This window comes from Mesorhizobium sp. B4-1-4 (assembly GCF_006439395.2).
Classification (GTDB): Bacteria; Pseudomonadota; Alphaproteobacteria; order Rhizobiales; family Rhizobiaceae; genus Mesorhizobium.
The window spans coordinates 4,651,410-5,099,941 of record NZ_CP083950.1 but is presented as its reverse complement, the minus strand read 5'-3'; the positions used below and the strand labels follow the sequence as shown (position 1 = coordinate 5,099,941).

Sequence of the window (448,532 nt, the reverse complement as noted above, 5' to 3'; positions counted from 1 at the left end):
CAGGAACGCGACCGTGGTGCGGTCGATTGTATGGCCGGTGCCGGTGACGATTTCGAGATTGCCCGCGATCTTGAGCCGACCGTTTGTCGTCGGCGTCACATTGAGCTGGCCATCCCGCGCTTCGAGGGCCGGCGTGTCCTTCAGCGTCGGCTCGCCGGTGGCCGTGAAACCTGCCTTGGTGTGACTGCCGTCGCAGAATGGCTTGTTTTCCGACGCACCGCAGCGGCAGAGCGTGGCGCGGAAGAACGTCTCGCCGTCGAGCACGATCTGGGCGTGAACGGCAAGTGGGCCGTTTTCCCGGACGCGCACCGTGTTGACCACGGGCGGCTGCTCCTGCGGTCCGCCATCCTTCCTGATGTAAGTGATGGCGCCCGAGGGACAGCTCTCGGCGATGGCGACGATCTTCTCGACGCTGGCCGCCTCGGGATGGATCCATTGCCCCGGCGCGTTGGGCACGAAGACATGCGGATCGCCGAGCACGCAATTGCGCGAATGGATGCAGCGCTTGCCGGAAAACCCGACATCGATCTCGTCGCTTTCGACCATGTCGGCCATCGCTGGGCTCCCTTGCCTGGAGCGCGCCGCGTCCGAACGACAGACGCGGCGCGCATTGGGTGTTTGGGCAAGCTATGGCTCGAACGGGAAAACCGTCAAGCTGGCAAACCGGTCAGGGGACCAGGTTGATCTCCTCGGTTTCGCCGCCGCTGCAGGTGTAGCAGCAATCCTCGCATTTCTCCTTGTTGCCGGGGCCGACGCCCCAATAGGTACCTTCGTCGCCATCGACCCAGGCGCCGTAACAGATCGATTCACCCTCGTTGCAGGAGATCGGCAGCGACTTGGTCTCGCCGTCGTCGAGATAGAAATCCTTGCCGTTGCCCGGCCAGACATAGTCGCGGTCCTGGCTGTAGAGCTCGACGCGCATGGCGTTGGGATGGCTGTTCTTGATGGCGAAGGTGACATCGCCGGCATGGGCCGACGGCGCGATCAGCATGGCAAGTGAAAGCGCGGCCAAGGTGCGGCGCGCGTAGGCATAGAACATGGTAACCCCCTGGATAAGCGGCCCACCCGGCCGCGACGCGACCATGGCACGCTGTGTTGAGTCGCGAAAGTGGGGCTGGTGCCTCGACCCCCGACTTAATTTGGGTCCGACAGGTCCTTGCCTGCTCCCTATGGTACCAGGTCGATGGTTTCGGTCGAATGTTCGACGCAGATGAAACAGCAGGTATCGCAGGGCTGGTCGTTATCGGGTCCGACGCCGGCAGAGATCCGGTCGTTGCCGTCGACCCAGGCGCCATAGCAGATGCGCTCGCCCTGATTGCACGAGATCGGCACCGATTTCCGGGAGCCTGGATCGATCAGGAAGACCTTGTCGTTGCCCGGCCAGACCGTCTCGCGGTCCCGGCTGAACAATTCGACGGCAACCGCCTGCTCGCGCAGGTTCTTGACGAAGAAGGCCATTTTGGCGGCTTCGGCCGAGGTGGCACAGACCAGGGCCGCGAGCACGGCCATACGAAAGAGCATCACGGTCGGATCTCCCGAATCACGGCCACAGAATCGCATGGCCGCCCATGCCTGTCGCTCGCGTTTTGGAGCTAATCCCCGGATGACCCTTCCGCCGCGATCCCGCGTCCCAACCGCACCGTTTCGCGCACCAGAAGATCGAGATCGTCACGCCGGGTGCGGTGGTTGGCGATGGCGACGCGCAGCCAGTGCTCGCCGTGCACGGTGGTGTCGGAGAGTGCCGCAATACCCTGTTCCTGCAGCCGCAGCATGATCTCGGTATTGAGCGCTTTCAGCGGCTCGCCGGCGATCCCTGGCTGATAGCGGAAGCAGACGATGTTGATGGTCGGCGGCATGGCCAGCTCCAGCAGCGGCTCGGCCTCGATCCGCCCGGCGAGATAGAAGGCCTGCGCGATGTTCTGATCGATCAGGCGGCCGAACTTGTCGACACCGTGCTCCTTCAGCGCCATCCACACTTTCAGCGCACGAAAGCCGCGCGTCGTCTGCAGGCCGTAATCGTGCAGCCATTCGCCGGAGGCTAGGCCGCGCGGCGTCGATTCCAGATATTCGGGCGTCACCGCGAATGTCTTGCGATGCGCGGCGGCATCCCTGACCAGCGCGCAGCCGACCTCGAACGGCGCATGCAGCCATTTGTGCGGATCGAGCGCGACAGAATCCGCCCATTCGATGCCCGCGACCAGATGCGCGTTTTGCGGCGCAATGGCAATCAGCGCGCCGATACAGCCGTCGACATGGAACCAGAGGCCTTCCTCATGCGCCAGCTTGGCAAGCGTGCGCAGGTCGTCGATCGCGCCTGTGTTCACCGTGCCGGCATTGCCGATGACGCAGGCCGGCATGAAGCCTGCCCCGCGATCCTCGGCGATCGCCGCGCGCAAGGCCGGTATGTCGATGCGCAGGTTGGTGTCGGTGGCAATACGGCGCAGCGCCCGGTTGCCGAGGCCGAGTGCTTCCATCGCCTTGCGGTGGCAGGAATGGATCTGGTCCGAGCCATAGAAGCGCAGGGGCTTCTCGATTGCCGCGACGCCCTGCTCGCGCACATCGATGCCGGCCTTGGTGTTGCGCGCCACGGTCAGCCCAATGATGTTGGCCATCGAGCCGCCGCTGACCAGCGTGCCGGAAGCGGACGCGGGAAAGCCCAGCATCTCCTTGCACCAGTTGACCACCTGGCTGTCCATCAACGCGGCGGCATGGTTGCCGCCGCCAAGATTGGAGCCCTGGATTGCCGCGAGGAAGTCGCCGAGCGCGCCGGTGAAGTTGCTCGACCCCATATACCAGGACCAGAAGCGCGGGTGGATGTTGCCCATCGGGTAGGACATCACGGTGCGGGAGACCTCGTCATAGACAGCGGCCAGCGGCGCCGGCGATCGCGGCAGGCTTGCCGCGAAGACCTCTCGCACATCCGCCGGCATCTCCCGCCAGATCGGGCGATCGCGCACGCCGCGCAGATAATCGACAGCATCGTCGATGATCCGGTGCGACAGAGCCTGCGCCTCGGTCCAGTCGGAGGGATCGAGCGTTTCCTCGTCCAGTATTTCGAGCGATTGCCGCGCGACATCCATGACCGGCCTCCTGTCAAGCCGCCGGGAACTGGCAGCCGGGCGTCGAGCGCGACAGCGCCGTCTCCTCGGCGTCCATTTCCGCCTCGATGCCGTCGAAGAGCGGCGTCGACATGTAGCGTTCGCCGGTATCGGGCAACATGCACAGGATCACCAATCCGGCCGGCGCCTTCTCCGCGACCTGCCGCGCCACGGCGAAGGTGGCGCCGCCGGAAATGCCAGTGAAGATGCCTTCCTTCTGCGCCAATGCCTTGGCCCATTTGATGCCTTCGGGTCCGGCAACCGGCATCACCTCGTCATAGAGGCTCGCGTCGATCGCTTCCTGCAGCACGTTGGGGATGAAATCCGGAGTCCAGCCCTGGATCGGATGCGGCTCGAAAGCCGGATGACTGGCGGCGGGAGCGCCATCGGCGCCGCGCTGCTGCGCCTTGCCGCTGCCGATCAGCTGCGCATTGGCCGGTTCGGCGAGTACGATGCGGATGTCGGGCCGCTCGCGGCGCAGCACGCGCGCCACACCGACGACGGTGCCGCCGGTGCCATAGCCAGTGACGAAGCAGTCGAGCCGCGAGCCGGCGAAATCATTGATGATCTCGCGCGCCGTCGTCGCTTCGTGGATGGCGGCATTGGCGGCGGTTTCAAACTGGCGGGCGAGGAACCAGCCATTGGCCTCGGCCAACTCGACCGCTTTCTTGTACATGCCGAAACCCTTTTCGGCGCGCGGCGTCAGCACCACCTTGGCACCCAGCATGCGCATCAGCTTGCGGCGTTCGACCGAAAAGCTGTCGGCCATGGTGACGACCAACGGATAACCCTTCTGTGCGCACACCATGGCAAGCCCGATGCCGGTGTTGCCGCTGGTCGCCTCGACGACCGTCTGGCCCGGCTTCAGCGCGCCGCTGCGTTCGGCCTCCTCGATGATGTTGAGCGCCAGCCGGTCCTTCACCGAGGCGCCCGGGTTGAAGAACTCGGCCTTCACGTAGATCGTCGCGTGCGCCGGTGCGAGGTTGTTGATGCGCACCGCCGGCGTGTCGCCGACCGTGTCCACGATGCTGTCGAACAGCCTGCCGCGCCCGGCGGTGGTCCTGATCTTTTGCCTATTCAACATCTTTGATCTCCTCGATCGTGATCGTCTTCAATTTCACGGGCCGGTTACAGACCGGCGGTTTGGGCGGCGAGGTTTCGAGACCTTGCCAAGCTAGGGCTGACGTGCCGGCGATGCGGCAATGGCCGCAGCCAGCGGGGATACCCGCCTTCGGATGCGCGTTGTCGGTTTCGGTGATACACAAGAGGCCGACAGGCCAGCGTGGGAGCAGGCGTGGAAACGCACGTGGAATCCGCCCGGTCGAGGCAGGACGGCGAGATGCCGGGCCTGTCCGTGCGCCTGCTCGGATCGCTGACGATCTCCCGCAACGGCGTGCCGGTGGCACTGCCGGCATCGCGCAAACTGCGGGCGCTCTTCGCCTATCTGGCGCTGGCGCCGCATCCGGTCGGGCGCAGCCGCCTGTGCGAGCTGTTCTGGGATGTGCCCAACGATCCTCGCGGCGAGCTGCGCTGGTGCCTGAGCAAGCTGCGCGGTGTGCTCGACGCGCCGGAGCGGCGCCGGGTGTCTACGCAGGGCGACATGGTTGCGCTCGATCTGGACGGTTGCCTCGTCGACGCGCTGGAGATCAGCCGGGCCACGGCGCAAGGAATCGGCACGCTTGGTCGGGAGCGGCTGCGAGGACTGGTCGGGCTCTTCGCCGGCGATTTGCTCGACGGGCTGGAGCTGGAGCGCAGTCCTCTCTTCAACAGCTGGCTGATCGCCCAGCGCCGCCGCTTCAACTCGTGCCACGTGGCGGTGCTGGAACAGCTCGTCGAAAGCCTGCCGCCGGATTGCGACGAGACGATCGGCCATCTCGACCGGTGGGTGGAACTGGCGCCGTTCGACGGGCGCGCCCATGTGACTTTGCTGGCCAGCCTGCACCGACGTGGCGAGATCGGCGCGGCCGAGCAGCACCTGACGGCGACCGAACAGCTGTTTCAATCGGAGGACCTGGATTTCGCACCGCTTCGCGCGGCGTGGCGGGCGATCCGTGACCAACGGGCAAGCGCCGCGCAGCAAGCGCAGCCGGCCTGCCTGTCCCCGGCATCGCAGCTTGTCGCCACTCCAGGTGATGATGGCCCGGTCGAGCCGAGCCATGCGTCATTGGCAATCATGCCGTTTGCCGAGGAGAGCGGTGCGCGTGGCGGACTGGCCGATGGTTTGACACACGACATCATCACCCGTCTCGCCAAGCTCAGGGATTTCTTCGTCATCGCGCGCGGATCGGTGTTCGCACTGGCCGAGAAGGCCATCGCGCCCGAGGAGGCTGGCGGAAAACTGAACGTCGACTATGTCGCCACCGGCACGGTGCGCAGCCTGGCCGGCCGGGTGATCGTCGGCGTCGAGCTCGTCGCGGTGCGCACGGCCAGGATCGTCTGGGCCGAGACATTCGAGCGCCGGCCCGACGACATCTTCGCGGTGCTGGACGACATCGGCGACAGCATCGTCTCGTCGATATCGGCCGAGATCGAAACGGTCGAGCGCAACCGCGCCATGCTGAAGGCGCCCAATTCGCTCAACGCGTGGGAAGCCTATCATCGCGGCCTCTGGCACATGTACCGCTTCACCCAGGCGGAAAACGAGCAGGCGCGGCATTTCTTCGCCCGGGCGCTGCAACTGGACCCGACCTTTGCCCGCGCCTATGCCGGCCTGTCCTTCACCCACTGGCAGAACGCTTTCCAGCGATGGGGCGACCGCGACCGGGAGAGCGCGCTGGCCTTCGAGAGCGCCGGCCACAGCCTGCTGGTCGACGACCACAATCCGGCCGCGCACTGGGCGATGGGGCGGGCGCTATGGCTGCGCGGCGCGCAGGACGGCTCGCTCGTCGAACTGCAACGGGCGGTGGATCTCAGCCCCAATTTCGCGCTTGGCCATTATGCGCTGTCCTTCGTCCACTCGCAGTCGGGCGATCCGCGGGCGGCGATCGGCTCCTCCGACCATTCGCGCCATCTGAGCCCCTTCGACCCGCTGCTGTTCGGCATGCTGGGGGCAAGAGCCATGGCGCATGTCCGGCTCGGCCAGTTCGGGGAAGCGGCCGAATGGGCGCTGAAGGCGGCGGCCCGGCCCAATGCGCACGCCATCATCCTGGCGATCGCCGCGCACTGCCTGGCGCTGGCCGGCCGGCTCGACGAGGCGCGCGGCTTTGCCGCCGCAATCCGCAAGACATTGCCGCACTATTCGAGCGAGGATTTTATCGGGACGTTCCGTTTCGAGCCCGACGCGGAAGCCCTGTTCCGGCAGGGCGCGAGGCGGATCGGGCTGGGCTGAGACCGGGCTTGAGTCCCAACCAGTTAACAAAGCCGGAAGGAGTTGCTTAACCGTTCACGGTTATGTGACGCCTTGGGGAGCATGACAAAGTGAGTATGATGAGCAACAGCCCCGAAAAGCGCAACGAATGGCGTGCCATTCTTCATGTCCAGGCCCGAATCGCCGTCCTGTTCGTCCCGGTCGTGGCCAGCCTGCTGCTCATCGCGGCCCTTGCCGGCAACGACCGCAAATCCGTTCCCGACGTCGACCGCACCGTCACCAGCTCGGTGCGATAAATCAGGCCGAACCAGCTTTGCTCCCCGGCTCTCCGGAGCCCTCAGTAAAACCGCGGGATCGGTCCGTTCTGCGGCGTGGTGCGGTCGCCGAGGTCGAGAAAGATCTCGTCGACAAAGCACCATCCCCAGCCTTCCGGCGGATCATAGCCCTCGATGACGGGGTGACTGGTGGCGTGAAAATGCTTGGTGGCGTGGCGGTTGGGCGAATCGTCGCAGCAGCCGACATGGCCGCAGGTTCGGCAGAGCCGCAGATGCACCCACCACGATCCGCTCTTCAGGCACTCCTCGCAACCGAGTGCGCTCGGCGTCACGTCCTTGATCCCAGCCGCATGTTTGCATTCGTCCGCCATCACACTCTCCTGGCCAGTTGAGGCTCAACTACATCTCTGGCGCAATTCCCCCGGGGAAAGCGTCAAGCGGTTTTCCAGGGAAAGCGCTACGCGCTTTCCCTGGAATTGCTCTCAGTGGCATGACTGCCGTCCCGCGCCAGATAAGCATGCAAGGCCGCGACCACCTGGGCACCCTCGCCGACAGCCGCCGCGACGCGCTTGACCGAGCCGCAGCGCACGTCACCGATGGCGAACACCCCGCTGCGGCTGGTCTCCATCAGGCCGTGCCCATCTCCCAACTCCGACCCGGTGCGGATGAAACCCTTGGCATCCAGCGCCACGTTGCATTGCGCGAGCCAGTCGGTGTTCGGGTCGGCGCCGATGAACAGGAAGAGATGGCGGATTGGGCGCGTCGTTCCCTCGCCGCTGACGCGGTTGCGCCAACGCACGCTGGCAAGGTTGCCCTCCTCGCCCTCCAGCGCTTCGATTTCGGTCTCGGTCAGCACCTCGATGTTGGGCTGCGCCCTGATGCGCTCGACCAGGTAGCGCGACATGCTGGCATCGAGGCTGCCGCCGCGCGCTAGCAGCACCACTTTGCGCGCATGGCTGGCCAGGTAGACGGCCGCCTGCCCGGCCGAATTGCCGGCGCCGACCAGCGCCACCTCCTGGCCGGCGCAAAGCCGCGCCTCGATGGGCGAGGCCCAGTAATGCACGGATGTTCCCTCGAACCGCGACAGGTTGGCAATATCGAGGCGGCGGTAGCGCGCGCCGCTGGCGATCACCACGCTGCGCGTCCGCACGGTCTCACCGTCGCCGACATCGAGCAGGTAACGGGCACCCGACATATCGGGCGCGGCGCTCAGCAGCTTGGCCTCGTCGGGGATCACCATTTCGACACCGAACTTCTGCGCCTGATTGTAGGCGCGCGCCATCAGCGCCATGCCCGTAATGCCGGTCGGGAAGCCGAGATAGTTCTCGATGCGCGAGGAGGCGCCGGCCTGCCCGCCGAAGGCACGGCAATCGAGCACGATGGTCGACAGCCCTTCGGACGCGGCATAGACCGCCGCGGCGAGCCCGGCCGGTCCGGCGCCGACAATGGCCACGTCATACACCGTATCGGCATCGATCGGCCTGACCAGGCCGATGCAGCGGGCGAGGTCCTTCTCGCCGGGGTTGAGCAGCAGCCTGCCGTTCGGACACAGCACCACCGGCAGATGATGCGGATCGACGTTGAAGCGCTCGACCAGGGTTTTCGCGCAGGGGTCGCTGCCGGAATCCAGCACCCGGTGTGGCAGGCCGCTGCGGCGCAGAAAACCTTGCAGCCGCAACACGTCGGCATTGTCGAGCGGTCCGATGATGATAGGCCCGCTGGTGGCGCTTTCGAGCAGTCCGACACGGCGCAGGATCAGCGCCCGCATGATGCGCTCGCCAAGATTGGCCTCCTGAACCATGAGGTCGCGCAGCCTCCGCGAGGGGATGACGAACGCCTCGACCGGCTCGGCGGCCTCGGCATTGACCAGCGAGGGGCGGGCCGAAAGCTGCGCCAACTCGCCGACGAAGCTGCCTGGACCGTGGGTGATGAGCGTTTCACGCCGGCCGAGCCTGCCATCCTGGGTAATGTCGACGCTGCCCGACAGGACGACGATCAGGCCGGGCGCTACGTCGCCGGCCTTGACGATGTGCTCGCCGGCGGCATAGGCGCTGGCCTCGCCGAACCGGCGCATGCGTTCGATGTCGGCCTCGGCCAGCGTCGGGAACGCCTGATCGCGACGGGTCGAGAAGATCGGGTTGACGGTTTGCGACATGGCTGCGAGCGTAGCGCCTCGCCCGGACAGTTTGAAGCGGTTTGTTCAGCGCCTAGCCGGGAGGGGAGGTTGGTTGCTGGCCGCCAAGCCGTCGCGCCGCGATGACGGGATCGGGGAGACTTGAAACCAACGTCGCGATTCGCAGCCGAAGAACAATCGCCCGGGATTTGACGCCGCATTCAGGAGCCCGCCGTCTCCGGCAGCATGCGCTTGAGCACATCGTCCCTGCGGATGAAATGATGCCATAGCGCCGCCGCCGCATGCAGTCCGGCAAGAATGAGGATGAGATTGGCGCACAGGCTGTGCAACTCTCTTATGAACCGGCCCGTGTCGCGATCGGGCGCAACCGGAGCCGGAACGGTGAAAAGGCCGAAAAAGCTCAGCGCGTCACCCCTGTACCAGGTGAGCAGGATGCCGAGGACCGGAATGGCCACCAGCAGCGCGTAAAGCAGCAGGTGCGCGACCTTGGCCGCCCATCGTTCCAGTTCTGACATTTCCCCCGGCAACCCGGGCGTTCCCAGTGCCAGGCGCAGGCCGAGGCGGATCACCACCAGCGCGAACAGCAACATTCCGAACGAGATATGGAGCCACCAGACGAGCGCACGGCCGGGATCGCCGCGTGGAAAGAGGTCCGCCACATAGGTCAGGCCATAAAGCCCGATGACCAGCAGAAACACCGCCCAATGCATGGCCTTCTGCGCGTTTGTGTAGGTGGGATTCATCTGAGCCTTCCGATTTCTGCATCGTTTCCAAACTAGCCGCGATCATGTCAAAGCTTTGTCGTGCCGAGCCCTTTGGCCGTACTTGAACGACCAGCGGCGATCCTGCCTGCGAGTGTTGCAGGATCGGAAACCGTGATCGCGGTCGGACGAACATTGGAACAGGGGACCTGTCAGTTCGCTGACAGTCGGTGGCGGTCCGGCAACGACGCTTCAGACAAAGAAAAAGCCCGGCGAACCGGGCGTCTTCTCTTAGGGTCTCTGAACCGTCGAACGATTCGAAACGGGAATTTGGTGCCCAGAAGAGGACTCGAACCTCCACTCCTTGCGGAACACGGACCTGAACCGTGCGCGTCTACCAATTCCGCCATCTGGGCTGGTGCGGGCTCAATAAGCGGGCAAGCGATTGCTGTCAACGCGCTTTTTTCAAGGGTAGCCGGCTCCTATGCTGTTAACGTCGGCGCTGCCCCTCACCTGCCTGCCGGCATCCTCTCCCCGTAAACAGGGCGAGGGGCGCTCTCACCGGCGATTTCGCCAATCGCCAGCGTCGCAGAAATGGCGCCAGCGTCGCGGCCAGCTTCTTTCTCCCCATTCACGGGGAGAAATGCCCGGCAGGGCGATGAGGGGCAGCGCCACGTCCATAATTGGCGGATGCGACTGACCTGTCAGCCCTCCAGCACTTCCTTCGAAGCCACGGTCGAATCGGCGTTGAGCGTGTAGATGACCGGCACGCCGGTGCCGAGCTCCAGCTTGACGATCTCCTCGCCGGACTTGCCGTCCAGCGCCATGATCAGCGCGCGTAGCGAATTGCCGTGCGCCGCCACCAGCACGGTGCCGCCGCGCAGCACATGTGGCTGCAGGTCGTGCAGGTAATAGGGCCAGACCCGGGCGCCGGTGTCCTTCAGGCTCTCGCCACCAGGTGGCGGCACGTCGTAGGAGCGGCGCCAGACATGCACCTGTTCCTCGCCCCATTTCTTTCGGGCATCGTCCTTGTTGAGGCCGGAGAGGTCGCCATAGTCGCGCTCGTTCAGCGCCTGGTCGCGGATCGTCTCCAGGTCGCTCTGGCCAACGGCGTCGAGAATGTGCTGGCAGGTCTTCTGTGCCCGCGTCAGCGCCGAGGTGAAGGCGATGTCGAACTTCAGGCCGCGCGCCTTGAGCTTCTCACCGGCGGCCTTGGCTTCGGCGTGGCCCTGCTCGGTCAGATCAACGTCGCGCCAGCCGGTGAACAGGTTCTTCAAGTTCCATTCGCTCTGGCCGTGGCGGACGAGCACGAGAGTTCGCGACATGTTTGCTCCCTTTGGTTTTGGGGTTGGACGGTCTCAGGCGAGCCCAAGCACGTCCCGCATCGAATACAGTCCGGGCTTCTTGCCACGCGCCCACAACGCCGCCTTGATGGCGCCGCGGGCGAAGATGGCTCGGTCCTCGGCATGGTGGGCGAGGGTGATACGCTCGCCGGTGCCGGCCAGGATCACGCTGTGGTCGCCAACCACCGAGCCGCCACGCAGCGTGGCGAAGCCGATCGAGCCGGTCTTTCGCACACCTGTGTGGCCGTCGCGTGAACGCACGTCATTGCCGGCCAGCGCCACGCCGCGCCCGGTGGCGGCGGCCTCACCCAGCAGCAGCGCGGTGCCCGAGGGCGCGTCGACCTTGTGCCTGTGGTGCATTTCGAGGATCTCGATGTCGAAATCGTCGGCGTCGAGCGCGCGTGCCGCCTGTTCGACCAGCACCGCCAGAAGATTGACGCCGAGGCTCATATTGCCCGACTTGACGATCGTCGCGTGGCGAGCCGCCGCGGCGATCTTCGCGTCGTCGTCGGCCGAACAACCTGTCGTGCCTATGACATGGACGATGCGTGCCTGCGCCGCGTAGCCGGCGAATTCGACGGTCGAGGCCGGCGTGGTGAAATCGAGCACGCCATCGGCCTTGGCGAAGACCGGCAGCGGATCATTGCCAATCGCCACATCGATACGGCCGACGCCGGCGAGTTCGCCGGCATCCTTGCCCAGATGAGGCGAATCCGCACGCTCGACCGCGCCGATGACCCGGGCGCCCGGAATGCTGTGGATGGCGCGGATCAGCGTCTGGCCCATGCGGCCGGCAGCACCCACCACCACAAGGCCCATATCGGTTGCCGGCTTGTCGTTTGCTGACGTCTCGCTCATGCCGTGCTCCCGGCGATTCTTTGGGTTTCGATGTCGTGAACCGAAGTCTGGATCGGCGCGCTGTCGTCGACAAGCCCCAGGCCCTTGACGCCCTGTATCCGGTGGAAACGGGCATAGACGCTGTGCGGATCAGCCATCAGCGAGGCGTGCGTGCCCTCTTCGACCAAGTGGCCCTGCTCCAGCACGATGATGTGGTCGGCATTGACCACCGTCGACAGCCGGTGCGCGATGACGATGGTGGTGCGCCCTTCCATGACCTTGGTCAGCGCCTGCTGGACGCGGGCTTCGGCCTCGTTGTCGAGCGCCGAGGTCGCCTCGTCGAGCAACAGGATCGGCGCCTGCCGCACGATGGCGCGGGCAATCGACACGCGCTGGCGCTGGCCGCCTGAGAGCGTCGCGCCGTTCTCGCCGACCGGCGTGTCATAGCCTTGCGGCTGCTGGCGGATGAACCCGTCGGCCGCTGCCTGCTTCGCCGCCTCTTCGATCTCGGCATCGGTTGCGGAGGGGCGGCCGTAGCGGATGTTGTCGCGAATGGTGCCTTCGAACAGATAGGGCGCCTGCGACACATAGGCGATGGAGCCGCGCAGCGACTGCTTGGTGACCTTGGAAATGTCCTGGCCGTCGATCTCGATCGTGCCGGATTCGATGTCATAGAAGCGCTGCAGCAGCGCCACCAGGGTCGTCTTGCCGGCGCCCGAGGCACCGACGATCGCAGTCATCTTGCCGGCGGCGGCGACGAAGCTCAGGTTTTGCAGCACCGGCATGTCCTCGACATAGCGGAAGGACACGTTGTTGAACCGCACTTCGCCAGTGGTGAAATGCGCCTCGGTTGCATCGGGCGCGTCGCCCTGCTGCGGCTCTAGGTCGAGCAGCTCGTAGATCATGCGCGCATTGACCAGCGCGCGCTCCATGCCGACCTGCATGCGCGCCAGGCGTCGCGCCGGGTCATAGGCCAGGATCAGCGCGGTGATGAAAGAGAAGACGGCGCCCGGCGGCTGACCAAGAACGAGTGCCCGGTAACCGGAATAGGCGATGACGGAGGTAACGGCGAGGCCGGCCAGCATGTCGGAGATCGGCGCCAGCCGTTCCGACACACGGGCGATCTTGTTGTTGCGCTGCTCGGCCGTGTCGGCCATGGCGCCGATGTGGCGCGCAAGCGCGTCCTCCATGGTGAAAGCCTTGACGATGGCGATGCCTTGCGTGGCTTCCTGCACGGCCCCGATCAGCCGGGAATTGATCAGCACGGATTCCCGGGTGATGCGCCGCACGCGACGGGTGAGATAGACAACGGCCCAGATCAGCGGCGGTCCGATCAGCAGCGAACTGAGCGACAGCACCGGATCCTGATAGACCATGACGCCGACAAGGCCGACCAGTGTGACCGCGTCACGGCTGATGGATGTCAGCGTCAACGACAACAGGTCGCGGATGCCGCCGACGTTTTCATTGACCTGTGCCGCCAGCCGGCCTGAACGCGTGTCGTTGAAGAAGCCGACACCGAGCTTCATCAGATGGTCGAAGATGCGCTTCTGGTAGCGCGCCACCAGATTGTTGCCGATCTTGGCCAGCGCGACCGCCTGGCCATAGCCGGCGAAGCCGCGCAGCAGGAAAGCCGCCATGAAGCCGGCGCAGATCCATACGATCGCGTCGCCACGCCGTTCGTAGAAGATCTGGTTGACCATCGGGGCCATGATCCAGGCGGTGAAGGCAGTCGTACCCGAAACGATCAGCGAGCACGCGATGACCATGGCATAGGTCCAACGGTAGTCACGGCTGTTTTCCGCGAGAATGCGGCGGAGCACCGCTGTGACCTGACCGGGCGTGGCCTTCTGCTTGTTTGGAGCTTGAAAAGTCAAATCGTGAGCTTCGTGGTTTCCGCCTGGGGCCGGGCTGCAATTCGGCACTCCTCTTAGCGCCATGCGGCCGGCTTGCCTATGCCCGCGGCTGATTAACTTCGTCGCGGGCAGCGCGTCCTCGAGGCGACGCCACTAGGCCTGCCAGCGCCGGCCCTCCGTCTGGACGCCGAACAGCGACGGGGTCCTGGCATAGGCGGCAAGGCCGAGAAGTGCCGCCAGCGGGTGGGTGATGACATAGACAGGCATGGAGCGCATCAATTCGCTGTGCGGCGCCTTGTCCTCGAAGGCGGCGCGGAAATTGCCGGCCTTCAGCGCCGGCACGATTTTCTGCGCGATGCCGCCGGTGAGGAAGACGCCGCCGCGGCTCATGAACACCATTGCGAGATCGCCGGCCGTGCGGCCGAGGCAGGTGACGAACATCGACAGCGCTTCCTCGGCGACCGGATCGGTCTTGGCCAGCGCCGCCGCCGTGATCTCCGCCGGCGTGGTGAAGGGCGCCGGTTTGCCGTCCGCCCTTGCCACCGCCCGGTAGGCATTGACGAGGCCACGCCCACTCAGGATCTGCTCGCCCGAAATGCGTCCCTCGAGCTTCTCGATATGCGGAAAGACCTCGAAATCGCGGGGTGAGCGCGGGCCGATGTCCATGTGGCCGCCCTCGCCGGGCACCGGGATCCAATGGTGCAGCGCGTAGACCAGGCCGGCAACGCCGAGCCCGGTCCCCGGGCCAAGCACGACGCGGCCGGCATTGGGCTCAGGCGTGCCGCCGCCGATCTTTTCCATATGCTCTTCGCCCAGCGCCACGACGGCCAGCGCCTGCGCCTCGAAATCATTGAGCACGACGATGTCGCTCAGGCCGAGGCTCGAAAACATCTGCCTCGGCTTGACGATCCACGGGCAGTTGGTGAGCTCGATCTCGTCGCCGTCGACCGGGCCGGCCACCGCCAGAACCGCCGAATTCGGACGAATGGATGAGCGGTCCAGCACCGCCGCCTGGATCGCCTCGTCGATGGTGTTGTAATTGGCGGTCTGCACGATCGTCGGCTCGCCGGCTTCGGAATTGGCGTCGAGCACGATCGAGAAGCGCGCATTGGTGCCGCCAATGTCGCCGATCAGGATCGGAAACCGCAACGACGTGTCGATATCGCTTACGCTTGGCATGCTCTCGTCCGTCTCCGGCGCCCCTGACGGCGTATCGCCGTTCTTCCGTTGACTAGCGCATGAGTTTGAAAAGGGAAACGGTTTTCGAACCCGGCAATGCGCTGAGACAGTTTCTGCGGCCAAACAGCCACTCTTTCGCGGAAAATGGCACCCTAAACCGATTGAGCGACGCGACGATCAGTTCGCGGGCGGTCGTGGGCGCGGCACCGGCACGCCGACCTCGGGCGTCGTGAAAGCGTTCACCGCGCCTGGCAAGCCGGCCGTGCCGCTGGCCGTGGTGGCGGGCGGTGAAGGCGCTTCCGGTTCGGGCGCAGCGACCGCGACGGCGTCGCCACGGTAGGTCGCCGCCTCGGCCGATTCCGGCCCAGGCGCGTCGAGCACGAACTGGCATTGCTTGGGCAGGTTCGCCATCGTCATCAGGTCGCGGGCTTTCGGCGCATCCGGATTCTTGTTGGGCCGCCATGGCTCCTGCGTGAACCACCAGGCCAATGGCTTGCCGCAACCGTCATCGGCCGGGGTCGCCTCCTGCCCCTTGCAAGCGGGCGAGCCCGGTTGGCAGCCGATGCGGATGTGGAAGTGGTAGTCATGGCCCCAGAAGGGCCTGATCTTGCGCAGCCAGGAGCGGTCGCGGGTGACGGTGTCGCAGAGCTTCTTCTTGATGCCCGGATTGACCAGAATGCGCTCGACTTCGGGGTAGCTCGCGGCGCGCTTCAAAAGCCGCGTATGCATCGGCTTCCACAGCGCGTCGTTCACCAGATGGGTCTTTTCATCGACCATCAAGGTGGCGCTGATGTTTTCGCGTTCGCTGGGGGTCAGCTTGCGGTCCGGCATCGGCGTCAGCCAGATGTCGGCATCAAGGCCGATCTGGTGCGAGGCATGGCCGCTCAGCATCGGGCCGCCGCGCGGCTGCGAAATGTCGCCGATCAACAGGCCCGGCCAGCCGTCGGACGCCGCGTCGCGCGACAATTTCTGGATCAGCGCGATCATCGCCGGGTGCCCCCAGCGGCGGTTGCGCGAGGGCCGCATCACCTCCCAGTTCATGCCGTCCATGGGCAGCGCGACGCCGCCGGCAAAGCAGCCCTTGGAATAGAAGCCGAAGGATTGCGGGGCGGTCACTGTGGGCAGTTTCGCAGCGCCGAACAGGTCTTTCGCGCGCTCCTCGGCGGAGCCCGGTTTGGTTGTAAGGCCTGTGAGCAGAAGCAGGCCAAGCGCAGCCGCCAGCAGTGATTTTTTGCCCAGGGACGACCGCGTCGCTGTCTTCATGAACCGGATCCCACCACAATCCAAGCCCGAATCATAGCACGCCGCGCCCGGCGTTTCGATCGCTCTACCTCTTGGCGCAATTCCGGACGGAAAGCCGTTTCACACTTTTCCTGGAATTGCTCTAGCCCTTCATCGGGCTGCGCGGCTCGCCGTCGCGCCAGTCGCCGCTTGCCCACATATGGTCGAAGGCGGCGCGGTAGTCGGGAAAACGAAAGCTGTAGCCGGCGGCCTTGATCGCCGCATTGGCGACGCGCTTGTTCTCGCCATAGAAGGACCGCGCCATCGGCGAAAGCTGGGCGGTCTCGAAGGGAATTTCGGGCGGCGCCTCGACGCCCATCAGCGAAGCGGCATAGGCGACGACATCCTGCGGCGGCGCCGGCAGGTCGTCGGTGACGTTGAAGATGCCCCCTTTGCCGGCTTCGATCAGCTGCCACAGCGCGCCGGCAATATCGTCGCAATGGATGCGGTTGAACACCTGGTCCGGCTTGACCAGCCGCCTGGCGGTGCCGTTTTCCAGATTGACCAGCGCATTGCGGCCCGGGCCGTAAATGCCGGACAGGCGCAGGATTGCCACCGGCCGGCCGATATCCCCGCCGAGTTTCAACCAGTCCTGCTCGGCGGCCACCCGCATGACCGAGCGTTTCGACACCGGGCGGCACGCGGCCGTTTCGTCGACCCAGGCGCCGCCATGATCGCCATAAACGCCGACCGTGGAGAGGTAGCCGATCCATTCCAGCGCAGGCATTTGAGCGATTGCCGCGCGGGCGGCTTTCAATACGGGATCGCCGTCAGCTTCCGGCGCGATCGAGATCACCAGATGCGTGGTTTTCTCCAGCGCTTCGCCGATTTCATGCGTCAGCGCGCCATCGAACAGCAGCGGGGCGATGCCGGCCTGGCGCAGCGCTTCGAATTTGTCGGCCGAGCGCGTCGTGCCGAAAATCGTGGCTGTCCCGGTGTCTGCGCTTGGGTCATCGGAAACAAGATTCTTACGAAGTGGGACCCCCACCCTAACCCTCCCCACAAGGGGGAGGGAATGCTGCCGCGCGACATTTTCCATAAGGTCAGGCGAGTCTGAGGTCGGCACCGACAGAAATCCCCCTCCCCCGTGTGGGGACGGTTTAAGGGTAGGGGTATTCGCAGCGAGCAACCCTTGCGGGCCGGCGCGGGCAAAAGCCTTGCCCGAATAGCCGGCGCCGAAGATGAATATCCGCTGTTCACTCATGCCTGCGTCCTGTCCGGCCGCGCCAGACGCCATTCGTCGCGCACGGCGCCATCGCTTTCGGTCTTTAGGCCGGTCGCGGCCCGCTGCGAATACTCGGCCTCGGACACAAGCCGCGCCAGCGCCCAAATTGCCGCGCCCCGCACCAGGGGCGAAAGATCGCCGAGCAGTGCGCGCACGGGGTCGGCAAGTGCGGCCTCGCCGGAATTGCCGGCGGCGATCAGCACGTTGCGGACAAAACGGTCGCGGCCGATGCGCTTTATCGGCGAGCCCGAGAAGACGACGCGGAAGGCCGCGTCGTCCAGTTCGAGCAGTTCGGAGAGCGGCGGCTCGCGCAGATCATCGCGTGCGGCGAGCTTGGCCTCCGAAGCCGCGCGGGCGAACTTGTTCCACGGGCATGCCGCGAGGCAATCGTCGCAGCCATAGATGCGGTTGCCGATCGCCTCGCGGAATTCATGCGGGATCGGCCCCTTGTTCTCGATGGTGAGGTAGGAGATGCAGCGCCGCGCATCGAGCCGGTAGGGCGCGGGGAAGGCGTTGGTCGGGCAGGCATCCAGGCAGGCGCGGCAGGAGCCGCAGTGGTCGATCTCGGCCCGGTCCGGTGCGAGTTCGGCCGTGGTGAAGATGGTGCCGAGGAACAGCCAGGAGCCGTGTTCGCGGCTGACCAGGTTGGTATGCTTGCCTTGCCAGCCGAGCCCAGCGGCCTCAGCCAGCGGCTTTTCCATGACCGGTGCGGTGTCGACGAAGACCTTCACGTCGCCGCCGGCGCGCGCCACGATCTTGGCGGCGATCTCCTTCAGCCGGCCCTTCATCACCTCGTGATAGTCGCGGTTCCTGGCATAGACGGAGATGGCGCCGCGGTCGCGCTTGGCCAGCACGTCGCGCGGATCAAGGTCGGGGCCGTAATTCATCGCCAGCACGACGATCGAGCGCACTTCGGGCCAAAGCGTCGAAGGCTCGCTGCGCCGTTGCAAAGTCTCGGCGATCCAGCCCATCGAGCCGTGAAAACCGTTCGCGACGAATTCGGCCAGCCGCGCCGGTGCCAGCGGGATGGCATTTGGGGTGGTGACCGCGACGGCATCGAAGCCGGCGCGATGCGCCTCGCGGTCGATCAGCGCGCGCAGGGGTTCTTTCCTAGAAATCGAGGTCCGCATAATGCGACACCGGCGACAGGCCGCGCACACGGTCGGTCAACAGCGGCCGGAAGGAGGGCCGCGACTTCACCCGCGTATACCATTCGCGCGCCGCGGCGTGTTCGCGCCAGTCGATCTCGCCGAGATAGTCGAGCACCGAAAGCGTCGCGGCCGCCGCGAGATCGGCATAGGTGACCCGGCCACCGGCCAGCCAATGGCGGGTGCCGGCCAGCCAGTTGGTGTATTTCATGTGCTGGCGGATGTTGGCGCGCGCCGCACGGATCGCGCCCGAATCCGGCGACCCGCCGCCCGCCGTTTCCGGCATGATCGGCTTCAGCACGCGTTCGCGCACCAGATGCCGTGTGATCTCGCTTTCGGCCTTGTTCAAGTACCAGTCGATCAGCCGGCGGATTTCGGCGCGCTGCATCGGGTCCTCGGCGAACAGCCGCTTGTCGCGCTTGAGCACGCCGCGCGTCTCGTCGAGATATTCCGAGATCACCGTCGCGCCGACGATCGGCACGTCGCCTTCGGCCAGCAGGATCGGCAGCGTGCCGGCCGGGTTAAGCGCCAAAAACTCCTTGCGCCGCGTCCACGGCTTTTCCTCGATCAGCGCCAATTCCTCGCCATACTCGCCGAAGGCGAGGCGGACGAAGCGGCAGGTGGCGAACATGGGATGGTGGAAAAGCGTCAGCATGGTTCCGCGATGATAGGGCGCACTGGCGAATCGCCGGCTGCGCCGGTAAGTCTTGGCGGCCCGCAATTCGGGCCGTCACGGTGCTGCGACCTATAGGGGGACTTCGGCGCCATGACAAGCAAGCCCTGTTCTCTCGCCGTCTTCCTAATGCCGAGGTGGAAATGGAAAGCCAGACCGTCGTCGAAGCCCTGCTGCTCGGCCTGCTGGAGGGGCTGACCGAGTTCATTCCGGTGTCCTCGACAGGCCATCTCCTGCTTGCGGGCCATTTCCTTGGCTTCCAGTCGACCGGCAAGGCCTTCGAGATCCTCATCCAGCTCGGCGCCATCCTGGCCATCCTCAGCGTCTATTTCCGGCGGCTGTGGCAAATGCTGCTCGACCTGCCGCATGACCGGCTGACGCGGCATTTCGTCATCGGCATCCTCATCGCCTTCCTGCCGGCGGCGATCATCGGCGCGCTGGCGCATGACTTCATCAAGACGGTGCTGTTCGAATCGCCCAGGCTGATCTGCATCATGCTGATCATCGGCGGCGTCATCCTTTTGGCCGTCGACCGCATGAACCTCAAACCGGTCTATCGCGACGTCGAACGCTTCCCGACCCGGCTTTATCTGCAGATCGGCCTGTTCCAGTGCCTGTCGCTGATCCCCGGCACGTCGCGCTCGGGCTCGACCATCGTCGGCGCGCTGCTCCTGGGCGTCGACAAGCGCGCGGCCGCGGAATTCTCCTTCTTCCTCGCCATCCCGACCATGGTCGGCGCCTTCGCCTTCGACCTGTTCAAGAACCGCAACGTGCTGTCGTCAGCCGACTTGCCGATCATCGCCATCGGCTTCGTGGCCGCCTTCGTCACGGCGCTGTTCGTGGTCCGCTTCCTGCTCGATTACGTCTCGCGCAACGGTTACTCGCTGTTCGGCTGGTGGCGGCTGGTTGTCGGTATTGTCGGGCTGGTGGCGTTGATGATCTGGGGGTGAGGAGCGATCCGCACCCTCCGCCTTGGTCATCCTCGGGTCTCCGCGACGTCGCTCCGCTCCTGCTCCGCCCGTGGACGACGAACCTGGAATGGCCCCTCAGTTCCGCCCATAAAACGCGTTCTCGACATGCACCGGCCAGCGCCAAGGCAGCACCGCGACCATGTCGAAGCGCATCGACAGCTTCCCATAATCGAATTGGCGCGACAGCCAGATGTCGGCCGCCGCCTCGATGCGGCGCTCGGATTCGTGGCCGATCGCCTCCATGGCTTCCATCAGCGTGCGGCGCGCCTTGACTTCGACGAACAGCACCAGGTCGCCACGCCGCGCGATCAGGTCGATCTCGCCGAAGCGGGTACGGTGGCGGCGCGCCAGGATCCTGTAGCCCTTCATGATCAACGCAATCGCGGCCAGCCATTCGCCGCGATGGCCGCGCCGATAGGCTTTCTGGCGGCTGGCGCTCGGGCGCTCAGCCATCAGCGTGGACATCCCTAAGCTCCAGCAGCCGCCGGTAGAGCACCTGTTTCTGGCCGCCGGTCATCTTCGCGGCTTCCGCCGCGGCCTTTGAGGCTGGCATTTCGGCGGCGAGCGAGAGCAGCAGGCGGTCGATGTCCTCGGGCTCGTCGGCCTTGGCCTCGGCGGCGCCGACGCAGACGACGATCTCGCCTTTCGGCGTGTCGGCCGCCGCGTAGTGATCGGCCAACACCCTGAGCGTGCCGATGCGCATTTCCTCGAAAGTCTTGGTCAATTCACGGCCGATCGCGGCTTTGCGTTCGCCGCCAAGGGCTTCGGCCATGGCGCCGAGAGACTCGGCCAGCCGGCGCGGCGATTCGAAGAAGATCAACGTCGCCGGCACCGCCTTCAGCGCCTCCAGCCGCGCCAGCCGCTGCCCGGTCTTGACCGGCAGGAAACCGGCGAACAGGAAGGCATCCGATGGCAAGCCCGACGCCGTGAGTGCCGCAAGCGGCGCCGACGGGCCGGGGATCGGCACGACGCGGATGCCGTGGTCGAGCGCCTCGCCGACCAGCCGGTAACCGGGATCGGAGACGAGCGGCGTGCCGGCGTCGGAAATCAGCGCAACGCTCTGGCCGTTCTCAAGGGCCGCGATCAGCTTCGACCCGGCCTCGCCGGCATTGTGCTCGTGATAGGCGGTGGTGCGCCGGCGAATGCCGTACCGGTCGAGCAGCACACGCGACACCCGCGTGTCCTCGCAAGCGACGATGTCGGCACCGGCCAGCGTCTCCAGCGCGCGCAACGTGATGTCTGCGAGGTTGCCGATCGGCGTCGCCACCAGATAGAGCGCCGGCTCGAGCGGACGGGCCGCGATCTCGGTCTGCCCGACCACATAGCTGCGCTTGCCCGTCTCGCCAATCAATGATGCCGTCTCCGTTCAGCCCTGTTTGGCCTGCCAAAATCATATTTGGCATGGCTGGCCCGGGCTTGCAAAACTCACGTCGATGTAAGGTAGCCGCCATTCCTTCGCCACAGTAGGGAACGAAACCGGATTTGGCGGATTTAGCCCCTGATTCCCTAGGGAGGACAGGATGGAAAGCCTGACGATACAGGACGCTTTCGCGCCCTACTATGCCGGCCGCAACAGCGCCTCCCGGACCAGGGACAAGCGCCTGCCTGCCGAAGACGAAGCCAGCCTGAGCAAGCGGGCCGCCAGGGCCTTGCCCGCAGACGTCAGGCTTTCCAACGACAAACCAGACAGCACGACGGAGCACTGACCGAACGATGCCCAATCGCTTCGATATTTTCATCACCCGTCTTGAAACGAAAAGCGCCAGAGAAGGCGTGCCCCCGCATCCGATAGGCGACCAGCACCGCGCCCGCCGCGACAAGGCCGACGCCAAGCCGGTTCGCCCTGGTGGGTCGCACGCCGAAAAAGACCGCGCCAAACACCGCCACAAGCACGACGCTTGAATAATCTTCGCGGGGGAGCGCGAAGACCGCCTAACTTCGTCATCCAAGGGCGAAGCAAGGAGCGCAGCGACGCGGCACAGACCCCAGGATCCATGCCATGACATCAATGCGTTGCAACGGTGCAGAAATCTGGCCCGTCGCATCCCTCGACAAGGGTCGCGGCATGGATCCTCGGGTCAAGCCCGAGGATGACGAAGGCACCTATGATCGGCCGCCCCATTTCTTCAGCCGAGATACCGCGGCACCTTGCCCTCCAGAATCCGCACCAGCTCCGGATCCATGAATTCATAGTTGTCCGGGATGTCGAGGCAGATGACCCTGGCCTTCTTCAGGCTGGACTTGAATTTCTTCTGCAACTTGGCGCGGTGCGCCTTTTCCATGACGAAGATGATATCGGCCCAGGCGACGAGTTCATGCGTCAGCGGCGTATGGGCATCATGATTGGTGCCTGCCGACTCAACCTCGATATCCCTGCGCTTGGAAAACACCTGCTCGGCGGTTGGGCTGCGCAGGCGATTTTGGCTGCAGACGAAGAGGACGTTCTTCACCGGGACATTCTCTGAAGCATGATCTTGTCCGAAAACCGGTTCCCACTTTCGGGGATCATGCTCTACCGCGCCAGATCCGCCACCACGGCATCCAGCACGATCATGCCGGCCGGCGTGGCGCGCAGGCGGGCATTGCCGATCGGCGCCACCAGCCCTTCGCCCTGCAGCACCGACAGCCGCGCGCTCGACAGGCCGCGTCCGGAAAAAGCCTCGTAGCGCGACAGGTCGATGCCCTCGGCCAGCCTCAGCCCCATCAGCAGGAATTCGTCGGCCTCTTCCGAGCGCGTCAGGATCTCGCCGCCGGTGACGCCATGGCCCTTGGCCTCGACCAGATTGGCCCAGGTCTCCGGCATCTTTTCGGCGATGGTCACCACCCGATGGCCATTCTCGACGAAGCGGCCATGCGCGCCGGGGCCGACGCCGACATATTCGCCGTAGCGCCAGTAGGTCAGATTGTGCCGGCTTTCGGCGCCCGGCCGGGCGTGGTTGGAAATCTCGTAGGCCGGCAAGCCATGCGCCGTGGTGATCTCCTGCGTCAATGCGTAGAGATCGGCGGCATGGTCGTTGTCGGGAATGATGAATTTCTTCGCCGCATGCAGCGCATAGAACGGCGTGCCTTCCTCGATGGTCAATTGATAGAGCGACAGATGGTCGGCGGCATGGCCGATCGCCTGTTCGAGCTCGGATGCCCAAGCCTCAGGTGTCTGGCCGGGCCGGGCATAGATCAGGTCGAAGGACAGGCGCGGAAAGATCTCGCGCGCCAGGCCGATCGCATGCAGCGCTTCCTCGACATTGTGCAGGCGGCCGAGGAAACGCAAATCCTTGTCGTTCAGCGCCTGCACGCCGAGCGAGACGCGATTGACGCCGGCCGCGCGATAGCCGCGGAACCGCTCGGCCTCGACCGAGGACGGATTGGCTTCCAGCGTCACCTCGATGCCATCCGGCACCGTCCAGTTCTTCGCCACCGCGTCCAGAACCCTGGCCACCGTTTCGGGTTTCATCAGCGACGGCGTGCCACCGCCGAGGAAGATGCTGGTCACCTCGCGCGAGCCGGTGCGCTGGCGCATCGTTGCCAGTTCCGCCTCGAATGCGTCGGCAAAGCGCTCCTGGTCCACCGGCTGGTGGCGGACATGGCTGTTGAAGTCGCAATACGGGCATTTGGCCGCGCAGAACGGCCAGTGGACATAAACGCCGAAACCGGGCGTCCGGTCGAGCGCCATGCTCATGCCGGTCCCAATCATTGCGCGCCCAGCCTGGCGCGGGCGAATTTCTGGAAAGCGCGGGCGCGGTGTGACAAAGCGGTCGCCTGGCCGGGCTTCCAGCCGTGTTTTTCCTCGGCGCTCATCTCGCCAAAGGTCTTTTCGAAGCCATCGGGCAGGAACACCGGATCATAGCCGAAGCCGAGCCCGCCGCGCGGCGGCCAGACCAGCGTGCCTTCCACCTCGCCGCGATAATATTCCGCCTCGCCATCAGGAAAGGCCAGACAAATGACGGCGACGAAGCGGCCCGTTCGCCGCGACGGCTCGGCCGCGCCGACTTCCTGCAATGCCACTTCCGTGCGCTGCATGGCCATGGCGAAATCGCGCGTTCCCTCAGGGGTTTCGGCCCAGTTGGCGGTGTAGACGCCGGGCGCGCCGTCGAGCGCGTCGACGCACAGGCCGGAATCGTCCGACAGCGCTGGCAGGCCGGTCGCCTTTGCGGCGGCCAGCGCCTTGATGTAGGCGTTCTCCTCGAAGGTGGTGCCGGTTTCGTCAGGTTCCGGCAAGCCATAATCCTTGGCCGATTTCGCTTCGAAGCCGAACGGCCCCATCAGGTCGGCGAATTCGCGCAGCTTGCCGGCATTGTGGCTGGCGACGACGATCTTCTTCCCATCAAGCGTATGAACGGTCGGCGAATGCATCAAAGGCCCCAGATTCTTGGCTCGGCGAACTCGATCGAATTGCCCGAGGGGTCGCGTATATAGATCGAACGGCCACCTTGCGGCCATTCGAATTCGCTTTCTATGGCGATGTTTTTCGCCTCGAGATGCGCTCTCCAGCGGGTGATCTCGTCGGCGGTTGCCGCGAAGCAGAGATGACCTTCGCCGACCGTGCCGTGCGGCGGCACTTTCAGCTTGGCATCGGGTGCGGGCGGGATTCTGGTCGCCTCGGCGTTGAAGATCAGCAGCACGCCGGGTCCGCAGCGGAAGAAGAGATGGCGGCCGTCGACCTTGCCGAGCAGGTCAAGGCCGAGAATATCGGTGTAGAAGGTTTCGGCGGCAGTGAGATCGGCGACGTAGAGGGCCGATTCCAGGATCGCGGAGGGTGTCACGAGGCGCCCCCCTCTGGCCTGCCGGACCCGGCCCTACGCTGTCGCTCCGGGAGTTTGTCGTTCGGAAAGCCAAGCAATTGGCTTCCCGTCCGCTGCGCGGACCACTCCTCACCCTCCGCAAGGGGGGAGATCAGCAGTTTCACCGTCACCGCACCCCTTGCGCCATTGATAGTTGGCGAAGGCAAACCAGGCATCCGATCTCCCCCCTTGAGGGGGAGATGCCCGGCAGGGCAGAGGGGGGTGAAGCTCGGCATTTGAAAACTACGCTACCGCCATCTGCTGTAAACTCACCAGCCGCGAAATACCTTTCTTGGCCAGGCCCATCAGGGCGGCGAACTGATCCTCGGAGAAGGGCTCGCCCTCGGCGGTGCCCTGTATCTCGACGATGCCGCCCTTGCCGGTCATGACGAAATTGGCGTCGGTGCCGGCCGAGGAATCCTCGAGATAATCGAGGTCGATGACCGGCTGGCCGTCATGGATGCCGCAGGAAATCGCCGCGACATGGTCCTTCAGCACCTTGGAGACACTGGCCATCTGCCGCGCTTCCATCCAGCGCAGGCAGTCGTACAGCGCCACCCAGCCGCCGGTGATCGAGGCGGTGCGGGTGCCGCCATCGGCCTGGATGACGTCACAGTCGACGGTGATCTGCTGTTCGCCCAGCGCCTGCAAATCGACCACTGCGCGCAATGAACGGCCGATCAGGCGCTGGATCTCCAGCGTGCGGCCACCCTGCTTGCCGGCCGAGGCCTCGCGGCGCATGCGCTCGCCGGTGGAGCGCGGCAGCATGCCATATTCGGCCGTCACCCAGCCCTTGCCGGAATTGCGCATCCAGCCGGGAACCTTCTCCTCGAGGCTTGCCGTGCACAGGACATGGGTGTCGCCGAACTTCACCAGGCACGAGCCTTCGGCGTGCTTGGAGACGCCGCGCTCGAAGGAGATGGCGCGCATTTCGTCGAATTGGCGTTTGGAGGGGCGCATTCGGCCTGCTTTCTGTCAGTTTTGAAATCGTGGCCGGCTTTTAGACGCATGGGGGGCAGCGCGCAAAGGAAAACGGTCCGGGTGATCCGACGCAGACACCGGTTGCGCGCGCCGCGCCGAAGTCTATATCCTCAGCAAGGAGGTTTTCGGCCGAATGACCAAGGCAATCGATCCCGGTTCGCAGCCGCTTGCGCTTCAATCGCTTGACATGCGCTCACGCGACATCTTCCGGCGCATCGTCGATTCCTATCTCAGGGACGGCGAGCCGGTGGGCTCGCGCAGCCTGTCGCGCATCCTGCCCTCCTCGCTGTCGCCGGCGACCATCCGTAATGTGATGAGCGACCTCGAACATCTCGGGCTGATCTACGCGCCGCACATCTCGGCCGGCCGGCTGCCGACCCAGGCCGGCCTGCGCTTCTTCGTCGACGCCTTCATGGAGCTTGGCGACCTCTCCGACGAGGAGCGCCGCACCATCGAGGCGCAGGTGCGGGCCTCCGGCTCGGGCGCGACGCTGGAGCATATGCTGACCGAGGCCAGCCAGATGCTGTCGGGCATGTCGCGCGGTGCCGGCCTGGTGCTGGCGGCGAAGAACGAGGTGGCGCTGAAGCATATCGAGTTCATCCAGCTGGAGCCGACCAAGGCGCTTGCCGTGCTGGTGTCGCAGAATGGCGACGTCGAGAACCGCGTCCTCGATCTGCCCGCCGGCATCACCGTCTCGCAACTGCACGAGGCTTCGAATTTCCTCAACGCGCATATTCGCGGCCGCACGCTGGCCGAGGCGCGCAGCGAGATCGCACGCATCAAGGAAGAGACGAGAGCCGCACTCGACACGCTGTCGCAGGACCTCGTCGAGAAAGGGCTGGCGGTATGGGCGGGCGCGGAAAGCGGCCTGCCGGCGCGGCTCATCGTACGCGGGCGCGCCAATCTGCTCGAAAACGTCACCGCGCAGGCCGACATCGAACTGCTGCGGCATCTGTTCGAGGACATGGAGACGCAGGACGGATTGATTCAGCTGCTCGACCTTGCCGAGCAGGGATCGGGCGTACGCATCTTCATCGGCTCGGAGAACAAGCTGTTTTCGCTGTCGGGCTCATCGCTGGTGGTCGCACCCTACCGGGACAAGGATGCCCGCGTGGTCGGCGCGCTCGGCGTCATCGGCCCGACCCGGCTCAACTATGCCCGTATCGTGCCGATGGTCGACTATACGGCGCAGCTGATATCCCGCATGCTGCGGTAAGATATTTCGGCACGGCCTACGGGATGTCGACGCACCTTCGAGTGCGGCACCGAACGAACAGGCCGCAAGGAGAAAAACAATGGCGCTCGAATCGTTCAAGGCCCAGATCAGCTTGCTGCTGGAGGAGATGGTCAACCAGCCGGAAGACGCGCATGAAGTGCAGGAGCAGCTGCGCGAAAAACTGCGCGAGATGCGCGCCATGGGCCTGCCGCTACCGGCCGATCTCGTCGAACTGGAAAGGCGCCTCGACAGCGACCTCGACGCCACGGAGGCCTGACCGCCGCTCCGGCGCCGCTTCAACTCGACGTGTGGCGTGGAACAATCGCGATGGTCAGCCGTTGCCGCTGGCCGTGGCAACCGATTGCCGACACGTTGCGGAGGATCCCATGATCCAATTTGCTTCAATGGCCGCCATCCCGGTTGGCCTTGTGATTGCCAGTTCGGTCCTGGCCGCCGACCAACCGGTCCTAAGAGGCGCGGCCGCCTTCGGCGACTGGCGCGCCGACGAACCCGGGGTGCGACGGCTGATCAAGCCGGAAGACCTGCCGAAACCCTATGCCACCAAATCGGCCTCCAACAGCGCCAGCCTTGCCGACATGCCGGCCGATACAAAGCCACGGCTGCCGCCGGGATTCTCGGCCGAACTGATCGCCTCGGGCATCGACAATCCGCGCGTCGTGCGCATCGCGCCGAATGGCGACCTGTTTGTCGCCGACAGCGAAGCCAACCTGCTTCGTGTCTACCGCCTGGCTCCAGGCAGCGCGAAACCCGCCGAGAAAAGCATCTTTGCCGGCAAACTTAACCAGCCTTATGGGGTTGCTTTCTATCCGCCGGGCAACGACCCGCAATGGGTCTATGTCGCCAACAGCGACAGCATCGTGCGCTTCGCCTACCGCAAGGGCGCGCTGAAGGCCTCCGGCAAGCCGGAGACGATCGTCGACAACATCCCCTCGAACCACCACTGGACCCGCGACATCGCCTTTTCTCCTGACGGCAAGACGCTTTATCTCTCGGTCGGCTCCGGGTCGAACGTCGCCGAGGATATGAGCAGGAAGCCGGATGGCGGCCTCGATGCGTGGGTGAAGTCGAAGCCGCTCGGCGCCACCTGGGGTGCCGAGGAAGGCCGCGCCGACGTGCGGGCCTTCGATCCGGACGGCAAGAACGGCCGTATCGTCGCCACGGGCCTGCGCAACTGTTCCGGCATGACGGTGCAGCCGGCGACCGGCGCGCTGTGGTGCGTTGTCAATGAGCGCGACGCGCTCGGCGACAATGTGCCGTTCGAATATGCAACCGCTGTCAGGCAGGGCGCCTTCTATGGCTGGCCTTGGTACTATATCGGCAACAACGAGGATCCGCGCCACAAAGGCGCGCGCCCCGATCTTGCCGGCAAGGCCGATATTCCCGACGTGCTGATGCAGGCGCATTCGGCGCCGCTCAACATCGCCTTCTACGACGGCAAGGATCTGCCCGCCGACACCGGATTTCCCAAGGAATACAGGGGCGATGCCTTCGTGGCCCTGCATGGTTCGTGGAACCGCGGCAACAGGACCGGCTACAAGGTCGTCCGGCTCAAGTTCAAGGACGGCAAGCCGACCGGCGAGTACGAGGATTTCATGACCGGTTTCGTCATCTCCAACGGCGAGGTCTGGGGCCGGCCGGTGGGCGTGGCGGTGGCGAGCGACGGCGCGCTGATCGTGACCGAGGACGGCAACGGCACGATCTGGCGCGTGACCTACGGGGGCGGTCGTTCCTGACCGCGCCTCGGCGTGGTGCAATGGAATCCGGCTTCAGGGAATTCACGCGAGCCCGGCTTCGTGCGACAAGGCGCCGTCCCAACAGCGTTTCCGGACGCAAGGCCGCATCATGACCCTCACCGGCTTCCTCGCCTATAGCGCCGCTCTCGGCGTCGCCGCCGCCATTCCAGGCCCCGGGATCACGGCGCTTGTCGCGCGTGCGCTGGGCTCCGGCTTCCGCTCGTCGCTGGCCATGTCCTTCGGCCTGATGGCTGGCGATCTCACTTATCTGACCGCCGTGGTGCTGGGCCTTGCCCTCATCGCGCAGACCTTCGGCATGGTGTTTTTTGCGATCAAATGGGCCGGCATCGCCTATTTGGCTTTTCTCGGCTGGCGCTTCTGGACCGCCGGCATCACGCCCGAAACCGTCGAAGCGAAAAAGGGCAAGGCCGGATTGCTGTCGAGCTTCGCCGCCGGCCTTACCGTGACGCTCGGCAATCCGAAGACGATGATCTTCTATCTCGCCATCACGCCGACCATCGTCGACCTGAAGACGATCACGCCTGCCGACTATGGTATCCTCGCGGCGCTGACGGTCGTCGTCCTGTTCGTCGTGCTGGTGCCTTACCTGGCGCTCGCCGCCAAGGCGCGCTGGTTCCTGAAATCGCCGCGCGCGCTGAAGGCCCTGAACCGCACGGCGGCCGGTTTCATGATCGGCGCAGCGGCAGCGATCGCCGCCCGCCAATAGGGCGCTTTCAGCGAATCCGTTCCAGAAACGGGCGTCGCCCCGAAACGCTTTTCCAAGGCGGAAGCGTTTTAGACACAAGCCCTACTCGGATATTTTCGGCCGACGGTTTATCTTGCGCGATCGAAGGCTCTATCTTGCCGGCTGATGCCAATCGCCTGAAATCCTGGGAGCGAAACCAATGAACAAGCCCGTCACCTCCGCCCGCGTCCCCGGCCGCGGCCGCATCTACGGCTCCATCACCGACACGATCGGCGACACGCCCCTGGTACGGCTCGACAAGTTCGCCAAGGAGAAGGGCATCGTTGCCAATCTCGTCGCCAAGCTCGAATTCTTCAATCCGATCGCCTCGGTCAAGGACCGCATCGGCGTGGCGATGATCGAGGCGCTGGAAGCGGCCGGCAAGATCTCGCCCGGCAAGACGACGCTGATCGAACCGACCTCGGGCAACACCGGCATCGCGCTCGCCTTCGCCGCCGCCGCCAAGGGGTACAAGCTGATCCTGACCATGCCCGAGACGATGTCGGTCGAGCGCCGCAAGATGCTGGCTTTGCTTGGCGCGGAGCTGGTGCTGACCGAAGGGCCGAAAGGCATGAAGGGCGCCATCGCCAAGGCCGACGAGCTGGCCGCGACCATCCCCAATGCCGTCATTCCGCAGCAGTTCGAAAACCCCGCCAATCCGGAAATCCACCGCAAGACGACAGCGGAGGAAATCTGGAACGACACGCAGGGCGAGATCGACATCTTCGTTGCCGGCATCGGCACTGGCGGCACCATCACCGGCGTCGGCCAGGTCCTGAAGAAGCGCAAGCCCTCACTGCATGTCGTCGCCGTCGAGCCGGAAGCCTCGCCGGTGCTGTCTGGCGGCCAGCCAGGCCCGCACAAGATCCAGGGCATCGGCGCCGGCTTCGCGCCAAAGATCCTCGACACCACGATCTATGACGAGATCGTCAAGGTTTCCAACGAGGATTCCGTCGCCAATGCGCGCCTCGTCGCCCGGCTCGAGGGCGTGCCGGTCGGCATTTCGTCGGGCGCGGCCCTGCAGGCGGCAATCGTCATCGGCTCACGGCCGGAGAACAAGGGCAAGACCCTTGTCGTGGTCATACCCGACTTCGCCGAGCGCTATTTGTCGACGATCCTGTTTGAGGGGCTGGGGGCTTAGGGTTCCGTACGCCGGGATCAGAACCCCGTCAGTCGAGTTCCTTCGCGCCCCCCTCTGCCCTACCGGGCATCTCCCCCCACTTAGGGGGAGATCAGCAGTTTCACTGAAGGCGCTTTTTTTCGACGCTGGTGATTGGCGAAAGCCGTCGTGACATCTGATCTCCCCCCTAATGGGGGAGGTGTCCGGCAGGACAGAGGGGGGCGCTGTCCCGCCAACCTTCCGCATCATGAAACTGGCCCGCTAAAAAATCCTCTCGTGGCGCCTGCCACCAGCTTGAGCAGAGCCCTGCTTCCGGTTCATATCGCCAACGGCCCGTCTGTTCGGGCCGGGGGAGTATCTCATGTACAAGCTCTACACGCGTCCCGGCAGCGGCGGCTTCGTCGTCGAAGCGGCGCTGGCGCTGGCGAACGCACCCTTCGAGCAGATCGACGTGCCGAAGACCGATCGGCCCGATCCGGCTTTCCTGGAGATCAGCCCGCTGAACCAGGTGCCGGTGCTGACCTTGCCGGACGGCCGCTCGATCACCGAATCGGCGGCGATCTGCATCTTGCTTGCAGAGCGCCACCCCGAGGCTGGCCTGGCACCGGCGATCGACGCGGCCGCGCGCGCCGAGTTCCTGCGCTGGATGGCCTTCATGTCGTCGGTGCTCTACCCGGCAATGTTGCGCTTCTATTACGCGCCGCGCTACACGGCCGATGCCGACGGCGCCAAAGCCGTCAAGCAGGCTGCCGTCGCCGAGATGGATCGCGGCTTTGCCGTCATCGACGCCGCCTTGCGCGGCCGTGACTGGCTGGCCGGCGAGGCGATGTCGCTGGCCGACATCTATCTGGTGATGCTGGTGGCCTGGCATCCCGACACAGGCAAGGCGCGCGCAGCCTGGCCGAACATTGAACGCCTGTGGAGCGAACTGCGTGCGCATCCGCTGGTACAAAAGCTTAATGCATCGCACCAGATGTGGCCGGGCTGAAAGATCGCCGGGAGCGGCAGCGCCTTTCAGCGCTCAGTTTTTAACAAGCGCAGCCCGTTTTGCCTGCAGGAAGCGGCGCAGCGCCGGATCACGTTCGAGGCCGATGGCCCGGTCATAGGCTTCGACCGCATGCACCACATTGCCGAGCCTGGCCAGCAGGCCGGCGCGGGCGGCCCAGTAGGGTTGATAGTCGGCGAGGCGCTTGTCATCACCCAGCACGTAAAGCGCGGCCAGCCCTGCCATCGCCCCGTCTGTCTCGGCGATGGCCACCGCGCGGTTGATCGCCACGACGGGCGAACCTGATATCATCGACAGCGCATCGTAGAGCTGCCTGATCGCGGCCCAGTCGGTGCGGCCACTCAGCCGTCGCGTCGTATGGGCCGACTGCACCGCTGCCTCGAGCTGATAGCGGCCGAGGACGCCCCTGGTCGCGGCATGGCCAAGCAGGGCCTCGGCCTCGTCGATCAAGACATCGTCCCACAGCGCGCAATCCTGCTCGGTCAGCGGCACATAATCGCCGGCGGCATCGCGTCGGGCGGGCCGGCGCGCCTCGGCGAACAACATCAATGCGAGCAGGCCAAGCGCCTCCGGCTCGTCAGGCAGAAGCGAGGCCACCAGGCGACCAAGCCAGATGCCTTCGCTCGCCAAATTGCGGCGCCGCGTCTCGGTGCCGGCCGGATCTGACCAGCCTTCGGCGAAAGCCGCGTAGATCGCTTCCAGCACGGCGTCCAGCCGTTCGCCAAGCTCGGCCCGCTCCGGCACACGGAACGGAATGCCGGTTTCGCGGATACGGGTTTTCGCGCGCACCAGGCGTTGGCTCATCGTTGCCGGTGAGACAAGAAACGCCGAAGCGATCGTCGCGGCATCGAAGCCAAGGATGGTCTGCAGGATCAGCGGTGCGCGCACGCCCGATTCGATCGCCGGATGCGCGCAAGCAAACATCAGGCGCAACCGCTCGTCGGGCAGGTCTTCGTCGGTCATGCGCGCCTCCATCTCTTCGGCAATCAACTTGAGATGCTCGCGGCCAGCCTCCCGGGTGAGCCGCCGGCGCACCGCATCGACGCGGCGCCGCCGCGCCACGGCAAGCAGCCAGGCTTCCGGCTGCGCGGGCACACCGGTTCGCGGCCAGCGTTCGAGCGCGGCCGCGAACGCGTCGGCCAGCACGTCCTCGGCGCCGGCAACGTCGCGCGTGCGGGCCGCGAGCCACGCGACCAGCTTGCCGTAGCTCTGCCGGGCGGCTGCTTCGGCCGCCGCCCAGGCCTGCTCAGAACGATCGTCCATCACACTCTCATTGCTCGGTGACGTACTCGGTCATTTCCCAGATGGGCCGTACCTCGACCGTGCCGGTGCTGGCGGCGGGACAGCGCGCCGCCCATTCGATTGCCGTATCGATGTCGGCCGCCTCGATCATATAGAACCCGGCAAGCTGCTCCTTGGTGTCGGCATAGGGGCCGTCGAGCACGTTGGTCTTGGCGCCGGCCATCCGCACAGCAGTGGCCGCCTGGGTCGGGCGCAGCCGTTCGCCAGCCAGCCATGCGCAGGATTTCTTCAAAGCTTCGGTATAGGCACCGTAGGCCGCGAGGGCCTGCTGGGTCTGTTCTTTCGGCGCATTCGCCATCGCGGCTTCGTCATTGTAGATCAAAAGCATGTATCGCATGGGTCTTCTCCCGTGGTTTCGAAGGCCGCTCCGTTGCGGGCCGAACGTATGTCGCGCGGCGGCGACCGATTTCGACAGGCTGCGGAAAACTTTCGGCTGCAGTCGCGCCTTGCGCAAGCCGGCAGGCGTTCCGGATCCACTCAACCGTTCGTCTAATGACACATTTGCGGGTTGGCATTTGCGGCCCGCCGTCTAAACTCGGCCGGTCCGCGTCGAGGAGGTGATGCGGTTGTCGCTATCCCAGGGAGGAAAACACGTGCTCTTTTTCAGAACGAAGTTCATCGCGGCTGGCGTGGTGGCCCTTTCGCTTGGCGTGGGTATCTGCGGTGCCAGGGCCGACGAGTTCATCAACGTGCTGACCGGCGGCACTTCCGGAGTCTACTACCCGCTCGGCGTCGCGCTTTCGGAAATCTACGGCAAGACCATTCCGGGCGTGCGCACCCAGGTTCAGGCGACAAAGGCTTCGGTGGAGAACCTGAACCTTCTGGAGCAGGGCAAGGGCGAGATCGCCTTCGCGCTCGGCGATTCGGTGAAAGCCGCCGCCGAAGGCGACGCTGATGCCGGTTTCCCGCAAAAGCTCGAAAAGCTGCGCGCGATCGCGGCCATATACCCCAACTATGTCCAGATCGTCGCCAGCCAGGAGTCCGGCATCAAGTCCTTCGCCGACTTGAAGGGCAAGAGCCTGTCGGTCGGCGCACCGAAATCCGGGACCGAACTCAACGCGCGCGCCATCTTCGGAGCGCTGGGCATGAGCTACAGTGACCTGTCGAGGACCGAATACCTGCCGTTCGGCGAATCGGTCGAACTGATCAAGAACCGCCAGCTCGACGCCACGCTGCAGTCGGCGGGGCTCGGCGTCGCGTCGATCAAGGACCTTGCTTCATCGCTGCCGATCACCGTGGTGGCGGTTCCGGCCGAGGTCGCCCAGAAGCTGGGCGCGCCGTTCCAGGCGGCGACCATTCCCGCCGGCACCTACCAGGGCCAGAAGGAGGACGTCCCGACGCTGGCCATCACGAACATCCTGGTGACCCGCTCCGACCTGTCGGATGACGAAGCCTATCAGATGACCAAACAGTTGTTCGAGCACCTCGACCAGATGGTTGCCGCGCACAATGCCGCCAAGTCGATCAAGCTCGAGGACGCGATCAAGGGGCTGCCCATCCCGCTGCATCCGGGCGCCGCGCGCTACTACAAGGAAAAGGGCATGATGTGACAAGCGGCTATGGCCGGGGACCGGGCGGCCGGCTCCCGGCCGATTGAAGGCGCAAGTCCCATGGCTCAGACGGCCGGCATCGAGACAAGAACAGAGGCCACGGCGGAAGATTTCCACGACCCGACCGGAGGCGGTTTCGCGCCATCGCGAGAAGGCCGGCTGCTGTTCTGGATCGCGGTCATCTTCTCACTGTTCCAGATTGCCACGGCCGCCCACATCCTCAGCATCCCGAGTCAGGTGCTGCGCGCCTCCCATGTCGGCTTCCTGATGCTGCTGGCTTTCCCGCTCGTCGCATCCGCGCGCAAGCTGGGCGCCGCCGGACGGACGCTCGCCTGGGCGCTGGCCCTGGCCGGTGTCGCCGTCGCCGCTTACCAGTATCTCGAATACCAGCCGCTGATCCTGCGCGCCGGCGACCTGAACACGGCCGACCTGATCTTCGGCGTCATCGCGCTGGTCACCGTCTTCGCGGCTGCCTACGCGATGATGGGGCCGGCCTTGCCGGTCATCTCCGGGTGTTTTCTTCTCTATGCGCTGTTCGGCCAGCATCTGCCGTCGCCGCTGAACCATCGCGGCTACGACTTTTCGCAAGTCGTCGACCAGATGGCCTATGGCACGGAAGGCATCTATGGCATCCCGATCTACGTTTCGGCCACCTACATCTTCCTATTCATCCTGTTCGGCTCGTTCCTGGAACGCGCCGGCATGATCAAGCTGTTCACGGACGTCTCGCTGGGTTTCGTCGGCCATGCACGCGGCGGCGCGGCCAAGGTGGCGGTGATCGCATCAGGGCTCATGGGCACGATCTCGGGATCCGGCGTCGCCAATGTGGTCACCACGGGCCAGTTCACCATTCCGCTGATGAAGCGCTTCGGCTACCGTGCCGCCTTTGCGGGCGGCGTCGAGGCCACGGCCTCGATGGGCGGACAGATCATGCCACCGGTGATGGGCGCCGTCGCCTTCATCATGGCCGAGACGCTCGGCGTCGAATATTCCGAAATCGTCAAGGCGGCGATCATTCCCGCCTTGCTCTATTTCGCCTCGGCCTTCTGGATGGTGCATCTCGAAGCCGGGAAACACAATCTGCTTGGCCTGTCCCGGGCCGAATTGCCTTCGCCGCTGGCGGCCTTCCGCCGGGGCTGGTACCTGATCCTGCCACTTGCAGTCCTTATCTACCTGCTGTTCTCGGGCTACACGCCGCTCTATGCCGGCACGATCGGACTCGCCATGACGGTGCTGCTGATCCTCGGCGGCTCGGTGGCGCTCGGACTGCCCTCGCCCATCCTGCGCGCCGTCTTCTGGATCGGTCTGGGCCTCGTCGCCGCCAGCTTCTTCAAGGTGGGCATCAACGCCATTCTCGTCGCCGCCGCCGTGCTGATCGTGGCAAACCTCTTCGTCTCGGGCGGGCGCGACACGCTGATCGCCTGCCGGGATTCGCTGGCCGAAGGCGCCCGCACGGCGCTGCCGGTCGGCATTGCCTGCGCCGTGGTCGGCGTCATTGTCGGCACCATGACGCTGACCGGCGTCGCGACGACCTTCGGTGCCTTCATCGTCTCCATCGGCCAGTCCAGTCTGTTCCTGTCGCTTGTCCTGACGATGGTGACCTGCGTCGTGCTGGGTATGGGCATTCCGACCATTCCAAACTACATCATCACGGCCTCGATTGCAGGGCCGGCGCTGCTCCAGCTTGGCGTGCCGCTGCTGGTCGGCCACATGTTCGTGTTCTATTTCGGCATCCTGGCGGATCTGACGCCGCCGGTGGCGCTTGCCTGTTTCGCCGCCGCGCCGATCGCCCGGGAAAGCGGATTGAAAATCGCCTTCGAGGCAATAAAGGTCGCCGCCGCCGGTTTTGTCGTGCCGTTCATGGCCGTCTACACGCCGGCTCTCATGCTGCAGGACGGCGGCCCACTGTCGGCGGCGGTCGGGTATTGGCCCGCGGTCGCCTATATCGTCGTCAAGGCCGTGCTGGCGATCGGCCTGTGGGGGGCGGCCGTGATCGGCTTCCTGCGCACGCGGCTGACCGTATGGGAACGGTTCGCGGCCGCCGCCGCCGCCTTCCTGCTGGTGGCGGCGGTGCCGTTGACCGACGAGGCCGGCTTCGTCCTGTCGCTGCTGGTGGTCGGCGCGCACTGGTACCGCACCCGCACCGTGTCCGGCGCTCCCGGGCCGACGATCCCGTGAGCCTCTGCATCCTGGCCGCCGGCAAGACAGTGGCGCTGGCTGCCACCGCCTTCACCCTGTCGTGGACGCATTCGGTCGAACGGACGCGCTGGGAGGAAGACTGGAGGGTGACGCCTTCCGGCCTGCAAGTCGTCGAGGCGCGCATCGAGGGCTCGGGCGCCGGCATGGAGCCACCCGAGGGCGCGGTGCTTCGCGGCGGCTGGTGGGTCTACGCGCCCAGGATCGGTACGCAGCGCCGCGTCGTTCTAGCCGCCTCCGGGGCGACTGGCGATGGGTGGACGCTGTGCACCCCTCAGGGCTGCAGGGAACTTGGTAAGGCGGCGGGCGGGGCGATCGTGCTGGAGGCTTGCGAACCCGCCAGCACAAGCCAGCCGCGGTAGCCCGTGATCGTCCCGGCGAGCGGGTGTGAAATCCGGGCCGACCTGCCATCTCGAAACCCAGCGAGCCATGCCGTTAGCCGGCTATGTCATTTCGCCTGCTGAACACTGGACGGCCTTCAGCCAATGACCGCGGCGCAGCTGTCGAGCCGTGTGAAGGCAGCGCCATCAATAAGAACGAGATTGGTTTCCTAACTGTCGGTGCGCGGCCCGTGTCTCCGGAACAGCGCTTCGTCGAAGGGCGATTGCGCGGTGGCGAAGCGGAATCGGTTCTGACGGTCGAGCCTGGCCGCGAGGCGCATGAAACCCGAGCACAGCACGCAGGCGCCATCGAAGACGATCAGCGGATGGCTTGCATCGAAGGATTCAGGTGGACGGCCTGACTTGATACGGCTTGACTTCGTGCGGCCTTGGGGAAGGTCGCTCACGCGGGCCTCGGCTGCTCGTGTCCTGCGACACCAAGCCAGCCGGCGGCATCAAAGACGTGGCTATGCCGCCCGCCGCCTGTCGGCGAAAATCGGGCGCTCGGCGCGATAGGTGGTCGCGCGGGAGTTGGCACCCGGCCTGCAGATGCGGCTGTTGTGGCGGCTCTCGAAAGTCATGGTCAGTGCGCGCCCAGCGACGTGCCGCGGCGGGCGCAAGCCGGACCGGGGCCGCGCATGTAATAGCGCTCGGGCCGATAGGTCGGCGCGACGAATTCGCGGATGGCGGCGGCATAGCCGATGAGGTGCGTGAGGAAGTTCATTTTACCTGTCCCTGTCCCGTTTTCGGATGTCCTTTCCGATTTGCGGGAATGATAGCATCGAGGCGTGAATAGTCGGTGAACGTGATGTTAATTTCTGGTCGAAAACCCGTCGCTTCGTGGCCGGAATGCGGCCGATTCGGGGTGTTTCGGCGCCTTTTGTCGCCATTTTCGCCGGTGTGACTTTTGCATCACATATGTTTCGTTTGAATGTCGCCTGCGCGCGGTTCTGTTTCAACTTCCAGACGGCCGCCGGAAATTTCATTTGCCTCCTGCCAATGGGGACCGGAACCGGCCCATGCACCGGACGTTGAGCCTTGGGCCGGCATGCCGGCTCGATGGGCGCTGCCAAAGGCAGGCCAACAATCCCGAAACAGCAAGAGCAATGGAAAGGCTGAAACCATGGGCTTCTTTTCGAAGGACATCAAAACGCTGGACGACCTGTTCGTGCATACTCTGCGCGACATCTATTATGCCGAAAAACAGATCGAGAAGGCGTTGCCGAAGATGATCGACAAAGCCACCGACGCGCAGCTGAAGGCCGGCTTCGAAAAACATCTCGAGCAGACAAGGGGCCACGTCGAACGCGTCGAGGAGGTGTTTGAACTGCGTGGCGTCAAGGCAAAGACGGTCAACTGCCCGGCCATTGACGGCATCCTCGAGGAGGCCGACGAGGTAAGCGGCGATATCGACGACAAGGAGGTGCTGGACGCTGCCCTGATCGCTTCGGCGCAGGCGGTGGAGCACTACGAGATGACCCGCTACGGCACGCTGATCGCCTGGGCCAAGCAGCTTGGCCGCAGCGACTGCGCCGATCTGCTGGCCAGGAACCTCAAGGAAGAGCAGGCGACGGATCGCAAGCTGACCGAAATGGCGGAAAGCAAGATCAACCTGCAGGCCGCCGAATAAGGGGCTGAGGGCCAAGACCGGAGGCAGTCGCGCCGGCCTTGGCCCGACCGGATTGGAACCGGTTGCGACGTTGTCCGTTGCACCTCATCTTTTATCGGAAATCGTCTTTCTTAACAGGAATCGTCATGGCGCCGCGTCCGGCCTGGAGAGGCTACCTGAAGCTTTCGCTGGTCACCTGCGCCATCGAACTGACCAATGTCGTCACTCATGCCGAGAAAGTCTCGTTTCGCATTCTCAACCGCCAGACCGGCAACACGGTGAAGCGGATCTATGTCGACGCCGAAACCGGCAAGCCGCTTGGGGACGATGACGAGATCAAGGGTTACGAAGACGACAATGGCGAGTTCATCCATATCGAGGAAGACGAGATCGAGGCCGTACAGATCGAGTCGTCGCATACGATGGGGCTCGACGGTTTCGTCGACAAATCCTCCATCGAGCAGATCTACCTGGATACCCCCTACTACGTCACACCGGCCGACAAAGTCTCACAGGAAGCCTTCGCCGTCATCCGCGACGCCATGGCCGGCAAGAAGATGGCGGGGCTGGCCCGCATCGTGCTCTATCGGCGTGAACGTCCCGTGGTCATCGAGCCGCTCGGCAAGGGCATGTTGCTGACGACGTTGCGCTACGACAACACCGTGCGCCAGCCTGACACCGTCTTCGGCGACATCGAGGCGGTGAAGACGGATCAGGAAATGACCGATCTGGCCGAGCTCATCATCGACAAGAAGAAGGCGAAGTTCAATCCTTCGAAGTTCGAGGATAAATACGAGGACGCGCTGCTCGAGCTCATTCGTGCCAAGAAGGCTGGCCGCAAGGCGCCGAAGGCCAAGGCGCCGCCCAAGCCCTCCAATGTGGTCAACCTGTTCGATGCGCTGAAGAAGAGCCTTTCGTCCGAAGGCGGTTCCGGCACCGGCCGCGCAAAGACCGCGGCGAAGGCAAAAGCGGCGACCAAGCGCGGCAAGCCGAAAGAAGCCGCGACCAAGCGCAAGTCGGCGTGAGGATGCGAACAGATGGCTAGCCTCGAACAGTATCATGCCAAACGCGATTTCAAGAAGACCGCGGAGCCGGCCGGCAAGGTGGTCCGCAAGAAGGGCGAGGCCGGCGGCATCTTCGTGATCCACAAGCATGCCGCGACCAGGCTGCACTACGACCTTCGCCTGGAACATGCGGGCGTGCTCTGGAGCTGGGCGGTGACGCGCGGGCCAAGCCTCGACCCGCATGAGAAACGGCTGGCCGTGCATGTCGAGGATCATCCTATCGACTACGCGCCGTTCGAAGGCACCATTCCGAAGGGCGAATATGGCGGCGGCTCGGTCATCGTCTGGGATGAAGGCACGTGGACACCCGACGGCGACCCGGCCAAGGCGATGAAGAAGGGACATATCGATTTCGAACTCAACGGCCACAAGCTGCACGGCCGCTGGCATCTGGTGCGGCTGAGACCGCGCCCCGGCGAGAAGCGCGACAATTGGCTGCTGATCAAGTCGGGTGATGCCGCCGCGCGTCCGGGCGAGGATATTCTGAAGGACGAGCCCAGATCGGTGAAGTCCGGCCTGACGATCGAAGAAGTCGGCGAGGGTAAGACCGCCAGGGGTGAGAAGCCAAAGGTTTGGCATTCGAACAAGCCTGCCGCTGGCAAGGGGAAGGCTTCTGGTCACAAACTCGAGTTCGTCGAGCCGCAGCTTGCCACGCTGGAGCGGGATGCACCGTCCGGCGAGGATTGGCTGCATGAGGTGAAGTTCGACGGCTATCGCATGCAGGCGCAGATCGCCGGCACCGATGTGCGGCTGCTGACCCGCACCGGCCTCGACTGGACGAAAAAATTCGGCGACGCCATCGTCGCCGAGCTCGCCGGCCTGAAATGCAGCGATGCCATCATCGACGGCGAGATCGTCGTGCTGGCCGACAGCGGCGTCTCTTCCTTCGCGCTGCTGCAGCAGGATCTGTCGGCAAGACGGACAAATCGCTTCATCTACTATGTATTCGACCTGATGCGGCTGAATGGGCAGGACCTGCGCCGCGAGCCGCTGGTCGATCGCAAGCAGGCCCTGCAGGAATTGCTCGCCGGGCAGCCGCAGGACTCGGCGGTCCGCTTCAGCGACCATTTCGCCGAACCCGGCAAGGTGATGCTGGAGCATGCCTGCCGCATGGGGCTGGAAGGCGTCGTTTCCAAACGCGCAGATGCGTCCTACCGCAGCGGACGCGGCCCGACCTGGGTGAAGTCGAAATGCACGGCACGGCAGGAATTCGTCATCGGCGGCTATTTGCCGTCGGACAAGACCGGGCGAGGGCTGCGCTCGCTGCTGGTCGGCTATTACGAGGGTGGCAAACTGCACTATGCCGGCCGCGTCGGCACCGGCTTCTCTACCAAGGGCGCCAACGAGCTGAAGAAGAAACTCGACGCGCTGAAAGCCACGGCTTCACCGTTCGATGCGGCCGTGCCGAAGGGCAAGGGCCTGGTCTGGGTCAAGCCGGAGCTTGTCGGCGAAGTGGAGTTCCGCAGCTGGACCTCCGACCGTATAATACGCCATGCCTCGTTCCAGGGATTGCGCGAGGACAAGCCCGCGGAGGAAGTCGTGCAGGAAAAGCCGAAGGCAGCACCGACAGCCAAGAGTGCGGCCAAAGCCAAGCCGGCATCAAGCGCCGCCAAGGCTGCCGGAGCCGCCAGAACCACCGTGAAGCTCTCCCATCCCGACAAGCTTTTATGGCCCGACGAAAAGATATCGAAGCAAGCCCTGCTCGATCACTATGCGCTGGTATGGCCGCGCATGAAACAGTTCGTGGTCGACCGCCCGCTCAGCCTTGTCAGGGCACCGGATGGCGTCCAGGGCCAGCGCTTCTTTCAGAAGCATGCGTCACCCGGCATGCACGAGAAGATCGCGAAGACGAACGATCCGACCGACGGCGAGGAAATCCTGTACATCCGCGACTTCGACGGCATTGCGGCGCTGGTCCAGCTCGGCGTCGTCGAAATCCACATCTGGGGCTGCACCATCGATGATCTGGCAAGGCCGGACCAGATCGTCTTCGATCTTGACCCGGACGAGGGCGTTGGCGTCGAGGCGGTGCGCGCGGCCGCCCTCGACATAAGGGGCAAGCTCGACGAGCTGTCGCTGCCCAATTTCGTCAAGACGTCGGGCGGCAAGGGCTTTCATGTCGTCGTGCCGCTGAAACCGTCGGCGGATTGGGCCGAGGTCAAGAGCTTCGCCCATGATTTCGCCCGCGCGCTGGAACAGGGAGCGCCGGACCGCTACACCGCGACGTTGTCGAAGAAAGCGCGCACCGGCAAGATCTTCGTCGACTATCTGCGCAATGGCAGCGGCGCGACCACCGTCGCCCCCTACTCCTCGCGGGCCAAGAAGGGCGCCACCGTGTCGATGCCGGTGACCTGGGCCGAGATCGAGGCCGGACTGGCGCCGAACGCATTCCCGATCGGCGACAAGACAACGCTGAAGCAGCTGGCGAAAGCCGATCCGTGGGCGGATTTTTTCAAAGAGGGCAAGGTGTTGAAGCGGGGGTAGCCGGCTCAGGCTAGAAACACCCTCTCGAATGCCGCCTTGCCCGGCGGCGAGAAAATGACCGCACGGCTGTCCTTCTCCCGCCGTGCCCATTTCTCGGCAAGAATCTTGTCGAGGATGGCGGCCCCAAGCGAGCCGGCGAGGTGCGAGCGCCGCACGCTCCAGTCGAGGCAGGCGCGGCAGAGCGGACGGCGAGGCCTAGCGTCGACATCGATGCCTATTGCCGCGAAATGCGATGCCGCCGACGGGCCAAGCCTGATCTCCCTGTCGTCGCGCCGCAGGATGTCCTTCTCGACAAACCGGTCCAGCATCGCGACCGCCTGCTCGCCGGCGAGGTGGTCGTAACAGACGCGGGCGACGCGCATCGCCGCGTCACGCGGGCCCGGCCGCACCCGCCTGGGGCCAACGGCCTCGGCAACGCCGGTGATGGCCTCGATCATGCCCGCCACCTGCGGCCCGGCAAGGCCGTAATAGCGGTGCCTGCCCTGGCTGGCCAGGGTCAGCAATCCGCCCTCCATCAATTTCGACAAATGCGAGCTGGCGGTAGGCAGGGAGACGCCGCCTTCCAGCGCAAGCTCGCTCGCCGTCAATGCCGTGCCGCCCATCAGTGCGGAGAGCATATTGGCGCGGGCCGGATCGCCGACCAGGCTGGCGATACGGGCAATATCAGGTCCTTCACGCATAGTTTGATCCTTGTCGAAGCATCCCAGTGAGGTAACCACTATTCTGGCTTCAGCTCAAGGAGCCGGCAACGGCGGCTCCTGACCGGAAATGCCTAGCACCTCGATGCGCACGACGTTTCGACCGCGCTCGAACCATTGATGCAAAAACCCAGGGAGCCGACCATGACCATCACCTGCTTCATTCGCTACGAGATCGACCCGTTCGGCAAGGCGGCCTTCGAGGAATATGCCCGCAACTGGGGCCAGGCCATTCCGCGCTGCGGCGCCGACCTGATCGGCTACTATGCCCCGCATGAGGGCTCGGCCACGACGGCCTATGGCGTCTACAATATCGACAGCCTGGCGGCCTACGAAGCCTATCGCGCCCGGCTTGCCGCCGATCCAGCCGGCAAGGCAAACTATGAATTCGCCCGCCGTGAACGCTTCATCCTCAAGGAAGACCGCATGTTCCTGAAACACGTCTCCGGGCCTCACGCGCCATTGGTGAAAGCATGATCGCCGTCATCTTCGAGGTCGAACCGGCGGCGGGCAAACGCGATGCCTATCTCGCCATCGCCGCCAATTTGCGCCCTCTGCTCGACGGCATTGACGGTTTCATCTCGATCGAACGGTTCCAGAGCCTGGCCGACCCGAGCCGCATCCTGTCGCTATCATTCTGGCGCGACGAGGAGGCGGTGAAGGCCTGGCGCAACACCGAGGAGCACCGGCAGGCGCAGCAGGCCGGCCGGGGCGGTATCTTTGCCGGCTATCGTCTGCGCATCGCGCATGTCATTCGCGATTATGGGCTGACGGAGCGGGACGAGGCGCCGGCGGACAGCCGGGCGGTGAATGGATGAGGCTTTTTGGTTGATATTGGCGCCGCCCCTCACCTGCCTGGAGGCGGATGAGGGGCAGCGCCGACCTCCGCCTATCTATGCATTCCCGATCAGCACGCCGGCCGCGAACACCAGGGCGCCGCCCAGCACCACCTGGAAGGCGGCGCGCAGGAAGGGGGTCTGCATGTAGCGGTTCTGGACGAAGGCGATCGCCCACAATTCGAAGAACACCACCACGGCGGCGACGGCGGTTGCCGTCCAGAAATGCGGGATGAGATAGGGCAGCGCATGGCCAAGGCCGCCCGCCGCCGTCATGACGCCGGTGGTGATGCCGCGCTTAACCGGAGAGCCTCGGCCCGATAGCTTGCCGTCATCGGACGCCACTTCGGTGAAGCCCATCGAGATGCCGGCGCCGATCGAGGCGGCAAGACCGACCAGAAAGGTCTGCCAGGTGTCATGCGTGGCGAAGGCGGCGGCGAAGATCGGGGCCAGTGTCGAGACCGAGCCATCCATCAATCCGGCCAGGCCCGGCTGCACATAGGTGAGGATGAACTGGCGCTGCTCGGTGGCGGCCTCTTCATCCTTCACCTCGCCCGGGACATGCTTCTGTTCGAGGCGCTGCGCCAACGTTTCATGGCCTTGCTCCGCCAAGGCCAGGTGGTCGAGCAATTTCCGCGTCGAGGCATCGGTGGTGCGCTTCGCCGCCTCGACATAGAACAGATAGGCCTGCCGTTCCATCGCCTCGGCCTGGCTGCGCACATGCTCGATGCCGAGCGGCCTTACCAGCCAGTCGGGCTTGCGCTCATAGTACCCCTTCACATGCTCGCGCCGGATCAACGGGATGCGCTCGCCAAAGCGCTTGCGATGAAGCTCGATCAGCGAGTCGCGATGGCCGTCCTCTTCCTTGGCCATCTCCTCGAACACTTTCGCCGATTGCGGAAACCGCTCCGCCAGCCCGTCGGCATAGGCCCGGTAGATGCGGCCATCGTCCTCCTCGGACGAAATTGCCAGCGCCAGGATCTCCTGTTCGGAGAGCGACTCGAAGGGGCGGCGGCCGAAGCCGAAAACACGGGAAAGCATGAGGAAATCACCCTAGTTTAGAATTGTTCTAAACTAGGGTTGTAAGTGGCCCGGGTCAATCGCATGCTTGGCCGCGAGGTCAAGAATTGTTGAAGCGCTCGAGCGTGGGGTGGCCCTTTATTATCGGCAAAGATTCACCTATATAGCTGAACCTAAGACAAGAATGAGGATCCAGCAGATGACGACAAAACATCCCGCACAGCATTTCGATCCGAAGCCCGTCCTCGATCTTATCGCCAGCATCGAGGCGGACCTGCAGAGGCTGAAGGGCCTGGTCGAGCAGGAGGTCGAGAAGTTCGACCCCGCCAATCCGCACAACAAGGCTCCGGATGGCAAGCTGACCGAGGAAGGCGTCGAATGCTGCTACCGCATGTTCGACGAGGGCAAGTCGCGCTATTCGGTCTCACAGCAGATGAAGATCTCGTTTGCCGCCGCCACCCACCGCTTCAACAATTGGCGCAAGCTGGGCGGCACCAAGAGGCAAAGGACGCTGCTGGGTTAGGAGCGGTCAATTCCCGGTCTCGGCGCCGCCCCTCACTGCCCTTGGCAGGTGAGGGGCGGTGCAAACGCCGTTCATGACTCGCCAACTTTGTAACGGTCACATTTTTTCAATGGCACGCCACGTGCCTTTGCGGGCATCATAGAGACACCATCTCTCTTGCTGGACCTCGCATGACCACCCCCACCCTTCCCGGCATCGCCGACATCCGCGCCGCCGCTGCCCGGCTTTCGGGCCTGATTGTCGAAACCCCCCTGATCGAATCGCAGGAGCTGAACAAGCGCTTTGGCGGCCGTATCCTGTTCAAGCCCGAGACGCTGCAGCGCACCGGCTCGTTCAAGTTCCGCGGCGCCTACAACAAGCTGTATTCGCTCAGTGAAGAAGAACGCAGCCGTGGCGTCGTCGCCTTTTCCTCGGGCAATCATGCGCAAGGGGTCGCCGCTTCCGCCGCCATGTTCGGGGTGAAGGCGGTCATCGCCATGCCGGCGGACGCACCGGCGATGAAGATCGGCAATGTCCGCCGGATGGGCGCCGAGGTGGTGCCGTTCGACCGCTTCCGCGATGACCGCATGACCGTGGTTCGCCCCTATCTGGACAAGGGCATGATGCTGGTGCCGCCCTTCGACGATCCGGCCATCATCGCCGGGCAGGGCACGATCGGCCTTGAACTCATGAGGCAGGCCGGGGTGCTCGGCGTCAGCCTCGACGCGGTCATTGTCCCCTGCGGCGGCGGCGGCCTGACCAGCGGCATCTCCGTCGCGGTCAAGGACGCCTCGCCCGGCACCGCGGTCTGGGCGGTGGAGCCGGAGCATTTCGACGACACGCGCCGCTCGCTTGCCGCCGGCGCCCGGGTTTCGAACGAACCGGGCTACAGCTCGATCTGCGACGCGATCCTGACCGCCGAGCCGGGCGCCATCACTTTCGAGATCAACCGCAGGAACCTCGCGGGCGCCATTGCCGTTTCCGACACGGCGACCGCGCAGGCGATGCGCGACGCCATGGCCCACCTCAAGCTGGTGGTCGAACCGGGCGGCTGTGTCGGACTGGCGGCGCTGTCTTCGGGCGGGATCGAACTCGCGGGCAAATGCGTCGCCGTGGTGCTGTCCGGCGGCAATGTCGATTTCGGCACCTATGCCGAAATCATGGCGGCTGCATAAGCGGCGACCAGTTCCGGATTGCACGCGCCGTCGCGCATCTGACGATTGCCGAAGGCCTCGGGACCCCTGCTGGCGAACGTGCCGCCCAAACCCGGGCAGTGGTCGGAAGCCTCTCCACCAAAGAGACAAATGACCGAGGAGGAAACTATCATGAAGGCTATCGTGGTGACGGACCAGGCCGCGGGAACGGCCGGGATGACGCTGGTGGAGCGGCCCGAGCCGCAGGCAGCGATAAACGATGTCGTGGTTCAGGTTCATGCTTCGGGGTTCGTCCCGACCGAGCTGGCGTGGCCCTCGACCTGGACCGATCGCCGCGATCGTGACCGAACGCCGTCGATTGCCGGACACGAGCTGGCCGGCGTGGTCACCGCTCTCGGCTACGGCACGACGGGATTGTCGGTGGGACAGCGGGTGTTCGGCCTCGCCGACTGGTATCGCGACGGCACCCTGGCGCAGTATATCGCCATCGAGGCACGCAACCTCGCGCCGCTGCCGGGCGACGTCGACTTCACGGTGGGCGCGAGCCTGCCGATCTCGGGCCTGACCGCGTGGCAGGGGCTGTTCGAGCACGGCCGCCTCCGGGCCGGGCAGAGCGTCCTCGCCCACGGCGCGGCCGGCGCCGTCGGGTCGATGGTGACGCAACTCGCACGAGAGGCCGGCGCCTACGTCATCGGCACCGGACGCGCCGCCGACCGTCAGGCGGTGCTCGACTTCGGCGCCAACGAGTTCATCGACCTCGACAACGACGCCCTGGAAGACGCCGGCAAGGTCGATCTAGTGTTCGACGTCATCGGCGGCGACATCGGCAAGCGGTCCGCAGGCATGGTTCGGGCCGGAGGAACGCTGGTGTCCGTCGTCGGGCCTGTCGAGGCGCGGCCCGCCGACGGCCTTGCGGTCGACTTCGTTGTCGAGTCCGATCGTGCCCAGCTCAGCGAGATCGGCCAGCGGGTGCGGGACGGACGGCTGCGCACGAACATAGGCAACGTCTCGTCCCTCGACGATGCCATCGCCGCCTTCAACGCGACCGAGCGGCGCAAGGGAAAGACGATCATCTGCGTTCGTCCGTGAGGACTTGGGGATGGCGCAAAATGGCCTCAGAATCGTGGCCAGCCACGCCAGCATCACGCACCTGACGATCGCGGAAGAACTTGGTCCGCAGTTGGCGAACGTGCCGGCGAGAATGGGGCAATGGATAGGAGGCTTGGTGCCGAGGAGCGACGACTTTCAGAAGTCAGGATGCTCAAGTTGTCGCGCGGCTGGGACCACTTTGGGGCCGCAAGCCGACTGTCCGTAATCGGAGGCAGGCTGGGGAACTCGATCATGCGGCGGCGCGGCGCGGCTCGTCCTATCGGCTTCACAGGTGAGTCGGCTAATGACATGCCCCGGCACCTTGCGGCGGCGCCGGAGCGTTTGTGAACGATTGACGACAAGATTTCACAAAAAGGTGTCGACTCTCAACGGAACGTCGATCGGACCGATGGGTTCTGCCCATGTCGGACACGATCCGGCAAAAGCCGAAAAACGAAGATGGAGTACCTCCCATGCTTACAAAAATCCTCGCAGCCTCGGCCCTCACTATCGGCCTTGCGACGGCGGCGCTGGCCCAGGATGCCGGCGCTTATAACGCAAACACCGGGGCAACTTCCGGGACCCACCAGCCAAGGCACCATGCAAGACGGGTGCTCGTCGATCCAAGCACCACCTCCAGCATTGGCATCGTTGGGACGAGCTCGGATTATATGAATTCGAATGCCGATCAAAATTGCCCCGCAGGCCCGCAGGGGGCAAACCCGGAAACACCCAATGCCAGCGGCAGGCCGCCGAAGGCGCCACCATCGGTGAATGGCCACCATTGCGGCCAGTAACGGCGCCGCGGCAACAGGGGGGGGGGTAGCGAGTGCAGGCACCCCCCGCCGCTGCGGTTTTCGGGGCTACGCGGCCTCTTCCGAGTGTCGGGGCTTGGTGTAGAGTCCCCCGGGGATCATCGAAGGGGAACATCGAAGTGAACGAAAAAGCCGGTCCGAGGCCGCTTTCGGAAATCGCCAGCTATCACGCCCACATCTATTACGACGGTCCGGCCGAGCGGCAGCACGCCGAATGGCTGCGTCTTCGCATCGGCGAACGTTTCCGCGTGCGCCTGGGCAATTGGCGCGACGAGCCCGTCTGCCCGCATGAGCAGGCCATTTACTGGGTCTCGTTTGAGGGCCGAACATTCCAGGAATTGTGAGGCGGCAACCTCTCCACAGTCAATTAATTGCCGTCCTTAGGCGTCGTCAGTTTTCACACGAAGCTCTGATGTTGTGAAGATTTTGATGGTTGGCAAGCATGGCTGCTTTTGGGGAACCATTGGAGCCAACCAAATGACCGCAATGGGCGCAAAGCAGTCATGCCTGCTCCGGCTTAGAACGTGCCCTTCATCAATATCCGGTTCTGGCTACCGCGACGTACCGTTTCGACCCACTCACGCCCGCCCAGCGGCTTGTCCCCCGCCCCTAGTCCAGCGTCCGCCTGAAGCGCACCAGGGCCACCCCGGCAAACAGCCCCACGAACACCACCAGCCAGCCGATCTCGGTCGCCACCGCCGGCAGCTGCGCGCCCTTCAGCATCACCGCGCGGGTGGAGCCGCGGCCGTCGTCAATGCCTGGAATTTATGCGTACCGGCCAATGCTGGCTCTGCCGCTCGGATACGGTCAAGGACCGGTTGTAGGCCAAATACCGATCCCGGAGGTGGCGCTCCAACCACTGCGCTTACGAGGTCAAGCATCTTTGCCGGTGCTGATGTGAAAAGGAGATTGTCGACATCTGAGAGCGAATAGACGCTCGTGCCGCGATCTGTGTTCCCAGGCTGAACGAAGGGCAGAATGACGTCGATAGCTACCGGGAAAGCTTCTCCTGTAGCCCGCAAGATCTGTGGCAGTTTGAAGGTAGATTGGCCCGTCTGCATCTCGATATCGAGCGGCCATATCCCTTGGAACACCGGGCCGACAATGTCTCGCCAACGTGCGAGCTTTTCCTCAGGCGCGGCAGCTTCCATTTCCCCCGCCAAACGATGCCCGACGGATCGAAGCACGGCGGGACTCGCCTGCCGCAATGCTGCCCGCGCCTCGGCTGCGGAGAGCGCATAGCCAGCATCGTCCTTGCGGTTGGCGATCAGAATAGTGGGTAGCCATTCCACATAGATATTGATTGCTTCCTCTGGCATGTCGGCTTTGCCGAAAAGCTGCAGAAAGGGCGCCTTAGTGACGGCAAAGAGCTCTGGTGTTCCGATGTAGCGCGAAAAGCGCCGCGCGCACCAGGCAGCGGCGGCATCGGGAGAAGCCCAATCGAACAACGGAATGATGTTTGCTGCCGTCCATGTTGGCGCACGATCGAATAGAGTGGTGACCTCAACGGCCAGGCGCACGCGCGCCAGCAAGCCATTTCGGGCCGGCATCTGAACCGCCGCCTCAAGGCGCGGCCTGATGTTCGTGGCGAATGCAGGCTCATTCTCCGATGTCGGAAGTTTTCTCAAAAGAACTTCAGTCAAACGACCGATTGGGACGTTCAATGCCTGGTCAAGCAATCTGAGCAGGATGTCTTCGTCGTTGTCGTTTGCGGGCTCTATCCCTGCGAAAATTCTATCCCACACAGCCCAAATTGGCTTTTCAAGCGCGAGCGCCTCTGGTTTTTCAAGCCAGCTCGACGCTTGCTTTGCGATTGTGGAAAAACTCGCGTCGGGCCAAGCAAGCAGCCGCCACGCGACCCGGGCCGGCGCATCAGCGTCGGTGAATGTCTTCGGCGACCACAAAAGCTGTTGCCATGCATCAACGCGCCAGGAGTTTATATCGGCCTCAGCTTCAAGACCACGTAGCGCGCGGTCAGGGTCATTTTGGCAAAGGGCGCGCCATGTCTGTCCCCCTTCGAACCGCCCTTCGGCATCGAGTCCCAACGCCGTGGCGACGAGGTCCTGATCCGAAACGTCCTCAAGCTGGTCAACGTTACCCTCCTCGCCCGATCCTGACTCGCTCCAACTATTGAAGCCGGCTTGGGCGGCCGGGCGCAGTCCCCATTGTGTCCATCGCGCTTCGATCTCCTCAAACACCGCACATGTCGCGCCCGAGAATTGGATGCCATCACGGATTAGGTTTCCGATCAGGTCGTAGCGGCTTCGGTCTTGATAGCGGGCGACGTCGCTGCCTTCGCGAAACCACTCCGATGGCGGTCCGCTGCGAAGGCGCGCTTCAAGCTCATCTCGAACCTCCGCATTGAGTTCGGCCCAGCGCGAGCGAAGAAGCCGATAAACCTCGACGGTTCCGCCAGTTAGAAAAAGCTCGCCCGCTGGCAGAGCTTGCAGCACAACGCCGGCCAAATCGGGACCGATAGCGTTGCTTGTACATGCGAACATCGCCAACCGATGGTTCAGGCGGTGCGGGCAGGCAATCCAGCGCGGCACAAAGGCGCGGGCGCGAGCAATGTCTTTATCCGCCAGCCGCGACCATATCTCGGCGACGACCCGAACGATCGGCAAGAAGCCCTTCCGATAGGCGTTCTGCGGATGGTCCGCAACGGATGGCACGTCCCCGTCTGTCGTCCCGTAACCTGTGTTCGATTCAACGCCAATCTCGATGGCATCGTTCAGGGTTGCATCGAGGGTATGGCAAAGTGACTGCAGAAGTTGCTCGTCCACAGCGGCGGGCGAATCAGCTGACCAGGCCTGGACCACTTCGCTGATCTGGATGTCTTCGTCGGGCTCATAGCCGATGGACATTAGATCGCTGGGGGTTTGAGGCGCGTCCGGTCTGTCGTCATGCAAAAAGAAACGCTTGGTGATTTTAACGTGAGGTCTCAGCAGGCTTGTCAGGCGCTCGACCATATCTGCGGAGCGCTCACCCTGATTGAGGCGGGGCAGCAGTTCGTACCAGCCGTGCATCGCAAGCCCATGCTTCACGTTCCGCATGTGCCTAATGATCAGAGTCCAACTCAGGCGCAAATAATCTGGCAAAGATGTCGGATGTCGATTCAGTCGGTATTCAAGCAGGTCGGCTGTTTCCGGTCCAAACAGGCCGAGGCTTTCGACAATCTGGACAACGGCCGTGGAAGCATCGAGATTTCGTTCGATCCATGTCGCGAGCCACCGATCATCGAACCTCACCAGTTTTAGTTCCGCCAGCAAAGACAGCCGTGACAAGGAAGGATTATTAGCCACAAGCGACGCATGAGTGTCAGCACGTCCCAAGCAGAATTTTAGCTGGGACTTTTCGAACTCGCTGGTGTCTTGAGGAGGCTTCGCCAGAATCGCCCTGATCCGCTCGCGCTCAAAGTCAGCCGGCTGAACTGCATACTTCGCCCATTCGTCGAGCGTCCCGTAGAGTTCATCATGTGTGGCAAACTCGATCGGGATAACGCCCTTTGCCCGCCACTGCGCCGCAGAGCCGTTGGACGACCTCTCAAGCGCATAAATTTTGTTCAGATCGGGAAAACGCTCCCGGTCGACGTCCAAGCTTTCGAGAAGCAGGCGAAGCGCTGCGTCCTCGGCACGGTAGCCGACCAGAACCAAGGTGGACGTACGCATGCGATCTTCAACGTATCGCGACGCCCATCCGTCACGAAGGTAAGCGTCGCCGAAATCGGCGCTTGTGAGGATGAGGTCGGTTTCGGCAAGTCCGAGTTTGGCATCGGCGAGGCGCCCATGCAAATGATGAATCCCGAAATCGCGCGGGCCACCGGGTTTCGGCAGCGCCTTACCTGCTTCACTGACTACGGGAAGCTTGCGTTCGGCGAGAGCTCGCTCAAAGAGCGTATCGAAGTTCGTTGTAAGTATCCGGCTTCTTCCGCCTCGATCCTGGGAGAGGGTAAGTACGGATGCATGAGCCGAAAGCTCGACATTGCTCGGCACCCGCAGCTGATTTGCGCAGGCAACGCGGACAGGCGAGCCGACAGTGCCAGGCCGATGTAAGCGCTTCTCTAGCACTCGCAACGTACGGTCATACTCGGACTTGTCGTAGGCGTCCTTCTCTGGTGGATCGTGTTCGAATGTCTCGCCAAGCTCCTCGTAGATAAGATCGGTAAGTCTTTTGAAGGACGGCAAACCAACTCGCATTGAAATTCCTGCGCCGCATAGAAATACCATCCGCCCTGCCAGCGCGTCGGTGACTAACTCGTCGGGAATGTCAGCAGTTGTTTCAAGGAATTTCATTGTGCGGTTGCCCGATGCCCTATCAGTCTGCTGCCCACACTAAATCAGGCGCGAACGAAACACGAACGCTCCAACGCTCCGCCCGGCGCACCTTCTTCCACCCTCTAATCCAGCGTCCGCCTGAACCGCACCAGCGCTACGCCGGCAAACAGCGCCACGAACACCACCAGCCAGCCGATCTCGGTCGCCACCGCCGGCAGCTGTGCGCCCTTCAGCATCACCGCGCGGGTGATGCGCAGGAAATGCGTCAGCGGGAAGATTTCGCCGAAAATCTGCGCCCAGCCGGGCATGCCGCGATAGGGGAACATGAAGCCCGACAGCATGATCGAGGGCAGGAAGAAGAAGAAGGTCAGCTGCAGCGCCTGCATCTGCGTGCGGGCGATCGTCGAAATCGTGTAGCCGAGCAGCACCAGCGCCAGCACGAAGACCAGCACGGCGCTGAGCAGCAGCGATATCGAGCCGGCGAAGGGAATGGCAAACAGCAGCTTCGAGGCCGCCAGCACCACCAGCACCTGCACCGCGCCGACCGCCAGATAGGGCAGCACCTTGCCCATCATGATTTCCAGCGGGCTGGACGGCATCGCAAGCAGGTTCTCCATCGTGCCGCGCTCGGTCTCGCGCGTCAGCGCGATCGAGGTCATCATCACCATCGTCATCTGCAGGATGACGCCGAGCAGGCCGGGCACGATGTTGTATTGCGAGATGCCTTCCGGGTTGTAGCGCCGGTGCACCACCACATCGAGCTGGCCCCTGGCGGCCTCGGCGGCGGCCTCCTGCATGCCCTGGGCTCTGAGCAACGCCTGGCCGGCGACGGTGCCGAGCGTCGAGATGGCGCCGCTGGCCACCGCCGGGTCGGTGGCGTCGGCCTCGATCAGGATTTGCGGCTTGTCGCCGCGCTCCACCCGCCGGCCGAAATCGGCCGGGATGGTGACAACGAAGGCAACGTCGCCGCGCGCCATCAGGAACTCGGCCTCCTCGGCACTTTGCGCGACATGGTCGAAGCGGTAATAGCCGGTGGTCTGCAGCGCCGAGACCATGGCGCGCGTATAGGGATCGCTGCTGGTCGCCACCAGCGCCGCCGGCAGGCTCTTCGGATCGTTGTTGATGGCGTAGCCGAACAGCACCAGCTGGATCAGCGGCACGCCCAGCATCATGGCGAAGGTGATGCGGTCGCGCCGCATCTGGATGAACTCCTTGATCAGCAGCGCGCCGAGCCTGGCGAAGGAAAAGACGTCGTTCATGCCATGTTGTCCTTCGAGCCGGACATGAACTGGATGAAGACGTCCTCGAGGCTGGTTTCGCCCGGCGCCACCGTCACGCCCTTGTATTGCTTCTCGACATCGGCGAGCGCCGTTTCGAGCTTCTTCTTGTCGGAGCCGACGACATGCAGCGCCGCGCCGAACGGCGCCACCTGGTCGACGCCGGGGCGGCCCTGCAGCGCTTCCGCCACCTTGTCCAGACGGGGGCCCTCGACCACGAACGTGGTCAGCCCGGCATTCTTCACCACTTCCGCGACGGTGCCGGTGGCCAGCATCTTGCCGTAGGAGATGTAGCTGATGCGGTGGCAGCGCTCGGCTTCATCCATGTAGTGGGTGGAGACCAGCACCGTGAGACCGCCGCTGGCAAGGTGATGGATCTCGTCCCAGAATTCGCGCCGCGCTTTCGGGTCGACGCCGGCCGTCGGCTCGTCGAGCAAAAGCAGCTTCGGTTTGTGCATGATGCAGGCGGCCAGCGCCAGCCGCTGCTTCCAGCCGCCGGACAATGTGCCGGCCAACTGGTTGCGGCGGCTGGCCAGCCCAAGCTCATCGAGTGTCTTGGCGACGTACTCTTCAACCGGCTTCAACTGGTAGAGCCGCGCCACGAATTCGAGGTTCTCGCCGATCGTCAGATCCTCGTAGAACGAGAATCTCTGCGTCATGTAGCCGACTTCGCGCTTGATCCGGAGCGAGTCGGTGCGAATGTTGAACCCCAGCACCGTGCCTTCGCCCTCGTCCGGCGTCAGCAGGCCGCACATGATGCGGATGGTCGTGGTCTTGCCCGAACCGTTGGGGCCGAGGAAGCCGACGATCTCGCCTTCGGCGACCGCCATCGTCACATGGTCGACGACAGTCTTGTCGCCGAACCGCTTGACCAGGCCATGAACGTTGATGACATTCATTTCGCCGTTTCCGCGAGATCGACGTCGACGATCTGGCCGGGCTGCAGCAGACCCGCATCGCCCTCCGGCCGCGCCTCGACGAGATAGACCAGCTTCTGCCGGTTCTCGAGCGAATAGATCACCGGCGGCGTGAATTCGGGGTCGGGCGAGACATAGCTGACGCGCGCCTTTACGTCCGGGCCGCAACCGTCGCAACGAACGCTGAGCAGGCTGCCGACCTTGACGGAAGCGAAGGCGGTTTCCGGTATATAGACGCTGAGCTTGACCGCGCCGTCGGGCAGCATGGAGATGACAGGCGCCGTCGGCCCGGCTGTGTCGCCTGGATTGCGGATGACATCGTTGACGCGGCCGGGCGACGGCGCTGCCAGCACCCGTTTCGACAGCCGCCACTCGGCCTGTTGCAGTGCGGCCCGCGCCTGCTTGACCTGATTGTCGGCGGCCTTGATCGTCTCGGCGCGCGCCGGCAGGCCGCCGACGGCGAGATTGGCCTCAGCCTGCCCGACCTGGGCGTTGGCGGTCTCCAGCGTCGCCGAAGCCGTGTCGTAATCGGCCTGCGTGCCGGTGCCGCGCTTGAACAGATCGGCGGCACGGTCGTATTTTCGCTTTGCGTCGTCGGCCTGCGCCTTGGCCATGTCGACCTGAGCCTTGAGCGCGGCGATTTCCTCCGGCCGCTTGCCGACCTGCAGGTCGGCAAGCTGTGCCTGCGCCTGCGCGAGGCTTGCCTCGGCCTGCGCCACCGCGATCCTGGCGTCGGCGCTTTCCAGCGTCACCACCGTCGTGCCGGGCGTGACGCGATCGCCGCGCTTCACGGCAACGCCCTCGACCTGCGCCACCTCGATCGGCGCCAGCAGCACATAATCGCCTTCGACATAGCCGACGGCCAGCGGGGCGGTGGGCGCACAGGCCCCGAAAAGCTGCGCGGCGAGCGGCAACGAACACAGCAAGCTCATGGTCTTTGCCCCTTCATCCCGGTCCCTTTTCTGGCGGCCAGCATGGCGCTGAGGTTGTCCGTCGTGACCGCCACGACCTTGGCGGCCTCGGCGGCGCCGATGTCATGCCAGCCCATGCGGCGCATCACCGCTTCGCGGCCGATGCGGAAATAGATGACCTGGCCGATCAGCGTGAACACGGTCAGCCGGGTCCGTTCGCTTTCGGCCGGCTCGCCGGTCGCCTGCTCCCAGATCACGCACAGCCGGCGATGCGTCGGCTCGAAGACGCCGTCGTAGATGCGGTCGAGCGCAGCCGTCGGATGCGACAGCTCGCGCAGCACGAATTGCACGATCTCGCCGGCCTGCGGCTGCGCCACGATAAAACCGACCATCTGCTCCAGCGCGGCGAAAAGCTGCGCGCGCGCCGCCTCCGGATCGCTTGCCGCTTCCGGCTGGCCATTGCCCAGTGCCTGGCCGGCGACCGACTGGATAATCTCGACGATATAGTCGGCGGCGGCAGTGCGAAGGCCTTCCTTGCCGCCGAAATGATAAGCGATCGAACCGATATTTGCTTGCGCTTCCGCCGCGATCTCGCGGGTCGAGGTGCCGTCGAAACCCTGCCCACCGAACAGTTTCAGCGCCGCGCGGACAAGCGCGGCGCGCGTCAGCTCCGCCGGGGCTGGCTGGCGGCGCGGAGTTCCGGTGACCGGCGACTTTACCATGCCAGACTTTAATCAATCGATTGATTAAAGTCAACTCGTGTACCTGGCCATCTTGCCATCGCCCGCGGCAGACGCTTTAGTGCGCGGTCATGGGCAAGGAAGTCGAGCGCAAGTTCCTGGTCTCCAGCACCGCGTGGCGGGATCTGGTCGAGGCGGATATCCGCATTCTCCAGTTCTACCTCGCCACCGCACCTGGACGAACCGTCCGCATCCGCATCAGCGATGGCGCCTCCGCCAAGCTGACGCTCAAATTCGGGCACGCGGCGCGTGAGCGGGACGAATTCGAATACCCGATCCCGTTGGCCGACGCGCTGGAGATGCTGGACTTCGCCATCGGACGTGTCATCGAGAAGACACGACACCATGTTAGGCATCGCGGCTATCTCTATGAAGTCGACGTCTTTGGTGGCGCGCTCGCGGGACTTGTGGTGGCCGAACTCGAGACGCCGGAAGACGTGCCGGACGAAATGCTGCCAGACTGGCTCGGCCGAGAAGTCACCGGCGAGCAGAAATTTTACAACGCGTCGCTCGCCCTCGGGGGGATTCCGGAGATCGCCGCATGAGCTTTCGCATCGATCCGCGCCTGCCGTTGACCGCTGAGGTCAGGCGCATCCTTGCCGAAGAAATCGGCAAAGCACTCCTGCATCTGGACACGGCGCGCAGCCGGCCGGAACAGGGAGTGCACAAATGCCGCAAGCGGATCAAGAGCGCGCGCGCCTTGCTGCGGCTTGTTCATTCCGGGAACGAAACATTCTGCACGACCGAGAACCATTGTTACCGGAATGTGGCGGCGCTGCTTGCCGGCCCCCGTGAGGCGACGGCGCTGATCGAGACCATCGACCGGCTGGCGGCAGATTTTCACAAGGAAAGCGCCAATGGCGGGCTCGATGCCGTGCGCGACAGGCTGGTCGCCCGCCAGCATGATCTGCTTGAGGGCGCTGGGCTTCGGGCCGCAATCGGCGCGGCGACCGCTGCCTGTGAGGACGGCATGAAGCGGATCGAAAGTCTTGCCTTGCCCGACCAGCCGGAACAGGCCGCCGACGTGCTTGCCGAAGGCGCCCGTACCGCGTTGCGCCGGGCCAGGAAGGCGCTCGACAAAGCCGGCTCGCGCGGCGAAGCCGACGATTTCCACGACCTGCGCAAGGCGGCCAAGGCGCATGGCATGCACCTCTCGCTGCTGGGCAGGCTTTGGCCGACGCCGATCAAGGCGCGGCGCAAGGCCGTCGATGCGCTGGGCGATCGGCTCGGCGAATTGCATGACGTGTTCGTCATGCGCGCGCTGCTCGAGACCGACGGCGAGCCGCTTGGGCCGCCGGAGGATACAAAGCTTCTCGGCAAGCTGCTGAAGCGTTCGGAAAAGAGCCTGAGGAAAACCTGTCTTGCCGAGGCCTCCGAACTCTTCGGCGACAGCCCCAAGCACTCGACGAAAAAACTGGCCCGCAAGGCGCGCGACGATCTTGCCAGCGCTCCGTCTCCGGAGGATTTGGCTGCTGCGGGGGCTTGACCGCGGAAGGACTTCGATCCGCGGATCGAACAACCGTCGGGTTGTGGCGACCGTGAAGCACAGGGACAATCACCGGCCGATCGGCCGCGCGGACTTGCCGAACGATACCGTGTCCCTCGCCCGCACTCTTATCGGCAAGGTGGTGGTGCGCGACTTGCCGGAAGGCAGGGTCAGCGGCCGCATCGTCGAGACCGAGGCCTATGTCGCCGGCGATGCCGCCGGGCACGGCTATCGGGGGATGACCCCGCGCAACCGCTCGCTGTTCCTCGAGCGGGGGCACGCCTATGTCTATCTTGCCTATGGCGTCTCCTACATGCTGAATGTCTCGAGCGACATGCCGGGGATCGGTACCGGCGTGCTGATCCGGGCCCTCGAGCCACTGGAAGGTATCGCGATCATGCGGCTGAACCGTCGTGTCGAGCGGTTGCGCGATCTGGCGCGCGGGCCCGGGAGACTGGCTGCGGCATTGCGTATCGATCGTTCACTCGACGGGCTCGACCTGTGCCAGGAAGGCCCGCTATGGCTCGCAAGCGATGATCACGAGCCCGGCGAAATCGCGGAGAGCCCCAGGATCGGCATTTCGAAGGATGCCGACCGGCTGCTGCGATTCTATCTCAGGGGCAGTCCCTTCGTCAGCGGTCCGAGATCGCTCAACCGGTGAGAGAGGGCCGACGCCGCCCTCCAACGAAGAGTTCTGAACGCAAAGCTACCGCGCCTCTTGTTTCCCAGCCAGCTGTGCCCGCGCGTCTCGGATCGAGGCGGCGTAGGTCACCAGCGGCCGCTTGACGCCGTGGTTGATCAGCATGCGCCGTATCCGCGGCGACGCACCTGATATGATGAAGCGCACACCGGCGCGCCTGGCCTTGTGGGCCGCACTTTCGATGACATTGGCCGCCGTCGAATCGAAGAGCGGCACGGCGGAACAGTCGAGGATGAAGTTGCGACGCTGGTCGGCGATGCGGTCGAGCACGCTGCCGACGGTGGAGGCGGCGCCGAAGAAGAATGCGCCCGAGATACGGTAGACGACGGTGTCGGCGTCGCTCGCCTCGCTGGAATCATAGGCCCCGGCGCCGTTGATGCGATCGGCGACGTCGTCCTGCGCCAGATCCGCCTCGACCGCGACCGACTTGGCCATGCGGTCGATGAACAGGATCGAGCCGAGCGCGAAGCCGACGACGATGCCTTCGGTCAGGTCGCGGAAGACGACGATGAGGAAGGTCGCCATCAGCACCAGCGCATCGCCGCGCGACGCGCGCAGCAGCGCGGCGAAGGCCTGTTTTTCGAACATGTTCCAACAGACCACCGCCAGCACACCGGCAAGGGCCGAGAGCGGGATGTAGCTGGCGAGCGGTGCCGCCACCAGCATCAGCGCGAGCAGGATCGCCGAATGCACCATGCCCGAGACCGGCCCGTGCGCGCCGGCGCGCACATTGGTGGCGGTGCGGGCAATGGTGCCGGTGGCGCAGATGCCGCCGAACAGGGCAGAGGCGATGTTGGCGAAGCCCTGCGCCACCAGCTCGCAATTCGACCGGTGCCGCCGGCCCGTCATGCCGTCGGCGACGACGGCCGACAGCAGCGACTCGATGGCGCCGAGCAGCGCGAAAGCGATAGCGTCCGGCAGGACGTCGATCATCCTGTCGAGGCCGACCGGCGGCAGGCCAGGCCATTGCAGGCTGCGCGGGATGCCGCCATAGCGCGTGCCGATCGTCTCGGCAGGCAGCGCAAGCAGCGCCACGGCGAGCGAGGCGAGCCCGATGGCGATCAGCATGGCCGGCCATTTCGGCCGCCAGCGCTTCAGCAAGGCGATGGTCGCGATGGTCAGCAGCGCCACGAAGGTCGCGGCGGGGTTGATCGTGCCGGCCGCCTCGCCAAGCGCGATCAGTTTTGGCACGAACGGTCCGGGCTCCTTGCCCGGCAAGGTCAATCCGAACAGTTCGACGATCTGGCCGGAGAAGATGATGACGGCAATGCCGGCGGTGAAGCCGACGGTGACCGGATAGGGGATGAACTTGATGTAGGTGCCGAGCCGGAGGTAGCCGATGGCGAGCAGGAACACACCGGCCATCATCGTCGCCAGCAGCAAGCCGTCAACGCCGACGCGGGCAACCGTGGCCGCCACCAGCACGATGAAGGCGCCGGCCGGCCCCCCGATCTGGAAACGGCTGCCGCCCAATGCCGAGATGATGAAGCCGCCGACGATGGAGGTGTAGAGGCCACGCTCCGGCGTCACGCCCGATGCAATCGCGATTGCCATCGACAGCGGCAGCGCAACGATGGCGACCGTCAGGCCGGACATGACGTCGGCCTTGAATTGCGGCAGGTGGTAACCCTCCCGCCAGACCGTCACGAGTTTCGGCGTGAACAATTCGGAAAATGTCGGCTTTGCCGGCCCATGGGCCGCCTTATGGGCCGATTGATGCCCTGCCCGCCGTGTCTGATCCATGGACTGCCTTCCGCACCCTGAAAGGCGGCGGGATCGTCGGCAGGACTGTCGGCGGTCGCCGTCGCGACTTATGCCGGCTCAGCCTTGGGATCCGGCGGCGCGGCGGGCTTGAGGCGCACGCCCCTGCCGCCGCGTTCGCTGGCCTGGTTCTCGCCGATCAATTCCACCCCGGCCTCGTCGAGAGCCTGGATGACCTTCATCAGCGTATCGACCACGCCCCTGACCACGCCGTCGCTCGCTTCCATGCGTTGGATGGTCGGAAGCGAGACGCCGGCGCGCTCGGCGAGTGTCTTCTGGTCGATGCCCGCCAACGCCCTTGCGGCGCGCATCTGCGCGGCAGTGATCATCGGCCTGAACCCATGTCTGAGTCTGCAGACATAACGTATAATACCGTCATTGTGATGTTTCAAGCATCAGAAGGCATAGTTCAACCATGTGAAGATCACTCACTTTCGCCGACCACACTGCGCCGCTGCAGGAGCCGCGCGGCCAACCAGCATAGCGTCGCCCAGGCGAAGCCCGCGCACCAGCCTGCCAGCACATCCGACGGCCAGTGGACGCCGAGATAGATGCGGCTGACGCCGACCAGCACCGTCGTCAGCACGGCGAGTGCCAGGACATAGACCTTGGTCGCCCGGCCATGCAGGAAACGCGCCGCGAGCGAACCCAGCGTGAGATAGGTCACCGCCGACAGCATGGCGTGGCCACTGGGGAAGGAAAGCGACGTTTCGCTGACCAGATGCGAGACGAGCTCGGGCCGAGGCCTGTCGATGCCGACTTTCAAAAGACTCGACAGAACCTGGCCACCCGCCACGGCGACGAAGATGAGAAGTGCGGTCCCCGGCCTGCGGATCAGCAGCAGATAGATGATCGTCGCCGCTGTGATCAGCACCAGCACGCTGGAGCTGCCAAGGCTCGTGATGTCGCGCATCGCCCCTTCCAGCCACGGCGGACCAACCGGAACGCCGGGCTGGCCCGCCTGGCGGAAAGCCAGCAGGATTTCCGTGTCGAAGCCGTGCGGCGCGGTCGCCCGCGCCACCTCCGTCAGCTCCACGAAGCCCCACAGCCCGCCAGCGATGACGAGGCCAGCCAGGAGGACCGGAAATTCGATCCGGTTGAGCAGGGTGCCCACGGTGTCTTTCATCGGGCCTGTGTCGCCGTCTTCATCTTGATCATCGCCCCTGCAGATAGGGCCCGAGCGTGATCAGCGCCACGGCGGCAACCGCCAGCACGATGCCGGTCGCCTGCAACGCGTTGACGCGCTCGCCAAAGAACAGCAGCGCCACGACGTTGACCGAGACCAGCTGGATGACCGCCGATAGGCTGAACGACACCGACATGCCGAATTCGCGGATAAGCCGCAGCATGATCAGGTTGCCCAGCGAATAGAGCGCCAGGGTCAGCAGGATCTTGCCCAGGCTCGGCGCCAATCCCCATTGCTTGGCGGCGGTTGCCGCCAAAAGGAAGATCACCGTTGAAAAGCCAAGCTGGAGCAGTCCCGAGAAACTCACGTCCCATCCCCCTCGAAGCGGTGCCCGCCATGTGTGTCGCGGCTCTTGTTTCCGAAGCGCGCCAGGACGTCAAGCGACGTCGTTCGAACGAAGGTCTTGGCAAGGGCAAGGCTGAAGCTCAATGTGCAGCCACCGCCCGGCCTGTTGATAGAGGGGGTGGCCAGGAGCCGATGATTCGTATTCTTCAGAACTTGGCGCGGCGCTGGAGCGAGCTTTCCCTTGCCGTGCAATTCCTCGTTGCCGGCGGCTTTGGCCTTCTGGCCATCATGCTGGTGGTGGGCTTCTGGGTGACGATGCAAATCAGGGACGGCGTCATCCGCAATTCGGCCGCCACGACCGCACTTTATGTGGACAGCGTGATCGCGCCACTGCTGCCGGACCTGCGCAAGAGCGAGGAGCTGAGCGAGTCCGTCAAGCAGGCGCTCGACGAGACCCTTGGCCAGGGCGCGCTCGGCAAACGCCTTGTGTCGTTCAGGCTCTGGCGGCGCGACGGCACCGTGCTCTATGCGAAGAACGCGGCCTTGATCGGCCGCCGCTTCGATCTGAGCGACAATCTGCGTTCCGCATTCCAAGGCAGCGTCACCGCCCAACTCGACACGTTCGATGGCAATGAAAGCAAGGAGCAGGCTGTCGGCGTACCGCTGCTGGAGATCTACAATCCGGTGCGCGAACCCTGGTCCGGCGACGTGGTGGCCGTCACCGAATTCTTCGAGGTTGCGGGCGATTTCAAAGCCACGCTGGCTTCCGCCCTGCTGTCGAGCTGGCTGATCGTGGCCGGCACCACCTTGACGGCGTTCCTGCTGCTGTCTGGCATCGTCCTGCGCGGCAGCCGCACCATCGACGATCAGCGCGGGGCGCTGCGCCGCCAGGTGTCCGAGCTGCAAGGCCTGGTGGCGCAGAACAGCGCCTTGCGCCACCGCGTGCAGCGGGCGTCGCGCCGCGCGACCGCGCTCAACGAAAGATATCTGCGCCGGATCGGCGCCGACCTCCATGACGGTCCGGCCCAGCTCGTGGCCCTGGCGGCGCTGCGCATGGACAGTCCGGTGTTTTCCGGCGACGGCCACTGGGGCGAAAGCCGCTCGACCGAGGTCGCGATGATCCGCAAGACGCTGGAGGATGCGATGCGCGAAATACGCGGCATCTGCACCGGCCTCGTGCTGCCGCAGATAGAGACGGCCGCTACCACGGATATATTGCGGCTGGCCGTCAACGAACACGAGCGCCGGACGGGAACCTCGGTGACGCTCAAATTGCCTGGACATTTGCCCGAGCCCGGCGCCTCTGAGAAGATCAGTATCTATCGTTTCGTGCAGGAAGGGCTGAACAACGCCTATCGCCACGGACAGGGCAAAGATCAGGTGGTGCGTGCCGAGATGAAAAATGGCAGGCTTTTCGTGGAAGTTTCGGATGGCGGACCAGGCTTCGATCCGGCGCGGGCGGAGGGGCTGGGGCTCGCTGGCCTGCGGGAACGGGTCGAGAGCATTGGCGGCCAGTTCGAGACCTTGAGCGGGCCGCAAGGCACGCGGTTGGTGATCAGTTTGTCGGTCGAGGAGCAAGCATGATTGGCGCTATTCGCATTGCCATTGTCGATGATCATCCGCTTTTTCGCGAAGGTGTGACGCGCAGCCTGTCGGAGATCGGAGGCTTCGAAATGGTCGGCGAGGGCGCGACCGCGCAGGATGCGGAACGCCTCGCTTCGACGGTGCGGCCCGACATATTGCTGCTCGACATCTCCATGCCGGGCGGCGGACTGGCGGCGGTTGCAAACATCCTCGCCGACCATCCTGCCCAGAAGATCGTCATGCTGACCGTTTCAGAGGCCAATACCGATGTGACCAAGGCCCTGAACGCAGGGGTGCGCGGCTATGTCCTCAAAGGTATCGGATCGCGCGCGCTCGCCGATATCCTGCGCAATGTGGCGGCCGGCGAGAGCTATCTTTCACCGACGCTGTCGGCCCGGCTGCTTTCCGATCTCCAGTCCCTGCAGCCGGCCGACGGCACGACGGACCGCCTGCGGCAACTCACCGGGAGGCAGACGGAAATCCTGCGGCTGGTGGCCGAGGGGCTCAGCAACAAGGAAGTTGCCTTGCGGCTGGATCTGCAGGAAAAGACAGTCAAACACCACATGACCGGGGTGCTGTCGAAACTCAACGTGCGAAACCGCACGGAAGCGGCCCTCATGATGCGCGAGTTTCGCGACCGCGACAGGAACCGCCCATAGCGATCGCGATACGGGAAACCGCGCGAGGCCGGTCAAAAAAGAGGTCACCTCCGCCGGGGGCGGCGGAGGTGACATGCGAAACTGACCGTTGCCTGTTGGCCAGCCTCACAAGGCCTTGAGACGGCTGATATCGGCCGGCGTAACCCGGCGGTCGATGATCGTGCGACCGAGGGCATCCTCCATCCTGAAACGGCCGTTCTCGATCTTTTCCGTTATGCCGTCCGGATGCTGGACCATGATCTTCTTGCCATCCACGTCGACCTTGTCGCCGGTCGCCGTATTGACGTGACTGCTGGCGCCCTGGTCGTTCTGGCCGGTGCCGGATCCTGGATTGCCGCTACCGTCGTCACCACTACCCGTTCCTGAATTGTTGCCGCTATTCCCGCTGTTGCCGTTGCCATTCCCGCTGTTGCCGCCGCCACTGTTGCCGCCGTTCCCGCCGTTGCCATTGCCGCCGTTACCACCGTTGCCGTTCCCGCCGCCCTTGCCGGCCTGTGCGCTGGCAGCGTAGAGGCCGGGAGCGAAACCATGAAAGGCAATGTGATAGGGAGCGATGGTCAGCGCCAGCGCGGATGCCGATCCGAGCGCCAACCGGAAACAGCGGGTCGTGATCGATCTTCGCATCCTGGTCTCCGTCGATTGAGCCGGCGCGCCCACCCTCAACGTTGCAGCCAACATCGCCGAAAGACGTAGTAGCCGGAAGCGGCCTCCGACCGTTGCGGTTGTCCTCCAGGACCTTTGCAAGCGCAAGCTCGGACCAAAGTCCGAGATTCGAGTGAACACCCTGCACCAGGCAAGCACCAGAACAGGCATAATGTCACGAAAATGTGATCAGCCGACTGTAAGGCGTCGAACAGGCACCCAAGCTCCAGCGACTCCAACAGCCAGAGGCAAGCCCGCATGACCGAACAGCGCTTCTCCGATGCCCGATTCCGCACCAGTCTGCTCGAGGAAAACGAAGGACCGGCCATCAACCCCACCGACAACCGCACCATGGGCGAGATTATCGCCGCGCGGTTCTCGCGCCGGGGTTTCCTGAAGGGGTCGCTCGCGGTCTCGGCGATCGCCGCCACCGTCAGTCCGCTGGCCATGATCGCCGCGGACGACGCCCGCGCCGCGGAAGGCTCCGCCTTCAGATTCGACGAGCTTGAGGCCGGCATCGACGACAAGCACCATGTCGCGCCGGGCTATGACGCCGACGTGCTGCTGCGCTGGGGCGACCCGCTGTTCGCCGATTCGCCGGAATTCGATCCGACCAAACAGTCGGCCGAGGCCCAGGCAAAACAGTTCGGCTACAACAACGACTATGTCGGCTACATCCCGATCGAGAGCTCCGCCGAGCATGGCCTGCTGGTCGTCAATCACGAATACACCAACCCGCATCTGATGTTCCCCGGGATCGTCAAGATCGTCGAGAAGGACGGCAAGAAGGCAGCCGAGGTCGCACCGCTGAGCAAAGAGCAGGTCGATGTCGAGATGGCGGCACATGGCGGCACGATCGTCGAGATCCGCAAGGTGTCGGGCAAATGGCAAGTGGTGCGCGACGGCAAGCTGAACCGCCGCATCACTTCCAGCACCGAAATGGCGCTGTCCGGACCGGTCGCCGGCCATGACCGCGTCAAGACCAATGCCGACCCATCCGGCACGAAGGTTCTCGGCACCGTCAACAACTGCGCCGGCGGCGTCACGCCCTGGGGCACCTATGTCATGGCCGAGGAGAACATCCACGGCTATTTCTCCGGCGAACTGCCGGAGGGCCACAAGGAAGCGGCCAACTACAAGCGCCTCGGCATCCCGGAAGGCGCCTATGAGTGGGGCGCGCATTACGACCGCTTCAACCTCGCCAAGGAGCCGAACGAGCCGAACCGTTTCGGCTGGGTCGTCGAGGTCGACGTCGACGATCCGAATTCGACGCCGAAGAAGCGCACCGCCATGGGCCGCTTCAAGCATGAGGGCGCCGAATCGATCGTCGCCAAGGACGGCCGCGTGGTCTTTTATCTCGGCGACGACGAGCGCTTCGACTATGTCTACAAATTCGTCACCAAGGGAACCTTCAACGCCAGCGACCGCTTGGCCAACAAGGACCTGCTTGACGACGGCACGCTGCATGTCGCCAAATTCGCCGAGGACGGCACGGTGGAATGGCTGCCGATCGTCTTCGGCCAAGGCCCGCTGACGGCCGAAAACGGCTTTGCCGGCCAGGCCGATGTGCTGATCGAAACGCGCCGCGCGGCCGACCTGCTCGGCGCAACCAAGATGGACCGGCCAGAAGACATCCAGCCCAATGCCGTCAACGGCAAGGTCTATGTCATGCTGACCAACAACTCCAAGCGCAAGGCCGACCAGCTCGATGCCGCCAACCCGCGCGCCGCGAACGCCTTTGGCCACATCATCGAGATATCAGAGAGCGACGGCGATTTCGCCGCCACCAAGGGCAAGTGGGAAGTGCTGCTGAAATGCGGCGATCATTCCGTCGCCGATGTCGGCGCCACCTTCTCGACCGCGACGACGGCCAATGGCTGGTTCGGCATGCCCGACAATTGCGCGGTCGATTCGGCCGGACGTCTGTGGGTCGCCACCGACGGCCAGGGCCCGAAGGCCACCGGCCGCACCGACGGCCTGTGGGCGGTCGACACCGAAGGCGCGGCGCGCGCGACCTCGAAACTGTTCTTCCGCGTGCCGATCGGCGCCGAAATGTGCGGCCCGCTGTTTGCGCCCGACGACCAGACCGCCTTCGTTGCCGTCCAGCATCCGGGCGATGGCGGCGAAGACTGGGAAGCCTTTGGCCGCCCCTCCTACTATGAGGATCCGTCGACACGCTGGCCCGATTTCAAGCCCGAAATGCCGGTGCGGCCGGCGGTCGTCGTCATCACCAAACAGGGCGGCGGCAAGATCGCCGTCTGAGTTCAGCTGAAAACTCTGAAGGAGGGGTTCGGGATCCGAAGCCCCTCCTCTTTCGCATGGAGTTTGCTCAAGCCTCGGGAAAGACCGGCAATTTACACGTGGCGCCCCAGGTCCTGTCGAGGGAGACCGTCGCCATGCCGAAATCTGTCCATGACCGTGGCCTGCTCAAACCCGCCGAAATGGCCACCTTGCAACGCGTGTTCGACGAGGCCTGCCGCCGGCGCGACGTGCATCCAGAACCCCCCGAGGCGCGCGAGATCGCGCGCCCGGTTGCCGGCTCCCCGGGCCCGGATCAGCGCGACGCGCCGAATGGATGGCGGGAGCCGGCGATCCGGCCGGCGATCGCCTTGCCCAATATGGCGGCGTTGGCGAAACAGCCGCGAATGCTCGGCCGCATGCCGGTGAACCAGAGGCCGGGCAGTTTCGGATCGTTTTCAGCGCCGTTGAAGAGCGGAACGCCCTTGCCGTCGAGCACGTCAAGACTGCCGACCATGCGCTCCAGCCCGGTGCGATAGCCCGTCGCGGCAATGACGATGTCGGGATCGATCAGTCTGCCATCGGCCAGGATCACGCCGTCCGGGGTGAACTCCCTTATTGCCGGGACCACGACGATCTTGCCCGATTTGATGGCGCTGACGGCGCCGTCGTCCGCGGCGATCGCAGTGTAGTCCGAGGTCAGGCGGCTGGCGCCGCCCGCCGGCGCGGGCGGCACGCCGAATTTGGTGAGGTCGCCGAAAACCAGGCGCTGCGTCAGCGCCATCACCGCATCGGCAACACGCAGCGGCAAGCGCGCCATGAGCGGCGAGAGCCGGTGCACGGCGATCTTGCCGATCCGCTTGGGCAGAAGGGCGGGGCCGTTGCGGGCCGACAGCCATAGAGCCGCCGTATCGACGCCCGCCAGATGATTGAGGGCATCGAAGCCCGAATTGCCGGCGCCGACGACCAGCACCTTCTTGCTGGCATAGGTGTTGGCGTCGCCAAAATCCGCCGAATGGATGATCCGGCCCGTGAACGCCTGCATGCCCGTCCAATGCGGCGTGAAAGGCTCCCTGTCGCGGCCGGTGGCGACAACGATATGACGTGCGAGGCGCGAGCCGGCGCTGGTGCGCACCGCCCAGTGGTCGCCCATGAACATGATGGTCTCGACGGCGACGCCAAACTCCACCGGCAGCCGGTTCGCCTCACGGAAATCGTTCATATGGCGGATAACGACCTTCCTGGGAGGGAAGGCTGGGGTACCCTTGGGAAAGGCAAGGCCGGGCAGCGCCGACAGATCGCGATGGGTGTTGAGATGCAGTTGCTGGTGGCGCCGGTGCCAGGGCTCGGCCAGCCGGCTCTCCTTTTCGAGGATCGCCGTCGGCACACCAGCCTTGATCAACGCCTGCGCGACGGCCAATCCGGCGGCGCCGGCGCCAACGACGATCGCCGGCTCGACCGCCACCAACTGCTCCGCCATTGTTCCGGTCGCCGTATCAGCCATTCACTCTCAAAACCCATTCAACCGCCGCGGCATCCCGCAAACTGGCAGGACGCTGTAACCGTTTGATCGCGCGCGGACCCACACAGCGGATCGGTGCCGGTCGCGCAAGCCCTGCGCCGAAGCATTCCGCCCCAGCCGGAAACAGCGGATCGCGGAAATGCGGTCAAAACAATGACATGGGCAGATTACCCGCTTCTGTCCGATTAGATACAGTCCTATATGGCATATGGGCGGCATCGGCGATAATCAGGTCGCGGCAATGTGATTGATTCGAGGTGGAGGATCTCGTTACCGACGCAGGAATTCGAAACCACGATCGTTTTCGGCTTCCCGCGAAAAATCAGACGCCACGGCGTGGCTTGCTGGTCCTTGGGACACGCAGCGCCACACACGGCACGCGGAATCGACCATGCCCTCCTTGCGTATCTATTTCGACAATATCCTCGAGGGTGCCTCGCCGAAGGTCGAGCGCCAGACGCTGACGCATGTCGAACGGCTGGCGATGGTCCGTCGCCATGGCGACTTCTCGCTCGCCTATTCCACTGCCGTGCAGGGCAAGCTTTCCTACTTTGGCGACGCCGATGGCTACATCGCCTTCGGCACCAAGATGAGGCATCATTTCGCGCTCGGCGACCCAGTGGCGGCGCCGGCGCGCCGGCCCGACTACATCAGGCGCTTTGTCGAGACCGCCGGCGACCCGTGGTTCGTGCAGATCGGCGAGGAGACCGCACGCGTGCTGGCCGGGCTCGGCTACAAGATCAATCGGCTGGGCATCGACACTCGCCTGCCGCTACCCGGGCACGACTTTTCCGGCAAGCGCAACGAAACGGTGCGCTATTCCGAGCGTTGGCTGTTGAAGAAGGGGTTTTCCTTCGACGAGGACAAACGCACCATCTTTCTCGACGAGATCGCCCGGCTCTCCCAAAATTGGCGCGGCGACCGCATCGTCAAGCGCTGGGAGATGGGTTTTCTCAACCGACCGTTTTACGATCAGCTCGGCACCGACATGCGCCGGTTCGTGCTGCACGGTCCCGATGGCGAACTGATCGCGCTGCTCGACTTCGACCCGCTGTTCGCCGACGGCAAGTTGATCGGCTACACCACCGCGTTCAAGCGCAAGCATGTCGATGCCTCGCCGCATGCCGAGATCGGGCTGACCAAATTCGCCGTCGACCGGTTTCGCGAAGAGGGTGCTTCCGTGGTCACGCTTGGCCTGTCGCCACTGGTCGATATAGGACCAAGCGGATTTGCCGAAAGCGCGTTCTGGCGCAACACCTTCCAGCGCGCCTACGACTCGCCCTGGGTCAACCGCCGCAGGTTCAACCTGCAGGGCCAGGCGGCGTTCAAGCGACGCTTCCATGGCGTGGAAGAGCCGGTCTACATCGCCTTCCGCGAGGGCGCCTATATCGAGATGCTGGGCTTGCTGCGGCTGGTCAAGGCTATTTGACGTCTGCGGGAACCGGCTTCTGCGAAGCAGCGTCAGTTTCTTAGCCGGTAACCGGTCCGGAAGATCCAGGCGACGATCGCGATGCAGACGGCCAGGAAGACCAGCGTCATGCCGAGGCTGACGCCGACGGAGACGTCGGCCTTGCCGTAGAAACTCCAGCGGAACCCGCTGATCAGGTAGACCACCGGATTGAACAGCGTGATCGTCTTCCAGATGCCGGGCAGCATGTGGATCGAATAGAAGCTGCCGCCCAGGAAGGTCAGCGGCGTGACGATCAGAAGCGGCACCAGCTGCAGCTGTTCGAAGGTCTTGGCCCAGATGCCGATGATGAAGCCGAACAGGCTGAACGTCACCGCGGTCAGCACCAGGAAAGCGACCATCCAGAACGGATGCTCGATCCTGAGCGGCACGAACAATGCCGCGGTCGCCAGGATGATCAGGCCGAGCAGGATCGACTTGGTCGCAGCACCGCCGACATAGGCGATGATGATCTCCAGATAGGAGACCGGCGCCGACAGCAATTCATAGATCGAGCCGACGAATTTCGGGAAGTAGATGGCAAACGACGCATTCGAGATCGATTGCGTCAGGAGCGACAGCATCATCAGGCCCGGCACGATGAAGGCGCCGTAGCTGATGCCGTCGATCTCGGTGATGCGTGAGCCGATGGCCGAGCCGAAGACGACGAAATAGAGCGATGTCGAAATGACCGGCGAGATGATGCTCTGCAGCACGGTGCGGAAGGCACGCGCCATCTCCACCCGGTAGATCGCCCATACAGCACGAAGATTGGGGGCCGCACGAAGGTTCATGGCAGCGCGCAGGTTCATGGCTCTTGCCTCAGGAGATTGACGAAGATCTCTTCCAGCGAGCTGTTCTTGGTGTCCAGATCGCGGAACTGGATCCCGGCCGCTTCGAGATCGCGGATCAGCGAGGCGACGCCCGGCCGGTCGCTCTGGTTGTCATAGGTATAGGTGAGCTGGCTGCCGTCTGGCGCGAGCTCCAGCGCGTAGTGCGAGAGCCCGTCGGGCACACTGTCCAGCGGCGCGCGCAGCTCCAGCGTCATCTGCTTGCGGCCGAGCTTGCGCATCAGCTCCGCCTTGCCCTCGACCAGGATGATCTCACCCTTGTTGATGACGCCGACGCGGTCGGCCATCGCCTCGGCTTCCTCGATATAGTGGGTGGTGAGGATGATGGTGACGCCGTCCTCGCGCAGCCGTCGCACCATCGCCCACATGTCCTGGCGCAGCTCAACGTCGACGCCTGCCGTCGGCTCGTCGAGGAACAGGATGCGCGGCTCGTGCGACAGCGCCTTGGCGATCATCAGCCGCCGCTTCATGCCGCCCGACAGGGTGATCGCCTTGGCGTCCTTCTTGTCCCACAGCGACAGGTCGCGCAGCACCTTCTCGACAAAGGTCGGGTTGGCCGGCTTGCCGAACAGGCCGCGGCTGTAGTTGACCGTTGCCCAGACCGTCTCGAAGGCGTCGATGGTCAGTTCCTGCGGCACCAGCCCGATCAGGCTGCGCGCGGCGCGGTAATCGCGGCCGATGTCATGGCCGTCGACGGTGACGGTGCCCGAGGAGCGGTTGACGATGCCGCAGACGATCGAGATCAGCGTCGTCTTGCCGGCGCCGTTGGGGCCGAGCAGCGCGAAGATCTCGCCGCGCCGGATGTCGAGATTGACTTCCTTGAGCGCCGTAAAGCCAGTGGTGTAGGTCTTGGAGACCCCGGAAATGGACAGGATGGAGGGCATGTCTGAAACGGCTGCCTGAAAGAGGTCCCCTGATATAGGCCTGTTGTCGTTTCATGCAACCGGAAGTCAATGGCGCTGCTGACAGTTCTCGACATCGAGGCTTGGGGACCGGCCGAAAATGCGTCGCTTGCAACCGGCAAAATTGTCCTGTGGCGTTCGGCCTCGCGGCAGGACGCCGCTTTGACCTGAAGCCGCTTCGGGCCTATCCTTCGCGAGTATTACAGCAGCCGGAGCCCGTCATGGACCCGCTCATACTTTCGCGCATGCAGTTCGGCGCGAATATTTCGTTCCATATATTGTTTCCGACGATCACCATTGCGCTGGGCTGGGTGCTGCTGTTCTTCAAGCTGCGCTACAACGCGACCAACGATTCCGCCTGGATGCGTGCCTATTTCACCTGGGTGAAGGTGTTCGCTCTGTCCTTCGCCATGGGCGTGGTCTCGGGTGTTACCATGAGCTTCCAGTTCGGCACCAACTGGCCGGGCTACATGGAGCATGTCGGCAACATCGCCGGGCCGCTGCTCGCCTACGAGATCCTGACCGCCTTCTTCCTCGAGGCGGCCTTCCTCGGCATCATGCTGTTCGGTTTCCGCCGCGTGTCGAACCGCACCCACACTCTGGCCACCGTGCTGGTGGCTGGCGGCACCACGGTCTCGGCCTTCTGGATCATCGCGCTGAATTCCTGGATGCAGACGCCGGCCGGCTTCGTGATGGTCGACGGCAAGGCGCATGCGGTCGACTGGTGGGCTGTCGTCTTCAACCCCTCGATGCCCTATCGCCTGGTCCACATGCTGCTCGCCTCAGGCCTGACGGTTTCGTTCCTGATCGCGGGATTGTCGGCGCTGCGCTATCTCAATGGCGACCGGTCGGAATCGATGTGGAAGGCGTTGCGCACCGGCGTCTTCACCGCCGCGATCCTGATCCCGATCCAGATCTTGGCCGGCGACCAGCACGGGCTGAACACGCTGGAGCATCAGCCGCAGAAGATCGCCGCCATGGAGGCCAACTGGACCACCGGCCCCAACGTGCCGCTGGTGCTCTTCGCCCTGCCCGACGAGGCGGCGAAGGAGAACCGGTTCGAGGTGACCATTCCCGACGGGGCAAGCTTGATCCTGCGGCACAGCGCCAGTGGCGTCGTGCCGGGGCTGAACGATTTTCCGGGCAACCATCCGCCGGTCTTCCCCATCTTCTGGAGTTTCCGCATCATGGTCGGAACCGGTCTTCTGATGCTTGCCGTTTCCTGGTCGGCGGCCTTCTTCCTCAAGCGCCGGCACCGCCTGCCGAAGCCGCTCGCCCTGCTGATGGTGCCGATGGCACTGTCGGGCTGGCTGGCGACGCTGGCCGGCTGGTACACGACCGAGATCGGCCGCCAGCCCTGGCTGGTGACGGGTGTGCTGAAGACCGCCGACGCCGTCGGCCCGGTGGCGGGCAGCCATGTCGCGCTGACGCTCGCCGTCTATCTCATTCTCTACGTGCTGTTGCTGATCGCCTATCTCGGCGTGCTGGTGCACCTGGCGCTGAAGGCGGCCAATGATGGCGACACCTCGCCGCTGCCGGGTGTTCTCAACGCGCCGCTGTCGCAGCCGGCGGCAGGGGAGTGAACATGCCTTCCTCGCGGGTCCGCGCCGCCCCTCACCTGCCTGCCGGCATCCTCTCCCCGTATAGGGACGGGGAGAGGAGCGCTGTCATCGCCGCTTCCGCCAATCACCGGCGTTGCAAGAAGGTAGCCAACATTGCGGCCAGCCCCCTTCTCCCCGTCCCTATACGGGGAGAAGTGCCCGGCAGGGCGATGAGGGGCGGCGCTGATTTCGAACAATCGGGCGCAAGCGAACGCCTCGGAGATAGACGTATCGCGACAGAACGGCTCTGGCGGTGAGGAGAAAAAGATGACCTACGACTGGCCAACCCTGCTGCCGCTGATCTTCGCCGGCCTGATGGGCCTCGCCATCCTGATCTACGTCATTCTCGACGGCTTCGATCTCGGCATCGGCATCCTGTTCGCCGCGGCGGAAGACACCGAGCAGGACACGATGATCGCGGCGATCGGTCCGTTCTGGGACGCCAACGAGACCTGGCTGGTGCTGGCCGTCGGCCTGCTGCTGGTCGCCTTCCCGATGGCGCATGGCGTCATCCTGACCGCGCTCTACATTCCGGTTTTCGTGCTGCTGGTCGGGCTGATCCTGCGCGGCGTCGCCTTCGACTTCCGCGCCAAGGTGCCGACCGAGCGCAAGCACCGCTGGAACCGCATCTTCTTCCTCGGCTCGGTCATCGCCTCGCTGGCACAGGGCTATATGCTGGGCGTCTATGTGCTCGGCCTCGATGTCGGCCCGGGCGGCGTGGCGTTCGGCGTGCTGGTGGCGCTCTGCCTGGCAGCCGCCTACGCGGCGATGGGTGCGGCCTGGGTGATCTACAAGACCGAAGGCGCGCTGCAGAGGAAGGCGGTGCGCTGGCTGCGCACCACCCTGGTGCTGACCGCGCTCGGCATGGCGGCCGTGTCGCTGGCGACACCCTTCGCCAGCCCGCGCATCTTCGACAAATGGTTCGTCTGGCCCGAGATGCTGTACCTGTCGCCGTTACCGATCCTGTCGGCGCTGCTGTTCCTGTGGCTGTGGCGGCAGACCTTCCACCTGCCCAGGCCAGACGACCGCCATGCGCTGACGCCGTTCCTGACGCTGGCCGGCATCTTCGTGCTGGGCTTTGCCGGCCTCGCCTGGTCGTTCTACCCGTTCGTGGTGCCCGACCGGTTGACCATCTGGCAGGCGGCGTCGGCGCCCGAAAGCCTGGCCATCATCCTGGTGGGCACGGTGGTGGTGCTGCCGATCATCATCTTCTCTTCGTTCTATGCCTACCGTGTGTTCGGCGGCAAGGCGACCGATCTGACCTATGATTGAGAGCGGCTCTCCCCCCTTGAGGGGGAGATGGCCGGCAGGCCAGAGGGGGTCGGCTCGACCGGGTTCGGCCTCCTGCGGCGGCGGAAGGTTAGCGCTTCACGCGCACCGACCCCCTCTGTCGCCTTCGGCGACATCTCCCCCTCGAGGGGGGAGACTATACTCAATTGCTCGCCGACAGCACCAAAACCGGCTTTTCACTGTACAGCGCCGGGAACAGCGTCTTCAGGTTCGCCACCTTGGGAAGGTCGTTGTAGACGATGTAGGGGTAGGTCGGGTTCAGCGTCAAAAAGTCCTGGTGGTAGTTCTCGGCCGGATAGAAGGTCTTGCCCGTCTCCAGCGTGGTGACGATCGGCTCGGGGAACACCTTGGCCTTGTCGAGCTGGGCGATGTAGCTCTCCGCAATCTTCTTCTGCGCGTCGTTTTCGGCGAAGATCGTCGAGCGGTACTGGGTGCCTGAGTCCGGTCCCTGGTAATTGAGCTGCGTCGGGTTGTGGGCGACCGAGAAATAGACCTGCAGCAGCTGGCCGTAAGTGACCTTCGAAGGGTCATAGGTGATCTCTACGGATTCGGCATGCCCGGTGCGGCCGGTGCCGACCGTCTCGTAGACGGCGTTTTCCTTCGAGCCGCCAGTGTAGCCGGAGACGGCCCTGGCGACGCCCTTGACGTGCTGGAACACGCCCTGCACGCCCCAGAAACAGCCGCCGGCGAAGATCGCCGTCTCGGTGCCGCCAGCGGCCTTTTCGTCCATCGCCGGCGGCGGGATTTTCACCGCGTCCTCGGCGGAAACAGCCGGCGTCAGCCAGAAGGCGGCGCCGGCGGCGGCCAGGACGAGCGCGGCCAGCGCGCCCCGGACAAGGCCGGTCGAACGGTTCTTGATATTGGTCATGGTTGCACTCCTCATGGCTTCCACAGGGATCAGTCTATTGGATCGGATAGGTCGGCGCGATGCACGAGTTACGGCGGAAGCTCACATTCGTGTGCGTCGGCGCGCCCGCATCCCGGGTAAAATGACCGCCCCTGACCTTGGACAGGAACGGCCATGGCCAGGGACGGCGGGGAGCTGTGGCCCAAGGCCTAGTTGGCCGGAGCCGTCGCCCCCATCGCGTCCGCCGGCTTCATCGCGTCCGTCGCCGGCTTCATGGCATCGGCGGGCTTCATCGCGTCGGCTGGTTTCATGGCATCCGTCGCGGGCTTCATGGCGTCGGTGGCCATCGGATCAGCCGGCTTCATGGCATCGGTTGCCGGTTTCATCGCGTCCGCCGCCGGCGCCATCGCGTCCGTGGCCGGCTTCATGGCGTTGGTGGCGTCGTCGGCGCGGGCGATGCCGCCGGCCAGCAGCGCCGTCGAGCAGAGGGCGAGGGCGAGCGCGGGCAGCGTCAGGCGGAAAAGAACGGTCATGATGGTCTCCTTGGCTTTGGTCGTTGAGGGGGATGGCGGCTCTGTCAGCCACCGGCATTGGCGGCGCCGCAACGGCGGCGTCGCGCAATCTCGTTTGAAAGTGTGGTTGCTAGTTCGTGGTGGCGGCCAGGATCGGGCCGCCGCCCGGCGATTGCACCAGCACAGCCGTGCTGAGGCCGCCGGACGCCGCGGGCAGCGCATAGGTGGCGGCATCGCCGCTCCAGCTGCCGATCTTCTTCAGCGAGTGCACGACATTGGCGTGCGGCAAGGTGCGGCCGGTGTTTTCGCCGCGCGCCACCGGCACCTGGACGACGCCCCTGGCATAGCGCACCAGCCAGACATCGGCCTTGCCGCCCGGGGCCGGGCCGGCGCCGATCACGACCTTGCCGCCGTCGAGCGACAGCGACGGACCGCCGGTCTTGCCTGTGGCGGTGATCAGATGTTCGATCTCGCCCGGTGCGGCGCCGACGACATCGGCATGGCCGTTGACCACCACTTGCGGCGTGAACGGCCCGTCATGGCCAAGCGGCGGCTCGTAGGAAACCTGGCGCTGGGTGAACTCCTGCTTCCCGAACGTGTCCTTCCAGCCGAGATAATCCCAGTAGGTGACGTTGAAGGACAGCGCCAGAACGCCGGGCTGGTCCTTGACCTTGATGAGATTGGCATTGGCCGGCGGGCAGGACGAGCAGCCCTGGCTGGTGAACAGCTCGACCACGGTGAGCGGCTGGGCTTGCGCCGCCCCGAGCGTGGCCGCGAGCGCAAGCGCGCCGGACAATGCGATGAATTTGCTGCGTCTGGACTGCGACATCGGCTTGCTCCGTGGGGGACGGCGCTCCGTTGCGCCGGTCATATCCCCACTTCGCCGCCATTTGCGGCTTCGTTACAGAGCTCACCGGTTCGTGATGTTCTCGTGCGTCGCTGTGCCGTACAGGGTCCTTCTCCCCGTCACTATACGGGGAGAAGGTGCCGGCAGGCGGATGAGGGGCAGCGCCAACGTCCGGCTTTGGCCACCCCGGAAGAATTTTCCGATGGCAAAGTCTGTTTACAGACGCAGAAGGCAGCGCTGCCCCTCATTGCCCTGCCGGGCATTTCTCCCCGTATAGTGACGGGGAGAAAGACGCTGCACGAATGGTTTCGCCTTACTGCGTCAGCGCCGTGTTCGAGGGCCGCTGGTTGAAGTCGCACTTGCCGGAGACGGTGTAGAAGAAGTCCGCATTGGAGACTGGCGCCGGCACCGGACTGCCGCCGTCTTCCCAGGCCTGGTTGCTGGACTGGTTGCAAGGGACGGCGGAGAAGATGTCGACCTTTTGCCCGGTCGGCACTTCGACGCCGTCGATATAGAGCCGGTTGGAGGTGGTCGGATCATTCGTGGTGAGATATTGCGGCTTCCCCGATGGCACATACATCTGCATGTAGAGGCCACCCATCTGGCTGACGTCGATTGACGCGCCGGCGCCGTTGGCCGGGTACATCGTATCGACACAGTAATATTTCGTGCCGCTCGCATCCTGCTTGAGGGTCACGCCGGCGGGTGGGTTGTTGCCGACGGTGCAGACCTGCTTCTGGGCCACCGTGGTGACGGTCTTGCCGGTTGAATCGGTCGTCAGGACGCTGGTGGTGGTGGTGCCATAGCCTTTCGGATCTCCGGTCTTGCCATAGGTGTAGTCGATCGTCATCAGCGGCTTGGCCACCGTCGCCCCTAACTGCGTGCCGTAGAGCGTCATCGTCTTGTTCCACCAGCCCGACGCCCCGGTTACCTTAAAGTTCGCCTGCACCAGCGACGGCGGCTTGCTGACCGCCGAGGCGACGGCGATCGGTACGGTGTCAATCCTGGCGATGGTCATGAAAACGGTGGGCATGGCGAAACTTGCCGTGGCCCGCGCGGTGGTGGCGGTGGCGGTGGTGCCAGCCACGAAGCTGTTCAGCGTCGCGGTTCCCTGTCCACCGTTGGCAAGGAAGGTATCCTGCAGCACCTGCTGGCGCTGCGGCAGCGTCGAGGCGGTATCCATGGTGGTGATCGACAGGATCGCGGCATCCAGCGCCTGCTGCTGATTGGACCTGATCTGTACGGCCGACGTATAATCGACGGCAAAGCCGGCGACGGTGATCAGCGGCACCGTACACAGGAAGAACAGCGGCATGATGGAGCCGCTGCGGGAGCGGGCAAACCCGCTTGCAACATTGCGCATTTCTGACCCCCCGAAACACATGAGCGGCCGTGCGAATACCATGCCGCCGACAACCAAGGTCTAATGCGATCATTTAAAATTTATGCATCCCAGGCCGTCAGGCCCGGATTTTCGATTTTTCCGGCAATGCTCACCGCTTCGTGATCGCCAGGGCAGCCCTTGCGCCGCAAGCCTTGCCGCCGATTGCCGCCCCTGCTAAAGCGCCCGGCATGAGCACGCCCCTCGACCACATCCGCAATTTCTCCATCGTCGCCCATATCGACCATGGCAAATCCACGCTTGCCGACCGCCTGATCCAGCTGACCGGCGGGCTGGAGGCGCGCGACATGAAGGAGCAGGTGCTGGACTCGATGGACATCGAGCGCGAGCGCGGCATCACCATCAAGGCGCAGACCGTGCGGCTGAAATACCGTGCCTTGAACGGCGAGGACTATATCCTCAACCTCATCGACACGCCCGGCCATGTCGACTTCGCCTATGAGGTGTCGCGGTCACTGGCCGCCTGCGAGGGCTCGCTGCTGGTGGTGGACGCCTCCCAGGGCGTCGAGGCGCAGACGCTCGCCAATGTCTACCAGGCGATCGACAACAACCACGAGATCGTCGTGGTGCTGAACAAGGTCGACCTGCCGGCCGCCGAGCCCGAGCGCATCCGCGAGCAGGTCGAGGAGGTGATCGGCATCGACGCCTCCAACGCCGTGCTGATCTCGGCCAAGACCGGTCTTGGCATTCCCGACGTGCTGGAAGCCATCGTCCACCAGCTGCCGCCGCCGCGCGAGGGCGACGCCACCGCGCCGTTGAAGGCCATGCTGGTCGACAGCTGGTACGACGCCTATCTCGGCGTCATCGTCCTGGTGCGCATCATCGACGGCGTGCTGAGGAAGGGCCAGACCATCCGCATGATGGGCACCGGCGCCAAATACCTGGTCGAGCGCACCGGCGTGTTCACGCCCGCCCGCGTCAATGTCGAGGAGCTTGGCCCCGGCGAGTTCGGTTTCTTCACTGGCTCGATCAAGGAAGTGGCCGACACCCGCGTCGGCGACACCATCACCGAGGACAAGCGCCAGACCGCGCATGCGCTGCCGGGCTTCAAGCCGGCGCAGCCGGTGGTGTTCTGCGGCCTGTTCCCGGTCGACGCCGCCGATTTCGAGGATCTGCGCGCCGCCGTCGGCAAGCTGCGTCTCAACGACGCCAGCTTCTCCTATGAAATGGAAACCTCCGCCGCGCTCGGCTTCGGCTATCGCTGCGGCTTCCTAGGCCTCTTACATCTCGAAATCATCCAGGAGCGGCTGGAGCGCGAGTTCAACCTCGACCTCATCGCCACGGCGCCTTCCGTCGTCTACCGGCTGCTGCTCAATGACGGTTCGATGAAGGAGCTGCACAACCCGGCCGACATGCCCGACGTGGTGAAGATCTCGGCCATCGAGGAGCCATGGATCCGCGCCACCATCCTGACGCCCGACGACTATCTCGGCGGCATATTGAAGCTCTGCCAGGACCGGCGCGGCATTCAGGTCGACCTCTCCTATGTCGGCAAACGCGCCATGCTCACCTACGATCTACCACTCAACGAGGTCGTCTTCGACTTCTACGACCGGCTGAAGTCGATCTCCAAGGGCTACGCCTCCTTCGACTATCACCTGACCGACTACCGCGAGGGCGACCTGGTAAAAATGTCGATCCTGGTCAACGAGGAGCCGGTCGACGCGCTGTCGATGCTGGTGCACCGCACGGCGGCGGAAAAGCGCGGCCGCCAGATGGTCGAGAAGCTGAAGGAGCTGATCCCGCACCACCTCTTCAAGATCCCGATCCAGGCCGCGATCGGCGGCAAGGTCATCGCCCGCGAAACCATCTCGGCGCTGCGCAAGGACGTGACGGCGAAGTGCTACGGCGGCGACGTCTCGCGCAAGCGCAAGCTCTTGGACAAGCAAAAAGAGGGCAAGAAGCGGATGCGCCAGTTCGGCAAGGTGGATATCCCGCAGGAAGCGTTTATCCAGGCGCTGAAGATGGGGGATTGATCTCCGCTCCGTAAGCTAATTTTAGCTGCAAGCATCGAGGCAAACGGAAAGTACCCCACATTTGGTACATTTGAACCGTGGACAGATAGCCCGCAACCGGTTGCCATCTGAGGATGGTCGATGAGGAGCTAGCTAGATTCGGTGCCGCCCTTCGCTTGTTAAGGAGCGAGAGGGGTTATTCTCAAGAGGAATTTGCTGCTCTCATCGGGATCGATCGTTCCTATCTGGGTGGAGTAGAGCGCGGAGACCGCAATCCGTCTCTCAAATTACTTTTCAGGATTTGTAAAGCTCTCGGACTGCAGCCGAAGGAGCTTCTCAAATGACAGCTGGTATACCCGCTGAGAAAATATACAGCAGCGATAAGCGAGTATATAAAGAGAAGTCAATCTCAGCGCGACTAGAAGCGTTGTTTTTGAATAATATAGGACTAGTTGTGACACGCGAGCGTATTATCGAGGTTGCAACGGATCCGATTTCAGGCCGAGTCCCAGAAAATTGGCACCAACGACTGTCAGAACTTCGCACGGACAAAGGATATACGATCCTTGCGCAGAAGGATTGGAAAGTGCTTTCGCCTTCGGAGTATGTCATGCCGCACCCCGGAAGGCGACCTACTGCGGCTAAGCGCGTTATGCCAACACGTGAGTGCTGGGATTCTGTGTTGAAATTGGCCAAGGGTAGGTGCCAATGGATGGAGGATGGGCAACCTTGTGGATTAGCCAACGGAGACATTGATCCGATTGGCGGAGGCACTGTACGGTTAACGCCAGACCATTTGAGCCCTCACTCGATCAACCCTGACATCGACCCTGCCAATCCTGCACAATGGCAGGCCCTTTGTGGACGACACCAAGTAACTAAGAAGAACTACTGGGACGGGGCTAGCGGAAAAATCAACTTGTTAGGAATCCTGCAACATGCAAGCACTAAGCAAAAAGCCGAGGCTTTGCAGTTCTTGCTAGATTACCATAGGCTTGTGGCAAGAAAGAGAGATTAAGTGATAGACATTTTAAGTCCGATGGACGTCTTTGACTCTATCGCTGAATTTGAGAGAACAGGAAAACGTGCAAACGTGAGCATATTGGACCCTTGGTACAACAAGGGTCTGGGAGGGACTCGCGACGATTATTTATCATTTATCGAAGAAATATTGATTCGGCTTTGCCGGTTCAGTGATCATGTTTACCTGTGGGGGTTCCCCGAGATAGTCGCGACGTTTCTGCCGTTTATACCTAAAACCCACAAGTTGGAATGTTGGCTAACATGGTATTACAAAAACAATCCGTCTGTAATCCGAGGATGGAGGTCTTCGCAGCAGGCTTGCCTTCATCTTAGAACCGAGGATGCGGCCATGTATCCTCAACATTTCTTGAACGAAGTTCAGCTTGAGAAGTTGCGGGAGGGTAAACTCCGGTACATGCCCGGGCCAGCGAGCGTTCTGGAAGCGGCATTAAATATTGGTTTTGTGGGGCGGTCCGAACAAACTGGTCATCCGGCACAAAAGCCAGAGTCCATTTACAAATCCCTTATCCTAATGGCGACGGTGGAGGGAAATTTGGTCTTCGATCCAATGTGCGGCTCCGGAACAACGGGCGCAGTTTGTAAGCGCCTAGGTCGCGTAGCCGTGCTGGGCGACATGAACCCGGAGTATATTGAGATAACGCGGGCGCGGCTGGCGAAAGTTTATCCTGACTCTACCTCGGTCGACGATCGATTCGATTTTGCCATCGGCCAATAACTACCATCGACGTATCATGCTAGGGGTGTGAGGTGCCTAAAACAACGCCCTAAGCTCGTCCAATTTGTCGTTGACCAGCCAGCCATAATAATTCTCTTCCGGCAGCTTTTCCGGCTCGCCCGCGGCGCGGCGTTTGTCGTTTTCCGCCTTCAGCGCATAGGCGCGCTGCTCCGGATTGCCGACATTGTAGAGCGTGGCGGTCAGCCCCGGATTGCCCGAAATGTCGAAGCCGGCAATGCTCTTGTAGGCATCGATCGATTTCTTGATCGTCGCGGCGACATAAGGCAGCGTCAGGTCCGGATCCATGATGGTCTTGTAGACCGAGTTGGGATCGCCGACGTCGAGCTTCGGCAGGCCCGACACCTTGTGCACGAGATCGCTCATCTGCAAGGCGGTCAGCGGATTGAGTTGGCCGAGGCCGAAGGTCTGGCCAGCATAGTAGGGCTGGAAGAAAGTGGCGCCGAAGCGGTTGTCGGGGAAATCCTCGCCGCCGACGGGTCTTGCCGCGAAACGAATGGTTCCAGACCTGTTCACGGCATTCCCACAGATCGTAGCTGTCCGAGATTGCACCGCATTTTTTGAATTCCGGCCGCTGTACGAAATCGCTGACATCCTCGCCGTCATAAGCGAAGGACAGTTTGCTGGAGAGATAGGAGATCGCCTTGACGTAGTAGGTCTGCAGCCGGTCGTAGGCGTCGACATTATAGGTGTGCTCGCCGACGATGGCGCCGACAATATGCATAGGATCGATGCCATAGGCGCTTGCTGCCTTCTTGATCTTGCCGCGCAGATCGGCGTCGTTCTGCAGCAGCGCATAGACCTTGCGATACTTCGCCTGGAAGGTGGTGTTGGTCGCTTGCGTGCGCCGGGCTGGAGGCGCCGGGAATATCGGGCTGCTCGGCATTTCGGTTTCCCGGCGGCACCAGCGTCGCCGCGTCGGCGGCGAAAAGCGTCGCCGCCAGCGTCAAGCCGAGAATGAACAGGACCAATTTTTTCATGCGCCGCCGCCTACAGGTATTGCCGCGCAAACTAGGGTATCGCTCTTGGTCGAGTCGAGAGCGCCCCTTCGGTCGGCGAGACGAAAGGTGGCCAGATGGTACCATCTGGCCACATCTCGGCCAGCCGAAGGGCGACCTTCCAACTCTGAAGCTACCATGCTGCTCGCTTCAAGTTCTTCGCGGAAGTTATCCGCCTTCACGATCACCTATCCTACAGCATCCTTTTGATTGGGAGATATCAGATGCGTACTCTAGACACCACCGCCTCTCTCGGCCTCGCCATCGGCGGCATCTTCGGCCTTGCCGGCACCTTCGTCGCGAACGCTCCGCTGCGCGAAACGCTGTGGGCGATCGACGGCGTGGCGCTGGTGGTGGCGACGGCGTTGCTCACCATGAAATACCAGCGGCTGGGCAATGATTGCGTGGCCGCGGGCTTCCTGACCTTTCTGGCCGGCGAAAGCCTGCTGCTGGCCGGCAATGCGGCGGGGATCGAGGCCAGCGTGCCTTCCTATGTCGGCGGCATCTCGCTGTGGGCGGCGGCGCTGATCATGGTCAGCATGCCCAGCACGTTCGCGCTGTGGATGCGGTTCACCGCCTTCGTCGCCGCCGCGCTGTTCCTGGCCTCGGTGGGCATGGTGCTGTGGGGCACGCCGCTGCTGCCGACCTCGTCGCCGCTGCCCGCGGTAGGCTATCCCTTCCTGGTGGCGACCTTTGCTGGTTGGATCTGGACGCTGGTGAAGCCGGCGCGGTGAGACCATGTCGGCGCTGCTCAAAATCCGCAACAGCGCGTGCAGCAGCATGACGAATGTCGGCGCTGCCCCTCACCTGCCTGCCGGCATCCTCTCCCCGTATAGGGACGGGGAGAGGGGCGCTCGTCGCTGATTTCGCCAATCACCAACGTTGAAAGGTGGAGCCGGCGTTGCGGCCAGCTATTCTCTCCCCGTCCCTATACGGGGAGAGATGTCCGGCAGGACAGTGAGGGGCGGCGCGACGTCCGGGGGAGCACGCCGCTGCTGCCGACCTCCTAGCCCCTGCCCGCCGCCGGCTATCTGTTCCTGGTGGCGACCTTCGCCGGCTGGATCTGGGCGCTGGTGAGGCCGGCGCGGTGAGAGCGCTGGCGCTGCTCAAAATCCGCAACAGCGCGTGCAGCAGCATGACGAATGTCGGCGCCGCCCCTCACCTGCCTGCCGGCATCCTCTCCCCGTATAGGGACGGGGAGAGGGGCGCTGTAATCGCGGCCTTCGCCAACCGCTGACGTGCAGAAAAGGTGCCGGCGTTGCGGTCAGCTCCTCTCGCCCCGTTTACGGGGAGAGATGTCCGGCAGGACAGTGAGGGGCGGCACGACGTCTGGGGGAGACGCGCGACAGTGGGAGCCCTAAACCTCACATGGCTTCTTCGCGGATGTCGCCCCCCGCTCCGTCCCGGCTTTGCCGGGCCACCTCTCCCCCACATTCGTGGGGGCGAGGAAACCTAGGCCGCGCTCAGTCTCAACTCTCAATCCAGACCTTTTCAAAGTGCTGCTCCAGCGCCTGGTGCTGTTCGCAGCCTTCGATGCCCTTGCGGTAGGTCCGGTAGACCGAGCGCCAGTAGGGCTGGATGATGATGCCTGAATCGCGTAAATTCTTCTCGATGCCGGCCATGATCTCCTTGCGCTTGATAGGATCGGGCATGGCAAGCGCCTTGTCGAGCAGCTCGTCGAACTCCTTGTTGGAATAGGCGCTTTCGTTCCAGGCCGCGCCCGATTTATACGCCAGCGCCAGCACCTGGACGCCGAGCGGGCGGCCGAGCCATTCGGTGCAGGAATAGGGGAACTTGCTCCAGTCGTTCCAGAAGGTGGCGGCGGGCAGCACGGTGCGCTTGATCTTGAGGCCGGCCTCGCGGATCTGCGCGGCAATCGCATCCGCCGTGCTCTTCTGCCATTCGATGTCGACCGAGATCAGCTCATATTCATGGTCCGCCTTGCCGGCCTCGGCGATCAGCTTCCTGGCCGCCTCGACGTCGCGCCGGGCCGGGCCGATATCGGCATACTCGGGGTGCATGGGGCCGACATGGTGGTTGTCGGCGGGCTTGCCGCGGCCGTCGAGGCCAAGCTTCAGCACGGCGGAATTGTCGACGGCGAGCTGCGCGGCGCGGCGCACCTTGACGTCATCATAGGGCGCGTTGGAGACATTGAAGCGGGCGACGATGGTGGAGCCGGTGGCGATCTCGGAATTCTTCAGCCCCATCTTCTCGGTCTGCGACACGGCATCGGAGGCGGTTTCGTGGTCGGTGTCGATCTCGCCGGATTCGAAGGCCGACAGCATGGCGTTGGGGTCGGAGCCGTAGTCGATCCACTGGATGCCATCGAGGTAGAAGTCGCCCTTCCACCAGGGCTTGTCCTTGCGCTTCACCTCGGCACCCGTCTCGGCGTCCCATTTCACCAGTTCGCAAGGGCCGGTGGTGATGGCCAGCGCCTTGAGCGGATCGCCATTGCCATCATAGGAGCGGTGCATGATCAGCGCCGGATAGTCGGCCATGCCGGCGATCAACGAGATGTCGGGCTTCGGCAGATTGAGTTTTATCGTGTAGTCGTCGACCTTCTCGATGCCGCCATCGACCACCTTCTTGGTGTCGGCGTTGACCAGCGCGCCCATGCGCGCGGCGACCGAATTGCCGGCCACACCGGCCTCGCACCAGCGGTTGAGGTTGTGGACGACATCGTCGGCGTTGAAGGCGTCGCCATTCGACCAGGTGATGCCCTTGCGGACATGCAGCGTCAGCGTCCTGGCGTCGTCGCTCATCTCCCATTTTTCCAGCAGCCAGGGCTCGAAGGTGAAGTCGGTGTTCCAGCGCACCAGATATTCGTTGCAGTGGCGGGCGACGTTGGACATTTCGACACCGTCGAAGGTGCGCGGGTCCTTGAACCCCTTGACGTTCATGGCGACACGAAGCACGCCGCCCTTCTTCGGTTCCGCCGCGCGGGCCGGCGTCGGGACGATGCCGCCCAGGGCAAAAGCGCCGGCGGCGCTGACGCCGAGGCCGGCCATGAGCGCAAAATATTCGCGGCGGTTGATGCCCCCCTTCCTGAAATCGTCGGCGACGGGCTTGGCCTTCGGGTGCAGCTTGCGGTCGGTCAGCATGAATTTCATCGTCGTTCCCTCTTGTTGGTGCATGCCGCCCACAATGCGAGGCGGTTCTGGGACAACGGCATGCACGGAAATTGGCCCCGGCCGATCGCCAATGCAGGGTGGCCGCGACCGTCGGGGCGTCATTGCCTGAGAGGGAATGATAGGGCGGGGTGACGCGGCGGAATGTTCTGGAATCCGCAGGACTTGTGCGCTGGTCCGCAAGGGTCGCGGGGCGGGTACGGGCGCGACTTCGTCATCCTCGGGCGGAGCGGGAGCGAAGCGGACGCGCAGACCCGAGGATCCATGCCGCGATATCCGCCTTAAAGCGCAAGGGAGCAGAATTCTGGACCGTGGCGACGCTCAGGGGTCGCGGCATGGATCCCGGGGTCTACGCGCGTCGCTTCGCTCCTTGCTTCGCCCCAGGATGACGAACGGGGCGGCTGCAGCACCAACAAAAAACCCGGCGCGAGGCCGGGTTTTTCGGGACATGCCGTCAGCCGGGCGTCAGCTCACCTGGGTCTTGGAGGCGGCGGCCTGGTCTTCGGCGATCTTTTGCTGGAACATCTGGGCGAAATCGATCGGGTCGAGCATCAGCGGCGGGAAGCCGCCATTGCGCGTCGCCTCGGCGATGATCTGGCGGGCGAAGGGGAACAGCAGGCGCGGGCATTCGATGAACAGGATCGGCAGCATGTGCTCCTGCGGGAAGCCCGAAATGGCGAAGACGCCGCCATAGACCAGCTCGACGTTGAACAGCACTTCCTGGTCGAAGGAGGCCTTGGCGTTCAGCGTCAGGTTGACGTCGAACTGCTTGTCGGAGAGCGGATTGGCGTTGACGTTGACATTGATGGCGATGCCGGGAGCCTTGTCGCGGCCGCGCAGGGAATTCGGCGCGCCGGGGCTTTCGAAGGACAGGTCCTTGACATACTGGGCCAGGACGTTGAGCGACGGCTGCGTCGCGTTGCCGTTTCCGTTGGCGGCGCCGGCGGGCGCGTCATCATTGCTGGCCATGAGCCTGATATCCTTTTGCCTGGGCAGCGTTGCTGACCGAATTGAAATCGGGCGTTCGCTACCATGGCCGGCATGACAAGACAAGGTTTGCGGCCTTGCTTCTCACCTCGTCATCCCAGGGCGAAGCAGCCGCGCAGCGGCGTCGCGGAGACCCTGGGATCCATGCCGTGACCGTGGCCAAGGAATACGGCGGCTCGATCCTCACAACGGCGCGGCAGGGTGGATATCTTCCACCATAGCGGCGTTCAGAGATCGCGGCATGGATCCTGGGGTCTGCGCAAGTCGCTTCGCTCCTTGCTCGGCCCCAGGATGACGAAGCGTAGGACAGGCCCAGCTAGTCGTCCTTCAGCCGCCGCCAGGGCGAGTTGTGATCGGGGCCGCGCTTCAGATCGTCCTCGCGCGAATAGTCGCCGTCGTCGAGGTCGATGACCCTGTCGCGCGGCCGGCCGCGGAAGCCGCCTGGCGAAAAGTTGGTGGCGACGACGATGCGGCCCTTGAACCTGCTCCAGGCGAGGTCACGCACCGGGGGCAGGAACAGCAGCAGGCCGATAATGTCTGATATGAAGCCGGGGATGATCAAAAGGATCGCGGCGACCACGATCATGGCGCCATGGGCAAGCTGGCGGCTGGGGTCGCGGCCGGCATCCATCTCGGCGCGGATGCGGGCCATGACGTCAAAGCCCTGGTGCCTCAGCAGCAAAACGCCGGCAAGGCTGGACGCGACCACCAGGCCGACCGTCGCCAGGGCGCCGACCTCGCGGCCGACGATGACGAAACCGGCGATTTCCAGTAGCGGAAGCGCGAGGAGGAAGAGGGGTAGCAAGGAGATGCGCAAGTCTTGCCAACCTTTTCTGTCGTTTGGCCGTATCGATTGTTTTGGCCGTTGGCGACCAATCGCCGCTGGCCCTGGGGCTGTTAGATAGGTATGCCTGCCTTTAATTTGAATGATTGCGCCTTGCGTTCTATATGCTTTGGATATTGAACGCTATGCGACCGTGGGCTCCGGGCCGGGCGGTCCGGCCAAGAGACAGGGATTGATTGGCGGAAGATATGGGTTTCTTCGACTTCGGCACGATTTTCTTCCTGATCGCGGCGGTGGTGATCTTCTTCCAGCTGCGCAATGTGCTGGGCCGTCGGACCGGTAGCGAGCGGCCGCCCTTCGATCCCTACACGGCGGCGCGCACCGACAAGGACGCCACGCAGAAGCCCGAAAATGTCGTTTCGCTGCCGCGCAAGCGGCTGCCCGGCGAGCCGGCGCCGGCCGACGCCTACACGGCCATCGATGCCTTCGCCAAGCCCGACACCGATCTCAACAAGGGCCTACGCGCGATCAAGGATAATGACCCGTCCTTCGACCCGAAGGGTTTCGTCGACGGCGCCAAGATGGCCTATGAGATGATCGTCATGGCCTATGCCGACGGCGACCGAAAGACGCTGAAGAATCTCCTGTCGCGCGAGGTCTATGACGGCTTCGTCGCCGCGATCAGCGAACGCGAGGCCAAGTCCGAGAAGATCCAGTCTTCCTTCGTCGGCATCGACAAGGCCGACATCGTCTCGGCCGAGATGAAGGGCGGCGAGGCGCATGTGACGCTGCGCATCATCAGCGAGCTGATCTCGGCGACGCGCGACAAGGCAGGCACCGTCATCGACGGCGATCCCGAAACCGTGGCCGAGGTCAAGGATGTCTGGACCTTTGCCCGCGACACGCGCTCGCGCGATCCGAACTGGAAGCTCGTCGCCACCGAAGAAGAAGACTGAGCCCCGATGCATGTCGCCCAAAAGTGCGAAGCGGTTTTGGGGCGACGGCATGCATCAGAACCTGGGCTTGAAGCGCGTCGCATGACGCTCTTCGAGCCCAACGTCCTTTAGACAGGCGGCGGGCTCCGGTGTCGCTATCGCCTTTCTTCGCGGCAAAGTCCTTTGACGATCTTCCCGGCTGGGCCGACGACGACCATCTGCCGGCCTTCGAGGCTTTTCGCCGGTCCGCCTTTCATGCGCCGGTAAAACCCTATCGCAGCGGCGCGCTCGGTGTCGATTTCGGCGCCTTCGCCGAGGCCTATGCCGAAGCGCGCGGTGTCTCTTGCGCCAGCCGATTGGAAGCCCGCGCCTTCTTCGAACACCATTTCGTCCCCATGCTGGTTGTCCCAACGCTGGTTGGGGCCAAGACCGGCGCCGGGCTCGTCACCGGCTTCTACGAACCGCAAGTCGAGGCCTCGCCGGTGCGGACGGCGCGTTTCGTCGTGCCGCTGCTTTCGCGCCCGGCCGATCTCGCCGATGTCGACGATGCCAACCGGCCGCCCGGAATGGACCTCTATCTCGCTTTCGCGCGCCGGACGGCGAGCGGACTGGCCGAATATCCCGACCGCGGCGCGATCGAGCGCGGCGCGCTTTCCGGCCAGGGGCTGGAGATCGCCTGGCTGGCCGACAAGGTCGATGCCTTCCTCATCCACGTGCAGGGGGCGGCACGGCTTGCCATGACCGACGGACGGCTTTGCCGCGTCACCTACGCCGCCAAATCCGGCCAGCGTTTCACCGGGCCCGGCAAGGTGTTGAGCGAGACAGGTGAAATCCCGATGGCTGACGTGACGATGCAGTCGATCCGCGCCTGGTTCAAGGCGCATCCGGAGCGCGTCGACGAGATCCTGTGGCAGAACCGCTCCTACATCTTCTTCCGCGAGGCGGATGTGGAGGACGCCGCTCTCGGCCCGATCGCCGCCGCCAAGGTGCCGCTGACGCCGGGCCGCTCGGTCGCGGTCGACCGGCTGCTGCACACGTTCGGCACGCCTTTCTACATTGACGCGCCGACGCTCACCGCCTTCGAGGCGAAACCCTTCCGGCGGCTGATGATCGCGCAGGACACCGGCTCGGCCATCACCGGGCCGGCGCGCGGCGACCTGTTCGCCGGTTCGGGCGATGCCGCTGGCGAGATCGCCGGCGTGGTGCGCAATGCCGCCGATTTCTATGCGCTGGTGCCGCGCGCGCTGATCGGGCGCACATGATGGAAAAGCGTGCCGACAAGCTCAGCGAGGACGACCGGGTGCTTTGGAGCCTGGTGGCGCGCACGGCCAAGCCACTGAAGGGCCGGGCCGCGATCGACATTCCCGACATGACGGCTGATGCCAGGCCGGCGACGCCACAAGCGGCCCAGCCCGCCGCCAATGCAGCGGCGGCAAAGCCGAAGGCCCAGCATGTCACGCACCGGCTCGATGAGCCGACGCTCGACAAATTGTCAAAAGGCCGGCTGCCGATCGAGGGCCGCGTCGACCTGCACGGCATGACCCAGGACGAGGCCTATTCGCTGCTGTTCTCGTTCCTGCACCGGGCGCATGCCGGAGGCGTCCGCTATGTGCTGGTCATCACCGGAAAGGGGTCCTCCTCGGGCGGTGACGGCGTCCTGCGGCGCGCCGTGCCCGCCTGGCTGTCGACGCCCGCTTTCCGGCCGCTGGTCTCCAGCCACGACCATGCCGCCCGCAACCATGGCGGGTCCGGCGCGCTTTATGTGCGGCTGCGGCGGGTGCGGCCGTGAGGGCGGGTTCGTGACGCCGTTGGGCGAGAAGCTGCGGGCGCTGCGGAAGGAGCGCGGCGTCAGCCAGAAGGACATGGCGGCGGCGATCGGCGTCAGCGCCGCCTATCTGTCGGCGCTCGAGCATGGCAGGCGCGGCGCGCCGACCTGGACGCTGATCCAGAAGATCATCGGCTATTTCAACATCATCTGGGACGACGCCGAGGAACTGGCGCGGCTGGCCGAAGCCTCGCACCCGCGCGTAAAACTCGACACGTCGGGTCTAAGTCCCGCCGCCACCGAGCTTGCCAATCTGCTGGCCGAGAACATCGAGAAACTCGACGAAGCGCAACTGCGCCGCATCACCGCGTCGATCCGCGCAGCACTCGGCCTGCTGAAGTAGCTGGTTTTATCCGGATTTCGCGACGGCCGGGCGTCCCGCTCATTGCAAGACAGTGCCCGCGGCGGCAGCCAGCGGGCAGCTGTGGCGAGATCAATACTTGCCGGCCGTGCTGCCGTTGGGGTTGCCGCCATTGGTACCCGGGCGGCCATTGTCATGATGGTCGCGGCCGTTGCCGCCGCCCAGGCAGTCCGAGGCGCCTGCAGTGCCACAACAACGGCCGGCCCAAAGGTCATTGAGCGTGGTCTTGACGCAGCTCGTGTCGGTCTGACCAGCCAGGGCGGATCCGGTCAGGGCCGATACCGCGACGGCGGCGAGGAAGGTGTCTCGCAGAAAAGCAGTCATTTGAAGTCTCCATGGTTTGTTTCTGTCGTCCACGGCTGTGTGTCGCCGGGCGGGACGAATTGGTTCACGGAGATACGAGAAAATTTTCGGGAGGGCCCCAAAGGGAGCGGTGAGTCAAAGGCAGTGCGGCTATGGCAGAGGCCCAAGAGATTGGCGGAAGCCTCCACGATTTCGTCATCCACGGGCGGAGCGGGAGCGAAGCGGACGCGCAGACCCGAGGATCCATGCCGCGACCTGCGAGCTCCGCAGCGGCGCAGAATGTAGTGATATATCCGCGCCTGTTCCTAGGCCGCCGTGTTCAATGTTGGTGTCACGGCAATCCTAGGGTCTCCGCGACGTCGCTTCGCGACTGCTGCGCCCTAGGATGACGAAGGGCTGGGGTGGCGCCGCCTCAAGCGGTTCCCCCCGCTATCGGCCCTTACTCCACCGACCCCACCAAAACCTGCTGGTCGCCGCGGATCGAGACCCAGCGGCCGGTGTTGTCGATCGCCTGCCGCTTGAGGAAGCGGTAGCCGGTCTGGTCCCAGGGCTTGATCTTGTCGTTCAGATTGTCGAGCACGTAGTCGCCCTTGTCGGTGCGCACCGTCAGCACGGCGTGGCCTTCGCCGTCGGGCTTGCGCACGACTGTTATCAACAGATCGGCAAGCGACATGCCCATGCGGGCGAGCTGGCGCCGCTTTTCCAGCACATAGTCCTCGCAGTCGCCGACGCCCTTGTCGGGATAGGCCCAGACCTCGTCCTTGCCGTAGACATCCATGTCGCTCATCGGCTTGACGGCGGCATTGACCCTGGTGGTGACGTTGACCAGCTTGCGCATCAACCCGTCGGTCAGGATTGCCGGCGCCAGATCGGCCGGCCGGATCGAGCACTCGCCGGGATAGAGCTTGCAGAAATCGTAGTGGCCGATCGGCTGCGAGGTAAGGCCCCCGGTCGCCATTGCTCCAGCCGCCAAAGCCGGTGCCACCCAGCCTCCCGCCATTGCCAGCCCGGCTGCCACGCACGCGCGCAGCCCTCGCGCCATCGTTGAGGAATTCATCGTCCCCGCTCGCCCTGTTGTTAACGAAAAGTTAACGGCGATTTACAGTCCGTGTCAATCAAGACACCGGTCCGATTTGCAAGCATGGTTACCCGCAGGCAGGAACAGCGCCTATTATGCAACAGAACAGGATCGGGCGCCGATACCGCCAGACTTTTCCAGGAATTGCCTATCGCTTGGCCGTGCGGACCAGCTTCGGCTTCACCGCAACCCGGTTCTGACGGCCGTAACTGGTGATGAAGTCGACGATGCGCGGCACGATTTCGGAGCGGAAACGCGAGCCGTTGAAGACGCCGTAATGGCCGACCGCCGGCTGCATATAGTGGGCCTTCTTGTCGGCCGGAATGTTGACGCACAGATCCTGCGCGGCCTTGGTCTGGCCAAGGCCCGATATGTCGTCGTTCTCGCCCTCGACCGTGAACAGGGCGACGTTGCGGATCGCGGACGGATCGATCCTGGTGCCGCGATGCATCATCTCGCCCTTGGGCAAGGCATGGCGCACGAAGACGGTGTCGACGGTCTGCAGGTAGAACTCCGCGGTCAGGTCCATCACCGCCAGATATTCGTCATAGAAGTCGCGGTGCTTCTCGGCACTGTCGCCATCATACTTCACAAGGTGCATGAAGAAGTCCTTGTGGGCGATGATGTGACGGTCGAGGTTCATGCTCATGAAGCCGGAGAGCTGCAGGAAGCCGGGATAGACCTCGCGGCCGAAGCCCGGCACCGGCCAGGGCGCGCGCATGATCACGTTGTCGCGGAACCAGCCGATGCCTTTTTCCTCGGCCAGCAGATTGACCGCCGTCGGATTGCGGCGGGTGTCGATCGGCCCGCCCATAAGGGTCATGGTCGAAGGGACGAAGGGGTCGCCCTTCGTCTCCATCAGCGCCACGGCCGCCAACACCGGGACGGAAGGCTGGCACACCGCCATCACATGCGTATCCGGGCCCAGCGTGTGGAGCATATCGATGACATAGTCGATATAATCATCGAGATCGAAGCTGCCGTCGGCCAGCGGCACCATGCGGGCGTCGACCCAGTCCGTGATGTGGACATCGGCATAAGGCAGCATCGCCTCCACCGTGCCGCGCAGCAGCGTGGCATAGTGGCCCGACATCGGCGCCACGATGAGAAGCTTCGGGTCCGGCCGGCGGCCGGCGGGGACGGCGCGCTCGAAACGAACGAGATTGCAGAACGGCTTCGACCAGATGGTCCTTTCGGTGACCCCGACGCTTTTCCAATCGACGACGGTCTTGCCCAGGCCGAAGGCCGGCTTGCCGTAGCGGCGGGTGGTGCGTTCGAACAGCTCGGCGCCCGCCGCGACCGAACGGCCCCAGGGCGTGTGCGAAAACGGGTTGAGCGGGTTGGAGTAGAACATCCGCACCGCATCGGCATAAAGCCGCGCCGGCTGCAGAGCCGCGTGATTCAATTCATAGAGCTGGTAAAACATCAAAAACCCCGCTGCTGCCTCGACCGAAAGGGACGACGAGCAGCGCCGAGCCTCAAATGTCTCGCGGCGAGGTTAACAACTAATTGCTGCGATGCAATACGTCACTTGGCGTGACCAATGGTTCTTTCGTCCAAGGTGTTGAAAACCCGACCGGAACGGCGGAGCCGGCTCAATGTGAGTCGCGAAGTGTGTAGGAAATGTGTCCGGCCCCTCATGCCGGACACAGGAAACATCAAACGCGCGCCATGCAGATCGCGGTCTGGCCGGAGCCGATGAAGCCAAGCTGGCTGGCGGCGCCCTTCGACAGATCGAGCACGCGGCCCCTGATGAACGGACCACGATCGTTGATGCGGACCACGACGCTACGGCCGTTGTTCTTGTTGGTGACCCGCAGCTTGGTGCCGAAAGGCAAGGTGCGGTGGGCGGCGGTCAGGGCAGAGGGATTCATGCGCTCGCCCGATGCCGTCCGCGAATGCAGCGCGTACCAGGAGGCGCGGCCACACTGGCCGGCCGACGCGGTCGCCGAAGTGGCGGAAGCGCCGACCATCAGGCCAGCAGCGAGCGTTACCGCGACAAGCGCGGTTTGTTTGTTGGTCTTCATATTTGGGGGATGGCTCCGTTTTTGACAGACGCCAGCCGTTAAGTGCCGAATAAGGCGGGAAATACGGCGGCGATCTGGCGGTTCCATGGCGGGAGCACACGTTTGGAGTCACCAGGTAACAGTCTGTCAGGGATTTTCCGGGGGCCCGATATCAATTTCCGATGATCTTCCAACTGACATCGGAGATCCGTTTGACAAGATCCGGGATTAGTCTCCAAGTAGAAACCGGCAAGATTTGCCCACTTCCTTTGGCTCATTCATCCGCGCCACGGCGCCGCAATCGATCGACTGGGAAAGCGAGACCCGTCAATGAGACTGACCAAAAATCTGCTGGCCTTGATTGTGCTCGCCATCGGCGCGCTGTGGTCGCTGCAAGGCATCGGCGTGGTCGGCGGCAGCTTCATGACCGGCCAGTCGCAATGGCTCTATATCGGCCTCGCCGCGATGCTGGTCGGCCTGGCCGGGTTGGTGTGGGCGAACCGCCCGCGCGGCTGAGCCGCTCACTCCTTGTCTTCAAGATCGCCATCCGCGTGCAGTGCGCGCGGCTGAGCAGGCGCTTGCCTGGGTAAGCTGATTTCCTTCGGAAGCTGGAGGGACGGCACGGCAACGCGACAGCGCGCCTCTGCAACATCTTCCAAGCTGGAACATCATTCCCCGTCTGGCCGGGTGATTGGCATGATCTATCTTCTTTCCCGCGACAAACGGCTGGAAAAGAGGCTACGCTGCCGCTCCGCTCTTGGGCGGCCGCTTGATCATGGAGCATCGATATGAGCGAGCACGAGATCGCCGCGCCTGGCAGGGTTTCCCCGGAAAGCGCACCGTCCCGCCTGCTGCCGCCCTACAGATCGGTTCTCGACCTGATCGGCCAGACGCCGGTGGTCGAGCTGACCAGATTCGATACCGGCAAGTGCCGGCTGTTCATCAAGCTCGAAAGCCAGAATCCCGGCGGCTCGATCAAGGACCGCATCGCGCTGTCGATGATCGCGGCGGCCGAGAAAGAGGGCAGGCTGAAGCCAGGCGGCACGATCGTCGAGGCGACCGCCGGCAATACCGGCCTTGGCCTCGCCCAGGTCGGCATTCCCAAGGAATACCGCATCATCCTGGTGGTGCCCGACAAGATGTCGCGCGAAAAGATCCAGCATCTGCGCGCGCTCGGCGCGGAAGTGCGCATGACGCGCTCCGATGTCGGCAAGGGGCATCCCGAATATTATCAGGACATGGCCGAGAAGATCGCGGGAGAGCTGCCCGGCGCCTTCTACGCCAACCAGTTCGCCAACCCGGCCAACCCGCTGGCGCATGAGACGACGACCGGCCCCGAAATCTTTTCGCAGCTCGACGGCAATGTCGACGCGGTGGTGGTCGGCGTCGGCTCCGGCGGCACGCTGACCGGGCTCGGCCGCTACTTCGCCGAGGTCTCGCCGAAGACCGAGATGGTGCTCGCCGATCCCGTCGGTTCCGTGCTGGCGCCGCTGATCAAGACCGGCAAGATGGAAGAGGCCGGCAGCTGGACCGTCGAAGGCATCGGCGAGGATTTCGTGCCGCCCAATGCCGACCTGTCGCTGGTGAAAAAGGCTTATTCCGTCAGCGACAAGCAGAGCATGCTGGCGGTGCGCGATCTCCTGTCCCGGGAAGGCATTCTGGCCGGCTCGTCGTCCGGCACGCTGTTGTCGGCGGCTCTGCGCTATTGCCGCGAACAGACATCGCCCAAGCGTGTGGTCACATTCGTCTGCGACAGCGGCAACAAATATCTGTCGAAAGTGTTCGACGATATCTGGCTGGCCGAGCAAGGTCTCGCCGACCATGAACAGCATGGCGACCTGCGCGACCTCGTCATGCGCTCGCCCCGCACCGGGGACATCGTCTATGTCGGTCCCGACGAGAGCCTGCTCAACGCCTATGGCCGCATGCGCCGTTCCGATGTGTCGCAGCTGCCGGTGCTGGATGAGGGCAAGCTGATCGGCATCGTCGACGAGAGCGATATACTGGCTCATGTCGACGGCCCCTATGACGGGCGCTGGGAGCGCTTCAACGGCCCGGTGCGCACCGCCATGACCTCCAATCTGCACACGCTGCAGGCGAGCCAGACCCTGGATGCGCTGCTGCCGGTGTTCGACCGCAACGAGGTCGCCATCATCTTCGACGGCGACGAGTTCGTCGGCCTGATAACCCGCATCGACCTGATCAACCATCTGAGGCGCCGCGCGAAATGACATCGACAAGACCACCATTGGGCAAGAACCGCCTGGCCTTCTCCACCCGCACCATCCATGGCGGCCAGAGCCACGATCCGCTGACCGGTGCGGTGATGGTGCCGATCTACGCCACCTCCACCTATGGCCAGCAGTCGCCCGGCGTGCACAAGGGGTTCGAGTATGCCCGCAGCCAGAACCCGACGCGCTTCGCCTTCGAGCGCGCGATGGCCGACCTCGAAAGCGGCTCGGCCGCCTTCGCCTTCGCCTCCGGCCTGGCGGCGATCTCGACCGTGCTGGAGCTGCTCGATTCCGGCGCCCATATCGTCGCCACCGACGACATCTATGGCGGCTCCTTCCGGCTGATGGAGCGGGTGCGCAAGCGCTCGGCCAATTTGCAGGTCAGCTTTGTCGACTTCACCGACCTTGCGGCGGTGGAGGCCGCGATCCGCCCCGAAACCAAACTGCTCTGGGTGGAAACGCCGACAAACCCGCTGCTGCGCATCGTCGACCTTGAAGGCGTCGCGGCGCTCGCCAGGCGCAAGGGCATCCTGTCGGTCGCCGACAACACGTTCTGCAGCCCCTATATCCAGCGGCCGCTGGAACTCGGCATCGACATCGTGGTCCATTCGACGACCAAATATCTCAACGGTCACTCCGACATGGTCGGCGGCGTGGCTGTCGTCGGCGACAACAAGGATCTCGCCGACCGGCTGAAGTTTCTTCAGAACGCCATCGGCGCGATTTCGGGCCCGTTCGACAGCTTTCTGGCGCTGCGTGGCTTGAAGACGCTGGCACTCAGGATGGAGCGCCACTCGTTGAACGGCCTGAAGATCGCACAATGGCTGGAAGCGCGAAAAGATGTGCGCCGCGTCATCTATCCCGGCCTCGGCAGCCACCCTCAACATGCCATCGCCGTCCAGCAGATGCATGCCTTCGGCGGCATGATCACCGCCGTGCTCGACCGGGACCTCGCCGGCACAAAGCGCTTCCTCGAACGCACGCAGCTGTTCACGCTCGCCGAAAGCCTCGGCGGCGTGGAGAGCCTGATCGAGCACCCGGCGCTGATGACGCATGGCTCGATCCCGGCCGAGAAACGCGACGAGATCGGCATATCGGATTCGCTGGTGCGGCTGTCGGCGGGGATCGAGGACGGGGACGATCTGATCGCGGATCTGGAACAGGCGCTGGGGGGTTGAACGGCGAGTGGCGTGCAAGCACCGGGAGGCTGGTATTCTTCGGCCGACGTCGCGGCGCAGACCCTAGGGTGTTTGATCCCGAGCTTTAATGGTGCGATATTTTCTTCCGACTGGAAGGATGGGTTATGGGACAAGTTCTGCACGGCCGCGCCACGACGACAGAGGCAATCCGTCGAGCAATACAAAATAGTCAAGAGAGCCTGAGGGCGCTGGCCAGGCGCTACGGGATCGATCAGAAGACGGTTCGAAAGTGGAAGAACCGAACCTCGACCGCCGATCTTCCGACAGGCCCCAAGGACCCGAAGTCGACGGTGTTGTCTGTGGAGGAAGAGGCGGCCATCGTCGCCTTTCGCAAGCACACGCTGCTGCCACTGGATGATTGTCTCAGCCGACGATCCCGCATCTGACACGCTCGTCCTTGCATCGTTGCCTTCAACGCCATGGTATTTCGCGATTGCCGCAGGTGGATGGTGACAAGCCGGCCAAGAAAAAGTTTCAGGCCTATCCGATCGGCTATTTCCATATCGATATCGCCGATGTGCAGACCGCCGAGGGCAAGCTGCGTCTCTTCGTTGCCGTCGACCGGACGTCCAAGTTCGCCTATGCGCAGCTACACGCGACGGCGGACAAGATGACGATGGTCCAGTTCCTGCGAGATCTGATCGCGGCCGTGCCCTATGCCATCCACACCATTTTGACCGACAACGGCATCCAGTTCACCAACCGAAGCTGCGACCGCCATGCCCCCCGGCATATCTTCGATGATGTCTGCGCCGACCATGGCATCGAGCACCGGCTCACCAAGATCAACCATCCCTGGACCAACGGCCAGGTCGAGCGGATGAACCGAACCATCAAGGACGCGACCGTCAAGTGCTTCCACTATGACGATCACGATCAGCTGCGCCGACACCTCGCCGACTTCATCTCAGCCTACAATTTCGCACGCAGGCTCAAGACCCTCAAAGGCCTCACGCCTTATGAGTTCATCTGCAAAATCTGGAAAAAAGAGCCCGAACGGTTCAGACTCGACCCGGTCCATCAAATGCCGGGACTAAACACCTAGGGTCTGCGCGCGTCGCTGCGCTCCTTGCTTCGCCCTAGGATGACGAATGCAAAAACAGCCAAGCCAATCGCGGATGTTTTAAGTTTGGCGGTTGCATTTTGAAGGCTTTGGAGATTGGCTGAAACAAACCTCACTTCGTCATCCTAGGGCGGAGCAGGAGCGCAGCGACGCGCGCAGACCCTAGGATCCATGCCGCGACAACAAAGCGTCTCGACCCTGAAGGCCACGCCGTCTCGAGCAGTGATGAGCCAAGTACCGTTGACCCCGGACGCCATTCGCCCGAATTGTATCGTCCATGGCCACGCGCGACGCTTCAAAACCCACCGAGACCATCACCTTCGCGGTGCTGGTGTTTCCCGGCTTCCCGATGTTGGCGTTCAGCTCCGTCATCGAGCCGCTGCGCGCGGCCAACATTCTGGCGAAGAAGGAATGCTACCGCTGGATCATCGTCGGCGGCACGAAGGGTTCGGTCGAGGCTTCGAACGGCGTCGTCATCCAGCCGGGCTTTTATGCCGAGGATGCGCCGAAGGTCGACCGCGTGGTCGTCTGCTCGGGCGGCGACGCCGATCATCTCGTCGCCGAGGATGCGGCAAGCTGGATCCGCCGCAGCCTGCGCGGCGGCGCCCATATCGGCGCCGTTGCCGATGCGGCGTTCTTCCTCGCGCGCGCCGGCCTGCTCGACGGCCATGCCTGCACCTTGCACTGGACCAGCCAGGCCGCCTTCGCCGAGGCCTTTCCTACAATCGAGCTCAGGCGCGATCTCTACGTCATCGACCGCAAGCGCTTCACCTCGGCTGGCGGTGTCGGCAGCCTCGACATGATGCTGGAGATCATCACCCGGGATTACGGCGCCGAGCTTGCCGCCGGCGTCGCCGAATGGTTCGTGCACAGCCAGCTGCGCTCCAGCGTCGACCGCAAGCTGATGCCGCTGCGGCTGCGCACCGGCGTTCGCAACGAACTGGTGCTGTCGGCCATCGCGATCATGGAAGACGCCGTGGAGGAGCGGCTCGGCATGGCCGAACTGACCCAAAAACTCGGCGTTTCTTCCGACAAGCTCGAACGCTCCTTCCGTTCCGAACTCGCCATCTCGCCCAACGGTTACTACCGGCGGCTGCGGCTGAAGCGCGCCGCCGATCTTCTGGCGCATTCGACGCTCGCCGTGCGCGACGTGGCGCTGGCCTGCGGCTTTGCCTCGATGTCGAGCTTTGCCCGGGCTTTCCGCGAGGAGCATGGACATCCGCCGAAGCTGGCGAGAAGGCATTAGGGCGCTCCGGATGCTGGCGGGACAGCGCCCCCTCTGTCCTGCCGGACATCTGCCCCACAAGGGGGAGATTGGCCGTCACCTCCGCCTCCACCAACTCCGACCGTGAGGACATGAGCGCGGCTGCCGAAGCTGCCGATCTCCCCACCTGTGGGGGAGATGGCCGGCAGGCCAGAGGGGGGCGTGAAGGATCTCGACGGAGCCGTTCGCCAGCGGCATTCCGCACAACACGCGCGGTTTTTCGCACAATCCTTTTGTCGCTCCTGCGCCATGGTCGATGCCTGCAACCCACCCAAGGCCAGGTACATGAGCATCGTCGTTTTCGAACCGGACAGCACCGAGGACGTGGACTTCAAGGACCGCATGCGCCATCCGGTGGCGGCCGATCCGGCCGGCGGCATGTGGCTGTCCGACACCGAGCCGTCCTTCATTGATGCCGACGCGCTGCGCAAGGGCCGGCTGGCCAAGCTGCGCGGCTGGATGCGCGAGGCGGGCTATGGCGGCGTCGTGCTGTTCGACCCCTATAACCAGCGCTACGCCACCGGCTCGCGCAACATGTTCGGCTACTTCCTGCGCAACTCGACCCGCTACTTCTTCATCCCGACCGAAGGGCCGATCGTGCTATTCGAGTATCCGCAGAGCTACCATGTCTCCATGGTGCTCGACACGATCGACGAGGCGCGTCCTTCCAAGCTCGTCTGGTCGTCGGTCTCGGGCCGCGACGACGAGACCGCCGGCCCCTTCGCCGACGAAATCGCCGAGCTCCTGAAGAAGCATGGCGGCGGCTCGATGAAGCTCGGCCTCGACCGCTGCAGCCATCTGCAGGCGCTGGCGCTGGAAAAGCGTGGCTGCGAGGTCCGCGATTGTCAGGGCGAGATCCTGGCGGTGCGCGCGGTGAAGACCCCGGAGGAGGTGAAATGCCTGCAGGTGTCCATGGCCGGCGCCGAGGCGGCGGTGGCGGCGGTGCGCGAGGCGATCAAGCCCGGCGTTTCCGAAAACGACCTGTTCGCCATCATGTATGGCGAGGTGATCCGCCAGGGCGGCGAGTTCATCGAGACGCGGCTGCTGACGTCGGGCCAGCGCACCAATCCCTGGTTCAACGAGGCCAGCGGCCGCAAGATCCGGCCGGGCGAATTGCTGGCGCTCGATACCGACACGATCGGCTGCTACGGCTATTATTCCGACTTCTCCCGCACCTTCCGCTGCGGGCCGGGCAAGCCGACCCCTTACCAGAAGTCGCTCTACCGCATGGCGCATGACCAGGTTCAGCACAACATCTCGATCGTCAAGCCGGGCATGGCCTTCCGCGAGATCGCCGAGAAGGCGTGGAAGATCCCGGACCGCTTCGTCGACCAGCGCTACACCTCGGTGATGCACGGCGTCGGCATGCATGGCGAGACGCCGTTCATCGCCCATGCCATGGACTACGAGACCTATGGCCGCGACGGCCATATCGTGCCAGGCATGGTGGTGAGCGTGGAAAGCTATATCGGCGAGAAGGGCGGCCGCGAGGGCGTCAAGTTGGAGGACGAAATCCTGATCACCGACACCGGCACCGAACTTCTGTCGCGCTTCCCCTATGAGGATGAGTTCCTGGAGAAACAGGTTTGATGCTGGGTCCGTCTCCGTTGGCAACCAGATGGAACGCCCCGCGCTTTCGTCATCCTAGGGCGAAGCAAGGAGCGCAGCGACGCGGCGCAGACCCTAGGATCCATGCCGTGACGCCAAAGCGATGCAACGGCTACGGAATTCTGCTCCGCTGCATTATTCGATCAACGTCACGGCATGGATCCCAGGGTCTCCGCGACGGAGCTGCGCTCCTGCTTCGCCCTGGGATGACGACATGGGGGAGGCGCCGGCCAATCGCAACGGCTTGCGCCAGATCGCTGGACAGGGCGACGCCGACGTTGAGCCAAGGCCCCTCCGCATGAAAAGTCCCATCTCCATCAAGCGCGGTTCGGTGGCCGCCGTCTTCATCGACCTGCAGGAAGAGCACCGGCAGGATCCACGCTACCTGGTCGAGGGCTTTGAAAAAATCCTCGCCAACGTCAGGCGACTGCAGGCGGCGGCACGCGAGAACCATGTGCCGCTCCATCACTGGGCCTATATCGTCGATCTCGACAAGCAGGAGCGGCCGTTTCATCCGCTCGATGCCAACGGCAAATCGGCCTTTTCCGACAAGAGCGACCCGCTGACCGAGATCTGCCACGAGGTGGCGCCGGCCAATGGCGAGGCGTTGCTGATCAAGGCCGAGGCCAGCGCCTTCCGGTCCGGGCCAGCGGCCGATCAGCTCAAGGCTTCGGGCATCGAATGGCTGGTCATATCGGGCGTGTGGACCGAGGCCTGCATCGATGCCACCGTCAAGGATGCGGTGGCCAAGGGTTTTCGCGTGCTGCTGGTCAAGGATGCCTGCGGCAGCGGCAGCGCGGCCATGCACCAGACCGGCATCCTCAACCTTGCCAACCGGCTCTATGGCGGCGCGGTTGTCGACACCGACGGCGCCTGCCGGCTGCTGGCCGGCGAGACGGTCACCGCCTGGCAGGTCGAAGGCTCGGTGCCGCTGCGCTTCAGCTTCGACAACGCGGCCGAGCTTTATGGCGAGCTCTGATGCGCCCGGCCGTGCAGCCTGACATGACCAGCCGCGGCAAGTACGAGACCCGGCTAGACCCGGCCCTGTGGGCGTATATTGACAGCGTCAACGCCTGGTACCCGCAAGAGATCGTCGGCCTGCCTGTCGACAAGCAGCGCGCGGTCTATAACCGGATGTGCCGGGCCTTCCGCCAGGGGCGCCCGTTGGGGGTCAAGACCCGTGACGGCCTGATCGCCGCCGCCGATCATGGCATTCCCGTCCGGCGCTACCAACTCTCGGGCCAGGCCGCGCGAGCCCTGGTCGTCTACTATCATGGCGGCGGCTTCATCCTTGGCGGGCTCGACAGCCATGACGACATCTGCGCCGAGATCTGCGCCGGCACCGGCTTCGACGTGCTGTCGGTCGACTACCGGCTGGCGCCGGAGCATGTCCACCCCGCCGCCTTCAACGATGCGCTGGCCGCCTTCGAATGGGCGGCCGGGACGGGCAGCCTGCCGATCGTGCTGTGCGGCGAGAGTGCCGGCGGCAATCTGGCGGCGGCTGTGGCGCAGGCAACGCGCCGGCATGCCCGCACAGCGATCGGCCAGGTGCTGATCTATCCCGGCCTCGGCGGCGACGAAAGCTCCGGCTCCTATGTCGAGCATGCGGAGGCACCGCTGCTGTCGGTCGGCGATATCGCCTTCTACCGTGATGTCCGCTCCGTCAGGCGGCAATCGCCCGACGATCCGACCTTCTCGCCCTTGCGCGACACTGACTTTTCCGGCCTGCCGCCCACCGTGGTCATCACGGCCGGGTGCGATCCGCTGTCCTCGGATGGCGAGACCTATCGCGACCGTATCCTGGCCGCCGGCGGCAAGGCGTGGTGGCATGAGGAGAAGCGCTTAGTGCACAGTTTCCTGCGCGCCCGCACCACGGTGCCGGCCGCGGCCGAAGCTTTCGCGCGCATTATCGATGCGGTCGCGGCGCTGGGCCGGGGCGAATGGCCGTATTGACGTTCGTCCTTGTTTCTTGACGCAATTCCGGACGGAGGCCCGTCACTTCTCCAGGAATTGCTTACGACGCCGCCGCGGCACTTGCTTCGGATGAAGTGGCTTGCAGCCACAGTGCCTTTTCGCCGAGCGTGGCGACCATGGCGGCATGGGCGGCGCGCTCGGCTTCGGTCAGGCGCGGCCGCAGCGGTGCCGGTCGTTCGGCGACGACGATCTCGATCTGGCGGACATTGTCGCCGCCCTGGGAAGGGCCGGCCACGCTGTCGAGGATGAGGGCGGCCTGCTTGCCGCCGATCAGCTCGATATAGACTTCGGCCAGCAGTTCGGAATCGAGCAGGGCGCCGTGCTTGGTGCGCTTCGTGTTGTCAATGCCGTAGCGCCGGCAGAGCGCGTCGAGCGAATTGGGGCCCATCGGGTGCTTGCGGCGCGCCAGAGCCAGCGTGTCGACGACAAGCCCATTGTCGACCGGCGGATGACCAAGCCGGGCGAACTCGACATTGAGGAAGCCGATATCGAAGGTGGCGTTGTGAGCGATCAGCTTGGCGCCTTCCGTGAACTTCAGCCACTCCTCGGCGATTTCGGCGAAGGTCGGCTTGCCGGCAAGATCGGCCGCGCTGATGCCGTGCACCGCCTGCGCCTCGGCGTGGATCGCGCGGCCCTGCGGGTTGATGTAGTGGTGAAAGGTCTTGCCTGTCGGGAAGCGATTGACCAGCTCGACGCCGCCAAGCTCGATCACGCGGTCATCGCGCGAATCAAGGCCGGTGGTTTCGGTGTCGAAGATGATCTCACGCATCGAATCAGTTGCTCCAAGGGAGCAGAATCGCGAGACCGGAACAAAATGGCAATGGGCAATGCCGCCAGCATGCCGTCAGGAGGGGGCTTTGCCGGACTTATCCCCGGAGAGTTCGGCGATGATGGCGGCGACGGCAGCGCGGGCGGCATCCAGCCCCTGGCCAGTGTCGATGACGAAATCGGCCATGTCGCGTTTCTCCGCGTCCGGCACCTGCTTGGCCAGAATCGATGCCAGTTTTTCCTCCGTCATGCCCGGCCGCGCCAGCACGCGCTGACGCTGGATTTCGGCCGGCGCGGTGACGACCACGACCTTGTCGACGCGGTTGCGGCCACCGGTTTCGAACAGCAGCGGAATGTCGAGCACGGCGATCGATTCGCCGGCGTTACGATGCTTGGCCAGGAAGGTGTCGGCGTCGGCACGAACCAGCGGGTGGATGATGGCTTCAAGCCGCTTCAGCGCGGCGGCGTCGCCGAGCACACGGGCCGCCAGTTTCGCGCGGTCTACGCCTCCGGCGGATGTGGTTCCGGGGAAAGCGGCCTCGACCAAAGGCGCCGCCTTGCCGGCGTAGAGGCGATGCACGGTCTCGTCGGAGTCGTGAACCGGTACGCCCGCCTCGGCGAACATCCTGGCCGTCGTCGACTTGCCCATGCCGATCGAGCCGGTGAGACCGAGCACGATCATGCTTTCGGCACCAGATCGGCGACGATGATCGCGCGGAGTTCAGCCGTAACCTTTGGCCTGACCCCGAACCAGCGTTCGAAACCGGGCACGGCCTGGTTGAGCAGCATGCCGAGGCCGTCGACCGTCTTCAGCCCCCTGGCGCGGGCGGCAGCCAGCAGCGGCGTTTCAAGCGGCACATAGACGATATCGGTAACGATGGCGTGGTCCGGCAACAGGGCCGGATCCGCCGAGAGGCCTTCATTGCCGTGCATGCCGAGTGCCGTGGTGTTGACCAGCAGGCCGGCATCGGCAAGCAGCTCGTTGGTCGCAGCCATGCCGTGTGCCGAAATGCCGGTGTCGAAACGATCCCGTAGTTCCTGCGCCCGGGTAAGCGTGCGGTTGACGATGCGGATGTCGGCGATGCCGCGTTGCTTCAGCGCCTGGATGATGGCGCGCGACGCGCCGCCGGCGCCGAGCACGACCGCGGGTCCGTTGCTCGCCCAGCCCGGTGCGTAGTCGTCAAGATTGGCGGCAAAGCCGTGACCATCGGTGTTGCCGCCCCACAAGACGCCGTCCTCGAACCACAACGTGTTGACGGCGCCGATCTCTTCCGCCGCCTGGTCGTGGCGCTCGGCCAGCGCGAAGGCGGCCTCCTTGTGCGGAATGGTGACATTGCCGCCACGAAAGCCGGCCAGCCGCAAGGTCGCGACGAATTCGGCGAAGTCCTGCGGCGCGACGTCGATGGCCTCGTAACTGCCGTCGATGCCATGGGCGGCCAGCCAGTAACCATGGATCTTCGGCGAGCGCGAATGCTTGACCGGATGGCCGGTGACGAAGGCCTTCTTGGTCGCTTCAGCCATCGATCGCTCCCAGCGTGCGCAGTTCCGCCAGCAGCGGCAAAAGCGGCAGGCCGACAATGGTGAAATGGTCGCCCTCGATCTTTTCGAAGAGCTGGATGCCTTCACCCTCGACCTGATAGGCGCCGACGCTGGCCAGCGCCTTGGCGCCGACACGGGCGAGATGGCGGCCGATGAAAGCGGGGTCGAGCTTGCGCATGGTCATCGAGGCGATGCCGACATGCCGCCACAGCACCTTGCCGTCACGCACCAGCACGGCGGCGCTGTTGAGCAGGTGGGTCTTGCCCGACAACGCCAGGAGATGGCGGCGCGCGCCTTCCATGTCGGCCGGCTTGTGGAACACCTCGTCGCCGAGCGACAGCGTCTGGTCGCAGCCGAGCACCAGAGCGCCGGGCCTGCGCTCGCTGACTTCGGTGGCCTTGGCCTCGGCGAGGATGAGGGCGACATCCTCCGGCGAAACGTCGCTGTCCTGCAAGGGCGCCTCGAGCGCCCGCTCGTCGACATCGGCGGGAACCGCTTCGACGTCGACGCCGGCATTGAGAAGCATCGCCTTGCGGAACGGACTGCCTGAGGCAAGGATGATTTTTTCGGTCATTTTTCAACACAGGCGCGGACACAGGCGCGGTTGGAGTACGGGGCTTATTTAGTGAAGCCGGCGCCGCCCCTCATTGTCCTGCCGGACATTTCTCCCCGTATAGGGACGGGGAGAAAGGAGCGGTTTCAGCGCATGCGCTCTTTCCGGCCACGTTGACGATTGGCGAAACCATCAATGACAGCGCCCCTCTCCCCGTCCCTATACGGGGAGAGGATGCCGGCAGGCAGGTGAGGGGCAGAGCCGACTTCCGCAAAACCAACTCTTCGCTCATCTATCTGTTCTTCCCCCGCAGGGCAACGATCGCCGCCGCCGTTTCCTCGATCGAGCGGCGGCTGACGTCGATCATCGGCCAGCCATGCCTGGTGCAGATCTGGCGGGCATAGGCGAGCTCCTCGTTGATGGCGGCGCGGTCGACGTAATCTGTCGGCACGTAAGAACTGCTGTTGCCGAGGATGCGGTTCTGCCGAACATGCGAGATGCGCTCGGCGGTGGCGATCAGCCCGACGACCAGCGGCGCCTTGGCGTTGACCAGGCTCTCGGGCACCGGCACGCCGAGCACGATCGGGATGTTGGCGGTCTTGATGCCGCGATTGGCGAGATAGATGCTGGTCGGTGTCTTCGACGTACGCGAAATGCCGATCAGCACGATGTCGGCATCGTCCATATTGGCCGGCAGCTGGCCGTCATCATGTTCCATGGTGAAATTGAGCGCATCGATGCGGCGGAAATATTCGGCGTCGAGAACATGCTGGGCGCCGACGCGGCGGCCCGCCGGCGTGCCGAGATAGGACTGGAAGACGGTAAGCACCGGCTCCAGCACCGAGACACAGGGCAGACCCATGGCCGCGCAACGTTCGTCTATGCCGCGCGCCAGCTTCTGGTCGACGACCGTATAGAGAATGATGCCCGGCTCCTCCTCGATGTCCTCGAACACCTTGGCCACCTGTTTTTCGGTGCGGATGAGCGGGTAGATGTGCTCGATGGCGCGCGCATCCTTGTATTGCGCGGAAGCCGCGCGGCCGGCGGCGAGCAGCGTTTCGCCGGTCGCGTCGGAAATCAGGTGCAGGTGAAAGAAGCTCTGGGGTTTGTTCACAGGGATCACCTGGGTCTGTGGGCGGATGTGGATAAGGTCGGACAACGAGCCGGGCTCGTCGGAGGCGACTGTATCAGATGCCAGTTTGTCCACAATTCGATGTGCTGTCGGCTTCGTTGGGCGGCTGGGGACAAATCCGGGAGGATGTCCTTTGCCTTTCATCCGTCCACAGGGGACGGCTTTTCCGGCGGCGGCGTAACGCCTTGACTCCGATGATGGATTCCGAACGATCCCCAGAACCCTGCATTCGGGAGAAAGAAGCGCGCGACAATATGCTTGCTGGCTTTTTGCTTGATGAAGCGGGACAGGTGACAACCACCACAACCAACAGACTCTTAGAATCAGAAGAATCTTAGATATAAGAATATTTGATTAGAAAGAGGCTTGGAGAAGCGAGCGCTCGATGCCCCAGAACCGGATCATGCTGGATGTCCTGAAGGGCAAGGCTCATTTTCCTCCTCCGCTCTGGATGATGCGCCAGGCCGGGCGCTATCTGCCGGAGTATCGTGAAACGCGCCGACGTGCCGGCTCGTTCCTTGACCTCTGTTACGATCCCGACCTTGCCGTCGAAGTGACGCTGCAGCCGATCGAGCGCTTCGGCTTCGACGCCTCGATCCTGTTCTCCGACATCCTAGTCGTCCCGCACGCGCTTGGCCGCGATGTTCGCTTCGAAGAGGGGCGGGGCCCGCTGCTGACGCCGATCTCGGCCGACGAGATTGCGGCTTTGGAGAGCAGCATGTTTCACGTGAATCTCGAACCAGTCTACGAGACGGTTCGTCGGCTGCGGGCGAAACTGCCCGACGAGACGACCCTGATCGGCTTCTGCGGCGCGCCATGGACGGTAGCGACCTATATGATTGCCGGCCACGGTACGTCGGACCAGGCGCCGGCGCGGCTGTTCGCCTATCGCGAACCGGTCGCCTTTCAACAATTGCTGAAGGTGCTCGCCGATCATTCGGCGGCCTACCTGATCCGTCAGATCAAGGCCGGCGCTGACGTGGTGCAGATATTCGATTCCTGGTCCGGCGTGCTCGACGATGCCTCTTTTGAACGGTTCTGCGTTCAGCCGATGGCCGAGATCGTCCGGCAGGTCAGGGCTGTCCATCCCGATGTGCCGATCATCGGTTTTCCCAAGGGCGCCGGTGCGCGCTACCAGACCTATCGGGAGAAGACCGGCGTAACCGGCCTGGGGATCGATTGGACGGTGCCGCTGGAGACCGCGAAGGACTTGCAGCGTTCGGGCGCCGTCCAGGGCAATCTCGATCCGTTGCGGCTGGTGGCCGGCGGCCAGGCGCTTGCCTATGGCGTCGAGGCTATCCTGAAGACGTTGGGCGAAGGCCCGCTGATCTTCAATCTCGGCCATGGCATCACGCCGGAGACTCCGGTCGCGCATGTCGAGGCGATGGTGAAACAGGTGAGGAGCGCGACACGCTGATGGCTCGGTCGGACAGCACCGGAAACACGAACAGCACCGGTTCGGCAATGATGCGCATGGTCGTCGGTATCGCGGCGCTTGTTGTGCTCACCGCACTGTTGCTTTTGGTCGCGCCTGACAGTTTCTATCCCTGGGCAAAGGCGATCCATATCCTTGCCGTCATTTCGTGGATGGCCGGCATGCTCTATCTGCCGCGCTTGCTGGTCTATCATGCCGATGCCGAAAAGGGCTCGGTGCAATCGGAGACCTTCAAGGTAATGGAGCGGCGTCTGCTGCGCGGCATCATCAATCCGGCAATGATCCTCACCTGGATGTTCGGCCTCTGGCTCGCCTGGAAAGGCTTTGGTTTCCAGGGCGGCTGGCTGCACGCCAAGATCGCGGCGGTGCTCCTGTTGTCCGCGGTTCACGGCTATCTCGCCGGCGCGGTGCGCAAATTCGCCGAGGATCGCAATGAAAAGCCGGCGCGGCACTGGCGGATCGTCAACGAGATCCCCACATTGCTGATGGTGGCAATTGTGATCCTGGTTGTCGTCAAGCCTTTCTGAGGCCTGTCAGGTCCGTAAAACGCGGCTTGCTCTTTCACCAGACCGACGATAAAAGACGGGTCTTCCTTCCCGTCATGCGCCGCCCCTCATTGTTTTCGGCCGCGCCCGGCATTTGTCGCATCCCGCCGATATTTTCCCAAAGCTCACCCAGAGTCCGTCTATGCAAGAAATGAAACTTACCGAGTTCAAGAACAAGAAACCGCCAGAGCTGATCGCCTATGCCGAATCGCTCGAGGTCGAGAACGCCAGCGTCATGCGCAAGCAGGAGCTGATGTTCGCGATCCTGAAGAAGCTGGCAGCACAGGACGTCGAGATCATCGGCGAAGGTGTGGTCGAGGTGCTGCAGGATGGTTTCGGTTTCCTGCGCTCCGCCAATGCCAACTATCTTCCAGGTCCCGACGACATCTACATCTCGCCGTCGCAGATCCGCCGCTTTTCGCTGAAGACCGGCGATACGGTCGAAGGGCCGATCCGCAGCCCGAAAGAGGGCGAGCGCTATTTCGCGCTGCTCAAGGTCAACACGATCAATTTCGACGATCCCGAAAAGATTCGCCACAAGATCCATTTCGACAATCTGACGCCGCTCTATCCGACCTCGCGGCTGAAGATGGAGGTCGAGATCCCGGCCACCAAGGACATATCGTCTCGGGTGATCGATCTGGTGGCGCCGATCGGCAAAGGGCAGCGCGCCTTGATCAACGCGCAGCCGCGCACCGGCAAGACGGTGCTTTTGCAGAACATCGCGCACTCCATCACCGCCAACCATCCGGAGTGTTATCTGATCGTGCTTCTGATCGATGAGCGCCCGGAAGAGGTGACCGACATGCAGCGCTCGGTCAAAGGCGAAGTCATCTCCTCGACCTTCGACGAGCCGGCGGTGCGCCACGTGCAGGTCGCCGAAATGGTCATCGAGAAGGCCAAGCGCCTGGTCGAGCATGGCCGCGACGTCGTCATCCTGCTCGATTCCATCACCCGCCTCGGCCGCGCCTACAACACCGTCGTGCCGTCCTCCGGCAAGGTGCTGACCGGCGGCGTCGACGCCAACGCGTTGCAGCGGCCGAAGCGCTTCTTCGGAGCGGCGCGCAACATCGAGGAAGGCGGTTCGCTGACCATCATCGCCACGGCGCTGATCGACACCGGCAGCCGTATGGACGAAGTCATTTTCGAGGAGTTCAAGGGCACCGGCAATTGCGAAATCCAGCTGGATCGCAAGGTGGCCGACAAGCGCATCTATCCGGCGATAGACATCCTCAAGTCCGGTACCCGCAAGGAAGACCTTCTGGTCGCGCGTTCGGACCTGCAGAAGATCTTCGTGCTGCGCCGTATCCTGGCGCCGATGGGCACCACCGACGCGATCGAGTTCCTGATCGACAAGCTGAAGCAGACCAAGACCAATGCCGACTTCTTCGATTCGATGAACACGTAACCGGCTATCGGGAATTTCCCGGACCGCGCATCAGGCCCCATTCCGGTCAAGCGGGATCGGGTTTTTTGTTGCCTCCAGATGGGTCGCATTCCGGATACCGCGTGGCTGTATGCGGCGGCGGACGGTGCCAGCCTTGTGCGATGGTCCGCGTCTTGTTGAGGCATGATCCTGCCCGAGCCGGTTTGCTGTTTTGACCACTGCGCGGTTGGAAGTGACATGAAGAAGATCATCCCGACGCTTGTCGGCTTTTCAGCCATCCTGACCTGGTCGTTTCTGGCGCTGCTTTCCACGGCCGCGGGGCCGATACCGCCCTTTCAGCTGGCGGCGGCGACGTTCTTTCTCGGTGCGCTTGTCGGAATGGGTAGCTGGACCTTCCGCCCAGACGCGGTCCGTTCGCTGCGGCAGCCATGGAAGGTCTGGGCGACAGGGATTGCGGGATTGTGCATCTATCACTGCGCCTATTTCTTTGCGATTCAGTCGGCACCGCCCGTCGAGGTCAGCCTGATCGCCTATCTCTGGCCCTTGCTGATCGTCGTCTTCGCCGCCTTCCTGCCGGGCGAAAGGCTCAAGGCTCACCACCTTGTCGGCGTCGTCCTTGGCCTTGCCGGGGCGATCGTGGTGATCACCAAGGGCGGCACCATCGGTCTCGCGAATGGCGTGATGAAGGGTCATGTCATTGCCTTGTTCTGCGCCTTCATCTGGGCCGGCTATTCCGTCCTGTCGCGGCGCTTCGGCCAGGTGCCGACCGATGTCGTGGCCGGCTACTGCTTCATCACCGCCGTGGTTGCGCTGGTGCTGCATCTGACGCTGGAAATCACGGTCTGGCCCAAAACGACGATGCAGTGGGCCGCGATGCTTGTTCTTGGCACGATCCCGCTCGGCGCCGGCTTCTACGCCTGGGACCATGGCTGCAAGCACGGGGACATCATGATCCTGGGTGCCTTGTCTTATGCCGCGCCGCTGTTTTCGGTGATCGTGCTATTGTTGGCCGGGTTTGGCGTGTTCCACTGGTCCGTGGTGCTTGCCTGCGTGCTCATCACGGTCGGCGCGGTGATCGCGGCCAGGGATCTGCTGTTCAAGCCGCGGCCGGATGCGAAATCAGTCAGGACATCGCCTTCGGCTGCGCCGGCGGAAGCGGACGCCGCCTGAGGGAAACCCGCCTCACACTTTTCCCGGAGTTGCCTATTGGCGGCGCAGGAGATGCTCGAGCTCTTGCGGGTCGCTTACAGCGGGAAGGCAAAGCTGGCCCGTACAAAGCCAGGCGCCCGCCCTGTTGGTCGGTGGGAAAATGCCGCCGGGCAGCAAGGGTCGATTCGCTTCCGAACCAATCGCCGCAATGATGTCGACGCGACGCGGGTCAGGACGTCGATTCGCAACCGTAACGAGCGTTGGATCCTCCAGCCTGTCCACCACGACCAACTTCAACGGCTCGATCGCGAGCGCACACGCATTGATGATGCCCGCCTGACCATAGGCCTGCTGCGCCGCCCGGCCGGCGGCGTGCTCGGCGATCTTCCACGCTCTCTCCTGCAGTTCGAGATCGCCGGTAACGGAAGCCAGCCGGACCAGCGCTTCGATGATCTGGCTGGTGGCTGACGGAATGGCCTCGTCGACATCGCCCCTGATGCGGATCGGCACGTCCGTGCTGTCGGAAGCGGTCAGGTAGTGGCCGGTGCCCTCGGCATCGACGTGCCAGCGGTCGAGCTGCTCGATGAACCGGCTGGCCTGATCGACATAGCGCCAATTGCCTGACGCCTCGAACAGCGAGATCGCCGCATTGGCCATGGCGGCATAGTCGCTGGACAAAGCAGGAAACAGCTTTCTGACGCCAAGCATGGAGTGCGGCAGGCGGCCGTCGCGGCTGGCGGCGCTGATATGGGCAAAGGCCTTGGCCGCCGCATCGATCCAGTCGGGTCGCGCCAGCGATCGGCCGGCCTCCGCGAGCGCCGCGATCATCAGGCCGTTCCAGTCGGTCAGGGCTTTCGCGTCGAGGCCTGGCCGAACCCGACCTTCGCGAGCGGTGAGAAGTTCTGTCTTGAGCGGTATCAGCCGTTCGCGAGCGGCCACGCTTTGGGTTTGCTGGGCGCGGGTTTGATGGACAACCGGCTTGCCTTCCCAACCGTGCGGGCTGGAGAGCGTGAAGTGTTTGAAAAACAAGCCAGAATCGTCGCCGAGGATGGCTTCGATCTCCTCTCTGGTCCAGGTGTAGAAAAGGCCTTCCTCGCCATCGCTGTCGGCGTCCAGGCTGGCGGCAAAGGCACCGCCGTCGACGCGCATTTCGCGCAGCAGCCACTCCACGGTCTCTTCGATTCGCGTCCGGAACAAGTCGTTGCCGCTCGCCGCGTATGCCCAATTGCAGAAGCGGATGAGCTGGGCATTGTCGTAGAGCATCTTTTCGAAATGCGGCACCAGCCATTCCGCGTCGGTCGAGTAACGGCTGAGCCCGCCGCCGATGTGATCATAGATGCCGCCGCCCAGCATCTGTTCCAGGCTGATGAGCACGTCGTCGCGATGCGTGGGATTGCCGTCGCGCAGCCACGACAGCCACAGCGTGAGCATGAATGGCGCATTCGGGAATTTGGGCGCGCCGCGCAGGCCGCCAAGGTCACGGTCGATCATGCCGGAGATGCGGCCGGCAAGGTCGGACAATGTATCGCGATCGAGAAGCGCCTTGGCATGAGCCGCCGAGAGCCGCGCCTCGACATGGGTGGTCAGGCCGTCGGCGCTCTGGTTCAGGCTGGCCCTTTTCTCGCGCCAGGCCTTGTCCACCGCCTCCATCACCTGAATGAAGCCCGGGCGGCCATAGCGCGGTTCCCGGGGAAAATAAGTGCCGCCCCAGAACGGCTTGCCGTCTGGCGTCAGGAACATGGTCAGCGGCCAACCGCCCTGCTCGCCCATCGAGGAGAGCGCGGCCATGTAGATCTGGTCGATGTCGGGCCGCTCCTCGCGGTCCACCTTGATATTGACGAACAGACGGTTCATGACGGCGGCAACGTCGTGGTTCTCGAAGCTTTCATGGGCCATGACATGGCACCAGTGGCAGGCGGCGTAGCCGACGGAGAGCAGGATAGGCCTGTCCAGCGCTTTTGCCTCTTCGAGCGAAGCCGGCGACCAGGCCCGCCAATGCACCGGATTGCCGCTGTGTTGCTGCAAATAGGGGCTGGCTTCGTCGGCAAGCAGGTTTTGCGCGGGCAATGTCACAATGGCAACTCGGTAACGATGGCAGTTCGGCGGCAACTTGGTTAGCTGTGGCGGAAGCTAGGGCGGTTCAACAGGACGGGCAAATGATTTCAGCCGATTCGATCGTTGCGCTGTCGAGCGGCCGGCTTCCAGCCGGCGTCGCCGTCATCCGCATTTCCGGCCCGCAGACTCGATTCGTGGTCGAAACGATCGCCGGCGGCATGGTTAAGGACCGCGTGGCGGTCTTGCGCACGTTCAGGGCACCGGATGGAACGGTGCTGGACAGCGGGTTGGTCATCTTCTTCCCAGGCCCAGCCAGCTTCAACGGTGAGGATGTCGCCGAATTTCATGTCCATGGCGGGCGCGCGGTGGTGGCCAGGATGCTGGAGACGGTCACCGGTTTTGCGGGCGTCAGGCATGCCGAAGCTGGCGAATTCACGCGCCGCGCCTTTCTCAATGGCAAGGTCGATCTGGTCGAGACCGAGGCGCTGGCGGATCTCGTCAACGCCGAGACCGAAGCGCAGCGGCGCTTTGCCCTCCGGAATGCCGAGGGGGTCCAGAGTGAGCTCTATCTCGGCTGGCGTCGCAGGCTTGTCCATGCGCGCGCCATGATTGAGGCCGAGATCGACTTTGCCGACGAAGACGACGTGCCCGGTGCCGTTTCGGAAACGGTCTGGTCCGATGTCAGGATGATGATCGGCGAGATCGCCCGCCACATCGCCGGTTTCCGCACCGCCGAGATCATCCGCGACGGCTTTGAGGTTGTGATCCTCGGCGCGCCGAACGCCGGCAAGTCGAGTCTGTTCAACGCCTTGGCGCGGCGCGATGCAGCTATTGTAACGGATGAGCCTGGCACGACGCGGGATCTGCTCGAGGTGGCGCTGGATCTCCGGGGGTTGCGCATCCGATTGACGGACACAGCGGGATTGCGTGAGGCGGCAGGCAAGGTCGAAGCGATCGGTATCGAGAAAGCGCGAGCCAAGGCCGATCGCGCCGATCTCGTGTTGCTGTTGGAGGACGTGGCGAAACCCGGCGATGTCGGTTCTCTGCCCGGTTCGGTACCGGTGCTGCGGGTCGGGACCAAGCTCGATCTGCTCGACGAGCAGGCGGCAGTGGCAGCGAGCCGTCATTATGATCTCGTTATTTCGATCCTGAATGGGGCGGGCGTGGACGCGCTGCTCGCGGAGATCGGTCAGCGCGCGGCGGAGGCGGCCGGCAACCTTGGTGATATCTTGCCGTCCCGTCTGCGCCACGTCGAATTGCTTGGCGAAGCGAACCGCCATCTGCTTCGGGCGACCGACGGCCGTGCCATAGGCCAGGAACTGCGTGCGGAGGAATTGCGGCTGGCGGCGGATCGGCTCGGCCGAATTGTCGGCGCCATTGATGTCGAGGACATGCTGGATGTGATCTTCGCGCAGTTCTGCATTGGGAAATGACTCACGTGAAACACGCACCGAGCGCGAAGACGCTTAAGGATTCACGTGAAACGGCGTTGCCGGACCCTGCCGCTCTGTTTCACGTGAAACTTGCCGCGAAGTTTTCTTGACAGCTTCGCCCCGCGGGGACATGTGTCCTCTATCTCTTTCGAGTCCAGGATTTGGAAATGACCGATCACTATGATGTGGTTGTGGTGGGCGGCGGCCATGCGGGTTGCGAGGCTGCAAGCGCCGCCGCTCGTGCCGGCGCCAGGACCGCGCTGGTGACGTTGCGCTTCGAGACGATCGGCGTGATGTCGTGCAACCCGGCGATCGGCGGGCTTGGCAAAGGGCATCTGGTGCGCGAGATCGACGCCATGGACGGCCTGATGGGCCGCGTGGCGGACGCCGCGGGCATCCAGTTCCGCCTGCTCAACCGCCGCAAGGGCCCAGCGGTGCGCGGTCCGCGCACGCAAGCCGACAGGAAGCTCTATCGCTTGGCGATGCAGGAAGCGATTCGGCAACAGAACGATCTCGACGTGGTCGAGGCCGAGGTGCTGGACTTCGAAATCGTTGACGGGCGAATCGCAGCCATCCTGCTGGCCGATGGCCGCAGGCTTGCTTGCGGCGCGGTGGTGCTCACGACCGGAACTTTCCTGCGCGGCCTCATTCATATCGGCGAGAAGAAGATTGTCGCCGGCCGCATGAACGAGCAGGCGAGCCTTGGCCTGTCGGCGACGATGTCCCGCACCGGGTTTCAACTCGGCCGCTTGAAGACTGGCACGCCGCCGCGGCTGGACGGGCGGACCATCGACTGGGCGTCGCTCGAACGCCAGGCGGCCGACGAGGGTCCGGTGCCGTTCTCTCTGATGACCGATCATATCTCGACGCCGCAGATCGATTGCGGCATCACGCGCACGACCGCCGCCACCCACGAGTTGATTCGTGTCAATCTTGGCCGCTCCGCCATGTATTCCGGCTCGATCGAAGGCGTCGGGCCACGTTACTGCCCGTCGATAGAGGACAAGATCGTCAAGTTCGGCGACCGGGATGGGCATCAGATCTTTCTCGAGCCGGAAGGCTTGGACGATCACACTGTCTATCCGAACGGGATCTCGACCTCGCTGCCCGAAGATGTCCAGCTCGATATTCTGAAGACCATTTCGGGCCTGGAGCGGGCTGTGATGCTGCAACCCGGCTATGCGATCGAGTATGATCATGTCGATCCGCGCGAGCTGCATCAGACACTCGAGACCAAGCGCGTCGCCGGGCTCTTCCTCGCCGGGCAGATCAACGGCACGACCGGTTATGAGGAGGCGGCCGGGCAGGGCTTGCTGGCCGGCATCAACGCGGCGCGCCGGGCGTCGGGCGGCGAGCAGGTCGTGCTCAGCCGCACCGAGGCCTATATCGGCGTGATGGTCGACGACCTGACCAGCCGTGGCATCAGCGAACCGTACCGGATGTTCACCTCGCGCGCCGAATTCCGGCTGTCGCTGCGCGCGGACAATGCGGACGAGCGGTTGACGCCGCTGGCGAACAGGCTGGGGGTCGCTTCCGCGCGACGTATGCAGCGCTATGGCCAGGTCATGCGGCGACTCGACGAAGCGCGGGAACTGGCTACCGCGCTGACGATGACGCCCAATGAGGCGGCGCGTCACGGACTGGAGATCAATCGCGATGGCGTTCGCCGGTCGGGCTATGAGCTGCTGGCCTATCCTGGCGTCGACGTTGCCTGGCTGGCGATGATTGACCCACGCTTTGCGGCTATTGATGCCAAGACGGCAGAGCGCCTTGAAACGGAGGCGAAATATTCTGTTTACCTCGACCGTCAGAAGACCGACGTCGCCCAGATCCGGCAAGAGGAGAGCCGGCTGATCCCGGAAAGCGTCGATTTCGCCGGCGTACCTGGCCTGTCCAATGAGTTGAAGCAGAAGATGCAGGCGCGGCGGCCGCGCTCCATCGCTGACGCGCAGCGCATGGAGGGCATGACACCAGCCGCATTGGCGATCATTGTCGCGCATGTCCGCCACCAAGAGAGCGCCCAGAGGAATGTTGCGTGAGCCCTATGTCCTGGAAGAGCCTGCAGGACGCGGCCGGCCCGGTTTCACGTGAAACATTCGATCGCCTGATGGCGTTCGAGCAGATGTTCCAGAAATGGAACCGCAGCATCAATCTCGTGGCGCAGTCGACCTCGGGCGATGTCTGGCAACGCCACATCCTCGACAGCGCACAGCTTGGACGCATAGAGCCTAGTGCCACGCGTTGGGTGGATATCGGTTCCGGCGGCGGATTTCCGGGCCTGGTCCTGGCCTTCCTGCTCGCCGAGCGCGATGGGGCGAGCATCGATCTGGTGGAAAGCAACCGCAAGAAGGCGTCGTTCCTGCAGACCGTCATCGGCCAGTTCAACCTGCCGGCACGGGTCGTGGCGCGGCGCATCGAAGACAGCCATGCACTTGTTTCGACGCCGCAAATCGTCACGGCGCGGGCCTTGGCCTCGCTCTCGGTGTTGCTGGACCTGTCGGCGCCTTGGCTGACGTCGGGCGCGCGCGGGCTATTCCACAAAGGCAGGGATTATCGCGCGGAAGTGCAAGAAAGCGTTAACCGATGGTCCTTCGATCTGGTAGAACATCCCAGTGTGACCGATCCCTATGGCGTCATCCTTGACCTGTCCGACCTGCGACCTGTCTGATCTTGGCCTTGTCGGGCTATTTTGGCGACCCAAAAATGAATTTCTGGCATAGACCCATGATGAAGAATGGCCCTCGAATCATCACCGTAGCCAACCAGAAGGGCGGCGTCGGCAAGACGACCACCGCCATCAATCTGGCCACGGCGCTGGCGGCCATCGGCGAAAAAGTGCTGATCGTCGATCTCGATCCGCAAGGCAACGCCAGCACCGGTCTCGGCATCGACCGCAAGGACCGCACGGTCTCGTCCTATGACGTGCTGACGGGCGAGCTGAATCTCGAAGCCGCGGCGGTTCCGACCGCCGTGCCAGGCCTGTCGATCGTGCCGTCGACGCTCGATCTGCTCGGCATCGAAATGGAAATCGCCTCGGCGCCGGATCGGGTGCTGCGACTGCGCAACGCCTTGCGCGCCGCGGCCGAGCGATCGGCCAATTTCGGCTATGTGCTGATCGACTGCCCGCCCTCGCTCAATCTGCTCACGCTCAATTCGATGGCGGCCGCCGATTCGGTGCTGGTGCCGCTGCAATGCGAGTTCTTCGCGCTTGAAGGCCTCAGCCAGCTGCTGGAAACGGTCGAGCAGGTGCGCCGCTCGATTAATCCGGAGCTCACCATCCAGGGCATCGTGCTGACCATGTATGACGGACGCAACAATCTGGCCAACCAGGTGGTGCAGGACGTCCGGGAGCACATGGGCGACAAGGTCTACGAGACCATCATTCCGCGCAATGTGCGGGTGTCTGAGGCGCCGTCCTATGGCAAGCCGGCGATTCTGTACGATCTGAAATGCTCGGGCAGCCAGGCCTACCTGCAATTGGCCTCCGAGGTCATCCGCCGCGAGCGCAAATTGCGCGCCGCTTGATGGTTCCTGCGCATAATCAACAGCCGATTCGATACCGAAACGATCTAAAGACAACCATCTGAAGCCTGGAATAAAGATGAGCGAAGACCTTTCGAGAAAAAGATTGGGGCGGGGACTGGCAGCGCTGATCGGCGAGATCGATCGCCCGGCGGCGCCGGAAAAGCCCGGCATGAGCGCCGATGGCAAGGTGCCGATCGAGTTTCTCAGTCCCAACCCGAAGAATCCACGCCGGCATTTTGGTGACGCCGAACTTACCGATCTGGCTCAGTCGATCCGCGAACATGGCGTCGTGCAGCCGGTCGTCGCGCGGCCATCGCCGACACAGGCCGGCCGCTACGAGATCATCGCCGGCGAGCGCCGCTGGCGGGCGGCACAGCGCGCCGGGCTGACCGAAATCCCGGTCATCATTCGCGATGTCAATGACCGCACCGCGCTCGAACTGGCGATCATAGAGAACGTCCAGCGTGCCGACCTCAACGCGGTCGAGGAAGCGCAGGGCTACCAGCAGCTGATCGACGACCATGGCTATACACAGGCCGATCTCGGCCAGGTGATCGGCAAGAGCCGCAGCCACGTCGCCAACACGCTGCGTCTGCTGAAATTGCCTGACGTGATCCGCGACATGCTGATCGACGGCGCGCTGTCGGCTGGCCATGCCCGCACGCTGGTCACGGCGGAGGATCCGGCCGGTCTCGCCAAGCGCATCATCGAGGAGGGGCTTTCCGTGCGCCAGGCCGAGGCGCTGGCGCAGATGCCGGCCGGCAGCGCCGCGAAAGAAGCTCGGCCCGCGGCCACGCCGGAACAGAAAGACGCGGATACGCTGGCGCTCGAAAAGCTGCTGACCGACACGCTCGGCATGATCGTGACCGTCGACCACAAGGGCAAAGGCGGCGGCCTGCTTCGGGTCGCCTATCGCAGCCTTGAGCAACTGGACGAGGTTTGCCGCAGGTTGAAGCGAGACTGATAGCCGGCGAACTTTGCGAATCGCTTGGCTCTTTTTTCCCTATCGGTTGTTTTCATGCCCGTACTTGCCGAACGTTGGCGCTGCCCCTCACCTGCCTGCCGGCATCCTCTCCCCGCATAGAGACGGGGAGAGGGAGGTCTTCGCCGATGTTTTCGCCAATCGTCTGCGTTTCGGAACAAGCGCCAAGGCTGCAACTGCCCTTTCTCCCCGTCGCTATACGGGGAGAAATGCCCGGCAGGGCAATGAGTTGGCTATCCGCCCACAGCTAACTACCGCTGTGCCAGCCTCGCGCTCTCAACCGCTATCCCCAGCAGAGCCTGTCTTGCCAGTGCGACGGAGAGGTCTGGTCTGCGCCGTGTCTGCAGCACGGCCGTCTGCAGCCGGGTCAGCGCGCGGCCAAGCGCTTCGCTGCTCCAGCGCTCCAGCGCCTTCTCCACCAGCTTGCGTCGCGAGAAGAAAACCGGCGGACGCGCGCCGGCAACGACCGAGGCCGCGTTGCGGCCGCTCGATTCCATCTGGCCGCGCATGACCTGGATCTGCTGCAATTGCCGCATGGCGGAGGACAGAACGAGAAAAGGCGGGCCGCCGGACTGGCAGTGGCGGGTGAAAGCGGTGTCGAAGTCGCCGATCTTGCCTTCGAGAAGCGCATCCACGGCGTCGTCGAACGAGGCGCCGGACACATCGCCGGACATCGCCTTGACCTCGTCCAGTCCGATCTCCTTCTGGCCGTGAGCGTAGAGGACGAGCTTCTCGATCTCGCCACGCGAGGCCAGCCGGTCGCCGCCGAGATTGCGGCGCAGCGCCTGCCTTGCCTCCAGCGTCATCGACATGCCGGCCTTGCGCAGCTCGTCGTCGATGACGGTGTCGATGTCGCGGGCCTCGTCGGCGTAGCAGGGCAGCGCCATGGCGTTGTCGGCACCTTCGACCACGGCGCGCAGGCCAACGCCCTTCTTGAGATCGCCGGCCTCGATCAGGATGATGGCGTCCCGCGCGGGCTCCGCTGTCAACGCCTTGACGTCGTCGGCCAGCGCCTTCTGGCCGGTGGCGTTGCGCACCCACAGCAGCCGCCGGTCGGAAAACATCGGCACGGTGCGCGCTTCGTCGAGCAGCCGGCCCTCGTCGCGGTCGACCTCCGAGCCCTCGAGCCGGACCACGGAGAACGGATCATCCAGCGGCAGCCCGGTCTTTTCGGCAAAGGCTTTCGCCCGCTCGGAAACGAGCCCCCGATCAGGACCATAGAGCAGGACGATCGAGGTGCGCGGATCGGGCCGCGACAGCCAGGAATCGACCTCGAAAGCTTTCTTCTGTGCCATGAAAGGTGGTTAGCATGGCTGGAGCCAGGGGTGAACAATGGTAGTTCGAGATTTGGCAGGGCGCCTCCTCGCCCTCTTCGCTCCTTGGGGAGGCCTGACGGCAAGGCCAAAGCACGTCGTGTCGAAAGGATTTAGGTCTTTGCTTTCACGGCATGTCGTTCTCCCAAAACCGAGGCCACTTTTGGGCGACATGCATAGGGACGACGTCGAGGCGGATTTTGCTGCATCGGTTCACCGGCGTTTAGCCGCGTCCTACTTCAGCCTTGGCTGATTCGGTGCCACCGGGGGCGCGCAGGCCATCAGGTCGTAGACGCCCTTGTCTTCGACGACCGTGAAGCCGAGCCTGACATAGAGCTGCCGCGCCGGATTGTTCTTTTCGACATGGATCGAGGCTGATTTGCCGGCTAACCATGCCTCCTTGACCAGGTCGCGCAACAGGGCGAACCATAGCCGTTGCGGCGGTATGCCGGCAGGAAAGCGATGTCGATGATGCGATGCTGGCTCGGCCAGCGTTCGATATAGAGACGCCCTATATCCTGCCCGACGCGGTTCACCACCAGCCACTCTGCCTCGGGATGGTGCCTGATATAGTGGGCGCGCTGGGCCTGGAACTGCATGTCGAGGAAGGCAGCCTTCTGCGCCTCGCTCCAATCCGTCACGGCGAGTTCTTCGACGCGGGTCGAGGCGTAGAGCCGCGACAGAAACGGTATGTCGGCCTCCTCGGCCGGGCGAAAATTCAGCCCGGCCTGCCCGGAGCACCGGTTGCACCCATGGCCAGGCGCATGGAACGACAGCGTGCAAACATGGTAAGAGGTGAGGTCGAAAAGACAGGGAAGACCGACTTGATGACCGAAGCTGACAGCCAGGAAGTGAGCAGCGATCTGGAAGGGCGCGACCTCCGGCGCATCCCTGACATCATCTCGCTGGTCAAGGATTCCTATGCCGAGCTGCGCCCGGCCGAGCGCCGCGTCGCCGATGTCGTGTTGGACGACGTCAAATACGCCGTCGACGCCTCCAATGCGGCCCTTGCCCAGCGCGCCGGGGTCAGCGAACCGACGGTCACCCGGTTCTGCCGTGCCATTGGCTGCGAGGGCGTGCGCGATTTCAAGCTGAAGCTGGCGCAGAGCCTTGTCGTCGGCGCGCTTTATCTGGCCAAGCCGCCGGCGACCAGCGGCGACAACGGCATGCCGTTCTGGAACGCCGTGTTCGGCGAAGCACGCCGGGCCCTGCAGGAGGCCGAGCGCCAACTCGACCCGGCGCAGCTGCAGAAGGCAGCCGAACTCATTGCCAAGGCGCGCCAGGTTACCGTCTTCGGCCTCGGCGGCAGTTCCTCGGCGCTGGCGCAGGAAACGCAATACCGGCTGTTTCGCTACGGCATATCGATCAGCGCTCGATGCGACCCCTATCTGATGCGCATGACCGCCTCGACGCTGAAGCCCGGCGATCTGGTGATCGCCATTTCGGCGACCGGGCGCACGCGCGAGGTGATCGAGGCGGTCGAACTCGCCAAGCACTACCGCGCCAACGCCATCGCCGTGACCGCGCCCGACACCGAGCTTGCGCGTGCCTGCGATGTCAGGCTGACGGTTGCCGTGCCCGAATATCCCGACACGCTGAAGCCGACCGCATCGCGCTTCGCCTTCTTGGCGATGATCGACCTCTTGGCGGTGGCCTCGGCTTATAAGCTCGACGGCCCGGCGCGCGAGACGGTGCGCCGCATCAAGTACAACGCCCAGATCCACCGCACCGGCAAGGAGATGGAGCCGCTGGGGGATTGACGGCCAGTTTATGCCGCGTCAGCGCTGCCCCTCACTCTTACCCTCTCCCCGTAAAGGACGGGGGAGGGGATCGCCGGCGTCGCGGCCAAGTCCCTTCTCCCCGTTCTCACGGGGAGAAGGTGCCGGCAGGCGGATGAGGGGCAACGCCGGGTTCGACAATTTACCGCCCCTGCATGGGGCGCATTGGAGGAAGAGGGAAGACATGCTCGAAATGGCACCAACGAAACAGGCCGCCGCATGGCTCGGCTCCTTTGCGCAGACGCTTGACGCCGGCGACGTGGCGGCGGCCGGCAATCTGTTCGTCGACGATTGCTACTGGCGCGATCTTCTGACCTTCACCTGGAATGTGAAGACCATGGAAGGCCGCGAGGCCATCGGCGATATGCTCAAGGCGACGCTGGCGACGACGAAGCCCACCGCATGGCAGCTCAGCGGCGAGGCGACCTCGGACGAAGGCACGATCGAAGCCTGGTTCACATTCGAGACCGCGGTCGCCTCGGGACAAGGCATCATGCGCCTTCGCGACGGGCGCTGCCGGACATTGTTCACCGCCATGACGGATCTGAAAGGCTTCGAGGAGCGCAAGGGCGCGGCGCGGCCGCTGGGCGTGCGTCACAAGGCCGACCCTGAGCGCGAGACCTGGTCGGAGGCGCGGGCGCGCGAGACGCGCGAACTCGGCGCCTCCGAGCAGCCCTATTGCCTGGTCATCGGCGGCGGCCAGGGCGGCATCATGCTCGGCGCGCGTCTCAGGCAGCTCGGCGTGCCGACCATCGTCATCGAGAAGAACGCGAAGCCAGGCGATTCCTGGCGCAACCGCTACCGCACGCTCGTGCTGCACGATCCGGTCTGGTACGACCATCTGCCCTACATTCCGTTTCCCGATAACTGGCCCGTCTTCACGCCCAAGGACAAGATGGGCGACTGGCTGGAAATGTACACGCGCGTCATGGAGCTCAATTACTGGGCCGCCACCAAGTGTCTCAGCGCGAGCTATGACGAGGCGGAGAAGGTCTGGACGGTAGTGGTCGATCGCGTCGGCAGGCAGGTCACGCTGAAGCCGAAGCACATCGTCTTCGCCACCGGCGCCTACGGGCCGCCGCGAAAGATCGACCTGGCCGGCGCGGACCAGTTCAAGGGCGAGTTGCTGCATTCCAGCCAGTATTCGAGCGGCGAGAAATTCCGTGGCAGGAAGGTCGCGGTCATCGGCGCGGCAAGCTCCGGGCATGACGTCTGCGTCGACCTCTGGGAAAGCGGCGCCGAGGCCACCATGATCCAGCGCTCGCCGACCACCGTGGTCAAGTCGGACACGCTTATGGAAGTAGGCTTCGAAATCTTCTCGGAAGACGCGCTGGCGCGCGGCATCACCACCGAGAAGGCCGACATGATCGTCGCCTCGACGCCGTTCGCGCTGGTACCCCAGGAGCAACGCGCGCTCTACGATGTCATCCGGGCGCGCGACGCAGGCTTCTACGAGCGCCTCAGCGCTTCCGGCTTCGCCATCGATTTCGGCGACGACGAGACCGGCCTGCTGATGAAGGCCTACCGCACCGGCTCCGGCTACTACATCGACGTCGGAGCCTCGGATCTGATCATCGACGGCAAGATCGGCATCCGCAGCGGCGTGGCGATCAAGTCGCTGACGCCGAAGGGCGTCCTGTTCGAGGACGGCACCGAACTCGAGGCTGACGCCATAATCGCTTGCACCGGCTACCAGTCGATGAACGAGAACGTGGCCGCGCTCGTCTCGCGCGAGGTAGCCGACAAGGTCGGTCCCTGCTGGGGCCTTGGCTCCGGCGTCAAGGGCGACCCCGGCCCGTGGCAAGGCGAATTGCGCAACATGTGGAAGCCGACGGCACAGGAAGCGCTATGGTTCCATGGCGGTAACCTGGCGCTGTCGCGCTTCTATTCGAAATATGTGGCGCTGCAGATCAAGGCGCGCATGGAAGGCATCGCCACGCCGGTTTATGGGCCGCCGAGCAATTCCTCACGCCGGAATTGAAAGAAGCTGGGGCCACCAGGCCAGCCCGGACGAAAAATCGTCCGCGAAGGTTTCAGATGCCGTGAGGATTCCCGCTATAGTGCCCGGCGACTCGGGGGAGGACGCCGATGGGATTTCTAAGAGGGCTTCGCATCAAGCTTGGACTGAAAAAGGACCCGTTGCCGCCACTGCCAGGTGTCGAGATCGGGCGTCATACTTACGGCCTCAGCAAGAAATCGTTCTTCGTTCCGCGTGAAACCGTGCCGGTGCGGATAGGATCGTTCTGTTCGATCGGCCCGGATGTTCTCTTTATCTGCGCGGCTGAACACCGCCTCGACAGCGCGACCACCTATCCGATCCAATCCGTGGACGGGAAGATCCGCAACGGAAATGGAACCGTCGGCAAGGGTCCGATTACGGTCGGCCATGACGTCTGGATCGGTGCCCGCAGTGTCATTCTCAGCGGCGTCACGATCGGCAATGGAGCGGTGATCGGTGCCGGCAGCATCGTCACCAGAGAGATTCCGCCCTATGCCATCGCGGTCGGCAATCCGGCTCGTGTCATGCGCTACCGGTTCGCGCCCGATGTCATCGAGCGCCTGCAATCGTTGAAATGGTGGGACTGGAGCGATGACCTGATCCGCACGCGTATCGAGCTTTTGACGACGATGGATGCCGCGAGTTTCCTGAACACGCTCGGCTTGGCATGACTGCCCCGACAGTCGCCTGACCGCTGACAGAGCCCCGACCTCGCTGGCAAGGCTCACTCGTGCCGATGTCCGAAGTGCCGGGCCGCGACTTCGACATGGGTGTGATGCGCATGCGCCTCGAAACGCTCGGTCTCGCCGAGGTCGTTCACCGCCTCGTTCGGCCACCAGGTGCCGCCGATGACGATGCCTTCCGACACCAGCCGCTGGTCGGCGACCAACGAGGCGCCGACAGCGTCGACGAAAGTGAAGCGGCCCGACCGCTGGCGAAGCACGGCGACGTCGCCGACAGCGCCGACAGCCAGCGTGCCGAGATCGGGCCGCGCGATCGCCCGCGCCGGGGCCTGCGTCGCGGCGCGCAGCACCTCGACCAGCGGCATGCCGAGCGCGATCAGCTTCGACATGCAGACCAGTATGTCGAAGGCCGGGCCGTCGACGCAGTAGAGATGCACGTCGCTCGAGATGACGTCGGGCGCCAGCCCTTCGGCGAGCATGGCGCGGGCGACGTCGAAGTCGAACGAGCCCATGCCATGGCCCAGATCGAAGATGACGCCGCGCTCGCGCGCCAGCCGCATATCGGGCCGCACCGCGCCGGAAGCAAAGACCGGCGCGTTGGGGAACGGCCGGAAGCAATGGGTGAGGATATCGCCCCGGCGCAGGCGCGGCAGCACTTCCGAGCGCCCGGGCGGCGGCTCGTCGATATGCGCCATCAGCGGCAGGCCGGCCTTGTCGGCGGCCTCCAGCGCAAGATCGACCGGCGCGATGCCGCTGTTGCCGCCGGCATGCTTGCCGGAACGGACCTTGACGCCGACGACGACGTCGGCGTGCTCACGCACCGCCGCGACCACCTCGCGCGGTTCGCACAGCCTGAGATCGCTGCACTCGCCGACCGACACCGTCTGCGAGAAGCCGAAGATGCCGGCAAAGGAAATGTTGACATAGGCCAGGATGCGCACCTTCGAGCGCTCCATGACGTGGCGGCGGAAGCCAAGGAAATTGCCGGCGCCTGCGCTGCCCGCATCGATGAAGGTGGTGGTGCCGCTCTTGGCGGCAAGCCGGTCGGCATCGACGCCGAGCGAGGTGCCGCCCCAATAGACGTGGCTGTGCAGGTCGATCAGGCCTGGCGCGACGATGCACCCCGTTGCATCGACGACCTGATTGGCGCGGTCCGCCGGGATGTCAGGGGCGAGCGCCGCGACACGGCCATTGGCGATGGCGACATCGCGTGGCGCGTCGAGCCCGGATGCCGGATCGATTAGCCGTCCGCCCTTCAGCAGGAGGTCGAATTGCATTGGGAGAACCTCCGCTTCTTCAGGGCTTTTTGTCAGACCGGCCGGTAGGCGACCGCCTCGACCTCGATCTTGATATCGATCATCAGCCGCGATTCGACCGTGGTGCGGGCCGGCGGGTTCTTGGGAAAGTGCCTGGCATAGACGGCATTGAAGGCGCCGAAATCGCGCGCGTCCTCGAGCCAGACGGTGGTTTTGACCACATCGTCCAGGGTGCAGCCGGCCAAGGCGAGCGCGGCCTTCACATTGGCGAGCACCTGCTCGGTCTGTTCGGTAATGCCGCCTTTCACCACGATGCCATCGCCGCCGACCGGGACCTGGCCCGAGACATAGACGAAATCGCCGGCCCGCACGGCGGGCGACAGCGGCACATGGGATGTTCCAAAAGTCTGCTTGGGCAAGGGATGCTCCTCCGAATGACGCGACGCGGCGCCAGGACGGCGCCCGCTTGGCGCAGATTTACCCCGATCGGGGCGATCCCGATAGAGGGGCTTGTTGGAAAGCAACATTCTTCGAAATCCGTGTTGCTTTATTACAGAAGCGCTTGCATCGTGGGCGCTTGCCGGACAGCCGAAAAGCCGCGACGAACAGATGCCTTTGCGAGACCGGAGAACCCGACAATGACCTTCGACAAGAACCCGTTTCCATCGGGCGACGCCGACCGCCACGCGCTGTGGGAGATGCTGGTGCGGCGCGATATCGACGCCTTCATCGGCCAGGACTGGTCGATGGTGGAGAATGATTTCGTCGCTGAAAGCTTTTTCGGCATGCACGCGCATTTCCTCGCCAATGCCGACGCCTGGCGGCTGCAGTTCCCGAGGCTGGAAGTCTATCGCGACGAGTGGCTGCGCCAGGCCAAGGAGACGGCGGCGACCAAGTTCGCGGAACCGCTGCGCGAGGCGCTGTTCCGTGTCACCAATCTGCGCGACATCGATGTCGATGGCGACCGCGCCGTGCTGCACAAGAAGTTCGACGGCTCCGTCGCCAAGGCGGATGGCGGCGTCGACAGGCTGAAATGGCAGACGCTGTATTTCTGCAGGAAGGTCGGCGGAAGCTGGAAGATCGCGGGCTTCGTCGGCTACATGCCTTATCCGCTGGGAGCATAGCGTATTCCTGGACCGCGCATCGCGGCTTCGTCCGGAATTGCATGAACACAGGGGCTTGAAGCAGCCAACGATCCTGGCGCTGAACCGCACTGGTCGAAGCGCCGCACGACCTGAAACGATTTTCCTGATGATTGCTGGGCGGGCGCGGATGTCAGTAGAGCGTGACGAAGGCCGGGAACAGCAGGCCCGTCTCCCGGAAATATTCGATCAGCTCGATGACCGGGAAGATGGCGAGGAAATAAAGCCCGTCGAGGAAGGTGCGCTTGAGCGCGCGCGTCGAGAACTGCAGCTCGTCATGGTCGCGGTAGAGCAGCGGGTTCGGCCAGAACCGGGGCGTCGCCTCGATATAGGCGCTATAGGCCGGCCCGAACTTGCCCAGCAGGAATCCGGCTTCCTTGCGAGCGGTGACGCGAAAGATGAAGAAGGAGGCGGCGCCCAGCAGCAGCGCCGCCATCAGGGAGCCATAGATCAACCCGATGCCGACCGCGCCCACTGTCGAAAAGAAATAGAGCGGGTTCTGGGTCATCGAAAACGGTCCGGTCGAGACCAGTTCCTGGTTCTTCTTGCCTCCGACATAGAGGATGCTCCACAGCCGCCCGACGATACAGACGAGCACCAGGCTGAGGCCAAGATGCTCGAGCGTCTCATGGCCGCTCGAACCCTCGCTCAAGGCTGGCTTGGCGAAAAACAGAAGCAGCACGGCGAATACCGCCGCGACCCGCACGAAGATCAGTCGCTTGCGCTGGACAAAGGCATCGGAAACCGGCTTGAGGGGCGCGTAGGTCATCGGTGTTTTCCTTGGGCGCTGACAGGCCCGGGAGCACTAGGGCACGCCATTGATGGCGGATGCAAGGCAGTGGCCTTCTATCAGCGCACCTCGAGGGTTTCGTAAAGGCCTTTTGGCCGATCGGCGCCCATTCTTACGAAATTGTATGGCGGCGGACAGGCGAGCGTGAATTCGCGTCCCTACTGTCGAGATGCCGGCTTGCTCCTCCTGCGAGCCATAATCAACCGACAGCCGGGCAACCGGCACCAGACAGGAAAACATCTCATGAGAAGATACGCGCTCGCCATCGCACTGGGCATCGTCGCCGTTTCCGGTCCGGTCTCCTCCGTTTTCGCGGCCACGGCGCCTTGCGAAGAGACGCTGAAGGCGCTGCGCGCGGCGGAGGCGACGGCAAAGCTTGGCGACGCGGACAAGAACAAGGTCTCGGAACTGGAGACCAAGGGCATCGAACGCTGCAACGCGGACGACGACAAGCGCGCCGACGACTTCTTCGCCCAGGCCATGAAAGTCATGGGCAAGTAATTTTCGCGAACCATCAGGACGGTCGCCATGCTTTCTTCCAACACGCAAAACATCGCCGCACCGAGCCAGAACAGGGTCCCCGAGGTCACTGTCGATTTCTGGCTGATCAAGCTGATGGCGGTGACCATGGGCGAAACGGCGGCCGACTATCTCACCGTCAACCTCGGGCTCGGGCTGACCGTCACGTCGTTGATCATGACCGGTGTCCTGATCGTCGCCCTTGTCCTCCAATTCGCCCAGAAACGTTACGTGCCCTGGGCCTACTGGCTGGCGGTGGTGCTGATCAGCGTCGTCGGCACGCTGATCACCGACAACCTCGTCGACAATTTCGGCGTGCGGCTGCAGACCACGACGATTGCGTTCAGCGTGGTGCTCGTGGCGACCTTCGCGGTCTGGTACGCGAGCGAACGGACGCTTTCGATCCACACCATCTTCACGACCAGACGCGAGGTCTTCTACTGGCTGGCGATCCTCTTCACCTTCTCGCTCGGCACCGCTGCGGGCGACCTGGTCGCCGAGAGCTTCGACATGGGCTATCTGACCACGGGCCTGCTGTTCGGCGGCGTGATCGCGCTCATCGCGCTCGCCTATTACCTGTTTGTTCTGGACGCCATCCTGGCCTTCTGGCTGGCCTATATCCTGACGCGGCCGCTTGGCGCCTCCTTCGGCGATCTGCTGTCGCAGCCGGTCGAATATGGCGGCCTTGGCTTCGGCACCACCTTCACCAGCCTGATCTTCCTCGGCTGCATCGTCGCCCTTGTCCTCTACATGACGCTCAGGAAGAAGGCCGATGAGCTGGACGAGATCCTGCTGGAGTCGGAATAAACCCGCGCGGGCGCGTGCCGCGCCTGGCAGGCGTCACGGCCATCCTAGGAACGAACCCGCGCCGGTGATAGCCTGTTCGCGGTATCGGCATTCAACCGGGACAGCGATGCGACTTCTTCTCGTCGAGGACGATCAAAGGACCGCCGATTACATCGTCAGGGGGCTGACAGAGGCCGGCCATGTCTGCGACCTTCTGCGCAACGGACATGACGCGCTTTTCGCCGCGACCAGCGGCGCCTATGACGTGATCATAGCCGATCGCATGATCCCAGGTCTCGACGGCCTGTCGATGGTCAAGGCGGTCCGTGCCGCCGGCGTGCGCACGCCGGCTATCTTTCTCACCTCCGTCGGCGGCGTCGACGACCGCGTCGAGGGCCTGGAGGCGGGCGGCGACGATTATCTGGTCAAGCCCTTCGCCTTTTCCGAGCTGCTTGCCCGCATCAATGCGCTTGGCCGGCGGCCGGCGGCGCAGGAACAGAAGACGGTTCTGCGGGTTGGCGATCTCGAAATGGACCTCATCATGCGCCGCGTCACGCGGCAAGGCCAGCCGATCGATCTGCAGCCACGCGAGTTCAGCCTGCTGGAAGTGCTGATGCGCGGCGAGGGCCGCGTGATCACCCGCACAATGCTTCTGGAACGCGTCTGGGACTTTCACTTCGACCCCAAGACCAGCGTCGTCGAAACCCATATCAGCCGGCTGCGGGCCAAGATCGACAAGCCGTTCGAAACCCAGCTGATCCACACAGTCCGTAACACCGGCTACAGCCTGCACGCACCGCTCGCGCCATGATGGAAGGATGGGCCCGCCTGCCGCGCAGCACGCCGTTCCGGCTCGCCCTGACATTCGCCTTCCTGTTCATGCTGGCTTTCGTGCTGTCGGGCGCCATCGTCTACCAGATGATGAGCGCCGATCTTGCCGAACAGCTCGACGAGAGCATCAAGGAAACCTATTCCGTCGTCGCCGCGACCTATTCCGACAGCGATCTCAAGGAATTGATCGAGACGGTTGAAAGCCACTCCTTGCGCAACCCGAAGAAGGAACAGCTTTTTTCGCTGACCGACGCGGCCGGCAACCGTCTGGCCGGCAATTTCACCGCGGCGGGTCTTCCCGATGGCTTTTCGTTGTTCGGCGCCGAAATGCCCGGCATTCCTCCGGATACCGAATACCGCGCCTATTCCGGCTCGGTCAGCGGCAACACCCTGACGATCGCATTCAGCCTGTCCGAGACGGACGAACTGGAAACGATCATGCTGATGAGCTTCGGCTGGGCAACCCTGATCATCACCGGGCTGGCGGTCGCCGGCGGCGCGCTGCTCGCCTCGCGCGTCCAGCGCCGTCTCGACGGCATTGCCGCCACCATGGTCGATGTCTCGCATGGCCGGCTGGATACACGCATTCCGCTGACCGGCAATGGCGACGACATCGACATCGTCTCCAGCCAGGTCAATGCGGCGCTCGACCGGCTGTCGAGCCTGGTTGACGGCATGAAACAGGTCAGCACCAACATCGCGCACGATCTGAAGACACCGCTCAATCGCCTGCAGATGATCCTGGAAGGCGCCGCCGACAAGGCAGCGCAGGATCAGGATGTATCGGACGATCTCGCCGATGCGCGGGCCGAGGGCCATCAGATCAACGAGACATTCGACGCGCTGTTGCGGATCGCACAGATCGAGGCCGGCGCGCGCAAGGCGCGCTTCACCGATGTCGACCTCGACGAGATCCTGCAAATCATAGCGGAGATCTATACCGATGTCGCCGAGGACGACGGCAAGGTGCTGTCATCCAGGCAACTGAAGGAGGCCGCGGACCGAATCCATGGCGACCGCGAACTGTTGACGCAGATGTTCGCCAATCTGGTGGAGAACGCGCTTCGCCATTGCCCGTCCGGCACGACCATCAAACTGTCGGTGACGCGTCAGGGCGATCGTGTTCTTGCCAGCGTCGCCGACAACGGGCCCGGCATTCCGATGGGCGAACGCGAAAGGGTGTTTCAGCGGCTGTACCGGCTGGACCACAGCCGCTCGACGCCGGGCAGCGGCCTTGGGCTGAGCCTTGTCAGGGCCATTGCCGATCTGCACGGCGCATCCATTACGTTGGAGGACTGCCGGCCCGGGCTCGCCGTGGTGGTGAGCTTTCCGCTGGTAAAATCGCCGGCGCCATAGAGCCGGAAGCCGAAGCCGAAAGCTTGCCGACGCGCCGATAGCTTACAAAAGCGTATGAGACCGGCGACCCGCCCGTAAGCTTGCAGCGCCATACTGGATGGACTTCACCTTCCATCGAAAGGCTGCGGAAAATGAGAACCCATTTTCGGAAAACCATCGGCGTCCTGCCGGTTCTCGCCTTCACAGCATGCCTGGGAACGACAGCTGTCCTGGCTCCGGTGCTTGGCTGCCTGCCGGCCTCGGCTGCCGAGAAACCCGTCCAACCGGAGAAGAACCCTCCGGGCGACATCCCCGATACGCAGGTCTTCATCGACTATACTTCACCAGAAGGGTTCACCCTGAAGGTGCCGGAGGGTTGGGCACGGTCGGATCGTGCCGACGGCGCCAGCTTCGTCGACAAGCTGGATGGCGTCGTCGTCTCGGTTTCCAAGGCGGATACCGCGCCGACCGTCGACAGCGTCAAGGCGAACGATGTCGTCAAGCTCGAGGCCGCCGGGCGCGCTGTGCGGGTGAGCGCCGTCAAACAGGTCAAGCTGCCGGCCGGGGCCGCGATCCGCATTGTCTACACCTCGAACTCCGAACCGAACGCGGTAACCAACCGGCAGGTTCGCCTCGAGAACGAGCGTTATCTCTATTTCAAGGACGGCAAGCTCGTCGTGCTCGAACTCTACGCGCCCAAGGGCGCCGACAATGTCGATCAGTGGCAGCTGATGTCCAGCTCGTTCCGGTGGAAATGAGATGCACGCGTTGGACGCGCATGAGATCTATCGGTTCTTCCACATAGGCGATGACGAGACAGCCGCGTTGCGGGGCGTCAGTTTCCACGTCGCCGCCGGCGAGATCGTTGCCCTGGTCGGGCCCTCCGGCAGCGGCAAATCCACCTTGCTGGCCTGCGTGACCGGCCTCGATGAACCGGATGGCGGCTACGTCGAGGTGTCCGGCGTCCGGCTGACCCGGCGACCGGAGGCCCATCGCACGCGTGTTCGCGCCGCCAGCTTCGGCATTCTGCTGCAATCGGGAAACCTGTTCGGCCACCTGAATGTCGAGCAGAATCTTCGATTGCAGATGCTTCTGGCGAAGAAGCCGGATGACCGGCGAATGGCCAGCCTGCTGGAAAGCGTCGGCCTTTCGCATCGCGCACGTGCCTTTCCGACCGAGCTGTCCGGCGGCGAGACGGCGCGGGCGGGCCTTGCGGTGGCCCTGGCCGCCGACCCGCTGATCCTGGTTGCAGACGAGCCGACCGCCGAGGTCGATAGCGATACCGAATCCAGGCTGATCGCTCATTTCGAGGCGAGGCGCGACACCGGACTGGCGACGCTGCTGGCCACCCATAGCAACGCGCTGGCGCAGCGGGCGGATCGCATCATCCGGCTGAAGGATGGGAGGATCGATCGTGGGTGAAACGCTTGTCGTCGCAAAAGGCCTCGGGCGGGACTTCCGGGATGGCAACGCCGGTCGGATCGAGGTGCTGCGCAATGTCGGCTGCGAGATCGTGTCGGGCGCGCGCATCGCGCTCGTCGGACCTTCCGGCAGCGGCAAGACGACGCTGCTGCATATTCTTGGCGGCCTCGACAGGCCGACCGCCGGCGTTGTCGAATGGCCCGGCCTCGGCACATTCGAGGCCTTGAGGCCGCGCCAGATTGGCTTCGTGTTCCAGTCGCCCAGCCTGTTTCCCGCCCTAACCGCCGTCCAGAATGTCGGCTTGCCCTTGCTGCTGGCCGGCGAGAATGCCGGCGCCGAGGAGATCGGGGCATCGCTTCTGCAATCGTTCGGCCTCGGCGAACTCGGCGACAAACTGCCGGAGGAACTGTCCGGCGGCCAGGCTCAGCGTATTGCCATGGCGCGCGCCCTGGTCATGGGTCCGAAGCTTGTGCTGGCCGACGAACCAACCGGGCAGCTGGACAGCCGAACGGCGCTGCGTTTCTTCGACGCCGTGCTCGACCGCCTGGAAGGAACCGACGTCGCCCTGGTCGTCGCCACGCATGACGAAGCCATGGCCAAGCGCATGGCGACGCGCTGGACGATGGACCATGGCCGGCTCACCACCGGCCTTCGGCCGGGGACCGCGGCGGCATGATGTTCCTGCTGTGGATTCGTGGTGTGCTCGCTCGCCGTTTCATGCGCGTGGCGGGCGCCGCAGCCGGCATCGCGCTGACGGTCGCCCTGCTTGCGGCGATGGCGCTCTTTCTCGCCAATGCCGGTGCATCGATGACCGCCCGCGCCGTGTCGGCGGTCCCGATCGATTGGCAGGTGCAAGTGATTTCCGGCGCCGATCCGGGTCTCATCAGCAAGGCCCTGCCTGAAGCTGCTCCGGTCAAGGCCGTGCATCAGGTCCGCTATGCCGATGTCGCCGGCTTCGAGGCTCGAACCGGCGGTACGACCCAGACCACGGGGCCTGGCCAGGTGGTTGCTTTCGATAGCGGGTATTCGAGCGATTTCCCGGCGGAAATCCGGCTGCTTTCCGGTAGCCTCGATGGTGCGCTGATTGCCCAGCAGACCGCTGCCAACCTCCATGTTGCCCCCGGCGACACGGTCTCGATCCGGCGGATGGGTTTGCCGCCGACGGAGGTCAGGATTGCCGGCGTGGTCGACCTGCCCGACGCCGACGCCTTGTTCCAGGCTGTCGGTCTGCCGCCGCAGGCAGCGCCACAGGCCCCGCCCGACAACGTCCTCATCCTGCCGCAGGAAGCCTGGCGGCAATCGTTCGATCCGCAGGGCAAGGCGCGCCCCGATACCACCCGGCTGCAATTGCATGTGCGGCTCGCGCACGGGGCGCTGCCGCCGGATCCGGTCGCGGCCTATACCTTTGTCACTGCCGCGCAGCGCAATCTCGAGGCAAGAGTCGCCGGCCAGGCCCTGGTGGCCGATAATCTCGGCTCGCGCCTCGGAGCGGTTCGCGAGGATGCGTTGTACGCCTCCGTGCTGTTTCTGTTCCTCGGACTGCCAGGCATCGCATTGGCGATCGCGCTTACCTTTGCCGTTACCTCGTCCGGCGCGGAACGCCGGCGCACCGAGCAGGCGCTGCTTCGCGTCCGCGGCGCGACGGCGAAGGACATATTGCTTCTGTCCGCGACAGAGGCCGCCGTCGCCGCCATCGGCGGAACCGCCTTCGGCATGGCCGTGGTATTCCTCCTTGGCATGGCCGCCCCAGGCCTTGACGCTGCGCTTGGCGTGGACCAGCCGAAGCTGCTTCTTGTCGCCTTCTTCGGACTGCTGGTCGGGCTCATCGCCTTTCTCTACCCGGCCTGGCGGGACGCGCGCTGGGCGACCGTGATGGCGGCGCGGCGCACCGTGAGCCGGCCACATCCACCGCTGTGGCAGCGCCTGTGGCTGGACGGCCTGCTGCTCGCTGCGGCGGGATTGGTCTTCTGGCAATCGGCGAGCACCGGATACCAGATCGTGCTTGCGCCCGAAGGCGTGGCCGCGACAGCCGTGGACTACAAGGCGTTCGTCGCCCCCGCCCTGTTCTGGCTCGGCATGGCGCTGCTGACCATCAGGCTGTCGGCCACGGTCATCGCGCGCAACGGCACGCTCCTGAGATTGATTGTCACGCCGGTATCGGGAGCCTTGGCGCCCATCGTATCGGCCGCGCTGTCGCGGCAATCGGGCCGCCTGACGATCGGCATTGCCATGACCGCGCTGGCCATCTCCTTCGCAACGTCGACGGCCGTCTTCAACACCACCTACAATGCCCAGGCACGCATCGACGCCGAGCTCACCAACGGCTCGGACGTCACCGTCTTCGGCACGACGGACAAGCCCGCCGGAGCCCACCTCGCGGCGCTCGCCTCGCTGCCCGATGCGACGGCGGCCGAACCCATGCAACATCGTTTCGCCTATGTCGGCGCCGACCTGCAGGATCTTTATGGCATCGACCCCAATCGCATCGGACGCGCGACCGGTCTTTCCGACGCCTATTTCAGCGGCGCCAGCGCCGCCGGCACGCTTGCCCTGCTCGCCGCGACGCCGGACGGTGTCCTGGTGTCGGAAGAGACCGTGCAGGATTTCCAGCTCCAGCAAGGCGATACGATCAACCTGCGGCTCGTCGATGCCAGGGATCACCAGTATCATCCCGTGGCCTTCAAGTTCATTGGCGTCGCCCGCGAATTTCCGACCGCGCCAAAGGATTCGTTCCTTGTCGCCAATTCGGCCTATGTCGCCCGCATGACCGGCTCCGATGCATCCGAATACGTGCTTATGCGGGCCAAGGCGGATCCCGCCGAGCTGGCGCGACAGGCTTCTTCGGTGCTCGATTTCGATCGGACGCTGAAGGTGGCCGACATCGGCCAAGCGGCACATCTCATCGGCTCGAGCCTGACCGCGGTCGACCTTGGCGGTTTGACGGCAATCGAACTGGGCTTTGCGGTCGTCATGGCCGCGGCCGCCGCCGGGCTGATGCTGGCACTGGGGTTCTTCGAGCGTCGCCGGCCTTTCGCCATCCTTGCCGCGATCGGCGCCAAACCCCGCCAGCTCGCGGCCTTCCTTTGGGGCGAAGGTCTGCTGATCCTTGTCGGCGGCATGGCGTTCGGCCTCCTTTCGGGGCTGCTGACGGCGTGGATGTTGGTCAAGCTGCTGACCGGCGTATTCGATCCGCCACCCGAGGCCTTGTCGATCCCCTGGCTCTATCTGGCAGCCGTGCTCGGCCTCGTCGCCGCTTCGGTGGCTGCCGCCGTTTTGTCCGCCAGGCCTTCGGCGGCACAGGCAACGGAACTGCTGCGCGACCTGTGAAGCCGGACGTCGATTTACCGATTTGTAAATTTGCGGCCAGATCATCGAAAACTCCACGGTCTAGGCTCGATCCGTCTCTCGTCAGGAGAGACGAATCCGGCGACCAAACGGCCCGGATACGGGAGCCGCTCAACGGCCGACAGCCGGCGGCTCCGCAACCAAGCCAACGGGAAAACAACATGAAAAAATCAGCTATCGCAGCCGCAATGGTACTCGCCGCCTTGTCCTCAACCGGCGCTTTCGCCAAGGCGGCCACCGGTACGATCGCCAGTGTCGACAAGAAGGGCGATTCGATCACGCTTTCCGATGGCAAGACCTTCGTCCTGCCGGAAGGCATCGAGGCCGAGACGCTGAAGGTCGGCGAAAAGGTGGTGGTGACCTATTCGACCAAGGCCGGCAAGCTGGCGGCATCGAGCATCCAGCCGGCTAAATAGGTGCCCTGACCCGGAGCAATTCCGGGAAAGATGCGTAGCGTCTTTCCGTGAGACCATGAACCGCTCCAGGCCGGAGCCCCCGCCGGCGGCGATCTTGACTGCTGCCGGCGCGCGCCGGCTTCCCTTAGCCCGGATCCGTCCGGGCTAGGGGTAACGCGGTGATCAGGCGCTCGAGCCGGGTGTTTCCAGGGACGCAAGGCGAACCAGGGCCGCGCCCGGCGCTTGACGCGGGCCACGTGGCACCACCGGTCTTGGCCCAGGTTTCGTCGAACGGCATCCGCCGACTACCAGAACCAGAGAGGATGGAAGCCGTAGTCCGGCACCGAGCCTTTTCCGGACATGACGATCAGGACCAGGGCGATGGCCAGCAGGACGGCGCCGATCGTGATCCAGATCCATCGGCTCGACCAGACGGGAGCACTGCGCGGTACGGTCAAAGCCACCTCTCGGAACACGACAGGTCTTCGGCTTGGGACGATTTCAGCCGCAGCGGTTCAGACGTGACACTGACCTGTCAATCATACCGGCGTTTTGCGGCGTTCTTACAAATCGGTAAGCGGGTGGAATCGTTCACGACCGGCCCGGGACGCATAGCCTCGGGTGCCGTTCAGCGGTCGATCCGCGTCGACAGGATGATCGACGACGAGGTCCGCTCGACCCCGTCCATGGCGCCGATCTGGTCGAGCAGCGCGTCGAGGTCGCGGATCGACGGCGCGTCGACGATGACGATCATGTCGAAATTGCCGCTCACCGAGTGCAGCGTCCTGACCGGTGGCAGCGCCTGCAGAGCCCGCACCACCTTGTCGGCGAGCTTTGGCGTGACGGTGAGCAGCACATGCGCCCGGACCAGCCCCTGCTCATAGTCCGGCGACAGCCGGACGCCGTAGCCGGTAATGATGCCACGTTGTTCCAGCCGCTCGATCCGGCTCTGCACCGTCGTGCGCGATACGCCGAGCTGCCGCGCCAGTTCGGCTGTCGAGGCGCGTGCGTTGGCGCGCAGCAAGGAGAGCAGGGTCTGTTCGGCTTCACTGAGCATTTCAACGAAATCCTTCGGCAGATCGTCTAAGATTAGGTTTCACTCTGCCAGATTTCACGCTTCCTTTCGACAGGCAAGCTGCGATGATTCCGCGAATTCGAACTGGTAGGGGTATTGACCATGAACAACATCGTTATCGTCGGCGCCGGCAAGATCGGCTCGACCATCGCCGAAATGTTGGCCGCGACGGGCGACTACCACGTCACCCTCGTCGACCGCTCGGCGGCGCAGCTCGCCGCTGCCGAAGTGCCTGAGGGTGTCGAGACGCTCGAACTCGATATCGCAGCACCCGGCGCGCTGGAAGCGGCGCTCGCCGGCAAGTTCGCGGTGTTGAGCGCCGCGCCCTTCCACCTTACCACGCGCATCGCCGAGGCGGCGGCCAGTGCCGGCGTGCACTATCTCGATCTCACCGAGGATGTCGTCTCGACCAGGCGGGTCAAGGAGCTTGCCCGTTCCGCCAAGGGCGTCTTCATCCCGCAATGCGGCCTGGCGCCGGGCTTCATCTCGATCGTCGCCAACGATCTTGCCAGCCGTTTCGACACGCTGGAAAGCGTGCGCATGCGCGTCGGCGCCTTGCCGCAATACCCGTCCAACGCGCTGAACTACAATCTGACCTGGAGCACCGACGGCGTCATCAACGAATATTGCGAGCCCTGCGAGGCGATCGTCGAGGGCGAGCTGGTCGAGGTGCCGCCGCTGGAAGAGCGCGAGGAGTTCTCGCTCGACGGCGTCACCTACGAGGCGTTCAACACCTCCGGCGGGCTCGGCACCCTGGCCGAGACGCTGAAAGGCAAGGTGCGCACGCTGAACTACCGCACCATCCGCTATCCCGGGCACGCCGCGATCATGAAGGCGCTGCTCAACGACCTTGGGCTCCGTCACCGCCGCGACGTGCTGAAGGACATTTTCGAGAGCGCCCTGCCGGCAACGCTGCAGGACGTGGTCATCGTCTTCGTCACCGTCTCCGGCCGCAAGAACGGCCGCCTGCTGCAGGAGACCTACGCCAACAAGATCTATTCCAGGCGCGTCGGCCAAACGGTGCGCAGCGCCATCCAGATCACCACGGCGTCCGGCATCTGCGCCGTGCTCGACATGCTGGCCGACGGCAGCCTGCCGGCGACCGGCTTCATCAAGCAGGAAGAGATCGCGCTGGACGCCTTCCTCGCCAACCGCTTCGGCCGCGCCTACGCCCAGCACGAAATGGTAAGCCGGCTGGCGAGCTGAGGCTCCCACCCTCCCCCTTGTGGGGAGGGTCGGCTCGCGGTCGGAGCGAAGCGGAGATTGCGAGACGGGGTGGGGGTGCGCCCTACGAGACCCCCCCGCTCCGTTTCGCGGATCGACCCTCCCCACAAGGGGGAGGGTGAACTCTCAAACATGCAGCGCGTGTCCCAGCGCCTTCAGCGCGGCTTCCTGGAACCCCTCGCCTTGCGTCGGGTGGGAATGGATCGTTCCGGCGATATCCTCGAGTCGGGCGCCCATCTCCAGCGCCAGCCCGAACGCCGTCGACAGTTCCGAGACGCCCTGCCCGACCGCCTGGATGCCGAGCACCAGATGGTTGTCGGCGCGGGCGACGACGCGAACAAAGCCATCTTCGCCAAGCTTGGTCATCGCCCGTCCGTTGGCGGCGAACGGGAACACGCCGATCTTGATCTCGCCTCGGGCCTTGGCCTCTTCAGGCGACAGTCCGGCCGTCACCAGCTCCGGATCGGTGAAGCAGACGGCCGGGATCGAGCGCTTGTCCCAGCTGCGCTTGTGGCCAGCGGCGATCTCGGCGACCATTTCGCCTTGAGCCATCGCCCGGTGCGCCAGCATCGGCTCGCCGGTGACGTCGCCGATGGCGAAGATGCCGCGCATCGAGGTGCGGCAGTGGTCGTCGATGCGGATGAACCTGCCCGCTTTGTCGAGGTCGATCTGCTCGAGCCCCCAGCCTTCGGTCACCGGCTTGCGGCCGACCGTCACCAGGATCTTGTCCGCCGCGACCTTGGCATTCTTGCCGTCCGATGTCTCGATCAGCAGGGCGTCACCCTTCGTTGACAGGCCCTTGGCCTTGGCGCCGGTCATCACCTCGATGCCAAGCGCGGAAAGCCGCTTGACCACCGGCCGGGTCAGTTCGGCATCGTACTGCGCCAGCACGCGTGGCAAGGCCTCGACCACGGTCACCTTGGCGCCCATCTTGGCGAAGGCCATGCCGAGTTCCAGGCCGATATAGCCGCCACCGACGACCACGAGCCTCTTGGGCACCTCGCCCAGCGCCAACGCGTCCGTCGACGAAATGACGAGTCCGCCGAACGGCAGGAACGGCAATTCGACCGGCGCCGAGCCGGTGGCAATCACTATCATCTCGGCCCGGATCACCTGCATGCCCGTCTCGGTCTCCACCTCGACGGTCTTGCCGTCGCGGAACGTCGCCCAGCCATGCACGGTCTTGACCCCGGCCTTCTTCAGCAGGCCGGCAACGCCGCTGTTGAGCCGGCTGACGATACCGTCCTTCCAGGCAACGGTTCGGGCCAGGTCAAGCGCCGGTGCCGCAACCGAAATACCGAGCGGGCTGTCGCCGCCGGCCATGTGCGCCACCTTCTCCAATTCTTCCGCCGCATGGATCAGCGCCTTGGAAGGAATACAGCCAACATTGAGGCAGGTGCCACCCGGCTTGCCCGTCTCGACGATGACCGTATCGACGCCGAGCTGCCCGGCGCGGATGGCGCAGACATAGCCGCCGGGACCGGCGCCGATGACGAGCAGCTTGCAGGAGATTTCTTTCATCTTGGCACCTCGCTTGGTCGCGGTGCCTCGGGACCGCATCGCTCATGTTGGAGATTGGCGGAGGCGTTCGTACCTTCGTCATCCTGGGGCGGAGCAAGGAGCGTAGCGACGCGCGTAGACCCCGGGATCCATGCCGTCACGTTAAGGCGTTGCAACGGTCCGGAACTCTGTTCTGCTGCGCGCCCCGGCCCAGGTCGCGGCATGGATCCTCGGGTCAAGCCCGAGGATGACGAAGGTAAGGGGGCAGCGTCCGTATTCATAAACCTAATCCACGAAGATCAGCGCCGGCGTTTCCAGCAGCGTCTTGATGCGCTGGATGAAGACGGCCGCGTCCCAGCCGTCGATGACGCGATGGTCGAAGCTTGACGACAGGTTCATCATCTTGCGCGGGATGAACTGGGTGCCGTCCCACACCGGCCGCACCATCATCTTGTTGACGCCGATGATCGCCACCTCGGGATGGTTGATGACGGGCGTCGTCGCGACACCGCCCATGGCGCCGAGCGAGGTGATGGTTATGGTCGAGCCGGACAGCTCGTCGCGTGTCGCCGTGCCGGACTTCGCCGCCTCGGCAAGCCTGGCGACCTCGGCGCCGCACTCCCAGATGTCGCGCGCCTCGGCATGCCTGACCACCGGCACCACCAAACCCGAGGGCGTCTGCGCGGCGATGCCGATATGGATTCCGCCATGCTGATGGATGATACCGCCCTCGTCGTCGAACAGCGAATTGAGCTGGGGCTGGTCCGCTATCGCCTTGACCATCGCCCGCATCAGGAAGGGGAGCAGCGTCAGCTTGGGCCTTTCCGCGCCCGCCTTGGCAGGGCGCTTCTCCTTGTTGAGCGCGGCGCGCAGATCTTCCAGCGCGGTGACGTCGATCTCCTCGACATAGGTGATGTGCGGGATGCGCGATTTGGACAGCGTCATCTTCTCGGCGATCTTTCGCCGAAGCCCAACCACCTTGATGTCCTCGACAGCATCGTTGCGGGCAAGGCCCGATGCCTTGGCCATTTGCGGCCCGCGTGCCAGGAACGCCTCGATGTCCTCATGGCCGATGCGTCCGGCCGGGCCGCTTCCCGCGATCTGCCTGAGATCGATGCCGGCCTCCTTCGCCCGCAGGCGAACGGCCGGCGATGCCAACGGCTTTTCGCCTTCAGGGCGTGGGGCGCCCACCGTCGCAGTACCCCCATCCCTAACCCCTCCCCACAAGGGGGAGGGGGATTCGGTCACAGCCGCTCCAACGTTATCGTTTCTTGGATTCGTGGATGACGGTGGCGCGCGCTTTGCTTCGACCTTGGGAGCCGAGGCGCGTTCCCCTCCCCCTTGTGGGGGTCCGGAGGACGGGCGAGACGCGTGGCTCGTCCCGGCACGGTTAGGGGTGGGGGTAGGTGTCGCCGTGACCTCCGGCGATTTCGCGCCTTCCGCCTTCACATTCCCCTCGCCCGCCACCTTCAGCCGCACGATGGGCGAGCCGATGGCCACCGTGTCGCCGATCTCGGCGCCCAGCCACAGGATTTCGCCATCGACGGGCGACGGAATCTCGACCGTCGCCTTGTCGGTCATGACGGCGGCGAGCATTGTGTCCTCGCGTACGATGTCGCCAACCTTGACATGCCATTCGACCAATTCGGCCTCGGCCACGCCCTCGCCGACATCGGGCAGCTTGATGATGTGTTCGCCCATCTCAGGCCTCCCGCTCTACGCTTCCATTGTTTCTAGGAGGGCACGGCCGACGCGGGCCGGTCCCGGAAAATAGTCCCATTCCTGCGCATGCGGATAGGGCGTGTCCCAGCCGGCGACACGCGCCACCGGCGCCTCGAGATGGTAGAAACAGTTTTCCTGAACCAGTGCCGAAAGCTCCGCGCCAAAGCCGGAGGTCAGCGTCGCCTCATGCACGACGACGCAGCGCCCGGTCTTCTTGACCGATGCGACGACCGTATCGAGGTCGAGCGGCAGCAGGGTCCTGAGATCGATGATCTCGGCATTGATGCCGGTCTCCTCGGCAGCGGCCTGTGCGACATAGACCATGGTGCCGTAGGCGAGCACGGTGACGGCGGAGCCCGCCCGGCGGATCGCGGCCTTGCCGAGCGGCACGGTGTAGTGACCGTCGGCGACCTCGCCGAGCTCATGCTTCGCCCAGGGCGTCACCGGCCGGTCGTGATGGCCGTCGAACGGACCGTTGTAGAGCCGTTTCGGCTCCAGGAAGATCACCGGATCGGGATCCTCGATCGCCGCGATCAGCAGCCCCTTGGCGTCATACGGGTTGGATGGCACCACCGTCTTCAGGCCCGACACATGGGTGAAAAGCGCTTCCGGGCTCTGGCTGTGCGTCTGGCCGCCGAAGATGCCGCCACCGGTCGGCATGCGCACCACGATCGGGCAGGTGAAATCGCCGTTCGAACGGTAGCGCAGCCGCGCTGCTTCCTGGGTCAGCTGATCGTAGGCCGGGTACATGTAGTCGGCAAACTGAATTTCCACGCAAGGTTTCAACCCGTAGGCGGCCATGCCGATGGCCGAGCCGACAATGCCGGATTCGTTGATCGGCGCGTCGAAACAGCGGCTCTTGCCGTATTTGGCCTGCAGGCCCTGCGTGCAGCGGAAGACGCCGCCGAAGAAGCCGACATCCTCGCCGAACACGACGACTTTGTCGTCGCGTCCCATCGACACATCCATGGCGTCGCGGATCGCCTCGATCATGGTCCGTCTCGGCATGACTCAGACTCCCGCCTGCTGGCGCTGGCGCCGGAGATGCGGCGGCATCTCGGCATAGAGGCCTTCGAACATGTCGCGCGTCGATGGCTTGCCGCCGGCATGCAGCGTGCCATGGCTTTCGGCTTCCTTTTGCGCCGCGATCACCGTGTCGAGGATTTCGGCCTCCGCCTGCGCATGCCGCTCATCCGACCAGACACCAAGCTGGATGAGATGGTTCTTCAGCCGCACGATGGGGTCGCCGAGCGGCCAGGCGTCGGATTCGGTCTTTGGCCGGTAGGCCGAGGGATCGTCCGAGCTCGAATGGGCGCCGGCGCGGTAGGTGACATATTCGACGAGCGTCGGCCCGAGATTGCTGCGCGCGCGCTCGGCCGCCCATTTGGCCACCGCATGGACGGCGAGATAATCGTTGCCATCGACGCGCAGCGCCGGAATGCCGAAGCCCAGGCCTCGCGCGGCGAAGGTGCCGGAGCCGCCGCGCGCAATGCCCTGGAAGGTCGAGATCGCCCACTGGTTGTTGACGACGTTGAGGATCACCGGCGCCTTGTAGGTGGAGGCGAACACCAGGGCCGAATGGAAATCCGATTCCGCCGTTGAGCCGTCGCCGATCCAGGCGGCGGCGATCCTGGAATCGTTCGATATCGCCGAGGCCATCGCCCAGCCGACCGCCTGGATGTACTGCGTTGCCAGATTGCCCGAGACCGAGAAGAAACCGTGTTCCTTCGAAGAATACATGATCGGCAGCTGCCGCCCCTTCAGCGGATCGGCCTCGTTGGAATAGATCTGGTTCATCATGGTGACCATCGGATAGCCGTCGGCGATGAGCAGGCCGGCCTGCCGGTAGGTCGGAAAATTCATGTCGCCCGGCGCGAGCGCCTTGCGGAAGGCGCAGCTCACCGCCTCTTCACCAAGATGCTGCATGTAAAAGGAGGTCTTGCCCTGGCGCTGCGCCATCTGCATGCGGGCATCGAAGGTCCTCAGCGTCATCATGTGGCGCAGGCCGGTCAGCAGTTCTTCGTCGGTGAGCAGCCCGGCCCATGGCCCGACGGCTTCGCCGTTGCGGTTCAACACCCGGATGATCGAGAAGGCCATGTCGCGGATGGTGCGCGGATCGACATCGATTTCCGGGCGCGGCACCGAGCCGGCCTTGGGGATGGGCACATTGGAAAAGTCAGGCGTGCCGCCCGGCCGCACTTCAGGCTCCGGAACGTGAAACCGCAACATTCCAGCATCGGCCATGACCTTTGTCCTCCAATGTTGCCTGGCGTCGATATTTGCACATTCGCGCGGCCAGACCAGTGCGAATTCGCCGGGCAAGCCGTTGGCGCGTCGGGCCGGCCATGCCGGCCGATCGAGCCTCCCGCACACCAAGATGAAGATATGTCGGCGAAATTTCTTGTCGATGTTGCGCGGCGGCGCGCAATTTGGCGAATGGTTGCGGGTGGGTTGCCGCAAGAGGAGGTATTCTGGAGGGTCTGGCTCCGACCTCCCCTTTGTGGCGAGTTCGGACCGCAGGTTCGGTGGGGGACCGGCACCAGCCTCGCAAGACTACAAGACTAGTTGAAAACCGCCTCGTAAAGCCGCCCCGCCGCATCGGCCGCGACCGGCACGATGAAGATGTCATGGGCACCACCCTTGCCGGCAAGACTATAGGTCGCCTGCGGCAGCGCCACGTCGCGCGGCCGCCGAAACAGCAGCGAGAATCCGCCGCCGGGGCGCGGGCTGGCAGGGATGGCGCGGACATCGGTCAATTCCAGGGCAATCGACCGCTCGCCGATCGTGGTGGTGAAGGCCGTGCCGACCGCTTGTTCGAAATCCGATTTCGTCATGCCATGCGCCTCGACTGCCTGGAGCGTTCAACGCCCAGTTCCCTGGTTCCCGGAATGTCGCCGCTTCGCCGCAAGCTGTCCATAGCCGCAAGGCGGGCTCGCCGCACAGCGCGGTGCAAACCCCGGCGTAAATCCGCATCATCCGGCCATGCCTGCTTTTGTCGTGGCGAGGAACGCGGTAGAGCCTTTACTTCAATCCTGCGCACGATCTCTTGCCGACCGAAGATCGGCGCAGAAAAACAGATCCCGGCGGGATCGCGTATAAAGCGGGCCGGCGCAACCGGGTCGCGGCAGAAGAGGGGCCGAACGATGGCTGACAGCGGTGCGAGAACGGCAGCGGCGCCGGCGGATGCTTCAATGCCGCTGTTTTATTCGAGGCCCGAGGCGCTCAACCCGGCGCGGCACGGTTTTCTCGGCCTCACCGCGCGCAGCGACTTTTCCTTCGCGCGCTCGGCGCATGCCATCCCGGTGGTGGCGTCGGAAATGCCGGCGGGGATGCGCTCCTATCCGATCGTCTTCATCGGCACCGGCAAGGCGCCGGTGATCATCACCGGCGTGCGCCAGGGCGAGAACCTGTTCGTCGACGCCGACGGCCGGTGGACGGCACCGCACTATATCCCCGCCTATGTGCGCCGCTATCCTTTCATCCTTGCCGAGGACCCGACCGCATCAGGCCGGCTGACGCTGTGCGTCGACCGGGCAAGCGAGCGTGTCGTCGACCAGTCCGTCGCGCCACCGCGCGAAGACAAGGTCGCGCCATTCTTCAACGGCGCCGAGCCGGCCGAGGCAACCAAGCAGGCGCTCGCCTTCTGCAATCAGTTCCAGATCGACTTCAGAGCCACCCGCGAGATGGTCGAGAAGATCGACGCCCACGGCCTGTTTTCGCCGCGCCAGAGTAAGGTGACGCTGGAAGGCGGTGAAGTGCTCAACCTCACCGATTTCCAGGTGATCGACGAGGAGGCCTTCAACAAATTGAGCGACGAGGCCTTTCTCGACCTGAGAAAATCAGGCGCGCTCGTCCTGGTCTATTGTCACCTCGCTTCGACCAACAGCTGGACATCGCTGGTCCACCAGGCGTCGCTGCGCAAGGCGGACAGTGTAAAGGGCGGCTGATCCCCTGCAGGGGGTCTGCCACCTGTGAGGGGCCTGCGAGACTGGATCGCGATCCTAACTCTTTGTTTCGACGCTATTCCGGACGGAAACCGCTTCAAACTTTCCCTGGAATTGCCTGGCTCGGACATTTCCAGTCGACCCGTGGTGGAACATTTTCAGCACTGTCCTGTTGCCTCCTTTTAAAATCCGGGGTCCGGGGTCGTGTCCCTTGAGGTGGTGTAGCTCGGCGGCAGCGAAGCCGCTCGCGAGCGCGCCCTCAACAGCGTCGTAGCGAGCGAGCGGCACAGCGGTGGTCATCGATGTTCTTCCGTTAGGGTCGGGTTGCTGAACACCAACCTGATTCGAAGGAACGATCGATGACCGACGACATGATGAACCTGCGCGCGCTCGTGGAGAAGACCCCCGATGCCGATCTCCTGCGCGACATGATCGGCTTTGCCGCCGAGCGGCTGATGGAGATGGAGGTCGGCGCCGCCACTGGCGCCGGCTATGGCGAGAAGACCCCGCTGCGGACGGCGCAGCGCAACGGCTATCGCGACAGGGATTGGGAGACGCGGGCCGGCACGGTCGAGCTGCGCATCCCCAAGCTCAGGAAGGGCTCCTACTTCCCGAGCTTCCTGGAGCCGCGCCGCATGGCCGAGAAGGCACTCACCGCGGTCATCCAGGAGGCCTACGTGCAGGGCATCTCGACGCGCTCGGTCGACGACCTGGTCAAGGCCATGGGCATGAGCGGTATTTCCAAGAGCCAGGTCAGCCGGCTGTGCGAGGAGATCGACGGCAAGGTGAAGGCCTTCCTCGAGCGGCCGATTGAGGGCGATTGGCCCTACATCTGGATCGATGCCACTACCTGAAGGTGCGCCGCGGCGGCCGCATCGTCTCGGTCGCCGTCATCATCGCCGTCGGCGTCAACGCAGACGGCCGCCGCGAAGTTCTCGGCATGGAGGTCGGCACCTCGGAGGCCGAGCCGATCTGGACGGAGTTCCTGCGCAAGCTGACGCGCCGCGGGCTGCGCGGGGTCAAGCTGGTCGTCTCCGATGCCCATGAGGGTCTGAAGGCCGCCGTGACCAAGGTGCTCTCAGCCACATGGCAGCGCTGCCGGGTCCACTTCATGAGGAACGTGCTGGCGCACGCCGGCAAGAGCGGCCGCCGCGCGTCGTCTCGGCCTTCATCGCCACCGCCTTTGCCCAGGAGACGCCGGAGGCCGCAAGCACGCAATGGCGCGCCGTCGCCGATCAGATCCGGCCGAAGGTGCCCAAGCTCGCCACCATCATGGACGACGCCGAACCTGACGTGCTGGCCTACATGACCTTCCCCAAGGAGCATCGGGCCAAGCTTCACAGCACGAATCCGATCGAGCGTCTCAACGGCGAGATCAAGCGCCGAACCGACGTGGTCGGCATCTTCCCGAACGACAACGCCATCGTCCGCCTCGTCGGCGCGCTGCTGCTCGAGCAGAACGATGAATGGGCGGTGCAGCGGGCCCGATACATGACCCTTGAGACCATCAGCCAGATGAGCGATGATCCCCTCATCAGCCTGCCAGCCGTGGCGCGCTGATCAACCCGGCTTCCTGCCGGAGAGCGCGGCGACCAGCGCCGTCAGCTACACCACCTCCTGAGACGCGATCCTTTCGATACGACGATCTTCGCATGCAACTCTGCGAAAATGTGCGCCATACCCGACGACGCCGAGCTCTGGCTTGACGGGTTCCGCAAGGCTGGAGTGCCCGTATGAACCAGGCGCGGAGCACGGCCCCCCCTTGCATGGGGCCGCAGTCGGTCAGGCGTAAACAGCGAGAAACGCAGGTCCGCTCCCCCAGCGCTCCCCGGCGTGGGCTCGGAGCAATCCAAGACCGAGGCGCGGCGAGGAGTTGGAGGCGGCCACCCTAACCTTTAATAGAGTATGCTGCCGCGCCTGCCCTGTCGCTTAGAAGCTCCTGTTGTTCGATCGGACGGCCCTGTTCAGGTCGGAACCGCTCTCCGTCCGTATTTGGGCAGATGCGCTGGAATTGCATGCGTGGCCATCGTGGGTGGTGGTAGGCGCCCGATACTGGCGGTGCTCTCCGCCACGCGCGCGTGATGACAGATCTGTCGGATGACATGGATAGATAGTCGAGCAGGCCAGGCACTCGAACGGCGGCGCCGTAATAGGACGGCGTATCCGCGCAGCAAGCGGGGAATGAAGCGGAGGGGTTGGCTTGTGGGTCGCGACTTGCGAGCGCCTTGCGACTGGCGAGTCATATGCCGAGGGCTCGGCAGGTCGAGCCGACCACTCGGCATCTTCGGCAGAAGCTGCCCGGTTCGGATCCCTCCTCCGCCTGCTAAGCGCTACCGAACTGAAACGATCTGCTGCCTCGGGTTAGTTCAATCCGTCTCTCGATGTAACTAGCCCGCTCGCAGGAACAAGTAAAAATTGGAAGACTCGCCAGCCACCCTCGCGCCAGGTGCCACAGACGGCAGCTTCCCAATGTCCAAACTCTTCCGAGACGGATTTGCGCCAACGGAAATCTTGAACCTTCCGCCTGTATCAGTGACGGCCTGAAATGACTTTCCCCCAGGAATGACCAGAACCACTCTCTCTTCGGCCAAAGGTTTCCGAGTATGGACATCAAACAGATGTCCGACTGCTGTGAATGAGGGAAGCGATGGCAGGGCGGCCATTGCCCGAACCGCGGTTAGGGCAACCCCACAACTGGTCGCACAATCGGCCAAGTAACCGGATGACGACCCACATCGGCAAACCCCACTCGGCTTGCGGCAACAGCTTTCCAATATATATCCTCCGCTCGACACATCCTCTCCGCTCGAAAAATCAGCTGCCCAGCTAACCGAATACGACAAGGTGGTAATGGCTCCAACACCGAGCGCGGAAATGAAAGACGCAAGAAACTGGCGACGTGAAAAGGCGCCAAGCTCCGGCGGTCTCGTCCTATTTGCGACGAGCGAAGTCTTGATCGCAAAGACCACTACGTGGATAAGCCACACCGTCGTAACAAGAATTGCAACAAGCATTAATACAACAACAAGTGGTCCATATCCCACAATAGCGCTGGCGGTTACCCCGCCCCAAGCGATCAACGTTCCTTGAAGCGCCCTGTGCATACATCTTTGACAGTGCCCGAAATTGTCCCATAAGAGCGAAGCCGCGCGTCGTATTATATTTACCATTGTTCCCTCCAGCCAATTCCATAGATGTTAGATCGTGCCCTTTGGTGTTTCCTACTCCATCGGTTCAATAGCTGATAGCGCGGAAATCGCGGAAGGGTGTGAAAAGCGATTGCCTTCCCTCGCGGCAAAAAACCGATATAGATACATCGCGCGTGTTGTGCAGTTCGGATCGGTAGTAAAACTGTATGCCACACCGTTCGGGATATAGAACCAATCACCCGGACCAAAAACGTTGTTGCGATAATTAATGCTTCCGACAGTAACTATTCGTAAGCTGCCGCCAGGGTCGCCCGGTTCATTTTCGTGGTGGACGTGTGGAGCAACGAACGAATTTGGGGGAAAAGAGATTTCATGGATTCGCACCTCCTTCATATCGACCGGCAATTGCCATTTGCTAATTCCCCGAGAAAAAGGTGTTTCCACACGCAAAAAGGTTCTAGCTTTGCCGGCGCTCGGATCGAAACTTGTTACAACACCATCTAAAAAACCGAGACCTTTTACCTCTTCGGAAGTATACGCCTCCCTAACAACGCCGTATTGATGCAATTCATCGCTGCTATAGATTCGCTTGTCAGGTACAAAAGGAAGAGCACTAACGAGGGCCGCCCTCCTGACCGTTTCCACCTCGACATCACTGAGTTCATACGTCTGATCAATAGGGCTATGTAACATCTCTCTCTCCAGCTAAGTGCTCATGTCTATCGTGAGTTTGCTGCTTGCTATGGTGCGAAAACCCAATGATGCGTAAAAAGGGGCGCATGGGTTATTTCTCAGGAGTGAAAGCCGGACCGACTTTCCGGCCAGTTCTGCATGCCTGACAATATCGGATACAATCTTCGAGCCAATGCCGAGTCGTCTGTACGGAGCGCAGATAAATATGTTCTCTAGGACCGTGGAAGCGCCGGCGTCATCTATCGAAAACCAGCCTATCGCCGAAGCGTCGGACTGCACTATCATTGTTTTGCTAGGGCGCCATATTAGCGAGAATTGTCTTTTCTCTCGCTCAGGGTTCCAACCTTCCGGCAGGTAAGGCGTGATAAGTGGGTGAACACTCTCCGAGAAAAGCTCCCAGGAGAATTCAAAATCGTCATCGCTCGCTGGCTTGAGATACACCGCGCCTGTCGTCCTTGTCGTCAAGGAGCCAAGTCAGAAGTATTTACCATAACATTCCAGAGGTATGGTTGTCGAGGTGGAGTCCAAGATAGTGTCTGCCGGGGGGCTTGCTAACGGGGAATAGGCCGGGGATAAATAACGTTTTGCCACGAGCGCATCTCGCTTGGGATGCAAAGAAACCGTCGCAAGATATTGTCTCGTCAAGCTTTCGTATACCTGGTCTGAGTAGGCAAAACTCCCCAGGCGTTTGATCGGGCCACTTGTGACTACAAAGTGAATAGCGCAGTCAACAGATGATACCGAGCAAAAGCTCCGAGTGGGGCACGCTGCGCCAGAGCTTCACTATATGCGTGGCGTGGGCCAACCTGCGCGCCTCGTGAGCCCACGCTGAAGGCCGACCTTCATTCGTCCTGACATCTTGCAGTGTCGCATGGCGCAGAAACTGCTCCCCCGCGTGGACCGGAAACTACTCTTGTGCCTTGGCGCCTGGGCGCTCGGCGTACCCCGTTCAAAGCATTCCGGTCCGGTCGGTCCGATCGAGTCCGAAAACAGCATCGTCGGGCGCGAGCGTGCCCTCGCGTGCCGGATCCATCGGGGGCGTCCAGATTGGCTCTCCCCTGCTTTTTTGGCCCGGAGAGGTCCCACTCCTCCCACGCTCCCCGCTGACCATCCGCCGCTGCCAGAACCGTTGCAGCAACAAGCCATGCGGCCCGGCACCTAACCTGAGTTGGAGTATGCTGCCTTCGGTGTGCCCGCTTTGAGTTAGGTTCAATCAGGACTCTCTTCGCGTGCAGGGGCAAAATGCCGCAAGGCCGGCCCTGGCAGCACAATCGGTCAGCTAAGAACTGGCCAAACATACTTGAGCCCAAGAGGACTGTCGCGGGAGCTGGCGACCCGATTCACTCTACTGCGGCAATACGATCGACGCGAGTTCCTTGTCGTGACCGAACTGATAGTCGAGGTAGCGCTCTATCAGCTTCTCGCGCCAAGCAAGCAGGACCTCTCGGCGAGGCGGGAAGACGAAAGTTCCTTCCGCAAGGCGCGTCGGAGCCGGTAGGGGGATCATGATCTCCTGCTTGTCGATGGAGAGGATAAGGCCGACATCTCCCTTGGCTGTCAAGCCGAACGGGTATGTACGCCCAAAAAGGGCGTAGAGCGGCTCGAAGCGATCCTCGGCCCCTCCGCGTGCGTACAAGTATGCCTGTGTGTAGCGGTCCACAAACGGCGGCCGGGATGGGTCGGCTTCAAAATCCCAGCGTCCGCGAATGAGGTGGAGAAGCACGTTTGCGGTGTTTTCGGCCAGATAGGGATTGTTCGCGAGAATTCGGGAGTGTTTGTTATCGGCGCGACCCTCTCGGACGTCCTCCGCGATCGCTAGGGCCGTCAGTCCGCCGTGGTTTCGGGTATGGTAGGCGACAGCTAGCGTCATCATATCTGCCAGCTTGCGGGTGATCTCCTCGCCATGGGAGACGCCTGGTATCTTAGCCACCGCTTCAATGTTCTCAGCAAAGCGGTCGGCGTTGTCATCGTAGATGTCGGAAAGCTGACTAACGACGGTCATCCAGTTTGCGATGTCGAGCAGGATGTCTGTATTCAGCGCGGTGGAGATGAGGTCGTGCGCTACGCCATCTGGATTCGTCCCAGGCATACATACCAGCCCCCTAATAACCCTGGTTCCCGGATCGTCGCTGTCACAAGAGAAAGCCACTTTCCAGCCTGCTTCCTGCAGCTCGCCGAGGGCCTTGGCATCAGGCAGCGATGACGCATTGAGATAGAGCAGCGTTGAGTCGGACAGGTGATGGCGGCCCGCGAAATCGAACGCGATCACAGAGGCCGGGTCCACGATGTTCTCGCGGTAGAGCCGGAGGAGATCGTGCCACTTGTTCGCCTCCGCCTTAATCGCGTCGGACAGCGTGTTCGGATCGGGAAGACTGGAAGGATCGAGGGAGCGGTCGGCATCCAGAAAGTTGCCGAACCACCGCGTGGCGGTTGTGGTTGCCATCGCTCGCCTGACCACTTTTATGCAGTCGCTTGCGTTGCGCGACTGGGCCAAGGCGACGTCGCGCAACGCATCGAAGGACGGAAACGCGAGGGTGGACATGTTGACAAAGGGCGGCTGCTTCTCGAGTGGGTTGGGCGCCACCGCGTAGGAATAGGTCGCGTAGCAGGACGACCAATCTCTCCAGATAAGCGCCTTAACGTTGTCGGAGATGCGCCGCTGCTCGACCTGCATTTGGTCAAGGCGGCCGTCTAGCTGTTCATATGCCGTCTGGATCTGCTTCGATACGCCGACCACCGCGTCTAGGATCGTCTGCTGGTTCTTCAAGATGGCGTCGAGCTTCCCGTTGATGATGCCGAACTGCTCCTTGAGATAGGCCATCATTACCTTGAAGCGTTCTGCGTTCGGATCAGGCTTCTTACCGAATATGCCTGTCACAGCCGCGATCGATCCGAGGTAATCGCCAGACATGAACCCTATGTAAGCGTTGACGGCCCCGGAAGCGATGCTAAGGGCTTTGTTGCCGTCCTCGCCGAGGTCGATCCCGAGATTGCTGGTGATAGCCTGGACATCGTTAATTCCCTTCAGGACGTCGCCAGCCTGCGCAATCTGGACCTTAATCCGAGCTTCGGCATCGAAGCGCTCCACCATCGCCGCCTTGACTGCCGAAGGGTCGCAATCGGCGGCATCCGTCGGGCATTTGATCCTCGAATCCATAAGGCCCGACCTAAGCGCCGCCGCTTTCCCTTCCGCGGGCAGGGACGAGAACATGAAATCCGCGATGAGGTCTTGGTTCCTGCCAAGCTTCGTAACTTCTTCCTTGACCGTCGTAACGTCCTTGCTGAGGTTGGCTAGGTTGCCTCCGATCTCCTTTAGCGCCTCATCGTGACGTTTGAGAGTCTCGTCAACGCGTTTGTTGCTCTCCTTCACCTCAGAGACGAATCCACCGAAACGCTTGTCTAGATCTCCGACGGCCCCGACGGCGGCAACGTTGCCGCCCTCTGCAGCGCGGGCCATTACGTCAGCCGCCATGTCGACAAGGCCTGGGTCGCCGGAGGCCGCCGCCCGCTCCTTGATGTCGCGAAGAAAACGGTCGCTTTTAACGAGCGTCGAACGGAGGAGTTCCGGATTGCCCTCCAAGGCATCAAAATCGGATGCTCCTGATTCTGACACGAGGTCGTCCTTGATGGAACCAAGAAGGGCCTTTGCCCTCTCTTCCCCGATCGCTTCCACTTTACGGTGGGTCATGTCGAGTGAAATCGCTGACGCGGCGCCGATGAGCATCAGCGGAACTGTCACGCTCGCCTGCGGACCGGCGTAAAGGAGTAGGCCGCCGATCGTTGCCGCCATCCCAGCCTTGATCCCTCCCGCAGCCGCCGAGACGCCTGCATACCCGTTCCGCAAATCCTGATACCGCTGCAGCGCAGCCTCGATCTTAGCACTTCGCTCCTCGGGTGAAAGCGAGGAGGGAGGGATGGATATCGCCTTATAGTCCATCCAGACTTTGGCACCGGCCACCCCGACGCGCTCGGCCAATGCAGCGGCCTTCGCGGCATCGATCTGTTCCGCGCCAAACGACGGTGGTGAAAAAGCCAGATACATGCTGGCCAACAATGGCAGACAGATTCCGGTCCTCATGGGCATTTCATCTGATTTTCATCTGGAGATCTGGCAGAGTCTGACGTTGCGCTCGCACGGGTCACGGTCGATGGCAGGTTTGCATTCATTGCTGGCCTGAAATGTAACTGCGGTTTGATATGTCACCTTGACCGAGGTGCCCGGATAGACCTCCGTTCCGGCAGCGGGATCGCTGCCGGCTGCCGTGGCGGTGGTCACGTTGATGCCAGTGCAGTCGCGTCGTGCAGACCGCTGCGAGGTGGCAGCTAGATCGGGCGCGGGAGGATCTTCGACGGGCGAGAGCTCTCCGTTCCGAATTGCCGCCATTGCATTGCTCAGGCTCTGGCCGGCGACGTTCGGCACAGCAACGTAGCGGCCGCCTACGACGTCTAGGAAAACCACCTCGGACGACGCGTCTAAACGGTCGCCAGCGTTTGGCGTCTGTCCCGCAACCGTATGGCGCACGAGCCCATCATGACGGCGGTCGGATGACTCGTGCCCGATGCCGAGCCCCTTTAGGACCGCTTCCGCGTCCGTTTCGGGCTTTCCGACTAGATCGGGAACCGGCATTCCGTCGGATACACGGACATAGATTTGGCGGTCGGTCCCGATCTCGGACCCCACTCCCGGCACCTGCAAGAGAATCTTTTCGCGGCGCTCGAGAGAGTCCACTTTCTGGATCACAAGCGAAACGCCGGATTTGTCAGCCGCCGCTTTCGCTTCGTCCATCTGCATTCCCAAAAGCGAGGGAACCGTTTCAGCCGAGGCCATTTCAGACGTGCCGGCTAATGATATGATCAGCAGCGACAAGTAGGCGACCCGCAACATGGGACTCTTCCCCCGAACTTACCACCGTTGCGGCAGTTGCATACAAAAGTGGAATAAGCAACTGGGACTCCGGCCTAGATGCGAATTCTTCTAGGATCTCCCGGTTCAAATGAAGGCCTAAAGAACGTTTATTATTACTGTGGTCACAATCGCTCTATCTTTATACGACGATCAAGTCAGCGCCCATTCGTCATAGCGTCAGCGTCGCCTCGGCGTCCTATCCTAATGCGGTGCTCTCCGGCAACGAGTTAGCGCTTTAAACGCCCATATGATACGACGGTTTTGCAGGCTGCGATCATGAGCTTTGTTGTAGTATGCTGGCTATAACGACATGGCCTAACGCCTCCAGCCTCCAGCTGCAGCGCCGGTCGGGACAGCGGTCCAAAGCCCGGCCTCAACGTTCGGCGAGAAGTCGTCTGGCAAGTTCCAGCGCCTTGCGCAGACCTGCAAGTGAGGTCTTCGTATCAATAGGGTACTCGTCAGGCCATTCGACTCGACGGGCTTTAAAGACCTGGCCCGACAACATTTGATCTAAGATCTGGTTGGCTCCAACGCATCCCTGGTCGTCGGTAGGCACCGGCGAGTTGGCGTCCACCCGCACCATGCCTGTCTTGCCTGGGAAGTCATGGCCAATGATGCAGACCCAGACCGGCGCGCTGGTTTGATGATAGTAGATGACTGGACCACCTACCTTAGATTCGATCTTGCAGTCCTTCTTGTCCGACATTTCATCGGGGCGACAATCGAGCATCCCGAGCGCTGTAAGTATGCTTTCGCCGGCAGATATCGCGCCGCTACTGTCGTTGCTCTGTCGCACGTAGAACCCGTCTTCCCAACCTGCCGTGTCGGCAACGCGGTAGATTGGCGAATGGCTCTGGAACCCAATCGGCGGAGGCGTGGCTGTAAATGGGGTCAATACAAGGCCAATGGCGACGATTCCAATTGCGAACAACGTCTCTCCCCAAGCTCGTGAGCGTAAGCTGGAAAAGATCACTTTCCAGCCCTTGGCCCGCAACTAGGCGGCTATCGCCGTTTGCGAACGGTCAGGCCTGCGGCTGGAGGGCACCTTGCGCTCGCACCGGATAGACGGCAGCACCGGTAAACCGCCTCGACCAGATGCTCTACGCGTTGACACTCGAAGAGTATGAAGAGCGTGCGAAGGTGGACGCGGCCGCCGGGGTCGTCCGTCCGTTCGGCGGACCCGGTCTTCCCGGCTAACAGACCGCCTTAGAATCTGTACGCTATGCCGAACTTCACCGTGTCGAGTGAGGGCCTGAAACTGGCGCCGGCCGTGCCTCCGGGGCCTGGCTCAATTTCATCGAAAATGTAGTGGAGATATTCCGCCTTCAGCGACCACTTGTCAGCCAGTGCATACTCCGCGCCGAGGCCCAACACGCCACCGAATTTCACGCCGGAAAAATCCGATGTCGATGCGGGTACGGAAGTTGGAAAAAAGACCGGACCTGAATAGGAAGTGGCCTGAAAATGTCCTGCCGCCAGGCCGCCAGTCGCGTAGGCCAGCAGACGGTCGGTCGCCGCATAGCCGGCGCGCAGCCGCGCCGTCGCCACCCAGTCGACGTCGTATGTATACGCTTCACCCTTGCCGCCGGTGAAGGCCGCGCTGTCGCCAAATTCAGTGTCGCCGAGACCGACAAAGTCGAAATCACCGACCACGCCGTAGACGAGGTTGCCGAACTGCCAATCATGACCGGCGTAAAGGCCGCCGAGAAAACCGTCCTTGTGGTAGGTGTCTTGGAACCTGGTGAAATCGGCGTCGAACCGGACAGAGGATCCTGCATATCCTCCTTCGACACCGACATATGAACCCGACCAATTGTACCGCGCGTCCTGAGCGTTCGCTTCGGCGCACAGGCCCATCACGGCAACTGATGCCAAGAGTATGTTTTTCATAGATTCCCCAATCACCCTTGGGGCCTATCTAAATGTGCGGCAATTGGCCGGCAGGAGCAAATTTGCACCGCTGTTCGCGAAATCCGACGCGCCGAAGAGTGCCTATTTCGCCTGCGCCGTGAGTATCTTGAGCGCGAAGGCCGAGAAGACGCCTGCGAACAGATAGTCGACCACGCGCGTGACGCGCGGGCTGGCCTTCATCGCCGCCGAGAACCTTTCCGCCGCCAGCACCATCGGCGCCGTCACAGGGATCGACAGCACGATGAACATGGTGCCGAGGAAGAACAGCTTTCCCGGCGCGTTCGGGTCATGTGCGGAGACGAACTGCGGCAGGAAGGTCATGAAGAACAGGATGATCTTCGGGTTGAGCAGGTTGACGCCGAGCCCCGCCGCCCAACTGCGCAGCAGCGAGATTTGCGGCCCCGTCTTCTTTTCCGGCGAAAAGGCCGAGCCCTTGGCGATCGCCTGCCAGGCGAGGAAGACGAGATAGCCAGCGCCGAATATCTTCAGCGCGAAGAACGCCATCGGCGAGGCGACGATCAGCGCCGAGACGCCGACCACCACCAGCGTGGTGTGAATCAGCGTGCCGCACAGCGCGCCCGTCATCGAGGCGAAGCCGGTGGCGCGCCCCTGGCTCAGCGTGCGCGACACGAACAAGGTCATGTCCGGCCCGGGCGTGATCGCCAGGATGACCGTGGCGATGGCGAACTGGATCAGCGTGGTGGTGTCGGGAATGAAGGACATGCAAGGCCCCAGAACAATTCCGGCGAACAGCTTTCCGGGCGGAATTGCGTCAGACAAGGAGAGGGAGACAGAGCGGCTCGCCGTTCGTGAACGATGGACCGCTCCGGGAATGCGTGTGCCTATACAGGATGCGCGGCGATGGCGCCAGGCACGGAAGGGCGAGCTGCGTCGCGCCACGCGCAGGATGCCAAGCCGTGCCGGACCGGAGGCTAAGCGGCAGCCGGCCGATGGATCTCGGCAAGCGTGGGGACCGCCGCACCGGTCAGCACGATCTGGTCGATTGGTTTGGGCCGGCCGAGGAAATAGCCCTGCGCCTCGTTGCAACCCTCGACTTGCAGGATGCTGAGCTGGACATGGGTTTCGACGCCTTCGGCGAGCACTGGAATGTCGAGGCTGCGCCCCAGTGTCAGCACGGCGCGGATGATCGCCTTGGCCTGCGGGCTGCGCTCGACATCGGCCATGAACGAACGATCGAGCTTGATCTTGTCGAAAGGGAACGAGCGCAGCGTGTCGAGCGAGGAATAGCCCGTGCCGAAATCGTCGATCGCGATCGTCACGCCCAGCGCCTTGATCTGGCGCAGCACGTGCAGCGTGCGAACCTTGTCGGCGACGATCGTCGATTCCGTCAGTTCGAGTTCCAGGCGCTTCGGCGACAGCCCGGTCTCGACCAGGATCTGGTGGATGAGCGTGGCGAGGTCGGCATGGGCGAACTGCACCGGCGACAGGTTGACCGCGATCTTGTGGCCATTGCCCCAGGAGGCTGCCTGACGGCATGCGGTGCGCAGCACCCATTCGCCGATCGCCAGGATCGAGCCATTCTCCTCGGCGATCGGGATGAATTCGACCGGCGGGATCATGCCGTACACGGGGTGGGTCCAGCGCAGCAGCGCCTCATAGCCGCAGGTAGCGCCGGTCGCGACCGAAGTCTGCACCTGATAATGCAGGGACAGCTCGCCGCGTTCGATCGCCTGGCGAAGATCGTTGGCCAGCGCGCGGCGCGCCCGCGCCGTCTCGTCCATGGCCGATTCATAGAAGCAGACGGCTCGCGTCACGTCGTTCTTGGCCCGGTACATGGCCAGGTCCGCATTGCTGACCAGCCTCTCCCGGTCGGCGCCGTCACGCGGATAGACGGCCACGCCGATGCTGGCGCCGGTGACGATCTCGAAATCGTCGAGCCGCAGGGGCTCGAACAACGATTTTTCCAACCGCGAGACCAGGCCGATAAGATCCTTCTGGTCCTTGAAGCGCTTGATGGCGGCAAATTCGTCGCCGCCGAGCCGGGCGACGAACTCGCCGTCGCCAACGAGTTTCGCCAGCCTGCGGGCGATGATCTTGAGCGCCTGGTCGCCGGCGGCGTGTCCCCTGAGGTCGTTGATTTCCTTGAAACGATCGAGATCGATGACGATGACGGCGGTCATCGCATCCTGGTCCTCGCGCGCCCGCTTGATCTCATGGTCGAGGCGGTCGTTGAAGGAGACGCGGTTGGCAAGACCGGTAAGCGCGTCGTTGAGGGCGAGATGCTGGAGCCGCTCGAAGCTCTCGAGCCGGCCGCGCTCGTCGATCAGATAGCTGGCGAAGCCGGTGGCGGCGACGATCAGGCCGACAACGGCGACCGCGACGGCCATCGCTTCCAGGATATCGGGATTGGTGCCCGTGGTGATGAAGGAGAGCGGCGTCACCGCCACCGCGGCCATTGCCGTGAAATGCAGGCCGACAATCGCGAGCACCAGCAGCCCGATGCCGAGATAGTGCGACCAGCGGTACGGCCGGCGCACCGCCTGGCCGATCGCGGCGGCGGAAAACACTATCGAGATCAGCAGCGACGCGACGACATAGCGGGCGTCCCACTCGACGATGCCGGCCACGTGATAGGCCATCATGCCGGTATAATGCATGGCCGAGATCGCCAATCCGACAAGGCATCCGCCCCATTCCGGCGCCAGACCGCGGCCTTTGTCCAGAGCAAGGCCGAAGCCCGTCCCGGTTCCGACCATGGCGATGACCAGGGATATCATGGTGAGCGCCGGATCGAAGGTGATCGGCGCACCGGGCTGGTAGGCCAGCATGGCGATGAAATGCGTGCACCAGACCGAGGAGCCGGCCGCGACCGCGGCCAGGAACAGCCAGCCCCGCATCTGCACACCAACGGTTTTCCTGGCGCGGTCCAGCAGACCGATTGTCACCCAGCACCCGGTGACGCACATCAGCGCCGCCAGGAGAACGAGCCACAGATTATGCTCCGTGACGATACAGGATATAACGCGCATCAAGGATGGCCCAAGCCCGAGGATACCCGCGACGAAGCGAGCGAGGCTGCCCCGGCACGGTCCTGTGGGCCGGCGCAGCTCCGTCGGGTCTTTTAGCGACGGGGCATGAAAACTTGATTAAATACGACAGCTAAATGCAGCCTTCGATTGCAGCAAGTTGTTTTCCTGGCCGGTGTTCAGCACCCAGCTATACGCTGATCGGCAGTCTGGCGCCGCGCCTGCTTGCTCGCTTTGCCGTTCCTGCTAAAAGGCGCTCCGACCATCCGTGATGCCCGCTCAGGGCGTCCGCCATCCCACGGAGCAGAAATGTCCAAGGCCAAAGACGTCAAGAAAGTCGTGCTCGCCTATTCCGGCGGCCTCGACACCTCCATCATCCTGAAATGGCTGCAGACCGAACTCGGCGCGGAGGTCGTCACCTTCACCGCCGATCTCGGTCAGGGCGGCGAATTGGAGCCGGCGCGCCGCAAAGCCGAAATGATGGGCATCAAGGATATCCGCGTCGTCGATGTGCGCGAGGAATTCGTCTCCGACTTCGTCTTCCCGATGTTCCGCGCCAACGCCGTCTATGAAGGCACCTACCTGCTCGGCACCTCGATCGCGCGGCCGCTGATCTCCAAGCATCTTGTCGAGATCGCCAGGGAAACCGGCGCCGACGCCATCGCGCACGGCGCCACCGGCAAGGGCAACGACCAGGTCCGGTTCGAATTGTCGGCTTACGCGCTGAACCCCGACATCAAGGTCATCGCCCCCTGGCGCGACTGGTCGTTCAAGTCGCGCACCGACCTGATCAATTTCGCCGAGCAGCACCAGATTCCGGTGCCGAAGGACAAGAAGGGCGACGCGCCGTTCTCGGTCGACGCCAACCTCCTGCATTCCTCTTCCGAGGGCAAGGTGCTGGAAGACCCGTGGAGCGAGCCGCCGGAATTCGTCCACCAGCGCACCGTTTCGCCGATGGATGCGCCGGACAAGGTCACCGAGATCGAGATCGAATTCCTGAAGGGCGATCCGATCGCGCTCGACGGCAAGAAGCTGTCGCCGGCAACCATGCTGGCGGCGCTCAACGATCTCGGCCGCGACAATGGCATCGGCCGGCTCGACCTGGTCGAGAACCGCTTCGTCGGCATGAAGTCGCGCGGCGTCTACGAGACGCCCGGCGGCACCATCCTGATCGCGGCCCACCGCGCCATCGAATCGATCACGCTCGACCGCGGTGCCGCGCACCTCAAGGACGAGTTCATGCCGCGCTACGCGGAACTCATCTACAACGGCTTCTGGTTCGCGCCCGAGCGGCTGATGCTGCAGGCGATGATCGACAAGAGCCAGGAAGATGTCGAAGGCACGGTGCGGCTGAAGCTCTACAAGGGCAATGTCATGGTCACCGGCCGCAAGTCGAAGAAGACGCTCTATTCGGATGCGCTGGTCACCTTCGAGGATGACCGCGGCGCCTATGACCAGAAGGACGCCGCCGGCTTCATCCGCCTCAACGCGCTCAGGCTGCGCACGTTGGCGGCGAGGAACCGCAACGGCTGATATCCGGGCTCGACCGGAAATAGAAAGCCGACGCAGGCGTCGGCTTTCCTTACGACCAAACAAAAGCCCGGCACATGGCCGGGCTCCTGCTGCTGAACGAAGATCGGGTCAGTCGGCGTCGATCGCGGTCGCGATCCGGGCAATGGCCTGCTGATAGACGCTCGCGGAATTCCAGCCGGCAATTGCGCCCATGTTCGCCTCCGCGCTCGCGCCGGCCTGCCAGCCATGCCCCTTGAGGAAGTTGGCGGTGGAGGCCAGCGCAGTGGCCTTGTCGCGCAGGTTTCCGCTCCCCACGCCATATTTCAGGACATTCCCGGGCAGGAACTGTGTGTGGCCGATCTCGCCATGCATGGCGCCGACCGACGAGGCGGTCAACGTTCCGCGATCAACCAGTTTCAAGGCCGCAATGGCATGCGGGTGAAAGTAGTCCGGACGGCGGCAATCATAGGTCAGCGTCAAAATGGCCGAGATCGTGTTCTGGTTGCCCATGGAGGCACCGAAGCCGGTCTCCATGCCCCAGATGGCGAGCAGCACACCCGGCGATACGCCATAGTTCCGCTCGATCTGGTCGAACAGCGCCGCGTTCGACTTCTTCAGCGCACGGCCCTTGGAAATGATCGCCGCCCCGCCACGACGCTTCATGAAATCGTCCACCGAACCGCTGAAAGCCTTATGGATGGCGCGGTCGGCGGCGATCGTCCTTGTCGCGTAGGTCGCGCCAGCAAGAGCCGCCAGTCCCCTCGAACCTACACCTTCGGCCTTGGCCTCCGCGGCAAAATCCTGTTTCCAGGCATCGAAGCCGGCGCCGTTCTTGCCACAGCTTGGCGCCGCCTGCGCGGTCGTCGCAAGCCCAAGCACAGCCACCACCGCGGCCGCTAAAATCCTACCCTTGGCAAGAAACGCCATATTGTTCTCCTGGTTGCCTGATTCACGTCCCAGTTGCGAATTTGCCAGCGAAACGCACATTTGTCACCGTCCGCGGCGCCGTGCTGGCGAATGCCGGGGAATTTACCTACGATCAAGTAATTATTGTGGCGAACGCGGCCGAGAGCCGGCTGATCCGCCTGCCCTGTTGCTGATTGGCGTCACCGTACGGAACGACGTTTGAAGGCCCGCGTTTTCGAAGCGACACCTCCCCGCACGCCGAGACCGATATGAAACTCTTCGACTGCCCGCAATGCGGCCACCGCCTGTACTTCGAGAACGCCCAGTGCCTGAACTGCTCCAGCCGCGTGCTCTACGACCCCGAACATGCGCGCTTTGTCCTGTCCGGCGTCGACGGCATCATCCAATGCACCAATGCCGATGAATGCGCCTGCAACTGGATGGCCGAGCCGGGGCGGGTTTTCTGCCGGGCCTGCGCGCTGAACCAGTTGATCCCCGATCTCTCGGTCGACGGCAACCGCCGCCGCTGGATCCGGGTCGAGGCGGCGAAGAAGCGTGCCGTCTATTCGCTGCTCGCCTTCGGCCTGCCGGTCGCGCCCAAGCATGCGCCCGCCGACGAGGTGGGCCTGGCTTTCGACTTCCTTGCCGAGCCGATCGGCGGCGGCCCCGGCGGCGAACGCATCCTGACCGGCCACGACAATGGCCTGATCACGCTCAACGTGGCCGAGGCCGATTCGGCCGAGCGCGAAAAGCGTCGCGTCGAGATGGGCGAGAATTACCGCACGCTGCTCGGCCATTTCCGGCACGAACTCGGCCATTACTACTGGGATCGCCTGATCCGCGACGATCCGCAAAGGCTGGAAGCCTTCCGCGCCTTGTTCGGCGACGAGCGCGCCGACTACGAACAGGCGCTGAAGACTCACTACGCCAATGGTGCCGCGCCCGACTGGCAGCAAGACCACATCTCGGCCTATGCGACCTCGCATCCGTGGGAGGACTGGGCGGAGACATGGGCCCACCATCTGCACATCACCGACACGCTGGAGATGGTCCATGCGCTGAACTTCCCGCTTGGGCGGCTGGAGACGGTGGAGGCCAACGACTTGCCGCGGGGCGACACTGGCGGCCGGCTGCAGGCAGCCCCTTCCGAGCCTGCGAACAGACCCGAGCCTTTCGACAAGGTCCTCGCCCGCTGGCTGGTGCTGTCGGAAGCCTCCAATTCGATCAACCGCTGCATGGGTCTGCCGGATCTCTACCCCTTCGTCATTTCGGACGTCACGGCTCGAAAACTGGCCTTCGTTCACGACCTTCTGACCGGTTTGCCGAAAGACGTCGGAACAAATCGTGAGTTGGCAACGGCGCTTTAGTCGGAACGCATGCGCCGCTGCGCCGTTTTCACCGCCGAGGGACCATGAAAACGGAGAGAACCCATGAAATCCCTGTTGTTGCCCGCGGTCGCCGGGATGTTGGCCGTGATGTCGGGTGCCGCGCTTGCCGACACAGCCGTCTCGGCCGTCACCGATCTCAACGTGCGCGCCGGCCCCGGCCCGCAATATCCAGTCATCGGCGTGCTCGCCGCTGGCCAGTCGGCAACGCTCAATGGCTGCATCGAGAACAGCAAATGGTGCACCATTGCCGAAGCGGGCGGCCAGGGCTGGGTCTATTCCGACTATGTGACGGCCGATTTCGGCGGCAGCCGGGTGGTGCTGACGCAGCGGCCGCACGGTTCCAGCGTCGCGATCGTCTCGCCGCCGGAAGACATCGGCAACTACTCGAATGATTATACTGGCGCGATCATCTCCAGCGACCCGGTCGTGGGCGACTTTCCTGCGCCTCCAGCCGAGGTCCGGACCTATGTCGACACCCACCGCCTCGACCCGGTCTATCTCGACGGCGAGGTGGTGACCGGCGCGATCTTGCCCGACACCGTCGAACTGCGCCCAATTCCGGATTACAACTACCGCTATGTCTATGTGAACGGTCAGCCGGCGCTGATCGATCCGCAGACACGGCGCGTCATGTACGTGATGCGTTGACATAGGCTTTCTCAAGCGGTCGCGACAGCACCGCCGCTTGAGCATGCAGGGCCAGTCGATGTTTCTGGCGCGCGCTTGGATCGGAAGTGCAGGCGCGCGCCGCTCCTTTGCGAAATCGATTCCGATCTTTAGGCCCATCGGCTAGTCAGCAGGTGGTGGATTCGGCAAAGGAACCGTCGTGATATCTGACCCTGCCGCCTTCGACCGTTACCGGCATTCGCCAAACCACAAAACCACCTTGTGGCGGCTGTTTTTCGGGACAGGGATCGTCGTCCTGTTCTGGGTGGTATCCACCGCGATCGTGCTGTTTGGCGGGACCTATGCCTTGTTCACCTGGCAGGCTTCGAAGGGCGGGGCCGCGCCTGCCGGCGGGATGCAGGGTTTCCTCGCCTCGCACATCGGCATCCTCAGCGCGCTTGGCTCCTTCGCCGGAATCTGGATCGGCCTATGGATTGCGATGCGCTGGGTCCATGCCGAACCCTTGTCGGCACTTCTTGGCAACAGCCGGCGTGTTTGCCGGCCGGATTTCCTCAAGGGGCTGGTCGCGGTGCTGATCACCTCGCTTATATCCGAAATCCTGCTCTACCTCCTGGAGCCCGGGATATCGCGCGGCACGATCCGCCTGTCGTCCTGGTTGCTGTTCCTGATCCCGATCGTCGCGCTCACTTTTCTGCAGACATCGTCGGAAGAGGTGCTGTTTCGCGGCTACCTGCTGCGCGGTCTGGCCTACCGCTACAGAAGTCCGTTCATCTGGGCACTGCTGCCGGGACTGCTGTTCACATCACTGCACTGGAGCACGAATTCGTCCGCCGCCATCAATGCCTGCGTGCTGGCCTCGATCGCCGCTTTTGCCCTCCTTCTGACGCTCGTGGTCTATGCCACCGGCAATCTGGGTGCTGCGCTTGGCGCCCATCTCGGCAACAATCTGACCGGCTTCCTGCTGATCTCGCATCAGGCGAGCTACAATTCCTTCGCCCTGTTCACCGCCACGCCGCTCGAAGGGCCGGGCTGGACAACGACGGACGCGGTACTCATCGCCATGATCGGCATCGTCAGCAGCCTGCTGACGATTGTGCTGCTGCTTCATCCCCGCTCGCTGCTCAAGGTTGCGGCTGACACAGCCGAGCCAGCCAGCTGACACGGGCACGATGAAAATCATCTCGTAGGGCCGCCATACGCCTTGCTGCCTGGCCCTTGCCTTGACTCTTGCGCCGATTTCCTGTCTACACGCCTCGAATTCCGCGACGAGTATCCCTCCGAGCAAGCCGACCAGGACGCCGAAGCCTCTTAGGAGGCCAAGTGCTGTAAATCGATCCTGGAGGCCAACACCCGGCAGCGCTGTGCGCCCCCGGGTGCTTTTTGGTTTTGGCTTTTGCTTTTGCTTGGACTGGGTTTTGCTTGGAGACGGAGCGCGAACGCACTACCTCTCGGGCACCATCCGGGTGTCAGGGAAAAGGACAAAGAATGTTTGAATCGCTGCAGGAGCGCCTTGGCTCCATCCTGAACGGCCTCACCGGCCGCGGCGCGCTGTCGGAGGCTGATGTCTCGGCGGCACTGCGCGAGGTGCGCCGTGCGCTGCTCGAGGCCGACGTCGCGCTGGAAGTGGTGCGTTCCTTCACCGACAAGGTGCGCGAAAAGGCCGTCGGCGCCGCAGTGCTGAAGTCGATCAAGCCCGGCCAGATGGTCGTCAAGATCGTCCATGACGAGCTGGTCGACATGCTCGGCGCCGAGGGCGTCGCCATCGATCTCAATGCGCCCGCCCCCGTCGTCGTCATGATGGTCGGCCTGCAGGGCTCCGGCAAGACCACCACTTCGGCCAAGATCGCCAAGCGGCTGACCGAGCGTCAGAACAAGAAGGTCCTGATGGCCTCGCTCGACACGCGGCGTCCCGCCGCGCAGGAGCAGCTGCGCCAGCTCGGCGAGCAGGTCAAGGTTGCGACGCTGCCGATCATATCAGGCCAGAACCCGGTCGACATCGCCAGGCGCGCCGTGCAGGCGGCCAAGCTCGGCGGCCATGACGTCGTCATCCTCGACACTGCCGGCCGCACCCATATCGACGAGCCGCTGATGGTCGAGATGGCCGACATCAAGAAGGTGTCGAACCCGCACGAAATCCTGCTGGTCGCGGACTCGCTGACCGGCCAGGACGCCGTCAACCTGGCGAAGAGCTTCGACGAGCGCGTCGGCATCACCGGCCTCGTGCTGACCCGCATGGACGGCGACGGCCGTGGCGGTGCGGCCCTTTCGATGCGCGCCGTCACCGGCAAGCCGATCAAGCTGATCGGCACCGGCGAGAAGATGGACGGGCTGGAGGAATTCCACCCCAAGCGCATCGCTGACCGCATCCTGGGCATGGGCGACATCGTCAGCCTCGTCGAGAAGGCCGCCGAAAACATCGACGCCGAGCAGGCGGCGGCGATGGCCAGGAAGATGCAGTCGGGCAAGTTCGACCTGAACGATCTGGCCCAGCAGCTTCAGCAGATGTCCAAGATGGGCGGCATGGGCGGCATCATGGGCATGATGCCCGGCATGGGCAAGATGAAGGACCAGATGGCCGCCGCCGGCCTCGACGACAAGATGTTCGGCCGTCAGCTCGCCATCATCTCCTCGATGACCAAGGCCGAGCGCGCCAACCCCGATATTCTCAAGCACTCGCGCAAGAAGCGCATCGCGGCCGGCTCCGGCACCGACGCGGCCGAGATCAACAAGCTCCTGAAGATGCATCGCGGCATGGCCGACATGATGAAGGCGATGGGCGGCAAGGGCAAAGGCGGCGGCCTGATGCGCGGCATGATGGGCGGTCTTGCCTCCAAGATGGGACTTGGTGGTTTGGGGGGCGGCATGATGCCCGGTGGAATGGGCGGCATGCCCGACCTGTCGAAGATGGATCCCAAGCAGCTCGAAGCGTTGCAGAAGCAGGCGCAGGCCGCCGGCCTCGGCGGCATGAAGGGCTTGCCTGGCGGCCTTCCCGGCGGCGGCCTCCCCGGCCTGCCTGGCGGCATGAAGCTTCCGGGCCTCGGCGGCGGGCTGCCGGGCCTTGGCAAGAAGAAGTGAGGGGCGCGCTGTGAACGAGGAAAAAGACATGGCAGACGCCCGCATTGTCCTGGCCGGCTACCGCGCCTCGATCGACAACATCGATGCCGCGCTCATCCATATGCTGGCCGAGCGCTTCCGCTGCACCAAGGCGGTCGGCGTCCTGAAGGCCGAGCATGGCCTGCCGCCGGCCGATCCGGCACGCGAGCAGCAGCAGATCGCCCGTCTTCGCCAGCTGGCCAAGGACGCGCATCTCGATCCGGATTTCGCCGAGAAATTCCTCAACTTCGTCGTCCGCGAAGTGATCCGGCACCACGAACAGATCGCCGCTGCCAACGGCGTGACGAAAACGGGTTGAGATCAACCCAAACTCATCAACGAAATCAGAGCTTTTAGGAGAAAAGAAATGGCACTGAAAATCAGACTGGCCCGTGCGGGCTCGAAGAAGCGTCCTTACTACCACGTCGTCGTCGCCGACGCCCGTTCGCCGCGCGACGGCCGTTTCATCGAGTCGCTCGGCTCGTGGAACCCGCTGCTGCCGAAGGACGGCGAACGCGTCAAGGTCGACGCCGACCGCGTCAAGCACTGGCTGTCGCACGGCGCCCAGCCGACCGACCGCGTGCTGCGCTTCCTCGACGAGGCCGGCCTTGCCAAGCGCGACGCCCGCTCCAACCCGAAGAAGGCCGAGCCGGGCAAGAAGGCCCAGGAACGCGCGGCACTTCTGAAGAAGGCGCAGGACGACGCCGCTGCCGCTGTTGCGGCCGCAGCCGCCGCGCCGGCGGAAGAAGCCGCCACGGCGGAGTAATCGCTTCGCATCCCTTGCGGATACCAGAACGGCGGGCCTGTGCCCGCCGTTTTGCCGTTTGCAGTCCCAAGAGCGCTCAATAGCCGCTCGGGCAGCGGTCGACATAGACCCGCCCATGGCGGTCGCGGTACCGGCATTGGCCACTCTCGCTGGCATGGCCGATCAGGGCGCCCGCCACGGCGCCGACGGCGCCACCGACCACCGCGCCCTGGACCGGATCCCCGGCAACGGCCGCGCCAACCGCGGCACCGCCAAGGCCGCCCACGGCCGCGCCTTTTTCCGTCTGCGAACATGCACCGAGCGCCGTCGCCAACACCAGAACAGTCAATATCTTCTTCATTTTAGCTCCTCTCACACGCGGGTCGCCGTCTCGCCGCCGAGTCCTTAACTCTCAGACGGCTAATTTGATCCGGGAAGAATGAAGATCGCTACAGTGCCCGCTGGATGGCGCTGAACATTCTCTCTCTCGACTATCGGCTGAGCGGGATCAGCGCGCGGACCCGGGGATCGCGCAGATAGAGGCCGCCCCACAGGATGATGCCGAGATAGACGCCGAACAGCGTGTGTGAGAACAGCGGGCTGCCGATGCGCACATGCGTGGCGATGGCGCCGCCCATATAGCCGGTGAGCAGGATCGCGCCGAGCACCGATGTGCGTGGCAAAGCGTAGAGCGCGGTCGAGACCAGTCCTATGACGCCGAGCAGGCGCGCGACATTGGCGTCAGCGGGCCAGCCGAGCTCGGACATCGTCTGTGTGACGATGTCGAGCGGCGGCAGCTTGATGGCGCCGTCGAAGATCATGAACAGGACGATGACGCCGCTGAGCACGCGGCCGGACCACAGGGCGCCCGAGGAGACAGGCGCGGTTTCGGAAATGCTCATTGGTCTTCCTCCGGTGGTTCGGGTCCCTTTTGATGGTCGAACCAAGGACGCGGGGTAGAGCGGCAATCCTACAGGGGGTCTGGATTCTTTTGATCCGTCCTCTGCCGGATCTAGGAAAAATAGAACTTCTCAGCCGGGATCATCTTCGGCGGCGTCTCGCCAAGCGCCTCGAACACCGAGATTTCGCAGACGCGGCACAGGCCGTCGAGGGCGAGGTCGTTGGCCTCGGTGCCGAAAGGATCCTCGAGCTCTTCCGAAAGCGCGTCGAGACCGAAGAAGGTGTAGGCGATCAGCGCCGTGAACAGCGGCGTTGCCCAGCCGGTGGTCGAGATCAGGCCGATGGGCAGCAGCAGGCAGACGATGTAGGCCGTTCGGTGCACCAGCAGCGTATAGGCGAAGGGCAAGGGCGTGCCGGCGATCCGCTCGCAGCCGGCCTGGATGGCCGATATCGACGCCAGCCTTTCGTCCAGGATGCGGAAGCCGATCGCGTCGAGTTCACCGCCCCGGCGTTGGGCACTGGCGCGCCGGCCCATGCGCCTGACCATCTCGTCCGCCGGATTGGCAAAGCTTGCGGCCCGCTCCGCCTCGGCATCGATGAAGGCGCCGGCGTCCTTCACGCTGTCGATCTTGCGTAATTGCCCGCGCAGGAAATGACAGAAGGCCAGCGCCTCCATCAGCAGCGCGCGCTGCTCGGCCCGGTTGGGAATGAGGCTGGTGGTGGCGCGGGCCAGATTGCGGATTTCGAAGACCAGTGCGCCCCACAGCTTGCGCGCCTCCCACCACCGGTCATAGGCGGCGTTGTTGCGGAACGAAAGGTAGATCGACAAGGTCACGCCCACCAACCCGAAAGGCGCGATGCTGAAGACGCCGAGATCGAGATGGAACTGGCGCGCCACGACAAGGATGACCGCCGAATAAAGCGCGAAGCCAAGGATCTGCGGCAGGATGCGCGGCACCACGGAGCCGCGCATGACGAAGAACAGCTGCAGGAAGGTGGGGCGCGGGCGAACGATCATCGAAGGGCCTTTCACGGACCGGCGTCGGCCCTCAGCTCCTCTATTGTGCGATCGGACAGATGCGCAAGCTCAGCCGCCAGCGACATCGCCATGTCGTGCCCGCCGTGTGCGGACTATCGGCATCCGGCAGTTGCGGATATTGAGGAAATTGCAGGGCCGCCCCCAGTACAGGCAAGAAAAATGACCGGCGAGACCGATCTGAAAAAGCTGCTGGCATTGATGACGCCGGAATTGCTCGATGGCACCTATGTCTTCGCGACGCTGGGGCCCGGCGTTCTCCAGCCGGAAGGCCTCGATCCGGTCATGATATTTCGCGAGCGCGAGGGCACGACGCTGATTGTAACTGAGGATGCGGCGAGTGCCGCAGGGCTGGCCGCTTCATTCCGCTGCCGGATGATCACGCTGAACATCCACTCATCGCTGGAAGCAGTCGGCTTCCTCGCCGCCATCACCGCGCGGCTCGCCGGGGCCGGCATGGGCGTCAATCCGGTCTCGGGCTTTTATCACGACCACCTGTTCGTTCCGGCTGACCGGGCGCAGGAGGGATTGGGGTTGCTGCACCAGTTGGCCAGGGACAGCGCAGGCTGAAATCAACACCTGCGAACACAGAGAATGTCAGGCAGGCCTTCCTCGTTGGTCGTGCCGTCGCCGAACGCTTCGGCACGAAACCCGTGGCGCTCGTAGAAACGCCGGGCGCCGGTATTGGCCTGGAAGCAATGGAGTTTCACGACCGGCAAAGTAGCGGTCGCGTCGATCAGCAACCGGCTGCCTATGCCTTGCCCGGTCCAGGCCGGGTCGAGGTAGAGTTGTTCCACCCAATCGCCACTGACGGCAATAAAGCCGACAATCTCGCTGCCGGCTTCGGCGACCGTCGCCTGCTGCCGTGGCAGCAGGATGTCGCGGATGAAGGCAAGATCCTCAGCCGGCGTGTGGATGACCGGCATCCAGTCGAACGAGTTGAGCGCCGCCCGCATCACCTTGGCGATGGCGATAGCATCCGAACCGGTGGCGGGGCGCAGAGTGATTTTGGTGCGATCGCTCATAGGTCGGCGCTGCCCCTCATCCGCCCTTCGGGCACCTTCTCCCCGTGAACCCCCGTGAACGGGGAGAAGGAAGCGCCCCGGCCGAAGGCCGAGCCCGCGACGACGGGCCGCCGGTCGTCCGGCGCCCTCGCGGAGGGCCCGCCGCAGCAGCGGCGGAAGGGCCCGTGAGCGCTAGTTGAACAGCCGTCAGGCCGCCTTCTGCTTCGGCTGGATCAGGCCGCGCTCGATCAGCAACTCTGCGATCTGCACGGCGTTGAGCGCCGCGCCCTTGCGCAGATTGTCGGAGACGATCCACATCGACAGCCCGTTGTCGACGGTCGAATCCTCACGGATGCGCGAGATGAAGGTGGCATCCTCGCCGGCCGATTCGAGCGGCGTGATGTAGCCGCCGTCCTCGCGCTTGTCCAAAACCTGGCAGCCGGGCGCATCGCGCAGGATGTCGCGTGCCTCGTCGGCGGTGATCGGCTTTTCGAATTCGATGTTGACCGCTTCCGAATGGCCGATGAACACCGGCACGCGCACGCAGGTCGCCGTCAGCTTGATCTTGGGATCGAGCATCTTCTTGGTCTCGGCCACCATCTTCCACTCTTCCTTGGTGAAACCGTCGTCGAGGAAGACGTCGATATGCGGAATGACGTTGAAGGCGATGCGCTTGGTGAACTTCTTGACGTCCACCTGGTCGGCGACGAACACGGCACGCGTCTGCGTGAACAATTCGTCCATGCCTTCCTTGCCGGCGCCGGACACCGACTGGTAGGTGGCGACGACGACGCGCTTGATGGTCGCGACATCATGCAGCGGCTTCAGCGCCACGACCAGCTGCGCCGTCGAGCAGTTCGGGTTGGCGATGATGTTCTTGCGCGTGAACAGCGAGATCGCGTGGGGATTCACTTCCGGCACGATGAGCGGCACGTCCTGGTCGTAGCGGAAGGCCGACGAATTATCGATGACCACGCAACCCTGCTTGCCGATCTTCGGCGACCATTCCTTGGAGACGTTGCCGCCGGCCGACATGATGCAGATGTCGGTGTCGGAAAAATCATACTGGTCGAGCGGCCTGACCTTCAGCGTGCGGTCGCCGAACGACACTTCCGTGCCCATGCTGCGCCGCGAGGCCAGCGCCACCACTTCGCTCACCGGAAAGCCGCGCTCTTCCAGTATGTTGAGCATTTCCCGGCCCACATTGCCCGTGGCGCCGACGACTGCAACCTTGAAACTCATCGAAATCTCCTGTCCCTCTCCGCTTGGTTTGTTGGAGAAAACCCGCCGGCCGATGCGGGTTCCGTCCCCCGGGCCGGACCCGGGAGAGGGTGGTTAGGCCAAGGGAATCACACCGTTTTGGTGGTGGTTTTGGTGGTTTTCTTGGCCAAGAATGGGGTTTTGCCGGAACGAGGCGACGCGCCGACGCGCCCGGCCCAATGGTTTACATCGTGGCTGGGGGCATCGAATGCAAGAGGAGCCGTCGAGAGGCCGCGCATCGAAAAACGATCCCGTTCGAAGCGGGCTTTTACGCGGTTTGCGGCAGGAGTCAATTGGTCGCGCGGCGCTGCTCTTCCCTTCCCCCCCTTGTGGGGGAAGGTGGCCGAGCAAAGCTCGGTCGGATGAGGGGTGCTCCAGCTTGGCACCGACGGCGATCCTTCCAGCACCCCTCAACCGTCTTGGCGCTGCGCGCCAATCCACCTTCTCCCACAGGGCGCTAGCGTGCGCACACATTTGATTTGGCGGTGGTCAGTATGGGTTTGCAAGGACGAAGCCCTCAACAATGGCGTGGAAGCGTTTGAGGCCGTTGCTGAAGGTGACCGGGCCCGGCGGGCGCTCCTTTGGATAGCCGTTCCAGCCGCCGAGCCGGGCAATGCACCAGGCCGCCCAAGCGAGCGTGTGTGGCGGATGCGGGTTCTTCTGCGTTTGGGTCTTGCCTTCCAGCCTGGCGACCAGCGCGTCCAGAACGGCGATCTCGGCGGGATTGAAGAGGCGTGTGGCCCTGAGGGTCTGGCCGGCCGCGTCGCGCCCGTGCACGAGTTGCATAACCCTGGTGGCCACGATCAGCGCGGTTGCAGCCAGACGTTCGAGTGCATCGCCATCGGCGATGAGGCTTTCCTCCAGATCGATGGCCTGCGACTTCAAGGTCCGGAACAACTGCTCGATGGTCCAGCGCGACCGGTAGAGATCGACGATGGCGATGGCATCGGCGAGTGTCTTGACGGTGTGGGTTGTCAACAGCCGCCAGATCACCGCGTCCTTGGGCGAAGGCGGATCGATCTCGCGCACTTCCACGATATTGAGCCTGACCGCGCGCGGATCGCGGCGGTCGGCCCCAAGGCGCGGCTGGCGCAAGGTGACCTCGGCGAAGCGAACGGCCAGGTGCACCTTGCGTCCCGGCCGGCCGGGACGCGCCTGCAGATCGAAGGCGATGCGGCCGGCTTCCGGCGTCTTGGCTATCTCGCCGAACAAGCGGCCGCCCTCTTCCCCCAGCGCCCGATCGCGCACAGCGCGCATGAGCACATGCGTGCGCTCGTCAGGCAGCCTTGCCAGCACCTCGTAGATGTCGGCCTCGCGGTCGCCGATCACGGTGAGGAGCGGCGTGTCGGTCAGCGCCTGGCGGGCCGCCGTGGCGGTGGCGATCCATTTGTAGCTTTCCTTGGCTTCGATCGGCAGGGCCTGGTAGTCGTCCGCCTTCTGCCCCCGGCGCCGCCAGATCGTGGCCGCCGCAAGGCCCAGCACCGACCCGTCGCCGGCATCCACGGCCAGAGCCGGGTGTACGAACAGCCCGATATCCTTGCCGTTGCCGACACATCCGAGGCCGCGCTTGCGCGAGGCCTTGGCCTGATAGTTGATCTCGCTGCTGTCCTCGATGATCAGCACATGACGGCCGGCCGCCGCCTTGGCCGTTTGCGCCGCCGCCGTGCGCACGATCTCCTGCACCGTCACGTTGGGATTGCCAAACAGCCGCGTGAACGCAACCTGTTCCGCGCGTGTATCGGCCAGCCGACGCATGCCCGCGCTGATGCGCATGCACATGCGCTCCAGCACCATGCTCCCCTTTTTTGCAAGCGCAGGTCGCCGAAGTATCCAAGCAGCGGTGCCATCGTCGAAATCTCCCGAATCAACAATGGCAGCTACAGAATCACACACGATTCCAACCCTTCAAGCCCCATCTGCCGCCCGGCCAATACGTCCCTTGACACCCCTCCGAAGCAGATGTGTGCGCACGCTAGCCCACAGGGCGAGAAGGGAAAGCGGTACCTCTTGCCCTGTACAAGAGCGGCGCCACGAAGTACGAACGGCCAAGATTGTTTTGGCTGGCGCTGCGCCAGCCCCGGTATGTGCTCCATGGTGAGCGCGGAACCCTGAATTCCGAAAGAACGAGATGTCCAACTTCGAAGGTATCGTTCCTGCGCTGGCACAAGCGCTGGAAAAACGCGGCTATGCCGAGCTGACGCCGGTGCAGAAGGCGGTGCTGGAGCTCGGCCAGGCCGACGCATTGGTGTCGGCGCAGACCGGCTCGGGCAAGACCGTGGCCTTCGGCCTCGCCATGGCACCGACGCTTCTCGATGGCGCCGAACGCTTTTCCGGTGCCGCCGCGCCGCTGGCATTGGCAGTGGCGCCGACGCGCGAACTGGCGCTGCAGGTGACGCGCGAGCTGGAATGGCTCTACGAGCCGACCGGAGCCACCGTGGCGTCCTGCGTCGGCGGCATGGACATGCGCACCGAAAGGCGCGCGCTGGAGCGTGGCGCCCACATCGTCGTCGGCACGCCAGGCCGCCTGCGCGACCACATCACCCGCAATTCGCTCGACATGTCGGCGTTGAAGGCAGTGGTGCTGGACGAGGCCGACGAGATGCTCGATCTTGGCTTTCGCGAGGACCTCGAATTCATCCTCGACGCCGCGCCCGCCGATCGCCGCACCCTGATGTTCTCGGCCACCGTGCCGCGCTCCATCGCAACGCTCGCCCAAGGCTATCAGCGCGATGCCGTGCGCATCTCGGCCGCCGGCGAGGAGAAGCAGCACCTCGACATCGAATACCGGGCGCTCAACGTCGCACAGGCCGATCGCGAGAACGCTATCATCAACGTGCTGCGCTATTACGAAGCCAAGAACGCGCTGGTGTTCTGCAACACGCGCGCCGCCGTCAACCATCTCACCGCGCGCTTCAACAACCGCAATTTCTCCGTCGTCGCGCTTTCGGGCGAGCTTAGCCAGAACGAGCGCAGCCATGCCTTGCAGGCGATGCGCGACGGCCGCGCCAAAGTCTGCATCGCCACCGATGTGGCGGCGCGCGGCATCGACCTGCCCAATCTCGAACTGGTCATCCATGCCGACCTGCCGACCAATCCCGAAACGCTGCTGCACCGCAGCGGCCGAACCGGGCGCGCCGGGCGCAAGGGCGTCAGCGCGCTGATCGTGCCCAACAGTGCCCGCAGGCGCACCGAACGGCTGCTGCAGAGCGCCAAGCTGACGGCGACATGGGCAAGCCCGCCCTCGGCCGACGACGTCATGCGGCGCGACGACGAGCGCATCCTGGCCGATCCCGCCTTCGACGAACCGGTGAAGGAGGACGAGCGCGCTTTCATCGACGCGCTTCTCGCCAGGCACGGCGCCGAGCAGGTGGCGGCCGCTTTCGTGCGCCAGTGCCGTTCCAGCCGCTCGGCGCCCGAGGATCTGATGGATGTCGCGCCGTTCACGCCTTCGCGTGACAGCCAGGCGGGCGAAAAATTCGCCCGCCGCGACGAGGCGCCCAGCCGCCGTGATGATTTCGGCGCCAGCGTCTGGTTTTCGCTGTCGGTCGGTCGCCGGCAGAATGCCGAGCCGCGCTGGCTGATCCCGATGCTGTGCCGCGCCGGCAGCATCTCCAAGCGCGAGATCGGCGCCATCAAGATGCAGCCGGAGGAAACCTTCGTGCAGATCGCCGCCGACTGGGCCGACCGCTTTCTCGCCGCGATCGGTCCGGACCGCAAAGTGCAGGGCAACATCGCGGTCAAGCGGCTCGAGGGCACGCCGGACCTGTCGCGGGCCGGCTATCAGCCGCCAAGCCCGGACAAGAAACCGCATCGCGGCAAGGCGCCGTTCGACCCGAGCGCACCGAAGCGCAAATTCGAGAAGCGTGCACCGGCTTCAGCCGATCAGCGCCCGGCGGCCGCGCTTGAGGCAAAGCCGTGGGCGAAAAAACCGGGCAACCCGAAATTCGAAAATGCCGGCGCGCCGAAGCACAAGAAGACGAAGAAACGCCCTTCATAGGACAGGGCTGCCAGATCAGGGCGGTTGGTGTTCGGCGCGCTGCCTGCACGCGCTTTCCTTCAAACCGGCCTTAATGGCGGCCCAACTCGCCGACGCCGGTGTCGGCCGGTGCTGCTTTGCGATGCGCTCCGCCAGCGAGGATCGCCAGGCGTGATCGTCCGCCATCCTGCGGATCGCGGCGCACCAGCCGGCCTGATCGTTGGAATCGATCGCCGGCATCAGCCCGCCGCTCGCCTCGATCAGCGACGGCGCGGTCGCAGTTTTGCGTGCATGTTGCAATTGTGGACAACCTGTAGTAGCAGTCGGCGTATTGCTGTAGGAATAGGGGGCGGGGCATGCGCGGAGCAGTGCTTCATTAGGACCAGGATCAGGATTACGGGTACATCAACGGAACGGACGGCAAGCGCTATATTTTTTCGCGTAACGATCTCAGCCAGGAGATTCCCCTCGTCAGGGGAACGCTCGTCGAGTTCCAGCCGGACGACGGCACGGCCCACAATATAGCCATGGCGGCCGCCTCAACCATACCGTCGTCAAGCACCGGTCCACGGCCAGGCCGACCTGCCGAAAAGGGTGCCACGGGACTGTGGGCCTACTTCAGGCGCACGGTGAGCGTGAACTATTTCAATTTCGATGGACGCGCCCGTCGCAAGGAATTCTGGGCCTTTTGGCTATGCTTTAATGTCGTGTTGGCGGCGCTTCTTGGCTTCGGGATACTCGTCAATCTGGCCATCAACGGCTTCGGCATCAATGCGGGCAAGAGCTCGATAGGATACCTGCCCGCCCTTATCTTCATGGCGGCATTCGGCCTGTCATGGATTGCGCTGACAGTGCGGCGTCTGCACGACGTCGGTCTGAGCGGCTGGCTTGTCTTGCCCTGCTTCATCCCAATCATCGGTGGAGTGGCCTTGCTGGTCTTGGGACTCGCGCCCTCTCAGGTCGGTGAAAACACGTGGGGGCCGGTGCCGGCAGGGGTCGAGGTTTAGAGGCCAGCCCCAAAAGGAAACGAGAGTCGGAGTTGAAGATTCCCCTTGCATGATAGTCTGTGCACAGATCGAATAGTCGATCGGACAAGACGCGGATGGAGGCAAGATTATGTGGAGCAATGAGTACACCGCAGTTTCCCCGCTACCGGCTCGAGCCATCTGGAATGCGCTCAAGGCATTGCATGAAGGCCGCCTGACCTATGAAGGGTCGGATACCTTTGTGCTGCACGGACCATTCGCCAAGGGCGCCCGTGTCTCCGTGACCCCGGTGGGGCAGGACACTTTCGAATCCACCATCGTCGATCTCGTCGAAAACGTCACCTATGCCGACCAGACCTCGTTCGGCGATACGACGCTGCTGTTCCGGCATACGCTGGTGCCGGTCGAAGGCGGCACGCAGGTGACCCATAGGCTCGAAATCTCGGGCCCGTCGGCCGCCGAGGTCGGCCCGGAGCTCGGGCCGCAGATCAGCGGCGATTTCGACACCTCGATGGCCAGGCTGTTCGAAGAGGCGAAGGCGTTGGCGAACCGTGGCTGAACTCGACACGCGCTTCAAGGGCGGTCCATCGGAGAGCCCGGGATTGTTGCTCTGGCGAACCACCATGCGCTGGCAGCGCGTCATGACGGCGGCGCTGGCGCCGCTCGACCTGACGCATGTCCAGTTCGTGCTGCTGGCCTCGGCCATGTGGCTCGGCCGCGATGGCGAGCCGCCCAACCAGGTGCAACTCGCAGCCCAGGCGGGGACAGAAGTGAAGATGACGTCGGATGTCGTTGCCAGGCTCGAGGCCAAGGGATTGATCGCACGCGAGGCGGACCCCAGGGATTCCCGCGCCAAGGTGATCCGCGTCACTCCAACCGGAGCGGCGGCGGCAAAGCGCGCTATCGTCGCCGTAGAGGCCGCCGACGCGGCCTTTTTCGAAGCGGTGGACGAGGCACGGCTCGTCGGCCTGCTGCAGCGGCTGGCCGGCGAGATCCGCTGAGGCTGAAGCCTTCGGCCAGGGCAATTCCAGGAAAAGTGTGAACGGTTTTCCGTCCGGAATTGCGTCAAAACAAGGAGTTAGAGCAGATTGCCGTTTCTGTGAAACGGTGAACTGCTCTAAGCCAGGAACTTGACGATGATGGCCTCGCCCATCCCGACCGTGCCGACCTCGGTCATACCTTCGGACATGATGTCCTTCGTCCGCAGACCGGCATCGAGCACGGCGGCGATCGCAGCTTCGAGACGATCGGCTTCCTCGACCATGCCGAAGGAATAGCGCAGGCACATGGCGAAGGAGGCGATCATGGCGATCGGGTTGGCGATGCCCTTGCCGGCGATATCGGGGGCCGAGCCGTGCACCGGCTCGTAGAGCGCCTTGCGCTTCTTGGTCCTGGCATCCGGCGCGCCCAGCGAGGCCGACGGCAGCATGCCGATCGAGCCGGTCAGCATGGCGGCGATGTCGGACAGCATATCGCCAAACAGATTGTCGGTGACGATGACGTCGAACTGCTTTGGCCAGCGCACCAGCTGCATGCCGCCGGCATCGGCCAGCATGTGGTCGAGCTTGACGTCCGGGTAGCGCGCCTTGTGGGTCTGGGTGACGACCTCGTTCCACAGCACGCCGGACTTCATGACGTTGCGCTTTTCCATCGAGGTGACGTGGTTCCTGCGCGTGCGCGCCAGCTCGAAGGCAACGCCCGAAATGCGCTCGATCTCGAACGTATCGTAGACCTGCGTGTCGATGCCGCGCTTCTGGCCGTTGCCGAGATCGATGATCTGCTTGGGCTCGCCGAAATAGACGCCACCGGTCAGCTCGCGCACGATGAGGATGTCGAGGCCTTCGACGACTTCCTGCTTGAGCGAGGAGGAGGCGGCCAGCGCCGGGTAGCAGATGGCGGGGCGCAGATTGGCGAACAGCTCCATGTCCTTGCGCAGCCGCAGCAGGCCGGCTTCGGGGCGCACCTCGTAAGGCACCGCATCCCACTTCGGCCCGCCGACCGCGCCGAACAGCACCGCGTCCGCTGCCATAGCCTTTTCCATGTCGGCATCGGAAATCGCCGCGCCATGCGCATCGTAGGCGCAGCCGCCGACTAGGCCCTCGTCGGTGACGAAGCCGCTGCCGAGCTTTTCGTTCATGGCCGCGATCAGTTTCTTGACCTCGGCCATGGCCTCGGGGCCGATGCCGTCGCCGGGGAGCAGGAAAAGATGCTTCGTTGCCATGAAAACCGTCCCAAAAAGATTTGAACCGGCGCTTTGCTAAACGCCAAGCGGGCTCTGCGCAAGCCGTAACGGGCAGGTAGAACGCCGCGATGCGAACCAGGGCACGTCGGTGATCCTTCGCGCCCCCCTCTGTCCTGCCGGACATCTCCCCACTAGTGGGGAGATTGGCTATCATATCGGCCTTCGCCAATCCCAACATCGAAGGAAGGGGCGAGACCGCCAAACTGCTGATCTCCCCACTAGTGGGGGAGATGCCCGGCAGGGCAGAGGGGGGCGCTGTCCCGCCGGCGTCTCGCAAGAAACCCGTGGGCGCGCCTACCGGTGCGAAAGGATATTCACCAGCCTGCCGAAGGGGATCGCGCACATAGAAACGCCGCACGCCCCAGGGCTCGTCGGCCGGGCCGTATTCGATGACGAAGCCAGCCTTCTTCATGTCGGCAAGCGCGGCGTCCACATCGTCCACCTCGATCGACAGGTCCGGCACCGGCGTGCCGGATCCGCCTTGCGCCATGAAGCTCACCTGCACATGCATCCGCTCCTCGGAGCCGTAGGTGGCGATCCAGCCCATGTCCATGAGCAGATCGAGGCCGAGCACGTCATGATAGAAGCGCTTCGCCGCCGCGATATCCGTTGTGGCGATGTTGGTTACGATGCGCCGGACCGCCATTGCTCCGGCCCCTATGCCGTTCGCCGCAGCGCCGTCACCTCGATCTCGATCTTCATTTCAGGTTTGTTGAGCTGGCAGACGATCATCGTCGCCGCCGGCCTGATGTCGCCGAAGGTCTTGCCCAGAATGGGGAAGACCACGTCCACGAACGCCTGGTCGGTGATGTAGTAATGCGCCCGCACCACATCAGCCATGTCGAAGCCGCCGTCCTTCAGCGCCTTGCCGATCGTCGCCAGGCAGTTGCGCGTCTGCGCCTCGACCGTTTCCGGCATGGTCATGCTGGCATAGTCGTAGCCGGTCGTCCCGGAGACGAAGCACCAGTCGCCCTGCACCACGGCACGCGAATAGCCGGCGGTCTTTTCGAAAGGCGAACCGGTGGAGATGAGTTTACGCATGGGGGACTCCGCAGGATTATTCAGGTCATTTTGCAGGCAAGAGGCCGATCCGGCCATGGGCCAAGCCGAGGCGGACTGTTGTCACCATAAGGCGATACGCAACCTCGGAGATTGGCCAGAGCATCCCTCGCCTCGTCATCCTATGGCGAAGCAAGGAGCGAAGCGACGCGGCCGTGACATCAAGACGTTGCGGTTCAGACCCGCTGCGCCTGTGATAGCGATCACGGCATGGATCCTCGGGTCAAGCCCGAGGACGACGAATGTGGAGTAGCGAAAATCTAATTCGGCGAGCCCAGCGCCTTGTCCAGCGCTTCCTTCACATCGGCAGGCCATGTCGTCACCGCTGGCCATGCGTTCGGCTGGCCATTGTCGCCGCGGCGGGCGAAGTAGAGCTTGTGCTTGGCGGGGTCGACCGCCATGAAGCCATCATTGCCGCCGCAATCATGCGGTACGCAGCCGCTGGCGTAGAAGGCGCCCGAAGCGGTCTTTTCCGTGCCGCCACCGACCAGCAGGCTGGTCGCCATGTCGGACATATCCTTACCCAGCAGCTTTTCGGCTTCCTTGTAGACGGCCTCATTGTGGAAGGCGTCGATGATGTTGTCGTATTTCGACGGGTCGATATCTTTCCAGTCGGTGCCGGGTTCCGGCATGTAGGTCAGATTGCCCGATGTGGTCAGCCCTGATGTCGGCGACCACTGCAGCGCCGGCTTCTCATCCCCGGGCAACAGGTAGGGAACAAAATAGATGGCGTTGTCGGAGACAGCTGCCGGCGGCGCGCCGCATTGGTCCTGCTCGACCGTTGTGGTCTGGATTTCACCGTCTTTCGGCTTCCAGACGATGACCTTGGCAGGGCCGCATTGATTGCCGCCGTCGCCGACATCCACCAGCGCGACATTGACATCGCCGATCTTGACGATCTTGTCGAAGAAGACGTCGTAGTTGCTGGCGAGCTCCTTGCCGTCGAAAGCCAGCACCTTCTCGCCATACTGTTCTTTCTGGGTGATGGTCAGTTGGCCGCCCTCGAACGGCACCGGCGCCTGCTTGTCGTCGTCGGTAGCGTCGGCGGCGTTCGTTCCCTGGCCGGCGGCCGGCTGATCCGTTGCCGGCGCCGGCTGCGCGGCGGGCGTCTGTGTTTGCGCGAACAGGCTGCTGGCCGACGCCAGCAACAACGCCAGGCCGCAAGCGCCGGCAAGAAGCGAACGTGTCATGACTGTCCCTCCCTTCAGTCGCCGCGAACCTGGCCTGCGAGGCCGGGCTATCCGTTCCGGACGATGCCGCTCAGGCCCAGGGGCGCTGTTCGGCGTTGCGCTTCTCGAACGAGGCGATGGCGCCGGCCTTCTCCATGGTCAGGCCGATGTCGTCGAGGCCGTTGAGCATGCAGTGCCGCTTGAACTCGTCGAGGTCGAACTTGACCACGCCGCCATCCGGACCCCGGATTTCCTTGGCTTCGAGGTCGACCGACAGGGTGGCGTTGGAGCCGCGCGAGGCGTCGTCCATCAGCTTCTCCAGGTCCTCGGGGCTGACGGTGATCGGCAGCACGCCGTTCTTGAAGCAGTTGTTGTAGAAGATGTCGGCGAACGAGGTCGAGATGACGCAACGGATGCCGAAATCGAGCAGCGCCCACGGCGCGTGCTCGCGGCTCGAGCCGCAACCGAAATTGTCGCCGGCGACGAGGATCTGCGCCTTGCGGTAGGCCGGCTTGTTGAGCACGAAATCCGGGTTTTCCGAACCGTCGTCATTGTAGCGCATTTCGGCGAACAGGCCGGTGCCAAGCCCGGTGCGCTTGATCGTCTTGAGATAATCCTTGGGGATGATCATGTCGGTGTCGACATTGACGATCGGCATGGGAGCGGCGACGCCGGTGAGCTTGGTGAATTTTTCCATGGCTTTGGCCCGTGTTTCGTTGCGGGGATTTTGCTGGGGCCCGGTTTACACAAAGCCGCGGGCAAATAAAAGGCAACTGTTTGTCCGCCGGCACCGGGGCCGCGCAAAAACGGCTTCGGATTCGTGGCTCCATGGTGCACTCTGGCGCGATGCCAGAAAACTCCCACGTCCTCTACGCCCGTGAAACTGGCCTCGGCGTTGCCGAATTCCGCCGCGTGCTGGTGGACTCCGGCTTGGGCCAGATCCGCCCCGTCGACGACGCCCACAGGCTGCAAGCGATGCTGTCGGGCGCCAATCTGGTGCTGACCGCGCGCCTCGACATCGAAGGCAAGCCGCTGATCGGTATGGCCCGCGCCATGACGGACTTTTCCTGGGTCTGCTACATCTCCGATCTCGCCGTCTCGCAAGCCGCGCAAGGGCTTGGCGTCGGCAAGGGCCTGATGGACGAGGCGCGGCGACAGCTCGGACCCTGCGTCGCCATCAGCCTGGTTTCCGTGCCCGACGCCGCCGGCTTCTATGAACGCATCGGCATGAAACGCATGCCGGACGCCTTCTGGTTCTCCCGCGAACGCTGATTTTTCTCCCGTGACCCTATCCAGTCGTCAGCGGCGCGTGATCTTGCCTCTTGACATGCAACCAAATGGTTGCATATTAAAGCCATGAGTATGGATGCCGTCTTTCGCGCCCTGGCCGATCCGACACGACGGCAATTGCTGGACAGCCTCCATGCCAGGAACGGGCAGACGCTGAACGCGCTGTGCGCGGAGATGGACATGACACGCCAGGCGGTGACCAAGCATCTGGCGATCCTGGAAGAAGCAAATCTCGTCACCACCATCCGCAAGGGGCGCGAGAAGGAGCATTACCTCAACCCGGTTCCGATCAACGAGATCGCCGAACGCTGGATCGGCAAATTCGAGCGGGGACGGCTGACCGCCCTCAGCGACTTGAAGAAACGCCTTGAAAGGGACGAGCCATGAGCAACGCCTTCGTTTACGTGACCTACATCCGCACCACGCCCGAAAAACTCTGGGAAGCCCTGACCGACCCGGAATTCAACCGGCAGTTCTTCCTCTGCTCCTATCAGAAGAGCGATTGGAAAGTCGGCTCCAGCTGGAAGCTGATCTTTCCCGACGGACGCGTCGCCGACAGCGGCGAGATCCTCGAGATCGACCCGCCGCGGCGCCTCGTCATCAAATGGCGCAATGAATGGATGCGAGAGGTGAAGGAAGACGGCTACACGCGCTGCACCTTCACCATCGAGCAGGACGGCGAATTGATGAAGCTTGCCGTCACTCACGAGGCCGATGGGCCGCACAGACTGATCGGCAATGTCGCCAAGGGGTGGCCGCTGGTGCTGGCCAGCCTCAAGAGCCTGCTCGAGACCGGCAAGGGTTTTGAGCGCCCGCCATCTAAAGGGTGATCATTCCGGGAGCGAAACATGCCATGGAGACAGCGATGCATCTCCCCACCCTGCATGCCATGAGCAATGGCGACACCGTCTTCGCCACTGTCGACCTCAGTGCTTCGCCAGAGCGCGTCTTCCGTGCGCTGAGCACCGATCAAGTCGAACTATGGTGGGGATCCGTCGACACGTACCGGATGGTCGACTGGTCGGCCGATCTCCGTGTCGGCGGCCGCTGGACGGTTGTCGTCCGCAGGTCTGACGGCAGCGACCTGCCGGCCGGCGGCGAATTCCTGGAGATCGAAGCGCCGCGCCGGATCGTGCAGACGCGAGCTTACGCATGGGACCATCCCACGCTTGGCCGGCGGCAAACCACGGTCGCCTGGCTGCTGCAGCCTGTCGCCGCCGGCACGCGGCTCACCATTTGCCACGGCGGTTTCGCCGGTTTGGCGGAAGCCGCCGCCGAGCATGCCGATGGCTGGGCGCGGGTGCTCACCTGGCTGGCGGGATATTTTGACTCGCAAGGGCGTGCGGCTGCTTAAAATAGCGCGCGCCGCAGCGATACGGTTCTGCCTTGACCTTCACGTCAGTCGAGCCACATCACCAGGCATGACAAACCGCAGAACGTTCATAGGCACGGCGGGCTGGGGAATTTCCACGCCATACAAGGATGATTTCCCGCAGTCCGGTTCCCGTCTCGTGCGCTATGCCACGCGGCTGCCCATCGTCGAAATCGACACCTCCTTCTACAAGCCGCACCGTCGCGAGACCTATGAACGCTGGGCGCGTTCGGTGCCCGGGGATTTTCGCTTTGCCGTCAAGACACCCAAGGCCGTTACGCATGAGCGCCGCCTTGTCGGTTGCAACGATCCCCTGGAAAGCTTTCTCGAACAGGTCGAAGGTCTCGGCGAGAAATTGAGTGTGCTTCTGGTCCAGTTGCCGCCGAGCCTTCCGTTCGAGGCGGACATCGCGCAGGGTTTTTTTGACCTGCTGCGCAGCCGGACCGAGGTCAGGCTGACCTGCGAGCCGCGCCATCCCAGCTGGTTCGATGCCGATGCGGAAGCGCTTCTGGCCGCCTGTCATGTCGCGCGCGTCGCCGCCGACCCGGCCTCTGTGCCGGAAGCCGCGGTGCCTGGCGGATGGTCGGGCCTTGCCTATTTCCGCTGGCACGGCGTGCCGCGTGTCTATTATTCGGACTACGATGCCGAGAGCCTCGACCGGATCAGCCGGCAGATTGATGAAGCAGCCGCTTCCGGGGCGGAAGTCTGGTGTATTTTCGACAACACAGCCCAAGGGCATGCCCTTGGCAATGCCATCGCTGTCGACGAGATGATCTGTCCAGCGTCGCCATGCTAGAGCGAAGCAAGGAGCAAAGCGACGCGGCGCAGACCTCAGGATCCATGCCGCGACGTTGGAATTTCACGGCGGTGCAGAATTTTTACCGGCAATGCGCGCCGATCGGTGCGCCTTTTCATTCTGCGCCGTTGGAGCCCACGGCAACAGTCACGGCATGGATTCCAGGGTCTCCGCGACGTCGCTTCGCTCCTGCTCCTCCCTGGAATGACGAAGAACCTGAGACGTCTTGGCAAATCCCGAAGATCGTCCCGTATTGCCCTCAGATCACATTCAATTCCCGGAACGCGCGCCCTTCGGCGACGCGCTCGTATCCGAACGCCGAGCAATCGATCGTCCGGTAGCCGCCATGCACGATCAGCTCGGCCAGCGCCTTGCCGACCGCCGGCGCCTGCTGCAAGCCGTGGCCGGAAAAACCGTTGGCGAAAAGGAAATTCCGCACCTCGGGGTGCGGGCCGATCACGGCGTTCTGGTCGAGCGTGTTGTAGTCGTAATGGCCGGCCCAGGCGCGGGTCGGCTTGATCGCCTCGAAGGCAGGGATGCGGGTCGCCAGAACCGGCCAGATCACCTCTTCGAAAAGCGGCCAGTCGACCTCGAAATCGCCGGGATCGGCAGGGCCGTCGCCCTCTTCCGGTTCGGCGCCGCCGGTGAGATAGACCGAGCCTTCCGGCCTGACATAGATGCCGGATGGGTCGACCAGCAGCGGCATATCGGCATATTTCTCGCGCGCCTCGAAGACGAAGACGTTACGCTTGCGCGGCTCGACCGGCAGCTCGAGCCCGGCAAGGGCGGCGACCTTGCCGGCATTCGGCCCGGCGGCGTTGACGACAATGCCGGCCTCCAGCGTCTCGCCATTGTCGAGGCTCACGCCGGTCACCTGATTGCCCTGCCGCGCGATGCCGGTGACATCAGCCTTGATGAAATCGATTTTCTTGTCCCGCAGCGCCTTGCGAAACAGCATCAGCATGGCATGCGCGTCGAACCAGCCCTCGCCGGTGCGGCCATAGGCGCCGGCGGTGATGCCTTCTGCCGACAGCCAGGGGAAACGACGCGTCAGCTGGTCGGCATCCTCGAAAAGGATGTCGGCGCCTTCGGCGACCTGCGCCTCATGGTTGGCCTTGAGGATCGGCAGCCCCTCCTCACCGGCAAGAATGAGATAGCCGCCCTCGCGAAAACCGATATCGGCATCGGAACCAAAGGCCTCCTTCAGCCGCCGGAACAGCTGCAGCGTGAATTGCGACAGGCGGATGTTTTCCGGAATTGAGAATTGCTGACGGATCGAGGCCATGGATAGCGTCGTCGCGGCATGGGAGAATTGCGGATCGCGTTCGATCAGCGCGATCGAGCCGGAAAACCCTTCCTCGCGCAGATAATAGGCGATCGAGGATCCGACGATGGCCCCGCCGATGATGACGATGTCGTAGCGCACGCTTATGCCCTTTCCGAGTCGAGCCGCGATCGTGGAGCTAGGCGGCAGGCAAGACAATCTCGAAGCGCGTGCCGCGCTCGCTGTCAACCAGCCGGATCATACCATCATGCGCTTTCAGGAGGGCCAGCACGATGCCGAGCCCCATGCCGGTGCCGCCGGACTCACGCCGCGTGGTGAAGAACGGCTCGAAGATGCGCGCTCGGTTGCTCGGTGAGATGCCGGCGCCATCGTCCCCGACCAGTACCACGGCCCTGCCGCCGGCGCTTGCGGCGGTGATCGAAACCAGCGTCGCGCCGTGCCTGGCGGAATTGTCGATGAGATTGCCTAGCACGATTGCCGCGTTCTCGGCCGATATGCGCAAGGTCAGATCGCCGCCCGCCTCGACGCGAACCGCCAGCCTGGTGTCGACGGGAAGCAGCGCCAGCGCCGACCTGACCGAGGTGCTCTCGCCGCTGGGCGCGAGATTTTCGGCGCGCGCCAGGTCGAGCAGGCGCCGGACCAGCAGGTTGAGGCGCCCGGCATCGGTGACGATGTTGCCGGAGAAGCGCCGCCGCTCGTCATCGTCCATGGCCGAGCCGGAATCACGCAGCAGCTCGGCCGCGCCCTGGATCGCCGTCAGCGGCGACTTGAGCTCGTGCGAGACATGGGTGGCGAAGGTCTGGATGCTGTCGGAGCGCGCCTGCAGCTTTTCCGCCATGTCGAGGAAAGCGGCGGAAAGCTCGGCCATTTCGTAGGTGCCGTGATGGTCGAGCGGCCGGATCGCATCGCGCTCGCCGGCGGCGATGCGCTGGGTGCGGTCGATCAGCGCATAGATCGGTCGGCTGACGGTGCGCAGGAACACCAGGCCGATGAGCAGCGTGCCGCCGAGGATGGCGATGGCCGCCAACGTCACCTTACCGCGCTCGCCATAGAGATGCTTGACGATGTTGTTGGGCGTCCGCGAGACATAGACCACGCCGGCGACGTGGCCGTCGACGGCCACGGGCAAAGCGACGAAGACGCGCACCCTGGTGCCGCGGCTGACCGAATAGAGCGGCGGCGCCGGCTGGTCGGAAATGCGCAGCCGGAGCGCGCTGGCATAGCGGCCGTCAAGCGCGGCGCGCACCTCCTGGACCTCGGCCAGCGACTGCCCGACCTCGTCACGCCCGGCGATGACGACGCCCCGGGGATCGAGCAGCCGGAAGCCGGCCAGCGTGGTTTTCTGCGTGGCGTCGAGAATGCCGGACAGGCGCGTGCCGATCGCGGCGAAGGCGGGATCGGCGGTCGCTTGCACAGCCGCCGGCCGTGTCGGAAGCACATAATCCGAAGCGAGATCGAGGCGCGGCTCGATTGGCCGGTATGGCCCGTCGGGATTGGGGTCCCGGCTCGCGCTTGCGCCAGCCTGCGGCATCGGCGCGCCGAGCGCGTCCGGTAGAATGCCGGCGTCGCGCACCTCCTGCGCATAGATGGCGGCGATGGCCGCCCCTTGCGCGATCAGCTCCGCCTCGGTCTGGCGGATCAGCTGGTTTTCATAAAGGCGGAAGAAGAACAGGCCGACCAGCGGCAAGGCCATCACCAGGATCAGGATGGCAACGACGACGGTGGCGAGGCGCGGCCGCCATTTGCGGCCGATCCATTTGCGCGAAGCCGTCAGCCGCATCGGCCGAGCCGGAAGCCGACGCCGTGCACGGTCTCGATGACTTCGGGGCAACCCACCGCCGCCAGCTTGGCGCGGATGTTGCGGATATGGCTGTCGACTGTGCGGTCGGCGACATGGATCTTGCCGGCATAGGCGCTGGCCATCACCGCGTCGCGGTCGAGCACATGCGTCGGCCGCGTCAGAAACCCTTTCAGGATCGAGAACTCGATGCCGGTCAGGGCAAGCGGCTTGCCGTCGAAGCTGGCGCTGTGACTGGCCGGCGCCAAGGCGAGCTTGCCATGGGCGAACTGCCTGTCGTCAATCGGTTCGGGCGCCGCCGGGCGGGCGCGGCGCAGGATGACGTTGACGCGGGCGACCAGTTCGCGCGGGCTGAACGGCTTTGTGACATAATCGTCACCGCCCATCTCCAGGCCAAGGATGCGGTCTATTGCTTCGTCGCGCGCGGACAGGAACAGCACCGGCACATCGGAACGCTGCCGCAGCCGGCGGCAGACCTCCAGCCCGTCCATTTCCGGCATGCCGATGTCGAGCACGACAAGGTCGGGCGGGCGCCGCTCGATCGCCTGCAGGGCGGCGGCGCCATCTGAGACGGCAGCCGTCTTCATGCCGGCCTTTTCCAGCGCGAAGCAGATCACTTCGCGGATATGCGGGTCGTCGTCGGCGACGAGGATGTGATGCGGCATGGATCAGCGGCCCGGCGCGAAGGGTTCGGATACGGAGGGAATCACAGGTAGCGCCCTGGTGTCGAGATAGAAGAGCAGGCGCCAGTCGCGAAAGCTCCAGGCGCGCCAGTTTTCCAGGGCGCTGCGGTACCATCCCCCGTCGACGCCACGCAGTCTGGCGAGTTCGCGTGTAGCGCCGGCTCCAGCCGTCCTGCCCTGGTGATCGAGGAAACGATCGAGCGCCGGAAACGCGCCCGGACCGAGCGAGCGCAGATACCAGCCGTCGAGGGGGACGCCTTGTCCGGTCATTTCTTGGGAATGGTCGACATTGTAATTGGCGATCGTTGCCGCGAAATCGATGAAGCAGCAGGCATAAAGCGTGCCGATAGCGTCAGAAGATTGGCGGACGAGAGCCATTCATTGGATTTTCCGAGCGCGATGCGGACGATGATCAGGGCAAGCCCGGCCGCCACCAGCCCCATCCAGACGAGGCCGCAATAGGCCAGCACGACGACGCCCAAGCGGCTGCCATGGCCCGGCGCGGCGGTGAACGGTGGCGTCACGGTCTGATCTTCCCGAGAACTTGCAGCCGGGCTGTCGGCGGGCGTTTGCGGATGAAAGGAATGAGGATCGCCGCAGGCCGCGCGCGTGGCGGGTCGACCAGCCACCAGCCTTCGCTGCGCAGCCGGTAAGGCAGGGACCACGGGAGTTTGACTGGCTTATGCATGCCGCCTGTCTGGCAGGTCGGTCGGGAGGCGGCAGGGCGGATCCGAGGAGATTTTCGGCAATCGCGTGCAGTTTCCGTGCAGGACATATGGCGGCTTGCCTCGACCAGTCGCAACCGGCATAGATCGGATCATGACGACCAAACCCTATCGCCCGCGCCGCTCGGTGCTCTACGTCCCGGCCTCCAACGACAAGGCGCTGGCCAAGATCGAGCAGCTTTCCTGCGATGCCGTCATCATCGACCTTGAGGATGCCGTCGCCCCGGCCGACAAGACCGCCGCCCGCGACAGGCTGGCCGGTATTTTCGCCAACCATCCGGAGGCCGGCACCGGTGGCCGGCGCCGCGAGATGATCGTGCGCGTCAATGCGCTTTCCAGCGAATGGGGCACAGACGATCTGATGGCCATGGCGAAGGCGGAGCCGGATGGCATTCTGCTGCCCAAGGTCGACACGCCGCGCGACGTGCTCGAGGTCGGCGATGTGCTGGACGACAATTTCGCCCCCGACAGCGTGAAACTATGGGCGATGATCGAAACCCCCAAGGCCATGCTCAACCTCGGCGCCATCGCCGAGCTTGGCCGCGACCCCGGCTCGCGGCTGGCTTGTTTCGTTGCCGGAACGAATGATCTGATCAAGGACACCGGCGTGCTGGCGACGCCCGACCGCCGCTATCTCGTGCCATGGCTGATGCAGATGCTGCTGGCGGCGCGGGCCGGTGGCCTCGACATGCTTGACGGGGTGTTCAACGATTTTCGCGACGCGGAAACCTTCGCTCGGGAATGCGGGGAAGCAGCCGCCATGGGGTTCGACGGCAAGACGCTGATCCATCCGGCGCAGATCGAGGCGGCGAACCGCGCCTTTGCGCCATCCGCCGCAGCGATGGCCGAGGCCCGCGCGGTGAAGGACGCCTTCGCGCTTGCCGAAAATGCCGGCAAGGGCGTGATCGCGCTGGACGGCAGGATGATCGAGCGGCTGCATCTGGCGCAGGCCGAAAAACTGCTGGCGAAGGCCGCCGCCATCGGCGCATGATCCGGCTAAGCTGTTCACGACAGGACCTGGAACCATGAAACTCTACCGCTTTCTGACTGCCCCGGACGACGCCAGCTTCTGCCACAAAGTGACGGCGGCGCTGAACAAGGGCTGGCACCTGTTCGGCTCGCCGACCTACGCCTATGACAAGAAAGCCAAGACGATGCGCTGCGGCCAGGCGGTGGTGAAGGATGTCGACGGCCAGGAATACGGCCCGGACACCAAGCTCAGCGATTGGTAGGAAAAGCCTGGGTCCCTCACTCTCCTCGTCATCCTAGGGCGGAGCAAGGAGCGCAGCGACGCGGCGCAGACCCTAGGTGTTTGATCCCGAGCTTTAATGGTGCGATATTTTCTTCCGACTGGAAGGATGCGTTATGGGACAAGTTCTGCACGGCCGCGCCACGACGACAGAGGCAATCCGTCGAGCAATACAAAATAGTCAAGAGAGCCTGAGGGCGCTGGCCAGGCGCTACGGGATCGATCAGAAGACGGTTCGAAAGTGGAAGAACCGAACCTCGACCGCCGATCTTCCGACAGGCCCCAAGGACCCGAAGTCGACGGTGTTGTCTGTGGAGGAAGAGGCGGCCATCGTCGCCTTTCGCAAGCACACGCTGCTGCCACTGGATGATTGTCTCAGCCGACGATCCCGCATCTGACACGCTCGTCCTTGCATCGTTGCCTTCAACGCCATGGTATTTCGCGATTGCCGCAGGTGGATGGTGACAAGCCGGCCAAGAAAAAGTTTCAGGCCTATCCGATCGGCTATTTCCATATCGATATCGCCGATGTGCAGACCGCCGAGGGCAAGCTGCGTCTCTTCGTTGCCGTCGACCGGACGTCCAAGTTCGCCTATGCGCAGCTACACGCGACGGCGGACAAGATGACGATGGTCCAGTTCCTGCGAGATCTGATCGCGGCCGTGCCCTATGCCATCCACGCCATTTTGACCGACAACGGCATCCAGTTCACCAACCGAAGCTGCGACCGCCATGCCCCCCGGCATATCTTCGATGATGTCTGCGCCGACCATGGCATCGAGCACCGGCTCACCAAGATCAACCATCCCTGGACCAACGGCCAGGTCGAGCGGATGAACCGAACCATCAAGGACGCGACCGTCAAGTGCTTCCACTATGACGATCACGATCAGCTGCGCCGACACCTCGCCGACTTCATCTCAGCCTACAATTTCGCACGCAGGCTCAAGACCCTCAAAGGCCTCACGCCTTATGAGTTCATCTGCAAAATCTGGAAAAAAGAGCCCGAACGGTTCAGACTCGACCCGGTCCATCAAATGCCGGGACTAAACACCTAGGGGTCTGCGCCGTGACGCCGGCCGAAGAGTGCAACGGATCAGAATGGCGCTTGTCCGCGCGACGACACTTGCTACCCCAAAGCCATGACCGGCTATGTCTACATAACGGCGAGCCAGAAGGGCGACACGACGTACATCGGCGTTACCAACGATCTTGGCCGCCGCATACCGGAGCACAAGGTCGGCGCGTACAACGGGGTTGGTCTGGTCCGAAGAATTTTTCGACATCACGGACGCCATCCCAACGTGAGAAGTCGCTGAAGCGCCGGCCACGCCAGCGGAAGATCGAACTGATCGAAAAAAGCCAATCCCGAGTGGTTCGAACTCTTTCGCGGAACCGGTTGGTTGGTTACTCCGCAGCTTCCTCGATCCGCTCCATGTCATCGTCCGACAGGCCGAAATGGTGGCCGATCTCGTGGATCAGCACGTGGGTGACGATGTCGCCCAGCGTTTCCTCGTTTTCGGCCCAGTAGTCGAGCATGGCCCGGCGATAGAGCGTGATTCGGTTCGGGCCTTCGCCGGTCTGCGGGTTCCAGCGTTCGGCGATGCCGCGCCCCTCGAACAGGCCGAGCAGGTCGAACGGCGTTTCCAGCGACAAATCGTCCATGATCTCGTCGGTCGGGAACTCGGCGATCTGGATGACGATCTCGCCGGTCAGCTTGCGAAACTCCTCCGGCAGATGGGCGTAGGACTCCAGCGCCAGGAACTCCAATTCCTCCATCGAGGGCGAGAACTGGTCGTGCCAGGTGCGGGTCTTGTAGATGCGAGCCATGCTTTATCCTTTGATCCCGGCATATAGGCTTTCGCACCGGTCGAGGCAAATCCAGCGACCGCCACGCCCGCATCACGCGGATTGGAAGGAATAAATTCCTCGTGACTCTGCTTGACTCTTCCAGCTCCCTCTGGAATCCTAGGGAACATAACAGGAACAATTGTGAGTGGAAGCTGACCGTCATGGCGATGAACGCCGTGGCGCGGGAGACTGTTTTTGCCCTGCGCCGCCAGATCGCGAAGATCGAGGGAACGCTGCCGGAGCGCCTGCAGGCGCCGGCCGCGGCGTCCCTTGATACCAACGCAAGCGCAGTTGCCAACACAGATCTCACGCCCAACGCCGATCTCACCATCGTCCGGCGCGGCAAGGCCGCGGCGTTGCCGGATGCCTTTCTGCCCATTGGTGTCGGGCGCCTCGATGCCGCCCTGAGCGGCGGCCTGCCGAAAGCCGCGCTCAGCGAAATCCATGGCCTGGAAACCCGCGATGCCGGGGCCGTCGCCGGCTTCGCCCTGTCGCTCACCAGCCTGATCCTCAAGCAGGCGCAAGGGCTGCCGGTGCTGTGGATCGGCACCACGGAAATCTTCCGGGAGGCCGGCTTTCCCTATGCCAGGGGGCTTCATGCCTCGTTCGGCATCGAGCCCGGGCAATTGCTGTTTTCCGAGGCGCCGAGGCTTCTCGATGCGCTGTGGGTCGCCGAGGAGGCCGCAAGGATGACGGCGCTCGCCGCCGTCATCCTCGAAATTCGCGGCAACCCGCAGCGGCTGGACCTGACCGCGACGCGCCGGCTGCATGCCAGGGCGATAAGTGCCGGCCGGCCGGTGTTCCTGCTGCGGCAGGCGGCCGAACCCGAACCGACGGCGGCATCCGTCCGTCTGATCGTTTCGCCGGCACCGGCCGTTCCGCGCGCCACGGTCGCCGGACCGCTCGCCGGCTCGATCGGCCGCCCCGCCTTCACCATCACCATCGGCAAGAGCCGCACGGCCCTGCCTGGACAATTCACACTGGAGTGGAACCCCGATGAACGCGTATTCGACGAAAGATGGGGCGAAGAAAGACGGGCCCGGCAACACCGGACAGAGGATCCTGTCCCTGTGGTTTCCCTATCTCGCGGCCGAAAGGATCCTGCGGCAGCGTCTGGGGCGGTCCTGGCGTTCCCGCCCGTCGGATCACCCACCGCTCGTGATCAGCCATCGCCAGGGGAACGCGCAGCGCATCTCGGCCCTCGACGAGCGGGCTGAGGCGCTGCACCTGAAGCGCGACATGGGGATTGCCGATGCGCGCGCCATGCATCCGTCGATCGACATCGTCGAAGCCGATCCGGAGGCCGATCGCCGCCTGCTCGAAGGCCTTGCCGACTGGTGCGACCGCTACACCCCGCTGGTGGCGCTGGACGGGGCGGACGGCCTGTTTCTCGACGTCACCGGCTGCACCCATCTGTTCGGCGGCGAACGCGCCATGCTGGATGACATCCTGTCGCGCTTCTTCCATCAGGGTTTCGATGTCCGCGCCGGCCTTGCCCCGACACCGGGGGCGGCCTGGGCGGCGGCACGGTTCTGCGGCGACCGCATCGTCGATGGCGGCGAGGAGGAAGCGCTGCTCGCGCCCTTGCCGCTCGCCGCATTGCGCATAGCGTCGGAAATCCGCGCCAGCCTGGAAAGTGTGGGCCTGCGCACGGCGGGCGCCGTCATGGCCGCCCCGCGCGCGCCGCTCGCCCGCCGCTTCGGCGCCTCGCTGCTCCTGCGTCTCGACCAGGCGCTTGGCCGCCTCGACGAGGCGGTCTCGCCGCGCCTGCCCGTCGCGCCGCTTTCGGTCGAACGCCATCTCGCCGAGCCGGTCACCCTGACCGAGGACATCGAACGCTTGGTCGGCTTGCTGGCGACGACCTTGAAGACCGATCTCGAGCGCCGTGGCGAGGGCGCTCGCTCGCTGGCCCTGCTGCTGTTCCGCGTCGACGGCGCCGTCAGCCGCATCGCCTTGGGCACCTCGCGGCCGCTGCGCGAACCCATGCTGATCCAGAAACTGTTCCATGAAAGGCTGGCCGCGCTCGAGCAGGACATCGATGCCGGCTATGGCTTCGACCTGGTGCGGCTTTCGGTGCTGGCCGCCGCCGCTTTCGAGATGCCGCAGGCCGATCTGACGGGCGAGACGACCGATGACGGTGCCGACATCGCGCTGTTCGCCGATCGCATCCGCGCCCGGCTCGGCGAGGGCGCGATCCTGCGGCCGGTCGCCGTCGAAAGCCATCTGCCGGAACGCGCCGTCGCCATCATTCCTTTCACCGAAGCGCCGCGCCGGACCACGCCGCCGAAGAGACCGGACAGGATGCAGGCGCCGATGACCATTTTCCCGCCGGAACGGCCGATCCGGCTGTTCCGCGCGCCCGAGCCCATCGAGGTGCCGGCCACCGAAATGCCCGAAGGGCCGCCGCTGCATTTCCGCTGGCGCCGCGCACTCTACCGGGTGACGCGTGCCGAAGGGCCGGAACGCATCGCCGCCGAATGGTGGCGCGAAGCGCCAGGCGACGCAGCGGCATCGACACGCGACTATTTCCGCATCGAGGATGCCGACGGCCGCCGCTACTGGCTCTACCGGCAAGGCCTTTACGGCAGCGTCTCCCAGATCCCGCCGCGCTGGTTCATGCACGGGGTCTTCGCATGAACGCACTGACCGTCATCCCCTATGCCGAGTTCGGCATCCAGTCGAATTTCTCCTTCCTGCGCGGCGCCTCCAAGCCGGAGGAGCTGGTGGTCGCGGCCAAGCTCCTGGGCTTCCCGGCGATCGGGCTTGCCGACCGCAACACGGTGGCCGGCGTGGTGCGCGCCTGGCAGCAGGCCAAGGTCGAAAAGCTCTCCTATCACCCCGGCTGCCGGCTGGTCTTTGGCGACGGCACGCCCGACATTCTCGCCTATCCCAGGGACCGCACGGGCTGGGGGCATCTGTGCCGCATGCTCACCCAAGCCAATCTGCGCGACGAGACCGAAAAGGGCGCCACCCTTCTCCAGCGCGGCGACCTGCTCGAGTGGGGAGACCGGATGTCGCTGGCGGTCCTGCCGGATCTGGCGGCGGGCGGAGAAGACAGCCTCGCTTTGCTCCGCCAGCTCAAGGACCGCTTCGGCGGAGCCCTGCGCCTTGGCGTCTCGCCCTGTTATGCCGGCAATGACCGTTTCCGGATCGAGCAGGCGGCGGCGCTTGCCGAGGCTGCCGGCATCCCGCTGATGGCGACCAACGACGTCCTCTACCACACGGCCGAACGCCGCCCGCTGCAGGACGTGCTGACCGCGATCCGTCTCAACACGCCCGTCGCCGAAGTCGGGCTGCAACTCACCGCCAATGCCGAGCGCCACCTGAAGCCGCCGCTGGAAATGGCCCGCCTGTTCCGCAGGCATCCGCGGGCGCTGGCCGAGACGCTGCGGTTCGCGGAAGAACTCACCTTCTCGCTCAGCGACCTCCAGTACAATTACCCCGACGAGCCGACGGAATCGGGCCTTGGCCCGCAGGCCGAGCTGGAAAGGCTGGCGCGGGAAGGTGCGGCCAGGCGCTTCCCCGGCGGTGTCCCCGCCGGCGTCATAAAACGCATCGAGGAAGAACTCGCCCTGATCGAGCGCCTGAACTACGCACGCTACTTCCTGACCGTCCACGACATCATAAAATTCGCCCGTAGCCAGAACATCCTCTGCCAGGGACGCGGCTCCGCCGCCAATTCCATCATCTGCTTCTGCATCGGCATCACCGAGGTTGGCCCGGACAAGATCGACACACTCTTCGAGCGCTTCATTTCCGAGGAGCGCAACGAGCCGCCCGATATCGACGTCGACTTCGAGCATGAGCGGCGCGAAGAGGTCATGCAGTACATCTATTCGAAATACAGCGCCAAGCGCACCGCGCTCGCCGCCGCCGTCATCAGCTATCGCGGCCGCTCGGCACTGCGCGAAGTCTCCAAGGCAATGGGCCTGTCCGAGGATGTCCGGGCGTCCCTGTCCGGCTCGATCTGGGGCTGGTCGACATCCGAGCTTGGCGAGAAGGAAGCCCGGGCCGGGGGGCTCGACCGCAGCGATCCCGTATCGCGGCATGTGATGGAGCGCGCCAACGAGATCATGGGCTTTCCCCGCCATCTCTCGCAGCATGTCGGCGGCTTCGTCATCACCAGGGACCGGCTCGACGAGATCGTCCCCATCATCAAGACGGCGATGGACGAGCGCAAGATGGTCGAATGGGACAAGGACGATCTCGACGCGGTGAAGATCCTCAAAGTCGATATTCTGGCGCTGGGCATGCTGACCTGCCTGCAGCGTGCCTTCACTTTGCTTGAGACTCATTACGGTGTCAGGGACGAGTTCGACAGGCCATTGACCCTGGATACGATCGCCAAGGAGGATCCCCGCGTCTACGACATGATCTGCCGTGCCGATACGCTCGGCGTCTTCCAGATCGAATCGCGCGCTCAGATGTCGATGCTGCCACGACTGAGGCCGCGCGAATTCTACGACCTTGTCATCGAAGTGGCGATCGTGCGGCCCGGCCCGATCCAGGGCGACATGGTCCATCCCTATCTGCGCCGTCGGCAGGAGAAGGAAAAACCCGAGTATCCCAAGCCGGAACTGAAAGAGATCCTCGGCAAGACACTCGGCGTGCCGTTGTTCCAGGAGCAGGCGATGAAGATCGCCATCGTCGCCGGTGGCTTCAAGCCAGGCAAGGCCGACGAACTGCGCCGCGCCATGGCCACTTTCAAGCGCACCGGCACCATCGGCAACTATCGCCAGCAGATGATCGACGGCATGACGGGCAGGGGCTACGAAAAGGAGTTCGCCGAGCGCTGCTTCAAGCAGATCGAGGGTTTTGGCGAATATGGCTTTCCCGAAAGCCATGCCGCCTCCTTTGCGCTCCTCGTCTATGCCTCATGCTGGTTCAAGACCTTCTATCCCGACGTATTCTGCGCCGCGATCCTGAACTCGCAACCGATGGGCTTCTACCAGCCGGCGCAGCTGGTGCGCGACGCGCGCGACCACGGCGTCGAGATCCGCGAGGTCGACGTCAATTATTCCGTCTGGGACTGCACCCTGGAAAAAGCACCTTTCGATCCGGCCCGCATCCTGCCGCGCCATGCCGAAATGCGCGGTGTCGTCCAGACGGATCATGCGGTGCGGCTCGGCTTCCGGCAGATCAAGGGACTTTCCCAGGAACGCATGGAAGCTTTCGTCGCGCGGCGCGGTGCAGGCTACGAAACCGTCCGGGACGTCTGGCTGCGCTCCGGCCTCGATGTCGGCGAGATCGAGAGGCTGGCGCAGGCCGATGCCTTCCGTTCGCTCGGCCTCGACCGCCGTGCCGCACTTTGGCAGGTGCGTGCGCTCGACGGCAAAAGTGCGGCCGAAAAGCTGCCGCTGTTCGACCAGCCGGCGTTGCGCCTGCGCGAGCTGGAACCCGAGACGAAGCTGCCCAAAATGCCGCTCGGCGAGCATGTCATCCATGATTACCGCTCGCTCGGCCTGTCCCTGAAGGCGCATCCGGTCGCTTTCCTGCGCGAGCGGCTCGACCGGGCCGGCATCATCCCCAACGCCAACCTGCCTTCCGTGCGCGACGGCAGGCGGGTTTCGGTTGCCGGTCTGGTGCTGGTGCGCCAGCGCCCCGGCAAGGGCAATGCGATCTTCCTGACGCTGGAAGACGACAAGGCTGTCGCCAATGTCATTTTCTGGGAGAGAACCTTTACCCGCTTCCGGCCTATCGTCATGGGCGCGCGGTTCGTGAAGGTCAGCGGGAAATTGCAGTCGGAATCCGGTGTCATCCATATCGTCGCGGAAAAGATCGAGGATCTGACACCCTGGCTGACCGTCCTGCTGGAGAAGGTCAGCGCGGCCGGCCCGCCTGCCATACGACACGCCTCTGGGGAAGGTCGGGATCGCACCAGCCAATCCGGACTAAGGAACGCGCCGGCCGATCAAAGTCTCGCAACGCTGTCGGAAGAAGCGGAAAGGGTCATGCCCAAAGGGCGTAATTTTCAATAGAGCCAGGGCAGGGGCATATGGATTCTTGCGAAGAGGACCCCCACCCTAACCCTCCCCACAAGGGGAAGGGAATGCTGCCGCGCGCCTTTGCTTCCGCCTTGCCATCTAAAAACATGCTCAATTGCCCGGATCGGCGTCAACGGAGTCTCCCTCCCCCCTGTGGGGAGGGTGTTTGTGCCGGAGACAAGGTGGACAGGTGTTCGGGGACATCGTGGACACATTTTTTCATCATGATGAGACGGGTTGTTTTTGTTGTTGTTTGGGGTGTGGACCCTGTGGGCAAGGCTTAGCGTTGTCCACAAGTCCACAGGCCTCCCTGTCGGTGGAGCGCAGGTCAAGGGTGGCAATCCGATGCGAGCAGTAGTGCACGCTGAAGAGGCCATCCTGGTCAGTGGAGCGAAGTGCCACCAGCTCGCCGCGGAAGGCCTTGCCGATCCGCCAAGGTCGGTTCCTGAAGCTGATGAAGCCATCGCTGTCGACCTTGCGGACCTTGTCACCTGGTCCGTATTCGATCGCGGGCAACACCTCAGGGAAGCAGCGTGGGCTCGGCCGGTACCGCTCGGCCGGCGTCGCCATGTCGAGTGCCTCGTGCGGCCGTTCGTGGTTATAACGCGGACGCCATTGGTCGAAGGCCCGCTGACAATCGGCGAGATCGCCGAAGCTTCGCCCGCTGATCACTTCGGCTTTCAGCGTGCGATGGAAGCGCTCTTCCTTGCCTTGCGTCTGGGGGTGGCGCGGTCGACCGTGCAGGACGCGGATGCCAAGCCGCAACAACCAAACGCTGAACACGGTGTAGGGCTCGCCGCCGGGATCGCTCCACGGCGGGCCGCCATCCATCAGCATCGCCAGCGGCAAACCATAGTGGCGAAAGGCAATCTCCAGCTCCCCGCGCACCGTTCGGCCCTGCTCATTGCCGCAGGCAGAAAGCACCAGGTTGAAGCGCGAATGGTCGTCGAGCGTGGTGAGCGGATGGCAGCGGCCGCTATGGATGGCAAAGTGACCCTTGAAGTCCATTTGCCACAGCTCGTTGGGGGTCTCCCGCTCGAAGCGCTGCCATGGTCCCGGATGTTGCGCCGCTCCAGCCTCCGTCAGCCGCTCGTGACGGCGCAGGATCGCGGTGATCGTGCTTGCCGCCGGGATTTCGAGCTCACTATCCTTCTCCAGCGCCCCCTTGATCTTGCGGCCGCCCCAGACGTTGTTGCTCTTGTCGCGTACCTCCAACACCTTCGCCTCAACCTGCCAAGCGGTGCGCTGCGGACTCGAGTGCGGGCGGCGCGATCGCTCGGTCAGCCCGGCCAGCCCTTCCGCCTGATACCGCTCGATCCATTTGTAGCCGGTCGTCGGACTGATCCCGAACCGTCGACAAAGCTCTCGAACGTTCGCCCCCTCATTCAAGGCAAACATCACGAACTCTCGCTTCTGAGCCATCGCGGACACCTCGCAAAACGGCATTCCGTCCCTCCCGATTCGATGCTCGGGAAGTGTCCACGATGTCTCCGAACGCCTGTCCACCATCTCCCCGGTCTCTACAGGAGGGGTTAGGGGTGGGGGTACTCGTAAAGCAAAAGCCTGAGCCTCCCATATGCGATTGCCCTGCCCGCAACGGAGATTGGCCGTCATCACCGCTTTTAAAACCAGGCTGGACGGCGAAGCTGCCGATCTCCCCCCAAGTGGGGGAGATGCCCGGTAGGGCAGAGGGGGCGCTGTCCCGCCAGCCTCCGGCAACACCTGCATCGCAGCGATGCGCGCCACTCAGCTCGGCCCGCTCAGCCGCGGCGGCGTTACGGGCAAAACGTCCTCCGCCGACAACGTCCGCGCTTCCGAGGGCAGCATGATCGGGATGCCGTCGCGTACCGGATAGGCGAGCTTGGCGACCCGCGAGACCAGTTCACCCCGCTCCGGATCCCAGGCCAGCGGCCCCTTGGTCAGCGGGCACGCCAGAAGCTCCAGCAGCTTCGGGTCGACACTGGCCTTCCTTCCGTCGCGTCCATCCGCCGCCATCACGGCCTCCCTCAACCAACTGCCGACCTGAGATGTGTTGGTATTCGGGTAATGCCGGCCTGCAAATAGCGGCATCACCTGAATATCGGCATATCTCATTGCAGGCTCGAGCCAAAATCCTCATTCTCGCGCGCCAGCGCCATTTCGGTGATGGCGATCAGCGTCTCCGCCCTTGTCTTCAGGTCAGCGGCCTCGAGTAGCGCCTGTTTCTCGGCCGGCCCGTAAGGCGCCATCATCGACAGGGCATTGACCAGCATGGCGTTTTCGGCACGGCTGACGCTTTCCCAGTCGGCTTCGAGATCATTGGCTTGCAGATAGGCGCGAAACGCCTTGAGCAGGGCCGGCCGATCGATCTCGTTCGCCGCCTGGTCGTCACCGAGATCGGCCAGGAACGGTGCCGGCTTGACCTGGCGGAACGGCGTCTTGACCGTCAGCTCCTGGCCGATGCGGAACCGGCACACGCCCTGCAGCGAGATCAGGTAGCGGCCATCACCGGTCTCGGAAAAGGCGATGATGCGCCCGGCGCAGCCGACATTGCACAGCTCCGGCTCGCCATCCTCGCGCAGCGCGCCGTCGAGACTGGGCTGGATGATGCCGATGAGCCGCGAGCCGGCCACCGCCTCATCCACCATCTGCAGGTAGCGCGGCTCGAAGATGTTGAGCGGCATGCGGCCGCCAGGCAGCAAAAGCGCTCCCTCGAGCGGAAAGATCGGGATCGCTGACGGCAGATCCTTGGCGAGCCGGTAATGCGCGTTTCCCGCTTGCACCTCATTCCTCCGATCGCTTCACCTAACGCATGTCGCCCAAAAATGACCTCGGTTTTGGGAGGACGACATGCATAAAAACAAAGACATAGTGCGTGTCACGCCCGATCCGCCTTTGTCTGCCGGGATCACCGGCCCGCCGAAGCCAGCTTTCTAATCTGGCGCAGTCGGCGCCGCCCTCAAGCCCGTGCGACGAAACGGCCTCGGGTTCAGGAAAACAGCAGCGACGACAATTTGCGCCGGGCGGCCAGCGTCGCCTCGTCGGTCATGCCCCAGGCTTCGAAGAAACGCAGCAATTGCGCCTTGGCGCCGTCCTCGTTCCACGCGCGGTCGGCCTTGATGATGGCCAGGAGATTGTCCGCCGCCGCCGTGCGCTCGCCCCGGGCGTTCTGGATCATGGCCAGGTCGAAGCGCGCCTGATGGTCGTTGGGATTGTCGGCCAGCCGGCGCTCGAACTCGGCCGGGTTGCCCAGTTCCGCCGCCTGTGCGGCGAGCGCCATCTTGGCGCGCAGCGCGGCAAGCGCCGGCGCGTCCTTCTTGGCCTCGGGTGCGGTTGCCAGCAGCGCCTCGGCGCCTTCAACATCACCGGCCCCGAACAGGATCTCGCCCAGTCCGGCGATGGCCTCGATGGTCTCGGGCGCCTGCGCCAGGATGGCGTCGTAGATGTCGGCGGCGGCCTGCATATCGCCGGCGTCGCGCGCCTCGGTCGCCGCGGCAATCGCCTCGGCCACGGCCGGCGCGCCATTGCCCTTGCCGCCGACCTTGTCGATGAACTGGACGATCTGGCTTTCGGGGATGGCGCCCATGAAGCCGTCGACTGGCTGGCCGTCCTTGAAGGCGATGACCGCCGGAATCGACTGGATGCCGAGCTGGCCGGCGATCGAGGGGTGATCATCGATGTTCATCTTGACCAGCTTGACCTTGCCGCCGGCCGCCTTGACCGCCTTTTCCAGCTGCGGGGTCAGCTGCTTGCAGGGCCCGCACCACGGCGCCCAGAAATCGACCAGCACCGGCTGGCGGCGCGATTCCTGGATGACGTCGGCCGCGAAGGCCGCGGTCGTCGTGTCCTTGATAATGTCGCCGGTTACAGGGACCGCCTCCCCAAGCGCGGCGTTGGCGCGCGCGGATTCGGTTCCGCCATACTGCACCGTGGTGGCATACTGGCCGCCATTGCTGCCGAATGACCCGCCAAACCGATTGTTGTCGCTCATCTCGTCACCCTTTCGGTCGCGCCGCCGAACAGCGGGCCGGCGCAATGTCCTCAATTGGAAGTCGGTTTCGCCATCCATGTGGCGATCATGCCGAGACTTTCAAGATAGCAGCATCATGCCCGGTTGCCTCGACGAATCTGATGAGATCGGCCGCCGCGATCGATGTCGTCGCCTCATTGGTCAGCGGATGGGCGTTGATGACGGCATGGTCCATCAAATCCTTGTCGAGCACCAGCCTGACCTTGTTTGCCGTATCGTTGATGACGCCGAAGACGGTGACCGCGCCCGGCGTGACGCCGAGCAACTCCATCAGCATCTCCGGCTTGCCGAAGGAAACACGGCTGGCGGCGCCGATCAATTGATGGATCTGCTTGAGATCGACAACCGCGTCCTCGCCGACGGTGACGAGGAAGAAATTATCCTTCTTGTCCTTCAGGAACAGGTTTTTCGTGTGCTCGCCGGTGATCTCGCCGCGCAGCGCCTGCGAATCGGCGACGGTATAGAGCGGCGGATGGCGTTTCGTCGAAACGGCGATGCCGAGTTCGGCGAGAAAGGCAAGAAGCTCGGTTTCGGTCTTCGGCATTGGGTTTCTTCTTCGGCTGGTTTCCAGCCATGCCGTTTACGGCCAATGAGGCGCCCGACACAAGACCACCGCGCGTCAGGGCGCACAAATCGACCCTTTGCCGGCAAGTCTCGCCGGCATCATCACGTTACGTCAAAAAAGGCTGCGATTTCCCTGTTGCAATCGCCGCGCTCTTCAGCCATATAGGCCCGGCTTGCGGCCAAGGGCCGTGTGAGCGGGTGTAGCTCAGGGGTAGAGCACAACCTTGCCAAGGTTGGGGTCGAGCGTTCGAATCGCTTCACCCGCTCCAAATCTTCTTAGATTTGAAAAGCTTAAAGGGCCCGGGTAACCGGGCCTTTTGGCGTCTGGCGCCGGGGAGCGGCAGGGGGAGTTGCCTCGCGAGTAAGAAAATTCCTGCCGCTAATTCAACATAGCGCATTCGTGTGTTACATTTTGAATGTAGGGGTTCGGCGGAACGACGCGGCCAAACACGGTTGCAGAAAGAAGCGAACAAACCTTCCAGCGAAACTGGGCCTCTGCACGATTGAAACTCGTGACTAAGAGGTCCACACCGTGAACGCACACTTTTTGGCGCACTGCGCCGAATCCTACGCATACAGTCCCGTTTCTTCGCTGGATGAACCATTTCGTGACGGTCGATCTGGATGAAATCCGCGACGGCAAACACACTGATAGCACCGGCAAGGTTCATGTTCCCGAGGTATCGGCAGGCGAGCCACCGGCATGGGTTTTTGAGTATATGAAGACAAACAAAATCCGTGAAGAGCGTGGGACCGTGGTTCTCTGGGAGAAGATGGATCGCATTAAATGGAGCACCACGGCGGGTATGAGCAAGAATCTGCTCCCCCACTTCGGAGTCACGTACCGGAACTACCGTCGACAAGGTAAAGCTTGTTTTCGACGGGACACGAGTGGACCCGGTTGATCCCCTTTTTGCGACACCTGGCTATCGCCTCTTTGATCTGGATGAGGATCGAGCTGTTGCATTGCCTAATGGAACTGCAATGGTCACATCGAAGAAGTCAGGAGAGAAGGCCGCCATCAAAATACGCTATGCCAGTTTCCCGTTAACCTTCTTCTCGATCGACAAGACGAAAAAGGCCCAAGGTTCTAACCAAAATGATCGGTGGAAAATTTCTAATGATAATCGGGGGCTAATAATTTCCAGAATGGGTCGTCAGATCGACGTTATCGAAAGAACTCCATGGAGTGGGCTGGAGAAATTTAGAAATGATGATCGATATTGGGCAATAGAAGTAGATTTCCCGGCCGAACTTGACGAGGAGTTCACGATCGCGAACTCCAAGCAAGGCGTAGTTATGTCCGACAGAATTTGGGACATCCTAAAAGAGGCCGGTGTGGAGGCTGCCCTTAGGCACCTCCGTAAATTGCATGCACAGAACAAGCTCAATGATGTTACTCGACAAGACAGCGTTGTCGGAGAACCACGGGTTTCAGAGCTGTCGATGTTGGAGAGTGAGAAATACCGGAAGGGCAAGGCCGGCTCAGATACTCCAGAACGGATCAAAAAAGCTGAGGAAAATTTCCGTCAGACCGTCAAACGGAAGGCTCGCGAAACACAGCGCTCTGAAAATGAGGTTGAGGCTGAAGTTGTTCAGGAAATTCTTCAGCACCCATATAAGGTCACCTTCGCAAACCATCCAGGAGCACCGTTCTATCGCGTCGAGCAGATCGGTGGGCAGAGGCTGCTGGAAATTAACCAAGCGCACTCGTTCTTTTCGCAAGTATATGCGGCAGCAGGAGCAGATCGTTTTATTCGAGCTGGGCTAGAGGTTCTCCTTTTCTCGATCGGCGAGGCGGAGCTTGATGCGATCGGAAACAATGACAAATACACCTTCTATGCCGTCGAAAAGCAGAGTTGGTCGCAGCGGCTGTCCGTCGCCCTTGAATCATTGGACAAATTTGTCCACGAAACAGATATCGATGATGATACAAACGGCGCCACCGACGTGACGTCCAACGCAGCGTGAGCTTTGGTTATTAAGGTCGGGAGAGCGGCGGCAACGCCGCTCTCTTTACGTGTGTGGAGCAGCGATTTTGAACGGGAGACTTTTCAATCCCCAAGCTCTGGATTCGGGCCGGTTGTCGCAGGTGATTGCGCTTTTGGCGACGTCAGCAACGATCGACCCAATGGAGCGTGGCGCCTTTTTGCGCGGCCAAATAATAAGTGAGACGACAGATGCTGGAGACCAAAGGTTCGATGTCGTCCTGTCCCTTCTGGCTGATCTCGCCGATCAAGGCTGGGAGTTAAATACAGATTCGGGATCGATATTCATTACCCCAAGCGAACTCAAACCGAAGGATGGCGAGACCATTGAGCACGCGAAAAAGCGAGCAAGAAAGGGCCTTCAGCGAGCAAGCAATCGACAGCTAGCGCAGCCGTCGGTATCCGCCTTCATTGCCTCAATGGAACGTCGCCGCCGTTTTGGAGAAGGAGAGAAGTCGGTTATTGATTTGATCGATGATGGTCCTACGCTCGCGTCCGACCTGAATCCTGCAACGACTCTGTCAGGCGCTGCTCGAATGAACGCGCTTCGCAGAGCGTTCCGACCTTGCGTTGTCGAATGCGGTCCGGAAGATCGGTGTGAGTTCACCGGACTGAAGCTACAAGACATCTGGCGCTATTTTCGCCATACGTGGTCGCTAGAATACAACCCGCTGCCTGGTCGAACGTTGAGACTCCTCATTCGAAATGCCGCGCGGCCAAATAGTCCCATAATTGGCATCGCTATGCTGGCAAGCCCAGCAGCAAACCTCTACGTCCGAGACGCATGGATTCGTTGGCGCAACGCCGATGATTTGATTGCCGGTCTCATGGAGCATCGATGGCGACCGGAGGACATTTCAGATGCTCTCATGGCTGCAATTCGCACCGCAATTGCGGAAATTAGATCAGAGGATTTGGTGCCCGCCGACGAGTTAGAGTTCCCGACCGAGAAAACTCTCTTCGTCCTCGACCAAATTGTCGCCAAAGCCACCGCACAACGCAGCGATGATTTACGCCAACGGAGTGATGATGCTCTTGTCGACATCCGCGATGTCGACAAGGCCACGATTACCGATGAGCACTGGGCTGCGCTCTCGCAGACATCTCTTTATCGGAAGAAGCGTGCGGAGCAACTCAAACCATTACTTGGTGCGCTACGCGATCTAAAGCTGGCAGATTTTGACACCGCGCCGAAGGCAGCAATCTACGAGGCATTGCTCGACCGAAGAGGCAAGCAAGCGATCAACGTAGCATTAAATGAGATCAAGAAACGCAAACTCGCCATCGAAGTCGCCGACGTCGCAGTGTGCGGAGCGATCTCCCCCTACAACCATCTCCTCGGTGGCAAACTGGTCGCCTTGCTTATGGGATCGCAAGATGTCCGAGATATTTATTCCCGACGCTACAGAGATCAGGCGAGCGAGATAGCATCACAAATCGCCGGCAGGGCAATTCGCAGAGCAGCCGACCTAAAAGTGCTTACCACTACGAGCCTCTATGGCGTTGGTGGCAACCAGTATTCCGCCGCCAAAGTCATTCCGCAAGATAGTCCGAACTTACGAAGCGAAGTTCGTTGGCGTAAGTTAGCATCGACCACTGGTTTCACAGTGACCCATATATCACCTCAGACTGTTGGACTTATGAGACGGTTAGCAATCAGCGTCTATGGGCGAAGGCGCATCAATTCGGTTTTTGGTGAGGGCAGCAGCCCGCGAACTCGCCAAATACGTGAAGGGCTGAATTTGATAGGAATCAACAACGACGACGTCTTGCGGCAGTCCGTTGGTCGCCGTGTTTACGCTATGGAGCTTTTCCCGAACGCGAGGGATACCTTGGCCGGATTTGATCCACGTGTGAGATCGAAAAATAGTCCGGCAGCAACTGCAATTGCAGACGGGTGGCTTTCCCGATGGCTGGCCCCGCGGATCGGAAAAGCGGAGATAATGGCGCAGCTCGCGGAAGCGCGACCTCGCGGCATTTCCGACGAACTCCAGAGGCGAATTCGGGAGGGTGGAACCAAAGGAACAGAGGAAGTGTCAACCCTCCTGATAAGGAAGGGTGACGAGCCGGAGTAGCCTTTTGGCCTTCGCGATCGTTCCTTTTGTCATCTCATCCGATACCTCTGTCCTTTCAACCACTGCTACCAGCTCCTTCAATGTGGTCGCCAAATCGGGCGCATGCCGAATGAGCGGCAGCGCGGATTCAAAGCGATGCAGTTGGCTTCTGCTACCCGAAACGAGAGTGCCGATGTGGAACTCCCTCATGGGCGCGAGGCAAAACAGGTTCTTCCGGTCAGAAAATACGGTGTCGGTGATGCACCACGGCGCAATCGACAGCTTGTTTGCGGGATTTATTGTCATGCTCAGACCGGGTGCTAGTGTGGATAGCAACATGATCCAAACCTTTGACATTGATGACAAGCGCAAACCTTCGAAACGTTTGCAGCCAGCACTTGCGGTTTGCGCCGCATATACGGTCTACCTATGCAGGCGCCACATCCCGGATGCGAAGGAGGTGCGATGCGTTCGCAGTCGCGGACAGAAGTGCGATTCTTCCGGACCTAGCATCACCGCGCGCCTTGCCTTGTTGCAAGCGCGAGTGCGCAAACACCGCTCTGGTTCCATCTTCCCCTGCGCGAATCAACAATCCTGCTGACCTCCTCAGGGACGGAGATCCCTTGCGGGCTTACACTTGCGAGCCGAATTGACACATCACGCTTGCTCGTTTGTGTCCTCAGCGCGCCAAGCATCGAAGGACTCGCGCGCTACGTTGGTCAGCATGCCAGTGAAAGTATCCGGATTCGCGGCGTAGAGGGCGTGGCGCATTTCCGTGAACGGATTAAACTTCTCGCCTCTGCCGCTTGCAAGAAAGTGGGCCTTGTATCGCCTCGCAAGCCCGATCGACGTCCGGAGGTAGTAGTTGAATTTTCCTCGGCTGATCTTCGGCTCGCATTCGATCACCGCCGCAGTAAATCCATCAACCTTCTTCGGCTCGAAGTCGGCGTCTGGAAAGAAGTGGCGGGCGATGCGCAGCAGCCTGAAGGCGTCTAATGGAGCATATTCCCCACGCACCCTGTCGACCGTCTGACCTGTCTGTTCGGCGGGCTCCGCGCCGACCGCAGTTTCTTCCGCTTCCGGCTCAGGTTCCGGCTCGGCTTTGGCCTTCTCTATCTCTAGCTCGGTCTCGTCGCGCACCTGGCGGAACTCTCGGTCAGCAAGCTCGAATAGGGCAGCGAGTGTGTTGATGCGGCGTTTCAATGACGCGGGAATCGACTTCTTATACTTTATCTTGTGATCGAGCGTACTCCAGGAGTCCTGAATGATTGTGCGAATCTGCAACTCGAAGCGATAGGGTGCAAAGAGGTGGTATTCGGGCAAGCCTGCGCGGCCTTCGTCGAGCTTTAGATCGAGGTGAAGGCCCTTGTAGCCGAAGGCATTCTCCGTTCCTTCGATCTCGGCCGTCTTGTCGGTGACCTCAATCACACTGAAGTGCTGGCGTAAGAGGTCGCCCACCCGATCGATCTCGTCCTCGTATAAGCAAACAAGACGCAGCCCGATCAGGTCGGTAATGTGATCCTTGATCTCGTATGGCGTCTCGTTCTTTTCGAGACCGCTCTGATATTTCCGCGTGAACTTCGTGATTGACTCCTCCCGCTCCTTGACACGACCGGTAGCGGCCGCCACCGCAAAGTCGCCCTGGGCAAGAAGAGAATTGAGCAGGGTCAGGAAGGCCTCCTTTGCCTGCTGGAGGCGTTGCGCACTGTCGTTGTAGTAGTTGCGGAATGCGGCCTTCTCGGCCTCAAAATCAAGTGACGGCATCCAGATTGCTCCCCCGGCTACATAAAGCCTGCCAGCCGCCGCCGACAAAGCGATTTTTTGAACCTTACCCCACAATGCACTTAACCATTCGCCACCGCGCGGTAGAACTGGCTTCAAGCGTTCGGCGGCTCCTTGTTCCATCGCCGACAGGTTTCTGGAGCAGGGGTTGGACCACCATCGGCCCAGAAACCACGGCGTGACTACAAAAACGGCGATGTCGACCGCACGGAGTGAACCGACAGCCGCTTGACCTGAGCTGCGGTCAAACCGGTTTGGTCTTGCAGCTATTTCACGCCTCTAGGCTCCACGTCCAAGGCTTGCCGGATAAGGTTGCTGACGTCCCCTTTTTCCCAACACTAGCGATCTCTTGTCCCCTTGCGAGTTGATTGCAGCGTTTCTGGGTACCATGATGTCACTGGACATCGGTTTGCTCCTAAAGATCAGTTGGGATTCTGCGACGCAGGATGCCAGCGGCGACAGGAGGGCTACCCTCGAACATAAATCATGATGGCCGACCTTCTAGATTGGACATTATAAGTCGGACGGTTCAGGCGATCATGCTGCCGATCGGTCTGACAGCACCGCGTCGCAATTGTCTCCGATGATGGCGTTGCCTCCCGATCAGGCGGCGGCGCGTGCTCAGCAACTTTCAGATTCCGCTACCCTGATGATCTCAAGAGGGTCAGCGCCGATCGCCCTCGCAACGGTGACGAACTCGGCCACGTCCAGTCGGTGCTCGCCCAGCTCGAACTTCGAGACAAATGTCTGCCGCTGACCAAGGCGCCTGCCCAGCTCGATCCGAGTGATGCCAGCATCCTTGCGAACTTCGACAAGAAGCTCGATCATCTTGCGGTAGAGATCGGGACGAAGTGAGGACAACAGAAGCGCCAGTGCTGGGACCGGCACTTCCATAGAACCCTATATCGGAATACCCCAAAGGGGGTATTAGCGAGTAAAAGTGGCTACAGAAAGAAATGCCGGAGCAACACCACCGACGCCTCGAACGCCATGTTCCGGCCGCGGTTTTCCGGATCGCCGATGATCAGGTGCAACGAGCCAAGCCGGTGCCTGAGATCAACCTCCACCACAGCCAGGCCCAGCGGGGTATCGTCTGGCCGGCGCAGGATCGTCATCAGATTGCGCTTTAGATTGTCGAAGCTGGCGACATAGACACGAAAGGCCTCGAGCCCCATCGCCTTCTGCGGTGCGTTCAGGGCTTCCATGACCGCCGGATCAGTCAACCACTCCGCGATCTCACTCGTAACCTCGGATGGCCTGAGCGTGCGGATCCGAACCTTGTCGCTCCAGCGGTCGACAAAGACCGGCCTCAACCTCTGAGCGGCAAGCGGCGTGATGAGCGGTGCGGGAGAGGGCGTCGCGCCCGGCTTCGGCATTTTCGGCATCGGCTACTCATGCCGAAAGCAACAGGCTGCGGTCAAGGGCTGCGGTCGAGATCAGGATTTCGATCGCCCAGGCTAACGGGTCTTCCGTCCTGCCACCAGCTTCCGGCCCAGCGCCCGGCGCTGAGCCAATAGAAGATGCCGCCGACCATGCCGCCGCCGATCACCGCCATAATCGGGTTAGTGCCGGTGACCGCGAAGGTGGTGTCACCGGCGTGGTCGACGAGGCCGAGGAAGACGGCCGCGACCACGGCGCCGGCCAGCGCATCAGCCAGTCGCGCCGGCCGAGGATTTCGGCAACCAGGATGACGATCACCGCCGGCATGAAGGCAAAGTAGGCGACGAACAGGGCGACGAAGGGAATTGAGAAATACAGCGAAGCCGTCGCTGTCGGGTGCGTGTGGTCCGGCGCATAGCCGTGCGACGCCAGGAACAGGATGTTGAGGAAGGCGCTCGCCGCCAGCGCGGCGACGGCGTAGCCGAACAGGATGATGGCAAAGCGGACGATGTAGGCGACGAGACGGTTCATCGCGGACCCCGCGGCATGAGGTGACCGGACTTGCGTCCAGCCACAAGCCAATAGACCGAACCGGCGGCGGTGCCGGCCGTGGCCAGAAACCCGAGAAAGCCCGGATTGAAAACAAACCCACCGGCCGAGCCCGGGATAAAAACGCCAAACGCGATGGACGTGATCGCACCCGTGACCGCGAAATAGAACCATCCTCGCAGGCAGAGCCGCTCGGCGAGGAAGATCGCGGGCCCAACGATCAGCAGCGCGCAGACCGCCACGGTCAGTACGGCGAGCGGGAAGGAACCCAGCCAGTCGAATGCGAAGACCATGGACCAGTTGTCGTCCTCGATCCCTGCCAGAAGGGCGATAAGCAGCACGGGCACCAGGATCGAGGTCAGCACGGCGGCGACATAACCGACCGCTATCATGGCGATACGCTTGAGCCCGGCGACGAGACGGCTCACGCCTCGCCGTGCCCCGCAATCATCATGGCTTCCAGCACCAGCCGGTCGACCTTGCGCATGCGCTCGGATTCCGACTTGAGCTGGCCGCAGGCGGCCAGGATGTCGCGGCCGCGCGGCGTGCGGATCGGCGAGGCATAGCCGGCATTGTTGATGTAGTCGGCGAACTTCTCGATCGTTTCCCAGTCCGAGCACTGGTAGTTGGTGCCCGGCCACGGGTTGAACGGGATCAGGTTGATCTTCGCCGGGACGCCCTTGAGCAGCTTGATCAGCGCCTTGGCATCCTCGAGCGAATCGTTGACGTCCTTCAGCATCACATATTCGAAGGTGATGCGTTTGGCGTTCGACAGGCCGGGATAGGCACGGCAGGCGGCAATCAGCTCCTTGAGCGGATACTTCTTGTTGATCGGCACAAGAAGATCGCGCAGATCGTCATTGGTGGCGTGCAGCGAGATCGCCAGCATGACGCCGATCTCCTCGCCGGTCCGGAAGATTTCGGGCACGACGCCGGAGGTCGACAGCGTGATGCGTCTTTTTGACAAGGAAAGCCCGTCGCCGTCGGAGGCGATCAACAGCGCCTTCTTCACCGCCTCGAAATTATAGAGCGGCTCGCCCATGCCCATCATGACGATGTTGGACACCTTGCGGCCCTCGGCCGGCACGATGGCGCCATCGGGCGTGTCGCGGTCGGGAAAATCGCCGAGCCGGTCGCGCGCGGTGAGCAATTGGGCGAGGATTTCTTCCGCCGTCAGGTTGCGCACCAGCTTCTGCGTGCCGGTGTGGCAGAACGAGCAGGTCAGCGTGCAGCCAACCTGCGAGGAGATGCAAAGCGTGCCGCGGCCTTCCTCGGGAATGTAGACGGTCTCGATCTCGACCGGCCGGCCGGCGCCGCGCGGCGGGAAACGGAACAGCCACTTTCGCGTGCCATCGGAAGAGATCTGTTCCTCGACGATCTCGGGCCGGGCTACGGTGAAATGCTTGTCCAGTTCGGCGCGCAAATCCTTGGAGATGTTGAACATGCCGGCGAAGTCGGAAACGCCGCGCACATACATCCAGTGCCAGAGCTGCTGGGCGCGCATTTTTGCCTGGCGTTCTGGCACGGCGCCGGACGCGACGAGGGCCTGCGCCAGCTCGGACCGCGTCAGGCCGATCAGGGACGGCTTTTCGGAGGGCATGGCGCGGGCGCGCAACGCGTCACGGGCACCGTCGGCGGTGAGGTCAAGCGAAAGGGTCATGGTTGCACTGATATAAGCGGTTTGCGGCCGATTTCATCCATCGTGCCGGACATCAAGCGCGGCGCATAGCACAGGTTGAGCGCGGAGTCATGCGCGGGCGAAGCGACCGGCTCGTCATGCGGAACCGCCAAGATCTTCTCCACCGCGTCGCTGCCAGCGCTCCGGTCACATGTTCGTGTTGAGGTAACAGCAGGCCCCGCGGCCGCGAAGGCTGAAAGGGGCAACTGTGCTCCGGAAAAATGGGAGTTCGTGGAATGCACTCGATCAAGCTTGTTTTTATTGCCGGCCTTGTCGGCCTGTCCGCCTCGCAGGCTTTTGCCGAAGACGCCATGGGCACGATGACGATGATGAAGGCCGGACAAGTGACGGCGATCATGCCGGACGGCCATATGGGCACCATGACGCCGGACGCAAAGATGAGCGGCGAAATGATGAAGATGGCGAAGCCTATCAAACGCTGCATGATGATGATGACCGACGCCAAAGGCAAAGCCTACATGATCGATACGTCGACCAAGAAGGCACAGGCCGAATGTGAGAAGATGGCCATGTAGTCGTGCCACCGCCCCGCCGGCGAGAGCTGGCGGGGTCCGGCGCCAGCCTCTCGTGGCTTTGGCTCGAGCAAACACGCGACAACCGGTCAGACGCGCGGTCGCGACCTCACCTCACTTGATCGGTGTCTGTGCCAGGTGACCATGGGCTTTTAGCCGAGCTGAACCCAGTCCGTGGCCTCCAGCACATAGGGAGCGAACAGGAAATCCCGGATCCCGATGATCCTGTTTTCCGACCAGTCGACCAGAACAAAATGCGCGGGTCTGTCCATCGGGCCGGTGCTGTCGAAGACCAGCATGGCCGGTTGTCCTTCGACCGCGCCAAGGGCGAACCGCCATTTCGTCACTTCCGCATAGCGCGTGAAATAGGGAACAATCCTGTCGCGCCCTGCCAGGTGCAGCCGGTTCACAAGTTCGAGCTTCACATCGTCGGCGAGCATGGCGCGGATGGCGTCGAAATCGCCGCCACGAAACAGATCGACGAAGGCGGCGATCTTGCGCCGGTCCGTGCCCGACATCAGCGGCAGCCTGGTGTCCTCCGGCGCCTGGGCAAGTTGGCGCAGCGCGACGCGGCCGCGCTGAAGCGCCGATTTGGCGGCGGCTGCAGAGCACTCGGCAATGCCTGCGATCTCCTCGATCGAATGCCCCAGAACATCCCTTAGGATCACCGCGCAGCGCTGAAGTTCAGGCAGTCGCAGAAAGGTCTGAAAGCTGATCGCGACGATATCCGCCTCGGGCATGGGCGCGGCCTCGATGTTTTCGGTAAGCGGAACCACGGTGTTGCGGGAACTCTCGCGCAAAAAATCCAGGCTCGCATTGTGGGCGATGCGAAACAGCCAGCCCTCGAGATTGTCCACCTCGGCGCCCTGGGCTCGCGCGTGCAGGGCCTTGACGAGGGCATCCTGAAGGACATCCTCGCCAGTGATCGCCGACCCCGTCATGCGCGCGCAATAGCGATGAAGGCGCGGCCGCAGCGCTTTCAGCCGATCCTCGAATTCTTCCGTATTCATCGGTGGAGACCCACGGTGCTCCCGGGCTTTGCTCCGCCACGGACTGGATGCCGATGTCGAGAATTTTCGACAAGGGCCGCCGGTTGTGACAGGAATGGCGAGTGGCTGCTTTTCAATGTGGGTAATTGTCTTGCCGTCGATGGCGCCGTCAACCGTCGCGATGTAGCGGACAGGAGACGGCTCAAACTTCCGTGGTGTCAAAAACGAACATTTGAACGCCTGATTCATCAGGCGCATAAAGCCGCCGATCCGCCCCAGCGGCCTGTCCCTCCGGGCTTGCGAAGCCTTTTTTCATCGCGTCAAGATCGTCAAAATACACCGTCGCGATCAGGTGAACATCGGGCGGTCCGGCTATCACCATGACAGGTCCGCTGCTGATCTCATATTTCCTGAGGCCCGGGATTTTCTTGGCCAGAGGTATGTGCGTCTCGAAATAATGCCTTTCGAACGCATCGACGTGAGCCGGCTTCCTGTAGACGACGACCATCTTGGCCATTGCGGTTCTCCTTTCGCCGATTTCGTGATGGTTGCTTGCTCGCACGTCCGGCCGTCACCGGGTCTCGCTCAACACCGTCGATCCCACGATCGAGTCCAGGCTCGCCAGCTCGATGATCTTCGGAAAATAGACTTTCATGCGCGGGTCGCCGCGCATCGCCTCTATGGCCGCGGGTGACTCCCATTCGGAGTAGATGACGACGCCGGCACCGTCCGCCGCCGCGACCAGCTTGGTCGCCTTCCAGCCCGGGAGTGTGCGGATCACCGTGTCGGTGTTCTGTTTCAGGAGCGCGATCAGCGCATCCTGCTTGCCGGGTTTGACCTTCAGCAGATTGACCAGAATAACGGATTTGTCGGACATGGCGTGTCTCCTTCTGTTTCGGACGCAGCAAGGACGATCCGCAGGATGGAAACGGATCGCGACACAAAAGATTTTTAAAAGATCGTCCCGAAGCGGGCGCTTGCCTGGTCTTGCGACGCCGGCTGCGGCGACCTGACGCAGCGCTCATGCGGTCCGTTACCGACGACTCTTCGCGAGGCCCTTCCTTACGGGGAAGAAGGAAGAATCGCTCCCTATGCAGGACTGGCCCCGCAGGTCGCGGCTGTGTTAGGTCGGAACCACCCTTCCAGAGGACAGACATGGCCGGCACATCGCGAAAATATCCCATGCTGCGGCGGTCGCGGGCGATGTTGGGCTCGCGGCGCGTGTGGCAGCCGCGCCTGGTGTTCTGGGCCGGCGCGGTGTCGATCGGCGTCATCAGCGTGCTGTTCGCGGTGCTGGCCGACAAGGCGCAGGAACTTTTCCATGTCATGATCGGCGCCGATGGTGGCTGGCGCTTCTACCTGCCGCTCGTGATCACGCCGCTGGGCTTCGTGCTGAGCGCGTGGCTTGCCTACGCTTTCTTCCCCGGATCGCAAGGCAGCGGCATTCCGCAAGCGATCGCCGCGCGCCATTTGCGCGACGAGGAGGATCGAGAGCATCTCCTGTCGCTTCGGCTGGCAGCGGGAAAGATCGCACTCACCATCGTCGGCCTGTTCTGTGGTGCCTCGATCGGCCGCGAGGGCCCGACCGTGCAGGTCGGGGCGTCGCTGATGCTGCAGGCGGCGCGCTGGGGCGGCATGGCGCAGGCGCGCGGCCTGATCCTGGCCGGCTCGGCCGCCGGCATCGCCGCCGCCTTCAACACGCCGCTGGCCGGCATCGTCTTCGCCATTGAGGAAATGGGCCGGACTTATGAATCGCGCACCAACGGGCTGGTGCTGACGGCGGTCATCCTGGCCGGCATCGCCTCGCTCGGCCTGCTTGGCAACTACACCTATTTCGGTGTGTCAAAGGACACGATCTCGTTCGCCGCCGATTGGCCGCTGGTGATCGCCTGCGGCGTCATTGGCGGCGGTTTTGGCGCGCTGTTTTCCTTGCTGGCCCTGAAGACGACGCGGCGGATCCGGCGCTGGCACACGCAGCAGCCCTTGCGGCGCGCGCTGCTGGTGGCCGCCGCATGCGGACTTGCCGTGGCGGCAATCGGCATTGCGTCGGGCGGGCTCACCTTCGGCACCGGCTACGCACAGGCGCGCGGCGCCGTCGAGGGCACGCCGCTGCCATGGTTCTTTTTTGCCGAAAAGTTCCTGGCCGGGCTGCTGTCGATGGTTTCGGGCATTCCCGGCGGCATCTTCGCGCCTTCGCTGGCGGTCGGCGCCGGCATTGGCAGTTCGCTCGGCCTGTTGTTCGGCGCCAGCACGGGCGCGGCGGCGCTGCTCGGCATGGCAGGCTATTTCGCCGGCGTCGTGCAGGCGCCGATGACGGCCTTCGTCATCATCCTGGAGATGACCGGCAATCACGACAATGTCATCGCGCTGATGCTGGCCTCGATGCTGGGCTACGGCATGGCGCGCATGATCTCGCACGAGCCGCTCTACCACGCGCTGTCGCGGGTGTTCATCGCCGAGGCGATCCGGCGGCGGCGGGCGGAAGCCGCGCCGGTTTCCGGGGGCTGAGAGACATATGCAAAGCAAAAGGCCGAGCTTGCGGCCCGGCCTTCGGTTTCAAACGCGGCTTTTGCTTACTTGCACTTGTTACTTGCACTTGGCGATCGACGACAGCGCAGCCGAAATGCCCTTCAGTGAGAAGACATAGGAGGTGGGGTTGCCGCGGCCGGACTTCGCCGTCACCTTCATGTCGGTGCCGGTCTTCATGGCGGCGATCAGCACCGGTTCCTCGGCGGCGTTCTCGACCCAGGCCGACTTGCCGCGCGTGAACATCGAGAAGGACTTCTTGTCGATGGTGACGGTAGCCTTGGAGCCTTCCTGGAAATTGTAGCCGGCAATGAACTGCGGTTCGTAGGACACCTGCTGGCCGGGCCGCTGACTGACGAAGAAGAACATGTCGCCGTGGTCGAGCGTCGGCGGCTGCTTGTCGGTCGGCACGGTGAGCACGTAGCAGACCTTGCCCCCCGATGCCTGGTAGCTGTAGGTGCCCCAGGCATTGTGCTGGCCGATCTTGGTCGCCTGCTGCGCCAGTGCCGGCGCTGCAAAGGCCACCAGGACCAGGCTCGAAACTATAGCTGTCAATCCGCGCATCGTCTTTCCCGTATTCCAAATGGTGCGGAGGCGGGCCGCCTTGCGTCCTGCCGTCGCTTCATTTTGATTTAATCTGGGTTACCAAACGGTGAACTTCCTTTGAGAAAAGGACCCACACCCCCAGGAAACCGCCGCCATTTCCGCACCGCCGCCTTGTCAGCTGCCGGCACGGCGTCCCTTTGGCGACTTGGAGGCCACGAAAGCGGCAAGAGTTTGACTTTTCAAGCCAGGTCCGGCAGCCACCCTGACTTCCGGGACACGTGACGAATTTCTCTCCAGCCGCTAAGATGCCCGCTTTCATTTCCGAGGCGCTCGGCCTGGGCGCCCTCATTGGTAGCGTATGGGAGATTTCAGTCATGGCCATATCCGGGACAGTCCTGATCCTGGTGGGTGGCACTGTTGTCCTGTTGGTCGTGTTCGGCATTCGTGTTGCCATCCGGGCGGTGGCCGGTGGCGCCGCGGCGGCGCCGCGATCCGGTGATCGGGAGGCTGCAGGCGGATCGGGCGCGCCCGACGTGGCGGGGGTCATCACGCTGCCACCTTTGATCTTTCTCGGCTTCCTGGCGGCGGCAGCGGTCCTCGAGGCTGTCATCCCCCTCCCGGTCCTGGCCGCGCCGTCGCTCACCCGCTATCTGGGCGGGGCCGTGCTCGCGGCGTGCGGCTTCGTTATCATCTTCATGGCGGCGGGGCGCTTTCGCGCCGCTGGCACCAATATTCCGCCGACACTGCCGACGACGGCGCTGGTCATCGACGGCATCTACCGGCGGACCAGGAACCCATTTTATCTGGGAGCGACCCTCGTCTATTTGGGCCTGGGCGTCGCGGCGGGAAGTTTTTGGGTCATCGGGCTGATCGTCCCGTTGCTGTGGGTGATCAATACCGGCGTCATCGCGCGGGAAGAGCGCTATCTAGAGCGGAAATTCGGCGATGCGTATCGTGCCTACAAGGCGCGGGTGCGGCGGTGGGTTTGACCGGCCGCGGAGCAGAGCCTCGTCCACGCCTTACACCGCGCCGGCTCAGCTCCTATCGGCGATGGCATCCTTGGCGGCCTGGCGATGCGCCGGCGTGATATGGGCGCTGACGGCGGTGATCGCGGCGGTCAGCACGGCGATGTCGTCGGTGAAGCCGAGCCCGACGATGAAGTCCGGGATCAGGTCCACCGGCAGGACGAAATAGCCGAGCGCCGCCACCAATATGCCCTTGGCGCGCAGCGGCGTGTTCTTGTCCATGGCGCAGTAATAGGCCGCGACGACGTCCTCCATGAACGGGATCTGCCGTGCGGCTTTCTTGGCCGTGCGCCAGAACTTCTCGCGCACTTCGCCTTCGCCGCCGAGCTTGTCGCCAAAGCCGAAGAAATCAAAACCGGATTCTTGCGCCATCAACCTCTCCTTGCCGGCCAATACGCTTCCTGGCGCATGTCCGCGCGGGAAGATGTGGTGAAAGCCCAACCCCCCTGCAAGATGCCGGCGTCAATTTGGCTGTCTCGCCGGATCGCGGACAGGAAGCGAAGCTGTTCAGCCGCCGGCGAAGCGGTTCATCTTCTTTGCCAGCTCGATGTCCAGCGCGGTCACGCCGCCGGCATCATGGGTATTCAAGGTCACGTCGACGGTCTTGTAGACATTCGACCAGTCTGGATGATGATCCATCTTCTCGGCCGCCAGCGCGACGCGGGTCATAAAGGCGAAAGCTTCGGAGAAATTGCCGAAGACGAAGCTGCGCTTGATCGAGGCGCCGTCAGAGGCCAGCGCCCAGCCGGCGAGCCCGGCCAGGGCTTCGGTGATGGCATCCTTGGACAGTTTTTCTCTCGTCATGTTCGGTTCCCATGCTATTTGCAAAAACGACCCTCACCATACTGCATGTCGCCCAAAAGTGCGTTGCGGTTTTGGGAAAACGACATGCACAAAGCAGGCATGTCGCCCAAAAGTGCGTTGCGGTTTTGGGAAAGCGACCTGGATAGAACGCCTGGGATCGATGAGCGCAAAGCCCATAAAATCCATTCTCTTCGTCTGCCTCGGCAATATCTGCCGCTCACCGTTGGCCGAGGGCGTCTTTCAGGCCGTGTGGGCGGAGCGCCGCGGGATATGTTGCTCGATTCGGCCGCGACCAGTGGCTGGGAGGTCGGCTCTGCGCCCGATCCGCGCGCGATGGCGATCGCGGCGCATCACGGCATCGACATTTCCGGGCAGCGGGCGCGCAAGATCATGCCGCAGGATTTTCATTGCTTCGACCTGATCCTCGGCATGGACCATTCGAATGTCGCCGACCTCAGGGCACTGGCGCCCGCCGCCATGCGCGACCGGGTGCATCTGTTCCTCGAGTGTTCCTCGAGTTTGCACAAGGCAAGGCGCGCAACGTGCCGGATCCCTACTATGACGGGCAGGAGGCCTTCGCCGAGGTCTACCGCATGATCCGCGAGGCATCGGAGGCATTGGCGACGCGGCTGGCGGCGCGGGCATCGCCGCCCGACAATGGCCAGGCCTCCTCGACGATGTAGGGGCCGCCACCGACCGAATCGCGCGACGACATCAGGACGAAGCGGCTGATGCGGAACGGCAGCGTCGAGAAATTGCCGCGCGCCGAGAGATATTGGGCGACATCCAGCGGGCTTGAATTGCGCAAGCGCGCCAGTGTCACATGCGGCATGAACTTGCGCGGATCGGCGGGAATGCCGAGCCGCTGGCAGATGCGCTCGATCTCGCCCTGGAGGGCGTTGAGATCGGGCGAGGGGACGGCGCCGGCCCACACGGCATGCGGCTTCTTCTGGCCGAAGGCACCGACGCCGGACAAGGTCAGCGAGAAGGAGGGGCGATGGACCCGGTCGAGCGCATTGGCGATCTCGTCGGCGACATGGCCCTGGACATCGCCAATGAAGCGCAGCGTCAAATGGTAGTTTTCGACATCGATCCAGCGGGCCCCGGGCAAGCCGCCCCGGAGCAGGGACAGCGAAAGGGCAGCATCACGCGGAATTTCGAGGGCGGTGAAAAGACGCGGCATGAAGAGCCTCCCTTCCTCGAATCGAACTGTCACCCATAGCGAATCATCGATAGTCAAACGGAGCAAGAGGTATATTGGTCACAGGCTTTGCTAAAAGTTTCCCTAAGGGAAGGCAGTTTTCTCGGTTTTCATGCACCTCCCGGCGCCGCCGTGATGGCCTTCTCGACCGTCGGCAGGATGCGCTCGACCATCAGGTCGACCCCCTTTGCGTTCGGATGCAGGCCGTCCTCGAGCTGCAAAGCGGGCTGGCCGGCGACACCGTCGAGGAAGAACGGGTAGAGCGGGACATCGTATTTCTTCGCCAGGTCCGGAAAGACGGCGTCGAAGGCGCTTTGGTAATCCGCGCCGAGATTGGGCGCGGCGCGCATGCCGGCGAGCAGCACGGCAATCTTGCGCTGTTTCAGCTTGCCCAGCATCTCGTCGAGGTTCTTCCTGGTGATGTCGGGCGAGATGCCGCGCAGCATGTCGTTGGCGCCGAGTTCGAGGACGACCAGTTGCGTGCCGTCCGGCACCGACCAGTCGAGCCGCGCCAGCCCGCCGCTCGACGTATCGCCGGAGACACCGGCATTGGCAACGGAGACGTCATGGCCCTTGGCGCGTAGCGCTGTCTGCAGCTTGTCGGTAAATCCATCGCCGGGTCCGAGGCCGAAACCCGCCATCAGGCTGTCACCGAAGCCGACGATCTTGAATGGCTCGGCCCGCGCCGACGAAATGGCGCCGCAAATGGCAAGGAAAAGGATCAGGCCTGCGGCAAATCGGCGTTTGAAAGACATGCGTCAGGCCCCATATGACCAAGAGACTCTTTCGGGCGACGGCTTCCGGTAAGCAAAGCCCTCATCCTCCATATAGGACGCTTTCATTTTGACAGAAGCGGTCATCGCGCTGAAAGACGTATCGCTGACGCTCGGCGAAGGCGCTTCGTCGGTCCATGTACTGAAAGGCGTCAGCCTCGAGGTGGCGCATGGCGAGGCGACCGGCATCGTTGGCCCTTCGGGCTCCGGCAAGTCGACTCTCCTGATGGTGATGGCGGGTCTGGAAAGGGTCGATTCGGGCACGATACGAATCGCTGGCGAGCTCCTCAACGGCAGGAGCGAGGATCAGGTCGCTTCGTTTCGTGGCCGAAACATTGGCATTGTGTTCCAGTCCTTCCATCTTATCCCTAACATGACGGCGTTGGAAAACGTCGCCGTGCCACTGGAGCTGGCTGGCCATGCCGATCCGTTTTCGGTGGCGGAACGGGAACTGGCGGCGGTGGGCCTGAGCGACCGCATCACCCATTACCCCGGCGAACTGTCGGGCGGCGAACAGCAACGCGTGGCGATCGCCCGGGCGCTGGCGCCTTCCCCACGCATCCTCATCGCCGACGAGCCGACCGGCAATCTCGACCAGGCGACGGGGCGGCAGGTCGCCGACCTTCTATTCGCCAAGGCGGCCGAACGTGGCATGACGCTGGTGTTGGTCACCCATGATCCGGCGCTGGCGGCGCGCTGCTCGCGCCAGGTTTCGATGCGCTCCGGGCGGATCGAGGCGTCGGCGCCGTTGAAGGTCACCGCCTGATGCCATTGGCGCGGACGTTGAAGCTTGCCGTCCGCTTCTCGCTGCGCGAGATGCGCGGCGGCCTGTCCGGCTTCCTGATCTTCCTCGCCTGCATCGCACTCGGCGTCGCGGCGATCGGCGGCGTCAATTCGGTGGCCCGCTCGATCACCGTCGGCGTCGCCAACCAGGGGCAGACGCTGCTTGGTGGGGATCTCCGTTTCCAGATCAACCAACGCGACGCCAGCCCGGCGGAGCGCGGTTTCCTCGACGGGCTGGGTGTGGTCTCGCGCACCGCGAGCACGCGCTCGATGGCGCGGCTGGCCGACGGAACCGACCAGGCGCTGGTCGAGGCCAAGGCGGTCGACGATGCCTATCCGCTCTATGGCGCGCTGGAAACCGAACCGAAGCTGACGAAGCAGGAACTTTTCGGCGAAGAATTCGGCGTCTTTGGCGCAGTCGCACCCGATCTGCTGTTCGAACGGCTGCATCTCAAGCCTGGTGACCGGCTGAAGCTTGGCACCGCCACCTTCGAACTGCGCGCCAGGCTGGTGACCGAGCCGGACGCCGTGTCCGACGGTTTCGGCTTCGCACCAAGGCTGATGATCTCGACCGAGGCCCTGGTGGCCACCGGGCTGGTCCAGCCGGGCAGCCTGGTCGAAAATGCCTACAAGGTCCGGCTGCCCGCCGATTCCGACGAGGCGCGGCTCAAGGCCATCCAGGACCAGGCCGCCAAGGATTTCCCCGAGGCCGGCTGGTCGATCCGCACCCGCAGCAACGCGGCACCCGCGCTGTCGTCGAACATCGAACGCTTTTCGCAATTCCTGACGCTGGTCGGGCTGACGGCGCTTGTTGTCGGCGGTGTCGGCGTCGCCAATGCGGTGCGCGCCTATCTCGACGGCAAGCGCGGCGTCATCGCCACCTTCAAGAGCCTGGGCGCTTCCGGCGGCTTCGTCTTTGCCGTCTATCTCGTGCAGATCCTGATCATCGCGGCACTCGGCATCGCCGCCGGCCTGGTGCTCGGGGCGCTGATGCCGTTCGTGGCAAGTGCCGCGCTGCAGTCCGTCATTCCGGTGCCGGCGCAAGGCGGCTTCTACCCCGGCGCGCTCGCCATGGCGGCGCTGTTCGGGCTGCTGGTGACGCTGGCCTTCGCGCTTTTGCCGCTCGGGCGCGCCCGCGACGTGCCGGCGACCGCGCTGTTCCGGGAGATGGGCCTGGAAGGCCGCGGCTTTCCGCACCCGATCTATGTCGCGTCGGCGATCGGCATCGCGCTGCTGCTGGCGGTGCTCGCCATCCTGTTCTCCGGCGACCGGCGCATCGCCTCGATCTTCGTCGGCGCCACCATCTTTGCCTTCCTGGTGCTGCGCCTGGTCGGCGGGCTGGTGCAATGGGCGGCAAGGAAAAGCCCGCGGGTGCGCTTCGTGGCGCTCCGGCTCGCCGTCGGCAACATCCACAGGCCAGGTGCGCTGACGCCGTCGGTGGTGCTGTCGCTGGGGCTTGGGCTGACGCTGCTGGTGACGCTGGCGCTGATCGACGGCAACCTGCGGCAGCAGATCTCCGGCAGCCTGCCGGAGCGGGCGCCGAACTTTTTCTTCGTCGATATCCAGGGCAGTGACGTCGACGCGTTCTCCACGCTGATCGGCAAGGAGGCGCCTCAGGGGACGCTGGTCAAGGTGCCGATGCTGCGCGGCCGGGTGATGGCGCTCAACGGCGTCGAGGTCGACAAGGTCAAGGTGCCGGCGGAAGGCGCGTGGGTGCTGAAAGGTGATCGCGGCCTGACCTATGACGCCAGGCAGCCGGAAAACGCGACGCTGACCGAGGGCAATTGGTGGCCGGACGATTATGCCGGCGAGCCGCTGGTCTCGTTTTCGGCGCGGGAGGGCAAGGAGATCGGGCTGAAACTCGGCGACACTGTCACCGTTAATGTGCTCGGCCGCAATGTCACGGCCAGGATCGCCAATTTCCGCCAGGTCGAATGGGAGACGATGGGCATCAATTTCGTCATGGTGTTCTCGCCCAACACCTTCGCCGGCGCGCCGCATGGCTGGATGGCGACGCTGACCGAAAAGAGCGCCACCACGGCCGACGATGCCCGCATCCTCAATGCCGTCACCCGGGCCTTCCCGGCGGTGACCACGGTGCGCGTCAAGGACGCGCTCGAAGTCGTCAACCGGCTGGTCGGCCAGCTCGGCACGGCGATCCGGGCGGCGGCCGGCGTGGCGCTGATCGCCTCGGTGCTGGTGCTGGCCGGCGCGCTCGCCGCCGGCAACCGGGCGCGCATCCACGATGCGGTGGTGCTGAAGACGCTGGGCGCCACCAGGAGAACGCTGATCACGGCATTCTCCCTGGAGTACATGCTAATCGGATTGGCCACGGCGGTATTCGCGCTGGCGGCCGGCGGCATCGCGGCCTGGTACATCGTCGCCCGCATCATGACATTGCCATCGCATTTCATGCCCGAGGTGGCGGTGGCGACCATCCTGTTTTCGCTCTTCATCACCGTCGGCATCGGCCTCGCCGGCACCTGGCGTGTGCTCGGCCACAAGGCGGCACCCGTGCTGCGCAATCTCTGATTCGCCGGTCGGAGCGCCCTGTCTCGGGTTAAATCTTGGTAAGAATGCCGCCTGAAGGCACTGATGGAGCTGGATTTCGTCCTCTCACGAACCGTTACACGCCGTTACGGTCTTGTTCTCGACGCGAATAACCATCATATTTCGCCACAGGCATGCTGGAGCCCCGCCAGCGGCGCCTGGGTTCGGCGGATGTATATCCGGCAGGCCCGACACCGGACGGGGCAGAAGCAATAGAGGACTACAATGGCTGATCCCATTCGCAATTATCAGACGCGCGCCGTGCCCGGCGCCGCTGTCGATATCGACCAGGGCCTGCGCGCCTACATGATCAAGGTCTACAATTTGATGGGGCTTGGTCTCCTCATCACCGGCCTTGCCGCCGTCGGCACGATCATGCTGGCGACCACGACCGATCCGGCCTCGGCTGTCGCCACGCTGCCGAGCGGCGAGATGCTGACCTCGTTCGGCTACGCGATCTTCGGTTCGCCGCTGCGCTGGGTGGTGATACTGGCGCCGCTTGCCGCCGTGTTCTTCCTGTCGTTCCGCGTCCAGTCGATGAGCGTTTCGGCGGCGCAGACCACATTCTGGGTCTATGCCGGCCTGGTCGGCCTGTCGCTGTCTTCGATCTTCCTGGTCTACACCACGGCAAGCATCTCGCAGACCTTCTTCGCCACCGCCGCGGCCTTCGGCGCGCTGTCGCTGTACGGTTACACGACCAAGCGCGACCTGACGGCGATGGGCTCGTTCCTGATCATGGGCGTGTTCGGCATCATCATCGCGTCGGTGATCAATATCTTCCTGCAGTCGTCGGCGCTGTCCTTCGCCGTTTCGGCGATCGGCGTGCTGGTCTTCGCCGGCCTCACCGCCTATGACACGCAGAACATCAAGGAGATGTATTTCGAAGGTGACGCTTCCGATGTCGCCGGCCGCAAGGCGATCATGGGCGCGTTGAGACTCTACCTCGACTTCATCAACCTGTTCATGTTCCTGCTGCAGTTCATGGGCGACCGCCGCTAAGGCTTCGTCCGCGGTCTCACTGGACCATCGACTTGCGGAAGGGCGGCCCAACGGCCGCCCTTTCCTTTTGTGCCGGTCTTTGCTGTTATTGAAGGCAGATGAAAGGCTTGCATAAAAAATGAGCATTATCGTGATTCGGCCGGCGACCGCGGCCGACCTCGACGCCGTCACCGAAATCTATGCCGACGCAGTAACCAACGGCACGGCGAGTTACGAGTTGGAGCCGCCCGGCCGCGCCGAGATGGGTGCGCGATTCGAAACGCTCGCGGCCGGCGGCTTCCCCTACCTGGTGGCGGAAAAAGCTGGCCTCGTGCTCGGCTATGCCTATGCCGGTCCCTTCCGGCCGCGCCCGGCCTATCGCTTCATCGTCGAGGATTCGGTCTATATCGCGCCCGATGCCAAGGGCCAGGGCGTCGGCCTCAAGCTGATGCAAAGCCTGATCGCGGCGGTCGAGGCAGCGGGCTTCCGCCAGATCGTTGCGGTGATCGGCGACGGCCATGCCGACAGCGCCTCGGTCAAGCTGCACGAAAAGCTCGGCTTCCGCCATTCAGGCCGCCTCGACGGTTCCGGCTACAAGCACGGGCGTTGGCTGGACACGGTGTTCATGCAATTGCCACTGAATGGTGGAGCGTCACTGCCGCCTGATCCGGCTTCCCTGCCGGAGCGTCGATTTCAGCAGCAGAAATAAGGGATTGAGTTCTTTACGCAATTCCGGACGCAAAAACCGCTGCGCACTTTTCCTGGAATTGCTCTAGGCCTGCACCAGCTTCAGCTTGCCATCGAAGACGCCGAGCACGCGGCCAAGCTCCTGGCCGCGTTTGAGGATGCGCCCGCCCGCCGCGATGACGGCGAAGGCACCCTGCTTGCGCGCCAGTTTCGGATTCTTGACGATCTGGAACAGCGGCACTTCGCTGGCGCGGCGGAAGACGGAAAACACGGCTCTGTCGGTCAAATGATCGATGGCGTAGTCGCGCCATTCATTGGCGGCGACCATGCGCCCGTAGAGCCTGAGGATCTGGTCCAGTTCCCGCCGGTCGAAGCGCACCGGCTGGTCGAGGCGGTCACGTCGCGCCTCGTGCAGCGGGATCAATATTGCGGATGCGTCACCATCCCCCGTCCCGCCGCTATCATCAGTCATGCCTCGATCCTTCAAAATGAATCTTTGCCAACCAAAGTTGGCCCCTTCGCGTTACAATTGCAAGAGCCGACGAGGAGAGGCGGGGGTGCGCCTTTTTGGACACGTCCAGTCACTTTTGTAATGCGTCCTGTTGGAATTGGTGATGCCTCGCCACATTTCTGCCTTTTTTTATCCGCGCTCATGCCCCAATGTCCGACGAATTTACCGGCGTTGCCTGAGACGGTTCGGTCCGGCACCGACTCGTAAACCCCAAGCCCCCCGCCCACGGGTCTGCGTCGGATCGAACCAACCTCGGTTTTTCTCTTGGAGAAATCGGGTGCGACGATCCCAAATACCTGAATGACCGGCGTCAGAAGCAAGCTGACGTCGGTTTTTTCATGCCTGCGGTTTGGCGTGCCAGCCGGTCTCCCGGACAGCTCAGACATCCTGTTGCAGTCAGCAAAGCAATTCCAGGAAATGTGAAACGGTCTTCCGTCCAGAATTGCGTTTGAAGAAGCGATAGGTTCAACGTTTTCGTGAACCGATGAACCGCTCGCTACGGCCGTCAGGGCTTGTGAATGAAGGCGGCACCCAGGATAGGCCCCGGCATGCCGTCCTTGCCGACGGACTGCAGCAGCACGGCGCAACCGCCCTTCTTGGAAACCTCGCTCAGCGGCAATTCATAGCGTTGCGCCTTGCCGTGCCACATGCCCGCCGTCTGGATGTCGGTGACTGCGTTCCAATAGGTCATCTTGCGGCCGGTGTTCTCGCCCTGGGCGATCTTGATCGTCTGCGGCGGCTCGAAATAGACGATGACGACATGGGCATCGCTGGGGCTGGCGCCGGCGTCGCCGGCGTCGATGATCACACGGTCGCTGGTCCGACTGACCTTGACAGGGACCCGAATGCCCTCGCCACCCCTGGCCATGCGGGCGAGCGCGCCATTGACCTCGCTGCGGTTGGCGCCGTTGACATGGATGCGGCCGTTGATGACCGCCTGTGGCGTATAAACGGACCGGCTGCCGAAGGCGCGCATGTAGTCATTCTGCCGCTCGGTGTTTTCCTTTTGGCTCAGCGTGTCCTTCCAGCCGAGATAGTCCCAATAGTCGACGTGATAGGCGAGCGCGACAATGTCTTCCTTATTGGCAAGTTCGGCGAAGAATGCGTCGGCTGGCGGACAGGAACTGCAGCCTTGGCTGGTGAACAGTTCGACCACGCCAAGCGGCTTGTCAGGCTGGGATTTTTCGGCCTGGACCCTCTCGGACTCGCCCGCGTGGCCTGAACCGGCAAACGCCGAGAAGGCCAGCGCAAGGGCTGCCAGCCACAGTGATCTTCGCCAGGCCATGACCATTCCAATTCCCGCCGGTGATGCCGGCTTTGTTCTGATTTGCGGAAATATGTGGCAGAAGCGCAAGTCAACGGGAAGTCACGTTGCGGTGAAATTTTTTGCATCGCAGCCGCAGATAAGGCGGCGATAGGAGCGGCACTGCATTTCACGACGCGGTTCGATTTGGGGGTGGCATCACCACCATGTGGCAAACTCTCCTGACCCCCGTCGATCTCTATTGTGGGGCGAACTGGTCAGGAACTTGGGCCAAGCCGCTAATGCTTTGGGCTGTCTGGCTTTTATTGCAGGGCAGTAGGGCAGTAGGGCAGTAGGGCAGTAGGGCAGTAGGGCAGTAGGGCAGTAGGGCAGTAGGGCAGTAGGTACTGTCTTCCCTACGCTCTTACTGTCCTACTGCCCTATTCCCTTGCTGCCTCAGGCGGCGAGGTCGCGCAGCACGTATTGCAGGATGCCGCCGTTCTTGAAGTAATCGAGCTCATCCAGCGTATCGATGCGGCAAACGATCGGCACGTTCTTCACCGTGCCGTCGCCATAGGTGACCTTGGCGTTCATCGTCTGGCGCGGCTTGATCGCATTCAGGCCGTCGATCTCGACGAGCTCGTCGCCCTTGAGGTTGAGCGACGCCCAGGAGGTGCCGTCCTCGAAGACGAAGGGGATGACGCCCATGCCGACCAGGTTCGAGCGATGGATGCGCTCGAAGGACTGGGCGATGACCGCGCGGACGCCAAGGAGATTCGTTCCCTTGGCCGCCCAGTCACGCGACGAGCCGTTGCCGTATTCGACGCCGGCGAAGATGACCAGCGGCACGCCTTCCTTCTTGTACTCCATCGCCGCGTCGTAGATCGATTCCTCTTCCTTCGACGGGTAGTGGATGGTGTAGCCGCCCTCGCGGCCATTCTCGCCCAGCATGTGGTTGCGGATGCGGATGTTGGCGAAGGTGCCGCGCATCATCACCTCATGATTGCCGCGCCGCGTGCCGTACTGGTTGAAGTCGGCGACGCCGACGCCATGGTCGGTGAGGTACTTTCCGGCCGGCGAGGCGGCCTTGATCGAACCCGCCGGCGAGATGTGGTCGGTGGTGATCTTGTCGCCGAACAGGCCTAGGATACGCGCGCCCTTGATATCGCCGATCTTGCCGAAGCCCGAAGTCATGCCGGCGAAATAGGGCGGGTTCTGCACATAGGTCGAATTGTCGTCCCAGGCATAGGTCTGGCCTTCCGGCGCCTTGACGTTCTGCCAGTATTCGTCGCCCTTGAAGACGTCGGCATATTTGCGGGCGAACAGCTCGCGGGTGACGTTCTTCTCGATGAACTCCTGGATCTCGGCCGAGCTTGGCCAGATGTCCTTGAGGTAGACCGGATTGCCGTTGCTGTCCTCGCCAAGCGGCTCTGACGTCAGGTCCTTGGTCACGGTGCCGGCGAGCGCATGCGCGACGACCAGCGGCGGCGAGGCGAGGTAGTTCGCCTGCACATCGGGCGAGACGCGGCCTTCGAAGTTGCGGTTGCCGGAAAGCACCGCGGCGGCGATCAAACCTTTATCGTTGATGGTCCTGGAGATCGGCGCCGGCAGCGGGCCGGAATTGCCGATGCAGGTGGTGCAGCCGAAGCCGACCAGGTTGAAGCCGATCTGGTCGAGTTCCTTCTGCAGGCCGGATTTCTCCAGATATTCCGCCACCACCTGGCTGCCGGGCGCCAGCGAGGTCTTCACCCACGGCTTCTGCTTGAGGCCAAGGCGATTGGCGTTGCGGGCGAGCAGGCCGGCGCCGATCAGCACGCTCGGGTTCGAGGTGTTGGTGCACGACGTGATGGCGGCGATGACAACGTCGCCATGGCCGAGATCATGATCGGTGCCTTCGACGGCGTAGCGCTTGGAAATTTCCGCCGCCTTCCTGTATTCGGTGTCCATCGCCTTGGCGAAGCCGGCCGGAATGCCTTCGAGCGCGACACGGCCTTCGGGGCGCTTGGGGCCGGCCATCGACGGCACGACGTCACCGAGATCAAGCTCGAGCAGGTCGGTGAAGACGGGGTCGGCGGAACCTGCTTCGCGCCACATGCCTTGCGCCTTGGAATAGGCCTCGACCAGTGCGATGCGGCTTTCCTCACGGCCGGACATTGTGAGGTAGCGAATGGTTTCCGAATCGACCGGGAAGAAACCGCAGGTGGCGCCGTATTCGGGCGCCATGTTGCCGATGGTGGCGCGGTCGGCCAGCGTCATGTTGGAGAGGCCGGGGCCGAAGAACTCGACGAACTTGCCGACGACGCCCTTCTTGCGCAGCATCTGAGTGACGGTGAGCACGAGGTCGGTGGCGGTGACGCCTTCCCTGAGCTTACCGGTGAGGCGGAAGCCGATCACTTCGGGCAACAGCATGGAAACGGGCTGGCCGAGCATGGCCGCCTCGGCCTCGATGCCGCCGACACCCCAGCCGAGCACGCCAAGGCCGTTGATCATGGTGGTGTGCGAATCGGTGCCGACGCAGGTGTCGGGATAGGCTGTCGTTTCGCCATCCTCGGTGTTGGTCCACACCACCTGGCCGAGATATTCGAGGTTGACCTGGTGGCAGATGCCGGTGCCGGGCGGCACGACGCGGAAATTGCGGAACGCCTGCTGGCCCCATTTCAGGAACTTGTAGCGTTCCTCGTTGCGCTCATATTCGAGCTCGACATTGCGGGCGAAGGCCATCGGCGTGCCGAACTCGTCGACGATGACGGAATGGTCGATGACGAGGTCGACCGGCACCAGCGGATTGATCTTCTGCGGGTCACCACCGAGCGAGGCCATGGCGTCGCGCATGGCGGCAAGGTCGACCACGGCCGGAACGCCGGTAAAATCCTGCATCAGCACGCGGGCCGGGCGATAGGCGATCTCGACGCCGGCGGTGCCCTTGTCGGTCAGCCAGCCGGCGACCGCCTGGATGCTGTCCTTGGTGACGGAGCGGCCATCCTCGTTGCGCAAGAGGTTCTCCAGCAGCACCTTCATCGAATAAGGCAGCTGGGCGATGCCCGTGAGACCGTTCTTCTCGGCCTCGACGAGATCGAAGTAGGCATACTCCGCCCCACCCGCGGTCAGCGTGCGGCGGCAATTGAAACTATCGAGGGATTTTGACACGTGCGATCCGTCCTTGTCTGTTCAGCCTGAAAGGGAACGGACGCCGATGGCATGCAATCACGCGCAAAGGTGCGGGTACGGCCATTTCCGCTGTCCGTTCCCAAGCAACCCGAGCCGTTCAAGGCGGCGCGTGCGCTGGTTCGGCGCAAATTCTGTTCCCGCGCCGACCGCTGGCACGGATGCACCGCATATAGAGAATTTTGTGGAATAGTTCTAGACAGTTGCGGAGCAAATTTGTGCGATGCGGCAGCGCTCGCGAAACATTGTTTTCAGGGCAGGCGAGAGATGCGGCTTATCGCCGAAAATCTGGGCGGCGAACGCGGCGGCGAATCGGTTTTCTCCGGCATCGGCTTCGCGCTCGATCAGGGCCAGGCGCTGGTCGTCACCGGGCCGAACGGCGCCGGCAAATCAACCCTGCTCCGGATCATCGCCGGGCTGCTGCCGCAGGCCGAGGGCGGTCTGTTGCTCGAGGGCGGTGGTGAGGCGTTTCCGTCGATCGCCTCGGCCTGCCATTATCTCGGTCATCAGAACGCGATGAAGACGGCGCTCGGCGTGGCGGAGAATTTGCGCTTCTGGCGGGAGTTCCACGGGCAAGGTTCGCTCGAGGTCGAAGCGGCGCTGGAAACGGTCGGGCTGGGGGGCATCGGCCATCTGCCGTTCGGCTATCTCTCGACCGGGCAGCGTCGCCGCGCGGCGATCGCGAAACTGCTGGTCAGCCATCGGCCGTTGTGGCTGCTCGACGAGCCGACGGCGGGGCTGGACAAGGCCTCGGAGGGGCGGTTCGCGGGGCTGATCCGCAAGCATTTGGGGGGCGGAGGGATTGTCGTGGCGGCAACGCATCTGCCGTTGAGTATCGAGGGGGCAAAGGCGCTGCGGATGGGGGAGGCCGGCTGATGTCTGCGCTCTACGGCACCCCCCTCTGTCCTGCCGGACACCCCCACTTGGGGGGAGATCAGATGTCGCGACGGGCTTCGCCAATTTTCGACATCGCAAGAAGAGTGCCGCCAATGAAACAGCTGATCTCCCCCCAAGTGGGGGAGATGTCCGGCAGGACAGAGGGGGGCGCGAAGGGACTCCCACCTAAACAAAAGGCCGCAGTGTAAATGTGGTCCCTCTTCCTGCGCGACATCCGCCTCTCGATCCGCGCCGGCGGCGGCGCGCTGACCGGCGTCATCTTCTTCCTTGCCGTCATCGCCACCATCCCGTTCGGTGTCGGGCCGGACCTGAAGCTGCTTTCCCGCATCGGCCCGGCGATCCTTTGGATCGGGGCGCTGCTGTCCTGCCTGCTCGGGCTCGACCGGCTGTTCCAGGCCGACCGCGAGGACGGTTCGCTCGACCTGCTGGTGCTCGGCAACGACCGGCACATGCTGCCGCTGACGGTGCTGGTGAAGTGCCTGGCGCATTGGGCGGGAAGCGTGCTGCCGCTGGTCGTCGCAGCTCCCCTGCTCGGCCTGTTCATGAACATGGAGCCGCTGGCGATCGGCGCCACGGCGCTCACCTTGCTGGTCGGCACGCCGGCGATCACCTTCATCGGCGCCGCGGGTGCGGCCGTGGCGGTGGCGCTGCCGCGCGGCGGGCTGCTGATCTCGGTGCTGGTGCTGCCGCTGACCATCCCGGTGCTGATCTTCGGCGTCTCGGCGAGCTACGGCGCGACGGCCAGTCCCGACCCGTTCCTGCAACCCTTTCTCATTCTTGCCGCGCTGACGCTGTTTCTTGCCGTGCTGGGACCGGCCTCGGCGGCGCTGGCCTTGCGCCATGGTACGGATTGAGTGACCTCGGCCAGGGTTTTGCGCGACATCAGGACGGCGGCGCGGCGACCATGCAGGTTTGGGACTGCGGCGCGGCAGCCGATTGCGAAGCCACGGGCAGGCCGTTAAGGGAAAAGCATGATCGAGCGAGGCGAAACGATCCGGTCGGAAAGAAGAACGTCGATGGAGCGGCGGCCGTGAGCGCGCATGCCCTCTATGTCGCTGCGGCCTATGCGATTACCGCCGTGGTGCTGGCCGGCTTGATCGGCTGGATCCTTCTCGACCAGCGGGCGCGCAAGCGCGAACTCGCCGAACTCGAAGCCGCCGGCGTGCGACGCCGTTCCGACAAGGCCGGGACACCGAAGCCATGAGCAGTGAAAGCGAAACACCGCCCCCCCGCCGGCGCCTGTTCGTATTTTTGCCGCTGCTGGTCTTCCTCGGCCTGGCGGGACTGTTCCTGTCGCAGCTGCTGTCGGGACGCGATATTTCGGAAGTGCCCTCGGCGCTGATCGGGTTGCCGGCGCCGCAAACCAGCTTGCCGGCGCTGGAAGGGTCAAACCTGCCGGGGCTCGATTCGAAGGCCTTCGCCGGCAAGGTCACGCTGGTCAACGTGTTTGCCTCATGGTGCGCGCCGTGCCGGGAAGAGCATCCGGTGCTGCTGGCGCTGGCGCAGGACAAGCGCTTCACCATGGCGGCGCTGAATTACAAGGACCGGCCGGAAAACGCCCGCCGCTTCCTCGGCGACCTCGGCAATCCATTCCAGGCGATCGGCGTCGACGAGGCGGGCCGCACGGCGATCGACTGGGGGGTCTATGGCGTGCCGGAAACCTTCGTCATCGGCAAGGATGGCAAGATTGCCTACAAGCATGTCGGTCCGCTGACGGCGGAGTCGGCGAGGGATCTCGTGCTGCCGCAGATCGAAAAGGCACTGGCGGCGCCGGGTTGAGGCGGCCCTTCGGTCGTCATTCTAGGGCGAAGCAAGAAGCGAAGCGACGCGGCGCAGACCCTAGAATCCATTCCGTGACATTCGTTAGAAGTGCGGCGGTCCGAAACGCGTACGAGCCCTGCACCGCGGTAACTCTCGAAAATCACGGCATGGATCCTTGGGTCTTCGCTCCGCTTCGCGTCGCTACGCCCAAGGATGACGAACGTGATTGGCCGACCGAATACTAGCCGTAGATCTGCTTGTGGATCTGGTACAGCATCTCGCTGCGGTCGGCGCGCATGTCGGCTAGGTCGCGGCTGGAAAAGCTGTCGATTTCGGCGACGAGGCGGTTGTACTGCTTGCGCTTGGCGATGCTGGTGCGAGCGCGGGTCATGAGATCGTTGAAGATCATGTCAAGGTTCCTTCTATGCCGCGTTTGTCGCGGCTGGTTCTTCCTCCCTTGATCGGTACGCAGCATGACATAGGAATGGTGCGCTGCAAAAAGAAGATGTTGCAATGCACCATTGCGCGGAGCGCATAGCCGGTTAATGGCGGCCTAAAGCGTCCGTCCGCACATCGGACCGCCGGCGCGAAAGGCTGGCCCAATCCGTTTTGTCTTACAAATGCGAAATCCACGGCTTGCCATATCGATCGCGGGCTGGCTTGATCCGACGTCACGTGATGCCGGGAGGAAATGCATGGCGGCCTCAGACTATTATGAAGTTCTCGATCCGCGCTTCGCGCGCCTGTTCAATGGCAGCGCGCAGGTGGAGAAGCTGTTCACCGGATGCCGCTGGGCGGAAGGGCCGGCCTGGTTCGCCGCCGGCCGCTACGTCGTCTGGTCGGACATCCCGAACAACCGCATGCTGCGCTACGACGAGACGGATGGCAGCGTCAGCGTCTTCCGCCAGCCCTCCGGCAATTCCAACGGCAACACCGTCGACCGGCAAGGCCGGCTGGTCACCTGCGAGCATTCGGGCCGCCGTGTCAGCCGCACCGAGCATGACGGCTCGGTCACCACGATCGCCGCCAAATGGAAGGGCAAGCGGCTGAATTCGCCCAACGACGTTGTGGTGAAATCCGACGGCTCGATCTGGTTCACCGACCCGAGCTATGGCATCGACACCGACTATGAGGGCGACAAGGCCGAGAGCGAGATCGGCGCCTGCCATGTCTACCGTGTCGATCCCGAGACTGGCGAGGTCGAGGCCGTCATCACCGACATGGTCAGGCCGAATGGCCTCGCCTTCTCGCTAGACGAAAGCCTGCTCTATGTCGTCGATACCGGCCGCACGCATGGCGCTGAGAACCCGGCGCATATGCGCGTGTTCAACGTCGGCAAGCACGGCAAGAAGGTTTCGGGCGGCAAGGTCTTCGCCGACTGCACCGCCGGCCTGTTCGACGGCTTCCGGCTCGACGCGGACGGGCGCATCTGGACGAGCGCGGCCGACGGCATCCATTGCTACGATCCGGACGGGACACTGATCGGTAAGGTCAAGGTGCCCGAAGTGACCGCCAATTGCGTGTTCGGCGGCGCCAAGCTGAACTGTCTCTACATCGCCGGCACCACCTCGCTCTATTCGGTGCGGCTGATGGTCAATGGGGCCAAGACCTATTGAGGCTACTGGAAACTTTTCTCTGGCGGCCTCTGCTGGCGTTTTTGCGCCTATCTGATCTGATGCGCTCGCCGCGCCACGGGTACTGCAATCCCCGCGCTGCGGTTTGCCGGAGCGAGTTTCGAAACAGTTGCCGGGCGGCAATCGGCAGGATCCAACGGGAGGACGTCATGCCATTCGTCAACATCCGCATCGTCAAGGAAGTGATCGCCGCCGATCCGGCCGGCAAGAAGGCTGACATCGCCAAGAAGGTCACGGCCGCCATCATGGACGCCACCGGCCTCGGCAATGACGATGTCTGGGTGGTTTTTGAGGAGGTCAATGCCCGCGATTGGTATGTCGGCAAGACCGATGTCGAAACGCGGCGGAAGGGCTAACCCGACTAAGGCTGCTACGCGGACATTGTGAGAGGCCGGCGGGACAGCGCCCCCCTCTGTCCTACCGGACATCTCCCCCGCTTGGGGGGAGATCAGATGCCGCTACCGCTTTCGCCAATAGCCAACGTTACAAGAGGAAGCCGGCGGCGGAACCGCCAATCTCCCCCCAAGTGGGGGAGATGCCCGGTAGGGCAGAGGCGGGCGCGAAGGATCGCAAACGAAGGATAGTGGCCAACACGCTCAACGCGTCCCGATAAACTCCGCAAAAGCCGCAACCGCATCGTGCATGACCAGCCGGTTCGCCGGTTCCGTGAGAATATTCTCCACCTCCGGCGACTTCTTCCCCAGCAAGGCAATCTCAAGCCCGCCATCGTAAAGCGCGAACGACATGGTGCGCATGATCTCGGCCAATGCGGCGCGCGCATAGAGCGAGCGCGGCGAGGCGTGCACCAGCATCGCCGGCTTGTCGATGGCGGCCTCGCCCGACACCAGCCAGTCGAGCGCGTTCTTCAGCCCGCCCGGAACGCCATGGGCATATTCCGGGCACGAGATGATGACACCGTCCGCGCGGGTGATCATCTCGATCAAGCGTGCCGCTTCGGGCGGCGTGCGCTCGCTTTCGTCGTTGGGATTGAAGATGGGGAGCCGGCCGAGGCCGTCATAAAGCTGGACGCGGCAGTCCGCAGGCGCGTTGGCGGCCAGGGCCGCCAGCAGGGCCGAATTGGTCGAGGCGGCGCGCAGGCTGCCGGAGATGGCGATGATGTTGAGCACAGTGAAGAAGGCCGGTTCGGACGAATCGTGTCCGTCCGAGCCTACCACATGGTCCGCCGGTAATCGTCGTCCAGCCAGCGGTCGGTCGCCTCGGCCGAGTCGGCCAGCGCCAGCTGGTCACGCAGAATCTGGCCGAGCGTCGGCAGCATGGCGCGGTCGTACCAGCTCTCCGGCTTCCACAGATCGGAGCGCATGAAAGCCTTGGCGCAATGCATGTAGGTGGCCTTGACTGACACCACGATGACGCTTTGCGGTTCCTTTCCGTTAACGGCAAGGCGCTCGCGCAAGGTGGCATCCACGGTGATGCGGGCATCGCCATTGACGCGCAGCGTCTCGTTCATGCCGGGGATGAGGAAGAGCAACCCGACCGAAGGATTGCGCAGGATGTTTTCCAGCGTGTCCAGCCGGTTGTTGCCGGGCCGGTCGGGGATGTGGCGATGGTGCGGTCGTCGAGAATGGCGGCGAAACCGGGCTTGTCGCCCTTCGGCGTCACGTCGGCGTTGCCTTCGCCGTCGGAGGAGCCGATCAGCACGAAGGGGCTCTTGCCGATGAAGGAGCGGCAGTGGCCGTCGAGTGTCTTCAATTCCTTGCGGATAGAACCGTCGGTCGGGCGCGGCGTCTTGTAGATCGTCCGCAGCTCTTCGCGCGTGGTGACGAATTCCATGCCTTTACTCCCTATTTGCCGGCCTTCTCCTCGCCGCCTGCCTTGTCGTCCAGCGAATGGCGCAGGATCAGCGGCATCTGGCTGAAGGTGAACAGGAGCGTGATCGGCATGATCCCCCAGACCTTGAAGGTAACCCAGGCGTCGGTGGAAAAGTTGCGCCAGACCACTTCATTGACGATGGCCAGGAACAGGAAGAACAGGCCCCAGCGGAAGGTCAGTTTCCGCCAGCCTTCGGCATCGAGCCGGAACGCCGAATCGAAGACATAGCCGAGCAGCGACTTGCCGAAGAACAGGCCGCCGAGCAGCACGCCGCCGAACAACGTGTTGACGATGGTCGGCTTCATCTTGATGAAGATGTCGTCCTGCAGGTAGAGCGTCAGCGCGCCGAAGATGAGGACGACGACACCCGACACCATCGGCATGATTGGCAAGGTGCGGGTGAGCAGCCACGAGACGGCAAGGGCGATGACGGTTGCCGCCATGAACAAGCCGGTGGCGACAAAGATCGGCCCGCCGAATTCGGCCAGCACCGGAAATTTCTGCGTCAGCCATTCGCCACGCGCATTGGCGAAGAAGAAGACCATCAGCGGCCCGAGTTCAAGCACCAGCTTGAGCACGGGATTGACGCCTTCGTTCTTCTCTTTCTGCGGATCGGAGGGATCGCGCTCGAGGATAGGTGGGTTCATGGGTCTCTTTCTTACGCACGATACAATCCGGAAGCCTCCTTCCGGCATCATGCCTGTTCAAGCCACTCCAGCGATCGCCCTGGCGAATTCGCTTGCCGAGAAAGGTTCGAGGTCGTCGACCTGTTCGCCGACGCCGATGAAATAGACCGGCAATTTGTGCTTTGCCGCGATCGCCACCAGAATACCGCCGCGCGCCGTGCCGTCCAGCTTGGTCATCACCAGGCCGTTGACGCCAGCGACATTGCGGAAGATCTCGACCTGGTTGAGCGCGTTCTGGCCGGTGGTGGCGTCGACCGTCTGCAACACGGTGTGCGGTGCTTCGGGATCGAGCTTGCCGAGCACGCGCACGATCTTTTCCAGCTCGGCCATCAGTTCGGTCTTGTTCTGCAGGCGGCCGGCGGTGTCGATGATCAGCACGTCTGAACCCGCCTCCTTGGCCTTCTCGAAGGCGTCATAGGCGAGGCCGGCGGCGTCGGCGCCAAGTTTCGAGGCGATCACCGGCGATTTCGTTCGCTCGCCCCAGATCTTCAGCTGCTCGATGGCCGCGGCGCGGAACGTGTCGCCGGCGGCAAGCATCACCGACAGGCCGCCATCGGTCAGCTTTGCCGCCAGCTTGCCGATGGTGGTGGTCTTGCCAGTGCCGTTGACGCCGACCACCAGGATGACATGCGGCTTGTGACTGAGATCGAGCTCGAGCGGCATGGCGACGTGGGTCAGCACCTTCTCCACCTCGGCCGCCATGATGGCACGGACTTCGGTGTCGGAGACATCCTTGCCGTAGCGGCTGGAAGCCAGCGCATCGGTGACGCGCAGCGCGGTCTCCATGCCGAGGTCGGCGCGGATCAGCACATCCTCCAGATCCTGCAGCGTGTCCTCGTCAAGCTTGCGCCGGGTGAAGACGCCGGCGATGTTGCCGGTAAGTTCGCGCGACGAGCGGGCAAGCCCGTCCCGCATGCGCTGGAACCAGGAGCGCCGAGGCGCCGCCTCGGGCGCTTTCTGTTGCTCTGCCTTCTGCTCGACCCTTTTGGAGACAGTTACCTTGCCCTGGGCGGGTTTTGGTTCCGATGCCGGCTGCAGGGTTGAGACAGGCGCGCCCTTTACCTCCCCCTCGATGGGGGAGGTCCCGAGCATAGCTCGGGGATGGGGGTGACCGGCGCCAGCGCTATCACCCCACCCCGCCGCTTCGCGTCGACCCTCCCCATCAAGGAGAGGGTGGGGCGCCGGAGCCGAAGCCTCTTCCTTCTCCCCGTCCTTATACGGGGAGAAGGTGCCGGCAGGCGGATGAGGGGCGGCGCTGACTTCCGGGGGAAGCCTTGCGGACGGGATCGCCGACGGCGTCTCGATCGGTGCCGGCACTTCGGCGGGCGCTGGCTCCGGCAGTTCCTCCGGTTCCGGCGCGATCCCTGGCCGTTCAGGAATTTCCTGTGGCGCAGGTTCGGGAATGCGTTCCGGCACCACCGGCACGTCGGGAGTTTCTTGCGGCGCCGGCTCTTCGGCGGGTATTTCGGGAGCCGGTGGCTTCGGGGCGGGTTCGACCGGCTGCGGTTCTTCGGCCGGAGCAGGCTCAGGCTGGATTTCGGGCTCGGACGGAACCGTCGGCTCCGGCGCCGGTGGGATAGTCGGAATGGGCTCGGGTGCCGGCTCCTCGACAGGCGCCAGCGGGGACGCGTCCTTTACCTCCCCCTCGATGGGGGAGGTCCCGAGCGCGGCTCGGGGGTGGGGGTGATCAGCGCCAACGCCGGCGCTACCACCCCGCCCCGCCGCTTCGCGTCGACCCTCCCCATCGGGGGAGGGTGAGGCGCTGCTTCTGGTTCATCACGCTTCAAAAATTCCGGAACGGCCTGCTCGGTCGCCGGCTTCAACGCATCCAGCGCGTCCCATTTGATCGGCGGCAGCGGGGCGGTCTCGTCGATCCGCTCCTCGACAACCTCTTTCTTGCCGAACGAAAATATCTTCTTGAAAAAACCAGCCATGTTTTGCGTTTCTCAGGCAGCGCGGGCGGCAAGGGGCGCGGCGATCAGGCGAGCGCCATCATGGCCCGATATCTCGGCCTTGATGATTTCGCCCGGCGCGCCTGTGCCCAGTGCGGCAAGTGTAAAACCCTCGGTGCGGCCAAGGCCATCGCGTTCGATCAGGATCGACTGGCGTGTTCCGGCAAGCGAGGCCAGATGGCGCCGATAGGCCGCCTCGCCGGCGGCGCGCAGCCGTGCGGCGCGCTGCTTGACCACTTCGCGGCGCACTTGCGGCATGCGCGCGGCGGGCGTGCCTTCGCGCGGGCTGAACGGGAAGACGTGGAGATGGGTCAGGCCGCACTCCGCGACGATCCTTATCGAGTTCTCGAACATGTCGTCGGTCTCGGTCGGGAAGCCGGCGATGATGTCGGCGCCGAAGACAATGTCCTTGCGCAGCTTGCGCACATCCTCGCAGAAGCGGATCGACTGGTCTCTGCTGTGGCGGCGCTTCATGCGCTTCAGGATCATGTCGTCGCCCGACTGCAGCGACAGGTGCAGATGCGGCATCAGCCGGGGCTCGGTGGCGATGGCGTCGAGCAATTCGTCGTCGGCCTCGATCGAATCGATCGAGGACAGCCGCAGGCGCTTCACGTCGGGCAGCTGCTTCAGGATGGTTTTCACCAGTTTGCCGAGCTTCGGCGCGCCCGGCAGGTCGGCGCCGAAAGACGTCATGTCGACGCCGGTCAAAACGACCTCGGCATAGCCGTTGCCGGCAAGCCGCTTGACCTGCTCGACGACAGCGCCCATCGGCACCGAGCGCGAATTGCCGCGGCCATAGGGAATGATGCAGAAGGTGCAGCGATGGTCGCAGCCATTCTGCACCTGGACGAAGGCGCGTGCCCGGCCCTCGATGGCGTCGACCATATGGCCGGCGGTCTCGCGCACCGAAAAAATGTCGTTGACGCGGGCCTTCTCGGTGTCGTTGACGCCGAAATCCGGCAGCGCACGGTAGGAGTTCGCCTTCAGCTTCTCCTCATTGCCGAGAACGAGATCGACCTCGTCCATGGCCGTGAAATCCTGTGGCGCGGTCTGCGCGGCACAGCCGGTGACGACGATGCGCGCGCGAGGGTTGTCGCGGCGCGCCTTGCGGATCGCCTGCTTAGCCTGGCGGACCGCCTCGCCGGTGACGGCGCAGGTGTTGAAGATCACGGCGCCGCCGGCCAGCGTGCCAAGGCCGGCGCTTTCGGCCTCGCGCCGCATCACCTCGGACTCATAGGTGTTCAGGCGGCAGCCGAAGGTCACCACGTCAATGCCATTGGAACGGGGAGCCTCGGAGAGGGGGCCCTCGAAGACAGGGCTCTTGGACAGAGCCGACATCAGGCCGCGCTTTCGGTGTCGCGGGCCCAGGTGCCGTTGGATGGATCGAAGCTGCCGGAAAACTCCCATTCGGCCGCACCGGTCAGGATGACGTGGTCGTCGTCGCGCCATTCGACCTTCAGCGTGCCGCCGCCGGGTGTTAAAAGGCTGACGCTGCGCCCGGTCCGCCTGGTGCGGACCGCCGCCACCACGGCAGCGCAAGCCGCCGAGCCGCAGGCCTTGGTCAGGCCGGCGCCGCGCTCCCAGGTGCGGATGACCATGGTTTCGGGCGACGTCACCTGCGCGATGGTGATATTGGCGCGCTCTGGGAAGATCGGGTGGTTTTCGAGCAGCGGGCCGAAGCGCTCGAGTTCATAGGACCAGACGTCGCGGTCGACCCAGAAGATGGCGTGCGGGTTGCCCATCGAGACGGCGGAGGGCGAATGCAGCACAGGCGCGTCGATCGGCCCGATCTGCAATTCTATCATGCGGGTGTCGCGGAATTCTTCCGCGAGCGGAATTTCCTGCCAGCCGAAACGCGGCGTGCCCATATCGACCGAGATCAAGCCGTCGACATGCTCTTCCGCATTGAGAATGCCGGCGCGGGTCTCGAAGGTGAACGTCTTCCGGCCGGTCTCGGCGGCAAGCGCCTGAACGACGCAACGCATGCCATTGCCGCAAGCCTGCGCGCCCGAGCCGTCGGAATTCAGGATGTCGACATAGTAGGCCGTGCCCGGCGTCTTCGCGTCATGGATCGCCATGATCTGGTCGAAGCGGGTCGCGGGATCGGCGTTGAGCGCGATCGCCGCCGCCGCCGTCACCCGGTCGGCACGGCCGCGCATATCGGCGACGATGATCTCGTTGCCGATGCCGTTCATCTTGGCGAAGGGGGCGATACCTGCCATTTCTTGCGGTCGTTCCATATCCGTTTGGCGCTATATGGCGGAAACGGGCGGGAATTACCAGTCTGCCGGCGTGTTCAGCCGCGCTGAAGGCGCCGGCCCTACGTCACCGCGAAGATGCCAAGCACCACCAGCAGGAAGATGATCAGAACGATGCCGATGAGGACGCGCGCGCCGGTGGCCGCGGCTCCCGCGAGCGCCGGCATGCCGAGCAGGCTCGCCGCGGCGGCGATTATGAGAAGAATGATGATCCATTTGATCATGGGGATGCCTCAGACGTCGGATTTTTGAAACCGTTTGAAAACGTCCCCATGGCATTTGGGTTCCAGGCTACGAAATTAGCCGGCGATCTCGATATCGGTGCTGAACGGCGCCGTCTTGGCCGAATTCTCGTCATGCATGAGGAAGTCGCAGCGATATTTGCCGGGCGGCAGGCCGTCGAGCGAGAGGTCCAGCTTGAAGAACAGCTCGCGGTTGTGCGAGCGCGATGCGACTTGCACACGGCCAACCTTCTCCATCGTGCCGAGCGTTTGTCCCGCTGCGGAGACGACGGTGATGTCGACCGAAAGCGCAATGGAGCTGTTGCTGAGCCCATCCGAGCCATAACCATAGCCGACGGGTTCCATGTACAGGACGATCTTCTCGCCGGGCTTGTAGATGTGATTGGCGCGCTCGCTGTAGATGCCGAAGCCGGTGGCGCTGTCCACCTGCTTGACGTTCAGCACGTCAAGCGGCATCGCCTTCCAGAAGGCTTCCTCGGCGCTGTTGAATTTTTCCATCGCGCCGGAGCCATCCCCCGACTGGAGCAACTTGTCGGCCTCGGCGGCCCGGTCGCCGATTTCGCCCGCGAAAGCCGCCGGCGTGCAGATGGCGGTGGCGAGCAGGGCTGCCAGGATTGTTTTCACGAGACGCCTCTCCGTTCCTTTGAGCCGGCATCGTGGGGCAAAACAGCCACGGCGTAAATGGCAATCGCGATGCGCCTCAAGGCACGTCCCAGACCTCGCCGGGCCGCAAGGCGCGAAAGCGCTCCCGCGAGATGCCTTGATCGTCCAGTGCTTCGGCCAGCTTGCGAACCGGCTCGTCGAACGGCTCGTCGGTGAGCTGAAAGGTGCCCCAGTGGCAACCCGCGGCCAAGGCGGCGTTGCACAAAAGCATGCCTTGCACCGCCTCCTCCGGGTTCTGGTGCTGCGGCGCCATGAACCAGCGCGGCTCATAGGCGCCGATCGGCAGGATGGCGAAGCGGAAGCCGCCATGCTTCCCGGCGATCAGCCGGTAGTTAATGCCTTCATGGAAGCCGGTGTCGCCGGCGAAATAGATCTTTCCCCCTGTTGTCTCGATGACGAAGCCGGCCCACAGCGCCATACGCCGGTCGCGGGCGCCGCGCGCCGACCAGTGATGCGCGGGCTCGACGTGGATGGCGGTGCCATCTCCAACGGCGATCCTGTCGCCCCAGTCATGCGCCGTCAGCCGCATGCCGGGCACGGCGGCGTTGATGATGGTGTCGTTGCCGAGCGGTGTCATCACCAGCGGGTCGTGCTTTTCCTTCAGCCGCTTCAGCGTGGCGAGGTCGAGATGGTCGTAATGGTTGTGGCTGACCAGCACGAGGTCGATCGGCGGCAGGTCGGCGAAAGCGATGCCTGGCGGACTGACGCGTTTGGGACCGGCAAAGGAAAACGGCGACGAGCGCTGCGACCAGACCGGATCGGTGAGGATGTTCAGGCCAGCCGTTTGGATCAGCAATGTGGAATGGCCGACCATGGTAACCTTCAGATCGGAGCCTTCCACCCGTGCAGCCGGCCTTGCCCGCTGAAACGGGCTCGGCTGCGCCGCCGGCCATTTCGAGCGCCGGCCATTCAGCTTCCATTTCAGGAGATCGGCAAAGCGGCCAGGCGGCTTGCCATCGGGATTGAAGAACAAGATGCCGTCGAAATGGTCGCTGGGAGGGCCGCTGTAGTAGCGATTGGCGGCTCTCTTTCTCGCGATCAAGTTTTTGCTCCGGGCGGGGTTCGTTTCCCTGACATAGGCCCTGCCTCGCCTGGCGCAAGCGTTTGCCGGCCGAATGCCATCGGTCAGGGCGGCACCTTGGCTACTTCGGGCTGCCAACTGGCCATACGTCGCTTGGATCATTTGACGCATGCCGTAGTCCCAAAATCGCTGCGCATTTTTGGCGAGACGCATTGTGTGATAAATCTGCAACAAATCCTGCTGCAAACCCTATTTTAACCATATCGGGTTGAAATTTCGCCACCTTCTCCATTTTGGTGGGGGTGAGATTGCGCGGACGGCGTTCCCCCCAGCCGGATCCGACGGAGGTTGTAATGAATTTTTCGAAAAGCGGCCTGGTGGCCGTATCCTTGGCTGCGCTTTTTGCAAGCGGCTGTACGACCTCGCGATTCTCGTCGATGGACGAACAGCAGCCGGCGCCGCTGCAGCCGGCGCCTTCCGGCCAGGTGACCTCCAACCAATTGCCGCCGCCGGCTTCGCCCGGCACCACCGACCCGTCGCAGTTCCCGACCGCGCCGCAGAACACGCAAGTGGCTTCGCTGCCGCCGGACGGCTCGGCGCCGGCCGGTGCCGCGGACCTTAGCGCGGCAAGCGTCGCGGGCGTGTGGAATGCCAGCGTTTCCGGCCAGAGCTGCAAGATCGCGACGCCGCAGACCAAGTTCGGCGCCGGCTTCCGCGCCGGGCCGCTGCACTGTCCGGCGCCGATCGACGGCATCAAGTCGTGGAACGTCACCGGCAAGCAGCTGACGCTTTATGACGAGAATGGCGGCTCGCTGGCGCGGCTCTATTCTTCCGGCGGCTCGAAATTCGACGGCCAGACTTCCAACGGGCAGCCGATTTCGCTTACAAGGTAGCTAGATGTGCCGATATTCAGGTGATGCCGGCCTGCGAACGGCGGCTTTCTGCGCTTCCGGTGCTCACGTACCCCAAAAGTACGCTCCGCTCCGGTTCTCGAAAGCCGACATTCTCGGCTCGGCCTGACCTGAATCTCAACACACTTAGTCCTCCCCGGAGCATCCTGCTCTGAACAAATGACGTGACCGATGCATCTGCGTGACGGCCTCCAGACCCATGTGACCGTCAGGCAGCGCTACGACCATCTGGTGGAAACCGGCGTGATCGGGCGCGATGCGGCGCAAGAGAGAATCGCCGCCGCGCTCGACCGATTGATCGACGAGATCTCGGCCAAGCGGCTGGCGCAAAAATCCAGTGCGCTGGGCTGGCTGTTTGCCCGCAAGCGCGAGACGCATGCGGCCGTCAAGGGCCTCTACATCCATGGCGGTGTCGGCCGCGGCAAGACCATGCTGATGGACATGTTCTTCGAGCTGGTGCCGGTCAGGCGCAAGCGCCGCGTCCATTTCAACGACTTCATGGCCGAGGTGCAGGACCGCATCCAGAAGCACCGGCAGGCGCGCAAGAACGGCGACGTCAGGGAAGACGATCCGATCCCGCCCGTGGCCAAGGCGCTCGCCGAGCAGGCCTGGGTGCTGTGCTTCGACGAGTTCTCGGTCACCGACATCGCTGACGCGATGATCCTGTCCAGGCTCTTTTCGGCGCTGTTCACCAATGGCGTGGTGTTGGTCGCCACCTCGAACGTGGCGCCGGAAGACCTCTACAGCGACGGGCTCAACCGCCAGCTCTTCCTGCCCTTCATTGGCATTCTGGAACGGCACGCGCAGGTGCTGTCGCTCGACAGCGACAAGGACTATCGACTGGAAAAGCTTGCCCGCACGCCGGTCTATGTCACGCCAGCCAATGCCGCGGCCGACCGGGCGCTCGACGAGGCCTGGCGGACGATGACGCGCGGCGCGCCGACGGCGGCGACATCGCTTGCGCTGAAGGGTCGGCAGGTGCTGGTGCCGGCCGCCGCCGGCGACGCGGCGCGGTTTTCCTTCGCCGACCTCTGCGAAAAACCGCTCGGCGCGCGCGATTTCCTGGCCATTGCCGGGCGCTTCTCGACCGTCTTCATCGATCACGTGCCGGTGCTGGGGGAAGGCAAGCGCAACGAAGCCAAGCGCTTCATCCTCTTGATCGACACGCTCTACGACCACCATGTCCGGCTGGTGGTGAGCGCCGAGGCGCCGCCGCAAGAGCTTTACGTGGCCAAGCGCGGCGTCGAGGTGTTCGAGTTCGAACGCACGGCGTCAAGGCTTATCGAGATGCAAAGCCGCGACTGGCTGGAGGATTGGGCGGAGCGGCGGAAGACGCGGACGATGCCAGCTGAAGCGGGGCGGGCGCAGGCGTAGCTCGTCATTCTAGGGCGCAGCGGCGCAAGCGCCGCGCAGACCCTGGGATCCATTCCGCGACCTGCGAGCGTCACATCGAGGCGCAGCCTTACGAAGTTCGACGGTCGGCTTGTCCGGATGGCGGTGGATGACCGCCGCGCATTGGCCGACGACAACACCCTCGGCCAGGGCCATGATCATGAAATGGCCCGATGCGTGAGATAGCTGGCAAGGGGCCGCACCGGCTCATCGAACACGGCGCCGGCCACCCGCATCACAAGGGCGTCATCGCCGGGAAAGAGCCTTCTGATCTCGATCGTCATTGTGTAAATTCCCCTAGGTGGCCTATAAAGTTTTGACGTTTACGTAATTCCCAACTGGTCTAACCGATTGAAAATGCTCGCTTCAAAATAATCGTTTGAATTTATCTTGCGCCGGGGCTATGGGTGCGGCGAAATCTCGCGGTTCTCGCATCCTTCCGGCCTCTTCCTCAATGTCGTCATCAAGTCGTCAAAGATTTGGGCGCAGTCACAGACAAAGGGAAAACATCCTCACATGGCACGCAACAAGATAGCGCTTATCGGCTCGGGCATGATCGGCGGCACGCTCGCCCATATGATCGGCCTCAAGGATCTCGGCGATGTGATCCTGTTCGATATCGCCGAGGGCATTCCGCAAGGCAAGGGGCTCGATATCGCGCAGTCGTCGCCGGTCGACGGCTTTGATTCCCGGCTGACCGGCGTCAACGACTATGCCGGCATCGAGGGTGCCGACGTCTGCATCGTCACCGCCGGCGTACCGCGCAAGCCGGGTATGAGCCGCGACGACCTGCTCGGCATCAACCTCAAGGTCATGGAACAGGTTGGCGCCGGCCTCAAGAAATACGCGCCGAAGGCCTTCGTCATCTGCATCACCAACCCGCTCGACGCCATGGTGTGGGCGCTGCAGAAGTTTTCCGGCCTGCCCAAGACCCATGTGGTGGGCATGGCCGGCGTGCTCGACTCGTCGCGCTTCCGCTATTTCCTGGCCGAGGAATTCAAGGTCTCGGTCGAGGACGTCACCGCCTTCGTGCTGGGTGGCCACGGCGATTCCATGGTGCCGATGATCCGCTATTCGACGGTCGCCGGCATCCCGCTGCCCGACCTTGTCAAGATGGGCTGGACCTCGAAGGAGAGGCTCGACCAGATCGTGCAGCGCACCCGCGACGGCGGCGCCGAGATCGTCGGCCTGCTCAAGACCGGCTCGGCCTATTATGCGCCGGCGGCTTCGGCGATTTCGATGGCGGAAGCCTATCTCAAGGACAAGAAGCGCGTGCTGCCATGCGCGGCACACCTTTCTGGTCAGTATGGCGTCAAGGGCACCTATGTCGGCGTTCCCGTGGTGATCGGCGCCGGCGGCGTCGAGCGCATCATCGAGATCGACCTGTCGAAGGCCGAGCAGAAGATGTTCGATAGCTCGGTGGCCGCGGTGCAGGGCCTGACCGAGGCCTGCGTCAAGATCGCGCCGCAACTCGCCTCGAAGTAACCCCGCCAAAACGATCTGGAGACAGTTCCCCATGAACATCCATGAATATCAGGGCAAGGCGCTGCTGAAGAGCTTTGGCGCGCCGGTGGCCGAAGGCGTGCCGGTGTTCAAGGCGGGCGAGGCGGAAGCCGCGGCCAAGGCGCTGCCCGGTCCGCTCTATGTGGTGAAGAGCCAGATCCATGCCGGCGGCCGCGGCAAGGGCAAGTTCAAGGAACTCGGCCCCGACGCCAAGGGCGGCGTGCGGCTGGCGAAATCGGTTGCCGAAGTCGTCGCCAACGCCAACGAAATGCTCGGCCACACCCTGGTGACCAAGCAGACCGGCCCGGCCGGCAAGCAGGTCAACCGGCTCTATATCGAGGACGGCGCGGACATCGAGCGCGAGCTCTATCTGTCGATCCTTGTCGACCGCTCGGTCGGCCGGATCGCCTTCGTCGTCTCGACCGAGGGCGGCATGGACATCGAGGCGGTCGCGCATGACACGCCGGAAAAGATCATCACCGTCGCCATCGACCCGGAAAAGGGCGTTACGGCGGACGACGTGGAGAAGCTCAATGCCGCGCTGAAGCTCGACGGCGACGCGGCCGAGGATGGCGCCACGCTGTTCCCGATCCTCTACAAGGCCTTCGTCGAGAAGGACATGAGCCTGCTCGAGGTCAATCCGCTGATCGTCATGAAGAATGGGCATCTGCGTGTGCTCGACGCAAAAGTGTCGTTCGACAACAATGCGCTGTTCCGCCACCCCGAGGTGATGGAACTGCGCGACACCACCGAAGAGGACGAGAAGGAGATCGAGGCGTCGAAATACGACCTCGCCTATGTCGCGCTCGACGGCAATATCGGCTGCATGGTCAACGGCGCCGGGCTTGCCATGGCGACGATGGACATCATCAAGCTCTACGGCGCTGAGCCGGCTAATTTCCTCGATGTCGGCGGCGGCGCATCGAAGGAGAAGGTGACGGCGGCTTTCAAGATCATCACCAAGGATCCGGCTGTCGAGGGCATCCTGATCAACATCTTCGGCGGCATCATGAAGTGCGACATCATCGCCGAGGGCGTCATCGCCGCGGTCAAGGAAGTCGGGCTGAAAGTGCCGCTGGTGGTGCGCCTGGAAGGCACCAATGCCGAGCTCGGCAAGAAGATCATCAACGACAGCGGCCTCAACGTCGTCTCCGCCGATGATCTCGACGACGCGGCCAAGAAGATCGTCAAGGCGGTGAAGGGCTGAGCGGATGCCCCCGCGCAAGATAAACCTGGTCGAGGCGGCGGACCGGAAGATCAGCAAGGTCTTCGATCCGCATATTGCCGGCGACGTGAACGACAGCCAGGCCAAGGTCGCCAAGTTCGGCGCGGTTTTCGACTGGCATGCGCATGACCATGAGGACGAAGCCTTCCTCGTGCTGCGCGGCCGCATTGCCATCGATTTCCGCGATGGCCCGGTCGAACTCGGCGAGGGCGACTTCATCGTCGTGCCGCGCGGCGTCGAGCACCGGCCGCGTTCGCTGACCCTGGAGCCGGTGGTGCTGATGTTCGAGCCGGCGACGACGCTCAACACCGGCAATGCCAAGGGCGATCTCACCGTCACCGATCTGAAGCGGTTGTGAGGAACTTGCGATGGCTACACAGTTACACATATACTGTGGAACATTCGCGGGAGAAACGAAATGAAGAATATCACCCTGGCAGTCGAGGACGAGATTCTGGAGCAGGTCAAGCTGACGGCCGCCGAACAACGAACGACTGTCAACGGCATGGTGCGGGAGTTTTTCGCGACAGTGGCGGCGAAGCGGCGCGCCAAGGACGAGGCACGGCAAGCCCTTCTGCGGCTCGCTCGCGAGGCGGCTGGAGATGCAGCGGGAGATATGGGCAGCAAAAAGTGGAACCGGGAAGATCTCTATGACCGCTGAGTGCTTCCTGGACACAAACGTTCTCGTCTATGCCGCCATCGGACACAAATCCGAGCGTGCGAAGTATGAACGCGCCGTGGAATTGATTGCCAAGGAAGACTATTCGACCTCCGCGCAGGTGCTGCAGGAGTTCTACATAAATGTGACCAAACGAGCGGAGGTCGTGCTCGCGCCAGCGAAGGCGGCCGAGTGGGTCGCTGCGATTTCGATGAAGCCCTGCCAGGATCTGGACAGCGCCGTTGTGATGCGAGGCATCGAGAATTCGCAACGGTACCAGATTTCCTATTGGGACGGCGCAATCATCGCCGCGGCCGAACGCCTCGGCGTCAAGGTACTTTACACCGAAGATCTCAATCACGGGCAGACTTACGGTTCCGTGGTCGCCGTCAACCCCTTCCGTACTCACTGATCAGGTCGCAAAAATGTCCATTCTCGTCGACAAGAACACCAAGGTTCTCGTGCAAGGCCTGACCGGCAAGACCGGCACGTTCCACACCGAACAGGCGCTGGCCTATCACGGCACCAAAATGGTCGGCGGCATCCACCCGAAGAAGGGTGGCGAGACCTGGACCGGATCGAAGGGCGAGAGCCTGCCGATCTTCGCCACGGTTGCCGAAGGCAAGGAAAGGACCGGCGCCAATGCGTCCGTCGTTTATGTGCCGCCGGCGGGTGCTGCCGAAGCCATCATCGAAGCCATCGAGGCCGAGATCCCGCTCATCGTCTGCATCACCGAAGGCATTCCGGTGATGGACATGATCAAGGTCAAGGCGCGGCTCGACCGCTCGGCCTCACGGCTGATCGGCCCCAACTGCCCGGGCGTGCTCACCCCCGACGAATGCAAGATCGGCATCATGCCCGGAAACATCTTCCGCAAGGGTTCGGTCGGCGTTGTTTCGCGCTCGGGAACGCTTACCTATGAAGCTGTGTTCCAGACCACCAATGTCGGCCTCGGCCAGACCACCGCCGTCGGCATCGGCGGCGACCCTGTCAAGGGCACCGAGTTCATCGACGTGCTCGAGATGTTCTTGGCCGACGACGAGACCAAGTCGATCATCATGATCGGCGAGATCGGCGGCTCGGCCGAGGAAGACGCCGCGCAGTTCCTCAAGGATGAGGCCAAGCGTGGCCGCGGCAAACCGATGGCCGGCTTCATCGCCGGGCGCACGGCGCCGGCCGGCCGCACCATGGGCCATGCGGGCGCGGTCATCTCCGGCGGCAAGGGCGGCGCGGAAGACAAGATCGCGGCGATGGAATCGGCCGGGATAAAAGTTTCGCCGTCGCCGGCACGGCTTGGCACGACGCTGGTGGAAGCCATCAAGGGTTAAGACCGTGGGCAGTCGAGCTTTCGAGTGCCGGTGAGCAGGACATGGAAGACGAGAAGCGCATCATCGTTTGCGTACCTGGCCCGTGGGAAGGCAAGTCGGCCTTCGTGCGCGCTGTTGCGCAGGCATCGATGCATTCAGAGGATTATGCCGCCGCCGGGATGGTCATGATGCATGGCCCGAGCAAAGCTGCGTTCGAGTTTGATTTCTGCGATCGCGACGAGGACATGACGAGAGCCTTCGCAAGCGCAGGGCTCGCCAATGGGCTCGGTAAGGATGTCATCGAAAAGATCGACTCGCATAAGAGCGTCGTCTACCTGCTTTCCACCGCCCCTCAAACGAAGGAAACATCGATTTCCATCGCGAAGGCGGCAGCTCATCTGGTCAAGGCCGGCGGTCTTGGTGTGAAGATCGAAACGGCTGGCAAGGCGTTCTCAGCGGATCAATGGCTTGAACGGACAAGCGGTGGTTTTGTTGAGATATATGAGTTGATGGTTTTGGATTCCGTCACGGACGGTACCACGACCTACAGCTGCGGCATGCGTAATCTGGGGCTTTGGGACGCTATCGTTTCAGGTGACGAGTTTCAGTCTGCCGTGAAGTTGCTTCGCGGCTTCAACATGTATCAACTTTACGAAAGCCCCGAGCTTTTGGCTGGTCAGACGTTTGGGCTGGAAGCAGGAGCGCCGCGATATCGTTTGAGTGTGGAAACGCAGCAGCCCGACGCGGAACACAATCTACATACAAACCCTTTTGGCATGTGGCGGCTTAGCCGTGTTTTGGCGCATTAGGGATAGGGAGAACGGAGCAGAGCTCCGCTAGGCAAAATGGCACGACAAGATCAAACCAACGCCCAATTTTCGCTCACCTCTTTCCTCTATGGCGGCAATGCCGACTATATTGACGCGCTCTACGCGGCGTATGAGGAGGATCCCGCCTCGGTCAATCCCGAATGGCAGGAGTTCTTCGCCGGGCTGAAGGACGATGCCGGCGATGTGCGCAAGAACGCCAAGGGTGCGTCCTGGGCAAAGCCTTCCTGGCCGCTGCAGGCCAACGGCGAACTGGTGTCGGCGCTCGACGGCAATTGGGGCATTGTCGAAAAGCACCTGGAAAAGAAGGTCAAGGACAAGGCGGTCACCAACGGCGTCGTGCTGTCCGACGCCGACGTGCACCAGGCGACGCGCGATTCGGTGCGCGCCATCATGATGATCCGCGCCTTCCGCATGCGCGGCCATCTGCACGCCAATCTCGACCCGCTCGGCATCGCCAAGCCGCTCGAGGATTATAACGAGCTGTCGCCGGAGAATTACGGCTTCACCGCAGCCGATTACGATCGGCCGATCTTCCTCGACAATGTGCTCGGGCTCGAATTCGGCACCATCCGGCAGATGCTGGAAATCCTGACCCGCACCTATTGCTCGACGCTGGGCGTCGAATTCATGCACATCTCCGATCCCGAGGAGAAGGCCTGGATCCAGGCGCGCATCGAAGGCGCGGACAAGGAAATCTCGTTCACCGCCGCCGGCAAGAAGGCGATCCTGTCGAAGCTGGTCGAGGCGGAAGGCTTTGAACAGTTCATCGACGTCAAGTACAAGGGCACCAAGCGCTTCGGCCTCGACGGTGGTGAAGCGCTGATCCCGGCGCTGGAGCAGATCGTCAAGCGCGGTGGGCAGCTCGGCTTGAAGGAAATCGTGCTCGGCATGGCCCATCGTGGCCGCCTCAACGTGCTCTCCCAGGTGATGGCGAAGCCCCATCGCGCCATCTTCCACGAGTTCAAGGGCGGTTCGGCCGCCCCCGACGAGGTCGAGGGCTCGGGCGACGTGAAGTACCATCTCGGTGCCTCCTCGGACCGCGAGTTCGATGGCAACAAGGTGCATCTGTCACTGACCGCCAACCCGTCGCACCTGGAAATCGTCGACCCGGTGGTGATGGGCAAGGCGCGCGCCAAGCAGGACTATTTGTTCGCCCGTGGCCGCGAGGAGATCGTGCCGCTGGAGGAACGGGCCAAGGTGCTGCCGCTCCTGCTGCATGGCGACGCCGCCTTCGCAGGCCAGGGCGTGATCGCCGAAATCCTCGGCCTGTCCGGCCTGCGCGGTCACCGCGTCGCAGGCACGCTGCATTTCATCATCAACAACCAGATCGGCTTCACCACCAATCCGCGCTTCTCGCGCTCGTCGCCCTATCCGTCAGACGTGGCCAAGATGATCGAGGCACCGATCTTCCACGTCAATGGCGACGACCCGGAAGCCGTGGTCCATGCCACCAAGGTGGCGATCGAATTCCGCATGAAGTTCCATAAGCCGGTGGTCGTGGACATGTTCTGCTACCGCCGCTTCGGCCATAATGAGGGTGACGAACCGGCCTTCACGCAGCCGATCATGTACCGCAACATCCGCACCCACAAGACGACGGTGCAGATCTACGCCGACCGCCTGATCGCCGAAGGCCACATCACCCAGGCCGAATTCGACAAGATGAAAGCCGACTGGCGCGCGCATCTGGAATCCGAATGGGAAGTCGGCCAGCACTACAAGCCCAACAAGGCCGACTGGCTGGACGGCGCCTGGTCGGGCCTGCGCACGGCCGACAACCAGGATGAGCAAAGGCGCGGCAAGACCGCCGTGCCGGTCAAGACGCTGAAGGAAATCGGCAAGAAGCTGACCGAGGTGCCGAAGGGTTTCGAGGCGCACAAGACGATCATCCGCTTCCTCGAGAATCGCCGCGAGGCGATCGAGTCCGGCGAAGGCATCGACTGGTCGACGGCCGAGGCGCTGGCTTTCGGCGCCATCCTGCTGGACGGCAATCCGATCCGCCTGTCGGGGCAGGATTCTGAACGCGGCACCTTCTCGCAGCGCCATTCCGTGCTCTACGACCAGCGCGACGAGACCCGCTATATCCCGCTGAACAATCTGTCGGCGGCGCAAGCCGGCTACGAAGTCATCAATTCGATGCTGTCGGAAGAGGCGGTGCTGGGCTTCGAATATGGCTATAGCCTGGCCGAGCCGAAGGCGCTGACCCTGTGGGAAGCGCAGTTCGGCGACTTCGCCAATGGCGCCCAGGTGGTGTTCGACCAGTTCATCTCGTCGGGCGAGCGCAAGTGGCTCAGAATGTCGGGCCTCGTCTGCCTGCTGCCGCATGGGTATGAAGGCCAGGGCCCGGAACATTCGTCGGCCAGGCTGGAGCGCTTCCTGCAGCTTTGCGCCGAAGACAACATGCAGGTGGCGAATTGTACGACGCCGGCTAACTACTTCCACATATTGCGCCGGCAGCTGAAGCGCGACTTCCGCAAGCCGCTGATCCTGATGACACCGAAGTCGCTGCTGCGTCACAAGCGGGCAGTGTCGACGCTGCCGGAAATGTCGGGTGAAAGCTCGTTCCACCGGCTGTTGTGGGATGACGCCCAGCTGTTGCCCAACCAGCCGATCAAGCTGGTCAAGGACAGCAAGATCCGCCGCGTCGTGCTGTGTTCGGGCAAGGTCTATTACGACCTCTACGAAGAGCGCGAGAAGCGCGGCATCAACGACATCTACCTGCTGCGCGTCGAACAGCTCTATCCGTTCCCGGCCAAGGCGCTGATCACCGAATTGTCGCGCTTCCGCAATGCCGAGATGGTGTGGTGCCAGGAGGAGCCCAAGAACATGGGCGCCTGGTCGTTCATCGACCCGTATCTGGAATGGGTGCTGGCGCATATCGACGCCAAGCATCAGCGGGTGCGCTACACCGGCCGACCGGCGGCCGCTTCGCCAGCGACCGGATTGATGTCGAAGCACCTTGCCCAGCTCGCCGCCTTGCTCGAAGACGCGCTTGGCGAATAGAACTCAGGAACAACGGACAGGCACAATGGCTACCGAAATCCGCGTCCCCACTCTCGGCGAATCCGTCACCGAGGCGACCATCGGCAAATGGTTCAAAAAGGTCGGCGATGCCATTGCCGTCGACGAGCCGCTGGTCGAGCTCGAAACCGACAAGGTGACGGTCGAGGTTCCGGCGGCCGCCGCCGGCACGCTGGGCGAAATCACCGCCAAGGAAGGCGAGACGGTCGGCGTCGGCGCATTGCTGGGCTCGATTTCGGCTGGAGGCGCGGCCGCGCCGGCGGCCAGGCCGCAGGCGGTGGCGCAGGCGTCGAGCCCCGACGCGGCGCAGACCACCAAGCAGGCCGCCGCCGAGACCGCCAAGATCGCCGGCGATGCCGGCCCGGTCGAGCCGCGCACCATGCCGCCGGCGCCGGCGGCTGCGAAATTGATCGCCGAGAACAATCTGTCGGTCGACCAGCTTTCCGGCTCGGGCAAGCGCGGCCAGGTGCTGAAGGGCGATGTCCTCGACGCCATCTCCAAGGGGGCGCCATCGCAGCCGGCCGAGACGCCGAAGGCGGCGCCTGCTCCGGTGGCTCCGGCCGCTGCCCGCGCGCCATCTTCGGGTGACGACGCGTCGCGCGAGGAGCGCGTGCGCATGACCAAGCTGCGCCAGACCATCGCGCGCCGGCTCAAGGAAGCGCAGTCGACCGCCGCCATGCTCACCACCTTCAACGAGGTCGACATGAGCGCGGTGATGGCGCTCAGGACCAAGTACAAGGACGTGTTCGAGAAGAAGCACGGTGTGAAGCTCGGCTTCATGGGCTTCTTCACCAAGGCCGTCACCCACGCACTGAAGGAAATCCCGGCGGTCAACGCCGAGATCGACGGCACCGACATCATCTACAAGAATTTCGCCCATGTCGGCGTCGCTGTCGGCACCGAGAAGGGCCTTGTCGTGCCGGTGGTGCGTGATGCCGACCAGATGTCGATCGCCGAGATCGAGAAGGAGATCGGCCGGCTGGGTATCGCCGCGCGCGACGGCAAGCTGTCGGTCGCGGATATGCAGGGCGGCACGTTCACCATCTCCAACGGTGGCGTTTACGGGTCACTGATGTCGACGCCGATCCTCAATGCGCCGCAATCCGGCATCCTCGGCATGCATAAGATCCAGGACCGGCCGGTCGTGGTCGGCGGCCAGATCGTGATCCGGCCGATGATGTACCTGGCGCTCAGCTACGATCACCGCATCGTCGACGGCAAGGAAGCGGTGACCTTCCTGGTGCGGGTCAAGGAAAGCCTGGAGGATCCGGAACGGCTGGTGCTCGATCTGTGATCGGAGCTGATCCGCAATGGGCAGCTGGGTAGAGGAGTTAGGGTTCAGGCTAGGCCGTGCGCTGCGGATGTTGCGGCGTGAGCCCTGGACTTCCATGACCATGCCGACCGCGCCGGCCGAATGGAATCCGGCGCAAGCGAGCAGCAATCTCGGCCTCTTCGACCTGAGCGAAGCGCAAATGGCGGAGCGAGAGATAACCGTCACAGCGATCGGCGAGTTGGATTTGCCGACAGGCGAAATCATCGCCTGCGATCCGCTGACTACCGGAATCGACTGGCCAGCATTGAGCCGTAAGATCAAACCGGGGCGCTACCCGGTCTCGCTGCTTGAGGCACAAGGCCGTGTTGCTGTGGCAGTCCTGCGTTTCCGGCCCGGCAAGCCAATTCGCTGGGAACTGGCAACCTTGCCCGGCCAGGATGCATCGACCTTGAAGGGCGACGAGGTATTTGGCTATCCCGTCGATGCCGGCCTTGGTTCGTTCATGGATAAGATGGCGATGGCGTTGATGTCGGATCAGCAAGACAAGCTTGAGGCCGACCAGAATTACTATGACGACGTGCTGGCGACCGAGTTCGCGCCCAACCAGGACCGGTTCGTCATGCACTATCCCGTTCCTGGTAACCCGATCAATGTTGCGATGTTCTGGAGTGGTTGGGGTGATGGGATTTATCCGTCTTTCTGGGGATTGAATGCGGCCGGCGAGCCGTTGCTTTTGATGACGGATTTCGGCGTGCTGGAAAACGCCGACGGCCGCGAAAGCCAGTAGGCCGCCTAATGCTGCGCGACGCCTTGGCATCCGTCATGATCAAATGTGCCGCCGGGGCGCCGGTGATCCTGTTCATCGGCTCTACAGCCTTCGCCGCCTGTCCGATCGAGCTTGCCGTCTATGGTGATGCCCAACGCGGTGCTGAGACGAGCGGCGCCGAGATCGATTTTACGCTGACAGGCACCTCGGCAACCGTCACCAACACGTTCCGGCTCATCCTCGACAACAATGTCGTGCTGAACGGCATCGCCATGTGGAATGAGGGCGTGGCGCGGCCGAACGGCGCGCTGATGTACAAATGCCCGGAAGGCGACAGCACCGGCGCCGAACTTGCCGCCTGCACGCTGTGGAATGGCGTCATCTACACGTCTGACGACAACGGCAATATCGGGCTTTTGCCGGCCGAAGGCATCGAGGCGCCGAAAATCCTTATCCTGCCTGACCTCGGGCCGGTGCTGCGGCAATCCAACGCCTTTGGCGGCAGCGGCTTTTCGAAAGTGCCGTCGGATGTGTTTGCCCTGAAGGGATGCCAGGAATGAGCGGGAAGGTTCTGCTGGTCACCGGAGGCAGTCGCGGCATTGGCGCGGCGATCTGCCGGCTCGCGTCGAAGGCCGGCTATCGCGTCGCGGTGAACTACGCCTCGAACAAGGCTGCCGCCGACGCGCTGGTCGCCGAAATCGAAGCCGCCGGTGGCGAGGCCTTCGCGGTAAAGGGCGATGTCGGCAATGAATCCGATATCATGGCCATGTTCGAAGCGGTGGATCGCGCCTTCGGCCGGCTCGACGCCTTTGTCAACAATGCCGGCATCGTCGACGTCAAGGCGCGCGTCGACGAGATGGATGTGGCGCGGCTCGAGCGCATGATGCGCATCAATGTCGTCGGTTCGTTTCTCTGCGCCCGCGAGGCGGTGAAGCGCATGTCGACAAGCCACGGCGGCAAGGGCGGGGCGATCGTCAACATCTCGTCCGCCGCCGCCAGGCTCGGTTCGCCCGGCGAATATGTCGACTACGCTGCCTCCAAGGGCGCGATCGACACCATGACAGTCGGCCTGGCGCGCGAGGTGGCGCTGGAGGGCATCCGAGTCAATGCGGTCAGCCCCGGCATCACCGACACCGAAATCCATGCCTCCGGCGGTCAGCCCGATCGCGTGGCGCGGATGCAAGACATGCTGCCGATGAAGCGGGCGGGCACGGCCGATGAAGTCGCAAGCGCGGTCCTCTATCTTCTATCCGACGCCGCGTCCTATACGACGGGCGCGATCCTGAATGTCAGCGGCGGCCGCTGAGCCCCAACCGAGAGAAGGACACCATTATGGCTTATGACGTCGTTATCATCGGATCGGGACCGGGCGGCTATGTCTGCGCTATCAAGGCGGCACAGCTCGGGCTTAAGGTCGCCGTGGTCGAGAAGAACGCGACCTTCGGCGGCACCTGCCTCAACATCGGCTGCATCCCGTCCAAGGCGCTGCTCCATGCCTCCGAGATGTTCGCCGAGGCCGGCCATTCCTTCGATACGCTGGGCGTCGAGATACCGGCACCGAAGCTCAATCTGAAGAAGATGATGACGCACAAGGACACGACGGTGGCGTCGAACGTCAACGGCGTCGCCTTCCTGTTCAAGAAGAACAAGATCGACTCCTTTCGAGGCACCGGCAAGGTGGTCGCGGCCGGCAAGGTGTCGGTGACCGGCGAGGACGGCAAGGTCGAGGAGATCGAGACCAAGAACATCGTTATCGCCACCGGCTCCGATGTCGCCGGCATTCCCGGCGTCAAGGTCGATTTCGACGAGAAGGTGATCGTGTCGTCGACCGGCGCGCTGTCGCTGGAGAAGGTTCCCGGCCATCTGGTGGTGGTCGGCGGCGGCGTCATCGGGCTCGAGCTCGGCTCGGTCTGGGCGCGGCTTGGCGCCAGGGTCACCGTCGTCGAGTTCCTCGACACGATCCTCGGCGGCATGGACGGCGAGGTTTCCAAGCAGTTCCAGCGGATGCTCTCCAAGCAGGGTTTCGAGTTCAAGCTCGGCGCCAAGGTCACCGGCGTCGCCAAGGCCAAGAAGGGCGCCAGCGTCACCTTCGAGCCGGTCAAGGGTGGGGCGGCCGAGACGATCGATGCCGACGTCGTGCTGATCGCCACCGGCCGCCGCGCCTATGCCGACAGTCTCGGTCTCAAGGAGGCTGGAGTGGAGGTCGACGAGCGCGGCCGGGTCAAGACCGACGGTCATCTCAGGACCAATATGCCCGGCATCTATGCCATCGGCGACGTCATCGCCGGACCGATGCTGGCGCACAAGGCTGAGGACGAGGGCGTGGCGGTGGCCGAAACCATCGCGGGCCAGGCCGGCCATGTGAACTACGACGTCATCCCGAGCGTCGTCTACACCAGCCCGGAAATCGCCTCGGTCGGCAAGACCGAGGAAGAGCTGAAGAAGGCCGGCATCGACTACAAGGTGGGCAAGTTTCCGTTCAGCGCCAATGGCCGGGCGCGCGCCATGCTGCACACGGACGGTTTTGTGAAGATCCTTGCCGACAAGACCAGCGACCGCGTGCTCGGCGTGCATATCGTCGGCTTCGGCGCCGGCGAAATGATCCACGAGGCGGCGGTGCTGATGGAGTTCGGCGGATCGTCGGAGGACCTCGCCCGCACCTGCCACGCGCATCCGACGATGTCGGAAGCGGTGAAGGAAGCGGCGCTGGCGACGTTTTTCAAGCCGATCCACATCTAGAGGTAACGGTTCGCCGGCCACGCTTTGCTGTGAGCGTCGCGCTGCCCTCATCTGGCTGCCGCCATCTTCTCCCCGTAAACGGGGCGAAGGACGCTGTCGCCGGCGGTTTCGCCAATTGCCGGCGTTGCAAGAGAAGCGCCGGCGCTGGCGCCAACCTTTTTCTGCCTGTTACGGGGGAAATGCCCGGCAGGGCAATGAGGGGGCGGCACTGCCATTGACAGTATCCTGCAGAGGCGGTTCCCGTCCGGCTTGCCGCATGCTCCAAAACAAGACGGCCCGCTTCTCAGCGGGCCGTCTCGGATTTGGCACTGAGCCGCTTACTGGGCGGGCGCCGGAGCTGGCGCGGGTGCCGGAGCCGGGGCTGGCGCAGGAGCGGGTGCTGGAGCCGGCGCGGGTGCTGGCGCCGGGGCGGGAGCAGGTTCGGCTGGCTTGGCCGGTTCAGCAGGCTTCATCGGTTCCGCCGGTGCGGGCGCCGGGGCCGGTGTGCTGGCGGCCGGTGGCTCGGCGGGTGCCGGATGTTCACCACTTCTTCCGAAAACGTAATACGCTACAACCGCCAGGATGACCACGACCAGCGCGATCAGCCAAGTGCTGCCGCCGCCGCTCGGCCGTGGAGCATTGGTGGTCGAATTGTACGGGTCGTTTGGATTGGGTGCGTTCGCCATAAATCTGTCCTCCGAGAAAATGAAAATGATCAATCAACATCCATCAACGCGCAACCGTTGAATGGGTTTCACGCTAGGGGAGGAAAACGCCGGAAACGCGGCGCTTGGGCCCCCTCCACTGCCGTCCGACTCAATTGACGGCGGTGACAGTATAACCGGCTTTGCGGAAATCTTCGACCAGCCCCTCTGGACCGGGAAGGTGCAGGGCGCCGACCGCCATGAAGGCATTGCCCTTGGCCAGGATCGGCCCGGCATGATCAACCATCACCTTGTTGCGGCTGGTGATCATTGTTTCCTCGAAGGCCGCATAGCCGGCTGGGTCGTCCTGCTCTTCCGGCATGGCGGCGCGGAACAGCGGCCAGAACATGCCGGTATCGCCGCGCTGGTAGAGCAGAATCATGGTCTCGTTGATATCATTGACCTTGTCGCCCAGCTTCAGCGTGTCGACCAGCCCCTTCATGTGAAAGGCGAGCGGCAGCGAGGCCATGGCGCGCAACTGGCTTTCGGCCGTTTCCAATCCTTCCACCGGCTTGCCGGCCGCCTTGGCGCTCTCCGCCAGCTTGACGTCGAGCACCGGCGCTCCGCCGGACTGGCGGGCGAGTTCGCAAGCCGGAAGCGCCATCATGGCCGACAGCATCCATGGCTTCATCTTGGCGACGGTTGCCGGCGGGATGCCACGCGCGTCCAGTGCCGCATTCATCGCCATCGCATCGTCGGGTGACAGCAGTGACGACAGCGTGGTGGAGTCCGTGAACATCATCAGGTCCGGCTGCTTGAGCATCGCCGTCATCATCTTCTGCTTGTCGAGCACGTCGGTGGTCTCGATGATGAGGGTGCCGGCTGCATCAAAGGCCTTTTGTGCGTCCTCCGGCAGCGTGGTGACGCGCGGGTCGGTCATGTGCATGGTGCCGAACAGATAGGACGGCTGTTCGCCTGATTTCTCCAGTTTCCACAACAGCCCCTTGCCATTGAGCGTGGCGGCGGCGTCCGCTTCGATCTTGCTGTAGGTGGCAGGGCTGCTCTTCTGCAGGGCCGACAACATGTCGGCGCCGGTGCAGGTCGGGATTTCCGCATGCGCCCTTCCGGCCGCGAACAAAAGGACGGCAAGGAAGGACAGGAAAAACAGGGCGTTGAGCGCGACAAGCAGCTTCAGCGACACGGAAGCCGCGCGGTCGGCGATAGCGATGACACGTTTCATGGTTTTTTTTCCTAAGACCAAAAAACGGCGAAACGGTTAATTGGCGTTACGAAATTGTCCTAACCGGCTATCAGCCCTGTGCTGACGTTGATTGGCGCATGCCCAGCGATTGGCGGAACCGGCCATTCTTCGTCATCCACGGGCGGAGCAAGGAGCGTAGCGACGCGGCGCAGGCCCGAGGATCCATGCCGCGACACACGAGCGCCGCTGCGGTGCAGAATTCTGCTCCGCTGCGCTCCTAGGCTAAGGTAACGGCATGGATCGCAGGGTCTCCGCGACGGAGCTTCGCTCCTGCTTCGCCCAGGGATAACGAAGTTGGGAAGGTTTCAACCAATCGCGAACGTTTCAAGATGCCCCGATCCGGTGCGGGCCACCGGGCGTTCATGCCCTCGGATGAGCCGATTCGTAGATTTCGAGCAGCCTTGCGGTGTCGACGCCGGTATAGATCTGCGTCGTCGACAGGCTGGCGTGGCCGAGCAGTTCCTGGATGGTGCGCAGATCGCCGCCACGGCCGAGCAGATGCGTGGCGAAGGAATGGCGCAGCGCGTGCGGCGTTGCGGTGTCGGGCAGGTTGAGCGCCGATCGCAGTTTCGCCATTTCGCGCTGGACGATGGCCGGGTTGAGCGGGCCGCCGCGCGCGCCGCGAAACAACAGCCCCTTCGGATCGAGATGGTAAGGGCAGAGCCGGCGGTATTCGGCGATGGCTTTGAGCGCGACCGGCAGCACCGGCACCAGCCGCGTCTTGCCGCCCTTGCCGGTGATGCGCAGCACGGTGTCGGCCTCCGAGGCCAGATCGGCGCCGGCGAGGCCGAGTGCTTCGGAAATGCGCAGGCCGGAGCCGTAGAGCAGAGTCAGCACGGCAGCATTGCGAGCGGCGATCCAGGGCTCTTCCGCCAGTTGGCCTTCCACAGACACGACATGTTTGGCGTCGCTCGCCGTCAGCGGTTTTGGCAGGGATTTGGGCTGGCGCGGCGCGCGCAATGCGGCGGCACCCGCCGCATTGGCGAGGCCACGGCGTTCGAGGAAACGCAGCAGCGAGCGGATACCGGCCAGCCCGCGGCCGAGGGTGCGGGCGCCGGCGCCGGCGTTGCGGCGGGCAGCGAGGAAACCGCGCAGGTCGGCCGGGCGCAGATCGGCGATGTCCGAAATGCCGGGCGGCCCGCCGAGATGGCCGGTGAGGAAATGCAGGAACTGCCTGACGTCGCGCTCATAAGCTTCGACGGTTTCCGGCGACAGCCGGCGCTCGCGCGCCAGCATCTTCAGCCAGCTTTCGCGCGCCGCCTGGAGATCGGGTTTCGCTGGGATGAGAAATTCCTGCATGGCGCCTGTTCCGGTTCGCGGTCATTTTCGGCCAGCCTGGTTAGGAAGCGGTGAAGAGCCCGTCATTGAAATGCCGGCCCGGCGGGGCTAGGAGATTGGCTGGAATGAGACCGGTGAGCCTCTTCTGAATTGCCGTGTTTTGGCCACCGTAACGGAATGGATCCTCGGGTCTGCGCAGCCGCTCCGCGCCTGCTTCGCTCGTGGATGACGAAGGTAAAGGCGCCATGAGCAAACCGCAAAACCCTGTCCAGATGGCTGTCATCGGCGCCGCTCACGGCATCAAGGGCGAACTCAGGGTGAAGACCTTCACCGGCGAGCCGATGGCGCTGGCCGACTATGGGCCGCTCTATGCCAGGGATGGCCGTGCCTTCCAGATAACAGACATAAGGCCAGCGAACACCGTCGTCGTGGTCCGCTTCAAGGGCATCAATGACCGCAACGCCGCCGAGGCGCTTGCCGGCACGGAGCTGTTCGTCGACCGCTCGATGCTGCCCGACGACGGCGAGGAGGACGAATTCTACCATGCCGACCTGATCGGACTGGAAATCCGGGATGATACGGGTGCGGCCATCGGCAAGGTGGTCGCGGTGCACAATTTCGGTGGCGGCGACATCCTCGATGTGACGCTCTCCGGCCGCAAGGGCGTGCTGATCCCGTTCACGCAGGCAGCCGTGCCGCAGGTGTCGATCGCCGAGGGTTTTGTCCGCGTCGACCCGGTGGCGGCCGGACTGGTCGAGGACGAGGACGGCGACGCCCCGCGCGAGGAAGGCTTCGACCCGAAGGGCAGGCCCCGCGGACCGCGCGATGCCGGAGGCAACCGGTGAGTTTTGCCGCCTCGGTCCTGACGCTCTATCCCGAGATGTTTCCGGGCGCGCTCGGCCTGTCGCTGGCCGGTCGGGCGCTGCAGGCTGGAACATGGTCGCTGGACGCGATCCAGATCCGCGACTTCGCCACCGACAGGCACCGCACCGTCGACGACACGCCGGCCGGCGGCGGCGCCGGCATGGTGATGCGCGCCGATGTACTGGCCAGGGCGATCGACCATGCCTCGCCGGAGGGTGATTTGCGTCCGCGCCTGCTGATGAGCCCGCGCGGCAAGCCGCTGACGCAGGCGCGTGTGCGCGAGTTCGCCGCCGGGCCGGGCGCCGTTATCGTCTGCGGCCGTTTCGAAGGCGTCGACCAGCGGTTGATCGAGGCGCGGGCATTGGAAGAAATATCGGTCGGCGATTTCATCCTGTCGGGCGGCGAGCCGGCGGCGCTCGTGCTGCTCGACGCCGTGGTGCGGCTGTTGCCTGGCGTGATGGGCAACGCGGTGTCGGGCGAGGAGGAAAGTTTCGAGAACGGCCTGCTCGAACATCCGCACTATACGCGGCCGCAGGACTTCGAGGGCCGCCAGATTCCCGAAGTGCTGATTTCGGGCAATCACAAGAAGATCGGGGCCTGGCGGCGGGAACAGTCCGAGAGGCTGACGAAGGAGAGGCGGCCCGACCTGCTCGCCGCTCAGCCCTTGCCGAAATAGTAAAAAGCGAGAAACAGGCCGACGGCGATGACGAAGCCGCGCACCACGTTCTGCGGTACGCGTTTGGCGATCCAGACACCGGCATAGCCGCCAAGCGCACCGCCCGGGATCATGACGATCGCCTGCGGCCAGGCGACGACGCCGCCCGAGACGAAGACGATAATGGCGACGGCCGCGATGACGATGGCCAGCATGTTCTTCAGCGCGTTCAGCCGGTGATAGTCGCCGGCTTGCGTCAGCCCCAGCGTCGCCAGCATCATCACGCCCATGCCGGCGCCGAAGAAACCGCCATAGGTGGCGGTGGCGAATTGCGCGAGCGAGCCGGCGAATGAGCCTACCGACGCTTCATGGCCGGGTTTCGGCGCCGGCTTCAGCCAAGGTCCGGCGGCGAACAGCGCCGTTGCGCCCAGAAGCAGCCAGGGCACAAGGACGCGAAACGACGGATTGTCGAGCGCCAGCAGGATCAGCGCGCCGGCCAGCGCGCCGACCGCCGAGATCAGGCACAGCAGCAGGGCGCCGCGCCAGAAATGCCGGATGTCGTCCCAATAGGCCAGCGTCGAGGTGACGTAGCCTGGAAATTGCGTGACCGAGGAGGTCGCGTTGGCGACGATCGGCGGCAGGCCGACCAACGTCATGGCGCCAAAGGTGATGAAGGTGCCGCCGCCGGCGACCGCATTGGCGGCGCCTGACAGGAAGCCCGCGAGGAAGAGAAGGATAGCGTCGAAGAGAGACATGGGTGCGGCCGCTTGGAATTGTGCTACCGCTGCTTAGAAAGCTTGTGGAACGTATACAACCCGGCACGGCGCGATTACGATGGTGCCATGCCGGCGAAAAATACGCCGTTCGGGCGTGACAAAGCGCCGAAATAGCTGTATGTGCCCGCCCGTACTGGCTGGAAAACCCGCCGGGCCCGTCAACAATGGCGGTGTAGTCGCCCCTGTCCGATGTCTTGGAGGCAAATGTCTCAGGGGCAAAGGACATAGCCGAGCGGTCGATGGGACTGCAAGGCGAGTGTCGGACGCTCTGACTGTCGGAAGAACAAGAAGTGGATTTTTAAGATGGATCTCATCCGTCAGCTCGAGGCCGAGCAGGCCGCCAAGATCGAAGCCAAGCGCAAGCTTCCCGAATTCCAGCCCGGCGACACCGTGCGCGTCCAGGTCCGTGTGACCGAAGGCACCCGCACCCGCGTCCAGGCCTATGAGGGGGTGGTCATCGCCCGCTCCGGCGCCGGCTTCCAGGAAAATTTCACCGTCCGCAAGATCTCCTATGGTGAAGGCGTCGAGCGCGTGTTCCCGGTCTACTCGCCGATGGTCGAAGGCGTCGAGATCGTGCGTCGCGGCAAGGTGCGCCGGGCCAAGCTCTATTACCTGCGCGATCGTCGCGGCAAGTCGGCCCGTATCTCGGAAAACACCGGCGTGCGCGCCCGCAAGCTCAATGACGAAGAGCGCGATGCGCTGAACGCCGAGAAGGCCCGCATCGAGGCCGAGAAAGTCGCCGCCGCCCAGGCGCTGGCCGCCGAGACGGCCGCCAAGGAAGCCGCCGAGAAGAAGGCAGCCGCCGAGGCAGCCAAGGCCGCTGAAGCGACCCCCGCCGAATAAGTTTCGACGACGATGTTTTCAAAAAGGCGGCTTCGGCCGCCTTTTTTCGTTTCACCAAGCTGTGAACGCCTTCATCTTCAGAAGCTGGATCCGGATGTTGACGGCATATTATTTTGCGTACTAAATAATAGCGTACAAGGTAAATAGAGAAACATAATATGGCACTCTACACGGCACAGGCTCACGTCACCGGCGGCCGCGCCGGCCACGGCGAGACCAGCGACGGCCTCCTGAAAGTCGATCTGGCCATGCCCAAGGAACTCGGCGGGCCGGGCGGCGCTACCAATCCCGAGCAGCTCTTCGCCATCGGCTACGCCGCCTGCTTCGAAAGCGCCATCCGCTTCGTCGCGCGCAAACAGAAGCTGTCGCTTCAGGACGCCGCGATGACCGCCACCGTCAGCCTGCTCCCCAATGGCGAGGGCTTCAAGCTCGGCGTCGCGCTCGCGGCTGAAACGAAAGGCCTTGATCAGGCGGCGGCGGAAGCGCTTGTCTCAGAGGCGCACAAGATCTGCCCCTATTCGAACGCCATCAGGGGAAATGTCGATGTGGCGCTTTCGGTAAAGGCGGCATGACGACAAAAGTCGAAACGAGAGCCAAGCATGTCCCGGTGGAAGCCGCCGGGGCGATCCCGGTTCCGCGTCTCGACCAGCAGCTCTGCTTCGCGCTCTATTCGGCGAGCGGGTTGATGACCAAGGTTTATCGCCCGCTGCTCGAGCCGCTTGGCCTGACCTATCCGCAATATCTGGCGATGCTGGCGCTGTGGGAGCGCGCGCCGAGCACGATCGGCGAGCTTGGCGAAGCGCTTGGCCTGGACTCCGCAACGCTGACGCCGCTGCTCAAGCGGATGGAGGCGGGCGGCCTCGTCACCCGCCGGCGCGATGCCGCCGACGAGCGCCGGGTGCTGGTCGAGCCGACCGCCAAGGGCCAGGCCCTTCGCGCGCGCATGAAGGACGTGTTGTCGGCACTTGCCTGCGCCGTGCCGCTGGGGCCAGACGAGTTGAAAACCCTGCACGCAACGCTCACGCGTCTTGTCGCTGACTTGCGCAAGGCAACGGCTGATGACGGGTCGACGGACGCGGAAGTTTCGATCTCGGACATGGGAAAATTGTAGCCGCCAATGCAGCCGCCCACCGCACCCGCCCGCCGGGGCACGGATCGTTGCGGAAAGCTGGGGTTGAAGGCAGCCAAATCCGTTTTCGCCTGTCCTGATGCAGCGGACCGTCTTGCATGGCGCTTGCGGAAAGCTAAAGTCGGCGCCGGATTTCCTGCAGGCCCGGCCGACGTCCGGGCGCTTTAATTTCCGGGGTGTATCATGATCAAGTCGAAACTGCTGCTGGCCGGGCTGTTGGCCCTCGTTCTGGCGCCCGTCGCCGCTTTTGCCCAGGCGCTGCCCGATCTTGGTGGCAAGAAGGTGGTTGTGGTGACCGAAAACGCCTATCCGCCGCTGCAATTCATCGACGCCAAGACGGGAAAGCAGATCGGCTGGGAGTACGACGCGATGAACGAGATCGCCAAGCGGCTGAATTTCAAGGTCGAGTACCAGAACACCTCCTGGGACGCGATGATCCAGGCGGTTTCCGACAACCAGTACAACATCGGCATGACCGGCATCACCATCAAGGACGACCGCAAGGAGAAGGTCGATTTCTCCGACCCCTATATGCGCTCGGAGCAGTTCATGCTGGTGCGCGGCGATGAAAGCCGCTTCACCGACGCCAAGACGTTCGGCGCCTTCAAGGACGGGCTGATCGGCGCGCAGGCGGGCACCACGCCCTTCTACACCGCCGTCTACAGCGTGCTCGACGGCAATGAGCAGAACCCGCGCATCAAACTGTTCGAGACCTTCGGCGCCACGGTGCAGGCATTGAAGTCGGGCGACGTCGATGTGGTGCTCACCGACGGCACGGCGGGCAAGGGTTATGTCGATGCTTCGGAGGGCAAGCTGAAGCTGATCGGCGGACCGCTCGGCAGCGAGGATTTCGGTTTCATCTTCCCCAAGGGCTCCGACCTGGTTAAGCCGGTCAATGCCGCGATCGCGGCGTTGAAGGCCGACGGCACTTTCGATGCGCTGAACAAGAAGTGGTTCCTTGATTACAAGATGGGTCAGTGATTTCCTGCTGACTTTGCGCTTGAACGCCCCCCTCTGCCCTGCCGGGCATCTCCCCCTCAAGGGGGGAGATTGGCAGCTTCGGCCTCGTCACTCATTTTATGACGCTGGGTATCGGCGAAAGCCAACGCGACATTCGATCTCCCCCCTTGAGGGGGAGATGGCCGGCAGGCCAGAGGGGGGTGCCTTGGCGCGATCCTTTTGATGCAGCCCTCTTCCTCCAAACCCGAATTCCCCTGGTGGCTCGCCGTTGCCGCCGTCCTCGCACTGGCGGCGGCATTGTTCATCGCCACCAGCGATCTCTACGCCCAGGTCTTCGCCACTGTCGCCAAGGGCATCGGCATCACCGTCTTCGTCACGGTGGTCGCCTTTGCGCTGGCCTCGATGATCGGCCTCGGCATTGCGCTGATGGGCCTGTCAGGTTCGCCCTGGTTGCGGCAGATCGCGCGCTTCTATGTCGAGATCATCCGTGGCGTGCCGATCCTGGTGCTGCTGTTCTGGATCGCCTTCGCCGGCGCGCCGGCCTTTGTCGCGGCCTGGAACACGTTGACCGCGCCGCTGCAGGGCGCCGGCCTGCTCGGCGAGCTTCTGGTGCGGGATGTCTCGCTGTTGTGGCGCGCCATCATGGCGCTGACCATCGGCTATTCGGCCTTCATCTCCGAGGTTTTCCGGGCCGGCATTCAGGCGGTCGAGAAAGGCCAGATAGAAGCGGCCAAGGCGCTTGGCCTGAGCCGCTCCCAGCGCTTCCGGCTGATCGTGTTTCCGCAGGCGATCCGCACCATCCTGCCGCCGCTGGGGAACGACTTCGTCGCCCTGGTCAAGGATTCCTCGCTGGTCTCGGTGCTCGGCGTCGCCGACATCATCCAGATGGGCAAGGTCTATGCCGCTGGCTCCTTCCGCTTCTTCGAGACCTATTCGATCGTCGCCTACATCTATCTCATCCTGACCGTCGGCCTGTCGCTGGCACTCAGGGCGCTGGAGCGGCGCTTGCGCCGCCAGCACGAGGAATAGTTTTTGGGCAAAGACAGGGTTATCTTGCATTTATGCATGTCATTGGCCCAAAACCGCGACGCCCTTTTGGGCGACATGCATAAGCGGGAGAAGCAAGACCGATGATCGTCGACAAGGCCAATGCGGCGCTGGATTCCGTCTATGGAGCCGACACGCCGGAAAAGCTGGCGCAAGCCTATGCCGCATGGGCCGCGACCTATGACAGCGAGACCGCTTCGCTTGGCTATCTCCTGCCGTTCCTCATCACCGCCTGGATAGCGCGCCATGTGCCGGCGGGTGAAGGGCCGCTGCTCGACGCCGGCTGCGGCACCGGCCTGTCAGGGCCATCGCTCAAGGCGCTGGGCTACGGCGATATTGCCGGGCTCGACCTGTCCGACGACATGCTGAAGATCGCCGGCAGCCGCAATGCGTATGGCGAGCTGAAAAAGGCGATGCTGGGCGGGTCTTTGCCCTGGCCGGACGGACATTTCCGCGCCTTCTTCTCGACCGGCGTGTTCACCATTAGCCACGCGCCGGCGTCGGGCCTGCATGAGTTGGTGCGCATCACGCGCAAAGGCGGCCACGCCATCTTCACCGTGCGCGACCAGGTTTTCGAAAGCGGCGGTTTCCAGGCCGTGTTTGACGACCTCACACAGGCAAGGAAATGGCGCCTGGTCGAGCAAAGCCCGTGGTTCCGCTGCTATGCGATCGCCGAGCCTGAGGCGCTGGTGAAGACCTTTGTGTTCGAGGTTCTGTAGGGTCTCAAATTCGCGGAGTCGCGCTGCCCCTCATCGCCCTGCCGGGCACTTCTCCCCGTATAGTGACGGGGAGAAGTGGCTGGCCGCAGCCTCGACGCCTTTCTCTGGCGACGTAGACGATTGGCGAAGTCAGCGATGAGAGCTTCCCTCTCCCCGTCACTATACGGGGAGAGGATGCCGGCAGGCAGGTGAGGGGCAGCGCCAACGTCTGGATGGGTTGAGGAATAATTCAAAGCCTGAGCGGTTGCCTGAGTCATCGGATCAACCAATTGCCGAAAAGGCAAAACGTTGCTATCTACGCCGCCATGGAAGAGCTTTTTGGCAATCCGGCCTATAAGGGTTTCGTGCTGCAGGACAGGAAACGCCTGCCGTCGCGATTCTCCGCGCGCGTGTCCGGCGCCCTCACCAGCCGACTTCGCTGATCCCGACGGTCGGCCGCGGCTTGCGGCATATGCTCCTTTCCTCATTCCAAATCGACGGATTTACGCACATGAGCGCACCGCGCACCCTCTACGACAAGATTTTCGACGACCATGTCGTCGACCGCCAGGACGACGGCACCTGCCTGCTCTACATCGACCGCCACCTCGTCCATGAAGTCACCAGCCCGCAGGCCTTCGAGGGCCTGCGCCTGAGCGGCAGGAAAGTCCGGCATCCAGAAAAGACGCTGGCCGTGGTTGACCACAACGTCTCGACCTCGCCCGAGCGCAAGTTCGGCATCAAGAACGAGGAAAGCCGCATCCAGGTCGAGGCGCTGGCCAAGAACGCCAAGGATTTCGGCGTCGAGTATTATTCCGAGAACGATATCCGCCAGGGGATCGTCCACATCATCGGCCCGGAGCAGGGTTTTACCTTGCCCGGCATGACCATCGTCTGCGGTGACAGCCACACTTCGACGCACGGTGCCTTCGGCGCGCTGGCGCACGGTATCGGCACGTCGGAGGTCGAGCATGTGCTGGCGACGCAGACGCTGATCCAGCGCAAGGCCAAGAACATGCTGGTGCGCGTCGACGGTCAGTTGCCGGAAGGCGTGACCGCCAAGGACATCATCCTGGCCATCATCGGCGAGATCGGCACCGCCGGCGGCACCGGCTACGTCATCGAATATGCCGGCGAGGCGATCCGCTCGCTGTCGATGGAAGGCCGCATGACCATCTGCAACATGTCGATTGAGGGCGGTGCCCGCGCCGGCCTGATCGCGCCCGACGAGACGACCTTCGCCTATGTCAAGGACAAGCCGCGCGCGCCGAAGGGCGCGGCCTGGGACGCGGCGCTCGAATACTGGAAGACACTGCAGTCGGACGAAGGCGCGCATTTCGACAAGGTGATCGTGCTCGACGCGGCGAAACTGCCGCCGATCGTCTCCTGGGGCTCCTCGCCGGAAGACGTCGTGTCGGTCCAGGGCGTGGTGCCAAATCCGGAGGAGATCACCGACGAGAATAAGCGCACCTCGAAGATCCGCGCGCTCGATTATATGGGGCTGACGCCGGGAACCAGGATCACCGACATCGCGCTCGATCGCGTCTTCATCGGCTCCTGCACCAATGGCCGTATCGAGGACCTGCGCGCCGCCGCCAAGGTGGTCGAGGGCAGAAAAGTCAATCCACGTGTCAACGCCATGATCGTGCCGGGCTCCGGCCTGGTCAAGGAACAGGCGGAAGCCGAGGGTCTCGACAAGATCTTCCTCGCCGCCGGTTTCGACTGGCGCGAGCCGGGCTGCTCGATGTGCCTGGCCATGAACGACGACCGGCTGAAGCCACATGAGCGCTGTGCCTCGACCTCGAATCGCAATTTCGAGGGCCGGCAGGGTTTCAAGGGCCGCACCCATCTGGTGTCGCCGGCCATGGCGGCGGCTGCGGCGATCGCCGGCCATTTCGTCGACATCCGCGACTGGAAATAATCCGGCCCGGGCGGAACCCGGGCCGCGCGGCCCGGGTCAAGCCTTCCCGTCGCGCCTGATGAGTTCGTGGAATTCCTCCCGGTGCCCAGGTTCATCGGCCGCGACGACAAGCGCCAGTTGCTGCTCCTCAAAGATCTTGAACCACTCGTCCCACTCGACGAGCTCATAGCCACCGGCATTGACCGGCCGTTCCGGCTGGTCCTGATCCTGATAGGCGTGCTGGCCGAAGACCAGCCTCAACATCGGCTGCGTTCCCGCCTCGGGCGATATGTCGACGATTGCCGGAAAGCCGGCGCGCCCGGCAGTCCATGAACGGATTGCATCGTGGTCGGTCAATGTGATCGTGTCGGCCATGCTCTGCTCCTGATGGTGAATGCATGAACGCCGCCGACAGCGCCAGGTTCCCCCGCGACATATCGTGGCGACACTCCGAGTTTAACCGCTTGTTTGCGCTTGCCCTCTAAGCTCTTCCCCGACGTCAAGCAAGGGGAAGTCACCGTCCTTTGGACACCGGCCTGCTGATAGCGCTGCTCAATCCGACGATCGCGCTGGCCCTCGGCGCGGCCTTCCTCGTGCTATGGACCTATCAGCGCCACCGTCCTTATCTTGCCGTGCTGGCGTTCAGCTACTGTGTTTCGGCACCCGGCTTTCTGTTGCAGTATTTCACCTTGCCCATTGGCATGGCGCTGACCAAGCTGGTGTCCAACATCTGCTTCATCATCGCCGGCTGTTGCCTGTCGGGCGCCATCGTCGCCCGCTACGGCCGCAAGGTGCCCTATCCGGGGCTCGGCGTGCTGGCAGGAGGTGGCCTAGCATCGTTCTGCTGGTTCCTGTTCGTTGAGCCGGATCTCACCTGGCGTATCCTGGCGATGAATTTCGCCTTCGGCGGCATCAGCCTTCTGGTCGGCGCCGAATTGCGGCCGGTTCGCAACAACGGCCCGACAGAGAAAATCCTGTTCGTGCTGTCGCTGCTGTCGAGTCTCAATTTCTTCGTGCGCACCCTTGCCGTCGTCATCGCGCACGGGCCGTTCACCACCTATGACGGGTTCTATGGTTCGTCCTACTGGACGACGGCGCTGCTGTCGCATGCGCTGTTGTCGCTGCTGATCGCGCTTTGCCTGTTCACCGCCGCGGCGCTCGACGTGATGAAGGCGCTGAAGGCCGAGACGCACACCGACCCCCTGTCGGGCCTGCTCAACCGGCGCGGCTTCGAGGAGCGCGCGGAGTTCCTGTTGCAGCGTTGCGCGGCGGCGAAGTTCCCGGTGGCGCTGGTGCTGGCCGACCTCGATCATTTCAAGGCGCTCAACGACGTGCACGGGCATGCCGCCGGCGACCGGGTGATTGCCGATTTCGCCGCCAAGCTCCGGTCCGCCACCGGCGAGCGCGGAGCCGCCGGCCGCATCGGCGGCGAAGAGTTCGCGGTGCTGCTGCCGTTGAGCGACCTTGCCGCGGCGCGAATGTTCGCCGAAGCGGTGCGCACGCTCTATTCGGCAGGAGGCGTCGACGGGCTTCCAACCGGCACCAAGGTCACCGCAAGTTTCGGCGTGGCGGCCCGCACTGGTGACGAGGCCCTGGGGCCGTTGATGCGCCGCGCCGACGAGGCGCTCTACAAGGCCAAGAAGAATGGCCGCGACAGCGTGCGCCTCTCCTACGAACGACCGGAAACGGCGTTCGTGCCGGAGCTCTCCAAGACCGGCTGACGCCGCAACCTCGCGTTAACGTCTTTTTCGCCCGTCGATGCTAGAGCATCGGGCGATTAACATGCAACGTAGCCTGCCTGTTTGAGATAGTTCCAGCATTCGGTTGGATCGAACATGGCGCAGATGCTTCCGACGGCGCGGACGAGATCGTCGTAGGTGCGCGCTTTGGCCTTTCGCAACAGGGTTTTGAGTTTTGCGAAGGCCATCTCGATCGGGTTGAGGTCCGGCGAATATTTGGGCAGGAAGAGGAACCTGGCGCCGCGCTGTTTGAGTGCCTCTGCGGCGCGCGGACTTTTGTGGACATTGAGATTGTCCAGAATAACGATGTCGCCGCGCCCGAGAGCCGGTGCGAGCTGGGTTTCGACATAGGCATCGAACGCCGCACCGTCGATGGCTCCCTCGATGATCCAGGGGGCCACCAGTTCATGGCAACGCAGGCCGGCGATGAAGGTCTGGGTATGCCATTTGCCGAAGGGCGCATCGGCGAGGAGCCTCTTGCCGCGCAGGCTGCGCCCGCGCAATGGGGTCATGTTGGTCTTCACGCTCGTTTCGTCGATGAAGACGATCCGCGCCGGCACGGCGCGCATCAGAGGCTGATGATGGTCGCGCCACTCACGCCGCGCCGCTCTCACGTCGGGCCGTTCTTGCTCCGACGCCAGCAGGGCTTTTTTTATACGTAAACCCCTCCCGGCACAGCAACTTCGACAGGTTCGACGGGTCCGCCCTGACGCCGTGCTCGTCTTCAAGCCACGCGCCAAGCTCAGGCATCGTGATGTCCGGCCTGGCCATCACTTTGTCGACAATGGCCTGACGATACGGGCCGAGTTTGCCAGACCCGGCAGGACGCCCCTGACGGGCCGGCGTTCGACGGAACCAGTCGCCGCATAGCGTGCCTGAACGCGTACCGCCGTCGAAGGCGCCACCTCAAACTGCGCCGCAACTGCCCGCCGCGACTTGCCCTCGGCAATGCCGCGAACAAGTCGTAGCCTCAAATCCTGCGAAACCGCTTTGCCCATGGTGCACCTCCGCATCCATAGGAATCAGACTTCAGTCGAAAAGGGAATCCCAACGATTCACCCTATTCGCCCGACGCTCTAGCTGAGGCCGGGGGTTCGAAAAAGAAATGAGCGGCGCCAATTTCATCCTGCTGATCAATTTGTCGGTTGCCGGCCTGCTGGCGGCCGCCTTCATGACGATCGCCTTTCACGATGCCGGCCGCGCCCCCGCGCGGTGGTTTGCCTACGGCTATCTCCTGGGCATGGCCTATTTCGCCATCGAATTCAGCATCCCCGCCTTCACCGATGCGCGGCTTCCGGTGGCCGCCGCCTTTGCCGTGTTCCGTGGCGCCACTATAAGTTTCAACGCCGGGCTGGCCCACAAATATGGCGTGGCGCCGCCTTGGCGGCCAATGCTGTTCTTCCTGTTCGCCACCACCATCGCGGTCTACTGCTTGCAGGACCTACCGCGCCAGTCGCTGGCCCGCATGATGGCTTACCAGCTTCCCTATGCCGCCATGCAGTTCGTCGGCCTCGGTATAGTCTGGTCTTCAAGGCAGAGGTTCGGTCGGCTCGACCGCATCCTGATGGCCGTGCTGGCGCTCAGCGGCATGCAGTTTGCCTCCAAGCCGTTCATCGCGCATGCGCTCGGCGGCTGGGGTGCTGATCCGCAGGCCTATCTGCAAAGCAACTACGCCCTGGTGTCGCAATCGCTCGGCACCATCTTCGGCCTTGCGCTGGCGCTGCTGATGCTGGCTATCCTGGTTCGCGACGTGCTGGCTGAGGTGACTTCAAAATCGGAGACCGATACGCTCTCGGGATTGCTCAACCGCGGCGCCTTCACGCGTCGGGCCGAACTTGCGGTGCTTGGCGCCACGCGGCAAGGCATGCCGGTGGCCGTGGTCATCGCCGATCTCGATGATTTCAAGAGCATCAACGACGGTTTCGGCCACGCCTCCGGCGACCGGGTTATCGAGACCTTTGCCGGCTTGTTGCGCGAGGCCGCCGCCGGCCACCATGTCGCGGGCCGCATCGGCGGGGAGGAATTCGCCATCATGCTCCGCGGGGCCAACATCGCCGCCGCCCGGCTGTTCGCCGAAGGCACGCGCAGCGCGTTCGGCGCGCTGCCCATCGACGGCCTGCCGGCGGATAGTCGCTGCACCGCGAGTTTCGGGGTCGCCGAACTCCATCCGAACGAGAACGTCGCCGATCTCATGCGGCGTGCGGATGCGGCGCTCTATAAGGCGAAGCATGCCGGGCGGGACTGCGTGCGCGTCTCCGCCGGGCCAGTCGGCGTCCCTTCGTCAGCCGGCACCGAAGCAAGCCACTTCTAACTCTTTGTGGCCTGACGCAATCCCAGACGGAAAAGCGTCTCTTGGAATTACTCCAGACTATCGGCAGCGGCTGAGCTGCGGCATCTCGCCGTCGGAAAGCCCGTACATGTAGCTGCGGCCCTTCACGAACACCGGCGGCCGGTAGCAATCGCCGTAGCCCGTAATCTCGTCGGCTTCGTTCTGATAGATCACCTTCGGCTGGCCGGCGCTGGTGTAGGCCGACAGTTTCTTGGCCAGCTTGCCCTCGCCGACGATGATGCGCTTATAGCCGGCGGCGCTGTCGATGACGAGATTGCCGAAGGAATCGGCATAAACACGGTCCTGATGCTGTCCGGCGCATGCCGGCGCAGCGAAGCCGCCGGCCATGGCCGCAATCGCGGCGAGGCAAGCCAGCACTGAATTCGAACGCATTTTGTCCTCCGTTCACCGGCGCGACCTTGCGGCCTCGGCCCGGACTTCGTCCGAATCGGAAATTAACTCTTTCTTAACCTTTGTTAAGGGGTGGACGGCCTTCGGCGGCGGATCTTAATGAACATGGTTAATTTCCACGGGATGGGGCGCAGGCATCAATCCGCTTGCCTGCTCCGACCTGCTGGCTCCAGGTGAAGCTGATCTTGCAGCGCCGCGTGGCTAGAGCATTTCACCGTTTCACGGAGACGGCGAAATGCCATATCTCTTTGTTTTGACGCCATTCCGGGCGGAAAACCGCTCACACTTTTCCTGGAATTGCTCTAGCGTGCGGCGCACGAAAGGGGCAGCGCATGACCTTTGGCCACACAGTTCGGGTGATCATTATCCCGCTGCTTCTCGCTGCCGCAGGTTGTGTGCCGCAAGATGGTGCGCCGCAGGCGGCATCGCACGCGGTCTCGCCTGCTCTGGCTCAGCAGTCCACCGCGCCCGCGGTGCCCTCGCCGCCGGCAACCGCGGCACCCGCAACCAAGATCACCACTGACCTTACCGTGCCGCGATCGGGCACCGGCACGGCCACCTATAAATGCGGCAACGGTGATATGATCACGATCCAGAGTCTCGGCACGTCGGTTCGCGCGGTAGGGCCGGATGGCATGACCGAGGAGTTTGCGGCCTCACCCGCCAACCAGACCAGCCGCTACCAGGCGGCGACGCATGACGCAATCGTGATCGACGGACGCGAGGCGCTGGTCATGAAGAAGGGGTCGACACCGCAAACCTGCAAGCGATAAGCCCTCCCGAATCGCGACATGCTGCAGTGCAACGAAGCTGCGCCGGCTTCGAAATAGCGCGTTAATCGATTGAAGCCTGATCGGCCCATTTAATCAGACTAAATTACGTTTTCGAAACGGTTTTCTGGCTTTGACGCGGTGCAAAAAGAGCATTAGAAACCGGCTGTCCGAAGTCGCAACCGGAAGCGGCATTGCCGCATTTCCACCTGAGGCTCCAGAGACGTCGAACTGGGGGAGCCATGAGCAGATCACCAGCCACCCGTGCGAATATCAGACGTGAACGGCCGCTTTCGCCGCACCTGAGCGTGTACCGGCCGCCGATCACCATGACGATGTCGATCATCCATCGCATCACCGGTAGCGCGCTCTATTTCGGCGCCCTGCTGGTCGCTGCCTGGCTGATGGCGGCGGCAACCTCGCAGGGCGCATTCGACTGGATCAATTGGGCGTTCGGCACCTGGCTCGGCCGGCTCATCCTTTTCGGCTACACCTGGGCATTGATGCATCACATGCTGGGCGGTGTGCGCCACCTGGTCTGGGACACCGGCGCCGGTCTTGAAAAGCATACGGCTTCCAGGATCGCCTGGGCGACGCTCGCCGGCTCGATCCTGCTCACGCTGCTCATCTGGATCGTCGGCTACATGGTGCGGGGGGCCTGATCATGAGCGGCAACAACACCGACATGCGCACGCCGCTGGCGAAGGTCCGCGGCTTGGGTTCCGCCCACGAAGGTACCGGGCATTTCTGGCGCCAGCGGCTGACCGCCATCGCCAATATCCCGCTGATCCTGTTCTTCGTCGGCTTCCTGATCGCGCTCAACGGCGCCGGTTACGCGGAGGTGCGCGCGGCACTGGCCAATCCATTCGTGGCGCTGGTGCTGGCCCTGGTGCTGATCTCTCCGCTTTATCATATGCGGATCGGCATGCAGGTCATCATCGAGGATTATGTGCATGGCGAAGGCATGAAGCTGGCGCTGATCGCCCTCAACACGTTTTTCACCGTGGCGGTCGGCGTCGCCTCGCTCTTCGCCCTGCTCAAACTGACATTCGGAGGCTGAGTTGGCCAAGGACGCGAAATCAGCCAACACGGCAGGCTATAGCTTTGTCGACCACAAATTCGACGTGGTGGTCGTCGGCGCCGGCGGGGCGGGCCTGCGCGCCACGCTCGGCATGGCCGAGCAAGGCCTGCGTACCGCCTGCATCACCAAGGTGTTCCCGACCCGCTCGCACACGGTGGCCGCGCAAGGCGGCATTGCCGCCTCGCTCTCCAATATGGGGCCCGATTCCTGGCAGTGGCACATGTACGATACCGTCAAGGGCTCGGACTGGCTGGGTGATGTCGACGCCATGGAATATCTGGTGCGCGAAGCGCCGGCCGCGGTCTACGAACTCGAGCATTACGGCGTGCCGTTCTCGCGCACCGAAGAGGGCAAGATCTACCAGCGGCCGTTCGGCGGCCACATGATGAACTACGGCGAAGGCCCGCCGGTGCAGCGCACTTGCGCCGCCGCCGACCGCACCGGCCACGCCATCCTGCATACGCTGTACGGCCAATCGCTGAAGCACAACGCGCAGTTCTTCATCGAGTATTTCGCCCTCGACCTGATCATGGAGCCGGACGGCACCTGCACCGGCGTCGTCGCCTGGAACCTCGATGACGGCACCATCCACCGCTTCTCGGCCAAGATGGTGGTGCTGGCGACCGGCGGTTATGGCCGCGCCTATTTCTCGGCAACCTCCGCGCACACCTGCACCGGCGACGGCGGCGGCATGGCGGCGCGCGCCGGCTTCCCGCTGCAGGACATGGAATTCGTGCAGTTCCACCCGACCGGCATCTATGGCGCCGGCTGCCTGATCACCGAAGGCGCGCGCGGGGAAGGCGGCTACCTCGTCAATTCCGAGGGCGAGCGCTTCATGGAGCGTTACACCCCCTCGGCCAAGGACCTGGCCTCGCGCGACGTCGTCTCGCGCTGCATGACGCTGGAGATCCGCGAGGGCCGCGGCGTCGGCAAGAAGAAGGACCACATCTTCCTGCATCTCGACCACCTCGATCCGGCGGTGCTGCATGAGCGGCTGCCCGGCATTTCGGAATCGGCCAAGATCTTTGCCGGCGTCGACCTGACCAAGGAGCCGATCCCGGTGCTGCCGACGGTGCACTACAATATGGGCGGCGTGCCGACCAATTACTGGGGCGAGGTGCTGAACCCGACCGCCTTCAACCCCGACCAGGTGTCGCCCGGTCTGATGGCGGTCGGCGAGGCCGGCTGCGCCTCCGTGCACGGTGCCAACCGACTGGGCTCGAACTCGCTGATCGATCTGGTGGTGTTCGGCCGTGCGGCGGCGATCCGCGCCGGCCAGGTCATCGACCGCAAGTCGGCCATCCCTTCGCCCAATGAAGCCTCGGTCGAAAAGATCATGGAACGCTTCGACAAACTGCGCCACGCCAACGGCTCGACGCCGACGGCGGTGCTGCGCGAGAAGATGCAGAAGGCGATGCAGGAAGACGCAGCCGTGTTCCGCACGCAGGAATCGCTCGAAAATGGTTGCAAGCGCATTTCGGAGATATGGGGCGAGCTCAAGGACATCAAGGTGTTCGACCGCTCGATGATCTGGAACTCCGACCTGGTCGAGACGCTGGAACTGGAGAACCTGATGGCCAACGCCATCACCACGGTCTACAGCGCCGAGGCGCGCAAGGAGAGCCGTGGCGCCCATGCGCGTGAGGACTTTTCCGCGCGCGACGATGCCAACTGGCGCAAGCACACGCTGGCGCACCTAAGCGAAGACGGCACGGTGACGCTCAGCTACCGCCCGGTGCATACCGAGCCGCTGCTGGCCGAAAAGGACGGCGGCATCAGCCTCGCCAAGATCGCGCCGAAGGCCAGGGTGTATTGATGATGGCGTTGGCGGCGACGGGATATTCCGGCACGCCTCTTCCGGCCAAGCTCGGCCTGAAGGACGGCATGATCGCTGCCTTCATCGCGCTGCCGCCCGAACTCGACGAACTCGCCGAGGCGGCGAATTTCGCTTCGGTCGACCGGCTGGCCGACTGGTCCGGTATCTCGGGCATTCACCAGAGATACGATGCCGTCCATGCCTTCACCAAGCAACGCGCCGAGATCGAGGATCGCCTCGGCGCACTCGAAACGGCGATCAAGCGCGACGGCATGGTCTGGGTCTCCTGGCCGAAGAAGGCGTCGAAAGTGCCGACCGACGTCACCGAGGCCGTGGTCCGCGCCGAGGCGCTGAAACTCGACCTTGTCGACGTCAAGGTCGCCGCCGTGAACGAAATCTGGTCCGGGCTGAAGCTCGTCATCCGAAAGGACCTGAGGTAAATGGTCGAACTGACGCTCCCCAAGAATTCGAAGATCCAGCAGGGCAAGACCTGGCCGAAGCCGGAAGGCGCCACCAATCTCAGGGAATATCGCATCTACCGCTGGTCGCCGGACGATGACGAGAATCCGCGCATGGACACCTATTTCGTCGACATGGACGATTGCGGGCCGATGGTGCTCGACGCTCTGCTCTGGATCAAGAACAAGATCGATCCGACGCTGACCTTGCGCCGCTCCTGCCGCGAAGGCATTTGCGGCTCCTGCGCCATGAATATCGACGGCTCCAACACGCTGGCGTGCACCAAGGGCACCGAGGACATTTCCGGCGCCGTGAAAATCTATCCGCTGCCGCATATGCAGGTGGTGAAGGATTTGGTGCCCGACCTCACCAATTTCTATGCCCAGCATGCCTCGATCGAGCCGTGGCTGAAGACGGTGTCGCCGACGCCGGCCAAGGAATGGCTGCAGAGCCATGAGGACCGCGAGAAGCTCGACGGGTTCTACGAGTGTATCCTGTGCGCCTGCTGCTCGACCTCCTGCCCGAGCTACTGGTGGAACGGCGACCGCTATCTCGGTCCGGCAACGCTGCTGCAGGCCTATCGCTGGCTGATCGACAGCCGCGACGAGGCCAAGGGCGAACGGCTCGACAATCTGGAGGATCCGTTCCGGCTTTACCGCTGCCATACCATCATGAACTGCGCGCAGACCTGCCCGAAAGGCCTCAACCCGGCAAAGGCGATTGCCGAAATCAAGAAGATGATGGTGGAGAGACGGGTTTAGCAGGACGTGGTTGCTGGCCGGTCGCCGCCGCCGGCGATCCTTCCAACCCCCTCTGTCCTGCCGGGCAGAGGGGCTGCTGTCCCTCGGCCTCAAAGGGTAGCTAATCGATGACCGACTCAAATCTTCCCATCCTCAACGCCAGCGAAGCCCGCGTGCTCGGCTGCCTGATCGAGAAGAAGGAACTGACGCCGGATGTCTATCCGCTGACGTTGAACGCGGCATTGGCCGCCGCCAACCAGAAGACGGCACGCGAGCCGGTGATGGCATTGGAGCAGACCGAGGTACACCGGGCGCTGAAGCTGCTCGAGCAGAAGGGGCTGGTGCGGCAGATGTTCGGCTCGCGCGTCGAGCGCTACGAGCATCAGATGGCGCAGCGCTTCTCGCTGACCACGCCGCAGACCGCGTTGCTCGGCCTGCTCCTGTTGCGCGGACCGCAGACGGCGCATGAGCTCCTGGCGCGAGCCGAGCGCATGGCGCGGTTTTCGTCGATCGAGGATTTGCGCGCTGAGCTCGACATGCTGATCGGCCGCCGGCCGCCGCTGGTCCAGGAAATCCCGCGCGGGCCGGGACAGCGCGAAGATCGCTACGTGCATCTCATGAGCGGGCCGGTCGAGATGCAGGCCGCCGCCACGCCCTGGCAACCGCCGGTGCAGGATACCGATCTCGAAGCCCGCGTGCGGGCGCTTGAGGAAGAGGTCGCGACGCTGCGGGCCAAGATAGAGGCGCTGGGCGGCTAGTTCATCGGAGGTTGGCGCGAAGGAACGCGATCTCGGCAAATAGAACGCAAATCACTCCAGCCTGGCGTCGAGCGACACTTTTATGGCGCCAAGCGCCTTGGAGACCGGGCATTCGGCCTTGGCCTTCTCGGCCAATTCCTTGAATTTCGCCGCATCGATGCCGGGCACCTTGCCGACCAGCTTGATGGCGCTGCCGGTGATGCCGGTGCCTGGAACCAGCGTCACCACGGCCTTGGCATCGAGTTCGTCGGCGGGCGTGCCGTTCTCGGCCAGGAAATGCGAAAGCTGCATGGCGTAGCAACCGGCGTGGGCGGCCGCGATCAGCTCTTCCGGATTGGTGCCGGATTTACCGCTTTCATCCTCGAAGCGCGCCTTGAACGAATAGGGCGTGCCCTTGAGCGTCCCGCTCTGGCTGTCGAGCGTGCCTTTGCCCTCTTTCAGATTGCCTTTCCAGACGGCGGTTGCGGTGCGGTCCATGGTGGTCTCCTTGGCCTCGTTTGCGCCGGCCCGGCGCCAGCGTTCCTCCCAACTATAGCGCGGACGCATGGGAAGGCCACCGCGCCATCGCAGCGGAAACCGCGGCATCGGCGCCCGTGGCAAATTTTTTCTGAAAAATGCGCGTGCGAAAATGTCGGCTTCCATCCGGTCCGGCCGTCCTGCGGGCGGCCACGAAGCTTGTGGCCGGATGGAGGTTCACATGGACAATCTGCTTTTCGCACTTTGGCACGAGCGGCGCCGCAGGCCCGGGCGACAAGACGGCTTCTGGCTGGACCCGGCGGCGTCCGGTTTCGGCCGGCTGCTTGCGGCCGTCGCCATCATCGGGGCCGCGGCCTGCCTTCTCGACCAAGCAACGGCGGTCGAGGGCAAGGCTGACACGCCCGCCACCGCATCCTATGGTTCATCGCAGCACGGGAGCCGGAAATGAAATATGTCTGTCTGGTCTATGGTGAGGAAAAGGACCTCCATGCGCTGACCCCGGAGCGTGGGGCCAAGCTCAACGCCGATTCGCTCGCTTATGACAGGTCCTTGGACCAGGAGGGCAAGCTAATCATCGCACAGGCGCTGCAATCGGTGCAGACCGCCACAACCGTGCGCCGCCGCAAAGGCAAGAGGCTGGTCACTGACGGACCATTCGCTGAAACCAAGGAACAATTGCTCGGCTTCGTCATGGTCGAGGCCGACAATCTCGATGAAGCGCTGGACATCGCCGCCGGGATTCCGTTGGCGGAGATCGGTACGATCGAGGTGCGGGCGATCTACGATGTACCGGGATCATAGAAGATGCCGGATGCTGGTGGGACAGCATCCCCTCTGTCCTGCCGTCCGGAAGTTGGGAAGGAACTCGGCGAAGCAGCCTTGAGCCCTGACGGCACTGCCAGCGCGGACACGAAATTCTTCACCTGACGCAACTTTTGCGTGTTGAAGCAAGTCTCGAGTTCTCCTATCGTCGCCGGGATTTTGGGGGACTTCGGCATGCCGTTCCTGATTGCTATCCTTGGCGTGCTGGGAGCGGCGGCATTGTGGTATTACCGGATGAAGGCCATGAACGACGCCGCGCGCGAGGTTGCCGATGTCGTCGGGCGCGTGCAAGGCAACATCCGGCGCAAGAAGCTGCGCAAGCAGGCGGCGCTGTCGCCGCTGACGGCGATCGACGATCCAGTAGTGGCCGCCGCGACGCTGATCACATCGATCGTCTCGGAGAACGGGCCTGTCCTGCCGCAGCGCGAGGCCGTCATCCGCGAAGTCATCTCTGGCATCGCCGACAAGAAAAAGGCGGACGAAGCGGTGATATACGCCAAATGGGCGGCGTCACAGATCGACGACACCACACTCGTCATCGACAAGCTGGCGCCGTTCCTGCGTGAGCGTCTCGACCCGAATGAACGGGAAGACCTGCTCAGGATGCTGAACCGCGTCGCCCAGGGCGGCGGGCAAACAGTCAAGGTCGCCGACCAGCGGATGTTGAGGTTACGGCAGAAGCTTGGGTTCGAGGTGAACTGAGGGCCCGCCTTCTCGTCATTCTATGGCGGAGCAAGGAGCGAAGCGACGCGGCGTAGACCATAGAATTCATTCCATTACCTATAAGCGTTGCAGCGGTGCAGAATTGTGCTCGGCTGCATTCTTCGACCAGGATCACGGAACGGATCCTCGCGTCTGCACGTCCGCTTCGCCCGTGGATGACGACGTCGTGTAGGCCTCGGCCAATTGCCAGGCGATCAGATCGGCTCGCCTCGCAACAGCCTCGGCGTATTGGCCGATAGCCCCGATGCCTGGCGGATGAAGAAATCCTTCAAGCGCGGCATGCGCTCGACCAGGCCGAGGCCGATGTCGCGGGCAGTGCGCAGCGGGCTGATGTCGTTGGAAAACAGCCGGTTCAGCACATCTGTCGTGACGCCCATCTGCACCGTGTCGAAACGGCGCCACTGCTGGTAGCGCTCCAGCACGTCGAGCGCGCCGATGTCCTGGCCGAGCCGGTCCGCCTCGACGATCACTTCGGCAAGTGCCGCCACGTCCTTGAAGCCGAGGTTCAGGCCCTGGCCGGCGATCGGGTGGATACCATGGGCGGCGTCGCCGGCGAGCGCGATGCGGGGCGCCACGAAGGCGCGCGCAAGCGTGAGGCCGAGCGGCCAGGCGCGCGGCTTGTCGGCAACGCGGATTTCTCCGAGCTTCAGGCCGAAGCGCCGCTCGAGCTCTTGCTCGAAGACGAGATCGTCGCCGGACACCAGCGCCGCGGCATCGGGCGTGCGCTCGACCCAGACGATCGACGAACGGTTGGTGCCGTCCTCGTCCGGCTTGAGCGGCAGCGTGGCAAAGGGGCCGGCGGGCAGGAAATGCTCTTCGGCGCGGCCATGGTGCGGCCGTTCATGCGCCACGGTGCAGACGATGCCGGACTGGCCGTATTCCCACTTCACCGTCTTGATGCCGGCCATGTCGCGCAGCTTGGAATTGACACCGTCGGCGGCAACAAGCAGCCGCGCCGCCAGCGTGGCGCCGTCGGCGAGATGCACTGATATGCCGGCGCCGTTGGTTTCGAAACCCTGCACCGCGACGCCTTCGATAATGTCGATGCCGAGCTTTTCGGCCCTGCGGCGCAAGGCGCCGTTCAAAATCGTGTTGGCCACCATATGCGCGAAGGGCTCGCCCGGCGCGACCTCGCCGCCGAAGGTCAGGAACACCGGGCGCACCGGATCGGAACTGCGCGAATCGGTGATGATCATCTCGGTGATCGCCTGCGCGTGGGGTGCAATCTCGGCCCACACGCCAAGTTGGTCGAGCATGCGGCAGGCAGCCGCGGCTATGGCCGAGGCGCGGCTATCCCTTTGCCAGGCGCCGGCGGGTGCGGCATCGACCAGCGCCACGGCAAGGCCCGGCCGCGCCTGCTTCAGCGAGACGGCGCTGGCCAGTCCTACATAGCCGGCGCCAGCGACGAGAACATCGAGCCCGGATCTGGTCTTGGCGTCCGCCTTGCGTTCCATTGTCTTGGCTCCTTGCGCGCCGGCCCGGGCTTGCGCCCTTGACGGCTCGTTCTTCCTGTCGGAAACCGCCATAGCAATTTTGAGGCGAGGTCACAAAACATGACGGCGGCCATGGACGAGCTTCTGCGCATTCTCGACCTCGAGAGGCTGGAACACAATCTGTATCGTGGTCGCAGCCCCCAGGTGGAGTGGCAGCGCGTCTTCGGCGGCCAGACGATCGCCCAGGCCCTGGTGGCGGCGCAGCGCACCGTGGAGCCCGATCGCTTCGTGCATTCACTGCACGGCTATTTCATGCGGCCGGGCGACATCAAGGTGCCGATCATCTACGAGGTTGACCGCATTCGCGACGGCGGCTCTTTCACCACGCGCCGCGTGCTTGCGATCCAGCACGGGCAGGCGATCTTTTCGCTGGAAGCCTCGTTCCAGGTCGACGAGAAGGGGCTGGAGCATCAATTCGCGCTGCCCGACGACGTGCCGCCCCCGGAAGGACTGAAGACGCAGCGCCAGCTGCTCGAAACGGCCGACCGGGTGCCGGAAGCCGTTCGACGGTTCTGGGCACGGGAGCGGCCGCTGGAGCTGCGGCCGGTCAACCTCGAACACTATGAGAGCCGCGACAAGCTGCCGCCCCGGCAGAATGTCTGGATCCGGCTAGCCGGACCGGTTCCCGACGACCGCGCGCTGCAATCGGTGCTGCTCGCCTATCTCTCGGACATGACGCTGCTCGATACCTCGACCTTCGCGCATGGGCGCGGCCTGTTCGATCCAGACATCCAGGCGGCGAGCCTCGACCATTCGATGTGGTTCCACCGGCCGCATTCGCTCGACGGCTGGCTGCTCTATGCGCAGGACAGCCCGTCGAGCTCGGGATCGCGCGGCTTCAGCCGCGGCATGCTCTATGCACGCGACGGCACGCTGATCGCCTCGATGGCCCAGGAAGGTTTGATCCGGCTCAAGCGTTGATCGGAAGCCGGCGAAATAGGCATTTCCAAAAAATTGCATAAATTTTAAGCATGCGGCATGCCGCAGGCTCCGGCACCTGCTGGCTGCGGCCCATCCATTTCCTTTGTTTACAACAGGTTAACATGCTGCTTCGGCACTTGGCACGGAGCTTGAATCCTTGGGGGCACTCTCCGGCTCCTCGGGATCGGTGCAGTCGTGCAAACGCGGGGGACCGCAACAGCAAAGGGTGAAACCTTATGAAAATCGTGATGGCAATCATCAAGCCGTTCAAGCTCGACGAGGTGCGCGAAGCGCTTACCGCCGTCGGCATCCAGGGCCTGACCGTCACCGAAGTCAAAGGCTACGGGCGTCAGAAGGGGCATACGGAAATCTATCGCGGGGCGGAATACGCGGTCAGCTTCCTGCCGAAGATCAAGATCGAGGTCGCGGTCAGCGCCGACGTGGTCGACAAGGCCGTCGAGGCCATCACCGCAGCCGCCAAGACCGGCCAGATCGGCGACGGCAAGATCTTCGTTTTCGGCATCGACCAGGCGGTGCGCATCCGCACCGGCGAAACAGACAGCGACGCACTCTAAGCGCCGGACACGTATTCCAATGGAGAGTTCAATGAATATTTCTTCCATCTTGAAGACTACGGGACGGGCGGCCCTTTTGGGTACGCTCACTCTCGCAGCCTTGGGCACGGTCGCCGCCTTCGCCCAAGAGGCCGCTCCCGCCGCCGCAGCGGCCGCGCCGGCCGCCGCCCCGACCCCGGTGCTCGACACCGGCAACACCGCCTGGATGCTGACCTCGACGGCGCTCGTGCTGATGATGACGATTCCAGGCCTGGCGCTGTTCTACGGCGGCATGGTGCGCAAGAAGAACGTGCTCGCCACGATCATGCAAAGCTTCGCCATCACCTGTTTGGTGACGGTGCTTTGGTTCATGTTCGGCTACTCGCTGGCCTTCTCCGACGGTGGCGGCATGAATGCCTATCTCGGCGGCTTCTCGAAGTTCTTCCATCACGGCATCACCACCGCGACGCTGTGGGCGCCGGGTGTGGCCAACATTCCCGAATTCGTCTTCTCGATGTTCCAGATGACGTTCGCCATAATCACGCCGGCGCTGATCGTCGGCGCCTTCGCCGAGCGCATGAAGTTCTCGGCGCTGCTGATCTTCATGGCGCTGTGGTTGGTGTTCGTCTACGCGCCGATCGCGCATTGGGTGTGGGGCGGCGGCTTCCTTGGCACGGCGGGCGTGCTCGACTTTGCCGGCGGCACGGTCGTCCACATCAACGCCGGTGTCGCGGGCCTGGTCTGCGCACTGGTGCTGGGCAAGCGTGAAGGCTACGGCACCACCAACATGGCGCCGCACAACCTGGTCTATTCGGTGATCGGCGCTTCACTGCTGTGGGTGGGCTGGTTCGGCTTCAACGCCGGCTCGGAACTGGCGGCGGACGGGCTTGCCGGTGCGGCCATGATGAACACGCAGGTCGCGACCGCGGCGGCGGCGCTTGCCTGGATGTTCGCCGAATGGATCATCGCCAAGAAGCCATCGGTGCTCGGCATCATCTCAGGCGCCGTCGCCGGCCTGGTCGCGGTGACGCCCGCTTCCGGCTTCGTCAACCCGACGGGCGCCTTCGTCGTCGGCATCGTCGCAGGCGTCGTCTGCTACATCTCGGCGGTCAAGGTGAAGCATATTTTCGGCTATGACGACTCGCTCGACGCCTTCGGCGTGCATGGCGTCGGCGGTATCGTGGGTGCGCTGCTCACCGGCGCGCTCGCCGATCCGGCCATCAACGCGCTCGGCAAGGGCGCATCGGTCGCCACCCAACTCTATGGCATCGTCTTCACCATTCTGTGGACTGCGATCGTCACCTTCGTGATCCTCTACATCGTCAAGGCGCTCGTCGGCCTGCGTCCATCCGGCCAGGAGGAAGTCGAAGGCCTCGACGTCACCCAGCATGGCGAAGTGGTGCCGTAAGGCCCGCCTCGCCAATGGACCGGCGGATCCTCCTCCCGCCGGCCATATCTCCGCGCATTTCCGGGCGATGAAGCGCTGCATGCTTTTCCCGGAATTGCCTGAAAAAGAATCCCGTCGTGACGCTCCGCAAGGAGCTCACGCCTTGAGGCCCGGATCGCATCCGGGCCTCTTTTTTGAGAAATTCGTCCCGGCCGCGCCTGGATTCGCGCAATCACGTTGGCGTGAAAAGGATTTTTGAAAGAAACATCCACTGCCTTGGCCCGAACTGTGGAGGCGATCGTCGTCCTGGCGTTCGTCTGTACAACACAGGGAAGGAATTTTTCATGAACCTCAAGAATATCTGCCTCGGGGCACTGGCACTTTCCATGATCAGCGGCATGGCTTTGGCTGGCGGCGCTCTCGACAGTCCAGTCGACATGTCGCCTTTCTTTACCGATTCCAGCATGAAAACCATGAAGCCCATGGAAGAATTCAAGGCGGCCTTCATGGCCATGCCGAAGGAAAAGCAGGACGCCATGATCAAGGAGTGCAACGACGCGGCGATGAGCAAGCCGCATGCCGAGTTCTGCGCCAATGTGCGCGCCCTTGGCGGCGCCAGCAAGTAAGCGCCGCCTGATCCACCCGAACGGATGGCGGGCCAGGGCGCCCGCCATTTTCTGCGGGTGCCAGGCCCAGAAGTTCTCTGTAGCAGAGGGGGTAACCATCGGCGGCCTTATAGTTAATGCGCCCTTAACCTTCCCACGCATAGTCTGGCCCTCGAATCTGCCGGAGTGCGTCATGCGCTCCGGCCAGGCAATCACTGACGGGGAAGAGCATGCGTTCAGGGGCTTCAGCACCGCTCGCGCTGACCGATACGGGGCACGGTATCCAGGCTTTCGCGAGGCGCCAGGTCGGCCGGCTTGTCGGCGCCGGCCTGTTCCTGGCTGTGGCCTTCGGGATCGCCAGCCTCGCCACCTGGAACGTTGCCGATCCAAGCTTCTCGCATGCCACGAACAACACCGTCACCAACGCCATGGGCTATGCCGGCGCGGTGTTCTCCGATCTTGCCATGCAGTTCTTCGGTCTCGCCGCGGTTGCCGCGCTGGTTCCGGCGGTGATCTGGGGATACCTCCTGTTTTCGGCGCGCGGCGTCGACAGGCTGCCCAAGCGCGGGCTGTTCTGGTTCGGCTTCGCGCTGCTCGCCGCCGCGATCGCCGGCTGCATCGTTCCACCCAAGACCTGGCCGCTGCCCACCGGCCTCGGCGGCGTGTTCGGCGACATGGTGCTCAAGATTCCCGGCGTTCTTATCGGCGGTTATCCGACCGGGCTGATCGCCAGCGTGCTCGCCGTGTTGCTGGCAGCACCGGCGCTCTGGCTGTTCGCCTATGGCTCGGCACTGATCGGACGCAAGAACGGCTTCGCCGTCATGGAGGAGCCGGCCGCCGCCGATCCGCGCGAGGACGAGCTTCTGTTCGACAATGACGAGGATGAGGGTGACGAAGGCATATTGGCGCTCGGCGCCATCACCCATTGGTGGCTCTCGTTCCGCGCGTGGATGCACCGGCGCGCGGTGCGCCGCCGGCAGGAGCGCGACGAATATGAGCCGGAGATGCAGCCGCGCGCCAGCGCCTGGCGCCGCGCCGCCGAACGGGTCGAATCGGCCGAGTTCGCCGAGCAGCGGATGAGCCAGGATGGCCGCGCCCGCGTCGAGCCGGAATTCTTCGCCGCCATGGTCAACGACCGCAGCGTTTCCGTCGATCCGGACGATGACGACGTCTTCGGCCGCGACGGTGAAGACATGGATTTCGACGACGAGCCTGTCGCCCAGCGCCGTGCGGCCCCCACGGCCGGGGTGCAGCAGTTCCGTTCCGACGCCGCCACCCGCGTCGAGGCGCCGGCGCCTCGCCCGGCGCCCGGCGCGCGCGTCCAGCGTGAGGCGCAGACCTCGCTGATCGGCGAGGACAAGTTCGAGATGCCGTCGCTGCACTTCCTGTCCGAACCGAAGAACGTGGCGCGCGACCCGAGCCTGTCCAAGGATGCGCTGGAACAGAATGCGCGGCTGCTCGAAGGCGTGCTGGAGGATTTCGGCGTCAAGGGCGAGATCATTGCCGTTCGCCCCGGCCCGGTCGTCACCCTCTACGAGCTCGAACCGGCGCCCGGCATCAAGTCGTCGCGCGTCATCGGCCTGTCCGACGATATCGCCCGCTCGATGAGCGCGATCGCCTGCCGCGTCGCGGTCGTGCCCGGCCGCAACGCCATCGGCATCGAACTGCCGAATGCGAAGCGCGAGACGGTCTATCTCAGGGAGATCATGGCCAGCCGCGATTTCGAGACGACCAAGGCCAAGCTGGCTCTGGCGCTGGGCAAGACCATCAATGGCGAGGCGGTTATCGTCGATATCGCCAAGATGCCGCACGTGCTGGTCGCCGGCACCACCGGCTCGGGCAAGTCGGTCGCCATCAACACCATGATCCTGTCGCTGCTCTACCGGCTCACGCCGCAGGAATGCCGGCTGATCATGATCGACCCGAAGATGCTGGAGCTCTCGGTCTATGACGGCATCCCGCATCTTCTGACGCCGGTCGTCACCGATCCAAAGAAGGCGGTGGTGGCGCTGAAATGGACCGTGCGCGAGATGGAGGACCGCTACCGCAAGATGTCCAAGGTCGGCGTGCGCAACATCGACGGTTTTAACGCACGCGTCCAACAGGCGGAGAAAAAAGGCGAGAAGATTTCACGCACGGTGCAGACCGGCTTCGACCGCCAGACCGGCGAGGCGATCTATGAGACCGAGGATCTCGATCTCGAGCCGATGCCCTATATCGTCGTCATCATCGACGAAATGGCCGACCTGATGATGGTCGCGGGCAAGGACATCGAGGGCGCGGTGCAGCGCCTTGCGCAGATGGCGCGTGCCGCCGGCATCCACGTCATCATGGCCACGCAACGCCCGTCGGTCGACGTCATCACGGGCACGATCAAGGCCAATTTCCCGACCCGCATCTCCTTCCAGGTGACGTCGAAGATCGACAGCCGCACCATCCTTGGCGAGCAGGGCGCCGAACAGCTGCTCGGCATGGGCGACATGCTCTACATGGCCGGCGGCGGCCGCATCCAGCGCGTGCACGGCCCCTTCGTCTCCGACGACGAGGTCGAGAAGATCGTCGGGCACCTGAAGCTGCAGGGCGTGCCGGAATATCTCGACGCCATCACCGAGGACGACGGCGAAGATGACGACGAGCCGTCCGGCAAGGGCGGTTCCGGAGGCGGCGGTGGCGGCGGCAATTTCGAGGATTCCGACGACCCCTACGATCAGGCCGTCGCGGTGGTGTTGCGCGACGGCAAGGCGTCCACTAGCTACATCCAGCGCCGTCTCGGCATCGGCTACAACCGCGCCGCCTCGATCATAGAAAAGATGGAGAAGGAAGGCATTGTCGGCCCGGCCAACCATGCGGGAAAACGCGAAATCCTGGTACCGACCGAAGAGGATAAGTTCTGACGGCGGGGAACCCACGGCAACTTTGAACCCTCTGGCGCGTTCAAGCGACTGGGCAGCGTTCGGCCCGCCAAACTTCAGCCCAACTGGGGGTCCAGGACAGCGACTAAATCAGGAATCAGATGAGAGTGACCGATATGAAAAATGATCTTTCAGCGCTCAGCGATCTTGCCACGACCCGACGCCGGCTGCTTGGCCTTGGCCTGGTGTTCGTGGGTGCCGCAGCCCTCAATGTGGTGCCTGGATTCGAGTTGCTGGCCTCGGCGCAGGCTGCCGTGCCGGCGGCCGCGCAGAAGATCGCCGACCATTTTTCCGCGGTCAAATCGATGAGCGGCGAATTTGTCCAGTTCGGCCCAAAGGGCGAGCAGACCGGCGGCAAGTTCTTTCTGGAACGGCCTGGCAAGATTCGCTTCAACTATGACGGAGCGTCGAATTTCCGGGTGATTTCGGACGGCAAGTCGGTGGTCATCCTCAACAAGAAGCTGAACACGTCAGACCTTTATCCACTGTCGAAGACACCGCTGAAACTGCTGCTCGACGACCGGATCGACCTGTCGGGCGACCGCGTCAAGAGCGTCAAGGAAGAGGACGATCTCACCACCATTCAGCTCGCCGACAAGTCGGTGTTCGGCAATGCGCGGATCACCATGATGTTCGACCCGAAAACCTTTGACCTGCGCCAGTGGACGATTACCGATGCGCAAGGCAAGGACACGACGGTGATGATCTTCAACACCAAGGAAGGCGTCAGTTTCGCCCCCGACACCTTCGCCATCGACTATACCGCGAACCGCGAGCTTAACACCAAGACCAGGTAATCTGCAATCTCTGCGGAAAGCTTTTGGACGTCGGCGCTGCCCTTCATCTGGCTGCCGCCATCTTCTCCCGTAAACGAGGAGAAGTCGCCGACGGTCTCGCTTAATTGCCAGCGCTGCCAGAAAGATGCCGGGGTCGCGGCCAGCCTCCTGCTCGCCGTTCACGGGGAGAAATGCCCGGCAGGGAGGCCGCGCTGGCCTCTGATATTGCAGTACTTGTCTTTGTGACGCGCGGCTGGCAGTAGTTTGATCTTTGTCGGACCCGCCGCATGCCCTTTTCCATCGCCACCTGGAACATCAACTCCGTTCGCCTGCGCATGCCGATCGTCGAGCGCCTGCTGGATGAGTACGCGCCCGATGTGCTTTGCCTGCAGGAGACGAAAGTCCCCGATGAACTGTTTCCCGAAAAGGCCTTTCGCAGGCTCGGCTACCAGCACATCGCCTTCCATGGCCAGAAGGGCTATCACGGTGTTGCGACGGTGGCGCGGCGACCGATCGAGGTGGTCGAGAAGCGCCGCTTCTGCGAGATCGAGGACAGCCGGCATCTGTCGGTGACGGTGCGGGCCGGCGGCAAAGCGATCCTGCTGCACAATTTCTACGTTCCGGCGGGCGGCGACGAACCAGACCCGGAGATCAACAAGAAGTTCAGGCACAAGCTCGATTTCGTCGCCGAGATGAACGCCATCCGCGCCGAGCACAACGAGGTGTCGGGCTCGATCCTGGTCGGCGATCTCAACATCGCGCCGCTCGAACACGATGTCTGGTCGCACAAGCAACTGCTCAACGTGGTCAGCCATACGCCGGTCGAGACCGAGAACTTCGAAGCGATGCGGCTGGCCGGCAACTGGGTCGACCTCATGCGGCTCAACGTGCCGCTCGAACAGAAGCTCTACACCTGGTGGAGTTATCGCGCGCAGGACTGGGAGCTTTCCAATCGCGGCCGGCGGCTCGACCATGTCTGGTCGTCACCAAACCTGGTGCCCGATTTCGCCGGCTACGAAATCCTGAGGGCGGCGCGCGGCTGGGATCGGCCGTCGGACCATGTGCCGGTCATCGCGCGCTTCGATCTGGATTAACCTGCGGAAGACAGCGGTCCTCCACCCCCCTGTCCTGCTGACTTAACAGGATTTATATTTGCCGCGCTTTCACTCGCTCGTAAATCGCGGCGCCAATTGCTCGATGCGGCGGATCATGGCCTGAAAATCCTCCAGGATGCGCTGGTGGAGTTTCACCGCCACTTCCGGATATTCCTCCAGGATGCGGCGGAACATCTTGCGGCTGAGCCGGATCACTTCCGAGTCGATTTCGGCCGACGCGCTGGTCAGCCGGTTGGTATCGGCGATCAACGCCAGTTCGCTGAGCATCGTGCCGGGGCCGACTGTGCCTAGCGGGATGCGCTCGCCACGGCTCTGCTCGCGATAGAGCACGATACGCCCGCTGACGACGATGTAGGCCGAGTCGGCCATGTCGTCCTCGCGATAGAGCTTGTGGTCGGCCTGCAAGAAAGTGGTTTCGGCGCCGAAGGCGAGCAGGCGCAACTGTTCCTGCGTGAAGCCTTCGAAAAGCCTCACGGCGGACAGGATGCGGATGTCGTCATCCAGCGCCATCTAGCTGTGTCCCCGAACGGTCAGTCCAGTCCCTCCTTTGCGGTACGATCCAGAATCCCCCTCCAACCGGATCGTATCCGAAAGCGGCTCCGCCCAGACCGCCTATTGGATAGTGAAATGTTTAAGGAACCAGCTTGTAGCCGCCGCTTTCTGTCACAAGAATTTCGGCATTGGAAGGATCGCGCTCGATCTTCTGGCGCAAGCGGTAGACATGGGTTTCCAGCGTGTGCGTGGTGACGCCGGAGTTGTATCCCCACACTTCCTCCAGCAGCACGTCGCGCGTCACCACCTTCTGGTCGGCGCGGTAGAGATATTTGATGATCGATGCCTCCTTTTCCGTCAGCCGCACCTTGCCGCCGCGCGGGTCGATGAGCAGTTTCTGGCTGGGCTTGAATGTGTAGGGGCCGACCGAGAAGGTGGCATCCTCGCTCTGCTCATGCTGGCGCAGCTGCGCACGGATGCGCGCCAGAAGCACCGCGAAGCGGAACGGCTTGGTCACATAGTCGTTGGCGCCGGCCTCGAGACCGAGAATCGTGTCCGAATCGGTGTCGTGGCCGGTCAGCATGATGATCGGCGCCTTGTAGCCGCCCTTGCGCAGGATCTTCACCGCCTCGCGGCCATCCATGTCAGGCAGGCCGACATCCATGATGAGCAGGTCGACGAGGCCGCCGCGCGCCGCGGTGACGCCTTTTGCCGCAGTCGATTCCTGCAGCACGTCGAATTCCTCGTAGAGGGACAATTGCTCGACCAGTGTGCCGCGCAGGTCGTCATCGTCGTCGACGATCAGGATGGTGCGTGAAGTCATGGATCAATCCGTTGTTTTGAAAAGAAATTCTGTTGACCGCTGCCTATTTATGCGGAAGCTGATCGGCACAACAGCCGATCACAGTGATTTGTTCCGTGGCACGATCATACAAGAAAAAACGCGCGCGCAATGCAGCTGGCGCAATTTTGCCGAAAGGGCTGCGTGTGCTGACCGTGCGGCCGAGGCCCGGTCATCCAACTCAGGGCCTGCTGCAGGCCGGAAAAACGGTGTTTGCGTGCGCATTGGGGCGCGGCGGCATCACGGCTGACAAGCGCGAAGGCGATGGCGCCACGCCGCTTGGCTCGATGCGCATCCTGGCGGGCTATTTCCGGGGGGATCAGTTTGCCGCCGGCCGCAAAACCCGCCTGGCGATGGCGCCGATCGGCCCCGATCTCGGCTGGTGCGAGGTACCAGACGACCGCAACTACAACCGTCCGGTCAGGATTCCCTATGGCGCCAGCCATGAACGCATGCGGCGTGACGATCGGCTCTATGACGCCTGCCTCGTGCTCGACTGGAACATCGCGCCGCGCCGCAGGGGACGCGGCAGCGCCATCTTCTTCCACCTGGCGCGCGCCGATTTCACGCCGACGCAAGGCTGCGTCGCCGTCACCGCGCGCACGATGGCGCGGCTGCTGCCGCTGCTGTCGGATCGTACGGTGATGCGGGTGGTGAGGTAGGGCAGTAGGGCAGTAGGGCAGTAGGGCAGTAGGGCAGTAGGGCAGTAGGGCAGTAGGGCAGTAGGGCAGTAGGGCAGTAGGGCAGTAGGGCAGTAGGGCAGTAGGGCAGTAGGGCAGTAGGGCAGTAGGGCAGTAGGGCAGTAGGGCAGTAGGGCAGTAGGGCAGTAGGGCAGTAGGGCAGTAGAAGGGTCTTCGTTGCTGGCCTGGCTTTCCCTACTGCCGTATTGCCTTACTGCCCTATTCCCTTACCTTCTTGGCTGCTGCCAGCCGATGTCGAGAAGGCCGAGCCGGCCGATCTCGCGGTCCATGGCCCGGGCGATGTCCTTGCGGCCAGCGCCGATGTCGCGCAGCTGGCGGTCGGACAGATCCTCGACGTTCTGGTGCGGAAGGCTGACCGCCACCCTGGCTTGACGCAGCCAGTCACGGATCGCCGATAGCCAGCCCGGCCGGGCGGCATAAGCGGGGTGGAGAGCGATGTGAGACATGATGTAATCCGTTCTTCCGGGCTTCAAATCCGGTTTGATAGTGTTCCGATGTTCACATCATGCCCGATTGAAATCCTGGGAGGAAACGAGTAGTTTTTTTCCGATTATCAAGTTTTCTTTGAGGATCGAAGAGACGTCATGAGCCGCTTTGCGGAGTTCACGCGCTGATGGCGGCCCTGCTGCCGGGGACGCGGGCGCTGAGGACGCTCGAGGCGGCGGCCCGCCACCTCAATTTCACCCGCGCCGCCGACGAACTTGGCCTGACGCCGGCGGCCGTCAGCCATCAGATCAAGGAAATCGAGGATCAGCTTGGCATCGTGCTTTTCACGCGCACCAGCCGCACCATCCGGCTGACGGAGGCGGGCACGGTGCTGTTCGAAGCCGCGACCGATGCGCTCGACCTGCTCGGCAGGGCCGCCATGCGGGCGCGCAAGATGGCGCGCGGAACGGAATTTCTGAAGGTGACGCTGGACGCGCAGTTCGCGGCGAAATGGCTGATGCGGCGCGTCGAGGATTTCCGCAAGCAGAGGCCAGGCATCGAGCTCAGGTTCGACATCGCCTACGGGCTGCGCGACTTCGATCTTGACGATGTCGATGTCGGCATCCGCTTCGGCGCGGGCAAATATCCCGGGCTTTGCGCGCACCGCCTGTTCGACAACATCATCATTCCGGTGTGCAGCCCGGGCCTTTTGACGTCGGGGCCGCCCCTGCGCGAGCCGCGCGATCTTTTCCAGCACACGCTTGCCCATATCGAGTGGACGCGTCAGGGCGTGACATGGCCGAACTGGCGCATGTGGATGGCGGCGGCCGGCATCAACGATTTCGACGACAGCCGCACCGTCGTCTTCGGCACATCCACGGATGCGGTCCAGGCAGCGCTCCACGGCAATGCCGTCGCGCTCGCCGATTTCGCCATGGTGGCAAACGACCTTTCCGAGGGGCCGGCTGGTGCGGCCCTCGAGCTCAGCATCAAGGTTGCCCCCGAATACGCCTACTTCCTTGTCTATCCCAAAGCGGCGGCTGACGATCCCCGCATCGTCGCCTTCCGCGAATGGATCCTCGATGAGGTGGCCAGGACGCGCGCCACGGACAAGGGGTAGGCCGGCCGGCCAACCCTTCGCTCACGACCGGGCGTTGTGGCCGAAGATCATGCGGGTGTATTTTTTCCAGTTCCACTGCAATTTCTTATACAGAAGCGGGTGTGGTTTGCCGGCAACGGAAGTGTGGAAGGTGCCGTTTTCGCTGCCCTGTTCGGCGATAGGCCGCTCAAACCACAACATTTCGACCCCCAGTTCTTCGTCCATCCGTTCGATCTGGTGGTCGATTCCCGTAGATATCTTATTGCGGGCGATCCAGGCGCAACGGGCTTCGGCGACTGGGCGGGTGATGAGGTAGGAGTCGGCGCATCTGGCATGCAATGCGGGATAGAGCCTTTGACCCCTGCGCAATTTCCAGCTCGGCGTGTAGTAGTTGCTGCCATTGCCGAGATAGATGACGGCCTTGCGCGCGGGGTCGCCGAGCTCGGCCAGCCCCTGCCGGAATTTGGTGACGAAGCCGCGAGCGAGGAAGACGTCATCCTCGAAGACCAGGCAATAGGGTAGGTCGGTCTCGAGGAAATCGCGCCAGATGCCGACATGTTTCAGCGCCAGCGAGACGGCCGCCGGGTGGGTAAAGGTTGGGGCGATCAACTCGTCGCGAATCTCCGGTGTGATATCCGGCCGGTCCCAGTCGGTGTAGAAGTAGACGGGCACGCCGCGCCGCTCGAACTCACGGACAATGTGGCGGCGCCGGTCGTCATAGCCCTGCTTGACGTGGCAGATCCGGGTGAACACCAGGTCGCGCGGAAATCCGGACTCATCTGCCATCGTCAATGTACCGTCATCCGTTCAGCCTGCCGCGGCGCCGAACCAACCGATCACCGCGCCGATGATCAACAGCACGCCCAGCCAGTGGCCGCCATCGATAAGGGTCAGGTCCCAGCCGAAATTCTCGTAGCGGTGGTTGACCGAAAGCGTCGTGGCGACGAAACCGAGCCAAAGTACGAAGCCGAAGACAAGCCCGGCCAGCAATGTCGGCTCGCCCCCGGTCATCGCTCCGACAACCAGCGCCATGATGCAGGCCATGACCAGTTCGGCGATGAAGCTGATGACGAAAGGCAGCGGCGATCTCTTCATCGTCGCCGGGTCGAGTTTGGCGGCCTTCAGCCAGGGCTTGCTCAAAGCCATGTACCAGGCGGCGCCGAACAGCCATGCGACGATGGCGCCGGCGATCACCGCCAGCCAGTTCACTGCGGAAAAATCCATGAGTTCCCCTCCGATTCGGATTCATGGAAACGCCTGTTCGGCGGCGGCGTCAAGCAAGTCGCCAGACTGTCGTGCGCTTGATCTCGGCGTCCTCGAGCGCCCGCGTCACCGGAACTTCGTAGACGCCGAGCGGCTCCAGTCCCGATCGTGGCAGATAGGACCGCCCGGGATCGCCGACCAGAATCTCGGCGCCACGCTGTTTGAGCGCCGAAAACCAAGGCATCAGCCGGTCGGCGAAAGGCTTGTCGTAGAAGACGTCGCCGGCCAGCACGACGTCCCAACCCATATCGGCGCCGATGCAGTCGGTGTCGAGGAATTCGATTTCGATGCCATTGGCCTGTGCATTGAGGCGGACCGCGGTCTCGCTGAACGGATCGATGTCGGCGGCGGTTACCCCGGCCGCGCCTGCCTTGGCGGCGGCGATGGCGACGAGGCCTGATCCCGAGGCGAAGTCGAGCACGCGCTTGCCCCGCACCGCGCCGGGACTGTCGATGACATAGCGGGCAAGGCCTTGGCCGCCGGCCCAGGCGAAGGCCCAGAAGGGCGGCGGCAGTCCGATCTCGACCAGCTCGTCCTCGGTCCGCAGCCACAGATCGTGCGCCTCATCGGCAAGATGAAGCAGGATCTCGGGCACGTGCGGCGGCGCCATCAGCGCCGTGTTGTCGAGGATGAACTGCCTGGCGCTGTGCGGGGTGAGCACCGTCACGGGGCAGGTGTCAGGCCGCCCATGCGGCAGACTTCCTTCCATTCCGCCGGGGTCACCGGCTGCACGGAAAGCCGTCCAAGCCGCACCAGCGCCATGTCGGCAAGCTTCGGATTGGCCTTGATCTCCGCCAGCGTCGGCGGGGTCGGCACGTCCTTGAAGGCCCGGATGTCGACACACTCCCAGCGCGGGTCGTCCGATGTGGTGTCTGGGTGGGCCAGCGCGCAGACCTCGGCGATGCCGACCACGTTCAGCCCTTCATTGGAATGGTAGAAGAAGCCGAGATCGCCGATCTGCATGGCCTTCATGTTGTTGCGGGCGGCGTAGTTGCGCACGCCGTCCCATTGCGTGCCGGCCTTGCCCTTGGCCTTCAGCGCCTCGAAGGAGAAGACCGAGGGTTCGGACTTGAACAGCCAGTAGTTCATCTCAGGGGTTCCTTACCGTTGTCACAGTATATCGCCATAGCGTCGGCGCTGCCCCCGCACCCTGCCCGACGAGGGGTTGCGCGACCAAACAATCATTCACTCGCAGGCTTCTTGAAGACCCAGTTCCACGCACGGATCTCGACGCTTTCGAACAGACCGGCCTTGGCATAGGGGTCGGTTGCCGCGAGGGCTTGCGCGCCGGCCATATCAGGCGCTTCGATCATCACCAAGCTGCCGTCCGGCTTGCCGTCGGAGTCGAGGAAGGGGCCCGCAAAGGCAAGCCTCCCTTCGCTGATCAGGCCTTCCAGAAACGCCGCGTGCGCCGGCCTTGTATCGACGCGCAGCTGCAGGCTGCCAGGCTTGTCCTTGCAAATCAACGCAAACAGCATGCTCTCTAACTCCGGATGGTTCAGTCCTTGGTTTCGGTTTTCAGCGGCCGTGTCATCAGCGCCGTCACGGCCTGGTCTATGGTCACCTTGCCGTCCAGTATGGCGGCGACGGCGGAAATGATCGGCGCGTCGATGCCACGCCCGACGGCGATGCGGGCGGCGATCGCCGCCGTCGGCACGCCCTCGGCCAGCGGCAATCCGGAAAGCGTCTTGCCTTGCCCAAGCGCCAGCCCGTAGGCGAAATTGCGCGATTGCGCCGACGAGCAGGTGAGCAGCAGGTCGCCAAGGCCGGAAAGCCCCATCAAGGTCTCGGGCCTGGCGCCGAAGGCGGCACCGATACGGCGCAGTTCGACGAAGCCGCGCGTCACCATGGCGGCCTGGGCGCTGGCGCCGAGCCCGGCCCCGGTCACCGCGCCGGCGGCAATGGCGAAGACATTCTTCAAGGCGCCGCCGATCTCGACGCCGATCAGGTCGCTGCTCGAATAGCAGCGCAGGTTCTCGGCGGAAAAGCGGGCGGCAAGGTCGGCGGCCAGCATCTCGTCACGGGCGGCGACAACCACCGCTGTCGGCAGGCCACGGGCGACGTCGGTTGCGAAGCTCGGGCCGGACAATGCCGCGACCGGATTTCGCGGCAGGATTTCTTCGACAATTGCCGACAGCAGGGCGCCAGTGTCGCGCTCGATGCCCTTGGCGCAGAGCACAAGCGGGATGCCGTCCGGCATATGGTCTTTCGCCGCCGCCAGCGTCGCTCGCAGCGACTGCGCCGGCGTCACCGCCAGCACGCAATCGGCGCCGGCGAGTGCCGTCTCGATGTCGCTCGTCGCCTCGATGCCGGGCGCGATGGCTATACCGGGTAAATAGCGCGGGTTCTCGCCACGGCCGATCGCGGCGACGGTTTGCGGGTCGCGCGCGTACAGGCGCACCGAATGGCCGGCGCGCAGCATAGCCAGCGCCAGCGCAGTGCCCCAAGCACCGCCGCCGAGCACAGTGAGACGCCATCCGCTTTTGCCCGGATTACTTGTCGCCTGACCGCCTATCGCTTGGCCGCTCATTGCCACACCAGTCATGCCTTGGCTCCGCGCCGGCCGGAGCCGACCATCGGCGCCGAGATGCTGTCCAGCGGCCAGCGCGAGCGCGGCACGAAATCGAAGCCGTTCTCCTGCGCCAGGCCCTCGCGCAGCCGTTCGATGCCGGCCCAGGCGATCATCGCCGCATTGTCGGTGCACAGCTGCAGCGGCGGCGCGACGAAGGCGAAACCGGCCTCCGCGCAAAGCCGCTCCAGCGTCGCCTTGATCGTACGGTTGGCGGCGACGCCGCCGGCAACGACCAATGCGGGCTGCTTGGTGCCGGGAAATGTTTCGCCGAACCGCTTCAGTGCGCGAGAAACGCGGTCGGCCAGGGCATCGGCGACCGCCGCCTGGAACGAGGCGCAGATGTCGGCGACATCCTGATCGCTGAGCGGCTCGATCGCCGTCGCGGCCTGGCGCACGGCAGTTTTCAGCCCGGAGAAGGAAAAGTCGGGCTGCGCCGAGCCCTTCATCGGACGGGGGAAGGCAAAGCGTGTTGCGTCGCCCAATACCGCCGCCTTCTCGACATTCGGCCCACCGGGATAGGGCAGGCCGAGCATCTTGGCCGTCTTGTCGAAGGCTTCGCCGAGCGCATCGTCGATGGTGGTGGCCCAGCGCTGGTAGTCGCCGACACCGCGCACGGCCAGGATCTGCGTGTGGCCGCCGGAGACCAGCAGCAGCAGGTAGGGGAACTCGAGCCCGTCGGTCAGCCGGGCCGTCAAGGCATGGCCTTCGAGGTGATTGATGGCGATCAGCGGCTTGCCTGCCGCCGCGGCGATAGCCTTGGCCGTCATCAGCCCGACGATCAGGCCGCCGACGAGGCCGGGACCTGCGGTGGCGGCGATGGCATCGATATCGGCGAGGGCCGTGCCCGAATCGGCAAGGGCGGCCTCGACGATGCCGTCCAGCGCCTCGACATGGGCGCGTGCGGCGATCTCGGGCACGACACCGCCGAACGCGGCATGTTCCTCTATCTGGCTGAGCACCACGTTGGAGAGGATTTTCGGCGCGGCGTCGCCCTCCAGCGCCACGACGCTGGCGGCGGTCTCGTCGCAACTCGTCTCAATGCCCAGAACGCGGATCAATTCGTCGCTGTCTCCAGAGATTGTATGTCCGGGCGTTCCTCGTTAGGAGAGTGCCCGGAAACGCAAAGCCAGCCGGGGGTTATCACGGACCGCGCGCCATGCAAACAATCTTGAAAATCGGAACACGCGGCAGCCCGCTGGCCTTGGCGCAGGCGCATGAGACACAGGCGCGGCTGATGGCCGCTCATGGCCTGCCGGCGGAAGCCTTCGAAATCGTCGTCATCTCGACCAGCGGCGACCGCATCCAGGACCGGCCGCTGTCTGAGGCCGGCGGCAAGGGCCTGTTCACCAAGGAGATCGAGGAGGCGCTGCTCGCCGGCGCGATCGACATCGCCGTGCATTCGTCGAAGGACATGCCGACGCAACTGCCCGAAGGTCTGGAACTCTCCGCCTTCCTGCCGCGCGAGGATGCCCGTGATGCCTTTGTCGGCAAGGCGGCGAAGAGCATCGCTGAGCTGCCGCGCGGCGCGACGGTCGGCTCGTCGTCGCTCAGGCGGCAGGCGCTGATCCGCCGCATGCGGCCGGATCTCGACGTGGTGATGTTCCGCGGCAATGTGCAGACGCGGCTGCGCAAGCTCGATGAAGGCGTCGCCGCAGGCACCATCCTTGCCTATGCCGGGCTGAAGCGGCTCGGCCTCGACCATGTGATCACCGACCTGATGCCGCTCGACATCTTTCCGCCGGCGCCCGGCCAGGGCGCGATCGGCGTCGAGACGCGCATCGGCGACCGCGAGGTCGAGAAGATGCTGCTGGCCATCCATGACGTGCCGACCGGTCAGGCGCTGGCCTGCGAACGCTCTTTCCTGGCGGCGCTCGACGGCTCCTGCCGCACGCCGATCGCCGGCTACGCGGCGATCACGGCCGGAAAACTCTCCTTTTCCGGTCTGATCATTTCGCCCGATGGTACCCAGTCGCACGCGGTCGAGCTGCAGGGGGCAGCGCAGGATGCCGTCCGCATCGGCGATGAGGCGGCGCGGACGGTGCGGGCCAAGGCCGGCGAAAAGTTCTTCGACGGCTGGCTCTGAAAATGCTTCGCGTCCTGGTGACCAGACCGGAACCGGGCGCATCGCGCACGGCGCGGCGGCTTCAGGATAAAGGTTTTCAGCCGGTTCTCCTGCCCCTGACCGAAACGGTGGCTTTGCCTGCCGATGCCCGGCTGGTTGCAGATGACGCTGTCGCCGTTGCCGTGACCAGCGCCAATGCCGTGCGCCATGCCCCAAAGGAGATGATGGCTGCGCTTGCCGCTCTGCCGTGCCATGCCGTCGGAACGAGGACGGCGGAAGCCGCACGCAAGGCGGGGCTCCTGTCGGTCTTTGAGGGTTCCGGCGATGCCGAGTCGCTTGCCGACGGCATTGTGGCGGCGTTTCCCGGCAAAACCGTCGTCTATCTCTGCGGACGCGTGCGGTTTCCAATGTTCGAACAGCGGTTGGAGGCGGCTGGAGTGCGGGTTCGCGCGGTCGAAACATACGATACGTTCCCGGTGCCGTATTCGGACGAGACCATTCTGGCGCGGCTGTCCGGCGAGCCGGTCGACGCGGTGCTGCTTTATTCGGCCAAGGCGGCTGTCGCGTTGCAGGTGCTGGCCGCAAGATCCGCATTGAAAGGGCTCTTTGAAAAAACAAGGGTTTTCGCGCTTTCCGCGCGTATCGCCGCTGCCTTCGCCGACAGCGCCGGCAAGTCAATTCGCATTGCCGCACGACCCGACGAGGAGGCAATGCTGGCGCTTTTGCCGGAGCGGCCGTGACCCGCGTCATCACACCGCCCCTTTTCACCGCTTGGTGATGTGCTAGACCCTTCTGAACCATCACGCGCCACCAGGCGTTGAGACGAAGCGAATTTTGCGGAGCCCAGGCATGGTCAAGACGCCGAAGATGCGACACTCGAAAAGCCGCCGCGAGCCGGTGACCATCGATCTCGAGCCCGGCGCCGTGTCCCGCATCGTCGACGAGGATGCCGCCAAGGACGCGGCCCAGACCGACGAGGCGAAGGCCGAGGAGGCCGCGAACGCCTCGCAGCCGGAGGCTCCGGAAGAGCCGGTGCATGCCGACCAGACCGATCTCGAACCTTGGGAGCATGCCGACGCCACGGGGCAGGCCGGAGCGGATGCGCCGGCGACCAAAGCCGCGGAACCGGAGATGCCTTACCCCGGTTCGGAGGCGCCGCCCGCGAAGCCTTTCGATTACGGCTTTGAGGACGCAAGCACGAAGGCCGGCGAGACCAAGGCGGCTGCCGGAAAAACTGAGGCAAGGAGCGAACCGATGGCGGCACAGCCGAAGCGTGGTGGCGTCAACGGCATCGCTGCCGGCATCATCGGGGGTGTCATCGCACTGGTCGGCGCCGGCGGCCTGCAGTTCGCCGGCCTGCTCGGCGCGCCGGGTTCAGGCGCTGGTGTTTCACTCGACGGAGTCAACGGCCAGATCGCCTCGCTGAAGTCTGAAATCGCCGGCATGAAGGAAGCGGGCGGCGGCGACGCCTCGGCCAAGGTTGACGGCCTGTCGGCCGCACTCGATCAGGTCAAGAGCGATGTCGCGACGTTGAAATCGACGGTCGCACAGGGCGGCGCGGGTGACAGCGCCGGGCTTGCCGCACTCGGCGACAAGGTCAAGCAGATCGAAACGGCGGTCACCGCTCTTGGCAAGGCCGGCAGTACGGCACCGGTCGATCTCGGCCCGCTCAACGAAAAGCTGGCGGGTCTCGATGCGCTGGTGAAGTCGACCGACGAGGCGGCGAAGGCGCAGGAAGGCCGGCTCGCCGCGCTGGAGCAATCGGTGTCGCAGCTTTCCGGCAAGGTCGAGGCGCAAGCCGGACAGCCGAAGATCGCGCTCGCCATCGCCGCCTCGGCGCTGAAGGCGGCGCTCGACCGTGGCGCTCCGTTCGCGACCGAACTCGATACGCTGGCCGCGATTTCGCCCAATGCGTCGCAACTGGCGGCCTTGCGGCCCTATGCCGAAAAGGGGGTTCCGACCCGCACCGAGATCGCCTCGCAGATGGACGCCGCCGCCAATGCCATGGTCGCCGCCGCGACGCCTGTCGACCAGAACGCCGGCTTTCTGCAGAGCCTGATGTCGAGCGCCGAATCGCTGGTCAAGGTCCGGCCGATCGGCGCCGTCCAGGGTCCCGGCGCGCCTGAAACTGTGGCGCGCATGGAAGTGGCGGTCAATCAGGGCGACTATGCCAAGGCGCTCAGCGAATACAACGCACTGCCGGAAGCCGCGAAGGCCGCCGGCGCCGATTTTGCCGGCAAACTGAAGGCGCGCATCGAGGTCGAAACCCAGGTCGACGCGCTGATCTCCGGCGCGATGAAGGCATGAGGGCAATACGATGATCCGCCTGCTCGCCTTCCTCATCGTCGTTTTCGCGCTTGGGCTGGGCTTTGCCTGGCTTGCCGACCGGCCGGGCGACATGGTCGTCACCTTCAACGGCTACCAGTACCAGGTCAGCCTGATGGTGGCGGCGGTGGCCATCGTCGCTGTCGTCGCCGCGGTGATGATCCTGTGGTGGCTGATCAGGTCGCTGTGGAACAGCCCTTACACCATCTCGCGCTATTTCCGCGTGCGCCGTCGCGACCGTGGCTATCAGGCCCTGTCGACCGGCATGATCGCCGCCGGCGCCGGCGACGGCGCGCTGGCCCGCAAGAAGACCAAGGAAGCAGCCAAGCTGATCCGCTCCGACCAGGAGCCGCTGATCCATCTGCTCGAGGCGCAGGCATCGCTGCTCGAAGGCGATCATGAAGGCGCGCGGCAGAAATTCGAGAGCATGCTCGACGATCCTGAAATGCGTCTGCTCGGGCTGCGTGGACTCTATCTCGAAGCTGAACGGCTGGGCGACCGCAACGCCGCCCGGCATTATGCCGGCCGTGCCGCGGTGATGGCGCCGCAACTGGCCTGGGCCGCCGAATCGACGCTGGAGGAGCTGACCGCGCGCGGCGACTGGGACGGTGCCCTGAAATTGGTGGAGGCGCAGAAGTCGACGCGGCAGATCGAACGCGACGCAGCCGCCCGCCGCCGCGCCGTGCTGTTGACCGCCAAGGCGCAGTCGCTCGCCGACAGCGATCCCGCTGCCGCCCGGACAGCGGCAATCGAGGCCAACAGACTGCGGCCGGATTTCGCGCCTGCCGCTGTCGCCGCAGCCGCGGCGCTGTTCAAGCAGAACGACGTGCGCAAGGGATCAAAGATCCTGGAAACGGCTTGGCGGGCCGAGCCGCATCCCGAGGTCGCCGAGCTCTACACCCATGCGCGGCCGGGTGACGCCGTGCTCGACCGGCTCAACCGGGCCAAGAAGCTGCAGGAGATGAAGAAGAACCACGCCGAATCATCGATGACAGTGGCGCGCGCGGCACTCGATGCGCAGGATTTCGCCACCGCCCGCCGCGAGGCCGAGGCCGCGATCCGGATGGACCGGCGCGAGGGCGCGTATCTGCTCCTCGCCGATATCGAGGAAGCCGAGACCGGTGACCAGGGCAAGGTCAGGCAGCTGCTCTCCAAGGCAGTGCGGGCGCCGCGCGACCCGGCCTGGGTGGCGGACGGCGTGGTTTCGGAACGTTGGGCGCCGGTATCGCCCATCACCGGCCGGCTCGACGCCTTCGAGTGGCGCGCCCCGATGGAGCGCCTCGGCCAGCTGATCGACAGCCACGACGACGCGCCGGATGGAGCGGTCGCGGCAATCGAGGCGCCAGCCAAACCGGTGCCGGAAAAGCCGATCGACGTCATCGATCATGTCGCCCAGGCCAACGAGGCGACAAGCAAGGAAACCGAAAGCCGCGACGACCATGTCACCCCTGTGACCGCCGCGGCGTTCGCGGCGGTGCCGGCTGGTGCCGAGGCCGTCGAGCCGGCGGAAGAGCTGACGCGGTTGCCGGACGATCCGGGCGTCGATCCGGACGACGAGGCGGGAAAGTCACCGCGCCGGTTCCGGTTGTTTTGATCTGGGCCAATCGTCTGGCCGTTTGGGAATGGATTTGATGTTCGAGCGCGTGCTGTCGTTTCTCAGGGAATTGCCGACCGGCGCCGGGGTCCGCCCGAGCGCGGATGATCCGCGCGTTGCCGCATCGGCACTGCTCTATCATGTGATGAATGCCGACGGCGTGCGCCAGGATGTCGAATGGGAGCGCTTCAAGGCGGTGCTGGCGCAGACCTATTCGATCAGCGGCGTCGAACTCGAAGCACTCGCCGCCGCCGGCGAACGCGCCGACAATGAGGCGATCGACCTCTATGCCTTCACCAGCGTGCTCAAGCGGCATCTCGACGCCGAGGGACGCAAGGCATTCATCGGCCTGATGTGGGAGATCGTTTATGCCGATGGCGAACTGCACGAGCTCGAGGACAATACGGTCTGGCGCGTCGCCGAGCTGATCGGCGTCGAGCGCCACGACCGGATCGAGACGCGCCGCAAGGCGGCGGCGCAGGCGCCGGGCGCCCGTGGGACGTCGAGCGACGAATAGACGGGAATTCGCCTGCCGATGCCGCGCACAACGAGGTCGAAGCCAAAAATTCTGATCGTGCTGCATCAGGAGAATTCGAGCCCCGGACGCGTCGGCCATATGCTGCTCGAAGAGGGTTTCGATCTCGACATCCGTCGTCCGCCGCTGGGCGATGTTCTGCCGGAAACACTGGACCACCATGCCGGCACCGTGGTGTTCGGCGGGCCGATGAGCGCCAATGACGAGGACGAGTTCGTCCGCCGCGAAACCAGTTGGCTCGAAGTCCCGCTCCGGGAAAACCGGCCGCTGCTCGGCATCTGTCTTGGCGCGCAGATGCTGGTCAATCATCTCGGCGGCAAGGTCGAGGGTCACGGCGAAGGGCTGGTCGAGATCGGCTGGTATCCGCTCACGGCCACCGAGGCTGGCAAGAAGCTGATGCACTGGCCCGAAATGGTCTACCAGTTCCATCGCGAAGGTTTTTCGCTGCCCAGGGACGCGACCTTGCTGGCGACGGCGGAAACCTATCCCAACCAGGCCTTCCGCTACGGCGACAATGCCTGGGGCATCCAGTTCCACGGCGAACTCACAAGGGTGATGATGCAGCGCTGGGTGGTGCGCGGCGCGCACCGCTTCGAGCTGCCAGGCGCACAGCCCGGCCGCGATCATCTCGGCGGCCGCCTGATCTGGGACATGCATCTGAAGCGCTGGCTGGACGAGTTTTTGCGGATGATCTTTGGTCGACAGGCGGTGCGGTAGGTTTACGGCGCTGCGCGTCAGTTGCGGCCGTTGAGGTGACGAACCTTGCGCAGCTGAGGGAACAGGTAAGCCCACAGGCCGGCTGCCGCGATGGCGCCGACGCCGCCGATCACGACTGCCGGAACGGTGCCGATCAGCGCCGCCATGGTGCCGGCGCGGAATTCGCCGAGCTCGTTGGAAGCGCCGACGAAAACCTGGTTGACGGCGTTGACGCGCCCGCGCACCGCGTCCGGGGTCCATAGCTGGATCAGCGTCTCCCGGATGTAGACGCTGAACATGTCGGTGGCGCCGAGGAAGGCAAGCGCCACGATCGACAGCCATGTGAGGGTCGACAGGCCAAACAGCACGGTGAAGGCACCGAACGCCGCCACGAAGCCGAGCATGATGAGGCCGGCATGGTTGCGGATCGGGTGTCCGGCCAGCCACACCGCGACGCAAATGGCCCCAATGCCCGGCGCGGAACGCAGCAAGCCGAGTCCCCAGGGGCCAAGTTCCAGAATGTCGCGAGCATAGACCGGCAGCAGCGCCGAGGCGCCGGACAGAAGCACGGCAAAAAGGTCGAGCGAGATGGCGCCGAGCACGATCTTCTCGCCCCATATATAACGGAAGCCGGCAAACAATGTCTGCATGGTGGGCTTGTCGGTCGACGTCTGCTGGGCGGGCTTCGGGATGGTGAAGATGAGCAACGCCGCGGCGAGCATCAGGATCGCCGCCGTGGCGTAAGCCACTTCGGCCGAGACGCCATAGAGCAGGCCGCCGGCAACCGGACCGATGATGGTCGCCGTCTGCCAGGCGGACGAATTCCAGGCGATCGCGTTGGCGAAATCCTCCTGCGGCACGAGATTGGCGAACAGTGACGACGATGCCGGCCCATAGAAGGCGCGGGCAATTCCGAACACGACGAGCACGGCGAAGATCGGCAACGGGCCGGTAAGGACGTTAAGCGTCAGGAACAGCAGAGCCAATGCGCAACCAGCCTCGATCAGCGTCGACAGCGTCATGATCAGCCGACGGCCGAAGCGATCGGCGACGACGCCGGTGACCAGCACCAAAAGCAGTGACGGCAGGAACTGGACAATGCCGACGATGCCGAGGTCGAATGGATCGCGCGTCAGGTCATAAATCTGCCAGCCAACGGCGACCGACACGATCATGGTCGCGAAGGTGGTGAGGAAGCGTGCCGTCCAGTAGCTGAGGAACGGACGGTGCCGAAACGCGGCGTAGCGCTGGTCCGGCGAAGTTTGTGCGGCAGTCATGAATAGAGCCCCGTTGCGATGGCACTGGAGCGACGGGTGTCCAATCGAACGCACAAAGTACGCTCCAGCACTGTTGGTTTTCGCATCGTGCTTTCCGAAGATCGGAACAGATTTTCGGGCCGATGCGATGCTGGCGGGGCACTTCCACGACGGGCGCTGGTCCGACCAATGGAACTTCTAGCAAAGTTCGCGGCGGGATGTGCGTTAAAATCAATCCCGGATCAAGGATTTTCCGGCCTGTCCGGCGGATCGCACGTCATGTTCATCCACGCAAGGCAGCCGAAATGGCATCTAGCCCGCCTCGCAGCTCCGCCTCCGCGGGCCAGCCGAAGCCGACGCGGAAGAAGCGCTTCGGCATCTCGAACCAATGGCCTGATCCGACATAGGTGCCGTGGCTTTCCAGCAGCTTCGCATAGAATCGGTCGAGGTCGAAGTCGGGCTCGACATTGAGGCGCGGGAAGCCGACGACGCCGCCCTCTGGCCGCACCCAGTCGACCAGTGGCTCGCGGTCGATCCAGGCCTGGACGATGTCGCGCCGCTTCGCCATTTCGGGCAGCAGCATCGCCAGGAAGATATCGCGCCGCTCCAGCATGCCACGCGCAATGGCTTCGTCGATGACGCTGCCGCAGATGCCGATCTGCTCCTTGGCGGCGAGGAACGTCTCCTGAAGTGCCGCATCCCTGGTGACCAGCCAGCCGATGCGGATGCCGGGAATGCCGAAGGCCTTCGACAGCGACGAGACGCTGATGGCACGCGGGCTGAGCGAGGCCGCCGAAGGCAGCCTCGTGCCATAGGACAAATCGCGATAAGTCTCGTCGACCAGCAGATGGCAGGCGCTGGCGTCGGCGAGCGCCACCAGCGCATCGAGATCGGCGCGCGACATCATCGTGCCGGTCGGGTTGTGCGGGCAGGTGACGCTGATCAGCCTGGTGTCCGGCCGTATCGCCGCCTTGATGGCCTCGACATCGATGGCAAAGCCGTCCTCGAAGGCCAGATCGACAAAGCTGATGGCGCAGCCGATCGCCCGTGGGGTTTCGATGTTGGTGGCATAGTTGGGCCTGATGACGACGAGGTGGTCGCTCGCCGACAAAAGCGAAGTCGAGATGATGAAGAGCGCCCCGGCGGCCCCGGCGGTGACCAGCACGTCATCGGGCGAAATGCCGGCATCTTGCGCCGCGATCAGCGCACGCAATTCCTTGTCGCCGCGATGCTCGCCATAAAAGAGCGTAAGGTCAGGCAGCGACAGGCCGATGTCGGAGAGCTTCTGGTCGGCGATCGAGCTTTCGGAGAGATTGTAGCGGATACGGTCATAGCCGTACTCCTCCGGCGCTTCCTTCTCGATCACCATCCTGGTGTAGTTCATGGCTTTCCCCAGATCATCTTGTCTGGTCTATCCAAGCCACAAAAACAGGAAGCCTGCCAAGGCGGTTTCGCCGGCAGGCTTCTGTTCCAACCGTTTTAATATTGGCTCAGGACCAAATGCTCAGGCCGAAACCTTGGCCTTCCGGCCTTTGGCCTTGGCGGGTGCCGGCGCGGCTGCCTTGCGACCGAGGCCGATCGACTTCGCCAATTGCGAGCGCGAGGCCGCGTAATTGGGAGCGACCATCGGATAGTCCGCCGGCAGGCCCCATTTGGCGCGATAGGCATCCGGCGTCAGGCCGAAATGCACGCCCAGATGACGCTTCAACGATTTGAACTTCTTGCCGTCTTCAAGGCAGATGATGAAATCCGGCGTCACCGACTTCTTGGGATTGACCGCTGGAACCAGCGGCGCGGCCACTGGAACGGCCGGCTTGCCGAGCCCGCCGATCGAGGTGGCGACGCTGGCGATGAGGTCGGCCAGGCCGGAGGCGGGCAGGCGATTCTTCTCGACGTAAGCGGACACGATATGGGCGGTGAGCTCGAGAAGGTCGATGTCCTTGCGAGCGTCGTTGCTATCGTCGTTCAATCTTTCCTCCGTCTATGGCGCGCGGCCTCGAAAATCGGGATCGGTTTCGAAAGGACGAGGCACAAAATCAAAAATGCCGAATCGTCTTTGGTGTATCCGTGGGAGCACGCCGGCAGTGCGGCGGAATTCCTAGTCGGCAAATCTGCCCAAGGCAATGATTTAGCGCGGCATCACACGTTATTTTGAACGACTATACTAAACTGTAATAATATCAGACGATCAAGGCCTTGTCTCGCCATAGACGAAAGCCGCCTTCGAAGGCCCGTGTGTTGTCGCCGCGCCTGCTGTTGGCGGGCAGTTGGTCGAGCTTGTCGACATTGCCGCCACCGATGACGATATAGTCGGGCTGCATGGCTACGCGGAGCCGGTCGACGATGTCGAAGACGTAGCCGCGCCACTTCTTCTTGCCGCGCTTTTGCAGGCCGCGCTCGCCGACATAGTCCTCGAAACTGCCGCCTTTCCTGTAGGGAAGATGAGCGAGTTCCATCGGCTGGGCGACGTTGTCGAGGATCATCGCCGCACCGAGGCCCGTCCCGAGACCGAGAAACAGCATCCGGCCGCCCTCATAACTGCCGATGGCCTGCATCAGCGCGTCGTTGACCACCTTGACCGGCTTGCCGAACTGCGCGGCGAAGTCGAAGCCGGCCCAGCCCTTGCCGAGATTCATGGGATCACGCGTCGGCTTGTCGTGACGGACCGGACCGGGATAGCCCATCGATACCACGTCATAGGACAGGCCCTCGGCCAGCTTTCTCACCGTTTCGATCATCTGCTGTGGCGTCAGGCCCGGGCCGGAATCGGCCCGGCGCTCCGCACCACCGGCGCTGGTCAGGATCTTGACGTGCGAGCCGCCAATGTCGATCGCCAGCGCGACCTTATCCGTGCCCGATGCTGGTTGCTTCACCGCCTTGGCCATCCATGTCCGCTCCACTCACGCCACCGGGTCGATCCAGCCATTGGGCGGCCCGAAGCCGGCCATGGCGTCCGCCGGCCCCCAGGTCTTCGGCTCGTAAAGATGCGGCGGCGTGGTGTCGCCCAGCACCGGACCGACGATGCGCCAGGCAAGCTCGGCCGCGTCCTGGCGGGTGAAGAGCTGGCCGTTGCCGTTCATGGCGTCGCCGATCAGCCGTTCGTAGGGAGGCATGTCGCCCTTGCTGTCGTCCAGCGCCGTCAACTCGACCTGCTCGCCGATCATGTCGTCGCCGGAAGCCTTGCGCTGGGCGCCGATGGCGATCATCACCTGCGGGTCGATGCGGAAGCGCACGTAATTCTGGTCGGCGGGCTTGATCGGATCGAAAACGTCGAGCGGCGGCCGCTTCAGCCGCACCACCACCTCGGTGACATGCACCGGCATATTCTTGCCGGCGCGGATGAAGAACGGCACGTCCTGCCAGCGCCAGGTGTCGACGAAGAAGCGCACCGCCGCGAAGGTTTCGACCGGCGAGTTCGGCTTGACGCCGGGCTCGGCAAGATAACCCTTGAACTGGCCGCGCACGACATCGTCCCTGGTCAAGGTCCGGATTGCCCGCAGCACCTGCACTTTCTCATCGATGAGGTCGTCGGCGGAGCGGCCGACCGGCGGCTCCATGGCCAACAGCAGCAGGATGTTGAGCAGATGGTTCTCGATCACGTCGCGGATGGCACCGACATCGTCATAGAAGCGGCCCCGCCCCTCGATGCCGAAATCCTCGGCCATGGTGATCTGCACGCTCTCGACGAAATTTCGGTTCCAGATCGGCTCGAGCAGGGAATTGGCGAAGCGAAAATAGAGCAGGTTCTGGATCGCTTCCTTGCCGAGATAGTGGTCGATGCGGAAGATCGACTGTTCGTCAAACACAAGGTGGAGCACCCGGTTCAGCCAGCGCGCCGACTGCAGATCGTGGCCGAACGGCTTTTCCACCATCAGTCGGGCGCCATGCGCGGTGCCGGATTGTTCAAGCCCTTGCACGACAGTCTCGAACATCGTCGGCGGAACGGCCATGTAGTGCAGCGGCCGCTGGGCGCTGCCGAGCGCCGTCTTCAGCTTCTCGAACGTCGCCGGATCGCGATAATCGCCGCTGACATAGCGCAGCAGCGACGCCAGCTTGGCGAACACCCTCTCGTCGACCTTGCCCAGCGTGTTGACGATGCCGTCGCGGGCGCGGTCCTGCAACTGCTTCAAGTCCCAGGCGTCGAAGGCAACGCCGATCACCGGCTCGGTGAGCGTACCCTTGGCGACCATCTGGTAAAGGGCTGGAAATATCTTCTTGTGGGCGAGGTCGCCGGTCGCCCCGAAGAGCACCAGCGTATCGGATCGTTCCTGGCTCATGCGTGCGTCTCCCGCTTTGGCGTCACTTGCCTGCCTTCGGCTTCTCGACGTGGCCGCCGAACGCGTAGCGCATGGCCGACAACAGCTTGTCGGCAAATTCGGATTCGCCCTGCGAGGAGAAGCGGTCGAACAGGGCCGAGGACAGAACTGGCGCCGGCACGCCGGTGTCGATCGCCGCCTTCAGTGTCCAGCGGCCTTCGCCGGAATCCGAAACCCGGCCGCCGAACTGCGCCAGCGCCGGGTCGCTCTTCAGCGCGCCGGCGGTGAGGTCGAGCAGCCAGGAGCCGATGACGCTGCCATGCCGCCAGACCTCGGCCACCTGGGGAAGGTCGATGTCGAACTGGTAGTATTGCGGGTTTTCCAGCGGGCTGGTCTCGGCGTCCGCAGTGCGTTGCCTTTTGCCGGCGTTGGCCGATTTCAGGATGTTCATGCCTTCGGCATAGGCGGCCATGACGCCATATTCGATGCCGTTGTGCACCATCTTGACGAAGTGGCCGGCCCCGCTCGGCCCGCAATGCAGGTAGCCGAAGGGCGCGGTGCCGGCATCCTTGGGCGGATTGGAACCGGCATCGGCGCCCGGGGCCAGCGTGGCAAAGACCGAATCGAGGTGCTGCACCGCCACGTCGGGACCGCCGATCATCAGGCAGTAGCCGCGATCCAGGCCCCAGACGCCGCCGCTGGTGCCGACATCGACGAGATGGATACCCTTGGGGGCGAGTTTCGCGGCCTGGTCGACGGCGTCGTGATAGTAGGAATTGCCGCCGTCGATGACGATGTCTCCGGGCTCCATCAGGGCCGCGACCTGATCGATGATCTTGCCGGTGATCGCTGCCGGCAGCATCAGCCACACACAGCGCGGCTTGGCGAGTTTGCCGACGAATTCCGTCAGGGATGCCGCTCCCAAGGCGCCGTCGGCCACCAGGGCGGCGACGCTGGCCGGGTTGATGTCGTAGACGATGCATTCATGGCCGTCGCGCATCAGGCGCCGGACCATGTTGGCGCCCATCCGGCCCAGTCCCATCATTCCGATCTGCATGGTCTTCGTCCCTGTTTCTTGGAGGATTTGCTGGATTTATCGAGGAAGGGTCTATTGGCTGCCCTGAGCGCCTGACATGACGGAGAAATCGACATTCTCCCAATCGCCGGTCCCGGGCCAGAAAAAAGTGAAGATCAGCGTGCTGCCGTCGGGTAGGCTTGCCGTGGGCAGATCGACAAGGTGGATGCCGAAAGCATTTTCCGCTGTCTGGCTGTCGCGGGCGGTTGCCCAATTGTCGGTGCTCCAGCGGACGGTCGCGGCTGCCAGCAATTCGACGCGCAGCGTCTTGCCGGCGGGCAGCGTGCGGATCTTGTTGTTGAAGCGCCAGGTCCGGAACGGCGATACGGTCTTGTCCTCGATGTAGCGCTTCACGCCTTGCGGCGGCATGTCGAAGACCGCCCCGTCGCGTAGCGAGCGCAGAAGCTTGATGTGCTCGGAATGCGCCCAGACCAGGGGCATGGCGCTGCCCGAGGGGCCACCACGCAGCAATTCGCGCTCGGGCAGGTCGGTGCCGTCCCAGACCTGCTCCGGCAACAGGCCGCCTGGCCCGGCCGATCGTTCCATTGCCGCCAGCAGCTCGGCCGCTTTGTCCTTACGCCCTGCCGCCAGCTCGTAATGGGCGCGTTCGCCGGCCAAAAGCGGCCAGGGGCGCCCCTGTCCGGTGCCGTCGAAGGGCGCGCCATCTTCGTGCTCGCCATAGCCGTCGCCGGTATAGCGGTACCAGAGCGCCCCTTGCGGCAGCCCGCAGCGCAATCGCGCGTCGATGACCTTGACCGTCTCGACGATGCGGGGATCGTCGGCGGCCCTCAGGCCAAAGCGCACCAGCGCCAGCGCGTCCGGGCTGACGATTTCCTGGGCGGGCCTGTCGGTGTCGCCCGGCGGCCGGTTCTTGATCGGCACATAGCCGTCCTTCGGCGAACCGGCATCGGCGCTGTCGGGCGGTGCGATGCGGACGTAGTAGCCTTCGACGCCGACCGCCTTGCAGATCGCCGTGGCGGTGACATAGGTCCAGCGCTCGACCTGGTCGTTCCAGCCATCGGCCGTCTCGCGCAGATAGGCGGCGGCCGCCTTTTCGCCGCAGGCGTCGAGCAGGTCGGCGCCGGCAAGCAGGGCGGCGATCTCGACCGCCAGCGTGAACGGGCTGTAGCCGGCGTCCTCTTCCCAGCGATCCTCGCCGGTGACCGGTCCGTTGCGCACGACGTAAGCGGCGGCGCTTTCGATCATCGGCAGGAAGGTTTTCAGCCTGGCGCGCGGCAAATGGCCGGCGCGATGCAAGGCGTCGGCGAGCAGCAGCGGAAAGGCGCATTCATCCATCTGGATGCCGGGCCAATAGGCCGACCCGTCGAGCCAGGCATTTTGCGGCCAGTGGCCGTCGGGCTGCTGGATGGAGCGGAGATAGCCGAGGATCTGCAACGCCGAAGCGGCGTCGCCGGCGGCGAGGAAGCCGCCCGCCGTTTCGACCAGATCGCGCGGCCAGACCAGATGGTAGCCGCCAAGATCGTCATCGCCCTTGTTGAAGCCCCAGGGGATGGACAGGCTGGCGACCGCCGCACCCGGAATGGCGATCGAGCGGTGCGTTGCCAGGACAGCTGTGGAGACGCGATAGCGGTTGACCTCGCCATGCCGGTCCAGTGGCAACAAGCCCGATTGCCATTTACGCCACATCTCGACGCAGGATTTCGCCGCGGGCTCAAAGCCCCGCTTCGAGCTGGCGAAGGCATTTTCGGCGGCCTCTTCGGGTGTTGCGCCAAATCCCAATGCCAGCACGGCTTTTGTCCAGGCAGCGGTAAAGCCGATCTCGCCGGTCAGCGCGACATTGCCGTCCTCGGCCCGCTGGCAAGCCGGATCGAGTGCGCCGGTGTTGTGAAGCTGCTGCCAGCCGTCGGAGAAGCCGACATAACCGGCCGAACAGTCTCGCCACGACAGCGACGAGGCCAGCGCCAGGCAGGTGCCGCGTCCCGAGGCGAACAGCACGGGCTTTCCCTTGTGGTCGCCGACCCAGGCGGTGTTGCCCATGCCGGCATTGACCAGATGCGGCGCCAGGAGGACGTAGACCCGGTAGTCGGCGACAGCGCCCTTGAGCGGGATGAAGGTGATCTCCTGCAGCAAGGTCGGGCGGGCCGGATCGGCAAGGATGCGTTTCTCGATCCGGCAGGCGCCATCGTTGGCCGTGTTGACCAGCCTGTAGGCGGGAACGCCGGCCTCGAACGGTTCGATGGCATGCGTGGCGTCGCGCTTTTCTTCACAGAAGTAACCGTCGGGTCCGGTGACGATCAGGCCAAGGTCGCGCGTGCAGGCGCTGTCGAGGCGCGGATAGTAGATCTCGTTCAGGATGCCATGGCTGATGGTGAACCAGACTTGGCTGTCCCGGGAAAGCGCCGACCCGACACCGCTCTTGGCGCTGGACGTCCAGCGCGCCGGGATTCCCGGTGCGCCCGGGGGGACGGTCGGCGTCATGGTTTCACCCTCATGCACGCAGGACTAGCCATCCGCCGAAGCCTTTTCAACCGCCGCACCGCAAGTTGATCGCCAGACAGCTACCGATCGCAGTTGACAAGCGCGCCCAACTACATTTGTCTGACAATAGATAAAAAACAGGTACGCAGGCACGACGTCATCGAAATCAGCCACGACAAACAACTCTTGGGAGGAGCATGACATGAAGAAACTGTTCGTCTTGGGCACCCTGGCAGCGGTGCTGGCAGCCGGTACGGCTTTGGCCGATACCAGCGGCAAGAAAATCGCATTCTCCAACAACTATGCCGGCAATTCGTGGCGGCAGGCGATGCTCGACAGCTATGGCATCGTCACCAAGAAAGCGGTGGACGACAAGGTCGTCGCCGCCGCCGATGTCTTCACCACCGCCGACAAGGAGGTGCCGACGCAGGCGGCGCAGGTGCAGAACCTGATCCTGCAAGGCTATGACGCCATCGTCATCAACGCCGCCTCGCCGGACGCGCTCAACGGTGCCATCAAGCAGGCCTGCGATGCCGGCATCGTGGTCGTCTCCTTCGATGGCATCGTCACCGAACCCTGCGCCTACCGCGTCGTCGTCGACTTCAAGGACATGGGCAAGCAGGAAGTCGAGCACATGGCCAAGTTCCAGCCGAAGGGCGGCAACCTGCTTGAAATCCGTGGCCTTGCCGGCACTTCGATCGACGATGCCATCCACGCCGGCATCCTCGAAGGTGTCGCCGCCCATCCCGAATTCAAAATTGTCGGTTCGGTCACCGGCGACTGGGACCAGACCACCGCCCAGAAGGCGGTGGCGACCGTCCTGCCGTCGCTGCCCGACGTCGTCGGCATCGTCGACCAGGGCGGCGACGGCTATGGCGCCGCACAGGCCTTCGCCGCAGCCGGCAAGCCGCGCCCGACCATCATCATGGGCAACAGGCAGGATGAGCTGAAGTGGTGGAAGGAGCAGAAGGACAAGGACGGCTACAAAACCTGGTCGGCATCCATCGCGCCCGGCGTGTCGTCGCTCGCCTTCTGGGTGGCACAACAGGTGCTCGACGGCCGCAAGGACATTCCGCATGACCTTCTGGTGCCGTATCTGGCCTTCACCCAGGACGACTTCGAGGCAGCCCTGCCGAAGATCAAGGAGGGCGGCGTCGCCACCCACGAATACAGCCAGGAAGATGCCATCGCGGCGATCAAGGCCAACATCAAGTAAAATTCGCGGCAGCGTTGCCGTCCATATCGCCTAGCGGGTATCGTTGATCATGGCTGAAGGCAACGCTGACATCATCAGACTGAACGGCGCCGAAAAACGTTTCGGCGCCGCCAATATCGACATTGTAAGACTTGACGGTGCCGAAAAATATTTCGGCGCCGTTCGCGCGCTGGGCGGGGTGGATTTCCACGTCGGGCCCGGCGAATGCGTCGGCCTTGTCGGCCACAACGGCGCCGGCAAGTCGACCTTGATGCACATGATGGCCGGCACCTCGACGCCCGACAGCGGCAGGATCGCGGTGCATGGCGGCATCGAGGAGAACTGCTCGGTGTCGAGGGCACAGCAGCTCGGCATACGCTGCGTGTTCCAGGAACTGTCGCTGTGCCCCAATCTCGACGTCGCCGAAAACACGCGCATCAACCACGCCTCCCTCACCGGCTTCGGCTGGCGCGGCAGGGCGGCCGAGCTGATCGCCGGCAAGCTCGACGAGATATTTCCCGGCCACGGCATCTCCGCGTCCGACATTGTCGGCGATCTTTCGATCGGCCGGCGCCAGATGGTCGAGGTGGCGCGCGCCTTCACGGTCACGCAGGACCGGCTCGACCTCGTCATCCTCGACGAGCCGACGTCGTCTCTCGACGCCCATACCGCCGGCCAACTTCTGGCCTTCGTGCGCCGCTTCGTCGCCAGCGGCAAAAGCTGTATTCTCATCTCGCACGTGCTGGGCGAGGTATTGAGAAATGCCGACCGCATCGTGGTGATGCGCGACGGCAAGGTGGTGGCGTCGGAAGCCGCGGGTGCCTTCGACCGCGACCGGCTGGTGGCGGTCATGGGCGGGGCGGAAGCCCGCCAGAAGATGGCGGCCGAAATAGTGGCCAAGCCAGGGGCCGGTCCGCTGCGGGTTCGGGCGCGTCCCGCCGTGCAGAAGGACGGCGTTGACCTCGTCGCCCGCGCCGGCGAGATCATCGGCCTTGCCGGGCTGGCCGGCCACGGCCAGACCGACCTGCTGCTGGCGATCTTCAATGCCGCATCACACGCCAGGGCCGGCGTCGAGGTAACGGCACCAGTGGCGCTGGTCGCCGGCGATCGCCAGTCGGACGGCATCTTCCCGCAATGGTCGATCGCGCAGAACATCGGCATCCGCTCGCTGGCCCGCCTGCGCAACGGGCTGCTGATCTCGCCGCGACGCGAGGCCGAGCTCGCGGCGTCGTGGCAGAAGAAGATCGGCATCCGTACGCCAGACATGAACAACAACATCTTTTCGCTTTCGGGCGGCAACCAGCAGAAGGCGCTGTTCGCGCGCGCGCTGGGCTCCGATGCCGGGATCGTGCTGATGGACGATCCGATGCGCGGCGTCGACATCGGCACCAAGCTCGAAGTCTACGATCTGGTGCGCGAGGAAGCCCGGCGCGGCCGCACCTTCCTCTGGTACACAACGGAAACCGAAGAGCTGGACAATTGCGACCACATCTATGTTTTCAAGAACGGCCGCATCGTCGCCAATCTCACACGCGACGAGCTCACCGAAGAGAAGATCATCCAGTCCTCCTTCGGCGACGCGGCCTGAGATGACGGCAGCGACTGTCGAATCCCATCTCAAGGCGTCCGCGGCGCGCGGGAGCGCGGCACGTGCCCGACTGCTGCGCGGGTTTCTGCCAGCGCTGTCGCTGGTGCTTGTGCTGCTCGCCATCGCCTGGCTCAACCCGCGTGCGATCAGCTATTTCGGCTTCAGCCTGATGCTGAACCTGGCGATCCCGATCGCGCTGGCAACGATAGCGCAGATGTTCGTCATCGCCGGCAACGAACTCGACCTGTCGATCGGCACCTTCGTCGGGTTCGTCGGCTGCGTCACCGCGACATGGCTGAAGGACGCGCCGCTGATAGGTGTCGCCATCCTGCTCGGGTCGATCGGCATCTATGCGCTGCTCGGCGCGCTGATCCATCTGCGCAACCTGCCATCGATCGTGGTGACGCTTGGCATGAGCTTCGTCTGGCAGGGGCTGGCGATCCTCGTGCTGCCCAAACCAGGCGGAAAGGCGCCGGATTGGCTGCTGGCGATCCTGTCGTTCAAACCGCCCTTCGTTCCTTTCCCGATCATCGCCGCGCTGCTGATCGGGCTCATCGTCCATTTCGGCCTGATGCGTACCTCCTACGGTGTGATCCTGCGCGGCTCCGGCGGCAATGCGGCAGCCCTTCGGCGCGCCGGCTGGTCGCTGCTCAAGACCAAGGTCGTGCTGTTTGCGCTCGCCGGCGCGTTCGGTGTGCTGTCCGGCATGGCGCTGATCGGCATCACCACGTCGGCCGACGCCAATATCGGCAATGGCTACACGCTGCTTTCGATCGCCGGCGTCATCCTCGGCGGCGGTGAATTCGTCGGCGGCCGGGTCTCGCCGATCGGTGCCGTGATCGGTGCGCTGACGCTGGCGTTGGCCGCATCTCCGCTGCTCACCTTCATGCACATCCCACCCGACTGGCAAGTGGCCGCAAACGGCGCCATCCTCATCATCGTGCTGGCGGCGCGGGTGCTGATCAGCCGCAGGGAGAGGTGAGCGATGACATTGGTGAAGTCGCTGGCCGCCAAGCCCTGGATCTGGTCCTTTCTCGGCGCGCTGCTGGTGTGGCTGGCGACGATCGCCTTCACCGGCGGCTATGGCGCCGGCGGCATGGTCACGGCTGCCCTGTCGCTTGCCGTGTTCACGGTCATCGTCGGCATTGGCCAGATGTTCGTCATCACGCTCGGGCCGGGCAATGTCGACCTGTCCCTGCCGGCCAATATCGGCCTCGCCAGTGCCGTCGCCATGAAGGTGATGGGCGGCAGCGATTCCATGATCGTGGTCGGGCTGATTGCCGCGCTGGCTTGCGGTGCCGCAATCGGCGCAGTGAACTACCTGTTGATCTGGGCGTTGCGCATCCCGCCGATCATCGCCACGCTGTCGGCCAGCTTCATCATCCAGTCGGTCGACATCAGCTATGGGCGCGGGCTGCAGATCAAGCCGCCGCCAGGCTTCGCCGATTTCACCAATTGGCAAATTCTTGGCATTCCGGTGCTGGCAATGCTGACCGTGCTGTTCACCATCGGCGCCGGCATAGCTTTGCAGCGCATGATCTATGGTCGCTCCGTGCTGGCGATCGGGCAGAATATCCGCGCCGCCTGGCTGGCCGGCATCAATGTCGGCCGCATCCGCTTCCTCACCTACACTCTGTCGGGCGCGCTCGGCGGCATCGATGGCGCGCTGCTCGCCGCCTATTTCCGCGGCGCCAATGTCGATATCGGCAATGAGTACCTGCTCGCCTCGATCGCCGTCGTCGTCATCGGCGGCACGTCGGTGGCGGGTGGCAAGGCCAACGTGCCCGGGGTCTGGGGCGCCGCACTGTTCCTGGTGCTGCTGCTCACAATGCTCAACACGTTCGGCGTGAGTGCCGGCGTGCGGCTGCTACTGACGGGGCTGATCATCGTCGGCGTCATAACGGTGGCAGGTGGCGAGAAGGCGGTGCGCTGAACCGCGCCTTCGTCATCCTCGGGCTTGACCCGAGGATCCATGCGGCTACATCGCTACGGAACGCAGCGGAACAAAACTCTGCAGCGCCGTGACGCCTTGAGGTCGCGGCATGGATCCTAGGTGTTTAGTCCCGGCATTTGATGGACCGGGTCGAGTCTGAACCGTTCGGGCTCTTTTTTCCAGATTTTGCAGATGAACTCATAAGGCGTGAGGCCTTTGAGGGTCTTGAGCCTGCGTGCGAAATTGTAGGCTGAGATGAAGTCGGCGAGGTGTCGGCGCAGCTGATCGTGATCGTCATAGTGGAAGCACTTGACGGTCGCGTCCTTGATGGTTCGGTTCATCCGCTCGACCTGGCCGTTGGTCCAGGGATGGTTGATCTTGGTGAGCCGGTGCTCGATGCCATGGTCGGCGCAGACATCATCGAAGATATGCCGGGGGGCATGGCGGTCGCAGCTTCGGTTGGTGAACTGGATGCCGTTGTCGGTCAAAATGGTGTGGATGGCATAGGGCACGGCCGCGATCAGATCTCGCAGGAACTGGACCATCGTCATCTTGTCCGCCGTCGCGTGTAGCTGCGCATAGGCGAACTTGGACGTCCGGTCGACGGCAACGAAGAGACGCAGCTTGCCCTCGGCGGTCTGCACATCGGCGATATCGATATGGAAATAGCCGATCGGATAGGCCTGAAACTTTTTCTTGGCCGGCTTGTCACCATCCACCTGCGGCAATCGCGAAATACCATGGCGTTGAAGGCAACGATGCAAGGACGAGCGTGTCAGATGCGGGATCGTCGGCTGAAGGGCATAGAGACAATCATCCAGTGGCAGCAGCGTGTGCTTGCGAAAGGCGACGATGGCCGCCTCTTCCTCCACAGACAACACCGTCGACTTCGGGTCCTTGGGGCCTGTCGGAAGATCGGCGGTCGAGGTTCGGTTCTTCCACTTTCGAACCGTCTTCTGATCGATCCCGTAGCGCCTGGCCAGCGCCCTCAGGCTCTCTTGACTATTTTGTATTGCTCGACGGATTGCCTCTGTCGTCGTGGCGCGGCCGTGCAGAACTTGTCCCATAACGCATCCTTCCAGTCGGAAGAAAATATCGCACCATTAAAGCTCGGGATCAAACACCTAGGGTCTACGCCGCGTCGCTGCGCTCCTTGCTCCGCCCTAGGATGACGAAGTATGGGAGGTTCGGCAAAACGGCAACGTATCGAACTGCTCACACTTCACCGCTCACCCGCAAATGCCGCGCCAGCATTAGCCGCAATTCCTCCAGCACGCCGTCACGCAGTCTTTTTTCGCCAACCAGTGCCAGCGGGATGCGCATCAACTGCGGCACGATGACGGCGAGCCGCTCGGCCTGACCCAAGGGGAGCGGCGGTTCGGCCTGCGCGAACAGGGCGGCGATCTGCTCACGCCGACGGGCCCGCATCTTGCGCCGCCAGGCTTCGTCGCCGGGAAGATCGAGCAGCGCGGAATAGGCCGGGTGCGTAGCGAGAAAATCGCCAAGCAATTCGAACAGCGCATCGGCGATGGCTGCCGGCGCCAGGCCCTTGGCGCGTTCCTGCAAGGCGTCAAGCTGCGTGGACAGGCTTTCCGCGTTCTCGGCCAGAATGGCTTGCGCCAGGGCCTCCTTGGTCGGGAAGAACAGATAGAGCGTGCCGATGGCCGCGCCCGCGCGTGCGGCAATCTCGGTCATCGTCGTGGCGTCGAAACCCTTCTCGACGAACAGCGCTGCCCCGCTCGCCATGAGCGCCGCGACCCGCTCTCGCCCTCTTTTTTGCTGCGGTGCACGCGGATTCGCTGTCGAAAGCGCGTCGCGTCTAACCGAATTCATGCGACGCGCTTTCGGTCTTTGTTTTCATGCATGTCGTTATCCCAAAACCGAGCTCACTTTCGGGCGACATGCATAAGGCTCTTGCTTTTTCTGAGTCCATCCTCATATTTCCAAACCTGAGACTATCCTCATATATAGCACTGGCGGCAACCGCGCCAGCACCGTCGAGAGTTACCACCATGAATACCACCGTTGACAGCCGCCCGCAGAGCCACAAATGGATGGTTCTGAGCAACACCACGCTCGGGATGCTCGCCGCCGCCATCAACGGGTCGATTCTGCTGATCAGCCTGCCGGCGGTGTTTCGCGGCATCGGCCTGAAGGCGCTCGACCCCGGCAACATCAATTACCTCCTGTGGGCGATCATCGGCTACATGATCGCCACGGCGGTGCTGGTCGTCGCCTTCGGCCGGCTCGGCGACCAGTTCGGCCGGGCGAGGATGTACAATCTCGGCTTCGCTATCTTCACCGCCGCCTCGATCGCGCTCAGCCTTCTGCCCGGCCAGGGTGATTTCGCCGCGATGTACCTGATATCGGTGCGCATCATCCAGGGCATTGGCGGCGCGCTGATCATGGCCAACTCCACGGCGCTGCTCACCGATGCCTTTCCGGAAAACGAACGCGGTTTCGCGCTCGGCATCAATGTGGTGGCGGCCATTGGCGGCCAGTTCGTCGGCTTGCTGATCGGCGGCCTTCTGGCCGACACGGACTGGCGGCTGGTGTTCTGGATCAACGTGCCGTTCGGCCTCGTCGGCACGATCTGGGCGTATATGAAGCTGCACGACGCGCCGAACCGCTCGACGCATACGATCGACTGGCTTGGCAATGTCAGCTTCGGCCTCGGCCTCGTGCTCATCCTCACCGCCATCACCTATGGGCTGCAACCCTATGGCGACCAGGTGATGGCGTGGACCAGCCCGAAAGTGCTTGTCCTGTTTGCCATCGGCTTCATCTCGCTGGTCGCCTTCATCTTCATCGAGCAGCGTGTGACGAAGCCCATGCTCGACCTGAAGCTGTTCCGCATTCCAGGCTTCGCCTATGGCAACATCGCCAACCTCGCCTCGGGCATCGCGCGCGGCGGGCTGCAGTTCATGCTGATCGTCTGGCTGCAAGGCATCTGGCTGCCGCTGCATGGCTATTCCTTCGAGGAGACGCCGCTGTGGTCGGCGATCTTCATGCTGCCGCTGACGGTCGGTTTCCTCATCGCCGGTCCGGTGTCCGGCTATTTCTCCGACCGGGTCGGCGGCGTGCCCTTCGCGGTCGGTGGCATGGTCGTGGGCGCGGCGAGTTTCATCGCGTTGATGGCTTTGCCTGCCGACTTCTCCTATACGGCCTTTGCGGCGCTCCTGTTCCTGAACGGCCTTGGCTCCGGCCTGTTCGTGGCGCCGAACTCGACGCAGATCATGAATTCGGTGCCGGCGCGCGAACGCGGCCAGGCGTCGGGCATGCGCGCGACGACGACGAATGCCGGGCAAGTGCTGTCGATCGGCCTGTTCTTCAGCCTGATGATCCTGGGCCTTGCCGCCAGCCTGCCGCAGAGCATGGAAGCCGGCCTGCTGGCGCAGCACGTGCCGGAGGCGGTCGCGCACCAGATCGCCAATATGCCGCCGGTCGCCAGCCTGTTTGCCGCTTTCCTGGGCTACAATCCGATGGGCGAGCTGATCCCGACCGATGTGCTGCATGCGCTGCCGCAGCAGAGCATCGACACGCTGACCGGCCACGCCTTCTTCCCCGAGCTGATGTCGGGACCATTTAAGCACGGGCTGGTCTTCGCCTTCACCTTCTCGGCGATCCTCTATCTGGTCGCGGCTTTTGCCTCTTGGCGCGGCGGACGCACCGCCAGCGACGCCATGCCGGAGATGATGGCAACGGAGGCCGCCGGTCGGCACTAATCGTTGTGCCAGACTGGAGGCCGGTTCCCATCCGCGTCATGGCGCTATAAATCCCGTTCAAGCGGCGGCCAGCCGCTCACCGTTGCTGGGAGGTTTTTGCGTGTCCGATTCCCTGAAGGTCAGCCGCGACGGCGATGTCGCGATCGTCACCATCGACAACCCGCCGGTCAACCCGCTGAGTTTTCATGTCCGCGAGCCGCTGATGCAGGCGTTGGTTGCCTTGCGCGACGACGCTTCGGTTGCCGCGATCGTGCTCACCTGCGCCGGGCGGACCTTCGTGGCCGGGGCCGACATCACCGAATTCGGCAAGCCGGTGCAGCAGCCCGACCTGCGCGCCATCGTGGCTCTGCTTGAGACCATCGCCAAGCCGACGATCGCCGCCATTCACGGCACCGCGCTCGGCGGCGGGCTGGAGCTGGCGCTCGGCTGCCACTTCCGCGTCGCCGACGCCGGCGCCAGGCTTGGCTTTCCCGAAGTGAAGCTCGGCCTGCTCCCGGGCGGGGGCGGCACGGTGCGGCTGCCACGGCTGGTCGGGGCATTGAAGGCCTTGAAGATGATCGTTTCAGGCACGCCGATCGGGGCCGATGAAGCGCACGCCGCGGGGCTGGTTGATGCCGTCTTCGAAGGCGATCTGACCACGCATGCAGTGAATTTCGCCCGGGAAATCGCCCGCAAGGGCGGGCCGTTCACACCGGTGCGCGATCGCGATGATCTGCTGAGGGAGACCGACTTGGCGACGTTCGATACCGAGGCGACGAACCTCGCCAGGAAAGCGCGGGGATTGGAAGCACCGATCGCCTGCGCGGAAGCGGTGCGCAATGCGATCACGCTGCCGTTCGAGGATGCGCTGGCGGCGGAGCGGGCACTGTTCGTGAAACTGGTCGCCGGCGACCAGTCGCGGGCTCAGCGCCATCTGTTCTTCGCCGAACGCGAGGCGGCAAAGCTTCCGGGCAAGGACATCGTCAAGCGCAGGATCAGCCGCGTCGGTGTCATCGGCGCCGGCACGATGGGCGGCGGCATCGCCATGGCCTTCGCCAATGGCGGCTTTCCCGTCACCTTGCTGGAAGCCAGCCATGAAGCTTTGCAGCGCGGGCTGGGCACGATCGAGAAGAACTACACCGTCTCCGTCTCGCGTGGTTCGCTGAGTGAAGAGGCCAAGCGGCAGCGCCTCAGCCAGTTCAAGGGTTCCACCGACTACGCCGATCTCGCCGATTGCGACCTGATCATCGAGGCGGCGTTCGAAGACATGGCGGTCAAGAAGGAAATCTTCGGCAAGCTCGACGCGGTGGCCAAGGCGGGCGCGATTCTCGCCACCAACACCTCGTATCTCGACATCAACGATATCGCCGCGTCGACCTCTCGCCCGCAGGATGTGCTCGGCCTGCATTTCTTCTCGCCGGCCAATGTGATGAAGCTCTTGGAAATCGTGCGGGCGGAAAAGACCGCGCCCGACGCGCTGGCGACATCCGTCGATCTGGCACGGCGGATCGGCAAGGTCGCTGTCGTCGTCGGCGTCTGCCATGGTTTCGTCGGCAACCGCATGCTGGCGGCGCGTGGCTCGGAATCCGAAGCGCTTCTGCTGGAGGGCGCGACACCCAGCCAGATCGACAAGGCCTTCACCGATTTCGGCTGGCCGATGGGGCCGTTCCAGATGGGCGATCTCGCTGGCCTCGACATTGGCTGGCGCAACCGCAAGGCCCGGGGCCTGATGGCCGTGATCGCCGACACGCTGTGCGAACAGGGCCGGTTCGGCCAGAAGACGGGCCGTGGCTTTTACCTCTACGAGGCCGGCGCGCGGGCGGGCGCTGCCGACCCCGAAGTGGAGGCGTTGATCCGCGGCAAGGCGGCCGAGCAAGGCATCGCGCCGCGTGCGATAAGCGCCGAAGAAATCATCGAGCGCACGCTCTATCCCCTGGTCAACGAGGGAGCGAAAATTCTGGACGAAGGGATCGCGGCACGCGCCTCCGATATCGATGTCGTCTGGGTCAACGGCTACGGCTTTCCTGTCGGCAAGGGCGGCCCGATGTTCTGGGCCGGGCTAGAAGGGCCGGCGCGGATCGTCGAAAGGCTTGAGTACTGGCACCAGCGGACCGGCGGGCCAGTTTTCAAGCCTGCGCCGCTGCTGAAACGAATGGCCGAAACCGGCTCCTGGGACGGTGGCGCGGCGGGCTGAGCTCGTTTCCAACGATTTGCATCGCCGCCTCGCTCTCCGCGACGGCCTATTGCTTCCGTCTCGCGCGCTTTGATCGAAGCGATCCAGGCGTAAGGAGACTTATTTACGGTCGGCAGGATTTCCGAACGCGGGATCGCGTGGCCGCGAATAGGTATCGATACGCGGCAGGTCGTCCGAGAATTCCACCCAAGGCAGTCTCAGGCGCCAATAGGCGTGCGCTTGCGGACTGAACCGCTCCGGATGGTCGAAAAAGCCTATCGTGACGTAGATTTCGTTGCTCAGCCCTTCATCGCGATAGGCGATCGAGGAGCCGCAATCTCCGCAGAATGTTCGCACAATGCCCTTGGTCTTGGAGAATTCCTTCGGCCGGCCACGAGTGAGCCGCACCTGATGCGGACGGTAGCCGACCCATACGGTCAATGGGCTGCCGATTGCCCGGCGGCAATCGTCGTCATGGTCGGTGCAGACCCAGAACGGCTCGCCTCGCATCTCGGCGGCAATTGCCCCGCAAAAACAGGCGCCCGTTTCAATCCTGCCGTCCATCTCGTCGCTCCGATTGTAAGACCGCCAGCCCCGTGTCGACCAACGGAACAACCATCCTCGCTGGCCGAGGTTCCTGTTGCTTGCCTTCGAAAGGAAAGCAGGTGTGGCCTGGACGTGCTTGCGGCCGCCGGTCGCGCGGAGCCAGCTATCGGGATAGGGATACCACCATTCCTGGATCGCCGGCTTGTGCTCGATCACCACCTTCGGGCGGCGGAAGGCATCCAGCCCTGGCGGCCGAGTTCATGGCCGAGTCCGGATGCTTTCCAGTCGCCGAGGGGTAGCGCGTCATTGTCGATCAGGGGATTAACAGACTGACGGAGGAGAATCTGCTCGACCGCGCGCCGGGCAATCCTGGCTGTTCCGCCGCGCACCAGACGATCCGGAAGCCCAAGCTATGAGTTCCGCCTGCTCCTCGAGGCGGCGGCGATCCTGACGCCCGGCTTCCGGCTGGGCGGGACGCGGGCCGTGGCGTTGCGCCAGGGCGTGGAGGCGCAGGCCGCTGCCGGACGCCGCGTTCGATGCGCGAATTCCAGCGGCTGGACATCGATTTTCACGGCATGATCGCCGAGGGCTGTGCCAATCGTTTCCTCACCGATGCGCTGTCGGATCATCTAAGGTTGCGCCGGCTGCCGGGCATTATGCCGGGGTCAATGTGTTCCGCCTGAAGCAATCTTTGCGCGAACACCTGAACATACTCGACCCTCTCGAAAACCGGCAGTATGAGGTGGCTGCCGATCTGCTTCGTATCCACCTGCGGCTCTCCCGCAGCCAGCGATCGCAAGCGGCCAGCCGCGGCGCCCCCGCGCTGTTCGGCATGATCAGCCGGCCCGATTGAAGAGGAAATAATTGACGCGCAAAGCCAGTCCGACCATCGCGCTGTTTCCCGAAGCCAGTTTCGGCGCGGCGTTGAATTGCGTCGGCATTGCGCGGTCGTTGCGTGCGCGGGGCGCGCGCTTTTGCGAGGCGCTACGCTTCGGCATGCCGTCGCTGATCATGCTCTATTGCAGGGACGGCCATGACAATGCGTGGCGCGCCGGAGAGACCGGCGTCGGCGACCATATCGGCCGTGACGGCTGGACAGAAGGAGTATGGAGAGAGCCATTGTCGGCCTGCTGGCCGACGACGCCATGCGCGCCCCTGAGGGACAATGCAGCCCGGATGGCGCTGGAACCCGGAACGGATTTGGCCGCGCAAGCCATACTCTCTCTGATACGGAATTGAACGAAATGCTTGACAAGAACACCAACACCTCGCTCTCCGGCGGCAACGATCCCAAGGCTTGGCTGGCGCAGCATGGCATCAATGAAGTCGAATGCCTGGTGCCCGACATGAACGGCGTGCTGCGCGGCAAGGCGCTGCCGACGGCGAAATTCCTGAAGACGCTGGAGGACCGCGCGCTCTATCTGCCGAGCAGCGCCTTCCTGGTCAGCATCGACGGCCGCTATTCCGGCTCGATCGACGAGGGTTTCGCCTATTCGGACCCGGACATGCGCATGGTGCCCGATGTCTCGACGCTGTGCCTGGCGCCCGGCGCCGGGCCTGGCAAGGCCTATGTCTTCGCCGACGCCTTCCACATGGATGGCAGGCCATGGATGGCCTCGCCGCGCCATGTGCTGCGGGCCGTGCTCGACCTCTACCGGCAGCGTGGCTGGCGGGCCGTCGTGGCGCCGGAGCTTGAATTCTACCTCACCGCGCCCAATCCCGATCCGGACAAACCGCTGACCGCCCCGGTCGGCGCCAATGGCCGCGCCGAGGGCGTGCAGCACCCCTATGACATGGCGGCACTCGAGGAGTTCGAGCCGGTGATCAGGCGCGTCTATGACTATGCCGCGGCCGCCGGGCTGCCGCTCGACACGCTGATCCACGAATCGGGCACGGCGCAGCTGGAGATCAACCTGCTGCATGGCGACGCGCTGCCGCTGGCCGACCAGGTGCTGCTGTTCAAGCGGCTGACGCGGCAGGCCGCGCAGCAATGCGGCATGCACGCCACCTTCATGGCCAAGCCGATCGCCGCGCAGGCAGGAAGCTCGATGCACCTGCACATGTCGATCGTCGACGAGGTTGGCAACGCGCTGTTTGCCGGCACCGATGACGCCGACACCGAGATGTTCGGACACTTCATCGGCGGGCTGCAGAAATATGTCCCCGAAATCATGCCGCTGTTCGCGCCGAACGTGAATTCGTATCGCCGCATCCGGCCGAACCACAGCGCGCCAGCCAACATCGAGTGGTCGCATGACAACCGCTCCTGCGGCTTGCGCGTGCCCGCCGGTTGCCGTGCCGCGCGGCGAGTCGAGAACCGCCTGCCGGGCGCGGATTGCAATCCCTATCTGGCGATCGCCGGTTCGCTGCTCGCCGGCTATCTCGGCGTCGAACAGAAACTGGCGCGCTCGGCCGAGGCGTCGGGCAATGCCTACAAGATCAAGAGCACGCTGCCGAAGACCATGGAGGAGGCGCTCGACCGCTTCACGGCTTGCGAGCCGGTGCGGACGCTGCTCGGCGAGGATTTCTTCCAGACCTATCTGCGCGTCAAGAGCGTCGAGCTCGACCTGTTCCAGAGCGTGGTGACGAGCTGGGAACGCGACCACCTGCTGTTGAAGGTGTGATCATGGCATCTTCGACGGGTTTCAATTCCGGTCTCGATATCGGCAAATCCTACTATGTCGCCACCGCCAATCCGGCGCCGGATCATGCAGCGCTCGTGGGCGATGTCGACGCCGACCTGGTCGTCGTCGGCGGCGGCTGCACCGGCCTGTCCGCCGCCCTTCACGCCGCCGAGCGCGGCCTGAAGGTGATGCTGCTCGAAGGCGGCAAGATTGGCTGGGGGGCGTCGGGGCGCAATGGCGGCCAGATGATCCCCGGCCTACGCAAGGGCGCCAAGGGCCTGGTCAAACTCTACGGGCCCGAGCGGGCGAAGGTGCTGTTCGACCTCGCTTTCGAGGCGCGTGGGCTGGTGCTCGACATTATCGAGCGCAACGCCATCGATTGCGATCTCAGGCTAACCGGTCATCTGGTCGGCGCGGTCAACGGCTCCGACCTCAGGGATCTGGAGGAGGAGGCCAGCTGCCTCGAAAGCGTGATGAAATTCCGCGACGTCGAGATATTGTCGGCGGCGGAAGCCCAGGCCAAGGTCGACACGCCCTATCACGGCGCGATGTACGAGCCGCTTGGCGGCCACATGCATCCCTTGAATTACACTTTGGGCCTCGCCCGCGCGGCAGTGGCCGCCGGTGTCATCATCCACGAGAATTCGGTGGCCACGCGGCTGGAGCGCGAGCCTTCCATACGGGTCTCGACAGCAAAGGGATCTGTGCGCGCAAGACATGTCGTGCTGGCGGGCGACGCGTTGCTCCACGGGCTGGAGCCGCGCGTCAACAGCCGCATCATGCCGGTCGGAAACTACATCGTCGCCACCGAGCCGCTGGAAGGCAAGCGCAACGTCATCCCGGCCAACGTCGCGGTGTCCGACACGCGCTTTGTCGTCAACTATTACCGCATGTCGGCGGACGGCCGCCTGCTGTTCGGCGGCGGCGAGCGTTATACGCCGTCACCGCCGGCCGACATTGCCGGCTTCGTGCGGCCGCATATGGAAGGCACCTTTCCGCAGCTCAAGGGCTGCCGCATCGATCATGCCTGGGGCGGACTGGTGTCGGTGACGACATCGCGCCTGCCGCATGTCGGGCACTATGGCGAGGTCTATTTCGCGCACGGCTATTCCGGCAAGGGCGTCATCCTATCGACGCTGTCGGGCAAGCTGCTCGCCGAAGCGATCACCGGCGACGCCTCGCGGCTCGACCTGTTTTCGACGCTCACGCCGATGCCGTTCCCGGGTGGAACGGCGCTGCGCGGCCCGCTCTATGTGCTGGGAATGCTGTGGTACGCGATGCGGGATAGGATCAAGCATTGAGGTCGCTTAGCGTCGCCATTTTGAGGAGAGGCTGGAGGGACAGCGCCCCCCCTCTGTCCTGCCGGACATCTCCCCCACAAGGAGGGAGATTGGCAGTTTCATCGATTCGCCTTCTCCTGCGACGTTGGAGATTGGCGAAAGCCGGCTTGACGTCCGATCTCCCCCCAAGTGGGGGAGATGCCCGGCAGGGCAGAGGGGGCGCTGTCCCGCCGATGTTGGGAAGGTCAACAAGACTTTCCTAAACCACAAAGAAATCCTCGATGCGCTGCCTGGCCCCAAGCAGCGCGGGCAGGATTTCCCGTTCCATCTCGGCAACCGAGAACCGCGCCGACTGTGTCGACACATTGATGGCCGCGACCGTGTTTCCCGAGCGGTCGCGGATCGGCACGGCGATGGAGCGCAGGCCGAGTTCCAACTCCTCGTCGACGATGGCGAAGCCGTCCTTCCTCGCTTTGGCGATGGCCTTCGCCAGCAGGGGCCTGTCGATGATCGTCTTGGCCGTTCTTCTCTCGATCGCCGCGCGGCTGAGAAAGGTGTCCAATTCTTCAGATGTCAGCCCGGCGAGCAGCATGCGCCCCATCGAGGTGCAATAGGCCGGCAGCCTGGTGCCGACATCCAGCGAGACGCTGAGGATGCGGCGGCCAGGAATACGGGCGACGTAGACGACATCCTCGCCCGAGAGGATCGCCGCCGAACAGGCTTCGTTCAGCTGCGCCGCCACCGCGCGCATGATGGGGGCCGCGAAGCTCCACAGCGAGGCGCCGCCGAGCCAGGTGCGCGCAACCGTCAGCAGACGTGGCGACAGCGAAAACACGCGGCCAGCCTGTGTGGCATAGCCGGTCGCGACCAAGGTCAGCAGGAATCGCCTGGCGCCAGCCCGGGTCAGGCCGGCTTCCTCCGCCATTTCGGTCAGCGTCATGCCCGAAGGGTGGCGGGCGAGGATCTCCATGACGGCGAGGCCGCGTTCAAGCGAGCCGACGTGATCACGCGAAGCAGCCCCTTCGTCCATCTGACCTCCATACCAAAGGCTGCCGTCCGCCCGGATTGACTCGGGGCTCCGGTCAGCCTAGAAAGTATCACATACAATACATATGTTCGCAATGCGAACTTTCGGGATTGGAGCCCTGGCGATGGTCAAGTTCCTGCCGCTCAAAAAGGCGGTGGCCGAGAACCTCAATAATGGTGATTCCGTCGCCTTCGAAGGCTTCACCCATCTGATCCCGACGGCGGCGGCGCATGAGGCGATCCGCCAGGGGTTTCGCGACCTGACCCTGATCCGCATGACGCCGGACCTGATCTACGACCAGATGATCGGCATGGGCATGGCGAAGAAAATCATCTTCTCCTATATCGGCAACCCCGGCGTCGGCCTGCTGCGGCGTGCCCGCGATTCGATCGAGAACGGCTTCCCCAGGTCGATCGAGATCGAGGAGCACAGCCATGCCGGCATGGCCAACGCCTATGAGGCAGGGGCGGCCGGCCTGCCCTGCGCGGTGTTCCGCGGCTATCGCGGCGCCGGACTGGCCAATGTCAATCCGAACATCAAGTCAGTCACCTGTCCGTTCACTGGCGAGGTGCTGGCAGCGGTGCCGTCGATCCGGCCCGACGTCACCTTCATCCATGCGCAGAAGGCCGACCGCAAAGGCAATGTTCTGGTTGAAGGCATCATCGGCATCCAGAAGGAGGCTGTGCTGGCGGCCAGGCGCGCGGTGGTGACGGTGGAGGAAGTGGTCGACAATTTCGACGATCTGCACCCCAATCTGACTGTGCTGCCGCGCTGGACGATCGCGGCGATCTCGGTCGTACCCGGTGGATCGCACCCCTCCTACGCGCATGGCTATTATGCGCGCGACAATGCCGCCTATCTCGAATGGGACGAGATCGCCGCTGACCGTGGCAAGTTCCAGGCGTGGATGCAGGCGAACGTCATCGGCAAGAGCGCCGGTGATTTCGCGGCCCGCGTCGAACATTTGAGGAAAGCGGCATGAGCGAACGGGGTTTCACTCCCAACGAGATGATGACGATCGCAGCCAGCCGCGCGTTGAAGAACGACGATGTCTGTTTCGTCGGCATCGGTGCGCCCTCCGCCGCTTGCAACGTGGCGAGGCTGACGCATGCACCCGACATCACGCTGATCTATGAAAGCGGCACGATCGGCACCGCGCCTGACGTGCTGCCGCTGTCGATCGGCGACGGCGAACTGTCCGAAACCGCGGTCACCACCGTCGCGGTGCCGGAAATGTTCCGCTACTGGCTGCAGGGTGGCCGCATCTCGATCGGTTTCCTCGGGGCTGCCCAACTCGACAAGTTCGGCAACATCAACACCACGGTCATCGGCGACTATTTCCACCCCAAGACCCGGCTTCCCGGCGGCGGCGGCGCGCCGGAGATCGCGACCTCGTCGAAGGAGATCTACATCACCATGGCGCAGACAAGGCGTGGAATGGTCGAAAAGATCGACTTCTTCACCTCCTTCGGCCACGGCGAGGGCGGTGATCACCGAAAGCGCCTCGGCATCGAGACGGCCGGGCCCACTTTGCTGATCACCGACCTTGCGATCTGGAAACCAGACCCGGTGACCAAGGAATTCACGGTCGTGTCGCTGCATCCCGGCGTCACACGCCAGCAGGTGCAGGAGACCTGTGGCTGGGTCGTCAGGTTCGCCGAGGCGCTTGACGAGACGCCGGCGCCAAGCGATCTCGAACTCAACACATTGCGCGACCTGCAGGCCCGCACCAAGGCGGCGCATGAGGGAACCGGAAAAGCAAAGGCTGCATGACATGGCCGAGGCCTATATCTGCGACTATATCCGCACGCCGATCGGCCGTTTCGGCGGCTCGCTGTCATCGGTGCGTGCCGACGATCTCGGGGCGATACCGCTGAAGGCTTTGCTCGAGCGAAATGCGAGTATTGACTGGCAAGCGGTCGACGATGTCGTCTATGGCTGCGCCAACCAGGCCGGCGAGGACAACCGCAACGTGGCGCGCATGGCGCTGCTTTTGGCCGGTCTGCCCAAGGAAATCCCGGGCTCGACCGTCAATCGCCTGTGCGGTTCCGGCATGGATGCGCTGACCATCGCGGCGCGCGCCATCAAGGCCGGCGAGGCGGAATTGATGATCGCCGGCGGCGTCGAATCCATGAGCCGCGCGCCCTTCGTCATGCCCAAGGCCGACGCGGCGTTCTCGCGCAATGCCGAGATTTACGACACCACCATCGGCTGGCGCTTCGTCAATCCGCTGATGAAGAAGCAGTATGGCGTCGATTCGATGCCCGAGACGGGCGAGAACGTCGCCGAGGATTTTGCCGTCTCGCGCGCCGATCAAGATGCCTTCGCCGTGCGCAGCCAGGACAAGGCCGTCGCCGCGCAGGCCAATGGCCGGCTGGCCAGGGAAATCACGCCCGTGACAATCCCGCAGCGCAAGGGCGATGCGATTGTCGTCTCGAAAGACGAGCATCCCCGAGCCGGAACAACAATCGAGGCGCTGGCCAAATTGCCGACACCATTCCGGCAAGGCGGGACAGTGACTGCCGGCAATGCGTCGGGTGTCAATGACGGAGCCGCGGCGCTGATCGTTGCCTCGGAAGCCGCTGCGAAGAAATACGGCCTGACGCCGATCGCCCGCGTCCTGGGCGGAGCCGCTGCCGGCGTCGCGCCGCGCATCATGGGCATCGGTCCGGCGCCGGCGACGCAGAAACTGTGCGCGCGGCTCGGCCTGACGCCACAGCAGTTCGATGTCATCGAACTCAATGAAGCCTTTGCCTCGCAAGGCATCGCCGTGCTGCGCCAACTCGGCATCGCCGAGGACGCCGGGCACGTCAACCCGAATGGCGGCGCCATCGCGCTCGGCCATCCGCTTGGGATGTCGGGCGCCCGCATATCCGGCACCGCGGCGCTGGAGCTTCGCGAGCGTGGCGGGCGCTATGCACTCGCCACCATGTGCATCGGCGTCGGCCAGGGCATCGCCATCGCGCTCGAACGAGTCTGATCGGCCACATTCCCGGCCGGGCCAGCAGAGTGCCCGGATCGGTCCGTCAAATTTGACCATGTGGACAAAAGTACGGACCCGTTCCATAGTTCCCCGTCTGATTTTAAGAACAGTCGGCTCGACACGGCTGTCGAACAGAGGGGACTGCAATGGAAAACCGGAAAAATAAACCTCAACCGACACGCGACGGGCTGTCGCGGCGCAACGTGCTCGAACTGGGCGCGCTTGGCCTGGCAGCGGCGATGCTGCCGGGTGCTGCCTTCGCCAAGGACAAGAAGTTGAAAGTGGCGGCGATCTTCGCCACGCCCATCGAGGAGCCATGGGACAACCAGATCCATGTCGCCCTGCAGAAGGCCGAGAAGGAACTGGGCATCGAATACAAATGGTCGGAGAAGGTGCAGACCGCCGATTTCAGCCGCGTCATGCGCGAATATGCGCAAGGCGGATACGAACTGGTGCTGGGCGATGCCTTCGCTGCCGAGCGCGAATCGCGCCGCACGGCCAAGCAGTTTCCCAAAACCGCGTTCCTGTTCGGCTCCGGCGCAGGCCCTGCCGAGCCCAATTTTGGTGTGTTCGACAACTGGATCCATGAGCCGGCCTATCTCTCCGGAATGATCGCCGGCAAGATGTCGAAGTCGGGCACGGTCGGCGCCGTGGCGGCGATGGGCATTCCGGAAGTGAACCGGCTGGTTAACGCCTTCTTCGCCGGCGCCAAGGAGGTCAATCCGAACGTCAAGAAGAAGGTCGCCTTCATCGGCTCCTTCTTCGATCCGCCCAAGGCCAAGGAGGCGGCGGTCGCACAGATCGATGCCGGCGCCGATGTCATCTATGCCGAACGGTTCGGCGTCATCGAAGCGGCGGTGGAGAAGAAGGTATTCGCAATCTCCAACATGTCCGACCAGTCGAGCCTCGGTCCGGATACGGTCATCACCGGCCCGGTCTGGGACATGTACCCGACGGTCGAGCAGGCGATCAAGCTGGTCAAGGCCGGAGTCTATACGGCGCAGGACTATGGCGATTTCTCGCGCATGGCCAAGGGCGGCTCGTATCTGGCGCCGTTCCACAAATTCGACAGGACGCTGCCCGCCGACGTCAAGGATCTGGTCGAGAAGAAGAAGGCCGAGATCCTGGAAGGCAATTTTCGCGTCGATGTGGACGAGAACACGCCGGTTTCGGATTGATATTTTACCCTCCCCCTTGTGGGGAGGGTCGATCCGCGAAGCGGATCGGGGTGGGGGTCTCGTAGGGCGCACCCCCACCCCGTCTCGCGATCTTCGCTGCGCTGCGATCGCAAGCCGACCCTCCCCACAAGGGGGAGGGTGAAGAGCCACGCCAAGCCATTTCAACGGAAGAAACCCTTGCCTGCCCCACTCATCGAAATGCGCGGCATTACCAAGAGCTTCGGCGCGGTGAAGGCGAACGAGGTTGTCGACCTCAGCGTCGCGCCGGGCGAGATCCTTGGGCTGCTGGGCGAGAACGGCGCCGGCAAGACGACGCTGATGAATGTGCTGTTCGGCGCCTATGCGCCCGATGCCGGCGAGATCCTGATCCAGGGCCAGCCGGTGCGGATCACCAGTTCGGCGGACGCGCTGGCCGCGGGCATCGGCATGGTGCACCAGCATTTTCACCTCGCGCCACGGCTGACGGTGCTGGAGAACCTGCTCATCGGCATTCCCGGCAAGTCGGGACGGATCGACCGCGCCGGCGGGCTGGCGCGGCTGGCCGAGATCGGCCGCCAGCATGGGCTGACGCTCGATCCCGATGTGCCGGTCTCGGCGCTGTCGGTCGGCGAGCAGCAGCGGCTGGAAATCGTCAAGGCGCTGTTTCGCGGCGCCAAGCTCCTGATCCTTGACGAGCCAACCGCCGTGCTGGCGCCGAGCGAGGTCGACGGGTTGTTTTCAGCGTTGCGCTCGATGGCGGCGCAGGGGCTCGGCATTATCTTCATCTCGCACAAGCTCAACGAGGTGCGGGCGCTCACCCATCGCTGCACGGTGCTGCGCCATGGCCGCGTCGCCGGTCGTGTCGACGATCCCGCCAACACCACGTCGGCCGCCATGGCGCAACTGATGTGCGGCCACGAGATCGTGCCGCCGGCCAGGGGACCATCGACGCCGGGGGAAGCGGTGCTCACCCTCGGGGGCATCTCCACCTCGAAGCATTCGGGCACGGTGCTGCGCGGCGTATCGCTTGCCGTCGGCGCTGGCGAAATCCTCGGCATCGCCGGCGTCTCCGGCAATGGCCAGCGGGCGCTGGCGGAGGTGATCTCCGGTATGATTTCGCCCGAGGCCGGGCGGATGACCATAGCCGGCAAACAAGTGAGGCACTTCACCCCGCGCGAGGTGCAGGTGCTCGGTCTCGGCCGCATACCGGAAGACCGCATGACAACCGGCCTGGTCACCAACCTGCCGCTGGCCGATTCCATGGTGCTGCCGCGCATCGGCACATCAGCGTTCAGCAGCAAGGGCCTGCTCAAGCCCGACGCGATCCGCGCCTTCGCCGAGGCGCAGATCAAGGCCTATGACATACGCTGCCCCGGGCCGATGACGCGAGCAGGCGCACTGTCCGGCGGCAACCTGCAGAAGGCACTGCTGGCGCGCGAGCTTGCCTTCGATCCGAAAGTGCTTGTCGTCTCGCAGCCGACGCGCGGCCTCGACATCGGCGCTGCCCGCTTCATTCATGAAAAGTTCCTCGACATGCGGGCCAGGGGCTGCGGCATCATTGTGATTGGCGAGGATCTGGAAGAATTGCTCGTGCTCTGCGACCGAATCGCGGTGATGTATGAGGGCCGCATCGTCGGCACGCTGGACAGCGCGGAGGCGACCATAGCCCGGCTCGGTCTCTTGATGACCGGCGCGGAGGGGAGGGCGTAGTGTATGGGTTTGCCTTATCAATTCTCTGTCTCAAATGACGTCGCCCAAGGCAATCGCTTCAGGCTGATTTTAGACATCGGCGCCGCCCCTCACCTGCCTGCCGGCATCCTCTCCCCGTATAGGGACGGGGAGAGGGGAACCTTCACCGCCGCTTTGGCCAATGACCAACGTTGCAGGACAGGTGCCAGGGATACGGCTAGCCCCCTTCTCCCCGTCCCTATACGGGGAGAAGGTGCCGGCAGGCGGATGAGGGGCGGCGCCAACGGCTGGCGGGCGGAGGGCCATAGCTGATGTTCCGCCTGGAAGTTCGTACCGCGACGCCCGCCTGGTTCAACCTTGCGCTGCCGCTGCTGGCGATCGGCGCCACGCTTGTGCTGTGCAGCGGCCTGATCGCGCTGGCCGGGGCCGGCGTGCTCGAATCCTACGGCGTGATGTTCACGGCCTCGCTCGGCGACAGCTACGCCATCACCGAAACACTGGTGCGCGCCGCGCCGATGATCTTCACCGGACTGGCGGTGGCCGTCGCCTTCCGGGCCAAATTCTGGAACATCGGGGCCGAGGGACAGCTGCTCGCCGGCGCGGTGGCCAGCTGCTTCGTCGGCGCAGTCCCGATGCCGGGGCCGCTTGCCATGCTGTCGATGGCGGTTGCGGGTGCCGCGGCCGGCGCCGCCATCGCGCTCATCCCGGCGACGTTGCGGGTCAAATTCAAGGTCGATGACGTGGTCAGCTCATTGCTGCTTAACTCGGTCATCTATTACGCGCTGATGGCGCTGATCGAAGGGCCGTGGAAGGATAGTTTCAGCGGTTATCCGATCTCGCCTCCGATCGAGGATTCGGCGAATTTCCCGGTGCTTATCGAAGGCACGCGGCTGCATCTCGGCGTTCTCATGGCGCTGATCGCGGCGCCTTTGATCTGGTTCCTGATCGCGCGCACCACGCTTGGCTTCAAAATCCGGGTCACCGGCGAAAACCCTGAAGCAGCCAGATATGGCGGCATCAATGTGCAACGCGTGCTGCTGTCGACGGCGCTGCTCTCCGGCGCACTGGCGGGACTGGCCGGCGTCGGCGAGGTCGGCGGCGTGCATTTCCAGGTGATGAGCGACATCTCGCCGGGCTACGGCTACTCCGGCATCGTCGTCGCCATGCTGGCGCGGCTCAACCCGCTCGGCGTCGTGCCGGCGGCGATCTTCCTGGCCGCCGTGATGACCGGCGCCGAGGCAATGTCGCGGGCGACCGGCGTGCCGGCCTTCCTCAGCGATGTCATCCAGGGCACCGCATTGCTTGCCATGCTGGTGGCGCTGCTGTTCACGGCCTACCGCATCCGCCGTGTCGGAGCAGCCTGATGAGCGTGGTGCTGGAACAGATTTTTCAGGTCGGCTTTTTGGCAGCCATCATCCGCATCGCCACGCCGCTGGCCTTTGCCACGCTTGGCGAAATGTTCTCCGAACGGGCCGGCGTGCTCAATCTCGGCATCGAGGGCATCATGCTGCTTTCGGCGATGACCGGTTTCACCGCCACCAGCCTCAGCGGCAGCCTGTGGCTCGGTGTGCTGGCCGCGGTGTTGACCGGCATGCTGATGGGCGCGCTGCATGCGCTGTTCACGGTCGTGCTCGGCCTCAGCCAGCATGTCTGCGGCATCGGCGTGACGCTGTTCAGTTCGGGGCTCGCCTATTTCCTCTACCGGCTGATCTTCGGGCAGCAATCGGTGCCGCCGAGCATCAAGGGTTTTCAGACATTGCCGATCCCGGTGCTGTCGGACATTCCGGTGCTCGGGCCGGCGGTGTTCAACCAGTTCGCGCTGGTCTACATGGCGATCCTGGCCATCCCGCTCGCCGCCTTCGTGCTTTACCGCACGCCCTGGGGCCTGTCGGTGCGCATGGTCGGCGAGAACCCGCGTGCCGCCGATTCCGCCGGCGTCAGCGTGATCGCCACGCGCTTCCAGGCGGTGATCCTCGGTGGCGCGTTGATGGGCCTGGCTGGTGCCTTCCTGTCGATGGCGCAGTTCAACGCCTTCACTTTCGGCGTCGTCTCCGGGCGCGGCTGGGTGGCGATCGCGCTGGTCGTGTTCGGCCGCTGGGATCCATGGCGCTCGGCGGGTGCGGCGCTGCTGTTCGCCTTTGTCGATGCCTTGCAGTTGCGCATGCAGGCGAGCGGCCTTGGGCACATTCCCTACGAAGCGTTCCTGATGCTGCCCTTCATCTTCACCATCGTCGCCATGGCTTTCATGTCGCGCAATGCTGTCGCTCCCTCGGCGTTGCTCAAGCCTTTTCGGCGGGAGGAGCGGTAACGCAGGCTTGGGTTCCTCACCCCGCAAAACGGGGAGAGGTGGCCGCGAAGCGGTCGGAGAGGGGCTGCGCCGACTGTCGAATGGTTGCTTTTTCAGGGCCGCGCCTTGCGCCAGCTTCTCAGTCGGTTCTGGCTTCACGCAGGGCATCCCCCGCTCCGTCTCGGGCTTCGCCCGAGCCACCTCTCCCCCACTCCCGTGGGGGCGAGGAAAAGTATCACATCGCCGTAAAGCCGTTATCGACGAACAGATGCGCGCCGTTGACGAAGCTGGACTCCTCGCTGGCGAGGTAAAGTGCTGCCTTCGCCACCTCTTCCGGCTCGCCGATGCGCCCCTGTTGCGCGGCAAGGGCTGCGTCCGAAACATCGACACCGAGCTTGCCAAGATCGGCGACCTCGCGCAGGCCGTGCGGCGTGCGGATGAAGCCGGGGCAGACCGCGTTGCAGCGGATGTTGCGGTCGCGGAACTCGACGGCGATGGCGCGCGCGAACATGTGGCAGGCGCCCTTGGTGGTGTCGTAGAGCACTTCGTTCGGCGTCGCCGCCACCGCCGAGATCGACGAGGTGCAGACGATCGAGCCGCCGCCCGCCGCGATCATGCCGGGCAGCACGGCGCGCGTCATCAGGAACATCGAGCGCACATTGACGGCATGCAGCCAGTCCCATTCCTGAAGCGTCGTTTCCAGGAACGGCTTTATGACGATGGTGCCGGCATGGTTGAACAGGACGGTGATCGAGCCGAGTTTTTCCGTCGCCCCTTTCACCGCCGCCTCGACTTGCGCTTCGTCAGAGACGTCGGCGACAAAATGCTCGGCGACATGACCGCGCGCCCGGATCGCCGCCGCCGTCGCCGCTGCCGCTTCGCCGTTGCGGTCGATGATCGCCACCCTGGCGCCCTCGGCGGCGAACAGCTCCGAAGCCGCTCCGCCCATTCCCGTCGCGCCGCCCGAAACGATGGCGACCTTGCCGGCAAGTCTCGCGCCCATTTTTTAACTCCATATCCCGTTGGATGATGTCTCGTTTTGCGATGCTATCCCTGATGCGCGGAGCGGCCAATGCGCGAATTGGGTCTGCAAGGACGGGGATGGTCCGTCGAGGCTGGCGTTGCGGCGCCCACAACCCATCCCGCAAGCCTTCCAGACAGCGCAAAATAAGCAAACCATCGCCAATTTTCGGCCGAATGTGAGAAAATTATTCTGCATCATGCCCGAAAATAGCACTCGACAAAGTCTACAAGTTTTATAGATTAATTGATGAGACGGAGGTCGATATGTCCTATATCCAGAACGCTCAGACTGACAGCAGCGGCCAGAGGCTGGCCAATGCCCAGATCTTCCGCCCGGCCTATGCCGGTGCCTTCGCCTATGTCGTCTTTGCCCTTGCGTTCGTGTTCACCGGGGCCGTTGTCCTGGGCTTCATTCCCTGAACGTTTTAATCGCCCGGTTTAGCGGCCGGCGCTTCCATGCATTTGCAGTCGATGAACCGGATTCCGATCTGCCTTGGCGCGACCGGTGATCATCGCATCCCGTGAGTCCAGAAATGGAGGAAATGGCGATGCCGATCGCGTCAATCGTCTGTCGGCTCACGCCTGTCGCCAAGCCGTGACAGGCCATCAATGACGGCAGCGGAATCGGCCAGGGTGCCGAAGACGCCATCCTCGACCGTCACCATGTGCAGCGCTGCCTCATGAGCCTTCTGGTCGCCGCTGGCGCAGGCGTCCGAAATCGTCAGGCACTGAAAATTGCGATCGCAGGCCTCGCGCAGCGTGGTGTGGACGCAGACATCGGTCGTGCAGCCGGAAAACATCAGATGCGTGATACCCTGCGCGCGCAGCACAAGCTCGAAATCCGTATAGGTGAAGGCGCTGTTGCAGGTCTTGTCGACGATGATGTCGTGCGGGTCGACATCGATTTCGGGGACGATCTGGAAACCCTGGCCCGAGCGCAGCAGCACGTCGGTGCCGTCGAGGCCGGCGCGTTTGCGGCGCCATTTCTCGTAGGCCGTCATGTCGGCCATGTCGGCACGATAGCCCTGCCTTGTGTGGATGATCGCGACACCGGCTTCGCGCGCGGCGGCGATCAGCCGGTTCACGGTGGGCAGGATCGCCCTCAGCGGCGAGGGGTCATAGCCCTTTCTGGCGAAGTAGCCCGTCGTCGATAGAAAATCCTGCTGCAGGTCGATGACAACCAAAGCCGTGTTTTCCGGCACCAGCCTGCCGTCATAGGGGTAGTCGAAGGGCTTTGCCTTGATCATCCGGAGCTCCCTGCTGTCGAGCCACTCTAGCGATTCCGCGTCAAGGCGACGAGGCGCAATGTGGGCGCCCGGCGGGCGTGCCGCGGATCGGTCCTCGGTGTGAACGACGAGGTCCGGGAGTGCTAAAAGCAAGGAGTTAGAGCGGGTCAACGATTCCATCAAACGCTGAACCGCTCCAGGACGGCTCAGCTCAGCGACTGACATAGTGCTTCGACCTGCTCGAGGTAGAAGCGGCATTTCGTGCGCAGGATTCTCAGGTTCGGGTCGTCGGCGCCGTTGATCTCGATGGTCTGCATCATGAAATCGAAATGGGCATGAAAGGCGTCTGCCGCGCCCCAGAGGCTGTCGGCCTGCCAGCTGTCGGCCATGGCCATGGAAATCAACCGTCGGACCTCGACCCGCGCCGAGTCCGGCGATGCCGCCCGGGCTGCGATCAGGGCATGGAGCCGGCCGAAGATGCTTTCCCTGGCGTCGACGGTCCGGACGGTTGCAAGCATGTTCATCTGCGGGTTCCCCTCAAATCTCTGCGCATGAATGTTCATTTTGCGGGCTGCCAGCGATCAAGGCGGCGATCACTGCCGGATCCGATCGCCGGCCCCCGATGTTGGCAGCCTCGGCATTGGCCTGCTCGAACCGCCAGACCATGGCGGTGCGATCAGGGTCGGCGGCGGCTTTTTCCGGCAGCAGACCGTGCAGCGCACAAGGTGTCTCCCGCCGGTTCGGCCGTAAGCCGGCCGGCACACGGCTGCATCCGCTACGCCCTCCTTGGCTGAGCGTGGTCCTTTGCATACGGCTTGGGATGCATGGGGTTGCCGCTGAGTTGCGCAAGCCTTGCCGGCCGGGCGCCGCGCAGAATATCGAATGCTTCGGCATAGGCCATGCCAAGCAAATAGGAGATCATGGGAAAACGGCTTGCGTCGGCCATCTGCACGAGCTCATTGGTCATCGACGCGATATATTGAAGACTATCGATCTCTGACTGGCGTAAGGACTGATTTGCCACGTGCTGCTCCTTTATCGGATGGAACTCAGGGGACGCATTACTGGCTACACTGGGCATACCGAGGCGGCTAATTGATGGATTGACCGGCGGCATGCAGGCTTGGTTCCGGGGTCGAGAGGGTCAAGGCATAGATGGGCGCGTCGGTGAGGCGGTCGAGGCCGAGTAGGCGCTTGATCGCCGAGTGGCTGAGAGCTGCGGTGGGACACGCCGACAGACCATGCCTGGTCGCCGCCAGCATCATGTTCTGGCCGATATGGCCAGCCTCGATCAGGACGACGCGGTAGGCGTTGGCATCGTCATATTTCCACATGGTCCGGTCGAGCCTGGCGCAAAGCAGAACCAGGCATGGCATGGTATCGGCCCATTCCTGCCCGCCGACCAGCTCCGAGATCCTCGGCAGATGGTTGGCCGAGATCCTGCCGAGGTCGTGATCGGCGGCGGAATAGTGATAGACACCCGGCTCAAGACCCTCGACGCCAAGCGCAACCACATAGGCCTCATAGGGATTGCGCGCGCCGCCCGAGGGGGTCATGCCCAGCGGCAGGGCGCCGACGCAGTTATTGGTTTCGCCGGTTATGCCCATGCCCGCGAACAGACAGTCGGAGAGCTGCCGCGCGGTGATGGTGGGCGCGGCCGCGGTGCGGTTGGTGCGGCGCCGCGCCATCAGGGCCAGAAGTTCGTTGTTGGCCAGTGCGTTCGGCAGCCGAATGGCATCCGTGGCATTTTTCAGCAGAAGGTCGGGCTGGGTGGCATGACCGGCGCGTTCGATCTGCCGTGCCTCGGCCTGTTCGATGGTCATGAACTCGCTGTCCTGGACGCAGAAATGCATCAGCGCGGTCGGAATGCCCCAGTTCCACTGCCCGGAGAACTGCGTCTCCCGTTCGGCCAGCGGCGAGCCGGCGGTGACCAGGGCGGAAAAATCCAGCAATTGCGGAACGACGGCATTGAGGTCGGATTTCGACCATCCATGAGCGCGCGCGACCTCTCCCGTGGAGGCCCATTCGTCCCAGGATGCGAGAAGACCAACCACTGCGGGGCTGCATTCGAAGACGCTTCGGGTCAGGAAATTGCAGGCCGTGAGCTTGTTGGTCCCGGGGTAGAACACAAGTGTTTTTGAGGAGCGCATTTTCATGATGCTGAATGCCGTTTTTGAAAGCAAGGCGCCGACAGGGCGGACAGCCAGTCGGCGCCGAACGACTTCAGCGCTTGTTGTAGTGCATGCCCTGCGAGAAGAAGACGGTCTGGGTGCCTGCGGCAACCGTCAGCTTCGGCGCGTTGTTTACTTTCTTTGCCATTTTCGTCTCTTTCCCGATCCCCCAATGGGATCTGTTAAAAGATCCCCACAGCGGGATCCGCGAGAAGAAAGGTAAGTTCGAAAGAATTAATGGTGTGTTAAAATTACAGTAAATCTAACGTGACCTAGAATATCTTTCTTTCCAAGAAAGTCTAAAAAATCGATTTTACTCGGATATGGAGTAGGTACTCGCTGGCATACGCTTTTTTGAGATACTCTTGTTCTTATTTAGCGTAACCAGCCGCTGGTGCTCCTAGCTCAGCCCGTCCTGGGCGAGGCTGACGACGAGCTGATCGATGGCGGGATCGTCAAGCGTGACGACATGCGCCATACGGATCGCATGCCGTGCTCGGATACCAGACATATCCTGCCGCATGATGACCGATACGAATGCCGGCCCGGCCTCGGTCAGAAGCATGGCCTTGCCGACGAGCACCGGTTCCGAGATTGGAGCCCATTGCACGGAGATCAGCGATGGCTCGCCGGTCTGGCGACGGTTGACGCCGCTAAAATAGATCCAGTTCAGGCGCGAGATCGCCACGCCGTAGTGGTTGCCGCGCGCCCGCGCCCATGTCGAGCCCCGGCGCTCCGACATCCGGTGACCCTGCGGAATGTGACCAACTCGGCCTCGCGACGCACGAAAGTCACCGACCGCATCAGGAGATCGGGACGGGCCGGGATCGAAAAATAGGTGAAATAGGTGCCTCCCGCGATCGATGGGGCGGGAGGCCGAATCATCTGGTTGAACAGGCTTTCGGAGATCGGCGGCAGGCCGGCAACCGCAGGCTCGGGCATGCCGGGGCCCTGATACAGTTCGGCTTCGTGGATGCGGAAATAGTCGCAGATCAGCTTGGCCGTGGCCTTGTTCGGAATGGTCTGGCCCTGCAGATAGCGTTCGAACTGCGTGCGATTGATCCCCAACTCACGGCATACCGCGCTGATGGATGCACGGTCCTTGCAGAGCCGTCTGAGATTTGCAGCGAGATTCTCGCGAATGGACACGTCTTTGCTTTCGCAGGCGAATTCTTCATTTCGACTCGAAATCCATATAGCGCCTTCGGTCGCCCCCGCCGAAACGCCCAGTCACAACACACAGAAAAAACTGATCTGGTAACGCCAGTCTAATGGGGCGGCTTCCAAAAAAAATAGGGCCGATCTGACGGCGACCATCGCCATAAGTCCAATTGACAATTGTCTTGCCCTGGAAGTCCCGCGAAATCGCATATGGCCTTTTGGGGGAGCATTGACGCCGCGCGTCGCAACGGATGCCGTCCGCGCCTTGCGGCAAAAAAGCGGACCACCGATTATTCCGCTGGTGGAGCTGAGGAGGATCGAACTCCTGACCTCGTCATTGCGAACGACGCGCTCTCCCAGCTGAGCTACAGCCCCGTCCAGCGGATGGCGCATTTATCGGGCGCGGCGGATTTCTGTCAAGGCGGCGTTTTGCCGAAATCCTTGCTGTCTGTCGCGCCGGCCGGCGGCTCTTGCCGGTTTGGTGCGCAATGGCTACATGTCGGCAACAATTGGAGACCGGCATGCTCGCCCTCATTCAAACCATCGTCATGGCGCTCGACCTCTATTGGTGGATCATCATCGCCTCGGCGATCTTTTCCTGGCTCTATGCCTTCAATGTCGTCAACTCGCGCAACCAGTTCGTCGGCAGCATCGGCAACATGCTCTACCGGCTGACCGAGCCGGCGCTGCGGCCGATCCGCCGGTTCATGCCCGACCTTGGCGGCATCGATATCTCGCCGATTATCCTGCTGCTGATCCTGTTCTTCGTCAGGCAGTTCATTCTCACCACGGTGGCGCCGCTGCTGCTGTGAGTCCGGCGGTTGCATGAGCGCGCCGTTTCGCATCCGCGAAAACTGCATCGAGCTGTTTGTCCGGCTAACGCCGAAATCTTCCGTGGACAGGTTGGAAGGCGTCGAAACATCGGCGGACGGGCGCAGCCATTTTAAGGCGCGGGTCCGCGCCATGCCGGAAAACGGTGCGGCCAATCAGGCGCTGGAGAAGCTGGTCGCCAAGGCGCTGGGGGTGCCAGGGTCGGCCGTTTCGGTCGTTGCCGGCGGCACGGCACGGCTCAAGACGCTGCGCGTTGTCGGCGAACCGGTGACACTGGCAAGAAGCGTCGAGGTGTTCGGTGCATAGGTCTCCTTGCCGCACGACCTTCGGAGTCAATCGCCCAGCGGCAAACGCGGATCGTCGACCTTCAGCGTGTTTACGCTCTGCTTGATGCGACGCAGGTTCTCCAGCACCTTCGGGCCGCGCGTCTCGGCCACCGATGTCACGATCATGTCGACGATCGCCAGCAGGGCGTAGCGCGACGATGTCGGCTTGTAGATGTTGCCATCCTCGAGCGGCTGCAGATGGATGACCGTATCGGCGACCTTGGCCAGCGCCGAGTCAGGGGCGGTGACGGCCACAGTCGTGGCGCCATATTGCTGGGCGACCTGCACGGCCTCGATGACTGAGCGCGCATAGCCGGACACCGAAAAAGCGACCAGAGTGGTCTCGGGCGTGGCAACGGCGGCATACATGCGCTGCAACTGGCCGTCGATCTGCGCCAGCACGGGCAAGCCGAGCCTGAACAGCCGGTTCTGCACCTCGGTCGCCATCATCGAGGAGATGCCGCCGGAGCCGATGCACAGAACATTGCCCGAAATCGCCAACCGCTCGGCGACCGCGACCAGCGTCGTCATGTCGAGATTCTCGCTGGCACGCTGGATGGCCGAGATCGCCGCTTCGGTGATGGCGGAGGCGATGCGCTGCTCGCGGGCATCGCGGCTCAGTGGCTCCGGCGACAGATATTGGCCGCCGATGGCGATGGCCTGCGCCAGATAGAACTTGAAGTCGCGCAGGCCCTCGCAACCGAGATTGCGGCAGAAGCGCGTGACCGTCGGTTCGCTGACGCCGACGCGTGAGGCGATCTCCGAGATCGCCGCCTTGGAGGCGAAATCGAGATCGGATAGCACGAGGCCGGCCAGGCGGCGGTCCGACTTGGTGCCGTCCTGCGACATCAGCTGCAGCCGCGTGATGATGTCGGCCGGCGTCTTCATGCTTGTGCCTTCGTCGTCATCCCTGCGTTCTCACAGCGGCAGGCCCGTCGCCTTGTCGAACAGATGGATGTTGCCGGGATCGACCGAGACCGGAAGCAGGTCGCCCGGCCTGATCGGCACCCTGTCACGGAACACGGCGCGCACGGTATCGGCGCCGATGGCGCCATAGACGTGGGTCTCGGAGCCGGTCGGCTCGACGACATCCACCTTGAGCGCCATGGCGTCGGCGGCTTCGCCGATGATGAAGTGCTCGGGCCGGATGCCGGCCTCCACCACGCTGCCCGCAGGCACCGGCTTACCGGCAAGCGCAAGCCGGCCGCCGCCAACCGACTCGAACCAGGTCTTCTCAGGCGTCGTCCTGAGAGCCCCGGAGACAAAGCTCATCGACGGGGAGCCGAGAAAGCCGGCAACGAACTTGTTGGCCGGCCTGTCATAGAGTTCGAGCGGTGCTCCGACCTGCTGGATCCTGCCGCGGTCCACCACGACGATGCGGTCGGCCATGGTCATGGCTTCGATCTGGTCGTGGGTGACATAGACGATCGTCGATTTCAGCCGCTGGTGCAGCGCCTTGATCTCGGTGCGCATCTGCACGCGCAACTGCGCGTCGAGATTGGAGAGCGGCTCGTCGAACAGGAACACCGAGGGTTCACGGACGATGGCGCGGCCCATGGCCACGCGCTGGCGCTGGCCGCCCGAGAGCTGGCGCGGGTAGCGGTCGAGATAGGAAAACAGGTTGAGGACGCCGGACGCCTTCTTGACCTTTTCGTCGACCGCCGCGCGGTTCTCGCCACGGATCTTCGGGCCGAAGCCGATATTGTCGGAGGCCTTCAGGTGCGGGAACAGCGCGTAGGACTGGAACACCATCGCGATGTTGCGCTGCTGCGGCGGCAGGTCGTTGGCGCGTGTGCCGCCGATCAGCAGATCGCCCGAGCTGATCGTCTCCAGGCCGGCTAGCATGCGCAGCAGGGTGGACTTGCCGCAGCCCGACGGGCCGACCAGCACGACGAACTCGCCGCTTTTTATATCGAGGTTGATGTCCTCGAGGATCCTGTGCTGGCCGAAGGATTTCGACAGGTTGCGAAACAGGACGTCGGTCATGGTCACGCTCCCAATATGTCGTCGATGAACGGCAGGCAGCCGGCGGTCAGCCCGGCATCGACGGGCATCACCACGCCTGTTACGCCCGAGGCGCGGTCGGAGGCAAGGAAAGCCACCGCTTCGGCGACTTCCTGTGGGTTGACGATGCGGCCGAGCGGATAGAGCCGCTTGAGCTTGCCGAGGATTTCCGGATCCTTGGCCAGGCGATGGTCCCAGGCGGCGGTGCGGATCGACCCGGGGCAGACGACATTGGCGCGCACGCCGCTGCGGCCAAGCTCGACGGCGATCGATTTGGCATAGGCGTTGATGCCGGCCTTGGCGGCGGCATAGGCGGGATTGCCGAAATGCGCGATGGCATTGACGGAGGAGATGAAGACGACGCTGCCCGATCCGCGCGCGGCCATCGCCTTGGCGATAGGGTCGGCGAAGGTCATCACCCCGGTCAGATTGAGGTCGAGCTCATGCTCGATCCTGTCCGCCGTCAGCGCGGCAAGCGTCTCGGCGCGCGTCCAGCCGGCGTTGTTGATCAGGATATCGGGTACGCCGTCCCTGTCGAGCACGGCGGTGATCGCCTTCTCTAGGGACGCGCGGTCAAGAAGGTTGAAGACATGGCGCGAGGCAAGGTGCGGGCTTGCCAGCGCCTCCTCGGATTGGTCGCAGCCGACCACCCGCGCGCCCCTTGCGGCCAGCAGTGCGACGATCGCCGAGCCAAGGCCGCCGCCGGCACCCGTGACGACGACAGTACGGCCCTCGAATTCGGCTTTCGAAACCACGGTGCTTGTTCCTCCCGCAGATCAGGCAGATGCCGGCAGGCTAAGGAATGGAATGTAATTAAGCAACATGATAATCCGCTTGCATGCGGTGGATTCGTCGATAATGTAGGAAAGTCACATAAATCTTGTGCCAGCCATCGGCGCAAGGAGCGCAAAAAGCGCGGAACAAATGGGAGAGATCGGATGAGCCTTGCCAAATGGACTGTCGGCCTGATGGCCGGAATGAGCATGCTGGCCTTCGCGGCGCAGGCGAATGCGGGTGAAGTGCGCGTCACCGTCGCCGAATACAGCGCCAAGACCGGGCCTTATTTCGAAGAGGTGAAGAAGGAGTTCGAGGCGAAGAACCCCGGCATCACTGTCAAGTTCGAAGTCGTGCCGTGGGATGTGCTGCTGCAGAAGCTGACCACCGACATCACCGCCGGCACCAATGCGGATCTCTCGATCATCGGCACACGCTGGCTGATCGACTTCGTCCAGCAGGATGTCGCCGAGCCGCTCGACAGCTACATCACGCCCGAATTCAAGGGCCGTTTCATCGAGACCTTCCTGTCGCCCTCGATCATGAATGGCAAGACCTATGGCCTGCCGATCGCAGCCTCGGCTCGGGCCATGTATTACAACAAGGAACTGTTCGAGAAGGCCGGCATCGCCAAGCCACCGGCGACCTGGACCGAACTGCAGGACGATGCCCGCAAGATCAAGGCACTGGGTTCCGGCAGCTTCGGCTTCGGCTTGCAGGGCAAGGAGATCGAGACCGACGTCTACTACTACTACGCGATGTGGTCGCAGGGCACCGAGACCCTCAACAAGGACGGCACCTCCAGCTTGAGCACGCCCGGCGCGCTTGCAGCAGCCAAGCTCTATAAGTCGATGATCGATGAAGGGTTAACCGAGCCCGGCGTCACCTCCAACAACCGTGAAGACGTGCAGAACCTGTTCAAGCAGGGCAAGGTCGGCATGATGATCACCGCACCGTTCCTGTCCAACCAGATCAAGGAAGAGGCGCCGAGCCTGAAATACGGCGTGGCGGCCATTCCGGCCGGGCCGACCGGCGCGCGCGGCACGTATGGCGTCACGGATTCCATGATCATGTTCAGGAACTCCAAGAACAAGGACGATGCCTGGAAGCTGATGGACTTCCTGTTCACGAAGGAGCAACGCGCCAAGTTCACGCAAGGCGAAGGCTTCCTGCCGGTGAACAAGGAAGAGGCCAAGATGGATTATTATGTCAACAATGCCGATCTGGCCGCCTTCACCGCGCTCCTGCCCGACGCCCGTTTCGCGCCGGTCATTCCGGGCTGGGAAGAGATCGCCCAGATCACCTCCGACGCTATGCAGAAGATCTATCTCGGCAGCGTCGACCCCGAGACAGGCCTGAAGGAGGCGGCGGCGAAAGCCAACGCAGTGTTGAAGAAGTAGGGGCCGTGCTCAAGAAATAGGGCGTATCTCCCTGCGCCCGTGGCGCGCCCCAAACTCAGGCGGGGCGCGCCACAGTTTTCGGGCTTAAGCGCAAAGCGTCGAACGCCGACGGGACAACCACTTCGTACAGGGAATAGATCGCCGATGTCGCGCCGCCCCTCATTGCCCTGCCGGGCATTTCTCCCCGTATAGGGACGGGGAGAAAGGGCTGGCCGCGATCTTGTCGTCCTCTTTGAGACGCTGGTGATTGGTCAAAGCGGCGGCGAGAGCGCCCCTCTCCCCGTCACTATACGGGGAGAGGATGCCGGCAGGCAGGTGAGGGGCAGCGCCGACGCCGGGAAAGAGTTCGAAACTGAGCGAAGAACAGATCAGAATTAGTCCAGCTGGCAAGCCAGCACTGCTGATGCCTCACAACGCGGTACAGGTCAGCCGATGCGAAATCGTACCTTGCCCTATCTCCTGACCTTGCCCAGCCTGTTCCTGGCGGCGGTCGTCATCTTCTGGCCGGTCTGGGACCTGATCCAGATATCGACCCATGACGTCAACCGCTTCGGGCAACTGCGCGAGTTCAGCGGCCTCGCCAATTTCTCGGCGCTGTTTGCCGATCCCGACTTCGTCGCCGCGTTGTGGCGCACCGGGCTGTGGACCGTGCTGGTGGTCGGCGGTGCGCTGCTGCTGTCCATCCCGGTGGCGATGATCCTCAACACCGATTTCCATGGCCGCGGGCTGGCCCGCGTCATCATCATGCTGCCCTGGGCGGTGTCGCTGACCATGACGGCTGTGGTCTGGCGCTGGGCATTGAGCGGCGAAAGCGGCATGCTCAATTCGGCGCTGATCGGGCTCGGCCTGATCGACCACAACGTCCAGTGGCTTGCGAGCGCCGAGACGGCGTTTCCGATGCAAGTGCTGATCGGCATACTGGTGACGGTGCCATTCACCACGACGATTTTCCTTGGCGGCCTGTCGTCGATCCCGGACGATCTCTATGAGGCGGCGGCGCTCGAAGGAGCAACGCCAATGCAGCAGTTCCGCGAGATCACCTTTCCGCTCCTGAAGCCGTTCATCAACATCGCCATCGTGCTCAACACGATCTACGTCTTCAATTCCTTCCCGATCATCTGGGTGATGACGCAGGGCGGGCCGGCCAATTCGACCGATATCCTGGTCACCCACCTCTACAAGCTCGCCTTCCGCATCGGCAAACTGGGTGAGGCCTCGGCGGTGTCGCTGGTGATGTTCGCCATATTGCTGATCTTCACCATGATCTATGTGCGGCTGGCGATGCGGGAGCAACGCGCATGACAAATGGGTTCATGACGGGCAAATTGAAGCGCACGATCATCGCCTGGCTGCTGCTGGCGCCGCTGATCGTGGTGACGCTCTTTCCCTTCGCGGTGATGTTCCTGACCGCGGTCAAGCCGCGGACCGAGGTGCTATCGCCGACATGGTGGCCGAGCGAGTTCCGCTGGTCCAACTTCTCCGACATGTGGGTGGCGACCGGTTTCGGCCAGGCGCTGGCCAATTCGCTCTATGTGTCTGTTATCGCCACGATCGGTGCCATCCTCATCTCCGTTCCGGCCGCCTATGCCATGTCGCGCTTTCGCTTTGCCGGCTACGGTGTCTTCCGCCAGTTCCTTTTGATCTCGCAGATGATCTCGCCGATCGTGCTGGTGCTTGGCCTGTTCCGGCTTATGGCGGCCTGGGGGCTGGTCGAATCGACGACCGCGCTCGGCTTCATCTACATGGCCTTCAATGTCGCTTTCACCGTCTGGATGCTGCAGAGTTATTTCGACACCATTCCGCGCGATCTCGAGGAGGCCGCCTGGATGGAGGGCGCCGGCCGCTGGCTCACCCTGCGCAAGGTGTTCCTGCCGCTCTGCCTGCCGGCCATCGCGGTGACCGCGATCTTCACCTTCATCAATGCCTGGAACGAGTTCGTCGTGGCGCTGACCATGCTGCGCAGCCAGGAGAGCTACACGCTGCCGATCCAGGTGTTCTCGCTGGTCGCCGGCCGCTACACGATCGAGTGGCACCACGTCATGGCCGCCACGCTGCTGGCGACGCTGCCAGTGGCGATCCTGTTCATCTGGCTGCAGCGCTACCTCGTGCGGGGCCTGGCGCTCGGGGCCGTAAAATAGCAATTCCAGGAAAAGTGCTCAGCGGTTTTCCATCCGGAATTGCTGGAGATAATAGCCGTAGCTGTCCACGGAGAGTTTCAATGCGCATCTTCACCGCCTCGCTGGCGACGGAAACCAACACCTTCTCGCCGGTGCCGACCGACCGGGCCTCGTTCGAAATGGCGTTCTACGCCGGACCGGGCAAGCATCCGGAGACGCCGACGCTGTGCTCCTCGCCGATCATCGCCTTGCGCCGGCGCGCGGCCGCCGAAGGCCTGACAGTGGTCGAAGGCACCGCCACCTGGGCGGAGCCCGGCGGGCTGGTGCAGCGCCAGACCTATGAGGCATTGCGCGACGAGATCCTGGGGCAGCTCGAGGCGGCGCTGCCGGTCGATGCGGTCATTCTCGGCCTGCATGGCGCCATGGTGGCGCAAGGCTATGACGACTGCGAGGGCGACCTGCTCGAGCGCGTGCGGGCGATCGTGGGACCTGACGTGGTGATCGCCTCCGAGTTCGATCCGCACAGCCATCTGACGCCGAAGCGCGTGGCGGCGTCCGACATCATGGCCTATTTTCTCGAATTCCCGCACACCGACTTCTACGAGCGCGGCGAGCATGTCGTCGAGCTCGGCCTTGCCGCCGCGCGCGGCGAGATCAAGCCCGTCATCTCGACCTTCGACTGCCGCATGATCCAGGTGCTGCCGACCAGCCGCGAGCCGATGCGGTCCTTCGTCGATCGCATCAAGGCGCTGCACGGCAAGGACGGCGTGCTGTCGGTGTCGGTCGTCCATGGCTTCATGGCCGCCGACGTGCCGGAAATGGGCACGCGCATTCTTGTCATCACCGACAATGACAAAGCCAGGGGCGATGCGCTGGCGGAGCGGCTGGGGCGCGAGCTCTACGCGATGCGCGAAAAGACGGCGATGACGATGCTCTCCACCGCCGACGGTCTCGATCGGGCGCTGGCCGTTCGCGCCGAAAATCCCGGCAAGCCCGTGGTCATCGCCGACATCTGGGACAATCCCGGCGGCGGCGTTCCCGGCGACGGCACATTCGTGCTGCGCCAGATGCTGGTGCGCGGCCTGGACAAGGTCGGTGTGGCGACGATCTGGGACCCGATCGCCGTGACCTTCTGCCTGGCGGCGGGCGAGGGCGCGGTCATCGACCTGCGCTTCGGCGGCAAGGCTGGACCTCAGGGGGGCGAGCCGATCGACGCGCGCGTCAAGGTGCTGAAGGCGGTTCCGGAGGGCTGGCAGAGTTTCGGGCCGAGCCGGGTGACGTTGGGGCCGGCAGCGGTGGTGCGCATTGAAGGCACCGAGGTCGACGTCATCCTGAACACCAACCGCACGCAGACCTTCGAGCCGGACATTTTTTCCAACATCGGCGTCGATCCACTGAGCAAGGACATGCTCCTGATCAAGTCGACCAACCATTTCTACGCCGGCTTCGCGCCGATCGCCGCCGAGATCATCTATGTCACGGCGCCGAGTTCCTATCCGAGCAATCCGGCGGTGACGGATTACAAGAAGCTGAAGCGGCCGGTGTGGCCAAGGGTGGCGGATCCTTGGGGCGCGGGGAGGTGACGCTGATGATCTCCCCCCTTGAGGGGGAGATGTCGCCGAAGGCGACAGAGGGGGTTGCCCGAACTGCCACGACGCCATGCAACGGCAAAAGGAAAGGCCAGCGCTCCACGCGCAACGACCCCCTCTGGCCGCTTCGCGGCCATCTCCCCCACGAGGGAGGAGATTACCAGCGCTATACGAGCCCCCGCTTGATCATCATCGCATCGGGCGAAGGCATCTTGCCACGAAACGCGGTGTAGAGCTCTTCCGGATCCTTCGAGCCGCCGGCGGCGTAGACGTTCTTCCGCAGCCGCTCGGCCAGAGCGGGATTGAAGGGATCGCCGGTTTCCTCGAAGGCGGCGAAGGCGTCGGCGTCGAGCACTTCGGACCACATATAAGAATAGTAGCCGGCCGAGTAGCCGTCGCCTGAAAAGACATGGCCGAAATGCGGGGTGCGGTGACGCATCGCGATCGTGTCGGGCATGTCCAGTTTTTCCAGCGTTTCGGCCTCGTATCGAAGCGGTGCTTCAGGCGCGTCCGGCCTGGCGTGATACGCCATGTCCATCAGCGCCGAGGCGGTGAATTCGACCGTGGCGAAGCCGGCGCCAAAAGTGCGCGCGGCCAGCATCTTGTCGAGCAGTGCCTTCGGCATCGGCTTACCGGTCTTCTCATGCAGCGCATGCTTCTCCAGCACCGCCGGCACCGTCAGCCAGTGCTCGTAGAGCTGCGAGGGCAGTTCGACGAAATCGCGGCTGACCGAGGTACCGGAGACCGAAGGCCAGGTGACATCGGTCAGCATGCCGTGCAGCGCGTGGCCGAATTCGTGGAACAGCGTTTTCGCCTCGTCGATCGACAGCAATGCGGGCTCGCCCACGGACGGCTTGGCGAAGTTCATGATGTTGTAGATCACCGGCTTCGAACCGTGGCCAAGCTTGTAGCCGGACTTCAGCGCGCTCATCCAGGCGCCGGAACGCTTCGAGGGCCGCGCGAAATAATCGGCCAGGAACAGGCCGCGCTCGCTGCCATCGGCATTTTTCACCACGAACACGCGCGCGTCCGGATGCCAGGCGGCAATGCCCTTTTTCTCTTCGAAGCTGATGCCGAACAACCGTGTCGCCACGTCGAAGCAGGCGTCGATGACCCGGTCGAGCTGCAGATAGGGTTTCAGTTCCGCCTCATCGAAAGCGAATTTCTCGGCGCGCAGCTTCTCCTGGTAGAAACGCCAGTCCCAGGCGGCGAATTTTTCGTTGCTGCCGGCCTCGGCGGCCAGCCGCTCCAGTTCCTTCTGGTCGGTGGCGGCCTTCTGCAGCGCCTTTTCCCAAACCGGATCGAGCAGCGCATGCACCGCCTCCGGCGTCTTGGCCATCGTGTCGTCGAGCTTCAGGGCGGCGAAGGAGGCATAGCCGAGCAATTTCGCCTTTTCGGCGCGCAGCTTCAGCATGTCGCGCACCACGGACGTGTTGTCGGTGACGCCGCCATTCTGGCCGCGCATGGTGAAGGCGCGGAAGGCTATTTCGCGCAGGTCGCGGCGTTCCGAGAAGGTCGTGAACGGCTCGTAGATAGAGCGCGACAGGGTGACGGCGTAACGGCCCTTCTGGCCGCGCATTTCGGCGGCCTCGGCCATGGCGCTCTTCAAAAAGTCCGGCAGGCCGGCAAGGTCTGCCTCGTCCAGGAACAGCGCCCAGTCGCGCTCGTCGGCCAGCACATTCTGGCCGAAAGTCGTGCCGAGCGACGACAGCTCTTCATTGATTTTGGCCAGCCGTTTCTTGCCCTCGGCATCGAGCTTGGCGCCTGAACGGACGAAGCCTTTCCAGGTCTTTTCCAGCACGCGCAGCGTCTCGGCATCGAGCCCCAGGCTCTCGCGGCGGTGGTAGAGATCGTCGATGCGGGCAAACAGCCTTTCGTTCATCGAGATTGCCGAGAAATGCCTCGACATCTTCGGCGAAATGTCACGCTCCAGCGCCTGGATGTCCTCATTGGTGTAGGCGCCTGCGCGGCACCAGAAGATCGACGAGACGTGATCGAGCGCCTCGCCGCCGAGTTCCAGCGCCTGAAGCGTGTTCTCGATCGTCGGTGCATCCTTATTGGAGGCGATCGCGTCGATCTCCGCCTCATGCGCCTGCAGCGCCGCGTCGAAGACCGGGGAAAAGTCGCCGTCGCCGATATGGGTGAAATCAGGCAGGCCGAGCGGCCCCTGCCACGCGGTCAGCGGATGGGCGGCGAGGTCGACGGCTTTCGTGGAGGACATGGAGGGTCTTTCGCTGGCGTCAAAGGGAGGGTGTCACCGATGTAGGGCGCTGCCCGCGAGCCCGCAATATGACAGTTGGCCGATCCGCCTCAGTAGCCGTCGCAGTTTTCGGCGATTGCCGCCTGCGAGCTGGCGGTGATGCGGTTGTCGGTCACCGCGAAGGTTTCCTGCATCAGCATGTCGTTGTCGGGGAAGTCGTAGCAGGCGATCACCGTGGTGACGCCGCCCTCGCTCTTCTCGATCCGGTGACGGATCGCAGCGCCGGCAATCGCGCTCTTCCATTCGTCGATCGAGACGATGAATTCCTGTTTGCTCTGGACGACGCCGAGGTCGTCGAGTTTGATGCGGACGTCGTCGGCGAGCAGCTCGGAAAGTTCGGTGCGGTCAGCGACCAGCAGCGCCGAATACCAACGGTTGATGATGGCGCCGTCGTCAGCGCGTGCTGCCGAAATCGCAGCCAGCAGTGCGGCCGCCGTGAGACTGACCGACCGGACGTTCGACAGCTGGCGCGCCGTCCCGTTCATTCCAGCACCGGCCGCTCGAAATCGCCGGTCTCCTTGTTCATCGCCCAGAGCTCGCCGGTCGAAATGTCAAACCAGGCCCCGTGCAATGACAGTCGCCCCTTGCCCTCCAGGATCGAGACGCAAGGGAAGGTCCTGAGATTGGCGATGGAATAGCGGATCGAGATGCGCTCCAGCGCCGTCTGGCGCTCCGTCGCCGTCATCAATGTGCTGGAGGCGACGGTCTCCGCGGCCGGCGCGATCAGGCTCATCCACTTGCCGATGAAATCGCCGGGAGACAGCGGCGCGGACGTGGTGTCGAGCGCGGCACGGATGCCGCCGCAGCGGCCATGGCCCATGACGACGATGTTCTTGACCTTGAGGCTCTGCACCGCGAATTCGAGCGCGGCCGAGGTCGAATGGAACTCGCCGTCCGGCGCGTAGGGCGGCACCAGGTTGCCGACATTGCGCAGCACGAAGAGTTCGCCGGGTCCGGCGTCGAAGATCGCCTCGGGCGCCGCGCGCGAATCGCAACAGGCCACGATCATCGTCTCCGGCGCCTGCCCTTCGCGCGCGAGCTCGCGATAGCGGCCGCTCTCTGTGAGGTAGCGGCCGTTCATGAAATTGCGATAACCGGCGAGAAGGTGGTCGGGAAGATGAGGCATAGGCGGCTTTCCGTGTTGGAGGCGGCAGCTCAAATTCTGCTTTACGCATCGTGCTTTCCGAAACCCGAATTCGGTTTTCAGGCCGATGCGTTGCGGTCGAGAAAGGCTCTAGCGGCAAAAGCCTATAACGAGCAATGCAGAATTGCGGGGGCTGGCCATAAATGCCATGCGCCAAAATCGGACGTCCGCCGACACTGTCATGCCCAGATGGCGACCGGTATTCCAAAACCGTCGGCCAGCGGCGGGTCCGGAAACGGCCTGGCCTTGCCGCCGGCGATGCGGCCGGCGATCAGCATCATCACCGCCGCATCGAGGAAATCATCGGCGGCCGCTCCGCGCGGCGGCGGTTGGCCGAGGAAGTCCATGTCATAGCCGTGGCGGCAGAGCAGCGCCTTGCGTTCCGCCATGCCGGCCGGATTGATGCTGCCCTTGATCTTCTTCGGCAAACTCATGGCCTGATCGCCATTCAACCGGCAGAACGCCACTTCCGGATGCGATTCGAAGACACGGCCGCGTAGATCGGGCCGCGCGATCAGCAAGCTGTCGATCTCGCGGATCTTCGAAAAAATGCCAAAGGCCTGGATCGAAACGCCGCGCGGGGGATCAGAGGTAGCCTTGGCGACCTCGCTTGCCCTGATATGCGCGGCGTACCAGGCATCGATCGTGGTGAAGTCGGCGGTGTCTGCATAAAGCGCGGCGCGGGACGGGATCGAAAACACGCTGGACTGGCGTGCCCCCAGCAACGGCCTGACCTGAGCCTCCGGTCCGCGCCCGCCCTTGCTCGAAAACTCGGGCAGGCCGATCGGCATGTCGACGGCGACAATAGCGTCGTCGGGAACTGCCGCAAGCAGCGCCGCGAAGCTGGCAAAGACCTTCACCGAAGGCGCCGCATCCGGATCGCGCCGCACCGCGATCCAGCCGGCCTTGCAGCCGTCGGCGCCGACAAGCACGACGGTGGCCGTGGTCAAGCCCGGCGGTCCCGCCCGGGATGCGTGAGGTGGCGAAGCTGCACCATCGCCATCGGGTGCGACAGGCTCTGCGAATCGGTTTCGAGCTGCAATTCGTCGCCGCCGCGCTTGGCGGTGCGCGCCAGGATCTCGTAGACCGCCGCCGTGGTCGACTGCAGCGCCTTGATCGGCGGCTGACCGGAGAGGATGCGCGCCAGATAGACGGCCGCCGTGAGGTCGCCAAGGCCGTTCGGCGGCTTGTCGATGAGGCGATGCTCGGCGAGCAGCGCCTGGTTGCCGTCGAGCAGCAGATTGCCGGTTCCGCCAGTCATCATCGACTGTGCCGAAGTGACCAGCATCGTCGATGGGCCGGCATGGAGCGCGGCCGAGATCACGGATTTCAGGTCGGGCAGCGGCGCGCCGGCCATCCATTCCAGCTCGTAGCGGTTGGGCGTGGCGATATCGGCGATCGGCATCAGCCGGTCGCGCATGGCGGCGGCGATGGGCTCGGGCACATAGAGGCCGCCCGAATCGCCCATCACCGGATCGCAGATATAGACGGCGCCGGGTGTCCTTGCCTTCACCGCGGCGACCAGTGACGCGACGGCTTCGGCTTGACCGGCCTCACCGAGATATCCCGACAGCACCGCGCCGACCTCGCCCAGCCATGGCGCCCGCTCGAGGTCGGCCATCAGCGCCTTGAACTGGTCGAGCGGCGGCACGATGCGTGTCGCCCGCCCATGGCCGGGGTGCCAGGGCAGGATGATCGTGGGAACGGCCCAGACCGGAAAGCCCAGTGTCTCCAGGGCGAACACTGCGGCGCGGTTTCCGACTGACCCGCGGGCGACATGGCTGGAAATGACGATGACCGCACGCGGTGCGTCGGGTTTTTCGGCGCTCATTCTCTTTTTGATTCCTAGCTGCCCCGGGTGAGGAAAAGCACGAGCCAGACCATCAGGCCCAGCGCCAGAAGCAGTCCGAGTATCCTGCCAATGCGCGTGCCCCAGACCTCGATCCGGTCCGTGCGGTCGGCGTCGCTTGCGGCGACGTGGTCGCGCACGCCTTTCGCGGTCCTCGCCACGAAGGAGTTGCCGGCCGGATCGGTCTCGCGCGCGACGCGCTCGAGAATACGGCGCGATTCCGTGTCGCTGTCTTGGCGTTCCGCCATGATGATGTCCCGTTTCGACTGAACCTTATCGTGTTCGCGCGGGCAATCACAGGGGCTTGCAGCCGAGGGTAACCGTGCCGACAGCCATCCCGTCGAAGCCGTTTTCTTGCGCGGCGATTGTGATAATGCTTCGCATGCAACTTCTACCGAGGGACCCATCATGCCTGCCCAGCGCCTTGCCCGACCATCGATATTCCGCACGCTGCCCGCCTTCCTGATGATGGCAATCGTGCTGCCGTTGCTCGCCGGCTGCGGCTACAACACGATCCCGACGGCGGAAGAAAACGCCAAGGCGGCCTGGAGCGAGGTGCTGAATCAGTACCAGCGGCGCGCCGATCTCATCCCCAATCTGGTGGAGACGGTCAAAGGCTACGCCGCGCATGAGAAGGACACGCTCGACGCGGTGGTCGAGGCGCGCGCCAAGGCAACGCAGATCACCGTGACGCCGGAAACGCTGAAGGACCCGGAAGCGTTCAAGAAATTCCAGGATGCCCAGGCAGGGCTGACCAGCGCGCTGTCGCGGCTGATCGCCGTGTCGGAGGCCTATCCCGACCTCAAGGCCAACCAGAATTTCCTGGCGTTGCAGGCGCAGCTCGAAGGCACGGAGAACCGCATTGCGGTAGCGCGGCGCGACTATATCCAGGCGGTCAGGGACTATAATCTGACCCTGAGAACGTTCCCGTCGGTGCTGTGGGCCACACTCTGGTTCCGCGGCAACGAGCCCTTCGCCAATTTCACCGTCGCCGAAGACAAGATGCAGCCGCCGAAGGTCGATTTCGGCACGAGCACGAAGCAGGGCGGGTGAACGACTACCATCTGATTCTGCGAAGACGGACCGCTGGCGTGTTGATACCCCCCTCTGTCCTGCCGGACATCTCCCCCTCAAGGGGCGAGATTGGCAATTTCGCGGGCGGCGCTCTGCTTGCAATGTCGGCGATTGGCGAAGGTCGTGGTTACGGCCGATCTCCCCCCCTGAGGGGGAGATGTCCGGCTGGACAGAGGGGGGCGCGAAGGAACGCTTGCCTAAACACTCTTGGCCTTCTTCTCTGCCTCCTTCTTCTGCCCCTCACCGTCTTCGCCGCCGATCTTCCCGCCCTCGTCGGGCGTGTCGTCGACAACGCCGGCATCATCGATGCCGGCACCAAAGCAGCATTGACGCAGAAGCTCGCCGATTTCGAGAAAAAGGGTTCCGACCAGATCGTCGTCGCCACCATCCCGAGCCTCGGCGGCGAGGAGATCGAGCCCTACGCCAACCGGCTGTTCCGCTTCTGGAAACTCGGCCAGGCCAAGGAGAACAACGGCGTCCTGCTGCTGGTCGCGCCGAACGACCGCAAGATGCGCATCGAGGTCGGCTACGGGCTGGAAGGCACGCTGACCGACCTGCACACCAAGCTGATCATCGAGAACGACATGGTGCCGGCCTTCCGCGCCGGCGACTTCTCCGGTGGCATCAGCAAGGCCGTCGACGACATGGTCATGGTGCTGGAAGGCAATCCGGAGGAACTGGAGGCGCGAGGCAAGCGCAACCAGCAGGCGCCGTTCAATTCCGACGACCTGTTCTTCGCCATCTTCGTCGGCATCTGGGCAATCATTTTCTTCGGCGGCATCGCGGCTTCCGTCCTGCCGCCGATCTTCGGCCAGAAACTCGGGCCGGGCCGTTATCGCTGGCTCGGCATGACCTTCGAGCCTGGCCGGCGCTCCTCATCCGGTGGTGGCTGGTCTTCCGGGAGTTCCGGCGGTGGCTGGGAGTCGGGTGGCGGTGGCGGCGGTTTTTCGGGCGGCGGCGGTTCGTCCGGCGGCGGCGGTTCGTCAGGAGGCTGGTGAGGCAACGGCATGGCGACACGACCGATCAGCCCGCGGGATCATGAACGCATCGCCGACGCGATCCGCGCCGCGGAGGCCAGGACCGATGGCGAGATCTACTGCGTCGTGGCGCGTGCCAGCGACGGCTATTTCTCCCCCGCGGCCTTGATGGCGACACTCGGCATGCTGATCGTCAGCCTCGCCGTCGCCTATGGGCTGGAGGCATGGTGGCTCGCCATCCGTCTGCCGCATTTCGTCATCGCCGAGCTTCTGGCGCTGGCCTGCGTGCTGGCGCTGTTGTGGGCGCTGCCCGGCCTGCGCATCCATATGGTGCCACGGCGGCTGCGCTATCAGGCGGCACACGCCAACGCGCTCAAGCAGTTCCTTGCCCGCAACGTCCATCGCACCACGGCGCGCACCGGCGTGCTGATCTTTGTCTCGATCGCCGAACGCTACGCAGAGGTGGTCGCCGATTCGGGTATCGACGCAAAGGTCGGCCAGCAGGTCTGGGATGGCGTCGTGCGGGATCTCACCGCCCATGCCGGCGACGACCGGCTTGCCGACGGTTTCGTCAAGGCGATCGAGCAGGTGGGGGCGGTGCTGGCCGAGCACTTCCCGGTCACGCCGGACGATACCAACGAACTCGACGACCATCTGGTCGAAATCTGAAAAGCCCGCCTGCCGCCCTTCGGTTCTCGAAAACCAGGTCATGCGCCTCGGCTGAACGCGTTTTCAGATGGCTTTGTCCTGTCAGCAGTGTCGGAACCGGTTACAAGAAAGCGGTCGGCGGGGCGCCCGGACTCTTTGCAATCGGGCGATGCGGGTTTATGGTTAACAAATCATGAATACGCTGACGATCGACATCCGCAAAGCCGAACCGCGCGACGCCGGCGCCATCGCCGAAGTGCATCTGGAGGCCTGGCGCGGCGCCTATAGCGGCATCATTCCGCATCGCACGCTGACATCGATGATCAACCGCCGCGGCGCCGACTGGTGGGCGAATGCGATTCGCCGCGCCGCCACCGTCCTGGTCGTCGAGATCGGCGGTACGATCGCCGGCTATGCGACGATCGGCAAGAACCGCGCCCGGGAACTCAAGCAGCAGGGCGAGATCTACGAATTGTACCTGCGTCCGGAATATCAGGGCATCGGTCTAGGCCGGCGGCTGTTTTCGGCAGCCAGGGCACGTCTCGCCGACCATGGCCTGAAAGGCATGGTGGTGTGGGCGCTGGAAGACAACCAGACCGCGCTGGCTTTCTATGCCGGCGCCGGCGGCCGCGACATTGCCGAAGGCGTCGAGATCTTCGAGCAGAAAGCGCTGAAGAAAGTCGCTTTCGTCTGGGAGTGACTGCCCAGAGATGGTCCCGGAGAAGGCGAAGCCTCGGGGCGCATCCCGCGCAAAAATCACGACGCTGAAACATCTTGTGCTGATTGTTGAACGCGTCGAACGCCATCGCGTCTCGCCTGACATGCGTGAACACCATTCGCCGCATTGCGCCATTTTGCGCCGCCCGCTATCGGTCTCCCAACCGAGAGAGGGACAAAACCATGCGCATCGAAGCCATAGCCACCGGAAAGAATCCGCCTGAAGACGTCAACGTCATCATCGAGGTGCCGATCGGCGGCGAGCCGATCAAGTACGAAATGGACAAGGAGGCCGGCACGCTGTTCGTCGACCGCTTCCTGCACACCTCGATGCGCTATCCCGGCAATTACGGCTTCGTGCCGCACACGCTGTCGGGCGACGGCGATCCGATCGACGTGCTGGTCTGCAACACGCGCGCGCTGGTGCCGGGCTGCGTCATCAATGTGCGGCCGATCGGCGTGTTGATCATGGAAGACAATGCCGGCCAGGACGAGAAGGTCATCGCAGTGCCGTCGCCGAAGCTGACGCTGCGTTACGAGAACGTCACCGAATACACCCACCTGCCCGAAATCACCCGCCAGCAGGTGCAGCACTTCTTCGAGCACTACAAGGATCTCGAGCCCGGCAAATGGGTCAAGATCGAAGGCTGGCATGATTCCAAATACGCCAAGAAGATGATCATGGACGCGGTCGACCGCGCCAAGGCGAGCAAGTAGGCTAATTATCGACCCGGCCGAAGGGTGGCACATCGCCGATGACGGTGTGCCTGTCCTTGCCCTAGACTAGGCGAAGCTCCGCGTCTCGTCTGCGCTGCCCCTCATCCGCCTGCCGGCACCTTCTCCCCGTATAGTGACGGGGAGAAGGGGACTTCCGCTATCTCGGCGCTCTCTTTGCAACGCCGTCGATTAGCGAAATCGATGATGAGAGCGCCCCTCTCCCCGTCCTATACGGGGAGAGGATGCCGGCAGGCAGGTGAGGGGCTGCGCAGCGCCTGAAAGTTTTATTTCTTCAAGCTTGCTTCGATCAGCAGGTCGGCGTTGCGGGCGACCGATTGCGCGGGCCCGCCGAGCCCGAACAGCTGGCCGCTGATATAGGCGCCCTCGATGAGCAGCAGCAGCCCGTCGCCCAGCGTATCGGCGTCTGGCGCGCCCATCGCCGCAGCCATGGTACGCAGCCTGCGACGCAGTTCCTGCTTGTTCTCCTCGCTCACCACGCGTGCCGGATGGCCACGCTCGGGATATTCGACGGCCGCATTGGTCATGCCGCAGCCGCGATAGTCCGGTTTCTGCGTGCGCTTGCCGACGCGGGTGAGGAAGGCAATGATCTGTGCGCGCGGATCGCCCGGATGCGCATCGACGGCCTCATCGAAGCGCTCCCAGAACTCAAGGTCGTATTGCCTGAGATAGGACGCGGCCAGTTCGTCCTTGGAGGGGAAGCTGCGATAGAGACTCGGTTTGGTGACGCCGGCGCGCTTGACGATCTCGTCGACACCGATCGCTCTTATGCCACGCCGGTAGAACAGCTCATAGGCCACGTCGAGGATCTTCTTGGCGGCCTTCGGCGGCGCCGATGCATGACCGTCGCTGATGGCCAGTTCAATATTTTTGTCAGTTGGCATCATGGGACTCGATTGACAATGTTACCGATCGGTACGTATACATGCTCCCATCTTGCAACGTACCGGTCAGTAACATGGTAGCCCAATCCCGTCCATTTGGCCAGCGCTACGCTTTCGTCGTGGTCGGCGTCATCTTCCTCTGCCTGCTGATCGCGGCCGGCTTGCGTTCCGCGCCCGCCGTCATGATGCTGCCGCTCGAAAACAGTTTTGGCTGGCGGCGCGATGTCATTTCGCTGGCGGCTGGCGTCGGCATCCTGCTCTATGGCCTCACCGGTCCGTTCGCGGCCGCGCTGATGGAGCGGATCGGGCTGCGCCGCACGCTGCTTGCCGCCCTGATGGTGATGTCGGCCTCGACCGCGCTCAGTCTGCTGATGACCAAGCCGTGGCACCTGTTCATCACCTGGGGTGTCTTCTCCGGCATCGGCTCCGGCGCCGTCGCCAGCGTGCTCGGCGCCACCATCGTCAACCGCTGGTTCAAGACCAATCGCGGCTTGGTCATGGGGCTAATGTCGGCCTCCAGCGCCACCGGCATGCTGATTTTCCTGCCGCTGATCGCTTCCCTGGCACAGTCGGGCGGCTGGCAGCCGGTCGCAATCGCGGTCGCGGTCGCCACCGCCTGCCTGTTGCCCCTGGTCTGGCTGCTGGTGCCCGAGCGTCCGGCCTCGATCGGCATGGTTCGCTATGGCGCCGGAGCCGACGACGTGCCACCGGTTTCGCCCGCTTCGCAGGGCAACTTCCTGGCGCACACGCTCAACACGTTGCGCCGCGCTGCCGGCACAAGGGTGTTCTGGTATCTGTTCGCCACTTTCTTCGTCTGTGGTTTCACCACCAACGGGCTGGTCGGCACGCATCTGATCGCCTTCTGCGGCGATATGGGCATCGGCGAGGTGCAGGCCGCCGGCCTGTTGTCGATGATGGGCATTTTCGACCTGATCGGCACGACGCTGTCAGGCTGGCTCACCGACCGTTACGACCCGCGCAAGCTGCTCGGCGTCTATTATGCCATCCGTGGCCTGTCGCTGATCTACCTGCCCTATTCCGGGTTCTCGGCGACCAGCCTGATCATTTTCGCGGTGCTCTACGGCCTCGACTGGATCGCCACCGTGCCGCCGACGCTGCGGCTCGCCAACGAGGCTTTCGGCGATCGCAGTGGGCCGATCGTGTTCGGCTGGATCGTCGCCGGCCATCAGGTCGGGGCGGCCACCGCCGCTGTCTTCGGCGGCACGATGCGCGAGCTGCAGGGCAATTACGAGCTGGCCTTCCTGATCGCCGGCATGACGGCGATCGCGGCGGCGTGTATCTCGCTTTTGATCAACACCGACAGGCCGGCATTCGATCCCGAGCCGCAAGCGGCTTGAGGCGGGACGCCAGTCTCCCCTCTTTAGGGGGAGATGGCCGCAAAGCGGCCAGAGGGGTCGGTTCGACTGGACGCCGACGTCCCGCGGCAGATGAAGGTTAGCACTTCACGCGAGGCGACCCCCTCTGTCGCCTTTGGCGACATCTCCCCCTCAAGGGGGGAGATTGGCAGCTGTTGTCAAAACTTCATGGTTTCGAAATGTGCCTGAAACATTCAGGCCAGAGCTTGGTGGCATCGTTCAAAGCCATCCAGGAGACAGCCATGAAGAAGTTATCGATGACCCGCCGCGCCTTCGTCACTTCGGCCAGCGCGGCCGGTCTGCTCGGCGCCTCGGGGCTCGCATTGCCCTATTATTCCCGCGCCAGCCAGCGTCCGGCCTTCACCCATGGCGTCCAGTCCGGTGATGTCGACGCCGTCAGCGGCATGGTCTGGACCCGTACCGACCGCCCCGCGCGCGTCATGTTCGAAGTATCGACCACGGAAAGCTTCGCCAATGCGACGAAGCTGGCGCCGCTCGATACCTCGCCGGCCAGCGACTATACGGTCAAGCGGCTGCTCACCGACCTCGCCTCCGACCAGGACATCTTCTACCGCATGTCGGCGGCCGATCTTTCCGACATCAATGCCGTCTCCGAGCCGATCGTCGGTCGTTTCCGCACCGCGCCGTCCTCGAAGCGTGACGTGCGCTTCGCCTGGTCGGGCGATACCGCCGGCCAGGGCTGGGGCATCGATGAGACCGGCATGAAGACCTATTCCACCATCGCCAAGCATACGCCGGACTTCTTCCTGCATTCGGGCGACACCATTTATGCCGATGGCGCGATGAAGGACGAAGTCGACCTGCCCGGCGGCGGCAAGTGGAAGAACGTCGTTCTCATCGACGGCAAGCGCAAGGTGGCCGAGACGCTGGACGAATATCGCGACCAGTGGAAGTACAACATGATGGACAAGAACGTGCTGGAACTCAGCGCCATCTGCCCGACCTTCTACCAGTGGGACGACCACGAGGTGCTGAACAACTGGTCGGATTCGAAGAACCTCAGCGCCGACGATCGCTACAAGGAGAAATCCATCCACGTGCTGGCGGCCCGCGCCGCGCGCGCCTTCCACGAGATGACAACCATCCGCTACGAGCCGTCGGAGCCGGGTCGTGTCTATCGCAAGATCGCCCACGGACCGCTGCTCGACGTGTTCTTCCTCGATATGCGCTCCTATCGCGGCCCCAACGGCCCCGACATGGAGGATACCATGACGCCGCAGTCGCGCATGCTCGGCGAACAGCAGACGAAGTGGCTGAAGCGCGAGTTGACGAACTCGAAGGCGACCTGGAAGATCATCGCCGCCGACATGCCGCTCGGCCTCGTGGTCTGGGACGACGGCACCAAAAAGGTTGGCGCCGAAGCGGTCAGCAATGGCGACAATGGCGCGCCGAAAGGCCGCGAACTCGAATTCGCCGACCTGTTGCGCTACATCAAGAACGCCGGCATCACCAACACCGTCTGGCTCACTGCAGACGTCCACTACACGGCAGCCCACTACTACAATCCCGACAAGGCACAGTTCCAGGATTTCAACCCGTTCTGGGAGTTCGTCTCCGGCCCGATCCATGCCGGCACCTTCGGTCCTAACGATTTCGACATGACGTTCGGCCCCGAGCTGAAGTTCATCAAGGCGCCGACCGCGGAGCAGGGCCAGAACCTGCCGCCGTCAGCCGGGCTGCAGTTCTTCGGCCTGGTCGATATATCCGGCGCCACCGAGCAGCTGACGGTGCGGTTGATGGATCGTGACGACAACGAGCTTTACATGGTCACGCTCGACCCTGTGCGCTCTGCGTGAGGCAACCCGGGACGGCCGTTGAAGCAGCCGTCAATCCGGATAGCAGACCATCGGAATGTTCGGCCAGACGGCGCCGTCGCAATTGGCGGCGTCCTGGCGCTGCTTGAAGGCGGCGCTGACCGGGCCGGTCACCACGGGGTCAACGCCATCGGGCGCGTCAGCGAAGACCTGCTGGGCCGAAGAGCTATCTGTCGGAAGAACAGGCCGTGCTTCCTTCAGCGCCGCGGCCGACTGCGCGGCGTTGGCCGCCAGCAGCGTGGCGAAGGCCGCGGATGCGACGAGCGGCCAAAAACGGTTGAGTTTGTCGGTCATCACGTTCGAACTGCCCGGGCCATAAAAGGTTCCCGCCTTGGTTAACAAAATCATTTCACACGAGGATGCTTAAGATTTGATGAGGATTTGGTGTCATGCGTCCTCTTTCGCAAATGCGAAAAACCTTGTATGAGCCGCGCAACCGAAAGAGGCAGCGCCTTTGGCCTGCTGCCTGCAACGCTCCCGAGACCAGAACATGAAACTCCGTAATATCGCGATCATCGCGCACGTCGACCATGGAAAGACTACCCTTGTCGACCAGCTTCTGAAGCAGTCCGGCTCTTTCCGCGACAACCAGCGCGTCGCCGAGCGCGCCATGGATTCCAACGACCTGGAAAAGGAGCGCGGCATCACCATCCTCGCCAAGGCGACCTCGGTCGACTGGAAGGACACCCGCATCAACATCGTCGACACCCCGGGACACGCCGATTTCGGCGGCGAGGTCGAGCGCATCCTGTCGATGGTGGATTCAGCCATCGTGCTGGTCGATGCCGCCGAAGGCCCGATGCCGCAGACCAAGTTCGTCGTCGGCAAGGCGCTCAAGGTCGGCCTTAAGCCGATCGTCGTCATCAACAAGATCGACCGGCCGGACGCCCGCCATGTCGAAGTGGTCAACGAGGTGTTCGACCTGTTCGCCGCGCTCGACGCCACCGACGAGCAGCTCGACTTCCCGATCCTCTACGGTTCGGGCCGCGACGGCTGGGTGTCGGAAAATCCGGAAGGCCCCAAGGACCAGCAGCTCGCGCCGCTGTTCGACCTCGTCATCAAGCATGTGCCGGCGCCTACCGTTCATCCCGGCCCGTTCCGGATGATCGGTACCATCCTGGAGGCCAACCCCTTCCTTGGCCGCATCATCACCGGCCGCATCGAGAGCGGCACGCTGAAGGCCAACCAACCGGTCAAGGTGCTGCACCATGACGGCACCCAGATCGAAACCGGCCGCATTTCCAAGATCCTCGCCTTCCGCGGCCTCGAGCGCCAGCCGATCGAGGAAGCCCAGGCGGGCGACATCGTCGCCATTGCCGGCCTGTCGAAGGGCACCGTCGCCGACACGTTCTGCGACCCGAGCGTGACCGAGGCGCTGCATGCGCAGCCGATCGATCCGCCGACCGTGACCATGTCCTTCCTCGTCAATGACAGTCCGCTGGCCGGCACCGAAGGCGACAAGGTGACCAGCCGCGTCATCCGCGACCGCCTGCTGCGCGAGGCTGAAGGCAATGTCGCGCTCAAGATCGAGGAATCGCCCGACAAGGATTCGTTCTTCGTTTCCGGCCGTGGCGAATTGCAGCTCGCCGTGCTGATCGAGACGATGCGCCGCGAAGGGTTCGAGATCGCCGTGTCGCGTCCGCGCGTCGTCATGCAGAAGGGCGAAAACGGCGAACTGCTTGAGCCGGTCGAGGAAGTCGTCATCGACGTCGACGAGGAGCATGCCGGCGTCGTCGTGCAGAAGATGTCGGAGCGCAAGGCCGAGATGGTCGAGCTGCGCCCGTCTGGCGGCAACCGCCAGCGCATCGTCTTCCACGCGCCGACGCGTGGCCTGATCGGCTACCAGTCGGAACTTTTGACCGACACGCGCGGCACCGCCGTCATGAACCGGCTGTTCCACGCCTATGAGCCCTACAAGGGCGAGTTGCCCGGCCGTACCAATGGCGTGCTGATCTCCAACGAGCAGGGCGAATCGGTCGCCTACGCCATGTGGAACCTGGAAGACCGTGGTCCGATGGTCATCGACCCCGGCGTCAAGGTCTATCAGGGCATGATCATCGGCATCCATTCCCGCGACAACGACCTCGAAGTGAACGTGCTGAAGGGCAAGAAGCTGACCAACATCCGCGCCGCCGGCAAGGACGAGGCGGTCAAGCTGACGCCGCCGATCCGCATGACGCTGGAACGCGCGCTGGCCTGGATCCAGGACGACGAACTGGTCGAGGTGACGCCGAAGACCATCCGCCTCCGCAAGCTCTATCTCGACCCTAACGAGCGCAAGCGCTTCGAGAAGTCGGCCAAGGCAGTCGGCGCGGCGTAATTTCCGTTCCTCCATTTGAAAAGGGGTGGGGCACACCAGTGCGCCGCCCCTTTTTCATTTTCATCCGAGGGCTGCCGCGATAATGACCTGCCGATCAGGTTCGCCGGTCAGGTCGGTACGCAATGTCGTTCCCTCGCGGGCCGGCTTGCGCAGGGCTTTTGCGCCGCCTGGATCGACGAGCAGCAATCGCCGCTCTTCCAGCGCCTGAAGCCTTGATCGCGAGATACCGAGTTCGTTGGCGAGCAGACGATCGAGCCGGAGCGATGTCGGCATTTCGAACCCAAGCCAGAGTTCCAACGCTGTCGCGGTTTCCGTCGTCTCTCCAACCGCCTGCTTGGGCACGGCGACATCGGGAAACTCCTCGACACGTCCCACCTTGTTGCGCAGGGCGACGATGTCGAAGGCGTGGCGCCGCGCCAGCCCCGGATCGTTGCTTTCGAGCGCCCGTAAGAGCGCCGGCTCGATGTCGCGGCGGTTGCAGCGTTCGAAAATGCCAAAATTCCAGGAATTGTCGCAGTCGATGCAGCGATAGATCAGCCACACGTCGATGCGCTTGCCGTTGGCGTTGACGCGGAATTTGCCGCTGCATCGATAGGCCTTCACGTCGCCGCAGCGATTGCAGTTGATGAGCGGTCGAGGTGCGATCTCAGGCGCGATCGTCCATTGGATGCAAGTGGTAGAAGACATGCCGGTAAGCCCTTCCCGTGGGGAAGTTCTTCAGGTCGGCTCTGTTGAGATGCCCATGCGGGCGCGGCGTGGCGGTAGGCTGCGGAGATCGGAAGTCAGGTGTCGCTGGCGGCAAGCGCGCGACAGCGGTTCAGCAGTGCCAAACCGGTCTCGAACCGCCGCCCTGAGGAACACGTGAAAATGATGCAGGGGCCGCCAAAGCTGCGCCTGCGGTGCTTTCGGGGACTGATGAGACCGGCGGTTACTGAGGCAAAACAGAACTCGAAAATTGATAAAGGGTGCCTCTTCTAGCGGCGTGGTGGCAGAGGAGCAAGGGTCTCTTTCGGAGGGCGCGCTCGGCTCAATCCAATTCTTCGACCGCCGGCGCTGCCCCTCATCCGCCTGCCGGCACCTTCTCCCCGTATAGCGACGGGGAGAAGGAGGCTGGCCGCAACCTCGGCGTTTTTTCAGCAACGCTGGCGATCGGCGAAATCGTCGATGAGAGCGTCCCTCTCCCCGTCACTATACGGGGAGAGGATGCCGGCAGGCAGGTGAGGGGCAGCGCCGGCGATTTGTCTTGTCGCGCTTTACCGCGTCGCACGCGCGGCGCGCCCATCACATCATTTCGATGATCGGTGCGATCTCGATGCTGCAGTTCGGCATGGCCAGCATCGGGCAGCCCTTGGCCTTGTCGGCGGCATCGTCGATGTCCTTGGCTTCGATGATCGAATAGCCGCCGGTCGGATTGCTGCCGCCATTGTTCTCGACCTTGCCGCCCGGCAGCACGGTCTTGGACATGCCGACCGGATTGCCGCCGTCGACCACGGCCGAGCCCAGCTTTCCGAACCAGCCATTCCAGGCGTCCATCGCGGCTTTGCGCTCGGCTTCCGTCGCCGGCATCTTGCCGGAGCCATGATATACATAGAGAAATTTCGCCATGTTCTCCTCCTTGTTCAGCGGCATCGAACCGGCATGCGGCCGTGCCGCCCCGCAATCATCGGGCCAAAAAGGCAAACACGCAATTAGAATGAGAGATTGCTAATATGTAGTCTGGTTGGAGACCCGGTTCTTCACCTTGCCATGGCGTGGTATTCGTCATTCGGGCGCATATCGATCGCCGCCGCCACCCGGTTCGACATGTTGAAGAAGGCGGCCGTCGAGGCGATGTCCCAGATGTCGCGGTCGCTGAAGCCGGCCTTGCGAAGCGTGGCCCGGTCGGCCTCGACGATCTTGGCCGGTTCCTCGGTCAGCTTGACGGCGAATTCGAGCATTGCCGTCTGTCTCGGCGAAAGATCGGCGGCGCGGAAATTCATCACCATCATCTCGCCGAACGAAGGATCGCCGGACAGCTGGCGCACCGCCGCGCCATGCGCGGTCAGGCAGTAGTAGCACTGGTTGATGGAGGAGACGGCGACCGCGATCATCTCGCGCTCTAGCTTCGACAGGCCGGAATCGCCGAGCATCAGGTCGTTGTACATGTCGGTGAAGGCGCGCAGCTTCTTGTCGTCGAAGGCATAGGCCTTCAGCACGTTGGGAATGAGCCCGAGCTTCTCCTCGCATTTGGCGAAATAGGCTTTTGTCGGCTCGCTCAGTTCCCCCGTATCGAGATCAAGCGCGGTGACTTTGCCGGTCATGGTTCGTTTCTCCTCGTCGGGCGATGCCTTGCCGCCGAATTCCAGAATTCTTGGCAAGCCGTCAAACCTTTGTCGCCAAATGGCGGTCATCTGCTACCATAGTCACAAAAGCATACGACGGGAGGCAAGAAGCGTCATGGCCAGCGTGAAATCCGCAGCTAAGTCGAAGAAGAGGGCAACGGCGGCGGCGAAGACGGAGGACAGGCCAGCCAGGCTTGCCGATTACCTGCTCGCCCGTGCGCCGGCGGAAGACATCGCCGCTTATCAAGTGGGTGACCTGGAACGCGCCGCCGACCTCGCCGGCCAGGCAGTAGCCCGTCACAAGAAAGGCGAGTGCGTCGTTGCCGTCGAGAGCGATTCCGGCGTCGCCCGCGAAGGCAGGCCGATGACGGTCATAACGGTCGTCAACGACAATATGCCGTTTCTGTTCGATTCCATCCTCGGTGAGATCACCGAGACCGCCGGCGAGCCAACCTTGGTTACCCATCCGGTCATCACGGTGCGCCATGGCAAAGGCGGGGTCGAGGAAATCCTCGGCGACGGCAATTTCGCCAAGGACGACGGCAGCCACGACCGGCTGAGCGTCATCCACGTTCATATCCCGCGGCTGGCGGCCGACGCGGCAAACGCCTTGACCGAGCGGCTGCGCAAGATGCTTGGCCAAGTGCATGCGGCCGTCAACGACTGGAAACCGATGCTGGCCCGGCTCGATCAGGCGATCTCGGAGTTCCGCTATTCGGCTGTGCCGCTCGACAAGAAGAGCGTTGCAGAGGCGATCGCCTTCCTGGAGTGGCTGCGCGACGACAATTTCACCTTCCTCGGCATGCGCGAGTTCAAATATACCGGCGGCGAGGAAAGCGGCACGCTGGAGCGCGCCGACAAGCCCGGCCTTGGTATCCTGTCCGATCCCGACGTGCTGGTGCTCAGGCGCGGCACTGAAGCGGTGACGACAACGCCTGAGATTCGCGCCTTCCTGCACGGGCCGGAGCCGTTGATTGTCACCAAGGCCAATGCCAAGTCTTCCGTGCACCGCCGCATCTATCTCGACTACATCGGCGTCAAGACCTACACCACCAAGGGCGCGTTGTCGGGCGAACTGCGCATCGTCGGCCTGTTCACCTCGACCGCCTACACGCGCTCGGTGATGAAGATCCCGTATCTCAGGTCCAAGGCCGAAACCATTATCGCCAAATCCGGTTTCGACCGGCACGACCATTCCGGCAAGGCGCTGATCAATGTGCTGGAGAGCTATCCGCGCGACGAACTGTTCCAGGTGCCGGTGCCGATCCTGAGGAAGCACGCCGCGGCCATCCTCGGCCTGATCGAGCGGCCGCGGGTCAGGGCGCTGGTGCGCGCCGACCAGTTCGACCGCTTCGTCTCGATCCTCGTCTTCGTGCCGCGCGACCGCTACGACAGCGTGGTACGCGAGAAGGTCGGCACCTATCTCAAGACCGTGTTCGAAGGCCGGCTGTCGGCTTATTACCCGGCCTTCCCGGAAGGCGGGCTGGCGCGTGTCCACTTCATCATCGGCCGCTCCGGCGGCAAGACGCCCAAGGTCGAGCAGGCGACGATCGAGGCGGCGATCCGCGACATCGTGCGCACCTGGGAGGACGCCCTTTCCGAGGCGGCTGAGGCTAGCGGCAGCGACCCGGCGTTGAAAGCCATCGCCGCAAGGCTGCCGGAAAGCTACCGCGATTCATTCAGCGCGGCGGTGGCGCTGGTCGATGCCGGGCGCATCGCCAGGATCAGCGCCGCCAATCCGATCGCCATCGACTATTATCGCCATGGCGAGCAGAAGCCGCACCAGGCTGCGCTGAAGATCTATCATCATGGCAGCCCGGTGGCGCTGTCGCGGCGGGTGCCGGTGCTGGAAAATATCGGTTTCCGGGTGATCAGCGAGCGTACGTTCGAGGTCGGCGACGACGCGACGGGCATGGTCTTCATCCACGACATGGAGCTGGAGAACAGCTACGGCAAGCCGATCGATCTTGCCGATGGCGGCGCGCTGTTCGAGGACGCGTTCCTGTCGGTCTGGCGCGGCGACGTCGACAATGACGGCTATAACGGCCTTGCCCAGACCGCCGGCCTGTGGTCTGAAGAAATCACCATCCTGCGCGCCTATGGCCGCTATCTGCAGCAGGTTGGCATTCCGCAAAGCCAGGATTTCATCGCCGCTGCGCTTAACCGCTACCCGGAGATCGCGCGCGGTCTGCACGAGCTTTTCATCGCCCGGCTTGGGCCGACGGCGGAGACGGAAGGCGCCGTTGCGGCGAAGCACCTCAAGGCCAAGATCAAGGATGCCTTGGAAGATGTGCCCAACATCGATGATGACACCATCATCCGCCGCTATCTCAATTTGATCGAAGCCTCGCTGCGCACCAATCATTTCGTTACCGATACGAAACAGAAGGGTCAATCGCTGGCGATCAAGCTCGACTCGCAAGCGGTCGAGGGATTGCCGGCGCCGCGACCGTGGCGCGAGATCTTCGTCTACGGCTCCGAGGTCGAGGGGCTGCATCTGCGCTTCGGCCCGGTGGCGCGTGGCGGCCTGCGCTGGTCGGACCGCGCCCAGGACTACCGCACCGAAGTGCTCGGCCTGGTCAAGGCGCAGCAGGTCAAGAACGCGGTCATCGTGCCCGTCGGCGCCAAGGGCGGCTTCTTCCCCAAACGGCTGCCGGCGGGCGGCAGCCGCGACGCGATCTTCGAGGCCGGCACCTCGGCCTACAAGAACTTCGTCTCCAGCCTGTTGTCGATTACGGATAATATCGGGCTGGAGGGTGTCATTCCGCCGGCTGGCGTGGTGCGCCGCGACCAGGACGACCCCTATTTCGTCGTCGCCGCCGACAAGGGCACGGCCACCTTCTCCGACACCGCCAATGCCATCAGCGAAAGCCATGGTTTCTGGCTGGACGATGCTTTCGCCAGCGGCGGCTCGGCCGGCTATGATCACAAGAAGATGGGCATCACCGCCAAGGGCGCCTGGGAAGCGGTCAAGCGGCATTTCCGCGAAATGAACCGCGACATCCAGACCTCGCCCTTCACCGTCGTCGGCGTCGGCGACATGTCCGGCGACGTGTTCGGCAACGGCATGTTGTTGTCGCCAAAAACGAGGCTGATCGCCGCCTTCGACCATCGCGACATCTTCATCGATCCAGATCCCGACATGGAGGCGTCGATCGCCGAGCGCCAGCGCATGTTCGCGCTGCCACGGTCGAGCTGGCAGGATTATGACAAGACCAAGCTGTCGGAAGGCGGCATCATCGTCTCGCGCAGCCAGAAGTCGATCACCTTGCCGGCCGCGGCTGCGGCGGCGATCGGCCTTGCCAAGACGACAGCCACGCCGGTCGAGATCATGACCGCCATCCTCAAGGCGCCGGTCGACCTGCTGTGGTTCGGCGGCATCGGCACCTATCTGCGGGCCTCGACCGAGACCAATGCCGATGTCGGCGACCGCGCCAACGACGCGATCCGCATCACCGCGCTCGACGTGCGCGCCAAGGTGATCGGCGAGGGCGCCAATCTGGGTGTGACGCAGCGGGCGCGCATCGAGTTCGGCATGAATGGCGGCCGCTGCAATTCCGATGCCATCGACAATTCCGGCGGCGTCAACTGCTCCGACGTCGAGGTCAACATCAAGATCGCCTTGGCATCCGCCATGCGCAAGGGATCGTTGACGCGTCCGGCACGCAACAAGCTGCTGGCCGAGATGACCGACGAGGTCGGCGGGCTTGTTCTGTCCAACAATTACGAGCAGACGCTGGCGCTTTCCATTGCCCGCAAGCGTGGCCTCGCCGACATCGCGCATCAGGCCCGGTTCATGTCCGCGCTCGAAGCGCGCGGCCTGCTCGACCGTGCCGTGGAAACACTGCCCTCGCCGGCGGCACTCGCCGAACGCGAAGCACGCGGCGAGCCGCTGACCAGGGCCGAGCTCGGCGTGCTGCTTGCCTATGCCAAGATCGTGCTGTTCTCCGACATCGTCGCCAGCGACGTGCCCGACGACGCGCATTTCGACCGCGACCTGATGGGCTATTTCCCGGACCGGATGGCGAAGAAATACGCCACCGAGATCCATGGTCACAGGCTGCGCCGGGAGATCATCGCCCGTGTCGTCGCCAACGACCTCGTCAATCGCGGCGGCCCGTCCTTCGTCAATCGGTTGCAGGAGGCCACGGGCCGCACCGCCGCCGATGTGGTGCGCACCTTCGCCGTGGTGCGCGACGGCTTCGCGCTGCCGGCGCTCCATCGCGAGATCGACGCGCTCGACAACCAGATCGACGGCCAGGTGCAGCTCGATCTCTACCAGATCGTCAGCCGGCTGATCTACATGAGCAGCGGCTGGTACCTGAAGAACGATACCGGCACGGCGCCGCTCGGCCAGCGCATCGCCGAACTGCAGGAGGCGCGCAAGGCGCTGGAGCCCAAGCTCGTTTCGCTGCTGCCGGCTTTCTCGCGCGAGCGGATCGAGGAGAAGCGGCACGGGCTGTTCAAGGCCGGTGCGCCGGAAAGGCTGGCCGAGCAGTTGGCGCTGAGCGAAGTGGCGGAATTGATCCCCGACATCGCGCTGACGGCGCGCACGGCCGGTGCCGACATCGTCGCGGCCGCCAAGGCGTTCTTCGCCGTCAGCGATGCCTTCCGCATCCCGCGCGTCGAGGACGCCGCGCGCTCGATCACGCCTTCGGATTACTACGACCAACTCGCGCTGTCGCGCGCCACCGACACGATCGGCGCGGCGCGGCGCGGCATCGCGGTCGCCGCGCTCACCAGCCATGCCAAGACGGCCGATCCGGTGTCGGCCTGGCTGGAAGCCGGCGGCGAGCGGGTGGCGCGCATCCGCGAGCGGCTGCAGGCGCTGACCGAGGGCGGCGACATCACCGTGTCGCGGCTGTCGGTGGCGTCCGGGCTGATGAGCGATCTGACGGGGATGTGACGAATTCTTGCGGAGGTTGGTGCCGCCCCTCATCCGGCTGCCGCCACCTTCTCCCCGTATAGTGACGGGGAGAAGGGAACCGGCCGGGAGGCCGGCGCTCATTCTGCCACGTCGACGATTGGCGAAATCCTCGGCGACAGCGTCTTTCTCCCCGTCACTTTACGGGGAGAAATGCCTGGCAGGGCGATGAGGGGCAGCGCGACGCTTGTCATTTGCATGAGCATCGGAAACATGCAGACATGGCGCCCGACACGGGCCGAGCGGGTGCCAGGGGAGTCAGGATGGCGGTAGAGACAATGCAGCGGGCGTCCGGGCGCGGCATCTGGGGATGGATGTTCTTCGACTGGGCGGCGCAGCCGTTCTTCACGGTCGTCACCACCTTCATCTTCGGTCCCTATTTCGTCTCGCGCATGGCTGCCGACCCCAACACCGGCCAGGCGGTCTGGGGCTACGGCATCGCCGCGGCCGGGCTGGTGATCGCGGTTCTATCGCCCATTCTTGGTTCTATCGCCGACCAGACCGGGCCGCGTAAACCGTGGATCGCGTTCTTCGCCGCCGTCAAGATCACCAGCCTTAGCTTGCTCTGGTTCGCCGCGCCCGGCTCGAACCTGTTCCTGATCGTGGCACTGTTCTCGCTGGCGTCGGTCGCGGCGGAATTCTCCACCGTGTTCAATGATTCGATGATGCCGCGGCTGGTGCCGAAGAGCGAGATCGGCCGCATCTCCAACACGGCCTGGGGCCTCGGCTATCTGGGCGGCATGATCGCGCTGATCTTCGTGGTGACATGCCTGGCTGGTTCGCCCGAGACCGGCAAGACCATCATCGGCCTCACCCCGCTGTTCGGGCTCGATCCGCATCTGGGCGAAGATGCCCGCGCCACCGGGCCGCTGTCGGCCGGCTGGTATTTCCTGTTCATCCTGCCGATGTTCTTCTTCACGCCGGACGCCATCAAGGGCATCCCCATCGGGCCGGCGGTGCGCGAGGGGCTGTCGGAGCTGAAATCGACGCTGGCCGAGGTGCGCCGGCGCGGCGGCATCTTCCGCTTCCTCGTCGCGCGCATGATCTATCAGGACGGCGTCAACGCGCTGCTGGCGCTCGGCGGCACGTTCGCTGCGGGCATGTTCCACTGGTCGATCACCGAGATCGGCATGTTCGGCATCATCCTCAATGTCGTCGCCATCTTCGGCTGCTGGATCGCGGCCCGGCTGGACACCGCCCTCGGCTCCAAGGCAGTGGTGATGATCGCGCTGGTCATGCTGTCGGTTGCCACCGTCGGCGTCGTCTCGACGGGGCCGGGCTTCACCCTGCTCGGCCTGATACCGCTCTCGACAACCGATTCGGGCGGCCTGTTCGGCACGGCGGCTGAAAAAGCTTATATCCTGTACGGCCTGTTGATCGGCCTGGCTTTCGGACCGGTGCAGGCGTCGTCGCGTTCCTACATGGCGCGCAGCGTCACGGCGGCGGAATCCGGCCGCTATTTCGGCATTTATGCGCTGGCCGGCCGGGCGACCAGTTTCCTGGCGCCATTCCTGGTGGCGACCATCACCGCGCTCAGCGGTTCGGCGCGGCTCGGCATGGCGGTGATCATCCTGTTCCTCGGCATCGGCATGGCGATCCTGGCGAGGACGCCGTATCCGGCGGATCGGCCGGCGGGGTGAGTTTACCCTCCCCTTGTGGGCCCTTGTGGGGAGGGTCGATCCGCGAAGCGGAGCGGGGTGGGGTCGGCGCTGCCCCACCCCGTCTCACGAGTTTTGCTTCGCAAAATCGTTCGCCGACCCTCCCCACAAGGGGGAGGGTAAGGCGCTCAATGCCTGAAATGCCGCACGCCCGTAAACACCATGGCGATGCCGTGTTCGTCGGCGGCGGCGATGACGTCGTCGTCGCGCATCGAGCCACCGGGCTGGATGACGGCGGTGGCGCCGGCTTCGATGGCCGACAGCAAGCCATCGGCGAAGGGGAAGAACGCGTCCGAAGCGACGACCGAGCCCTTGGTCAGCGGCTCCGAAAGACCTGCCGCCTCCGCTGCGTCGAGCGCCTTGCGGGCGGCGATGCGTGAAGAATCGACCCGGCTCATCTGGCCGGCGCCGATGCCGACCGTGGCGCCGTCCCTGGCATAGACGATGGCGTTCGACTTGACGTGCTTGGCGACGCGGAAGGCGAATTTGAGGTCGGCCATTTCGGCCGGGGTCGGCGCGCGCTTGGTCACCACCTTCAGATCGAGGTCGTCGACGACGGCATTGTCGCGGCCCTGGACGAGCAGGCCGCCGGCTACGGACTTGACCATCGTGCCCGCCGCGCGCGGATCCGGCAGGCCGCCGGTGACCAGCAGGCGCAGGTTCTTCTTCGCCGCGACGATCGCCGCCGCCTCGTCGGTCGCATCGGGCGCGATGATCACCTCGGTGAAGGTTTTCACGATCTCCTCGGCGGCTTCGGCATCAAGGGCGCGATTCATGGCGACGATGCCGCCAAAGGCGGAGACTGGATCGCAGGCCAGCGCCTTGGCATAGGCTGCCCTCAGCGACGCGCTCTCGGCGACACCGCAAGGGTTGGCATGCTTGATGATCGCCACTGCGGCGGACCGTGCCGGGTCGAATTCGCCGGCTAGTTCGAAGGCCGCGTCGGTGTCGTTGATATTGTTGTAGGAGAGCTGCTTACCCTGCAGCTGGCGCGCCGTGGCGACGCCCGGCCGCTTGTCGCCATTGACATAGAAGCCGGCGACCTGGTGCGGGTTCTCGCCGTAGCGCATCACCTCGGCCAGCCTGCCGCCGAAGGCGCGCCATGTCGGATGCTCGATCTCCAGCGCCTCGGCGAACCAGCCGGAGATCGCCGCGTCATAGGTGGCGGTGCGGGCAAAGGCCTTGGCCGCCAGCTTCTTGCGGAAATCCAGCGACAGCGAGCCGATGTTCATTTCCAGCGCGTTCAGCACCGAGGCGTAATCGCTGGGATCGGTGACGATGGCGACATAGGCGTGGTTCTTGGCCGAGGCGCGGATCATCGCCGGGCCGCCAATGTCGATGTTCTCGACGATCGCGGCATAGTCGGCACCCGAGCGGCGGACCTCCTCGAACGGATAGAGATTGGAGACGACGAGGTCGATCGGCTCGATGCCGTATTTGCGCATCGCCGCCGCGTGTCCCGGGTCGTCGCGCACGCCAAGCAGCGCGCCGTGAACGGAAGGATGCAGTGTCTTGACGCGGCCGTCCATGATCTCGGGAAAGCCGGTGAGTTCGGAGACGTCGCGCACCGTCATGCCGGCCTCGGCGATCGCCTTGGCGGTGCCGCCGGTCGAGACCAGCTCGACACCGGCCGCCGCCAATGCCCTGGCGAAGTCGATCAGGCCGGTCTTGTCGAAAACGGAGAGCAAAGCGCGGCGGACGGGAACGAGGTCCGGCGCGGGGATGTTCTTGGCGGCGATGGCCATGGGCGCGGCCTTTCACGGCTGGAGGGGCAAGCCCGCGCCGTAGCATATGACATCAGGAAATCAAGCGCCAAGCTCAGTGGCGGCCAGCCCGGTCAGTTGTTTTCGGCGTAGCTGGCGATACGGGTGCGCGTCAGCTGCCAGTGGATCTCGGACACATCCGAGGCCTGGAAGGCGAGCACGATCTGCCGGCTTCGGCGCGGCCCGCCAAGGCCGGCGAAATAGATCGATTCCTCGACTTCGGGCACCACTTCGCTTGACGTGAACACCCAGGTGTCGGCCTGGTCGGCGGCCAGCACCAGGCGGTCGTGCTCGTCCTGCAGCAGGTTGATGTCGGGATGGACATGGAAGCGCACGGTGATGAAGTCACGGCCATTGTTGCGGATCGCGGCACTGCTGGGCCGCTGGAACCGATCCCTGCCGGACAGCACATCGCCGTTCGACGACAGCTTCAGCTCGCGCTCATGCAGGAAGCCGAAACGCTGGACATAGCCGTCATGGCGGGCGACGAAGCCATGAACGCCCTTCTGGTCGGTGCGCTTGCATTGCACAAGCTGCGGGCCGCCAATCAGCGGCGAACCGAGCAGGTCGTTCACCCGCAGCGAATGGCTGAAGCGAGCCGACGAGGTGTCGTTGATGGTGGCGGTGGAGTGCGCGGCGGTGGCGCGCGCCAAAGGCCGGAACTCGGCGGCGCCATAGGTATCGATGCCGGCATTGACGATGAAGTGCTGGCGGCCGGACGACAATTCGAAGGCAAGACAGCCGGCGTGTGCCGCGTTGGACACGTCGACCGGCGGCGGCAGGCCAGTGTCGGCAATGACGGTGGTGCCGCCCATCGACAGGCGCTCATAGCCCGAATGCGGTGCATGCAGCAGCGGCGCGCCGGCGGTGTCGTCGTGACGAAGGATGGTGGCGATGCGGTCGTGGATGGTGGCGCCCATGCCGTTGAAGCGGGCGAGGCTGCCATCCTGATGGCGGAAGAAGCGAAGCGCCGGCAGCATGCGGTCGATGGCACCGATCAGCGCCTGCGGCGGCGCTTCCGCCTGGTTGGCGTAGGTCTGGCGCAGCGGCAAGAGATCGGCGAGGATTTCCAGCACCGTCATCGGATTGCGTGAGATATGGCCGCCATCGGCGAGAATCTGGCGGTTGAGTTCCTCGGCCAGGTTGCGGGTGGCGCCGCGCAGCGCCGAGGCCGGCGCCGGCAGCGAGAGTGCCGCGAAGGCCAATGCGATGCGGGCACGCAGCCGATCCTTGCCGTCGGGCATTTCGCGCGCCATCGACCTGAGATAGCGGATCTGCATGGCCAGCGATTTCAGGAAGGCGCGATAGAAGGGAAACTCGGCACCCTGCAGCACGACGGAAGAATGTTGCAGCCAGGCGATGATGCGCTTGGCCGCCGTCCCGGGCTCCCAGGCAACGCCGGCAATATGGCTGCCATGCATGGCGATCCAGTCGGAAACCAGGGCGCGGGCATTGGCGGCGGCAAGCTCGGTGCCGGCGGCCCGCATGTGGCGCAGCCAGCGAAAGCCATGCAAAGTCTTCTGCCAGCCGTGGTTGGGCACGTTGATCTGGAATGGCGACTTGCCGCCGGTCTCGACCAGATGCCCGGACAAGGGATAGCGGCCGTAATAGATCTCAAGCGCGATCTGTGGGTCGGCGAGGCGCAGGTCCGGTGGCGCGATCAGAACACGTTCAGGCGTGCGGCCGGAATAGCGCCAGCGATAGACCGGCCCGGCGCGCAGGCGTCTACGCGTCTTGCGCCAGAACTCCTTCGCGACCAGCGTCCACAGACGCGTCGTGTTGCCGGCAGCAAGTGCCAAACGCCCTCCTGATCGTCCTCAACCCCAAGCACGAGTTTACATGATTGAACGAGACGTGCGAAGGCGAATTCCCGGGAACGGCTGCGGTTCACCCGGTTTTACCCAGGCTCTCCCTAAAAAGTCAGCAAAATGCATTAGCCGGCTCTACGCATGCGCGCGGCGAAGAAACCATCCAGGCCCGAGCGCTCCGGCGCGCCGAGGTCGAGATCGGCGGGCGTAGTGCGCAACGTACCTTGCGCCGTCAGGAACGAATCGATGCCGGCGATCTCGCCCTGCCGCAGCGGATCGTCGACGACCGTCGGCGTCTCCTTGAGGAAAGCGCGATAGAGCTCCTCGCCTTCGAGCCGGTCGAGCGAACAGTTGGAAAAGACGATCCTGCCGCCCGGTTTCACCAAGGTGACGGCGCGGGCGAGCAGCCTGCGCTGCAGGTCGGCGAGCTTCTCGACATCGGCCGTGGTCTTGGTCCAGGGCACGTCGGGATGCCGGCGTACCGTACCGGTCGAGGAGCATGGCGCGTCGAGCAGCACGGCGTCGAACAACTCCTCCGGCTGGTAGTTCAGGAGGTCCGCCTGGACGATGTCGGCGGCGAGCCCGAGACGATCGAGATTCTGCGCCAGCCGCGCCAGCCGGTTCTTCGAGGTGTCGACCCCGGTGACCCTGGCGCCGGCCAGGATCAACTGCGCGGTCTTGCCGCCGGGCGCGGCGCAGAGGTCGGCGACGCTGAGGCCTGTGACATCACCGAACAGCCGCGCGGGCAGGCTGGCGGCGGCATCCTGAACCCACCATGCGCCTGCTTCGAAGCCGGGCAGTTCGGTGACGGATGCGCTGAGTTTTTCCACCCGCACCGTGCCGGTCGGCAGGACGATGCCGCCGAGCTTTTCGGCCCAGAGTTCGGGATCGGCCTTGATCGTGAAATCGACGGGCGCCTCGTAGCGATGGGCCGCGAGGATCTGCCTGGCCCTGTCCACGCCATAGGCGGCCTTCAGACGGTCGGAAAACCATTTCGGTGCTTCGTCGATGGCGGCGAGAGCGGCCGGCAATTCGGTTTCCTTGGCGCGTGCCAGGGTACGCAGAACGCCATTCACCAGGCCGGAAAAGCGCTGTGTGCGCGGATCGGACTTGGCGTGCGTCACCGCGAGATCGACGGCGGCGCTGTCGGGAATATCGAGGAACAGGATCTGCGCCGCCGCCACATGCAGTATGTGCGATAGCACCGTTGCGTTTGGCGGCAGCGGCTTCTCCAGGCGGCGCGCCAGCAGTCCTGATATGGTCATGCGATAGCGCAGCGCCGTGACAAGGATAGCGCGCACCAGGCCCCGGTCACGCAAATCGAGCGCCTTGTATTGCGGGTGGCCGTTCTCGTGATCGGTCAGCCCGTCAAGCGGCGTCCTGGCGTCGATGACGGCGGCAAGCAGCCGCGCCGCCGCCTTACGCGCGGCGAGGCCGGCAACGAATTCGCCGCCGGCATTGTGTTCCTGATCGCCTGAAACGGTGCGTCGAGGTCTGCCGGCCACGCTCACGACCACCGGCCCTTGGGCCCGGTCGGATTGCGACCCCATGGATTGGGCCTCGGCCTGGCGGGTTCCTCCGGCTGTTCGGGCTGCGCGGCCTGGCCCCATGGGCCTGCCGGCTGCTGTTCATCCGCCCGCCGACCCGTCGGGGCCTGACGCGGCGCGGCCATTGCGTCGCTGCCTCCCATCTGCTGCGCCATCGCCTGCAAGGCGGCGATGCGGTTCTCGGTGCTCGGGTGGGTGGAGAACAGACTGTCCATGCGCTCGCCATGCAGGGGGTTGATGATGAAGAGATGCGCCATCGCCGGGTTGCGCTCGGCATCGGAGTTGGGAATGCGTTCGGCCCCGCGGGCGATCTTGTCAAGCGCGGAGGCCAGCCACAGCGGGTGTCCACAGATTTCGGCGCCGCGCCGGTCGGCCTCGTATTCGCGGGCGCGGCTGACCGCCATCTGCACGATCATGGCGGCGAAGGGCGCCACGATCATCGTCGCCAGGACGCCGACAAAGCCGAACGGGTTGTTGTTGTCGCGATTGCCGCCGAGGAAAAAGGCGAAATTGCCGAGCATCGCGATGGCGCCGGCAAACGTCGCCACGATGGTCATGGTCAGCGTATCGCGATGCTGGACATGGGCGAGCTCGTGCGCCATGACGGCGGCGACCTCTTCATGCGTCAGCCGCTGCAGCAGGCCGGTCGAGGCGGCGACCGCCGCATTCTGCGGGTTGCGGCCGGTGGCAAACGCATTCGGCTGCGGGCTGTCGATCAGATAGGTCCTGGGCATCGGTAAGCCGGCTTGCTTGGCCAAGGCCTGGACAATGGCGTAATATTCCGGCGCGTTCTTCTCGTCGACCTCGACGGCATGGTTCATCGACAGCACCATCTTGTCGGCATTCCAATAGCTGAACAGATTAGTGCCGGCGGCGATCAGCAAGGCGATCATCATGCCGCCCGAACCGCCGATCAGGAAGCCGACGCCCATGAACAGGGCCGTCATGGCGGCCAGAAGCATCGCGGTGCGCAAAGTGTTCATCGTCTGCTCCTGTCACGCTGGTGATGAAAGGGGGTCGATAGTCCTAGGCTCATCGCTATATGATGGGAAACGCCTGCCCCTGTTTCAATCCGCTTGGAAATATCCATGAACGACGAGACCAGTAAAACGCCCGCCGCCGGCTCGCATGACGGCGCGCTGCCAAAGAAGTTGACGCCCGCCGCCCGCCGCGCGCTGGCCGAAGCCGAGGCGCGGCGTCAGGATTATCGCAAGAAGGAAGCCGCCATGCCGAAGGAGATCGGCGGCCGCGGCGGCAAGGAACCTGGCCGCTACGGCGACTGGGAGGTCAAGGGCCTGACCAGCGACTTCTAGAAACCGGCCTAGGCGGCGCTGCGCTGCGCCTCAAGTGCGATCCAGCCGCGTTCGTCAATGGTGATGCCGATCGTGTCGTAGCCTGCGATCGACGCGTGCCGCGTCGCCAAGGGATGCCGGTGCGTGGCGTTGATCACCATGACCGCGGCATCCGCAGCCTCGGCCGCCGCGATGCCGGCCGGAGCATCCTCGAACACAAGGCAGTCGCGCGCATCGACGCCGAGCCGTTCGGCGCCCAGCAGGAAGCAGTCCGGCGCCGGCTTGCCGCGCGACACATCTTGCGCGGCGACGAGGATGGCGGGAACCGGAATGCCGGCGGCCTTCATGCGCAGTAGCGCCAGTTCGCGTGGCGCGGAGGTCACGATCGCCCAGCTTTCGCGCGGTAGCGAATTGAGGAACGCCACGGCGCCGGCGATCGGGACAATGCCGTCCAGATCGGCGGCCTCGGCCTTCAGCAGCAGATCCGCCTCATGCGCCGGATCAATGCCTGGGAGGGCAAGGCCGGTGATGGTCTCGATCGCCCGCACGCCATGGATCGTCGGCAGGAAGGCGGTGACGTCGAGGCCCTGTCGGCGCGCCCAATCGCTCCACACCCGCTCCGCCGACGCAATGGAATTGATGAGTGTGCCGTCCATGTCGAAGAGGAAGGCGGCGAATTTTCTGCCAGCGAACATGATTTTCCTTGAAATCCGGGGGGCGTCGAGGGAGGGCGCAACCGTAACGTCCAGGCGCGGACATGGAAAGGCGCACAGGCCTATTTCGCGGCAATGCGGGGAACCACCGCCACCGTCCGACGTTGCAATCCCACATCCCCACCATGCGACCCAAGGGACGACGCCCATGCTGATCCGCCTCGGCTACGAGATCGCCATTGAATGCGCCGAGGCCATTCCCGTGATTTCATTGCTCGAGATCCACAAGGACAGGCAGGCCGACATCAAGCGGCAAACGCGCGTGCTGACCTCGCCCTCGGTGCCGACCAGGCTCTACCAGGATCTGCACGGCAATGGCTGCCGCCGCTTCACCGCGCCTGCCGGCATCTTTCGCATCCTCTACGACGCGGTGGTCGAGGACAGCGGCGAGCCGGACGAGGTCAACACGCTGGCCAGGGAAATGCCGGTGGCCGAATTGCCCGACGAGGTGCTCGGTTATCTCCTCGGCAGCCGCTACTGCGAGACCGATCATTTGAGCGATCTCGCCTGGCAACGGTTTGGCCATCTTCCACCCGGCTGGGCGCGGGTGCAGGCGATCGTCGACTATGTCCACAACCGTCTGTCGTTCGGCTATGGCTACGCGCGGTCGACCCGCACGGCGGCGCAGGCGCATGAGGAACGGGTCGGGGTGTGCCGCGACTTCGCCCATCTGGCGATCACGCTCTGCCGCTGCATGAACATTCCGGCGCGCTATGTGAACGGCTATCTCGGCGATATCGGCGTGCCAGCCGATCCGGCGCCGATGGACTTCTCGGCCTGGATGGAAGTGTTCCTCGACGGCAAGTGGTACACGTTCGATCCGCGCCACAATCGGCCCAGGATCGGCCGCGTCGTCATCGCGCGCGGGCGCGACGCCACGGACGTGCCTCTGCTGCACAGCTTCGGCCCGCACCGGCTGACCCTGTTCAAGGTCTGGACCTATGAACAGGAAGGCAGGCTGTTCAATCCGCCCAATCACCGCATCGACAGGACGGTCAGCGCGCAGATGCTGGCCTAAGGGGCGTCGATATTCAGGTGATGCAGGCCTGCAAACGGCAGCTTCCTGCGCCTCCGGTGCTCACGTACTTAAGCACGCTCCGCTCCGGCGCGCTGACCAGATAGGACCAGGCGCGTCATCGAGACAGATGCCTGCGACAGGGCTCTTGCCATTAGAGTGTGCCGAACCGGGCAGCTTGCAACAGGCCCCAAAAGGAAAAGGCCGCCGCTTCGTGCGAAGCCGGCGGCCTTCCGTGTTTCCGTCCGTGGCGCGGCCTGTGGCGGCAACCCCTTCGGGTCACCCGCCGCGCATCTCGCGCCTTAACGGGAAGACTGCTTCCCGAAAGTGCAATCCGCTGAGGCCACGTTCTGGAAAACGAAATCACTCGACATCGGATCACCTCCTTTCGATTTGTTGAACACGCCCTAATGATGGGGTGCGTCGCAGCAAATGGCAAGGTGCCGCAACGGAATGGCCGAGCCCCGCCCGGGAAATCGTCTGGCGCGATGTTTTTGCGCAACCGATAGGGATTGCGGTCCGCGGACCGATTGGACGACAGTGCAATTCGGGATCAGGGCGATATTCGATGCATGGGAGGTGGAGATGGACGCTGCCGACAGAGCCGCACGGATCGTGCGACGTGTCGTCGAGACGCTGAAGCCTGGTTTCGCGGTCAGGCTGTGGACCGGTGAGCGGATCGGCCCGGCGACGGGGCCCGTGCTTGCCATCAACGACCAGGATATTGTCTGGCAGATGGTCCGGCGCCCCAGCTTTTCGACGCTGGTGGAGATGTGGATATCCAAGGCGGTCGACGTCGAGGATGGCTCGCTGTTCGACTTCTACGCCCTGCCTTCGCAAGGCAAGTTGAAGACAAGGCTCAGATCACTGCCGAAGCTGGCGATTCTGCGGGACCTGCCGGCCGTGCTGTTTTCGCGAAAGCAGATGACGGCGCGGACCGATTTGTCCGGTCGCAACCCTTATGTCAGTGGGTCGAACAAGGAGGCGATACAGCATCATTACGACATATCGAATGCTTTCTACCGGCTCTTCCTCGACGAGCGCATGGTCTACAGCTGCGGCTACTTCACGGATTTTGCCAACAGCATAGACCAGGCGCAGATCGACAAGCTCGATCACATCTGCCGCAAGCTCCGGCTGAAGCCGGGCGAAAGCCTGCTCGACATCGGCTGCGGCTGGGGGGCGATGCTGATCCACGCGGCGAAGCATTACGGCGTCGTCGGCCATGGCGTGTCGCTGTCCGAAGAGCAGACGAAGCTGGCGCGCGAGCGCATCCGCGCCGAGGGGCTTGAGGACCGCATCACCATCGAGATCAAATCCTATGCCGAGCTTTCCGGCACCTTCGACAAGATATCGTCGATCGGCATGTTCGAGCATCTGGGCCTCGCTAATCACGCGGCCTATTTCTCGACCGTCCACCGCTTGTTGAAGCCGGGCGGCATCTACCTGCACCACGCCATCACGCGGCGCAGCAAGGGCAACCTGAAGAAGACTTTGCGCAAAGGGCCGGAATACAAGGCGCTGATCAAGTACATCTTCCCGGGCGGCGAGCTCGACACGATTGGCATGACGCTCGGCAATCTCGAAGCGCATAGCTTCCTCGTCTACGACGTCGAAAATCTGCGTGAGCACTATGCCCGCACCTGCAGGCTGTGGGCAGAGCGCCTGCATGCGCGGTTCGACGAGGCCATTGCCGAGGTGGGCGAGGCCAGGGCAAGGCTTTGGCTGCTCTATCTCACCGGATGCTCCATCACCTTCGAGCGTGCCTCGGCGCAGATTTTCCAGACCGTCGCCACCAAGCGTGTACGCGGACCGAGCGGCCTGCCGCCGACGCGGGCGGATCTGTACCGATAACCTCCGACACGCTCGATCCCGATGCGGCTCAGGCGACGTCGAGATCTCGACAGAGTGCGGGCGCCGCCTGGGCGCTCGCCGCCGTCTCACTCGGCGATACCGAGCAAGGCGAGATAGGCCGCCGACGCCGGGATCTTGGACTTGTCCTTGATCTCGATGATGAGACGCGGATTGCCTTCGAGTTTGGCCAGCGCGGCGAAGACCGAACGCCACTGGATCGTGCCCTCACCGAGGCTCCAGTGACGATCGGCGTAGCCGTCGGCGTCCTGCAGATGGACATGCTGCAGGCGGTTGCCGGCGGCGTGCACATAGTAGTCGACCGGCGGAGCACCTGTCGAACCATGGGCATAATAGGCGTGGCCGGTGTCGATCGACACGGCGACGGCAGGGGACTTGAAGCTTTCGGCCAACGCCACGCGGATATGCGGGTCCCTGTCCTCGATGTTTTCGAGAACCATGGTGCAGCCGATGTCCTCGGCCCGCCTGACGGCTTCGCTCAGCGTCAGGTGGCAGTACTCGACGATCTTTTCGCGCTCGCCGGGATTGTTGTCGAGATTGTTGTAGGACCATGTCGTGTAGGGGCTGTGGACGACCATCTGCGTCGCGCCGATTTGGGCGCAGACATCAAGACCTTGCATCAGACGTTTGCTGACCACGGCGCGAATATCGGGATCCTGCGAGGCGATGACGAAGCCCCAGAAAGGCCCGTGAATCCCGAGCCGTCCCTGGTAGCCGTCGAGGAGCTTTTTGGCGCGGGCGGCGAGCGGTGCCCAGTCGCCGTTGAGAACATCGGCGTTGGTGAAGCTCTGCAATTCCAGGTCGCGCTGCTTTTCGAGAAGCCAGGCGCGATGGATTTCGAGGTCGTCCAGGGTCATGGCGGCGCCAAGGATGGGCAGGGAAGTCATCGGTACTCCGATCGGTGGGATTTGAAATTGGCGAAAGCGACAAGGTGGGGTCGCGCCGGGCCCTGTATGGCGCCGTTTTCTGTCACGCGTATTACAGGCTGCGCGACGAGATTTTCGACGGCGCAACGCCTGCGGAGACCATGCCGCCAGCTAGACGAACCGCATCGTCGCGCCGATCTCGACGCTGGCCGGCTGGTCGACCGTGCAGTAGACGCCCAGATTGTGGGCGTTGTGGCGGACCAGGTTGCGCAGGATGCCGGGATCGTTGTCGAAGCCATCCTGGGCAATGATGGTGAAGCCGCAACGGCGGCAGGGCTCGGAGATGGTCAAGAGCAGATCGCCGATCGCAAGCTTGCGGCCGATCCACTCCGTCTCCGGAAATGAGCCTTCGACCGCCGCCATGTCGACGACGACGTTGGGGCGGAAGCGGCGCGCATCTGGCGTTCCCTCCGGATGCAGCGCCTTCAGGCGCGCCAGCGAAGCCGTGGTCAAAAGATGGATGGGCGCCTTGTTGTAGCGCGCTTGCGTGAGCGGACCGGCGTAGGCGGGCGGCGCGTTCTGCGGGCCGAACGGCCGGATCGAGGCCGCGAAGCCGAGATAGGCCGAAACGGCAGCATCGCTTTCCGTGCCCGGTGCCGCCAGCCAGTCGCCGCCGGGAATGGCGATCTCGAGCTTGCGGTCACCGGTCAGCCGGGCGCGGATGCGCGGCACCTTGTGCCATTTCGCCTCGCGGTCGGGCCGGGCGATCTCATTGTCGGCGGCATCGACCAGACCGAACATGCGGTCGCCGTCGATGCTGTCGGTGCCGACCGCGATCGCTTGCAGGCGTTCGCCGGCGAGCGAGCTCGCCGGATAGCGCCAGAGTTCGGCAACCCTGCCGATCGCGGCCATGGCTCGTCTCAGCCTTTCCTGTTCTGCCGGTTGGCGACGAGATCGTCGACGACGGCCGGATCGGCGAGCGTCGAGGTGTCGCCAAGGGCGGCAAAATCGTCCTCGGCGATCTTGCGCAGGATGCGGCGCATGATCTTACCCGAGCGTGTCTTGGGCAAGCCCGGCGCGAACTGGATCTTGTCGGGCGAGGCGATGGCGCCGATCTCCTTGCGGACATGGGCGATGAGATCCTTGCGCAACTCTTCGGTAGGCTCAATGCCCTTCATCAAGGTGACGTAGCTGTAGATGCCCTGGCCCTTGATGTCGTGCGGGTAGCCGACGACGGCGGCCTCCGAGACCTTCTCATGGCTGACCAGCGCCGATTCGACCTCGGCCGTGCCCATGCGGTGACCGGAGACGTTGATGACGTCGTCGACGCGGCCGGTGATCCAGTAATAGCCGTCGGCGTCGCGGCGACAGCCGTCACCGGTGAAGTATTTTCCCTTGTAGGTGGAAAAATAGGTCTGCACGAAGCGGTCGTGGTCGCCATAGACGGTGCGCATCTGGCCGGGCCAGGAATCGGTGATGCAGAGGTTGCCGTCGGCGGCTCCTTCCAGCACCTTGCCTTCGCCGTCGACCAGCTGCGGCTTGACGCCGAAGAAGGGCCGGGTCGCCGAGCCTGCCTTGAGGTCGGTGGCGCCGGGCAGCGGCGTGATCAGGATGCCGCCGGTCTCGGTCTGCCACCATGTATCGACGATCGGCACCTTGCCGTTGCCGACGATGTTGAAATACCACTCCCAGGCTTCCGGATTGATCGGCTCGCCGACCGAGCCAAGCACGCGCAGCGACTTGCGTGAGGTCTTCTTCACCGGATCGTCGCCGGCGCCCATCAACGCACGTAGCGCCGTCGGCGCGGTGTAGAAGATGTTGACCTTGTGCTTGTCGATGACCTCCCAGAAGCGGGACTGCGAGGGATAGTTGGGCACGCCCTCGAACATCAACGTGGTGGCGCCATTGGCGAGCGGTCCATAGACGATGTAGCTGTGGCCGGTGACCCAGCCGACATCGGCGGTGCACCAGTAGATGTCGCCGTCATGGTAATCGAAGACATATTGGTGCGTCATCGAGGCATAGACGAGATAGCCGGCGGTGGTGTGCAGCACGCCCTTCGGCTTGCCGGTCGAGCCGGAGGTGTAGAGGATGAACAGCGGATCCTCCGCCTTCATCTTTTCCGGCTTGCAGTCGGGCTTAACCGTCGCGATCTCGTCGTGATACCAGCGGTCGCGGCCCGGCGCCCAGCCGATCTTGCCGCCGGTGCGGCGCACGACGATTACGCTTTTCACTGTCACATCGTGCTTGGCAGCGATGTCGATTGCCTTGTCGGTGTTCTCCTTCAACGGGATCGGCTTGCCGCCGCGCAGGCCCTCGTCGGCGGTGATCACGAAGGTCGATTCGCAGTCGACGATGCGGCCGGCCAGCGCGTCCGGCGAAAAGCCGCCGAAGACGATCGAATGGATGGCGCCCAGCCGGGTGCAGGCCAGCATCGCATAGGCGGCTTCCGGGATCATCGGCATGTAGATGGTGACGCGGTCGCCCTTCCTGACGCCGTGCTTCTTCATCACGTTGGCGAGCCGGCAGACATGCTCGTAAAGCTCGTTGTAGGTGATCTTCTTGTCGTCGTAGGGGTTGTCGCCTTCCCAGATGATGGCGGTCTGGTTGCCGCGCTTCTTCAGGTGGCGGTCGATGCAGTTGTAGGAGACGTTGGTCAGCCCGTCCTCGAACCACTTGATCGAGACCTTGCCGTCGAAGGAGGTGTTCTTGACCTTGGTGAAGGGCTTGAACCAGTCGATGCGCTTGCCGTGCTTGCCCCAGAACTTATCCGGATTCTTGACGCTGTCGCCATACCATTTGAGATAGGTGTCGTTGTCGATCAGCGCGTTCTTCTTCCACGCCGGCTGGACGCGATGGATCTTTGCCTCGGACATGTCTTCGCTTTCCTCCCGAAACCAAACCGCTGGCTTGGCGGCCAGCGGGATCGCGGCGAAGCGGCCGCGAATTCGCGCGCATTATTAACAGTTCCGCGAAGACGGCAACATTAGACGTTGGATTCGCGTGGCGCGATGCCGCAGCGGCTGCGCAAAACGCTGTCAGCACTCCCGGAGCATCGCTGCTAAGCACATGCTTTCGTGGAGGAAAAGGCCGTCATGGTCTACGAAAATCAATAGACAGTTAAGCAACCACGCGCACAATCCAGCGTTGGGAGGAAGGAGAATCAACCTGAGGACTGCAATGCGCGACCATGGCGAAATGGACCTAATGCTCAAGGGCTACGGCCTGACCACGGCCAAGATTCTCTATCACTTCCCCGACCACCCGCACCTGTTGCAGAGCTTCATCTGGCAGGACTACGATATCGCTCCGCAATTTCCGGTACTGATCAAGTTCATCGAGTTCTGGAGAGCGAGGCTCGACGGGCCGCTGCATTCGGTGGTCTACACGCACCAGAAGCTGATCGCGCCGAACGAATGGCGCAAGCTGGATGGTGAGTTCGTGCTGCATTGAGCGGCGGCACAGCTGATCTCCCCCCTTGCGGGGGAGATGCCCGGCAGGGCAAAGGGGGGTGCTGTCCCGCCAACATGCCATGAAGCCGCCCGCAGTTGGCGGTTCTGGTCATCGTCGCGTTTCTTCACACCCCCCTCTGGCCTGCCGGCCATCTCCCCCGCAAGGGTGGAGATTGGCAGTTCCGGCGCCGGCTTCACACCGTCGGCGGATTGAGCCGGGCAAATCCTTCCTGACGCCGGTAAGGGAATACGGATAGGGTGTGGTGACCTCGCTGGCCGCATCAAGCTTCTTCATCTGCTCCGGCGTCAGCGTCCAGCCGATGGCACCGAGGTTCTGGCGCAATTGCTCCTCGTTGCGGGCGCCGATGATGACGGATGACACGGTCGGGCGCTGCAGCAGCCAATTGATGGCGATCTGCGGCACGGTCTTGCCGGTCTCCGCGGCAACGGCATCGAGCGCGTCGACCACTTTATACAGATGTTCATCCTCGACAGGCGGGCCGAAGCTCGCCGTATCATGCAGCCGGCTCTTTTCCGGCAGAGGTTGGCCACGGCGGACCTTGCCGGTCAGGCGGCCCCAGCCGAGCGGGCTCCACACCAGCGCACCGACGTCCTGGTCGAGTCCAAGCGGCATCAGCTCCCATTCATAGTCGCGGCCAAGCAGCGAATAATAGACCTGATGCGCGACGTAGCGCGGGTAGCCGTGCCTGTCGGCGAGCCCAAGCGACTTCATCACTTGCCAGCCGGAGAAATTGGAGACGCCGACATAGCGCAGTTTGCCGGCGCGCACGAGGTCGTCGAGCGTCGACAGCACCTCCTCGATCGGCGTGCCTGCATCGAAAGCGTGCAGTTGCAACAGGTCGATGTAGTCGGTGCCGAGGCGCTTCAGCGCGGCGTCGACCGATCTGACCAGCCGCGAGCGCGAGGAGCCATAATCGGCCGGGCCGTCGCCCGTCGGCAGCGAGGTCTTGGTTGAGATCAGCACCGCATCGCGGCGGCCCTTGATGGCTTCGCCGAGCACTTGCTCCGACGCGCCGTTCGAATAGACGTCGGCGCTGTCGAACAGGTTGACACCGGCGTCCAAGCAGATGTCGATAAGCCGCCGCGCTTCCCTGGCATCGCTGTTGCCCCAGGCGCCGAACAGTGGCCCGGAGCCGCCAAAAGTTCCCGCGCCGAACGAAAGCGCCGGCACCTTCAGGCCCGATGCGCCGAGACGTCGATAGTCCATTTTCTTGCTCCTTATGCTGTAGGGAGAGACGTCGAAAGCGAAATTAGGGTTGCCGGCTCACGGCCGGGCGGAAGCCGGCTCGCCGAGCGCCGGCGCGCGGTCGAGGCGCAGCGCCAATGCGGCCACGGCGAGGGCGCCAAGCGGCAGCAGCGCGGCCACCCAGGTGAGGGCACCGAGGCCAAGGCCGTGGGCGATGACCGCGCCGCCCAGCCAGGCGCCCAAGGCATTGCCGAGATTGAAGGCTGCGATGTTGAAGGAGGAGGCGAGGCTCTGGCCGGCGCCTTGCGCCTTCTCCAGCACCCACATTTGCAGCGGCGCCACGGTGGCGAAGGCGGCCGCACCCAGCAGGCCGACATAGATCACGGCCATGACCTGGCTGTGAATGGCGAAGCTCATTGTCGCCAGCACCAGCGCCAGCACCACAAGGCTGCCCAGGACCGCGGGCACGAGCCAACGGTCGGCGACCTTGCCCCCGGCGAGGTTGCCGGCGATGAGGCCGCCGCCGAAGACGAGCAGGATCGGCGACACCGCCGCTTCCTTGAAGCCGCTGATCTCGGTGAGCAGAGGGGCGACGTAGGTGAAGACGGCGAAGACACCGGCATAGCCGAGCACCGTGGTCGCGAGGCCGAGCAGCACGGGCGCGCGGCGCAGCACGGCGAGGTCGGCACGAAGCTCGCTCTTTTCAGGTGCCGCCTGGCTGCGCGGCACCAGAACCAAGATGACGGCGAAGGCGGCGAGGCCGACCGCGGTTACCGCCCAGAAGGTCGCACGCCAGCCAAAGGCCTGGCCGAGCCAGGTGCCGACGGGCACGCCGAGAATATTGGCGATGGTCAGGCCGGTGAACATCAGCGCGATCGCCGAGGCCTTCTTGTTGGGCGCGACGAGGCTGGTGGCGACCACCGAGCCGACGCCGAAGAAGGTGCCATGGGCAAAGGCGGTGATGATACGGGCGCCCATCAGCGTCCAGTAATCGGGCGCCAGCGCGCAGGCGAGATTGCCAAGGGTGAAGATGGCCATTAGCGCCAGGAGCACCGTCTTGCGTGGCCAGTTGCCGGTGGCGATGGTCAGCAAGGGCGCGCCGATGACGACGCCCAGCGCGTAGCCCGAAATGAGCTGGCCGGCGGCCGAGATCGAGACGCCAAGGTCTTTGCTGACGTCGATAAGCAGGCCCATGATGACGAATTCCGTGACGCCGATGCCGAAGGCACCGGCGGCGAGGGCGTAAAGAGCAAGAGGCATGGTGGTTTCCACTTCCAAGACGACGAGCGCCCTGTCCAATCCGCGCCCCTACCGGGAAGATCGTATCGGCCCGCACTGTGAACCAGACTTGCCCAAGGCATATTTTCTGTGAAATAGATTCACAGATGGCGAGACCCGACATCAACCGCTCCGGCGAGATCGAAGTGTTTGTGCGCGTCGTCGAGGCCGGCAGCTTCTCGGCGGCCGCCCGCGCATTGCGCATGACGCCATCGGCGGTCAGCAAGCTGATCGCGCGGCTGGAGGCCCGGCTAGGGGCCAGACTGGTCAGCCGCTCGACGCGCAAGCTGCTGCTGACGCCGGAAGGAGCGGCCTTCCACGAAAGCGGGCAGCGCATCCTGGCCGACATGGCGGCGGCCGAGCGCGAAGCGGCGGCCGGTGCCGCGCCGCGCGGGCGGCTGCGCGTCAACACCTACGTGCCCTTCGGGGTGCACCGGCTGATCCCGCTGCTGCCGCGCTTCCTCGAACGCTATTCCGAGATCTCGGTCGATCTGGTGCTGACCGACAGCGTCATCGACCTGATGGCGGAGCGCGCCGACGTCGCCATCCGGGCCGGCCCGCTCGGCGAATCACGGCTGGTGGCGCGCAAGCTTGGGCAGAGCCCGGGGGTCGTCGTTGCGGCCCCATCCTATCTCGATGCGCACGGTACGCCGCTGACGCCGGTCGATCTCGACAGCCACAACCGCATGGGCTTCGGCTTCGTCAGGCATATCGATGGCTGGCCATTCCTCGACGCGGCCGGCAACGCGGTCATGATCCCGATCACCGGCAACACGCTGGTCAGCGACGGCGAGGCGATGCGGCTGATGACGCTGGCCGGGGCGGGCATCTCCAGGCTGGCACGCTGGCATGTGGCGGCCGATATCGCCGCCGGCCGGCTGGTGCCGCTGCTGGAGGATTTCAATCCCGGAGACCAGGAGGCCACCCACGCCGTCTATGTCGGTCAGGGCCGGCACCTGCCGGCACGGGTGCGGGCTTTTCTCGATTTTCTCGGGGAGAGCGTCAGGTTGACCTGAAGCGATCTCGGAAGCCGATCGGCTCCCGAGACGTCTGCCCCAACTGCTTCATGCTTTCGGCGTGAACGGCGCCGGACGGCGCCCGACGCCCTGGCGCTCGAGCATCCAGCCGGGATATTCGGCGGGCAGCGCGCTGACTTCGTCAAGACGGGCGAGATCGTCGGCGTCAAGCTTCACCCCGGTCGCGGCAAGGTTTTGTTCGAGCTGGTCCATGCGGCTGGCGCCGATGATGACGCTCATCACGAAGGGCTTGGCCAGGACATAACCGAGCGCCACCGTGGCGACGCTGACGTCGTGCCTTTTGGCGATCTCGCGCATGGCGGCGACAGCCGCCCAGGCGCGGTCCTCGTTGACCGGTGGGAAATTGAACGAGGCGCGGCGGCCCTCGCCATTGCCGGGCGCGCCGGGTCCGTATTTGCCCGAGAGCAGGCCGCCGGCCAACGGCGACCATACCATCAGACCGAGCTTCTCCTCATTGATGAGCGGTACGATCTCGCGCTCGAGATCGCGGCCGGCGATCGAGTAGTAGGACTGGATGGTCTCGAAGCGGGCAAAGCCCTTGCGGTCGGCGATGCCCAGCGCCTTGGCGATGCGCCACGCTGCCCAGTTGGAGACGCCGACATAGCGGACCTTGCCGCTGGAGACGAGATCGTCCAGTGCCCGCAGCGTCTCGTCGATCGGCGCCACCGCGTCGGTCCCGTGCAATTGATAGAGATCGATATGGTCGAGCTGCAGCCGTTCGAGGCTGGCGTCGACCGAATCCATGATGTGGCCGCGCGAGGAGCCGCGCTGGTTCGGGCCTTCGCCCATGGGGCCATGCACCTTGGTGGCGATGACCACGTTCTGCCTCGCGACGCCGAGATCGCGGAGAGACTGGCCGAGCAATTTTTCGGACTCGCCGAAGGAATAGACGTCGGCCGTGTCGAAAAAGTTGACGCCGGCGGCGAGCGAGCGGCCGACGATCTCGTTGACGCCCTTCTGATCGAGACTGGCGATCAGGCCCCATTGGGCATTCTGGCCGGCGGCGCCGAAGGTCATGGTGCCGAGGCACAGTTCGGAGACGAATAGCCCGGTATTTCCAAGCTGGTTGTAGCGCATGGTGAAGGCTCCAGAGGAATCGAGGTGACAGGAGTCAGATAGGAACGGTACGTTTCGTTTCCAGCGCTGGCGTAATGTACCCGATAGCGTTGGCCCAACGGGCCGACGTTCCACGGAGGAATCCTAAATTTCCCAGGGATTGAGCACCGTCACGCCCGTCTCTTCGAAATCGGCGACATTACGTGTCACCATAACGAGATTATGGACAAGCGCGGTTGCGGCGATCAGGGTGTCGGCGCTGCCTCGTGTACGGCCGGCGGTGATGCGGCCCCAAGCCAGCGCGACATCATCCGTAACAGCAAGAATCCGGTCGGCATTGTCTCGCCTAAGCTCTCGCAGCCAGAGATCGAGGCGTGTTGCTTTTTCGGAGTCGATCTTGCGTAGCCTGACAATCCCCCGCTCGATTTCTCCAAGGGTAATAACGCTGAGATTGACCGAGGACGGGTCCACCGAAGCCAACCAAGCTGTGGGCTTGGGCAAGCGCCTCTCCACATCCGACACGACATTTGTGTCGAGCAGATACATCAAAAATCCACATCCCGGATCATCGTCTCCGGGCGGCGGTTGACCTCTTCGGCAAAATCATCGTCCCAGACCGGGCCAGTCAAGAGATATTCAGCCAGCGATTTTTTCTTTCCAGCTAGGCGGTCGTAATCCTCAGCCGAGAGCACCACTGCGGCGCGTTCGCCGCGCAGTGTCACTGTCTGCGGTCCCTCGCTACGCGCGCGCTGAACCACCTTGGAGAAATTGTTTTTTGCGTCCTGGAGGTGCCAGTTCATAGAATGTATCCTAGCTAGCTTGGCTAGATATAACATTCGCCTGGCTACTCGGCAAGGGACGTTGCCTCTGAACTGCCAGTCCAAGCGGAATTAACGGCTGCCGAAGATGGCCGAACCCACACGAACGCTGGTGGCACCAAAGGCGATTGCCGTCTCGTAGTCGCCTGACATGCCCATCGACAGTTTGGCAACGCCTGCCTCCCGTGCCAGCTTTTCCAGCAAAGCAAAATGCGGGCCCGGGTTCTCGTCGGCCGGCGGGATGCACATCAGGCCTTCGATGGCGAGGCCGTGCACATCGCGGCAGCGGGCGACAAAGGCCACCGCCTCGCGCGGGTCGATGCCGGCCTTCTGCGGTTCGGAGCCGGTGTTGACCTGGACGTAGAGCCTTGGCGCGCGGCCTTGCCTGGCGATCTCCTTGGCGAGTTCGGCGGCGATCTTTTCGCGGTCGACCGTCTCGATGACGTCGAACAGGGCCACCGCCTCCTTCGCCTTGTTCGACTGCAACGGACCGATCAGGTGCAGTTCGATATCCGGGAAAGCCGCTTTCAGGTCAGGCCATTTGCCTTGCGCTTCCTGCACGCGGTTCTCACCGAACACGCGCTGGCCGGTCTCGAGAACGGGCTTTATATCGGCGGCGTCGAAGGTCTTCGAAACAGCCACCAGCGTCACCGCGCCGGCTTCGCGACCGGCTTCCTGCTCGGCGGCGGCGATCTTCGCCTTGACCGCGAAAAACTGCTGAACGGTGTCGCCCATATGCAAATCCCGCTGTTTTGACCCGCGTTTTTGTCAGCCGCGATGCCCATATGGTTGACGGGTTTGCCAAACCATGGTGAACACCCGGACCACATTCCATGAACCGCCGGGCTTCGGCGGTCCGCATGCTTTTAAGTGAAAAACGTCCCATGGCAACCGAACGATACAATCCGCGCGCGTCAGAACCCAAATGGCAGAAGGCCTGGGCCGAAAAGAAGCTGTTCGAAGCGCACAATGACGATCCGCGTCCGAAATACTATGTGCTGGAGATGTTCCCCTATCCGTCGGGGCGCATCCATATCGGCCATACCCGCAATTATACGATGGGCGACGTGGTGGCGCGCTACAAGCGGGCCAAGGGTTTCAACGTGCTGCACCCGATGGGCTGGGACGCTTTCGGGATGCCGGCCGAGAACGCGGCGATGCAGAACAAGGTCCACCCCAAGGAATGGACCTACCAGAACATCGCCACCATGCGTGAGCAGCTCAAGGTCATGGGCCTGTCGCTGGACTGGGCGCGCGAGTTCGCCACCTGCGATGTCGACTATTACCACCGCCAGCAGATGCTGTTCCTCGACTTCGTCGAGAAGGGGCTGGTGACGCGCAAATCGTCCAAGGTCAACTGGGATCCGGAGGACATGACCGTGCTCGCCAACGAGCAGGTCATCGACGGGCGCGGCTGGCGCTCGGGCGCGCTGGTCGAGCAGCGCGAGCTGACGCAGTGGTTCTTCAAGATCACCGACTTTGCGCAGGATCTGCTGGATTCGCTCGACGGCCTCGACGAATGGCCCGAAAAAGTGAAGCTGATGCAGCAGAACTGGATCGGCCGTTCGGAAGGCCTGCTAATCCGCTGGCCGCTGGCCTCGGACGCTGCGGGCGAGCATGAGCTGGAAGTCTACACGACAAGGCCCGACACCATTTTCGGCGCCTCCTTCATGGCGATCGCCGCCGATCATCCGCTGGCTAGGAAGGCCGCCGAGACCAATCCGGCGCTGGCCAAGTTCATCGAGGAAGTGCGCCATATGGGCACTTCGGTGGCGGCGCTGGAGACGGCGGAGAAGAAGGGCTTCGACACCGGCATCCGCGTCGTTCATCCGTTCGACGACAGTTGGACGCTGCCCGTCTATGTCGCCAATTTCGTGCTGATGGAATATGGCACCGGCGCCATTTTCGGCTGCCCCGCGCATGATCAGCGCGATCTCGACTTCGCCAACAAATACGGCCTGCCGGTGGTGCCGGTGGTGATGCCGGAGGGCGAGAACCCGTCCGCGTTCCAAATTATCGACGTTGCCTATGTCGATGACGGCGCGATGATCAATTCACGCTTCCTCGATGGGATGAAGCCGAGCCAGGCCTTCGATGAGGTGGCGAAGCTCTTGGAGCAGAAGACGATCGGCAACCGGCCGATGGCCGAGCGCAAGGTGAATTTCCGCCTGCGCGACTGGGGCATTTCGCGCCAGCGCTACTGGGGCTGCCCGATCCCGATGATCCATTGCGAGCATTGCGGCGTGGTGCCGGTGCCGAAGGCCGACCTGCCGGTCAAGCTGCCCGACGATGTCGATTTCGACCGGCCGGGCAATCCGCTCGACCGGCATCCGACATGGCGGCATGTGAAGTGCCCGCAATGCGGTGGGGATGCACGCCGCGAGACCGACACGATGGACACCTTCGTCGATTCATCCTGGTATTTCGCCCGTTTCACCGCGCCCTGGGCGCATGAGCCGACCGACCCCAGGGCGGCCAATGAGTGGCTGCCGGTCGACCAGTATATCGGCGGCATCGAGCACGCGATCCTGCATCTGCTCTATTCGCGCTTCTTCACCCGTGCCATGCGCGAGACCGGCCATGTCGATCTGGCCGAGCCGTTCAAGGGCCTGTTCACGCAAGGCATGGTGGTGCACGAAACTTACCGTGTCGGCACGGCATCGAATGGCCGCTGGCTGGCGCCGACCGAGGTGCGGCTGGAGGATGTCGACGGCAAACGCCGCGCCATCGACATCGCCACCGGCGAGGCGGTGACCATCGGCCCGCTCGAGAAGATGTCGAAGTCCAAGAAGAACACGGTCAGCCCGGAAGACATCACCGACGGCTACGGCGCCGACACGGCGCGCTGGTTCATGCTGTCGGACTCACCGCCCGAGCGCGACGTCGAATGGACAGACGATGGCGCGGCGGGCGCGCATCGCTTCATGCAGCGCATCTGGCGCCTGGTATCGACGGCGGCCGAGACGCTGGCAGGGGTCAAGCCTGCCGCGGCTGCCGCCGGCGAAGCGGGAGCGGTCTCCAAGGCCACGCACAAGATTCTGAAGGCAGTCGGCGAGGACATCGAGAAGCTCGCCTTCAACCGTGCCATCGCCCGCATCTATGAGCTGGCCAACGCGCTGACCACGCCGCTCAACGACGTGGCGGACGGCAAAGCCGACCAGGCGCTGCAAGGCGCCTGCCGACAGGCGGTGGAGATCCTGGTGCATCTGATCGCGCCCGTCATGCCGCATCTGGCCGAGGAGTGCTGGGAGACGCTCGGCGGCACCGAACTGGTTGCCGAACGGCCATGGCCGGTCTTCGATCCGGCGCTGGTCGTCGACAACGAAGTGACCTATCCGGTGCAGGTCAACGGCAAGAAGCGGGGGGATTTGACAATTGCCCGCGACGCGGACCAAGGTGCGGTCGAAAAAGCGGTATTGGCTCTCGACTTCGTGCAGAAAGCACTTGAGGGTAAGGCTCCGCGCAAGGTGATCATCGTGCCGCAGAGGATCGTCAATGTCGTTGCCTGATCGGGAGAAGACAGAGCTGAGCCGCTTGCTGCGCCGCATTGCGCTGGCCGGCCTTGTCGGCTCGCTCGCGCTGGTTTCGGCCTGCACCGTGCGGCCGCTCTATTCCAGCGCGCCGCTGTCGACTGGCTCGACCGCCAATGCTGAAATGGCGTCGATCGCCATCAAGCCGGTCAGGACGCGTTATGCCCAGCAGGTGCGCAACAATCTGATCTTCGGATTTGGGCGCGGCGCCGGCGAACCGGCCTCGCCGCTTTATTCGCTCGATCTCGGCGTGACCGAAGCCGTCGAATCCTCGGCTCTCGTGCAGGTCGGAACCGATGAGGACGAGCCGACCGCCGGTTCGGTGACGCTCACCGCCGGCTATACGCTGACCGATGCGACAACCGGTGCGGTGATCGCTGTCGGCAAGCGGGCGATCACCTCGTCCTTCGACAAGCCGCGCCAGGAATTTGCCTCCTACCGGGCGCAGATCGATGCCGAGAATCGCGCCGCGCGCGAACTGGCCGAAGCCCTGCAATTGTCGATCGCCCAGGATCTGGCCCGGCACGGCAAGGCAGCTGGCTAGAGCTCTCTGTCTTTACGCAATTCCGGACGGAAAACCGCTACGCACTTTTCCTGGAATTGCCTTGGCGCCAGCCTTCGTTTTCGGAAAATACCGTCTCAATCCTGGTGCTCGGGCCGCTCGCGACGGCCAAGAGCCGAACCCGTCAGTTCGCCTTTTTTTGCCGGCGCGTATGGGTGAGTGGGTGATCGTGGATGGCGATCATTCGCTCGAATCCGGATCGTTCGACATCGTCGCGAAAGATACGTTTCGGACGCTCCAACGGTGCTGACGGGAAGCAACTGTTAACCACTCGCTCCCTATTGCTCAGCAGACGTTTCAGAGTGAGTCTTGAGCATGGAATCCAAGCGTTTTCCTCGGGTCAATTTATCGAAGTCCGCTTCGCCCGATGATCCCGAGGGTGAGCGTTTCAACGGCATGAGCGACAAGGGGAACGGCCAGCGTTCCGGCGCAGCCGGGGGCGGTTCTCCGCCGCCTATTGATCTCGGCGGCAACGAAAGCCCGGCATGGCAGGAGTATTTCTTCCTGGCGCCGAATGTGCGCTTTACACGCACGCCTGACTATGAGGCCAGTCCACGCCATCCGCGACTCGACCACGCTGCCACCATGCAAAACGAACCGCTGGGGCAAACGGCGCCGCCAACAATGGCGCGATCCGCCTCGGCGCCCCAGGCAGCCTCGTCCTTGTCATCGCCGATGAAAAACCGGAACCCCGCTTCAGACGCTGCCCGGGCGCCCGCCGGCAACCGAGCTGTGCTGCATGAAGGGCAGCCTGCCCCGTCTGTGACATCCGTTTCACCAGGGCGTGCCGGCGATAAGGCGCGGGTTGTCGCACCGACAGGGCCGCGGACGGCCGCAATGACACGCGCATCCGTACCAGCGGCTTCCGCCCCCGGAACGGTCAAGACAACAGGGCGCGAGACTGTCCGCTGGCCCTATCTGTCGGATCATGTTTTCTTCGAACTCATGGCGCCCTATATGATCGAGGGCCCGTCGCCGGCGACACAGGCCGTCCCGGCTCCGCGCCCGGCGGCGCCGGCTGCCGTCAGCCGGGTCGACATCCGCCGCGCGCCGACGGCCGATCCCACCGCCTTATTCCGCGTCATCGAGTGCCTTCCGGGCCAGCAAGCTCCACCGGCCTTGCCGGATGTCCGTCCGGCCAATTCGAATGAAGCCGCGGTTCAGCCGGTAGCGAGGAGCGCGCCGCAGAAGGTTCAGGCGGCGGGTGCAATTCCGGTCGCTGCCAGCAAGGCCGCTCCAGCGGAGGTGACGCAAGGCTTGGAGGGAATCGCACAGGCTCCGGCCATGCGGGCGTCTTCGCCACTGCCTTTGGTCGGCAAGATTGCTCCGGCCGCGACGAGCGGGGCGTATGAACTTCCCTCGGAAGAGCTGCTGCAGCAGCCGCCCGAAGGGCAGGGCTTCTACATGTCGCAGGAGCGGCTCGAGCAGAATGCCGATCTTCTGGAAAGCGTGCTCGAGGATTTCGGCGTGCGCGGCGAGATCATCCATGTCCGCCCCGGTCCGGTCGTCACCCTCTACGAGTTCGAGCCGGCGCCGGGCGTCAAATCCTCCCGCGTCATCGGTCTCGCCGATGATATCGCCCGTTCCATGTCGGCTGTTTCGGCGCGCGTCGCCGTCGTGCCCGGCCGCAACGTCATCGGCATCGAGCTTCCGAACGAGACGCGCGAAACCGTCTATTTCCGCGAGCTGATCGAATCCCAGGGTTTTCGCAAGACCAGCTGCAAGCTGGCGCTATGCCTGGGCAAGACCATCGGCGGCGAGCCGGTCATCGCCGAGCTGGCAAAGATGCCGCATTTGCTGGTCGCCGGCACCACCGGCTCGGGCAAGTCGGTTGCCATCAACACCATGATCCTGTCGCTGCTCTACCGGCTGAAACCGGAAGAGTGCCGGTTGATCATGGTCGATCCCAAGATGCTGGAGCTCTCCGTCTATGACGGCATCCCGCATCTTCTGACGCCTGTTGTCACCGATCCCAAGAAGGCCGTCACCGCGCTCAAATGGGCGGTGCGCGAGATGGAGGACCGCTATCGCAAGATGGCGCGGCTCGGCGTGCGCAACATCGATGGCTACAATGAGCGCGCCGCCGCTGCCCGCGACAAGGGCGAGACGGTCGTCATGACGATCCAGACGGGTTTCGAGAAGGGCACCGGAGAGCCGCTTTTCGAGCAGCAGGAAATCGACCTCGCACCGATGCCCTATATCGTCGTCATCGTCGACGAGATGGCCGACCTCATGATGGTCGCCGGCAAGGAGATCGAAGGCGCCATCCAGCGCCTGGCGCAGATGGCGCGTGCGGCCGGCATTCACCTGATCATGGCGACGCAGCGCCCGTCCGTCGATGTCATCACCGGCACCATCAAGGCCAACTTCCCGACCCGCATTTCCTTCCAGGTGACATCCAAGATCGACAGCCGCACGATCCTCGGCGAGCAGGGCGCCGAGCAGCTGCTCGGCCAGGGCGACATGCTGCACATGATGGGCGGCGGGCGTATTTCCCGCGTGCATGGCCCCTTTGTTTCCGACGCGGAAGTCGAACATGTCGTGGCGCATCTGAAGGCGCAGGGCCGCCCCGAATATCTGGAAACCGTGACGGCCGACGAGGATGAAGAGGAAGACGAAGCCGACCAGGGCGCGGTCTTCGACAAGGGATCCGTCGCCGCCGAGGATGGCGATTCCAGCTATGACGAGGCGGTCAAGGTGGTGTTGCGCGACAAGAAGTGCTCGACGTCGTACATCCAGCGCCGCCTCGGCATCGGCTATAACCGCGCCGCTTCATTGGTCGAGCGCATGGAGAAGGAAGGACTGGTCGGCGCGCCCAACCATGTCGGCAAGCGCGAGATCATCATGGGGCGCCGCCCCCAGGCGACCGTGCCCGACGATGACGGAGCGGAATGATTGACGGCCTCGCCTTGATCCGCAGCGCACAAAAAAGGCCGGTTACCCGGCCTTTTTCTTGAAAACCAAGTGGCTTCAGCCGATCTTCTGGCCGGTCTTGGCCCAGTCGGCGAGGAAGGCGGCGAGGCCCTTGTCGGTCAGCGGATGGTTGACCAGCGCCTTCAGCGTCGCCGGCGGAGCGGTGATGACGTCGGCGCCGATGAGCGCGGCCTGCTTGACGTGGTTCACCGTGCGCACCGATGCGGTCAGGATCTCGGTCTGGAAATCGTAATTGTCGTAGATCTGCCGGATCTCCTGGATCAGCTCCATGCCGTCCGAGCCGGTGTCATCGATGCGGCCGACGAAGGGCGAGATGAACGAGGCGCCGGCCTTGGCGGCGAGCAGTGCCTGATTGGCCGAGAAGCACAGCGTGACGTTGACCATGCGGTTCATCTCGGTGCGGATCGTCTTGCAGGCCTTAAGGCCGTCGAGCGTCAACGGCACCTTGATGGCGATATTGGGTGCGATCTTGGCCAGGACCTCGGCCTCGGCCATCATGTCCTTGTACACGGTCGCCACGACCTCGGCTGAAACCGGACCTTCGACGATGTCGCAGATCTGCTTGGTGACTTCGACGATCTTGCCACCCGATTTCAGGATCAGCGAGGGGTTGGTGGTGACGCCATCAAGCAGCCCCAGATCGTTCAGCTCACGGATTTCCTTGATGTCGGCTGTGTCGGCAAAAAATTTCATGGCGGGTCTCCTGACGATTTCGTCGTGCTTGGGAAGGCACGTTCAGCGTTGCTCTTTGATCTAGACTAAAGTCGGGGCAAGGTCACGCCTCATGAGTGAAGATTCGCCCTTTGTCGCGGCCGCGCCGGTGCTGGTGCCGATGCCGGCCGAACGCCCCTACACCTATGCCGTACCGGCCGGCATGCGTGTCGTGCCGGGCTCGATCGTGCGCGTGCCGCTTGGGCCGCGCCAGGTCGCCGGCATCGTCTGGGACGGTGCGGTCGAGAAGGTCGATGCGAAAAAGCTGCGCCCGATCGAACAGGTCTTCGACTGCCCGCCGATCGACCGTGCCATGCGCCGTTTCGTCGACTGGGTGGCGCAATACACGCTGTCGGCGCCCGGCATGGTGGCGCGCATGCTGCTCAGGGCGCCGGAGGCTTTCGATCCCGAACCCTGGATCGAGGGGCTGCAGCGAACCACGGCCGTTCCCGACCGGATGACGGATGCGCGGTCGCGCGTGCTGGAGACGGCGGAGGGCGGCCTTGCCTGGACGCGTTCCGGCCTCGCCCATGCCGCCGGCGTGTCCTCGACGGTGATCGAGGGGCTCAAGGCGCAAGGCGTGTTCGAGACGGTGATGATCCCGCCGCGCCCGGTCGTGGCCGCGCCTGATCCGAACTATGCCGTGCCGGAGCTGATGCCGGACCAGAATGATGCCGCCTCGATGCTGCGCACCAATGTCGCGGCCGGTGCTTTCAATGTGGCGCTGCTCGACGGCGTCACCGGTTCGGGCAAGACGGAGGTTTATTTCGAGGCGGTGGCGGCGGCCCTCGACCAGGGCAAACAGGTGCTGATCCTGCTGCCGGAAATCGCGCTGACCCACGCGTTTCTGGAGCGCTTCCAGCGCCGCTTCGGCGCCAAGCCGGCCGAATGGCATTCGGACCTGCCCCCCAGGATGCGCGAAAAAGTCTGGCGGCAGGTGGCGGAAGGCCGCGTGCGCGTCGTTGCCGGCGCGCGCTCGGCGCTGTTCCTGCCGTTCAAGGAGCTTGGCCTGATCGTCGTCGACGAGGAGCACGACCCCGCCTACAAGCAGGAAGACCGCGTCTTCTACAATGCGCGCGACATGGCCGTCGTGCGCGGCCATATTGGCGGCTTTCCCGTGGTGCTGGCATCGGCGACGCCGTCGGTCGAAAGCCGGGTCAATGCCAGCCAAGGCCGGTACGCCAGGGCCGTCCTTTCCGCCCGCTTCGCCGAGGCGGCACTTCCCGATCTCAAATCGGTCGACATGCGGCGCGCGCCGCCGGCGCGTGGCGGCTTCCTGTCGCCGGTGCTGATCGACCATATGCGCCGGACGCTGGAGAAGAAGGAACAGTCGCTGCTGTTCCTCAACCGGCGCGGCTATGCGCCGCTGACGCTGTGCCGGGTCTGCGGCCACCGCTTCGGCTGTCCGGTCTGCTCGGCCTGGCTGGTCGAGCATCGCTTTCGCGGCCAGCTGGTCTGCCACCATTGCGGGCATAATGAGCGCCGCCCCGAGGCATGTCCTGAATGCGGCACGCTCGATCATCTCGTCGCCTGCGGGCCGGGCGTCGAGCGCATCGCCGAGGAGGTCGTCACGCATTTCCCCGACGCGCGCACCGTCGTCCTGTCGTCGGATCTGATGGGCGGCGTGCGGCGGCTGCGGTTGGAACTGGAGGCGATCGCCGATGGCGAAGCCGATATCGTCATCGGCACGCAACTGGTTGCCAAGGGGCACAACTTCCCCAACATGACGTTGGTCGGCGTCGTCGATGCGGATCTCGGTCTCGCCAATGGCGATCCGCGCGCCGCCGAGCGCACCTTCCAGCTGCTCAGCCAGGTAACCGGCCGTGCCGGCCGCACCGGCAAGAAGAGCCTCGGCCTGCTGCAGACCTTCCAGCCCGATCATCCTGTGATGCGGGCGATCGTGTCCGGCGATGCGGAAGCCTTTTACGAGCGCGAGATCGCCGAGCGCGAGCGGGCGGCCTTGCCACCCTTCGGACGGCTCGCCGGCGTCATCGTTAGCGCGGTGACGCGGGCGGAAGCTGAGGGTCACGCCCGTGGCCTGCGCCGCGCGGCGCCTGAAGCGTCGGACCTGTTCGTGCTCGGGCCGGCCGAAGCGCCGTTGTCCCTGCTCGGCGGCCGCCATCGCTTCCGCCTGCTGATCCAGGGCGAACGCCGCGCCGACATGCAGGGGTTCATCCGGACGATGCTGGCCAATGGGCCGAAACAGCGCGGCTCGGTCCGGGTGCAGGTCGATATCGATCCGCAGAGCTTTTTGTGAGAATGGATCAGTCGGGGCCTGGCGGATCTTGCAGTATATTCCAGCACCCAACATCAAGCGCTTCAAAGTGCCTGACGTTTGCCGTAAGCACGGTAAGCTCATTGGCTGCCGCCGTAGCAGCGATCAGTATGTCCGCCAAGCCCGGGTTCTTGCCTTTCGCAGAGACCGCTTCCTCCATTCGGCCCGCTCTTCGCGCTATGTCGGCATTGATCCCCAGAATTTGATCCGCGAATTCTTCGATGGTGTCGTTGACCCAGGCAGCGAGGTTCTCCGCGCGCTTTGATGCCCCGGCACGATCGAGCTTGCGTATGCCTTTCTCGATTTCGGTGATAGCAATAACCGGTATGAAGAGCGTTTGCTGTTCACCTTGCGATACGATCCAATTGGCGACGTCTTTCGCAAGTGGCAGCCGGCCAGGCGCGAACGCCGATAAGATGGACGTGTCGAGAAGATAGCCGCTCAAAGATCGATATCCCGCGACGGGGACTCATTCCTTTCCAACTCGATCCCTCCTGGGTAGGTCAGAAGAAACTCCCCGAAATTTCGACGCTTGGCTGGATAAAGCTTTTGCAAGTCCTTGACCGAAACGACAGCCGCTGCTGGCTTACCGTGCTTTGTGATAATGGTGGGCTCGCCGCTCTCCGCGGCCTCGACGAGCGCCGAGAACCCTGCCTTGGCTTCCCGAACCTGCATTGTTTTCACGGTAAATCTCCTTGTGGTCTCTTGTGGTCATAATATAGGAATTGCACGGTAAAGGAACAGCCCGTCATGAAAACCCTTGGCCTGCTCGGCGGCATGAGCTGGGAATCGACCGCCATATATTACCGCCAGCTCAACGAGATCGTGCGCGAGCGCCTTGGCGGGCTGCATTCGGCGAGATTGCTGCTCTGGTCGTTCGATTTCGCCGAGATCGCGGAGCGGCAGCACCATGGCGATTGGGATGGCGCCGGCGTGCTCCTTGTCGAAGCGGCGCGCAAGCTGGAGGCGGGCGGCGCCGAGGGCCTGCTTCTGTGCACCAACACCATGCACAAACTGGCAGACCAGGTGCAGGCGTCGGTATCGATCCCGCTGATCCACATCGCCGATGCCACCGCGGTCGCGATCAAGCGCGCCGGCTTGCAGCGGCCGGCATTGCTGGCGACACGCTTCACCATGGAGAAGGATTTCTACAAGCGCCGGCTCATCGACAAATATGGCTTGCAGCCGGTGGTGCCCGACGCGGCCGGTCGCGACATGGTGCATCGTGTCATCTATGACGAGCTCTGCCAGGGCATCGTCACCGACGTTTCGAAGGCGGCCTATATCGCCGAGGTCGAGCGTCTGCGTCGGGAAAAGGCCGTCGACAGCCTCATCATGGGCTGCACCGAGATCACCATGCTGATTGGCCAGCGGGATTTCGACATTCCTGTCTTCGACACGACGCGCATCCATGCCGAGGCGGCAGTGCAATTCGCGCTCGGTTGATGCGCTTGGCCTAAAGTGCTTGGAGCCATCTGGCGCGGCGCTTTACCTCAGCTAGAATGCCAAAAATTTCAAAGCAGGCGTTTCGAGGGACAAGATGGATTTTGCGTTTCCATGGCCGACGAGCCAGGGCGAGTGGCTGGCCTGGTCGAGCGCCGTCGTCACAGTGCTGCTGGGCTTGCTGTTTTTCCTGGCGCCGGGCGTTGCCTTCCGCATCCTGCGCCTGCAGGCGAGGCCGGAGAAGGCAGCGGCAATCGCCGAGGGGCGCGGCAGGATGTCGGGCTTTTATCTCGGCGTCGGCCTGTGCTGCGTCCTGCTCGCGCAGCCATTGGTTTACATGGCACTCGGCTTCTCCTGGCTGTTCACCGCCTTTGGCCGGCTGCTGTCGATGATGTCGGATGGCGCCAACACACCTTTCAATTGGGTTTCCATTGTGGTGGAATTGGCCCTGGCGGCATTGCCGCTCGCCTTTGCCTTCGGCTTTGTGCCCTGAATCCAGGGGTATCGCGGTGTCAAAGGTGCCGATCTTTCGCCGGATGCGACAATAGTGCCTGAAAACCATGCGGAACGACGCATTGCGGTCTTAAAATGCCTGTGCTAGACGGCAATCGACTTTCGGCCGGGGATAGCGGAAGCCGCGCCTCCGTGCTTGAAAAAATGCAGTAAGGTCAAAGATTTAGCCAGAGTTTTTGCTCGCGCCAACAATCTGCGGCCTGTCAGACAAGAGAAAAGACGGTCCGTGGCTCAATCGTCATCGCCAATCTCAGGTGTCGCAGAACGCTATGCCGGTTCGCTGTTCGAACTCGCATCGCAGGCAAATTCCGTCGCCAAGGTCGAAGCCGACCTCAACAGTTTCGAGGCGATGCTCGCCGGCAGTGCCGACCTCACCCGGCTGATCAACAGCCCGGTGTTTTCCAGTGAAGACCAGGCCAAGGCCATCGCGGCGATCGCCGACAAGGCGGAGGTTACCGGGCTGACCGGCAATTTCCTGCGCGTCGTCGCCAAGAACCGCCGCCTGTTCGCGGTGCCGGGCATGATCAAGGCGTTCCGCCAGATCGCCGCCGAGCATCGTGGCGAGGCCGCCGCCGAGGTGACGTCGGCTCACGAGCTGAACGCTGCCCAGGAAACCGAACTCAAGGCGGCGTTGAAAAGCGTTGCCGGCAAGGACGTGGCCATCTCCGTCACTGTCGATCCGTCGCTGCTCGGCGGGCTGGTGGTCAAGATGGGCTCGCGCCAGATCGATACGTCGCTCAAAACCAAACTCAATTCGCTCAAGCTTGCACTGAAAGAGGTCGGCTGATGGACATCCGCGCCGCGGAAATTTCCGCAATTCTGAAAGACCAGATCAAGAATTTCGGCAAGGAGGCCGAGGTCTCCGAAGTTGGACAGGTGCTGTCCGTCGGTGACGGTATCGCCCGCGTCTACGGCCTCGACAATGTCCAGGCCGGCGAGATGGTCGAATTCCCCGGCGGCATCCGCGGCATGGCGCTCAACCTCGAAGCCGACAATGTCGGCGTCGTCATCTTCGGCGCTGACCGCGACATCAAGGAAGGCGACACCGTCAAGCGCACCGGCGCCATTGTCGACGCGCCTGTCGGCCCCGGCCTGCTCGGCCGCGTCGTTGACGCGCTTGGCAACCCGATCGACGGCAAGGGCCCGATCAAGGCGACCGAGCGCAGGCGTGTCGACGTCAAGGCGCCCGGCATCATCCCGCGCAAGTCGGTGAACGAGCCGATGTCGACCGGCCTCAAGGCCATCGACGCGCTGATCCCGGTCGGTCGCGGCCAGCGCGAGCTGGTCATCGGCGACCGCCAGACCGGCAAGACCGCGATCATCCTCGACACGATGCTCAACCAGAAGTCGGTGCACGACAACGGCCCCGAGAAGGAAAAGCTCTACTGCGTCTACGTCGCCGTCGGCCAGAAGCGCTCGACCGTCGCGCAGTTCGTCAAGGTGCTGGAAGAGCGCGGCGCGCTTGAATATTCGATCATCGTCGCCGCCACCGCTTCCGATCCGGCGCCGATGCAGTTCCTGGCGCCGTTCACGGCCTGCACCATGGGCGAATTTTTCCGCGACAACGGCATGCATGCGCTGATCAGCTATGACGATCTGTCGAAGCAGGCCGTCGCCTACCGCCAGATGTCGCTGCTGCTGCGCCGCCCGCCGGGCCGCGAAGCCTATCCGGGCGACGTCTTCTACCTGCACTCGCGCCTGCTCGAGCGCGCCGCCAAGCTCAATGACGATCTCGGCGGTGGCTCGCTGACGGCCCTGCCGGTCATCGAGACGCAGGCCAACGACGTGTCGGCCTACATCCCGACCAACGTGATCTCGATCACCGACGGCCAGATCTTCCTCGAAACCAACCTGTTCTTCCAGGGCATCCGTCCGGCCGTCAACGTCGGCCTGTCGGTGTCGCGCGTCGGCTCCTCGGCGCAGATCAAGGCGATGAAGCAGGTCGCCGGCTCGATCAAGGGCGAGCTCGCGCAGTACCGCGAAATGGCGGCCTTCGCGCAGTTCGGCTCGGATCTCGACGCCGCCACGCAGCGCCTGCTCAACCGCGGATCGCGCCTGACCGAGCTCCTGAAGCAGCCGCAGTTCTCGCCGCTGAAGACGGAAGAACAGGTCGCGGTGATCTTCGCCGGCGTCAATGGCTATCTCGACAAGCTGCCGGTCAACCAGGTCGGCAAGTTCGAGCATGGCCTGCTCAGCCACATGCGCTCGGCCGGCAAGGACGTTCTCGACGCCATCCGCAACGAAAAGGCGCTGTCGGACGATCTGCGCGCCAAGCTCAAGGCCGAAATCGACGCTTTCGCCAAGACCTTCGCCTGAGCGAAGCGCCAATCCGGATGAGACAAGACGGGATCAGGTTTGAAGCATGCCTTCATTAAAAGACCTTCGTAACCGTATCGCCTCGGTCAAGGCGACGCAGAAGATCACCAAGGCGATGCAGATGGTCGCCGCGGCGAAGCTTCGCCGCGCGCAAGAGGCCGCGGAAGCGGCGCGCCCCTATTCGGAGCGCATGGGTTCCGTGCTGGCCAACATCACCCAGGCGGTCGGCGGCGGTGGCGATGCCCCGGCGCTGATGACCGGCACCGGCAAGGATGATGTGCATCTGCTCATCGTCTGCACGGCCGAGCGCGGCCTTTGCGGCGGCTTCAATTCGCAGATCGCCCGTCATGCCCGCGACCACATCCGCCGGCTGCTGGCCGACGGCAAGCAGGTCAAGATCATCTGCGTCGGCAAGAAGGGTTTCGACATACTGCGCCGCGACTATGCGTCGATGATCCTCGAACGTATCGACCTGCGCGAGGTCAAGACGCTCGGCTTCGTCAATGCCGACGCGATCGCCCGCAAGGTCATCAATCTTTTCAACGAGGGCGCCTTCGACGTCTGCACCCTGTTCTACTCGCAGTTCAAGTCGGTGATCAGCCAGGTTCCGACCGCGCAGCAGATCATCCCGGTCGCCACCGCTTCTTCGGCCCAGGCCGAATCGGCGGATGGCGCCAGTGCCGTCTATGAATATGAGCCGGAGCCCGGTGAAATCCTGTCCGACCTCATCCCGCGCAACATCGCGGTGCAGATCTTCCGCGCGCTGCTCGAAAACGCGGCCGGCGAAATGGGCGCCAAGATGAGCGCCATGGACAATGCGACGCGCAACGCCGGCGAGATGATCAACAAACTGTCGATCACCTACAACCGCCAGCGGCAGGCGCAGATCACCAAGGAACTGATTGAAATCATTTCGGGCGCCGAGGCGCTCTAGGCGCGGTTCGCGGGTCATCGGCCCGCGACTGGACCGCGTGAAAAACAAAGGACGAAAAAGGGTAAAGACGATGGCGAAAGCAGCGACCCCCAAGACGGCGGCCCCGAAGGCCGCGGTTCCCGCCAAGGCGGCAAAGGTTCCGGCGGCAGCGAAGGCGGCTCCTGCCAGCACGGCGGCAGCACCGGCCATGGCAGGGACGGCCGGGACTTCGGCAGTGGCGACCAAGGCCACGGGCGTAATCGGCAAGGTCCGCCAGGTCATCGGCGCCGTCGTCGACGTTCAGTTCGGCGAGCATCTGCCGCCGATCCTGAACGCGCTGGAGACGACCAATGTCGGCAACCGGCTCGTGCTCGAAGTTGCCCAGCATCTTGGCGAGAACACCGTGCGCTGCATCGCCATGGACTCCACCGAAGGCCTGGTGCGCGGCCAGGAAGTGCGTGACACCGGCGGCCCGATCGCGGTTCCGGTCGGCCCGGGCATGCTCGGCCGCATCATCAACGTCATCGGCGAGCCGGTGGACGAAGCCGGCCCGGTCGACGCGGTCGAACTGCGTTCGATCCATCAGCCGGCTCCGGCCTATATCGACCAGTCGACGGAAGCGCAGATCCTGATCACCGGCATCAAGGTGCTCGACCTTCTGGCTCCCTACGCCAAGGGCGGCAAGATCGGCCTGTTCGGCGGCGCCGGCGTCGGCAAGACCGTGCTGATCCAGGAACTGATCAACAACATCGCCAAGGCCCATGGCGGCTATTCGGTGTTCGCCGGCGTCGGCGAGCGCACCCGCGAAGGCAACGACCTCTATCACGAGTTCATCGAATCCGGCGTCAACAAGAAGGGCGGCGGCGAAGGCTCCAAGGCGGCACTGGTGTACGGCCAGATGAACGAGCCGCCGGGCGCGCGCGCCCGCGTCGGCCTGACCGGCCTGACGGTTGCCGAATATTTCCGCGACCAGGGCCAGGACGTGCTGTTCTTCGTCGACAACATCTTCCGCTTCACGCAGGCGGGTTCGGAAGTGTCCGCGCTTCTGGGCCGTATCCCGTCGGCCGTGGGCTATCAGCCGACGCTCGCCACCGACATGGGCGCGCTGCAGGAACGCATCACCACCACCACCAAGGGCTCGATCACATCAGTGCAGGCCATCTACGTGCCGGCCGACGACTTGACCGACCCGGCGCCGGCGACCTCGTTCGCGCACCTTGACGCGACGACGACGCTCAACCGCGCCATCGCCGAAAAGGGCATCTACCCGGCGGTCGATCCGCTCGATTCGACCTCGCGCATGCTCGACCCGCTGGTCGTCGGCGACGAGCACTATGGCGTTGCCCGCCAGGTGCAGTCGATCCTCCAGCGCTACAAGTCGCTGCAGGACATCATCGCCATCCTGGGCATGGACGAGCTTTCCGAAGAGGACAAGCAGACGGTGGCGCGCGCCCGCAAGATCGAGCGCTTCCTTTCGCAACCCTTCTTCGTCGCCGAAGTGTTCACCGGCGCGCCGGGCAAGCTGGTCGATCTCGCCGACACCATCAAGGGCTTCAAGGGCCTCTGCAACGGCGACTACGACCATCTTCCGGAAGCCGCCTTCTACATGGTCGGTGGCATCGAGGAAGCGGTCGAGAAGGCACAGCGCCTGGCGGCTGAAGCGGCATAATCAAGGCAATAGGGAGTAGTCGGTAGTCGATAGTGAATAGCAGCTGGGCTAGGGGGGCAGTTGCCCTCTTCCCTACTTCCTACTCACCAGTCCCTACTCACTAAATTGACATGGCTGAAGCTTTCAAGTTCGAACTGGTCTCACCGGAGCGCCTGCTGGTTTCTGCCGAGGTCGAGTCGGTCGTCATCCCGGGCGCCGAGGGCGAGATGACCGTCATGGCGCATCACGCGCCGGTCATGACCACGATCCAGCCGGGTGTCGTCACGGTGAAGGCCGCGTCCGGCGGCGAAGAGCGGTATGTCGTGTTCGGCGGCTTCGCCGACATCGTCCCGGCCGGCTGCACGCTGCTGGCGGAATCGGCTGTCGCGGTGAAGGATGTCGACCGGGCCGATCTCGCGCGCCGCATCCAGGAAGCCAAGGAAGACGCCGCCGACGCCAAGGACGACCAGGCGCGCACCAAGGCGGAACAGTTCCTCGGCCAGCTCACCACGCTGGAAGGCGCCATTCTGCCGGCCTGAGATCGGCACCAAATGATTGACTGAAAAGCGGGGCCTTGCCTCGCTTTTTTGTTTAGGCGTCCAATGCAGCGAAAGCTGCTGCCGGTCCGCCACGGCGCAACTGTCCGAGGCTGTCGGCGGCAAGACCTATCAGTGTTTCGCGCGCCCGGTCGCCTCTTGCAAAGCCGGCCACGTCGAACACCGCCGCCACCGTTTCGTCCGCCGGCGACCGTCGGTCAAGAAGCGCCGTCAGCGGCGCATCGAGCGGATCGGTGAAATGCGCTTCCGGTAAGGTCTTGCCGCGCGCCTCGCAAGCCGCGATCCAGGCGGCGATTACCAGTGCGAGATGGTCTGGCGCGGCGCCGGCATGAAGGCGCTCGATCGCGGAGGCGATGATGCGCTGCGGCAATTTCTGGCTGCCGTCATTGGCGATCTGCGCGGTGCGGTGAGCGAGCGCGGTGTTGGAGAAGCGCTCGGCAAGTTGGGCCGTATAGGCGGATGTGTCGAGCCCGGCGTCCGTCGGCAATGTCGGGATGGCCTCGGCCCACAGCGCATCGACAAAGCTTCTTATCGCCGGATCGGCAAAGGCGCGGTCGACGGTGGCGTGGCCGCTGAGCAGGCCGAGATAGGCGATGGCCGAATGCGCACCGTTGAGCAGCCTCAGCTTCATGTCCTCGAAGGGCCTGACATCACCGACCATGGTGACGCCGAATTTTTCCCAAGCAGGGCGGCCCGCCGGAAACTTGTCTTCCACCACCCATTGGCGGAAGGGCTCGGTCATCACGGGCCAGGCATCCTCGACACCGAGTTCGCCTGATATCCTTGCCCGGTCGGCATCCGTGGTCGCCGGGACGATGCGGTCGACCATGCTCGACGGAAACGCGACCTCGTCGGCGATGTGGAAAGCGAGGCTGGGTTCGTCCGTTGAGCCGAGCCTGGCATCGCGCAACGTTGCGAATTCGGTCAGCAGCCGGTGCAGCGTGGCGCCGTTGGCCGGCAGGTTGTCGCAACAGAGCACGGTGAAGGGCGGCGTGCCGGCGGCCCGCCTGCGGGCAAGCGCTTCGGCGAGAAAACCATGCGCCGTCTTTGGCATCCGTGGATTTCTGAGATCGTGGGCGATCTCGGAATGAGCGGTGTCCAGTCCGCCGCCCGCCGCCCTGAGATAGGCCTTCTCGGTGATGGTCAGCGTGACGATGCGGGTGCGAGGATCGGTCAGCGCCGCCAGCACCGCCTCCGGATCTTCCGGCGCGACCAGCATCGAACCGATGGAACCGATGACGCGAAGCCGCTCTCCGCCGCTGCCGCGGATTGCCAGCGTGTAGAGCCCATCCTGCGGCGCCAGCGCGTCGCGCGTGTCGGCGCTGCGCAAGGAGACGCCTGTTATGCCCCAGTCCGTCTCGCCCGCCGCGAGGCAGTCGTCGACATAGGCGGCCTGATGGGCGCGATGGAAGGCGCCGACGCCGAGATGCACTATGCCCGTGACGACACGGGCGCGGTCGTAGGAGGGTGTAGCGACCGCTGCCGGTAACGCCTGAACGGTTTTGCCCGAGAGACGGTTATTCGTCGTGGCGCGGCTGGTCTGGTCGGACGGCATAAAATCGCCTCGGGATCATCGGCAAAAGGCGTAACATCCGATCTCCTGCCACACAATGGGACAAGTCATCATACAACAATCTAATTTTTGTATGTTGACATTATTTCCTTCCAATCCTACCGATAACGTCCTCGGGAGGATGACCGTGGCACTGACCAATGCGGATTTGCTGTTTCCCGCCGAGGCCCATCCGCGTTCGATCGCCCGGGGGCTTTATGCCGGGATCAAGGACCTGCCGATCGTCAGCCCGCACGGCCACACCGATCCGCGGTGGTATGCGCTCAACGAGCCGTTCCCGGATCCGGCGCAATTGCTCATCGTGCCCGACCACTATATTTTCCGCATGCTGTTCAGCCAGGGCGTGCGGCTGGAGGATCTCGGCGTGCCGACCGTGGACGGCGCGCCGGTCGAGACCGACGGCAGGACGATCTGGCGGCGCTTCGCCGAGCACTATCTTCTGTTCCGGGGCACGCCGACGCGGCTGTGGTTCGACCATGTGCTGGAGCATCTGTTCGGCATCGACGAGCCGCTGAGTGCCGCGACGGCCGACCGTCACTACGACATGATCGCGACCTTACTGCAGTGGGAGAATTTCCGCCCCCGCGCCCTGTTCGAGCGCTTCAACATCGAGATCATCGCGACGACCGAAGGTGCGCTGGACGATCTCAGATGGCACAGGATGATCCGCGACAGTGGCTGGGATGGCCGCGTCGTCACCGCCTACCGGCCGGACGCGGTTGTCGATCCCGATTTCGAAGGATTCCCGGCCAATCTCGATCGGCTCGGCGAAATCACCGGCCGCGACACCGGCACCTGGGCCGGCTATCTCGACGCGCATCGCCAGCGCCGCGCCTTCTTCAAGGAGTTTGGCGCAACCTCGTCCGATCACGGCCATCCGACCGCCGAGACGGCCAATCTTTCCGATGCGGCGGCGCAAGAGCTGTTCAACCGCATCCGCAGCGGCTCGGAGGACGAACGCGAGCGAAAACTGTTCCGCGCCCAGATGCTGACCGAGATGGCCAAGATGAGCCGGGACGACGGGTTGGTGCTGCAGATCCACCCCGGCTCTTGGCGCAACCATTCGCCTGGCATCTTCCATAAGTTCGGCCGCGACAAAGGCTTCGATATCCCGACGCGGACCGATTATGTGACGGCGCTGAAGCCACTGCTCGATTGCGTCGGGCTGGAGCGCGACCTGACCGTCATCGTCTTCACGCTGGACGAAAGCAGCTATGCGCGCGAACTGGCGCCGCTTGCCGGCGTCTATCCGGCACTGAAGCTCGGGCCAGCCTGGTGGTTCCATGACAGTCCGGAAGGTATGCGCCGCTTCCGCGAGATGACGACGGAAACAGCGGGCTTCTACAACACCGTCGGTTTCAACGACGACACCCGTGCCTTTCCCTCGATCCCGGCTCGTCATGACGTGGCCCGGCGGGTCGACTGTGCGTTCCTCGCGCGCCTCGTCGCCGAGCACCGGCTGCGCGAGGACGAGGCGCATGAACTGGCCAGGGAGCTTGCCTACACGCTTGCCAAGAAGGCGTACCGGCTGTGAGCCGGCGTTTTGATTTCAAAGGGAGGAAGTCATGTTGTTTTTATCGAAAATGACGGCGGCCACATTCGCCTTCGGCTCGCTGCTGATCGGCACTGCCAACGCTGAAACCGTACTGCGATCGTCGGATACCCATCCGGACGGCTATCCGACGGTCGAGGCGGTCAAATACATGGGTGACCTGATCAAGCAGCGCAGCAACGGCCGCTACTCGATCGAGGTCTATCATTCCGCGCAGCTCGGCGAGGAAAAAGACACGATCGAACAGACCCAGGCCGGCGTCATCGATCTCGACCGCGTCTCGATGGGTCCATTCAACGGCATCGTACCGGAAACCGCGGTGCCGTCGCTGCCCTACATGTTCCGCTCGGTCGAGCATATGCGCCATGTCATGGACGGCCCGATCGGCGATCAGATCCTGAAGGCCTTCGAGGCGCATGACCTCATCGGCCTGGCCTTCTACGATTCGGGCGCGCGTTCCTTCTACAACACCAAGAAGGACATCACCTCGATGGCCGACATGCAGGGCATGAAGTTCCGCGTCATCCAGTCGGACGTGTTCGTCGATATGGTCAACGCGCTCGGCGCCAATGCCACGCCCATGGCCTATGGCGAGGTGTATTCGGCGCTGCAGACAGGCGTTATCGACGGTGCCGAGAACAATTGGCCGAGCTTCGAATCCGCCAAGCATTACGAAGTTGCCAAGCACTATACGATGGATGAGCACCAGATCGTCCCGGAAGTGCTGGTGATGTCCAAGGCAAGCTGGGGCAAGCTGTCGCCGGAGGACCAGGCGATCGTGCGGCAAGCAGCCAAGGACAGCGTCGTCAAGATGCGCGAACTCTGGGACGCGCGGGAGAAGAAGTCGCGCGGCATCGTCGAGGCCGCCGGCGTGAAGGTCAGCGAAATCGACAAGCGGCCGCTGATCGATGCCATGAAACCCGTCTATGACAAGTATTTGTCGACGCCTGAGCTGAAAGACCTGGCCGCTCGGATACAGGCCGAGAAATGACGATGACGGGCAGCACGCCAGGCAGCGCGGAGACCCCCGCGCTGCCTTCCGGCCGGTCGGGCCAGACAGGGTTCTGGCTGCGGGCGGAGCGCCTTCTTTCCGGGCTTGCCCGGCTGGCCCTATGGATCAGCGGAGCGGGATTGACGCTGATGACGATTGTCATCTTCTGGCAGGTGTTCTCGCGCTACGTGCTCAACCGGTCGCCAAGCTGGACCGAATCCTTCTCGGTGCTTTTGATGGGATGGTTCATCTTCCTTGGCGCCGCCGTCGGTGTGCGCGAACGCACGCATCTTGGTTTCGATGTGCTGCTCTATGTGTTGCCCGCCTCGGCGAAGGCGGTGCTGCGCAGTATTTCCGACCTTGTCGTGCTGGCCTTCGGCGCCGGCATGATCATCTACGGCATACAACTGGCAAAGCTGACCTGGAAAACGGTGATGCCCTCGCTCGCCCTGCCGGGCGGGGTCAGCTTCCTGCCGGTCATTCTGGGCGGTGCGCTGGTCTGCTTGTTTTCGCTGGAGCGCCTGGCCGGGCGTTTTGCCGGACTGCCGGTCGACGCCGACATTTATGCGACCGGCGAGGAGCCCTGAATCATGGCGCTGACTGTCCTGTTCGGAACCTTCGTGTTTCTGCTCGTCATCGGCACGCCGATCGCTTTCTGCCTCGGCGTTGCCAGCTTCGCGACGATCCTGACGCTGGGCCTGCCGCCGGTGGTGGTGTTCCAGCGGCTCAATTCCGGGGTCAGCGTGTTCTCGCTGATGGCCATTCCCTTCTTCATCTTCGCCGGCGACCTGATGGTGCGCGGCGGCATCGCGGCGCGCCTGGTGGCGCTGGCCGGATCGCTTGTCGGCCATCTGCGCGGCGGCCTGGGCCAGGTCAACATCGCCGCCTCGACCATGTTCGGCGGCATTTCCGGATCGGCGGTGGCGGACGCCTCGGCGGTCGGCGGGCTGATGATCCCGCAGATGAAGGCGCGCGGCTACGGGATAGACTATGCCGTCAACATCACGTCGGTCGGCGCCATCATCGCCTTGCTTATCCCGCCGTCGCACAACATGATCATCTATTCGATCTCGGCCGGCGGCCGCATCTCGATCGCCGACCTATTCACGGCGGGCGTCATACCGGGCCTGCTGCTGGCGCTGTCGCTGATGATCACGGCCTATTGGGTCGCCAGCCGGCGCGGCTATCCCACCGAGCCCTTCGCCGGCTTCGGTCGCGCGATGCAACTGCTTGTCGCCGCCATTCCCGGCCTCGTGCTGATCGGCATCATCTTCGGCGGCGTCAGGTCGGGCATCTTCACGGCGACGGAAAGCTCGTGCATCGCCATCGTCTATGCTTTCCTGGTGACGCTTGTCATCTACCGTTCGATGAGCTGGGTCGACTTCGTCGCCGCGACCACGGCGGCGGTGCGCACGACGGCGATGGTGCTGATGATCATCGGCTGCGCCGCCGCCTTTGGCTGGCTGCTCGCCTATCTCAGGGTTCCCGCCGCGCTGGTCGCCTTTCTGCAGTCGGTATCCGACAACAAGCTGGTCATCCTGCTGTTGATCAACATCGTCCTGCTCATCCTCGGCACATTCATGGACATGTCGCCGCTGATCATCATCACCACGCCGATCTTCCTGCCCGTGGTCATGGCCTATGGCGTCGATCCCGTGCATTTTGGCGTCATCCTGATCCTCAATCTCGGCATCGGCCTGTGCACGCCGCCGGTGGGCGCCGTGCTCTTCGTCAGCTGTGCCATCGGCCGCATTCCGATCTGGACGGCGATGCGCTCGATCTGGCCGTTCTATGGCGCGGCCTTCGCCGTGTTGATGCTTGTCACCTACATACCGGAAATCTCATTGTGGCTGCCGAGCCTGTTCCACTAGAGCGGGCCAGCGACGGATAGAATCGCTGGCCCGCTCCAACTTTTTGTTTTTACGCAATTCCGGACGGAAGACGGCTACGCACTTTTCCTGGAATTGCTTTAGGAGGTTCACCACGTGTCCGAAACAGTTGCCGACCTCCGGGTCGAGAGAAAACCCAAACTCTCGGAGACCGTCGTGGCGGCGATCCGCAAGCAGTTGCAGGCGGGCGAGATCCTGCCCGGCCACAAACTGCCGACCGAAGGCCAGCTGACCGAAACCTTCGGCGTCAGCCGCACCGTCATCCGCGAGGCCTTGGCCAAGCTTGCCGCCGACGGCCTAGTCGAGCCTCGCCAGGGGGCGGGCGTCTTCGTCATCGAGCACATCTCGACGATGTTCGGCGCGCTGGCCGCCGACATGGGCACCAAGGATTCCATCGCGCTCAGCGTGTTGGAGGTACGCCTGGCGATCGAGATCGAATCGGCGGGGCTTGCCGCCATCCGCCGCAATGCCGCGCAGGAAGCGGCGATCCAGGAAGCCTTCTTCGAGTTCGAACGGCTGCTGCTCAACAGCGAGCCGACCGGGCCGGCCGATCTCGCCTTCCACCGCGCCATCGCCAGCGCCACCAACAATCCGTTCTATGTCGAAATGCTCGACGTGCTCGGCCGGCGCGCCATACCGTGCGACGTGACCTCGCCCTGGTCGACGGAACTGGTGCAATCCGACAGCTACCAACGCGGGCTGCAGGGGGAGCATCTGGTGATCCTCAACGCGATCACGTCCGGCGATGCAGAAGCCGCGCGCGAGGCGATGCGCGCGCACCTCACCGCCAGCCAGCAGCGCTACCGCGAACGCCTCCACGCCAGGCAGGTCTTCTATGCCAGTTCGGTCAAGGCGGCCGCCGGCGAGTGATTATTGGAAGTCAGGACAGAGATGAGCCAGAGCCGTACCGACTACACATCGCGTTTCGCCATCGACCCCGCCGCCGCGGCGGCCATGGGCACCGACGAACTGCGCCATAACTTCCATATCGAAGACCTGTTTCAGCTCGACCGGATCAGTCTGACCTACACCCACTACGACCGGATGATCGTCGGCGGCGCCGTGCCGGCCGGCAGCCCGCTTCGGCTGGAAGCGATCAAGCCAACAGGAACAAAGGGCTTTCTCGATCGCCGCGAGCTGATCGCCGTCAACATCGGCGGTGCCGGCACGATCGAAGCCGGTGGCCAGCTGTTCACGGTCCTGGCGCGCGACATGCTCTATCTCGGCATGGGCACCAGCGACGTATTGTTCGCGTCGGCGAATTCCGATGAGCCGGCTAAGTTCTACCTGTTGAGCGCGCCGGCGCATCAAGCTCATCCCAATCGGCTGATCCGCATCGGCGACGCCAGGCGCGTCGATCTCGGCAGCAAGGACGCCTGCAACGAGCGCTCGATCTTCCAGTTCATCCACGCCGATGGCGCGAAAACCTGCCAGCTCGTCGTCGGCATGACGCAGCTCGCACCCGGCTCTGTCTGGAACACCATGCCATGCCATGTGCATGACCGGCGCATGGAGGCCTATCTCTATTTCGATCTGGCGGACACGGCGCGGGTCTTCCATTTCATGGGCGAACCCGACGAGACGCGCCATATCGTGATGCGCAACGAGGAGGCTGTGCTCTCCCCCGGCTGGTCGATCCATTCGGGTGCCGGTACGTCGAACTACGCCTTCATCTGGGCAATGGCCGGCGACAATGTCGACTACACCGATGTCGATCCGGTGGCGATGGAAGAACTGCGGTGAGCGACCTCTCCGCTTTCAGTCTGGCCGGCAAACGCATCCTCGTTACCGGCGCCAATACCGGAATCGGCCAAGGCATAGCGGTGTCGATCGCGCGTGCGGGCGGCGCGGTCGTCGGCGTCGGCCGCTCATCGATGGACGAGACGGCGGCAAGGATCGCCGAGGTGGGCGGGCAGTTCGAAGCTGTTACCGCCGACCTGGCCGACACGGCGGCGGCCGGACCGATGCTGGACCGGGTCTGGGAAGAAAGCGGACCGCTCGACGGGCTGGTCAACAATGCCGGCATCATCCGGCGCGCCGATGCCGTCGATCTAAGCGAGGCCGATTGGAACGGCGTGCTCGACGTCAACCTGAAGACGGTCTTCCTGCTCTGCCAGGCCTTCGCCAGGCGCGTCCTGGCCGATGGGCGCAAGGGCAAGATCGTCAACATCGCCTCGGTGCTGAGCTTTCAGGGCGGCATCCGCGTCGCGTCCTACACCGCCTCCAAGCATGGCGTGCTTGGCATCACCCGGCTGCTTGCCTGCGAATGGGCGGCGAAAGGCATCAACGTCAACGGCATCGCGCCGGGCTATATCGAAACCAACAATACGCAGGCGCTGCGTGCCGACCCTGACAGAAGCGCTGCCATCCTGGCGCGCATTCCGGCGGGCCGATGGGGCGAGCCGGGAGACATTGGCGATGCCGCTGTTTTCTTGCTGGCTCAGGCATCGAACTACATGCATGGCGCGGTGATGCCGGTGGATGGCGGCTGGCTGGCGCGGTGAGGAGGTGACGATGACGAAACCGAAGATGTTCGCGCGGGCCGGCGAGGGTGCCTGGACGCCGACGCCGGACGGCAACAGGCGGCGCGTTCTGCTGCACACGGACGAATTGATGATGGTCGAATTCGGCTTCGACAAGGGTGGCATCGGCGCGCTGCACTCGCACCCGCATGTGCAGGCAAGTTACGTCGCCGAGGGCCGCTTCGAGGTGACCATCGACGGCCGGACCGAGATCCTTGGGGCCGGCGGAAGCTTCATCGTGCCGTCCGGTCTGGTGCATGGCGTCAAGGCGCTGGAAGCGGGGCGGCTGGTCGACAGTTTCACGCCGCGCCGGGCTGATTTTTTGGTCTGACGGGCGTCTTCTGCTTGCCCAGCGCAAATCAAAACCCGCGCCTCCGAAGAGGCGCGGGCGTTGCCTGGGCGCTTGTGGCGCCGCGGTACTCAAAACATCACCGCAGGATTGGAAACCTGCCAGATCATGGTGAATATAAGCTTAACTTAATAGACTAAATCCGCGTGGTCACGGCGACCGGCGGCGAGCAAGCGACGCGTGGCCTCGAGAATGGCCTCGACCGGCGTGTCGGCGACATTGGCTGTTCTGCCGCGCCTCGGCGCCGTCACCACTTCGACCCGGTTCGACAGCGGCCGCCACCGCTCGAGATTGGCGCCATTGTTGACGATCACCGTCGGCGTCATGACGGTGGCGAACAGGTGCCCCAGCCCGCCTTCCATGCCCACATAGGCGGCAGCCATCTCGCCACGCGCCAGCAGGAGGTCGCCGAACGGCTCGACTCCGAGCCCGAGTTCCGGACCGATCACCGAAAGACGGCTCTCCCTGGCGAGAAGGGCCTGCGGCGTCGGTCCGTCGCCGGGGGTCACCAGATACAGGACCTGATAGCCGGCATCGATGAGATTGCCGGCCATGGCGGCGACCTGGGCCTCGCTCATGAACTTGTTGCCCCTGGCATTGCCGCCAAGCAGGATCAGCGGCCGGTCGCCGGTTCCGCGAAGCCGGCGCGCCAGAGCCCGGGCCGGCTGTGGGACATCGAGCGGATGGTTGAATGGCAAGTGCCGGCCGGCGAGGCGCTCGATCAGCCGGTGGTAGCGCCAGCCATTGTGTTCGGGCCGCAAGGTCCATCTTGTTCCCCAACGCAGCGACAGGAGATGACCGGCAAAATTGGGCTCGTAGCGGACGCCGCGGCCGACAAGCTGCAATCCTGTCACCATCAGCCCGGGCACGCCCGCCCGGAAGTCGACGACCGTCGTTCGTCCGCCGGGCCGTGCGAACTCAGCCAGAATGGCGGAAAGCGGCACAATCGTCCTGAAGTCATCGACGAGGGGAGCGGCATGCTTGTGCAACATGCCCGTGAGCGAGGACTTGCCCTGGCTGCCATAGACGATATGGCTTCGCGGGAAGGCCGTTCTTGCCGCCCGCAACGCCGGTATCCTCAGCAACCCGTCGCCGAGGGCGTCGTTGCGGACGTAGAAGATAAGCAGCGGCGCGGGCAAATCCATGGCCAGGCGGATCCGTTAGCTATGAGATCGGGAATAAGTCGGAAAAGATCGTGCAAAAAGACAGCAAATTCCGGCCGAATCCAGAGGGAATATGTGCCAAACGCAATAATAGGGGGCGGTATCAACCGCTATCATCGCCGGTGCGCTGGTCATTCCGGCACTAAAACGCCCGGCGTTGCTCAGGTGATATGCGTGAGCAGGCTGAAAAGGCGCTCGAACGTCTTGCCGTAGGGCGGGCGTAGAAGTCCTCCCGCACTCAGTCTGGACTGCAGGAAAACCGGCTTCTCCTTGCTGAAGATGCGGAACCCCCATTCGCCGTGATAGGCGCCCATGCCGCTGGCGCCGACACCGCCGAAAGGCTGGTTCTCCTGCACCAGATGCAGCATGCAGTCGTTGATCGTGACGCCGCCGGCGAGGGTCTCATGCAGGATGCGTTGGCGGTTGCGGCTGTCGTGGCCGAACCAGTAGAGCGCCAGCGGCCGGTCGGCCCGGTTCACATGGTCGATCGCATCGTCGACCGTGGCATATTCGACGATCGGCAGCACCGGGCCGAAAATCTCTTCGCGCATCAGCCGCAGGTCCGGACCGGCATTCCTGACCAAGGTCGGCGGCAGCTTTCGGTTCGTAGTGCCGAGCTCTTCGCCGGCCGGATTGATTTCGACGACATCGGCGCCGGCGTCGCGGGCTTCCGCGATCATGGCGCGCAGGCGCTGTAATGCCGGGCGCTGATGATGGCGGTGTAGTCGGGATTGTCGCGCAGGGTGGGGTAGAGCCGCGCCACCGCCGTGGCGAGCTTCACGGCGACCGTGCCTGCCTGTCCCCTGGGCACCAGCAGATAGTCCGGCGCGATGCAGGTCTGTCCGGCATTGAGCAGCTTGCCATAAGCAACACTGGATGTAGCCGCATCGAGGTCGCATGAGGGATCGAAGATCGCCGGCGACTTGCCGCCGAGTTCGAGCGTGACCGGGGTCAGATTGGCGGCAGCGGCGACCGCGACCTGGCGGCCGACGGCGGTCGAGCCGGTGAACAGGAGGTGATCGAAGGGCATCGACACGAAGGCCTTGCCCGTTTCGGCATCGCCGGTGATCACACTCAACTCATCCGGGGCAAAATGCTTGCTGGCCAGTCTGGCGAGCAACTCCGAGAAAGCAGGCGTCAGTTCGGAAGGCTTGACCAGCACGCGGTTGCCGGCGGCAAGGGCTGCTGTGACCGGCGCGACGGCGAGCTGGAAGGGGTAGTTCCAGGGCGAGACGATGCCGACGACGCCAAGCGGCTGCGGCAGCAGGCGATTTCGGCCGGGCAGGAACGGCAAGGTGGTGGCGACACGACGCTCCCGCATCCAGCCGCGAAGATGGGAAAGCGCGTGGCGGATGCCGGCGCGCACGACGAACAGTTCGGCAAGGCGGGTCTCATGCGCCGAGCGGCCGCCGAAGTCGGCGTCGATCGCCGCGCAGATTTCCGCCTCATGCTTTTCGGTGAGCGCCAGCAGGCGTTTCAGGCGGTCCTTTCGTACGCCAAGGTCCGGAAAGGGCTGTGCCTGGAAGGCCGCACGCTGCCGTTTGAACCGGTCGCCGAGCGTGTCCTGTCTGACCTGCAGCATCGCGTCCTCCCCCTGTCGTAGGGGCTGAGCTTACATCCCGGTCCCTGCAGGAATCCAGTCGGCCCGCGGCTCCCGCAAGGAAAGGCGCCAAGCCAGTGCCGCGCAGCCAGCCCTTCAGGTGCTCCCGTTTCGGGTCCGATTCTTAAAGTGTGGGAGCCAACCTATACATCCTATGCGGGAATCTGCAGACCGACGCGGCCTTAGATGAGTTGCTAGCTCGGACTTTACGAATGAGTTCGCGGTGGCATTCCCGCGCGCTTCGCTTTAGGACCATGGTTCGGCCAAAGAGGAACCATCTCTCCATGCACGGATCGGCGGACAAGCCGGATGCCAAGCGGCGCGTCCTGAAGGACGTGTTCGGCTTCGATGACTTCCGCCCCGGCCAGGCCGACGTCATGGATGCGCTGCTCAGCGGACGACACGTGCTGGCCGTGATGCCGACGGGCGCCGGCAAGTCGCTCTGCTACCAGGTTCCGGCGTTGGTCCTGGGCGGGCTTACCATCGTCGTCTCGCCGCTGGTCGCGCTGATGCAGGATCAGGTCGCCGCCTTGCGCCTTGCCGGCGTGGCGGCCGAGACGATCAACTCCTCGCTCGACCGCGAGGCCAATGTCGCGGCCTGGCGCCGTATCGCTTCCGGCCAGACGCGGCTGCTTTATCTGGCGCCGGAACGGCTGATGACCGAGCGCATGCTCGAGGCGCTATCGAGGCTCGACGTCAGCCTGATCGCCATCGACGAGGCGCATTGCATCTCGCAATGGGGGCCGGCGTTCCGGCCTGAGTATGAGGACCTGTCGCGGCTGCGCGGCATCTTCCCCAACGTGCCGATCATCGCGGTGACGGCAACGGCGGACGAGAGCACGCGCACCGACATCGAATCCCGGCTGTTCGCCGAGCGGGTCGAAACCCTGGTGCTGGGTTTCGACCGGCCAAACATCAAGCTGGCGATCGAATCCAAGCAGGACAGCAAGCGGCAATTGCTGCGTTTCATCGAGCGCCACGCCGGCAAGAGCGGCATCGTCTACTGCCTGTCACGCAAGAAGACCGAGGAGATGGCGGCCTTCCTCGAGAAGAACGGCGTCACCGCGCTCCCCTATCATGCCGGGATGAGCAAGGAGGCGCGTGAAGCCAATCAAAACGCCTTCATGACGCTCTCCGGCGTCGTCATGGTGGCGACCATCGCCTTCGGCATGGGTATCGACAAGCCCGATGTCGCCTATGTCTTCCATACCGATATGCCGGGCAGCCTGGAGGCCTATTATCAGGAGATCGGCCGCGCCGGCCGCGATGGGCGCAAGGCCGAGGCGCATATGCTTTACGGCCTTGGCGATATCCGCATGCGCCGGCTGTTCATCGACGACGAGGACGCGTCCACCGAGCACAAGCGGCGGGCGCATCGCCGGCTGGACACGCTGATCGGCTATTGCGAGACGGCGCAATGCCGCCGTCAGGTGCTGCTTGGCTATTTCGGCGAGGACGCCTCGCCTTGTGGCAATTGCGACAACTGCCTCGACCAGGTGCCCCGCGTCGATGGCGCCGCCGACGCACGTATCATTCTGGCGGCGGTGGCGCAGAGTGGCGAGCGCTTCGGCGCCACCCACGTCATCGACATCCTGCTCGGCCACGAGACCGAGAAAGTCTTGGCCAGGGGCCACGAGCGGCTGGCCAGCTTCGGCAGCGGCGTGGCGCACAAGAAGGATTTCTGGATATCGTTGATCCGGCAGCTTGTCGCCGGAGGCTTCCTGGAGCCGGACCCGAGCGGCCATGGCGGCCTTGCCATTGCCGACAAAGGCCATGCGCTTGGCCGGGGCGAGGTGCCGTTCCACTACCGCGTCGAGATGCGCGGCCGCGCCTTGCGCAAGATGCGGGCGGCCGAAGGCGCCGCGAACGCCGAAGGCGTGGATGCATCGCTGCTCGCCACGCTCAAATCGCTGCGGCTGCGTCTCGCCAAGGAGCGTCAGGTGCCGGCCTATGTCGTGTTCTCCGATCGCACGCTGATTGACATGGCCGAACGCCGCCCGCGCGATCTCGACGCCTTCGCCGGGGTGAATGGCGTGGGCGGGGCGAAGCTCAAGGAGTTCGGCCAGGTTTTTCTCGCCGCGATCGCCGCGCACCACGCGGGCGGATCGGCCTGAGGAGGCGATCCGGCGCTGTCCGTGGGGTCCGGCGGCCAAGTGCCGGTTGGGGCGATCTGCTTCACAGCGCCAATGGCGTGCATTCGCTGGCGCTTGCCGGCGGCGTCGCGCTGCACACGATCAATGTCGACCGCCATCCTGCCTTCGACAAGGAGAGGGGACCGACAGGTTTGGCCGGCTTTTGCCCTGCCTGTTAGAGCGTTCCACCATTTCGCGGAAATGCAGAACCGCCCTATCTCTTTGCTTTTAGGCGACGCCGTCATGTTCAAAGGGCGCAGGCAAGTCGGCATCACTGTCGGCAAAATCCTCGGAGTCCATTTTCCGGGATGCGCGCCCAATGACCAGCACCATCAGGGCGACGAAATACCCAATCTGCAAAACTATCGCGGCGACCGCGGTCCAGCCAAGCGTATGCCATAAGGAACCCGTTGCCGCAAAGATCCAGACAGCCACGAAGCCCAGCGTGCCGAACATACCTATCAGAAACTGCGGAAAATACATTTTTGCCAGAACGTTCTAACTGTCACCAGTCTCGAAACGTCTCCCTAACTGGAACGCCACATCCCGGTTTGAAGGTTTTTCATTATTTTAGCAATTGCGCAAGTACCGGCGGTGAAGAGACCGGCCGGCTTCGCGGCTGGTCAGCTGCGGCTAGGCGTGAAGATGCGACAAGTCGAAACCGCCGTCCGGTCGAGGCGCCGACAAGCGCTCTGCCGCAGACCGGAACATGTCCTCGAACTCCAGTTCCTGCTCAAACACCACACCTCCGAGTTTCACGGCCAGGACTTCTTCGCCTCCTTGGGGCGCGAAATAGACTTGCGAGACGCCGGCACGAATACGCTCGCCAATCTTTCTGGCGTCGGCTTCGCTTGCTCCGGGCAGAAACACTCCGAACATCGAAGCGCCGATGCGGCCAATCACATCCTCCGAGCGAACGGAGGATCGGATGGCCGAGGCTATGAGGCGCAGGGCTTCATCGCCCCAGCCAAGGCCGAAGCGCAGGTTGATGGCGCGCAGATGCTCGGGGTGAATCACCAGGAAGGCGCCCGATCGCGAGCCCGGCGCCGAGGGTTTTACCGCTCTGCGTTCGACGAGTGATGCGAAAACGGTCCCGTTCAGGCAGCCGGTCAACCCGTCATAGCTTGCCGCCTTGTTGAGTTCCCGTCGATAGTGGCGGATATCGGCCAACTTCAGACCTATGAACACAAACAGTGGCAGGCAAATCACCAGAGGCAGGACCGCTGCGGTGATCACGCCACGGCCGAACGGGGTCAAGGCATCGATGAACAGAAGCAGATAATTCAAGCCAAAGGAAACGCACAGGCTGGCGATGGTTCCCAAGAGGGCTAAACGCATGACATCCTGCCATGCGTTGGTCCCCGTCGATGCTTTCGTCACGGCCAATCTCCTGTTTGGTCGGCAAGCATATGGCCGGCAAGTTACGATTTTAGTCTCCAGGAACAATACAATTTGACGGATCGAGGTTGATAATCTTGCGCAGCCGCCCTTAGAGCGGTTCAGCGTTTGATGGTATCGTTGGCCGAAGCGCCTACACAGGTGGGCCGAAGATTCCCATTTCCGCGGCTCTGGCTGTCGCCTCGGCCTTGCCATAGATGCTATCAGGCAAAGCCAGGGCCCAGCCGTTGGATACGAGCCAGGCGCCGACATCCTGCTGTCCCAGCCGGCACGGCGCGGCGATCGGGAAACGGTCAATTTCCGGTGGCACGAAACATTTCAACGCCCGTCCGCGAAGCCAGCGGTTGAAAGCAGCGCGTGCCCTTTGCCCGCAAGGCCAGGAGATATCGTCAAACAGGCAAGTCCTGTCTATCTCGACGCCCTGCACGCCGCTGATCGTCACTTTTCGGCCCATGGATTCGAAGCCGGCTGACGACGTGGCCTGCGGGCCGTACAGCAGCATCTCCCGCCAATCCTGCGGCATCGGTGTTTTCGGAGGGGACGCGAGGCCGAGTTCGCCGAGCGGCGAACGTGGCTCCGCTCGCTCGATGCGCGTCGCGTCGATCTGCGGCGGTGCGATGAGGTCCTGAGCGATCATGCGTGCCGAACTGGAAAGGAAGCGAACCGGGCGCCGACGGTCCTTGTGCCCGGCTTCGGGGGCCGAGGCGACAATTGGCGGATCGACCCGGAACAGGTGCGCTGCCCGGACAATCAACAAAATTCCGATCAAGAGCTCAAGGCTTCCGATCGCGATCATGATGCGGACCCGTTGTGCTTTGCCCATCGGGTCTACGCCCAGTCAGAAACCGGACGTCGATTTGGCAACCAGTTTGAGCGCCCCTTTTTCAATTCGATAGAAAGGCATCGACCGTTCGCTGGATCCGTCGGCGCGAAACCGGAACAAACCGGTCGACCCGCGAAACCCGCTCGGATTCTCGAAGACTTTTCTGCTGAAACTGGCAGGTCCAAGTGCGCTTGCGATCCCGGCTGTCAGGGCGACTGTATCATAAGCATAAGCGACATTGACGTCGGGCTCGTATTTGAAGGTCGTCTTGAAACGATCCGCGATGGGACCCGTCTCGCGTGGATCGAGCGTTGCGATATAAGCGCCTTCGAAAAGCGGATCGATCGGGCGATCCAGCCAGCGATTTGTGCCGACCACGGAGGTCGACTTTCCCGGAATGCCTTTTGCTTTCAGAGCGATGAGGATCGGCGACGGGCTGCCGTCACCGCTGGCAACGACGACGGCATCGGGCATCTCCACAAGCGAACCCATATCGGCGACCGCCTTGGCGCCGTTGTCGGCGGCCGAATAGGGTATGGTGACCGCAAGTGTGGCTCCGTATACGCTGAGGCTGTTGGCAACCCGCTTCTCGACTATGCCGGCATTCGACCCTGCCGGGACAAGCAGGACGAATTTCTTGCCGCCCTTGGCCGCGATGGCGCCGGCACCCGCCGCGGCGCTGTCTGCTTCAGTGAGGCACACGGCGTAGACGCCCGGACCGCCGGCGAAATTGTCGGCAAGAGCCAGAACCGGCGGCCGGTTCGACCCCGACAGTTGAGCGACATGCTGTGCCGCGGGCAGTTCGGTCGGGCCGATGACAATTTTCGCCCCCGACGTTATGGCCTTGATCGCCAATTGCTGGGAATAACCCACGTCGCCTCGCGTGTCCTCGACGGTCACCGTAAGCAGCGGATTGCCAAGATCGGTCATCGCGAGTTTTGCGGCGTCGAGCATCTTCCTGCCACTTTCCCCCGCCGTTCCCGGCGCGGAGAGGGGCAGCAGCATGGCAACCTTCGTGGGGCCAGTGCCGAGAGACTGCGTCGCCTGGCTTGCGTTGGCGGCAGCGACAACAGTCGGTTGATTGCCGGCCTGGATGGCGGCCGGATCGAGTGCGTCGGACACGCTGCCTTTCGACTGACAACCCAGCAACGATCCCGCCAGCAGGGAGGCCGCCGCCAACGTTCGCAGACGGTGTACCTGTCGGCCAAATCCCATGCTTGCTCCCACCCGATACGCCGCCAGATTGTGTGACCTTGCCCTTCCCGGTCTCATCCTCAAAATATGTTACGGCGGATTTGCGCCGTTCTCGCCGAGGTCCTCGGCTGCGGAAGGACTGCGTTCTTCTGCTTGGTCACCTCCAGCCCTTGACCTGGCGCAGGCTGGCAATGGCGGATGGAACTGGAAGCTCGCTCGCGGGCCTGCTCCCTCGAACCGGCCGGCGTGACCCACGGCAAGAGGCCGACCAATGCGGTCGCTCCCGTGATCGCAGCGAGCGACATGGGATCGCCAATCATCGGCCCGACGTTCCCGCCTGCCTGGTCAGTTCATGTACTCGACCATGCGCTCGTGAAAACACTCGCATTTGTCGAGTGTATCCTCGTCGCGATAATTCGTCTTCAGGTAGCCGTAAGCCATGCCGCAGGCGACCTTGGCTTCCGACGCCCAGACGAAAACCGGCCTGGATGAATTGATCCATTCCGGGCTGTTGGCGACGACGACCGACTCGTCCATCAGCTTCACCACCTGGCTCTTCAGATCGACGATGTTGTCGGTCCGCACCAGGTCCGAGTTGCCGGCGACACGGCAATAATCGGTCGTCGAGCCGCCGATGATGTCGGCGGCGTAGCCCGCCGATCCGGCCGTCAACAACAGGGCCGCCGCCGAAACCAGCAGCTTTGCAACAGTCTTCATGATGAGCTCCCCTCTATTCCCTAATTCAATGGTTCGCTAATGCATAACATGGGAGCGCAACCGCGCGCTACGTTACTGGTCACCAAATTTGCACCACCGGTGCGTCGATCAACATCAAGCCACCACAGTCTCGGTATGAGTCGGCATGTTGTGATCATAAAGGATGGTAATCGCAGAGCCGGTGCTAACTCCCGTCAGCGATGCCACTTCGACCATGTTGCCGCCGGCGGCAGTGCCGTTGTCATCAACCATCACGTGAGCAGCGCCACCCGAGAAAGTAACGTCGACCGAAGCTCCTGCCTGTGAATCCGTAGTCGGTGCGTTGCCGCCAAGAGATTTAAGCAGGTCTGAAAGGTCGATAACATCTTGGCCGGGTGTATAGTCGGCGATGACATCAACCACGTGGATAGCTGTAAGTTTGGATGGATCGATTACGAAAGTATCGTTGCCAGCGCCACCGGTCATGTGATTGAGCCCCAGGCCGCCAATCAGGATGTCATTGCCTGCGCCGCCAATCAGGGTATCGTTGCCAGCGCCACCGTAGAGGATGTTGTTCCCCGCATCTCCGGTGATCGTGTCGTCGTAGTTCGAGCCGATCACGTCAGGCTGCGTGGACGTCACCCCGTAAGTATGTGAGGCGCCCGCGGCGTCGGCTGAATGGTCAGCCGTCGTCGGCGACGACGGCATCAGATACACGCCGATGGAGCCGTTGGCGACATCGCCATCGCCATCCACCACACTGACCGGCAGATGCAGGTCGACCGGAAGGCCGGGAGTGATCGACGTCGCGCCAAAGTCAGTGATCTGGAACGGATCGCTCGCTTGGTGAGTGGCGGCCGAGGTGTAGTTGGTGTCCACAAAATTGATCTGGAGCGCGTTGTAGTCGGTGACGCCATAGACGCCAAGCGTCGTGTTATTGACTACACCACCGACGACGGCGTGCACGGGGTCGCCGACATTGGCTTGCACGAAGTCCACTGTGAACGTATGGCCACCAACCACGACATTGTAGATCGTGTTGACCGCATGGCCGGCAAGGCTGAAGACCGTGTCTCCACCGTTATATTTGATGGCGACACCATTGATGGAGTCCAGTGTGCCCTCATTGGCTGTCACGGATCCGCTGCCGGCGACGGTATCCAACCCTTTGTCTACAAAGGCGGAGAGGTCAACCGATGTCGACTTGCCGTTGCCGACAGCGAAGGTGACGAAGGCGCCATTGACATCATAATGGCCGGTATAGGTTTCGTTTGCGCCAGCGGGATAATTGGAACCGTTGGCGGGTGTTTGTCCCAGTGATGTCACATAATCCAGCCGGACGCCTTCTCCGCTATCGAAGTACGCGTTGCTTATGCCGATCGTGCTGGATGTGCCGTTCACGCTTCCGCTGTTCGTGACCGTGCCACTGTTGATCTTCAGGGGCGTCGCCAGAAGATCATGATGCGCCGACGACCCGTCGATGAAGCCATACCAGGCCGCATTGCCCCCCTTGAAGGTGTACCCGTTGTTTGAGTTGTAGGAGATGCTCTGCGCGCCGCCGTCGATCGTGCCGATGAGATTGACCGTATAGGTGTCGCTGGCCGCGGCGAAGCTGTGGTCGAGATCCAGGCCGACGGTCATCACCGCCGAATCGGTACCGGCGGTGTAGATGCCGTCGCCGTTCGAATCCAGGAAGCCGGTGAGCGTGTGGCCATCCGCCGACACCGAATAGAGGATGTGGCGACCGCCGGATGTAAACCCGCTGTCGGTGCCGTTCAGCGACGCCGCGAAGCGCGTGTCGCCGCCATCGGCACCGTAATTGTTGTCCACATTGCCGTCGAAATCCAGCTTGCCGGTGAAGGTCTTGCCGGCCGTGTTCAACATCACCGCCAGATCGGGAGCGATGACGCTGGGAACGTCGTCGATCACGTCGACATAGATGGTGCCGGTCACCGTGTTGCCGTTGGCGTCGGTCACCTTATAGCCGAAACTGTCGGCGTGATTCACCGTGTCGGTGCCGTTGTTGGCGGGAGACTCTGTCACCGGCGAGGTCAGCGTGTAGCTGTAGCTGCCGTTCGCGTTCAGCGTCAGTGTGCCGTGGCTGCCGGCCGCCGGACTGGTCAGCTCATAGACCAGGCCGCCCGCAGCGCTGCTGGAAGCCGTGATCTGGCCGGTGGTGAAGATATTGCTGTTATCCCCGGCATGGCTGCCGTTTGAAAGCCCCCCTTCATTCACCGTCGCCTCATTGGCGCTGGCGGTGATTCCCGAATCCGTCAGGTTGATCTTCAGCGTCGTCGTCGACAGATCGCCGTCGCCGTCCTTGATCGTGTAGACGAACGTGTCGGTCGCACCGGCCGGCGGCACCAGATTCGGCGTGCCGACATATTTGTAGGATCCGTCCGCTTGCAGCGTCAGTGTGCCGTAGGTCCCCACTATGGTCGAGTTGACGCCCGTTGTCACCGCGGTCGTCGTGTCGACGCCCGCAAGCCGTACGCCCACCACGCCGCCGCCGGCCGCATAGCCGTCCGCGCCCGCAGCGTCGTTCGACAGCACGCCATTGGCCGCATTGACCGTCAGCGTCGCCCCTTCCGTCACATTGCCGGTATCGGCGTTGGCCGTGGGCGCGTCGTCGACGATGGTGATGGTCAGGTTGCTGCCGCTGAGGGGCGTGTCGCCGTCCTTGTCGGTGACGCTGACCGGGACGCTGATGGTGGTGTTGTTGGTGTCGCCGGTGTTGTCGAGCAGCGTGTAGGTGTAGTGGATCTGGCTGGTGGCGGCATCGTACCAGGCCGTCAGCGTTCCGGTGGAGTTGGCGAGCACGGTGGTGGCCGTGGCCGCGCTTGTTCCGGTGACCGCCGTGTTGTTGAGCGATACCGAGGCGACACCGTCGACCGATGTCACCGCGATCACGCCCGAGGCCGTGGTGTCGGTGGCGCCGATATGCGAGCCCGCGGGCTCGGTCGAGTTGCGCGCGGGCAGGCCCGCCTCATAGACCGTGGTCACGCCGTCGCCGGCCGCCGGCAGGGTGTAGGTCGGCGTGGAGTCTTCGATATGGATCGTCAGCGTCGCCGTCGATGTGTCGGTGTCGCCGTCCTTGAGCGTGTAGGTGAAGACGTCGTTGACGCCGCCGGCCGAGCCGGCGTTGCGGGTGTAGCTGTACTGTCCGCTGGCATCGATGGTCAGCGTGCCGTACTGGCCGTTGATGATGGTGCTGCCGTTGATGTCGAGTCCGGCGCCGCCGACATTGTCGCTCTGGATGTGGCTGACGCTGGCGCCGTCGGCGCCCTGGGTGTCGGCACCCGCCGCGCCGGAGGTCGTGCCGGTGCCGGTGATGACGTTGCCGGCCTCGGCCGTGAACTGGCCGGCCGCGACGCTGTCGGTGTCGGCATGCGCGACCGGCGCGTCGTCGACGATGGTGATGGTCAGGTTGCTGCCGCTGAGGGGCGTGTCGCCGTCCTTGTCGGTGACGCTGACCGGGACGCTGATGGTGGTGTTGTTGGTGTCGCCGGTGTTGTCGAGCAGCGTGTAGGTGTAGTGGATCTGGCTGGTGGCGGCATCGTACCAGGCCGTCAGCGTTCCGGTGGAGTTGGCGAGCACGGTGGTGGCCGTGGCCGCGCTTGTTCCGGTGACCGCCGTGTTGTTGAGCGATACCGAGGCGACACCGTCGACCGATGTCACCGCGATCACGCCCGAGGCCGTGGTGTCGGTGGCGCCGATATGCGAGCCCGCGGGCTCGGTCGAGTTGCGCGCGGGCAGGCCCGCCTCATAGACCGTGGTCACGCCGTCGCCGGCCGCCGGCAGGGTGTAGGTCGGCGTGGAGTCTTCGATATGGATCGTCAGCGTCGCCGTCGATGTGTCGGTGTCGCCGTCCTTGAGCGTGTAGGTGAAGACGTCGTTGACGCCGCCGGCCGAGCCGGCGTTGCGGGTGTAGCTGTACTGTCCGCTGGCATCGATGGTCAGCGTGCCGTACTGGCCGTTGATGATGGTGCTGCCGTTGATGTCGAGTCCGGCGCCGCCGACATTGTCGCTCTGGATGTGGCTGACGCTGGCGCCGTCGGCGCCCTGGGTGTCGGCACCCGCCGCGCCGGAGGTCGTGCCGGTGCCGGTGATGACGTTGCCGGCCTCGGCCGTGAACTGGCCGGCCGCGACGCTGTCGGTGTCGGCATGCGCGACCGGCGCGTCGTCGACGATGGTGATGGTCAGGTTGCTGCCGCTGAGGGGCGTGTCGCCGTCCTTGTCGGTGACGCTGACCGGGACGCTGATGGTGGTGTTGTTGGTGTCGCCGGTGTTGTCGAGCAGCGTGTAGGTGTAGTGGATCTGGCTGGTGGCGGCATCGTACCAGGCCGTCAGCGTTCCGGTGGAGTTGGCGAGCACGGTGGTGGCCGTGGCCGCGCTTGTTCCGGTGACCGCCGTGTTGTTGAGCGATACCGAGGCGACACCGTCGACCGATGTCACCGCGATCACGCCCGAGGCCGTGGTGTCGGTGGCGCCGATATGCGAGCCCGCGGGCTCGGTCGAGTTGCGCGCGGGCAGGCCCGCCTCATAGACCGTGGTCACGCCGTCGCCGGCCGCCGGCAGGGTGTAGGTCGGCGTGGAGTCTTCGATATGGATCGTCAGCGTCGCCGTCGATGTGTCGGTGTCGCCGTCCTTGAGCGTGTAGGTGAAGACGTCGTTGACGCCGCCGGCCGAGCCGGCGTTGCGGGTGTAGCTGTACTGTCCGCTGGCATCGATGGTCAGCGTGCCGTACTGGCCGTTGATGATGGTGCTGCCGTTGATGTCGAGTCCGGCGCCGCCGACATTGTCGCTCTGGATGTGGCTGACGCTGGCGCCGTCGGCGCCCTGGGTGTCGGCACCCGCCGCGCCGGAGGTCGTGCCGGTGCCGGTGATGACGTTGCCGGCCTCGGCCGTGAACTGGCCGGCCGCGACGCTGTCGGTGTCGGCATGCGCGACCGGCGCGTCGTCGACGATGGTGATGGTCAGGTTGCTGCCGCTGAGGGGCGTGTCGCCGTCCTTGTCGGTGACGCTGACCGGGACGCTGATGGTGGTGTTGTTGGTGTGTCGCCGGTGTTGTCGAGCAGCGTGTAGGTGTAGTGGATCTGGCTGGTGGCGGCATCGTACCAGGCCGTCAGCGTTCCGGTGGAGTTGGCGAGCACGGTGGTGGCCGTGGCCGCGCTTGTTCCGGTGACCGCCGTGTTGTTGAGCGATACCGAGGCGACACCGTCGACCGATGTCACCGCGATCACGCCCGAGGCCGTGGTGTCGGTGGCGCCGATATGCGAGCCCGCGGGCTCGGTCGAGTTGCGCGCGGGCAGGCCCGCCTCATAGACCGTGGTCACGCCGTCGCCGGCCGCCGGCAGGGTGTAGGTCGGCGTGGAGTCTTCGATATGGATCGTCAGCGTCGCCGTCGATGTGTCGGTGTCGCCGTCCTTGAGCGTGTAGGTGAAGACGTCGTTGACGCCGCCGGCCGAGCCGGCGTTGCGGGTGTAGCTGTACTGTCCGCTGGCATCGATGGTCAGCGTGCCGTACTGGCCGTTGATGATGGTGCTGCCGTTGATGTCGAGTCCGGCGCCGCCGACATTGTCGCTCTGGATGTGGCTGACGCTGGCGCCGTCGGCGCCCTGGGTGTCGGCACCCGCCGCGCCGGAGGTCGTGCCGGTGCCGGTGATGACGTTGCCGGCCTCGGCCGTGAACTGGCCGGCCGCGACGCTGTCGGTGTCGGCATGCGCGACCGGCGCGTCGTCGACGATGGTGATGGTCAGGTTGCTGCCGCTGAGGGGCGTGTCGCCGTCCTTGTCGGTGACGCTGACCGGGACGCTGATGGTGGTGTTGTTGGTGTCGCCGGTGTTGTCGAGCAGCGTGTAGGTGTAGTGGATCTGGCTGGTGGCGGCATCGTACCAGGCCGTCAGCGTTCCGGTGGAGTTGGCGAGCACGGTGGTGGCCGTGGCCGCGCTTGTTCCGGTGACCGCCGTGTTGTTGAGCGATACCGAGGCGACACCGTCGACCGATGTCACCGCGATCACGCCCGAGGCCGTGGTGTCGGTGGCGCCGATATGCGAGCCCGCGGGCTCGGTCGAGTTGCGCGCGGGCAGGCCCGCCTCATAGACCGTGGTCACGCCGTCGCCGGCCGCCGGCAGGGTGTAGGTCGGCGTGGAGTCTTCGATATGGATCGTCAGCGTCGCCGTCGATGTGTCGGTGTCGCCGTCCTTGAGCGTGTAGGTGAAGACGTCGTTGACGCCGCCGGCCGAGCCGGCGTTGCGGGTGTAGCTGTACTGTCCGCTGGCATCGATGGTCAGCGTGCCGTACTGGCCGTTGATGATGGTGCTGCCGTTGATGTCGAGTCCGGCGCCGCCGACATTGTCGCTCTGGATGTGGCTGACGCTGGCGCCGTCGGCGCCCTGGGTGTCGGCACCCGCCGCGCCGGAGGTCGTGCCGGTGCCGGTGATGACGTTGCCGGCCTCGGCCGTGAACTGGCCGGCCGCGACGCTGTCGGTGTCGGCATGCGCGACCGGCGCGTCGTCGACGATGGTGATGGTCAGGTTGCTGCCGCTGAGGGGCGTGTCGCCGTCCTTGTCGGTGACGCTGACCGGGACGCTGATGGTGGTGTTGTTGGTGTCGCCGGTGTTGTCGAGCAGCGTGTAGGTGTAGTGGATCTGGCTGGTGGCGGCATCGTACCAGGCCGTCAGCGTTCCGGTGGAGTTGGCGAGCACGGTGGTGGCCGTGGCCGCGCTTGTTCCGGTGACCGCCGTGTTGTTGAGCGATACCGAGGCGACACCGTCGACCGATGTCACCGCGATCACGCCCGAGGCCGTGGTGTCGGTGGCGCCGATATGCGAGCCCGCGGGCTCGGTCGAGTTGCGCGCGGGCAGGCCCGCCTCATAGACCGTGGTCACGCCGTCGCCGGCCGCCGGCAGGGTGTAGGTCGGCGTGGAGTCTTCGATATGGATCGTCAGCGTCGCCGTCGATGTGTCGGTGTCGCCGTCCTTGAGCGTGTAGGTGAAGACGTCGTTGACGCCGCCGGCCGAGCCGGCGTTGCGGGTGTAGCTGTACTGTCCGCTGGCATCGATGGTCAGCGTGCCGTACTGGCCGTTGATGATGGTGCTGCCGTTGATGTCGAGTCCGGCGCCGCCGACATTGTCGCTCTGGATGTGGCTGACGCTGGCGCCGTCGGCGCCCTGGGTGTCGGCACCCGCCGCGCCGGAGGTCGTGCCGGTGCCGGTGATGACGTTGCCGGCCTCGGCCGTGAACTGGCCGGCCGCGACGCTGTCGGTGTCGGCATGCGCGACCGGCGCGTCGTCGACGATGGTGATGGTCAGGTTGCTGCCGCTGAGGGGCGTGTCGCCGTCCTTGTCGGTGACGCTGACCGGGACGCTGATGGTGGTGTTGTTGGTGTCGCCGGTGTTGTCGAGCAGCGTGTAGGTGTAGTGGATCTGGCTGGTGGCGGCATCGTACCAGGCCGTCAGCGTTCCGGTGGAGTTGGCGAGCACGGTGGTGGCCGTGGCCGCGCTTGTTCCGGTGACCGCCGTGTTGTTGAGCGATACCGAGGCGACACCGTCGACCGATGTCACCGCGATCACGCCCGAGGCCGTGGTGTCGGTGGCGCCGATATGCGAGCCCGCGGGCTCGGTCGAGTTGCGCGCGGGCAGGCCCGCCTCATAGACCGTGGTCACGCCGTCGCCGGCCGCCGGCAGGGTGTAGGTCGGCGTGGAGTCTTCGATATGGATCGTCAGCGTCGCCGTCGATGTGTCGGTGTCGCCGTCCTTGAGCGTGTAGGTGAAGACGTCGTTGACGCCGCCGGCCGAGCCGGCGTTGCGGGTGTAGCTGTACTGTCCGCTGGCATCGATGGTCAGCGTGCCGTACTGGCCGTTGATGATGGTGCTGCCGTTGATGTCGAGTCCGGCGCCGCCGACATTGTCGCTCTGGATGTGGCTGACGCTGGCGCCGTCGGCGCCCTGGGTGTCGGCACCCGCCGCGCGCCGGAGGTCGTGCCGGTGCCGGTGATGACGTTGCCGGCCTCGGCCGTGAACTGGCCGGCCGCGACGCTGTCGGTGTCGGCATGCGCGACCGGCGCGTCGTCGACGATGGTGATGGTCAGGTTGCTGCCGCTGAGGGGCGTGTCGCCGTCCTTGTCGGTGACGCTGACCGGGACGCTGATGGTGGTGTTGTTGGTGTCGCCCGGTGTTGTCGAGCAGCGTGTAGGTGTAGTGGATCTGGCTGGTGGCGGCATCGTACCAGGCCGTCAGCGTTCCGGTGGAGTTGGCGAGCACGGTGGTGGCCGTGGCCGCGCTTGTTCCGGTGACCGCCGTGTTGTTGAGCGATACCGAGGCGACACCGTCGACCGATGTCACCGCGATCACGCCCGAGGCCGTGGTGTCGGTGGCGCCGATATGCGAGCCCGCGGGCTCGGTCGAGTTGCGCGCGGGCAGGCCCGCCTCATAGACCGTGGTCACGCCGTCGCCGGCCGGCGCCGGCAGGGTGTAGGTCGGCGTGGAGTCTTCGATATGGATCGTCAGCGTCGCCGTCGATGTGTCGGTGTCGCCGTCCTTGAGCGTGTAGGTGAAGAAGACGTCGTTGACGCCGCCGGCCGAGCCGGCGTTGCGGGTGTAGCTGTACTGTCCGCTGGCATCGATGGTCAGCGTGCCGTACTGGCCGTTGATGATGGTGCTGCCGTTGATGTCGAGTCCGGCGCCGCCGACATTGTCGCTCTGGATGTGGCTGACGCTGGCGCCGTCGGCGCCCTGGGTGTCGGCACCCGCCGCGCCGGAGGTCGTGCCGGTGCCGGTGATGACGTTGCCGGCCTCGGCCGTGAACTGGCCGGCCGCGACGCTGTCGGTGTCGGCATGCGCGACCGGCGCGTCGTCGACGATGGTGATGGTCAGGTTGCTGCCGCTGAGGGGCGTGTCGCCGTCCTTGTCGGTGACGCTGACCGGGACGCTGATGGTGGTGTTGTTGGTGTCGCCGGTGTTGTCGAGCAGCGTGTAGGTGTAGTGGATCTGGCTGGTGGCGGCATCGTACCAGGCCGTCAGCGTTCCGGTGGAGTTGGCGAGCACGGTGGTGGCCGTGGCCGCGCTTGTTCCGGTGACCGCCGTGTTGTTGAGCGATACCGAGGCGACACCGTCGACCGATGTCACCGCGATCACGCCCGAGGCCGTGGTGTCGGTGGCGCCGATATGCGAGCCCGCGGGCTCGGTCGAGTTGCGCGCGGGCAGGCCCGCCTCATAGACCGTGGTCACGCCGTCGCCGGCCGCCGGCAGGGTGTAGGTCGGCGTGGAGTCTTCGATATGGATCGTCAGCGTCGCCGTCGATGTGTCGGTGTCGCCGTCCTTGAGCGTGTAGGTGAAGACGTCGTTGACGCCGCCGGCCGAGCCGGCGTTGCGGGTGTAGCTGTACTGTCCGCTGGCATCGATGGTCAGCGTGCCGTACTGGCCGTTGATGATGGTGCTGCCGTTGATGTCGAGTCCGGCGCCGCCGACATTGTCGCTCTGGATGTGGCTGACGCTGGCGCCGTCGGCGCCCTGGGTGTCGGCACCCGCCGCGCCGGAGGTCGTGCCGGTGCCGGTGATGACGTTGCCGGCCTCGGCCGTGAACTGGCCGGCCGCGACGCTGTCGGTGTCGGCATGCGCGACCGGCGCGTCGTCGACGATGGTGATGGTCAGGTTGCCGGGAGGCGCCGCATCGCCGTCGGCGTCCGTCACGCCAACCACGAAAGTGACGCTCGTGTTGTCGCCAGAGGTGTTGTTGGCAAGTGTATAGGAGTAGTTGATCGTGCCGATACCGGTTGCGGCATCGAAGGCATAGCTCGCCGTCAGCGAACCCGTGGCGTCGGTGAAGGTCTGCGGCACCGTAGTCAGGGCATGGCCGCTGAGCGTGACCTGCGATACGCCGTCGGGCGACGTGAAGCCGATAGTCCCGGAGGTCATCTCCGAGTTGGAACCAAAGGCCGAACCGGCGGGTTCGCCATTGTGTGCAGGCAGGCCAGCTTCGGAGACGGTCGCCTCCCCGATGAGCCCGATCGACGGTATGGAATTTGGCCTGACAAGGCCCGTGAAGAGCTCGCGGTTATCCGGTTGCCCGAACTGCAGGTCGGTCGGCGGCAACAGCGCCGATAGTCCAAATCCGTCACCAATGCCGCCGGCAGGCTGTTCGAAATTTCCACCAGCGCTGCTTTGCGAGCCATTTCCGCCAGCCGAGATCGACCCGTCCGCGCCGAAGGCGACATCGATGTGGCTTGCCTCGAGCGCCGCGATCAGGGCGACGCGCGGCACCTCGACGTCACCGATGACGAAGGTCGGCACATTCAAGGCGCCGTCCTTGATGACGATGACGGAGCCGTCCGCCTGTTCAAGCAAGAGGTTGTGACCATCGACCTTGATGTTGTCGATCGAAACATTGGCTGGGAGTTTGACGATGTTGCTCGCGTCGGCAACGTATTCATGCGGGATATTTGCCGCCGGTGGAGCATTCACGGGCGCGCCGCCACCGACATCGACCGGGACAGGTTCGGCCGCGGCCGGTGCGGTTTGAGCCGGCGCCGCTGCCTGGTCCGCCGGGGCGGCTTGAGCAATCTGCACCTGCGCTGTCAGATCATGATGATCGCCGGAGACGTGATGCTCGTCCCACGAACCCGAAACGTTGTCCAATTCAATACTGGTCGCCATAGCTAAAACCCCTCCGGCATTTCCCGGAAAGAGACAGGCGATGCGTCGGTTTTGCAACGGTCCGTCAATCTATTCTATATATTTGAATATGCCTTCGATAAGCTTTTTTACGCTTGGTAAACGAGCTACATATAATGAGTTATATCTCACCTGAGAGGATGAGCTCGGTAGCCGGTACCGATGGGGAGTTTTGGTAAACAGAAGTATAAATGTGAATAAAATTTTACACAAAATAGCTGATGCATATTTTTGGAAAGTTACCCACCTTCCTTTCCAGTAATTTGAGACAGGGTTGGTAGCGTCCACAGTCAAAGGTGGGCGTTATGAAAAAACAAAAAAATGTTCCGGGAACAACCCGAATCAAACTGCTCCTGCTGGCGGCTGGCCTCGCGGGCCTGGCGCAGCCGGCCCTTGCCAGCCAGGTTTTCAAGGGTTCCCTTCCCGCGAAGCCGGCCCTGGAGATGGTTCAGGCGCCGCCTTGTCTCGGCGGCATCTCCCTGCAGCGGTATCAATCCTGGCAGCCCGTCGCGTCTTATCAGGTCAGCATTGGCCAGATCAGCATTGGCCAGATCGGCATTGCTTTGAACGGCTACGGTCCCGTTTCCGCGGATGGCGGAACCGGCACGTCGACGGCCCAAGACAACCCCGGTATCGACCCCATGCAGACGGCGACGATCATCCCGGGTGTGTTCGGATCGGTTGCCCTGTCCATGCATAATTTTCCCGTTTCGGCGCGCTGGGCACCCGTCTACCAGGCCATATCCAGTTGCACGCCGGACAGCGATTGCGGACGCAAGAGCCAGATTTTCGCCAACATCGTCTCGATCGCTCGGGACAAGCCCTTCAGCGAAAAACTGTCGTTCGTCAACAGCAGCATCAATCACTTCATCGCCTACAAAAGCGACATCGACGTATACGGCAAGCTCGACTATTGGGCGAAACCTTCGGAGGTTCTTGCAAATCGCGCTGGCGACTGCGAGGATTTTGCCATTCTCAAGATGACGGCGTTGCTGCAGGCGGGTATTCCGGCGCAAAGCATGTCGCTGGTGGTGCTCCAGGATCGCAAGCGCA

The 448,532-nt window shown here is 63.8% G+C and carries 427 protein-coding genes, 3 tRNA genes and 16 pseudogenes (2 of these 446 cut by a window edge); 228 read left to right on the top strand and 218 right to left on the bottom strand.

Annotated features, from left to right (window positions below; all coding sequences use genetic code 11):
- The 5 genes from FJW03_RS24640 to cysK (FJW03_RS24620) form a co-directional block, all read right to left on the bottom strand.
- Positions 1 to 555, bottom strand: the 5' portion of a protein-coding gene (locus tag FJW03_RS24640; RefSeq protein ID WP_140765780.1) for a CDGSH iron-sulfur domain-containing protein. The gene continues 72 nt to the left of window position 1, outside the view; 555 of the gene's 627 nt are visible here — the first part of the coding sequence; it begins with the start codon at positions 553 to 555; the stop codon falls past the left edge of the window.
- 112 nt (positions 556 to 667) lie between these two features.
- Positions 668 to 1,039 carry a hypothetical protein gene (locus FJW03_RS24635; protein WP_140765778.1) on the bottom strand — a complete coding sequence of 124 codons (372 nt, stop codon included), beginning with the start codon at positions 1,037 to 1,039 and terminating at the stop codon, positions 668 to 670.
- A 128-nt stretch (positions 1,040 to 1,167) separates the two neighbouring features.
- On the bottom strand, positions 1,168 to 1,521 hold the full coding sequence (locus FJW03_RS24630) for a hypothetical protein (RefSeq protein WP_226890715.1): 354 nt from the start codon (positions 1,519 to 1,521) through the stop codon (positions 1,168 to 1,170).
- Positions 1,522 to 1,592: 71 nt separating this feature from the next.
- Positions 1,593 to 3,080, bottom strand: coding sequence for a pyridoxal phosphate-dependent decarboxylase family protein (locus FJW03_RS24625; RefSeq protein ID WP_140765774.1), 1,488 nt, complete (start codon positions 3,078 to 3,080; stop codon positions 1,593 to 1,595).
- 13 nt (positions 3,081 to 3,093) lie between these two features.
- Positions 3,094 to 4,182, bottom strand: coding sequence for a cysteine synthase A (gene cysK / locus FJW03_RS24620; protein ID WP_140765772.1), 1,089 nt, complete (start codon positions 4,180 to 4,182; stop codon positions 3,094 to 3,096).
- A 255-nt stretch (positions 4,183 to 4,437) separates the two neighbouring features.
- Here cysK (FJW03_RS24620) and FJW03_RS24615 point away from each other — a divergent pair, with 255 nt between their 5' ends.
- Both FJW03_RS24615 and FJW03_RS24610 read left to right on the top strand, forming a co-directional pair.
- Positions 4,438 to 6,426, top strand: a complete 1,989-nt coding sequence (locus FJW03_RS24615) for a BTAD domain-containing putative transcriptional regulator (protein WP_140765790.1) — start codon at positions 4,438 to 4,440, stop codon at positions 6,424 to 6,426.
- Between the two features lie 98 nt (positions 6,427 to 6,524).
- The gene (locus tag FJW03_RS24610; RefSeq protein WP_181176298.1) at positions 6,525 to 6,701 is read left to right on the top strand and encodes a hypothetical protein; all 177 of its coding nucleotides are present in this window, start codon (positions 6,525 to 6,527) and stop codon (positions 6,699 to 6,701) included.
- A gap of 41 nt (positions 6,702 to 6,742) precedes the next feature.
- Here the strand turns inward: FJW03_RS24610 and FJW03_RS24605 are convergent, their stop codons facing one another.
- The 12 genes from FJW03_RS24605 to FJW03_RS24550 form a co-directional block, all read right to left on the bottom strand.
- Entirely contained in the window at positions 6,743 to 7,051 is a 309-nt protein-coding gene (locus FJW03_RS24605; protein ID WP_140610637.1) for a UBP-type zinc finger domain-containing protein, read from the bottom strand.
- 86 nt (positions 7,052 to 7,137) lie between these two features.
- Positions 7,138 to 8,835 carry an FAD-dependent oxidoreductase gene (locus tag FJW03_RS24600; protein WP_140765770.1) on the bottom strand — a complete coding sequence of 566 codons (1,698 nt, stop codon included), beginning with the start codon at positions 8,833 to 8,835 and terminating at the stop codon, positions 7,138 to 7,140.
- A gap of 179 nt (positions 8,836 to 9,014) precedes the next feature.
- Positions 9,015 to 9,557 carry a cytochrome b gene (locus tag FJW03_RS24595; RefSeq protein ID WP_140610635.1) on the bottom strand — a complete coding sequence of 181 codons (543 nt, stop codon included), beginning with the start codon at positions 9,555 to 9,557 and terminating at the stop codon, positions 9,015 to 9,017.
- Between the two features lie 289 nt (positions 9,558 to 9,846).
- Positions 9,847 to 9,931 (bottom strand) — tRNA-Leu (locus FJW03_RS24590).
- A gap of 288 nt (positions 9,932 to 10,219) precedes the next feature.
- Positions 10,220 to 10,840, bottom strand: a complete 621-nt coding sequence (locus tag FJW03_RS24585) for a 2,3-bisphosphoglycerate-dependent phosphoglycerate mutase (protein ID WP_140765767.1) — start codon at positions 10,838 to 10,840, stop codon at positions 10,220 to 10,222.
- Positions 10,841 to 10,873: 33 nt separating this feature from the next.
- Positions 10,874 to 11,716 (bottom strand): 4-hydroxy-tetrahydrodipicolinate reductase, encoded by an 843-nt coding sequence (gene dapB, locus FJW03_RS24580; protein WP_140765765.1) that lies wholly within the window; start codon positions 11,714 to 11,716, stop codon positions 10,874 to 10,876.
- Positions 11,713 to 13,572: an ABC transporter ATP-binding protein gene (locus tag FJW03_RS24575; RefSeq protein ID WP_140765763.1), complete on the bottom strand. Its 1,860-nt coding sequence runs from the start codon at positions 13,570 to 13,572 to the stop codon at positions 11,713 to 11,715. The genes dapB and FJW03_RS24575 overlap by 4 nt, the downstream gene beginning before the upstream one ends.
- Positions 13,573 to 13,704: 132 nt before the next feature.
- Positions 13,705 to 14,730, bottom strand: a complete 1,026-nt coding sequence (locus FJW03_RS24570) for a glucokinase (RefSeq protein ID WP_140765761.1) — start codon at positions 14,728 to 14,730, stop codon at positions 13,705 to 13,707.
- 177 nt (positions 14,731 to 14,907) lie between these two features.
- Entirely contained in the window at positions 14,908 to 15,993 is a 1,086-nt protein-coding gene (mepA, locus tag FJW03_RS24565; protein WP_140765759.1) for a penicillin-insensitive murein endopeptidase, read from the bottom strand.
- Between the two features lie 121 nt (positions 15,994 to 16,114).
- A complete protein-coding gene (locus tag FJW03_RS24560; protein WP_226890457.1) occupies positions 16,115 to 16,999 on the bottom strand; it encodes an SDR family oxidoreductase in 885 nt (294 codons plus the stop codon).
- A 212-nt stretch (positions 17,000 to 17,211) separates the two neighbouring features.
- The gene (gene queG, locus FJW03_RS24555; RefSeq protein ID WP_140765757.1) at positions 17,212 to 18,366 is read right to left on the bottom strand and encodes a tRNA epoxyqueuosine(34) reductase QueG; all 1,155 of its coding nucleotides are present in this window, start codon (positions 18,364 to 18,366) and stop codon (positions 17,212 to 17,214) included.
- Positions 18,347 to 19,039 (bottom strand): glutathione S-transferase family protein, encoded by a 693-nt coding sequence (locus FJW03_RS24550; RefSeq protein ID WP_140610628.1) that lies wholly within the window; start codon positions 19,037 to 19,039, stop codon positions 18,347 to 18,349. Before FJW03_RS24550 ends, queG begins: the two co-directional genes overlap by 20 nt.
- 161 nt (positions 19,040 to 19,200) lie before the next feature.
- Between FJW03_RS24550 and FJW03_RS24545 the strand changes: the two genes are divergently transcribed.
- Positions 19,201 to 20,007: an undecaprenyl-diphosphate phosphatase gene (locus FJW03_RS24545; RefSeq protein WP_140765755.1), complete on the top strand. Its 807-nt coding sequence runs from the start codon at positions 19,201 to 19,203 to the stop codon at positions 20,005 to 20,007.
- Between the two features lie 96 nt (positions 20,008 to 20,103).
- Here FJW03_RS24545 and FJW03_RS24540 read toward each other — a convergent pair whose 3' ends face one another.
- Together FJW03_RS24540 and rsmI are read right to left on the bottom strand one after the other, a co-directional pair.
- A complete protein-coding gene (locus tag FJW03_RS24540) occupies positions 20,104 to 20,481 on the bottom strand; it encodes a YraN family protein (protein WP_140765788.1) in 378 nt (125 codons plus the stop codon).
- Positions 20,474 to 21,379, bottom strand: a complete 906-nt coding sequence (gene rsmI / locus FJW03_RS24535) for a 16S rRNA (cytidine(1402)-2'-O)-methyltransferase (protein ID WP_140765753.1) — start codon at positions 21,377 to 21,379, stop codon at positions 20,474 to 20,476. The genes FJW03_RS24540 and rsmI overlap by 8 nt, the downstream gene beginning before the upstream one ends.
- Before the next feature lie 169 nt (positions 21,380 to 21,548).
- Between rsmI and FJW03_RS24530 the strand changes: the two genes are divergently transcribed.
- Entirely contained in the window at positions 21,549 to 21,734 is a 186-nt protein-coding gene (locus FJW03_RS24530; RefSeq protein WP_140765751.1) for a hypothetical protein, read from the top strand.
- Positions 21,735 to 21,813: 79 nt separating this feature from the next.
- Here the strand turns inward: FJW03_RS24530 and FJW03_RS30250 are convergent.
- The 6 genes and pseudogenes from FJW03_RS30250 to rph form a co-directional block, all read right to left on the bottom strand.
- A pseudogene (locus tag FJW03_RS30250) lies at positions 21,814 to 21,936 on the bottom strand (transporter); the annotation flags it as partial.
- 218 nt (positions 21,937 to 22,154) lie between these two features.
- Positions 22,155 to 22,478: a low molecular weight protein tyrosine phosphatase family protein gene (locus FJW03_RS24520; RefSeq protein WP_140610624.1), complete on the bottom strand. Its 324-nt coding sequence runs from the start codon at positions 22,476 to 22,478 to the stop codon at positions 22,155 to 22,157.
- 62 nt (positions 22,479 to 22,540) lie between these two features.
- Entirely contained in the window at positions 22,541 to 23,719 is a 1,179-nt protein-coding gene (hemW, locus tag FJW03_RS24515; RefSeq protein ID WP_181173291.1) for a radical SAM family heme chaperone HemW, read from the bottom strand.
- Positions 23,716 to 24,378, bottom strand: coding sequence for an RdgB/HAM1 family non-canonical purine NTP pyrophosphatase (gene rdgB / locus FJW03_RS24510; protein ID WP_140765747.1), 663 nt, complete (start codon positions 24,376 to 24,378; stop codon positions 23,716 to 23,718). The genes hemW and rdgB overlap by 4 nt, the downstream gene beginning before the upstream one ends.
- Positions 24,378 to 24,788 (bottom strand): VOC family protein, encoded by a 411-nt coding sequence (locus tag FJW03_RS24505; RefSeq protein WP_140765745.1) that lies wholly within the window; start codon positions 24,786 to 24,788, stop codon positions 24,378 to 24,380. The genes rdgB and FJW03_RS24505 overlap by 1 nt, the downstream gene beginning before the upstream one ends.
- 261 nt (positions 24,789 to 25,049) lie before the next feature.
- Positions 25,050 to 25,766, bottom strand: coding sequence for a ribonuclease PH (gene rph, locus FJW03_RS24500; protein ID WP_140610620.1), 717 nt, complete (start codon positions 25,764 to 25,766; stop codon positions 25,050 to 25,052).
- A 154-nt stretch (positions 25,767 to 25,920) separates the two neighbouring features.
- On the opposite strand from rph, the gene hrcA reads away from it, so the two are divergent.
- The 6 genes from hrcA (at position 25,921) to FJW03_RS24470 (ending at position 31,610) form a co-directional block, all read left to right on the top strand.
- Complete coding sequence (gene hrcA / locus FJW03_RS24495; RefSeq protein WP_140765743.1) at positions 25,921 to 27,003, top strand: heat-inducible transcriptional repressor HrcA; 1,083 nt, start codon at positions 25,921 to 25,923, stop codon at positions 27,001 to 27,003.
- A gap of 79 nt (positions 27,004 to 27,082) precedes the next feature.
- Positions 27,083 to 27,280: a hypothetical protein gene (locus tag FJW03_RS24490; protein WP_140610618.1), complete on the top strand. Its 198-nt coding sequence runs from the start codon at positions 27,083 to 27,085 to the stop codon at positions 27,278 to 27,280.
- A gap of 109 nt (positions 27,281 to 27,389) precedes the next feature.
- Positions 27,390 to 28,757, top strand: a complete 1,368-nt coding sequence (locus FJW03_RS24485; RefSeq protein ID WP_140765741.1) for a PQQ-dependent sugar dehydrogenase — start codon at positions 27,390 to 27,392, stop codon at positions 28,755 to 28,757.
- Between the two features lie 109 nt (positions 28,758 to 28,866).
- Positions 28,867 to 29,484, top strand: a complete 618-nt coding sequence (locus tag FJW03_RS24480) for a LysE family translocator (protein WP_140765739.1) — start codon at positions 28,867 to 28,869, stop codon at positions 29,482 to 29,484.
- Between the two features lie 178 nt (positions 29,485 to 29,662).
- Positions 29,663 to 30,643, top strand: coding sequence for a cysteine synthase A (cysK, locus tag FJW03_RS24475; protein WP_140610615.1), 981 nt, complete (start codon positions 29,663 to 29,665; stop codon positions 30,641 to 30,643).
- Positions 30,644 to 30,983: 340 nt separating this feature from the next.
- Positions 30,984 to 31,610 (top strand): glutathione S-transferase family protein, encoded by a 627-nt coding sequence (locus FJW03_RS24470; RefSeq protein ID WP_140765737.1) that lies wholly within the window; start codon positions 30,984 to 30,986, stop codon positions 31,608 to 31,610.
- A gap of 33 nt (positions 31,611 to 31,643) precedes the next feature.
- Here the strand turns inward: FJW03_RS24470 and FJW03_RS24465 are convergent, their stop codons facing one another.
- The gene (locus tag FJW03_RS24465; protein WP_140765735.1) at positions 31,644 to 32,891 is read right to left on the bottom strand and encodes an RNA polymerase sigma factor; all 1,248 of its coding nucleotides are present in this window, start codon (positions 32,889 to 32,891) and stop codon (positions 31,644 to 31,646) included.
- A 7-nt stretch (positions 32,892 to 32,898) separates the two neighbouring features.
- Positions 32,899 to 33,267, bottom strand: a complete 369-nt coding sequence (locus tag FJW03_RS24460) for a YciI family protein (protein ID WP_140765786.1) — start codon at positions 33,265 to 33,267, stop codon at positions 32,899 to 32,901.
- Between the two features lie 256 nt (positions 33,268 to 33,523).
- On the opposite strand from FJW03_RS24460, the gene FJW03_RS24455 reads away from it, so the two are divergent.
- The 3 genes from FJW03_RS24455 to FJW03_RS24445 are packed head-to-tail and all read left to right on the top strand — an operon-like array spanning position 33,524 to position 37,038.
- Complete coding sequence (locus FJW03_RS24455; RefSeq protein ID WP_226890456.1) at positions 33,524 to 34,480, top strand: TAXI family TRAP transporter solute-binding subunit; 957 nt, start codon at positions 33,524 to 33,526, stop codon at positions 34,478 to 34,480.
- A gap of 60 nt (positions 34,481 to 34,540) precedes the next feature.
- The gene (locus tag FJW03_RS24450; protein ID WP_140765731.1) at positions 34,541 to 36,658 is read left to right on the top strand and encodes a TRAP transporter permease; all 2,118 of its coding nucleotides are present in this window, start codon (positions 34,541 to 34,543) and stop codon (positions 36,656 to 36,658) included.
- Positions 36,655 to 37,038: a DUF1850 domain-containing protein gene (locus tag FJW03_RS24445; protein WP_140610609.1), complete on the top strand. Its 384-nt coding sequence runs from the start codon at positions 36,655 to 36,657 to the stop codon at positions 37,036 to 37,038. The genes FJW03_RS24450 and FJW03_RS24445 overlap by 4 nt, the downstream gene beginning before the upstream one ends.
- Positions 37,039 to 37,226: 188 nt before the next feature.
- On the opposite strand, the gene FJW03_RS24440 is transcribed toward FJW03_RS24445, so the two are convergent.
- Together FJW03_RS24440 and FJW03_RS24435 are read right to left on the bottom strand one after the other, a co-directional pair.
- Positions 37,227 to 37,463 (bottom strand): DCC1-like thiol-disulfide oxidoreductase family protein, encoded by a 237-nt coding sequence (locus FJW03_RS24440; RefSeq protein ID WP_226890455.1) that lies wholly within the window; start codon positions 37,461 to 37,463, stop codon positions 37,227 to 37,229.
- A gap of 176 nt (positions 37,464 to 37,639) precedes the next feature.
- The gene (locus FJW03_RS24435) at positions 37,640 to 37,780 is read right to left on the bottom strand and encodes a hypothetical protein (RefSeq protein WP_013892047.1); all 141 of its coding nucleotides are present in this window, start codon (positions 37,778 to 37,780) and stop codon (positions 37,640 to 37,642) included.
- Positions 37,781 to 38,179: 399 nt separating this feature from the next.
- On the opposite strand from FJW03_RS24435, the gene FJW03_RS24430 reads away from it, so the two are divergent.
- The 3 genes from FJW03_RS24430 (at position 38,180) to ligD (ending at position 42,213) form a co-directional block, all read left to right on the top strand.
- Positions 38,180 to 38,686: a ferritin-like domain-containing protein gene (locus FJW03_RS24430; protein ID WP_140610608.1), complete on the top strand. Its 507-nt coding sequence runs from the start codon at positions 38,180 to 38,182 to the stop codon at positions 38,684 to 38,686.
- Between the two features lie 125 nt (positions 38,687 to 38,811).
- Complete coding sequence (locus FJW03_RS24425; protein WP_140765729.1) at positions 38,812 to 39,690, top strand: Ku protein; 879 nt, start codon at positions 38,812 to 38,814, stop codon at positions 39,688 to 39,690.
- Positions 39,691 to 39,702: 12 nt separating this feature from the next.
- Positions 39,703 to 42,213 (top strand): DNA ligase D, encoded by a 2,511-nt coding sequence (gene ligD / locus FJW03_RS24420; protein ID WP_140765727.1) that lies wholly within the window; start codon positions 39,703 to 39,705, stop codon positions 42,211 to 42,213.
- 5 nt (positions 42,214 to 42,218) lie between these two features.
- Here the strand turns inward: ligD and FJW03_RS24415 are convergent, their stop codons facing one another.
- On the bottom strand, positions 42,219 to 42,893 hold the full coding sequence (locus tag FJW03_RS24415) for an ArsR/SmtB family transcription factor (protein WP_140765725.1): 675 nt from the start codon (positions 42,891 to 42,893) through the stop codon (positions 42,219 to 42,221).
- A gap of 162 nt (positions 42,894 to 43,055) precedes the next feature.
- On the opposite strand from FJW03_RS24415, the gene FJW03_RS24410 reads away from it, so the two are divergent.
- Together FJW03_RS24410 and FJW03_RS24405 are read left to right on the top strand one after the other, a co-directional pair.
- Complete coding sequence (locus FJW03_RS24410) at positions 43,056 to 43,388, top strand: NIPSNAP family protein (protein WP_140765723.1); 333 nt, start codon at positions 43,056 to 43,058, stop codon at positions 43,386 to 43,388.
- Complete coding sequence (locus tag FJW03_RS24405; RefSeq protein WP_140765721.1) at positions 43,385 to 43,729, top strand: antibiotic biosynthesis monooxygenase family protein; 345 nt, start codon at positions 43,385 to 43,387, stop codon at positions 43,727 to 43,729. The genes FJW03_RS24410 and FJW03_RS24405 overlap by 4 nt, the downstream gene beginning before the upstream one ends.
- Before the next feature lie 75 nt (positions 43,730 to 43,804).
- On the opposite strand, the gene mbfA is transcribed toward FJW03_RS24405, so the two are convergent.
- Positions 43,805 to 44,788 (bottom strand): iron exporter MbfA, encoded by a 984-nt coding sequence (gene mbfA / locus FJW03_RS24400; RefSeq protein WP_140765719.1) that lies wholly within the window; start codon positions 44,786 to 44,788, stop codon positions 43,805 to 43,807.
- 178 nt (positions 44,789 to 44,966) lie between these two features.
- Between mbfA and FJW03_RS24395 the strand changes: the two genes are divergently transcribed.
- The 5 genes from FJW03_RS24395 (at position 44,967) to FJW03_RS24375 (ending at position 48,671) form a co-directional block, all read left to right on the top strand.
- On the top strand, positions 44,967 to 45,290 hold the full coding sequence (locus FJW03_RS24395; protein ID WP_140610601.1) for a hypothetical protein: 324 nt from the start codon (positions 44,967 to 44,969) through the stop codon (positions 45,288 to 45,290).
- A gap of 170 nt (positions 45,291 to 45,460) precedes the next feature.
- A complete protein-coding gene (locus FJW03_RS24390) occupies positions 45,461 to 46,444 on the top strand; it encodes a threonine/serine dehydratase (RefSeq protein ID WP_140765717.1) in 984 nt (327 codons plus the stop codon).
- A 150-nt stretch (positions 46,445 to 46,594) separates the two neighbouring features.
- Positions 46,595 to 47,512: an NADP-dependent oxidoreductase gene (locus FJW03_RS24385; protein WP_140765715.1), complete on the top strand. Its 918-nt coding sequence runs from the start codon at positions 46,595 to 46,597 to the stop codon at positions 47,510 to 47,512.
- Between the two features lie 473 nt (positions 47,513 to 47,985).
- Positions 47,986 to 48,309, top strand: a complete 324-nt coding sequence (locus FJW03_RS24380; RefSeq protein WP_140610648.1) for a hypothetical protein — start codon at positions 47,986 to 47,988, stop codon at positions 48,307 to 48,309.
- A 137-nt stretch (positions 48,310 to 48,446) separates the two neighbouring features.
- Positions 48,447 to 48,671: a DOPA 4,5-dioxygenase family protein gene (locus FJW03_RS24375; protein ID WP_226890454.1), complete on the top strand. Its 225-nt coding sequence runs from the start codon at positions 48,447 to 48,449 to the stop codon at positions 48,669 to 48,671.
- A gap of 265 nt (positions 48,672 to 48,936) precedes the next feature.
- Here the strand turns inward: FJW03_RS24375 and FJW03_RS24370 are convergent.
- From FJW03_RS24370 to FJW03_RS24345, 6 genes and pseudogenes are all read right to left on the bottom strand, one after another.
- Positions 48,937 to 49,062 (bottom strand): annotated as a pseudogene (locus FJW03_RS24370) (ABC transporter permease); the annotation flags it as partial.
- Complete coding sequence (locus FJW03_RS24365; protein ID WP_226890713.1) at positions 49,050 to 52,523, bottom strand: SIR2 family protein; 3,474 nt, start codon at positions 52,521 to 52,523, stop codon at positions 49,050 to 49,052. The pseudogene FJW03_RS24370 and the gene FJW03_RS24365, both read right to left, overlap by 13 nt.
- Positions 52,524 to 52,723: 200 nt before the next feature.
- Positions 52,724 to 53,860 carry an ABC transporter permease gene (locus tag FJW03_RS24360; RefSeq protein WP_140765711.1) on the bottom strand — a complete coding sequence of 379 codons (1,137 nt, stop codon included), beginning with the start codon at positions 53,858 to 53,860 and terminating at the stop codon, positions 52,724 to 52,726.
- Entirely contained in the window at positions 53,857 to 54,777 is a 921-nt protein-coding gene (locus tag FJW03_RS24355; RefSeq protein WP_140765709.1) for an ABC transporter ATP-binding protein, read from the bottom strand. Before FJW03_RS24355 ends, FJW03_RS24360 begins: the two co-directional genes overlap by 4 nt.
- Positions 54,774 to 55,727 (bottom strand): HlyD family secretion protein, encoded by a 954-nt coding sequence (locus tag FJW03_RS24350; RefSeq protein ID WP_140765707.1) that lies wholly within the window; start codon positions 55,725 to 55,727, stop codon positions 54,774 to 54,776. The genes FJW03_RS24355 and FJW03_RS24350 overlap by 4 nt, the downstream gene beginning before the upstream one ends.
- Entirely contained in the window at positions 55,724 to 56,428 is a 705-nt protein-coding gene (locus FJW03_RS24345; RefSeq protein ID WP_140765705.1) for a CerR family C-terminal domain-containing protein, read from the bottom strand. The genes FJW03_RS24350 and FJW03_RS24345 overlap by 4 nt, the downstream gene beginning before the upstream one ends.
- A gap of 89 nt (positions 56,429 to 56,517) precedes the next feature.
- Here FJW03_RS24345 and FJW03_RS24340 point away from each other — a divergent pair, with 89 nt between their 5' ends.
- Genes FJW03_RS24340 through FJW03_RS24330 form a run of 3 tightly spaced genes read left to right on the top strand, consistent with a single transcriptional unit; the run spans position 56,518 to position 58,593 of the window.
- Positions 56,518 to 56,991, top strand: coding sequence for a CYTH domain-containing protein (locus tag FJW03_RS24340; protein WP_140610594.1), 474 nt, complete (start codon positions 56,518 to 56,520; stop codon positions 56,989 to 56,991).
- A complete protein-coding gene (locus tag FJW03_RS24335) occupies positions 56,988 to 57,932 on the top strand; it encodes a CHAD domain-containing protein (RefSeq protein ID WP_140699192.1) in 945 nt (314 codons plus the stop codon). The genes FJW03_RS24340 and FJW03_RS24335 overlap by 4 nt, the downstream gene beginning before the upstream one ends.
- A gap of 52 nt (positions 57,933 to 57,984) precedes the next feature.
- The gene (locus FJW03_RS24330) at positions 57,985 to 58,593 is read left to right on the top strand and encodes a DNA-3-methyladenine glycosylase (RefSeq protein WP_140610592.1); all 609 of its coding nucleotides are present in this window, start codon (positions 57,985 to 57,987) and stop codon (positions 58,591 to 58,593) included.
- A gap of 45 nt (positions 58,594 to 58,638) precedes the next feature.
- Here FJW03_RS24330 and FJW03_RS24325 read toward each other — a convergent pair whose 3' ends face one another.
- The 4 genes from FJW03_RS24325 to FJW03_RS24310 form a co-directional block, all read right to left on the bottom strand.
- Positions 58,639 to 60,375, bottom strand: coding sequence for a SulP family inorganic anion transporter (locus FJW03_RS24325; RefSeq protein WP_140765703.1), 1,737 nt, complete (start codon positions 60,373 to 60,375; stop codon positions 58,639 to 58,641).
- Positions 60,376 to 60,443: 68 nt separating this feature from the next.
- Positions 60,444 to 60,722 (bottom strand): helix-turn-helix domain-containing protein, encoded by a 279-nt coding sequence (locus tag FJW03_RS24320; protein WP_140699183.1) that lies wholly within the window; start codon positions 60,720 to 60,722, stop codon positions 60,444 to 60,446.
- Positions 60,723 to 60,817: 95 nt separating this feature from the next.
- A complete protein-coding gene (locus tag FJW03_RS24315; RefSeq protein ID WP_140610589.1) occupies positions 60,818 to 61,519 on the bottom strand; it encodes a phosphatase PAP2 family protein in 702 nt (233 codons plus the stop codon).
- A gap of 28 nt (positions 61,520 to 61,547) precedes the next feature.
- Complete coding sequence (locus tag FJW03_RS24310) at positions 61,548 to 61,886, bottom strand: hypothetical protein (RefSeq protein WP_140699180.1); 339 nt, start codon at positions 61,884 to 61,886, stop codon at positions 61,548 to 61,550.
- 170 nt (positions 61,887 to 62,056) lie between these two features.
- Between FJW03_RS24310 and FJW03_RS24305 the strand changes: the two genes are divergently transcribed.
- Positions 62,057 to 63,448, top strand: a complete 1,392-nt coding sequence (locus FJW03_RS24305) for a sensor histidine kinase (protein ID WP_140699177.1) — start codon at positions 62,057 to 62,059, stop codon at positions 63,446 to 63,448.
- Positions 63,445 to 64,107: a response regulator gene (locus FJW03_RS24300; protein ID WP_140765701.1), complete on the top strand. Its 663-nt coding sequence runs from the start codon at positions 63,445 to 63,447 to the stop codon at positions 64,105 to 64,107. Before FJW03_RS24305 ends, FJW03_RS24300 begins: the two co-directional genes overlap by 4 nt.
- Before the next feature lie 105 nt (positions 64,108 to 64,212).
- Here FJW03_RS24300 and FJW03_RS24295 read toward each other — a convergent pair whose 3' ends face one another.
- Positions 64,213 to 64,731 carry a hypothetical protein gene (locus tag FJW03_RS24295; RefSeq protein WP_140765699.1) on the bottom strand — a complete coding sequence of 173 codons (519 nt, stop codon included), beginning with the start codon at positions 64,729 to 64,731 and terminating at the stop codon, positions 64,213 to 64,215.
- Between the two features lie 276 nt (positions 64,732 to 65,007).
- Between FJW03_RS24295 and FJW03_RS24290 the strand changes: the two genes are divergently transcribed.
- A complete protein-coding gene (locus FJW03_RS24290) occupies positions 65,008 to 67,011 on the top strand; it encodes a PhoX family protein (RefSeq protein WP_140765697.1) in 2,004 nt (667 codons plus the stop codon).
- A gap of 292 nt (positions 67,012 to 67,303) precedes the next feature.
- Here the strand turns inward: FJW03_RS24290 and FJW03_RS24285 are convergent, their stop codons facing one another.
- Positions 67,304 to 68,491 carry a flavin-containing monooxygenase gene (locus FJW03_RS24285; protein ID WP_140765695.1) on the bottom strand — a complete coding sequence of 396 codons (1,188 nt, stop codon included), beginning with the start codon at positions 68,489 to 68,491 and terminating at the stop codon, positions 67,304 to 67,306.
- Between the two features lie 409 nt (positions 68,492 to 68,900).
- Between FJW03_RS24285 and FJW03_RS24280 the strand changes: the two genes are divergently transcribed.
- Entirely contained in the window at positions 68,901 to 69,938 is a 1,038-nt protein-coding gene (locus FJW03_RS24280) for a phosphatidylglycerol lysyltransferase domain-containing protein (protein WP_140765693.1), read from the top strand.
- A gap of 32 nt (positions 69,939 to 69,970) precedes the next feature.
- Here FJW03_RS24280 and FJW03_RS24275 read toward each other — a convergent pair whose 3' ends face one another.
- A complete protein-coding gene (locus tag FJW03_RS24275) occupies positions 69,971 to 70,750 on the bottom strand; it encodes an ABC transporter permease (RefSeq protein ID WP_140699207.1) in 780 nt (259 codons plus the stop codon).
- A 14-nt stretch (positions 70,751 to 70,764) separates the two neighbouring features.
- Positions 70,765 to 71,691, bottom strand: a complete 927-nt coding sequence (locus tag FJW03_RS24270; protein ID WP_140765691.1) for an ABC transporter ATP-binding protein — start codon at positions 71,689 to 71,691, stop codon at positions 70,765 to 70,767.
- Between the two features lie 239 nt (positions 71,692 to 71,930).
- Between FJW03_RS24270 and FJW03_RS24265 the strand changes: the two genes are divergently transcribed.
- Together FJW03_RS24265 and FJW03_RS24260 are read left to right on the top strand one after the other, a co-directional pair.
- Entirely contained in the window at positions 71,931 to 73,292 is a 1,362-nt protein-coding gene (locus FJW03_RS24265; RefSeq protein ID WP_140765689.1) for a cytochrome ubiquinol oxidase subunit I, read from the top strand.
- 285 nt (positions 73,293 to 73,577) lie between these two features.
- The gene (locus tag FJW03_RS24260) at positions 73,578 to 74,582 is read left to right on the top strand and encodes a cytochrome d ubiquinol oxidase subunit II (RefSeq protein ID WP_140765687.1); all 1,005 of its coding nucleotides are present in this window, start codon (positions 73,578 to 73,580) and stop codon (positions 74,580 to 74,582) included.
- Between the two features lie 160 nt (positions 74,583 to 74,742).
- On the opposite strand, the gene msrA is transcribed toward FJW03_RS24260, so the two are convergent.
- The 4 genes from msrA to FJW03_RS24240 form a co-directional block, all read right to left on the bottom strand.
- A complete protein-coding gene (msrA, locus tag FJW03_RS24255; RefSeq protein WP_140765685.1) occupies positions 74,743 to 75,468 on the bottom strand; it encodes a peptide-methionine (S)-S-oxide reductase MsrA in 726 nt (241 codons plus the stop codon).
- Positions 75,469 to 75,656: 188 nt separating this feature from the next.
- On the bottom strand, positions 75,657 to 75,980 hold the full coding sequence (locus FJW03_RS24250) for a hypothetical protein (RefSeq protein WP_140765683.1): 324 nt from the start codon (positions 75,978 to 75,980) through the stop codon (positions 75,657 to 75,659).
- Positions 75,981 to 76,089: 109 nt separating this feature from the next.
- Positions 76,090 to 76,788: a DUF1223 domain-containing protein gene (locus FJW03_RS24245; protein ID WP_140765681.1), complete on the bottom strand. Its 699-nt coding sequence runs from the start codon at positions 76,786 to 76,788 to the stop codon at positions 76,090 to 76,092.
- Positions 76,789 to 77,119: 331 nt separating this feature from the next.
- Positions 77,120 to 78,169, bottom strand: coding sequence for a TadE/TadG family type IV pilus assembly protein (locus FJW03_RS24240; RefSeq protein WP_140765679.1), 1,050 nt, complete (start codon positions 78,167 to 78,169; stop codon positions 77,120 to 77,122).
- Between the two features lie 209 nt (positions 78,170 to 78,378).
- On the opposite strand from FJW03_RS24240, the gene lepA reads away from it, so the two are divergent.
- From lepA to FJW03_RS24225, 3 genes are all read left to right on the top strand, one after another.
- Entirely contained in the window at positions 78,379 to 80,184 is a 1,806-nt protein-coding gene (gene lepA / locus FJW03_RS24235; protein WP_140765677.1) for a translation elongation factor 4, read from the top strand.
- Positions 80,185 to 80,297: 113 nt separating this feature from the next.
- Entirely contained in the window at positions 80,298 to 80,507 is a 210-nt protein-coding gene (locus FJW03_RS24230; protein ID WP_140765675.1) for a helix-turn-helix domain-containing protein, read from the top strand.
- Positions 80,508 to 81,181: 674 nt separating this feature from the next.
- Positions 81,182 to 81,922, top strand: coding sequence for a site-specific DNA-methyltransferase (locus FJW03_RS24225; protein WP_140765671.1), 741 nt, complete (start codon positions 81,182 to 81,184; stop codon positions 81,920 to 81,922).
- 36 nt (positions 81,923 to 81,958) lie between these two features.
- On the opposite strand, the pseudogene FJW03_RS24220 reads toward FJW03_RS24225, so the two are convergent.
- A pseudogene (locus FJW03_RS24220) lies at positions 81,959 to 82,920 on the bottom strand (DUF1402 family protein).
- Between the two features lie 242 nt (positions 82,921 to 83,162).
- On the opposite strand from FJW03_RS24220, the gene FJW03_RS24215 reads away from it, so the two are divergent.
- A complete protein-coding gene (locus FJW03_RS24215) occupies positions 83,163 to 83,672 on the top strand; it encodes a hypothetical protein (protein ID WP_140767346.1) in 510 nt (169 codons plus the stop codon).
- A 735-nt stretch (positions 83,673 to 84,407) separates the two neighbouring features.
- On the opposite strand, the gene FJW03_RS24210 is transcribed toward FJW03_RS24215, so the two are convergent.
- From FJW03_RS24210 to FJW03_RS24200, 3 genes are all read right to left on the bottom strand, one after another.
- On the bottom strand, positions 84,408 to 86,048 hold the full coding sequence (locus tag FJW03_RS24210) for an ABC transporter substrate-binding protein (protein WP_140767347.1): 1,641 nt from the start codon (positions 86,046 to 86,048) through the stop codon (positions 84,408 to 84,410).
- A 483-nt stretch (positions 86,049 to 86,531) separates the two neighbouring features.
- Positions 86,532 to 87,035: a protein-export chaperone SecB gene (gene secB, locus FJW03_RS24205; RefSeq protein WP_140613437.1), complete on the bottom strand. Its 504-nt coding sequence runs from the start codon at positions 87,033 to 87,035 to the stop codon at positions 86,532 to 86,534.
- 334 nt (positions 87,036 to 87,369) lie between these two features.
- Positions 87,370 to 87,870 carry an FxsA family protein gene (locus FJW03_RS24200; RefSeq protein WP_140767348.1) on the bottom strand — a complete coding sequence of 167 codons (501 nt, stop codon included), beginning with the start codon at positions 87,868 to 87,870 and terminating at the stop codon, positions 87,370 to 87,372.
- A gap of 215 nt (positions 87,871 to 88,085) precedes the next feature.
- Between FJW03_RS24200 and FJW03_RS24195 the strand changes: the two genes are divergently transcribed.
- From FJW03_RS24195 to FJW03_RS24180, 4 genes are all read left to right on the top strand, one after another.
- Positions 88,086 to 88,793 carry a Tim44/TimA family putative adaptor protein gene (locus FJW03_RS24195; protein ID WP_140613435.1) on the top strand — a complete coding sequence of 236 codons (708 nt, stop codon included), beginning with the start codon at positions 88,086 to 88,088 and terminating at the stop codon, positions 88,791 to 88,793.
- 128 nt (positions 88,794 to 88,921) lie between these two features.
- The gene (locus tag FJW03_RS24190; protein ID WP_140767349.1) at positions 88,922 to 90,034 is read left to right on the top strand and encodes a murein transglycosylase A; all 1,113 of its coding nucleotides are present in this window, start codon (positions 88,922 to 88,924) and stop codon (positions 90,032 to 90,034) included.
- The gene (locus FJW03_RS24185) at positions 90,034 to 90,561 is read left to right on the top strand and encodes a Smr/MutS family protein (protein WP_140767355.1); all 528 of its coding nucleotides are present in this window, start codon (positions 90,034 to 90,036) and stop codon (positions 90,559 to 90,561) included. Before FJW03_RS24190 ends, FJW03_RS24185 begins: the two co-directional genes overlap by 1 nt.
- Before the next feature lie 10 nt (positions 90,562 to 90,571).
- Positions 90,572 to 90,940, top strand: coding sequence for a helix-turn-helix domain-containing protein (locus tag FJW03_RS24180; protein WP_140767350.1), 369 nt, complete (start codon positions 90,572 to 90,574; stop codon positions 90,938 to 90,940).
- Positions 90,941 to 91,030: 90 nt separating this feature from the next.
- On the opposite strand, the gene FJW03_RS24175 is transcribed toward FJW03_RS24180, so the two are convergent.
- The 4 genes from FJW03_RS24175 to FJW03_RS24160 all read right to left on the bottom strand — a co-directional run bounded on the left by FJW03_RS24175 (position 91,031) and on the right by FJW03_RS24160 (position 94,366).
- Positions 91,031 to 91,282, bottom strand: a complete 252-nt coding sequence (locus tag FJW03_RS24175) for a hypothetical protein (RefSeq protein WP_140767351.1) — start codon at positions 91,280 to 91,282, stop codon at positions 91,031 to 91,033.
- A 418-nt stretch (positions 91,283 to 91,700) separates the two neighbouring features.
- Positions 91,701 to 92,318: a transglutaminase-like cysteine peptidase gene (locus FJW03_RS24170; RefSeq protein ID WP_140767352.1), complete on the bottom strand. Its 618-nt coding sequence runs from the start codon at positions 92,316 to 92,318 to the stop codon at positions 91,701 to 91,703.
- A 169-nt stretch (positions 92,319 to 92,487) separates the two neighbouring features.
- Positions 92,488 to 93,765 (bottom strand): polyhydroxyalkanoate depolymerase, encoded by a 1,278-nt coding sequence (locus tag FJW03_RS24165; protein ID WP_140767353.1) that lies wholly within the window; start codon positions 93,763 to 93,765, stop codon positions 92,488 to 92,490.
- A 232-nt stretch (positions 93,766 to 93,997) separates the two neighbouring features.
- Positions 93,998 to 94,366 (bottom strand): septal ring lytic transglycosylase RlpA family protein, encoded by a 369-nt coding sequence (locus FJW03_RS24160; RefSeq protein WP_140613428.1) that lies wholly within the window; start codon positions 94,364 to 94,366, stop codon positions 93,998 to 94,000.
- A 309-nt stretch (positions 94,367 to 94,675) separates the two neighbouring features.
- Between FJW03_RS24160 and FJW03_RS24155 the strand changes: the two genes are divergently transcribed.
- From FJW03_RS24155 to FJW03_RS24120, 8 genes and pseudogenes are all read left to right on the top strand, one after another.
- Positions 94,676 to 94,861 (top strand): hypothetical protein, encoded by a 186-nt coding sequence (locus tag FJW03_RS24155; protein ID WP_181168944.1) that lies wholly within the window; start codon positions 94,676 to 94,678, stop codon positions 94,859 to 94,861.
- A gap of 272 nt (positions 94,862 to 95,133) precedes the next feature.
- Complete coding sequence (locus FJW03_RS24150; RefSeq protein WP_140767354.1) at positions 95,134 to 96,576, top strand: pyridoxal-phosphate dependent enzyme; 1,443 nt, start codon at positions 95,134 to 95,136, stop codon at positions 96,574 to 96,576.
- Positions 96,573 to 97,754 carry a trans-sulfuration enzyme family protein gene (locus FJW03_RS24145; RefSeq protein ID WP_140613426.1) on the top strand — a complete coding sequence of 394 codons (1,182 nt, stop codon included), beginning with the start codon at positions 96,573 to 96,575 and terminating at the stop codon, positions 97,752 to 97,754. Before FJW03_RS24150 ends, FJW03_RS24145 begins: the two co-directional genes overlap by 4 nt.
- A 125-nt stretch (positions 97,755 to 97,879) precedes the next feature.
- Positions 97,880 to 98,820, top strand: a pseudogene (locus FJW03_RS24140) (IS481 family transposase).
- A 295-nt stretch (positions 98,821 to 99,115) separates the two neighbouring features.
- Positions 99,116 to 100,084: a GlxA family transcriptional regulator gene (locus FJW03_RS24135; RefSeq protein WP_140766765.1), complete on the top strand. Its 969-nt coding sequence runs from the start codon at positions 99,116 to 99,118 to the stop codon at positions 100,082 to 100,084.
- 303 nt (positions 100,085 to 100,387) lie between these two features.
- Positions 100,388 to 101,692: a M24 family metallopeptidase gene (locus FJW03_RS24130; RefSeq protein ID WP_140766766.1), complete on the top strand. Its 1,305-nt coding sequence runs from the start codon at positions 100,388 to 100,390 to the stop codon at positions 101,690 to 101,692.
- A gap of 316 nt (positions 101,693 to 102,008) precedes the next feature.
- Entirely contained in the window at positions 102,009 to 102,689 is a 681-nt protein-coding gene (locus FJW03_RS24125; RefSeq protein WP_140766767.1) for an isochorismatase family protein, read from the top strand.
- Complete coding sequence (locus FJW03_RS24120) at positions 102,689 to 103,663, top strand: alpha/beta hydrolase (RefSeq protein WP_413466442.1); 975 nt, start codon at positions 102,689 to 102,691, stop codon at positions 103,661 to 103,663. The genes FJW03_RS24125 and FJW03_RS24120 overlap by 1 nt, the downstream gene beginning before the upstream one ends.
- Before the next feature lie 61 nt (positions 103,664 to 103,724).
- Here the strand turns inward: FJW03_RS24120 and dnaQ are convergent, their stop codons facing one another.
- The 5 genes from dnaQ to FJW03_RS24095 form a co-directional block, all read right to left on the bottom strand.
- The gene (gene dnaQ, locus FJW03_RS24115) at positions 103,725 to 104,453 is read right to left on the bottom strand and encodes a DNA polymerase III subunit epsilon (RefSeq protein ID WP_140766768.1); all 729 of its coding nucleotides are present in this window, start codon (positions 104,451 to 104,453) and stop codon (positions 103,725 to 103,727) included.
- Positions 104,454 to 104,528: 75 nt separating this feature from the next.
- On the bottom strand, positions 104,529 to 105,134 hold the full coding sequence (gene coaE / locus FJW03_RS24110) for a dephospho-CoA kinase (protein ID WP_140766769.1): 606 nt from the start codon (positions 105,132 to 105,134) through the stop codon (positions 104,529 to 104,531).
- Positions 105,131 to 105,973 carry a shikimate dehydrogenase gene (locus tag FJW03_RS24105; RefSeq protein WP_140612843.1) on the bottom strand — a complete coding sequence of 281 codons (843 nt, stop codon included), beginning with the start codon at positions 105,971 to 105,973 and terminating at the stop codon, positions 105,131 to 105,133. The genes coaE and FJW03_RS24105 overlap by 4 nt, the downstream gene beginning before the upstream one ends.
- On the bottom strand, positions 105,966 to 106,565 hold the full coding sequence (locus FJW03_RS24100; RefSeq protein ID WP_140766770.1) for a Maf-like protein: 600 nt from the start codon (positions 106,563 to 106,565) through the stop codon (positions 105,966 to 105,968). Before FJW03_RS24100 ends, FJW03_RS24105 begins: the two co-directional genes overlap by 8 nt.
- Positions 106,566 to 106,836: 271 nt before the next feature.
- Positions 106,837 to 107,658, bottom strand: a complete 822-nt coding sequence (locus FJW03_RS24095) for a pyruvate, water dikinase regulatory protein (protein ID WP_140612845.1) — start codon at positions 107,656 to 107,658, stop codon at positions 106,837 to 106,839.
- A 403-nt stretch (positions 107,659 to 108,061) separates the two neighbouring features.
- Here FJW03_RS24095 and hemE point away from each other — a divergent pair, with 403 nt between their 5' ends.
- From hemE to FJW03_RS24075, 4 genes are all read left to right on the top strand, one after another.
- On the top strand, positions 108,062 to 109,093 hold the full coding sequence (gene hemE / locus FJW03_RS24090; RefSeq protein ID WP_140766771.1) for a uroporphyrinogen decarboxylase: 1,032 nt from the start codon (positions 108,062 to 108,064) through the stop codon (positions 109,091 to 109,093).
- Positions 109,093 to 109,638, top strand: a complete 546-nt coding sequence (gene hemJ / locus FJW03_RS24085) for a protoporphyrinogen oxidase HemJ (protein ID WP_140766772.1) — start codon at positions 109,093 to 109,095, stop codon at positions 109,636 to 109,638. The genes hemE and hemJ overlap by 1 nt, the downstream gene beginning before the upstream one ends.
- A gap of 160 nt (positions 109,639 to 109,798) precedes the next feature.
- Positions 109,799 to 111,064, top strand: coding sequence for a transcription termination factor Rho (gene rho, locus FJW03_RS24080; RefSeq protein WP_140697565.1), 1,266 nt, complete (start codon positions 109,799 to 109,801; stop codon positions 111,062 to 111,064).
- Positions 111,065 to 111,280: 216 nt separating this feature from the next.
- A complete protein-coding gene (locus FJW03_RS24075) occupies positions 111,281 to 112,213 on the top strand; it encodes a DMT family transporter (protein WP_140766773.1) in 933 nt (310 codons plus the stop codon).
- Between the two features lie 33 nt (positions 112,214 to 112,246).
- Here the strand turns inward: FJW03_RS24075 and FJW03_RS24070 are convergent, their stop codons facing one another.
- On the bottom strand, positions 112,247 to 114,265 hold the full coding sequence (locus tag FJW03_RS24070) for a thioredoxin domain-containing protein (RefSeq protein ID WP_140766774.1): 2,019 nt from the start codon (positions 114,263 to 114,265) through the stop codon (positions 112,247 to 112,249).
- 83 nt (positions 114,266 to 114,348) lie between these two features.
- Here FJW03_RS24070 and mnmE point away from each other — a divergent pair, with 83 nt between their 5' ends.
- The 5 genes from mnmE to FJW03_RS24045 all read left to right on the top strand — a co-directional run bounded on the left by mnmE (position 114,349) and on the right by FJW03_RS24045 (position 120,169).
- A complete protein-coding gene (mnmE, locus tag FJW03_RS24065; RefSeq protein ID WP_140766775.1) occupies positions 114,349 to 115,680 on the top strand; it encodes a tRNA uridine-5-carboxymethylaminomethyl(34) synthesis GTPase MnmE in 1,332 nt (443 codons plus the stop codon).
- A gap of 167 nt (positions 115,681 to 115,847) precedes the next feature.
- A complete protein-coding gene (mnmG, locus tag FJW03_RS24060; protein ID WP_140766776.1) occupies positions 115,848 to 117,719 on the top strand; it encodes a tRNA uridine-5-carboxymethylaminomethyl(34) synthesis enzyme MnmG in 1,872 nt (623 codons plus the stop codon).
- Between the two features lie 5 nt (positions 117,720 to 117,724).
- Complete coding sequence (rsmG, locus tag FJW03_RS24055) at positions 117,725 to 118,348, top strand: 16S rRNA (guanine(527)-N(7))-methyltransferase RsmG (RefSeq protein WP_413466515.1); 624 nt, start codon at positions 117,725 to 117,727, stop codon at positions 118,346 to 118,348.
- A gap of 56 nt (positions 118,349 to 118,404) precedes the next feature.
- Positions 118,405 to 119,205, top strand: coding sequence for a ParA family protein (locus FJW03_RS24050; protein WP_140766778.1), 801 nt, complete (start codon positions 118,405 to 118,407; stop codon positions 119,203 to 119,205).
- Between the two features lie 76 nt (positions 119,206 to 119,281).
- Complete coding sequence (locus FJW03_RS24045; protein WP_140766779.1) at positions 119,282 to 120,169, top strand: ParB/RepB/Spo0J family partition protein; 888 nt, start codon at positions 119,282 to 119,284, stop codon at positions 120,167 to 120,169.
- Between the two features lie 269 nt (positions 120,170 to 120,438).
- Here the strand turns inward: FJW03_RS24045 and holA are convergent, their stop codons facing one another.
- The 3 genes from holA to FJW03_RS24030 form a co-directional block, all read right to left on the bottom strand.
- Entirely contained in the window at positions 120,439 to 121,482 is a 1,044-nt protein-coding gene (gene holA, locus FJW03_RS24040) for a DNA polymerase III subunit delta (protein WP_140766780.1), read from the bottom strand.
- Between the two features lie 252 nt (positions 121,483 to 121,734).
- Positions 121,735 to 121,917, bottom strand: a complete 183-nt coding sequence (locus tag FJW03_RS24035; RefSeq protein ID WP_226890453.1) for a hypothetical protein — start codon at positions 121,915 to 121,917, stop codon at positions 121,735 to 121,737.
- On the bottom strand, positions 121,887 to 122,141 hold the full coding sequence (locus FJW03_RS24030; RefSeq protein ID WP_226890452.1) for a GNAT family N-acetyltransferase: 255 nt from the start codon (positions 122,139 to 122,141) through the stop codon (positions 121,887 to 121,889). Before FJW03_RS24030 ends, FJW03_RS24035 begins: the two co-directional genes overlap by 31 nt.
- A 186-nt stretch (positions 122,142 to 122,327) precedes the next feature.
- Between FJW03_RS24030 and FJW03_RS24025 the strand changes: the two genes are divergently transcribed.
- The 3 genes from FJW03_RS24025 to FJW03_RS24015 all read left to right on the top strand — a co-directional run bounded on the left by FJW03_RS24025 (position 122,328) and on the right by FJW03_RS24015 (position 125,948).
- Complete coding sequence (locus FJW03_RS24025) at positions 122,328 to 123,260, top strand: MurR/RpiR family transcriptional regulator (protein WP_140766797.1); 933 nt, start codon at positions 122,328 to 122,330, stop codon at positions 123,258 to 123,260.
- Between the two features lie 202 nt (positions 123,261 to 123,462).
- The gene (locus FJW03_RS24020) at positions 123,463 to 125,259 is read left to right on the top strand and encodes an NAD(P)/FAD-dependent oxidoreductase (RefSeq protein ID WP_140766781.1); all 1,797 of its coding nucleotides are present in this window, start codon (positions 123,463 to 123,465) and stop codon (positions 125,257 to 125,259) included.
- Between the two features lie 107 nt (positions 125,260 to 125,366).
- A complete protein-coding gene (locus FJW03_RS24015; protein ID WP_140612857.1) occupies positions 125,367 to 125,948 on the top strand; it encodes a CatB-related O-acetyltransferase in 582 nt (193 codons plus the stop codon).
- A 53-nt stretch (positions 125,949 to 126,001) separates the two neighbouring features.
- Here the strand turns inward: FJW03_RS24015 and FJW03_RS24010 are convergent, their stop codons facing one another.
- Positions 126,002 to 127,237: an amidohydrolase/deacetylase family metallohydrolase gene (locus tag FJW03_RS24010; protein WP_140766782.1), complete on the bottom strand. Its 1,236-nt coding sequence runs from the start codon at positions 127,235 to 127,237 to the stop codon at positions 126,002 to 126,004.
- Between the two features lie 32 nt (positions 127,238 to 127,269).
- Positions 127,270 to 127,635 (bottom strand): RidA family protein, encoded by a 366-nt coding sequence (locus FJW03_RS24005; protein WP_140612859.1) that lies wholly within the window; start codon positions 127,633 to 127,635, stop codon positions 127,270 to 127,272.
- A gap of 219 nt (positions 127,636 to 127,854) precedes the next feature.
- Here FJW03_RS24005 and FJW03_RS24000 point away from each other — a divergent pair, with 219 nt between their 5' ends.
- Positions 127,855 to 128,340 (top strand): hypothetical protein, encoded by a 486-nt coding sequence (locus tag FJW03_RS24000; protein ID WP_140612860.1) that lies wholly within the window; start codon positions 127,855 to 127,857, stop codon positions 128,338 to 128,340.
- Positions 128,341 to 128,491: 151 nt separating this feature from the next.
- Here the strand turns inward: FJW03_RS24000 and FJW03_RS23995 are convergent, their stop codons facing one another.
- Positions 128,492 to 129,127: a methyltransferase family protein gene (locus FJW03_RS23995; RefSeq protein WP_140612861.1), complete on the bottom strand. Its 636-nt coding sequence runs from the start codon at positions 129,125 to 129,127 to the stop codon at positions 128,492 to 128,494.
- Positions 129,128 to 129,391: 264 nt separating this feature from the next.
- Between FJW03_RS23995 and FJW03_RS23990 the strand changes: the two genes are divergently transcribed.
- The 9 genes from FJW03_RS23990 to FJW03_RS23950 all read left to right on the top strand — a co-directional run bounded on the left by FJW03_RS23990 (position 129,392) and on the right by FJW03_RS23950 (position 137,802).
- On the top strand, positions 129,392 to 129,649 hold the full coding sequence (locus FJW03_RS23990) for a hypothetical protein (protein ID WP_140612862.1): 258 nt from the start codon (positions 129,392 to 129,394) through the stop codon (positions 129,647 to 129,649).
- A gap of 27 nt (positions 129,650 to 129,676) precedes the next feature.
- Entirely contained in the window at positions 129,677 to 130,474 is a 798-nt protein-coding gene (locus tag FJW03_RS23985) for a hypothetical protein (RefSeq protein WP_140766783.1), read from the top strand.
- 106 nt (positions 130,475 to 130,580) lie between these two features.
- Positions 130,581 to 131,264: a winged helix-turn-helix domain-containing protein gene (locus FJW03_RS23980; protein ID WP_140612864.1), complete on the top strand. Its 684-nt coding sequence runs from the start codon at positions 130,581 to 130,583 to the stop codon at positions 131,262 to 131,264.
- A complete protein-coding gene (locus FJW03_RS23975) occupies positions 131,261 to 132,640 on the top strand; it encodes a sensor histidine kinase (RefSeq protein ID WP_140766784.1) in 1,380 nt (459 codons plus the stop codon). Before FJW03_RS23980 ends, FJW03_RS23975 begins: the two co-directional genes overlap by 4 nt.
- A 131-nt stretch (positions 132,641 to 132,771) precedes the next feature.
- Positions 132,772 to 133,377 (top strand): hypothetical protein, encoded by a 606-nt coding sequence (locus FJW03_RS23970; protein ID WP_140612866.1) that lies wholly within the window; start codon positions 132,772 to 132,774, stop codon positions 133,375 to 133,377.
- 1 nt (position 133,378) lies between these two features.
- Positions 133,379 to 134,041, top strand: a complete 663-nt coding sequence (locus tag FJW03_RS23965) for an ABC transporter ATP-binding protein (protein ID WP_140766785.1) — start codon at positions 133,379 to 133,381, stop codon at positions 134,039 to 134,041.
- Positions 134,034 to 134,717: an ABC transporter ATP-binding protein gene (locus tag FJW03_RS23960; RefSeq protein WP_226890451.1), complete on the top strand. Its 684-nt coding sequence runs from the start codon at positions 134,034 to 134,036 to the stop codon at positions 134,715 to 134,717. The genes FJW03_RS23965 and FJW03_RS23960 overlap by 8 nt, the downstream gene beginning before the upstream one ends.
- Complete coding sequence (locus tag FJW03_RS23955; protein WP_140766786.1) at positions 134,714 to 137,368, top strand: ABC transporter permease; 2,655 nt, start codon at positions 134,714 to 134,716, stop codon at positions 137,366 to 137,368. The genes FJW03_RS23960 and FJW03_RS23955 overlap by 4 nt, the downstream gene beginning before the upstream one ends.
- A gap of 179 nt (positions 137,369 to 137,547) precedes the next feature.
- On the top strand, positions 137,548 to 137,802 hold the full coding sequence (locus tag FJW03_RS23950) for a DUF1344 domain-containing protein (protein WP_140766787.1): 255 nt from the start codon (positions 137,548 to 137,550) through the stop codon (positions 137,800 to 137,802).
- A gap of 284 nt (positions 137,803 to 138,086) precedes the next feature.
- Here the strand turns inward: FJW03_RS23950 and FJW03_RS23945 are convergent, their stop codons facing one another.
- Together FJW03_RS23945 and FJW03_RS23940 are read right to left on the bottom strand one after the other, a co-directional pair.
- Positions 138,087 to 138,239 (bottom strand): hypothetical protein, encoded by a 153-nt coding sequence (locus tag FJW03_RS23945; protein WP_226890450.1) that lies wholly within the window; start codon positions 138,237 to 138,239, stop codon positions 138,087 to 138,089.
- A 170-nt stretch (positions 138,240 to 138,409) separates the two neighbouring features.
- Positions 138,410 to 138,838: an Lrp/AsnC family transcriptional regulator gene (locus FJW03_RS23940; protein ID WP_140766788.1), complete on the bottom strand. Its 429-nt coding sequence runs from the start codon at positions 138,836 to 138,838 to the stop codon at positions 138,410 to 138,412.
- 120 nt (positions 138,839 to 138,958) lie between these two features.
- Between FJW03_RS23940 and FJW03_RS23935 the strand changes: the two genes are divergently transcribed.
- Positions 138,959 to 140,062, top strand: a complete 1,104-nt coding sequence (locus FJW03_RS23935; protein WP_140766789.1) for a saccharopine dehydrogenase family protein — start codon at positions 138,959 to 138,961, stop codon at positions 140,060 to 140,062.
- A gap of 144 nt (positions 140,063 to 140,206) precedes the next feature.
- On the opposite strand, the gene lpdA (FJW03_RS23930) is transcribed toward FJW03_RS23935, so the two are convergent.
- From lpdA (FJW03_RS23930) to FJW03_RS23910, 5 genes are all read right to left on the bottom strand, one after another.
- Positions 140,207 to 141,601 carry a dihydrolipoyl dehydrogenase gene (gene lpdA, locus FJW03_RS23930; protein WP_140766790.1) on the bottom strand — a complete coding sequence of 465 codons (1,395 nt, stop codon included), beginning with the start codon at positions 141,599 to 141,601 and terminating at the stop codon, positions 140,207 to 140,209.
- A gap of 264 nt (positions 141,602 to 141,865) precedes the next feature.
- Positions 141,866 to 143,281 carry a dihydrolipoamide acetyltransferase family protein gene (locus FJW03_RS23925; RefSeq protein ID WP_140766791.1) on the bottom strand — a complete coding sequence of 472 codons (1,416 nt, stop codon included), beginning with the start codon at positions 143,279 to 143,281 and terminating at the stop codon, positions 141,866 to 141,868.
- Between the two features lie 15 nt (positions 143,282 to 143,296).
- A complete protein-coding gene (locus FJW03_RS23920; RefSeq protein ID WP_140766792.1) occupies positions 143,297 to 144,310 on the bottom strand; it encodes an alpha-ketoacid dehydrogenase subunit beta in 1,014 nt (337 codons plus the stop codon).
- A gap of 3 nt (positions 144,311 to 144,313) precedes the next feature.
- The gene (locus FJW03_RS23915) at positions 144,314 to 145,546 is read right to left on the bottom strand and encodes a 3-methyl-2-oxobutanoate dehydrogenase (2-methylpropanoyl-transferring) subunit alpha (protein WP_140766793.1); all 1,233 of its coding nucleotides are present in this window, start codon (positions 145,544 to 145,546) and stop codon (positions 144,314 to 144,316) included.
- 317 nt (positions 145,547 to 145,863) lie between these two features.
- Positions 145,864 to 146,136, bottom strand: a complete 273-nt coding sequence (locus FJW03_RS23910; protein WP_140766794.1) for a DUF6916 family protein — start codon at positions 146,134 to 146,136, stop codon at positions 145,864 to 145,866.
- Between the two features lie 309 nt (positions 146,137 to 146,445).
- On the opposite strand from FJW03_RS23910, the gene FJW03_RS23905 reads away from it, so the two are divergent.
- Both FJW03_RS23905 and FJW03_RS23900 read left to right on the top strand, forming a co-directional pair.
- Positions 146,446 to 147,249: a SapC family protein gene (locus FJW03_RS23905; protein WP_140766795.1), complete on the top strand. Its 804-nt coding sequence runs from the start codon at positions 146,446 to 146,448 to the stop codon at positions 147,247 to 147,249.
- Between the two features lie 356 nt (positions 147,250 to 147,605).
- Positions 147,606 to 148,806, top strand: a pseudogene (locus FJW03_RS23900) (IS256 family transposase).
- Positions 148,807 to 150,467: 1,661 nt separating this feature from the next.
- On the opposite strand, the gene FJW03_RS23895 reads toward FJW03_RS23900, so the two are convergent.
- The 8 genes from FJW03_RS23895 to FJW03_RS23860 form a co-directional block, all read right to left on the bottom strand.
- Positions 150,468 to 151,088, bottom strand: coding sequence for a cupin domain-containing protein (locus FJW03_RS23895; RefSeq protein WP_140767128.1), 621 nt, complete (start codon positions 151,086 to 151,088; stop codon positions 150,468 to 150,470).
- Between the two features lie 12 nt (positions 151,089 to 151,100).
- The gene (locus FJW03_RS30430) at positions 151,101 to 151,529 is read right to left on the bottom strand and encodes a GNAT family N-acetyltransferase (RefSeq protein WP_181173370.1); all 429 of its coding nucleotides are present in this window, start codon (positions 151,527 to 151,529) and stop codon (positions 151,101 to 151,103) included.
- A gap of 904 nt (positions 151,530 to 152,433) precedes the next feature.
- Positions 152,434 to 155,166, bottom strand: a complete 2,733-nt coding sequence (locus tag FJW03_RS23885; protein WP_140767126.1) for a hypothetical protein — start codon at positions 155,164 to 155,166, stop codon at positions 152,434 to 152,436.
- An 18-nt stretch (positions 155,167 to 155,184) separates the two neighbouring features.
- Complete coding sequence (locus tag FJW03_RS23880; RefSeq protein WP_140767125.1) at positions 155,185 to 155,973, bottom strand: PASTA domain-containing protein; 789 nt, start codon at positions 155,971 to 155,973, stop codon at positions 155,185 to 155,187.
- A gap of 394 nt (positions 155,974 to 156,367) precedes the next feature.
- Positions 156,368 to 156,925: a hypothetical protein gene (locus tag FJW03_RS23875; RefSeq protein ID WP_140767124.1), complete on the bottom strand. Its 558-nt coding sequence runs from the start codon at positions 156,923 to 156,925 to the stop codon at positions 156,368 to 156,370.
- Between the two features lie 275 nt (positions 156,926 to 157,200).
- Positions 157,201 to 157,851, bottom strand: a complete 651-nt coding sequence (locus tag FJW03_RS23870) for an outer membrane protein (protein WP_226890449.1) — start codon at positions 157,849 to 157,851, stop codon at positions 157,201 to 157,203.
- Between the two features lie 135 nt (positions 157,852 to 157,986).
- Positions 157,987 to 158,628, bottom strand: coding sequence for a LysE family translocator (locus FJW03_RS23865; protein ID WP_140767122.1), 642 nt, complete (start codon positions 158,626 to 158,628; stop codon positions 157,987 to 157,989).
- A gap of 209 nt (positions 158,629 to 158,837) precedes the next feature.
- Positions 158,838 to 160,895, bottom strand: coding sequence for a putative bifunctional diguanylate cyclase/phosphodiesterase (locus tag FJW03_RS23860; protein ID WP_140767121.1), 2,058 nt, complete (start codon positions 160,893 to 160,895; stop codon positions 158,838 to 158,840).
- 306 nt (positions 160,896 to 161,201) lie between these two features.
- Here FJW03_RS23860 and FJW03_RS23855 point away from each other — a divergent pair, with 306 nt between their 5' ends.
- Positions 161,202 to 162,425 (top strand): argininosuccinate synthase, encoded by a 1,224-nt coding sequence (locus FJW03_RS23855; protein ID WP_140610218.1) that lies wholly within the window; start codon positions 161,202 to 161,204, stop codon positions 162,423 to 162,425.
- A 108-nt stretch (positions 162,426 to 162,533) separates the two neighbouring features.
- On the opposite strand, the gene FJW03_RS23850 is transcribed toward FJW03_RS23855, so the two are convergent.
- Positions 162,534 to 163,331 (bottom strand): lytic transglycosylase domain-containing protein, encoded by a 798-nt coding sequence (locus FJW03_RS23850; RefSeq protein ID WP_140695959.1) that lies wholly within the window; start codon positions 163,329 to 163,331, stop codon positions 162,534 to 162,536.
- Positions 163,332 to 163,579: 248 nt separating this feature from the next.
- Between FJW03_RS23850 and FJW03_RS23845 the strand changes: the two genes are divergently transcribed.
- From FJW03_RS23845 to rpsP, 6 genes are all read left to right on the top strand, one after another.
- Positions 163,580 to 164,677 carry a putative zinc-binding metallopeptidase gene (locus FJW03_RS23845; protein WP_140767120.1) on the top strand — a complete coding sequence of 366 codons (1,098 nt, stop codon included), beginning with the start codon at positions 163,580 to 163,582 and terminating at the stop codon, positions 164,675 to 164,677.
- Between the two features lie 63 nt (positions 164,678 to 164,740).
- Positions 164,741 to 165,346, top strand: coding sequence for a DUF1236 domain-containing protein (locus tag FJW03_RS23840; protein WP_140767119.1), 606 nt, complete (start codon positions 164,741 to 164,743; stop codon positions 165,344 to 165,346).
- 178 nt (positions 165,347 to 165,524) lie between these two features.
- The gene (locus tag FJW03_RS23835) at positions 165,525 to 166,484 is read left to right on the top strand and encodes a CPBP family intramembrane glutamic endopeptidase (protein WP_140767118.1); all 960 of its coding nucleotides are present in this window, start codon (positions 165,525 to 165,527) and stop codon (positions 166,482 to 166,484) included.
- Between the two features lie 326 nt (positions 166,485 to 166,810).
- Complete coding sequence (gene ffh / locus FJW03_RS23830; RefSeq protein ID WP_140767117.1) at positions 166,811 to 168,400, top strand: signal recognition particle protein; 1,590 nt, start codon at positions 166,811 to 166,813, stop codon at positions 168,398 to 168,400.
- Positions 168,401 to 168,410: 10 nt separating this feature from the next.
- Positions 168,411 to 168,737 carry a chorismate mutase gene (locus FJW03_RS23825; RefSeq protein WP_140610224.1) on the top strand — a complete coding sequence of 109 codons (327 nt, stop codon included), beginning with the start codon at positions 168,411 to 168,413 and terminating at the stop codon, positions 168,735 to 168,737.
- A 48-nt stretch (positions 168,738 to 168,785) separates the two neighbouring features.
- The gene (rpsP, locus tag FJW03_RS23820) at positions 168,786 to 169,184 is read left to right on the top strand and encodes a 30S ribosomal protein S16 (protein WP_140695945.1); all 399 of its coding nucleotides are present in this window, start codon (positions 168,786 to 168,788) and stop codon (positions 169,182 to 169,184) included.
- A gap of 76 nt (positions 169,185 to 169,260) precedes the next feature.
- Here rpsP and FJW03_RS23815 read toward each other — a convergent pair whose 3' ends face one another.
- From FJW03_RS23815 to FJW03_RS23805, 3 genes are all read right to left on the bottom strand, one after another.
- The gene (locus FJW03_RS23815; RefSeq protein ID WP_140610226.1) at positions 169,261 to 169,524 is read right to left on the bottom strand and encodes a YMGG-like glycine zipper-containing protein; all 264 of its coding nucleotides are present in this window, start codon (positions 169,522 to 169,524) and stop codon (positions 169,261 to 169,263) included.
- Positions 169,525 to 169,654: 130 nt separating this feature from the next.
- Positions 169,655 to 170,065, bottom strand: a complete 411-nt coding sequence (locus FJW03_RS23810) for a DoxX family protein (protein ID WP_140695942.1) — start codon at positions 170,063 to 170,065, stop codon at positions 169,655 to 169,657.
- 110 nt (positions 170,066 to 170,175) lie between these two features.
- Positions 170,176 to 171,081 (bottom strand): bestrophin family protein, encoded by a 906-nt coding sequence (locus tag FJW03_RS23805; RefSeq protein ID WP_140695939.1) that lies wholly within the window; start codon positions 171,079 to 171,081, stop codon positions 170,176 to 170,178.
- A 180-nt stretch (positions 171,082 to 171,261) separates the two neighbouring features.
- Here FJW03_RS23805 and FJW03_RS23800 point away from each other — a divergent pair, with 180 nt between their 5' ends.
- On the top strand, positions 171,262 to 171,669 hold the full coding sequence (locus FJW03_RS23800) for an ACT domain-containing protein (RefSeq protein ID WP_140767116.1): 408 nt from the start codon (positions 171,262 to 171,264) through the stop codon (positions 171,667 to 171,669).
- Between the two features lie 2 nt (positions 171,670 to 171,671).
- On the opposite strand, the gene FJW03_RS23795 is transcribed toward FJW03_RS23800, so the two are convergent.
- The 3 genes from FJW03_RS23795 to FJW03_RS23785 form a co-directional block, all read right to left on the bottom strand.
- Complete coding sequence (locus tag FJW03_RS23795) at positions 171,672 to 172,124, bottom strand: GNAT family N-acetyltransferase (protein WP_140767115.1); 453 nt, start codon at positions 172,122 to 172,124, stop codon at positions 171,672 to 171,674.
- Between the two features lie 186 nt (positions 172,125 to 172,310).
- Positions 172,311 to 173,345, bottom strand: a complete 1,035-nt coding sequence (locus FJW03_RS23790) for an aspartate-semialdehyde dehydrogenase (RefSeq protein WP_140767114.1) — start codon at positions 173,343 to 173,345, stop codon at positions 172,311 to 172,313.
- A gap of 507 nt (positions 173,346 to 173,852) precedes the next feature.
- Positions 173,853 to 175,136, bottom strand: a complete 1,284-nt coding sequence (locus tag FJW03_RS23785) for an IS4 family transposase (protein ID WP_181168954.1) — start codon at positions 175,134 to 175,136, stop codon at positions 173,853 to 173,855.
- A gap of 355 nt (positions 175,137 to 175,491) precedes the next feature.
- Between FJW03_RS23785 and FJW03_RS23780 the strand changes: the two genes are divergently transcribed.
- Positions 175,492 to 177,360: a DEAD/DEAH box helicase gene (locus FJW03_RS23780; RefSeq protein WP_140767326.1), complete on the top strand. Its 1,869-nt coding sequence runs from the start codon at positions 175,492 to 175,494 to the stop codon at positions 177,358 to 177,360.
- A 15-nt stretch (positions 177,361 to 177,375) separates the two neighbouring features.
- Here FJW03_RS23780 and FJW03_RS23775 read toward each other — a convergent pair whose 3' ends face one another.
- Positions 177,376 to 177,579: a hypothetical protein gene (locus tag FJW03_RS23775; RefSeq protein WP_226890448.1), complete on the bottom strand. Its 204-nt coding sequence runs from the start codon at positions 177,577 to 177,579 to the stop codon at positions 177,376 to 177,378.
- Positions 177,580 to 177,974: 395 nt separating this feature from the next.
- On the opposite strand from FJW03_RS23775, the gene FJW03_RS23770 reads away from it, so the two are divergent.
- The 3 genes from FJW03_RS23770 to FJW03_RS23760 all read left to right on the top strand — a co-directional run bounded on the left by FJW03_RS23770 (position 177,975) and on the right by FJW03_RS23760 (position 179,326).
- On the top strand, positions 177,975 to 178,346 hold the full coding sequence (locus FJW03_RS23770; protein WP_226890447.1) for a DUF805 domain-containing protein: 372 nt from the start codon (positions 177,975 to 177,977) through the stop codon (positions 178,344 to 178,346).
- A 109-nt stretch (positions 178,347 to 178,455) separates the two neighbouring features.
- Positions 178,456 to 178,884 carry a polyketide cyclase gene (locus FJW03_RS23765; protein WP_140767325.1) on the top strand — a complete coding sequence of 143 codons (429 nt, stop codon included), beginning with the start codon at positions 178,456 to 178,458 and terminating at the stop codon, positions 178,882 to 178,884.
- The gene (locus FJW03_RS23760) at positions 178,877 to 179,326 is read left to right on the top strand and encodes a MarR family winged helix-turn-helix transcriptional regulator (protein ID WP_140767324.1); all 450 of its coding nucleotides are present in this window, start codon (positions 178,877 to 178,879) and stop codon (positions 179,324 to 179,326) included. The genes FJW03_RS23765 and FJW03_RS23760 overlap by 8 nt, the downstream gene beginning before the upstream one ends.
- Positions 179,327 to 179,442: 116 nt before the next feature.
- On the opposite strand, the gene leuB is transcribed toward FJW03_RS23760, so the two are convergent.
- The 5 genes and pseudogenes from leuB to leuD all read right to left on the bottom strand — a co-directional run bounded on the left by leuB (position 179,443) and on the right by leuD (position 183,492).
- The gene (gene leuB, locus FJW03_RS23755; RefSeq protein WP_140767323.1) at positions 179,443 to 180,546 is read right to left on the bottom strand and encodes a 3-isopropylmalate dehydrogenase; all 1,104 of its coding nucleotides are present in this window, start codon (positions 180,544 to 180,546) and stop codon (positions 179,443 to 179,445) included.
- Positions 180,547 to 180,861: 315 nt separating this feature from the next.
- A pseudogene (locus FJW03_RS23750) lies at positions 180,862 to 181,213 on the bottom strand (VOC family protein).
- An 11-nt stretch (positions 181,214 to 181,224) separates the two neighbouring features.
- Positions 181,225 to 181,608, bottom strand: a complete 384-nt coding sequence (locus FJW03_RS23745) for a RidA family protein (RefSeq protein ID WP_140767322.1) — start codon at positions 181,606 to 181,608, stop codon at positions 181,225 to 181,227.
- Between the two features lie 278 nt (positions 181,609 to 181,886).
- Complete coding sequence (locus FJW03_RS23740; protein ID WP_140767321.1) at positions 181,887 to 182,816, bottom strand: hypothetical protein; 930 nt, start codon at positions 182,814 to 182,816, stop codon at positions 181,887 to 181,889.
- A gap of 70 nt (positions 182,817 to 182,886) precedes the next feature.
- Entirely contained in the window at positions 182,887 to 183,492 is a 606-nt protein-coding gene (gene leuD, locus FJW03_RS23735; RefSeq protein WP_140767320.1) for a 3-isopropylmalate dehydratase small subunit, read from the bottom strand.
- 80 nt (positions 183,493 to 183,572) lie between these two features.
- On the opposite strand from leuD, the gene FJW03_RS23730 reads away from it, so the two are divergent.
- From FJW03_RS23730 to FJW03_RS23710, 5 genes are all read left to right on the top strand, one after another.
- Positions 183,573 to 184,067, top strand: coding sequence for a GNAT family N-acetyltransferase (locus FJW03_RS23730; protein ID WP_413466441.1), 495 nt, complete (start codon positions 183,573 to 183,575; stop codon positions 184,065 to 184,067).
- A 90-nt stretch (positions 184,068 to 184,157) separates the two neighbouring features.
- Positions 184,158 to 184,472, top strand: coding sequence for an ArsR/SmtB family transcription factor (locus FJW03_RS23725; protein ID WP_140740799.1), 315 nt, complete (start codon positions 184,158 to 184,160; stop codon positions 184,470 to 184,472).
- On the top strand, positions 184,469 to 184,915 hold the full coding sequence (locus FJW03_RS23720; protein ID WP_140767319.1) for an SRPBCC family protein: 447 nt from the start codon (positions 184,469 to 184,471) through the stop codon (positions 184,913 to 184,915). The genes FJW03_RS23725 and FJW03_RS23720 overlap by 4 nt, the downstream gene beginning before the upstream one ends.
- Positions 184,916 to 184,950: 35 nt before the next feature.
- On the top strand, positions 184,951 to 185,439 hold the full coding sequence (locus FJW03_RS23715) for an SRPBCC family protein (RefSeq protein WP_140767318.1): 489 nt from the start codon (positions 184,951 to 184,953) through the stop codon (positions 185,437 to 185,439).
- Positions 185,440 to 185,506: 67 nt separating this feature from the next.
- Entirely contained in the window at positions 185,507 to 186,253 is a 747-nt protein-coding gene (locus tag FJW03_RS23710; protein ID WP_140767317.1) for a DUF72 domain-containing protein, read from the top strand.
- Positions 186,254 to 186,512: 259 nt separating this feature from the next.
- On the opposite strand, the gene FJW03_RS23705 is transcribed toward FJW03_RS23710, so the two are convergent.
- The 4 genes and pseudogenes from FJW03_RS23705 to FJW03_RS23690 form a co-directional block, all read right to left on the bottom strand.
- Positions 186,513 to 187,679: an NAD(P)/FAD-dependent oxidoreductase gene (locus FJW03_RS23705; protein WP_140767316.1), complete on the bottom strand. Its 1,167-nt coding sequence runs from the start codon at positions 187,677 to 187,679 to the stop codon at positions 186,513 to 186,515.
- Positions 187,680 to 187,716: 37 nt separating this feature from the next.
- The gene (locus FJW03_RS23700; protein ID WP_140767315.1) at positions 187,717 to 189,318 is read right to left on the bottom strand and encodes an ATP-binding protein; all 1,602 of its coding nucleotides are present in this window, start codon (positions 189,316 to 189,318) and stop codon (positions 187,717 to 187,719) included.
- Positions 189,309 to 190,001 carry a response regulator transcription factor gene (locus FJW03_RS23695; RefSeq protein ID WP_140767314.1) on the bottom strand — a complete coding sequence of 231 codons (693 nt, stop codon included), beginning with the start codon at positions 189,999 to 190,001 and terminating at the stop codon, positions 189,309 to 189,311. Before FJW03_RS23695 ends, FJW03_RS23700 begins: the two co-directional genes overlap by 10 nt.
- Before the next feature lie 3 nt (positions 190,002 to 190,004).
- A pseudogene (locus FJW03_RS23690) lies at positions 190,005 to 190,471 on the bottom strand (DUF4153 domain-containing protein); the annotation flags it as partial.
- A 367-nt stretch (positions 190,472 to 190,838) separates the two neighbouring features.
- Here FJW03_RS23690 and FJW03_RS23685 point away from each other — a divergent pair.
- The 4 genes and pseudogenes from FJW03_RS23685 to FJW03_RS23670 all read left to right on the top strand — a co-directional run bounded on the left by FJW03_RS23685 (position 190,839) and on the right by FJW03_RS23670 (position 193,311).
- A complete protein-coding gene (locus FJW03_RS23685; RefSeq protein WP_140767313.1) occupies positions 190,839 to 191,735 on the top strand; it encodes an HpcH/HpaI aldolase/citrate lyase family protein in 897 nt (298 codons plus the stop codon).
- A gap of 34 nt (positions 191,736 to 191,769) precedes the next feature.
- Positions 191,770 to 191,976 carry a DUF1737 domain-containing protein gene (locus tag FJW03_RS23680; protein ID WP_027145959.1) on the top strand — a complete coding sequence of 69 codons (207 nt, stop codon included), beginning with the start codon at positions 191,770 to 191,772 and terminating at the stop codon, positions 191,974 to 191,976.
- A 133-nt stretch (positions 191,977 to 192,109) separates the two neighbouring features.
- Positions 192,110 to 193,050: pseudogene (locus FJW03_RS23675) on the top strand (IS481 family transposase).
- Between the two features lie 84 nt (positions 193,051 to 193,134).
- Positions 193,135 to 193,311 carry a GIY-YIG nuclease family protein gene (locus tag FJW03_RS23670; RefSeq protein WP_413466440.1) on the top strand — a complete coding sequence of 59 codons (177 nt, stop codon included), beginning with the start codon at positions 193,135 to 193,137 and terminating at the stop codon, positions 193,309 to 193,311.
- An 88-nt stretch (positions 193,312 to 193,399) separates the two neighbouring features.
- On the opposite strand, the gene FJW03_RS23665 is transcribed toward FJW03_RS23670, so the two are convergent.
- Positions 193,400 to 193,822 carry a metallopeptidase family protein gene (locus tag FJW03_RS23665; RefSeq protein ID WP_140610249.1) on the bottom strand — a complete coding sequence of 141 codons (423 nt, stop codon included), beginning with the start codon at positions 193,820 to 193,822 and terminating at the stop codon, positions 193,400 to 193,402.
- 182 nt (positions 193,823 to 194,004) lie between these two features.
- On the opposite strand from FJW03_RS23665, the gene FJW03_RS23660 reads away from it, so the two are divergent.
- From FJW03_RS23660 to FJW03_RS23650, 3 genes are read left to right on the top strand one after another with little or no spacing between them, the layout of a single operon-like run.
- Entirely contained in the window at positions 194,005 to 195,060 is a 1,056-nt protein-coding gene (locus FJW03_RS23660; RefSeq protein WP_140767486.1) for an ImuA family protein, read from the top strand.
- Positions 195,002 to 196,480 (top strand): DUF6504 family protein, encoded by a 1,479-nt coding sequence (locus FJW03_RS23655; protein ID WP_140767485.1) that lies wholly within the window; start codon positions 195,002 to 195,004, stop codon positions 196,478 to 196,480. Before FJW03_RS23660 ends, FJW03_RS23655 begins: the two co-directional genes overlap by 59 nt.
- Positions 196,477 to 199,821 (top strand): error-prone DNA polymerase, encoded by a 3,345-nt coding sequence (locus FJW03_RS23650; protein WP_140767484.1) that lies wholly within the window; start codon positions 196,477 to 196,479, stop codon positions 199,819 to 199,821. The genes FJW03_RS23655 and FJW03_RS23650 overlap by 4 nt, the downstream gene beginning before the upstream one ends.
- 228 nt (positions 199,822 to 200,049) lie before the next feature.
- Here the strand turns inward: FJW03_RS23650 and FJW03_RS23645 are convergent, their stop codons facing one another.
- From FJW03_RS23645 to FJW03_RS23625, 5 genes are all read right to left on the bottom strand, one after another.
- Positions 200,050 to 201,273 (bottom strand): IS481 family transposase, encoded by a 1,224-nt coding sequence (locus FJW03_RS23645; RefSeq protein WP_226890446.1) that lies wholly within the window; start codon positions 201,271 to 201,273, stop codon positions 200,050 to 200,052.
- 300 nt (positions 201,274 to 201,573) lie between these two features.
- Complete coding sequence (locus FJW03_RS23640) at positions 201,574 to 201,822, bottom strand: Trm112 family protein (RefSeq protein ID WP_140695870.1); 249 nt, start codon at positions 201,820 to 201,822, stop codon at positions 201,574 to 201,576.
- A 95-nt stretch (positions 201,823 to 201,917) separates the two neighbouring features.
- Complete coding sequence (locus FJW03_RS23635; protein WP_140740407.1) at positions 201,918 to 202,589, bottom strand: LON peptidase substrate-binding domain-containing protein; 672 nt, start codon at positions 202,587 to 202,589, stop codon at positions 201,918 to 201,920.
- A 206-nt stretch (positions 202,590 to 202,795) separates the two neighbouring features.
- On the bottom strand, positions 202,796 to 203,797 hold the full coding sequence (gene trxA / locus FJW03_RS23630) for a thioredoxin (protein WP_140766071.1): 1,002 nt from the start codon (positions 203,795 to 203,797) through the stop codon (positions 202,796 to 202,798).
- Between the two features lie 85 nt (positions 203,798 to 203,882).
- Entirely contained in the window at positions 203,883 to 204,380 is a 498-nt protein-coding gene (locus FJW03_RS23625) for a prolyl-tRNA synthetase associated domain-containing protein (protein ID WP_140695865.1), read from the bottom strand.
- 214 nt (positions 204,381 to 204,594) lie between these two features.
- Here FJW03_RS23625 and FJW03_RS23620 point away from each other — a divergent pair.
- The 4 genes from FJW03_RS23620 to FJW03_RS23605 all read left to right on the top strand — a co-directional run bounded on the left by FJW03_RS23620 (position 204,595) and on the right by FJW03_RS23605 (position 208,463).
- Positions 204,595 to 204,669 (top strand) — tRNA-Gly (locus tag FJW03_RS23620).
- Positions 204,670 to 205,008: 339 nt separating this feature from the next.
- Positions 205,009 to 205,305: a hypothetical protein gene (locus FJW03_RS23615; RefSeq protein ID WP_140766070.1), complete on the top strand. Its 297-nt coding sequence runs from the start codon at positions 205,009 to 205,011 to the stop codon at positions 205,303 to 205,305.
- Positions 205,292 to 206,371: a hypothetical protein gene (locus FJW03_RS23610; RefSeq protein ID WP_140766069.1), complete on the top strand. Its 1,080-nt coding sequence runs from the start codon at positions 205,292 to 205,294 to the stop codon at positions 206,369 to 206,371. Before FJW03_RS23615 ends, FJW03_RS23610 begins: the two co-directional genes overlap by 14 nt.
- Before the next feature lie 67 nt (positions 206,372 to 206,438).
- The gene (locus tag FJW03_RS23605) at positions 206,439 to 208,463 is read left to right on the top strand and encodes a Druantia anti-phage system protein DruA (RefSeq protein WP_140766068.1); all 2,025 of its coding nucleotides are present in this window, start codon (positions 206,439 to 206,441) and stop codon (positions 208,461 to 208,463) included.
- Here the strand turns inward: FJW03_RS23605 and FJW03_RS23600 are convergent.
- The 7 genes and pseudogenes from FJW03_RS23600 to rlmN form a co-directional block, all read right to left on the bottom strand.
- A complete protein-coding gene (locus tag FJW03_RS23600; RefSeq protein ID WP_140766067.1) occupies positions 208,425 to 208,781 on the bottom strand; it encodes a hypothetical protein in 357 nt (118 codons plus the stop codon). The genes FJW03_RS23605 and FJW03_RS23600 overlap by 39 nt on opposite strands.
- A 318-nt stretch (positions 208,782 to 209,099) precedes the next feature.
- Positions 209,100 to 210,347, bottom strand: coding sequence for a GTP pyrophosphokinase family protein (locus tag FJW03_RS23595; RefSeq protein ID WP_226890445.1), 1,248 nt, complete (start codon positions 210,345 to 210,347; stop codon positions 209,100 to 209,102).
- A gap of 498 nt (positions 210,348 to 210,845) precedes the next feature.
- Positions 210,846 to 211,118: a helix-turn-helix domain-containing protein gene (locus FJW03_RS23590; protein ID WP_210240607.1), complete on the bottom strand. Its 273-nt coding sequence runs from the start codon at positions 211,116 to 211,118 to the stop codon at positions 210,846 to 210,848.
- A gap of 50 nt (positions 211,119 to 211,168) precedes the next feature.
- A complete protein-coding gene (locus FJW03_RS23585; RefSeq protein WP_140766066.1) occupies positions 211,169 to 211,609 on the bottom strand; it encodes a GNAT family N-acetyltransferase in 441 nt (146 codons plus the stop codon).
- Between the two features lie 32 nt (positions 211,610 to 211,641).
- Positions 211,642 to 212,135: pseudogene (locus tag FJW03_RS23580) on the bottom strand (hypothetical protein).
- On the bottom strand, positions 212,132 to 212,581 hold the full coding sequence (locus tag FJW03_RS23575) for a hypothetical protein (RefSeq protein ID WP_140610212.1): 450 nt from the start codon (positions 212,579 to 212,581) through the stop codon (positions 212,132 to 212,134). Before FJW03_RS23575 ends, FJW03_RS23580 begins: the two are co-directional and overlap by 4 nt.
- Positions 212,578 to 213,813 carry a 23S rRNA (adenine(2503)-C(2))-methyltransferase RlmN gene (rlmN, locus tag FJW03_RS23570; protein WP_140766065.1) on the bottom strand — a complete coding sequence of 412 codons (1,236 nt, stop codon included), beginning with the start codon at positions 213,811 to 213,813 and terminating at the stop codon, positions 212,578 to 212,580. The genes FJW03_RS23575 and rlmN overlap by 4 nt, the downstream gene beginning before the upstream one ends.
- A gap of 254 nt (positions 213,814 to 214,067) precedes the next feature.
- On the opposite strand from rlmN, the gene FJW03_RS23565 reads away from it, so the two are divergent.
- Positions 214,068 to 214,367 carry a hypothetical protein gene (locus FJW03_RS23565; protein WP_140766064.1) on the top strand — a complete coding sequence of 100 codons (300 nt, stop codon included), beginning with the start codon at positions 214,068 to 214,070 and terminating at the stop codon, positions 214,365 to 214,367.
- A 149-nt stretch (positions 214,368 to 214,516) separates the two neighbouring features.
- Here the strand turns inward: FJW03_RS23565 and FJW03_RS23560 are convergent, their stop codons facing one another.
- The 3 genes from FJW03_RS23560 to FJW03_RS23550 all read right to left on the bottom strand — a co-directional run bounded on the left by FJW03_RS23560 (position 214,517) and on the right by FJW03_RS23550 (position 216,230).
- Positions 214,517 to 215,374 (bottom strand): sigma-70 family RNA polymerase sigma factor, encoded by an 858-nt coding sequence (locus FJW03_RS23560; RefSeq protein ID WP_140766063.1) that lies wholly within the window; start codon positions 215,372 to 215,374, stop codon positions 214,517 to 214,519.
- 181 nt (positions 215,375 to 215,555) lie between these two features.
- A complete protein-coding gene (locus FJW03_RS23555; protein WP_140766062.1) occupies positions 215,556 to 215,870 on the bottom strand; it encodes an EthD family reductase in 315 nt (104 codons plus the stop codon).
- Positions 215,871 to 215,924: 54 nt separating this feature from the next.
- Complete coding sequence (locus tag FJW03_RS23550; protein ID WP_140610207.1) at positions 215,925 to 216,230, bottom strand: putative quinol monooxygenase; 306 nt, start codon at positions 216,228 to 216,230, stop codon at positions 215,925 to 215,927.
- Between the two features lie 278 nt (positions 216,231 to 216,508).
- Between FJW03_RS23550 and FJW03_RS23545 the strand changes: the two genes are divergently transcribed.
- The gene (locus tag FJW03_RS23545) at positions 216,509 to 217,861 is read left to right on the top strand and encodes a chloride channel protein (RefSeq protein WP_140610206.1); all 1,353 of its coding nucleotides are present in this window, start codon (positions 216,509 to 216,511) and stop codon (positions 217,859 to 217,861) included.
- Positions 217,862 to 217,939: 78 nt separating this feature from the next.
- Here the strand turns inward: FJW03_RS23545 and FJW03_RS23540 are convergent, their stop codons facing one another.
- Entirely contained in the window at positions 217,940 to 218,443 is a 504-nt protein-coding gene (locus tag FJW03_RS23540) for an invasion associated locus B family protein (protein WP_140610205.1), read from the bottom strand.
- A gap of 287 nt (positions 218,444 to 218,730) precedes the next feature.
- Between FJW03_RS23540 and FJW03_RS23535 the strand changes: the two genes are divergently transcribed.
- Positions 218,731 to 219,414 (top strand): methyltransferase family protein, encoded by a 684-nt coding sequence (locus tag FJW03_RS23535; RefSeq protein WP_140766061.1) that lies wholly within the window; start codon positions 218,731 to 218,733, stop codon positions 219,412 to 219,414.
- Positions 219,415 to 219,459: 45 nt separating this feature from the next.
- Here FJW03_RS23535 and FJW03_RS23530 read toward each other — a convergent pair whose 3' ends face one another.
- A complete protein-coding gene (locus tag FJW03_RS23530; protein WP_140610203.1) occupies positions 219,460 to 219,822 on the bottom strand; it encodes a YkvA family protein in 363 nt (120 codons plus the stop codon).
- Between the two features lie 135 nt (positions 219,823 to 219,957).
- Positions 219,958 to 220,254 (bottom strand): 4a-hydroxytetrahydrobiopterin dehydratase, encoded by a 297-nt coding sequence (locus FJW03_RS23525; protein ID WP_140766060.1) that lies wholly within the window; start codon positions 220,252 to 220,254, stop codon positions 219,958 to 219,960.
- 160 nt (positions 220,255 to 220,414) lie between these two features.
- Between FJW03_RS23525 and FJW03_RS23520 the strand changes: the two are divergent.
- Positions 220,415 to 220,937 (top strand): annotated as a pseudogene (locus tag FJW03_RS23520) (low molecular weight protein-tyrosine-phosphatase).
- Here FJW03_RS23520 and thpR read toward each other — a convergent pair.
- Together thpR and FJW03_RS23510 are read right to left on the bottom strand one after the other, a co-directional pair.
- Positions 220,841 to 221,437, bottom strand: a complete 597-nt coding sequence (gene thpR / locus FJW03_RS23515) for an RNA 2',3'-cyclic phosphodiesterase (protein ID WP_140766059.1) — start codon at positions 221,435 to 221,437, stop codon at positions 220,841 to 220,843. The pseudogene FJW03_RS23520 and the gene thpR overlap by 97 nt on opposite strands.
- Before the next feature lie 128 nt (positions 221,438 to 221,565).
- Positions 221,566 to 222,210, bottom strand: a complete 645-nt coding sequence (locus FJW03_RS23510) for an arylesterase (protein ID WP_140610199.1) — start codon at positions 222,208 to 222,210, stop codon at positions 221,566 to 221,568.
- Between the two features lie 88 nt (positions 222,211 to 222,298).
- Between FJW03_RS23510 and FJW03_RS23505 the strand changes: the two genes are divergently transcribed.
- The 4 genes from FJW03_RS23505 (at position 222,299) to FJW03_RS23490 (ending at position 227,248) form a co-directional block, all read left to right on the top strand.
- Entirely contained in the window at positions 222,299 to 222,994 is a 696-nt protein-coding gene (locus FJW03_RS23505) for an ABC transporter ATP-binding protein (RefSeq protein WP_140766058.1), read from the top strand.
- On the top strand, positions 222,994 to 225,543 hold the full coding sequence (locus tag FJW03_RS23500) for an ABC transporter permease (protein WP_140766057.1): 2,550 nt from the start codon (positions 222,994 to 222,996) through the stop codon (positions 225,541 to 225,543). Before FJW03_RS23505 ends, FJW03_RS23500 begins: the two co-directional genes overlap by 1 nt.
- A 243-nt stretch (positions 225,544 to 225,786) precedes the next feature.
- Positions 225,787 to 226,560, top strand: coding sequence for a Bax inhibitor-1/YccA family protein (locus tag FJW03_RS23495; RefSeq protein ID WP_140695999.1), 774 nt, complete (start codon positions 225,787 to 225,789; stop codon positions 226,558 to 226,560).
- Positions 226,561 to 226,678: 118 nt separating this feature from the next.
- Complete coding sequence (locus FJW03_RS23490; protein ID WP_140766056.1) at positions 226,679 to 227,248, top strand: GNAT family N-acetyltransferase; 570 nt, start codon at positions 226,679 to 226,681, stop codon at positions 227,246 to 227,248.
- Positions 227,249 to 227,311: 63 nt separating this feature from the next.
- On the opposite strand, the gene FJW03_RS23485 is transcribed toward FJW03_RS23490, so the two are convergent.
- From FJW03_RS23485 to acnA, 3 genes are all read right to left on the bottom strand, one after another.
- On the bottom strand, positions 227,312 to 227,698 hold the full coding sequence (locus FJW03_RS23485) for a DUF2794 domain-containing protein (protein WP_140610194.1): 387 nt from the start codon (positions 227,696 to 227,698) through the stop codon (positions 227,312 to 227,314).
- Positions 227,699 to 228,242: 544 nt separating this feature from the next.
- Entirely contained in the window at positions 228,243 to 229,028 is a 786-nt protein-coding gene (locus FJW03_RS23480; protein WP_140766055.1) for a DUF1223 domain-containing protein, read from the bottom strand.
- Positions 229,029 to 229,436: 408 nt separating this feature from the next.
- Positions 229,437 to 232,127 carry an aconitate hydratase AcnA gene (gene acnA, locus FJW03_RS23475; RefSeq protein ID WP_140766054.1) on the bottom strand — a complete coding sequence of 897 codons (2,691 nt, stop codon included), beginning with the start codon at positions 232,125 to 232,127 and terminating at the stop codon, positions 229,437 to 229,439.
- Positions 232,128 to 232,412: 285 nt separating this feature from the next.
- Between acnA and ccmA the strand changes: the two genes are divergently transcribed.
- From ccmA to FJW03_RS23455, 4 genes are all read left to right on the top strand, one after another.
- Positions 232,413 to 233,021 carry a heme ABC exporter ATP-binding protein CcmA gene (ccmA, locus tag FJW03_RS23470; RefSeq protein ID WP_140766053.1) on the top strand — a complete coding sequence of 203 codons (609 nt, stop codon included), beginning with the start codon at positions 232,413 to 232,415 and terminating at the stop codon, positions 233,019 to 233,021.
- 209 nt (positions 233,022 to 233,230) lie between these two features.
- On the top strand, positions 233,231 to 233,896 hold the full coding sequence (ccmB, locus tag FJW03_RS23465; RefSeq protein ID WP_140766051.1) for a heme exporter protein CcmB: 666 nt from the start codon (positions 233,231 to 233,233) through the stop codon (positions 233,894 to 233,896).
- Between the two features lie 176 nt (positions 233,897 to 234,072).
- On the top strand, positions 234,073 to 234,246 hold the full coding sequence (gene ccmD / locus FJW03_RS23460) for a heme exporter protein CcmD (RefSeq protein WP_140766050.1): 174 nt from the start codon (positions 234,073 to 234,075) through the stop codon (positions 234,244 to 234,246).
- Positions 234,243 to 234,821: a DsbE family thiol:disulfide interchange protein gene (locus FJW03_RS23455; protein WP_140766049.1), complete on the top strand. Its 579-nt coding sequence runs from the start codon at positions 234,243 to 234,245 to the stop codon at positions 234,819 to 234,821. Before ccmD ends, FJW03_RS23455 begins: the two co-directional genes overlap by 4 nt.
- A gap of 223 nt (positions 234,822 to 235,044) precedes the next feature.
- Here the strand turns inward: FJW03_RS23455 and FJW03_RS23450 are convergent, their stop codons facing one another.
- The gene (locus FJW03_RS23450) at positions 235,045 to 235,212 is read right to left on the bottom strand and encodes a hypothetical protein (protein WP_140610188.1); all 168 of its coding nucleotides are present in this window, start codon (positions 235,210 to 235,212) and stop codon (positions 235,045 to 235,047) included.
- Positions 235,213 to 235,498: 286 nt separating this feature from the next.
- Between FJW03_RS23450 and FJW03_RS23445 the strand changes: the two genes are divergently transcribed.
- Both FJW03_RS23445 and FJW03_RS23440 read left to right on the top strand, forming a co-directional pair.
- Entirely contained in the window at positions 235,499 to 236,419 is a 921-nt protein-coding gene (locus FJW03_RS23445) for an SMP-30/gluconolactonase/LRE family protein (protein ID WP_140610187.1), read from the top strand.
- Between the two features lie 167 nt (positions 236,420 to 236,586).
- Complete coding sequence (locus FJW03_RS23440; RefSeq protein ID WP_140684309.1) at positions 236,587 to 236,793, top strand: tautomerase family protein; 207 nt, start codon at positions 236,587 to 236,589, stop codon at positions 236,791 to 236,793.
- A 240-nt stretch (positions 236,794 to 237,033) separates the two neighbouring features.
- Here the strand turns inward: FJW03_RS23440 and FJW03_RS23435 are convergent, their stop codons facing one another.
- The 10 genes and pseudogenes from FJW03_RS23435 to FJW03_RS23390 form a co-directional block, all read right to left on the bottom strand.
- Positions 237,034 to 237,564, bottom strand: coding sequence for an NADPH-dependent FMN reductase (locus FJW03_RS23435; protein WP_140766073.1), 531 nt, complete (start codon positions 237,562 to 237,564; stop codon positions 237,034 to 237,036).
- A 41-nt stretch (positions 237,565 to 237,605) separates the two neighbouring features.
- Positions 237,606 to 238,228 (bottom strand): annotated as a pseudogene (locus FJW03_RS23430) (pyridoxamine 5'-phosphate oxidase family protein).
- 11 nt (positions 238,229 to 238,239) lie between these two features.
- Entirely contained in the window at positions 238,240 to 238,914 is a 675-nt protein-coding gene (locus FJW03_RS23425) for a septation protein A (protein WP_140766048.1), read from the bottom strand.
- Between the two features lie 57 nt (positions 238,915 to 238,971).
- Entirely contained in the window at positions 238,972 to 240,603 is a 1,632-nt protein-coding gene (gene ftsY, locus FJW03_RS23420; RefSeq protein WP_413466514.1) for a signal recognition particle-docking protein FtsY, read from the bottom strand.
- Entirely contained in the window at positions 240,588 to 240,887 is a 300-nt protein-coding gene (locus FJW03_RS23415) for a hypothetical protein (protein WP_226890444.1), read from the bottom strand. The genes ftsY and FJW03_RS23415 overlap by 16 nt, the downstream gene beginning before the upstream one ends.
- A 12-nt stretch (positions 240,888 to 240,899) precedes the next feature.
- Positions 240,900 to 242,243 carry a tRNA (N(6)-L-threonylcarbamoyladenosine(37)-C(2))-methylthiotransferase MtaB gene (mtaB, locus tag FJW03_RS23410; protein WP_413466439.1) on the bottom strand — a complete coding sequence of 448 codons (1,344 nt, stop codon included), beginning with the start codon at positions 242,241 to 242,243 and terminating at the stop codon, positions 240,900 to 240,902.
- On the bottom strand, positions 242,243 to 243,127 hold the full coding sequence (gene dapF / locus FJW03_RS23405) for a diaminopimelate epimerase (RefSeq protein WP_140766046.1): 885 nt from the start codon (positions 243,125 to 243,127) through the stop codon (positions 242,243 to 242,245). Before dapF ends, mtaB begins: the two co-directional genes overlap by 1 nt.
- A gap of 98 nt (positions 243,128 to 243,225) precedes the next feature.
- Complete coding sequence (locus FJW03_RS23400) at positions 243,226 to 243,387, bottom strand: DUF1328 family protein (protein ID WP_140696027.1); 162 nt, start codon at positions 243,385 to 243,387, stop codon at positions 243,226 to 243,228.
- 75 nt (positions 243,388 to 243,462) lie between these two features.
- Complete coding sequence (locus FJW03_RS23395) at positions 243,463 to 244,029, bottom strand: hypothetical protein (RefSeq protein WP_140766045.1); 567 nt, start codon at positions 244,027 to 244,029, stop codon at positions 243,463 to 243,465.
- A gap of 76 nt (positions 244,030 to 244,105) precedes the next feature.
- The gene (locus FJW03_RS23390; RefSeq protein WP_140766044.1) at positions 244,106 to 245,110 is read right to left on the bottom strand and encodes an MBL fold metallo-hydrolase; all 1,005 of its coding nucleotides are present in this window, start codon (positions 245,108 to 245,110) and stop codon (positions 244,106 to 244,108) included.
- Between the two features lie 332 nt (positions 245,111 to 245,442).
- Here FJW03_RS23390 and FJW03_RS23385 point away from each other — a divergent pair, with 332 nt between their 5' ends.
- Entirely contained in the window at positions 245,443 to 245,982 is a 540-nt protein-coding gene (locus FJW03_RS23385) for a protease inhibitor Inh/omp19 family protein (protein ID WP_140612908.1), read from the top strand.
- 189 nt (positions 245,983 to 246,171) lie between these two features.
- A complete protein-coding gene (gene zapE / locus FJW03_RS23380) occupies positions 246,172 to 247,374 on the top strand; it encodes a cell division protein ZapE (protein WP_140696037.1) in 1,203 nt (400 codons plus the stop codon).
- Between the two features lie 176 nt (positions 247,375 to 247,550).
- On the opposite strand, the gene FJW03_RS30120 is transcribed toward zapE, so the two are convergent.
- Complete coding sequence (locus FJW03_RS30120) at positions 247,551 to 247,676, bottom strand: hypothetical protein (protein ID WP_264296492.1); 126 nt, start codon at positions 247,674 to 247,676, stop codon at positions 247,551 to 247,553.
- A 232-nt stretch (positions 247,677 to 247,908) separates the two neighbouring features.
- On the opposite strand from FJW03_RS30120, the gene mdh reads away from it, so the two are divergent.
- From mdh to FJW03_RS23310, 14 genes are all read left to right on the top strand, one after another.
- The gene (gene mdh / locus FJW03_RS23375; RefSeq protein ID WP_140766043.1) at positions 247,909 to 248,877 is read left to right on the top strand and encodes a malate dehydrogenase; all 969 of its coding nucleotides are present in this window, start codon (positions 247,909 to 247,911) and stop codon (positions 248,875 to 248,877) included.
- A 31-nt stretch (positions 248,878 to 248,908) separates the two neighbouring features.
- Positions 248,909 to 250,102, top strand: coding sequence for an ADP-forming succinate--CoA ligase subunit beta (sucC, locus tag FJW03_RS23370; RefSeq protein WP_140766042.1), 1,194 nt, complete (start codon positions 248,909 to 248,911; stop codon positions 250,100 to 250,102).
- A 4-nt stretch (positions 250,103 to 250,106) separates the two neighbouring features.
- The gene (locus FJW03_RS23365) at positions 250,107 to 250,478 is read left to right on the top strand and encodes a cupin domain-containing protein (RefSeq protein ID WP_140696042.1); all 372 of its coding nucleotides are present in this window, start codon (positions 250,107 to 250,109) and stop codon (positions 250,476 to 250,478) included.
- 60 nt (positions 250,479 to 250,538) lie between these two features.
- The gene (locus FJW03_RS23360; protein ID WP_140696045.1) at positions 250,539 to 250,781 is read left to right on the top strand and encodes a hypothetical protein; all 243 of its coding nucleotides are present in this window, start codon (positions 250,539 to 250,541) and stop codon (positions 250,779 to 250,781) included.
- Entirely contained in the window at positions 250,771 to 251,190 is a 420-nt protein-coding gene (locus FJW03_RS23355) for a PIN domain-containing protein (RefSeq protein WP_140696048.1), read from the top strand. The genes FJW03_RS23360 and FJW03_RS23355 overlap by 11 nt, the downstream gene beginning before the upstream one ends.
- Positions 251,191 to 251,203: 13 nt before the next feature.
- Positions 251,204 to 252,106: a succinate--CoA ligase subunit alpha gene (gene sucD / locus FJW03_RS23350; protein ID WP_140612901.1), complete on the top strand. Its 903-nt coding sequence runs from the start codon at positions 251,204 to 251,206 to the stop codon at positions 252,104 to 252,106.
- A gap of 41 nt (positions 252,107 to 252,147) precedes the next feature.
- Positions 252,148 to 252,894: a hypothetical protein gene (locus tag FJW03_RS23345; RefSeq protein ID WP_140766041.1), complete on the top strand. Its 747-nt coding sequence runs from the start codon at positions 252,148 to 252,150 to the stop codon at positions 252,892 to 252,894.
- A 36-nt stretch (positions 252,895 to 252,930) separates the two neighbouring features.
- A complete protein-coding gene (locus tag FJW03_RS23340; RefSeq protein ID WP_140766040.1) occupies positions 252,931 to 255,918 on the top strand; it encodes a 2-oxoglutarate dehydrogenase E1 component in 2,988 nt (995 codons plus the stop codon).
- Between the two features lie 25 nt (positions 255,919 to 255,943).
- A complete protein-coding gene (gene odhB / locus FJW03_RS23335) occupies positions 255,944 to 257,230 on the top strand; it encodes a 2-oxoglutarate dehydrogenase complex dihydrolipoyllysine-residue succinyltransferase (RefSeq protein ID WP_140766039.1) in 1,287 nt (428 codons plus the stop codon).
- A gap of 94 nt (positions 257,231 to 257,324) precedes the next feature.
- Positions 257,325 to 257,996, top strand: coding sequence for a DUF4241 domain-containing protein (locus FJW03_RS23330; RefSeq protein ID WP_226890443.1), 672 nt, complete (start codon positions 257,325 to 257,327; stop codon positions 257,994 to 257,996).
- A gap of 35 nt (positions 257,997 to 258,031) precedes the next feature.
- Positions 258,032 to 258,535 carry a hypothetical protein gene (locus tag FJW03_RS23325; RefSeq protein ID WP_140766037.1) on the top strand — a complete coding sequence of 168 codons (504 nt, stop codon included), beginning with the start codon at positions 258,032 to 258,034 and terminating at the stop codon, positions 258,533 to 258,535.
- Positions 258,532 to 259,281 (top strand): SDR family oxidoreductase, encoded by a 750-nt coding sequence (locus FJW03_RS23320; RefSeq protein WP_140766036.1) that lies wholly within the window; start codon positions 258,532 to 258,534, stop codon positions 259,279 to 259,281. The genes FJW03_RS23325 and FJW03_RS23320 overlap by 4 nt, the downstream gene beginning before the upstream one ends.
- Positions 259,282 to 259,307: 26 nt before the next feature.
- Complete coding sequence (gene lpdA, locus FJW03_RS23315) at positions 259,308 to 260,714, top strand: dihydrolipoyl dehydrogenase (protein ID WP_140766035.1); 1,407 nt, start codon at positions 259,308 to 259,310, stop codon at positions 260,712 to 260,714.
- 561 nt (positions 260,715 to 261,275) lie between these two features.
- The gene (locus FJW03_RS23310; RefSeq protein WP_181165744.1) at positions 261,276 to 261,440 is read left to right on the top strand and encodes a hypothetical protein; all 165 of its coding nucleotides are present in this window, start codon (positions 261,276 to 261,278) and stop codon (positions 261,438 to 261,440) included.
- 69 nt (positions 261,441 to 261,509) lie between these two features.
- On the opposite strand, the gene FJW03_RS23305 is transcribed toward FJW03_RS23310, so the two are convergent.
- The gene (locus FJW03_RS23305; protein ID WP_140766034.1) at positions 261,510 to 262,577 is read right to left on the bottom strand and encodes a TraB/GumN family protein; all 1,068 of its coding nucleotides are present in this window, start codon (positions 262,575 to 262,577) and stop codon (positions 261,510 to 261,512) included.
- Between the two features lie 381 nt (positions 262,578 to 262,958).
- On the bottom strand, positions 262,959 to 263,897 hold the full coding sequence (locus FJW03_RS23300; protein WP_140766033.1) for a tyrosine recombinase XerC: 939 nt from the start codon (positions 263,895 to 263,897) through the stop codon (positions 262,959 to 262,961).
- A gap of 224 nt (positions 263,898 to 264,121) precedes the next feature.
- On the opposite strand from FJW03_RS23300, the gene rimM reads away from it, so the two are divergent.
- Both rimM and trmD read left to right on the top strand, forming a co-directional pair.
- Complete coding sequence (rimM, locus tag FJW03_RS23295) at positions 264,122 to 264,721, top strand: ribosome maturation factor RimM (RefSeq protein WP_140612891.1); 600 nt, start codon at positions 264,122 to 264,124, stop codon at positions 264,719 to 264,721.
- On the top strand, positions 264,718 to 265,416 hold the full coding sequence (trmD, locus tag FJW03_RS23290) for a tRNA (guanosine(37)-N1)-methyltransferase TrmD (RefSeq protein ID WP_140766032.1): 699 nt from the start codon (positions 264,718 to 264,720) through the stop codon (positions 265,414 to 265,416). The genes rimM and trmD overlap by 4 nt, the downstream gene beginning before the upstream one ends.
- On the opposite strand, the gene FJW03_RS23285 is transcribed toward trmD, so the two are convergent.
- Positions 265,398 to 266,150 (bottom strand): sulfite exporter TauE/SafE family protein, encoded by a 753-nt coding sequence (locus FJW03_RS23285; RefSeq protein WP_140766031.1) that lies wholly within the window; start codon positions 266,148 to 266,150, stop codon positions 265,398 to 265,400. The two genes, trmD and FJW03_RS23285, sit on opposite strands and share 19 nt — an antisense overlap.
- A 324-nt stretch (positions 266,151 to 266,474) precedes the next feature.
- Here FJW03_RS23285 and rplS point away from each other — a divergent pair, with 324 nt between their 5' ends.
- The 7 genes from rplS to leuC all read left to right on the top strand — a co-directional run bounded on the left by rplS (position 266,475) and on the right by leuC (position 272,769).
- Positions 266,475 to 267,014 (top strand): 50S ribosomal protein L19, encoded by a 540-nt coding sequence (rplS, locus tag FJW03_RS23280; protein ID WP_140740147.1) that lies wholly within the window; start codon positions 266,475 to 266,477, stop codon positions 267,012 to 267,014.
- Positions 267,015 to 267,172: 158 nt separating this feature from the next.
- A complete protein-coding gene (locus tag FJW03_RS23275; RefSeq protein WP_140766030.1) occupies positions 267,173 to 267,586 on the top strand; it encodes an organic hydroperoxide resistance protein in 414 nt (137 codons plus the stop codon).
- Positions 267,583 to 268,125: a MarR family winged helix-turn-helix transcriptional regulator gene (locus FJW03_RS23270; protein WP_140766029.1), complete on the top strand. Its 543-nt coding sequence runs from the start codon at positions 267,583 to 267,585 to the stop codon at positions 268,123 to 268,125. The genes FJW03_RS23275 and FJW03_RS23270 overlap by 4 nt, the downstream gene beginning before the upstream one ends.
- 201 nt (positions 268,126 to 268,326) lie before the next feature.
- Entirely contained in the window at positions 268,327 to 269,124 is a 798-nt protein-coding gene (locus FJW03_RS23265; RefSeq protein WP_140612886.1) for a transporter substrate-binding domain-containing protein, read from the top strand.
- 201 nt (positions 269,125 to 269,325) lie between these two features.
- Positions 269,326 to 270,132: an amino acid ABC transporter permease gene (locus FJW03_RS23260; protein ID WP_140766028.1), complete on the top strand. Its 807-nt coding sequence runs from the start codon at positions 269,326 to 269,328 to the stop codon at positions 270,130 to 270,132.
- A gap of 101 nt (positions 270,133 to 270,233) precedes the next feature.
- Positions 270,234 to 270,869 (top strand): class I SAM-dependent DNA methyltransferase, encoded by a 636-nt coding sequence (locus FJW03_RS23255; RefSeq protein ID WP_140766027.1) that lies wholly within the window; start codon positions 270,234 to 270,236, stop codon positions 270,867 to 270,869.
- Positions 270,870 to 271,359: 490 nt separating this feature from the next.
- Positions 271,360 to 272,769: a 3-isopropylmalate dehydratase large subunit gene (gene leuC, locus FJW03_RS23250; protein ID WP_140697305.1), complete on the top strand. Its 1,410-nt coding sequence runs from the start codon at positions 271,360 to 271,362 to the stop codon at positions 272,767 to 272,769.
- A gap of 36 nt (positions 272,770 to 272,805) precedes the next feature.
- Here the strand turns inward: leuC and FJW03_RS23245 are convergent, their stop codons facing one another.
- On the bottom strand, positions 272,806 to 273,123 hold the full coding sequence (locus FJW03_RS23245; protein WP_140612882.1) for a hypothetical protein: 318 nt from the start codon (positions 273,121 to 273,123) through the stop codon (positions 272,806 to 272,808).
- A gap of 149 nt (positions 273,124 to 273,272) precedes the next feature.
- On the opposite strand from FJW03_RS23245, the gene FJW03_RS23240 reads away from it, so the two are divergent.
- The gene (locus FJW03_RS23240) at positions 273,273 to 274,469 is read left to right on the top strand and encodes a GGDEF domain-containing protein (RefSeq protein ID WP_140766026.1); all 1,197 of its coding nucleotides are present in this window, start codon (positions 273,273 to 273,275) and stop codon (positions 274,467 to 274,469) included.
- 56 nt (positions 274,470 to 274,525) lie between these two features.
- Here the strand turns inward: FJW03_RS23240 and FJW03_RS23235 are convergent, their stop codons facing one another.
- Together FJW03_RS23235 and FJW03_RS30115 are read right to left on the bottom strand one after the other, a co-directional pair.
- The gene (locus FJW03_RS23235) at positions 274,526 to 275,215 is read right to left on the bottom strand and encodes an IS630 family transposase (protein ID WP_264296491.1); all 690 of its coding nucleotides are present in this window, start codon (positions 275,213 to 275,215) and stop codon (positions 274,526 to 274,528) included.
- 42 nt (positions 275,216 to 275,257) lie between these two features.
- A complete protein-coding gene (locus FJW03_RS30115) occupies positions 275,258 to 275,485 on the bottom strand; it encodes a hypothetical protein (RefSeq protein WP_264296490.1) in 228 nt (75 codons plus the stop codon).
- 107 nt (positions 275,486 to 275,592) lie between these two features.
- Between FJW03_RS30115 and FJW03_RS23230 the strand changes: the two genes are divergently transcribed.
- On the top strand, positions 275,593 to 276,798 hold the full coding sequence (locus FJW03_RS23230) for a sensor domain-containing diguanylate cyclase (RefSeq protein ID WP_140766833.1): 1,206 nt from the start codon (positions 275,593 to 275,595) through the stop codon (positions 276,796 to 276,798).
- Between the two features lie 57 nt (positions 276,799 to 276,855).
- On the opposite strand, the gene FJW03_RS23225 is transcribed toward FJW03_RS23230, so the two are convergent.
- Positions 276,856 to 277,209, bottom strand: coding sequence for a hypothetical protein (locus FJW03_RS23225; protein WP_140612879.1), 354 nt, complete (start codon positions 277,207 to 277,209; stop codon positions 276,856 to 276,858).
- Between the two features lie 350 nt (positions 277,210 to 277,559).
- Between FJW03_RS23225 and FJW03_RS23220 the strand changes: the two genes are divergently transcribed.
- The 7 genes from FJW03_RS23220 (at position 277,560) to FJW03_RS23190 (ending at position 282,851) form a co-directional block, all read left to right on the top strand.
- Positions 277,560 to 278,000: a hypothetical protein gene (locus FJW03_RS23220; protein WP_140766832.1), complete on the top strand. Its 441-nt coding sequence runs from the start codon at positions 277,560 to 277,562 to the stop codon at positions 277,998 to 278,000.
- A gap of 239 nt (positions 278,001 to 278,239) precedes the next feature.
- Complete coding sequence (gene sdhC, locus FJW03_RS23215) at positions 278,240 to 278,659, top strand: succinate dehydrogenase, cytochrome b556 subunit (RefSeq protein WP_140766831.1); 420 nt, start codon at positions 278,240 to 278,242, stop codon at positions 278,657 to 278,659.
- Positions 278,660 to 278,661: 2 nt separating this feature from the next.
- Positions 278,662 to 279,057: a succinate dehydrogenase, hydrophobic membrane anchor protein gene (gene sdhD, locus FJW03_RS23210; RefSeq protein WP_140766830.1), complete on the top strand. Its 396-nt coding sequence runs from the start codon at positions 278,662 to 278,664 to the stop codon at positions 279,055 to 279,057.
- Position 279,058: 1 nt separating this feature from the next.
- Complete coding sequence (gene sdhA, locus FJW03_RS23205) at positions 279,059 to 280,894, top strand: succinate dehydrogenase flavoprotein subunit (RefSeq protein ID WP_140766829.1); 1,836 nt, start codon at positions 279,059 to 279,061, stop codon at positions 280,892 to 280,894.
- A 2-nt stretch (positions 280,895 to 280,896) separates the two neighbouring features.
- Entirely contained in the window at positions 280,897 to 281,334 is a 438-nt protein-coding gene (locus tag FJW03_RS23200) for a DUF3052 family protein (RefSeq protein WP_140697337.1), read from the top strand.
- Entirely contained in the window at positions 281,335 to 282,114 is a 780-nt protein-coding gene (locus tag FJW03_RS23195) for a succinate dehydrogenase iron-sulfur subunit (RefSeq protein ID WP_140766828.1), read from the top strand.
- A gap of 107 nt (positions 282,115 to 282,221) precedes the next feature.
- On the top strand, positions 282,222 to 282,851 hold the full coding sequence (locus FJW03_RS23190) for a YceH family protein (RefSeq protein WP_140766827.1): 630 nt from the start codon (positions 282,222 to 282,224) through the stop codon (positions 282,849 to 282,851).
- A 51-nt stretch (positions 282,852 to 282,902) separates the two neighbouring features.
- On the opposite strand, the gene FJW03_RS23185 is transcribed toward FJW03_RS23190, so the two are convergent.
- Complete coding sequence (locus FJW03_RS23185; RefSeq protein WP_140766826.1) at positions 282,903 to 283,328, bottom strand: OsmC family protein; 426 nt, start codon at positions 283,326 to 283,328, stop codon at positions 282,903 to 282,905.
- A gap of 220 nt (positions 283,329 to 283,548) precedes the next feature.
- Here FJW03_RS23185 and FJW03_RS23180 point away from each other — a divergent pair, with 220 nt between their 5' ends.
- From FJW03_RS23180 to FJW03_RS23170, 3 genes are all read left to right on the top strand, one after another.
- Positions 283,549 to 283,776: a hypothetical protein gene (locus FJW03_RS23180; RefSeq protein WP_140766825.1), complete on the top strand. Its 228-nt coding sequence runs from the start codon at positions 283,549 to 283,551 to the stop codon at positions 283,774 to 283,776.
- On the top strand, positions 283,773 to 284,129 hold the full coding sequence (locus tag FJW03_RS23175) for a YciI family protein (protein WP_140766824.1): 357 nt from the start codon (positions 283,773 to 283,775) through the stop codon (positions 284,127 to 284,129). The genes FJW03_RS23180 and FJW03_RS23175 overlap by 4 nt, the downstream gene beginning before the upstream one ends.
- A 195-nt stretch (positions 284,130 to 284,324) precedes the next feature.
- On the top strand, positions 284,325 to 284,852 hold the full coding sequence (locus FJW03_RS23170) for a hypothetical protein (protein ID WP_140766823.1): 528 nt from the start codon (positions 284,325 to 284,327) through the stop codon (positions 284,850 to 284,852).
- 215 nt (positions 284,853 to 285,067) lie between these two features.
- Here the strand turns inward: FJW03_RS23170 and FJW03_RS23165 are convergent, their stop codons facing one another.
- Entirely contained in the window at positions 285,068 to 286,327 is a 1,260-nt protein-coding gene (locus tag FJW03_RS23165; RefSeq protein WP_140766822.1) for a ubiquinone biosynthesis hydroxylase, read from the bottom strand.
- 99 nt (positions 286,328 to 286,426) lie between these two features.
- Here FJW03_RS23165 and tesB point away from each other — a divergent pair, with 99 nt between their 5' ends.
- The 7 genes from tesB (at position 286,427) to FJW03_RS23130 (ending at position 294,615) form a co-directional block, all read left to right on the top strand.
- Positions 286,427 to 287,287 carry an acyl-CoA thioesterase II gene (gene tesB / locus FJW03_RS23160; protein ID WP_140612461.1) on the top strand — a complete coding sequence of 287 codons (861 nt, stop codon included), beginning with the start codon at positions 286,427 to 286,429 and terminating at the stop codon, positions 287,285 to 287,287.
- Between the two features lie 236 nt (positions 287,288 to 287,523).
- Positions 287,524 to 287,862 carry a P-II family nitrogen regulator gene (locus tag FJW03_RS23155; protein WP_140697267.1) on the top strand — a complete coding sequence of 113 codons (339 nt, stop codon included), beginning with the start codon at positions 287,524 to 287,526 and terminating at the stop codon, positions 287,860 to 287,862.
- A 31-nt stretch (positions 287,863 to 287,893) separates the two neighbouring features.
- Positions 287,894 to 289,249 (top strand): ammonium transporter, encoded by a 1,356-nt coding sequence (locus FJW03_RS23150; RefSeq protein WP_140766821.1) that lies wholly within the window; start codon positions 287,894 to 287,896, stop codon positions 289,247 to 289,249.
- Positions 289,250 to 289,572: 323 nt separating this feature from the next.
- Positions 289,573 to 289,854 carry a hypothetical protein gene (locus FJW03_RS23145; protein WP_140766820.1) on the top strand — a complete coding sequence of 94 codons (282 nt, stop codon included), beginning with the start codon at positions 289,573 to 289,575 and terminating at the stop codon, positions 289,852 to 289,854.
- Positions 289,855 to 290,063: 209 nt separating this feature from the next.
- Positions 290,064 to 292,727, top strand: coding sequence for a DNA translocase FtsK (locus FJW03_RS23140; protein WP_140766819.1), 2,664 nt, complete (start codon positions 290,064 to 290,066; stop codon positions 292,725 to 292,727).
- A gap of 134 nt (positions 292,728 to 292,861) precedes the next feature.
- A complete protein-coding gene (locus tag FJW03_RS23135; protein ID WP_140766836.1) occupies positions 292,862 to 293,542 on the top strand; it encodes an outer-membrane lipoprotein carrier protein LolA in 681 nt (226 codons plus the stop codon).
- A 266-nt stretch (positions 293,543 to 293,808) separates the two neighbouring features.
- Positions 293,809 to 294,615, top strand: coding sequence for an exodeoxyribonuclease III (locus FJW03_RS23130; RefSeq protein WP_140612473.1), 807 nt, complete (start codon positions 293,809 to 293,811; stop codon positions 294,613 to 294,615).
- A gap of 69 nt (positions 294,616 to 294,684) precedes the next feature.
- Here FJW03_RS23130 and FJW03_RS23125 read toward each other — a convergent pair whose 3' ends face one another.
- Complete coding sequence (locus FJW03_RS23125) at positions 294,685 to 295,146, bottom strand: cyclic nucleotide-binding domain-containing protein (protein WP_140766818.1); 462 nt, start codon at positions 295,144 to 295,146, stop codon at positions 294,685 to 294,687.
- Positions 295,147 to 295,267: 121 nt separating this feature from the next.
- Complete coding sequence (locus FJW03_RS23120; protein ID WP_140612477.1) at positions 295,268 to 295,951, bottom strand: response regulator transcription factor; 684 nt, start codon at positions 295,949 to 295,951, stop codon at positions 295,268 to 295,270.
- A gap of 143 nt (positions 295,952 to 296,094) precedes the next feature.
- Here FJW03_RS23120 and FJW03_RS23115 point away from each other — a divergent pair, with 143 nt between their 5' ends.
- On the top strand, positions 296,095 to 296,631 hold the full coding sequence (locus tag FJW03_RS23115) for a L,D-transpeptidase family protein (protein WP_181173347.1): 537 nt from the start codon (positions 296,095 to 296,097) through the stop codon (positions 296,629 to 296,631).
- A 245-nt stretch (positions 296,632 to 296,876) separates the two neighbouring features.
- Here FJW03_RS23115 and FJW03_RS23110 read toward each other — a convergent pair whose 3' ends face one another.
- The gene (locus FJW03_RS23110; protein WP_140766816.1) at positions 296,877 to 297,116 is read right to left on the bottom strand and encodes a hypothetical protein; all 240 of its coding nucleotides are present in this window, start codon (positions 297,114 to 297,116) and stop codon (positions 296,877 to 296,879) included.
- Positions 297,117 to 297,283: 167 nt separating this feature from the next.
- Between FJW03_RS23110 and FJW03_RS23105 the strand changes: the two genes are divergently transcribed.
- Positions 297,284 to 298,216: a LysR substrate-binding domain-containing protein gene (locus FJW03_RS23105; RefSeq protein ID WP_140766815.1), complete on the top strand. Its 933-nt coding sequence runs from the start codon at positions 297,284 to 297,286 to the stop codon at positions 298,214 to 298,216.
- Positions 298,217 to 298,237: 21 nt separating this feature from the next.
- On the opposite strand, the gene FJW03_RS23100 is transcribed toward FJW03_RS23105, so the two are convergent.
- The 7 genes from FJW03_RS23100 to tsaD form a co-directional block, all read right to left on the bottom strand.
- Complete coding sequence (locus FJW03_RS23100) at positions 298,238 to 298,981, bottom strand: glycosyltransferase family 25 protein (RefSeq protein WP_140766814.1); 744 nt, start codon at positions 298,979 to 298,981, stop codon at positions 298,238 to 298,240.
- Between the two features lie 21 nt (positions 298,982 to 299,002).
- Positions 299,003 to 299,419, bottom strand: coding sequence for a DUF1761 domain-containing protein (locus FJW03_RS23095; protein WP_140766813.1), 417 nt, complete (start codon positions 299,417 to 299,419; stop codon positions 299,003 to 299,005).
- A 49-nt stretch (positions 299,420 to 299,468) separates the two neighbouring features.
- Positions 299,469 to 300,167 (bottom strand): class I SAM-dependent methyltransferase, encoded by a 699-nt coding sequence (locus tag FJW03_RS23090; protein ID WP_181165723.1) that lies wholly within the window; start codon positions 300,165 to 300,167, stop codon positions 299,469 to 299,471.
- Positions 300,122 to 300,547, bottom strand: coding sequence for an EVE domain-containing protein (locus FJW03_RS23085; RefSeq protein WP_140766812.1), 426 nt, complete (start codon positions 300,545 to 300,547; stop codon positions 300,122 to 300,124). The genes FJW03_RS23090 and FJW03_RS23085 overlap by 46 nt, the downstream gene beginning before the upstream one ends.
- 92 nt (positions 300,548 to 300,639) lie before the next feature.
- Positions 300,640 to 300,936: a YciI-like protein gene (locus FJW03_RS23080; RefSeq protein WP_140612493.1), complete on the bottom strand. Its 297-nt coding sequence runs from the start codon at positions 300,934 to 300,936 to the stop codon at positions 300,640 to 300,642.
- A 20-nt stretch (positions 300,937 to 300,956) separates the two neighbouring features.
- The gene (locus tag FJW03_RS23075; RefSeq protein WP_413466438.1) at positions 300,957 to 302,003 is read right to left on the bottom strand and encodes an NAD(P)H-dependent glycerol-3-phosphate dehydrogenase; all 1,047 of its coding nucleotides are present in this window, start codon (positions 302,001 to 302,003) and stop codon (positions 300,957 to 300,959) included.
- Positions 302,000 to 303,085: a tRNA (adenosine(37)-N6)-threonylcarbamoyltransferase complex transferase subunit TsaD gene (gene tsaD / locus FJW03_RS23070; RefSeq protein WP_181173346.1), complete on the bottom strand. Its 1,086-nt coding sequence runs from the start codon at positions 303,083 to 303,085 to the stop codon at positions 302,000 to 302,002. The genes FJW03_RS23075 and tsaD overlap by 4 nt, the downstream gene beginning before the upstream one ends.
- Before the next feature lie 101 nt (positions 303,086 to 303,186).
- Here tsaD and hemC point away from each other — a divergent pair, with 101 nt between their 5' ends.
- The 6 genes from hemC (at position 303,187) to FJW03_RS23040 (ending at position 309,263) form a co-directional block, all read left to right on the top strand.
- Positions 303,187 to 304,113: a hydroxymethylbilane synthase gene (hemC, locus tag FJW03_RS23065; protein WP_140766810.1), complete on the top strand. Its 927-nt coding sequence runs from the start codon at positions 303,187 to 303,189 to the stop codon at positions 304,111 to 304,113.
- Between the two features lie 2 nt (positions 304,114 to 304,115).
- Positions 304,116 to 304,832, top strand: a complete 717-nt coding sequence (locus FJW03_RS23060) for a uroporphyrinogen-III synthase (protein WP_140766809.1) — start codon at positions 304,116 to 304,118, stop codon at positions 304,830 to 304,832.
- 109 nt (positions 304,833 to 304,941) lie between these two features.
- Positions 304,942 to 306,399, top strand: coding sequence for a COG4223 family protein (locus FJW03_RS23055; RefSeq protein ID WP_140766808.1), 1,458 nt, complete (start codon positions 304,942 to 304,944; stop codon positions 306,397 to 306,399).
- A 10-nt stretch (positions 306,400 to 306,409) separates the two neighbouring features.
- A complete protein-coding gene (locus FJW03_RS23050; RefSeq protein WP_140766807.1) occupies positions 306,410 to 308,011 on the top strand; it encodes a heme biosynthesis protein HemY in 1,602 nt (533 codons plus the stop codon).
- A gap of 37 nt (positions 308,012 to 308,048) precedes the next feature.
- Entirely contained in the window at positions 308,049 to 308,528 is a 480-nt protein-coding gene (locus tag FJW03_RS23045) for a TerB family tellurite resistance protein (RefSeq protein WP_140766806.1), read from the top strand.
- Positions 308,529 to 308,546: 18 nt separating this feature from the next.
- On the top strand, positions 308,547 to 309,263 hold the full coding sequence (locus FJW03_RS23040; protein WP_140766805.1) for a glutamine amidotransferase: 717 nt from the start codon (positions 308,547 to 308,549) through the stop codon (positions 309,261 to 309,263).
- Between the two features lie 17 nt (positions 309,264 to 309,280).
- On the opposite strand, the gene FJW03_RS23035 is transcribed toward FJW03_RS23040, so the two are convergent.
- From FJW03_RS23035 to FJW03_RS23005, 7 genes are all read right to left on the bottom strand, one after another.
- On the bottom strand, positions 309,281 to 310,519 hold the full coding sequence (locus FJW03_RS23035) for an MFS transporter (RefSeq protein WP_140766804.1): 1,239 nt from the start codon (positions 310,517 to 310,519) through the stop codon (positions 309,281 to 309,283).
- Between the two features lie 262 nt (positions 310,520 to 310,781).
- The gene (locus FJW03_RS23030) at positions 310,782 to 311,882 is read right to left on the bottom strand and encodes an aminotransferase class I/II-fold pyridoxal phosphate-dependent enzyme (protein WP_140766803.1); all 1,101 of its coding nucleotides are present in this window, start codon (positions 311,880 to 311,882) and stop codon (positions 310,782 to 310,784) included.
- A 120-nt stretch (positions 311,883 to 312,002) separates the two neighbouring features.
- Entirely contained in the window at positions 312,003 to 312,467 is a 465-nt protein-coding gene (locus FJW03_RS23025) for a MucR family transcriptional regulator (RefSeq protein ID WP_140697220.1), read from the bottom strand.
- Positions 312,468 to 312,678: 211 nt separating this feature from the next.
- Positions 312,679 to 313,383: an ROK family protein gene (locus FJW03_RS23020; RefSeq protein WP_140766802.1), complete on the bottom strand. Its 705-nt coding sequence runs from the start codon at positions 313,381 to 313,383 to the stop codon at positions 312,679 to 312,681.
- 15 nt (positions 313,384 to 313,398) lie between these two features.
- Complete coding sequence (gene zwf, locus FJW03_RS23015; protein WP_140612515.1) at positions 313,399 to 314,775, bottom strand: glucose-6-phosphate dehydrogenase; 1,377 nt, start codon at positions 314,773 to 314,775, stop codon at positions 313,399 to 313,401.
- A gap of 22 nt (positions 314,776 to 314,797) precedes the next feature.
- Positions 314,798 to 315,811 (bottom strand): phosphogluconate dehydrogenase (NAD(+)-dependent, decarboxylating), encoded by a 1,014-nt coding sequence (gnd, locus tag FJW03_RS23010; RefSeq protein ID WP_140697215.1) that lies wholly within the window; start codon positions 315,809 to 315,811, stop codon positions 314,798 to 314,800.
- A gap of 51 nt (positions 315,812 to 315,862) precedes the next feature.
- Positions 315,863 to 318,268: a glucan 1,4-alpha-glucosidase gene (locus FJW03_RS23005; protein ID WP_140766801.1), complete on the bottom strand. Its 2,406-nt coding sequence runs from the start codon at positions 318,266 to 318,268 to the stop codon at positions 315,863 to 315,865.
- A 202-nt stretch (positions 318,269 to 318,470) separates the two neighbouring features.
- Between FJW03_RS23005 and FJW03_RS23000 the strand changes: the two genes are divergently transcribed.
- Genes FJW03_RS23000 through FJW03_RS22985 form a run of 4 tightly spaced genes read left to right on the top strand, consistent with a single transcriptional unit; the run spans position 318,471 to position 322,984 of the window.
- Positions 318,471 to 319,484 (top strand): ABC transporter substrate-binding protein, encoded by a 1,014-nt coding sequence (locus FJW03_RS23000; RefSeq protein ID WP_140766800.1) that lies wholly within the window; start codon positions 318,471 to 318,473, stop codon positions 319,482 to 319,484.
- A 49-nt stretch (positions 319,485 to 319,533) separates the two neighbouring features.
- Positions 319,534 to 321,051: a sugar ABC transporter ATP-binding protein gene (locus tag FJW03_RS22995; protein WP_181173345.1), complete on the top strand. Its 1,518-nt coding sequence runs from the start codon at positions 319,534 to 319,536 to the stop codon at positions 321,049 to 321,051.
- Position 321,052: 1 nt separating this feature from the next.
- Complete coding sequence (locus FJW03_RS22990) at positions 321,053 to 322,033, top strand: ABC transporter permease (protein ID WP_140766799.1); 981 nt, start codon at positions 321,053 to 321,055, stop codon at positions 322,031 to 322,033.
- A 3-nt stretch (positions 322,034 to 322,036) separates the two neighbouring features.
- On the top strand, positions 322,037 to 322,984 hold the full coding sequence (locus FJW03_RS22985) for an ABC transporter permease (protein WP_140766798.1): 948 nt from the start codon (positions 322,037 to 322,039) through the stop codon (positions 322,982 to 322,984).
- A gap of 116 nt (positions 322,985 to 323,100) precedes the next feature.
- Here FJW03_RS22985 and FJW03_RS22980 read toward each other — a convergent pair whose 3' ends face one another.
- Together FJW03_RS22980 and FJW03_RS22975 are read right to left on the bottom strand one after the other, a co-directional pair.
- Positions 323,101 to 324,051, bottom strand: coding sequence for an IS481 family transposase (locus FJW03_RS22980; RefSeq protein WP_140613602.1), 951 nt, complete (start codon positions 324,049 to 324,051; stop codon positions 323,101 to 323,103).
- 148 nt (positions 324,052 to 324,199) lie between these two features.
- Positions 324,200 to 324,730, bottom strand: a complete 531-nt coding sequence (locus FJW03_RS22975; protein WP_181169153.1) for a TetR/AcrR family transcriptional regulator — start codon at positions 324,728 to 324,730, stop codon at positions 324,200 to 324,202.
- Positions 324,731 to 324,996: 266 nt separating this feature from the next.
- On the opposite strand from FJW03_RS22975, the gene FJW03_RS22970 reads away from it, so the two are divergent.
- Positions 324,997 to 326,709 (top strand): MFS transporter, encoded by a 1,713-nt coding sequence (locus FJW03_RS22970; RefSeq protein ID WP_140767445.1) that lies wholly within the window; start codon positions 324,997 to 324,999, stop codon positions 326,707 to 326,709.
- A 100-nt stretch (positions 326,710 to 326,809) separates the two neighbouring features.
- Positions 326,810 to 328,882 carry a 3-hydroxyacyl-CoA dehydrogenase NAD-binding domain-containing protein gene (locus FJW03_RS22965; RefSeq protein ID WP_140767446.1) on the top strand — a complete coding sequence of 691 codons (2,073 nt, stop codon included), beginning with the start codon at positions 326,810 to 326,812 and terminating at the stop codon, positions 328,880 to 328,882.
- 99 nt (positions 328,883 to 328,981) lie between these two features.
- On the opposite strand, the gene FJW03_RS22960 is transcribed toward FJW03_RS22965, so the two are convergent.
- Both FJW03_RS22960 and FJW03_RS22955 read right to left on the bottom strand, forming a co-directional pair.
- A complete protein-coding gene (locus FJW03_RS22960) occupies positions 328,982 to 329,425 on the bottom strand; it encodes a GFA family protein (RefSeq protein WP_140767448.1) in 444 nt (147 codons plus the stop codon).
- Between the two features lie 111 nt (positions 329,426 to 329,536).
- Positions 329,537 to 329,730: pseudogene (locus FJW03_RS22955) on the bottom strand (aldehyde dehydrogenase); the annotation flags it as partial.
- 213 nt (positions 329,731 to 329,943) lie between these two features.
- Between FJW03_RS22955 and FJW03_RS22950 the strand changes: the two are divergent.
- The 5 genes from FJW03_RS22950 to FJW03_RS22930 are packed head-to-tail and all read left to right on the top strand — an operon-like array spanning position 329,944 to position 333,332.
- The gene (locus FJW03_RS22950; RefSeq protein WP_226890442.1) at positions 329,944 to 330,090 is read left to right on the top strand and encodes a hypothetical protein; all 147 of its coding nucleotides are present in this window, start codon (positions 329,944 to 329,946) and stop codon (positions 330,088 to 330,090) included.
- Entirely contained in the window at positions 330,078 to 330,260 is a 183-nt protein-coding gene (locus tag FJW03_RS22945) for a hypothetical protein (protein WP_226890441.1), read from the top strand. Before FJW03_RS22950 ends, FJW03_RS22945 begins: the two co-directional genes overlap by 13 nt.
- Before the next feature lie 11 nt (positions 330,261 to 330,271).
- Positions 330,272 to 330,646: a hypothetical protein gene (locus tag FJW03_RS22940; RefSeq protein WP_226890440.1), complete on the top strand. Its 375-nt coding sequence runs from the start codon at positions 330,272 to 330,274 to the stop codon at positions 330,644 to 330,646.
- Between the two features lie 5 nt (positions 330,647 to 330,651).
- Positions 330,652 to 332,031, top strand: a complete 1,380-nt coding sequence (locus FJW03_RS22935; protein WP_140767447.1) for a glutamine synthetase family protein — start codon at positions 330,652 to 330,654, stop codon at positions 332,029 to 332,031.
- 2 nt (positions 332,032 to 332,033) lie between these two features.
- Entirely contained in the window at positions 332,034 to 333,332 is a 1,299-nt protein-coding gene (locus tag FJW03_RS22930; protein ID WP_181173405.1) for an NAD(P)/FAD-dependent oxidoreductase, read from the top strand.
- 238 nt (positions 333,333 to 333,570) lie between these two features.
- Here FJW03_RS22930 and FJW03_RS22925 read toward each other — a convergent pair whose 3' ends face one another.
- Positions 333,571 to 334,341, bottom strand: coding sequence for an IclR family transcriptional regulator C-terminal domain-containing protein (locus tag FJW03_RS22925; protein ID WP_140697193.1), 771 nt, complete (start codon positions 334,339 to 334,341; stop codon positions 333,571 to 333,573).
- 121 nt (positions 334,342 to 334,462) lie between these two features.
- Between FJW03_RS22925 and FJW03_RS22920 the strand changes: the two genes are divergently transcribed.
- From FJW03_RS22920 to FJW03_RS22890, 7 genes are all read left to right on the top strand, one after another.
- Positions 334,463 to 335,320 carry a CoA transferase subunit A gene (locus tag FJW03_RS22920; protein ID WP_140767382.1) on the top strand — a complete coding sequence of 286 codons (858 nt, stop codon included), beginning with the start codon at positions 334,463 to 334,465 and terminating at the stop codon, positions 335,318 to 335,320.
- On the top strand, positions 335,317 to 336,111 hold the full coding sequence (locus tag FJW03_RS22915; RefSeq protein WP_140767381.1) for a CoA-transferase subunit beta: 795 nt from the start codon (positions 335,317 to 335,319) through the stop codon (positions 336,109 to 336,111). The genes FJW03_RS22920 and FJW03_RS22915 overlap by 4 nt, the downstream gene beginning before the upstream one ends.
- A gap of 1 nt (position 336,112) precedes the next feature.
- Entirely contained in the window at positions 336,113 to 337,318 is a 1,206-nt protein-coding gene (pcaF, locus tag FJW03_RS22910) for a 3-oxoadipyl-CoA thiolase (RefSeq protein WP_140767383.1), read from the top strand.
- Positions 337,319 to 337,467: 149 nt separating this feature from the next.
- Positions 337,468 to 338,499, top strand: coding sequence for a BMP family protein (locus FJW03_RS22905; RefSeq protein WP_140767380.1), 1,032 nt, complete (start codon positions 337,468 to 337,470; stop codon positions 338,497 to 338,499).
- A gap of 177 nt (positions 338,500 to 338,676) precedes the next feature.
- Complete coding sequence (locus FJW03_RS22900; protein WP_140767379.1) at positions 338,677 to 340,188, top strand: ABC transporter ATP-binding protein; 1,512 nt, start codon at positions 338,677 to 338,679, stop codon at positions 340,186 to 340,188.
- Positions 340,189 to 340,478: 290 nt separating this feature from the next.
- On the top strand, positions 340,479 to 341,531 hold the full coding sequence (locus FJW03_RS22895) for an ABC transporter permease (protein WP_140766580.1): 1,053 nt from the start codon (positions 340,479 to 340,481) through the stop codon (positions 341,529 to 341,531).
- Positions 341,531 to 342,475 carry an ABC transporter permease gene (locus FJW03_RS22890; protein ID WP_140766581.1) on the top strand — a complete coding sequence of 315 codons (945 nt, stop codon included), beginning with the start codon at positions 341,531 to 341,533 and terminating at the stop codon, positions 342,473 to 342,475. Before FJW03_RS22895 ends, FJW03_RS22890 begins: the two co-directional genes overlap by 1 nt.
- A 214-nt stretch (positions 342,476 to 342,689) precedes the next feature.
- Here FJW03_RS22890 and FJW03_RS22885 read toward each other — a convergent pair whose 3' ends face one another.
- Positions 342,690 to 343,457, bottom strand: a complete 768-nt coding sequence (locus FJW03_RS22885) for an SDR family NAD(P)-dependent oxidoreductase (protein WP_140766582.1) — start codon at positions 343,455 to 343,457, stop codon at positions 342,690 to 342,692.
- Between the two features lie 284 nt (positions 343,458 to 343,741).
- Here FJW03_RS22885 and FJW03_RS22880 point away from each other — a divergent pair, with 284 nt between their 5' ends.
- Positions 343,742 to 343,897, top strand: coding sequence for a hypothetical protein (locus tag FJW03_RS22880; RefSeq protein WP_140766583.1), 156 nt, complete (start codon positions 343,742 to 343,744; stop codon positions 343,895 to 343,897).
- A gap of 140 nt (positions 343,898 to 344,037) precedes the next feature.
- On the opposite strand, the gene FJW03_RS22875 is transcribed toward FJW03_RS22880, so the two are convergent.
- From FJW03_RS22875 to FJW03_RS22845, 7 genes and pseudogenes are all read right to left on the bottom strand, one after another.
- Complete coding sequence (locus FJW03_RS22875) at positions 344,038 to 344,724, bottom strand: cysteine hydrolase family protein (protein ID WP_140766584.1); 687 nt, start codon at positions 344,722 to 344,724, stop codon at positions 344,038 to 344,040.
- A 185-nt stretch (positions 344,725 to 344,909) separates the two neighbouring features.
- Positions 344,910 to 345,227: a hypothetical protein gene (locus tag FJW03_RS22870; protein ID WP_140766585.1), complete on the bottom strand. Its 318-nt coding sequence runs from the start codon at positions 345,225 to 345,227 to the stop codon at positions 344,910 to 344,912.
- Between the two features lie 13 nt (positions 345,228 to 345,240).
- Positions 345,241 to 345,465, bottom strand: coding sequence for a hypothetical protein (locus FJW03_RS22865; RefSeq protein ID WP_140766586.1), 225 nt, complete (start codon positions 345,463 to 345,465; stop codon positions 345,241 to 345,243).
- 13 nt (positions 345,466 to 345,478) lie between these two features.
- Positions 345,479 to 345,727: a hypothetical protein gene (locus FJW03_RS22860; RefSeq protein ID WP_140766587.1), complete on the bottom strand. Its 249-nt coding sequence runs from the start codon at positions 345,725 to 345,727 to the stop codon at positions 345,479 to 345,481.
- A 67-nt stretch (positions 345,728 to 345,794) separates the two neighbouring features.
- Positions 345,795 to 346,853, bottom strand: a complete 1,059-nt coding sequence (locus FJW03_RS22855; RefSeq protein WP_226890439.1) for a SagB/ThcOx family dehydrogenase — start codon at positions 346,851 to 346,853, stop codon at positions 345,795 to 345,797.
- A 421-nt stretch (positions 346,854 to 347,274) separates the two neighbouring features.
- Positions 347,275 to 348,023, bottom strand: a pseudogene (locus tag FJW03_RS22850) (helix-turn-helix domain-containing protein).
- Between the two features lie 311 nt (positions 348,024 to 348,334).
- A tRNA-Ala gene (locus tag FJW03_RS22845) sits at positions 348,335 to 348,410 on the bottom strand.
- Positions 348,411 to 348,556: 146 nt separating this feature from the next.
- On the opposite strand from FJW03_RS22845, the gene FJW03_RS22840 reads away from it, so the two are divergent.
- Both FJW03_RS22840 and FJW03_RS22835 read left to right on the top strand, forming a co-directional pair.
- Positions 348,557 to 348,847, top strand: a complete 291-nt coding sequence (locus FJW03_RS22840) for a YggT family protein (RefSeq protein ID WP_140766589.1) — start codon at positions 348,557 to 348,559, stop codon at positions 348,845 to 348,847.
- A 13-nt stretch (positions 348,848 to 348,860) separates the two neighbouring features.
- Positions 348,861 to 349,172, top strand: a complete 312-nt coding sequence (locus FJW03_RS22835; RefSeq protein ID WP_140766590.1) for a DUF167 family protein — start codon at positions 348,861 to 348,863, stop codon at positions 349,170 to 349,172.
- 26 nt (positions 349,173 to 349,198) lie between these two features.
- Here FJW03_RS22835 and FJW03_RS22830 read toward each other — a convergent pair whose 3' ends face one another.
- The 3 genes from FJW03_RS22830 to FJW03_RS22820 are packed head-to-tail and all read right to left on the bottom strand — an operon-like array spanning position 349,199 to position 351,951.
- Complete coding sequence (locus tag FJW03_RS22830) at positions 349,199 to 350,080, bottom strand: MurR/RpiR family transcriptional regulator (protein ID WP_140766591.1); 882 nt, start codon at positions 350,078 to 350,080, stop codon at positions 349,199 to 349,201.
- 30 nt (positions 350,081 to 350,110) lie between these two features.
- On the bottom strand, positions 350,111 to 351,178 hold the full coding sequence (locus FJW03_RS22825) for an ABC transporter ATP-binding protein (RefSeq protein WP_140766592.1): 1,068 nt from the start codon (positions 351,176 to 351,178) through the stop codon (positions 350,111 to 350,113).
- A gap of 2 nt (positions 351,179 to 351,180) precedes the next feature.
- Positions 351,181 to 351,951: an SDR family NAD(P)-dependent oxidoreductase gene (locus FJW03_RS22820; protein ID WP_140766593.1), complete on the bottom strand. Its 771-nt coding sequence runs from the start codon at positions 351,949 to 351,951 to the stop codon at positions 351,181 to 351,183.
- Positions 351,952 to 352,134: 183 nt separating this feature from the next.
- Between FJW03_RS22820 and FJW03_RS22815 the strand changes: the two genes are divergently transcribed.
- The 4 genes from FJW03_RS22815 (at position 352,135) to FJW03_RS22800 (ending at position 357,070) form a co-directional block, all read left to right on the top strand.
- Positions 352,135 to 353,370: an ABC transporter substrate-binding protein gene (locus tag FJW03_RS22815; RefSeq protein ID WP_140766594.1), complete on the top strand. Its 1,236-nt coding sequence runs from the start codon at positions 352,135 to 352,137 to the stop codon at positions 353,368 to 353,370.
- A gap of 432 nt (positions 353,371 to 353,802) precedes the next feature.
- Complete coding sequence (locus FJW03_RS22810) at positions 353,803 to 354,672, top strand: carbohydrate ABC transporter permease (protein ID WP_140766595.1); 870 nt, start codon at positions 353,803 to 353,805, stop codon at positions 354,670 to 354,672.
- An 11-nt stretch (positions 354,673 to 354,683) separates the two neighbouring features.
- The gene (locus FJW03_RS22805; RefSeq protein WP_140766625.1) at positions 354,684 to 355,508 is read left to right on the top strand and encodes a carbohydrate ABC transporter permease; all 825 of its coding nucleotides are present in this window, start codon (positions 354,684 to 354,686) and stop codon (positions 355,506 to 355,508) included.
- Positions 355,509 to 355,588: 80 nt separating this feature from the next.
- Positions 355,589 to 357,070, top strand: a complete 1,482-nt coding sequence (locus FJW03_RS22800) for a M81 family metallopeptidase (RefSeq protein ID WP_140613270.1) — start codon at positions 355,589 to 355,591, stop codon at positions 357,068 to 357,070.
- 172 nt (positions 357,071 to 357,242) lie between these two features.
- Here the strand turns inward: FJW03_RS22800 and FJW03_RS22795 are convergent, their stop codons facing one another.
- The 6 genes from FJW03_RS22795 to FJW03_RS22770 all read right to left on the bottom strand — a co-directional run bounded on the left by FJW03_RS22795 (position 357,243) and on the right by FJW03_RS22770 (position 362,577).
- The gene (locus tag FJW03_RS22795) at positions 357,243 to 359,297 is read right to left on the bottom strand and encodes a M3 family metallopeptidase (RefSeq protein WP_140766596.1); all 2,055 of its coding nucleotides are present in this window, start codon (positions 359,295 to 359,297) and stop codon (positions 357,243 to 357,245) included.
- Positions 359,298 to 359,386: 89 nt separating this feature from the next.
- A complete protein-coding gene (locus FJW03_RS22790; protein ID WP_140766597.1) occupies positions 359,387 to 359,821 on the bottom strand; it encodes a nuclear transport factor 2 family protein in 435 nt (144 codons plus the stop codon).
- Positions 359,818 to 360,462: a carbonic anhydrase gene (locus FJW03_RS22785; RefSeq protein ID WP_140613272.1), complete on the bottom strand. Its 645-nt coding sequence runs from the start codon at positions 360,460 to 360,462 to the stop codon at positions 359,818 to 359,820. The genes FJW03_RS22790 and FJW03_RS22785 overlap by 4 nt, the downstream gene beginning before the upstream one ends.
- A 197-nt stretch (positions 360,463 to 360,659) precedes the next feature.
- Entirely contained in the window at positions 360,660 to 361,430 is a 771-nt protein-coding gene (locus tag FJW03_RS22780; RefSeq protein ID WP_140766598.1) for a DUF429 domain-containing protein, read from the bottom strand.
- On the bottom strand, positions 361,427 to 362,311 hold the full coding sequence (gene pdxY / locus FJW03_RS22775; protein WP_140766599.1) for a pyridoxal kinase PdxY: 885 nt from the start codon (positions 362,309 to 362,311) through the stop codon (positions 361,427 to 361,429). Before pdxY ends, FJW03_RS22780 begins: the two co-directional genes overlap by 4 nt.
- Positions 362,312 to 362,325: 14 nt before the next feature.
- Complete coding sequence (locus FJW03_RS22770; protein WP_140766600.1) at positions 362,326 to 362,577, bottom strand: hypothetical protein; 252 nt, start codon at positions 362,575 to 362,577, stop codon at positions 362,326 to 362,328.
- Positions 362,578 to 362,737: 160 nt separating this feature from the next.
- On the opposite strand from FJW03_RS22770, the gene FJW03_RS22765 reads away from it, so the two are divergent.
- The 5 genes from FJW03_RS22765 (at position 362,738) to ppa (ending at position 366,462) form a co-directional block, all read left to right on the top strand.
- A complete protein-coding gene (locus tag FJW03_RS22765) occupies positions 362,738 to 363,382 on the top strand; it encodes a LemA family protein (RefSeq protein WP_140766601.1) in 645 nt (214 codons plus the stop codon).
- A 167-nt stretch (positions 363,383 to 363,549) separates the two neighbouring features.
- Positions 363,550 to 364,401, top strand: a complete 852-nt coding sequence (locus tag FJW03_RS22760; protein WP_140766602.1) for a TPM domain-containing protein — start codon at positions 363,550 to 363,552, stop codon at positions 364,399 to 364,401.
- Positions 364,402 to 364,410: 9 nt separating this feature from the next.
- Positions 364,411 to 365,049 carry a TPM domain-containing protein gene (locus tag FJW03_RS22755; protein WP_140766603.1) on the top strand — a complete coding sequence of 213 codons (639 nt, stop codon included), beginning with the start codon at positions 364,411 to 364,413 and terminating at the stop codon, positions 365,047 to 365,049.
- 172 nt (positions 365,050 to 365,221) lie between these two features.
- The gene (locus FJW03_RS22750; RefSeq protein ID WP_140766604.1) at positions 365,222 to 365,728 is read left to right on the top strand and encodes a GNAT family N-acetyltransferase; all 507 of its coding nucleotides are present in this window, start codon (positions 365,222 to 365,224) and stop codon (positions 365,726 to 365,728) included.
- Positions 365,729 to 365,928: 200 nt separating this feature from the next.
- Complete coding sequence (gene ppa, locus FJW03_RS22745; protein ID WP_135900105.1) at positions 365,929 to 366,462, top strand: inorganic diphosphatase; 534 nt, start codon at positions 365,929 to 365,931, stop codon at positions 366,460 to 366,462.
- Between the two features lie 284 nt (positions 366,463 to 366,746).
- Here ppa and FJW03_RS22740 read toward each other — a convergent pair whose 3' ends face one another.
- Positions 366,747 to 367,364 (bottom strand): TetR/AcrR family transcriptional regulator, encoded by a 618-nt coding sequence (locus tag FJW03_RS22740; RefSeq protein WP_140766605.1) that lies wholly within the window; start codon positions 367,362 to 367,364, stop codon positions 366,747 to 366,749.
- Positions 367,365 to 367,438: 74 nt separating this feature from the next.
- Between FJW03_RS22740 and FJW03_RS22735 the strand changes: the two genes are divergently transcribed.
- Both FJW03_RS22735 and FJW03_RS22730 read left to right on the top strand, forming a co-directional pair.
- A complete protein-coding gene (locus FJW03_RS22735; protein ID WP_181173335.1) occupies positions 367,439 to 368,722 on the top strand; it encodes an MFS transporter in 1,284 nt (427 codons plus the stop codon).
- A gap of 260 nt (positions 368,723 to 368,982) precedes the next feature.
- Complete coding sequence (locus tag FJW03_RS22730) at positions 368,983 to 370,557, top strand: alkaline phosphatase D family protein (RefSeq protein ID WP_140766607.1); 1,575 nt, start codon at positions 368,983 to 368,985, stop codon at positions 370,555 to 370,557.
- Positions 370,558 to 370,587: 30 nt separating this feature from the next.
- Here FJW03_RS22730 and FJW03_RS22725 read toward each other — a convergent pair whose 3' ends face one another.
- The gene (locus FJW03_RS22725) at positions 370,588 to 370,869 is read right to left on the bottom strand and encodes a hypothetical protein (RefSeq protein WP_226890438.1); all 282 of its coding nucleotides are present in this window, start codon (positions 370,867 to 370,869) and stop codon (positions 370,588 to 370,590) included.
- A gap of 196 nt (positions 370,870 to 371,065) precedes the next feature.
- On the opposite strand from FJW03_RS22725, the gene typA reads away from it, so the two are divergent.
- Positions 371,066 to 372,895: a translational GTPase TypA gene (gene typA / locus FJW03_RS22720; protein WP_140745028.1), complete on the top strand. Its 1,830-nt coding sequence runs from the start codon at positions 371,066 to 371,068 to the stop codon at positions 372,893 to 372,895.
- A 60-nt stretch (positions 372,896 to 372,955) separates the two neighbouring features.
- Here the strand turns inward: typA and FJW03_RS22715 are convergent, their stop codons facing one another.
- The 3 genes from FJW03_RS22715 to FJW03_RS22705 form a co-directional block, all read right to left on the bottom strand.
- Positions 372,956 to 373,582 carry a DUF1062 domain-containing protein gene (locus tag FJW03_RS22715; RefSeq protein WP_140766609.1) on the bottom strand — a complete coding sequence of 209 codons (627 nt, stop codon included), beginning with the start codon at positions 373,580 to 373,582 and terminating at the stop codon, positions 372,956 to 372,958.
- Positions 373,583 to 374,176: 594 nt separating this feature from the next.
- Positions 374,177 to 374,500, bottom strand: coding sequence for a YciI family protein (locus FJW03_RS22710; protein WP_140613560.1), 324 nt, complete (start codon positions 374,498 to 374,500; stop codon positions 374,177 to 374,179).
- A gap of 131 nt (positions 374,501 to 374,631) precedes the next feature.
- Positions 374,632 to 375,195 (bottom strand): peroxidase-related enzyme, encoded by a 564-nt coding sequence (locus tag FJW03_RS22705; protein WP_140766611.1) that lies wholly within the window; start codon positions 375,193 to 375,195, stop codon positions 374,632 to 374,634.
- A gap of 136 nt (positions 375,196 to 375,331) precedes the next feature.
- On the opposite strand from FJW03_RS22705, the gene FJW03_RS22700 reads away from it, so the two are divergent.
- Both FJW03_RS22700 and FJW03_RS22695 read left to right on the top strand, forming a co-directional pair.
- Positions 375,332 to 380,122, top strand: a complete 4,791-nt coding sequence (locus FJW03_RS22700) for an NAD-glutamate dehydrogenase (protein WP_140766612.1) — start codon at positions 375,332 to 375,334, stop codon at positions 380,120 to 380,122.
- A gap of 281 nt (positions 380,123 to 380,403) precedes the next feature.
- Positions 380,404 to 381,780: an MFS transporter gene (locus FJW03_RS22695; protein WP_140766613.1), complete on the top strand. Its 1,377-nt coding sequence runs from the start codon at positions 380,404 to 380,406 to the stop codon at positions 381,778 to 381,780.
- 146 nt (positions 381,781 to 381,926) lie between these two features.
- Here FJW03_RS22695 and purH read toward each other — a convergent pair whose 3' ends face one another.
- The 4 genes from purH to htpX form a co-directional block, all read right to left on the bottom strand.
- Positions 381,927 to 383,543 carry a bifunctional phosphoribosylaminoimidazolecarboxamide formyltransferase/IMP cyclohydrolase gene (purH, locus tag FJW03_RS22690; RefSeq protein WP_140766614.1) on the bottom strand — a complete coding sequence of 539 codons (1,617 nt, stop codon included), beginning with the start codon at positions 383,541 to 383,543 and terminating at the stop codon, positions 381,927 to 381,929.
- Positions 383,544 to 383,635: 92 nt separating this feature from the next.
- Complete coding sequence (locus FJW03_RS22685; RefSeq protein WP_140766615.1) at positions 383,636 to 385,360, bottom strand: heparinase II/III family protein; 1,725 nt, start codon at positions 385,358 to 385,360, stop codon at positions 383,636 to 383,638.
- Between the two features lie 134 nt (positions 385,361 to 385,494).
- Entirely contained in the window at positions 385,495 to 386,919 is a 1,425-nt protein-coding gene (locus FJW03_RS22680) for an RsmB/NOP family class I SAM-dependent RNA methyltransferase (RefSeq protein ID WP_140766616.1), read from the bottom strand.
- Positions 386,877 to 387,899 carry a zinc metalloprotease HtpX gene (gene htpX, locus FJW03_RS22675; RefSeq protein WP_140766617.1) on the bottom strand — a complete coding sequence of 341 codons (1,023 nt, stop codon included), beginning with the start codon at positions 387,897 to 387,899 and terminating at the stop codon, positions 386,877 to 386,879. The genes FJW03_RS22680 and htpX overlap by 43 nt, the downstream gene beginning before the upstream one ends.
- Before the next feature lie 105 nt (positions 387,900 to 388,004).
- Between htpX and FJW03_RS22670 the strand changes: the two genes are divergently transcribed.
- Entirely contained in the window at positions 388,005 to 388,229 is a 225-nt protein-coding gene (locus FJW03_RS22670; protein ID WP_140766618.1) for a DUF1674 domain-containing protein, read from the top strand.
- A gap of 8 nt (positions 388,230 to 388,237) precedes the next feature.
- Here FJW03_RS22670 and FJW03_RS22665 read toward each other — a convergent pair whose 3' ends face one another.
- Complete coding sequence (locus FJW03_RS22665) at positions 388,238 to 388,903, bottom strand: HAD-IA family hydrolase (protein ID WP_140766619.1); 666 nt, start codon at positions 388,901 to 388,903, stop codon at positions 388,238 to 388,240.
- A 166-nt stretch (positions 388,904 to 389,069) separates the two neighbouring features.
- On the opposite strand from FJW03_RS22665, the gene FJW03_RS22660 reads away from it, so the two are divergent.
- Both FJW03_RS22660 and FJW03_RS22655 read left to right on the top strand, forming a co-directional pair.
- Positions 389,070 to 389,939: a transglutaminase-like domain-containing protein gene (locus FJW03_RS22660; protein ID WP_140766620.1), complete on the top strand. Its 870-nt coding sequence runs from the start codon at positions 389,070 to 389,072 to the stop codon at positions 389,937 to 389,939.
- Between the two features lie 582 nt (positions 389,940 to 390,521).
- Positions 390,522 to 391,790, top strand: coding sequence for an SAM-dependent methyltransferase (locus FJW03_RS22655; RefSeq protein ID WP_140766621.1), 1,269 nt, complete (start codon positions 390,522 to 390,524; stop codon positions 391,788 to 391,790).
- Positions 391,791 to 391,876: 86 nt separating this feature from the next.
- On the opposite strand, the gene FJW03_RS22650 is transcribed toward FJW03_RS22655, so the two are convergent.
- From FJW03_RS22650 to acs, 3 genes are all read right to left on the bottom strand, one after another.
- Positions 391,877 to 392,695 (bottom strand): sugar phosphate isomerase/epimerase family protein, encoded by an 819-nt coding sequence (locus tag FJW03_RS22650; protein WP_140766622.1) that lies wholly within the window; start codon positions 392,693 to 392,695, stop codon positions 391,877 to 391,879.
- Between the two features lie 150 nt (positions 392,696 to 392,845).
- Positions 392,846 to 393,586 (bottom strand): MOSC domain-containing protein, encoded by a 741-nt coding sequence (locus tag FJW03_RS22645; RefSeq protein WP_140766623.1) that lies wholly within the window; start codon positions 393,584 to 393,586, stop codon positions 392,846 to 392,848.
- An 8-nt stretch (positions 393,587 to 393,594) separates the two neighbouring features.
- Entirely contained in the window at positions 393,595 to 395,550 is a 1,956-nt protein-coding gene (gene acs / locus FJW03_RS22640) for an acetate--CoA ligase (RefSeq protein WP_140766624.1), read from the bottom strand.
- 304 nt (positions 395,551 to 395,854) lie between these two features.
- Here acs and FJW03_RS22635 point away from each other — a divergent pair, with 304 nt between their 5' ends.
- Complete coding sequence (locus tag FJW03_RS22635; protein ID WP_140697878.1) at positions 395,855 to 396,127, top strand: usg protein; 273 nt, start codon at positions 395,855 to 395,857, stop codon at positions 396,125 to 396,127.
- Between the two features lie 193 nt (positions 396,128 to 396,320).
- Here FJW03_RS22635 and FJW03_RS22630 read toward each other — a convergent pair.
- Positions 396,321 to 397,354, bottom strand: a pseudogene (locus FJW03_RS22630) (aldo/keto reductase).
- 57 nt (positions 397,355 to 397,411) lie between these two features.
- On the bottom strand, positions 397,412 to 398,593 hold the full coding sequence (locus tag FJW03_RS22625) for an MFS transporter (RefSeq protein ID WP_140766904.1): 1,182 nt from the start codon (positions 398,591 to 398,593) through the stop codon (positions 397,412 to 397,414).
- A 125-nt stretch (positions 398,594 to 398,718) separates the two neighbouring features.
- Between FJW03_RS22625 and FJW03_RS22620 the strand changes: the two genes are divergently transcribed.
- Positions 398,719 to 399,627 carry a LysR family transcriptional regulator gene (locus FJW03_RS22620; RefSeq protein WP_140612210.1) on the top strand — a complete coding sequence of 303 codons (909 nt, stop codon included), beginning with the start codon at positions 398,719 to 398,721 and terminating at the stop codon, positions 399,625 to 399,627.
- A 48-nt stretch (positions 399,628 to 399,675) separates the two neighbouring features.
- Here the strand turns inward: FJW03_RS22620 and FJW03_RS22615 are convergent, their stop codons facing one another.
- From FJW03_RS22615 to FJW03_RS22600, 4 genes are all read right to left on the bottom strand, one after another.
- Entirely contained in the window at positions 399,676 to 400,725 is a 1,050-nt protein-coding gene (locus FJW03_RS22615) for an aldo/keto reductase (protein WP_140766905.1), read from the bottom strand.
- Positions 400,726 to 400,848: 123 nt separating this feature from the next.
- The gene (locus FJW03_RS22610) at positions 400,849 to 401,250 is read right to left on the bottom strand and encodes a type II toxin-antitoxin system VapC family toxin (protein ID WP_140766906.1); all 402 of its coding nucleotides are present in this window, start codon (positions 401,248 to 401,250) and stop codon (positions 400,849 to 400,851) included.
- The gene (locus FJW03_RS22605) at positions 401,250 to 401,504 is read right to left on the bottom strand and encodes a type II toxin-antitoxin system Phd/YefM family antitoxin (protein WP_140766907.1); all 255 of its coding nucleotides are present in this window, start codon (positions 401,502 to 401,504) and stop codon (positions 401,250 to 401,252) included. Before FJW03_RS22605 ends, FJW03_RS22610 begins: the two co-directional genes overlap by 1 nt.
- A gap of 90 nt (positions 401,505 to 401,594) precedes the next feature.
- Positions 401,595 to 402,257 carry a YggS family pyridoxal phosphate-dependent enzyme gene (locus tag FJW03_RS22600; RefSeq protein ID WP_140766908.1) on the bottom strand — a complete coding sequence of 221 codons (663 nt, stop codon included), beginning with the start codon at positions 402,255 to 402,257 and terminating at the stop codon, positions 401,595 to 401,597.
- Positions 402,258 to 402,406: 149 nt separating this feature from the next.
- Here FJW03_RS22600 and leuS point away from each other — a divergent pair, with 149 nt between their 5' ends.
- The 3 genes from leuS to FJW03_RS22585 all read left to right on the top strand — a co-directional run bounded on the left by leuS (position 402,407) and on the right by FJW03_RS22585 (position 408,509).
- On the top strand, positions 402,407 to 405,031 hold the full coding sequence (gene leuS / locus FJW03_RS22595; protein ID WP_140766909.1) for a leucine--tRNA ligase: 2,625 nt from the start codon (positions 402,407 to 402,409) through the stop codon (positions 405,029 to 405,031).
- Positions 405,018 to 405,596: an LPS assembly lipoprotein LptE gene (locus FJW03_RS22590; RefSeq protein ID WP_140697899.1), complete on the top strand. Its 579-nt coding sequence runs from the start codon at positions 405,018 to 405,020 to the stop codon at positions 405,594 to 405,596. Before leuS ends, FJW03_RS22590 begins: the two co-directional genes overlap by 14 nt.
- A gap of 333 nt (positions 405,597 to 405,929) precedes the next feature.
- The gene (locus FJW03_RS22585; RefSeq protein ID WP_140766928.1) at positions 405,930 to 408,509 is read left to right on the top strand and encodes a DNA translocase FtsK; all 2,580 of its coding nucleotides are present in this window, start codon (positions 405,930 to 405,932) and stop codon (positions 408,507 to 408,509) included.
- Positions 408,510 to 408,584: 75 nt separating this feature from the next.
- Here FJW03_RS22585 and fsa read toward each other — a convergent pair whose 3' ends face one another.
- The gene (fsa, locus tag FJW03_RS22580; RefSeq protein WP_140612222.1) at positions 408,585 to 409,241 is read right to left on the bottom strand and encodes a fructose-6-phosphate aldolase; all 657 of its coding nucleotides are present in this window, start codon (positions 409,239 to 409,241) and stop codon (positions 408,585 to 408,587) included.
- A gap of 91 nt (positions 409,242 to 409,332) precedes the next feature.
- On the opposite strand from fsa, the gene FJW03_RS22575 reads away from it, so the two are divergent.
- Positions 409,333 to 411,516 (top strand): primosomal protein N', encoded by a 2,184-nt coding sequence (locus FJW03_RS22575; protein WP_140612224.1) that lies wholly within the window; start codon positions 409,333 to 409,335, stop codon positions 411,514 to 411,516.
- A 7-nt stretch (positions 411,517 to 411,523) separates the two neighbouring features.
- On the opposite strand, the gene FJW03_RS22570 is transcribed toward FJW03_RS22575, so the two are convergent.
- Both FJW03_RS22570 and FJW03_RS22565 read right to left on the bottom strand, forming a co-directional pair.
- Positions 411,524 to 411,979 (bottom strand): type II toxin-antitoxin system VapC family toxin, encoded by a 456-nt coding sequence (locus FJW03_RS22570; protein WP_140766910.1) that lies wholly within the window; start codon positions 411,977 to 411,979, stop codon positions 411,524 to 411,526.
- Positions 411,976 to 412,218, bottom strand: a complete 243-nt coding sequence (locus FJW03_RS22565) for a type II toxin-antitoxin system Phd/YefM family antitoxin (RefSeq protein WP_140612228.1) — start codon at positions 412,216 to 412,218, stop codon at positions 411,976 to 411,978. The genes FJW03_RS22570 and FJW03_RS22565 overlap by 4 nt, the downstream gene beginning before the upstream one ends.
- A 66-nt stretch (positions 412,219 to 412,284) precedes the next feature.
- On the opposite strand from FJW03_RS22565, the gene FJW03_RS22560 reads away from it, so the two are divergent.
- The 7 genes from FJW03_RS22560 to FJW03_RS22530 all read left to right on the top strand — a co-directional run bounded on the left by FJW03_RS22560 (position 412,285) and on the right by FJW03_RS22530 (position 418,906).
- Entirely contained in the window at positions 412,285 to 412,980 is a 696-nt protein-coding gene (locus FJW03_RS22560; RefSeq protein WP_140612230.1) for an aspartate/glutamate racemase family protein, read from the top strand.
- A 94-nt stretch (positions 412,981 to 413,074) separates the two neighbouring features.
- On the top strand, positions 413,075 to 413,470 hold the full coding sequence (locus tag FJW03_RS22555; RefSeq protein WP_140612232.1) for a DUF4345 family protein: 396 nt from the start codon (positions 413,075 to 413,077) through the stop codon (positions 413,468 to 413,470).
- Between the two features lie 246 nt (positions 413,471 to 413,716).
- The gene (locus tag FJW03_RS22550) at positions 413,717 to 414,277 is read left to right on the top strand and encodes a F0F1 ATP synthase subunit delta (RefSeq protein ID WP_140766911.1); all 561 of its coding nucleotides are present in this window, start codon (positions 413,717 to 413,719) and stop codon (positions 414,275 to 414,277) included.
- Complete coding sequence (gene atpA / locus FJW03_RS22545) at positions 414,277 to 415,806, top strand: F0F1 ATP synthase subunit alpha (RefSeq protein WP_140697920.1); 1,530 nt, start codon at positions 414,277 to 414,279, stop codon at positions 415,804 to 415,806. The genes FJW03_RS22550 and atpA overlap by 1 nt, the downstream gene beginning before the upstream one ends.
- Before the next feature lie 46 nt (positions 415,807 to 415,852).
- Positions 415,853 to 416,740: a F0F1 ATP synthase subunit gamma gene (locus FJW03_RS22540; protein ID WP_140766912.1), complete on the top strand. Its 888-nt coding sequence runs from the start codon at positions 415,853 to 415,855 to the stop codon at positions 416,738 to 416,740.
- A 70-nt stretch (positions 416,741 to 416,810) separates the two neighbouring features.
- Positions 416,811 to 418,388 (top strand): F0F1 ATP synthase subunit beta, encoded by a 1,578-nt coding sequence (gene atpD, locus FJW03_RS22535; protein WP_181173350.1) that lies wholly within the window; start codon positions 416,811 to 416,813, stop codon positions 418,386 to 418,388.
- 110 nt (positions 418,389 to 418,498) lie between these two features.
- Complete coding sequence (locus FJW03_RS22530; protein WP_140766913.1) at positions 418,499 to 418,906, top strand: F0F1 ATP synthase subunit epsilon; 408 nt, start codon at positions 418,499 to 418,501, stop codon at positions 418,904 to 418,906.
- A gap of 52 nt (positions 418,907 to 418,958) precedes the next feature.
- Here FJW03_RS22530 and FJW03_RS22525 read toward each other — a convergent pair whose 3' ends face one another.
- On the bottom strand, positions 418,959 to 420,479 hold the full coding sequence (locus FJW03_RS22525) for a mannitol dehydrogenase family protein (RefSeq protein WP_140766914.1): 1,521 nt from the start codon (positions 420,477 to 420,479) through the stop codon (positions 418,959 to 418,961).
- Positions 420,480 to 420,618: 139 nt separating this feature from the next.
- Here FJW03_RS22525 and uxaC point away from each other — a divergent pair, with 139 nt between their 5' ends.
- From uxaC to FJW03_RS22485, 8 genes are all read left to right on the top strand, one after another.
- Positions 420,619 to 422,031 carry a glucuronate isomerase gene (gene uxaC / locus FJW03_RS22520; protein WP_140766915.1) on the top strand — a complete coding sequence of 471 codons (1,413 nt, stop codon included), beginning with the start codon at positions 420,619 to 420,621 and terminating at the stop codon, positions 422,029 to 422,031.
- Positions 422,032 to 422,062: 31 nt separating this feature from the next.
- Positions 422,063 to 423,040, top strand: coding sequence for a TRAP transporter substrate-binding protein (locus FJW03_RS22515; protein ID WP_140766916.1), 978 nt, complete (start codon positions 422,063 to 422,065; stop codon positions 423,038 to 423,040).
- A gap of 2 nt (positions 423,041 to 423,042) precedes the next feature.
- Positions 423,043 to 423,627, top strand: coding sequence for a TRAP transporter small permease (locus FJW03_RS22510; protein WP_181173351.1), 585 nt, complete (start codon positions 423,043 to 423,045; stop codon positions 423,625 to 423,627).
- Positions 423,628 to 423,630: 3 nt separating this feature from the next.
- A complete protein-coding gene (locus tag FJW03_RS22505; RefSeq protein WP_140766917.1) occupies positions 423,631 to 424,911 on the top strand; it encodes a TRAP transporter large permease in 1,281 nt (426 codons plus the stop codon).
- Positions 424,912 to 425,025: 114 nt separating this feature from the next.
- Positions 425,026 to 425,799 (top strand): FadR/GntR family transcriptional regulator, encoded by a 774-nt coding sequence (locus FJW03_RS22500; protein ID WP_140766918.1) that lies wholly within the window; start codon positions 425,026 to 425,028, stop codon positions 425,797 to 425,799.
- Between the two features lie 21 nt (positions 425,800 to 425,820).
- A complete protein-coding gene (kduI, locus tag FJW03_RS22495; RefSeq protein ID WP_140766919.1) occupies positions 425,821 to 426,672 on the top strand; it encodes a 5-dehydro-4-deoxy-D-glucuronate isomerase in 852 nt (283 codons plus the stop codon).
- Positions 426,669 to 427,433: a 2-dehydro-3-deoxy-D-gluconate 5-dehydrogenase KduD gene (gene kduD, locus FJW03_RS22490; RefSeq protein WP_140766920.1), complete on the top strand. Its 765-nt coding sequence runs from the start codon at positions 426,669 to 426,671 to the stop codon at positions 427,431 to 427,433. Before kduI ends, kduD begins: the two co-directional genes overlap by 4 nt.
- A gap of 10 nt (positions 427,434 to 427,443) precedes the next feature.
- Positions 427,444 to 427,782, top strand: coding sequence for a cupin domain-containing protein (locus tag FJW03_RS22485; RefSeq protein ID WP_140766921.1), 339 nt, complete (start codon positions 427,444 to 427,446; stop codon positions 427,780 to 427,782).
- 146 nt (positions 427,783 to 427,928) lie between these two features.
- Here the strand turns inward: FJW03_RS22485 and FJW03_RS22480 are convergent, their stop codons facing one another.
- Positions 427,929 to 428,945, bottom strand: coding sequence for a glycosyltransferase family 9 protein (locus FJW03_RS22480; protein ID WP_140766922.1), 1,017 nt, complete (start codon positions 428,943 to 428,945; stop codon positions 427,929 to 427,931).
- A 179-nt stretch (positions 428,946 to 429,124) separates the two neighbouring features.
- A pseudogene (locus tag FJW03_RS22475) lies at positions 429,125 to 430,545 on the bottom strand (coniferyl aldehyde dehydrogenase).
- A gap of 302 nt (positions 430,546 to 430,847) precedes the next feature.
- Between FJW03_RS22475 and recQ the strand changes: the two are divergent.
- Entirely contained in the window at positions 430,848 to 432,677 is a 1,830-nt protein-coding gene (gene recQ, locus FJW03_RS22470) for a DNA helicase RecQ (RefSeq protein ID WP_140766923.1), read from the top strand.
- Between the two features lie 246 nt (positions 432,678 to 432,923).
- Here recQ and FJW03_RS22465 read toward each other — a convergent pair whose 3' ends face one another.
- The 8 genes and pseudogenes from FJW03_RS22465 to FJW03_RS22430 form a co-directional block, all read right to left on the bottom strand.
- The gene (locus FJW03_RS22465; protein ID WP_140766924.1) at positions 432,924 to 433,178 is read right to left on the bottom strand and encodes an exopolysaccharide production repressor protein; all 255 of its coding nucleotides are present in this window, start codon (positions 433,176 to 433,178) and stop codon (positions 432,924 to 432,926) included.
- 150 nt (positions 433,179 to 433,328) lie between these two features.
- Positions 433,329 to 434,075, bottom strand: coding sequence for a GGDEF domain-containing protein (locus tag FJW03_RS22460; RefSeq protein ID WP_226890437.1), 747 nt, complete (start codon positions 434,073 to 434,075; stop codon positions 433,329 to 433,331).
- 151 nt (positions 434,076 to 434,226) lie between these two features.
- Positions 434,227 to 434,916: a thermonuclease family protein gene (locus FJW03_RS22455; protein ID WP_140766925.1), complete on the bottom strand. Its 690-nt coding sequence runs from the start codon at positions 434,914 to 434,916 to the stop codon at positions 434,227 to 434,229.
- Positions 434,917 to 434,931: 15 nt separating this feature from the next.
- Positions 434,932 to 436,131 (bottom strand): ABC transporter substrate-binding protein, encoded by a 1,200-nt coding sequence (locus tag FJW03_RS22450; RefSeq protein WP_140766926.1) that lies wholly within the window; start codon positions 436,129 to 436,131, stop codon positions 434,932 to 434,934.
- 324 nt (positions 436,132 to 436,455) lie between these two features.
- Complete coding sequence (locus tag FJW03_RS22445) at positions 436,456 to 436,827, bottom strand: hypothetical protein (RefSeq protein ID WP_140612269.1); 372 nt, start codon at positions 436,825 to 436,827, stop codon at positions 436,456 to 436,458.
- Positions 436,828 to 436,941: 114 nt separating this feature from the next.
- Positions 436,942 to 441,363, bottom strand: a complete 4,422-nt coding sequence (locus FJW03_RS22440) for a beta strand repeat-containing protein (protein WP_226890436.1) — start codon at positions 441,361 to 441,363, stop codon at positions 436,942 to 436,944.
- Positions 441,364 to 441,462: 99 nt separating this feature from the next.
- Positions 441,463 to 441,537 (bottom strand): annotated as a pseudogene (locus FJW03_RS30425) (hypothetical protein); the annotation flags it as partial.
- A 245-nt stretch (positions 441,538 to 441,782) separates the two neighbouring features.
- Positions 441,783 to 447,461 carry a beta strand repeat-containing protein gene (locus tag FJW03_RS22430; protein ID WP_226890435.1) on the bottom strand — a complete coding sequence of 1,893 codons (5,679 nt, stop codon included), beginning with the start codon at positions 447,459 to 447,461 and terminating at the stop codon, positions 441,783 to 441,785.
- 323 nt (positions 447,462 to 447,784) lie between these two features.
- On the opposite strand from FJW03_RS22430, the gene FJW03_RS22425 reads away from it, so the two are divergent.
- On the top strand, positions 447,785 to 448,532 hold the 5' portion of the coding sequence (locus FJW03_RS22425) for a transglutaminase-like cysteine peptidase (RefSeq protein WP_140761115.1). It continues 233 nt past the right edge of the window; only the first 748 of its 981 coding nucleotides appear in the window; its start codon is at positions 447,785 to 447,787; its stop codon lies beyond the right edge, outside the window.

Excerpts from the sequence above, each read along its gene's own strand:
- FJW03_RS24570 (WP_140765761.1), bottom strand. The coding sequence starts at position 14,730 with ATGCCAAGCGTAAGCGATATCGACACGTCGTTGCGGTTTCCGATCCTG.
- FJW03_RS23150 (WP_140766821.1), top strand. The coding sequence starts at position 287,894 with ATGAATATTTCTTCCATCTTGAAGACTACGGGACGGGCGGCCCTTTTG.
- FJW03_RS22905 (WP_140767380.1), top strand. The coding sequence starts at position 337,468 with ATGGAAAACCGGAAAAATAAACCTCAACCGACACGCGACGGGCTGTCG.
- rph (WP_140610620.1), bottom strand. The coding sequence starts at position 25,766 with ATGCGCCCCTCCAAACGCCAATTCGACGAAATGCGCGCCATCTCCTTC.
- FJW03_RS23345 (WP_140766041.1), top strand. The coding sequence starts at position 252,148 with ATGGAAGACGAGAAGCGCATCATCGTTTGCGTACCTGGCCCGTGGGAA.
- FJW03_RS23220 (WP_140766832.1), top strand. The coding sequence starts at position 277,560 with ATGACCTTTGGCCACACAGTTCGGGTGATCATTATCCCGCTGCTTCTC.
- FJW03_RS23060 (WP_140766809.1), top strand. The coding sequence starts at position 304,116 with ATGCTTCGCGTCCTGGTGACCAGACCGGAACCGGGCGCATCGCGCACG.
- FJW03_RS23600 (WP_140766067.1), bottom strand. The coding sequence starts at position 208,781 with ATGTTGCTATCCACACTAGCACCCGGTCTGAGCATGACAATAAATCCC.
- FJW03_RS22615 (WP_140766905.1), bottom strand. The coding sequence starts at position 400,725 with ATGCGCTACAACCAGCTTGGAAATACCGGGCTATTCGTCTCCGAACTG.
- FJW03_RS23090 (WP_181165723.1), bottom strand. The coding sequence starts at position 300,167 with ATGGAAGGAAGTCTGCCGCATGGGCGGCCTGACACCTGCCCCGTGACG.
- pdxY (WP_140766599.1), bottom strand. The coding sequence starts at position 362,311 with ATGAGCGCCGAAAAACCCGACGCACCGCGTGCGGTCATCGTCATTTCC.
- FJW03_RS23560 (WP_140766063.1), bottom strand. The coding sequence starts at position 215,374 with ATGAATACGGAAGAATTCGAGGATCGGCTGAAAGCGCTGCGGCCGCGC.
- gnd (WP_140697215.1), bottom strand. The coding sequence starts at position 315,811 with ATGCAGATCGGAATGATGGGACTGGGCCGGATGGGCGCCAACATGGTC.
- dnaQ (WP_140766768.1), bottom strand. The coding sequence starts at position 104,453 with ATGCGTGAGATCATCTTCGACACCGAAACCACCGGCCTTGATTCGCGC.
- FJW03_RS23880 (WP_140767125.1), bottom strand. The coding sequence starts at position 155,973 with ATGTTGCGGGTCGCCTACTTGTCGCTGCTGATCATATCATTAGCCGGC.
- FJW03_RS22895 (WP_140766580.1), top strand. The coding sequence starts at position 340,479 with ATGTTCCGCCTGGAAGTTCGTACCGCGACGCCCGCCTGGTTCAACCTT.
- FJW03_RS23330 (WP_226890443.1), top strand. The coding sequence starts at position 257,325 with ATGACCATGCCGACCGCGCCGGCCGAATGGAATCCGGCGCAAGCGAGC.
- FJW03_RS23765 (WP_140767325.1), top strand. The coding sequence starts at position 178,456 with ATGTGGAGCAATGAGTACACCGCAGTTTCCCCGCTACCGGCTCGAGCC.
- FJW03_RS23785 (WP_181168954.1), bottom strand. The coding sequence starts at position 175,136 with ATGCGCATCAGCGCGGGCATGCGTCGGCTGGCCGATACACGCGCGGAA.
- FJW03_RS24545 (WP_140765755.1), top strand. The coding sequence starts at position 19,201 with ATGGAAAGCCAGACCGTCGTCGAAGCCCTGCTGCTCGGCCTGCTGGAG.
- FJW03_RS22750 (WP_140766604.1), top strand. The coding sequence starts at position 365,222 with ATGAATACGCTGACGATCGACATCCGCAAAGCCGAACCGCGCGACGCC.
- FJW03_RS22585 (WP_140766928.1), top strand. The coding sequence starts at position 405,930 with ATGGAATCCAAGCGTTTTCCTCGGGTCAATTTATCGAAGTCCGCTTCG.
- FJW03_RS23915 (WP_140766793.1), bottom strand. The coding sequence starts at position 145,546 with ATGGCCGATGCTGGAATGTTGCGGTTTCACGTTCCGGAGCCTGAAGTG.
- ligD (WP_140765727.1), top strand. The coding sequence starts at position 39,703 with ATGGCTAGCCTCGAACAGTATCATGCCAAACGCGATTTCAAGAAGACC.
- FJW03_RS22790 (WP_140766597.1), bottom strand. The coding sequence starts at position 359,821 with ATGAACGGGACGGCGCGCCAGCTGTCGAACGTCCGGTCGGTCAGTCTC.
- FJW03_RS23000 (WP_140766800.1), top strand. The coding sequence starts at position 318,471 with ATGAAGAAACTGTTCGTCTTGGGCACCCTGGCAGCGGTGCTGGCAGCC.
- hemW (WP_181173291.1), bottom strand. The coding sequence starts at position 23,719 with ATGATTGGGACCGGCATGAGCATGGCGCTCGACCGGACGCCCGGTTTC.
- FJW03_RS23660 (WP_140767486.1), top strand. The coding sequence starts at position 194,005 with ATGGCGATGAACGCCGTGGCGCGGGAGACTGTTTTTGCCCTGCGCCGC.
- FJW03_RS24340 (WP_140610594.1), top strand. The coding sequence starts at position 56,518 with ATGGGCAAGGAAGTCGAGCGCAAGTTCCTGGTCTCCAGCACCGCGTGG.
- FJW03_RS23955 (WP_140766786.1), top strand. The coding sequence starts at position 134,714 with ATGATGTTCCTGCTGTGGATTCGTGGTGTGCTCGCTCGCCGTTTCATG.
- FJW03_RS24530 (WP_140765751.1), top strand. The coding sequence starts at position 21,549 with ATGGAAAGCCTGACGATACAGGACGCTTTCGCGCCCTACTATGCCGGC.
- FJW03_RS22715 (WP_140766609.1), bottom strand. The coding sequence starts at position 373,582 with ATGTCTTCTACCACTTGCATCCAATGGACGATCGCGCCTGAGATCGCA.
- FJW03_RS23670 (WP_413466440.1), top strand. The coding sequence starts at position 193,135 with ATGACCGGCTATGTCTACATAACGGCGAGCCAGAAGGGCGACACGACG.
- FJW03_RS23270 (WP_140766029.1), top strand. The coding sequence starts at position 267,583 with ATGACGACAAAAGTCGAAACGAGAGCCAAGCATGTCCCGGTGGAAGCC.
- FJW03_RS24380 (WP_140610648.1), top strand. The coding sequence starts at position 47,986 with ATGCTTACAAAAATCCTCGCAGCCTCGGCCCTCACTATCGGCCTTGCG.
- mnmE (WP_140766775.1), top strand. The coding sequence starts at position 114,349 with ATGATTTCAGCCGATTCGATCGTTGCGCTGTCGAGCGGCCGGCTTCCA.
- FJW03_RS22765 (WP_140766601.1), top strand. The coding sequence starts at position 362,738 with ATGCCTGCCCAGCGCCTTGCCCGACCATCGATATTCCGCACGCTGCCC.
- FJW03_RS23865 (WP_140767122.1), bottom strand. The coding sequence starts at position 158,628 with ATGTCCTTCATTCCCGACACCACCACGCTGATCCAGTTCGCCATCGCC.
- FJW03_RS23310 (WP_181165744.1), top strand. The coding sequence starts at position 261,276 with ATGACCACGACCAGCGCGATCAGCCAAGTGCTGCCGCCGCCGCTCGGC.
- rho (WP_140697565.1), top strand. The coding sequence starts at position 109,799 with ATGCAAGAAATGAAACTTACCGAGTTCAAGAACAAGAAACCGCCAGAG.
- FJW03_RS24625 (WP_140765774.1), bottom strand. The coding sequence starts at position 3,080 with ATGGATGTCGCGCGGCAATCGCTCGAAATACTGGACGAGGAAACGCTC.
- FJW03_RS23535 (WP_140766061.1), top strand. The coding sequence starts at position 218,731 with ATGCCCGCTTTCATTTCCGAGGCGCTCGGCCTGGGCGCCCTCATTGGT.
- FJW03_RS22710 (WP_140613560.1), bottom strand. The coding sequence starts at position 374,500 with ATGGCGAAATTTCTCTATGTATATCATGGCTCCGGCAAGATGCCGGCG.
- FJW03_RS23805 (WP_140695939.1), bottom strand. The coding sequence starts at position 171,081 with ATGATCGTTCGCCCGCGCCCCACCTTCCTGCAGCTGTTCTTCGTCATG.
- FJW03_RS24325 (WP_140765703.1), bottom strand. The coding sequence starts at position 60,375 with ATGGATCAGACACGGCGGGCAGGGCATCAATCGGCCCATAAGGCGGCC.
- FJW03_RS23790 (WP_140767114.1), bottom strand. The coding sequence starts at position 173,345 with ATGAGTTTCAAGGTTGCAGTCGTCGGCGCCACGGGCAATGTGGGCCGG.
- FJW03_RS22670 (WP_140766618.1), top strand. The coding sequence starts at position 388,005 with ATGAACGACGAGACCAGTAAAACGCCCGCCGCCGGCTCGCATGACGGC.
- FJW03_RS23510 (WP_140610199.1), bottom strand. The coding sequence starts at position 222,210 with ATGTCTTTCAAACGCCGATTTGCCGCAGGCCTGATCCTTTTCCTTGCC.
- FJW03_RS24185 (WP_140767355.1), top strand. The coding sequence starts at position 90,034 with ATGGAAAAGCGTGCCGACAAGCTCAGCGAGGACGACCGGGTGCTTTGG.
- purH (WP_140766614.1), bottom strand. The coding sequence starts at position 383,543 with ATGGCCATCGCCGCCAAGAACATCCCCGCGCCGGACCTCGTTCCCGTC.
- FJW03_RS23440 (WP_140684309.1), top strand. The coding sequence starts at position 236,587 with ATGCCATTCGTCAACATCCGCATCGTCAAGGAAGTGATCGCCGCCGAT.
- FJW03_RS23130 (WP_140612473.1), top strand. The coding sequence starts at position 293,809 with ATGCCCTTTTCCATCGCCACCTGGAACATCAACTCCGTTCGCCTGCGC.
- FJW03_RS23100 (WP_140766814.1), bottom strand. The coding sequence starts at position 298,981 with ATGGCAGATGAGTCCGGATTTCCGCGCGACCTGGTGTTCACCCGGATC.
- FJW03_RS24015 (WP_140612857.1), top strand. The coding sequence starts at position 125,367 with ATGGGATTTCTAAGAGGGCTTCGCATCAAGCTTGGACTGAAAAAGGAC.
- FJW03_RS24335 (WP_140699192.1), top strand. The coding sequence starts at position 56,988 with ATGAGCTTTCGCATCGATCCGCGCCTGCCGTTGACCGCTGAGGTCAGG.
- FJW03_RS22725 (WP_226890438.1), bottom strand. The coding sequence starts at position 370,869 with ATGACCGACAAACTCAACCGTTTTTGGCCGCTCGTCGCATCCGCGGCC.
- typA (WP_140745028.1), top strand. The coding sequence starts at position 371,066 with ATGAAACTCCGTAATATCGCGATCATCGCGCACGTCGACCATGGAAAG.
- odhB (WP_140766039.1), top strand. The coding sequence starts at position 255,944 with ATGGCTACCGAAATCCGCGTCCCCACTCTCGGCGAATCCGTCACCGAG.
- FJW03_RS22785 (WP_140613272.1), bottom strand. The coding sequence starts at position 360,462 with ATGCCTCATCTTCCCGACCACCTTCTCGCCGGTTATCGCAATTTCATG.
- FJW03_RS22705 (WP_140766611.1), bottom strand. The coding sequence starts at position 375,195 with ATGACCGGCAAAGTCACCGCGCTTGATCTCGATACGGGGGAACTGAGC.
- FJW03_RS22885 (WP_140766582.1), bottom strand. The coding sequence starts at position 343,457 with ATGGGCGCGAGACTTGCCGGCAAGGTCGCCATCGTTTCGGGCGGCGCG.
- FJW03_RS22510 (WP_181173351.1), top strand. The coding sequence starts at position 423,043 with ATGACGGGCAGCACGCCAGGCAGCGCGGAGACCCCCGCGCTGCCTTCC.
- FJW03_RS24470 (WP_140765737.1), top strand. The coding sequence starts at position 30,984 with ATGTACAAGCTCTACACGCGTCCCGGCAGCGGCGGCTTCGTCGTCGAA.
- leuD (WP_140767320.1), bottom strand. The coding sequence starts at position 183,492 with ATGGAAAAATTCACCAAGCTCACCGGCGTCGCCGCTCCCATGCCGATC.
- FJW03_RS23695 (WP_140767314.1), bottom strand. The coding sequence starts at position 190,001 with ATGCCGCATCACATCCTCGTCGCCGACGACGACCCGCATATCCGCGAA.
- FJW03_RS23665 (WP_140610249.1), bottom strand. The coding sequence starts at position 193,822 with ATGGCTCGCATCTACAAGACCCGCACCTGGCACGACCAGTTCTCGCCC.
- FJW03_RS24305 (WP_140699177.1), top strand. The coding sequence starts at position 62,057 with ATGATTCGTATTCTTCAGAACTTGGCGCGGCGCTGGAGCGAGCTTTCC.
- FJW03_RS23225 (WP_140612879.1), bottom strand. The coding sequence starts at position 277,209 with ATGCGTTCGAATTCAGTGCTGGCTTGCCTCGCCGCGATTGCGGCCATG.
- FJW03_RS23145 (WP_140766820.1), top strand. The coding sequence starts at position 289,573 with ATGAACCTCAAGAATATCTGCCTCGGGGCACTGGCACTTTCCATGATC.
- FJW03_RS22505 (WP_140766917.1), top strand. The coding sequence starts at position 423,631 with ATGGCGCTGACTGTCCTGTTCGGAACCTTCGTGTTTCTGCTCGTCATC.
- FJW03_RS23300 (WP_140766033.1), bottom strand. The coding sequence starts at position 263,897 with ATGCAGGAATTTCTCATCCCAGCGAAACCCGATCTCCAGGCGGCGCGC.
- queG (WP_140765757.1), bottom strand. The coding sequence starts at position 18,366 with ATGCGGACCTCGATTTCTAGGAAAGAACCCCTGCGCGCGCTGATCGAC.
- FJW03_RS23195 (WP_140766828.1), top strand. The coding sequence starts at position 281,335 with ATGGTCGAACTGACGCTCCCCAAGAATTCGAAGATCCAGCAGGGCAAG.
- FJW03_RS24490 (WP_140610618.1), top strand. The coding sequence starts at position 27,083 with ATGGCGCTCGAATCGTTCAAGGCCCAGATCAGCTTGCTGCTGGAGGAG.
- FJW03_RS22645 (WP_140766623.1), bottom strand. The coding sequence starts at position 393,586 with ATGGCCGCGATCGGCAGGGTTGCCGAACTCTGGCGCTATCCGGCGAGC.
- cysK (WP_140765772.1), bottom strand. The coding sequence starts at position 4,182 with ATGTTGAATAGGCAAAAGATCAGGACCACCGCCGGGCGCGGCAGGCTG.
- FJW03_RS23545 (WP_140610206.1), top strand. The coding sequence starts at position 216,509 with ATGGCCGGCACATCGCGAAAATATCCCATGCTGCGGCGGTCGCGGGCG.
- FJW03_RS23180 (WP_140766825.1), top strand. The coding sequence starts at position 283,549 with ATGGACAATCTGCTTTTCGCACTTTGGCACGAGCGGCGCCGCAGGCCC.
- FJW03_RS23685 (WP_140767313.1), top strand. The coding sequence starts at position 190,839 with ATGACGACCAAACCCTATCGCCCGCGCCGCTCGGTGCTCTACGTCCCG.
- FJW03_RS23975 (WP_140766784.1), top strand. The coding sequence starts at position 131,261 with ATGATGGAAGGATGGGCCCGCCTGCCGCGCAGCACGCCGTTCCGGCTC.
- FJW03_RS22650 (WP_140766622.1), bottom strand. The coding sequence starts at position 392,695 with ATGACTTCCCTGCCCATCCTTGGCGCCGCCATGACCCTGGACGACCTC.
- thpR (WP_140766059.1), bottom strand. The coding sequence starts at position 221,437 with ATGCCGCGTCTTTTCACCGCCCTCGAAATTCCGCGTGATGCTGCCCTT.
- FJW03_RS23795 (WP_140767115.1), bottom strand. The coding sequence starts at position 172,124 with ATGAGCGATCGCACCAAAATCACTCTGCGCCCCGCCACCGGTTCGGAT.
- FJW03_RS23590 (WP_210240607.1), bottom strand. The coding sequence starts at position 211,118 with ATGGAAGTGCCGGTCCCAGCACTGGCGCTTCTGTTGTCCTCACTTCGT.
- FJW03_RS23415 (WP_226890444.1), bottom strand. The coding sequence starts at position 240,887 with ATGGCTGGTTTTTTCAAGAAGATATTTTCGTTCGGCAAGAAAGAGGTT.
- FJW03_RS23530 (WP_140610203.1), bottom strand. The coding sequence starts at position 219,822 with ATGGCGCAAGAATCCGGTTTTGATTTCTTCGGCTTTGGCGACAAGCTC.
- FJW03_RS24460 (WP_140765786.1), bottom strand. The coding sequence starts at position 33,267 with ATGCGATACATGCTTTTGATCTACAATGACGAAGCCGCGATGGCGAAT.
- coaE (WP_140766769.1), bottom strand. The coding sequence starts at position 105,134 with ATGATCGTGCTCGGTCTCACCGGCTCGATCGGCATGGGCAAGTCGACG.
- FJW03_RS23455 (WP_140766049.1), top strand. The coding sequence starts at position 234,243 with ATGAGCAGTGAAAGCGAAACACCGCCCCCCCGCCGGCGCCTGTTCGTA.
- FJW03_RS24160 (WP_140613428.1), bottom strand. The coding sequence starts at position 94,366 with ATGAAGACCAACAAACAAACCGCGCTTGTCGCGGTAACGCTCGCTGCT.
- FJW03_RS22935 (WP_140767447.1), top strand. The coding sequence starts at position 330,652 with ATGCTTGACAAGAACACCAACACCTCGCTCTCCGGCGGCAACGATCCC.
- FJW03_RS23275 (WP_140766030.1), top strand. The coding sequence starts at position 267,173 with ATGGCACTCTACACGGCACAGGCTCACGTCACCGGCGGCCGCGCCGGC.
- FJW03_RS22735 (WP_181173335.1), top strand. The coding sequence starts at position 367,439 with ATGGTAGCCCAATCCCGTCCATTTGGCCAGCGCTACGCTTTCGTCGTG.
- FJW03_RS22430 (WP_226890435.1), bottom strand. The coding sequence starts at position 447,461 with ATGGCGACCAGTATTGAATTGGACAACGTTTCGGGTTCGTGGGACGAG.
- FJW03_RS23995 (WP_140612861.1), bottom strand. The coding sequence starts at position 129,127 with ATGACCTACGCGCCCCTCAAGCCGGTTTCCGATGCCTTTGTCCAGCGC.
- FJW03_RS22980 (WP_140613602.1), bottom strand. The coding sequence starts at position 324,051 with ATGGGACAAGTTCTGCACGGCCGCGCCACGACGACAGAGGCAATCCGT.
- FJW03_RS22825 (WP_140766592.1), bottom strand. The coding sequence starts at position 351,178 with ATGACCGACGTCCTGTTTCGCAACCTGTCGAAATCCTTCGGCCAGCAC.
- FJW03_RS23105 (WP_140766815.1), top strand. The coding sequence starts at position 297,284 with ATGGCGGCCCTGCTGCCGGGGACGCGGGCGCTGAGGACGCTCGAGGCG.
- FJW03_RS22530 (WP_140766913.1), top strand. The coding sequence starts at position 418,499 with ATGGCTGAAGCTTTCAAGTTCGAACTGGTCTCACCGGAGCGCCTGCTG.
- FJW03_RS24285 (WP_140765695.1), bottom strand. The coding sequence starts at position 68,491 with ATGGCTGATACGGCGACCGGAACAATGGCGGAGCAGTTGGTGGCGGTC.
- FJW03_RS22770 (WP_140766600.1), bottom strand. The coding sequence starts at position 362,577 with ATGGCGGAACGCCAAGACAGCGACACGGAATCGCGCCGTATTCTCGAG.
- FJW03_RS23500 (WP_140766057.1), top strand. The coding sequence starts at position 222,994 with ATGCCATTGGCGCGGACGTTGAAGCTTGCCGTCCGCTTCTCGCTGCGC.
- FJW03_RS24290 (WP_140765697.1), top strand. The coding sequence starts at position 65,008 with ATGACCGAACAGCGCTTCTCCGATGCCCGATTCCGCACCAGTCTGCTC.
- FJW03_RS22835 (WP_140766590.1), top strand. The coding sequence starts at position 348,861 with ATGAGCGCGCCGTTTCGCATCCGCGAAAACTGCATCGAGCTGTTTGTC.
- lepA (WP_140765677.1), top strand. The coding sequence starts at position 78,379 with ATGAGCACGCCCCTCGACCACATCCGCAATTTCTCCATCGTCGCCCAT.
- FJW03_RS23855 (WP_140610218.1), top strand. The coding sequence starts at position 161,202 with ATGTCCAAGGCCAAAGACGTCAAGAAAGTCGTGCTCGCCTATTCCGGC.
- FJW03_RS23020 (WP_140766802.1), bottom strand. The coding sequence starts at position 313,383 with ATGGCCAAGGCGGTGAAGCAACCAGCATCGGGCACGGATAAGGTCGCG.
- FJW03_RS22970 (WP_140767445.1), top strand. The coding sequence starts at position 324,997 with ATGAATACCACCGTTGACAGCCGCCCGCAGAGCCACAAATGGATGGTT.
- mbfA (WP_140765719.1), bottom strand. The coding sequence starts at position 44,788 with ATGCTTTCCCGTGTTTTCGGCTTCGGCCGCCGCCCCTTCGAGTCGCTC.
- FJW03_RS23305 (WP_140766034.1), bottom strand. The coding sequence starts at position 262,577 with ATGAAACGTGTCATCGCTATCGCCGACCGCGCGGCTTCCGTGTCGCTG.
- rplS (WP_140740147.1), top strand. The coding sequence starts at position 266,475 with ATGGATCTCATCCGTCAGCTCGAGGCCGAGCAGGCCGCCAAGATCGAA.
- lpdA (WP_140766790.1), bottom strand. The coding sequence starts at position 141,601 with ATGAAAGAAATCTCCTGCAAGCTGCTCGTCATCGGCGCCGGTCCCGGC.
- FJW03_RS22740 (WP_140766605.1), bottom strand. The coding sequence starts at position 367,364 with ATGCCAACTGACAAAAATATTGAACTGGCCATCAGCGACGGTCATGCA.
- FJW03_RS23075 (WP_413466438.1), bottom strand. The coding sequence starts at position 302,003 with ATGACTGGTGTGGCAATGAGCGGCCAAGCGATAGGCGGTCAGGCGACA.
- FJW03_RS23480 (WP_140766055.1), bottom strand. The coding sequence starts at position 229,028 with ATGGTCATGGCCTGGCGAAGATCACTGTGGCTGGCAGCCCTTGCGCTG.
- atpA (WP_140697920.1), top strand. The coding sequence starts at position 414,277 with ATGGACATCCGCGCCGCGGAAATTTCCGCAATTCTGAAAGACCAGATC.
- FJW03_RS24615 (WP_140765790.1), top strand. The coding sequence starts at position 4,438 with ATGCCGGGCCTGTCCGTGCGCCTGCTCGGATCGCTGACGATCTCCCGC.
- FJW03_RS23005 (WP_140766801.1), bottom strand. The coding sequence starts at position 318,268 with ATGACGCCGACCGTCCCCCCGGGCGCACCGGGAATCCCGGCGCGCTGG.
- FJW03_RS23980 (WP_140612864.1), top strand. The coding sequence starts at position 130,581 with ATGCGACTTCTTCTCGTCGAGGACGATCAAAGGACCGCCGATTACATC.
- mtaB (WP_413466439.1), bottom strand. The coding sequence starts at position 242,243 with ATGTCGGCTCTGTCCAAGAGCCCTGTCTTCGAGGGCCCCCTCTCCGAG.
- FJW03_RS22960 (WP_140767448.1), bottom strand. The coding sequence starts at position 329,425 with ATGGACGGCAGGATTGAAACGGGCGCCTGTTTTTGCGGGGCAATTGCC.
- FJW03_RS24485 (WP_140765741.1), top strand. The coding sequence starts at position 27,390 with ATGATCCAATTTGCTTCAATGGCCGCCATCCCGGTTGGCCTTGTGATT.
- FJW03_RS23445 (WP_140610187.1), top strand. The coding sequence starts at position 235,499 with ATGGCGGCCTCAGACTATTATGAAGTTCTCGATCCGCGCTTCGCGCGC.
- FJW03_RS24175 (WP_140767351.1), bottom strand. The coding sequence starts at position 91,282 with ATGACTGCTTTTCTGCGAGACACCTTCCTCGCCGCCGTCGCGGTATCG.
- hemC (WP_140766810.1), top strand. The coding sequence starts at position 303,187 with ATGCAAACAATCTTGAAAATCGGAACACGCGGCAGCCCGCTGGCCTTG.
- FJW03_RS24550 (WP_140610628.1), bottom strand. The coding sequence starts at position 19,039 with ATGCTGACGCTTTTCCACCATCCCATGTTCGCCACCTGCCGCTTCGTC.
- FJW03_RS22655 (WP_140766621.1), top strand. The coding sequence starts at position 390,522 with ATGGACGCTGCCGACAGAGCCGCACGGATCGTGCGACGTGTCGTCGAG.
- FJW03_RS24360 (WP_140765711.1), bottom strand. The coding sequence starts at position 53,860 with ATGAACGACGTCTTTTCCTTCGCCAGGCTCGGCGCGCTGCTGATCAAG.
- FJW03_RS22525 (WP_140766914.1), bottom strand. The coding sequence starts at position 420,479 with ATGCCGTCCGACCAGACCAGCCGCGCCACGACGAATAACCGTCTCTCG.
- FJW03_RS22560 (WP_140612230.1), top strand. The coding sequence starts at position 412,285 with ATGAAAACCCTTGGCCTGCTCGGCGGCATGAGCTGGGAATCGACCGCC.
- FJW03_RS23495 (WP_140695999.1), top strand. The coding sequence starts at position 225,787 with ATGGCTGATCCCATTCGCAATTATCAGACGCGCGCCGTGCCCGGCGCC.
- rlmN (WP_140766065.1), bottom strand. The coding sequence starts at position 213,813 with ATGACCCTTTCGCTTGACCTCACCGCCGACGGTGCCCGTGACGCGTTG.
- uxaC (WP_140766915.1), top strand. The coding sequence starts at position 420,619 with ATGACCGTGGCACTGACCAATGCGGATTTGCTGTTTCCCGCCGAGGCC.
- mepA (WP_140765759.1), bottom strand. The coding sequence starts at position 15,993 with ATGAAGACAGCGACGCGGTCGTCCCTGGGCAAAAAATCACTGCTGGCG.
- FJW03_RS23845 (WP_140767120.1), top strand. The coding sequence starts at position 163,580 with ATGAAACTCTTCGACTGCCCGCAATGCGGCCACCGCCTGTACTTCGAG.
- FJW03_RS24300 (WP_140765701.1), top strand. The coding sequence starts at position 63,445 with ATGATTGGCGCTATTCGCATTGCCATTGTCGATGATCATCCGCTTTTT.
- FJW03_RS23990 (WP_140612862.1), top strand. The coding sequence starts at position 129,392 with ATGAGAAGATACGCGCTCGCCATCGCACTGGGCATCGTCGCCGTTTCC.
- FJW03_RS24405 (WP_140765721.1), top strand. The coding sequence starts at position 43,385 with ATGATCGCCGTCATCTTCGAGGTCGAACCGGCGGCGGGCAAACGCGAT.
- msrA (WP_140765685.1), bottom strand. The coding sequence starts at position 75,468 with ATGACCAATATCAAGAACCGTTCGACCGGCCTTGTCCGGGGCGCGCTG.
- FJW03_RS24320 (WP_140699183.1), bottom strand. The coding sequence starts at position 60,722 with ATGATCACTGCCGCGCAGATGCGCGCCGCAAGGGCGTTGGCGGGCATC.
- mdh (WP_140766043.1), top strand. The coding sequence starts at position 247,909 with ATGGCACGCAACAAGATAGCGCTTATCGGCTCGGGCATGATCGGCGGC.
- FJW03_RS23190 (WP_140766827.1), top strand. The coding sequence starts at position 282,222 with ATGACCGACTCAAATCTTCCCATCCTCAACGCCAGCGAAGCCCGCGTG.
- FJW03_RS24480 (WP_140765739.1), top strand. The coding sequence starts at position 28,867 with ATGACCCTCACCGGCTTCCTCGCCTATAGCGCCGCTCTCGGCGTCGCC.
- FJW03_RS24630 (WP_226890715.1), bottom strand. The coding sequence starts at position 1,521 with ATGCTCTTTCGTATGGCCGTGCTCGCGGCCCTGGTCTGTGCCACCTCG.
- FJW03_RS23085 (WP_140766812.1), bottom strand. The coding sequence starts at position 300,547 with ATGAACTACTGGCTGTTCAAGTCCGAACCCTCGGTCTTCTCCTTCGAG.
- FJW03_RS23265 (WP_140612886.1), top strand. The coding sequence starts at position 268,327 with ATGATCAAGTCGAAACTGCTGCTGGCCGGGCTGTTGGCCCTCGTTCTG.
- FJW03_RS23135 (WP_140766836.1), top strand. The coding sequence starts at position 292,862 with ATGAAAAATGATCTTTCAGCGCTCAGCGATCTTGCCACGACCCGACGC.
- FJW03_RS23625 (WP_140695865.1), bottom strand. The coding sequence starts at position 204,380 with ATGCCGAAGACCGAAACCGAGCTTCTTGCCTTTCTCGCCGAACTCGGC.
- FJW03_RS22755 (WP_140766603.1), top strand. The coding sequence starts at position 364,411 with ATGGCGACACGACCGATCAGCCCGCGGGATCATGAACGCATCGCCGAC.
- FJW03_RS24245 (WP_140765681.1), bottom strand. The coding sequence starts at position 76,788 with ATGTCGCAGTCCAGACGCAGCAAATTCATCGCATTGTCCGGCGCGCTT.
- FJW03_RS23650 (WP_140767484.1), top strand. The coding sequence starts at position 196,477 with ATGAACGCACTGACCGTCATCCCCTATGCCGAGTTCGGCATCCAGTCG.
- FJW03_RS24345 (WP_140765705.1), bottom strand. The coding sequence starts at position 56,428 with ATGGTAAAGTCGCCGGTCACCGGAACTCCGCGCCGCCAGCCAGCCCCG.
- recQ (WP_140766923.1), top strand. The coding sequence starts at position 430,848 with ATGCACGGATCGGCGGACAAGCCGGATGCCAAGCGGCGCGTCCTGAAG.
- FJW03_RS22695 (WP_140766613.1), top strand. The coding sequence starts at position 380,404 with ATGGCGGTAGAGACAATGCAGCGGGCGTCCGGGCGCGGCATCTGGGGA.
- FJW03_RS24260 (WP_140765687.1), top strand. The coding sequence starts at position 73,578 with ATGACCTACGACTGGCCAACCCTGCTGCCGCTGATCTTCGCCGGCCTG.
- secB (WP_140613437.1), bottom strand. The coding sequence starts at position 87,035 with ATGGCCAGCAATGATGACGCGCCCGCCGGCGCCGCCAACGGAAACGGC.
- FJW03_RS24595 (WP_140610635.1), bottom strand. The coding sequence starts at position 9,557 with ATGAATCCCACCTACACAAACGCGCAGAAGGCCATGCATTGGGCGGTG.
- FJW03_RS24425 (WP_140765729.1), top strand. The coding sequence starts at position 38,812 with ATGGCGCCGCGTCCGGCCTGGAGAGGCTACCTGAAGCTTTCGCTGGTC.
- FJW03_RS24150 (WP_140767354.1), top strand. The coding sequence starts at position 95,134 with ATGAGCGAGCACGAGATCGCCGCGCCTGGCAGGGTTTCCCCGGAAAGC.
- FJW03_RS23925 (WP_140766791.1), bottom strand. The coding sequence starts at position 143,281 with ATGGGCGAACACATCATCAAGCTGCCCGATGTCGGCGAGGGCGTGGCC.
- FJW03_RS22855 (WP_226890439.1), bottom strand. The coding sequence starts at position 346,853 with ATGCGCTCCTCAAAAACACTTGTGTTCTACCCCGGGACCAACAAGCTC.
- FJW03_RS23740 (WP_140767321.1), bottom strand. The coding sequence starts at position 182,816 with ATGACACGTTCGCTTCTTGCCGGCGCTTGCGGCCTGGCGTTGTTGCTG.
- FJW03_RS23050 (WP_140766807.1), top strand. The coding sequence starts at position 306,410 with ATGATCCGCCTGCTCGCCTTCCTCATCGTCGTTTTCGCGCTTGGGCTG.
- FJW03_RS23585 (WP_140766066.1), bottom strand. The coding sequence starts at position 211,609 with ATGCCGAAAATGCCGAAGCCGGGCGCGACGCCCTCTCCCGCACCGCTC.
- sucD (WP_140612901.1), top strand. The coding sequence starts at position 251,204 with ATGTCCATTCTCGTCGACAAGAACACCAAGGTTCTCGTGCAAGGCCTG.
- FJW03_RS22515 (WP_140766916.1), top strand. The coding sequence starts at position 422,063 with ATGTTGTTTTTATCGAAAATGACGGCGGCCACATTCGCCTTCGGCTCG.
- FJW03_RS22610 (WP_140766906.1), bottom strand. The coding sequence starts at position 401,250 with ATGTATCTGCTCGACACAAATGTCGTGTCGGATGTGGAGAGGCGCTTG.
- FJW03_RS22445 (WP_140612269.1), bottom strand. The coding sequence starts at position 436,827 with ATGAAGACTGTTGCAAAGCTGCTGGTTTCGGCGGCGGCCCTGTTGTTG.
- FJW03_RS24135 (WP_140766765.1), top strand. The coding sequence starts at position 99,116 with ATGGCCACGCGCGACGCTTCAAAACCCACCGAGACCATCACCTTCGCG.
- FJW03_RS24430 (WP_140610608.1), top strand. The coding sequence starts at position 38,180 with ATGGGCTTCTTTTCGAAGGACATCAAAACGCTGGACGACCTGTTCGTG.
- FJW03_RS23035 (WP_140766804.1), bottom strand. The coding sequence starts at position 310,519 with ATGACTGCCGCACAAACTTCGCCGGACCAGCGCTACGCCGCGTTTCGG.
- FJW03_RS22880 (WP_140766583.1), top strand. The coding sequence starts at position 343,742 with ATGTCCTATATCCAGAACGCTCAGACTGACAGCAGCGGCCAGAGGCTG.
- FJW03_RS23800 (WP_140767116.1), top strand. The coding sequence starts at position 171,262 with ATGACCGGCGAGACCGATCTGAAAAAGCTGCTGGCATTGATGACGCCG.
- FJW03_RS24265 (WP_140765689.1), top strand. The coding sequence starts at position 71,931 with ATGGACCCGCTCATACTTTCGCGCATGCAGTTCGGCGCGAATATTTCG.
- FJW03_RS23815 (WP_140610226.1), bottom strand. The coding sequence starts at position 169,524 with ATGAAGAAGATATTGACTGTTCTGGTGTTGGCGACGGCGCTCGGTGCA.
- FJW03_RS23525 (WP_140766060.1), bottom strand. The coding sequence starts at position 220,254 with ATGACGAGAGAAAAACTGTCCAAGGATGCCATCACCGAAGCCCTGGCC.
- FJW03_RS23595 (WP_226890445.1), bottom strand. The coding sequence starts at position 210,347 with ATGGAACAAGGAGCCGCCGAACGCTTGAAGCCAGTTCTACCGCGCGGT.
- sucC (WP_140766042.1), top strand. The coding sequence starts at position 248,909 with ATGAACATCCATGAATATCAGGGCAAGGCGCTGCTGAAGAGCTTTGGC.
- ccmA (WP_140766053.1), top strand. The coding sequence starts at position 232,413 with ATGCGGCTTATCGCCGAAAATCTGGGCGGCGAACGCGGCGGCGAATCG.
- FJW03_RS23910 (WP_140766794.1), bottom strand. The coding sequence starts at position 146,136 with ATGACGAAATCGGATTTCGAACAAGCGGTCGGCACGGCCTTCACCACC.
- FJW03_RS23645 (WP_226890446.1), bottom strand. The coding sequence starts at position 201,273 with ATGCCGTTTTGCGAGGTGTCCGCGATGGCTCAGAAGCGAGAGTTCGTG.
- tesB (WP_140612461.1), top strand. The coding sequence starts at position 286,427 with ATGACGGCGGCCATGGACGAGCTTCTGCGCATTCTCGACCTCGAGAGG.
- FJW03_RS22920 (WP_140767382.1), top strand. The coding sequence starts at position 334,463 with ATGGTCAAGTTCCTGCCGCTCAAAAAGGCGGTGGCCGAGAACCTCAAT.
- FJW03_RS23425 (WP_140766048.1), bottom strand. The coding sequence starts at position 238,914 with ATGAACCCACCTATCCTCGAGCGCGATCCCTCCGATCCGCAGAAAGAG.
- FJW03_RS24385 (WP_140765715.1), top strand. The coding sequence starts at position 46,595 with ATGAAGGCTATCGTGGTGACGGACCAGGCCGCGGGAACGGCCGGGATG.
- FJW03_RS23895 (WP_140767128.1), bottom strand. The coding sequence starts at position 151,088 with ATGTTACATAGCCCTATTGATCAGACGTATGAACTCAGTGATGTCGAG.
- FJW03_RS23045 (WP_140766806.1), top strand. The coding sequence starts at position 308,049 with ATGTTCGAGCGCGTGCTGTCGTTTCTCAGGGAATTGCCGACCGGCGCC.
- FJW03_RS23125 (WP_140766818.1), bottom strand. The coding sequence starts at position 295,146 with ATGGCGCTGGATGACGACATCCGCATCCTGTCCGCCGTGAGGCTTTTC.
- FJW03_RS24145 (WP_140613426.1), top strand. The coding sequence starts at position 96,573 with ATGACATCGACAAGACCACCATTGGGCAAGAACCGCCTGGCCTTCTCC.
- FJW03_RS22540 (WP_140766912.1), top strand. The coding sequence starts at position 415,853 with ATGCCTTCATTAAAAGACCTTCGTAACCGTATCGCCTCGGTCAAGGCG.
- FJW03_RS23320 (WP_140766036.1), top strand. The coding sequence starts at position 258,532 with ATGAGCGGGAAGGTTCTGCTGGTCACCGGAGGCAGTCGCGGCATTGGC.
- FJW03_RS30120 (WP_264296492.1), bottom strand. The coding sequence starts at position 247,676 with ATGACGATCGAGATCAGAAGGCTCTTTCCCGGCGATGACGCCCTTGTG.
- FJW03_RS24465 (WP_140765735.1), bottom strand. The coding sequence starts at position 32,891 with ATGGACGATCGTTCTGAGCAGGCCTGGGCGGCGGCCGAAGCAGCCGCC.
- FJW03_RS23110 (WP_140766816.1), bottom strand. The coding sequence starts at position 297,116 with ATGTCTCACATCGCTCTCCACCCCGCTTATGCCGCCCGGCCGGGCTGG.
- FJW03_RS24075 (WP_140766773.1), top strand. The coding sequence starts at position 111,281 with ATGAAGAAGATCATCCCGACGCTTGTCGGCTTTTCAGCCATCCTGACC.
- FJW03_RS23175 (WP_140766824.1), top strand. The coding sequence starts at position 283,773 with ATGAAATATGTCTGTCTGGTCTATGGTGAGGAAAAGGACCTCCATGCG.
- FJW03_RS22985 (WP_140766798.1), top strand. The coding sequence starts at position 322,037 with ATGACATTGGTGAAGTCGCTGGCCGCCAAGCCCTGGATCTGGTCCTTT.
- FJW03_RS24600 (WP_140765770.1), bottom strand. The coding sequence starts at position 8,835 with ATGTCGCAAACCGTCAACCCGATCTTCTCGACCCGTCGCGATCAGGCG.
- FJW03_RS23965 (WP_140766785.1), top strand. The coding sequence starts at position 133,379 with ATGCACGCGTTGGACGCGCATGAGATCTATCGGTTCTTCCACATAGGC.
- dapF (WP_140766046.1), bottom strand. The coding sequence starts at position 243,127 with ATGGCAGGTATCGCCCCCTTCGCCAAGATGAACGGCATCGGCAACGAG.
- FJW03_RS22815 (WP_140766594.1), top strand. The coding sequence starts at position 352,135 with ATGAGCCTTGCCAAATGGACTGTCGGCCTGATGGCCGGAATGAGCATG.
- FJW03_RS23940 (WP_140766788.1), bottom strand. The coding sequence starts at position 138,838 with ATGCTCAGTGAAGCCGAACAGACCCTGCTCTCCTTGCTGCGCGCCAAC.
- leuB (WP_140767323.1), bottom strand. The coding sequence starts at position 180,546 with ATGGCAACGAAGCATCTTTTCCTGCTCCCCGGCGACGGCATCGGCCCC.
- mnmG (WP_140766776.1), top strand. The coding sequence starts at position 115,848 with ATGACCGATCACTATGATGTGGTTGTGGTGGGCGGCGGCCATGCGGGT.
- FJW03_RS23720 (WP_140767319.1), top strand. The coding sequence starts at position 184,469 with ATGAGCAACGCCTTCGTTTACGTGACCTACATCCGCACCACGCCCGAA.
- FJW03_RS24390 (WP_140765717.1), top strand. The coding sequence starts at position 45,461 with ATGACCACCCCCACCCTTCCCGGCATCGCCGACATCCGCGCCGCCGCT.
- leuC (WP_140697305.1), top strand. The coding sequence starts at position 271,360 with ATGAGCGCACCGCGCACCCTCTACGACAAGATTTTCGACGACCATGTC.
- FJW03_RS23185 (WP_140766826.1), bottom strand. The coding sequence starts at position 283,328 with ATGGACCGCACCGCAACCGCCGTCTGGAAAGGCAATCTGAAAGAGGGC.
- FJW03_RS24170 (WP_140767352.1), bottom strand. The coding sequence starts at position 92,318 with ATGAATTCCTCAACGATGGCGCGAGGGCTGCGCGCGTGCGTGGCAGCC.
- FJW03_RS23165 (WP_140766822.1), bottom strand. The coding sequence starts at position 286,327 with ATGGAACGCAAGGCGGACGCCAAGACCAGATCCGGGCTCGATGTTCTC.
- FJW03_RS22575 (WP_140612224.1), top strand. The coding sequence starts at position 409,333 with ATGAGTGAAGATTCGCCCTTTGTCGCGGCCGCGCCGGTGCTGGTGCCG.
- FJW03_RS22680 (WP_140766616.1), bottom strand. The coding sequence starts at position 386,919 with ATGGGGTCGCAATCCGACCGGGCCCAAGGGCCGGTGGTCGTGAGCGTG.
- FJW03_RS23030 (WP_140766803.1), bottom strand. The coding sequence starts at position 311,882 with ATGAACTACACCAGGATGGTGATCGAGAAGGAAGCGCCGGAGGAGTAC.
- FJW03_RS23885 (WP_140767126.1), bottom strand. The coding sequence starts at position 155,166 with ATGAGGACCGGAATCTGTCTGCCATTGTTGGCCAGCATGTATCTGGCT.
- fsa (WP_140612222.1), bottom strand. The coding sequence starts at position 409,241 with ATGAAATTTTTTGCCGACACAGCCGACATCAAGGAAATCCGTGAGCTG.
- FJW03_RS24010 (WP_140766782.1), bottom strand. The coding sequence starts at position 127,237 with ATGCAATTCGACCTCCTGCTGAAGGGCGGACGGCTAATCGATCCGGCA.
- FJW03_RS24240 (WP_140765679.1), bottom strand. The coding sequence starts at position 78,169 with ATGCGCAATGTTGCAAGCGGGTTTGCCCGCTCCCGCAGCGGCTCCATC.
- FJW03_RS22730 (WP_140766607.1), top strand. The coding sequence starts at position 368,983 with ATGAAGAAGTTATCGATGACCCGCCGCGCCTTCGTCACTTCGGCCAGC.
- FJW03_RS23555 (WP_140766062.1), bottom strand. The coding sequence starts at position 215,870 with ATGGCCAAGATGGTCGTCGTCTACAGGAAGCCGGCTCACGTCGATGCG.
- FJW03_RS23285 (WP_140766031.1), bottom strand. The coding sequence starts at position 266,150 with ATGTCTCTCTTCGACGCTATCCTTCTCTTCCTCGCGGGCTTCCTGTCA.
- FJW03_RS24415 (WP_140765725.1), bottom strand. The coding sequence starts at position 42,893 with ATGCGTGAAGGACCTGATATTGCCCGTATCGCCAGCCTGGTCGGCGAT.
- FJW03_RS24025 (WP_140766797.1), top strand. The coding sequence starts at position 122,328 with ATGACCGAAGCTGACAGCCAGGAAGTGAGCAGCGATCTGGAAGGGCGC.
- FJW03_RS23360 (WP_140696045.1), top strand. The coding sequence starts at position 250,539 with ATGAAGAATATCACCCTGGCAGTCGAGGACGAGATTCTGGAGCAGGTC.
- FJW03_RS23230 (WP_140766833.1), top strand. The coding sequence starts at position 275,593 with ATGAGCGGCGCCAATTTCATCCTGCTGATCAATTTGTCGGTTGCCGGC.
- hemJ (WP_140766772.1), top strand. The coding sequence starts at position 109,093 with ATGGCTCGGTCGGACAGCACCGGAAACACGAACAGCACCGGTTCGGCA.
- pcaF (WP_140767383.1), top strand. The coding sequence starts at position 336,113 with ATGGCCGAGGCCTATATCTGCGACTATATCCGCACGCCGATCGGCCGT.
- FJW03_RS23870 (WP_226890449.1), bottom strand. The coding sequence starts at position 157,851 with ATGGGCCTGTGCGCCGAAGCGAACGCTCAGGACGCGCGGTACAATTGG.
- FJW03_RS22555 (WP_140612232.1), top strand. The coding sequence starts at position 413,075 with ATGGATTTTGCGTTTCCATGGCCGACGAGCCAGGGCGAGTGGCTGGCC.
- FJW03_RS22480 (WP_140766922.1), bottom strand. The coding sequence starts at position 428,945 with ATGGATTTGCCCGCGCCGCTGCTTATCTTCTACGTCCGCAACGACGCC.
- FJW03_RS22700 (WP_140766612.1), top strand. The coding sequence starts at position 375,332 with ATGGCCAGCGTGAAATCCGCAGCTAAGTCGAAGAAGAGGGCAACGGCG.
- FJW03_RS24585 (WP_140765767.1), bottom strand. The coding sequence starts at position 10,840 with ATGTCGCGAACTCTCGTGCTCGTCCGCCACGGCCAGAGCGAATGGAAC.
- kduI (WP_140766919.1), top strand. The coding sequence starts at position 425,821 with ATGAGCCAGAGCCGTACCGACTACACATCGCGTTTCGCCATCGACCCC.
- FJW03_RS24230 (WP_140765675.1), top strand. The coding sequence starts at position 80,298 with ATGGTCGATGAGGAGCTAGCTAGATTCGGTGCCGCCCTTCGCTTGTTA.
- FJW03_RS23355 (WP_140696048.1), top strand. The coding sequence starts at position 250,771 with ATGACCGCTGAGTGCTTCCTGGACACAAACGTTCTCGTCTATGCCGCC.
- FJW03_RS22625 (WP_140766904.1), bottom strand. The coding sequence starts at position 398,593 with ATGCCTCTTGCTCTTTACGCCCTCGCCGCCGGTGCCTTCGGCATCGGC.
- FJW03_RS24195 (WP_140613435.1), top strand. The coding sequence starts at position 88,086 with ATGGGTTTCTTCGACTTCGGCACGATTTTCTTCCTGATCGCGGCGGTG.
- FJW03_RS22990 (WP_140766799.1), top strand. The coding sequence starts at position 321,053 with ATGACGGCAGCGACTGTCGAATCCCATCTCAAGGCGTCCGCGGCGCGC.
- FJW03_RS22455 (WP_140766925.1), bottom strand. The coding sequence starts at position 434,916 with ATGGGCAAAGCACAACGGGTCCGCATCATGATCGCGATCGGAAGCCTT.
- FJW03_RS22450 (WP_140766926.1), bottom strand. The coding sequence starts at position 436,131 with ATGGGATTTGGCCGACAGGTACACCGTCTGCGAACGTTGGCGGCGGCC.
- FJW03_RS24435 (WP_013892047.1), bottom strand. The coding sequence starts at position 37,780 with ATGAACTTCCTCACGCACCTCATCGGCTATGCCGCCGCCATCCGCGAA.
- FJW03_RS23700 (WP_140767315.1), bottom strand. The coding sequence starts at position 189,318 with ATGCGGCTGACGGCTTCGCGCAAATGGATCGGCCGCAAATGGCGGCCG.
- FJW03_RS23155 (WP_140697267.1), top strand. The coding sequence starts at position 287,524 with ATGAAAATCGTGATGGCAATCATCAAGCCGTTCAAGCTCGACGAGGTG.
- ccmB (WP_140766051.1), top strand. The coding sequence starts at position 233,231 with ATGTGGTCCCTCTTCCTGCGCGACATCCGCCTCTCGATCCGCGCCGGC.
- rimM (WP_140612891.1), top strand. The coding sequence starts at position 264,122 with ATGAGCAAACCGCAAAACCCTGTCCAGATGGCTGTCATCGGCGCCGCT.
- holA (WP_140766780.1), bottom strand. The coding sequence starts at position 121,482 with ATGGCACAGAAGAAAGCTTTCGAGGTCGATTCCTGGCTGTCGCGGCCC.
- hemE (WP_140766771.1), top strand. The coding sequence starts at position 108,062 with ATGCCCCAGAACCGGATCATGCTGGATGTCCTGAAGGGCAAGGCTCAT.
- FJW03_RS24410 (WP_140765723.1), top strand. The coding sequence starts at position 43,056 with ATGACCATCACCTGCTTCATTCGCTACGAGATCGACCCGTTCGGCAAG.
- FJW03_RS22665 (WP_140766619.1), bottom strand. The coding sequence starts at position 388,903 with ATGTTCGCTGGCAGAAAATTCGCCGCCTTCCTCTTCGACATGGACGGC.
- FJW03_RS22995 (WP_181173345.1), top strand. The coding sequence starts at position 319,534 with ATGGCTGAAGGCAACGCTGACATCATCAGACTGAACGGCGCCGAAAAA.
- FJW03_RS24250 (WP_140765683.1), bottom strand. The coding sequence starts at position 75,980 with ATGACCGTTCTTTTCCGCCTGACGCTGCCCGCGCTCGCCCTCGCCCTC.
- FJW03_RS23810 (WP_140695942.1), bottom strand. The coding sequence starts at position 170,065 with ATGAGCATTTCCGAAACCGCGCCTGTCTCCTCGGGCGCCCTGTGGTCC.
- FJW03_RS23680 (WP_027145959.1), top strand. The coding sequence starts at position 191,770 with ATGAAACTCTACCGCTTTCTGACTGCCCCGGACGACGCCAGCTTCTGC.
- FJW03_RS23385 (WP_140612908.1), top strand. The coding sequence starts at position 245,443 with ATGAATTTTTCGAAAAGCGGCCTGGTGGCCGTATCCTTGGCTGCGCTT.
- FJW03_RS24215 (WP_140767346.1), top strand. The coding sequence starts at position 83,163 with ATGCGTACTCTAGACACCACCGCCTCTCTCGGCCTCGCCATCGGCGGC.
- FJW03_RS23095 (WP_140766813.1), bottom strand. The coding sequence starts at position 299,419 with ATGGATTTTTCCGCAGTGAACTGGCTGGCGGTGATCGCCGGCGCCATC.
- FJW03_RS22875 (WP_140766584.1), bottom strand. The coding sequence starts at position 344,724 with ATGATCAAGGCAAAGCCCTTCGACTACCCCTATGACGGCAGGCTGGTG.
- FJW03_RS24355 (WP_140765709.1), bottom strand. The coding sequence starts at position 54,777 with ATGAATGTCATCAACGTTCATGGCCTGGTCAAGCGGTTCGGCGACAAG.
- cysK (WP_140610615.1), top strand. The coding sequence starts at position 29,663 with ATGAACAAGCCCGTCACCTCCGCCCGCGTCCCCGGCCGCGGCCGCATC.
- FJW03_RS23850 (WP_140695959.1), bottom strand. The coding sequence starts at position 163,331 with ATGGCGTTTCTTGCCAAGGGTAGGATTTTAGCGGCCGCGGTGGTGGCT.
- htpX (WP_140766617.1), bottom strand. The coding sequence starts at position 387,899 with ATGAACACTTTGCGCACCGCGATGCTTCTGGCCGCCATGACGGCCCTG.
- FJW03_RS22890 (WP_140766581.1), top strand. The coding sequence starts at position 341,531 with ATGAGCGTGGTGCTGGAACAGATTTTTCAGGTCGGCTTTTTGGCAGCC.
- FJW03_RS23260 (WP_140766028.1), top strand. The coding sequence starts at position 269,326 with ATGCAGCCCTCTTCCTCCAAACCCGAATTCCCCTGGTGGCTCGCCGTT.
- FJW03_RS23400 (WP_140696027.1), bottom strand. The coding sequence starts at position 243,387 with ATGATCAAATGGATCATCATTCTTCTCATAATCGCCGCCGCGGCGAGC.
- FJW03_RS23485 (WP_140610194.1), bottom strand. The coding sequence starts at position 227,698 with ATGACTGATGATAGCGGCGGGACGGGGGATGGTGACGCATCCGCAATA.
- FJW03_RS23775 (WP_226890448.1), bottom strand. The coding sequence starts at position 177,579 with ATGCCGGCGATCGATTCCAACGATCAGGCCGGCTGGTGCGCCGCGATC.
- FJW03_RS24130 (WP_140766766.1), top strand. The coding sequence starts at position 100,388 with ATGAGCATCGTCGTTTTCGAACCGGACAGCACCGAGGACGTGGACTTC.
- FJW03_RS22620 (WP_140612210.1), top strand. The coding sequence starts at position 398,719 with ATGGCGAGACCCGACATCAACCGCTCCGGCGAGATCGAAGTGTTTGTG.
- FJW03_RS23920 (WP_140766792.1), bottom strand. The coding sequence starts at position 144,310 with ATGCCGAGACGGACCATGATCGAGGCGATCCGCGACGCCATGGATGTG.
- FJW03_RS23140 (WP_140766819.1), top strand. The coding sequence starts at position 290,064 with ATGCGTTCAGGGGCTTCAGCACCGCTCGCGCTGACCGATACGGGGCAC.
- FJW03_RS24315 (WP_140610589.1), bottom strand. The coding sequence starts at position 61,519 with ATGAAAGACACCGTGGGCACCCTGCTCAACCGGATCGAATTTCCGGTC.
- ffh (WP_140767117.1), top strand. The coding sequence starts at position 166,811 with ATGTTTGAATCGCTGCAGGAGCGCCTTGGCTCCATCCTGAACGGCCTC.
- FJW03_RS24350 (WP_140765707.1), bottom strand. The coding sequence starts at position 55,727 with ATGAGCTTGCTGTGTTCGTTGCCGCTCGCCGCGCAGCTTTTCGGGGCC.
- FJW03_RS23710 (WP_140767317.1), top strand. The coding sequence starts at position 185,507 with ATGACAAACCGCAGAACGTTCATAGGCACGGCGGGCTGGGGAATTTCC.
- FJW03_RS24155 (WP_181168944.1), top strand. The coding sequence starts at position 94,676 with ATGAGACTGACCAAAAATCTGCTGGCCTTGATTGTGCTCGCCATCGGC.
- FJW03_RS30115 (WP_264296490.1), bottom strand. The coding sequence starts at position 275,485 with ATGGGCAAAGCGGTTTCGCAGGATTTGAGGCTACGACTTGTTCGCGGC.
- FJW03_RS22660 (WP_140766620.1), top strand. The coding sequence starts at position 389,070 with ATGCTGATCCGCCTCGGCTACGAGATCGCCATTGAATGCGCCGAGGCC.
- FJW03_RS24045 (WP_140766779.1), top strand. The coding sequence starts at position 119,282 with ATGAGCGAAGACCTTTCGAGAAAAAGATTGGGGCGGGGACTGGCAGCG.
- FJW03_RS22805 (WP_140766625.1), top strand. The coding sequence starts at position 354,684 with ATGACGGGCAAATTGAAGCGCACGATCATCGCCTGGCTGCTGCTGGCG.
- FJW03_RS23170 (WP_140766823.1), top strand. The coding sequence starts at position 284,325 with ATGCCGTTCCTGATTGCTATCCTTGGCGTGCTGGGAGCGGCGGCATTG.
- FJW03_RS23245 (WP_140612882.1), bottom strand. The coding sequence starts at position 273,123 with ATGGCCGACACGATCACATTGACCGACCACGATGCAATCCGTTCATGG.
- FJW03_RS23860 (WP_140767121.1), bottom strand. The coding sequence starts at position 160,895 with ATGCGCGTTATATCCTGTATCGTCACGGAGCATAATCTGTGGCTCGTT.
- FJW03_RS22590 (WP_140697899.1), top strand. The coding sequence starts at position 405,018 with ATGTCGTTGCCTGATCGGGAGAAGACAGAGCTGAGCCGCTTGCTGCGC.
- FJW03_RS24635 (WP_140765778.1), bottom strand. The coding sequence starts at position 1,039 with ATGTTCTATGCCTACGCGCGCCGCACCTTGGCCGCGCTTTCACTTGCC.
- FJW03_RS24000 (WP_140612860.1), top strand. The coding sequence starts at position 127,855 with ATGACCTTCGACAAGAACCCGTTTCCATCGGGCGACGCCGACCGCCAC.
- lpdA (WP_140766035.1), top strand. The coding sequence starts at position 259,308 with ATGGCTTATGACGTCGTTATCATCGGATCGGGACCGGGCGGCTATGTC.
- FJW03_RS24100 (WP_140766770.1), bottom strand. The coding sequence starts at position 106,565 with ATGACCGAAAAAATCATCCTTGCCTCAGGCAGTCCGTTCCGCAAGGCG.
- FJW03_RS23840 (WP_140767119.1), top strand. The coding sequence starts at position 164,741 with ATGAAATCCCTGTTGTTGCCCGCGGTCGCCGGGATGTTGGCCGTGATG.
- FJW03_RS22930 (WP_181173405.1), top strand. The coding sequence starts at position 332,034 with ATGGCATCTTCGACGGGTTTCAATTCCGGTCTCGATATCGGCAAATCC.
- FJW03_RS24280 (WP_140765693.1), top strand. The coding sequence starts at position 68,901 with ATGCCCTCCTTGCGTATCTATTTCGACAATATCCTCGAGGGTGCCTCG.
- FJW03_RS23080 (WP_140612493.1), bottom strand. The coding sequence starts at position 300,936 with ATGCTGTTTGCGTTGATTTGCAAGGACAAGCCTGGCAGCCTGCAGCTG.
- FJW03_RS23640 (WP_140695870.1), bottom strand. The coding sequence starts at position 201,822 with ATGGCGGCGGATGGACGCGACGGAAGGAAGGCCAGTGTCGACCCGAAG.
- FJW03_RS23745 (WP_140767322.1), bottom strand. The coding sequence starts at position 181,608 with ATGCGTAAACTCATCTCCACCGGTTCGCCTTTCGAAAAGACCGCCGGC.
- rsmG (WP_413466515.1), top strand. The coding sequence starts at position 117,725 with ATGTCCTGGAAGAGCCTGCAGGACGCGGCCGGCCCGGTTTCACGTGAA.
- hrcA (WP_140765743.1), top strand. The coding sequence starts at position 25,921 with ATGACCAAGGCAATCGATCCCGGTTCGCAGCCGCTTGCGCTTCAATCG.
- FJW03_RS23725 (WP_140740799.1), top strand. The coding sequence starts at position 184,158 with ATGGATGCCGTCTTTCGCGCCCTGGCCGATCCGACACGACGGCAATTG.
- trxA (WP_140766071.1), bottom strand. The coding sequence starts at position 203,797 with ATGAGCGACAACAATCGGTTTGGCGGGTCATTCGGCAGCAATGGCGGC.
- FJW03_RS23340 (WP_140766040.1), top strand. The coding sequence starts at position 252,931 with ATGGCACGACAAGATCAAACCAACGCCCAATTTTCGCTCACCTCTTTC.
- FJW03_RS24295 (WP_140765699.1), bottom strand. The coding sequence starts at position 64,731 with ATGCGAAGATCGATCACGACCCGCTGTTTCCGGTTGGCGCTCGGATCG.
- FJW03_RS23715 (WP_140767318.1), top strand. The coding sequence starts at position 184,951 with ATGCATCTCCCCACCCTGCATGCCATGAGCAATGGCGACACCGTCTTC.
- FJW03_RS22840 (WP_140766589.1), top strand. The coding sequence starts at position 348,557 with ATGCTCGCCCTCATTCAAACCATCGTCATGGCGCTCGACCTCTATTGG.
- FJW03_RS22600 (WP_140766908.1), bottom strand. The coding sequence starts at position 402,257 with ATGGGCGACACCGTTCAGCAGTTTTTCGCGGTCAAGGCGAAGATCGCC.
- rdgB (WP_140765747.1), bottom strand. The coding sequence starts at position 24,378 with ATGCATTCGCCGACCGTTCATACGCTTGATGGGAAGAAGATCGTCGTC.
- FJW03_RS24605 (WP_140610637.1), bottom strand. The coding sequence starts at position 7,051 with ATGGCGGACGAATGCAAACATGCGGCTGGGATCAAGGACGTGACGCCG.
- sdhC (WP_140766831.1), top strand. The coding sequence starts at position 278,240 with ATGAGCAGATCACCAGCCACCCGTGCGAATATCAGACGTGAACGGCCG.
- FJW03_RS22830 (WP_140766591.1), bottom strand. The coding sequence starts at position 350,080 with ATGAAGACGCCGGCCGACATCATCACGCGGCTGCAGCTGATGTCGCAG.
- FJW03_RS22925 (WP_140697193.1), bottom strand. The coding sequence starts at position 334,341 with ATGGACGAAGGGGCTGCTTCGCGTGATCACGTCGGCTCGCTTGAACGC.
- FJW03_RS24270 (WP_140765691.1), bottom strand. The coding sequence starts at position 71,691 with ATGCCCTCCATCCTGTCCATTTCCGGGGTCTCCAAGACCTACACCACT.
- FJW03_RS23780 (WP_140767326.1), top strand. The coding sequence starts at position 175,492 with ATGTCCAACTTCGAAGGTATCGTTCCTGCGCTGGCACAAGCGCTGGAA.
- FJW03_RS23565 (WP_140766064.1), top strand. The coding sequence starts at position 214,068 with ATGCACTCGATCAAGCTTGTTTTTATTGCCGGCCTTGTCGGCCTGTCC.
- FJW03_RS23550 (WP_140610207.1), bottom strand. The coding sequence starts at position 216,230 with ATGTCCGACAAATCCGTTATTCTGGTCAATCTGCTGAAGGTCAAACCC.
- FJW03_RS24365 (WP_226890713.1), bottom strand. The coding sequence starts at position 52,523 with ATGCGAGTTGGTTTGCCGTCCTTCAAAAGACTTACCGATCTTATCTAC.
- FJW03_RS23985 (WP_140766783.1), top strand. The coding sequence starts at position 129,677 with ATGCTTTCTTCCAACACGCAAAACATCGCCGCACCGAGCCAGAACAGG.
- FJW03_RS24105 (WP_140612843.1), bottom strand. The coding sequence starts at position 105,973 with ATGGCTGAAGCGACCAAGAAGGCCTTCGTCACCGGCCATCCGGTCAAG.
- FJW03_RS22485 (WP_140766921.1), top strand. The coding sequence starts at position 427,444 with ATGACGAAACCGAAGATGTTCGCGCGGGCCGGCGAGGGTGCCTGGACG.
- FJW03_RS23040 (WP_140766805.1), top strand. The coding sequence starts at position 308,547 with ATGCCGCGCACAACGAGGTCGAAGCCAAAAATTCTGATCGTGCTGCAT.
- FJW03_RS23905 (WP_140766795.1), top strand. The coding sequence starts at position 146,446 with ATGGCTGACAGCGGTGCGAGAACGGCAGCGGCGCCGGCGGATGCTTCA.
- FJW03_RS23365 (WP_140696042.1), top strand. The coding sequence starts at position 250,107 with ATGCCCCCGCGCAAGATAAACCTGGTCGAGGCGGCGGACCGGAAGATC.
- zwf (WP_140612515.1), bottom strand. The coding sequence starts at position 314,775 with ATGAGCCAGGAACGATCCGATACGCTGGTGCTCTTCGGGGCGACCGGC.
- FJW03_RS24395 (WP_140610601.1), top strand. The coding sequence starts at position 44,967 with ATGACGACAAAACATCCCGCACAGCATTTCGATCCGAAGCCCGTCCTC.
- FJW03_RS24120 (WP_413466442.1), top strand. The coding sequence starts at position 102,689 with ATGCGCCCGGCCGTGCAGCCTGACATGACCAGCCGCGGCAAGTACGAG.
- FJW03_RS24450 (WP_140765731.1), top strand. The coding sequence starts at position 34,541 with ATGGCTCAGACGGCCGGCATCGAGACAAGAACAGAGGCCACGGCGGAA.
- FJW03_RS22915 (WP_140767381.1), top strand. The coding sequence starts at position 335,317 with ATGAGCGAACGGGGTTTCACTCCCAACGAGATGATGACGATCGCAGCC.
- FJW03_RS24610 (WP_181176298.1), top strand. The coding sequence starts at position 6,525 with ATGAGCAACAGCCCCGAAAAGCGCAACGAATGGCGTGCCATTCTTCAT.
- dapB (WP_140765765.1), bottom strand. The coding sequence starts at position 11,716 with ATGAGCGAGACGTCAGCAAACGACAAGCCGGCAACCGATATGGGCCTT.
- FJW03_RS22800 (WP_140613270.1), top strand. The coding sequence starts at position 355,589 with ATGCGCATCTTCACCGCCTCGCTGGCGACGGAAACCAACACCTTCTCG.
- FJW03_RS24050 (WP_140766778.1), top strand. The coding sequence starts at position 118,405 with ATGATGAAGAATGGCCCTCGAATCATCACCGTAGCCAACCAGAAGGGC.
- leuS (WP_140766909.1), top strand. The coding sequence starts at position 402,407 with ATGGCAACCGAACGATACAATCCGCGCGCGTCAGAACCCAAATGGCAG.
- FJW03_RS23935 (WP_140766789.1), top strand. The coding sequence starts at position 138,959 with ATGAACAACATCGTTATCGTCGGCGCCGGCAAGATCGGCTCGACCATC.
- acs (WP_140766624.1), bottom strand. The coding sequence starts at position 395,550 with ATGTCCGAGGCAAAGATCCATCGCGTCCAGCCGGCGTGGAAGAAGAAC.
- FJW03_RS22950 (WP_226890442.1), top strand. The coding sequence starts at position 329,944 with ATGCGCGAATTCCAGCGGCTGGACATCGATTTTCACGGCATGATCGCC.
- FJW03_RS24275 (WP_140699207.1), bottom strand. The coding sequence starts at position 70,750 with ATGAACCTTCGTGCGGCCCCCAATCTTCGTGCTGTATGGGCGATCTAC.
- FJW03_RS23450 (WP_140610188.1), bottom strand. The coding sequence starts at position 235,212 with ATGATCTTCAACGATCTCATGACCCGCGCTCGCACCAGCATCGCCAAG.
- FJW03_RS24125 (WP_140766767.1), top strand. The coding sequence starts at position 102,009 with ATGAAAAGTCCCATCTCCATCAAGCGCGGTTCGGTGGCCGCCGTCTTC.
- FJW03_RS22975 (WP_181169153.1), bottom strand. The coding sequence starts at position 324,730 with ATGGCGAGCGGGGCAGCGCTGTTCGTCGAGAAGGGTTTCGACGCCACG.
- FJW03_RS24165 (WP_140767353.1), bottom strand. The coding sequence starts at position 93,765 with ATGTTTTACCAGCTCTATGAATTGAATCACGCGGCTCTGCAGCCGGCG.
- rpsP (WP_140695945.1), top strand. The coding sequence starts at position 168,786 with ATGGCACTGAAAATCAGACTGGCCCGTGCGGGCTCGAAGAAGCGTCCT.
- atpD (WP_181173350.1), top strand. The coding sequence starts at position 416,811 with ATGGCGAAAGCAGCGACCCCCAAGACGGCGGCCCCGAAGGCCGCGGTT.
- FJW03_RS22605 (WP_140766907.1), bottom strand. The coding sequence starts at position 401,504 with ATGAACTGGCACCTCCAGGACGCAAAAAACAATTTCTCCAAGGTGGTT.
- FJW03_RS23255 (WP_140766027.1), top strand. The coding sequence starts at position 270,234 with ATGATCGTCGACAAGGCCAATGCGGCGCTGGATTCCGTCTATGGAGCC.
- FJW03_RS23200 (WP_140697337.1), top strand. The coding sequence starts at position 280,897 with ATGGCGTTGGCGGCGACGGGATATTCCGGCACGCCTCTTCCGGCCAAG.
- FJW03_RS23970 (WP_140612866.1), top strand. The coding sequence starts at position 132,772 with ATGAGAACCCATTTTCGGAAAACCATCGGCGTCCTGCCGGTTCTCGCC.
- FJW03_RS24020 (WP_140766781.1), top strand. The coding sequence starts at position 123,463 with ATGCTCGAAATGGCACCAACGAAACAGGCCGCCGCATGGCTCGGCTCC.
- FJW03_RS23540 (WP_140610205.1), bottom strand. The coding sequence starts at position 218,443 with ATGCGCGGATTGACAGCTATAGTTTCGAGCCTGGTCCTGGTGGCCTTT.
- FJW03_RS24210 (WP_140767347.1), bottom strand. The coding sequence starts at position 86,048 with ATGAAATTCATGCTGACCGACCGCAAGCTGCACCCGAAGGCCAAGCCC.
- FJW03_RS23120 (WP_140612477.1), bottom strand. The coding sequence starts at position 295,951 with ATGACTTCACGCACCATCCTGATCGTCGACGACGATGACGACCTGCGC.
- FJW03_RS23325 (WP_140766037.1), top strand. The coding sequence starts at position 258,032 with ATGATCAAATGTGCCGCCGGGGCGCCGGTGATCCTGTTCATCGGCTCT.
- ppa (WP_135900105.1), top strand. The coding sequence starts at position 365,929 with ATGCGCATCGAAGCCATAGCCACCGGAAAGAATCCGCCTGAAGACGTC.
- FJW03_RS22795 (WP_140766596.1), bottom strand. The coding sequence starts at position 359,297 with ATGTCCTCCACGAAAGCCGTCGACCTCGCCGCCCATCCGCTGACCGCG.
- FJW03_RS23055 (WP_140766808.1), top strand. The coding sequence starts at position 304,942 with ATGGTCAAGACGCCGAAGATGCGACACTCGAAAAGCCGCCGCGAGCCG.
- FJW03_RS24540 (WP_140765788.1), bottom strand. The coding sequence starts at position 20,481 with ATGGCTGAGCGCCCGAGCGCCAGCCGCCAGAAAGCCTATCGGCGCGGC.
- sdhD (WP_140766830.1), top strand. The coding sequence starts at position 278,662 with ATGAGCGGCAACAACACCGACATGCGCACGCCGCTGGCGAAGGTCCGC.
- FJW03_RS22870 (WP_140766585.1), bottom strand. The coding sequence starts at position 345,227 with ATGAACATGCTTGCAACCGTCCGGACCGTCGACGCCAGGGAAAGCATC.
- FJW03_RS23950 (WP_140766787.1), top strand. The coding sequence starts at position 137,548 with ATGAAAAAATCAGCTATCGCAGCCGCAATGGTACTCGCCGCCTTGTCC.
- FJW03_RS22810 (WP_140766595.1), top strand. The coding sequence starts at position 353,803 with ATGCGAAATCGTACCTTGCCCTATCTCCTGACCTTGCCCAGCCTGTTC.
- FJW03_RS23490 (WP_140766056.1), top strand. The coding sequence starts at position 226,679 with ATGAGCATTATCGTGATTCGGCCGGCGACCGCGGCCGACCTCGACGCC.
- zapE (WP_140696037.1), top strand. The coding sequence starts at position 246,172 with ATGCATCTGCGTGACGGCCTCCAGACCCATGTGACCGTCAGGCAGCGC.
- FJW03_RS22635 (WP_140697878.1), top strand. The coding sequence starts at position 395,855 with ATGCGCGACCATGGCGAAATGGACCTAATGCTCAAGGGCTACGGCCTG.
- FJW03_RS22465 (WP_140766924.1), bottom strand. The coding sequence starts at position 433,178 with ATGTATTTTCCGCAGTTTCTGATAGGTATGTTCGGCACGCTGGGCTTC.